At 74.2% G+C, this 461,373-nt stretch carries 391 protein-coding genes, 3 tRNA genes, 3 rRNA genes, 2 pseudogenes and 1 riboswitch (2 of these 400 running past the window's edge); of the genes and pseudogenes, 182 read left to right on the forward strand and 217 right to left on the reverse strand.

The window, feature by feature from the left end; all coding sequences use genetic code 11:
- The 4 genes from ruvX to OOT42_RS09715 all read left to right on the forward strand — a co-directional run.
- A protein-coding gene (gene ruvX / locus OOT42_RS09700) for a Holliday junction resolvase RuvX (protein WP_273654648.1) crosses the window boundary here: on the forward strand, positions 1 to 531 show its 3' portion. Its footprint begins 33 nt before the window's first position; the window shows 531 of its 564 coding nt (coding positions 34-564); the start codon falls outside the window, past its left edge; it ends in the stop codon at positions 529 to 531.
- Between the two features lie 7 nt (positions 532 to 538).
- Positions 539 to 1,744 (forward strand): endolytic transglycosylase MltG, encoded by a 1,206-nt coding sequence (gene mltG / locus OOT42_RS09705; RefSeq protein WP_273654649.1) that lies wholly within the window; start codon positions 539 to 541, stop codon positions 1,742 to 1,744.
- Positions 1,737 to 2,600: a shikimate dehydrogenase gene (locus tag OOT42_RS09710; protein ID WP_273654650.1), complete on the forward strand. Its 864-nt coding sequence runs from the start codon at positions 1,737 to 1,739 to the stop codon at positions 2,598 to 2,600. Before mltG ends, OOT42_RS09710 begins: the two co-directional genes overlap by 8 nt.
- Positions 2,601 to 2,728: 128 nt before the next feature.
- On the forward strand, positions 2,729 to 4,402 hold the full coding sequence (locus OOT42_RS09715; RefSeq protein ID WP_273654651.1) for a GspE/PulE family protein: 1,674 nt from the start codon (positions 2,729 to 2,731) through the stop codon (positions 4,400 to 4,402).
- A gap of 182 nt (positions 4,403 to 4,584) precedes the next feature.
- Here the strand turns inward: OOT42_RS09715 and OOT42_RS09720 are convergent, their stop codons facing one another.
- Positions 4,585 to 4,866, reverse strand: coding sequence for a hypothetical protein (locus OOT42_RS09720; RefSeq protein WP_273654652.1), 282 nt, complete (start codon positions 4,864 to 4,866; stop codon positions 4,585 to 4,587).
- Here OOT42_RS09720 and OOT42_RS09725 point away from each other — a divergent pair.
- The 21 genes from OOT42_RS09725 to nusB all read left to right on the forward strand — a co-directional run bounded on the left by OOT42_RS09725 (position 4,865) and on the right by nusB (position 26,318).
- The gene (locus tag OOT42_RS09725) at positions 4,865 to 6,211 is read left to right on the forward strand and encodes a type IV pilus twitching motility protein PilT (RefSeq protein WP_273654653.1); all 1,347 of its coding nucleotides are present in this window, start codon (positions 4,865 to 4,867) and stop codon (positions 6,209 to 6,211) included. The genes OOT42_RS09720 and OOT42_RS09725 overlap by 2 nt on opposite strands.
- Positions 6,211 to 7,440: a type II secretion system F family protein gene (locus OOT42_RS09730; RefSeq protein ID WP_273654654.1), complete on the forward strand. Its 1,230-nt coding sequence runs from the start codon at positions 6,211 to 6,213 to the stop codon at positions 7,438 to 7,440. Before OOT42_RS09725 ends, OOT42_RS09730 begins: the two co-directional genes overlap by 1 nt.
- 181 nt (positions 7,441 to 7,621) lie before the next feature.
- Positions 7,622 to 8,014 (forward strand): prepilin-type N-terminal cleavage/methylation domain-containing protein, encoded by a 393-nt coding sequence (locus tag OOT42_RS20230; protein WP_337251893.1) that lies wholly within the window; start codon positions 7,622 to 7,624, stop codon positions 8,012 to 8,014.
- Between the two features lie 114 nt (positions 8,015 to 8,128).
- The gene (locus OOT42_RS09740) at positions 8,129 to 10,030 is read left to right on the forward strand and encodes a prepilin-type N-terminal cleavage/methylation domain-containing protein (protein WP_273654655.1); all 1,902 of its coding nucleotides are present in this window, start codon (positions 8,129 to 8,131) and stop codon (positions 10,028 to 10,030) included.
- Complete coding sequence (locus tag OOT42_RS09745) at positions 10,027 to 10,800, forward strand: prepilin-type N-terminal cleavage/methylation domain-containing protein (protein WP_273654656.1); 774 nt, start codon at positions 10,027 to 10,029, stop codon at positions 10,798 to 10,800. The genes OOT42_RS09740 and OOT42_RS09745 overlap by 4 nt, the downstream gene beginning before the upstream one ends.
- Position 10,801: 1 nt before the next feature.
- A complete protein-coding gene (locus OOT42_RS09750; RefSeq protein WP_273654657.1) occupies positions 10,802 to 12,664 on the forward strand; it encodes a hypothetical protein in 1,863 nt (620 codons plus the stop codon).
- Positions 12,665 to 12,875: 211 nt separating this feature from the next.
- Entirely contained in the window at positions 12,876 to 14,654 is a 1,779-nt protein-coding gene (locus OOT42_RS09755; RefSeq protein WP_273654658.1) for a prepilin-type N-terminal cleavage/methylation domain-containing protein, read from the forward strand.
- Positions 14,647 to 15,348: a type II secretion system protein gene (locus OOT42_RS09760; protein WP_273654659.1), complete on the forward strand. Its 702-nt coding sequence runs from the start codon at positions 14,647 to 14,649 to the stop codon at positions 15,346 to 15,348. Before OOT42_RS09755 ends, OOT42_RS09760 begins: the two co-directional genes overlap by 8 nt.
- A 20-nt stretch (positions 15,349 to 15,368) precedes the next feature.
- Positions 15,369 to 16,970, forward strand: coding sequence for a hypothetical protein (locus OOT42_RS09765; RefSeq protein WP_273654660.1), 1,602 nt, complete (start codon positions 15,369 to 15,371; stop codon positions 16,968 to 16,970).
- A complete protein-coding gene (locus tag OOT42_RS09770) occupies positions 16,967 to 17,752 on the forward strand; it encodes a prepilin peptidase (RefSeq protein ID WP_273654661.1) in 786 nt (261 codons plus the stop codon). The genes OOT42_RS09765 and OOT42_RS09770 overlap by 4 nt, the downstream gene beginning before the upstream one ends.
- Before the next feature lie 100 nt (positions 17,753 to 17,852).
- On the forward strand, positions 17,853 to 18,917 hold the full coding sequence (gene pilM, locus OOT42_RS09775; protein ID WP_273654662.1) for a type IV pilus assembly protein PilM: 1,065 nt from the start codon (positions 17,853 to 17,855) through the stop codon (positions 18,915 to 18,917).
- The gene (locus OOT42_RS09780; RefSeq protein ID WP_273654663.1) at positions 18,914 to 19,612 is read left to right on the forward strand and encodes a fimbrial assembly protein; all 699 of its coding nucleotides are present in this window, start codon (positions 18,914 to 18,916) and stop codon (positions 19,610 to 19,612) included. The genes pilM and OOT42_RS09780 overlap by 4 nt, the downstream gene beginning before the upstream one ends.
- Position 19,613: 1 nt before the next feature.
- Positions 19,614 to 20,432 carry a hypothetical protein gene (locus OOT42_RS09785; RefSeq protein WP_273654664.1) on the forward strand — a complete coding sequence of 273 codons (819 nt, stop codon included), beginning with the start codon at positions 19,614 to 19,616 and terminating at the stop codon, positions 20,430 to 20,432.
- 81 nt (positions 20,433 to 20,513) lie between these two features.
- A complete protein-coding gene (gene aroC / locus OOT42_RS09790; RefSeq protein ID WP_273654665.1) occupies positions 20,514 to 21,704 on the forward strand; it encodes a chorismate synthase in 1,191 nt (396 codons plus the stop codon).
- Positions 21,701 to 22,282, forward strand: a complete 582-nt coding sequence (locus tag OOT42_RS09795; RefSeq protein ID WP_273654666.1) for a shikimate kinase — start codon at positions 21,701 to 21,703, stop codon at positions 22,280 to 22,282. The genes aroC and OOT42_RS09795 overlap by 4 nt, the downstream gene beginning before the upstream one ends.
- The gene (gene aroB / locus OOT42_RS09800) at positions 22,279 to 23,397 is read left to right on the forward strand and encodes a 3-dehydroquinate synthase (RefSeq protein ID WP_273654667.1); all 1,119 of its coding nucleotides are present in this window, start codon (positions 22,279 to 22,281) and stop codon (positions 23,395 to 23,397) included. Before OOT42_RS09795 ends, aroB begins: the two co-directional genes overlap by 4 nt.
- A 59-nt stretch (positions 23,398 to 23,456) precedes the next feature.
- Positions 23,457 to 23,897, forward strand: a complete 441-nt coding sequence (locus OOT42_RS09805) for a type II 3-dehydroquinate dehydratase (protein ID WP_273654668.1) — start codon at positions 23,457 to 23,459, stop codon at positions 23,895 to 23,897.
- A 64-nt stretch (positions 23,898 to 23,961) separates the two neighbouring features.
- Positions 23,962 to 24,597, forward strand: a complete 636-nt coding sequence (locus OOT42_RS09810; RefSeq protein ID WP_273654669.1) for a hypothetical protein — start codon at positions 23,962 to 23,964, stop codon at positions 24,595 to 24,597.
- Positions 24,598 to 24,613: 16 nt separating this feature from the next.
- The gene (locus OOT42_RS09815) at positions 24,614 to 25,156 is read left to right on the forward strand and encodes a hypothetical protein (RefSeq protein WP_273654670.1); all 543 of its coding nucleotides are present in this window, start codon (positions 24,614 to 24,616) and stop codon (positions 25,154 to 25,156) included.
- Positions 25,157 to 25,336: 180 nt separating this feature from the next.
- Complete coding sequence (gene efp / locus OOT42_RS09820; protein WP_272726797.1) at positions 25,337 to 25,900, forward strand: elongation factor P; 564 nt, start codon at positions 25,337 to 25,339, stop codon at positions 25,898 to 25,900.
- A 1-nt stretch (position 25,901) separates the two neighbouring features.
- Entirely contained in the window at positions 25,902 to 26,318 is a 417-nt protein-coding gene (nusB, locus tag OOT42_RS09825; RefSeq protein ID WP_273654671.1) for a transcription antitermination factor NusB, read from the forward strand.
- A gap of 37 nt (positions 26,319 to 26,355) precedes the next feature.
- On the opposite strand, the gene OOT42_RS09830 is transcribed toward nusB, so the two are convergent.
- The 3 genes from OOT42_RS09830 to legP all read right to left on the reverse strand — a co-directional run bounded on the left by OOT42_RS09830 (position 26,356) and on the right by legP (position 31,036).
- Positions 26,356 to 28,596: a putative bifunctional diguanylate cyclase/phosphodiesterase gene (locus OOT42_RS09830; RefSeq protein ID WP_273654673.1), complete on the reverse strand. Its 2,241-nt coding sequence runs from the start codon at positions 28,594 to 28,596 to the stop codon at positions 26,356 to 26,358.
- 107 nt (positions 28,597 to 28,703) lie between these two features.
- A complete protein-coding gene (locus OOT42_RS09835) occupies positions 28,704 to 29,705 on the reverse strand; it encodes an MvdC/MvdD family ATP grasp protein (RefSeq protein ID WP_273654674.1) in 1,002 nt (333 codons plus the stop codon).
- The gene (gene legP / locus OOT42_RS09840; protein WP_273654675.1) at positions 29,702 to 31,036 is read right to left on the reverse strand and encodes a Dot/Icm T4SS effector Zinc-dependent metalloprotease LegP; all 1,335 of its coding nucleotides are present in this window, start codon (positions 31,034 to 31,036) and stop codon (positions 29,702 to 29,704) included. The genes OOT42_RS09835 and legP overlap by 4 nt, the downstream gene beginning before the upstream one ends.
- 104 nt (positions 31,037 to 31,140) lie before the next feature.
- Here legP and OOT42_RS09845 point away from each other — a divergent pair, with 104 nt between their 5' ends.
- The 28 genes from OOT42_RS09845 to OOT42_RS09980 all read left to right on the forward strand — a co-directional run bounded on the left by OOT42_RS09845 (position 31,141) and on the right by OOT42_RS09980 (position 59,918).
- Positions 31,141 to 31,530, forward strand: coding sequence for a hypothetical protein (locus OOT42_RS09845; protein ID WP_273654676.1), 390 nt, complete (start codon positions 31,141 to 31,143; stop codon positions 31,528 to 31,530).
- 52 nt (positions 31,531 to 31,582) lie between these two features.
- Positions 31,583 to 32,974 carry an MFS transporter gene (locus OOT42_RS09850; protein WP_273654677.1) on the forward strand — a complete coding sequence of 464 codons (1,392 nt, stop codon included), beginning with the start codon at positions 31,583 to 31,585 and terminating at the stop codon, positions 32,972 to 32,974.
- Positions 32,971 to 34,383 carry a pyridoxal phosphate-dependent decarboxylase family protein gene (locus OOT42_RS09855; RefSeq protein WP_273654678.1) on the forward strand — a complete coding sequence of 471 codons (1,413 nt, stop codon included), beginning with the start codon at positions 32,971 to 32,973 and terminating at the stop codon, positions 34,381 to 34,383. Before OOT42_RS09850 ends, OOT42_RS09855 begins: the two co-directional genes overlap by 4 nt.
- A gap of 119 nt (positions 34,384 to 34,502) precedes the next feature.
- Positions 34,503 to 35,087, forward strand: a complete 585-nt coding sequence (pyrR, locus tag OOT42_RS09860; protein ID WP_273654679.1) for a bifunctional pyr operon transcriptional regulator/uracil phosphoribosyltransferase PyrR — start codon at positions 34,503 to 34,505, stop codon at positions 35,085 to 35,087.
- Entirely contained in the window at positions 35,084 to 36,076 is a 993-nt protein-coding gene (locus OOT42_RS09865) for an aspartate carbamoyltransferase catalytic subunit (RefSeq protein WP_273654680.1), read from the forward strand. The genes pyrR and OOT42_RS09865 overlap by 4 nt, the downstream gene beginning before the upstream one ends.
- Complete coding sequence (locus OOT42_RS09870) at positions 36,073 to 37,389, forward strand: dihydroorotase (protein ID WP_273654681.1); 1,317 nt, start codon at positions 36,073 to 36,075, stop codon at positions 37,387 to 37,389. Before OOT42_RS09865 ends, OOT42_RS09870 begins: the two co-directional genes overlap by 4 nt.
- Positions 37,389 to 37,928 (forward strand): hypothetical protein, encoded by a 540-nt coding sequence (locus OOT42_RS09875; RefSeq protein ID WP_273654682.1) that lies wholly within the window; start codon positions 37,389 to 37,391, stop codon positions 37,926 to 37,928. Before OOT42_RS09870 ends, OOT42_RS09875 begins: the two co-directional genes overlap by 1 nt.
- Positions 37,925 to 39,118: a glutamine-hydrolyzing carbamoyl-phosphate synthase small subunit gene (gene carA / locus OOT42_RS09880; protein WP_273654683.1), complete on the forward strand. Its 1,194-nt coding sequence runs from the start codon at positions 37,925 to 37,927 to the stop codon at positions 39,116 to 39,118. The genes OOT42_RS09875 and carA overlap by 4 nt, the downstream gene beginning before the upstream one ends.
- A complete protein-coding gene (gene carB / locus OOT42_RS09885) occupies positions 39,118 to 42,453 on the forward strand; it encodes a carbamoyl-phosphate synthase large subunit (RefSeq protein WP_273654684.1) in 3,336 nt (1,111 codons plus the stop codon). The genes carA and carB overlap by 1 nt, the downstream gene beginning before the upstream one ends.
- Positions 42,454 to 42,530: 77 nt before the next feature.
- A complete protein-coding gene (gene pyrF, locus OOT42_RS09890; protein ID WP_423776007.1) occupies positions 42,531 to 43,340 on the forward strand; it encodes an orotidine-5'-phosphate decarboxylase in 810 nt (269 codons plus the stop codon).
- A gap of 223 nt (positions 43,341 to 43,563) precedes the next feature.
- A complete protein-coding gene (gene mihF / locus OOT42_RS09895; protein WP_124343482.1) occupies positions 43,564 to 43,875 on the forward strand; it encodes an integration host factor, actinobacterial type in 312 nt (103 codons plus the stop codon).
- Between the two features lie 43 nt (positions 43,876 to 43,918).
- Positions 43,919 to 44,488, forward strand: a complete 570-nt coding sequence (gene gmk / locus OOT42_RS09900) for a guanylate kinase (protein ID WP_273654686.1) — start codon at positions 43,919 to 43,921, stop codon at positions 44,486 to 44,488.
- Between the two features lie 67 nt (positions 44,489 to 44,555).
- Positions 44,556 to 44,819: a DNA-directed RNA polymerase subunit omega gene (rpoZ, locus tag OOT42_RS09905; RefSeq protein ID WP_013771129.1), complete on the forward strand. Its 264-nt coding sequence runs from the start codon at positions 44,556 to 44,558 to the stop codon at positions 44,817 to 44,819.
- A 10-nt stretch (positions 44,820 to 44,829) separates the two neighbouring features.
- Complete coding sequence (gene coaBC, locus OOT42_RS09910) at positions 44,830 to 46,020, forward strand: bifunctional phosphopantothenoylcysteine decarboxylase/phosphopantothenate--cysteine ligase CoaBC (protein WP_273654687.1); 1,191 nt, start codon at positions 44,830 to 44,832, stop codon at positions 46,018 to 46,020.
- Positions 46,021 to 46,064: 44 nt separating this feature from the next.
- On the forward strand, positions 46,065 to 47,267 hold the full coding sequence (gene metK / locus OOT42_RS09915) for a methionine adenosyltransferase (protein WP_273654688.1): 1,203 nt from the start codon (positions 46,065 to 46,067) through the stop codon (positions 47,265 to 47,267).
- Positions 47,268 to 47,319: 52 nt separating this feature from the next.
- Positions 47,320 to 49,419, forward strand: a complete 2,100-nt coding sequence (locus OOT42_RS09920) for a primosomal protein N' (RefSeq protein ID WP_273654814.1) — start codon at positions 47,320 to 47,322, stop codon at positions 49,417 to 49,419.
- On the forward strand, positions 49,416 to 50,054 hold the full coding sequence (locus tag OOT42_RS09925) for an HAD family hydrolase (RefSeq protein ID WP_273654689.1): 639 nt from the start codon (positions 49,416 to 49,418) through the stop codon (positions 50,052 to 50,054). Before OOT42_RS09920 ends, OOT42_RS09925 begins: the two co-directional genes overlap by 4 nt.
- Positions 50,055 to 50,064: 10 nt before the next feature.
- Positions 50,065 to 51,009 carry a methionyl-tRNA formyltransferase gene (gene fmt, locus OOT42_RS09930; RefSeq protein WP_273654690.1) on the forward strand — a complete coding sequence of 315 codons (945 nt, stop codon included), beginning with the start codon at positions 50,065 to 50,067 and terminating at the stop codon, positions 51,007 to 51,009.
- Positions 51,006 to 52,616, forward strand: a complete 1,611-nt coding sequence (locus OOT42_RS09935; protein WP_273654691.1) for an RsmB/NOP family class I SAM-dependent RNA methyltransferase — start codon at positions 51,006 to 51,008, stop codon at positions 52,614 to 52,616. The genes fmt and OOT42_RS09935 overlap by 4 nt, the downstream gene beginning before the upstream one ends.
- Positions 52,617 to 52,675: 59 nt before the next feature.
- On the forward strand, positions 52,676 to 53,332 hold the full coding sequence (rpe, locus tag OOT42_RS09940) for a ribulose-phosphate 3-epimerase (RefSeq protein WP_273654692.1): 657 nt from the start codon (positions 52,676 to 52,678) through the stop codon (positions 53,330 to 53,332).
- 133 nt (positions 53,333 to 53,465) lie between these two features.
- Positions 53,466 to 53,601, forward strand: a riboswitch (FMN riboswitch).
- Positions 53,602 to 53,683: 82 nt separating this feature from the next.
- Positions 53,684 to 54,820: a bifunctional diaminohydroxyphosphoribosylaminopyrimidine deaminase/5-amino-6-(5-phosphoribosylamino)uracil reductase RibD gene (gene ribD, locus OOT42_RS09945; protein WP_273654693.1), complete on the forward strand. Its 1,137-nt coding sequence runs from the start codon at positions 53,684 to 53,686 to the stop codon at positions 54,818 to 54,820.
- A gap of 1 nt (position 54,821) precedes the next feature.
- Positions 54,822 to 55,445, forward strand: coding sequence for a riboflavin synthase (locus OOT42_RS09950; protein WP_273654694.1), 624 nt, complete (start codon positions 54,822 to 54,824; stop codon positions 55,443 to 55,445).
- Positions 55,442 to 56,797 carry a 3,4-dihydroxy-2-butanone-4-phosphate synthase gene (gene ribB / locus OOT42_RS09955; RefSeq protein ID WP_273654695.1) on the forward strand — a complete coding sequence of 452 codons (1,356 nt, stop codon included), beginning with the start codon at positions 55,442 to 55,444 and terminating at the stop codon, positions 56,795 to 56,797. Before OOT42_RS09950 ends, ribB begins: the two co-directional genes overlap by 4 nt.
- Positions 56,794 to 57,258, forward strand: a complete 465-nt coding sequence (ribH, locus tag OOT42_RS09960; RefSeq protein WP_273654696.1) for a 6,7-dimethyl-8-ribityllumazine synthase — start codon at positions 56,794 to 56,796, stop codon at positions 57,256 to 57,258. Before ribB ends, ribH begins: the two co-directional genes overlap by 4 nt.
- Position 57,259: 1 nt before the next feature.
- A complete protein-coding gene (gene pnuC, locus OOT42_RS09965) occupies positions 57,260 to 57,961 on the forward strand; it encodes a nicotinamide riboside transporter PnuC (protein WP_273654697.1) in 702 nt (233 codons plus the stop codon).
- Positions 57,962 to 58,323: 362 nt separating this feature from the next.
- Positions 58,324 to 58,587, forward strand: coding sequence for a phosphoribosyl-ATP diphosphatase (locus OOT42_RS09970; protein WP_273654698.1), 264 nt, complete (start codon positions 58,324 to 58,326; stop codon positions 58,585 to 58,587).
- Positions 58,588 to 58,629: 42 nt separating this feature from the next.
- Positions 58,630 to 59,478, forward strand: coding sequence for an ATP phosphoribosyltransferase (hisG, locus tag OOT42_RS09975; protein ID WP_273654699.1), 849 nt, complete (start codon positions 58,630 to 58,632; stop codon positions 59,476 to 59,478).
- Positions 59,466 to 59,918, forward strand: a complete 453-nt coding sequence (locus OOT42_RS09980) for a PH domain-containing protein (protein ID WP_273654700.1) — start codon at positions 59,466 to 59,468, stop codon at positions 59,916 to 59,918. Before hisG ends, OOT42_RS09980 begins: the two co-directional genes overlap by 13 nt.
- 83 nt (positions 59,919 to 60,001) lie before the next feature.
- Here OOT42_RS09980 and OOT42_RS09985 read toward each other — a convergent pair whose 3' ends face one another.
- A complete protein-coding gene (locus OOT42_RS09985) occupies positions 60,002 to 61,150 on the reverse strand; it encodes a DUF3866 family protein (RefSeq protein WP_273654701.1) in 1,149 nt (382 codons plus the stop codon).
- 36 nt (positions 61,151 to 61,186) lie between these two features.
- On the opposite strand from OOT42_RS09985, the gene OOT42_RS09990 reads away from it, so the two are divergent.
- From OOT42_RS09990 to OOT42_RS10035, 10 genes are all read left to right on the forward strand, one after another.
- A complete protein-coding gene (locus tag OOT42_RS09990) occupies positions 61,187 to 62,224 on the forward strand; it encodes a helix-turn-helix transcriptional regulator (RefSeq protein ID WP_273654702.1) in 1,038 nt (345 codons plus the stop codon).
- Entirely contained in the window at positions 62,217 to 63,191 is a 975-nt protein-coding gene (locus OOT42_RS09995; RefSeq protein ID WP_273654703.1) for a helix-turn-helix transcriptional regulator, read from the forward strand. Before OOT42_RS09990 ends, OOT42_RS09995 begins: the two co-directional genes overlap by 8 nt.
- 4 nt (positions 63,192 to 63,195) lie before the next feature.
- Positions 63,196 to 63,525, forward strand: a complete 330-nt coding sequence (locus OOT42_RS10000; protein WP_273654704.1) for a hypothetical protein — start codon at positions 63,196 to 63,198, stop codon at positions 63,523 to 63,525.
- Between the two features lie 67 nt (positions 63,526 to 63,592).
- A complete protein-coding gene (tatA, locus tag OOT42_RS10005; protein WP_272729036.1) occupies positions 63,593 to 63,793 on the forward strand; it encodes a Sec-independent protein translocase subunit TatA in 201 nt (66 codons plus the stop codon).
- 43 nt (positions 63,794 to 63,836) lie between these two features.
- Positions 63,837 to 64,625, forward strand: a complete 789-nt coding sequence (gene tatC, locus OOT42_RS10010) for a twin-arginine translocase subunit TatC (protein ID WP_273654815.1) — start codon at positions 63,837 to 63,839, stop codon at positions 64,623 to 64,625.
- Positions 64,622 to 65,536, forward strand: coding sequence for a diacylglycerol/lipid kinase family protein (locus tag OOT42_RS10015; RefSeq protein WP_273654705.1), 915 nt, complete (start codon positions 64,622 to 64,624; stop codon positions 65,534 to 65,536). Before tatC ends, OOT42_RS10015 begins: the two co-directional genes overlap by 4 nt.
- 73 nt (positions 65,537 to 65,609) lie before the next feature.
- Entirely contained in the window at positions 65,610 to 68,489 is a 2,880-nt protein-coding gene (locus OOT42_RS10020) for a DEAD/DEAH box helicase (protein ID WP_423775989.1), read from the forward strand.
- A gap of 96 nt (positions 68,490 to 68,585) precedes the next feature.
- Positions 68,586 to 70,223, forward strand: coding sequence for an amidohydrolase (locus OOT42_RS10025; RefSeq protein WP_273654706.1), 1,638 nt, complete (start codon positions 68,586 to 68,588; stop codon positions 70,221 to 70,223).
- A gap of 501 nt (positions 70,224 to 70,724) precedes the next feature.
- Positions 70,725 to 72,290 carry an apolipoprotein N-acyltransferase gene (gene lnt, locus OOT42_RS10030; protein ID WP_273654707.1) on the forward strand — a complete coding sequence of 522 codons (1,566 nt, stop codon included), beginning with the start codon at positions 70,725 to 70,727 and terminating at the stop codon, positions 72,288 to 72,290.
- Complete coding sequence (locus OOT42_RS10035) at positions 72,287 to 73,075, forward strand: polyprenol monophosphomannose synthase (protein ID WP_273654708.1); 789 nt, start codon at positions 72,287 to 72,289, stop codon at positions 73,073 to 73,075. Before lnt ends, OOT42_RS10035 begins: the two co-directional genes overlap by 4 nt.
- 25 nt (positions 73,076 to 73,100) lie before the next feature.
- On the opposite strand, the gene OOT42_RS10040 is transcribed toward OOT42_RS10035, so the two are convergent.
- On the reverse strand, positions 73,101 to 73,445 hold the full coding sequence (locus OOT42_RS10040) for an RNA polymerase-binding protein RbpA (protein WP_013771102.1): 345 nt from the start codon (positions 73,443 to 73,445) through the stop codon (positions 73,101 to 73,103).
- A 216-nt stretch (positions 73,446 to 73,661) separates the two neighbouring features.
- On the opposite strand from OOT42_RS10040, the gene OOT42_RS10045 reads away from it, so the two are divergent.
- On the forward strand, positions 73,662 to 74,609 hold the full coding sequence (locus OOT42_RS10045; protein WP_273654817.1) for an aldo/keto reductase: 948 nt from the start codon (positions 73,662 to 73,664) through the stop codon (positions 74,607 to 74,609).
- A 338-nt stretch (positions 74,610 to 74,947) separates the two neighbouring features.
- Here OOT42_RS10045 and OOT42_RS10050 read toward each other — a convergent pair whose 3' ends face one another.
- The 7 genes from OOT42_RS10050 to OOT42_RS10080 all read right to left on the reverse strand — a co-directional run bounded on the left by OOT42_RS10050 (position 74,948) and on the right by OOT42_RS10080 (position 79,804).
- Positions 74,948 to 75,640: a hypothetical protein gene (locus tag OOT42_RS10050; RefSeq protein WP_273654709.1), complete on the reverse strand. Its 693-nt coding sequence runs from the start codon at positions 75,638 to 75,640 to the stop codon at positions 74,948 to 74,950.
- Positions 75,641 to 75,733: 93 nt separating this feature from the next.
- On the reverse strand, positions 75,734 to 76,207 hold the full coding sequence (locus OOT42_RS10055) for a heme-degrading domain-containing protein (protein WP_273654710.1): 474 nt from the start codon (positions 76,205 to 76,207) through the stop codon (positions 75,734 to 75,736).
- A 57-nt stretch (positions 76,208 to 76,264) separates the two neighbouring features.
- A complete protein-coding gene (locus OOT42_RS10060) occupies positions 76,265 to 77,287 on the reverse strand; it encodes a tyrosine-type recombinase/integrase (protein ID WP_273654711.1) in 1,023 nt (340 codons plus the stop codon).
- A gap of 136 nt (positions 77,288 to 77,423) precedes the next feature.
- Positions 77,424 to 77,576 carry a hypothetical protein gene (locus OOT42_RS10065; RefSeq protein ID WP_273654712.1) on the reverse strand — a complete coding sequence of 51 codons (153 nt, stop codon included), beginning with the start codon at positions 77,574 to 77,576 and terminating at the stop codon, positions 77,424 to 77,426.
- Positions 77,577 to 78,369: 793 nt separating this feature from the next.
- On the reverse strand, positions 78,370 to 78,870 hold the full coding sequence (locus OOT42_RS10070; protein ID WP_273654713.1) for a GNAT family N-acetyltransferase: 501 nt from the start codon (positions 78,868 to 78,870) through the stop codon (positions 78,370 to 78,372).
- A gap of 102 nt (positions 78,871 to 78,972) precedes the next feature.
- On the reverse strand, positions 78,973 to 79,113 hold the full coding sequence (locus OOT42_RS10075; RefSeq protein WP_273654714.1) for a hypothetical protein: 141 nt from the start codon (positions 79,111 to 79,113) through the stop codon (positions 78,973 to 78,975).
- 82 nt (positions 79,114 to 79,195) lie between these two features.
- The gene (locus tag OOT42_RS10080; RefSeq protein WP_423775990.1) at positions 79,196 to 79,804 is read right to left on the reverse strand and encodes an MBL fold metallo-hydrolase; all 609 of its coding nucleotides are present in this window, start codon (positions 79,802 to 79,804) and stop codon (positions 79,196 to 79,198) included.
- A gap of 231 nt (positions 79,805 to 80,035) precedes the next feature.
- Here OOT42_RS10080 and OOT42_RS10085 point away from each other — a divergent pair, with 231 nt between their 5' ends.
- Positions 80,036 to 80,803 (forward strand): ParA family protein, encoded by a 768-nt coding sequence (locus OOT42_RS10085; RefSeq protein ID WP_273654716.1) that lies wholly within the window; start codon positions 80,036 to 80,038, stop codon positions 80,801 to 80,803.
- A 100-nt stretch (positions 80,804 to 80,903) separates the two neighbouring features.
- On the opposite strand, the gene OOT42_RS10090 is transcribed toward OOT42_RS10085, so the two are convergent.
- The 8 genes from OOT42_RS10090 to OOT42_RS10125 form a co-directional block, all read right to left on the reverse strand.
- Complete coding sequence (locus tag OOT42_RS10090) at positions 80,904 to 81,497, reverse strand: MerR family transcriptional regulator (protein ID WP_273654717.1); 594 nt, start codon at positions 81,495 to 81,497, stop codon at positions 80,904 to 80,906.
- 169 nt (positions 81,498 to 81,666) lie between these two features.
- Positions 81,667 to 82,161: a bifunctional nuclease family protein gene (locus tag OOT42_RS10095; protein WP_273654818.1), complete on the reverse strand. Its 495-nt coding sequence runs from the start codon at positions 82,159 to 82,161 to the stop codon at positions 81,667 to 81,669.
- 73 nt (positions 82,162 to 82,234) lie between these two features.
- Entirely contained in the window at positions 82,235 to 83,002 is a 768-nt protein-coding gene (locus OOT42_RS10100; RefSeq protein ID WP_273654718.1) for a MerR family transcriptional regulator, read from the reverse strand.
- A gap of 40 nt (positions 83,003 to 83,042) precedes the next feature.
- The gene (locus OOT42_RS10105) at positions 83,043 to 83,528 is read right to left on the reverse strand and encodes an FHA domain-containing protein (RefSeq protein WP_273654719.1); all 486 of its coding nucleotides are present in this window, start codon (positions 83,526 to 83,528) and stop codon (positions 83,043 to 83,045) included.
- Positions 83,529 to 83,643: 115 nt separating this feature from the next.
- Positions 83,644 to 85,302, reverse strand: coding sequence for a DUF881 domain-containing protein (locus OOT42_RS10110; RefSeq protein ID WP_273654720.1), 1,659 nt, complete (start codon positions 85,300 to 85,302; stop codon positions 83,644 to 83,646).
- The gene (locus OOT42_RS10115; protein WP_124343430.1) at positions 85,299 to 85,631 is read right to left on the reverse strand and encodes a small basic family protein; all 333 of its coding nucleotides are present in this window, start codon (positions 85,629 to 85,631) and stop codon (positions 85,299 to 85,301) included. Before OOT42_RS10115 ends, OOT42_RS10110 begins: the two co-directional genes overlap by 4 nt.
- A complete protein-coding gene (locus OOT42_RS10120; protein ID WP_273654721.1) occupies positions 85,628 to 86,620 on the reverse strand; it encodes a DUF881 domain-containing protein in 993 nt (330 codons plus the stop codon). The genes OOT42_RS10115 and OOT42_RS10120 overlap by 4 nt, the downstream gene beginning before the upstream one ends.
- Entirely contained in the window at positions 86,617 to 87,201 is a 585-nt protein-coding gene (locus tag OOT42_RS10125; RefSeq protein ID WP_273654722.1) for a CDP-alcohol phosphatidyltransferase family protein, read from the reverse strand. Before OOT42_RS10125 ends, OOT42_RS10120 begins: the two co-directional genes overlap by 4 nt.
- A gap of 181 nt (positions 87,202 to 87,382) precedes the next feature.
- Here OOT42_RS10125 and OOT42_RS10130 point away from each other — a divergent pair, with 181 nt between their 5' ends.
- Both OOT42_RS10130 and OOT42_RS10135 read left to right on the forward strand, forming a co-directional pair.
- A complete protein-coding gene (locus OOT42_RS10130; protein WP_273654723.1) occupies positions 87,383 to 87,799 on the forward strand; it encodes a CoA-binding protein in 417 nt (138 codons plus the stop codon).
- Between the two features lie 260 nt (positions 87,800 to 88,059).
- Positions 88,060 to 89,835 (forward strand): DEAD/DEAH box helicase, encoded by a 1,776-nt coding sequence (locus OOT42_RS10135; RefSeq protein ID WP_273654724.1) that lies wholly within the window; start codon positions 88,060 to 88,062, stop codon positions 89,833 to 89,835.
- Positions 89,836 to 89,938: 103 nt separating this feature from the next.
- Here OOT42_RS10135 and OOT42_RS10140 read toward each other — a convergent pair whose 3' ends face one another.
- The gene (locus tag OOT42_RS10140; RefSeq protein WP_273654725.1) at positions 89,939 to 92,638 is read right to left on the reverse strand and encodes a substrate-binding domain-containing protein; all 2,700 of its coding nucleotides are present in this window, start codon (positions 92,636 to 92,638) and stop codon (positions 89,939 to 89,941) included.
- Positions 92,639 to 92,711: 73 nt separating this feature from the next.
- Here OOT42_RS10140 and OOT42_RS10145 point away from each other — a divergent pair, with 73 nt between their 5' ends.
- The 3 genes from OOT42_RS10145 to OOT42_RS10155 all read left to right on the forward strand — a co-directional run bounded on the left by OOT42_RS10145 (position 92,712) and on the right by OOT42_RS10155 (position 98,992).
- Entirely contained in the window at positions 92,712 to 93,812 is a 1,101-nt protein-coding gene (locus OOT42_RS10145; RefSeq protein WP_273654726.1) for a LacI family DNA-binding transcriptional regulator, read from the forward strand.
- 199 nt (positions 93,813 to 94,011) lie between these two features.
- Positions 94,012 to 96,615 (forward strand): glycoside hydrolase family 6 protein, encoded by a 2,604-nt coding sequence (locus OOT42_RS10150; RefSeq protein ID WP_273654727.1) that lies wholly within the window; start codon positions 94,012 to 94,014, stop codon positions 96,613 to 96,615.
- 148 nt (positions 96,616 to 96,763) lie between these two features.
- Positions 96,764 to 98,992: a cellulase family glycosylhydrolase gene (locus OOT42_RS10155; protein WP_273654728.1), complete on the forward strand. Its 2,229-nt coding sequence runs from the start codon at positions 96,764 to 96,766 to the stop codon at positions 98,990 to 98,992.
- A 92-nt stretch (positions 98,993 to 99,084) separates the two neighbouring features.
- On the opposite strand, the gene OOT42_RS10160 is transcribed toward OOT42_RS10155, so the two are convergent.
- On the reverse strand, positions 99,085 to 100,143 hold the full coding sequence (locus OOT42_RS10160) for a threonine aldolase family protein (RefSeq protein WP_273654729.1): 1,059 nt from the start codon (positions 100,141 to 100,143) through the stop codon (positions 99,085 to 99,087).
- Positions 100,144 to 100,301: 158 nt separating this feature from the next.
- Between OOT42_RS10160 and OOT42_RS10165 the strand changes: the two genes are divergently transcribed.
- Complete coding sequence (locus OOT42_RS10165) at positions 100,302 to 100,730, forward strand: DUF6328 family protein (RefSeq protein ID WP_423776008.1); 429 nt, start codon at positions 100,302 to 100,304, stop codon at positions 100,728 to 100,730.
- Positions 100,731 to 100,746: 16 nt separating this feature from the next.
- Here the strand turns inward: OOT42_RS10165 and OOT42_RS10170 are convergent, their stop codons facing one another.
- The 4 genes from OOT42_RS10170 to OOT42_RS10185 all read right to left on the reverse strand — a co-directional run bounded on the left by OOT42_RS10170 (position 100,747) and on the right by OOT42_RS10185 (position 103,848).
- Positions 100,747 to 101,166, reverse strand: coding sequence for a Fur family transcriptional regulator (locus OOT42_RS10170; protein WP_273654731.1), 420 nt, complete (start codon positions 101,164 to 101,166; stop codon positions 100,747 to 100,749).
- Between the two features lie 82 nt (positions 101,167 to 101,248).
- The gene (locus tag OOT42_RS10175; RefSeq protein ID WP_124341208.1) at positions 101,249 to 101,530 is read right to left on the reverse strand and encodes an HU family DNA-binding protein; all 282 of its coding nucleotides are present in this window, start codon (positions 101,528 to 101,530) and stop codon (positions 101,249 to 101,251) included.
- 144 nt (positions 101,531 to 101,674) lie between these two features.
- Complete coding sequence (locus OOT42_RS10180; protein WP_273654732.1) at positions 101,675 to 102,709, reverse strand: PHP domain-containing protein; 1,035 nt, start codon at positions 102,707 to 102,709, stop codon at positions 101,675 to 101,677.
- Positions 102,706 to 103,848, reverse strand: a complete 1,143-nt coding sequence (locus OOT42_RS10185) for a Ku protein (protein ID WP_273654733.1) — start codon at positions 103,846 to 103,848, stop codon at positions 102,706 to 102,708. The genes OOT42_RS10180 and OOT42_RS10185 overlap by 4 nt, the downstream gene beginning before the upstream one ends.
- A gap of 102 nt (positions 103,849 to 103,950) precedes the next feature.
- Between OOT42_RS10185 and OOT42_RS10190 the strand changes: the two genes are divergently transcribed.
- The 4 genes and pseudogenes from OOT42_RS10190 to OOT42_RS10205 all read left to right on the forward strand — a co-directional run bounded on the left by OOT42_RS10190 (position 103,951) and on the right by OOT42_RS10205 (position 107,594).
- Positions 103,951 to 104,877: a DNA ligase gene (locus OOT42_RS10190; protein ID WP_337251897.1), complete on the forward strand. Its 927-nt coding sequence runs from the start codon at positions 103,951 to 103,953 to the stop codon at positions 104,875 to 104,877.
- 14 nt (positions 104,878 to 104,891) lie between these two features.
- Positions 104,892 to 105,755 carry a non-homologous end-joining DNA ligase gene (ligD, locus tag OOT42_RS10195; protein ID WP_337251894.1) on the forward strand — a complete coding sequence of 288 codons (864 nt, stop codon included), beginning with the start codon at positions 104,892 to 104,894 and terminating at the stop codon, positions 105,753 to 105,755.
- 99 nt (positions 105,756 to 105,854) lie between these two features.
- Positions 105,855 to 106,428: pseudogene (locus OOT42_RS10200) on the forward strand (Dps family protein).
- The gene (locus OOT42_RS10205) at positions 106,425 to 107,594 is read left to right on the forward strand and encodes an App1 family protein (RefSeq protein ID WP_273654736.1); all 1,170 of its coding nucleotides are present in this window, start codon (positions 106,425 to 106,427) and stop codon (positions 107,592 to 107,594) included. The pseudogene OOT42_RS10200 and the gene OOT42_RS10205 overlap by 4 nt, the downstream one beginning before the upstream one ends.
- Before the next feature lie 66 nt (positions 107,595 to 107,660).
- Here OOT42_RS10205 and OOT42_RS10210 read toward each other — a convergent pair whose 3' ends face one another.
- Positions 107,661 to 107,867, reverse strand: coding sequence for a hypothetical protein (locus tag OOT42_RS10210; protein WP_273654737.1), 207 nt, complete (start codon positions 107,865 to 107,867; stop codon positions 107,661 to 107,663).
- 269 nt (positions 107,868 to 108,136) lie between these two features.
- Here OOT42_RS10210 and OOT42_RS10215 point away from each other — a divergent pair, with 269 nt between their 5' ends.
- The 3 genes from OOT42_RS10215 (at position 108,137) to OOT42_RS10225 (ending at position 112,847) form a co-directional block, all read left to right on the forward strand.
- The gene (locus OOT42_RS10215) at positions 108,137 to 110,887 is read left to right on the forward strand and encodes a cellulose binding domain-containing protein (RefSeq protein WP_273654738.1); all 2,751 of its coding nucleotides are present in this window, start codon (positions 108,137 to 108,139) and stop codon (positions 110,885 to 110,887) included.
- A 158-nt stretch (positions 110,888 to 111,045) separates the two neighbouring features.
- Positions 111,046 to 112,530 (forward strand): malate dehydrogenase (quinone), encoded by a 1,485-nt coding sequence (gene mqo / locus OOT42_RS10220; RefSeq protein WP_423776009.1) that lies wholly within the window; start codon positions 111,046 to 111,048, stop codon positions 112,528 to 112,530.
- 8 nt (positions 112,531 to 112,538) lie between these two features.
- The gene (locus OOT42_RS10225; protein ID WP_273654739.1) at positions 112,539 to 112,847 is read left to right on the forward strand and encodes a hypothetical protein; all 309 of its coding nucleotides are present in this window, start codon (positions 112,539 to 112,541) and stop codon (positions 112,845 to 112,847) included.
- Positions 112,848 to 112,908: 61 nt separating this feature from the next.
- Here the strand turns inward: OOT42_RS10225 and OOT42_RS10230 are convergent, their stop codons facing one another.
- The 3 genes from OOT42_RS10230 to OOT42_RS10240 are packed head-to-tail and all read right to left on the reverse strand — an operon-like array spanning position 112,909 to position 114,375.
- Complete coding sequence (locus tag OOT42_RS10230; RefSeq protein WP_273654740.1) at positions 112,909 to 113,286, reverse strand: DUF2277 domain-containing protein; 378 nt, start codon at positions 113,284 to 113,286, stop codon at positions 112,909 to 112,911.
- Positions 113,287 to 113,296: 10 nt separating this feature from the next.
- Positions 113,297 to 113,896, reverse strand: coding sequence for a methylated-DNA--[protein]-cysteine S-methyltransferase (locus tag OOT42_RS10235; RefSeq protein WP_273654741.1), 600 nt, complete (start codon positions 113,894 to 113,896; stop codon positions 113,297 to 113,299).
- Positions 113,896 to 114,375, reverse strand: a complete 480-nt coding sequence (locus tag OOT42_RS10240; RefSeq protein ID WP_273654742.1) for an RNA polymerase sigma factor — start codon at positions 114,373 to 114,375, stop codon at positions 113,896 to 113,898. Before OOT42_RS10240 ends, OOT42_RS10235 begins: the two co-directional genes overlap by 1 nt.
- 79 nt (positions 114,376 to 114,454) lie before the next feature.
- Here OOT42_RS10240 and OOT42_RS10245 point away from each other — a divergent pair, with 79 nt between their 5' ends.
- Both OOT42_RS10245 and OOT42_RS10250 read left to right on the forward strand, forming a co-directional pair.
- Positions 114,455 to 115,432, forward strand: coding sequence for a pirin family protein (locus OOT42_RS10245; protein ID WP_273654743.1), 978 nt, complete (start codon positions 114,455 to 114,457; stop codon positions 115,430 to 115,432).
- The gene (locus tag OOT42_RS10250; protein ID WP_273654744.1) at positions 115,429 to 115,926 is read left to right on the forward strand and encodes a YbaK/EbsC family protein; all 498 of its coding nucleotides are present in this window, start codon (positions 115,429 to 115,431) and stop codon (positions 115,924 to 115,926) included. The genes OOT42_RS10245 and OOT42_RS10250 overlap by 4 nt, the downstream gene beginning before the upstream one ends.
- Before the next feature lie 46 nt (positions 115,927 to 115,972).
- On the opposite strand, the gene OOT42_RS10255 is transcribed toward OOT42_RS10250, so the two are convergent.
- Positions 115,973 to 116,692, reverse strand: a complete 720-nt coding sequence (locus OOT42_RS10255; RefSeq protein WP_273654745.1) for an anti-sigma factor family protein — start codon at positions 116,690 to 116,692, stop codon at positions 115,973 to 115,975.
- Positions 116,689 to 117,195 (reverse strand): sigma-70 family RNA polymerase sigma factor, encoded by a 507-nt coding sequence (locus tag OOT42_RS10260; RefSeq protein WP_273654746.1) that lies wholly within the window; start codon positions 117,193 to 117,195, stop codon positions 116,689 to 116,691. The genes OOT42_RS10255 and OOT42_RS10260 overlap by 4 nt, the downstream gene beginning before the upstream one ends.
- Before the next feature lie 156 nt (positions 117,196 to 117,351).
- Between OOT42_RS10260 and OOT42_RS10265 the strand changes: the two genes are divergently transcribed.
- On the forward strand, positions 117,352 to 117,861 hold the full coding sequence (locus OOT42_RS10265; RefSeq protein ID WP_273654747.1) for a COG4315 family predicted lipoprotein: 510 nt from the start codon (positions 117,352 to 117,354) through the stop codon (positions 117,859 to 117,861).
- A 3-nt stretch (positions 117,862 to 117,864) separates the two neighbouring features.
- On the opposite strand, the gene OOT42_RS10270 is transcribed toward OOT42_RS10265, so the two are convergent.
- A complete protein-coding gene (locus tag OOT42_RS10270) occupies positions 117,865 to 118,251 on the reverse strand; it encodes a VOC family protein (protein ID WP_273654748.1) in 387 nt (128 codons plus the stop codon).
- Between the two features lie 184 nt (positions 118,252 to 118,435).
- On the opposite strand from OOT42_RS10270, the gene OOT42_RS10275 reads away from it, so the two are divergent.
- A complete protein-coding gene (locus OOT42_RS10275; RefSeq protein WP_273654749.1) occupies positions 118,436 to 118,765 on the forward strand; it encodes a YciI family protein in 330 nt (109 codons plus the stop codon).
- Positions 118,766 to 118,850: 85 nt separating this feature from the next.
- Positions 118,851 to 118,924: transfer RNA gene (locus OOT42_RS10280), tRNA-Pro, on the forward strand.
- A gap of 79 nt (positions 118,925 to 119,003) precedes the next feature.
- On the opposite strand, the gene OOT42_RS10285 is transcribed toward OOT42_RS10280, so the two are convergent.
- Together OOT42_RS10285 and OOT42_RS10290 are read right to left on the reverse strand one after the other, a co-directional pair.
- Positions 119,004 to 122,225: a hypothetical protein gene (locus OOT42_RS10285; protein ID WP_273651128.1), complete on the reverse strand. Its 3,222-nt coding sequence runs from the start codon at positions 122,223 to 122,225 to the stop codon at positions 119,004 to 119,006.
- Positions 122,226 to 122,505: 280 nt separating this feature from the next.
- Positions 122,506 to 123,348, reverse strand: coding sequence for an SDR family oxidoreductase (locus tag OOT42_RS10290; protein WP_273651129.1), 843 nt, complete (start codon positions 123,346 to 123,348; stop codon positions 122,506 to 122,508).
- Positions 123,349 to 123,468: 120 nt separating this feature from the next.
- Here OOT42_RS10290 and OOT42_RS10295 point away from each other — a divergent pair, with 120 nt between their 5' ends.
- Entirely contained in the window at positions 123,469 to 123,867 is a 399-nt protein-coding gene (locus OOT42_RS10295; RefSeq protein ID WP_273651130.1) for a VOC family protein, read from the forward strand.
- 96 nt (positions 123,868 to 123,963) lie between these two features.
- Here the strand turns inward: OOT42_RS10295 and OOT42_RS10300 are convergent, their stop codons facing one another.
- Genes OOT42_RS10300 through OOT42_RS10335 form a run of 8 tightly spaced genes read right to left on the reverse strand, consistent with a single transcriptional unit; the run spans position 123,964 to position 132,760 of the window.
- Entirely contained in the window at positions 123,964 to 125,745 is a 1,782-nt protein-coding gene (locus OOT42_RS10300; protein WP_273651131.1) for an ABC transporter ATP-binding protein, read from the reverse strand.
- Positions 125,742 to 127,604 carry an ABC transporter ATP-binding protein gene (locus tag OOT42_RS10305; protein ID WP_273651132.1) on the reverse strand — a complete coding sequence of 621 codons (1,863 nt, stop codon included), beginning with the start codon at positions 127,602 to 127,604 and terminating at the stop codon, positions 125,742 to 125,744. Before OOT42_RS10305 ends, OOT42_RS10300 begins: the two co-directional genes overlap by 4 nt.
- 23 nt (positions 127,605 to 127,627) lie before the next feature.
- On the reverse strand, positions 127,628 to 128,827 hold the full coding sequence (moeB, locus tag OOT42_RS10310) for a molybdopterin-synthase adenylyltransferase MoeB (protein ID WP_273651133.1): 1,200 nt from the start codon (positions 128,825 to 128,827) through the stop codon (positions 127,628 to 127,630).
- A complete protein-coding gene (locus OOT42_RS10315; RefSeq protein ID WP_273651134.1) occupies positions 128,824 to 129,096 on the reverse strand; it encodes a MoaD/ThiS family protein in 273 nt (90 codons plus the stop codon). The genes moeB and OOT42_RS10315 overlap by 4 nt, the downstream gene beginning before the upstream one ends.
- On the reverse strand, positions 129,093 to 129,770 hold the full coding sequence (locus OOT42_RS10320) for an HAD family hydrolase (RefSeq protein ID WP_273651135.1): 678 nt from the start codon (positions 129,768 to 129,770) through the stop codon (positions 129,093 to 129,095). Before OOT42_RS10320 ends, OOT42_RS10315 begins: the two co-directional genes overlap by 4 nt.
- Entirely contained in the window at positions 129,767 to 130,522 is a 756-nt protein-coding gene (locus OOT42_RS10325; RefSeq protein ID WP_273651136.1) for a hypothetical protein, read from the reverse strand. Before OOT42_RS10325 ends, OOT42_RS10320 begins: the two co-directional genes overlap by 4 nt.
- Complete coding sequence (locus OOT42_RS10330; RefSeq protein ID WP_273651137.1) at positions 130,515 to 131,477, reverse strand: hypothetical protein; 963 nt, start codon at positions 131,475 to 131,477, stop codon at positions 130,515 to 130,517. Before OOT42_RS10330 ends, OOT42_RS10325 begins: the two co-directional genes overlap by 8 nt.
- Complete coding sequence (locus OOT42_RS10335; RefSeq protein ID WP_273651138.1) at positions 131,474 to 132,760, reverse strand: glycosyltransferase; 1,287 nt, start codon at positions 132,758 to 132,760, stop codon at positions 131,474 to 131,476. The genes OOT42_RS10330 and OOT42_RS10335 overlap by 4 nt, the downstream gene beginning before the upstream one ends.
- Positions 132,761 to 133,135: 375 nt before the next feature.
- Here OOT42_RS10335 and OOT42_RS10340 point away from each other — a divergent pair, with 375 nt between their 5' ends.
- The gene (locus tag OOT42_RS10340; protein WP_273651139.1) at positions 133,136 to 134,476 is read left to right on the forward strand and encodes a nucleotide sugar dehydrogenase; all 1,341 of its coding nucleotides are present in this window, start codon (positions 133,136 to 133,138) and stop codon (positions 134,474 to 134,476) included.
- 1 nt (position 134,477) lies between these two features.
- On the forward strand, positions 134,478 to 135,182 hold the full coding sequence (gene gntA / locus OOT42_RS10345; RefSeq protein WP_273651140.1) for a guanitoxin biosynthesis heme-dependent pre-guanitoxin N-hydroxylase GntA: 705 nt from the start codon (positions 134,478 to 134,480) through the stop codon (positions 135,180 to 135,182).
- Here gntA and OOT42_RS10350 read toward each other — a convergent pair.
- Positions 135,098 to 136,819 carry a hypothetical protein gene (locus OOT42_RS10350; RefSeq protein WP_273651141.1) on the reverse strand — a complete coding sequence of 574 codons (1,722 nt, stop codon included), beginning with the start codon at positions 136,817 to 136,819 and terminating at the stop codon, positions 135,098 to 135,100. The two genes, gntA and OOT42_RS10350, sit on opposite strands and share 85 nt — an antisense overlap.
- Positions 136,820 to 137,008: 189 nt before the next feature.
- On the opposite strand from OOT42_RS10350, the gene OOT42_RS10355 reads away from it, so the two are divergent.
- From OOT42_RS10355 to OOT42_RS10390, 8 genes are read left to right on the forward strand one after another with little or no spacing between them, the layout of a single operon-like run.
- Positions 137,009 to 138,571, forward strand: coding sequence for a hypothetical protein (locus OOT42_RS10355; RefSeq protein WP_273651142.1), 1,563 nt, complete (start codon positions 137,009 to 137,011; stop codon positions 138,569 to 138,571).
- Positions 138,568 to 140,748 (forward strand): DegT/DnrJ/EryC1/StrS family aminotransferase, encoded by a 2,181-nt coding sequence (locus OOT42_RS10360; RefSeq protein ID WP_273651143.1) that lies wholly within the window; start codon positions 138,568 to 138,570, stop codon positions 140,746 to 140,748. Before OOT42_RS10355 ends, OOT42_RS10360 begins: the two co-directional genes overlap by 4 nt.
- Positions 140,745 to 141,668, forward strand: a complete 924-nt coding sequence (locus tag OOT42_RS10365) for a TIM barrel protein (protein ID WP_273651144.1) — start codon at positions 140,745 to 140,747, stop codon at positions 141,666 to 141,668. The genes OOT42_RS10360 and OOT42_RS10365 overlap by 4 nt, the downstream gene beginning before the upstream one ends.
- Positions 141,638 to 142,933 (forward strand): M20 family metallopeptidase, encoded by a 1,296-nt coding sequence (locus OOT42_RS10370; protein ID WP_273651145.1) that lies wholly within the window; start codon positions 141,638 to 141,640, stop codon positions 142,931 to 142,933. Before OOT42_RS10365 ends, OOT42_RS10370 begins: the two co-directional genes overlap by 31 nt.
- 2 nt (positions 142,934 to 142,935) lie before the next feature.
- Entirely contained in the window at positions 142,936 to 144,093 is a 1,158-nt protein-coding gene (locus tag OOT42_RS10375; protein ID WP_273654819.1) for a DegT/DnrJ/EryC1/StrS family aminotransferase, read from the forward strand.
- On the forward strand, positions 144,090 to 145,004 hold the full coding sequence (locus tag OOT42_RS10380; protein ID WP_273651146.1) for a GNAT family N-acetyltransferase: 915 nt from the start codon (positions 144,090 to 144,092) through the stop codon (positions 145,002 to 145,004). The genes OOT42_RS10375 and OOT42_RS10380 overlap by 4 nt, the downstream gene beginning before the upstream one ends.
- Complete coding sequence (locus OOT42_RS10385; RefSeq protein ID WP_273651147.1) at positions 145,001 to 146,011, forward strand: phosphotransferase; 1,011 nt, start codon at positions 145,001 to 145,003, stop codon at positions 146,009 to 146,011. Before OOT42_RS10380 ends, OOT42_RS10385 begins: the two co-directional genes overlap by 4 nt.
- Entirely contained in the window at positions 146,011 to 147,015 is a 1,005-nt protein-coding gene (locus OOT42_RS10390; RefSeq protein ID WP_273651148.1) for an NAD-dependent epimerase/dehydratase family protein, read from the forward strand. Before OOT42_RS10385 ends, OOT42_RS10390 begins: the two co-directional genes overlap by 1 nt.
- Here the strand turns inward: OOT42_RS10390 and OOT42_RS10395 are convergent.
- Genes OOT42_RS10395 through OOT42_RS10405 form a run of 3 tightly spaced genes read right to left on the reverse strand, consistent with a single transcriptional unit; the run spans position 146,965 to position 149,877 of the window.
- Positions 146,965 to 147,969 carry a phosphotransferase family protein gene (locus OOT42_RS10395; protein ID WP_273651149.1) on the reverse strand — a complete coding sequence of 335 codons (1,005 nt, stop codon included), beginning with the start codon at positions 147,967 to 147,969 and terminating at the stop codon, positions 146,965 to 146,967. The genes OOT42_RS10390 and OOT42_RS10395 overlap by 51 nt on opposite strands.
- A gap of 19 nt (positions 147,970 to 147,988) precedes the next feature.
- Positions 147,989 to 149,029, reverse strand: coding sequence for a hypothetical protein (locus OOT42_RS10400; protein WP_273651150.1), 1,041 nt, complete (start codon positions 149,027 to 149,029; stop codon positions 147,989 to 147,991).
- Positions 149,026 to 149,877 (reverse strand): aminotransferase class IV, encoded by an 852-nt coding sequence (locus tag OOT42_RS10405; RefSeq protein WP_273651151.1) that lies wholly within the window; start codon positions 149,875 to 149,877, stop codon positions 149,026 to 149,028. The genes OOT42_RS10400 and OOT42_RS10405 overlap by 4 nt, the downstream gene beginning before the upstream one ends.
- A 238-nt stretch (positions 149,878 to 150,115) precedes the next feature.
- Here OOT42_RS10405 and OOT42_RS10410 point away from each other — a divergent pair, with 238 nt between their 5' ends.
- The 5 genes from OOT42_RS10410 (at position 150,116) to OOT42_RS10430 (ending at position 158,811) form a co-directional block, all read left to right on the forward strand.
- Positions 150,116 to 151,078 (forward strand): phosphotransferase, encoded by a 963-nt coding sequence (locus OOT42_RS10410; protein WP_273651152.1) that lies wholly within the window; start codon positions 150,116 to 150,118, stop codon positions 151,076 to 151,078.
- 228 nt (positions 151,079 to 151,306) lie between these two features.
- Positions 151,307 to 152,218 carry an ABC transporter ATP-binding protein gene (locus tag OOT42_RS10415; RefSeq protein WP_273651153.1) on the forward strand — a complete coding sequence of 304 codons (912 nt, stop codon included), beginning with the start codon at positions 151,307 to 151,309 and terminating at the stop codon, positions 152,216 to 152,218.
- Entirely contained in the window at positions 152,215 to 152,916 is a 702-nt protein-coding gene (locus OOT42_RS10420; protein ID WP_273651154.1) for an ABC transporter ATP-binding protein, read from the forward strand. The genes OOT42_RS10415 and OOT42_RS10420 overlap by 4 nt, the downstream gene beginning before the upstream one ends.
- The gene (locus OOT42_RS10425; protein WP_273651155.1) at positions 152,909 to 156,079 is read left to right on the forward strand and encodes an FtsX-like permease family protein; all 3,171 of its coding nucleotides are present in this window, start codon (positions 152,909 to 152,911) and stop codon (positions 156,077 to 156,079) included. The genes OOT42_RS10420 and OOT42_RS10425 overlap by 8 nt, the downstream gene beginning before the upstream one ends.
- A complete protein-coding gene (locus tag OOT42_RS10430) occupies positions 156,076 to 158,811 on the forward strand; it encodes a hypothetical protein (protein WP_273651156.1) in 2,736 nt (911 codons plus the stop codon). The genes OOT42_RS10425 and OOT42_RS10430 overlap by 4 nt, the downstream gene beginning before the upstream one ends.
- A gap of 64 nt (positions 158,812 to 158,875) precedes the next feature.
- Here the strand turns inward: OOT42_RS10430 and OOT42_RS10435 are convergent, their stop codons facing one another.
- The 4 genes from OOT42_RS10435 to OOT42_RS10450 all read right to left on the reverse strand — a co-directional run bounded on the left by OOT42_RS10435 (position 158,876) and on the right by OOT42_RS10450 (position 164,826).
- Positions 158,876 to 159,439: a hypothetical protein gene (locus OOT42_RS10435; protein ID WP_273651157.1), complete on the reverse strand. Its 564-nt coding sequence runs from the start codon at positions 159,437 to 159,439 to the stop codon at positions 158,876 to 158,878.
- 116 nt (positions 159,440 to 159,555) lie between these two features.
- Positions 159,556 to 161,910 carry a hypothetical protein gene (locus OOT42_RS10440; RefSeq protein ID WP_273651158.1) on the reverse strand — a complete coding sequence of 785 codons (2,355 nt, stop codon included), beginning with the start codon at positions 161,908 to 161,910 and terminating at the stop codon, positions 159,556 to 159,558.
- A gap of 163 nt (positions 161,911 to 162,073) precedes the next feature.
- The gene (locus OOT42_RS10445; RefSeq protein WP_273651159.1) at positions 162,074 to 163,066 is read right to left on the reverse strand and encodes a hypothetical protein; all 993 of its coding nucleotides are present in this window, start codon (positions 163,064 to 163,066) and stop codon (positions 162,074 to 162,076) included.
- Between the two features lie 38 nt (positions 163,067 to 163,104).
- Complete coding sequence (locus OOT42_RS10450; RefSeq protein ID WP_273651160.1) at positions 163,105 to 164,826, reverse strand: DUF885 domain-containing protein; 1,722 nt, start codon at positions 164,824 to 164,826, stop codon at positions 163,105 to 163,107.
- 37 nt (positions 164,827 to 164,863) lie between these two features.
- Between OOT42_RS10450 and OOT42_RS10455 the strand changes: the two genes are divergently transcribed.
- The gene (locus OOT42_RS10455; protein ID WP_273651161.1) at positions 164,864 to 165,715 is read left to right on the forward strand and encodes a PhzF family phenazine biosynthesis protein; all 852 of its coding nucleotides are present in this window, start codon (positions 164,864 to 164,866) and stop codon (positions 165,713 to 165,715) included.
- Here OOT42_RS10455 and sigJ read toward each other — a convergent pair.
- The 6 genes from sigJ to OOT42_RS10485 form a co-directional block, all read right to left on the reverse strand.
- Entirely contained in the window at positions 165,705 to 166,631 is a 927-nt protein-coding gene (gene sigJ, locus OOT42_RS10460; RefSeq protein WP_273651162.1) for an RNA polymerase sigma factor SigJ, read from the reverse strand. The genes OOT42_RS10455 and sigJ overlap by 11 nt on opposite strands.
- Positions 166,632 to 166,663: 32 nt before the next feature.
- Positions 166,664 to 167,422: an SDR family oxidoreductase gene (locus OOT42_RS10465; RefSeq protein WP_273651163.1), complete on the reverse strand. Its 759-nt coding sequence runs from the start codon at positions 167,420 to 167,422 to the stop codon at positions 166,664 to 166,666.
- The gene (locus OOT42_RS10470) at positions 167,419 to 168,882 is read right to left on the reverse strand and encodes an NAD(P)/FAD-dependent oxidoreductase (protein WP_273651164.1); all 1,464 of its coding nucleotides are present in this window, start codon (positions 168,880 to 168,882) and stop codon (positions 167,419 to 167,421) included. The genes OOT42_RS10465 and OOT42_RS10470 overlap by 4 nt, the downstream gene beginning before the upstream one ends.
- Positions 168,883 to 168,977: 95 nt before the next feature.
- Positions 168,978 to 169,409, reverse strand: coding sequence for a nucleotidyl transferase AbiEii/AbiGii toxin family protein (locus OOT42_RS10475; RefSeq protein WP_273651165.1), 432 nt, complete (start codon positions 169,407 to 169,409; stop codon positions 168,978 to 168,980).
- Positions 169,382 to 169,738 carry a nucleotidyl transferase AbiEii/AbiGii toxin family protein gene (locus tag OOT42_RS10480; protein WP_273651166.1) on the reverse strand — a complete coding sequence of 119 codons (357 nt, stop codon included), beginning with the start codon at positions 169,736 to 169,738 and terminating at the stop codon, positions 169,382 to 169,384. Before OOT42_RS10480 ends, OOT42_RS10475 begins: the two co-directional genes overlap by 28 nt.
- A complete protein-coding gene (locus tag OOT42_RS10485) occupies positions 169,735 to 170,376 on the reverse strand; it encodes a type IV toxin-antitoxin system AbiEi family antitoxin (RefSeq protein ID WP_273651167.1) in 642 nt (213 codons plus the stop codon). The genes OOT42_RS10480 and OOT42_RS10485 overlap by 4 nt, the downstream gene beginning before the upstream one ends.
- Positions 170,377 to 170,553: 177 nt before the next feature.
- Here OOT42_RS10485 and OOT42_RS10490 point away from each other — a divergent pair, with 177 nt between their 5' ends.
- Together OOT42_RS10490 and OOT42_RS10495 are read left to right on the forward strand one after the other, a co-directional pair.
- Positions 170,554 to 173,691 (forward strand): beta-phosphoglucomutase family hydrolase, encoded by a 3,138-nt coding sequence (locus tag OOT42_RS10490; protein ID WP_273651168.1) that lies wholly within the window; start codon positions 170,554 to 170,556, stop codon positions 173,689 to 173,691.
- 102 nt (positions 173,692 to 173,793) lie between these two features.
- Positions 173,794 to 175,707 carry a DUF4914 family protein gene (locus tag OOT42_RS10495; protein ID WP_273651169.1) on the forward strand — a complete coding sequence of 638 codons (1,914 nt, stop codon included), beginning with the start codon at positions 173,794 to 173,796 and terminating at the stop codon, positions 175,705 to 175,707.
- 75 nt (positions 175,708 to 175,782) lie between these two features.
- Here the strand turns inward: OOT42_RS10495 and der are convergent, their stop codons facing one another.
- The 10 genes from der to OOT42_RS10545 all read right to left on the reverse strand — a co-directional run bounded on the left by der (position 175,783) and on the right by OOT42_RS10545 (position 185,187).
- Positions 175,783 to 177,288 (reverse strand): ribosome biogenesis GTPase Der, encoded by a 1,506-nt coding sequence (gene der / locus OOT42_RS10500; protein ID WP_273651170.1) that lies wholly within the window; start codon positions 177,286 to 177,288, stop codon positions 175,783 to 175,785.
- Positions 177,289 to 177,345: 57 nt separating this feature from the next.
- Positions 177,346 to 178,029, reverse strand: coding sequence for a lysophospholipid acyltransferase family protein (locus OOT42_RS10505; protein ID WP_273651171.1), 684 nt, complete (start codon positions 178,027 to 178,029; stop codon positions 177,346 to 177,348).
- Positions 178,026 to 178,754: a (d)CMP kinase gene (cmk, locus tag OOT42_RS10510; protein WP_273651172.1), complete on the reverse strand. Its 729-nt coding sequence runs from the start codon at positions 178,752 to 178,754 to the stop codon at positions 178,026 to 178,028. The genes OOT42_RS10505 and cmk overlap by 4 nt, the downstream gene beginning before the upstream one ends.
- On the reverse strand, positions 178,736 to 179,845 hold the full coding sequence (locus OOT42_RS10515) for a prephenate dehydrogenase (RefSeq protein WP_273651173.1): 1,110 nt from the start codon (positions 179,843 to 179,845) through the stop codon (positions 178,736 to 178,738). Before OOT42_RS10515 ends, cmk begins: the two co-directional genes overlap by 19 nt.
- Positions 179,842 to 180,588, reverse strand: coding sequence for a pseudouridine synthase (locus OOT42_RS10520; RefSeq protein ID WP_423775878.1), 747 nt, complete (start codon positions 180,586 to 180,588; stop codon positions 179,842 to 179,844). The genes OOT42_RS10515 and OOT42_RS10520 overlap by 4 nt, the downstream gene beginning before the upstream one ends.
- 200 nt (positions 180,589 to 180,788) lie before the next feature.
- Positions 180,789 to 181,454, reverse strand: coding sequence for an SMC-Scp complex subunit ScpB (scpB, locus tag OOT42_RS10525; RefSeq protein WP_273651175.1), 666 nt, complete (start codon positions 181,452 to 181,454; stop codon positions 180,789 to 180,791).
- Entirely contained in the window at positions 181,451 to 182,422 is a 972-nt protein-coding gene (locus OOT42_RS10530; RefSeq protein WP_273651176.1) for a segregation and condensation protein A, read from the reverse strand. The genes scpB and OOT42_RS10530 overlap by 4 nt, the downstream gene beginning before the upstream one ends.
- Positions 182,406 to 183,272, reverse strand: coding sequence for a ParA family protein (locus tag OOT42_RS10535; RefSeq protein WP_273651177.1), 867 nt, complete (start codon positions 183,270 to 183,272; stop codon positions 182,406 to 182,408). Before OOT42_RS10535 ends, OOT42_RS10530 begins: the two co-directional genes overlap by 17 nt.
- A 73-nt stretch (positions 183,273 to 183,345) precedes the next feature.
- Positions 183,346 to 184,308, reverse strand: coding sequence for a tyrosine recombinase (locus OOT42_RS10540; protein WP_273651178.1), 963 nt, complete (start codon positions 184,306 to 184,308; stop codon positions 183,346 to 183,348).
- Between the two features lie 6 nt (positions 184,309 to 184,314).
- The gene (locus OOT42_RS10545) at positions 184,315 to 185,187 is read right to left on the reverse strand and encodes a heme o synthase (RefSeq protein ID WP_423775879.1); all 873 of its coding nucleotides are present in this window, start codon (positions 185,185 to 185,187) and stop codon (positions 184,315 to 184,317) included.
- Positions 185,188 to 185,645: 458 nt separating this feature from the next.
- Here OOT42_RS10545 and tkt point away from each other — a divergent pair, with 458 nt between their 5' ends.
- From tkt to pgl, 5 genes are all read left to right on the forward strand, one after another.
- Entirely contained in the window at positions 185,646 to 187,814 is a 2,169-nt protein-coding gene (tkt, locus tag OOT42_RS10550) for a transketolase (RefSeq protein ID WP_273651180.1), read from the forward strand.
- Positions 187,815 to 187,883: 69 nt separating this feature from the next.
- Positions 187,884 to 189,026, forward strand: a complete 1,143-nt coding sequence (gene tal / locus OOT42_RS10555; protein WP_273651181.1) for a transaldolase — start codon at positions 187,884 to 187,886, stop codon at positions 189,024 to 189,026.
- Positions 189,023 to 190,564, forward strand: coding sequence for a glucose-6-phosphate dehydrogenase (gene zwf / locus OOT42_RS10560; RefSeq protein ID WP_273651182.1), 1,542 nt, complete (start codon positions 189,023 to 189,025; stop codon positions 190,562 to 190,564). The genes tal and zwf overlap by 4 nt, the downstream gene beginning before the upstream one ends.
- Positions 190,561 to 191,478 (forward strand): glucose-6-phosphate dehydrogenase assembly protein OpcA, encoded by a 918-nt coding sequence (locus tag OOT42_RS10565; protein WP_273654820.1) that lies wholly within the window; start codon positions 190,561 to 190,563, stop codon positions 191,476 to 191,478. The genes zwf and OOT42_RS10565 overlap by 4 nt, the downstream gene beginning before the upstream one ends.
- Positions 191,475 to 192,932 carry a 6-phosphogluconolactonase gene (gene pgl, locus OOT42_RS20235; protein ID WP_337251868.1) on the forward strand — a complete coding sequence of 486 codons (1,458 nt, stop codon included), beginning with the start codon at positions 191,475 to 191,477 and terminating at the stop codon, positions 192,930 to 192,932. Before OOT42_RS10565 ends, pgl begins: the two co-directional genes overlap by 4 nt.
- 68 nt (positions 192,933 to 193,000) lie before the next feature.
- On the opposite strand, the gene OOT42_RS10580 is transcribed toward pgl, so the two are convergent.
- The 9 genes from OOT42_RS10580 to uvrC form a co-directional block, all read right to left on the reverse strand.
- Positions 193,001 to 193,360 (reverse strand): RNA polymerase-binding protein RbpA, encoded by a 360-nt coding sequence (locus tag OOT42_RS10580; protein WP_273651183.1) that lies wholly within the window; start codon positions 193,358 to 193,360, stop codon positions 193,001 to 193,003.
- Between the two features lie 11 nt (positions 193,361 to 193,371).
- Positions 193,372 to 193,617 (reverse strand): preprotein translocase subunit SecG, encoded by a 246-nt coding sequence (gene secG, locus OOT42_RS10585; RefSeq protein WP_168678336.1) that lies wholly within the window; start codon positions 193,615 to 193,617, stop codon positions 193,372 to 193,374.
- A 171-nt stretch (positions 193,618 to 193,788) separates the two neighbouring features.
- The gene (gene tpiA / locus OOT42_RS10590; protein ID WP_273651184.1) at positions 193,789 to 194,583 is read right to left on the reverse strand and encodes a triose-phosphate isomerase; all 795 of its coding nucleotides are present in this window, start codon (positions 194,581 to 194,583) and stop codon (positions 193,789 to 193,791) included.
- A 2-nt stretch (positions 194,584 to 194,585) separates the two neighbouring features.
- Complete coding sequence (locus tag OOT42_RS10595; protein WP_273651185.1) at positions 194,586 to 195,785, reverse strand: phosphoglycerate kinase; 1,200 nt, start codon at positions 195,783 to 195,785, stop codon at positions 194,586 to 194,588.
- Positions 195,786 to 195,919: 134 nt separating this feature from the next.
- Positions 195,920 to 196,924, reverse strand: coding sequence for a type I glyceraldehyde-3-phosphate dehydrogenase (gene gap / locus OOT42_RS10600; protein ID WP_162351948.1), 1,005 nt, complete (start codon positions 196,922 to 196,924; stop codon positions 195,920 to 195,922).
- A gap of 238 nt (positions 196,925 to 197,162) precedes the next feature.
- Positions 197,163 to 198,143 carry a DNA-binding protein WhiA gene (gene whiA / locus OOT42_RS10605; protein WP_273651186.1) on the reverse strand — a complete coding sequence of 327 codons (981 nt, stop codon included), beginning with the start codon at positions 198,141 to 198,143 and terminating at the stop codon, positions 197,163 to 197,165.
- A 48-nt stretch (positions 198,144 to 198,191) separates the two neighbouring features.
- The gene (locus tag OOT42_RS10610; protein ID WP_273651187.1) at positions 198,192 to 199,193 is read right to left on the reverse strand and encodes a gluconeogenesis factor YvcK family protein; all 1,002 of its coding nucleotides are present in this window, start codon (positions 199,191 to 199,193) and stop codon (positions 198,192 to 198,194) included.
- Positions 199,190 to 200,134 carry an RNase adapter RapZ gene (gene rapZ / locus OOT42_RS10615; protein WP_273651188.1) on the reverse strand — a complete coding sequence of 315 codons (945 nt, stop codon included), beginning with the start codon at positions 200,132 to 200,134 and terminating at the stop codon, positions 199,190 to 199,192. The genes OOT42_RS10610 and rapZ overlap by 4 nt, the downstream gene beginning before the upstream one ends.
- Positions 200,131 to 202,188: an excinuclease ABC subunit UvrC gene (uvrC, locus tag OOT42_RS10620; protein WP_273651189.1), complete on the reverse strand. Its 2,058-nt coding sequence runs from the start codon at positions 202,186 to 202,188 to the stop codon at positions 200,131 to 200,133. The genes rapZ and uvrC overlap by 4 nt, the downstream gene beginning before the upstream one ends.
- Before the next feature lie 117 nt (positions 202,189 to 202,305).
- Here uvrC and OOT42_RS10625 point away from each other — a divergent pair, with 117 nt between their 5' ends.
- Both OOT42_RS10625 and OOT42_RS10630 read left to right on the forward strand, forming a co-directional pair.
- Positions 202,306 to 203,346 carry a hypothetical protein gene (locus OOT42_RS10625; protein WP_273651190.1) on the forward strand — a complete coding sequence of 347 codons (1,041 nt, stop codon included), beginning with the start codon at positions 202,306 to 202,308 and terminating at the stop codon, positions 203,344 to 203,346.
- A 135-nt stretch (positions 203,347 to 203,481) separates the two neighbouring features.
- Positions 203,482 to 204,021: an OsmC family protein gene (locus OOT42_RS10630; protein ID WP_273651191.1), complete on the forward strand. Its 540-nt coding sequence runs from the start codon at positions 203,482 to 203,484 to the stop codon at positions 204,019 to 204,021.
- Positions 204,022 to 204,079: 58 nt separating this feature from the next.
- Here OOT42_RS10630 and uvrA read toward each other — a convergent pair whose 3' ends face one another.
- Positions 204,080 to 206,953 carry an excinuclease ABC subunit UvrA gene (gene uvrA, locus OOT42_RS10635; protein WP_273651192.1) on the reverse strand — a complete coding sequence of 958 codons (2,874 nt, stop codon included), beginning with the start codon at positions 206,951 to 206,953 and terminating at the stop codon, positions 204,080 to 204,082.
- Between the two features lie 93 nt (positions 206,954 to 207,046).
- Between uvrA and OOT42_RS10640 the strand changes: the two genes are divergently transcribed.
- The gene (locus OOT42_RS10640) at positions 207,047 to 207,754 is read left to right on the forward strand and encodes an MBL fold metallo-hydrolase (protein ID WP_273651193.1); all 708 of its coding nucleotides are present in this window, start codon (positions 207,047 to 207,049) and stop codon (positions 207,752 to 207,754) included.
- Positions 207,755 to 207,796: 42 nt separating this feature from the next.
- Here OOT42_RS10640 and OOT42_RS10645 read toward each other — a convergent pair whose 3' ends face one another.
- Positions 207,797 to 208,960, reverse strand: a complete 1,164-nt coding sequence (locus OOT42_RS10645; RefSeq protein WP_273651194.1) for an acyl-CoA dehydrogenase family protein — start codon at positions 208,958 to 208,960, stop codon at positions 207,797 to 207,799.
- 67 nt (positions 208,961 to 209,027) lie between these two features.
- Between OOT42_RS10645 and OOT42_RS10650 the strand changes: the two genes are divergently transcribed.
- A complete protein-coding gene (locus OOT42_RS10650) occupies positions 209,028 to 209,315 on the forward strand; it encodes a YciI family protein (RefSeq protein WP_273651195.1) in 288 nt (95 codons plus the stop codon).
- Between the two features lie 69 nt (positions 209,316 to 209,384).
- Here the strand turns inward: OOT42_RS10650 and OOT42_RS10655 are convergent, their stop codons facing one another.
- The 11 genes from OOT42_RS10655 to OOT42_RS10705 form a co-directional block, all read right to left on the reverse strand.
- Positions 209,385 to 210,386 (reverse strand): TerC family protein, encoded by a 1,002-nt coding sequence (locus OOT42_RS10655; protein ID WP_273651196.1) that lies wholly within the window; start codon positions 210,384 to 210,386, stop codon positions 209,385 to 209,387.
- 247 nt (positions 210,387 to 210,633) lie between these two features.
- Positions 210,634 to 212,739, reverse strand: a complete 2,106-nt coding sequence (uvrB, locus tag OOT42_RS10660) for an excinuclease ABC subunit UvrB (protein ID WP_273651197.1) — start codon at positions 212,737 to 212,739, stop codon at positions 210,634 to 210,636.
- An 81-nt stretch (positions 212,740 to 212,820) separates the two neighbouring features.
- Complete coding sequence (gene pcp, locus OOT42_RS10665; RefSeq protein WP_273651198.1) at positions 212,821 to 213,459, reverse strand: pyroglutamyl-peptidase I; 639 nt, start codon at positions 213,457 to 213,459, stop codon at positions 212,821 to 212,823.
- The gene (coaE, locus tag OOT42_RS10670) at positions 213,456 to 214,085 is read right to left on the reverse strand and encodes a dephospho-CoA kinase (protein WP_273651199.1); all 630 of its coding nucleotides are present in this window, start codon (positions 214,083 to 214,085) and stop codon (positions 213,456 to 213,458) included. The genes pcp and coaE overlap by 4 nt, the downstream gene beginning before the upstream one ends.
- Before the next feature lie 102 nt (positions 214,086 to 214,187).
- Positions 214,188 to 215,663: a 30S ribosomal protein S1 gene (rpsA, locus tag OOT42_RS10675; protein ID WP_273651200.1), complete on the reverse strand. Its 1,476-nt coding sequence runs from the start codon at positions 215,661 to 215,663 to the stop codon at positions 214,188 to 214,190.
- Between the two features lie 227 nt (positions 215,664 to 215,890).
- The gene (locus OOT42_RS10680) at positions 215,891 to 216,916 is read right to left on the reverse strand and encodes a 6-phosphofructokinase (RefSeq protein ID WP_273651201.1); all 1,026 of its coding nucleotides are present in this window, start codon (positions 216,914 to 216,916) and stop codon (positions 215,891 to 215,893) included.
- Between the two features lie 132 nt (positions 216,917 to 217,048).
- A complete protein-coding gene (locus OOT42_RS10685) occupies positions 217,049 to 217,600 on the reverse strand; it encodes a DUF6882 domain-containing protein (protein ID WP_273651202.1) in 552 nt (183 codons plus the stop codon).
- A 61-nt stretch (positions 217,601 to 217,661) separates the two neighbouring features.
- Positions 217,662 to 219,407, reverse strand: coding sequence for a dipeptide ABC transporter ATP-binding protein (locus tag OOT42_RS10690; protein ID WP_273651203.1), 1,746 nt, complete (start codon positions 219,405 to 219,407; stop codon positions 217,662 to 217,664).
- 5 nt (positions 219,408 to 219,412) lie between these two features.
- Positions 219,413 to 220,354, reverse strand: a complete 942-nt coding sequence (locus OOT42_RS10695) for an ABC transporter permease (protein WP_273651204.1) — start codon at positions 220,352 to 220,354, stop codon at positions 219,413 to 219,415.
- The gene (locus OOT42_RS10700; protein WP_273651205.1) at positions 220,351 to 221,358 is read right to left on the reverse strand and encodes an ABC transporter permease; all 1,008 of its coding nucleotides are present in this window, start codon (positions 221,356 to 221,358) and stop codon (positions 220,351 to 220,353) included. Before OOT42_RS10700 ends, OOT42_RS10695 begins: the two co-directional genes overlap by 4 nt.
- Before the next feature lie 18 nt (positions 221,359 to 221,376).
- On the reverse strand, positions 221,377 to 223,047 hold the full coding sequence (locus OOT42_RS10705) for an ABC transporter substrate-binding protein (protein ID WP_273651206.1): 1,671 nt from the start codon (positions 223,045 to 223,047) through the stop codon (positions 221,377 to 221,379).
- A gap of 147 nt (positions 223,048 to 223,194) precedes the next feature.
- On the opposite strand from OOT42_RS10705, the gene OOT42_RS10710 reads away from it, so the two are divergent.
- Complete coding sequence (locus OOT42_RS10710) at positions 223,195 to 224,022, forward strand: class I SAM-dependent methyltransferase (RefSeq protein WP_273651207.1); 828 nt, start codon at positions 223,195 to 223,197, stop codon at positions 224,020 to 224,022.
- 121 nt (positions 224,023 to 224,143) lie between these two features.
- Here the strand turns inward: OOT42_RS10710 and OOT42_RS10715 are convergent, their stop codons facing one another.
- The 3 genes from OOT42_RS10715 to polA form a co-directional block, all read right to left on the reverse strand.
- Positions 224,144 to 225,787, reverse strand: a complete 1,644-nt coding sequence (locus tag OOT42_RS10715) for a solute symporter family protein (RefSeq protein ID WP_273651208.1) — start codon at positions 225,785 to 225,787, stop codon at positions 224,144 to 224,146.
- Positions 225,784 to 226,137: a DUF485 domain-containing protein gene (locus tag OOT42_RS10720; protein ID WP_162351929.1), complete on the reverse strand. Its 354-nt coding sequence runs from the start codon at positions 226,135 to 226,137 to the stop codon at positions 225,784 to 225,786. Before OOT42_RS10720 ends, OOT42_RS10715 begins: the two co-directional genes overlap by 4 nt.
- Positions 226,138 to 226,328: 191 nt before the next feature.
- The gene (gene polA / locus OOT42_RS10725) at positions 226,329 to 229,097 is read right to left on the reverse strand and encodes a DNA polymerase I (RefSeq protein ID WP_423775880.1); all 2,769 of its coding nucleotides are present in this window, start codon (positions 229,095 to 229,097) and stop codon (positions 226,329 to 226,331) included.
- On the opposite strand from polA, the gene OOT42_RS10730 reads away from it, so the two are divergent.
- Entirely contained in the window at positions 229,096 to 229,509 is a 414-nt protein-coding gene (locus OOT42_RS10730) for a PaaI family thioesterase (protein WP_273651210.1), read from the forward strand. The two genes, polA and OOT42_RS10730, sit on opposite strands and share 2 nt — an antisense overlap.
- Here OOT42_RS10730 and OOT42_RS10735 read toward each other — a convergent pair.
- Positions 229,425 to 230,153, reverse strand: coding sequence for a GNAT family N-acetyltransferase (locus tag OOT42_RS10735; RefSeq protein ID WP_273651211.1), 729 nt, complete (start codon positions 230,151 to 230,153; stop codon positions 229,425 to 229,427). The genes OOT42_RS10730 and OOT42_RS10735 overlap by 85 nt on opposite strands.
- A gap of 311 nt (positions 230,154 to 230,464) precedes the next feature.
- Between OOT42_RS10735 and OOT42_RS10740 the strand changes: the two genes are divergently transcribed.
- The 4 genes from OOT42_RS10740 to OOT42_RS10755 are packed head-to-tail and all read left to right on the forward strand — an operon-like array spanning position 230,465 to position 234,721.
- Positions 230,465 to 231,898 (forward strand): branched-chain amino acid ABC transporter permease, encoded by a 1,434-nt coding sequence (locus OOT42_RS10740; protein ID WP_273651212.1) that lies wholly within the window; start codon positions 230,465 to 230,467, stop codon positions 231,896 to 231,898.
- Positions 231,899 to 231,910: 12 nt separating this feature from the next.
- Entirely contained in the window at positions 231,911 to 232,897 is a 987-nt protein-coding gene (locus tag OOT42_RS10745) for a branched-chain amino acid ABC transporter permease (RefSeq protein WP_124342080.1), read from the forward strand.
- Positions 232,887 to 233,843 carry an ABC transporter ATP-binding protein gene (locus OOT42_RS10750; protein ID WP_273651213.1) on the forward strand — a complete coding sequence of 319 codons (957 nt, stop codon included), beginning with the start codon at positions 232,887 to 232,889 and terminating at the stop codon, positions 233,841 to 233,843. The genes OOT42_RS10745 and OOT42_RS10750 overlap by 11 nt, the downstream gene beginning before the upstream one ends.
- Positions 233,840 to 234,721 (forward strand): ABC transporter ATP-binding protein, encoded by an 882-nt coding sequence (locus tag OOT42_RS10755; RefSeq protein ID WP_273651214.1) that lies wholly within the window; start codon positions 233,840 to 233,842, stop codon positions 234,719 to 234,721. The genes OOT42_RS10750 and OOT42_RS10755 overlap by 4 nt, the downstream gene beginning before the upstream one ends.
- A 61-nt stretch (positions 234,722 to 234,782) precedes the next feature.
- Here the strand turns inward: OOT42_RS10755 and OOT42_RS10760 are convergent, their stop codons facing one another.
- Both OOT42_RS10760 and OOT42_RS10765 read right to left on the reverse strand, forming a co-directional pair.
- Complete coding sequence (locus OOT42_RS10760; RefSeq protein ID WP_273651215.1) at positions 234,783 to 236,105, reverse strand: cellulose binding domain-containing protein; 1,323 nt, start codon at positions 236,103 to 236,105, stop codon at positions 234,783 to 234,785.
- 138 nt (positions 236,106 to 236,243) lie between these two features.
- A complete protein-coding gene (locus OOT42_RS10765; protein ID WP_273651216.1) occupies positions 236,244 to 236,885 on the reverse strand; it encodes a hypothetical protein in 642 nt (213 codons plus the stop codon).
- Positions 236,886 to 236,942: 57 nt separating this feature from the next.
- Here OOT42_RS10765 and OOT42_RS10770 point away from each other — a divergent pair, with 57 nt between their 5' ends.
- Positions 236,943 to 237,710: an endonuclease/exonuclease/phosphatase family protein gene (locus OOT42_RS10770; protein WP_273651217.1), complete on the forward strand. Its 768-nt coding sequence runs from the start codon at positions 236,943 to 236,945 to the stop codon at positions 237,708 to 237,710.
- Between the two features lie 104 nt (positions 237,711 to 237,814).
- Here OOT42_RS10770 and OOT42_RS10775 read toward each other — a convergent pair whose 3' ends face one another.
- Together OOT42_RS10775 and OOT42_RS10780 are read right to left on the reverse strand one after the other, a co-directional pair.
- Positions 237,815 to 239,080 (reverse strand): ABC transporter substrate-binding protein, encoded by a 1,266-nt coding sequence (locus OOT42_RS10775; protein WP_273651218.1) that lies wholly within the window; start codon positions 239,078 to 239,080, stop codon positions 237,815 to 237,817.
- Between the two features lie 197 nt (positions 239,081 to 239,277).
- Entirely contained in the window at positions 239,278 to 239,970 is a 693-nt protein-coding gene (locus OOT42_RS10780) for an ANTAR domain-containing response regulator (RefSeq protein ID WP_273651219.1), read from the reverse strand.
- Between the two features lie 196 nt (positions 239,971 to 240,166).
- Between OOT42_RS10780 and OOT42_RS10785 the strand changes: the two genes are divergently transcribed.
- A tRNA-Leu gene (locus tag OOT42_RS10785) sits at positions 240,167 to 240,240 on the forward strand.
- 16 nt (positions 240,241 to 240,256) lie between these two features.
- Here OOT42_RS10785 and OOT42_RS10790 read toward each other — a convergent pair.
- Together OOT42_RS10790 and OOT42_RS10795 are read right to left on the reverse strand one after the other, a co-directional pair.
- Positions 240,257 to 241,543, reverse strand: coding sequence for a hypothetical protein (locus OOT42_RS10790; RefSeq protein WP_273651220.1), 1,287 nt, complete (start codon positions 241,541 to 241,543; stop codon positions 240,257 to 240,259).
- 253 nt (positions 241,544 to 241,796) lie between these two features.
- Positions 241,797 to 243,467, reverse strand: coding sequence for a cation:proton antiporter family protein (locus OOT42_RS10795; protein WP_273651221.1), 1,671 nt, complete (start codon positions 243,465 to 243,467; stop codon positions 241,797 to 241,799).
- A gap of 164 nt (positions 243,468 to 243,631) precedes the next feature.
- Here OOT42_RS10795 and OOT42_RS10800 point away from each other — a divergent pair, with 164 nt between their 5' ends.
- On the forward strand, positions 243,632 to 244,525 hold the full coding sequence (locus OOT42_RS10800; protein ID WP_273651222.1) for a phenylalanine 4-monooxygenase: 894 nt from the start codon (positions 243,632 to 243,634) through the stop codon (positions 244,523 to 244,525).
- Positions 244,526 to 244,538: 13 nt separating this feature from the next.
- Here OOT42_RS10800 and OOT42_RS10805 read toward each other — a convergent pair whose 3' ends face one another.
- Positions 244,539 to 246,443 carry an FAD-binding monooxygenase gene (locus tag OOT42_RS10805; RefSeq protein ID WP_273651223.1) on the reverse strand — a complete coding sequence of 635 codons (1,905 nt, stop codon included), beginning with the start codon at positions 246,441 to 246,443 and terminating at the stop codon, positions 244,539 to 244,541.
- A gap of 227 nt (positions 246,444 to 246,670) precedes the next feature.
- On the opposite strand from OOT42_RS10805, the gene OOT42_RS10810 reads away from it, so the two are divergent.
- The 8 genes from OOT42_RS10810 to OOT42_RS10845 all read left to right on the forward strand — a co-directional run bounded on the left by OOT42_RS10810 (position 246,671) and on the right by OOT42_RS10845 (position 255,398).
- The gene (locus tag OOT42_RS10810) at positions 246,671 to 248,326 is read left to right on the forward strand and encodes a thiamine pyrophosphate-binding protein (RefSeq protein ID WP_273651224.1); all 1,656 of its coding nucleotides are present in this window, start codon (positions 246,671 to 246,673) and stop codon (positions 248,324 to 248,326) included.
- Between the two features lie 75 nt (positions 248,327 to 248,401).
- Positions 248,402 to 249,904, forward strand: a complete 1,503-nt coding sequence (locus OOT42_RS10815; RefSeq protein ID WP_273651225.1) for a fumarylacetoacetate hydrolase family protein — start codon at positions 248,402 to 248,404, stop codon at positions 249,902 to 249,904.
- A 95-nt stretch (positions 249,905 to 249,999) separates the two neighbouring features.
- Entirely contained in the window at positions 250,000 to 250,656 is a 657-nt protein-coding gene (locus tag OOT42_RS10820) for a GntR family transcriptional regulator (RefSeq protein ID WP_423776010.1), read from the forward strand.
- A gap of 3 nt (positions 250,657 to 250,659) precedes the next feature.
- Positions 250,660 to 252,228, forward strand: coding sequence for an aldehyde dehydrogenase (locus OOT42_RS10825; RefSeq protein ID WP_273651227.1), 1,569 nt, complete (start codon positions 250,660 to 250,662; stop codon positions 252,226 to 252,228).
- A gap of 21 nt (positions 252,229 to 252,249) precedes the next feature.
- Positions 252,250 to 253,380 carry a 3,4-dihydroxyphenylacetate 2,3-dioxygenase gene (gene hpaD / locus OOT42_RS10830; protein ID WP_273651228.1) on the forward strand — a complete coding sequence of 377 codons (1,131 nt, stop codon included), beginning with the start codon at positions 252,250 to 252,252 and terminating at the stop codon, positions 253,378 to 253,380.
- Between the two features lie 40 nt (positions 253,381 to 253,420).
- A complete protein-coding gene (gene hpaH / locus OOT42_RS10835; protein WP_273651229.1) occupies positions 253,421 to 254,206 on the forward strand; it encodes a 2-oxo-hept-4-ene-1,7-dioate hydratase in 786 nt (261 codons plus the stop codon).
- A complete protein-coding gene (locus OOT42_RS10840) occupies positions 254,191 to 255,006 on the forward strand; it encodes an HpcH/HpaI aldolase family protein (RefSeq protein ID WP_273651230.1) in 816 nt (271 codons plus the stop codon). Before hpaH ends, OOT42_RS10840 begins: the two co-directional genes overlap by 16 nt.
- A gap of 116 nt (positions 255,007 to 255,122) precedes the next feature.
- A complete protein-coding gene (locus tag OOT42_RS10845; protein ID WP_273651231.1) occupies positions 255,123 to 255,398 on the forward strand; it encodes a hypothetical protein in 276 nt (91 codons plus the stop codon).
- A gap of 98 nt (positions 255,399 to 255,496) precedes the next feature.
- On the opposite strand, the gene OOT42_RS10850 is transcribed toward OOT42_RS10845, so the two are convergent.
- Positions 255,497 to 256,525 (reverse strand): hypothetical protein, encoded by a 1,029-nt coding sequence (locus OOT42_RS10850; protein WP_273651232.1) that lies wholly within the window; start codon positions 256,523 to 256,525, stop codon positions 255,497 to 255,499.
- A 356-nt stretch (positions 256,526 to 256,881) separates the two neighbouring features.
- Positions 256,882 to 257,367, reverse strand: a complete 486-nt coding sequence (locus OOT42_RS10855; RefSeq protein WP_273651233.1) for a hypothetical protein — start codon at positions 257,365 to 257,367, stop codon at positions 256,882 to 256,884.
- Positions 257,368 to 257,498: 131 nt separating this feature from the next.
- Here OOT42_RS10855 and OOT42_RS10860 point away from each other — a divergent pair, with 131 nt between their 5' ends.
- The 3 genes from OOT42_RS10860 to OOT42_RS10870 are packed head-to-tail and all read left to right on the forward strand — an operon-like array spanning position 257,499 to position 261,819.
- Entirely contained in the window at positions 257,499 to 258,485 is a 987-nt protein-coding gene (locus OOT42_RS10860; protein ID WP_273651234.1) for an NlpC/P60 family protein, read from the forward strand.
- Complete coding sequence (locus tag OOT42_RS10865) at positions 258,482 to 260,338, forward strand: dynamin family protein (protein ID WP_273651235.1); 1,857 nt, start codon at positions 258,482 to 258,484, stop codon at positions 260,336 to 260,338. Before OOT42_RS10860 ends, OOT42_RS10865 begins: the two co-directional genes overlap by 4 nt.
- A complete protein-coding gene (locus OOT42_RS10870) occupies positions 260,335 to 261,819 on the forward strand; it encodes a dynamin family protein (protein WP_273651236.1) in 1,485 nt (494 codons plus the stop codon). Before OOT42_RS10865 ends, OOT42_RS10870 begins: the two co-directional genes overlap by 4 nt.
- Positions 261,820 to 261,864: 45 nt before the next feature.
- Here the strand turns inward: OOT42_RS10870 and OOT42_RS10875 are convergent, their stop codons facing one another.
- The 4 genes from OOT42_RS10875 to OOT42_RS10890 are packed head-to-tail and all read right to left on the reverse strand — an operon-like array spanning position 261,865 to position 268,687.
- Entirely contained in the window at positions 261,865 to 264,234 is a 2,370-nt protein-coding gene (locus OOT42_RS10875; RefSeq protein ID WP_273651237.1) for a hypothetical protein, read from the reverse strand.
- Positions 264,231 to 266,564 (reverse strand): transglutaminaseTgpA domain-containing protein, encoded by a 2,334-nt coding sequence (locus OOT42_RS10880; RefSeq protein ID WP_273651238.1) that lies wholly within the window; start codon positions 266,562 to 266,564, stop codon positions 264,231 to 264,233. Before OOT42_RS10880 ends, OOT42_RS10875 begins: the two co-directional genes overlap by 4 nt.
- Positions 266,561 to 267,700, reverse strand: coding sequence for a DUF58 domain-containing protein (locus OOT42_RS10885; RefSeq protein WP_273651239.1), 1,140 nt, complete (start codon positions 267,698 to 267,700; stop codon positions 266,561 to 266,563). The genes OOT42_RS10880 and OOT42_RS10885 overlap by 4 nt, the downstream gene beginning before the upstream one ends.
- A 3-nt stretch (positions 267,701 to 267,703) precedes the next feature.
- A complete protein-coding gene (locus OOT42_RS10890; RefSeq protein WP_273651240.1) occupies positions 267,704 to 268,687 on the reverse strand; it encodes an AAA family ATPase in 984 nt (327 codons plus the stop codon).
- Between the two features lie 151 nt (positions 268,688 to 268,838).
- Between OOT42_RS10890 and OOT42_RS10895 the strand changes: the two genes are divergently transcribed.
- From OOT42_RS10895 to OOT42_RS10915, 5 genes are all read left to right on the forward strand, one after another.
- Positions 268,839 to 270,173: a hypothetical protein gene (locus OOT42_RS10895; protein ID WP_273651241.1), complete on the forward strand. Its 1,335-nt coding sequence runs from the start codon at positions 268,839 to 268,841 to the stop codon at positions 270,171 to 270,173.
- The gene (locus OOT42_RS10900) at positions 270,170 to 271,615 is read left to right on the forward strand and encodes an Hsp70 family protein (protein ID WP_273651242.1); all 1,446 of its coding nucleotides are present in this window, start codon (positions 270,170 to 270,172) and stop codon (positions 271,613 to 271,615) included. The genes OOT42_RS10895 and OOT42_RS10900 overlap by 4 nt, the downstream gene beginning before the upstream one ends.
- A 26-nt stretch (positions 271,616 to 271,641) precedes the next feature.
- Positions 271,642 to 273,147 (forward strand): sucrose phosphorylase, encoded by a 1,506-nt coding sequence (gene gtfA / locus OOT42_RS10905; protein WP_273651243.1) that lies wholly within the window; start codon positions 271,642 to 271,644, stop codon positions 273,145 to 273,147.
- A gap of 80 nt (positions 273,148 to 273,227) precedes the next feature.
- The gene (locus tag OOT42_RS10910) at positions 273,228 to 273,491 is read left to right on the forward strand and encodes a hypothetical protein (protein WP_273651244.1); all 264 of its coding nucleotides are present in this window, start codon (positions 273,228 to 273,230) and stop codon (positions 273,489 to 273,491) included.
- 153 nt (positions 273,492 to 273,644) lie between these two features.
- A complete protein-coding gene (locus OOT42_RS10915; protein WP_273651245.1) occupies positions 273,645 to 274,520 on the forward strand; it encodes a universal stress protein in 876 nt (291 codons plus the stop codon).
- Positions 274,521 to 274,720: 200 nt separating this feature from the next.
- On the opposite strand, the gene OOT42_RS10920 is transcribed toward OOT42_RS10915, so the two are convergent.
- The 3 genes from OOT42_RS10920 to OOT42_RS10930 all read right to left on the reverse strand — a co-directional run bounded on the left by OOT42_RS10920 (position 274,721) and on the right by OOT42_RS10930 (position 276,945).
- Positions 274,721 to 274,996, reverse strand: a complete 276-nt coding sequence (locus tag OOT42_RS10920; protein WP_273651246.1) for a dsRBD fold-containing protein — start codon at positions 274,994 to 274,996, stop codon at positions 274,721 to 274,723.
- A 112-nt stretch (positions 274,997 to 275,108) separates the two neighbouring features.
- On the reverse strand, positions 275,109 to 276,356 hold the full coding sequence (locus OOT42_RS10925) for a VWA domain-containing protein (protein ID WP_273651247.1): 1,248 nt from the start codon (positions 276,354 to 276,356) through the stop codon (positions 275,109 to 275,111).
- A 181-nt stretch (positions 276,357 to 276,537) separates the two neighbouring features.
- Positions 276,538 to 276,945 carry a hypothetical protein gene (locus OOT42_RS10930; RefSeq protein WP_273651248.1) on the reverse strand — a complete coding sequence of 136 codons (408 nt, stop codon included), beginning with the start codon at positions 276,943 to 276,945 and terminating at the stop codon, positions 276,538 to 276,540.
- Positions 276,946 to 277,200: 255 nt separating this feature from the next.
- Between OOT42_RS10930 and OOT42_RS10935 the strand changes: the two genes are divergently transcribed.
- On the forward strand, positions 277,201 to 277,926 hold the full coding sequence (locus OOT42_RS10935; RefSeq protein ID WP_273651249.1) for a GNAT family N-acetyltransferase: 726 nt from the start codon (positions 277,201 to 277,203) through the stop codon (positions 277,924 to 277,926).
- Between the two features lie 48 nt (positions 277,927 to 277,974).
- Here OOT42_RS10935 and OOT42_RS10940 read toward each other — a convergent pair whose 3' ends face one another.
- Positions 277,975 to 278,922 carry a DUF808 domain-containing protein gene (locus tag OOT42_RS10940; RefSeq protein WP_273651250.1) on the reverse strand — a complete coding sequence of 316 codons (948 nt, stop codon included), beginning with the start codon at positions 278,920 to 278,922 and terminating at the stop codon, positions 277,975 to 277,977.
- Between the two features lie 158 nt (positions 278,923 to 279,080).
- Here OOT42_RS10940 and OOT42_RS10945 point away from each other — a divergent pair, with 158 nt between their 5' ends.
- Positions 279,081 to 279,956: an alpha/beta fold hydrolase gene (locus OOT42_RS10945; RefSeq protein WP_273651251.1), complete on the forward strand. Its 876-nt coding sequence runs from the start codon at positions 279,081 to 279,083 to the stop codon at positions 279,954 to 279,956.
- A gap of 94 nt (positions 279,957 to 280,050) precedes the next feature.
- Here OOT42_RS10945 and OOT42_RS10950 read toward each other — a convergent pair whose 3' ends face one another.
- Positions 280,051 to 280,953 (reverse strand): caspase family protein, encoded by a 903-nt coding sequence (locus OOT42_RS10950; protein WP_273651252.1) that lies wholly within the window; start codon positions 280,951 to 280,953, stop codon positions 280,051 to 280,053.
- A 231-nt stretch (positions 280,954 to 281,184) separates the two neighbouring features.
- Here OOT42_RS10950 and OOT42_RS10955 point away from each other — a divergent pair, with 231 nt between their 5' ends.
- Positions 281,185 to 282,171, forward strand: coding sequence for a hypothetical protein (locus tag OOT42_RS10955; RefSeq protein ID WP_273651253.1), 987 nt, complete (start codon positions 281,185 to 281,187; stop codon positions 282,169 to 282,171).
- 11 nt (positions 282,172 to 282,182) lie between these two features.
- Here the strand turns inward: OOT42_RS10955 and OOT42_RS10960 are convergent, their stop codons facing one another.
- From OOT42_RS10960 to OOT42_RS11040, 17 genes are all read right to left on the reverse strand, one after another.
- Positions 282,183 to 283,091, reverse strand: a complete 909-nt coding sequence (locus tag OOT42_RS10960) for a ribonuclease Z (RefSeq protein WP_273651254.1) — start codon at positions 283,089 to 283,091, stop codon at positions 282,183 to 282,185.
- 95 nt (positions 283,092 to 283,186) lie between these two features.
- On the reverse strand, positions 283,187 to 284,623 hold the full coding sequence (gene pyk, locus OOT42_RS10965) for a pyruvate kinase (protein WP_273651255.1): 1,437 nt from the start codon (positions 284,621 to 284,623) through the stop codon (positions 283,187 to 283,189).
- Between the two features lie 95 nt (positions 284,624 to 284,718).
- The gene (locus OOT42_RS10970) at positions 284,719 to 286,185 is read right to left on the reverse strand and encodes a glutamate synthase subunit beta (protein WP_273651256.1); all 1,467 of its coding nucleotides are present in this window, start codon (positions 286,183 to 286,185) and stop codon (positions 284,719 to 284,721) included.
- Positions 286,178 to 290,749: a glutamate synthase large subunit gene (gltB, locus tag OOT42_RS10975; RefSeq protein ID WP_273651257.1), complete on the reverse strand. Its 4,572-nt coding sequence runs from the start codon at positions 290,747 to 290,749 to the stop codon at positions 286,178 to 286,180. Before gltB ends, OOT42_RS10970 begins: the two co-directional genes overlap by 8 nt.
- Positions 290,750 to 290,901: 152 nt before the next feature.
- Complete coding sequence (gene lgt / locus OOT42_RS10980) at positions 290,902 to 291,783, reverse strand: prolipoprotein diacylglyceryl transferase (protein WP_273651258.1); 882 nt, start codon at positions 291,781 to 291,783, stop codon at positions 290,902 to 290,904.
- Entirely contained in the window at positions 291,780 to 292,634 is an 855-nt protein-coding gene (trpA, locus tag OOT42_RS10985; RefSeq protein WP_273651259.1) for a tryptophan synthase subunit alpha, read from the reverse strand. The genes lgt and trpA overlap by 4 nt, the downstream gene beginning before the upstream one ends.
- 67 nt (positions 292,635 to 292,701) lie before the next feature.
- Complete coding sequence (gene trpB / locus OOT42_RS10990) at positions 292,702 to 293,979, reverse strand: tryptophan synthase subunit beta (RefSeq protein WP_273654822.1); 1,278 nt, start codon at positions 293,977 to 293,979, stop codon at positions 292,702 to 292,704.
- Positions 293,980 to 294,014: 35 nt separating this feature from the next.
- A complete protein-coding gene (trpC, locus tag OOT42_RS10995; protein WP_273651260.1) occupies positions 294,015 to 294,827 on the reverse strand; it encodes an indole-3-glycerol phosphate synthase TrpC in 813 nt (270 codons plus the stop codon).
- 150 nt (positions 294,828 to 294,977) lie between these two features.
- Positions 294,978 to 295,505, reverse strand: a complete 528-nt coding sequence (locus OOT42_RS11000; RefSeq protein WP_273651261.1) for a DUF4190 domain-containing protein — start codon at positions 295,503 to 295,505, stop codon at positions 294,978 to 294,980.
- Positions 295,506 to 295,557: 52 nt separating this feature from the next.
- A complete protein-coding gene (locus OOT42_RS11005; protein ID WP_273651262.1) occupies positions 295,558 to 295,962 on the reverse strand; it encodes a DUF2752 domain-containing protein in 405 nt (134 codons plus the stop codon).
- A 1-nt stretch (position 295,963) separates the two neighbouring features.
- Positions 295,964 to 296,470, reverse strand: a complete 507-nt coding sequence (locus OOT42_RS11010) for a DUF4190 domain-containing protein (RefSeq protein ID WP_273651263.1) — start codon at positions 296,468 to 296,470, stop codon at positions 295,964 to 295,966.
- Between the two features lie 100 nt (positions 296,471 to 296,570).
- Positions 296,571 to 296,876, reverse strand: a complete 306-nt coding sequence (locus tag OOT42_RS11015; RefSeq protein ID WP_273651264.1) for an HGxxPAAW family protein — start codon at positions 296,874 to 296,876, stop codon at positions 296,571 to 296,573.
- 76 nt (positions 296,877 to 296,952) lie between these two features.
- Positions 296,953 to 297,540, reverse strand: a complete 588-nt coding sequence (locus OOT42_RS11020) for a Trp biosynthesis-associated membrane protein (RefSeq protein WP_273651265.1) — start codon at positions 297,538 to 297,540, stop codon at positions 296,953 to 296,955.
- Entirely contained in the window at positions 297,537 to 299,111 is a 1,575-nt protein-coding gene (locus OOT42_RS11025) for an anthranilate synthase component I (protein WP_273651266.1), read from the reverse strand. The genes OOT42_RS11020 and OOT42_RS11025 overlap by 4 nt, the downstream gene beginning before the upstream one ends.
- A complete protein-coding gene (gene hisI / locus OOT42_RS11030) occupies positions 299,108 to 299,593 on the reverse strand; it encodes a phosphoribosyl-AMP cyclohydrolase (protein WP_423775883.1) in 486 nt (161 codons plus the stop codon). The genes OOT42_RS11025 and hisI overlap by 4 nt, the downstream gene beginning before the upstream one ends.
- Before the next feature lie 74 nt (positions 299,594 to 299,667).
- Positions 299,668 to 301,491 (reverse strand): ABC transporter ATP-binding protein, encoded by a 1,824-nt coding sequence (locus tag OOT42_RS11035; protein WP_273651267.1) that lies wholly within the window; start codon positions 301,489 to 301,491, stop codon positions 299,668 to 299,670.
- Positions 301,488 to 303,350 (reverse strand): ABC transporter ATP-binding protein, encoded by a 1,863-nt coding sequence (locus tag OOT42_RS11040; RefSeq protein ID WP_273651268.1) that lies wholly within the window; start codon positions 303,348 to 303,350, stop codon positions 301,488 to 301,490. The genes OOT42_RS11035 and OOT42_RS11040 overlap by 4 nt, the downstream gene beginning before the upstream one ends.
- Positions 303,351 to 303,546: 196 nt before the next feature.
- On the opposite strand from OOT42_RS11040, the gene OOT42_RS11045 reads away from it, so the two are divergent.
- Entirely contained in the window at positions 303,547 to 304,191 is a 645-nt protein-coding gene (locus OOT42_RS11045) for a TIGR03085 family metal-binding protein (protein ID WP_273651269.1), read from the forward strand.
- 12 nt (positions 304,192 to 304,203) lie between these two features.
- Here OOT42_RS11045 and hisF read toward each other — a convergent pair whose 3' ends face one another.
- The 10 genes from hisF to OOT42_RS11095 all read right to left on the reverse strand — a co-directional run bounded on the left by hisF (position 304,204) and on the right by OOT42_RS11095 (position 315,099).
- On the reverse strand, positions 304,204 to 304,974 hold the full coding sequence (gene hisF, locus OOT42_RS11050; RefSeq protein WP_273651270.1) for an imidazole glycerol phosphate synthase subunit HisF: 771 nt from the start codon (positions 304,972 to 304,974) through the stop codon (positions 304,204 to 304,206).
- Entirely contained in the window at positions 304,974 to 305,849 is an 876-nt protein-coding gene (locus tag OOT42_RS11055; RefSeq protein WP_273651271.1) for an FKBP-type peptidyl-prolyl cis-trans isomerase, read from the reverse strand. Before OOT42_RS11055 ends, hisF begins: the two co-directional genes overlap by 1 nt.
- Positions 305,850 to 306,022: 173 nt before the next feature.
- Entirely contained in the window at positions 306,023 to 307,384 is a 1,362-nt protein-coding gene (pafA, locus tag OOT42_RS11060; protein ID WP_273651272.1) for a Pup--protein ligase, read from the reverse strand.
- A gap of 31 nt (positions 307,385 to 307,415) precedes the next feature.
- Positions 307,416 to 308,156 (reverse strand): proteasome subunit alpha, encoded by a 741-nt coding sequence (gene prcA / locus OOT42_RS11065; protein ID WP_273651273.1) that lies wholly within the window; start codon positions 308,154 to 308,156, stop codon positions 307,416 to 307,418.
- Positions 308,153 to 309,004 carry a proteasome subunit beta gene (gene prcB, locus OOT42_RS11070; RefSeq protein ID WP_273651274.1) on the reverse strand — a complete coding sequence of 284 codons (852 nt, stop codon included), beginning with the start codon at positions 309,002 to 309,004 and terminating at the stop codon, positions 308,153 to 308,155. The genes prcA and prcB overlap by 4 nt, the downstream gene beginning before the upstream one ends.
- A 6-nt stretch (positions 309,005 to 309,010) precedes the next feature.
- Positions 309,011 to 309,208 (reverse strand): ubiquitin-like protein Pup, encoded by a 198-nt coding sequence (locus OOT42_RS11075; RefSeq protein WP_013770948.1) that lies wholly within the window; start codon positions 309,206 to 309,208, stop codon positions 309,011 to 309,013.
- Positions 309,209 to 309,353: 145 nt separating this feature from the next.
- Positions 309,354 to 310,976, reverse strand: a complete 1,623-nt coding sequence (dop, locus tag OOT42_RS11080) for a depupylase/deamidase Dop (protein ID WP_273651275.1) — start codon at positions 310,974 to 310,976, stop codon at positions 309,354 to 309,356.
- Positions 310,977 to 311,064: 88 nt separating this feature from the next.
- Entirely contained in the window at positions 311,065 to 312,702 is a 1,638-nt protein-coding gene (gene arc / locus OOT42_RS11085; protein WP_273651276.1) for a proteasome ATPase, read from the reverse strand.
- Between the two features lie 167 nt (positions 312,703 to 312,869).
- A complete protein-coding gene (locus OOT42_RS11090; protein ID WP_273651277.1) occupies positions 312,870 to 313,913 on the reverse strand; it encodes a tRNA (adenine-N1)-methyltransferase in 1,044 nt (347 codons plus the stop codon).
- A 52-nt stretch (positions 313,914 to 313,965) separates the two neighbouring features.
- On the reverse strand, positions 313,966 to 315,099 hold the full coding sequence (locus OOT42_RS11095) for a site-2 protease family protein (protein ID WP_273651278.1): 1,134 nt from the start codon (positions 315,097 to 315,099) through the stop codon (positions 313,966 to 313,968).
- 234 nt (positions 315,100 to 315,333) lie between these two features.
- Here OOT42_RS11095 and OOT42_RS11100 point away from each other — a divergent pair, with 234 nt between their 5' ends.
- Positions 315,334 to 316,215 (forward strand): RecB family exonuclease, encoded by an 882-nt coding sequence (locus OOT42_RS11100; RefSeq protein WP_273654823.1) that lies wholly within the window; start codon positions 315,334 to 315,336, stop codon positions 316,213 to 316,215.
- A 34-nt stretch (positions 316,216 to 316,249) separates the two neighbouring features.
- On the opposite strand, the gene OOT42_RS11105 is transcribed toward OOT42_RS11100, so the two are convergent.
- Positions 316,250 to 316,954 carry an HAD family hydrolase gene (locus OOT42_RS11105; RefSeq protein ID WP_423775884.1) on the reverse strand — a complete coding sequence of 235 codons (705 nt, stop codon included), beginning with the start codon at positions 316,952 to 316,954 and terminating at the stop codon, positions 316,250 to 316,252.
- 76 nt (positions 316,955 to 317,030) lie between these two features.
- Between OOT42_RS11105 and OOT42_RS11110 the strand changes: the two genes are divergently transcribed.
- The gene (locus tag OOT42_RS11110; protein ID WP_273651280.1) at positions 317,031 to 317,888 is read left to right on the forward strand and encodes a PAC2 family protein; all 858 of its coding nucleotides are present in this window, start codon (positions 317,031 to 317,033) and stop codon (positions 317,886 to 317,888) included.
- Positions 317,889 to 317,944: 56 nt separating this feature from the next.
- Here the strand turns inward: OOT42_RS11110 and mshC are convergent, their stop codons facing one another.
- Positions 317,945 to 319,201, reverse strand: coding sequence for a cysteine--1-D-myo-inosityl 2-amino-2-deoxy-alpha-D-glucopyranoside ligase (gene mshC, locus OOT42_RS11115; RefSeq protein ID WP_273651281.1), 1,257 nt, complete (start codon positions 319,199 to 319,201; stop codon positions 317,945 to 317,947).
- A gap of 57 nt (positions 319,202 to 319,258) precedes the next feature.
- Here mshC and OOT42_RS11120 point away from each other — a divergent pair, with 57 nt between their 5' ends.
- A complete protein-coding gene (locus OOT42_RS11120; RefSeq protein ID WP_273651282.1) occupies positions 319,259 to 320,269 on the forward strand; it encodes a magnesium and cobalt transport protein CorA in 1,011 nt (336 codons plus the stop codon).
- Positions 320,270 to 320,302: 33 nt separating this feature from the next.
- On the opposite strand, the gene OOT42_RS11125 is transcribed toward OOT42_RS11120, so the two are convergent.
- Positions 320,303 to 321,190 (reverse strand): undecaprenyl-diphosphate phosphatase, encoded by an 888-nt coding sequence (locus OOT42_RS11125; protein ID WP_273654824.1) that lies wholly within the window; start codon positions 321,188 to 321,190, stop codon positions 320,303 to 320,305.
- Between the two features lie 77 nt (positions 321,191 to 321,267).
- Here OOT42_RS11125 and OOT42_RS11130 point away from each other — a divergent pair.
- A pseudogene (locus tag OOT42_RS11130) lies at positions 321,268 to 322,232 on the forward strand (aldo/keto reductase).
- 57 nt (positions 322,233 to 322,289) lie between these two features.
- Here OOT42_RS11130 and OOT42_RS11135 read toward each other — a convergent pair.
- A complete protein-coding gene (locus tag OOT42_RS11135; RefSeq protein ID WP_273651283.1) occupies positions 322,290 to 322,598 on the reverse strand; it encodes a primosomal protein in 309 nt (102 codons plus the stop codon).
- A gap of 101 nt (positions 322,599 to 322,699) precedes the next feature.
- On the opposite strand from OOT42_RS11135, the gene OOT42_RS11140 reads away from it, so the two are divergent.
- Complete coding sequence (locus OOT42_RS11140) at positions 322,700 to 322,948, forward strand: DUF5703 family protein (RefSeq protein WP_273651284.1); 249 nt, start codon at positions 322,700 to 322,702, stop codon at positions 322,946 to 322,948.
- Positions 322,949 to 322,990: 42 nt separating this feature from the next.
- Here OOT42_RS11140 and OOT42_RS11145 read toward each other — a convergent pair whose 3' ends face one another.
- The 4 genes from OOT42_RS11145 to ald all read right to left on the reverse strand — a co-directional run bounded on the left by OOT42_RS11145 (position 322,991) and on the right by ald (position 328,699).
- Complete coding sequence (locus OOT42_RS11145) at positions 322,991 to 324,340, reverse strand: M20/M25/M40 family metallo-hydrolase (protein WP_273651285.1); 1,350 nt, start codon at positions 324,338 to 324,340, stop codon at positions 322,991 to 322,993.
- A gap of 73 nt (positions 324,341 to 324,413) precedes the next feature.
- Positions 324,414 to 326,498: a M3 family metallopeptidase gene (locus tag OOT42_RS11150; RefSeq protein WP_273651286.1), complete on the reverse strand. Its 2,085-nt coding sequence runs from the start codon at positions 326,496 to 326,498 to the stop codon at positions 324,414 to 324,416.
- 8 nt (positions 326,499 to 326,506) lie between these two features.
- Positions 326,507 to 327,532: an NAD-dependent epimerase/dehydratase family protein gene (locus OOT42_RS11155; RefSeq protein WP_273651287.1), complete on the reverse strand. Its 1,026-nt coding sequence runs from the start codon at positions 327,530 to 327,532 to the stop codon at positions 326,507 to 326,509.
- Positions 327,533 to 327,577: 45 nt separating this feature from the next.
- The gene (gene ald, locus OOT42_RS11160) at positions 327,578 to 328,699 is read right to left on the reverse strand and encodes an alanine dehydrogenase (RefSeq protein ID WP_273651288.1); all 1,122 of its coding nucleotides are present in this window, start codon (positions 328,697 to 328,699) and stop codon (positions 327,578 to 327,580) included.
- Between the two features lie 158 nt (positions 328,700 to 328,857).
- Between ald and OOT42_RS11165 the strand changes: the two genes are divergently transcribed.
- From OOT42_RS11165 to OOT42_RS11180, 4 genes are all read left to right on the forward strand, one after another.
- Entirely contained in the window at positions 328,858 to 329,643 is a 786-nt protein-coding gene (locus tag OOT42_RS11165; protein ID WP_273651289.1) for a fructosamine kinase family protein, read from the forward strand.
- 139 nt (positions 329,644 to 329,782) lie between these two features.
- On the forward strand, positions 329,783 to 330,742 hold the full coding sequence (locus tag OOT42_RS11170; protein ID WP_273651290.1) for a matrixin family metalloprotease: 960 nt from the start codon (positions 329,783 to 329,785) through the stop codon (positions 330,740 to 330,742).
- Positions 330,720 to 331,478 (forward strand): alpha/beta fold hydrolase, encoded by a 759-nt coding sequence (locus OOT42_RS11175; protein WP_273651291.1) that lies wholly within the window; start codon positions 330,720 to 330,722, stop codon positions 331,476 to 331,478. The genes OOT42_RS11170 and OOT42_RS11175 overlap by 23 nt, the downstream gene beginning before the upstream one ends.
- Positions 331,479 to 331,524: 46 nt before the next feature.
- Positions 331,525 to 333,057, forward strand: coding sequence for an ATP-dependent DNA ligase (locus OOT42_RS11180; protein ID WP_273651292.1), 1,533 nt, complete (start codon positions 331,525 to 331,527; stop codon positions 333,055 to 333,057).
- Positions 333,058 to 333,102: 45 nt separating this feature from the next.
- Here the strand turns inward: OOT42_RS11180 and OOT42_RS11185 are convergent, their stop codons facing one another.
- From OOT42_RS11185 to OOT42_RS11235, 11 genes are all read right to left on the reverse strand, one after another.
- Positions 333,103 to 333,993 carry a universal stress protein gene (locus OOT42_RS11185; RefSeq protein WP_273651293.1) on the reverse strand — a complete coding sequence of 297 codons (891 nt, stop codon included), beginning with the start codon at positions 333,991 to 333,993 and terminating at the stop codon, positions 333,103 to 333,105.
- Entirely contained in the window at positions 333,990 to 335,456 is a 1,467-nt protein-coding gene (locus OOT42_RS11190; RefSeq protein WP_273651294.1) for an amino acid permease, read from the reverse strand. The genes OOT42_RS11185 and OOT42_RS11190 overlap by 4 nt, the downstream gene beginning before the upstream one ends.
- Positions 335,457 to 335,538: 82 nt before the next feature.
- Entirely contained in the window at positions 335,539 to 336,210 is a 672-nt protein-coding gene (locus OOT42_RS11195; RefSeq protein WP_273651295.1) for an ABC transporter ATP-binding protein, read from the reverse strand.
- On the reverse strand, positions 336,207 to 337,154 hold the full coding sequence (locus OOT42_RS11200; protein WP_273651296.1) for an ABC transporter ATP-binding protein: 948 nt from the start codon (positions 337,152 to 337,154) through the stop codon (positions 336,207 to 336,209). The genes OOT42_RS11195 and OOT42_RS11200 overlap by 4 nt, the downstream gene beginning before the upstream one ends.
- Complete coding sequence (locus tag OOT42_RS11205) at positions 337,151 to 339,886, reverse strand: FtsX-like permease family protein (protein WP_273651297.1); 2,736 nt, start codon at positions 339,884 to 339,886, stop codon at positions 337,151 to 337,153. The genes OOT42_RS11200 and OOT42_RS11205 overlap by 4 nt, the downstream gene beginning before the upstream one ends.
- The gene (locus OOT42_RS11210; RefSeq protein WP_273651298.1) at positions 339,883 to 342,924 is read right to left on the reverse strand and encodes an FtsX-like permease family protein; all 3,042 of its coding nucleotides are present in this window, start codon (positions 342,922 to 342,924) and stop codon (positions 339,883 to 339,885) included. The genes OOT42_RS11205 and OOT42_RS11210 overlap by 4 nt, the downstream gene beginning before the upstream one ends.
- Positions 342,925 to 342,990: 66 nt before the next feature.
- Positions 342,991 to 343,386: an MmcQ/YjbR family DNA-binding protein gene (locus OOT42_RS11215; RefSeq protein ID WP_273651299.1), complete on the reverse strand. Its 396-nt coding sequence runs from the start codon at positions 343,384 to 343,386 to the stop codon at positions 342,991 to 342,993.
- Positions 343,387 to 343,399: 13 nt separating this feature from the next.
- Positions 343,400 to 343,786: an iron chaperone gene (locus OOT42_RS11220; protein ID WP_273651300.1), complete on the reverse strand. Its 387-nt coding sequence runs from the start codon at positions 343,784 to 343,786 to the stop codon at positions 343,400 to 343,402.
- Between the two features lie 98 nt (positions 343,787 to 343,884).
- Positions 343,885 to 347,259, reverse strand: coding sequence for an ATP-binding protein (locus OOT42_RS11225; protein WP_273651301.1), 3,375 nt, complete (start codon positions 347,257 to 347,259; stop codon positions 343,885 to 343,887).
- Positions 347,256 to 347,870, reverse strand: coding sequence for a DUF4194 domain-containing protein (locus OOT42_RS11230; protein ID WP_273654825.1), 615 nt, complete (start codon positions 347,868 to 347,870; stop codon positions 347,256 to 347,258). The genes OOT42_RS11225 and OOT42_RS11230 overlap by 4 nt, the downstream gene beginning before the upstream one ends.
- Before the next feature lie 118 nt (positions 347,871 to 347,988).
- Positions 347,989 to 349,488, reverse strand: a complete 1,500-nt coding sequence (locus OOT42_RS11235) for a DUF3375 domain-containing protein (RefSeq protein ID WP_273651302.1) — start codon at positions 349,486 to 349,488, stop codon at positions 347,989 to 347,991.
- A 232-nt stretch (positions 349,489 to 349,720) separates the two neighbouring features.
- Between OOT42_RS11235 and OOT42_RS11240 the strand changes: the two genes are divergently transcribed.
- The gene (locus tag OOT42_RS11240) at positions 349,721 to 351,271 is read left to right on the forward strand and encodes a hypothetical protein (protein WP_273651303.1); all 1,551 of its coding nucleotides are present in this window, start codon (positions 349,721 to 349,723) and stop codon (positions 351,269 to 351,271) included.
- 178 nt (positions 351,272 to 351,449) lie between these two features.
- The gene (locus tag OOT42_RS11245; RefSeq protein WP_273651304.1) at positions 351,450 to 352,922 is read left to right on the forward strand and encodes a cellulose binding domain-containing protein; all 1,473 of its coding nucleotides are present in this window, start codon (positions 351,450 to 351,452) and stop codon (positions 352,920 to 352,922) included.
- Positions 352,923 to 352,977: 55 nt separating this feature from the next.
- Here the strand turns inward: OOT42_RS11245 and OOT42_RS11250 are convergent, their stop codons facing one another.
- The 3 genes from OOT42_RS11250 to OOT42_RS11260 all read right to left on the reverse strand — a co-directional run bounded on the left by OOT42_RS11250 (position 352,978) and on the right by OOT42_RS11260 (position 355,597).
- The gene (locus tag OOT42_RS11250; RefSeq protein ID WP_273651305.1) at positions 352,978 to 353,853 is read right to left on the reverse strand and encodes an alpha/beta fold hydrolase; all 876 of its coding nucleotides are present in this window, start codon (positions 353,851 to 353,853) and stop codon (positions 352,978 to 352,980) included.
- A gap of 166 nt (positions 353,854 to 354,019) precedes the next feature.
- Positions 354,020 to 354,442, reverse strand: a complete 423-nt coding sequence (locus tag OOT42_RS11255; RefSeq protein WP_273651306.1) for a GNAT family N-acetyltransferase — start codon at positions 354,440 to 354,442, stop codon at positions 354,020 to 354,022.
- 30 nt (positions 354,443 to 354,472) lie between these two features.
- On the reverse strand, positions 354,473 to 355,597 hold the full coding sequence (locus tag OOT42_RS11260; RefSeq protein WP_273651307.1) for a flavin-containing monooxygenase: 1,125 nt from the start codon (positions 355,595 to 355,597) through the stop codon (positions 354,473 to 354,475).
- 242 nt (positions 355,598 to 355,839) lie between these two features.
- Here OOT42_RS11260 and OOT42_RS11265 point away from each other — a divergent pair, with 242 nt between their 5' ends.
- Positions 355,840 to 356,037 carry a hypothetical protein gene (locus OOT42_RS11265; RefSeq protein ID WP_273651308.1) on the forward strand — a complete coding sequence of 66 codons (198 nt, stop codon included), beginning with the start codon at positions 355,840 to 355,842 and terminating at the stop codon, positions 356,035 to 356,037.
- A 23-nt stretch (positions 356,038 to 356,060) separates the two neighbouring features.
- Here the strand turns inward: OOT42_RS11265 and OOT42_RS11270 are convergent, their stop codons facing one another.
- The 6 genes from OOT42_RS11270 to OOT42_RS11295 form a co-directional block, all read right to left on the reverse strand.
- On the reverse strand, positions 356,061 to 356,624 hold the full coding sequence (locus OOT42_RS11270; protein ID WP_273651309.1) for a hypothetical protein: 564 nt from the start codon (positions 356,622 to 356,624) through the stop codon (positions 356,061 to 356,063).
- Positions 356,625 to 356,777: 153 nt separating this feature from the next.
- The gene (locus tag OOT42_RS11275) at positions 356,778 to 358,817 is read right to left on the reverse strand and encodes a right-handed parallel beta-helix repeat-containing protein (RefSeq protein WP_273651310.1); all 2,040 of its coding nucleotides are present in this window, start codon (positions 358,815 to 358,817) and stop codon (positions 356,778 to 356,780) included.
- Between the two features lie 43 nt (positions 358,818 to 358,860).
- Positions 358,861 to 359,394, reverse strand: a complete 534-nt coding sequence (locus OOT42_RS11280) for a DUF624 domain-containing protein (protein WP_423775886.1) — start codon at positions 359,392 to 359,394, stop codon at positions 358,861 to 358,863.
- Positions 359,395 to 359,558: 164 nt separating this feature from the next.
- On the reverse strand, positions 359,559 to 360,521 hold the full coding sequence (locus OOT42_RS11285) for a carbohydrate ABC transporter permease (protein WP_273651311.1): 963 nt from the start codon (positions 360,519 to 360,521) through the stop codon (positions 359,559 to 359,561).
- Between the two features lie 9 nt (positions 360,522 to 360,530).
- Positions 360,531 to 361,583, reverse strand: coding sequence for an ABC transporter permease (locus tag OOT42_RS11290; RefSeq protein WP_273651312.1), 1,053 nt, complete (start codon positions 361,581 to 361,583; stop codon positions 360,531 to 360,533).
- An 88-nt stretch (positions 361,584 to 361,671) separates the two neighbouring features.
- Positions 361,672 to 363,336, reverse strand: coding sequence for an extracellular solute-binding protein (locus OOT42_RS11295; RefSeq protein WP_273651313.1), 1,665 nt, complete (start codon positions 363,334 to 363,336; stop codon positions 361,672 to 361,674).
- Positions 363,337 to 363,716: 380 nt separating this feature from the next.
- Between OOT42_RS11295 and OOT42_RS11300 the strand changes: the two genes are divergently transcribed.
- The 4 genes from OOT42_RS11300 to OOT42_RS11315 all read left to right on the forward strand — a co-directional run bounded on the left by OOT42_RS11300 (position 363,717) and on the right by OOT42_RS11315 (position 370,667).
- Entirely contained in the window at positions 363,717 to 364,721 is a 1,005-nt protein-coding gene (locus tag OOT42_RS11300) for a LacI family DNA-binding transcriptional regulator (protein WP_273651314.1), read from the forward strand.
- Positions 364,722 to 364,786: 65 nt separating this feature from the next.
- Complete coding sequence (locus tag OOT42_RS11305; protein WP_273651315.1) at positions 364,787 to 366,331, forward strand: alpha-N-arabinofuranosidase; 1,545 nt, start codon at positions 364,787 to 364,789, stop codon at positions 366,329 to 366,331.
- Positions 366,331 to 367,992: a glycoside hydrolase family 43 protein gene (locus OOT42_RS11310; protein WP_273651316.1), complete on the forward strand. Its 1,662-nt coding sequence runs from the start codon at positions 366,331 to 366,333 to the stop codon at positions 367,990 to 367,992. Before OOT42_RS11305 ends, OOT42_RS11310 begins: the two co-directional genes overlap by 1 nt.
- Positions 367,989 to 370,667: a GH39 family glycosyl hydrolase gene (locus OOT42_RS11315; protein ID WP_273651317.1), complete on the forward strand. Its 2,679-nt coding sequence runs from the start codon at positions 367,989 to 367,991 to the stop codon at positions 370,665 to 370,667. Before OOT42_RS11310 ends, OOT42_RS11315 begins: the two co-directional genes overlap by 4 nt.
- Before the next feature lie 85 nt (positions 370,668 to 370,752).
- Here the strand turns inward: OOT42_RS11315 and OOT42_RS11320 are convergent, their stop codons facing one another.
- The 3 genes from OOT42_RS11320 to OOT42_RS11330 form a co-directional block, all read right to left on the reverse strand.
- Complete coding sequence (locus OOT42_RS11320) at positions 370,753 to 372,003, reverse strand: type II toxin-antitoxin system HipA family toxin (protein WP_273651318.1); 1,251 nt, start codon at positions 372,001 to 372,003, stop codon at positions 370,753 to 370,755.
- Complete coding sequence (locus OOT42_RS11325) at positions 371,981 to 372,313, reverse strand: helix-turn-helix domain-containing protein (RefSeq protein WP_273651319.1); 333 nt, start codon at positions 372,311 to 372,313, stop codon at positions 371,981 to 371,983. The genes OOT42_RS11320 and OOT42_RS11325 overlap by 23 nt, the downstream gene beginning before the upstream one ends.
- Before the next feature lie 488 nt (positions 372,314 to 372,801).
- A tRNA-Leu gene (locus OOT42_RS11330) sits at positions 372,802 to 372,884 on the reverse strand.
- Positions 372,885 to 373,037: 153 nt separating this feature from the next.
- Between OOT42_RS11330 and OOT42_RS11335 the strand changes: the two genes are divergently transcribed.
- The gene (locus OOT42_RS11335; RefSeq protein WP_273651320.1) at positions 373,038 to 374,264 is read left to right on the forward strand and encodes an AI-2E family transporter; all 1,227 of its coding nucleotides are present in this window, start codon (positions 373,038 to 373,040) and stop codon (positions 374,262 to 374,264) included.
- 89 nt (positions 374,265 to 374,353) lie between these two features.
- Here OOT42_RS11335 and OOT42_RS11340 read toward each other — a convergent pair whose 3' ends face one another.
- The 4 genes from OOT42_RS11340 to OOT42_RS11355 all read right to left on the reverse strand — a co-directional run bounded on the left by OOT42_RS11340 (position 374,354) and on the right by OOT42_RS11355 (position 382,293).
- On the reverse strand, positions 374,354 to 375,238 hold the full coding sequence (locus tag OOT42_RS11340; protein ID WP_273651321.1) for a dihydrodipicolinate synthase family protein: 885 nt from the start codon (positions 375,236 to 375,238) through the stop codon (positions 374,354 to 374,356).
- Between the two features lie 202 nt (positions 375,239 to 375,440).
- The gene (locus tag OOT42_RS11345) at positions 375,441 to 379,121 is read right to left on the reverse strand and encodes an error-prone DNA polymerase (RefSeq protein WP_273651322.1); all 3,681 of its coding nucleotides are present in this window, start codon (positions 379,119 to 379,121) and stop codon (positions 375,441 to 375,443) included.
- Complete coding sequence (locus OOT42_RS11350; protein WP_273651323.1) at positions 379,114 to 381,144, reverse strand: DNA polymerase Y family protein; 2,031 nt, start codon at positions 381,142 to 381,144, stop codon at positions 379,114 to 379,116. Before OOT42_RS11350 ends, OOT42_RS11345 begins: the two co-directional genes overlap by 8 nt.
- A gap of 9 nt (positions 381,145 to 381,153) precedes the next feature.
- The gene (locus tag OOT42_RS11355; RefSeq protein WP_273651324.1) at positions 381,154 to 382,293 is read right to left on the reverse strand and encodes a hypothetical protein; all 1,140 of its coding nucleotides are present in this window, start codon (positions 382,291 to 382,293) and stop codon (positions 381,154 to 381,156) included.
- Positions 382,294 to 382,565: 272 nt separating this feature from the next.
- Between OOT42_RS11355 and OOT42_RS11360 the strand changes: the two genes are divergently transcribed.
- The 4 genes from OOT42_RS11360 (at position 382,566) to OOT42_RS11375 (ending at position 387,708) form a co-directional block, all read left to right on the forward strand.
- Positions 382,566 to 383,105 (forward strand): YbhB/YbcL family Raf kinase inhibitor-like protein, encoded by a 540-nt coding sequence (locus OOT42_RS11360; RefSeq protein WP_273651325.1) that lies wholly within the window; start codon positions 382,566 to 382,568, stop codon positions 383,103 to 383,105.
- Positions 383,102 to 383,683, forward strand: a complete 582-nt coding sequence (locus tag OOT42_RS11365) for a YbaK/EbsC family protein (protein ID WP_273651326.1) — start codon at positions 383,102 to 383,104, stop codon at positions 383,681 to 383,683. The genes OOT42_RS11360 and OOT42_RS11365 overlap by 4 nt, the downstream gene beginning before the upstream one ends.
- Before the next feature lie 87 nt (positions 383,684 to 383,770).
- Positions 383,771 to 386,638, forward strand: a complete 2,868-nt coding sequence (locus OOT42_RS11370; RefSeq protein WP_273651327.1) for a BTAD domain-containing putative transcriptional regulator — start codon at positions 383,771 to 383,773, stop codon at positions 386,636 to 386,638.
- Positions 386,639 to 386,730: 92 nt separating this feature from the next.
- Entirely contained in the window at positions 386,731 to 387,708 is a 978-nt protein-coding gene (locus tag OOT42_RS11375) for an IS481 family transposase (protein WP_273651328.1), read from the forward strand.
- Here the strand turns inward: OOT42_RS11375 and OOT42_RS11380 are convergent.
- The 11 genes from OOT42_RS11380 to OOT42_RS11430 all read right to left on the reverse strand — a co-directional run bounded on the left by OOT42_RS11380 (position 387,705) and on the right by OOT42_RS11430 (position 400,913).
- Entirely contained in the window at positions 387,705 to 388,826 is a 1,122-nt protein-coding gene (locus OOT42_RS11380; protein ID WP_273651329.1) for a class I SAM-dependent methyltransferase, read from the reverse strand. The two genes, OOT42_RS11375 and OOT42_RS11380, sit on opposite strands and share 4 nt — an antisense overlap.
- Before the next feature lie 153 nt (positions 388,827 to 388,979).
- On the reverse strand, positions 388,980 to 389,537 hold the full coding sequence (locus OOT42_RS11385; protein WP_273651330.1) for a hypothetical protein: 558 nt from the start codon (positions 389,535 to 389,537) through the stop codon (positions 388,980 to 388,982).
- A 200-nt stretch (positions 389,538 to 389,737) separates the two neighbouring features.
- Positions 389,738 to 390,580 carry a TrmH family RNA methyltransferase gene (locus OOT42_RS11390; RefSeq protein ID WP_273651331.1) on the reverse strand — a complete coding sequence of 281 codons (843 nt, stop codon included), beginning with the start codon at positions 390,578 to 390,580 and terminating at the stop codon, positions 389,738 to 389,740.
- A 46-nt stretch (positions 390,581 to 390,626) separates the two neighbouring features.
- A complete protein-coding gene (locus OOT42_RS11395; protein WP_273651332.1) occupies positions 390,627 to 391,940 on the reverse strand; it encodes an endo-1,4-beta-xylanase in 1,314 nt (437 codons plus the stop codon).
- A gap of 61 nt (positions 391,941 to 392,001) precedes the next feature.
- Positions 392,002 to 393,264: an MFS transporter gene (locus OOT42_RS11400; RefSeq protein ID WP_273651333.1), complete on the reverse strand. Its 1,263-nt coding sequence runs from the start codon at positions 393,262 to 393,264 to the stop codon at positions 392,002 to 392,004.
- A gap of 103 nt (positions 393,265 to 393,367) precedes the next feature.
- Positions 393,368 to 394,261: an SDR family oxidoreductase gene (locus tag OOT42_RS11405; protein WP_273651334.1), complete on the reverse strand. Its 894-nt coding sequence runs from the start codon at positions 394,259 to 394,261 to the stop codon at positions 393,368 to 393,370.
- An 88-nt stretch (positions 394,262 to 394,349) separates the two neighbouring features.
- The gene (locus OOT42_RS11410) at positions 394,350 to 396,368 is read right to left on the reverse strand and encodes an ABC transporter ATP-binding protein (RefSeq protein WP_423775887.1); all 2,019 of its coding nucleotides are present in this window, start codon (positions 396,366 to 396,368) and stop codon (positions 394,350 to 394,352) included.
- Complete coding sequence (locus OOT42_RS11415) at positions 396,365 to 398,110, reverse strand: ABC transporter ATP-binding protein (protein WP_273654828.1); 1,746 nt, start codon at positions 398,108 to 398,110, stop codon at positions 396,365 to 396,367. The genes OOT42_RS11410 and OOT42_RS11415 overlap by 4 nt, the downstream gene beginning before the upstream one ends.
- Before the next feature lie 216 nt (positions 398,111 to 398,326).
- Positions 398,327 to 399,487, reverse strand: a complete 1,161-nt coding sequence (locus OOT42_RS11420) for an SPFH domain-containing protein (protein ID WP_273651335.1) — start codon at positions 399,485 to 399,487, stop codon at positions 398,327 to 398,329.
- Between the two features lie 49 nt (positions 399,488 to 399,536).
- Positions 399,537 to 400,007 carry an NfeD family protein gene (locus OOT42_RS11425; RefSeq protein WP_273651336.1) on the reverse strand — a complete coding sequence of 157 codons (471 nt, stop codon included), beginning with the start codon at positions 400,005 to 400,007 and terminating at the stop codon, positions 399,537 to 399,539.
- A gap of 120 nt (positions 400,008 to 400,127) precedes the next feature.
- Complete coding sequence (locus OOT42_RS11430) at positions 400,128 to 400,913, reverse strand: ABC transporter ATP-binding protein (protein WP_273651337.1); 786 nt, start codon at positions 400,911 to 400,913, stop codon at positions 400,128 to 400,130.
- 112 nt (positions 400,914 to 401,025) lie between these two features.
- Here OOT42_RS11430 and OOT42_RS11435 point away from each other — a divergent pair, with 112 nt between their 5' ends.
- Positions 401,026 to 401,796, forward strand: a complete 771-nt coding sequence (locus OOT42_RS11435) for a hypothetical protein (RefSeq protein ID WP_273651338.1) — start codon at positions 401,026 to 401,028, stop codon at positions 401,794 to 401,796.
- A gap of 6 nt (positions 401,797 to 401,802) precedes the next feature.
- Here the strand turns inward: OOT42_RS11435 and glgA are convergent, their stop codons facing one another.
- Positions 401,803 to 403,029: a glycogen synthase gene (glgA, locus tag OOT42_RS11440; RefSeq protein ID WP_273651339.1), complete on the reverse strand. Its 1,227-nt coding sequence runs from the start codon at positions 403,027 to 403,029 to the stop codon at positions 401,803 to 401,805.
- Positions 403,030 to 403,140: 111 nt separating this feature from the next.
- On the opposite strand from glgA, the gene glgC reads away from it, so the two are divergent.
- The 3 genes from glgC to OOT42_RS11455 all read left to right on the forward strand — a co-directional run bounded on the left by glgC (position 403,141) and on the right by OOT42_RS11455 (position 406,239).
- Complete coding sequence (gene glgC / locus OOT42_RS11445) at positions 403,141 to 404,382, forward strand: glucose-1-phosphate adenylyltransferase (protein WP_273651340.1); 1,242 nt, start codon at positions 403,141 to 403,143, stop codon at positions 404,380 to 404,382.
- A 67-nt stretch (positions 404,383 to 404,449) separates the two neighbouring features.
- Positions 404,450 to 405,157 (forward strand): phosphoserine phosphatase SerB, encoded by a 708-nt coding sequence (serB, locus tag OOT42_RS11450; RefSeq protein WP_423775888.1) that lies wholly within the window; start codon positions 404,450 to 404,452, stop codon positions 405,155 to 405,157.
- Complete coding sequence (locus OOT42_RS11455) at positions 405,154 to 406,239, forward strand: DUF4037 domain-containing protein (protein ID WP_273651341.1); 1,086 nt, start codon at positions 405,154 to 405,156, stop codon at positions 406,237 to 406,239. Before serB ends, OOT42_RS11455 begins: the two co-directional genes overlap by 4 nt.
- A 30-nt stretch (positions 406,240 to 406,269) precedes the next feature.
- Here the strand turns inward: OOT42_RS11455 and OOT42_RS11460 are convergent, their stop codons facing one another.
- Genes OOT42_RS11460 through OOT42_RS11470 form a run of 3 tightly spaced genes read right to left on the reverse strand, consistent with a single transcriptional unit; the run spans position 406,270 to position 408,361 of the window.
- On the reverse strand, positions 406,270 to 406,788 hold the full coding sequence (locus tag OOT42_RS11460) for a SixA phosphatase family protein (protein ID WP_273651342.1): 519 nt from the start codon (positions 406,786 to 406,788) through the stop codon (positions 406,270 to 406,272).
- Between the two features lie 15 nt (positions 406,789 to 406,803).
- Positions 406,804 to 407,574, reverse strand: coding sequence for an enoyl-ACP reductase FabI (fabI, locus tag OOT42_RS11465; RefSeq protein WP_273651343.1), 771 nt, complete (start codon positions 407,572 to 407,574; stop codon positions 406,804 to 406,806).
- 46 nt (positions 407,575 to 407,620) lie between these two features.
- Positions 407,621 to 408,361 carry a beta-ketoacyl-ACP reductase gene (locus OOT42_RS11470; RefSeq protein ID WP_273651344.1) on the reverse strand — a complete coding sequence of 247 codons (741 nt, stop codon included), beginning with the start codon at positions 408,359 to 408,361 and terminating at the stop codon, positions 407,621 to 407,623.
- Between the two features lie 134 nt (positions 408,362 to 408,495).
- On the opposite strand from OOT42_RS11470, the gene OOT42_RS11475 reads away from it, so the two are divergent.
- The 3 genes from OOT42_RS11475 to OOT42_RS11485 are packed head-to-tail and all read left to right on the forward strand — an operon-like array spanning position 408,496 to position 410,077.
- Positions 408,496 to 408,846, forward strand: coding sequence for a DUF3099 domain-containing protein (locus tag OOT42_RS11475; protein WP_273651345.1), 351 nt, complete (start codon positions 408,496 to 408,498; stop codon positions 408,844 to 408,846).
- Complete coding sequence (locus OOT42_RS11480) at positions 408,843 to 409,085, forward strand: hypothetical protein (RefSeq protein ID WP_273651346.1); 243 nt, start codon at positions 408,843 to 408,845, stop codon at positions 409,083 to 409,085. The genes OOT42_RS11475 and OOT42_RS11480 overlap by 4 nt, the downstream gene beginning before the upstream one ends.
- Positions 409,082 to 410,077, forward strand: coding sequence for an SURF1 family protein (locus tag OOT42_RS11485; RefSeq protein ID WP_273651347.1), 996 nt, complete (start codon positions 409,082 to 409,084; stop codon positions 410,075 to 410,077). The genes OOT42_RS11480 and OOT42_RS11485 overlap by 4 nt, the downstream gene beginning before the upstream one ends.
- On the opposite strand, the gene OOT42_RS11490 is transcribed toward OOT42_RS11485, so the two are convergent.
- Entirely contained in the window at positions 410,061 to 411,659 is a 1,599-nt protein-coding gene (locus tag OOT42_RS11490; RefSeq protein ID WP_273651348.1) for an ABC-F family ATP-binding cassette domain-containing protein, read from the reverse strand. The two genes, OOT42_RS11485 and OOT42_RS11490, sit on opposite strands and share 17 nt — an antisense overlap.
- Positions 411,660 to 411,792: 133 nt before the next feature.
- On the opposite strand from OOT42_RS11490, the gene OOT42_RS11495 reads away from it, so the two are divergent.
- From OOT42_RS11495 to OOT42_RS11515, 5 genes are all read left to right on the forward strand, one after another.
- Positions 411,793 to 412,524 (forward strand): biotin transporter BioY, encoded by a 732-nt coding sequence (locus OOT42_RS11495; RefSeq protein WP_273651349.1) that lies wholly within the window; start codon positions 411,793 to 411,795, stop codon positions 412,522 to 412,524.
- Positions 412,525 to 412,535: 11 nt separating this feature from the next.
- Complete coding sequence (locus tag OOT42_RS11500; protein WP_273651350.1) at positions 412,536 to 413,255, forward strand: energy-coupling factor ABC transporter ATP-binding protein; 720 nt, start codon at positions 412,536 to 412,538, stop codon at positions 413,253 to 413,255.
- The gene (locus OOT42_RS11505) at positions 413,252 to 413,896 is read left to right on the forward strand and encodes an energy-coupling factor transporter transmembrane component T family protein (RefSeq protein ID WP_273651351.1); all 645 of its coding nucleotides are present in this window, start codon (positions 413,252 to 413,254) and stop codon (positions 413,894 to 413,896) included. Before OOT42_RS11500 ends, OOT42_RS11505 begins: the two co-directional genes overlap by 4 nt.
- A gap of 88 nt (positions 413,897 to 413,984) precedes the next feature.
- Positions 413,985 to 414,872, forward strand: coding sequence for a KPN_02809 family neutral zinc metallopeptidase (gene ypfJ / locus OOT42_RS11510; RefSeq protein ID WP_273651352.1), 888 nt, complete (start codon positions 413,985 to 413,987; stop codon positions 414,870 to 414,872).
- Positions 414,873 to 414,958: 86 nt separating this feature from the next.
- Complete coding sequence (locus OOT42_RS11515) at positions 414,959 to 415,492, forward strand: GNAT family N-acetyltransferase (RefSeq protein ID WP_273651353.1); 534 nt, start codon at positions 414,959 to 414,961, stop codon at positions 415,490 to 415,492.
- A gap of 71 nt (positions 415,493 to 415,563) precedes the next feature.
- On the opposite strand, the gene OOT42_RS11520 is transcribed toward OOT42_RS11515, so the two are convergent.
- The gene (locus tag OOT42_RS11520) at positions 415,564 to 418,875 is read right to left on the reverse strand and encodes a glycoside hydrolase family 9 protein (protein WP_273651354.1); all 3,312 of its coding nucleotides are present in this window, start codon (positions 418,873 to 418,875) and stop codon (positions 415,564 to 415,566) included.
- Between the two features lie 373 nt (positions 418,876 to 419,248).
- Between OOT42_RS11520 and OOT42_RS11525 the strand changes: the two genes are divergently transcribed.
- Together OOT42_RS11525 and OOT42_RS11530 are read left to right on the forward strand one after the other, a co-directional pair.
- Positions 419,249 to 420,247: a LacI family DNA-binding transcriptional regulator gene (locus tag OOT42_RS11525; RefSeq protein ID WP_273651355.1), complete on the forward strand. Its 999-nt coding sequence runs from the start codon at positions 419,249 to 419,251 to the stop codon at positions 420,245 to 420,247.
- Positions 420,248 to 420,369: 122 nt separating this feature from the next.
- Complete coding sequence (locus tag OOT42_RS11530; protein ID WP_273651356.1) at positions 420,370 to 420,891, forward strand: DinB family protein; 522 nt, start codon at positions 420,370 to 420,372, stop codon at positions 420,889 to 420,891.
- Between the two features lie 75 nt (positions 420,892 to 420,966).
- On the opposite strand, the gene OOT42_RS11535 is transcribed toward OOT42_RS11530, so the two are convergent.
- The 8 genes from OOT42_RS11535 to OOT42_RS11570 all read right to left on the reverse strand — a co-directional run bounded on the left by OOT42_RS11535 (position 420,967) and on the right by OOT42_RS11570 (position 427,786).
- A complete protein-coding gene (locus OOT42_RS11535) occupies positions 420,967 to 421,293 on the reverse strand; it encodes a metal-sulfur cluster assembly factor (protein WP_124343615.1) in 327 nt (108 codons plus the stop codon).
- Complete coding sequence (gene sufU / locus OOT42_RS11540; RefSeq protein WP_273651357.1) at positions 421,290 to 421,772, reverse strand: Fe-S cluster assembly sulfur transfer protein SufU; 483 nt, start codon at positions 421,770 to 421,772, stop codon at positions 421,290 to 421,292. The genes OOT42_RS11535 and sufU overlap by 4 nt, the downstream gene beginning before the upstream one ends.
- The gene (locus OOT42_RS11545) at positions 421,769 to 423,112 is read right to left on the reverse strand and encodes a SufS family cysteine desulfurase (protein WP_423776011.1); all 1,344 of its coding nucleotides are present in this window, start codon (positions 423,110 to 423,112) and stop codon (positions 421,769 to 421,771) included. Before OOT42_RS11545 ends, sufU begins: the two co-directional genes overlap by 4 nt.
- 92 nt (positions 423,113 to 423,204) lie before the next feature.
- Complete coding sequence (gene sufC / locus OOT42_RS11550; protein WP_273651359.1) at positions 423,205 to 423,963, reverse strand: Fe-S cluster assembly ATPase SufC; 759 nt, start codon at positions 423,961 to 423,963, stop codon at positions 423,205 to 423,207.
- 16 nt (positions 423,964 to 423,979) lie between these two features.
- On the reverse strand, positions 423,980 to 424,312 hold the full coding sequence (locus OOT42_RS11555) for a non-heme iron oxygenase ferredoxin subunit (RefSeq protein WP_273651360.1): 333 nt from the start codon (positions 424,310 to 424,312) through the stop codon (positions 423,980 to 423,982).
- The gene (sufD, locus tag OOT42_RS11560) at positions 424,309 to 425,607 is read right to left on the reverse strand and encodes a Fe-S cluster assembly protein SufD (protein ID WP_273651361.1); all 1,299 of its coding nucleotides are present in this window, start codon (positions 425,605 to 425,607) and stop codon (positions 424,309 to 424,311) included. Before sufD ends, OOT42_RS11555 begins: the two co-directional genes overlap by 4 nt.
- Positions 425,607 to 427,052 carry a Fe-S cluster assembly protein SufB gene (gene sufB / locus OOT42_RS11565; RefSeq protein WP_273651362.1) on the reverse strand — a complete coding sequence of 482 codons (1,446 nt, stop codon included), beginning with the start codon at positions 427,050 to 427,052 and terminating at the stop codon, positions 425,607 to 425,609. Before sufB ends, sufD begins: the two co-directional genes overlap by 1 nt.
- Positions 427,049 to 427,786: a helix-turn-helix transcriptional regulator gene (locus OOT42_RS11570; protein WP_273651363.1), complete on the reverse strand. Its 738-nt coding sequence runs from the start codon at positions 427,784 to 427,786 to the stop codon at positions 427,049 to 427,051. Before OOT42_RS11570 ends, sufB begins: the two co-directional genes overlap by 4 nt.
- 268 nt (positions 427,787 to 428,054) lie before the next feature.
- On the opposite strand from OOT42_RS11570, the gene OOT42_RS11575 reads away from it, so the two are divergent.
- From OOT42_RS11575 to OOT42_RS11595, 5 genes are all read left to right on the forward strand, one after another.
- Positions 428,055 to 428,978 carry an ABC transporter ATP-binding protein gene (locus tag OOT42_RS11575; protein WP_273651364.1) on the forward strand — a complete coding sequence of 308 codons (924 nt, stop codon included), beginning with the start codon at positions 428,055 to 428,057 and terminating at the stop codon, positions 428,976 to 428,978.
- On the forward strand, positions 428,975 to 429,751 hold the full coding sequence (locus tag OOT42_RS11580) for an ABC transporter permease (protein ID WP_273651365.1): 777 nt from the start codon (positions 428,975 to 428,977) through the stop codon (positions 429,749 to 429,751). Before OOT42_RS11575 ends, OOT42_RS11580 begins: the two co-directional genes overlap by 4 nt.
- A gap of 82 nt (positions 429,752 to 429,833) precedes the next feature.
- On the forward strand, positions 429,834 to 430,817 hold the full coding sequence (locus tag OOT42_RS11585) for a COX15/CtaA family protein (RefSeq protein ID WP_273651366.1): 984 nt from the start codon (positions 429,834 to 429,836) through the stop codon (positions 430,815 to 430,817).
- Between the two features lie 89 nt (positions 430,818 to 430,906).
- The gene (locus tag OOT42_RS11590; RefSeq protein WP_273651367.1) at positions 430,907 to 431,923 is read left to right on the forward strand and encodes an ATP-binding cassette domain-containing protein; all 1,017 of its coding nucleotides are present in this window, start codon (positions 430,907 to 430,909) and stop codon (positions 431,921 to 431,923) included.
- The gene (locus OOT42_RS11595; protein ID WP_273651368.1) at positions 431,920 to 432,741 is read left to right on the forward strand and encodes an ABC transporter permease; all 822 of its coding nucleotides are present in this window, start codon (positions 431,920 to 431,922) and stop codon (positions 432,739 to 432,741) included. The genes OOT42_RS11590 and OOT42_RS11595 overlap by 4 nt, the downstream gene beginning before the upstream one ends.
- 59 nt (positions 432,742 to 432,800) lie before the next feature.
- Here the strand turns inward: OOT42_RS11595 and OOT42_RS11600 are convergent, their stop codons facing one another.
- Complete coding sequence (locus OOT42_RS11600; RefSeq protein ID WP_273651369.1) at positions 432,801 to 436,175, reverse strand: AfsR/SARP family transcriptional regulator; 3,375 nt, start codon at positions 436,173 to 436,175, stop codon at positions 432,801 to 432,803.
- 203 nt (positions 436,176 to 436,378) lie between these two features.
- On the opposite strand from OOT42_RS11600, the gene OOT42_RS11605 reads away from it, so the two are divergent.
- Together OOT42_RS11605 and OOT42_RS11610 are read left to right on the forward strand one after the other, a co-directional pair.
- Positions 436,379 to 437,401 carry an ATP-binding cassette domain-containing protein gene (locus tag OOT42_RS11605; RefSeq protein ID WP_273651370.1) on the forward strand — a complete coding sequence of 341 codons (1,023 nt, stop codon included), beginning with the start codon at positions 436,379 to 436,381 and terminating at the stop codon, positions 437,399 to 437,401.
- Positions 437,401 to 438,213 carry an ABC transporter permease gene (locus OOT42_RS11610; RefSeq protein ID WP_273651371.1) on the forward strand — a complete coding sequence of 271 codons (813 nt, stop codon included), beginning with the start codon at positions 437,401 to 437,403 and terminating at the stop codon, positions 438,211 to 438,213. Before OOT42_RS11605 ends, OOT42_RS11610 begins: the two co-directional genes overlap by 1 nt.
- A gap of 101 nt (positions 438,214 to 438,314) precedes the next feature.
- Here OOT42_RS11610 and OOT42_RS11615 read toward each other — a convergent pair whose 3' ends face one another.
- The 17 genes from OOT42_RS11615 to OOT42_RS11695 all read right to left on the reverse strand — a co-directional run.
- On the reverse strand, positions 438,315 to 438,929 hold the full coding sequence (locus OOT42_RS11615) for an NUDIX domain-containing protein (RefSeq protein ID WP_273651372.1): 615 nt from the start codon (positions 438,927 to 438,929) through the stop codon (positions 438,315 to 438,317).
- Entirely contained in the window at positions 438,929 to 440,599 is a 1,671-nt protein-coding gene (locus tag OOT42_RS11620) for a CTP synthase (protein WP_273651373.1), read from the reverse strand. Before OOT42_RS11620 ends, OOT42_RS11615 begins: the two co-directional genes overlap by 1 nt.
- 77 nt (positions 440,600 to 440,676) lie before the next feature.
- Positions 440,677 to 442,344: a murein biosynthesis integral membrane protein MurJ gene (gene murJ, locus OOT42_RS11625; RefSeq protein WP_273651374.1), complete on the reverse strand. Its 1,668-nt coding sequence runs from the start codon at positions 442,342 to 442,344 to the stop codon at positions 440,677 to 440,679.
- Positions 442,341 to 443,354 (reverse strand): hypothetical protein, encoded by a 1,014-nt coding sequence (locus OOT42_RS11630; RefSeq protein ID WP_273651375.1) that lies wholly within the window; start codon positions 443,352 to 443,354, stop codon positions 442,341 to 442,343. Before OOT42_RS11630 ends, murJ begins: the two co-directional genes overlap by 4 nt.
- Entirely contained in the window at positions 443,351 to 444,385 is a 1,035-nt protein-coding gene (locus tag OOT42_RS11635; RefSeq protein ID WP_273651376.1) for a copper transporter, read from the reverse strand. Before OOT42_RS11635 ends, OOT42_RS11630 begins: the two co-directional genes overlap by 4 nt.
- A gap of 118 nt (positions 444,386 to 444,503) precedes the next feature.
- Complete coding sequence (gene steA / locus OOT42_RS11640; RefSeq protein WP_273651377.1) at positions 444,504 to 445,691, reverse strand: putative cytokinetic ring protein SteA; 1,188 nt, start codon at positions 445,689 to 445,691, stop codon at positions 444,504 to 444,506.
- A gap of 6 nt (positions 445,692 to 445,697) precedes the next feature.
- Positions 445,698 to 447,434 carry a DNA repair protein RecN gene (recN, locus tag OOT42_RS11645; RefSeq protein ID WP_273651378.1) on the reverse strand — a complete coding sequence of 579 codons (1,737 nt, stop codon included), beginning with the start codon at positions 447,432 to 447,434 and terminating at the stop codon, positions 445,698 to 445,700.
- Between the two features lies 1 nt (position 447,435).
- The gene (locus OOT42_RS11650) at positions 447,436 to 448,314 is read right to left on the reverse strand and encodes an NAD kinase (RefSeq protein WP_273651379.1); all 879 of its coding nucleotides are present in this window, start codon (positions 448,312 to 448,314) and stop codon (positions 447,436 to 447,438) included.
- Positions 448,311 to 449,165, reverse strand: a complete 855-nt coding sequence (locus tag OOT42_RS11655; RefSeq protein ID WP_273651380.1) for a TlyA family RNA methyltransferase — start codon at positions 449,163 to 449,165, stop codon at positions 448,311 to 448,313. Before OOT42_RS11655 ends, OOT42_RS11650 begins: the two co-directional genes overlap by 4 nt.
- Positions 449,166 to 449,171: 6 nt before the next feature.
- Complete coding sequence (locus tag OOT42_RS11660) at positions 449,172 to 449,348, reverse strand: hypothetical protein (protein WP_273651381.1); 177 nt, start codon at positions 449,346 to 449,348, stop codon at positions 449,172 to 449,174.
- 211 nt (positions 449,349 to 449,559) lie between these two features.
- Positions 449,560 to 450,600: an HAD-IIA family hydrolase gene (locus OOT42_RS11665; RefSeq protein ID WP_273651382.1), complete on the reverse strand. Its 1,041-nt coding sequence runs from the start codon at positions 450,598 to 450,600 to the stop codon at positions 449,560 to 449,562.
- Positions 450,597 to 451,604 (reverse strand): hypothetical protein, encoded by a 1,008-nt coding sequence (locus tag OOT42_RS11670; RefSeq protein WP_273651383.1) that lies wholly within the window; start codon positions 451,602 to 451,604, stop codon positions 450,597 to 450,599. The genes OOT42_RS11665 and OOT42_RS11670 overlap by 4 nt, the downstream gene beginning before the upstream one ends.
- A gap of 1,725 nt (positions 451,605 to 453,329) precedes the next feature.
- A 5S ribosomal RNA gene (rrf, locus tag OOT42_RS11675) occupies positions 453,330 to 453,446 on the reverse strand.
- 73 nt (positions 453,447 to 453,519) lie between these two features.
- Positions 453,520 to 456,625 (reverse strand): 23S ribosomal RNA (locus tag OOT42_RS11680).
- Between the two features lie 425 nt (positions 456,626 to 457,050).
- Positions 457,051 to 458,572, reverse strand: a 16S ribosomal RNA gene (locus tag OOT42_RS11685).
- The 16S, 23S and 5S rRNA genes sit together here, the layout of an rRNA operon.
- A 778-nt stretch (positions 458,573 to 459,350) precedes the next feature.
- The gene (gene tyrS, locus OOT42_RS11690) at positions 459,351 to 460,613 is read right to left on the reverse strand and encodes a tyrosine--tRNA ligase (RefSeq protein ID WP_273651384.1); all 1,263 of its coding nucleotides are present in this window, start codon (positions 460,611 to 460,613) and stop codon (positions 459,351 to 459,353) included.
- 100 nt (positions 460,614 to 460,713) lie between these two features.
- On the reverse strand, positions 460,714 to 461,373 hold the 3' portion of the coding sequence (locus OOT42_RS11695; protein ID WP_273651385.1) for a DNA-3-methyladenine glycosylase. 42 nt of this gene lie beyond the right edge of the window; only the last 660 of its 702 coding nucleotides appear in the window; its start codon lies beyond the right edge, outside the window — the gene reads right to left on this strand; its stop codon occupies positions 460,714 to 460,716.

The raw sequence follows: 461,373 nt of genomic DNA on the forward strand, positions 1-461,373 counted from the left end.
CGGCTCGCGGTGGACGTCGGCTCGGTCCGTGTGGGTCTGGCGGCCAGCGACCCGGACGGCCTGATCGCCACGCCGGTCGACACACTGGCCCGTGACGTGCCCGGACGCAAGGAACGGCGGACGCCCGCGGACGTGGCGCGGATCGTGCACGAGGTGCACGAACGTGGTGCAGCCGTCGTGTATGTCGGACATCCCCGGCACCTCTCGGGTGCCGAAGGTGCCGCATCGGCCGCCGCGCGCGCGTACGCTGTGGGGTTGGCGCAGGCCGTCGCACCCGTACCGGTGCGGCTGGTCGATGAGCGGATGAGCACGGTGACCGCCCATCAGGCGCTGCAGGCGTCCGGCCGATCCGGGCGCCGCCAGCGGCAGGTCGTCGACCAGGCGGCCGCGGTGGTGATCCTGCAGTACGCGTTGGACGCGGAGCGTGCGACGGGACGTCGTCCCGGGGAACCGGTCGACGACGACCGATCCCAGCACGGCCGCACGGCGCACGGGGGGCCTGTGGGCGACGGACGAGCGACGGTGGAGTGACGCGTACGTGAGCAACAGCCAGACCGAGTGGTGGGCGCCCGTGGAACGCGGCGACCAGGCGGCCGAGCTGTTCGGTGGTGACCCCGCCGCGCGGCAGCAGTCGTCGGAGTCGCGCCGCAGCCGTCAGCGGGGCAAGGCGAAGGCCGAGCGGGAGCGCAAGCGTCGTCGGCGCCGGTCGTTCTCGGTGCTCGTCGTCGCGCTCGTGCTCGTGGGCGGCGCCGTCTACGTCGTCTCCGAGCTCATGGGCGGCCTGTTCCAGGGCAGCGGCCAGGAGCAGGCGCTCGAGGACTACCCGGGGCCGGGCGTGGGCTCGACCGAGGTGACCATCGCGTCGGGCGACTCGGGCGCGGTGATCGGCCAGAAGCTCGTCGACGCGAAGGTCGTCGCCAGCGTGAAGGCATTCAACAAGGCGTGGGCGCTCGAGCCGAACGCCGGCAGCATCCAGCCGGGGACCTACAAGCTGCGCATGGAGCTGCCCGCGACGCAGGCGATCGCGGCGCTGCTCGACCCCGCGAGCCGGGCGAGCTTCCGCATCACGATCCCCGAGGGGCTCAACGCCGAGCAGATCTACACCAAGATCAACGAGAAGCTCCCGAACGTGAGCGTCGACCAGCTGCGCGCCGCGGCCGCCGACCCCGCCGCGATCGGGCTGCCCGCCGAGGCCGGCGGCAAGGTCGAGGGCTGGCTGTTCCCGACGACCTACGACCTGCCGCCGGACGCGACCGCCGCGAGCGTGCTGCAGATGATGGTCGCGAAGATGGTCGCCGAGCTCGACGAGCGCGCCGTGCCGGTGGAGCAGCGGCAGGAGCTCCTGACCAAGGCGTCGATCGTCGAGCGCGAGGGCAAGCTGCCCGACGACCGCGCGAAGGTCGCCCGCGGCATCGAGAACCGGCTCGACCGGCAGATGCGTCTCCAGGTCGACGCCACGACCTCCTACGGTCTCGGCGTGGTGCGCGCCCCCACCCCGGCGGAGAACAACGACCCGAACAACGCGTACTCGACGTACGTGCGCATCGGCCTCCCGCCCGGTCCGATCGCGTCGCCCGGCGAGGTGTCCATCGACGCCGTGCTGCACCCGGCCGACGGCCCGTGGATCTTCTGGGTGACCGTCAACCCGGAGACCGGCGAGACGCTGTTCACCGACGACTTCGCGGAGCACCAGGCCAACATCGCGCAGCTCAACGCGTGGCTGGAGGAGCACGGGAGTGAGTGACGGGCCGCTGCGGCGTGCGGCGGTCCTGGGGCACCCGGTCGGTCACTCGCTCTCGCCTGCCCTGCACCGGGCCGCCTACGCGGCGCTCGGGCTGGACGGGTGGGCGTACGACGCGTTCGACGTCACGGAGGAGCAGCTGCCCGCGTTCGTCGCGGGGCTCGACGCGACGTGGGCCGGCCTGAGCCTCACGATGCCGCTCAAGCAGACCGTCATCCCGCTGCTCGACCACGTCGAGCCGCTCGCGCAGGTGGTCGGCGCGGTCAACACGGTCCTGCTCCAGGGGTCGGGGACGGCTCGCACGCTGGTGGGCGCGAACACCGACGTCTACGGCCTGGTCACCGCGCTCGGCGAGGGGCTCGGCGCGGGCGAGAAGGTCGCCTCCGCCGCCGTGCTCGGTGCGGGTGCGACGGCCGCGTCGACGCTCGCCGCGCTCGCCCAGCTCGGCTGCACCACGCCGGTCGTGCACGTGCGCTCGCTCGCGCGCGCCGGCGGGCTCATGCGGGCCGCGCACCGGATGGGCGTCGAGCCGGTGTTCCGGTCGCTCGACGACGCCCCCGCGCTGCTGGGACGTGCGGACGCGGTCGTCTCGACGCTGCCGCCCCGCGCGGCCGACCCGCTCGCCGCGGCGCTCGCCGGCGCGTCCGTCACGGGCGTGCTGCTGGACGCCGCGTACGACCCGCGCCCGACCGCGCTGTCGGTCGCGTGGGCGCGGGCCGGGGGCGCCGCGGTGCCGGGGGAGCGGATGCTGCTGCACCAGGCCGTCGAGCAGGTGCGTCTGATGACGGGGCGTCCCGGGCCGGTCGACGCGATGGCGCGCGCGCTCGAGGAGCGGCTGGAGGGGACCCTCCCGGCCTGACCGCGTCCGGTGCACGGCGACCTGCGACGTTCTGTCACAGTCGTCACGACTCCTCAGGACCGCGCCCCGGTGTGCCGATGAACGGTCAGAGGTCCTGCGCGAGGCAGGCCTGACCTGGAGGTGCGCGCGTGAAGCAGCTGGGCGAGATCCTGCTCGACGAGGGCCTGGTCACCGAGGCGCAGCTCCTGGCCGCGCTGGACGAGACGATGACGCGCGGCCAGTCGCTCGGCCGGACGCTCGTCGAGCTCGGCGTCCTCACCGAGGGCCAGCTCGTCAAGGCCCTCGCGTCGCAGGTCGGCATGGAGTACGTGGACCTCGACGAGTACCCCGTGGACCGTGCCGCGGTGTCGCTCGTGCCCGGCACGCTGTGCCGGCGGTACGTGGTGCTGCCCGTCGCGATCCAGAACGGGGCGATCGTGCTCGCCACGGCGGACCCGGGCAACGTCATGGCCGTCGACGACGTGCGGACCGTGGCGGGCATGCCCGTCGTCCCGGTGATCGCGACGTACGACAACCTCTCCCGCGCGATCGACCGGTTCTGCCGCGCCGACGACGAGATGGAGGACCTGTCCTCGGCGTTCGAGGAAGAGGCCGCCCCGACCGAGACCGACCTGTCGAAGATGGGCGACTTCGTCGACGACGACGCGCCCATCGTCCGCTACGTCAACCTGCTGGTGACGCAGGGGATCACGGACCGGGCGTCCGACATCCACATCGAGCCCACCGAGCACGACCTGCGGGTCCGGTACCGGATCGACGGGGTGCTGCACGAGGTGCAGCGCTCGCCCAAGCAGATCCAGGGCGGCGTCATCAGCCGCGTGAAGATCATGAGCGACATCGACATCGCGGAGAAGCGGAAGCCGCAGGACGGCCGCATGTCCGTCGTGCACAACGGCCGCAAGATCGACCTCCGCGTGGCGACGCTGCCGACGGTGTGGGGCGAGAAGATCGTCATGCGTGTCCTCGACAACTCGACGGCGAGCCTCGACCTGCGCGACCTGTCGTTCCTCGAGCACAACTACGCGACGTACCAGGAGTCGTACACCAAGCCGTACGGGATGATCCTCGTCACCGGCCCGACGGGGTCCGGCAAGTCGACGACGCTGTACGCGACGCTCAACGCGGTGTCGAAGCCGGAGATCAACGTCATCACCGTCGAGGACCCGGTCGAGTACCGGCTCTCCGGGATCAACCAGGTGCAGGTCAACCCCAAGGCCGGCCTGACGTTCGCGTCCGCGCTGCGCTCGATCCTGCGGTCCGACCCGGACGTCGTGCTGCTCGGTGAGATCCGCGACCACGAGACCGCGCAGATCGCGATCGAGGCGGCCCTCACCGGTCACCTGGTGCTGTCGACCCTGCACACGAACGACGCGCCGTCGGCGATCACGCGTCTGACGGAGATGGGCATCGAGCCGTTCCTCGTGGGCTCTGCGCTCGACTGCGTGGTCGCGCAGCGCCTCGCGCGCAAGCTCTGCAGCAAGTGCAAGGCGCCCTACATGCCGACGCCGGGCGAGCTCGAGGCGGCGCGGTTCCCGTGGGTGCCGGGCGAGCCGATCCCCGAGCTCATGCGCCCGGTGGGCTGCGTGACGTGCTCGAAGACGGGGTACAAGGGCCGCATCGCGCTGCACGAGGTCATGCGGGTGACCGAGGAGATCGAGCGCCACGCGGTCGCGCACTCGTCGTCGGCGGAGATCAACGCGACCGCGACCAAGCAGGGGATGCTCATGCTCCGCGACGACGGCTGGCAGAAGGTCGCGATGGGCCTGACGTCGATCGAGGAGATCCTGCGCGTCGTCGCGTGACGCGCGCGTCCCGACCGGCGCGGACCGCTCAAGTCGGGCGGTACGTGCGCCGATGAACCGACCAGGCGCCGAGAGTGCGCCCGCGTGACGGTGCCGTGCGCGACGCGGTGACCATGTGGAGGCAATGACGTGAGCGAGTCCTACCGCCCGCCCGCAGGGGAGCCGACGCGGCCGCTGCCGCCCTACCGCGCCGCCGGGCCGCAGGCGGGGCCCCCGGGATCGGTGCCGTCGGGCCAGCCGACGTACTCGCCGATACCGTCGCAGAGCCCGGGACGCAGCGCGCCCACGCCGCAGGCGGCCCACCCGGCGCCGGGCCTCCCGGCCGCGCCGCCGACCGGCCTGCCGGTCCCCGTCCAGCCGCCGGCCCCCGCGACGTACCAGGCGCCGGGCGCGGCGTACCAGCACGGGCCCGTCGAGCCGGAGTTCACGCCCGCGGGCGTCCCGGCGCCCACGCGCCCGCTCATGACGGCGGTCCCCGGCGCTCCCGGCTCCGGCCGCACGTTCGTGCCGCAGCCGAGCCCCGAGCCGGCGCCCGCTCTGCCGGGAGCGCCCGGGCACGTGCCCGGGCCCGCGGTCCCGACGGCGAAGCCCGCGACGGCCGACGTCGTGCCGCGCGGTGCGCGCGACCGGTCGGCGCGCTCCGGCATGGGGCAGGAGCGTCAGGAGGACGACCTCCAGATCGACGACATCCTCGCCGAGATGGTGCGGCTCGGTGCCTCGGACGTGCACCTGACGACGGGCGCACCGCCCACGGTGCGCATCTCCGGCTCGCTGCGCCCGATCGAGGGTCTGCCGGCGCTCATGCCCGAGCCGCTGCGGCGCGTGCTGTACGCGATCCTCACGCAGAAGCAGCGCGAGACGTTCGAGACGAACCTCGAGCTCGACTTCTCGTACGCGGTGCGTGGCCTGGCCCGCTTCCGCGTGAACATCTACCAGCAGCGCGAGTCCGTCGGCGCCGCGTTCCGCGTGATCCCCTACGAGATCAAGCCGCTCGAGGCGCTCGGCGTCCCGGCCGTGGTCGGCACGTTCGCGGGTCTGCCGCGTGGCCTCGTCCTGGTCACCGGGCCGACCGGCTCGGGCAAGTCGACGACGCTCGCGGCGATCATCGACCTCGCGAACCGCACGCGCGAGGACCACATCATGACGGTCGAGGACCCGATCGAGTTCCTCCACCGGCACAAGAAGTCGCTGATCAACCAGCGCGAGGTCGGCGAGGACACGCACTCGTTCGCGAACGCGCTCAAGCACGTGCTGCGGCAGGACCCGGACATCATCCTCGTCGGCGAGATGCGCGACCTCGAGACGATCTCCGTCGCGCTCACCGCCGCCGAGACCGGCCACCTCGTCTTCGCGACGCTGCACACGCAGGACGCCGCCCAGACGATCGACCGCGTCATCGACGTCTTCCCGTCGCACCAGCAGGCGCAGGTCCGCACGCAGCTCGCGGGCGCGATCCAGGGCGTCGTCTGCCAGACGCTGTGCAAGCGGTCGGACGCGCCCGGACGTGCCGTCGCGACCGAGGTCATGGTCGCGACGCCCGCCATCCGCAACCTCATCCGTGAGGGCAAGACCCACCAGATCTACTCGGCCATGCAGGCCGGGGCGAAGCAGGGGATGCACACCATGGACCAGCACCTCGCCGACCTCGTGAAGACGGGCAAGATCTCGTACGAGATGGGCCTCGAGAAGTGCCACCACGTCGAGGACTACAACCGGCTCACGGGCCGGTTCTCGGGCTCCAGCCAGGGCGCCGCGGGGTTGGGTGACGAGGCGACCATGGGCGCCGGCGCGTTCGGGCAGGCCTTCTGATGGCCGCCGCGAAGACGTTCGAGTACGCGGTCCGGGACAAGTCCGGGAAGATCGTCAAGGGTCGCGTCGAGGCGCCGACCCAGGCGGCGGTGGCCAACCGCCTGCGCGAGATGGGCATGGCCGCGGTCTCGATCTCCGAGGTCTCGACCAGCGGCCTCAACTCCGAGATCAACATCCCCGGCTTCGGCAACAACAAGATCTCGCTCAAGGACCTCGCGATCATGGCGCGCCAGCTCGCGACGATGATCAACGCCGGCCTGTCGCTGCTGCGGGCGCTCGCGATCCTCACCGACCAGACGGAGTCGAAGCCGCTCGCGAAGGTGCTCGGTCAGGTCCGCAACGACGTCGAGGTGGGTGTCGCGTTCTCCGTGGCGCTCGGCAAGCACCCCGCGGTGTTCCCGCCGCTCATGATCAACATGGTCAAGGCGGGCGAGGTCGGCGGCTTCCTCGACGAGGTGCTGCTGTCGGTCGCGTCGAACTTCGAGGCGGAGGTCGCGCTGCGCGGCAAGATCAAGTCCGCGATGACGTACCCGGTCATCGTGTTCATCGTCGCGATCCTCGCGACGACCGGCATGCTCCTGTTCATCGTGCCGGTGTTCGCCGGCATGTTCGAGAGCCTCGGCGGCGAGCTCCCGTGGGCGACGAAGATCCTCGTGACGCTGTCCAACATCGTGAAGTGGACGGCGATCCCGACGGTCGTCGCGATCGTCGTGTTCGCGGTGTGGTGGGGCAAGCACAAGAACGACCGGGGGATCCGCGAGCGGATGGACCCGTGGAAGCTGCGCGTCCCCGTGTTCGGGCCGCTGTTCCGCAAGATCGCCGTGGCCCGGTTCACGCGCAACTTCGGCACCATGATCAAGTCCGGCGTGCCGATCCTGCAGGCGCTCGACATCGTCGGCGAGACGAGCGGCAACCTCGTGATCGAGCGCGCCGCCAAGGCCGTCCAGGAGTCCGTGCGCCGCGGTGAGTCGCTCACCGGACCGCTGTCGCAGCACCCCGTCTTCCCGCCGATGGTCGTGCAGATGATGGCCGTCGGCGAGGACACCGGTGCGCTCGACACCATGCTCGGCAAGGTCGCGGACTTCTACGACCAGGAGGTCGAGGCGACCACGGACCAGCTCACGAGCCTCATCGAGCCGCTCATGATCGTCGTGATCGGCACCATCATCGGCTCGATGGTGATCGCCCTGTACATGCCGATCTTCAGCGTGTTCAACCTCATCGAATGACCGCATCTGGTCCGTCCGAGTGATATCCGCCCGACGTACGACATCGCGGCTCAAGTCCGGCGGGACCACCGCCGATGGCTCGGATGTAGCACCTCGGACCGGTCACCGACCGGGATGGCACTGAACAAGAACTCGCTCGAGACCCTCGGGAGCAGAAGTGATCGCTCGTATCCGCAAGTCCATGGAGCAGAAGGACCAGGGCTTCACCCTGATCGAGCTCCTCGTCGTCATCATCATCATCGGCATCCTCGCGGCGATCGCGATCCCGGTGTTCCTCAACCAGCGCAACAAGGCGCAGGACGCGGCGACCAAGGCCGACGTCTCCACGGTCGGCAAGGAGATCGCCACCTGGTACGTCGACAACCCGGCCGCCACCGCGGTGCCGTTCACGCAGACCGCCACCGAGTACCAGATCGACGGCCAGAAGATCAGCAACCGCTCGGAGAACGTGTCGGTCGCCCTGACCGCCGGCGCGACGGCGACCACGTGGGAGGTCGTCGCCACGAACTCCTTCTCGGGCAACACGAAGACGTACTCCTACTCGGCCGCCAACGGCCTGCAGGAAGTCCCGTGATCCACGGTTGACGGCTCGCCGAAGGCGGGGCGAGGGCGACGCTCTCGTCCCGCCTTCGGGCGTTCCCAGCGTTTTCCTGCGTCAACACCGGCGAGACGACAAGGGGGGTGCTCCGTGGCACCGAGGAGGCGGACGACGGACGAGGGCGGCTTCACGCTCATCGAGCTCGTCGTCGCGATGGTGGTCCTGGGGGCGATGGCGGCCGCGGTCGTCGGGATCCTCATGAACACCCAGAAGGCGGGTGTCACGAACCGGGCGCGCATCGCCGCAGCCAACCTCGCGGCGCGCGAGATCGACCTGGTCCGCCAGGAGTTCGGCGCCACCGACGCAGGCCCGGCGACCCTCGCGGACGCGGGCCTGGTCACCAACCCCCACCCGCTCGACGGCGGCACGGCGGGCCAGCCGCTCGTCGTCGACGGCATGCCCTACACCGTCACCCGCAGCGCCCAGTGGAACATCACCGGCACCGGGGCGTCCGCGTGCGAGGGCGGCTCGCTCGTCGCCTACCCGACGCTCGGCGTCACGGTCAGCGTCACCTGGCCCCACATGGGCTCGGTCCAGCCGGTCGTCAGCACCGCCGCGCTCGCGCCGGACAAGGACACCGGCATCCCCACCACGGACTCGTTCATCGCCGCGAAGGTCACCGACCAGGACGCGGCCCCCCTCACCGGCATCCCCGTCCGCGCGACCAGCGGCAGCACCGTCACCGGCTTCACCGACGCGACCGGCTGCGCCGTCATCCGGGTCAGCCCGGCCACGACCGGGACCTCGTACACCGTCTCGGTGGGCGACGCCTCGTACGTCGACATCTCGGGCACCCCGTCGCCCAGCAAGAGCACCGGCGTCCTCAACCGCGGCTCGATCTACACCGGCGCGAGCTTCTCCGTTGCGCAGCCCGGCTCCGTCACGGTGCGCCTGGTGCGCGCCGACGGGCAGCCGCTGAGCAACGCGGACGTCGCCGGCTCGAAGGTGACGCTCGTGGCGTCCGAGTTCTCCGGCGCGAGCGGCGCGACGCAGCGCACCGTCACGGGCGTGACGACGACCTTCACCGGCATGTGGCCCACGACCTACGGCGCCTACTTCGGCGACGCCCCGCCCGTCGGCGGGTACCCGGTCGTCGACCTCGCACCGGGCTCGAACGTGCAGCTCGACGTCGAGTTCACGATGGCGTCCGTCGTCGTCGGCAACCTGCCCGCGGGCGCGACGCGGATCGTGGCGGTCCCCGCCGGCACGGCGACCACGTGCGCCGCGGGGTCCGGGACGAGCGCCACCGTCGCCGGTCCCACGGGGACGCTGTCGCTCGTGCCGGGCACGTACGACCTGTACGTCGTCGGCGCGACCTTCGCGTGCTCGCCCGGACCGGCCGCGCTCGCGCTCGGCTCCGGGGAGAACAGCCCGGTGCTCTGGGGGACGACGCAGCTGCGGCTGCAGGGCGTCCCGAGCGGCGGCACCGTCTGGGCGGTCGACCGCCGGCTCTCGGGCCTCTCGTCGCCCACGACGTGCCCCACGACGGTCGCGGCGATCGCGCGCAACGTCGACGGTGCGCGCAGCGGGGCGATCGACCTGCCGGCGGGCGACTGGTACGTCTGGCAGACCGCGGGTGCGGTCACCGCCGCGTGCCAGAGCTTCCCCGACCTCATCAACCCGCTCGCGGTCGCCTACGGGACGACCACGACGAAGAGCTGGGCCAGCACGCCGACCTACGCGACGCTGCGCGTCACCGGGATCAGCAGCAACCGCTTCCTCGTCGTGAGCACGTCGACCACGACCTGCTCCGCGACGACGGCGACACCCGTCCCGACGCTCCCGGTCCAGGGACCGACGACGTCGAACAACCAGACGCTCCAGGTACAGGCTCCCCGGCCGACCAGCGGCACGACCGTCTACAACGCCTACATCTGGAACAAGAGCTCGGGGTCGGGCAACCGGTGCAGCTCGATCGGCACGTTCGTCGTCGGACCGTCGTCGGGCACGCTGTCCAAGACGCAGTCGTCGTCCGGGCCGGTGGGACCGTGAGGCGCCTCGGGACGGCCGTCCGGGCGGCGCTGCGCACCCGCGGGCTGGAGGGTGACCGCGGGACGACGCTCACCGAGCTCCTGGTCACGCTGCTCATCTTCTCGATGGTCGTCGCCGCGACGATCACGATGGCGGTCGGCTTCGCACGCACCAACGCGGAGAACATCAGCCGCCAGGACCAGATCGACTCCGCACGCGCGTCGGTCCAGTCCATGAGCCGCGCGCTGCGGACCGCGGTCATGCCCAGCCAGCTGACGAGCACCTGCGTGTCCTGCACGCAGGACGCGTTCGTCGTCGGGCGGGACTACGCCGTGCAGTTCTACGCCAACCTCGACAACCCCGGGAACTCGGTCGGGCCGAGCCGGGTGACCTACTCCATCGCGACGAGCGGTGCCGACGCGGGCAATCTCGTCGAGAAGGTCCAGCGACCCGACTCGAACGTCCCGACCGCGAGCGGGTACCAGTACTGCGACGCCGAGGTGACGGGGGCGTCGGCGGCGTGCCGGGCACGGCTGACGACCCGCGTCCTCGCGCGCGGCGTGCAGGCGGGCACACCCGTCTTCAAGTACTACGACCGGTCGGGCAACCGGATGTCGCCCACGACGGCCGGCGGGACCCTCACCGCGGCCGAGCTCGCGCGCGTCCTCGCGGTCGAGCTCGTCGTCTCCGTGCAGGCGCCGAACGCGACGCGTGCCGACCCGACCACGTACATCCAGCGCATCACGCTCCCGAACGCCCAGGCCGTGCTGCGACAGAGCGAGGAGGACTGACATGGCCCGGTGGCTCCGGGACCGCGGTGACGAGGGCGCGGCGCTCGTGTTCGTCGTCGTGTCCATGATGGTGCTGGCGTCGCTCGCGATGACCGCGCTCGCGTACACGTTGTCCAGCCAGCAGTTCGCGCGGTACGACCAGGACGTCACCGCGGCGATGTCGGCCGCGCAGTCCGGGATCGACGACTTCATCTCGCACCTCAACCGCGACGACGGCTACTACCTCGGCATCGACTGCGCGAACGACGCGCTCCGCGGCCCCGCCGTCGCCGGCAACACGTGCGGGTGGTCGGGCGCGACGGCCGTCGGTTGGTCGCCCGTCGTCCCGGGGGCGACCGACCCCAAGGCCGGCTACTTCCACTACTCGTTCGACGCGAGCCGCGCCGGCACCGAGGGCACGATCACGGTGACGTCGACGGGCAAGGTCAACGGCGAGTACCGGACCGTCGAGGCCGCGGTCGGCAAGGGCGGCTCGACGGACTACGTCTACTACACCGACTTCGAGTCGGCCGACCCCTCCAACGTGCAGGCGTACTCCTCGACGCCCCACGCGGCGTGCGGCGGCACCGGCTACGACAACGCGCAGTACTGGTGGGAGGGGCGCAACACCCGCAGCTGCCAGGAGATCACCTTCGTCTCGGGCGACACCCTCGTCGGCTCCGTGTTCTCCAACGACTCGGTGCTCGCCGACGGCCCGACCTTCACCGACGGCTTCACGACCGCCAACCCCGAGTGCCGCGACGTCACGGCGTCGACGCCGAGCTCGGGCTGGCGCAAGTGCCTGCGCCGGGCGAACGACGGCTCGTACAGCACCGCGAACTTCAACGGCGTCCGTCCGCAGTACTCGACGGCGCTCTACCTCGACGACACGTCGGCCGCGTTCGCGTCGCACCCGGGCTGCCACTACTACGGCTCCACGCGCATCAAGTTCAACGCCGACGGCACCATGACCGTCTGGAACAAGACGGCCAACAACGGCGGCCAGGTCCCGACGGCGATCGCGTCCCCGACGGCCGGTGCGCCCACGTGCGGCACGCTCAGTGCGCTCGACTCGTCCAGCGGCGCCGTCGTGCCCGTCCCGGACAACATGGTCGTGTACGCCGCGGGCGACACCACGGGCCTCACGCGGTCCCGGTGCGACGCGGGCCAGCTCGGCGGTCCGTCCGGCCAGACGCTGCCGCTCGGCACGTACACGAAGGCGCTGGCGGCCTCCGCCCCGGCCAACGGGTCGTCGACGTACACGTACGACACGACGATGCGCGAGAGCACCAAGTACTGCCAGGAGGGGAACCTCTACGTCGAGGGCATCGTGCGCGGGCGCGTGACGCTCGCGTCCGAGCAGTCGGTCGTCGTGACCGGTGACCTCGTGCTCGCCGGCGGCCTCAACGGCTCCGACATGCTCGGTCTCGTGGCGACCAACGCGGTCGAGGTCTTCCACCCGTGGATCGCCACCGTGGGCGCCTCGTGCTCCTGGTGGTCGTGCACGTGGAACTCGAACGCCACGACCAGCAACAGCACGAGCGGCACGACGGCCTGGCCGCGCCACTACGCCGACCCGACCGGCGCGACGTCGGTGGGCGGCGTGCAGATCATGGGCTCCATCCAGACGCTGCAGCACTCGTTCTACGTCCAGCAGTACAACGTCGGCGCTGCCCAGGGCCTCCTGCAGGTGAACGGCTCGATCGCCCAGCGGTGGCGCGGCATCGTCGGTACCGGCAACGGCACCACGGGCTACTTCAAGAACTACGTCTACGACACGCGCCTCAAGTACTCGGCGCCGCCGTACTTCCCGCGCTGGGTCAACGCCCAGTGGTCGCAGCGCTACTTCGGGGAGGTCAAGACGCCCGCTGCGCTGCGCGGGTGAACGTCGGACCCGTTTGCTCCCGCTCCCTCCCGATCGTCCGCCGTCCGCGCGTGAGAGTTGCGTGAGAGTCGACTCTCACCCGGCCCCCGCGCTCATGTCGACACCGTGTCGTGTCGATGTCGGGCGTGGGGGAACGCGGGCACGCCACCTCGTGCCCGCCTCCGGCAAGAGCCTACGGGAGGTTGGCATGCCAGACCCCACGAGGTGCGCCGTGCGCGGCGACGCCGTTCGCGGGGACGATGGGTTCACGCTCATCGAGCTCGTGGTCGCGATGGTCGTCATCACGGGGGTGCTGGTCACGCTCATCGCGGTGCAGACCTCGGCGCTCGTCACCACGACGCACGCGCGCCAGCGCACCCAGGCGACCGCGGTGGCCAACCAGACGATGGAGCAGCTGCGGGCCCTGCCGTGGCTGGTCCTGAGCAACGGCCTGCACACCAGCTTCCTGTCCGCGGCCGGCGGGGACCCGAACGTGTCCGGCGGCCGGCTGCGGCCCGTCGCGAGCCCCGGCGTGGACGACGTCCTCGTCACGTCGAGCTCGCAGGCCACCGACAAGGCGCCGCTGTCGGGCCCCGGCGGGACCAACAAGGTCGTGACGACCGACCCGCAGCTGCCGGGCGTCACGTTCACCTCGCGCGCCTACGTCTCGCGCTCCGCGTCGACGGCCGACGGCGTCGTCTCGCTCACGGTCGTCACGTCGTGGGTCGTGAACCAGCGCGACACCACCGGCTCGGTCGTCGTCCGGTCCGAGGCGTACGCGCCCGCGGGCGGGTGCGGCGACGCCGGGAACCAGCCGTTCCTGGGTGCGTGCCAGGCGCTGCTGTCGGCGAGCGCCGGCGCGACCGGCTGGACGACGACGCTCAGCCCGGCGTCCCCGGTCACCGACCCGTCCGCGCCGGTCACGCCCGCGCCCGCCGGCGCGACGCTGCTGCCCGGCTCCCCGTACTCGATCGCGACCGTCTCGGCGGGCCAGGCGGGCGTCGGCGTGTCGTCGCAGCAGGCCAGCACGGTCGACGCGTCGATCCTGCACGCGGGCGTGACGCTCGCGACCCCGGACGTCACCGCGGCCGCCGTGACCTCCGGGCTGTCGAAGATCACCAACGCGGCGTCGAACGACGTCGGCTCGACCGGTGCGGCGCCGCCCAACCCGGCCGACGTGTCGTCGCTCGGGTCGTCGTCGAGCGGCACCCTCAGCTCCGGCGCCACGGTCCTCACGCTCAGCGGACCGTCCGGCACGAGCGGCGTCGCGAAGGCGTCGACCGTCGCGTCGTGCTCCGGCGGCGTCCCCGCGGGCCAGCCGTGCGGCGCGTCGACGACGTCGGGCGGGTCGTCCGGCTCGGTCGGGCTCTCCGTGGCCGGCACCGCCTTCGGTGTCGCGTCGGTCGCCGGCGGCGGCACCGCGACGACGTCCGCGGCCCGGTTCACGTCCGCGGTCGGCACGGCGACCACCGGCTGCACGATCCTCAGCGGTCCCGGCTGCATCGCCGCCGGGACGACCCGGTCCGTCGGCGCGGCGGTGTTCGGCACGGGTCCCTGGGCGGCCGGCGCCGCCCCGAACGGGCTGGTCCGCGTCACCGGGTACAGCGACGCGGCCCGGGTCGAGCGCGGGCTGTCCCAGCGGACCACCGCAGCCACCACGAGCCGGACCGCGGGCCTCGTCTACTGGAACGGCACCGGCTACACGACCCTGACCGTCGACCGGCTGACGTCGCAGACGATCGTCGTGCCCGCGACGTCCTGGTCCGGGCCCGGGGGAGCGGTCACCGCGACCGCGACCGTCACCGTCACGCCCGCCATGTCGATCGCGTCCAACCCCGACCCGACCGCGTGCTCGGGGGAGGGCTGCACCATCGACGCCGACACGGGCTCGATCACCGTGGCGGTCACGTGGACCGTCACCGACGGCGGCGTGGCCTCGGCGTTCACCGCCGCCACCGTGCTCGGCGGCACGCGCGCGAGCGCCGCGTTCAAGGCGGCCCCGAGTGCGTGACGCGACGGCGTGGGTGCGCCGCCGTCTGGACGTGGCGCGGGACGAGCGTGAGCGCGGGTGGACGCTCATCGAGCTCATCGTCGCGATGTCCCTCTTCATCGGGCTGCTCACGATCGCCTTCGCGGTGCTCGTGACGATCAGCTTCCAGACGAAGGACAACCTCGCGCGGACCCGCACCGTCGACGACGCGCGGCTCGGTCTCATGCAGATCGACCGTCAGGTGCGGTCGGGCAACGTGATCTCGGACCCCGCGCTCGAGACGCCGACCGGCTCGGGCGTCCCGACGTACTACTCGCTGCGCGTCTACACCCAGACCGACGGCGTGTACCAGTGCGTGCAGTGGCGCGTCCGGGTCCCGTCCGGGTCGGACCGCGGCGTGCTCGAGTACCGCTCGTGGAAGCCCAGCTGGCAGTCCACCGGCGGCGTCGAGCCGTGGCGCGTCGTCGCGCGGAACATCGTCACGCCGACCGGCGCCGTCGTGCCGGCCGACTCGAGCACGTGGCCGCCGTTCTTCGTCGAGGCCTCCGACGCCGAGGCGTCGAGCCAGGCGCAGACGATCCGCGTCACGCTCCGCGTCAAGGACCCGGAGCAGCGCGAGCAGTCGAAGCCCGTCGCGCTCACGTCCGTGCTGACCGGCCGCAACACCATCTACGGCTACCCCGCGGACAGCTGCGCCGCGATCCCGAACCCGTGAACGCCCCCCGAGGAGCCCGCATGCTCACCCGCCTTCGTCACCGGATCGGCACGCAGGAGCCCGAGGAGGGCAGCGCCCTCGTCGCGGCCGTCGGCGTCGCCCTGGTCGGGGTCGTGCTCGCGGCGGTCGTCGTCGCGAACGCGGTCGCCGTGACCAACGACTCGGGCCAGGACCGCGCGCGCACCAGCGAGGTGCACAGCGCGGAGGGCGGGGTCGACGCGGTGTACGCGGAGCTCGAGGAGGGCACGCCGTGCACCTGGCCCGCGGCGGGCACGCACGCGAGCGGGTCCGCGCCGAGCGCGACCGCGGTGCGCGCGACCGTGCAGTACTTCGACAAGAACGGCGTCGCGCTGACCTGCACCAACGGCGCCGTCGCCGGGGACGCGGCGCAGGCCGTCATCACGTCGACGTCGAGCGCGACGACCGCGGGCCGCACGACCGAGCGCACGGTGCAGTCCAAGGTGAACCTCACGCCGACCTCGGTCCCGGGCCGCGGCGCCGCGATCTTCGCGGCGAACCAGATCATGACGACCAACGGCTTCACCCTCGAGACGTCGCTGCCCGACACCGCCGTCGACATCTGGGTCGACACCGGCAACGTCAACTGCAACTCGAACGTGAAGATCGACGGCAACCTCATCGTCGTCAACGGCACGACCGACATCTCCGGCGGCTGCCGCATCACGCAGAACCTGTGGAGCAAGAAGAAGCTCACGGTCCACACGGTGCAGAGCGCGGGACTCACGACCGTCGGCCAGGACACGTTCGCCGCGGCGGACGCGACCCTCGCGGGCGGCTCGAAGTACGGTCGCGACCTGGTCGTCGCCGGCGCCCTGACCTCGTGGGGCGCGGGCCCGAGCGTCGCCGGCTCGACCCGGACGGGCGTCGGCGCGGGCGGCGTGCCGCAGTACGTGAAGGTCGGCCTGCCCGAGGTCAACTACCGGCCGGCCGACTGGACCGGGTTCGCCAACACCGGCAACCGCGCGCAGGCGTACAAGGACTGGGTCACGCAGAACGCCGTCGCGAACAACGCGCCGACGTGGTCGGAGGCCTACAAGCCCGCCGGCAACAAGTGCACGCTCGCGGGGGAGAGCTACGGCCTCAACGGCCCGCTCCTCGGCCCGACCGTGCCGACCGTGTTCGACACCCGGTTCTGCACCCAGACGATGTTCCAGGGCAACCTCAACATCAAGCTGCGCGCCGACATGGTGATCTTCGCGAACGACTTCTACGCGACGGGCAACTTCCAGATCACGTCGGCGGACGGTGCGCAGCACCAGGCGTGGATCATCGTGCCCGACCCCGACACGACGCCGAACGGCATCGCCGAGTGCGGCAAGACGGTCTCCGGCAACACGTCGAAGAACATCAAGTTCGACTCGGGGAGCCTCGCTGTCGCACCGATCACGTTCTTCGGCTACACGCCGTGCACGCTCGAGACGAACAACACCATGACGTTCTACGGGCAGCTGTACGGTGGCAACGTGGTGCTGCGGAACTCGATGACCATGCGGTACGTGCCCATCGGCATCCCGGGCGTCGAGTTCCCGAGCACCAACCCGACGGCCTCCTCGGGCTTCCGGGTCGACGTCGTCTACAAGCGCGAGGTCGCCTCGCCGTGACGCCGCTCCTCGTCGTCGGCGCGCTGCTCGTCGGGCTGGCCGTCGGCTCGTTCCTCAACGTCGTCATCTGGCGCGTCCCGCGCGGCGAGTCCGTCGTGCACCCGCCCAGCGCGTGCCCGCGCTGCGGCCGGGCGATCCGCCCGTACGACAACGTGCCCGTCGTGTCGTGGCTCGTCCTGCGGGGCCGGTGCCGCGACTGCGGCGAGCCGATCGCGGTCCGGTACCCGCTCGTCGAGGCGGGCACGGGCGTGCTGTTCGCCCTCGCGGCGTGGTGGACCGGGCCGTCGTGGTTCCTGCCGGCGCTGCTGTACCTGCTCGCGATCTCCGTCGCGCTCGCGCTCATCGACATCGACACCCGGCGCCTGCCGGACGCGATCGTGAAGCCCGCCTACCCGGTGTCCCTCGCGCTGCTCGCGCTCGCGTCGGCGAACCCCGGCGGCGAGGCCGACTGGGCCGCGCTGCTGCGCGCCGCCGTCGGCGGCGCCGCGATGTTCGTGGCCTACCTGCTCATGGTCCTGGCGTACCCGCGCGGCATGGGGTGGGGCGACGTCAAGCTCGCCGGTGTCATGGGCCTGTACCTCGGCTGGGTCGGCTGGGGCGCGCTGCTGATCGGCTGGTTCGCGGCGTTCGTGCTCGGCGGCGTCTTCGGCCTGGCGCTGATCGTCGTGCGGCGCGCGGGCCGCAAGTCGAGCATCCCGTTCGGCCCGTGGCTGCTGCTCGGCACGCTCGTCGGCATCGTCGCCGGCGAGGCCGTGTGGGGCGCCTACCTCGGCGCCCTCTGACCACACCGCACCGGCTTCGACGCGTCCGTCCTGTTCGCTCAAGTCCGTGCGCGGATCGCCCGATGAGACGGGTGACTCCTCACCACTGGGAAGGACACTCGTGGCAACCACACGTGTCATCGGGCTGGACATCGGCTCCTCGAGCGTCCGGGCCGCCGAGCTCGAGTTCGGCAGCGGCGGCCCGACGGGCAAGACACCTCCGACGCTCGTGCGCCTCGGCCAGGTCCCGCTGCCCATCGGGGCCGTGCGGGACGGCGAGGTCGTGCAGCCCGAGACGGTCGCGTCCGCGCTCCGCCAGCTCTGGGCGCAGGCGAAGTTCGAGTCCAAGGACGTCGTCATCGGCGTCGGCAACCAGCGCGTCATCGTCCGCGAGCTCGACCTGCCGTGGATGCCCCTCGCGCAGCTGAAGGCGTCGCTGCCCTACCAGGTGGGCGACTCGCTGCCGATGTCGACCGACGACGCGCTCCTCGACTACTACCCGACGGCCGAGTTCGACGGCCCGCAGGGGCGCAGCGTCCAGGGCATGCTCGTCGCCGCGCAGCGGGACACCGTCAACGCCAACGTCATGGCGGTCGAGAGCGCGGGCCTGCGACCCCGCATGGTCGACCTCAACGCGTTCGCGCTCGTCCGGGCGCTCACGCGTGGCGAGCTCGCCGGCGCGACGGCCGCGTTCGTCGACATCGGCGCGTCCATCACCACGGTCGTCATCTCGTCGCACGGGACCCCGCGGCTCGTCCGCTCGCTGCCGTCCGGCGGCCACAACGTCACCGCCGCGGTCGCGAGCGCCCTCGGCGTCCCGCTGCCCGAGGCCGAGGCCATCAAGCGCGAGGTCGGGATCGGCTTCGCGGTCGGCCCCGACCGGACGTCGGCGTCCGAGGCGGTCAGCGCGGTCGTCCGCGCGCTCGTCGAGTCGGTCCGCAACACGTTCGTCTACTACGCCGGCAACAACGCCGGCGCGCCGATCGACGTCGTCGTCCTCACCGGCGGCGGCTCGCACCTGCCGGGCCTGGGCCAGTACCTGTCGAGCGCCAGCCGGCTCCCCGTCACCCTCGGTGACCCGCTCGCCGGGCTGCGGTCCGCGAAGACCGTGCAGCGCGAGGCGCTGAACGGGCACGAGAGCGTCGTCGCCCTCCCCGTCGGTCTCGCGTACGGAGTCGCCGCATGAGCACGCTCCTCGTCAAGCCCCGTGCCACCAAGAGCGGTGGCACCACCCTCGGCGCAACGCTCCCGCAGGTCAACCTGCTGCCGCCCGAGGTCCGCGTCGCCCGCGGGCTGCGCACCACCAAGCGGTGGCTCGGGATCAGCCTGGTGCTCGTCGTCGTGGCGTGCGTCGGCGTCTACGGCATGTCGCTGCTGTCCGCCGCGTCCGCGGCGGGCGAGCTCGTCGAGGCGCAGGACGAGACGCTGCGCCTGCAGAACGAGCAGGCGAAGTACGCCGAGGTCCCGCAGGTGCTCGGGGCGCTCGAGCGCACCGAGCAGGGCATCACGTTCGGCATGAGCACGGACGTCGAGTGGAAGCCCTACGTCGACGCGGTCGCGGCGGTCCTGCCGCCCAACGTCAGCATCGACTCGCTCATGCTCACGTTCGCGACGCCCATGACGGCGGCCGCCCCCGCGAGCGACCCGCTGCAGACGGCGGGCGTGGGGCAGATCCAGTTCACGGTGCGCAGCGCCCAGATGCCCGACACGGCCGCGTGGGTCGACGCGCTGAACTCGGTGCCGGGCTTCGCCGACAGCTGGGTCTCGTCGGCGACGGTCACCGAGGACGAGGGCGGCGCGTACTTCACGGTCGCCGGCACGGTGCAGGTGCTCGACACGGCGCTCTCGCACAAGTTCGACACGTTCGGCGAGGAGGGCTGACATGGGCGGCGCGAAGAAGAGCACCTGGATCGGTGGCACGGTCTTCGTCGGCGTGGTCCTCGCGGCGGCCGCGTGGTTCCTGCTGATCTCCCCGACGTTCGCCGCGGCCGCGGAGGTCCGGGCCGCGGCCGAGGACACGCGCGCGCAGAACGAGATCCTGTCGTTGCAGGTCGTCAAGCTGAAGGCGGACTTCGAGAAGCTCCCGGAGTACCGCGCGGAGCTCGAGCAGCTGCGCGTGCAGGTGCCCACCGACGCCCGCCTGGCCGACTGGATGCGCCAGCTGGACCAGATCGCGACGGCGCACGGCGTGGTCGTCACGGCCCTCACGCCGTCGGCCCCGCAGGCGGTCGTGCCCGCCGAGGCGGTCGCCCCGGCCGCGCCGCCCGCGACGGACGGCACGGCCACCGACGGCACGGCCACGGACGGCGCCGCGACGGACGGCACGGCCACCGCCGACGGCACCGGTGTCCCGGCGCCGGTCGTCAGCACCGTGCCCGACGGCATGGTCGCGATCCCGATCTCGGTCACCGTCCTCGGCCCGTACGACGGGACGGTCGCGTTCCTGCACGACCTGCAGCGCACGATGCCGCAGCTCTTCCTGGTGTCCGGCTTCACGGGCACCGCGCAGGACGAGGCCGCCGCGAGCGGCGGGAAGCCGGCGACGCACGTCGGCGACCAGGAGCTGATCGTCACGGGCTACACGTACGTGCTGCCCGACCTGTTCGCGACGCCCGCGCCGGTCGACCCGGCGGCTCCGGCCCCGACCCTGCCGGGTGCGATCCCCGGCAAGAACCCGGTGGTCCCGATCCCCGGTCGCTGACCCGACCCGCGAAGGGCCAGGTCCTGCCCACTCGGCGGACCTGGCCCTTCGCCGTGCCCCCCGAGTGAGAGGATGCCGCCCATGCTGCGTTGGTTGACGTCCGGTGAGTCCCACGGCCCGGCGCTCGTCGGGATCCTCGAGGGAGTCCCGGCGGACGTCGAGGTGCGCTCGTCCGACATCCAGGAGGCGCTCGCGCGCCGTCGGCTCGGGTACGGGCGCGGCGCCCGGATGAAGTTCGAGCAGGACGAGGTGCGGCTGCTGGGCGGCGTGCGCCACGGGCGCACCCAGGGCGGGCCGGTGGCGATCGAGATCGGCAACACCGAGTGGCCCAAGTGGGTCGACGTGATGTCGTCGGACCCGGTCGACGACCCCGAGGTGCTGAACCGCGCCCGCAACGCGCCGCTCACGCGCCCGCGCCCCGGCCACGCGGACCTCGTCGGGATGCGCAAGTACGGCTTCGACGACGCGCGTCCCGTGCTCGAGCGCGCGAGCGCCCGCGAGACGGCGACGCGCGTCGCGCTGGGGACGGTCGCGGCCCGGCTGCTCGACCAGGCCGCCGGCGTGCGGCTGGTCTCGCACGTCGTGGGCATCGGGCCGGTCGCGACGCCCGAGGACGCGGCGCTCCCCACGCCCGACGACGTCGCGGCGCTCGACGCCGACCCGGTGCGCTGCTTCGACGCCTCGACGTCGGCCGCGATGGTCGCCGAGATCGACCAGTGCCACAAGGACGGCGACACGCTCGGCGGCGTCGTCGAGGTGCTCGTCTACGGCCTGCCGTCGGGGCTCGGCTCCTACGTGCACGCGGACCGGCGTCTCGACGCGCGCCTCGCGGGCGCGCTCATGGGCATCCAGGCCATCAAGGGCGTGGAGGTCGGCGACGGCTTCCGCACGGCCGCCCGCCGGGGGTCCGCGGCGCACGACGAGATCGAGCGCGACGCGTCGGGGCGGATCGTGCGGCGCACGAACCGCGCGGGCGGCGTCGAGGGCGGCATGACGAACGGGGAGATCCTGCGGGTCCGGGCCGCCATGAAGCCGATCTCGACCGTGCCGCGCGCGCTCGCCACGGTCGACACCGCGACGGGCGAGGCCGCGAAGGCGCAGCACCAGCGCTCCGACGTGTGCGCGGTTCCGCCGGCGGCCGTGGTGGCCGAGGCGATGGTCGCGCTCGTCGTCGCGGACGCGCTGCTGGAGAAGACGGGTGGCGACTCCGTGGCGGAGGTGCGGCGCAACCTCGACGCCTACGTCGCCTCGATCCCGTCGCTGCTCTCGTGACGCAGGCGGCGGGCGCGGGCCCGCGCGTCGTCCTCGTCGGTCCGCCCGGCTCGGGCAAGTCCACCGTCGCGCACGCGCTCGGCGAGCGGTGGCAGCTGGCGGTGCGGGACACGGACGCGGACGTCGAGCGGACGGCGGGCAAGCCGATCGCCGAGATCTTCGTCGACGACGGCGAGCCGCACTTCCGCGCGCTGGAGCGGGACGCGGTGGCCGCGGCCCTCGGCGACCACGACGGGGTGCTGGCGCTCGGCGGCGGTGCCGTGCTGCACGCCGACACCCGGGCGGCACTGGCGGCGTACCGGGCGCGGGGCGGTGCGGTCGTGTTCCTCGACGTGACGCTCGCGCACGCGGCGCCGAGGGTCGGGTTCAACCAGTCGCGGCCGCTGCTGCTCGGCAACCCGCGGGCGCGCTGGCAGGCGCTCATGGAGGAGCGGCGGCCGGTGTACGAGGAGGTCGCGACGCTGCGCGTGCTGACCGACGGCCTGCGGCCGGCGGACGTCGCGGTCGCGGTGGAGGACGGCCTGACGGCCCTGCGGGTGGGCGACGGCCCCGCCGCTGTCACGGAGGAGGAGCGATGAGCACGACGGTCCGGGTGGCGGGGGAGCAGCCCTACGACGTGGTGATCGGGCGGCACCTGCTGGGCGAGCTGTCGGGGCTCCTGGGTGAGGGCGTGCGCCGCGTGCTCGTCGTGCACCCGGCGGCGCTCGCGACGTCGGCCGAGGCGGTCCGCGAGGACCTGCTGGCGCACGGGTACGAGGCGTTCGCGGCCGAGGTGCCGGACGCGGAGGCCGCGAAGACGGCACAGGTCGCGGCGTTCCTCTGGGGCGTCCTGGGCCAGGCGGACTTCACGCGCTCGGACGCGGTGGTCGCCCTCGGCGGCGGCGCGACGACGGACCTCGGCGGTTTCGTCGCGGCGACGTGGCTGCGCGGCATCACGGTCGTCCAGGTCCCGACGACGCTGCTCGCGATGGTCGACGCGGCCGTCGGCGGGAAGACGGGCATCAACACCGCCGAGGGCAAGAACCTCGTCGGGGCGTTCCACCCGCCGGCGGGCGTGCTGTGCGACCTCGCGGCGCTCGAGTCGCTCCCGCCGCACGACTTCGTCGCGGGCCTCGCCGAGGTCGTCAAGTGCGGCTTCATCGCGGACCCGCGGATCCTCGAGCTCGTCGAGCAGAACGTCGACCTGCTGCGCGACCCGGTCGCGGCGGCGTCGTCGCCCGTGCTCGCGGAGCTGGTCGAGCGCGCGGTCGCGGTGAAGGCGCGCGTCGTGGGCGAGGACCTCAAGGAGTCGGACCTGCGCGAGATCCTCAACTACGGGCACACGTTCGGGCACGCGGTGGAGCAGGTCGAGCGCTTCCAGTGGCGGCACGGTGCCGCGGTGTCGGTCGGCATGGTGTTCGCGGCGGAGCTCGCCCGGCTCGCGGGCCGGCTCTCGGACGAGGTGGTCGAGCGGCACCGGTCGGTGCTCACGTCGCTGGGGCTGCCGGTCGCGTACCGCGGGGACCGCTGGGAGCGGCTGCTGGCCGCGATGCGCCGGGACAAGAAGACGCGCGGGGATGTGCTGCGGTTCGTCGTCCTGGAGGACGTCGGACGCCCGACGCGGCTGGAGGGACCCGACCCGACGCTGCTCGCCGCCGCGTACGCCGAGGTCAGCGAGGGCGCCGCGGCGCCGTCGCGCGCGGTGTCGCTGTGACGCGTCCGCGGGCTGGTGCACGGCGCGTCGCGCACCGGCGTGTCGCCTAGGCTGGGGCGATGACGCGCGCGCTGGTGCTCAACGGTCCCAACCTCGCTCGGCTGGGCTCGCGGGAGCCGGACGTGTACGGCTCGGCGTCGCTCGACGACCTCGCGGCGTCCGTCGAGAAGTGGTGCGTGGACCTCGGCATCGACGCCGACGTGCGGCAGACCGACGACGAGTCGCAGCTGGTCGGCTGGCTGCACGAGGCCGTGGACACGCGCGCGCACGTCGTCCTCAACCCGGCTGCGTTCACGCACTACTCGTACGCGCTGCGCGACGCGGCGGCGCAGGTGACGTCGGCGGGCCTGGTCCTGGTCGAGGTGCACATCACCAACCCGTACGCGCGTGAGGCGTTCCGGCACACGTCGGTCGTCGGAGCCGTGTCGACGGGGACGGTCGCCGGGTTCGGGTTCGACTCGTACCGGCTGGCGCTGACCGCGGTCGCGCTGCGGGTCTGACCCGCCCGGGTGGCGACAAGTTCCCCGCCTTGTAGTGGCAGCAACAAGCGTGCAGACTTGTCGCATGTTCGTCCTCACGATCGACCAGCGGGGGAGCCGTCGCCACGGCGACCGTGTCGAGCAGCTCCTCGCCGACCTCGCCTCGCACCACGCGCGCGCGGGCAGCACGCCGCTGCGCGGCTTCGAGCGCACCGTCGGCGACGAGGTGCAGGGCGTCTACGAGGACGCGGACGCCGCGGTCGACGTCGCGCTGCACGTGCTCCGGCTCGGCGGCTGGACGGTCGGCATCGGCGCCGGTCCCGTCGACGAGCCCCTGCCGGACTCGCCACGCGCGGGCAGCGGGTCCGCGTTCGTGCTCGCCCGCACCGCGGTCGAGGCCGCGAAGAGCCGCAGCCGCACCGTCCCGCTCGCGGTCCGCGGCCGCGACGACGGGGCTGGCCGCGACGCCGAGGCGGTCCTCGTCCTCGTCGCGGCCGTCGCCGCCCGCCGGTCGGAGGCGGGCTGGGTCGTCGCCGACGCGATGAGCGTCGAGGCGCCCCGGCAGGAGGACCTCGCCGAGCGTCTCGGCGTCTCGCAGCAGGCGGTCAGCCAGCGGCTGCGCGCCGCGCTGTGGGCCGAGGAGCGCGCCGCCCGCCCCGCCGCCGCGCGGCTGCTGGCCTGGGCGCAGGGAGTGGGGGAGGATCGTCCGGCTCGTCCCTGACGTCCTCGGAGGTCCCATGCCCGCACCGCTCGTCGCGGTCGTCGTCGTCGCCGCGCTCGCGCTGTCCGCCGCGGGCGGGTGGCCGGTCGTCTCGCTCGTGCTGCGGCTCGCGTCGCGCTCGCGCGACGCCGGCCGGCCGGGGCACGCGGGCGCGCACGTGCTGTCCGCCGAGACCGCGCCGGCCACGGCGGGCGCCCCCGCCGGTGCGGCGGGCGGCCCCGCCAGCGCCGCGCCGCAGACCGCCGAGGCCCAGGCCGCCTCGACCGGGCCCCACCCGTCGCCGCTCGCGGTGTCCGACGGCCCCCAGGGCGAGGGCGCGCAGGCCGTGCTGCGCGGCGGGACGTGGGTCGGGATCCTCGAACGGCTCGCGGTCACCGGGTGCTTCCTCGTGGGCGAGGCCGGCGGGATCGCCGTCGTCGTCGCGGTCAAGGGCCTGGGTCGCTACCCCGAGCTGCGCGAGAACCCGGGGGCGTCGGAGCGGTTCGTCATCGGCACGCTCGCCTCGCTGCTGTGGTCGGCGGCGGTCGGGTTCGGCGCCGCGTGGCTCCTCACGCTCTGATCGGGCCCGCCGCGCGCACCGGTGCCGCGACGGGCCGGGACGTGCGCGCACGGTAGGATGGTCGGCGGTCTGCGGCCTGCCCGGGGCCACGCGACAGCCCAGGCGCATCTCGCGCCGGCCGGCGTGCGCGTCCCGGCGGCACCGCGAATCCTCCCGAACCCACGACAGGAAGCGACGACTGTGGCGACCACGAACGACCTCAAGAACGGCACCGTGCTGCGGATCGACGGGCAGCTGTGGACCGTCGTCGAGTTCCAGCACGTCAAGCCCGGCAAGGGCGGCGCGTTCGTCCGCACCAAGCTGAAGAACGTCCTCTCGGGCAAGGTCGTCGACAAGACGTTCAACGCCGGCATCAAGGTCGAGACGGCGAACGTCGACAAGCGCGACTACCAGTACCTGTACAAGGACGGCGACGACTTCGTGTTCATGGACACGGACACGTACGACCAGCTGCACGTGCCGGCCGCGACCGTGGGTGACGCCGCGAACTTCATGCTGGAGAACCAGAGCGCGCTCGTCGCGACCAACGAGGGCGTCCCGCTGTACGTCGAGCTCCCGCCGTCCGTCGTCCTCGAGGTCACGTACACCGAGCCGGGCCTGCAGGGCGACCGCTCGTCGGCGGGCACGAAGCCCGCGACGCTCGAGACGGGCTACGAGATCCAGGTGCCGCTGTTCCTCGAGGCGAACACCAAGGTCAAGGTCGACACCCGCGACGGCAGCTACCTGGGCCGCGTGAACGACTGACGTGGGAGCACGCACCAAGGCCCGCAAGCGGGCCCTCGACGTCCTCTTCGAGGCCGACCAGCGCGGGCTCGACCCGGTGACGCTGCTCGCGCAGCGCATCGCCGAGCCGGGCACGGAGGCGGCGCTGCCGCAGTACGCGGTCGAGCTCGTCGAGGGGGTCGTCGCCCACCGCGAGCGGATCGACGAGCTGCTCGCGACGCACGCGCACGGCTGGACGATCGACCGGATGCCCGCGGTCGACCGTGCGCTGCTGCGGCTCGGCACGTGGGAGGTGCTCTACAACGACGACGTGCCCGACGCGGTCGCGGTGGACGAGGCCGTGGAGCTCGCCCGGTCGTTGTCCACGGACGACTCGCCGTCGTTCGTCAACGGCCTGCTCGGCCGCATCGTCGACCTGAAGCCGACGCTGCTCGCCTGAGCCGCCCCTCCCGACAGCCTGTCCCGACGGCCCGCGTCTACCGACCGACGCGGGCCGTCGGCACGCTGCGGAGCGTCCGCGCGGGCGGCACGACGGGGATCGCCTCGGTCACGGGGCGCGGCCCGCGCACGGGCAGCGACGGCGTCGCGCGGCCGAGGAAGTTGCCCTGCACGCGCCGCACCCCGAGGTCGACGAGCGTCGTGAGCTGCGCGGCCGTCTCGACGCCCTCGGCGACGACGTCGAGGCCGTGGTTCTCGGCGAGCGCGAGGATCGCGCGCACGGCGCCGCGTCCGCGCTCGGTGTCGATCTCGCGGATGAACGAGCGGTCGACCTTGAGCACGTCGACGGGCAGCCGTCCGAGGCGGGAGATCGAGCTGTAGCCGGTGCCGAAGTCGTCGACGGCGACGCGCGCCCCGCGTGCGCGCAGCTCGGACAGCACGGGCACGGCCTGGGTGGTCTGCACGAGCGCGCTCTCGGTGATCTCGAGCGTGAGGTGCTCCCAGTAGGAGTCGCCCCACGCGGTCTCGAACTGCTCGAGCGCGTCGGGCTCGGTGAGCTGGCGCGAGGCGACGTTGACCGCCACGGGCATCTGGAAGCGGTCGAGCGCGCGCCGGCTCTCGCGCAGCACCGCGAGCCCGATCGGCACGATCAGCCCGGACTCCTCGGCGAGGTCGAGCCAGTCCGCGGGCAGCACGAGGTGCCCGTGGTGGTTCCACCGTGCCAGCGCCTCGACCTGCAGCACCTCGAGCGTCGCGGTGTCGACGACGGGCTGGAAGTGCGCGGTGAACTGACCGAGCGCGACGGCCTCCTCGAGCGCGACGCGCTGCAGCCGCTCCGCCTCGACGCGGCGGCGCAGGGCCCGGTCGAAGACGCGGAACCCGCTGCGTGACCGCTTCGCCTCGAGCATCGCGGTGTCGGCGTGCCGGACGAGGGCGTCGGGGTCGACGACGTCGCCGGGCACCCAGGTCGCGACGCCGACGGTGAGGCGCGTCGCGCGGCCGCCGTGCGAGCGGTCCTCGAAGCCCTCGCGCAGCGAGCGGGCGAGCGCGACGAGCGCGGCGTCCTCGGGCGCACGGGCGACGACGGCGACGAACTCGTCCCCGCCGAGGCGGCCCACGAGCACGTCCTCCCCGGTCACCACGGTGCGCAGGTGGTCGGCGACCCGGGCCAGCAGCGCGTCGCCGCGCGCGTGGCCGAGCTCGTCGTTGACGCGCTTGAAGCCGTCGACGTCGCAGTAGACGACGGCGACACGTGTCCGTTCGACGTTCGCGCGGTCGAGGACGTCGGTCAGGTGCTGCTCGACCGCGCGCCGGTTGGGCAGCGCGGTGAGCGGGTCGGAGAACGCGGTCGCGTGCAGCCGGTCGTTGAGGTGGTAACGCTCCCCGGCGGCGGCGACGATCTGCGCGAGGTCGACGAGGAAGCTGCGGGCGTGCGGGTCGAGGTCGGTGCCCTCGGCGGGGTAGAGCTCCGCGACGAACCGGCCGCGCGCGATGGGGCGCAGCGAGCCCTCGATGGTGTCGTCGCGGAGCACGGCGCGCGCGGCGTCGCGTGCGGTGAGGAGCAGTCGTTCGGGGTCCTTGGCGAACCACGCGGCGTTGGACAGGCTGGCGACGGCGTCGCGCATGCGGTGCTGCCGGGCGGCGGTGTCCTGCGCGCCGACGAGCCGGCGCAGCGCGAGCACCTCGAGGCCGACGGCGAGCGGCACCGCCCACAGCGCGGCGAGGATCGCGCTCACCGGCTGCTCGGGCAGCAGCACGCTGGCCAGGAGGAGCGCGACCGACTCGACACCGGCGATCACGAGCAGCGTGCCGAGCCGCCCGATCGGTGTCCGGCCGAACGCGACGAGCACGTAGACGACGACCACCAGGATCGTGCCCAGCAGACCGCCCGCGTCGACGAGCGGGGTGTGCGCGCCGGGCACGAACCAGGACACCGTGCGCGCGACGAGCAGGACGGTCGCGACGGCGACCCACCAGCGCACCGGGGTCCCGTGCCCGATGGCGCGTGCTGCGGGCAGCGCGATGAGCAGGAAGCCCGCGACGAGGACGCCGTGGGTGACCTCGACGGCGTCGCGGGGCAGACCCGCCGGCACGAGCGGGTAGAGACCGCCGACGAGGAGCAGGAGGGCGACGTCCGCGGACCACAGCAGCGTCCACGCGGCCCCCGGGTGGTGGGCTTCGCCGCGCCGCCAGAGCCAGTGCAGCACGCAGAAGCCCGCCACGAGACCGGCGACGAGCAGCTGCAGCACGGTGACCCACACCGGTACGGGACCCAGCACGTCCTAGACATCGGCGCCCAGGTCACGGGTCATGAGGGGCATCCGGGTGACGTCGGCCCCGGGTGGCCGCCGCACGTCCGGGTGACACGGTCCGGCGGCCGGGGCCGTCAGCCGCCCGGCGGGGACGTCCGGTTCTGCTCGCACGTGACGCAGCCGTCGGGTGCGCGGTCCAGCCCGGCGAGGACGTCCACGAACGTGCGGGTGAGGGGCAGGCCGGTGCGCTCCTCGACGAACAGCCACTGGCCGGACGGGTTGACCTCGAAGAACACGTGCTCGCCGTCGGGTCGCACGCGCAGGTCGATCGCCCCGTAGACGAGACCGAGCCGGCGCATCAGGCGCAGCAGCGCGTCCTGCACGGGCGTGGGGAGCGTGTACGGCTCCATCGGGACGGTGTCGAGCTCGAGCCGGAAGTCCAGCGCGTACGCCGTGCGGGCCGAGTGGATCGCGGCGGCGTGCACGGTGTCGCCGACGACGGTGACGCGCAGGTCGACGTCGCCGGGCACGTACTCCTGGAAGATCACGGGTGCGTGCCGCACCGCGTCGAGGAGGTCGACCTCGGCCGGCCGCAGCACCCGGGTCTCCCGCCATGCGGACGCCTGCGCGAGGAACGACTTGTAGACGGTGCGCCCGGGGCCGTGCGCGGTGACGAACGCGCGCGCCCGGTCGGGGTCGTTCGTCATGACCGTGCGGGGCGTCGCGAGCCCCGCACGTCGCGCCTCGCGCAGCTGGTACGCCTTGTGGGAGGCGCGCGTGTCGGCGTCGGGGTCGTTGACCCACACGGCGGGCAGGAGTGCGCGCAGGCCGCGCAGACCCTCGTCGCACTCGGTGAGCGCGAAGGCCTGTGCGGCCGGGTCGGTCACGACCGGGTCGAGCGTGTAGGGGAGCGGGCGACGCCACCACGCGGCGCGGCAGCCGGTGAGGTCGTGCTCCTTGCCGTCGACGGTGACCGCGAGCCCGGGCTCGTCGCCGTCGTCGTACGCGACGGTCACGCCGGTGGTGAGCGGGTAGCGCCCGGAGTCGAGCACCACGACGTCGTGACCGCGGCGCTCGAGCTCCGTGCGGACGGGGGCGAGGTGGTCGTCGCCCTCGTGCGACTCGACGAGGATCATGCGCCGGGACCCGGCTGCCCGCCGCCGAGCGCCCGCAGCGCGGCCGCGACCTGCGCGAGCGCCTGCGACGCGACCTCGGCGGCCTGCGCGGCCGCGGCGAGCAGCGCGGCCGTCGGGTCGGCCGGTGCCGCCGGCTCGTACGCGGCGGCCGACGCGGCGTGGTGGGGCGTCGCGAGCGCGAACGGCAGGCCGCCTCCCGGCGGCACGACCGGCGGGATGCCGCCGCCGAGGCCGCCGGGCGGGTCGAACGCGTTCTTGGGCGGGTCCACGAGCTGCTTCGGCGGGTCCGTGAGCTGCTTGGGCGGGTCGACGACCTGCTTGGGCGGGTCGAACACGTGCTTGGGGTCGAGGAGCTGCTTGGGGTCGAGCAGGTGCTTGGGCGGGTCGACGAACGGCTTGTGGTCGTCCCGGAGCTTCTTGAAGCCCGACTGGTCGTCGAGCGGCTTCTTGAACCCGACCGGGTCGTCGGTGAGCTTCTTGACGTTCGGCTGCGGTGCGGGCGGGTACAGGGTGCGGGCGGCGGCGATGTCGCCGTCCGACAGCCGCAGGCGCTGACCGATCGCGACGCCGGCCTGCACGGGCACGATCGTGGGCTGCCCGTTGGTCGAGAACGCCGTGGCGGGGTAGTGCATGATCGAGCCGTAGTCGTAGTCGCCGATGTCGTCGCCGTCGGTGATGTGCTGGTCGAAGTTGTGCACGTAGCCGGGGTCGACGTTCGCGAGCACGACGGTGACGAAGCTGTCGCGGTCCTCGCGGCTCTGCTCGTGCCACAGGCCGATCGCGTGCCCGATCTCGTGGATCGCGTTGCCGGTGGTGCAGCCGCTGCCCAGCGACAGGTCCTGGCGCCCGCCGACCATGCCGACGGCCGACCAGCAGCCGCCGCCGTCGAGGAAGCGGACGTAGTTCGGGTAGGTGCCCGCGTTCGCGGCGGTGCGCTCCACGAACCGGAGAGGTGTGTGCTGCTCCCAGTGCGCGATCGCGTCGGTGACGCGGTGCTGGTCCGGCAGTGCGGGGTCGATCTCGTACGGCACGGTCGCGTTCGGCCAGCGGTAGCGGCTGCCGGTGATGGCGACGCCGAACGACACGTCGTCGCCGCGGGCGCGGGCGGCGTCGAGGTCGGCGTGCCGGCCGAGCACGATGTCCCCCTCGAAGATCGCGAGGTCGCCGACCTTCGCGTAGGTGACCTCCTTCTCGGCGAACCCGACACCGCTGATGACGGTCGTGCCGGTGTCGACCGACGACCGCTCCTCGGGGCGGTCGGGCGTACCCGCGGTGGGCTCGCTGCGACGGCGGCCGCCGCCTCCCGATCCGGAGCTGCTCTTCGTGGCCATGGTCGGTGCCTTCCCCTGGCGCACGGGCCCGGGCGGCCCGCGCCTCTGCGGACCAGGAGCCGGGCGAAGCGCTGTGAGATACGTCACAGCGCTACGGTGGGCCGGTGACGGCGGGCGACGGCGGACCGGCGACCGCGCGCGACGGGGGAGCGCGCGTGCGGGTCCGCGTCACGCTGCCCGGCACCGGCCAGGCGACGTCGATCCCCTCGGTGCTCGTCACGGTCGAGGACGTGACACGCGCCGACGCCCGAGCCGAACGCGTCGGCGAGCGGCTGCTGCGCGACGTGGACGTCCCGCCGGCCGGGACGGCGCTCGACGTCGACGTCCCCACGACGACCGGTCCCGACCCGCGCCGCCGGTTCGTCGTCCGTGCCCGCGCGGGAGCCGACGCCGACGCGCGTGCGTTCGGCCCCGGTGACCTCGTCTCCGTCACGGCCGTCCCCGTGCGCCTCGACGGCACCGACGACGTCGAGCTCGCCCTCCGCCCCGTCTGAGCGTCGCGCGCCGCCGCCCCACCCGCCCCGTGCCCTGGCATCATCGGCGCCCATGACGACGACGTCACCCGCCGCGCACGTGCCGCGGCGCACCGTGGTGGGCTACGCCGCGGGCTCCGTCGGCACCGGCGGGTTCGGCACCCTGCCCGGTCTCGTGCTGGCCTACTACCTGACCGACACGCTCGGCGTCGCGGCCGGGCTCGCGTCCCTCGTCGTCACCGTCCCGAAGCTGTGGGACGTCGTGATCGACCCGTTCGTCGGCGCCCGCTCCGACGCGTCCGCCGCCCGGCACGGCAGCCGGAGGCGCTACCTGTGCGCGGGCGCGCTGACCCTGCCGCCGCTGTTCGCGGCCGTGTTCGCCGCACCCGCGGCGCTCGCGGGCGTCCCGGCGGCGGCGTGGGTCGTGGTGTGGTTCGTCGCAGCGGCGACGGCGTTCAGCCTGTTCCAGGTCCCGTACATCGCGCTGCCGGCCGAGATCGCGTCCACCTCGGCCGAGCGCACGCGCCTCCTCGCCCCCCGGATCGCGGTGCTCGCCGTCGCGATCCTCGCCTTCGGCGCGGGCGGCCCGCTGGTCCGCGACGCCGCGGGCGGCGGGCGCACCGGCTACCTCGTCATGGGCGTCGTGTGCGGCGCCGTGCTCGGGCTCGGCATGCTCGGCGCGTGGTGGGGCGCACCCCGCCGCGCCGCCGTCGCCGCACCCGACGGCGGCCTCCCCGTCGCCCCGCGGCCCCGCGTCCGCGGCGACGCCCTCCGCCTCGGGCTCGGTGCCCTGCGGGAGGTGCCCGCCTTCCGGTGGCTGCTCGCGACGTTCGTGCTCCAGGCGCTCGCCACCGGGGCCATGCTCGCGTGCGCGCCGTACGTCGCGACCTACGTCCTCGGGTCCGAGGGCGCCGTCACCGTCCTGTTCGCCGCGCTCGTCGCCCCGGCGCTGCTCGTCATGCCGTTCGCGACCCGCGTCGCGCGGCGGCTCGGCAAACGCGGCGGGTACGCCGCCGCGTCCGCGCTGTTCGTGCTCGCGACCCTCGCGCTGCTGCCGATGCGGTGGGCACCCGGGCCGTGGGTCTACGCCCTGGTCGCCGTCGCCGGCGTCGCCTACGCCGGCATGCAGCTGTTCCCCCTCGCGATGCTGCCCGACGTCGCCGCGGTCGACGCCCGCGAGCGCGGCACCGACCGCGCGGGCGTCCTCGGCGGCGTCTGGACGGCCGCCGAGACGGCCGGCCTCGCGCTCGGGCCCACGCTCGTGCTGGCCGTGCTCGCGCTCACCGGGTTCGTGTCCCGCGAGGGCGGTGCGCTCGTCGACCAGCCCGCGGCCGCGGTGACCGGCATCGCGCTCGCGTTCAGCCTGCTGCCCGCCGCCCTCACCGCCGCGAGCGTCGTCACCCTCGGCAGGTACCGGCTCACCGAGGCCGACGTCGACGCCCCGACCAGCGGGGCCGTCGCGTGAGCGCGCCCTGGGCCGCCCGCCCGGGCGACGACGTCCTCGCCGACCTCGCCGACCTCCGCCGCGCCGACCCGCCCACGCACGGCGGGCGCGTCCTGTCGTACGTCTACGACTCCGGCCGCGCCGACCTCGACGACGTCGCCGCGCGCGCCGTCACGCTCTTCCTCCCGGTCAACGGCCTCGACCCCACGACCTTCACGTCCGTCGCCGCCCTCGAGAGCCGCCTGGTCGCCCGCGCGCGCGACGTCCTGCACGGCGGCCCGGACACCGTCGGCTCGGTCACCACCGGCGGCACCGAGTCCTGCCTGCTCGCCGTGAAGTCCGCGCGCGACACCTGGCGCGCCGCCGACCCGTCCCGCGCGCACGCCCGCCCCACCCTCGTGCTGCCCACGACCGCCCACCCCGCGTTCCACAAGGCCGCCGCCTACCTCGACCTCGACGTGGTCGCCGTGCCCGTCGACCCCGACCGCGGCACCCCCGACGCCGCCGCCGTCCTCGCCGCCCTCGACGAGCGCACCGCCCTCGTCGTCGTCAGCGCCCCCAGCTACCCCTTCGGCGTCGTCGACCCGGTCGCCGAGGTCGCCGCCGGAGCCGCCGCCCGCGGCGTCGCGTGCCACGTCGACGCCTGCATCGGCGGCTGGGTGCTGCCCTGGTGGGGCCACGACGTCCCCGCGTGGGACCTCGCCGTCGACGGCGTCACCTCGATCTCCGCCGACCTCCACAAGTACGGCTTCGCCCCCAAGGGCGCCTCCGTCGTCCTCTACCGCGACCCCGCACGCCACCGCGCGCAGCACTTCGCGACCACCGCGTGGCCCGGGTACCCCGTCGTCAACCCCACCGTCCTCGGGTCCCGCTCCGCCGGCGGGCTCGCCGCCGCCTGGGCCGTCCTCGAGACCCTCGGCCACGACGGCATCGCCACGCTCGTCGCGCGCACCCGGGACGCCACCGCACACCTGCACGACGCCGCCACCGCCACGCGCGGGCTGCGCGTCGTCGGCCGCCCCACCGGCCCGCTGCTCGCGCTCGCCACCGACGACACCGCGCCCGCCGCCGACCGCGTCGACCCGTTCCACCTCGTCGACGCCCTGCGCCACCGCGGCTGGCTCGCCCAGGCCCAGCCCGCCCTCACCCAGCCCGACGGCACCGTCCTGCCCCGCACCGCGCACCTCACGATCACCCCCGTGACCCAGCACGTCGCCGACGACCTCGCCGCCGCCCTCGACGACGCCGCCACCGCCGTCCGCGGACGCGCCCCCGCCACCCCCGACCCCGCCCTCGCGCAGCGCGTCCTCACCGACGGCCTCCCGCCGGACCTCGCCGGCGTCATGGCCACCCTCGAGGCGCTCCCGCCCGACGTCGTCCGGCCGCTGCTCGTCGAGGTCCTCGCCCGCGCCGTCGCACCCCGCCTATGACGCGCGTCACGCGCCCGCCGCGCGCGTGAGACACCACCCCACCCCGCCCCGACCTCAGGGTTAGGATCGGCCGACAGCGTCCTTTAAGACCCGTCCCGTGAGGCGGGGAAGGAGTCCGCATGAGCACAGGCACGCCCGCGTCCAGCGGCAGCCTCGAGCACGCGAACGTCGTGCTCGGCGCCCCCGAGATCGGCAGGGCGCTCACCCGCATCGCCCACGAGATCCTCGAGCGCAACAAGGGCGGCGACGACGTCGTCCTCCTCGGCATCCCGACCCGCGGCCTCCCGCTCGCGCGCCGCCTCGCCCAGCGCCTCGCCGACGTCGAGCCCGGCCTCGACCCGGCCGCACTCGCGGGCAGCCTCGACGTGACGATGTACCGCGACGACCTGGCCCACCAGCCGACCCGGACGATCGGCGCGACCGACATCCCGGGCGGCGGCCTCGACGGGCGCGTCGTGGTCCTCGTCGACGACGTCCTCTACTCGGGGCGCACGATCCGCGCGGCGCTCGACGCGATCAGCGACCTCGGCCGCCCGCGCGCGGTGCAGCTCGCCGCGCTGGTCGACCGCGGGCACCGCGAGCTGCCGATCCGGGCGGACTACGTCGGCAAGAACCTGCCGACGTCCACGACCGAGCGCGTGCGCGTGCTGCTCGAGGAGACCGACGGCCGCGACGCCGTCGTCATCGACGGGGGGACCCGATGAGGCACCTGCTGTCCGCGTCGGACCTCGACGTCCGCGACGCGGTGCGCATCCTCGACACGGCCGGGCAGATGGCCGCGACGCAGGCGCGCGAGATCAAGAAGCTCCCGACGCTGCGCGGCCGCACGGTCGTCAACCTGTTCTTCGAGGACTCGACGCGCACGCGCATCTCGTTCGAGACGGCCGCGAAGCGGCTGAGCGCCGACGTCATCAACTTCTCCGCCAAGGGGTCGAGCGTCTCCAAGGGCGAGTCGCTCAAGGACACCGCGCTGACGCTGCAGGCGATGGGCGCCGACGCGGTCGTCATCCGGCACCAGGCGTCGGGTGCGCCGCACACGCTCGCGCACGCGGGCTGGACGTCGGGGGCCGTCGTCAACGCGGGCGACGGCACGCACCAGCACCCGACGCAGGCGCTGCTCGACGCGTACACGCTGCGCCGCCACCTGGTCGGCGACGGCGGCCGCTCGGACGCGTCCGGCCAGGACCTCGCGGGCCTGCGCGTCGCGATCGTGGGCGACGTGCTGCACAGCCGCGTCGCGCGGTCGAACGTGCAGCTGCTCCACACGCTCGGCGCGCACGTCACGCTCGTCGCACCGCCCACGCTCGTGCCGGTCGGCGTCGAGGCGTGGCCCGCGCGGGTCTCGTACCACCTGGACGAGGTCATCGCCGACGACAAGCCGGACGCGGTCATGATGCTGCGCGTCCAGCGCGAGCGGATGTCGAGCGCGGGCGGCGGGTTCTTCCCGAGCCCGCTCGAGTACACCCGCGGGTACGGGCTCGACGCACGCCGCATCGCCGCGCTCCCGGAGCACGCGATCGTCATGCACCCCGGACCGATGAACCGCGGGCTGGAGATCTCCGCCGACGCCGCTGACTCGCCGCGTGCGGTGATCGTCGAGCAGGTCGCCAACGGGGTCGCCGTGCGCATGGCCGTGCTGTACCTGCTGCTCGCGGGCGAGTCGCCCGCGCCGACGACGAAGGTGGACGCGTGAACCCCCGGTACCTGCTGACGTCCGTCGCCCCGCTGGGCGCGGACCCCGTCGACGTCCTGCTCGCGGACGGCGTCGTCGCCGCGATCGGTGCGGACGCCCGCGCGCAGGCCGGCGACGACGCGGTCGAGATCGACGGCGCCGGCCTCGTCCTGCTGCCCGGCCTCGTCGACCTGCACACGCACCTGCGCGAGCCCGGCCGCGAGGACGCCGAGACGATCCGCACCGGCACGCGCGCCGCGGCGCTCGGCGGCTTCACGGCCGTGCACGCGATGGCCAACACGTCCCCGACGCAGGACACCGCGGGCGTCGTCGAGCAGGTGTGGCGGCTCGGCCGCGAGGCCGGCTGGGTCGACGTGCACCCCGTCGGCGCCGTGACCGTCGGACTGGCGGGGGAGCAGCTCGCCGAGCTCGGCGCGATGGCCCAGTCCGAGGCCGCCGTGCGCGTGTTCTCCGACGACGGCAAGTGCGTGCACGACCCCGTGCTGATGCGCCGCGCGCTCGAGTACGTCAAGGCGTTCGACGGCGTCGTCGCGCAGCACGCGCAGGAGCCGCGGCTCACCGAGAACGCGCAGATGAACGAGGGCGTCGTGTCGGCCGAGCTCGGCCTGACCGGCTGGCCGTCCGTGGCCGAGGAGGCGATCATCGCCCGCGACGTGCTGCTCGCCGAGCACGTCGGGTCGCGCCTGCACGTCTGCCACCTGTCGACGGCCGGGTCCGTCGAGATCGTGCGCTGGGCCAAGTCGCGCGGCATCGACGTGACGGCCGAGGTCACCCCGCACCACCTCGTGCTCACCGACGACCTGGCCCGCGGCTACGACCCGGTGTTCAAGGTCAACCCGCCGCTGCGGACCGAGGCGGACGTCGAGGCCGTCCGCGCGGGCCTGGCCGACGGGACGATCGACATCGTCGCGACCGACCACGCGCCGCACACGCGCGAGGACAAGGACTGCGAGTGGGCCGCCGCCGCGTTCGGCATGACCGGCCTGGAGACCGCGCTGTCGGTCGTGCAGCAGACGATGGTCGACACCGGTCGCCTGACCTGGGCCGACGTCGCGCGCGTGCTGTCGACCGCGCCCGCCCGGATCGGCCGCGTCACCGACCACGGACGCCCGATCGAGGTCGGCGAGCCCGCCAACCTCGTCCTGTGGGACCCCGCGGCGCGCCGCACGGTCGACCCGGGGGAGCAGGCCACCAAGGCCGTCAACTCGCCGTTCCGCGGGCGCGAGCTGCCCGGCTGCACCGTCGCGACGTTCCTGCGCGGCCGCGCGACCGTGCTCGACGGTGCCCCGTGCGACGAGGACGTGGTCCGCTGATGCGCACCGCGCTCGCCGTCGCCGGGTGCGTCGCGCTCGCGCTGCTCGCGCTGTGGGGCATGCGCTCGGGCTGGCTCGCCCGACGACGACGCACCGAGGAGGTCGTCACGTCGCTGCCGGTCGAGCCCGCCGACCTGGGGGAGACCCGGTTCGGTCCCGTGGAGGCGCTCTACGTGTCCTCGACGCGGGCCGGCGACTGGCTCGACCGCGTCGTCGCGCACGACCTCGGCGTCCGCAGCCCGGCCGTCGTGGAGGTCCACGACGCGGGCGTCCGGATCACCCGGACCGGCGCGACCGACGTCTTCGTGCCGACGGACACCCTGCGCGCGGCCGGCACCGCCCCCGGCATCGCGGGCAAGGTCGTCGGCGGCGACGGGCTCGTCGTCCTCACCTGGCAGCCCGACCCCGACGACCCGCGCGGCCTCGACACCGGCCTGCGCCCCCGGCACGCCGCCGACCGCCCCGCGCTGGTCGCCGCCGTCGCCGCCCTGATCGACCACACGCCCGGTGCCACGACCGGGCAGGAGGAGAAGTCATGACCGACGCAGTGCTCGTCCTCGAGGACGGCAGGACGTTCGCCGGGCAGGCGTACGGCGCCACCGGCCGGACCCTCGGCGAGATCGTCTTCAACACCGGGATGACCGGCTACCAGGAGACCCTGACCGACCCGTCGTACCACCGGCAGATCGTCGTCATGACGGCGCCGCACATCGGCAACACCGGCGTCAACGACGAGGACCCCGAGTCCGGCCGCATCTGGGTCGCCGGGTACGTCGTGCGCGACCCCGCGCGCCGGTCGTCGAGCTGGCGCGCGCGCCGCACGCTCGACGAGGAGCTCGACGCGCAGGGGATCGTCGGCATCAGCGGCGTCGACACCCGCGCCCTCACGCGGCACCTGCGCGAGCGGGGCGTCATGCGTGCGGGCGTGTTCTCGGGCGAGGTCCTGACGGGTCCCGACGGCGAGCGCCGCCCGGTCGACGAGCTGCTCGACGAGGTGCTCGCCGCCCCCGCGATGGCCGGCGCCGATCTCGCGGGCGAGGTGTCGACCGACGCGGCGTACGTCGTCGAGGCGCTCGGCCCCGACGGCGCCCCGCTCGACACGCCCGTCGCGACGGTCGCCGCGGTCGACCTCGGCATCAAGGCCATGACGCCGCAGCGGCTCGCCGAGCGCGGCGTGCGCGTGCACGTGCTGCCCGCGACGGCGACGATCGACGAGGTCCTCGCGACGCAGCCCGACGGCGTGTTCTTCTCCAACGGCCCCGGCGACCCGTCGGCGGCGACGCACGAGGTCGAGCTCCTGCGCGACGTGCTGGACCGCAGGATCCCGTTCTTCGGCATCTGCTACGGCAACCAGCTGCTCGGCCGCGCGCTCGGCTACGGCACCTACAAGCTCGGCTACGGCCACCGCGGCGTGAACCAGCCGGTCGTCGACCGGGCGACCGGCAAGGTCGAGATCACCGCGCACAACCACGGGTTCGCCGTGGACGCCCCGCTCGACGGCGAGTCCACCGCACCGCACGACGGCGGCCGCTACGGCCGGGTCGTGGTCAGCCACGTCGACCTCAACGACGACGTGGTCGAGGGCCTGCGCGCGCTCGACCTGCCGGCGTTCTCCGTCCAGTACCACCCGGAGGCGGCGGCGGGTCCCCACGACGCCGCCTACCTGTTCGACCGCTTCGTCGCGCTCATGACGGGCACCGACGACCCGACCACGAAGGGTGCCGCCTGATGCCCCGCCGCACCGACATCTCCAGCGTCCTGGTCATCGGGTCCGGCCCGATCGTCATCGGCCAGGCGTGCGAGTTCGACTACTCGGGGACGCAGGCGTGCCGCGTGCTCAAGGAGGAGGGCCTGCGGGTCGTCCTGGTCAACTCGAACCCCGCCACGATCATGACGGACCCCGAGTTCGCCGACGCGACCTACGTCGAGCCGATCACGACCGAGGTCCTCACGAGCATCATCGCCAAGGAGCGTCCCGACGCGATCCTGCCGACGCTGGGCGGCCAGACGGCCCTCAACGCGGCGATCGCGCTCGACGAGGCCGGCGTGCTCGAGAAGTACGACGTCGAGCTCATCGGCGCGAACATCCCCGCGATCCAGAAGGGCGAGGACCGCGAGCAGTTCAAGCAGGTCGTCGAGGTCTGCGGCGGGGAGTCCGCGCGGTCCGCGATCGTGCACACGATCGAGGACGCGCTGACCGCGGTCGAGGACCTGGGCTACCCGGTCGTCGTGCGGCCGTCGTTCACGATGGGCGGCCTCGGCTCGGGCATCGCGTACGACGAGGACGACCTGCGCCGCATCGTCGGCCAGGGCCTGCACTACTCGCCGACCACCGAGGTGCTCCTGGAGGAGTCGATCCTCGGCTGGAAGGAGTACGAGCTCGAGCTCATGCGCGACAAGCACGACAACGTCGTGGTCGTCTGCTCGATCGAGAACGTCGACCCGGTCGGCGTGCACACCGGCGACTCGGTGACGGTCGCGCCCGCGCTCACGCTGACCGACCGCGAGTACCAGAAGCTGCGCGACATCGGCATCGCGGTCATCCGCGAGGTCGGCGTCGACACCGGCGGCTGCAACATCCAGTTCGCCGTCGAGCCCACGACGGGCCGCGTCGTCGTCATCGAGATGAACCCGCGTGTGTCGCGGTCGTCGGCGCTCGCGTCGAAGGCCACGGGCTTCCCGATCGCGAAGATCGCCGCGAAGCTCGCGGTCGGCTACACGCTCGACGAGATCCCGAACGACATCACGGGCTCGACGCCCGCGTCGTTCGAGCCGACGCTCGACTACGTCGTCGTCAAGGTGCCGCGGTTCGCGTTCGAGAAGTTCCCGGCCGCCGACCCGACGCTCACGACGACCATGAAGTCCGTCGGCGAGGCCATGGCGCTCGGCCGCAACTTCACCGAGGCGCTCGGCAAGGCGATGCGGTCCATCGACAAGAAGGGCTCGGTCTTCCACTGGGAGGGCCGGCCGTCCGTGGGGGAGGAGCTCGACGCCCTGCTGGGGACGATCGGCCGGCCCACCGAGGGGCGCCTGATCGACGTGCAGCAGGTGCTGCGTGCCGGTGTCGACGTGGACGAGGTGTACGCCCGCACGGGCATCGACCCGTGGTTCCTCGACCAGGTCCAGCTGATCAACGAGGTCGCCGCCGAGACCGCCGCCGCCCCGGCGCTGACCCGCGAGGTCCTCGCGCACGCCAAGCGCCACGGCCTGTCGGACGCGCAGATCGCGCAGCTGCGCGGCACGACCGAGGACGCCGTGCGCGGCGCCCGGCACGCGGTCGGCCTGCGGCCCGTCTACAAGACGGTCGACACGTGCGCCGCGGAGTTCGCGGCCCTCACGCCGTACCACTACTCGGCCTACGACGAGGAGACCGAGGTCCGGCCGCGCGAGCGTCCCGCGATCCTCATCCTCGGCTCGGGCCCGAACCGCATCGGCCAGGGCATCGAGTTCGACTACTCGTGCGTGCACGCGGCGCTCGCCCTCAAGGGCGAGTTCGAGACCGTCATGGTCAACTGCAACCCCGAGACCGTCTCGACGGACTACGACACGTCCGACCGTCTCTACTTCGAGCCGCTCACGTTCGAGGACGTCCTCGAGGTCTACCACGCGGAGCTCGCCGCCGGCCCGGTCGCGGGTCTCATCGTGACGCTCGGCGGCCAGACCCCGCTGTCGCTCGCGCAGCGCCTCGCGGACGCCGGTCTGCCGATCCTCGGCACGCCCCCGGCGGCGATCGACGCCGCGGAGGACCGCGGCGAGTTCGGCAAGGTGCTCGAGGCCGCGGGCCTGCCCGCGCCGGCGTTCGGCACCGCGACGACGCTCGCCGGTGCGCGCGAGACCGCGCGCCGCATCGGGTTCCCGGTGCTCGTGCGCCCGTCGTACGTCCTGGGCGGCCGCGGCATGGAGATCGTCTACGACGAGCACCAGCTCGCCGAGTACGTGCAGCGTGCGCTCGACAACGCCGCCGACGGCGGCCGCGCGGGGACGCTCCCGCCGCTGCTCATCGACCGGTTCCTCGACGACGCGATCGAGATCGACGTCGACGCGCTGTTCGACGGCGAGGAGCTGTTCCTCGGCGGCGTCATGGAGCACATCGAGGAGGCCGGCATCCACTCCGGCGACTCGGCGTGCGCCCTGCCGCCCGTGACGCTGTCGACCTCGGAGCTCGAGCGCATCCGCCTGTCCACCGAGGCGATCGCGCGCGGCGTCGGCGTCCGCGGGCTGCTCAACATCCAGTTCGCGCTCGTCTCCGACGTGCTCTACGTCCTCGAGGCCAACCCGCGGGCGTCGCGCACGGTGCCGTTCGTGTCGAAGGCGACGGGCGTGTCGCTCGCCAAGGCCGCGGCGCTCGTCATGGCGGGCCGCTCGATCGCCGACCTGCGCGCGGCCGGCCTGCTGCCCGCGCAGGACGCGAGCGTGCTCGACCTCGACTCGCCGGTCGCCGTCAAGGAGGCCGTGCTGCCCTTCAAGCGGTTCCGCACCGCCGAGGGCGTGGTCGTCGACACCGTGCTCGGGCCGGAGATGCGCTCGACGGGTGAGGTCATGGGCTTCGACGTCGACTTCCCGACGGCGTTCGCGAAGTCGCAGGACGCGGCGTTCGGCGGGCTGCCCACGGGCGGGACGGCGTTCATCTCGGTCGCGGACCGGGACAAGCGCTCGATCGTCTTCCCCGTGAAGCGGCTCGCGGAGCTCGGCTTCGAGATCCTCGCGACCGAGGGCACCGCGGCGGTCCTGCACCGCAGCGGCATCCGGTCGCGCGTCGTGCGCAAGTACTCGTCGGGCCGGGGCGCCGACGGTGAGCCGACGATCGTCGACCTCATCACGGCGGGCGACGTCGACATCGTCGTCAACACCCCCTCGGGCCAGGGCGCGCGCGCCGACGGCTACGAGATCCGCGCCGCGACGACGGCCGCCGACAAGGCGATCGTCACGACGGTCCAGCAGCTCGGCGCCGCCGTGCAGGCCATCGAGGCGGCCCAGGCCGGGCCGTTCGCGGTGACGAGCCTGCAGGAGCACGACGCGGCGGCCGACCGGCGCCGCGCGCAGGCAGCGGAGGTGACCGCGTGACGGCCCCGGCCGGCACGCACGCCGGCGACGGCGGTGCGGCGGTGCGCGAGCCGTTCGGTGCCCGCCTCGCCGCCGCCATGGCCGCGCACGGCCCGCTGTGCGTCGGCATCGACCCGCACCCCGTGCTGCTCGCGGACTGGGGCCTGACCGACGACGCCGACGGCCTGCGCGCGTTCGCGTCGGCCGTGATGTCCGCGGTCGGCGGGCGGGTCGCGGCGGTCAAGCCGCAGGCGGCGCTCTTCGAGCGGCACGGCTCGGCGGGTGTCGCGGTGCTCGAGGAGGTCGTCGCCGAGGGGCGCCGCACGGGCACGCTCGTCGTGGTCGACGCCAAGCGCGGCGACATCGGCTCCACCATGGAGGGCTACGCCGACGCGTACCTGCGCGACGGTTCTCCGCTGGCCGGCGACGCCCTCACGGTCTCGCCGTACCTGGGCTTCGGGTCGCTCGACCCGGCGGTCGACGCCGCGCTCGCGACGGGGCGAGGCCTGTTCGTGCTGTGCCTGACGTCCAACAAGGAGGGCCACGAGGTCCAGCACGCGCGCACCGCGGACGGTTCGACCGTGGCGGCGACGATCGCGGCGCGTGCGGCGGCGCTCAACGCCGGCGTCGACCCGATGGGCTCGATCGGCCTGGTCGTGGGCGCGACGGTCGGTGACGCGGCCGCCCGGACGGGCACCGACCTGGCCGCGGTCAACGGGCCCCTGCTCGCACCGGGGGTCGGCGTGCAGGGCGCTGGCCCGCGCGAGCTGAGCGCGGTCTTCGGCGTCGCGCGTCGGCAGGTCCTCGCGTCGTCGTCGCGGGGCGTCCTGGCCGCCGGACCGGACGTCGAGAGGTTGCGGTCGGCCGCCCGCCGCGCCGCCGACGAGGCCGCCGCCGCGCTCGCCTGAGCCACGCCGCTCGCGCACCGGTATCCGCACACCCCGGGTGCCGGTGCGCGAGCGCGCGTGCAGAGGCGCCCCGGGCACTCGTGGGATGGTTGCCCGAAGAGGCGTCCTCGCAGGTCGCTCCGGCGCGTCCGCGTTGCCGACCACGGTGGGCCTCGCTAGTTTCGTTGTCACGATCCTGCGCATCCGTCGAGATCGCTGGCCCACTGACGAGAAGGTGACGCGCGTGGCTCTTCCTCCGCTGACTCCCGAACAACGAGCCGCAGCGCTCCAGAAGGCCGCCGCCGCCCGGCAGGCCCGTGCCGAGGTCAAGAACCGCCTCAAGTACTCCCAGGGCACCCTGTCCGAGGTGATCGAGCAGGGCCAGAAGGACGAGACGATCGGCAAGCTCAAGGTGCTCGCGCTCCTCGAGTCCCTGCCCGGTGTGGGCAAGGTCAAGGCTCGTGCGATCATCTCCGAGATCGGCATCTCGGAGACGCGGCGCGTCCGCGGCCTCGGACCCCACCAGGTGAAGGCGCTCGTCGACCGCTTCGGGTGACGGTCGCCCGTCACCGCTGCGCACGAGGAGTACCGCACCACCCATGACGACGACGCCCGCCCGGCTGACCGTTCTCGCCGGACCCACCGCCGTCGGCAAGGGCACGGTGTCCGCCGACGTCCGCACGCGCTACCCCGAGGTCTGGCTGTCGGTGTCCGCGACGACGCGGCCGCCGCGACCCGGCGAGATCGAGGGGGTGCACTACCACTTCGTCAGCGTCGACGAGTTCGACCGCATGGTCGAGAACGGCGACCTGCTGGAGTGGGCGGTCGTCCACGGCCGCAACCGGTACGGCACTCCTCGTGAGCCCGTCGAGCGTCGGCTCGCCGCCGGTGAGCCGGCGCTCCTCGAGATCGACCTGCAGGGCGCCCGCCAGGTGCGGGCGTCCATGCCGGACGCGCACTTCGTGTTCCTCGCCCCGCCCTCCTTCGCCGAGCTCGAGCGGCGGCTCGTGGGGCGGGGGACCGAGGACGCGGAGGAGCGCGAGCGGCGGCTCGCGACCGCGCGCGTCGAGCTCGCGGCCGAGTCCGAGTTCGACACGGTGATCGTCAACGACGACGTGCACCGGGCCACGGACGAGCTGGTCCGGGTGATGGGGATCGCGACCAGGTAGGATCGTCGGCAGGCTCCGCCCCGCGGCCACCGTGCCGCACCCCCCACCGACCTCACGGGAGACCATCGTGTCCGGAACCGTCGCCGCCCCCACGGGCATCACCGACCCGCCGATCGACCAGCTCCTCGAGCGCGCCGACTCCAAGTACGCCCTGGTGCTGTACTCGGCGCAGCGCGCCCGCCAGATCAACGCGTACTACTCGCAGCTCAACGAGGGCCTGCTCGAGTACGTCGGCCCGCTCGTCGACACGCGCCCGCAGGAGAAGCCGCTCTCGATCGCCATGCGCGAGATCGACGCCGGCCTGCTGACCTCCGAGGCCACGGAGGGCTGAGGCAGCGCCCATGCGGATCGTCCTGGGCGTCGCGGGCGGCATCGCCGCGTACAAGGCGGTGCTGCTGCTGCGCCTCCTGCGTGAGGCGGGGCACGACGTGCGCGTCGTGCCGACCGTCGCGGCGCTCGAGTTCGTCGGGCGCACGACGTGGGAGGCCCTGTCCGGGCAGCCCGTGACGACGGACGTCTTCGAGGACGTCGACCAGGTCGCGCACGTCGCCGTCGGCAAGACGGCCGACCTCGTCGTGGTGGCTCCGGCCACCGCGGACCTGCTCGCCCGCGCGGCGACCGGCCGCGCCGACGACCTGCTCACTGCGACCCTGCTCGTCGCGCGCTGCCCGGTGCTCATGGCGCCGGCGATGCACACCGAGATGTGGGAGCACCCCGCGACGGTCGCGAACGTCGAGACGCTCCGCCGGCGCGGCGTGCACGTGCTCGACCCCGCGAGCGGCCGGCTGACCGGCACGGACACCGGGCCGGGCCGGCTGCCCGAGCCCGAGGAGATCGCCGCGGCGGCCCTCGCGCTCGTCGGTCCCCGCGACCTGGCCGGTCGGCGGGTGGTCGTGTCCGCGGGCGGGACGCGCGAGCCGCTCGACCCCGTCCGGTTCCTCGGCAACCGCAGCTCCGGCCGGCAGGGCGTCGCGCTGGCCCGGGCGGCCGCCGCACGGGGTGCGCACGTCACCCTCGTCGCCGCGAACCTGGCCGTGTCCGTGCCGCCCGGCGTGGACGCGGTGCCCGTCGAGACCGCCGCGCAGCTGCGCGACGCGGTGCGCGCCGCCGCGAAGGACGCCGACGCCGTCGTCATGGCCGCCGCGGTCGCGGACTACCGGCCCGCGACGCCGGCCGACGCCAAGATCAAGAAGCGCCGCGACGGGTCGGCCCCCGCGGTGCACCTCGTCGAGAACCCCGACGTGCTCGTCGAGCTCGCCGCCGACCGGCTGCGCGACGGCCAGGTCGTCGTCGGTTTCGCCGCCGAGACGGGCGACGCCGACGGGTCGGTCCTCGAGCACGGCCGCGCCAAGGCGCTGCGCAAGAAGGCCGACCTGCTCGTCGTGAACGCGGTCGGGGACGGCCGCGGGTTCGGGACGGACGTCAACGACGTGGTCGTGCTCGACGCCCGCGGCGAGGTCGTCTCCGCCGCCGCCGGCAGCAAGGACGACGTCGCGCACGCCGTGTGGGACGCGGTGCTCGCCCGCTGGTGAACGGCCGGTGAGAGGGTCGTTTCCGTCCCGTTAGGCTGTGCGCCATGACTGAGGCTTCCGCGCGCCTGTTCACGTCCGAGTCGGTGACGGAAGGCCACCCCGACAAGGTGTGCGACCAGATCTCCGACGCGATCCTCGACGCGATCCTCGACCAGGACCCGGCCGCGCGCGTCGCCGTCGAGACGATGGTGACGACGGGCCTCGTGCACGTCGCCGGCGAGGTGACGACGAGCGCGTACGTCGAGATCCCGCAGGTCGTCCGCGAGGTCGTGCAGGGCATCGGGTACACGTCGTCGCACATCGGCTTCGACGGTGAGTCCTGCGGCGTCTCGGTCTCGATCGGCCAGCAGTCGCCCGACATCGCGCAGGGCGTCGACAAGTCCCTCGAGGTCCGTCAGGACTCCGCCGACATCGACCCGCTCGACCTGCAGGGCGCGGGCGACCAGGGCCTCATGTTCGGCTACGCGTCCGACGACACCCCGACGCTGCTGCCGCTGCCCATCTGGGTCGCGCACCGGCTCGCGGAGCGGCTCGCCGAGGTGCGGCGCCAGGACCTGGTGCCCGGTCTGCGGCCCGACGGCAAGACGCAGGTCACGATCGGCTACGAGGGCGACCGGGCGGTGTCGCTCGACACCGTGGTGCTCTCGACCCAGCACGACCCGGACGTCAATCTCGACACCTACCTGCGCCCCGCGATCGCCGAGCACGTCGTCGCGCCTGTCCTCGCGCAGCTCGAGCTCGACACGAGCGACCACCGCCTGCTCGTGAACCCGACCGGCACGTTCGTCGTCGGCGGGCCCAAGGGTGACGCGGGCCTCACGGGCCGCAAGATCATCGTCGACACCTACGGCGGTTACGCGCGGCACGGCGGCGGCGCGTTCTCCGGCAAGGACCCGTCGAAGGTCGACCGGTCGGCCGCGTACGCGATGCGCTGGGTCGCGAAGAACGTCGTCGCGGCGGGCCTGGCGAAGCGCTGCGAGGTGCAGGTCGCGTACGCGATCGGCAAGTCGCACCCCGTCGGCCTGTACGTCGAGACGTTCGGCACGGGTGTCGTGCCCGTCGAGCGGCTGACCGCGGCGATCCGCGAGGTGTTCGATCTGCGCCCGGCCGCGATCATCCGCGACCTCGACCTGCTGCGCCCGATCTACCGCAAGACCGCCGCGTACGGCCACTTCGGTCGCGAGCTCCCCGAGTTCACCTGGGAGCGCACCGACCGCGCGGCCGACCTGCTGGCCGCCGTCGGCTGAGCCGGCCCGCGTGCCGCGAGCCGGAGCCGCCCCGGGTGACGGGGCCGTGGACGTGACGGCGGGCGAGCAGCTCGTCCTCGACGGGGTGCCCGGACCGCGCCGTCGCGCTCGCCCACGTCTGGGCGCCGCCGACCTCGAGCCCGCCGAGCGGCTGCCCGTCGCGCGGGTGGCCGTCGACCTGTCGCCGCCGCACCTGGACCGCACGTTCGAGTACCTGGTGCCCGCCCGGTTCGACGCGCAGACGGTCCCCGGCGTGCGGGTCAAGGTCCGGTTCGGCGGGCAGGACGTCGACGGGTACGTGCTGGACCGCGCGGAGACGGCCGAGCACACGGGCCGGCTCGTCCCGCTGCGCCGGGTCGTCTCGGCGGAGCCCGTGCTGACGCCCGCCGTGCTGGCGCTCGCGCGCGCGGTCGCGGACCGGTGGGCCGGGACGCTGTCCGACGTGCTGCGCCTCGCCGTGCCGACGCGGCACGCGCGCGTCGAGGCGGAGACGTTCGCCGTGCCCGACGGCACCCCGACGGCCCCGGCCGCGGGCGCCGACGCGTCCGCCTGGTCGGCCTACCGGGGCGGACCGGCGTTCGTGCAGCACGTCCTTGCCGGCGGTGCCCCGCGCGCGGTGTGGACGGCGCTGCCGGGTGCGCCGGGGGAGCGGTGGGAGGACGCGGTCGCGCAGGCCGTCGCCGCGTGCGTGCTCGGCGGCCGCGGCGCCCTGGTCGTGGTGCCCGACGCGCGCGACGTCGTGCGGGTCCTCGCCGCGCTCGAGAGCGCGGGGGTGCCCGCCTGGTCGCCCGAGCGGACCGGCGGTGCGGTGCGGCTCACCGCGGACGACGGGCCCGCGCCGCGGTACCGGTCGTTCCTGGCCGCGCTGCGCGGCGCCGCCGACGTGGTCGTCGGGACACGCGCGTCGGCGTTCGCACCCGTGCGCGACCTCGGCCTCGCGGTCTGCTGGGACGACGGCGACCCGCTGCACGCCGAGCCGCGCGCGCCCTACCCGCACGTGCGCGAGGTGCTCGCGCTGCGCTCCGACCTCGCCGGGTGCGCGCTGCTCGTCGGCGGGCACGGCCGGACCGTCGAGGCGCAGGCGCTCGTCGCGTCCGGGTGGGCGCGCGAGGTCGCGGCCGACCGTGCGACGACGCGCGCCCGCACCCCCCGGGTCCAGGCGCTGACGTCCGTCGAGCTCGCCCGGGAGGGGCCCGCCGCCGCCGCGCGCCTGCCGTCCCCGGCGTGGCGGACCATCCGCGACCGGCTCGCCGCGGGACCGGTGCTCGTCCAGGTGCCGCGCGCGGGCTACGTGCCGGTCCTCGCATGCGGGCGGTGCCGCGCGGACGCGCGCTGCGGCACGTGCCACGGCCCGCTCGGGATCACCGGGCAGGACGGCGTGCCGACGTGCCGGTGGTGCGGGCGGCTCGCGACCGCGTGGCGCTGCGACACGTGCGGGGCGACCGCGCTGCGCTCGGTGCGCGTCGGGTCGGAGCGCACCGCCGAGGAGCTCGGCCGCGCGTTCCCGGGCGTCGCCGTGCGGGTCTCGGGCGCGCGCGCGTCGGGCGGCGTGCTCGACCGTGTGCCCGACGCGCCCGCCGTCGTCGTCGCGACGCCCGGCGCCGAGCCCGTCGCGCCCGCGGGCTACGCGGCCGCGGTCCTGCTCGACGCCGCCGTCGGCACCTCGGGGGCCGGTCTCGGGAGCGCCGTGTCGGCCCTGCGGCGCTGGCTCACCGCCGCCGCGCTCGTGCGGCCGGCGGGCGACGGGGGGACCGTGCTGCTCGTCGGTGACGCGCCGGAGCGGCCCACGCAGGCCCTCGTCCGGTGGGACCCCGCCGGACTCGCCGAGCGGGAGTCCGCCGAGCGCGCCGAGCTCGGGCTGCCGCCCGCGGTCCGCGTCGCCGCCGTCACCGGACCACGCGACGCGGTCGAGGCCCTCGTCGGCCGGATCGAGCTCGACGACGTCGACGTGCTCGGTCCCGTCCCCGTGCCGGCGACCCCCGGCAAGGGGCCGTCGACGGCGCTCGAGCCCGACGTGCGCGCGCTCGTCCGGGTGCCCCGCACGCGCGGCGCGGCGCTCGCCCGCGCGGTCGCGGCGTCCCTCGCGACCCGCAGCGCGCGGCGCGAGGGTGGCACGCTGCGCGTCCAGCTCGACCCGGCGGACCTGCAGTGAGCGTCGTCGTGCTCGACCTCGGCAACGTCCTCGTGCGCTGGGACCCGTACCGCGCGTACGCGGGCCGGATGTCGCGCGCCGACGTCGACCGGTTCTTCGCCGACGTCGACTTCGCGACGCTCAACCACCGGCAGGACGCCGGTCGCCCGTGGGCCGACGCCCGCGCCGAGGTGCTCGCGACGCACCCGCAGCACGTCGACGCCCTCGACCTGTACGTCCGGCACTTCGCCGACACGCTCCCGGGCCCTGTGCCGGGCAGCGCCGAGGTCGTCGACGACCTCGCCGCCGCGGGCGTGCGGCTCCTCGGGCTGACGAACTGGTCCGCGGAGACGTTCCACCACGCCGCGCCCGCCGCACCCGCGATCGGACGGCTCGAGGCCGTGCTCGTGTCGGGTGAGGTCGGGCTCGCGAAGCCCGACCCCGCGATCTTCCGGCTGCTCGCCGCACAGTTCGACGTCGACCCCGCCGACGCCGTCTTCGTCGACGACTCGCCCGCGAACGTCGCCGCCGCGCGCGAGGTCGGGTTCCACGGGATCGTCTTCACCGACGCGGCCGCGCTGCGCCGCGACCTCACCGCCCGCGGGCTCCTCGGCCGCGGCCCCCTCGACGCGGGGACCGCCGCCGACGCCACCTAGGATCGTCGGCATGCGACTGCTCTTCGCCGGAACCCCCGCGGCCGCGGTGCCGTCGCTCGAGGCGCTCCTCGCCTCCCGGCACGAGGTCGTCGCCGTCCTCACCCGCCCCGACGCCCGCTCGGGCCGCGGTCGTACGCTGCACCCCAGCCCCGTCAAGGAGCGCGCGCTCGACGCCGGCGTCGAGGTCCTCACCCCCCAGCGGCCCCGCGACGAGGAGTTCGTCGCCCGCCTGAAGGAGCTCGCCGTCGACGCCGCACCCGTCGTCGCGTACGGCGCGATCCTGCCCGCGAGCGTCCTCGACGTCCCCACCCACGGGTGGGTCAACCTGCACTTCTCCGTCCTGCCCGCGTGGCGCGGTGCCGCACCCGTGCAGCACGCCCTCATCGCCGGCGACGAGGTGACCGGCGCGACCACGTTCCGCATCGAGCAGGGCCTCGACACCGGCCCCGTGTTCGGCACGCTCACCGAGACCGTGCGTCCCCGCGACACCGCGGGCGACCTGCTCGAGCGGCTCTCCCACGCGGGCGCCGGCCTGCTCGTCAGCACCCTCGACGCCATCGAGGACGGCATCCTCAGCCCCGTCCCGCAGCCCGCCGACGGCGTCAGCCACGCCCCGAAGATCGAGGTCGACGACGCCCGCGTCCGCTGGACCCACCCCGTGCACGCCGTCGACCGCCGCATCCGCGGCTGCACCCCCGCACCCGGCGCCTGGACGACGCTGCCCGACGGCGCCCGCCTCGGCCTCGGACCCGTCACCCCCGCACCCGACGTGCACGACCTGCGGCCCGGCGAGCTGCGCGTGACCAAGCGCGACGTGCTCGTCGGCACAGGCGGGGGCGCCGTCCGCCTCGGGCTCGTCACCCCGCCCGGCAAGCGCCCCATGCCGGCCGCCGACTGGGCGCGCGGCGCGCGACCCGCCGACGGCACCGTCCTCGGAGCGGAGGCCGCCGCATGAGCCCGGCCGACCGCCCCGACCGCGACCGGCCCGCCCGAGACGGCGACCGGCCCGCCCGAGACGGCGACCGGCCCGCCCGAGACGGCGACCGCAGCCGCGGCGCACGTCAGCGCCCCGACGCCGCGGAAGGCCGCGACGCCCAGGGCCGCCAGCGCGGCGCCGCCCGCCGCGAGGGCCGCTCGACGCGCACCACGTCCGCGCCGTCCCAGCGCCGCCGCAGCACCGACCCCGCCCGCCGCGTCGCGTACGACGTGCTGCGCACCGTCGCCGAGGGCGACGCCTACGCCAACCTCGTCCTGCCGCCCCTCCTGCGCGAGCGCCGGATCACCGGCCGCGACGCCGCCTTCGCGACCGAGCTCGCATACGGCACCCTGCGGCTGCGCGGCCGCTACGACGCCGTCCTCGAGCTCGCCGCCGCCCGCACCACCGACACGATCGACCCGCCCGTGCTCGACGTCCTGCGGCTCGGCGCGCACCAGCTCCTCGGCATGCGCGTCCCCCCGCACGCCGCCGTCTCCGAGACCGTCGGCCTAGCACGCGACGCCCTCGGCGCCGGCCCCGCGCAGTTCGTCAACGCCGTCCTGCGCCACGTGTCCCGCGAGCCCGCAGACGCGTGGGAGCAGCGCATCGCCGACGCCGCGGGCGAGGACCCCGTCGCCCGCCTCGCCGTCGTCGGCAGCCACCCCCTGTGGGTCGCCCGCGCCCTGCGCGAGGCGCTCGCGGGCGACGGCCGGCCCGTCGACGAGCTCGGCACGCTCCTCGACGCGGACAACACCGCACCCCTCGTGACCCTCGTCGCACGGCCCGGCCTCGCCGACGTCGACGAGCTCGGCGCACCCGCCGACGGTCCCGCACCACTGTCCCCGACGGCCGTCGTCCTGGCGGGCGGCGACCCCGCGTCCGTGCCCGCCGTGCGGGAGGGACGCGCCGGCGTGCAGGACGACGGCAGCCAGCTCGTCGCGCTCGCGCTCGCGGCCGCACCGCTGGAGGGCCGCGACGAGCGGTGGCTCGACCTGTGCGCCGGGCCCGGCGGCAAGGCGGCGCTCCTCGCCGCCGAGGCCGCGCGGCGCGGGGCGCGGCTCGTCGCGAACGAGGTGCAGCCGCACCGCGCACGGCTCGTGCGGCAGTCGCTGCGCGCGGTCCCCCCGGAGGCCGTCGAGGTGGTCCGCACCGGCGACGGCCGCGTCCTCGGCGACGACGACCCCGCCGCGTTCGACCGCGTGATGGTCGACGCGCCGTGCACCGGTCTCGGGGCCCTGCGTCGTCGCCCCGAGGCGCGGTGGCGGCGCACCCCCGCCGACCTCGCGGCGCTCACCGGACTGCAGCGCGACCTCCTGGGGTCGGCGCTGCGCGCCGTGCGTGTGGGCGGCGTCGTCGCCTACGTGACCTGCTCGCCCCACCTCGCGGAGACCCGCCTCGTGGTCAAGGACGCGCTGCGGGCGGCCGCGAAGGCCGGCATCGACGTCGAGCGACTCGACACCGCCGCCGTCGTGCGGGACGTCGCACGGCGCGACGTCGACCTCACCGACCGGTCGCACGTGCAGCTGTGGCCCCACGTGCACGGCACGGACGCGATGCACCTGACGCTCCTGCGACGCACGTCCTGACCCCACGGCACCCGCGGACCGCCCCGGCGGGCGGCGCCCCGGCTGGCTACGCTGACCGCGTGCCCGCCCTCATCAACCCGAGCATCCTGTCCGCCGACTTCGCCAACCTCGAGCGCGACCTCGCGGCCATCGCCACGGCGGACTACGCGCACGTCGACGTCATGGACAACCACTTCGTCCCGAACCTCACGCTCGGGCTCCCCGTGGTGCGGCGCATCGCCGAGGTCTCGCCCGTCCCGCTCGACGTCCACCTCATGATCGAGGACGCCGACCGGTGGGCCCCCCAGTACGCCGAGGCGGGCGCGGCCTCCGTGACGTTCCACGCCGAGGCCGCCCAGGCCCCCGTCCGGCTCGCCCGCGAGCTGCGGTCCGGCGGCGTGCGCGCCGCCGTCGCCCTGCGGCCCGCGAGCCCCGTCGAGCCGTTCCTCGACCTGCTCGCCGAGGTCGACATGGTCCTCGTCATGACCGTCGAGCCCGGCTTCGGCGGCCAGTCCTTCATCGAGGGCACCCTGCCCAAGATCCGCCGCACCCGCGCCGCGATCGACGCCGCCGGGCTCGACACCTGGGTGCAGGTCGACGGGGGAGTGGCACGCGACACGATCGAGCGCATCGCCCAGGCCGGCGCGAACGTCTTCGTCGCCGGCTCGGCCGTCTACGGCGCGGACGACGTCGCGGCCGAGATCGCCGCCCTGCGCTCCCTCGCCGACGGCGCCTGAGCCGCCGCGCAGCACATCGCCGCCCCGACCGGCACCGCGGACGGACGGCCGGTCCGGCACCTGAGACAGGCAGGACGCGCCTCGGTCGGGAATTCCCCGTGTGGCATGATCGTTGGCGCAGTGCAGAACACGAACACGTGCTCCGGGGTCGGTGTAATTCCGAGCCGGCGGTGACAGTCCGCGACCCGCACGGTCCTCAGGGACCGGGCGGTTGACCTGGTGGAACTCCAGGACCGACGGTGAAAGTCCGGATGGGAGGAAGTACGTGGCGGGGCGACGCTCGGCGTCGTCCCGTGGCAGGACTCACCCTCCTGCGCGACCCCGGGGCTCGACGGCGCCCGGAGGTGAACCATGACGAGCACGGCGACCGGTGCGCCCACCCCGCCCGCCGTCCCCGGAGCGGCCCCCACGAGCGCGGCCCCCGAGGACACCGTCACCCCCGCCGAGACCGCCGCCCTGCGGCAGGCGCTCCTCGTCGCCCGCCGCGGCCCCCGGCACGGGCCCAACCCCCGCGTCGGCTGCGTCCTGCTCGGCGCCGGCGGCGCCGTCGTCGGCGAGGGCTGGCACGCCGGCGCCGGCACCCCCCACGCCGAGGTCGCGGCACTCGCCGACGCCGCCCGCCGCGGGCTCGACACCACCGGCGCCACCGCCGTCGTCACCCTCGAGCCCTGCAACCACACCGGTCGCACCGGACCCTGCACCGAGGCGCTCCTCGCCGCCGGCGTCCGGCGCGTCGTCGTCGCCGTCCCCGACCCCAACCCCGTCGCCGCCGGAGGCGCCGACCGCCTCCGTCAGGCCGGTGTCGACGTCGTCACCGGCGTCCTGCAGGACGAGGGCCGCACCCTCCTCGGCACCTGGCTGCGGTCCGTCGAGCGCGGGCGCCCCTTCGTCACCCTCAAGCTCGCCACCACGCTCGACGGGCGCGTCGCCGCCGCCGACGGCACCAGCCGCTGGATCACGTCCGACGTCGCCCGCCACCACGCCCACGACCTGCGCGCCGAGGTCGACGCCATCGCCGTCGGCACCGGCACCGTCCGCACCGACGACCCCGCCCTCACCGCACGCAACGCCGCCGGCGAGCTCCACACCGACCAGCCCCTGCGCGTCGTCGTCGGTCACCGCGACATCCCCGCCGGTGCACGCCTGCACGGCCCCGGCGGCGAGCTCCTCCACGTCCGCACCCACGACCCCGCCGAGGTCCTGCGCGTCCTCGGCGAGCGCGAGGTCCGCCACCTCCTCGTCGAGGGCGGCCCGATCCTCGCCGCCGCGTTCCTCCGCGCCGGGCTCGTCGACGAGGTCCACGCCTACGTCGCCCCCGTCCTGCTCGGCGCCGGACCCGCCGCGATCGCCGACCTCGGCGTCACCACCCTCGGCGACGCCGTCCGCCTCACCACCCGCAGCGTGCTGCCGCTCGGCCCCGACGTCCTCGTCGTCGCCACCCCCGAGCCCCCGCCCACCCCGACCCCCCAGCCCACCCAGGAGGCCTGAGATGTTCACCGGCATCGTCGAGGAGCTCGGCACCGTCGAAGCCGTCGAGCCCGGCACCGACACCGACGGCGTCGTCACCGACGCCCGCCTGCGCGTCCGCGGCCCGCTCGTCACCTCCGACGCGCGCCCCGGCGACTCCATCGCCGTCAGCGGCGTCTGCCTCACCGTCACCGACCTCCCCGGCGACGGGACCTTCACCGCCGACGTCATGCCCGAGACCCTGCGCCGCACCGCCCTCGGCGACCTCACCACCGGCACCACCGTGAACCTCGAGCGCGCGCTCGCGGTCGGTGGCCGCTACGGCGGCCACGTGGTGCAGGGGCACGTCGACGGCGTCGGCACCGTGCTGTCCAGGACGCCGGGTCCGCGCTGGGACGACGTCGAGATCGGGCTCGACCCCGCGCTCGCGCGGTACGTCGCCGAGAAGGGCTCGATCACGGTCTCCGGCGTCTCGCTCACGGTGACGCACGTCGGCGACGACTCGTTCGGCGTCTCGCTCATCCCCACCACGCTCGCGGTCACGACGCTCGGCGCCCTCGCACCCGGTGCACGCGTCAACCTCGAGGTCGACGTGCTCGCGAAGTACACCGAGCGCCTGCTCGCCACCGCGGGGGCCGCCCGGTGAGCGACGTGCGGCTCGGCACCGTCGAGGACGCGCTCGACGCGCTGCGCGCCGGCCGGCCCGTGCTCGTCGCCGACTCCCCGGACCGGGAGAACGAGGCCGACGTCATCCTCGCCGCGCAGTCCGCGACCCCCGAGTGGGTCGCGTGGACCATCCGGCACTCGTCCGGGTACCTGTGCGCGCCCATGCCCGCCGCCCGCGCCGACGCCCTGGACCTGCCGCTCATGGTCCCGCACAGCCAGGACCCGCGCCGCACCGCGTACACGGTCACGGTCGACGCCGCCACCGGCGTGACGACCGGCATCTCGGCCGCCGACCGCGCCCGCACGCTGCGCGTCCTCGCCGACCCCGCGTCGGGGCACGAGGACCTCATCCGCCCCGGCCACGTCCTGCCCCTGCGTGCGGTGCCGGGCGGCGTGCTGCACCGTGCCGGTCACACCGAGGCCGCCGTCGACCTCTGCCGCCTCGCCGGTCTGGAGCCCGTCGGCGCGATCGCCGAGCTCGTGAACGACGACGGCTCGATGACCCGCCTCCCGGACGCGTCCGCGCTCGCCGAGGCCGAGGGGCTCGTCCTGCTGACGATCGGGGACATCGTCGCGTGGCGCACCGCGCACGACGACGTCGAGCCCCCCGTCACGGACGTCCGACCCCTGCGCGACCGGGTGCACGCGACCCACACGGCCTACCTGCCCACCCGGCACGGCGACTTCCGCATCCACGGGTACCGCGACCTGCGCACCGGCGACGAGCACGTCGCGCTGGTGCCGACGAGCGGGCTGGCCGCGACCCCCGTCGTGCGGGTGCACTCCGAGTGCCTCACGGGTGACGCGTTCGGCTCGGCGCGGTGCGACTGCGGTCCGCAGCTCGACGCCGCGCTCGAGCTCGCCGCGGAGCAGGGCGGCGCCGTCGTCTACCTGCGCGGGCACGAGGGCCGGGGGATCGGCCTGCTCGCGAAGGTCGCCGCGTACGCGCTCCAGGACGAGGGCCGGGACACCGTCGAGGCGAACCTCGACCTCGGCTGGCCCGCCGACCGGCGCGAGTACGGCGCCGCGGCTGCGATCCTCGCGGACCTCGGGGTACGCCGGGTGAGTCTGCTGACGAACAACCCCGCGAAGGTCGCCGGCCTGCGCGCGCACGGCATCGAGGTCGCGGAGGTCCGCGGTCTGGAGGTCGGCCGCACACCGCAGAACGAGGCGTACCTGCGCACCAAGGCCACGTCGATGGGGCACCTGCTGCACCTGCCCACCGGCGCCCAGCGCGACCCGATCACCGTCCGGCCCGTGCTCGCGGCCCCCGCGACGCCGGGCGCCGACACCACCGACCACGCGTTCGAGAACCTGGAGGACCTGGCATGAGCGGTGCGGGAGCACCCACCCTGACCGTCGACGGGACCGGCCTGCACGTCACGGTCGTCGCCGCGAGCTGGCACACGACCATCATGGACGGGTTGCTCGCCGGCGCCCGCCGCGCGCTCGAACGGGCCAACGTGACCGACGTCCGCGTGGTGCGCGTGCCGGGCACGTTCGAGCTGCCGGTCGCCGCCGCGGTCGCCGCGCGGACCTCCGACGCGGTCGTCGCGCTCGGCGTCGTGATCCGGGGCGGGACGCCGCACTTCGAGTACGTCTGCCAGGGCGCGACGCTCGGCCTGACCGACGTCGCCGTCCGCACCGGCGTGCCCGTCGGCTTCGGTGTCCTCACGTGCGACGACGAGCAGCAGGCCCTCGACCGCGCCGGCCTGGAGGGCTCGCACGAGGACAAGGGTGCCGAGGCCGCGGAGGCCGCCGTCGCGACGGTCGTCGCGCTGCGGGGCCTGTGACGTGGGACCGCTCGGCTGGCTGTTCGACGCCACGCTGACGATCGCCGGCCACGACATCCTGTGGCGGGAGATCGTGGGCAACCTGTTCGGCCTCGCGTCCGCCGTCGGCGGGCTGCGTCGCCGCGTGTGGGCGTGGCCCGTCGGCATCGTCGGCAACGTCCTGCTGTTCACGGTCTTCCTCGGCGGCGTGTTCCACACGCCTCAGCAGACCGACCTGTACGGGCAGGCCGGCCGACAGGTGTTCTTCGTCGTCGTGTCCGTCTACGGGTGGGTGCGGTGGCGGCAGTCGCAGCGCGTCGCGCTGGAGCACGGCGCACCCGCCGACACGCCCGCGGTCGTCCCGCGCTGGGCCGGACCGCGGGGGTGGGTGCTCATCGGGAGCGTCGCCGTCGTGGGGACCGTCGGGTTCGCCGCCCTGTTCTCCGCGCTCGGCTCGTGGGGTCCGTGGGCGGACGCCTGGATCTTCGTCGGGTCGCTGCTCGCGACGTACGGCATGGCGCGCGGCTGGATCGAGTTCTGGCTCATCTGGATCGCGGTCGACGTGGTCGGGGTGCCGCTGCTGGTCTCGGCCGGCTACTACCCGTCGGCCGTGCTCTACGTCGTGTACGCGGGGGTCGTGGTCTACGGCTTCACGGTGTGGCTGCGCGCCCGGGGCGAGGAGCAGGTGGTCGAGGCGGGGGAGCGGCGCGAGGTCACCGCCTGATTTCGACCCGTGTGCGCGGGCCGCGGCCCTCCGCATGTCGGTCGGCCGGGGGAGCGGTCGCACGTCCCGCGTCCGCCACACTCCCTCGCCGTACCCCCTGCACTCGCCGTGGGCGGGGTAGGGCGGCGTAAGGGGGCAGGGCGGCACAGCGCGGCACAGCTCGGCACAGACGGCCAGCACGGCCTCCGGCGCGTCCGGATTGCGTGATAACAGGCCAATGCGTCCACGACGCCCGAGATGCCCGCACTCCCTCGCGCCTCCGATGTCTCACCACGGTCGTCGCGATGCCCGGACGAGGGGAGGACGCCTGACAGGCGGACGGGGGACGGGTCACCCCGGACGCGCGTCTAGGCTTGTCCGACGTGAAGACCTTCGACGCCCTGTTCGCCGAGCTCGCCGAGAAGGCGGCCACGCGCCCCGCCGGCTCCCGCACGATCACCGAGCTCGACGCCGGCGTCCACGCCATCGGCAAGAAGATCGTCGAGGAGGCCGCCGAGGTCTGGATGGCCGCCGAGCACGAGAGCGACGAGCGCACCGCCGAGGAGATCTCCCAGCTGCTCTACCACCTGCAGGTGCTCATGCTGGCCCGCGGGCTCACGCTCGACGACGTGTACACGCACCTCTGAGCCTCCCGCCCCGCCCGCGCCGACACCCCCGATAGGACCCCCGTGCTGAGGATCGCCGTCCCCAACAAGGGCTCGCTCTCCGAGCCCGCCACCGAGATGCTCCGGGAGGCCGGGTACCGCCAGCGCCGCGACTCCCGCGAGCTGGTGCTGCCCGACCCGGACAACGGCGTCGAGTTCTTCTTCCTGCGTCCCCGCGACATCGCGGTGTACGTCGGGGCGGGGACGGTCGACGTCGGCGTCACCGGCCGCGACCTGCTGCTCGACTCCGAGTCCGCCGCGGTCGAGCACCTCGCGCTGGGCTTCGGCCGGTCGACGTTCCGCTGGGCCGCGCCCGTCGGCGAGATGAGCGACGTGTCGCACGTCGAGGGCCGCCGCGTCGCCACCTCGTACCCCGGACTGGTGGCCGCGTACCTCGCGGAGCGCGGCGTCAGCGCCGCCGGGATCGTGCGCCTGGACGGCGCGGTGGAGACCGCGACCCGCCTCGGGGTCGCCGACGTCATCGCCGACGTCGTCGAGACCGGCACGACCCTCAAGGCCGCCGGGCTCGAGATCTTCGGCGAGCCGATCCTGCGCTCCGAGGCCGTCCTCGTGCGCCGCTCGGGCACCGACGAGCCCGCGGGGCTCGACGTCCTCACGCGTCGCCTGCAGGGCGTGCTCACGGCCCGCGAGTACGTGCTCATCGACTACGACGTGCCGCTCTCGCTCGTCGAGCAGGCCGTCGCCATCACGCCCGGCCTCGAGTCGCCCACCGTCTCGCCGCTGCACAACCGCGAGTGGGCCGCGGTCCGCGCGATGGTGCAGCGGTCGCAGACGAACCGCGTCATGGACGCCCTCTACGACCTCGGTGCGCGCGCGATCCTCGTCACGTCGATCCACGCGTGCCGCCTGTGACGGTCGCGGTGGCTGCCCCGACGGTGTTCCGGCCGCGGCTCGCGCGGCTGGTGACGCTCGCGCTGGCCGTGGCGGTGCTGGTGCTGACGGCCGCGATCATCGTGGCGCTCCCCAACGCCGGGCCGCTCGACCGGGCCGGCTTCGCGGTCGTCGGCATGCTCATCGCGTGGTTCTGCTGGCGGCAGGCGACCGTGAGCGCCCGCGCTGACGACGACGGCCTGACGGTGCGCAACCTCATGCTCACGCGCCGGCTCGAGTGGTCCGAGATCGTCTCCGTGCGGTTCGGCCACGGGCGGCCGTGGGTGCAGCTCGACCTCGCGGACGGTGACACGCTCGCCGTCATGGGCATCCAGCGGGCCGACGGCGAGCTCGCGGAGGCGGAGGCGCGGCGCCTCGCGACGCTCGTCGCGGAGCACACCCGCACGCACCGCGACGACTGAGCCCCGCAGGTGCGCGCGGGAGCACGGCGCGCACGAAGACGCCGCCACGGTCCCGACTCGGCCCGGCGTTCAGCCGGTTCGCGTCAGTCCGTGGGACCGAGCAGGTCCACCGCGTGCACCCCGGCGACGGCCGCCGCGAGGAAGGCTGCCGGGTCGTCGTCCAGCCCCCGGCCCATCGTCGACAGCCGGACGGGCGTGCCCGTGAGCGCGCTCAGGAGGTCGGGCCCGGCGTCGACGTCGACGAGACGGTGGCGCCCGTGCGGCGCGGTGAGCGCGGCGACCTGGTGGCGCACGCGCCGCCCGAGCGCGTCGAGCCCACCCTCGGGATCGGGGTCGAACACGGGCACCGGCACGTCGGCGGGCGCGAGCGCGACGCGCCCGTACGCGGTGAGCGAGTGGTGCGAGACGCCGAGGTGGCGTTCGCGCGGGTCGGCGCCGCTGACGCGCAGCGACGCGACGGGTCGGCCCCGGAGCGTGGCGGCGGCGTTCACGGCCTCGCCCGCCGCGACGCCGGAGAAGCCCCACCGGGTGCCGGTGCCGAGGTTGCCGGGTCCCTGCGCGACGACGACGAGGTCGGCGCCGACGACGTGCCGGGCGGCGAGGAGGCCGGTGTGGACGGTGACGGCCTCGTGGTCGCCGCCGAAGGCCTGCCCCGTCGTGACGCAGGCGTCGATCCAGCCGGCGTCGCGGAGGCCGGCGACGGTGCGGGAGAACCAGGCGGGGAGCGCGCCCCCGTCGGTCATGACGTAGGCGACCGTGGGCGCGACGCGGCCGGCCCGGGCGGCGGCGTACCGGGCGCCGGCGACGATCGCGGGGAGCGCCGAGTGCAGGTCGGCGACGACGACGGGGAGGCCGTCGAGGTCGTCCGCGTCGCGGAGCGTCTCGTGGTGCGGTGACTCCTGGTCGTCGACGCCGAGAACCATCGCCTGGAGTGGGGTGTAGCGGGCCTTGACGAGGTGCCCGGGGCCGGGTGGCGGGTCGGCGGGCAGGTCGCCGCCCGGGGCCGCGACCAGCGCGTACCCGCCCGTGCCGAGCCCGCGGGCCAGCGCGGAGACGTTGAGCAGGACCCGGTCGCCGACGGCGGGGGAGCCGACGAGGTCGGGGTAGGCGAGCGCCCGGACGGTGTCCGGCAGCGTGCCGGTGCCCGGGTCGTCGAGGGCCACCGTGAGCTCGTGCGCGCCCGGCCAGGCCGTCCCGCTCGCGACGACGACACCCGAACGCCACGTGATCACCGCCCCACCGTACCGGTGCGGCTACCGTGGTCCCCGATGCCCCCCGCGATCCCGCCCGCAGAGCGCCTGCTCAACCTCGTCATCGCCCTCGTGAACACGTCCGGCCGCATGACCAAGGAGCAGGTGCGCGCGAGCGTCGCCGGTTACCAGGACGCGCCGTCCGACGACGCGTTCGAGCGGATGTTCGAGCGCGACAAGGACACGTTGCGCGAGCTCGGGATCCCGGTGCTCACGGTCACGGACGCCGGCCACGGCGACGACATCGGGTACCGGATCGACGCCGAGCAGTACGCGCTGGCGCCGCTCGACCTGACCGCGGGGGAGCTGGGCGTGCTGGCGATGGCGGCGCAGCTGTGGCAGGACCAGTCGCTGCGGGCGGACACGTCGCGCGCGCTGACGAAGCTGCGTGCCGTGGGCGCCGCCCCGCAGTCGACGGACCTCGTCGCGGGCCTCGCTCCGCGCGTGCGGTCGGGCGGCGGGGCGATCGGCCCGCTGCTGGACGCCGTGCAGGCGCGTCAGGTGGTGCGGTTCGTCTACCGCGCGGCGAACACGGGAGAGGTCCGCGAGCGCACGGTCGAGCCGTGGAAGCTGCTGGCGCGTCGTGGGGGTTGGCTGCTGGTGGGGCGTGACCGCGAGCGCGACGCGCCCCGGTCGTTCCGGTTGAGCCGCGTGGAGGGTGCCGTGCGTGTCGTCGGTGCGCCGGGCGCGTTCGAGCCGCCGTCGGCGGAGGAGCTGTCCGCGGCGTTGCACCCGTGGGAGGAGCGGCCGGAGCGGGTCGCGACGCTCGCGGTGCTGCCGGAGCGGGCGGGCGCGGCGCGGGCGCGGGCGGTGCCGGCTCCCGAGGGCGCGCCGGACGTGCGGGCGGACCCGCGCACGGCTGCGGTGCTGGCGCACCGGGACGTGGTGCACGTGCCGTTCCGGTCGGACTGGGAGCTCGCGGAGGAGCTCGTGGGGTACGGCGACGCGGTGGTGGTGCTGGACCCGCCGAGCGTGCGGCACGCGGTGCTGCGCCTGCTGCGGACGGCTGCGACGCTCGACGCGTCGACGACCGCGGGGGGTGGGGTGCATGGCTGAGCGCGCGAGCGACCGGCTGCTGCGCATGCTCGGGATGATCACGTACCTGGACCGGCACGCGGGTGTCCCGGTGGAGGAGATCGCGGAGCAGTTCGGGGTGACGGCGGACCAGGTGCTGTCGGACATCGACACGCTGTGGGTCACGGGTACGCCGGGGTACTTCCCGCACGACCTGATCGACTTCGACGCGGCGTCGTACGAGCAGGGTGTGGTGCGGCTGACGGAGTCGCGGGGGATGACGCGCCCGTTGCGGCTGGGTGCGCGGGAGGCGGTGGCGCTGCTGGCGGCGCTGCGGGCGCTGGACTCGTCGTTGCGGCCGGCGCTCGACCCGGAGCAGGCCGCGGTGCTGTCGTCCGCGCTGGACAAGCTGACGACGGCGGCGGGTGACGCGGCGGCGGCGCTCGACGTGCGGCTGGGGCTCGACGCGGCCCCGGAGGTCGCGACGGCGGTCGCGACGGCGCTGCGCGGCGGTCGTCGTCTGCACCTGCGCTACGTGGACGCGTCGGACGTGACGACGGAGCGGGACGTGGACCCGCTGCGGCTGGTCACGGACGACGAGCGGTCGTACCTGCTCGCGTGGTGCCGACTGGTCGACGGGGAGCGGTTGTTCCGGGTGGACCGGATCCTGGCGGCGGCGGTGCTCGACCTGCCGGTGGCGGACCACACGGTGGCGCCGGACGCGGGCGAGTTCCAGCCGGGCCCGGACGGTGAGCTGGTGACGCTGCACCTGCGCAGCCCGGCGCGCTGGGTCGCGGAGAGCACGCCGGTGGAGGCGGTGCGGAACCTCGACGACGGCTCGTTCGAGGTCGACCTGCGGGTCCTGCGGCCCGCGTGGCTGCGTCATCTGGTGCTCCAGGTGGCTGACGACGTGCTCGGCGTGCGCCCGGTGCGGGTCGCGACGGAGGTCGCGGCGGCGGCGCGCGCGGCTCTGGCTGCGTACGGTCCGCTCGCGGACGAGGAAGGCTGACGCCGTGCTGTGGTTCTCGGTGTGGGCGGTGCTGGTGGTGGGCACGCTCGTCGGCGCGTTCTTCCTGGGGCGCCGGTTGTGGCGGTCGGGGCTGGAGCTCGGTCGCGCGCTGGCGGCGGCTGCGGAGACGTGGGGGCAGCTTGCGGACCGGCTGGCCGAGCTGCAGGCGCTGGCGGCGGAGAACCGGGTCGACACGGGGCCGACCGTGCTGGCGCCTCGCGGCCCGTTGCGGGAGCGTCGGGCGGCGCTGCGTGAGGAGCGGGTCGCGCGTCGGGCGGCCCGTGCGGAGCGGCACTGGCGGACCCGGCAGTCGTGGCGTGCGTACTGGGGCTGAGGGAGCATCCGGACAGGTCCGGCGGGGTTAGGATGCGCGGGACTCGCACCGCGACGGAGGTAGCCCCGTGATCCGAAACCTGAGCGCCTGGCACATCATCGTGCTGGTGCTGGTCGTCCTGCTGCTGTTCGGGGCGAACCGCCTCCCGGGGCTCGCCAAGAGCGTCGGCCAGTCGATGAAGATCTTCAAGTCCGAGGTGAAGGACCTGCGGGACGACGACAAGCGTCCTGACGAGCCGACCGAGGGCACCACGCCTCCGAAGGTCTGACCGCGTGAGCAGCTCCCGCCGCGGGCGCGACCCCGGCGGCCGGATGCCGCTGCGGGCCCACCTCCTCGAGCTGAGGAAGCGCCTCGTCCTCGCGTCCATCGGTGTCGTCCTCGGCGCCGTGCTCGCCTGGATCTTCTACGACCCCGTCTTCGAGGCCATCCAGCAGCCGCTGGAGGCCGCCGGCTCGACGCGTGACGGGCTCGTCTCCCTGAACTTCGCGGGTGTCGCCGCGCCCTTCGACATGCGCGTGAAGATCACGGTGTTCCTCGGCGTGATCCTGTCCAGCCCGTGGTGGCTCTACCAGTTGTGGGCGTTCATCACCCCGGGCCTGACGCGCCGTGAGCGCGGGTACGCGTTCGGGTTCCTCGGCGCGGCCGTGCCGCTGTTCCTGGGCGGCGCCCTGCTGGCCTGGTACGTGCTGCCGCACGCGGTGCAGCTGCTCATCGAGTTCACGCCGTCGGGTGCGACGAACCTGGTGGACGCGCAGACGTACCTCGGGTTCGTCATGCGCGTGATGCTCGTGTTCGGGCTGGCGTTCCTGCTGCCCGTGGTCATGGTCGCGCTGAACTTCGCGGGCCTGGGTACGGCGGCGACGTGGCGCAAGGGCTGGCGGTGGGCGGTGATGATCGCGTTCACGTTCAGCGCGATCATGACGCCGACGCCGGACGCGATCACGATGATCGCGGTCGCGATCCCGATCTGCCTGCTGTACGCGGGTGCGCTGGTCATCTGCACGGTGCACGACCGGCGTGTCGACCGTCGGCGTCTCGCGGCCGGGCTGCCGAGGCTCGACGGCACGTTCCCCGACGACGCCGAGGCCGCCGCCACGTGAGGCACGTCGGCGTCGTCGTGAACCCCACGGCCGGCCGGGGTCGCGGCGTCGAGGCCGGCCGACGCGTGCACGAGCTCCTCGTGGCCCGCGGCATGAAGGTCGAGGACCTGTCGGCCCCGACGCTCGCGCAGGCGACGGACCGGGCCCGGGCGGCGGCCGTGCAGGGGCTCGACGCGCTGGTCGTGGTCGGCGGCGACGGCATGGTCCATCTGGGGGCGAACGTCGTGGCGGGCACGGCGCTGCCGCTCGGCATCGTCGCGGCCGGCACGGGCAACGACATCGCCCGCACCCTCGGTCTCCCGCGCGGGGACGTCGAGGCGGCGGTGGGTGTGGTCGAGCGGGCGCTGGACACCGGTCCGCGCCGCGTCGACGCGGTCCGGGTCGGCACCCCCGAGCACTCCGCGCACGAGTGGTACGTGGGCGTGCTGTCGTGCGGCATCGACGCCGCGGTGAACGCGCGCGCCAACACCATGACGTGGCCGCGCGGCTCTGCCCGGTACGTCCGTGCGCTCGCCGCCGAGCTCGCGTCGTTCCGGCCCTACGGGTACCGGGTGACGCTCGACGACCGCACGTGGGAGTCGGCCGGCACGCTCGTCGCGATCGCGAACGTCCCGTGGTTCGGCGGCGGGCTGAAGATCGCCCCCGACGCGCGCGTCGACGACGGCCTGCTCGACGTCGTGGTCGCCGGGCCGTTGTCCCGCGCCGCGGTGACGCGCATCTTCCCCGGCATCTACCAGGGCCGGCACGTCGACCACCCGGCGGTCACCGTGGTGCGCAGCCGGTCGGTCGTCGTCGAGCCGCTGGTCGACGTCGGGGCGACCCCTCCGCCCGCGTTCGCGGACGGCGAGCGCGTCGGGCCGCTGCCGCTGCGCGTGCAGGTCGACCCGGGCGCGCTGTCCGTCCTCGCCTGACCGGGCCGTGGCACGGGCGGCGCGCCCACGGTCCGGGACGTGCGTCGTGACCGCGCGTGCCTAGGGTGTGCGTGTGGTGTCACGCAGGCGTCGTCCGTCCTCCGGTCCCGGCCCGTCGACGGTGTCGGCCGAGCCGTCGCCCGCCGAGCGGTACGCGGCGGCCCGGCGTCGCGCGGAGACGGAGCGCGGTGAGCTCGCGCAGTTCCGCGAGCTGCTGAGCTTCCCCCTCGACGACTTCCAGGCCGAGGCGTGCGCGGCCCTGGAGCGCGGCAGCGGCGTCCTCGTCGCGGCGCCGACGGGCGCGGGCAAGACGGTCGTGGGGGAGTTCGCCGTCCACCTCGCCCTCGCGGCCGGCCGGAAGGCGTTCTACACGACGCCGATCAAGGCGCTGTCGAACCAGAAGTACGGCGACCTCGTGCGGCGGTACGGGCCCGAGCGTGTCGGCCTGCTCACGGGCGACACGACCATCAACGGGGAGGCGCCCGTCGTCGTCATGACGACCGAGGTGCTGCGCAACATGCTGTACGCCGGGTCGCAGACCCTCGCAGGGCTGGGCTTCGTCGTGATGGACGAGGTGCACTACCTCGCCGACCGGTTCCGCGGGCCGGTCTGGGAGGAGGTCATCATCCACCTGCCCGACGACGTGCAGCTCGTCTCGCTGTCGGCGACGGTCTCGAACGCGGAGGAGTTCGGCGACTGGCTCGCGACCGTCCGCGGCGACACGACGGTGGTCGTGAGCGAGCACCGTCCCGTGCCGCTCGGGCAGCACGTCCTCGTGCGCGGCGACCTGCTCGACCTCTACGCGGGCCACGTCGACCCGACGGACCCCGGCGTCGACCCGCCGATCAACCCGGACCTCGTCCAGCTGCTGCGGCGCGGCGAGCGCTCCGAGGGTCCGGGCCGCCGCGGGCCGGGCGACCGCGGCTACCGGGGGCGCGGCGGGCACCGCCCGGGCGGCGGGTCCGTGCTCGGCCGCCCGACGCCCCGGTTCGCGGTCGTCGACGCGCTCGACAAGGACGACCTGCTGCCCGCGATCGTGTTCATCTTCTCGCGCGCCGGGTGCGAGGCGGCGGTGCAGCAGTGCCTCGCCGCGGGGGTGCGCCTCACCGGGCCCGCGGAGCAGGCGACGATCCGGCAGATCGTCGAGGAGCGTTGCGCCGCCGTGCCGCCCGAGGACCTCGACGTCCTCGGGTACTGGGACCTCCTCGACGCGCTCAGCCGCGGTGTCGCCGCACACCACGCGGGCATGCTGCCGCTGTTCAAGGAGACCGTCGAGGACCTGTTCTCGCGCGGGCTGGTGAAGGTCGTGTTCGCGACCGAGACGCTCGCGCTCGGCATCAACATGCCCGCCCGCTCCGTGGTGCTCGAGAAGCTCGTCAAGTGGGACGGGTCCAGCCACGTCGACGTGACCCCCGGCGAGTACACGCAGCTCACGGGCCGCGCGGGACGCCGCGGGATCGACACCGAGGGGCACGCCGTCGTCGTCGCGCACTCCGGCCTCGACCCGGTGCAGCTCGCCGGGCTCGCGTCGAAGCGCCTGTACCCCCTGCGGTCGAGCTTCCGGCCCACGTACAACATGGCCGTCAACCTCGTCGCCCAGGTCGGCCGCGACCGCGCCCGCGAGGTGCTCGAGACGTCGTTCGCGCAGTTCCAGGCGGACCGCGGCGTCGTCGGGCTCGCCCGGCAGGCGCAGTCCCACGCCGAGGCGCTCGACGGATACGCCGAGGCGATGCGCTGCCACCTCGGCGACTTCGCGGAGTACGCGCGCATCCGCCGCGACATCACCCGCCTGGAACGCGACCAGTCGCGTGCCGCCGCCGCCGCGCGCCGCGCCGACGTCGCGCGCTCGCTCGAGGGGCTGCGCGTCGGCGACGTGCTCGAGATCCCCGTGGGGCGGCGCTCCGGCCACGCCGTCGTCATCGACCCGGGCGGCGCCGGCGGGTTCGACGGCCCGCGCCCGACCGTCCTCACGACCGACCGGCAGGTGCGGCGCCTCACCGTCGCCGACGTCGGCACCGGCGCCCGCACCGTCGGCCACCTCCGGGTCCCCAAGGGCTTCAGCGCCCGTGTGCCCGCCGCCCGACGCGAGCTCGCCGCCGCGCTGCGGTCGTCGCTGTCGTCCGGCGCGGTCGGTGACGGCGACCCCCGGGGCGACCACCGCCCCGGTGCGCGACGCGGACGACCGCCCCGGCACACCGCCGCGCAGGACGACGCGCAGATCGCCGAGCTGCGCCGCCGGCTGCGGGCCCACCCCTGCCACGCGTGCCCCGACCGCGACGAGCACGCCCGCTGGGCCGAGCGCTGGGACCGGCTGCGCGGCGAGCACGACGCGCTGGTCCGCCGCATCGAGGGCCGCACCGGCTCGATCGCGGCGGTGTTCGACCGCATCTGCGACGTGCTCGTCCGGCTCGGGTACCTCGACCGCGCCGACGGCACCCTGCACGTCACGGACGACGGCCGCTGGCTGCGCCGCCTCTACGCCGAGAACGACCTGCTGCTCGCCGAGTGCCTGCGGCGCGGCACGTTCGACGAGCTCGACCCGCCCGGCCTCGCCGCCGCCGTCTCCACGCTCGTCTTCCGTTCGCGCCGCGAGGACCAGGGCGAGCCCCGCGTGCCCGGCGGGCCCGCCAGCCGGCTCGGCGTCGCCCTCGACGGCACGCTGCGCGCCTGGTCCGAGCTCGAGGACCTCGAGGCGGAGCACCGCCTGGAGACGACCGTGCCGCTCGACCTCGGCCTCGTCGAGGCCGTGCACCGGTGGGCCGCGGGACGCAGCCTCGACGCCGTGCTGCGCGGCGGCGAGCTGTCCGCAGGCGACTTCGTGCGGTGGTGCAAGCAGGTCATCGACGTGCTCGACCAGGTCGCACAGGCGGCCCCGCACGAGCGCACCCGGACCACCGCGCGCCGCGCCGTCGACGCCGTCCGGCGAGGTGTCGTGGCGTACTCGTCGGTCTGACCGGGGACGTGTGACCCGCCTGACGGTCCCGCCCGTGCCGATCCGTCCCGATTTCGCCCGGGTGCAACCCGCTGACCTGCCCTATCGTGAGCCGATGTGAGCGCGACCCTCTACCGCAACGGCGTCATCCACTCCCCGGCCGACCCGTTCGCGCAGGCGCTGCTCGTCGACGACGGCGTCGTGGCCTGGCTCGGCGACGACGACACGGCCGACGGGCTGGCGGCCCGCGCCGACGAGGTCGTCGACCTGGACGGCGCGCTCGTCGCCCCCGGCTTCGTCGACGCGCACGTGCACGTCCTCGAGACCGGTCTCGCCCTCGAGAGCGTCCCGCTGTCCGCCGACGCCGGCGTCCGGTCCCTCGCCGACGCGCTCGACGCCGTCGCCCGAGCGGCCCGCGAGCGCCCTGCGGGCGACGCCGACACCCCGCTGCTCGGGTTCGGGTGGGACGAGCTCGAGTGGCCCGAGGGGCGACCGCCGACGCGCGCCGAGCTCGACGCCGCCGCCGGGGGAGCACCCGTGTACCTCGCCCGCGTCGACGTGCACTCCGCGGTCGTGTCGACCGCCCTCGCCCGCGCGGCGGGTCTGGAGGGCCTGGCCGGGTGGTCCGACGACGGCCGCGTGGAGCGCGACGCGCACCACGCCGCCCGCGAGGCCGCCCGCCGCCTCTCGCCCGAGCGCCGTTCCGCGGTGTACCGGCGGGCGCTCGCGCACGCGGCCGCGCAGGGTGTCGTGTCGGTGCACGAGCTGAGCGCGCCGTTCATCGACACCCGTGAGGGCCTGGTCGAGCTGCTCACGACGACGGCGGACGCCGCGAGCGCGTTGCCGTTCGTCGTCGGCTACCGCGGTGAGCTGTGCGTGACCGTGGACGACGCGCGCGAGATCCTGGCGGCGGTCCCCGGCCTCACGGGCATCGGCGGCGACCTCAACGTCGACGGGTCGCTCGGCTCGCACACCGCGGCCCTGCGCACGCCCTACGCGGACGCCGAGGGCGCTGGCGCGCTGTACCTGTCCGCGGAGCAGATCGCGAACCACGTCACCGCGGTGACGCGTGCCGGCGTGCAGGGCGGGTTCCACGTGATCGGTGACCGCGCGATGGACGAGGTCGCCCTGGGCCTGCGGGCGGCCGCCGACGTCGAGGGTGTCGAGGCGATCGGCGGGGCGGGGCACCGCCTGGAGCATGCCGAGATGGTCGACGCCCCGACCCTCGCGTCGCTGATCCTGCTCGGTGTGCGGCTGAGCGTGCAGCCCGCGTTCGACGCCGCCTGGGGCGGGGAGAAGGGGATGTACGCCACGCGGCTGGGCGCCGGTCGGGCGGCGGCGCTGAACCCGCTGGCGGACCTCGCCGGGGCGGGCATCCCGCTCGCGTTCGGCTCGGACGCGCCCGTGACGCCCGTCGACCCGTGGGCGGGCGTGCGGGCTGCCGTCCAGCACACGGCGCCCGAGCAGCGCATCTCGGCGCGGGCCGCGTTCCGTGCGTCGACACGCGGCGGGTGGCGTCTCGCGGGGCTGGACCACACCGGTGCGGGCGAGCTGCGCGTCGGCGCCCCCGCGCACCTGGCGGTGTGGCGGGCCGAGCACCTGGTCGTGCAGGCGCCCGACGGACGGCTCGCGTCGTGGAGCACCGACGCCCGGGCGGGCACGCCGCTGCTGCCGTACCTCGGGCCCGACGAGGAGTCGCCGCGGTGCCTGCGGACGGTCCGCGACGGCGTCGTCCTGTTCGACGCGCTCGGCTGACGGCGGCTCGGGCAGTCCGCCCCGCGTCGACGCCGGGAGCCGGGCCGACGGCCGGTGCCCCGGGCGGGTGAATCTTGCCGGGCGCGCGCGGAGGCCCGGACATGGACGCGTGTCCGATTCCTGCGACACGCCAGACGACACGCCGGGACACGCCCACCCGGTCACCCGAGGCGGGCGCTGATGACCTGCGAGAAGGCCCTCCACCTGCGGCGACGGCGCCTTGACACCTCCGCTGATCTCGGTAGGTTCCTGAGGGTATTCGTGACCGGGGGGGACCGGTCGGGCGACACCGTCGAGAGGCCGACGCAGCGGTCGGCGGCAGGCGGACCCCGACGAGGCCCGGTGAACGGATCCCAGGGCTCCGACCGGGCCCGCGTGTTCAACAGACAACGGTCGGCGCCGCGCGCGCCCTCCGGTACGAAGGACACGCGGGCCGGTCGGTAGGGGAGCGGGACCACACCTCCCGACGGCCTTCACACGCCGCTGTCGTACCCTTGCGCGGTGCCTGTCCGTGAACCCTCCCGCTGGTGGGCCGTCGGTCTCGCCCTGATCAGCGGCCTGGTCACGCGCGCGGCGTTCCCCGCACCCGGCTGGTGGCCGGCCGCGTTCCTCGGGATGGCGCTCCTGTACCTCGCGATGCGCCGCGACAGCGCCCGCTGGAACGCGCTCGTCGGGTTCGTGTGGGGCATCGCGTTCTTCGGCCCGCTGATCACGTGGGCGAACGACGCGGTCGGCCTCGTGCCGTGGCTCGCGCTCACCGTCCTCGAGGCGTCGTACGTGGCGCTGTTCGGCGCTGCCTGGGCCTGGGCGCGGCGCGGCGAGGCGGTGTGGCGCAACGGTGGGCTCCAGGTCGTCGTGTTCGCGGTGCTGTGGGTCGCGGCCGAGGACCTCCGGTCGACGTGGCCGTTCGGTGGCTTCCCGTGGGGGCGCCTCGCGTTCTCGCAGGCCGACTCGCCGCTCGTCGCGTTCGCGTCCTGGGCGGGCACGCCGCTCGTCTCCGGGCTCGTCGTCGTCGTGGGCGTGCTCATCGGACGCGCGGTCGTCACCGTCGCCCGCGGGGCCGTGCTGCGCGCGGCCGGCGCCGTCGCCCTGGCCGCGGCCGTCGCCGTCGGCGGGGTCCTCGTCCCGCTCGCGACGGCCGAGCAGGCGGGCGTCCTGCGGGTCGGCGCGGTCCAGGGCAACGTCCCCGGGACCGGGCTCGACGCGTTCGGTCAACGCTCCGCGGTGCTCGGCAACCACGTCACCGGCACGCTCGCGCTCCTCGACCACGTGCAGCCCGGGGAGCTCGACGTCGTGCTGTGGCCCGAGAACGGCACCGACATCGACCCGCAGGTCGACGAGCGCGCCGCGGACCTCATCGACTCCGCCGCGAGCGCGGTGGACGCCCCGATGCTCGTCGGGACCGTCGAGTACCCGCCCGAGGGCGGTCGGTACAACACCGCCGTGCTGTGGGTGCCCGGTGAGGGCGTCGTCTCGACCTACACCAAGCAGCACCCGGCGCCGTTCGCCGAGTACATCCCCATGCGGTCGTTCGTGCGGCACTTCTCGTCGGCCGTCGACACCGTGACCCGCGACATGCTGCCCGGCGACCGCCCGGGGTACGTCCCGCTCGAATCCGACCGTCTCGGCCGAACTGTGGGCATAGGGGACGTCATCTGCTTCGAGGTCGCCTACGATTCGCTGGTCCGGGACGCGGTGCGCGCCGGGGGAGAGGTGCTCGTCGTCCAGACGAACAACGCCTCCTTCGGCCGGAGCGACGAGTCGACCCAGCAGCTCGCGATGTCGCGGCTGCGGGCCGTCGAGCACGGCCGCGCGACGGTGCAGATCTCGACCGTCGGCGTGAGCGCGGTGATCGGTCCCGACGGGACCGTCAGCCAGCAGACCGGCCTGTTCACCGCCGAGCAGATGGTCGCGGACCTGCCCCTGCGCACCACCTGGACACCGGCGACGGCGCTGGGCCCCTGGCCCGGGCTCGTCGTCGACGCCCTCGCGGTGTGCATGGTGGTCGCCGGAGCCTTCGGCGCTCGTCGCGTGCCCCGTCCGGACCGAACAGAGAGCGCGGCATGAACCCCAGCGCGACACGTGTGCTCGTCGTGATCCCGACGTACGACGAGCGTGAGAACATCCCCGTCGCCCTCGAACGGCTGCGGGAGCACGTCCCGACGGCCGACGTGCTCGTCGTCGACGACGGGTCCCCCGACGGCACGGGGGAGCTCGCGGAGAAGATCGCCGCCGACGAGGCCGCCTCCACCGCCGCGACGCGGACCATCGCCGTGCTGCACCGCTCGGGCAAGCTCGGCCTCGGCACCGCCTACGTCGCGGGCTTCGGGTGGGCGCTCGCGCGGGACTACGACCTCGTCGTCGAGATGGACGCCGACGGCTCGCACCGCGCACAGGACCTTCCGCTGCTGCTCGCGGCGACCGCGGACGCCGACCTCGTGCTCGGGAGCCGGTGGGTGCCCGGCGGGAGCGTCGTGAACTGGCCCGCTCACCGCAAGGTGCTGTCGCTGGGTGGCAACACCTACACCCGACTGGTCCTGGGCATCCCGCTGCGCGACGCGACCGGCGGCTTCCGGGCGTACCGCGCCGACCTGCTGCGGTCGCTGCCGCTCACCGAGGTCGCGTCGCAGGGCTACTGCTTCCAGGTCGACATGGCGTGGCGGGCGGTCCGCGCGGGCGCCCGGGTCGTCGAGGTGCCGATCACGTTCGTCGAGCGCGAGGTCGGGCGGTCGAAGATGAGCCGCGCGATCGTCGCCGAGGCCCTGCTCAACGTCACCCGGTGGGGGATACGCGAACGCTCCCGCCGGTTGGCGGGAGCGTTCGGCAGGGCGCGGAGCGCAGGGGTTCGCTGAGGCGGGGGCGTGCCTCGGCGGGGCGTCAGGCGCTGCGGCGCAGCTTCCCGGCGCGCAGGAGACCCAGGCGCTCGTCGAGCAGCTCCTCGAGCTCGCCGATCGTGCGGCGCTCGAGCAGCATGTCCCAGTGGGTGCGGGCGGGCTTGCCCGCCTTCGCCTCGGGCTTGGACGCGTCCCGCAGCAGCGCCTCGGCGCCGCAACGGCACTCCCACACCACCGGCACGTCGGCCTCGACCGAGAACGGCAGGATGATGGTGTGCCCGTTGGGGCAGTCGTAGTGCGCCTGGAGGCGGGGGGCGAAGTCGACGCCCTCGTCCGTCTCCATGCTGTGGGACCCGATGCGCATGCCGCGCAGGGACCGGTTTGCCATCAGGGGACCTCCGTGCCGGGTTCCGGCCGTCGAGTGAGAACTTCCACCGTTGTCAACGGCGGTCGACCTCTCAGTGTTCCAGGTGGGCGTGAAGGTCTGGTGAACGGCCGCCGCCGACCGGGGAGAGGGTCCGCGTGAGCGGCCCGGTTCTCGTGAGTGGCCGCTGCCTGACCGGGACGTAGAGTGCTGCGGGTGACGACGACCCCTGTGCCGCCCATGTCCTTCCGCCGGCTCGGGACCAGCGGGCTGACCGTGTCGGTCGCCGGCCTCGGCTGCAACACCTTCGGAGCGACGCTACCGCCGGACGGGGTGGGGCCGCTCGTCGACGCCGCGCTCGACGCCGGGATCACCTTCTTCGACACCGCCGACGTGTACGGCGGCAGCCCCGGTCAGAGCGAGGAGCTGCTCGGCGCGGCGCTGCGCGGACGGCGGGACGACGTCGTCGTCGCGACGAAGTTCGGCATGGACCTCGGCGGGCTCAACGGCACCGACTGGGGCGCGCGTGGGTCGCGCCGGTACGTGCGGCGTGCCGTGGAGGGGTCGCTGCGGCGGCTCGGCACCGACCGGATCGACCTGTACCAGCTGCACGCGCCCGACCCGGTGACTCCGATCGCCGAGACGCTCGCCGCGCTCGACGAGCTCGTTGCCGAGGGCAAGGTGCTGTTCGTCGGGTCGTCGAACTTCGCCGCATGGCAGGTCCTCGACGCGGACTGGACCGCTCGCACGGCGCACCGCACGCCGTTCGTGTCGGCGCAGAACCGGTACAACCTCCTCGACCGCTCCGCCGAGGCCGAGCTCGTCCCCGCCCTGGAGCGCACCGGCGTGGGGCTGATCCCGTACGTCCCGCTCGCGTCCGGGCTGCTCACCGGCAAGTACCGGCGCGGCGCGCAGGCGCCCGAGGGCAGCCGCCTGACGCGCATGCCGCAGCGGCTCGCGGCCGCCGACTTCGACCGCATCGAAGCCCTCGCCGACCTGGCCACGGAGTGGGGGATCGACCTGCCGACGCTGGCGCTCGGCGGCCTCGCCGCCCAGCCGGCCGTGACGAGCGTGATCGCCGGCGCGCGCACGGCCGAGCAGCTCCGCGCGAACGTCGCGAGCATCCTGTGGGAGCCCACCCTGGAGCAGCTCGCCGCGATCGACGAGGTCGCACCCGGCCCCGTCTGACGCGCCCTCGCGCCGGGTGCTGCGCGCTGCGCAGCGTTCGCGTGGCTGCACTCACGCCAGCACGACTCCCGCGAGCACGACTCGGGTCGGCAGGCCGCGCGGCGGCCGAGACCTCCGGCGTCGGGCCCCGAGGCGTCCAGCCCCGCGACGGGGCCCGCATCGGCAGGGTCCGCATCGGCACGGTCCGCATCGGCACGGTCCGCGTCGGCAGTACGCGTATCGGCAGGGTCGGATCGGCGCGTCCGCGTCGGCACGGTCCGCGTCGGCAAGGTCTGCGTCGGCAGGGTCTGCCTGGGCAGTACGCGTGTCGGCGGGTCGAGGTTCGCGCCGGTGACGCGTCACCACTCGATGATGCGCGCGCGGCTCGCGCCGATCGCGGCGACGGCGCGGACACGGACGCCGTGCTCGTCGGCCGCGTCGCGCAGCACGGGCGCCCACGAGGTCTCGAACGTCCCACGGTCTCCGCCCGCCGCGCGGACGAGCCCGATCAGCACGGCGCCGCCGGGGCCGTCGCGGTCGAGCACCGACGCCAGCACGTGCATCACGTGGGCGGCGACGCCCGGCGACGCGGTGAGGGGGACGTCGGCGAGGGGGAGCACGACGGGCAGGCACCGGTCGGCCGCGTCGAGCAGCACGAACCACAGCGCGGGTGGCCCCGCACGCTCCGGCCCGACGAGCCCCAGCAGGAGGTCGAGGAGGTCATCGTGGGCGCGCAGCGGTCCTGTCGGCACGCGTGGGAGACCCGCGTCGCCCGGGAGGGGCGGGTCGAGCAACCACGGCACGTCCGACCAGTCGTCCAGCGACGGCACGTCCGGCCGGTCGTCGGCACCGCCGCCGTCCACGTCACCGCCGCCCGCTCCGGTACCCGCGCGGTCGCGCTGCCGTCGGCTGTGGCGGCCGCCGCCGTCGTGGCCTTGCAGGTGAGAGGGGCCGCCCGTCGGCGTGCTGGAGGAGGAGCGCGGCGGAGCAGGCGGTGGCGGGCCGGCGTCGCGGTCGTCGTCCCAGATCAGCTCGTGCGGGTCGTCGGTCATGCCCGTCAGCGTCGTGGGCGCGGTCCCTTCACCGACGGTCGGACGGGCGGACCGGGGGAGAGGAGCGTCCGATCCCGGGCTGTGGACGGCTCGTCAGGCGAGGAACGCCCGCAAGGCCTCGACGACGAGGGCGTGGTCGTCGGCCTGCGGCAGCCCCGACACCGTCACGACCCCGACGACGCCGACCCCGTGCACCCGCACGGGGAACGCGCCGCCGTGCGCGGCGTACTGCTGCAGCGGCAGGTCGTGCTGCTCCGCGAACGTCGTGCCACGCTCCTTCGCCCGCAGGCCGACCAGGAACGACGACGCGCCGAACCGCTCGACGACCCGCACCTTCCGCTCGACCCACGAGTCGTTGTCCGGCGTCGTGCCCTCGCGGGCCGCGTGGAAGAGCTGCTGACCGCCGCGGCGGATGTCGATCGTCACCGCGAGGTCCCGCTCCTCGGCCAGCTCGACGATCAGGCAGCCCAGCCGCCACGCCTCGTCGTTCGTGAACGACGGCAGCACGAGCTCACGCTCCTGCTGCTCCACCTCGGCGATCGTGGTCCGGACGTCATCGGTACTCATGCGGCCATCGTCGCGCACGTCGCCGCCGCTCACGCGGCGGCACGCGCACCGCCCGTGTCACCGGACCGGGTCGACCGAGCCCGACCCGACCGACCCGACCTCGCGCAGCACCCGGCGCGACGGCGACACCAGCACCGCGTCCCGGACGTCCGCGGCCGTCGCCTTCACGTAGATGCCGGTCGTCTTGAGGTCCTCGTGGCCGAGCAGCGCCTGCACGGCCGGCGCCGGGACGCCCGAGCGGATGAGGCCCTTGGCGAACGTGTGCCGGAACCCGTGCGCCGCCTCGCCCTCCTGCTTCGCGACGCCCGAGCGGCGGATCCAGCCGTCCACGAGGTGGTTGAGCGCACCGCGCTGCAAGGGGCGCCCCGACGACAGGCGCAGCAGGGGAGCACCGTGCTCGGGCGGGCCGAACTTCTCGTCCCGCTCCGCCACGTACTCCTGCACGACGCGCAGCGCCTCCGGCGGCACCGGCACGTTCCGCTGACGGTTGCCCTTGCCGATGACCGTCAGCACGGCCTCGCCGTCCTCCTCGACGCGCAACGACCGGTCGGTCAGCCCGCACAGCTCCGACGCGCGCACGCCGGTCGTCGACAGGAGCGCGAACGCCGCGCGGTCGCGCGCCGGCCAGCGGCGGCTGTCGCCGGGGGAGACGTCCCACGCGACCTTCGCGAGCCGCAGCAGCTCCGCGTCGTCCCAGCCCGCCGGCAGCCGGACCGGGCGCTCCGGCGCCTCGATGCGCAGCGTCGGGTCGACCGCGAGGTGTCCCTCCATCTGCAGCCACCGGACGAACAGGCGCAACGTGCCGACGCGGCGCTGCACCGTCGACGCGGCCTCGCGCCCACGGATCGCGCGGTACGCGTTCTTGACGTTGAGCTCGGTCAGGTCGTCGGACGTGAGCAGCGCCAGGGGATCCTCGCCCTCGTCGCCCGTGAGCCGGCCGACGTCCTGTGCGATCTGACGTGCCCACGTGGCGACGTCCTGCCGGTAGCCCGCACGTGAGCCGTCGGTCAGCCCGCGACGCGTGAGCGTGGCGCGGTCGGTGAGGAACGGCTCGACGACGGCGGAGAGGGGGACGGCCATGCCCGCACCGTAAGGAGCGCGTCGGCGATCTGTCGGGGGACGCGCCGGAGTTCTGCCAAAGTCCGCGGCCGGAGGTCCACGGCCCGCGTCGCAGCAGGAGGGGTTCCGGGCGTTGTCGGACGTCGAGGCGACGCCGTCACGCCCAAGGGGGCGCGATGACGACCTCGCCGCCGCGGAGCCAGCGCAGCCCGGCGTCGCGCAGGACGGCGTCGCGCAGGACGGAGCAACCCGGGTCGCGCAGCGCGGTGACGTTCGGAGTCGCACCGGAACGGACGGGGATGACGAGCAAGGCGTCGACGACGACGGGGCACTGGCGGTCTTGCGAAGGACGGGGAGACGCGACGGCCGTCCGAGAGGCTGACCAGCACCTCTCCTTAGTTCTGCCAAAGTTCCGGCTATGGTCGAAACCTCGTCGGATGGGGCTCGGTCGTCCCGGACGCGTGCCTCCGAGCATCCGGTCCGCCAGTCCGGCACCTCGTGAGGTTCCCGCTGCGCATTGGAGAGACGTCCCGCGTGCTCGTGATCGCGTGGGAACGCGTCGCCGAGCCCGCTGAGTTCGCCCAGCGTCGTCCTGCGTGCGTCACGCGCTCACGCGCACCGTCGGGCTCGCGCCGCTGACTTCGCTCAGCGCCGTCGTCGCTGAGTTCGCTCAGCGCCGTCCTGCGTGCCTCACGCGCGCCGCGAGCTCGCCGAATGCCGTCCGGCGCGCGCCGTGCGCTCACGGTGCGCGCCGCTCGGTGGCGCATGCGTCTGTGTGCGTCGGCCGGCACGTCGACGACCCATCGTGCTGACGGTGTGCACCACGCGGCGTGCGCGCACGAGCGGTCGTACCGTCGACGCCCGCCAGCGCCCGTTGCCGACTCGGCGCGGCCTTCCCGGCGCCGAGCCCGCAGAGACGCCCTGACCACCATCGAGCCGCCGACGAGGCGTCGAACAGCCGTTCGATCCCCTGGGTCCGGTCAGCCTGCGCGTCGGACACTATGGCAGAAAACGCTCGAGGATGGTGTGCCCACCGAGCCATGCCTCCGAGCCATCCCCGACCCCGCGGGACTCCCGTCGGGTCGGCCGTGAGCGTACGACGGTCAGCGCAGCGGGGCGTCGTCGAGCTCGCGCACCCAGCGCTCCTCGACGCGCGACGGGTCCCGCGGGAGCGGCTGCCGCTCCCCCGTCCGGGCGAACCCGGCGCGGACGTACAGGTCCCCCGCCGCGTTGTTCCCGTCGACGATCCACAGCGACAGCGTGTGAGCGCCGTCCGCGGCAGCCGTCGCCCGCACGGCGTCGAGCAGCGCCCACCCGACCCCCTGCCGGCGGACCTCCGGCGCGACCCACAGCGCGACCACGTGCCGGTCGTCGACCGGCGAGCCGGGCTCCTGGATCATCGACACGAGTCCGCGGCCGACCTTCTCGTCGTCGACCGCGACCCACGTGGGACCGGTCCGGACGCGTATGCGCCAGTGCGACTCGCGGAAGGACTCCTCACGCGCCAGCGACGAGCCGAACACCTCGGGACTCTCCCGCAGCGCCCGCAGACGCACGTCCCGCACGAGGGCCCAGTCGTCTTCGGTGGCGCGGTGGATCAGCACGCGACCAGCATGCCTCACGGCGGCGCGTCTGCACGCCAGGGCCTCCCGTGCGGCGTTCGCGCCGCGGTCCCGTCGGAACAGTCCTCGCCGGTGCGCGGGCGCTCAGGGAGCCGGCAGCGTGCCGCCGTGCCCCTCCGGGTCCGGGACGGACCGCGCGACGTCGGCGATCTCCTCCTCAGGCCGCGGCGGGACGGTCTCGTCGAACTCGAGCTCGGGCACCTCGTGCCCCGTGGGTTGCGTCACGCTGCCTCCTTCGTGGTCCCGGCTCGGCCGGGTCGAGGTGGACGCCCACCGTACGGCGGGCGGTGGTGCGTCGGGAAGGGCGTCAGACGTAGGTCATCTCGCCGTTCGCGAGGTCGAGCGGCTCTCCGGCACCCCCGAGCCGACCGAGCAGCGTGCGCGCCAGTCCGCGACCGACCTCGCTGAGCGGCGCGTCATGGATCACGGCGACGCGCGCGGGCTGCACGGCCCGGACCCAGTCGACGACCTCGGCGAGCTTGAGCCACGGTGCGCCGAGCGGTGCGAGCAGCAGCGACACGGTGCGGCCCTCGGGGTCGACGAACGCGTCCCCGGGGTGCAGGACGCCGTCGACGAGATAGGCGACGTTCGCGATCCTCGGCACGTCGGGGTGGATCACCGCGTGCCACTCCCCCAGCACGTCGACCTCGAACGCGCCGACGGTCACGGTGTCGCCGGCGCGCACCGCGTGCAGCCGTTCGGCGGGCGCCCCGGCGGCGGCCAGCGCGTCGAGCGCCGGCTGCGGGCCCCAGACGTCGACGCCCTCCCGCACGGCCGTCGCCACCCGGTCCGCCGCGAGGTGATCGACGTGCTCGTGGGTCACCAGGACCGCGGGACTGCCGTCGAGTGCCGCGTCGAGGTCGGAGAACGCGCCCGGGTCGATCACGAGTGCCGTGCCGTCGCGCTCCAGTCGCACGCAGGAGTGTCCCCATCGGGTCAGTCGGGTGGTCATGAGCCCAGTCTGCCCATGCACGACCGTCGCCGCAGGTCAGCCCACCGTCGGCCCGACGGTGACCCGAGAGGCACCCGATGTGCCGGCGCCGACGAGCCGTCGCGGACGACCGGCGCGACACGGGACGCCAGATCACCCGGAGCCGAGGCGGCGCCGGTTTCGTCGGAGCCGTTCGGTGCCCGTACCGTGGTCGCCGTGCTGGTGCTCGGGGTGTGCAGTCTCAAGGGTGGCGTGGGCAAGACGTCGGTGACGCTCGGCCTCGCGTCGGCGGCGCTCGAACGCGGCGTGCGCACGCTCGTCATCGACCTCGACCCGCAGGGCGACGCCACGATGGCGCTCGGCGCGCGCGCGGCCGGTACCGGCGACGTCGCCGGTGTGCTGAGCGAGCCCGGCGCGGAGTCGGTCGCGGCGGCGACGGTCCTGAGCACGTGGGCCGACGACGGTCTCGACGTCCTGGCCGGGTCCGAGCGGTCGGCGGTGCACGACCGCCTCGACGAGAGCGACGTCGACCGGCTGCGGTTCGCCCTGTCGTGGGTGTCCGGGTACGACCTCGTCCTGATCGACTGCCCGCCCTCGCTCGGCGCCCTCACGCGGACGGGCCTCACGGCGTGCGACCGAGCGATCGTCGTGACCGAGCCGGGGCTGTTCGCGGTCATGGCGGTGGGCCGGGCGATGCGCACGATCGACGAGCTGCGGCGCGGCCCCGCCGCGCAGCTGCAGCCCCTCGGGATCGCCGTGAACCGTGTCCGCGCCCGCTCGGTCGAGCAGGCGTTCCGCCTGGAGGAGCTCCGGACCCTCTACGGGCCGCTCGTGCTCTCGCCGTTCGTCCCGGAGCGCGCGGCGCTCCAGCAGGCCCAGGGGGCGGCACAGCCTGTGCACGCCTGGCCGGGGGCGGCGGCCGCCGAGCTCGCGACGACGTTCGAGCAGCTGTTGGACCGCGCGATGCGCGCACCGCGCCGCTGAGCTCTGCATCGCCGAGCCCTGCGGCGGCGGGCGCCGGGCGTCGGCCGCGAGGAACGACGACGCCCCCTCCCGTCCGGGAGGGGGCGTACGAGAGCGGTCGTCAGCCCGCGGAGCGGGCCTGGCGGCGCAGCGCGAGCTCGTCCTGGGGCGCCGGCACGTCGGCGTCGGGTGCCTCGTCCTCGGCGCGCTCCGTCGGCAGCTCGGCGAGCGTCCCCTCGACCTCGCGCCAGACACGACCCACGGCGATGCCGAACACACCCTGACCGCCCTGGACCAGGTCGATGACCTCGTCGGCCGACGTGCACTCGTACACCGAGGCGCCGTCCGACATGAGCGTGATCTGCGCGAGGTCGTCGACGCCGCGCTCACGCAGGTGGCCGACCGCGGTCCGGATCTGCTGCAGCGAGACACCGGTGTCGAGCAGACGCTTGACGACCTTGAGCACGAGGATGTCGCGGAAGCTGTAGAGCCGCTGCGTGCCGGAACCGGTCGCGGGGCGGATCGACGGCTCGACCAGACCGGTGCGGGCCCAGTAGTCGAGCTGCCGGTACGTGATGCCGGCCGCGCGGCAGGCCGTGGGCCCGCGGTAGCCGGAGTACGTGTCGAGGTCGGGGAGGTCGTCGTCGAACAGCAGGCCCTGCGCGCGCTGCGGCACCGCGGTGGGGTGCTGCTCGGCGCTCTCGTTGCTGCTCACGGGTCCTCCACTTTCGCCCGCCCGACGGCGCGCTGGTCCTCGACTTCCTGCAACGCTAGGCCCGCCGCCACCCCGATGCAACGACGCCCCGCCCTGGCGTGTCGCGCCCGGCGAGTCTCACCTTCGACCTGAGGTCGAAGGTTCACCCGTTCGCGCACCTCACGGACGTTCAGCGGCCCGCCTCGCCCGGCTCGTCGCCCGTCGAGAAGTCGTCGGGCGTCACCACGTCGAGGAAGCGGCGGAACCGCTCCAGGTCCTGCTCGGTGCTCGTCGTGCGGACCTCGACGCCCGCCACCGCGACCACCTCCGCGGCGCACATCACGGGGCAGCCGAACCGCAGCGCGAGCGCGATCGCGTCCGAGGCGCGGGAGTCCACCCGCGGACCGGTCGCGAGCACGAGCTCGGCGTGGAAGACGCCCTCGTCGAGCCGTGTGATCTCCACGTGCGCGAGGCTCGACCCCGTCGCGACGATCACGTCGCGCAGCAGGTCGTGCGTCATGGGTCGTGGCGGGACGATGCCCGCCTGCGCAGACGCGATCGCGCTGGCCTCCGTCGGGCCGATGAGGATCGGCACCAGGAGCTCGGACTCCGGGTCGAGCAGGAGCACGACGATCTCGTCGTCGGCCAGGTGCTGACGCACGCCGACGACCTCCACCCGCACCATGCCGCCGTCCTCCCCCACGCGTCCAACGTACGACGTCGGCGGCCAATCGGCGCGTCTCCGTGGAGACGTGCTCTCAGGGGGTCAGGTCGGCGACGGCGGCCCGGACGAGCGCCGTGTGCATCTGCGTGCAGAGCTCGCCGACCTCGGCGGCGACCGTGCCGGCGCGTGCCGCGGCAGACGCGCCACGACGGCCGCGCCAGGGCGCCACCACCTGCTCGACGAGGTCGGCCTGCCGGTCCGCCGCGGTGCGGAACTGGCGCAGGTGACGCGCGTCGATCCCGTGCTCCGCGAGGGCCGCGGCCGCCACGACGACGTCCCGTGCCCACGGGTCGAACGACGACCGGCCACGCGGGCGCAGCACGCCGGAGGCGACGAGCTCCTCGACGAACGCGACCTCGACGTGCGCCTCGGCGGCCAGCGCCTCGACCGTCCAGCGGACCTCGCCCGACTGGACGACGCCGTCGCGGGTGGCGAGCCGCGCACGAGGCGCCTGCTCCTCCTCCTCGCCCGCGTCGAGCGCGGCGAGCCGCTCGCCGATGACCTTGAGCGGCATGTACTTGTCCCGCTGCTGGCGCAGGACGAACCGCAGCCGCTCGATGTCCGCGGGCGAGTACTGGCGGTACCCGGCGGGCGTCCGCACGGGCTCCACGAGCCCCTGCTCCTCCAGGAAGCGCAGCTTGGACGTCGTCACGGCCGGGAACTCGATCCGCAGCGCGGCGAGCACGTCGGAGATGCGCATCGAGGCGCGCCGGGAGATGCCCCGCGGCCACGGCTCGACCGCTGACGGCCGACCGACGGCCGCGTCGTCCTGCTCCGCGCGCTGCGCCTGTGCGCCGCTCATGCGCCCCTCCCCCGCGGGCCCGTGATGACCAGGACGGTGCTCACCCGCGAGCGACCTCGCGGTGCGGGCTCGGGTGGAACGTCATGCGGTACTTGCCGATCTGGACCTCGTCGCCCGCACGCAGCACCGCCTGGTCGATGCGCGACCGGTTCACGTAGGTGCCGTTGAGCGAGCCGATGTCCCGCACGACGAACTGCTGCCCGTCGCGCACGAACTCCGCGTGCTTGCGGGACACCGTCACGTCGTCGAGGAAGATGTCCGCCTCCGTCGAGCGACCCGCGACCGTGCGGTCGGCGTCGAGGAGGAACCGCGCACCCGCGCTCGGCCCGCGCTGCATCACCAGGAGGGCCGACGTGGGCGGGAGCGCGTTCACCGCGACGACCTCGTCGGGCGTCAGCCCGACGGGCGCGGCGGCCTCGATCTCGACGGGCTCGAGCGCGCCGAACGACATCGTCGTGTCCGGTCCGTACGCGGGCCGACCCGTCTGCGGTCCAGGGACCCCAGGGGCCTGCTCGTCGCCGCTCATTCCGCCTCCCGCGCGCCCTGCTCGTCCGATCACCCGGCACCGTCCTCGGTGGGGTCACGCACACCCTATGCGGACCCGGCGCGTCGTCGCAGCACGGATCGCCTGGACGCGCGGGTCAGCCGCCCGCAGGCGGTACCGGTGTCGCGTGCACGGGGTCGGGGACGACACGGATCGCGTCGACCTCGACGAGGTCCTGCGGCTCGACCGACGCGTTGCCGCCGTTGTTGCGCACCTCGGCGAACGCGCCGCCGGGCATCTGCAGCGCGGTCGCGATCGTGTCCGGGTCGCCGATCGCCTTCCACACGTACGGCGCGGTCAGCGTCGTGCCGTCGAGCTGGATCGCCCCCGCGACGCCCGTGAACGCGCTGCTGGCCGTGATCCGCAGGTCGTTGAGCTGCATCGCCTCCGCGCCGGCGTTCCGCAGCTCCTCGAGCATGTTGAGCATCGTCACGGGCTTGACCTGTGCGCCGCCGTCGCTGACGGTCACCACGACGCCGCGCCCCTCGGCAGGCAGCCGGCCCGCCAGGATGCCCTGTGTCTCGGCGCTGCGGCGCAGCGCGTCGAGCGCCGCCTGCCGGGTGTCGGAGCCCGAGAGGAGCTCGTCGCGCTCGGCGACCAGGTCCGCGCGCTCGCGCTCCAGAGCGTCGCCGCGTGTGGTCGCCTCGTCGAGGATCCGCACCAGGTCGGCCTGCCGCATGCCCGACAGGCTCAGGTCGCTCGTCTGCCGGATCTGCACGGCCAGGGCGAACCCCAGCAGCGCGCAGAGCACGCCGGCGAGCACCTGCGCGCGGTTGACGCGCGGGCGCAGCGCGCGCCCGAGGACGCTCCAGCCGCTCTCCGACGCGGCAGCGGTCGTCGCGGCAGCAGTCGTCGCGACGGCCGGCGTCGCGACGGCCGGCGTCGCGACGGCCGGCGCAGGCTCGACGGGCGTGTCCGCCGGCGGGGTGGCTGCCACGTCGTCGACGTGCGCGTCCGGCTCGACGTCGTCGGTGTCCTCGCCCGGTGCGGGGGCGCTGCCCCCGGCCGGAGCCCACGTGCTCTCGGGGGCGACGGTGTCGTCGTGGTCCGGGAGGTCGGCGGGGACCGCGTCGCCGGTGCGGGTCGTGGCGTCGGTGCGGGTCGTCGCATCGGGGGGCAGACCGAGCGCCGCGACGTGGTCGGCGTCCTCGCCGAGCACGGTCGAGAGCGGGGCGTCGAGCGGTCGGACGACGGCGTCGTCCTCGGGCCGGCCGTGCGCGGGTTCCGCTGCGGGGTCGTCGTCCGGCGTGTCCGACCACACGGGCGCACGCTCGTCCAGTCCGCTCGTCCACGCGGGCTCGGCGACGGGGTCGTCGGCAGGCGCGAACGCGGCGTCGTCGGCCCCCTCGAACGCGACGTCGTCGCTGTCGTCCGGCGGCGCGGTCGGGGTGATGTGGCCGGCGTCCACCGTCACGGGAAGGGCGGCGTCCACCTGCCCGGAGCCGGCGACGAGGAGGTCGTCCGCACGCTCGTCCGGTTGCTCGACGGCCCCGGGACCGAGGATCTCGGGTGCGTTCTCGACGGGTTCGCGGACGGCGCGGTCGTGCGCCTCGTCGACCGGCTCCTCGAGGTCGGCCGGGTCGACGGGCGTGTCGTCGACCGGGGCGGTCGACCCCGGGTCCGTCGTGGGCTCGGGCTCCACCGGGTCCTCCGACGCGAGGTCGGTCGCCGTGACGGCCTCGTCGCCGCCCGTGCGCGGTGCGTCGTCCGGGGCAGCGAGCGGGTCGGTGGGGCGGTCGGGGCGCTGGTCGCTCATGCCTTGAAGAGGTGCCGGCGGATGGAGGCGGCGTTGGAGAAGATCCGGATGCCGAGGACGACGACGACGGCGGTCGACAGCTGCGAGCCGACACCGAGCTGGTCGCCGAGGAAGACGATGAGCGCCGCGACGACGACGTTCGACAGGAAGGACGTCAGGAACACGCGGTCGTCGAAGATCCCGTCGAGCATCGCCCGGAGCCCGCCGAAGAGCGCGTCGAGGGCCGCGACGACGGCGATCGGGAGGTAGGGCTGCAGCTCCGGCGGGACGGTCGGCTGGAGGACGAGGCCGACGACGACCCCGACGACGAGCCCGATCACTGCGATCACGTACGTTCCCTCCCCGGATGACGTGCCGACCCTGCCACACCGGAAGCCCCGTCCGCACCCTGCGGTTGCGCGCCCTCGTCCAGCGTGCTCGGCGCCTGGTCGGTGGTCGTCGTCGGGCTCGGGGGCGTGAGACGCGCCTCCTCGGGCACGGTCGCGTCGTGCAGCTTGACCTGGCCGGTGCCGGGCAGCTCGAGCGCGGTCTGCGAGGACAGGTCGACGCCGATGTCCCAGGTGCTGCGCAGCGTCGCGAGCAGCTGACCCGCGGAGCTGCGCGCGAGCTCGGGCTGCATCGCGACGGGGTCGCCGACGGCCTCCACCACGTACGGGCTGACCAGCGGGACGAGGTCGACGCGCACGACGGGACCCGAGCTGCGGATCGCGGAGGTCGCGGTGAGCCGTTCGCCGTTGATCGCGATCGCCTCGGCGCCCGACGCCCACAGCCCGTTGACGACCACCTGCAGGTCGAAGTCCTGGACGCGGGACGAGGGGTCGACCTCCTCGCCGGCCTCGGTGTCGACCGTGGCGTCCGTGAGGACGATCCGCAGTCCCGGGCCGGTGACCGGCACGACGCCGGACGCGACCTGGCTCGCCTCGAGCTCGGCGGCCAGCGCCGGGTCGACGTCGTCGAGCGCGGCCTCCTGGAGCCGCCGCACCTCCTCGCTGAGGGACGCGAGCTCGCTCTCGAGCGCCGCCGCCTCGGCGTCGTGCTGCTCGATCTGGTTCTGGAGCAGCGTGCGGGCGGCGACGACGGACGGCGGCGGGGTGCGCAGCGAGACGGCGGCGGTGACGGTGCCGAGCCCGAGCAGGACGCCGAGCACGAGGAGCAGCGCGGCGCCGCGCCGGGTGCGCGGCGGGCGGGTCCCCGTGCGCCGGCCTTCCGCCGCGGCGGCGTAGCCCGGGTCGAGCGGCCGCCGGTACACCTCGTTGAGGAGCGTCATCGACGCGTCGGGCGCGGGGCGCTGCGGGGCGTCGCCGTGGCGCGCGGTCATGCCGTCGCCGTCCCGTCGTGCAGCAGCTCGCGCGCCTGGACGAGGTACAGCGCGCCGGCGAACCAGTACAGGCCGACACCCCACAGCGCGCAGGCCCAGCCGAGCACGGACGCCACCGGGCCGAGGGGCGCGGCCCACTGCCCGAGCAGCAGGAGCGGGAACGCGTAGAGCAGGGCGAACGTGCCGGCCTTGCCCGCCATGTGCACGGGCAGCGGGCCCCACCCGGCCCGCGCGAGCCGGACGAGGACGCCCGCGAGCAGCACGTCGCGCGCCACGAGGACGGCGAGCAGCCACCACGGCACGGCGCCGCGCCAGACGAGCCCGACGAGCGTCACGAGGATGAAGAGGCGGTCCGCGGCGGGATCGAGCAGCTGGCCGAGCCGCGACACCTGGTGCAGGCGCCGTGCGAGCACGCCGTCGAGCCAGTCGGACGCCCCCGACACCGCGAGCACCACGACGGCCCAGCCGTCGTGGCCGGTCGCGATGAGCCAGCCGAACACCGGCACCAGCAGGAGGCGGATCAGGCTCACGAGGTTGGGCACCGTCAGCACGCGGGGTGTGACGAGCTCGTTCTGGCTCACTGCCTCCCCCGTCGCTCTCGGTGCTTGCGGCGACGATCCTACGGCGCTCCTCCCGTGCGACCTGCTCCCCCGTCCGCGCCCGCGCGTCGGTCGCGTCCCCCGCGCGGCGGTTCGTCCGTTCCGCCGCGCCCGCCGAGTCTCTCGCGCGCGCGGCACGGGCCTGTCGTGCGAGGCTGCGAGCGTGACGCACCGCAACGACCCCGACGTGATCCGCCGCCTGCTGACGACGCCCGGCCGGTGGGCCGTCGTGGGGCTGTCGACCAACACGGCGCGCGCGGCGTACGGCGTCGCCGAGTTCGTGCAGGACCGGGGGCACGAGATCGTCCCGGTCCACCCGAGCGCCCCCACGGTGCACGGCGCGACGGGCTACGCGACGCTCGCCGAGGTGCCGGGTGACGTCGACGTCGTCGACGTGTTCGTCAACAGCGCGCTGGCGGGCGCGGTCGTCGACGAGGCGATCGCGGTCGGCGCGCGCGCCGTCTGGCTGCAGCTCGGCGTCGTGGACGAGGACGCGGCCGAGCGTGCGGCGGCCGCGGGCCTGGACGTCGTGATGGACACCTGCCCGATCATCGAGGCGCGCCGGCTCGGCCTGGGCTGACGCCGGCACGACGTCGCCGACCACGTGTGCCCGAACTCACCTGCTGCTGCGGGTCCGTCGGCGGCCGTCCGCCCGTAGACTGGACGGCGACTACCGGAGTTCGTCGCGCGTCCCCCGTCGAGCCTGCACACGTGTGCGGGCTCGTGTCGTGAAGTCTGGGCACCGTCCTGGTGCCGTCGGGTGTGCGGGGCAGCAGCGACCCGCCGTCCGCCGTCCTGGCGCACGGTTCAGGGCTCCCCCGCTTCACCGAACGGTTCCCCATGAGCACCCTCGTGCCCCCTGCCCCCACGACCGACGACGTCGAGACGCCCAGCCCTCGCTTCGACGACCTCGGACTGCCCGTCGCGCTCGAGCGCGCGGTCGCCGACCTCGGCTTCGTCACCCCCTCCGCCATCCAGGCCCAGGCCATCCCCGCGCTGCTCGCAGGCCGTGACATCGTCGGCGTCGCGCAGACCGGCACCGGCAAGACCGCCGCGTTCGGCCTCCCGCTGCTCGCGTCGGTCGACGCCGCGACCGCCGGCGTGCAGGCCGTCGTCCTCACGCCGACCCGCGAGCTCGCGATGCAGGTCGCCGACGCGATCTCGTCGTTCGCGCAGCACGTGCCCGGGCTCGGCGTCGTCGCCGTCTACGGCGGCGCGCCGTTCCTCCCGCAGCAGCGTGCGCTCGCACGCGGTGCGCAGGTCGTCGTCGGCACGCCCGGCCGCGTCCTCGACCACCTCGACCGGCGCACGCTCGTCATGGACCAGGTGCGCTACCTGGTGCTCGACGAGGCCGACGAGATGCTCCGGATGGGCTTCGCCGAGGACGTCGACCGCGTCCTCGCGTCCACGCCCGACCGCCGTCAGGTCGCGCTCTTCTCGGCGACGATGCCCGCGCCGATCCGGCGCGTCGCCGAGCAGCACCTGCACGAGCCCGTCGAGATCACCGTCGCGCGGCAGTCGTCGACCGTCACGACGGTCCGGCAGACCTACGCCGTCGTGCCGCACCGCCACAAGATCGGCGCGCTCGGCCGGGTCCTGTCCGTCACGGACGCCGACGCCACCATCGTGTTCGTCCGGACGCGCGGTGCCGCGGAGGAGGTCGGCAGCGCGCTCGTCGAGCGCGGCATCTCCGCGGCGCACATCTCCGGCGACGTCGCCCAGTCGGACCGCGAGAAGATCGTCGACCGCCTGCGTACCGGCGCGCTCGACGTGCTCGTCGCGACCGACGTCGCCGCGCGCGGCCTCGACGTCGAGCGCATCGGGCTCGTCGTGAACTTCGACGTGCCCCGCGAGGCCGAGACCTACGTGCACCGCATCGGTCGGACCGGCCGCGCCGGTCGGCAGGGCGAGGCGCTCGCGTTCGTCACCCCGTCCGAGCAGTCGCGCCTGCGCACGATCGAGCGCACCACCCGCGTGCCGCTCGAGCAGGTCACGATCCCGTCGCCCGCCGAGGTCAGCGCGCACCGCGTGACGCGGTTGCTCGAGCGCGCTCCTGAGCGTGCCGCGCTCGGGCGCCTCGACGTCTACCGCGACGCGATCGCCGCGCACCTCGCCGCGCGGCCCGACACCGACACGGTCGAGCTCCTGGCGGCCGTCGCCGCGCTCGCCGTGGGCGACGAGGGCCCGACGTCGCGCACGGGCGACGACCTGGACGACGCGCTCGAGCGCGCACACCTCGCGCCCGGGCGGCACGAGCGCACCGCGGGCCACGACGACCGGCCGCCGCGCGAGCGTCGCCGCAGCGACACCCACATCGCCGGTGGTCCCCCGCGCTGGCGCGTGGCGGTCGGCCACCGCGACGGCCTGCAGCCGGGCGCCCTGGTCGGTGCGCTCACGGGCGAGGGCGGCCTGAACGGCAAGGACGTCGGCAAGATCGACATCTTCGGCAGCTTCGCGCTCGTCGACATCCCCGGCGGGCTCACGGCAGACGTGGTGGACCGGCTCGCCCGAGCGCGCGTCGCGGGTCGCCCGCTGCGCATCCGCCTCGACACGGGTCCCCGCCCGGGTCACGGCGCCTCGCGGCCGTCGCACGGCCCGCACCGCGGCCGCTCCTGACCCGCCGTCCGCTCGCCGTCCACCGGCGCGCGGACCCCTCACGACGCCCCGTGGCCCACGCAGCCGCGGGGCGTCGGCGTACCCGGAGCCGGGCCGGGGTGCGTCAGCGCAGGACGGTGCCGGGGCGCGCCTCGTTCCGCCACGTCGTGGTGGAGCCACCGCGCAGGAGCGCGATGTCGACCTCGCGCAGCACCTCCGACACGTCGCGGAACCCGCGGATGCTGCCCAGCGCGCCGACGCGGATGCGGGAGCCGAGCTCGTGCCGCAGCTGGTCGAGCAGCTGGCCGACGCGGCCCGGGACCCCGCCGGGGCCGACGTCGTCGAGCAGCACCGCGAAGTCGTCCTCGGCGATGCGTGCGGGGGTGTCGCCCTCGCGGAGCGGGCGCCGGAGCCGACGCACGAGCTCGCGGTGCAGGTCGAGGTGCACGTCGCCGTCCTCGTGACGTCCCTGCGTGGGGATCGCGTGGTCGTCCGCGACCCGCACGAGCACGACCGCGCAGTCGTACGACGGCGACCGGCGGGTGCGCAGCACCGCCGACGCGAGCCGGTCGAGGAACAGCAGCCGGTTGACCAGGCCCGTCTCGGGGTCGTGCAGCGCGTCGCGCTGGAGGGCGATCTCGGCCTCCTTGCGCTCGGTCACGTCGACGAGCGCGCCGACCAACCGCGCCGGGCAGCCGGCGTCGTCGAGCACGGTGACCGCGCGGCACAGCATCCAGCGGTAGTCGCCCGAGGACGTGCGGACGCGGTGCTCGAGCTCCAGCGGCGTGCCCGCGCCGGCGAGCTGCGAGGCGATGGCCGCCGACAGGTCGTCGCGGTCGGCCGGGTGGACGCGCTCGAGCCACTCGGCGGGCGAGTCGCCGATCACGTCGTCGTCGTACCCGAGGGTCTGCTTCCACCGCGGCGAGTAGTAGACCGTCCCCGCGGAGACGTCCCAGTCCCAGGTGCCGTCGTGCGCCGCCATCGACGCGAGCGCGTAGCGCTCCTCGCTGGCCCGCACGGTGTCGGCGAGGGAGCGTTCCCGCGCGGCGGCCTGCTCGAGCGCGCGACGCTGCTCGCGCAGCGACGTCAGCAGGCGTTCCTGGTCGAGCGCGACCGCGAGCAGGGCGGCCCAGTGGTTGAACCGGTCCCGGGCGCTCGTCGCGCGGGTCTCCGCGGTGCCGTCGATCGCGAGCAGGCCCCAGTCGGAGCCCCCGAAGGTCACGGGCACGACGAACGTGAGCTCGTTGCTGCCGACCGTCCCGGCCCGGGTGAGCGCGGCGGGCGGGAACTGGCTCGCGGTCGTGCGCATGCCGACGAGCCGCGAGAGCGTGCCCGACGTGTCGTGCACGCCGACGATCTCCATCTCCCGGTCGCCCGGGCCCCGGTCGGCGCCGAGCCACAGTCCGAGGCACGCGTGGCCACGGACCCCGCGCGGCAGCCAGCCCAGCGCGCGCGGGCTCGCACCGTCGCCGCGCAGGAGGTCCATGTCGACCTCGTACTGGTCGACGATCGTGCGCTCGAGCTGGCCGCTGCGCGCCAGCATCGCGCGCGTGCAGCCCTTGGTCAGCGCGAGCAGGACCTCGGTGACCACGCGCCGCACCGCCGACGCGTGCTCGGGACGCGCCAACGCCTCGAGCGTCGCGTTCTCGATCCCCCGCAGGCACGTCACGAGCTGCTCGAGCGCCTCGGGGTGCGGCTGCATGGCGGCCGTGAGGTCCGCGAGGCGTGCCAGCGTCGCGGGGGCCGGTACGGCGCCGCGCTCCGCGGCCGCCTCGAGCGGCTCGACGACGGCGTGCCACCACGTGTCGCGGGGCGCGCTTCCGGCGCGCCGGCCGGCGCCTGCACCGACCGGCCCGACGAACGCCGTCTCGGCCAGCGCGCGCAGCACCTGGTGCCCACCCGCGACGCCCGCGGGCTGGTCCGTCGTCGAGGCGGGACCGACCTCCGTGCACCCGCACGACTCGCGCAGCACGAGCGTCGACGGCGTGCGGTACTCGCCGCCGACGATCTCCTCGCCGCGCATCCGGGCGAGCAGGAGCGACACGGCCGTTTCCCCGACGCGGTCGTAGTGCGCGTCGACCGTCGAGAGCCGGGGCGTCACCCGGGCGCCCGAGTCCGCGTGGTCGAAGCCGATGACCGCCTGGTCCCGCGGCAGCACCAGCCCGGCGGCCCGCAGCGCGCGCTGGAAGCCGATCGCGTTCCGGTCGGTCGCCGCGACGACCGCGGTGGTCTGCCGGCCGAGTGCCAGCATCCGCGCAGCCGCGTCCGCACCGCCCTGCTCGTGGTTGTCCGTCGCGTCGTACCACCACGACTCGGCGGGCTCGATGCCGTGGTCGGCGAGCGTCGCGCGGTAGGCGGCGAAGCGCTCCCGCATGTCGCGCTGCGTGAGGCAGCCGACGAACCCGATGCGCGTGTGGCCGTGGCCGACGAGGTGGTCGACGGCCGCGCGGATGCCCGCGGTGTTGTCCGGGACGACGACCGGGTCGTCCGCCGACGTCGGCTCCTCGGAGACGAGGACGAGCGGCACACCCCACTGCTGGACCGCGGCGAGCCGGTCCGCGCGCAGCGCCTTGCCGACGACCACGAGGCCGTCGACGGCGCCGAGCCCGACGGGCGCGTCCAGGATCGACTCGTCGGGGTAGCGCTCCCGGTCGAGGCCCGCCGGGTAGGTCTGGACGGCGACGACGCGGTGACCCGCCGCACGGGCCGCGCGCGCCACGCCGGCGATGAGCGCGCCGAAGTAGAAACCCCCGACGACCGGCGACAACACACCGATGGTGCGCCGCGCCGTCGGCGACACCGGACCGCGCCGGACAGTCCCCATGGTTGCTCCTCGCCTACGTCGTCGGAGTCGAGATGGTGCAATTGTGCCGCATCGGGCGACACACTAGGTGATCGTGGTCACACCTGCATATGACTCGTCCACCGATGGAAGCACTCCGACGCCCTCCGCACCGGGACCGCTTCCACCTTCGTCCCCGCCTCCGAGGCGCCCGACGATCACCGACGTCGCCCGCGCGGCCGGCGTCTCGATCGCGGTCGTCTCGTACGCCCTCAACGGTCGCCCCGGCGTCTCGGCCGCCACCCGGGAACGCGTGCTGCGCGTCGCCGACGAGTTCAACTGGCGGCCGAGCGCGGCTGCGCGCTCGATGCGCACCGGTCCCCGCGCGGTCGGGCTCGTGGTCGACCGCGCCGGTGCGGGTCCCGCCGCCCAGGCGACCGGCGTGCTCGAGTTCGTCACGGCGATCCAGGAGGTCCTCGCGACGCGCAACCTCGCGCTCGTGCTCCAGATCGTCGACGGGCCCGAGGCCGCGGTCGCGCTGTACGGCGAGTGGTGGGCGGAACGCCGGTTCGACGTGATGGTCGTCACCGACGTGCTCGTCGAGGACCCGCGGATCGACGCGCTGCGCCGGCTGCGCGCTCCCGCGGTCGTGGTCGGGGGCTCGCCCGAGGACCACGACCTCGCGAGCGTGCGGGTCGACGAGGCCGACGCGTACGCGCGCGTCGCCCGCTACCTGCTCGAGCTCGGGCACCGGAACGTCGCGGCGGTGACCGCGCCCGCAGGGCTTGCGCGCACGCGGTCGCGGGTGGGCGCGCTGGGTCGGGTGCTCGACCCGGCGGGTGGGCACCTGCAGCACGAGGCGACGTCCGGCACCGCCGAGGAGGCGGCGGTCGCGACGCGGCGGCTGCTGACCGCGGCCCGACCGCCGACCGCGATCGTCTTCGACTCGGACCAGATGGCGATCGCGGCGCTCGACGTGGCACGCCGCACCGGGCTCGCGGTCCCGTGGGACCTGTCGGTCGTCGCGGGCTCCGACTCGGCGCTGTGCCGGCTCGCCACACCGTCGGTCACGACGCTGCCGTCGGCGGAGCGCGACCTGGGGCTCGCGACCGGCGAGGCAGTGCTCGCGGTGCTCGACGGCGACGCCCGTGCGCGCCGGGAGCTGCAGGTCGGCGGTCTCGCGGTGCGGGGCAGCACGGGCCCGCGGAGCCGCTGACCAGCCCGTTTGCCGGCGACAACCGGCGTCCGGCCGGTAACGAATGGGTAACGCGAGTTGCTTAAACGATTTGCCCCATGCCGTCCCGATCACCCTGCGTGCTGAGGTAGCCGCCAGTCGCCGTGGACTCCCCCCGGGCGACTCGCGCCCGAGCGGGACGGACCGCTTCGGGTGTGCCGATCGACACCCGGAGGACCACGTGTCCACACACGGCAAGCGAGCGACGGTGAGGCGGCGGCTACGTGCCGCAGCGACCGTCGCCACGGCGACGGCACTCGCCGCCGTCCCCCTCACGACCCTGGCGACGAGCGCGAGCGCGGCGCCGACCCACGTCGACAACCCCTACTCGGGCGCGGTGCAGTACGTGAACCCCACGTGGTCCGCCTCGGTCACCGCCGCTGCCGGCCGGCAGAGCGCCGACCCGACGCTCGCCGCGAAGATGCGGACGGTCGCTGGACAGCCCACCGCCGTCTGGATGGACCGGATCTCCGCGATCACCGGCAACGCCGACGGCAACGGCCTGAAGTTCCACCTGGACAACGCCGTCGCGCAGCAGCAGGCCGCGGGCAAGCCGCTCGTCTTCAACCTCGTCATCTACGACCTGCCCGGCCGCGACTGCTTCGCGCTCGCGTCCAACGGCGAGCTCCCGGCCACCGACGCCGGCCTCGCGCGGTACAAGACCGAGTACATCGACCCGATCGCGGACCTGCTCGACAACCCGGAGTACGAGAACATCCGGATCGCCGCGACGATCGAGCCCGACTCGCTGCCGAACCTGGTGACGAACATCTCGGAGCCCGCCTGCCAGCAGGCCGCGCCGTACTACCGCCAGGGCGTCAAGTACGCGCTCGACAAGCTGCACGCGATCCCGAACGTCTACAACTACATCGACATCGGCCACTCCGGCTGGCTCGGCTGGGACAGCAACGCGGGCCCGTCCGCGACGCTGTTCGCCGAGGTCGCCAAGACGACGACCGCAGGCTTCGCGTCGATCGACGGCTTCGTCTCCGACGTCGCGAACACGACGCCGCTCGAGGAGCCGCTGCTCACCGACTCGTCGCTCACGATCAACAACAACCCGATCCGGTCGTCGAAGTTCTACGAGTGGAACTTCGACTTCGACGAGATCGACTACACCGCGCACATGCACCGGCTCCTGGTCGCGGCGGGCTTCCCGTCGACGATCGGCATGCTCATCGACACGTCGCGCAACGGCTGGGGCGGCCCGAACCGTCCGACGACCCTCACCGCGGCCACCGACGTCAACGCGTACGTCGACGCCAACCGGGTCGACCGTCGTGCGCACCGCGGCGCGTGGTGCAACCCGCTGGGCGCGGGCATCGGCCGCTTCCCGGAGGCGTCGCCCTCGGGCTACGCCTCGTCGCACCTCGACGCGTTCGTCTGGATCAAGCCCCCGGGTGAGTCCGACGGTGCGTCGACCGAGATCCCGAACGACCAGGGCAAGCGGTTCGACCGCATGTGCGACCCGACGTTCGTCTCGCCGAAGCTGAACAACCAGCTCACCGGCGCCACCCCGAACGCGCCGCTCGCCGGCCAGTGGTTCGAGGAGCAGTTCGTCACGCTCGTCAAGAACGCGTACCCGGTCATCGGCCAGACGGACCCGGGCAACGACACCCAGGCGCCGACGGCCCCGACGGGCCTGACCGCCGGCACGACGACGTCGACCTCGGTCCCGCTGTCGTGGACCGCGTCGACCGACAACGTCGCCGTCACGGGCTACGACGTGTACCGCGGCACGACGCTCGTGGGCACGTCCACCACCACGAGCTACACGGTCACGGGCCTCACGCCCGCCACGGCGTACTCGTTCACGGTCCGCGCCAAGGACGCGGCGGGCAACGTCTCGTCGGCGTCGGCCGCGGTCGCCGCGACCACGCAGTCCGGCACCGTCACCGACACGCAGGCGCCCTCGGTGCCGTCGGGTCTGACCGCCGGCACGACGACCACCACGTCGGTCCCGCTGTCGTGGACCGCCTCGACCGACAACGTCGGCGTCGCGGGCTACGAGATCCTGCGCGGCTCGACCGTCGTCGGCACGTCCACCACGACGAGCTACACGGTCACCGGCCTCACCGCCGGCACCACGTACTCGTTCTCGGTGCGCGCCAAGGACGCCGCGGGCAACACGTCCGCCGCCTCCACCGCGGTCTCCGCGACGACGAAGACGGACACCGTGGTCGACACGCAGGCGCCCACCGCGCCGACGGGTCTGGCCGCGGGCGCCGCTACCAGCACGACGATCCCGCTGACGTGGGCCGCGTCGACCGACAACGTCGGCGTCACGGGCTACGACGTGTACAGCGGCACGACGCTCCTCGGCACGACCGCCACGACGAGCTACACGGCGTCCGGCCTCACCGCCGGCACCACGTACTCGTTCACGGTCAAGGCGAAGGACGCCGCGGGCAACGTCTCGACGTCGTCGGCGGCCCTGTCGGCCTCGACGCTGCCGAGCAACCCGACCGGCGGCTGCACCGTGAAGTACACGGCCAGCTCGTGGAACAACGGCTTCACCGCCTCCGTCCGCGTGACGAACGACAGCTCCAGCGCCCTCAACGGCTGGACGCTCGGGTTCTCGTTCGCGAACGGCCAGAAGGTGACGCAGGGCTGGAGCGCCGACTGGTCCCAGTCGGGCTCGGCCGTGACGGCCAAGAACGCGGCGTGGAACACCACGCTCGCCGCGAAGTCCTCGGTCGACATCGGCTTCAACGGCTCGCACAGCGGCACGAACAACGCGCCGACGGCCTTCACGCTGAACGGCGTGACCTGCACCGTCGCGTGACCTGACGTGCTCGCACTGACCGCATGACGGGCGGGGGTCCTCCGGAAAGTCCCGGAGGACCCCCGCCCCGCGTGCCCACCCGGCTGCACCACCGGGGACGCCCGACCGGGCCCACCGGCCGGGACGGCAACGACCCGAGGAGAACCACGTGCACTCCCCCCTCCGTACCCGCGTGCGCGCGGCGGTCACGGGCCTGCTGGCCGCGACCGCGCTGACCGCGCCGCTCGCCCTGGTGGCCGCACCCGCGCAGGCCGCGGCCGGCGACGACTGGCTCCACGTCCAGGGCAACACGATCGTCGACGCGTCCGGGAAGGAGGTCGTGCTCTCCGGCGTGAACTGGTTCGGCTTCAACGCGAGCGAGCGCGTCTTCCACGGGCTGTGGTCGGGCAACATCACCGAGATCACGAAGCAGATGGCCGACCGCGGCATCAACACGGTCCGCGTGCCGATCTCGACGCAGCTGCTGCTCGAGTGGAAGGCCGGCACGTTCCTCAAGCCGAACGTCAACACCTACGCGAACCCCGAGCTCGAGGGCAAGAACAGCCTGCAGATCTTCGAGTACTTCCTCACGCTGTGCCAGAAGTACGGGATCAAGGTGTTCCTCGACGTGCACTCGGCCGAGGCCGACAACTCCGGGCACGTCTACAACATGTGGTGGAAGGGCTCGATCACGACGGAGGACGTCTACGCCGGGTGGGAGTGGGCGGCGACGCGCTGGAAGAACGACGACACCATCATCGGCGCCGACATCAAGAACGAGCCGCACGGCACCCAGGGCTCGACCGAGCGCGCGAAGTGGGACGGCACGACCGACAAGGACAACTTCAAGCACTTCGCCGAGACGGCGTCGAAGAAGATCCTCGCGATCAACCCGAACTGGCTCGTGTTCGTCGAGGGTGTCGAGATCTACCCCAAGGAGGGCGTCTCGTGGACGTCCACCGGGCTCACCGACTACTACGGCACGTGGTGGGGCGGGAACCTGCGGGGCGTGCGTGACTTCCCGATCGACCTCGGTGCGCACCAGGACCAGCTCGTGTACTCGCCGCACGACTACGGGCCGCTCGTGTTCGACCAGAAGTGGTTCCAGAAGGACTTCGACAAGGCGTCGCTGACGGCCGACGTGTGGGGCCCGAACTGGCTGTTCATCCACGACGAGGACATCGCGCCGCTGCTGATCGGCGAGTGGGGCGGCCGGCTCGGCCAGGACCCGCGGCAGGACAAGTGGATGGCCGCGCTGCGTGACCTCATCGCCGAGCGGAAGCTCAGCCAGACGTTCTGGGTGCTCAACCCGAACTCGGGTGACACGGGTGGCCTGCTGCTCGACGACTGGAAGACGTGGGACGAGGTCAAGTACTCGACCATGCTCAAGCCGACGCTGTTCCAGCACGGCGGCAAGTTCGTGGGCCTGGACCACGAGGTGCCGCTCGGCGGCGTGGGGTCGACCACCGGGATCTCGATCTCGCAGGTGGGCGGCGGCACGTCCGACACGACGGCGCCCAGCGTCCCGAGCGGCGTGCGGGCGGGTACGCCGACGGCGTCGTCGGTCCCGCTGTCGTGGACGGCGTCGACGGACACCGGCGGCTCCGGGCTGGCCGGCTACGAGGTGTACCGCGGCTCGACGCTCGTCGGGACGACGACCTCGACGTCGTACACGGTCACCGGGCTGACCGCCGACACCGCGTACTCGTTCTCGGTGCGCGCCAAGGACGGCGCCGGCAACGTGTCGGCGGCGTCGACCGCGGTCTCGGTGCGCACGGGGGCCGGGACGGGTGACACGACCGCGCCGAGCGTGCCGGTGGGCCTCGCGGCAGGCACGGTCACGACGACGTCGATCCCGCTGACGTGGACCGCGTCGACGGACACCGGCGGCTCGGGCGTCGCGGGCTACGACGTCTACCGCGGGACGACGCTCGTCGGGTCGACGACGACCCCGTCGTACACCGTGTCGGGTCTGACCGCGGGCACGTCCTACTCGTTCACCGTCCGGGCGAAGGACGGCGCCGGCAACGTCTCGGCCGCGTCGTCCGCGCTCACGGCGTCGACCGCTCCGGACGTCGCGACGGGCTCGTGCTCGGTCGCCTACACCCCGAACGGCTGGAGCACGGGCTTCACCGCCGCGGTCAAGGTGACGAACACCGGCACGACCGCGCTCAACGGCTGGACGCTCGCGTTCGACCTGCCCGCGGGGCAGGCCCTCACGCAGGGCTGGAGCGCCACGTGGGCGCAGAGCGGCGCGAAGGTCACGGCGACCAACGCGGCGTGGAACGGCGTCCTCGCGCCCGGCGCGAGCGTCGAGATCGGGTTCAGCGGCACGCACACCGGCTCGTACGCCGCACCGACCGCGTTCACGGTCAACGGGGCGAGCTGCACCCGCTGACCTCTCCGGTGGGTGCGTCGGACGTGGAGGCCGGCGCACCCACCCCCGGCGCCGGTGGGACGGGCAGACCCCGTGCCACCGGCGCCGTCGTGTCAGACCTGCGCGTCGAGCAGCCGGCGCAGCTCGGCGAGGAACGCGTCGACGTCGGCCTCGGTCGTGTCGAACGCGCACATGAGCCGCACCTCACCGCTGTCCGGGTGCCAGTCGTAGAACTTCCACGTGCGCCGCAGCTCCGCGGACACCGCGTGCGGGAGCGTCACGAACACGCCGTTGGCCTGCGTCGGCAGCATCACGTGCACGCGGTCGCCGAGCGCGTCGAGCCCGGCGCGCAGGCGGGCCGCCATCGCGTTCGCGTGCTGCGCGGACCGCAGCCACAGGTCGCCCTCGAACATCGCGACGAGCTGCGCCGACACGAACCGCATCTTCGAGGCGAGCTGCATGTTCATCTTGCGCAGGTACGGCAGCCCGTCCGCGGCGGCCTCGTCGAGGACGACGACGGCCTCCCCGAACAGCAGGCCGTTCTTGGTGCCGCCGAGCGACACCACGTCGACGCCGACGTCGGTCGTGAACGCGCGCAGCGGCAGGCCGAGCGCCGCGGCCGCGTTCGCGATCCGCGCCCCGTCGACGTGCAGCCGCAGGCCGAGCCCGTGCGCCTGGTCGGCCAGCGCGCGGATCTCGTCGGGCGTGTAGAGCGTGCCGAGCTCGGTGCTCTGCGTGATCGACACGACGCCGGGCTGCGCGCGGTGCTCGTCGCCGAAGCCCCACGCCTGCCGCGCCACCAGGTCGGGCGTGAGCTTGCCGTCGGGCGTCGGGACGGTGAGGAGCTTGAGGCCGCCGACGCGCTCCGGCGCGCCGTTCTCGTCCGTCTGGATGTGCGCGGACTCGGCGCACACGACCGCACCCCAGCGCGGGAGGAGCGCCTGCAGCGAGAGCACGTTCGCGCCGGTCCCGTTGAACACCGGGTACGTCGTCGCGCCGTCGCCGAAGTGCGCGGCCACGACCTCCTGGAGCCGTGCCGTGTACGCGTCCGCGCCGTACGCGGTCTGGTGGCCGCCGTTCGCGTCGACGAGCGCGGCGAGGACCTCGGGGTGCGCGCCCGCGTAGTTGTCGGACGCGAAGTCGCGGTGGTCGGCGTCGTGGAGTCGTGTCACTCCCCCAGTCTCCCCTGCGCCGACAGATGCCCTGGACACCTGCCCTGCGCTCCACCCGCGCCTGCGGCATGATCCGTGCGACACGACGAGAAGGAGGCATCGTGCCCCCGCAGGACCAGCTGCACGACGAGGATCGCAACGAGACGTTCACGGAGCGGATGGACCGGAACTGGAACGAGCTCCTGCAGGAGCTGCGCGTGACCCAGACCGGCACGCAGATCCTCACGGGCTTCCTGTTCACGATCCCGTTCCAGCAGCGGTTCGGGGACCTCGACGCCTACCAGAAGGACCTGTACCTCGTCCTCGTCGTGCTCGCGGTGCTCGCGACGGCGCTCATCGTGGCGCCCGTGAGCCTGCACCGGGTGCTGTTCCGCAAGCGGCTCAAGCCCGAGCTCGTCGCGGCCGCGAACATCTTCGCGCGGCTCGGGCTCGTCGTCCTCGGCCTCGTGCTCGCCGGCGCAGCCATGCTGCTGTTCGACGTCGTGCTCGGGCGTCAGGCGGGGTGGGTCGTCGGTGGCGTCTCGCTCGCCGTGCTCGCCGCGGCGTGGTGGCTGGTGCCGCACCTCATCCGGCGCGCCGCGGACTGAGTCCCGCGCGCGACGGTCACGTCGCGGCGGCCGCGCGGCACGTCGCGCACGTGCCGACGAGCTCGATGGTGTGGTCCACGTCCGCGAACCCGTGCGCGGCGGCGACCTGGGCCGCCCACGCCTCGGCCTGCGCGGCGTCGATCTCGACCGTGCGCCCGCACGACCGGCACACGAGGTGGTGGTGGTGCGTGCGCTGCTCGCAGCGCCGGTACACCGACTCGCCGTCCTCGGTGCGCAGCACGTCGACCTCGCCCGTCTCCGTCAGGCTCTGCACCGCGCGGTAGACGGTCGCGAGCCCGACGGACGAGCCGCGCGAGCGCAGCAGCTCGTGCAGCTGCTGGGCGCTGCGGAACTCGTCCAGGCCCTCGAGCAGGTCGAGGATCTCGGCGCGCTGCCGCGTCTGCCGTACCACCGCCATCACGTGCCGCTCCTTCATGAGACTCGTTCGCATGATAGTCGACGCGTACGCGACAGGGCCGGGCCCGACCCGACGGTCGGACCCGGCCCTGAGTCGGGTGTCAGCCCTGGACGGCGCGCTTGAGGGCGCTGCCCGCCGTGAGCTTCACGCGGTAGCCCGCGGGGATCTCGAGCTTCTCGCCCGTCTGCGGGTTGATGCCCGTGCGGGCCGAGCGCTCGGCGCGCGCGACGGCGAGGAAGCCGGGGATCGTCACGGACTCCCCAGCGGCGAGCTGCTCCACGAGGACCTCCTGGAAGGCCTTGAGGACCTTGTCGGCCTCGGCGTTGGCGGTGCCCGCCTTCGCGGCCACGGCCTGGACGAGCTCGGTGCGGTTGACGCTCACGAGATGTGTGCTCCTTGTTGACTCGGTTCGTGCGGACCCTGGACGGGCCTGGACCCGTCGGGCGCGCGGCGACACCGCGTGACCGGGGGCTGCGCAGACCCTAACGCGTCCACCCGACCGTTCCCGCACGACCGAGCGGGCGTGTCAGCGGTGCGACCGCTCACGCAGGCGCTCGACGGGCCACGTCGTGATCACGCGCTCCGGGTCGATCGCGTGCTGCGCCGCCCGCTCGCAACCGGCCGTCAGCCAGTCGAGCTGGCCCGGCGCGTGCGCGTCCGTGTCGATGCTGAACAGGCAGCCGACCTCGACCGCGACCGCCAGCAGGTCGTGCGGCGGGTCGAGCCGGTCCGGCCGGCAGTTGATCTCGACCGCCACGCCGTGCGCCGCGCACTCCTCGAACACCCGGCGCGCGTCGAACTCGCTCTGCGGCCGCTGCCGGCCCGTCAGGCGGCGTCCCGTGCAGTGGCCGAGCACGTCCGTGCGCGGGTCGCGCACCGCCGCGACCATCCGCTCCGTCATGGCCCGCGAGTCCATCCGCAGCTTCGAGTGCACCGACGCGACCACCACGTCGAGCTCGTCGAGCAGGTCCGGGTCCTGGTCCAGCGCGCCGTCGTCGAGGATGTCGCACTCGATGCCCGTCAGCACCGTGAACGGGGCGACCGCACGGTTGAGCGCCGCGACCTGCTGCAGCTGCGCGCGCAGGCGCGGCGCCGACAGGCCGTTCGCGACCGTCAGCCGCGGCGAGTGGTCCGTGATCGCGAGGTACTCGTGCCCCAGGTCGAGCGCCGCCAGCACCATCTCCTGGATCGGCGTCTTCCCGTCGCTCGCCTCGCTGTGCGCGTGCAGGTCGCCGCGCAGCCGCGCCCGCAGCGCCGCGACCGCCGGGTCGGGCGGGTCCGCCGCGGCCGCCTCGGCCTCCAACCGGTCCAGGTACTCGACGGGCTTCCCCCGCACCACGAGCGACACGACCTCCGCCGTGCGCGCCCCGACCGACGGCAGGTCCGTCAGCGCGCCCGCCTTCGCGAGCGCCACCACCCGGTCCGCGGGGGTCCGCTCCACCGACGTCGCCGCCGCCCGGAACGCCTCGCTCCGGTACCCGCTCGCCTGCGCCCGCTCCAGCAGGAACGCGATCCGGCGCAGCGCCGCGACCGCGTCGTCCCGCAGTCCCGCAGCCGTCACGACGCCTTGCGGCGCGTCCGACGCGGCGTCGGCTCGTCGCCCTCGGCGTCCGACGACGCGCGCTTCGCCGCAGGCTTCGCCTTCGTGCCGCTCGACGTCTTCGCACCGCTCGCCTTCGAGCCGCCGGACGCCTTCGCGCTGCCGGACGCCTTCGCGCCGCCGGACGCCTTCGCGCTGCTCGACGCCGACGACTTCGTGCCCGAGGACCGCGACGAGCTCGACCGCGAGCCGCTCGACCGCGTGGCCCCGCCGCCCGACGCGTCGTCGTCACCCTCGTCGACGTCATCCGTCCCCGTGCGCGCCCGCGACCGCGGCTTCTCCTGCGCCGCCGGCTCCTCGGCACCGCCACGCGTGCCGCGCGCCTTCTCCACGCTGCGCTGCAGCGCCGCCAGCAGGTCGACGACCTCGCCGCCGCCGCTCTCCCCCTCCTCGCCCGCCGGGGCGGGGACCGCACGCGTGTCGCCCGTCTGGATCTTCGTCTCGATCAACGTCTCGAGCGCCGCCGAGTACCGGTCCTCGTACTGCGACGGGTCGAAGTCCGCCGCGAGCGAGTCCACCAGCGACGCCGCCATCGCCAGCTCCTGCGGCTTGACCGCCACGTCCGCGTCGAGGATCGGGAAGTCCGCCGCCCGCACCTCGTCGGGCCACAGCAGGATCTGCATGCAGATCACGTTGTCCCGCACCCGCAGCACCGCCATCGACTCGCGCTGCCGGATCGCGACCTTCACGACCGCCATCCGGTCCGCCTGCTCGAGCGCACCGCGCAGCAGCGCGTACGGCTTCGCCGCCGTCTTCTCCGGCTCCAGGTAGTACGTCTTGCCCAGCAGGATCGGGTCCACCTGCTCGGCCGGGACGAACTCCATGACCTCGATCTCGCGCTCCGTCGACAACGGCAACCGCGAGAAGTCCTCGTCCGTCAGCACCACGAGCTCGCCGTCGTCCGTCTCGAACCCCTTGGCGATCTCCCGGTACTCGACCTCCTCGCCGTCGATGCTGCACACCTTGCGGTAGCGGATCCGCCCGCCGTCGGCCTTGTGCACCTGGTGCAGCGTCACCTCGTGCTCACCCGTGGCCGCGTACAGCCGCACGGGCACGTTGACCAGCCCGAAGGCGACCGCACCCTTCCAGATCGCTCGCATCGTCGACCACCTCCGTCGGTTCGGCGGCACCGCCTGCCGGGCACGCCCCGGCGAGCCCGCGACGGACGCGGACCACCTGGGCAGGATGGACCCGTGGAGCCCATGCTCGCCACCCCAGCAGCCCGGACGGGCGCACTGCCGCGCGGACCGCAGTGGGCCTTCGAGGTGAAGTGGGACGGCGTCCGGGCGCTCGCGGACACCAGGACCGGTGACCTGCGGATGTGGAGCCGCGGCGGCCGCGAGGTCACGCCCGCGTACCCCGAGCTCGCGGGTCTGGCCGCGCTGCCCGACACCGTGCTGGACGGCGAGGTGGTCCTGCTGGCCGACGGCCGGCCGTCGTTCGCGGCGCTCGCGGAGCGCATGCACGTGCGCGACGCCCGCCGCGCCGCCGCCCTCGCACGGTCCCGCCCCGTCACGTTCCTCGTGTTCGACGTGCTGCGCCTCGGTGGCACCGACGTCACGGCGCGCACGTACGACGAGCGCCGTGCGCTGCTCGACGGTCTGCCGCTGCCCGACCGGGTCCAGCTGTCGCCGGTCTACCCGGACGGCGACGAGCTGTGGGCCGTCACCGCCGAGCACGGGCTCGAGGGCGTCGTCGCCAAGCGGCGGTCCTCGGTGTACCGCGCAGGCGTCCGCTCGGCCGACTGGGTGAAGTCCGCGCACCAGCACCACCGCACGGCGCTCGTCGCGGGCTGGCGGGAGGAGACGTCGGGCAACGGGCGGCTGGGCGCGGTGCTGCTCGGCGCGCACGACGCGGACGGCCGGCTGCGCTACCTGGGCCGCGCGGGCAGCGGGCTGACGGGCGCGCTCGCGACGGCGCTCCAGCGCTCGGTCGCCGCGCAGCCGCTCGACGCGTGCCCCTTCGACGACGAGGTGCCACCGCTCGACGCGCGCGGCACGCGCTGGTGCGCGCCGGTCGTCGTGGTCGACGCGCGCTACCTCAACCGCACCCCGACCGGGCGGCTGCGTCAGCCCGTCGTCCGGGGCGTGCGGACGGACACCGACCCCGACCCCTGGGAGCAGCAGTGACGCCGGAGCGGCAGATGGTCGAGGTGGACGGGCGGCAGGTCCGTGTCACGCACCTCGAGAAGGTCATGTACCCCGAGACGGGCACGACCAAGGCGGAGGTCATGCACTACCTCCTGCGCGTCGCGCCCGCCCTGCTGCCGCAGCTCCGCGAGCGGCCCGTGACGCGGATCCGCTGGCCCGACGGCGTCGGGGGCGAGAAGTTCTTCGAGAAGAACGTGCCGCGTGGTGCACCCGAGTGGCTCCGCCGGCAGACGCTGCCCGCGGCGCCGAACAACGACGACGACGAGGGCACGATGCTCGAGCTGCCGTTCGTCGACGACCTCGCCGGGCTCGTGTGGTGCGCGAACCAGGGCGCGCTCGAGCTGCACACGCCGCAGTGGACGGTCGGACCGCGCGGGGGCGTCCGCCACCCGGACCGGCTCGTGATCGACCTCGACCCCGGCGCGCCGGCGGGCCTGGACGAGTGTGCGCGCGTGGCGCACCTCGTCGCGGACCGGCTGCGCGAGGACGGGCTCGACGAGACCGTCCCGGTGACGTCGGGCAGCAAGGGCATGCAGCTCTACGCGCGACTGCCCGGACGGCGGACCGCGCCCGTGGTCCGGCAGTACGCGCGGGACCTCGCGTTCGCGGTCGCGAAGCAGCACCCGTCGCTCGTCGTCGCCGTCATGCGCAAGGACGTGCGCGGCGGCAAGGTGCTCATCGACTGGTCGCAGAACCACCCGGCGAAGACGACGATCACGCCCTACTCGCTGCGCGGCCGCGACGTGCCGCGCGTGGCGGCGCCGCGGTGGTGGGACGAGATCGGACCGGGGCTGGCGCAGCTCGGTCCCGACGAGGTCGCGGACCGGCTCGAGCGCGACGGCGACCCGTTCGACTGACCGCCCGCTCCGCTGGCGAGCGACCCTCGTGTGGGGCAGCGTGGACGCACGCCCGGGCAGGTCTCGCCCCGGTTCACGAGCTGAAGGAGGAGCCCCCTCATGGCACGCACGCTGCCGAAGTACACCGTCCCGTCGCTCACGCCGCAGGACGGCGCGAAGGTCGCCGAGATCCTCCAGCAGCGGCTCAACGCGCTCAACGACCTCGCGCTGACGCTCAAGCACATCCACTGGAACGTCGTCGGCCCGCACTTCATCGCGGTGCACGAGATGATCGACCCGCAGGTCGACGCGGTGCGCCTCATGGTCGACGCGATCGCCGAGCGCATCGCGACCCTCGGCGTCGCGCCGGTCGGCACGCCCGGTGCGCTGGTGAAGGCGCGCACGTGGGACGACTACGCCATCGGGCGGGACAGCGCGATCGCGCACCTCGGCGCGCTCGACGAGGTCTACGTCGGCGTCATCACGGACCACCGCCAGGCGGCGAAGGACACCGAGGAGCTCGACGACGTCACGAACGACCTGCTCATCGGCCACCTGCACGAGCTCGAGCCTGTTCCACTGGTTCGTGCGCGCGCACCTCGAGTCGGCCGGCGGTGCCCTGAGCACGTCCTCGGCGGACGGCGAGAAGGCGTCCGCCGACGCCGCCCGGGCGAAGGACAAGGCATCGGCGTGAGCGCAGGCACGGAGCACCGGGCGGTCGGTCGCGCGGTGCTCCGTGCCGCACGACCGGGCAGCCGCACGACGGGGTCCGCGCAGCCCCCGAGCCCGACCCGCCGCATGCACGTCGCCGCGCGCCTCGAGGACTCGTTCGACCGGGCCGTGGCCGGGGTGCTGGCACGCCGGGGCTGGACGGTCCGCATCGAGGCGTTCGCGGGGTACGGGGCGCCCGGGTGGGTGCGCGTCATGGCGCGGACGCTGCTCGCCCCGCCCCAGGTGCGGGCGTCGGACCTGCCGGGCGCGGGCGCCGAGGCGCACGTCGAGGCACGCCCCGCCGCCCCCGTGCGCGGGTGGCGGTCGTTCGCGACCGCCGAGGTCGCGGGTGCGCCGCTGCGCGTGCGCGTCGGGGACCGCGAGCACGAGGTCGTCACGGATCGCGGCGGCTACCTGGACGTCGTGCTCGACGCGGACCTGTCCCCCGGTTGGCACCACGTGACCCTCACGTCGCAGGACGGTGCGACCGCGCAGGCGCCCGTGATGGTCGTCGACCCCGCGGTCCGCGTGGGTCTAGTCAGCGACATCGACGACACCGTGATGGTGACCCGCCTGCCACGTCCGCTGGTCGCGGCCTGGAACGTGCTCGTCCGGCACGAGAACGCCCGCGAGCCCGTGCCGGGCATGAACGCCCTCTACGCGGAGCTGCGGCAGCGCAATCCGGGGATGCCGGTCGTCTACCTGTCGACGGGGGCGTGGAACGCCGCGCCGGCGATCGCGCGGTTCCTGCGGCGGCACGGGTACCCGCCGGGACCCCTGCTGCTCACGGACTGGGGGCCCACGAACACCGGCTGGTTCCGCTCCGGCCGGGCGCACAAGGTCGCGCGGCTGCGGCGCCTGTTCCGCGAGCTGCCCGACGTCCGCTGGGTGCTCGTGGGCGACGACGGCCAGCGGGACCCGGAGATCTACGCCGGCGCGGCCGAGCACCACCCCGACCACGTCGAGGCGATCCTGCTGCGGCAGCTGACGTTCAGCGAGCACGTGCTCGCCCACGGGCTCCCCGCGCCGACGCCGGAGCAGCGCACCGCGGAGCGGGCGGCGGAGAACGAGGGCATCCCGGTCCTGCAGGGCGCGGACGGGTATGCGCTGCGGCAGGCGGTGCACTCCGAGGCGCGGCTGGCGCGCTGACAGGAGCGGGACGCTCGACGGCCCGCGCTCCCGTCCGTCACGGCGGAGGCGCGGGCCGTCGGCGCGTCACAGGCGCTGGGGGTCGTCCCAGTCCTCGCTGCTCGCGATCGCCTCGTCGTCGGCCTCGAGCTCGACCGCGTGCAGCGACCGCGGTGCCCGGCTCGGGTCCCCGCCCGACCGTGCGTCGGCGGCGGCGAGCTCGGCCTCGGGCAGGGTGGGCTCGGCGAGGTGCTCGGCGGCGGGGTCGGACGTCAGGTCGCGGTCGCGGCTCATGGGAGGTTTCTACCGCCACGTCCGCCCGGGTGCACCCGCGGACCAGCCCGTGACCCGGTCAACGCCACCCGTCGGACAGCGGTCCAGGACGCGGCGGTGCGCCGTCAGGGCTAAACGATTCGCCCTCTCACCGGCATTCGAAGCGCTTCGATACCGTGCGGCCACCCGACGCCCCGGGGCCGCCTCGCGAGCCCCCGCGACGGGACGACCGGCCGGGCAACCCTCGCCCGGCGGGCACACACCACCGCCTTCACGAAGGAGTGCAGCGGATGCGCGTCCCTGCTCAGACCTCTCCCGGCAGACCCGGCCGCCGGTCACGACGCCTCGCGGGCGCCGTCCTCGCGGCCGCGCTGGCCGCCGGCGCCGGCACGGCCGTCGCCCTCGGCTCCCCCGCCACCGCGGCAGCGCCCTCGTACACGTGGGGCAACGTCGAGGTCGTCGGGGGCGGCTTCGTCCCCGGGATCATCTACAACCAGTCGGAGAAGGGCCTCGTCTACGCCCGCACCGACATCGGCGGCGCCTACCGCCTCGACCAGCGCACCCAGCGCTGGGTCCCGCTGCTCGACCACGTCGGCTGGGACGAGTGGAGCCACAGCGGCGTGCTCAGTCTCGCGACCGACCCGGTGGACCCCGACAAGGTCTACGCGGCCGTCGGCACGTACACGAACAGCTGGGACCCGCAGAACGGTGCGATCCTGCGCTCGAGCGACCGCGGCGAGACGTGGCAGAAGACCATGCTGCCGTTCAAGGTCGGCGGCAACATGCCCGGCCGAGGCATGGGCGAGCGTCTCCAGGTCGACCCCAACGACAACCGCGTCCTCTACCTGGGGACCGAGAGCGGCAACGGGCTGTGGCGCAGCACCGACTCCGGCGTCACGTGGTCCAAGGTCAGCTCGTTCACCAACCCCGGCAACTACGTGCAGGACCCGACGTCGACCAACGACTACCTGACCAGCAACCAGGGCGTCGTGTGGGTCACGTTCGACCCGTCGAGCGGCACGAAGGGATCGCCGACGAAGACCATCTACGTCGGGGTCGCCGACAAGGAGAACACCGTCTACCGGTCGACCGACGCGGGCGCGACGTGGCAGCGGATCCCCGGTCAGCCCACGGGCTACATCGCGCACAAGGGCGTCTACGACGCGAAGGGCAAGCAGCTCTACATCGCGACCAGCGACACGGGCGGCCCGTACGACGGCGGGCACGGCGACGTGTGGCGCCTCGACGCCACGACCGGCACGTGGACGAGCATCTCCCCCGTGCCGTCGTCGAGCAGCGACCAGTACTTCGGCTACTCGGGCCTCACGATCGACCGGCAGGACCCGGACACGCTCATGGTCGTCACGCAGATCTCCTGGTGGCCGGACATCATCGTGTTCCGCAGCACGGACCGCGGCGCGACGTGGAGCCGCATCTGGGACTGGGCGGGCTACCCGAACCGCGACCTGCGCTACGACCTCGACTACTCGGGCGCGCCGTGGCTCACGTTCGGCAAGACGTCCGCGCCCGTCGGCGAGCCGCTCGTCAAGCTCGGCTGGATGACGGAGTCCTTCGAGATCGACCCGTTCGACTCCGACACGTTCCTCTACGGCACCGGCGCGACGGTGTACGGCGGCAGCAACCTCACCGCGTGGGACACGGGCGGGAAGGTCAAGATCGGCGTCAAGGCACAGGGCATCGAGGAGACCGCCGTGCTCGACCTCGCCGCTCCCCCGGGAGCCGTGCAGCTGGTCTCCGGGCTCGGCGACATCGGCGGCTTCGTGCACACCGACATCACGAAGGTGCCGTCGCAGATGTACACGCAGCCGTACCACGGCTCCGTCACGGGCGTGGACTTCGCGGAGGCGAAGCCCGCGACGATGGTCCGCGTCGGGCAGGCCGTCGACGGCACCGTCGAGTCGCACATCGGCGTCTCGACGTCGTCCGGGTCGTCGTGGTGGGCCGGCCAGCAGCCCGCCGGCGTGACCGGCGGCGGGACCGTCGCGATGTCCGCCGACGGCGGCACGATCGTGTGGAGCCCGGCCGGCACGGGCGTGCACCGGTCGACGACGCTCGGCTCGTCGTGGACCGCGTCGACGGGGGTCCCCGCCGGTGCTCGCGTCGAGGCCGACCGCGTGAACGCGTCGACGTTCTACGCGTTCGGCGACGGTACGTTCTACCGCTCGACGGACGGTGGGGCTTCGTTCACGGCGTCCGCCGCGACCGGCTTCCCGACGACCGGGAACGTCCGGTTCGGTGCGGTGCCCGGCCACGCGGGTCACGTCTGGCTCGCGGGCGAGACCGGCCTGTGGCGCTCGACCGACGCGGGCGCGACGTTCACGAAGCTCGCCGGCTTCGAGGACGGCGGCGCGGTCGGCTTCGGCAAGGCCGCACCCGGTGCGTCCTACCCGGCGATCTACACGACGTCGAAGCTCAACGGGGTCCGCGGGTTCTTCCGCTCGACCGACGCGGGCGCGACGTGGGTGCGGATCAACGACGACGAGCACCAGTACGCGTGGACGGGTTCGGTCATCACGGGCGACCCGGACGTCTTCGGGCGTGTGTACGTCGGCACCAACGGGCGCGGCATCGTGGTCGGGAACACCGCCGGCAACGAGCCCACGACGACGCCCACGCCGACGGTGACCCCGACCGTCACACCTACGCCGACGGTCACGCCGACGGTGGCGCCGACGCCCACGGTCACGCCGACAGTCCAGCCGACGGGCTGCTCGGTGCGCTACACGACGAACGACTGGAACACCGGTTTCACCGCCTCGGTCCGGATCAGCAACAACGGTGCCGCGGCGATGAACGGCTGGACGCTCGCGTTCACGTTCCCGTCGTCGCAGCAGGTGACGAACGGGTGGTCGGGCTCGTTCACGCAGACCGGGCAGTCGGTCGTCGTGACCAACGCACCGTGGAACGGCACGATCGCGGCGAAGGGCAGCGTCGACATCGGGTTCAACGGCTCGCACGCCGGGAGCAACCCGAAGCCGTCGGTGTTCACGCTCAACGGCACGGCCTGCTCGGCCGGCTGAGGCCGGCAGCCGGGTCACCCCGACGGGGTGGCGGACCGCTCCTCGCGGCGGTCCGCCACCCCGTCGGTCATCGGACGACTCCGCGAAGTCATGGGACGAGAGAGACGAACGTCACACGTCCCTCGCTGTAGAGATTCTCGACGTCGACATACGCTCGAATCGTGGCGCATCGCGAAGACACAGTGGACGTCGTCCTCGTCGGCGGCGGGATCATGAGCGCGACGCTGGCCGCGCTCATCACGACGCTCGAGCCGACGTGGACCGTCGAGATCCACGAGCGCCGCGCCGAGGTCGCGCAGGAGTCGTCGAACCCCTGGAACAACGCGGGCACCGGCCACGCCGCCCTCTGCGAGCTCAACTACACGCCGCAGCGCGCCGACGGCACGATCGACATCACCAAGGCCGTCGCGATCAACGAGCAGTTCGAGCTCTCGCGCGAGCTGTGGCACCACCTCGCGACCCACGGCCGCCTCCCCGAGGGCACCGGCTTCCTCTCCTCGACCCCGCACATGACCTTCGTGCGCGGCGAGGCGAACGTCGAGTACCTGCGCCGCCGCTGGGAGACCCTGCGGGCGCACCCCCTGTTCTCCGACCTGGAGTTCAGCGCGGACCCCGCGACGATCGCCGCCTGGGCGCCCCTGCTCGTCGCCGATCGCGACCCGGCCGAGCCCGTCGCTGCGACCCGCGCGTCCTCGGGCACGGACGTCGACTTCGGCGCGCTGACGCGCGCGATGCTCGACGACGCCCGGCGGCGCGGCGTCCGGCTGCACGTCGAGAGCGAGGTCACGCGCCTGCGCCAGGGACGCGACGGCGCCTGGACACTGCGCGTGAAGGACCGGCGCTGGAACGGCAACCGCAACGCCCGTCGCGTGCGTGCGCGCTTCGTGTTCATCGGCGCGGGCGGCGGCGCGCTGCCGCTGCTGCAGAAGTCGGGCATCCCCGAGGCCAAGGGCTTCGCGGGCTTCCCGATCAGCGGCCAGTTCCTGCGCACGACCAACCCCGAGATCGTCGCGCAGCACCAGGCGAAGGTGTACGGCAAGGCCGACATCGGCGCCCCGCCCATGTCGGTCCCGCACCTCGACACGCGCGTCGTCGACGGCGGCACCGCGCTGATGTTCGGCCCCTACGCGGGCTGGAGCATGAAGTTCCTCAAGCACGGCTCGTGGCTCGACCTGCTGAAGTCGATCCGCCCGGACAACCTGGTCCCGATGCTCGCCGTCGGCGTGCGCAACCTCGACCTGCTGAAGTACCTCATCGGCGAGGTCACCGCGACCGACCTGGACCGCCTGCGCACGCTGCGCGCGTTCATGCCGACCGCGCACCCGCGCGACTGGGAGCTCATCACCGCCGGTCAGCGCGTGCAGGTCATCAAGCGCGACCGGAAGAAGGGCGGCGTGCTCGAGTTCGGCACCGAGCTCGTCACCTCGGCCGACGGCTCCATCGCCGGCCTGCTCGGCGCCTCGCCCGGGGCGTCGACGGCCGTCGCGACGATGCTCGACCTGCTCGACCGGTGCTTCCCGGAGCGCGTCGAGGGCTGGCGCCCGCAGCTGCGTGCGATGATGCCGTCGCTCGGCGGCGCCCAGTGGGACGAGTCGTTCGAGCTCGACCAGCTCGTCGACGAGCGGGTCGCCACCGACCACTGAGGAACGCCATGACCGTCCACGACGCGGCGACGCCGGTCGTGCCGGTGAGCGCCGAGATGCGCCGCGCCAAGGTGCGCGCCGCGACCGACCACACCACCGTCGGGCTCGTCGACACCACGCCGGACGGGCGCGTGACCATCGCGTGCGCGTGCGGCATGCAGCTCACCAACGGCCCGACCTGGACGCTCGACGAGCACATCCGCCTGCACCGCGCCGAGGCGCGCTTCCTCGCGCTCTCCGCGGTCGCTCCCCCCGGCATCCCCCGGCTGGTGTCGGCGCACGTCGTCGCCGGCGAGGCGTCCGGACCCGTCGACTGACCGGCCGCGCGGAGCGCGACGACCGCGGGGCCACCGTGTTCCGCCGCCGCGTCGGCGCGGCTCAGCGCGCGGTGGCGACCTCGTCGAGGTCGTCGTCCTCGTGCAGGTCGTCGTGCTCGTGCACGTGCGGCAGGCCGAGCTCGTGCGCCCGCTCGTGCTCCTCGCGCGCCGCGATCCGGGCCGCGATGCGCGCCTGCACCTCGGGCCGGCGCAGCGGCGGCACGGTCGCGGGCGGCTGACGGCGTGCGGGCAGCTCGTCGAGCAGCCGCGCGGTGATCGCCGCGATCTCGGCCACGGCCGCCTCGAACGGGTCGCGCGTCGCGTCGCTGACCGTCTGGACGCCCGTGACCTTCCGCACGTACTGGCGGGCGGCCGCCTCGATCTCCTCGGTGGTCGCGGGCGGCTCGAGCCCGCGCAGCGTCGTGATGTTCCGGCACATGCGCCCGACGCTACGCCGCGCGTCCGACGCGCGCCTCGAGGTCGAGCAGCGCCTGCTTCGCCGCGTCCCCGCCCGCGTACCGGCCGGGGCTCCCGTCGGACCGGACGACCCGGTGGCACGGCACGACGAGCGGGACGGGGTTGAGTGCGCACGCCGTGCCGACCGCCCGGACCGCGCGAGGGCTGCCCGCCGACGCGGCGACCTGCGCGTACGACGCGGTCCGGCCGTACGGGATGTCGGGCAGGTGCTCGACGACGGACCGCCGGAACCCGGCGGTGAGCCGCAGGTCGACCGGGACGTCGAACGTGTGCCGGGCGCCCGTGAAGTACTCGTCGAGCTCGCGCGCGACGTCGTCGAGCGCGCCCGGCGCCTCCAGGACGCGCGGGCTGACCCGTGCGGCGAGGTCCTGCAGCACCGCGTCGTGGTCCTGCACGGCGAACGCCACCCGGACGACGCCCGCGGGCGTGCGTGCCAGCAGCAGCGGGCCGACCGGGCTGTCGACCGTCCGGTAGGCGACGTCGAGCAGGCCGTCCGCGGCCGCCCGGGCCACGAGCACGTCGTGCAGCCGCGACAGGTCCTCCCCCGTCGCCGTCCCCCGTGCGTGCGTCATCACGACTCTCCCTCCTCCGCGAAGCGCGGGTACGTCCGGCGCAGGGTCGCCACCCCGTCGGCGGCCGCGCGTCGTGCCGCGGCGGCCGTCCCGCCGAGGACGGCGGCGACCTCCTCGTAGGGCAGGCCGCCGAGGTGGTGGTAGGTCACCGACCGGCGCTGCTTGTCGGGAAGCGCCGCCAGCGCCGCCCACAGGTCGAGGTCACGGCCGCCGTCGGGCGCCGCGTGCTCGGGCAGGTCCGCGACCGGCACGGCCTGACGGGCGGTGCGCCGCACGACGTCGATCGAGCGCCGCCGCGCGATCGTCACCAGCCAGGCCTCGACGTTCGCGTCCGCCGGCAGGTCCGGGTAGGCGCGCAGCGCCGACAGGAACGTCTCGGACCACGCGTCGTCCGCGTCGACGGTGCCGAGCACCGCCCGGCACACGCGCAGCACCGTCGCGCCGTGCTCGACGACGACCCGCTCGAACGGTTGCTTCACGCCCACAGTGTGCAGACGCACGGGCGGTCGCGGGTGTGAGGTGTCCCCGGCAGGTCAGCGTGTCAGGCACAGTGGGGTCATGACGAACCTCGAGGTGCGCCCGGAGGAGGCGCTGTGCGAGGCGCTCGGCATGCGCGGACCCGTCGCCGAGCTGCACGAGGCCCGGGAGGTCCCGCTCGGCGGCGTGCGGGCCATGCAGGTGCGCCGGACGCTCCCGCAGCGCGCGCTCCCGATGGTCGGCGCGTGGTGCTTCCTCGACGAGATGGGCCCGCAGGACGTCGACATGCGCGTGCTGCCGCACCCGCACACCGCGCTGCAGACCGTGACGTGGCCGCTCGTCGGCGACATCCTGCACCGGGACTCGGTCGGGTCCGAGGCCGTCGTCCGGCCCGGCCAGCTCAACCTCATGACCGCGGGCCACGGCGTCGCGCACTCCGAGTTCACGCTCGGCGACGCGGCACCGCTGCACGGCGTCCAGCTGTGGGTCGCGCTCCCCGACGCCGTCGCCGACGGTGCGCGGTCGTTCGAGCAGGTCACGGACCTGCCCGTGTGGGAGGCGCCCGGCACGCGCGCCACGGTCTTCGTCGGCGGGATCGACGGTGCGCGGTCACGTGCCCGCGTGCACACGCCGCTGCTCGGGGCCGACGTCGTCGTCGATCCCGGCCACGACGTCGTGCTGCCGCTCGAGCGCGGGTTCGAGCACGCCGTCCTGATGCTCGGCGGCCGGGCCGCCGTCGCGGGCGTGGACGTCGCACCGGGTCCCCTGCTCTACCTGGGCGACGGTCGCGACGAGGTCGCCGTGCGGGCCGGAGCCGACGGCGCGCGCCTCATGCTGCTCGGGGGCGAGCCGTTCGCGCACGACCTCGTCATGTGGTGGAACTTCGTCGGCCGCACGCACGCCGACGTCGCCGCGGCACGCGCCGCGTGGGAGTCGCCCGACGCCGCCGACCGGTTCGGCTCGGTCGTCGGGCACGGCCCGGAACGCATCCCCGCCCCCGCCCTGCCGAACGTGCGGCTGCAGCCGCGCCGTCGCCGACCCCGACCGGAGCGCCCGTGACCGAGACCCTGCCCCCGTCCGCCCGACGCGTCGCCGACGCCCTGCACGCCGCCGGCGTCACCGGCCAGGTGACCGTGCTGCCGGACTCGGCACGGACCGCCGCCGAGGCGGCCGCCGCGCTCGGCTGCCCGGTCGGCGCGATCGCGAACAGCCTGGTGTTCCTCGCGGACGGCGCGCCGCTGCTCGTGCTGACCAGCGGCCGGCACCGCGTCGACACCGTCGGACTCGCCCGCCGTCTCGGGCGCGAGCGGATCACGCGTGCGACGCCCGAGCAGGTGCGCGCCGCGACCGGCCAGGCGATCGGGGGCGTCGCGCCCGTCGGCCACCCGGAGCCGGTCGAGACGGTCGTCGACGTCGCGCTCGCCGAGCACGCGCAGGTGTGGGCCGCGGGCGGCACGCCGCACTCCGTCTTCCCGACGACGTTCGACGAGCTCGTCACGATCACCGGCGGCACGCCGCACGTCGTCGCCGACGACGAGGTCGCCGCCGGCTGACCCGCGCACCGACGCCGGGCCGCCGCCCGGTGGCGTCCGGCGCGCGTCAGGTCATCGCGGCGGCCAGCGCGTCGTCGGCGCCCTGCAGGCGGATCTCGACGCGCGCGATGTCGTCCGCCGGGATGCTCGACGACGCCCCGAGCCCGCGTGCCTCGCCGCTGTGCGACGCCCAGGTCGCGACGACCGTCGCCGTCCCGTCGGCCTCGACCAGCACGAGCTCGTACACGAGCGGGTAGTCGACCGGCGGGGCCGGGTACTCGCACGACCAGTCGAGCCGCGTGCCCCAGTTCTTCTGCTGCAGCGTGAGGTCGGCAGTGACGTCGACGCCGCCGACCGGCCGCAGCGCGAGGTGCGCCGCCTGCGCGGTCACCGGAGCCGGCGCGACCGTGCGCGCCACCCACGCGCCCCCGACGGCCGCGACGAGCGCCACGGCGGCCGCGGAGACGAGCGTCGCGAGCCGGCGGCGACGGCGCGTGGCACGCGCTCGCCCCGCGACCGTCGCGAGGTCGACGACCTCCGCCTCCGGAGGCTCGGCCGGCTCGGGCGCGAGGAGCGCGGCCGCCTGGTCCGCGGGCAGCGCGCGCAGCAGCCCGGGCATCCCGGCGAGCTCCGACACCCGGTCCTGGCACGCCTCGCAGCCTGCGAGGTGTTCCTCGAACCTCCGACGGTCCGACGGTCCGAGCGCCCCCAGCACGTACGCCGCGTCCCACTCCCGGAACTCGTCCGCGGGCAGGTCGGGCCGGTCGGCGCTGTCGCGGCCGGTCATGACGTCACCCCTCTCTCCTGCAGCGCGAGCCGCAGCGCGCGCAGCCCGTAGTGCAGCCGCGACTTCACGGTGCCCTCCGGGATCTGGTTCTCGCGGGCGAGCTCCGCGACCGACCGCCCCCCGTAGTACGCCCCCACGACGACGGCCCGGTGCTCGGCCGACAGGCCCGTCAGCGCGTCGGCGACGAGCCACGCGTCCAGGACCGCCTGCGTCCCGTCGGGCGTCGGGACGTCCGGCGCCTGGTCCGTGACGTGCTCGCGGACGTGCCGGGCGCTGCGACGGTCGTCGATCACGAGGTTGCGTGTGACGCGGTACAGCCAGGCACGTGCCGCGTCGTCGTCGCGGGCCATGACCTCGGGGTGCCGCCACGCGCGCACCATCGCCTCCTGCACCACGTCCTGCGCGAGCTCGTGGTCGCCCGTGAGCCGCACGACGTAGTGGTGCAGCGGCCGCGCGTACGTCGCGTGCAGGGCGCGCAGGAGCTCGTCCGCGTCGTCGTCCACGCGCGCCCCACCTCCTGTCCTGTCACCCACACCACGGACCGCACCGGCTCCGGGTTCAGGTGAACCGCCAACCTCACCCGCCCGTGGACCCAGGGGGAGCCCGTGACGCCGCACCGCCCGGCGCGGGCCCGCTCCCCCGGGGGAAAGGGGACCACCGTGCGACGCACCATCCTGCTCACCACGCTCGGCCTCGTCGCGACCGCCACGCTGGTCGGCTGCTCGGGCTCGGGCGACGACGACTCCGGCGCGCAGACCGAGGCCACGACCGACGAGATGACCGAGCCGACGCCCGCCGACGAGGGCTCCGCGGTCGCGGCCGACCTCATGACGGCCGACACGTCGCTCGGCTCCGTCGTCGTCGACAAGGACGGCATGACCGTCTACTACTTCCTCAAGGACACGCCCGGGTCCGGGACGAGCGCGTGCACGGGCGACTGCCTCACCGCGTGGCCACCCGTCTACGCCGAGTCCGAGGACGTCGTCGTCGACGGCGTGACCGGCGAGGTCGGCACGATCGAGACGCCCGACGGCGAGTACCAGGTCACGATCGACGGGCGCCCCGTGTACCTGTTCGCGCAGGACACGGCCGCCGGGGACGTCAACGGGCAGGGCGTCAACGACGTCTGGTACGCCGTCGCGCCCGACGGGTCGCAGGTCGGCCCGTGACGCTCAGCCCTCCGCGCCGGTCTCCACGTTGAGGATGTTGCCGTCCGGGTCGGCGAACCACGCGGCCTTCATCTCGCCGGAGACCAGCACGCCGTCCTGCCACGTGCCCTCGGGCACCTCGAACGTCTGGAAGTCGACGCCGCGGCCGCGCAGGTCCGCGACCTCGGCGTCGAACCGGTCGGCCGACACCTGGAAGGAGATCGCGGTCGCCTGGTTCGTGCCCGCGTACCCCGACGGGTACACGAGGAACGAGCCGCTGCCCGAGCGGTACATCACGCCCTCCGCGGCGTCACCGACGCTGGAGAACCCCAACGTGGTCTCGTAGAACGCGCGCGCCTTGTCGAGGTCCGTGACCGCGAGGACGGGGATGGCGTCGAAGTCGGAGAGCATGACGGCCTCCTGGGCGGGCCAGACGACCCTCGGCTGGCCGGCGGCTCGACGCTAGGACCGGGCCGTGACAGGGTCAATCGCCCTGCACGGACGTGCACGTTGTCGATCCCGGCACGTCTCGCCCGTCACGAGGTCGTCCGCCGGGCCACCGCCGCCCGGTACCTGCGAGCGACGGAGAACCACCATGCGCTACATGCTGCTCATCTGCACCGACCCGACCGGCGAGCCCTACACGCCCGAGGGCGACACGATCGAGACCTGGCTCGCCGAGACCGGGTCCGCCCGCCTGCACGGCGACCGCCTCCGCCCCGTGTCCGACGCCCGCACCGTCCGCGTCCGCGGCTCCGAGACGCTCGTGACCGACGGACCCTTCGCCGAGACCGCCGAGCACATCGCCGGGTACGACGTCGTCGAGAGCGAGTCCCTCGACGATGCGCTGCGGATCGCCGCCGGGCACCCCATGGCCCGCTTCGGGCGCGTCGAGGTGCGGCCGTTCTGGCCGTTCGAGGGCTGAGGCGCACCGACGCGCTGCCCCGAAACGGGTGGACGGGCACCCCGCCCCGGTGAGGTAGAGTTTCCGAGGCCCCTGCGGGGGCCATCGGGCTGTGGCGCAGCTTGGTAGCGCACTTGACTGGGGGTCAAGGGGTCGCAGGTTCAAATCCTGTCAGCCCGACAGATCAGGCCTGGTGAGACGGTGTCTCACCAGGCCTGAGTCGTCTCCGGAGAAGCCCGCCGCTCCGCCACGTCGGCGATCACGGTGGCGTGGAGCCCGGCCCACCCCCGGACGTCCCGCCGGGACCTTTCCCACCGCCGGCACGCGCAGCCGCGGCTGCGTCCGCCTCGATGCGCTTCTCGAGCCGGTGCAGCGCCTCCACGGCCTGCTCGTAACGGCGGAACGCCGTCGCCCGCGCGTCCGCGCGGGTGCCTCGTCCGACGCGGGAGACGTTGAGGGACGCGCGGTCGGCGTCCTGGAAGGCGCGGTAGGCGGTGCGTGTGGCCTCGCGCAGGTGCGGGAGCATGCGGGCGTCGAGGAGCACGGCGGCGGCGACGTCCTGGCCGTGCGTGCGGGCGTCGATCTCCTCGATGAGCATCTCGTAGTCGTCGTGCGCCTTGCTCTGCGCCGCCACGGCCTCCCGGTAGCGGTCCCGTGCGTCGACGAAGCGCTGGTCGTTCTCCGGCAGGCGCAGCTGCTCGATGAGCCGCAGGCGCCGCAGAGCGACGTCGACCTCGTTCACACGCGTGTCGAGCATCGCGTAGACGTCGTCGCGGTGCGCCCGGTTGTGGCCGAACACGCTGTCGTAGAACGCCGACGCCTCCTGGTGGTGCAGCTGCCCCGCCGTGAACGGCTCGGCTGCCCGGCCGCCGGTCTGCGCCTCCCACGCGGCCTTCACGGTCTGCGGGTCGAACCTGCTGAGCACCGGGTCCCCCTGGGCGGACGCGTGCTGCACCTGGGCGTACGTCGCTCCCGGCAGCGTGCGCTCGATGTGCAGCCGGGCCATGCGGAACCACTGGAGCGCGTGCCGCGTCTCATGCGCGATCGTGTCGCACGCGGCCGCGAACTCCAGCGGCGTCGGGCGCTTCTGCGAGACGAGGTTGAGGTTGATCTGCAGCTCCCACACCCTGGCGGGCTGCCGGCCGTGCTGCTCGGGCCTCGGGTTGTGGATGTGGCTCGGGATGAGAGGCGGCGCACCCGCCGCCACGAGCTGCCGGTTCGCGATCTCGAGCAGGACGTCGAACCGCGCATGGGCATCCATCGTGAGGTAGCGGTCGTAGACGGCGACGAACTCCGCGGCGAGCGCTCGCGCCTCCGGGCTGAGCCGCTCGACGATCTGCGCGCTGTCCTTGGCACCCGGCCCGCTCGTCGTGGCCGTGGGCGCCTTGGTCGACGCCGGGTCGGCCACGAGCCGCACGTCGGTCTGCTGCGCCCACCCCGGCGACTTCGCGTCGAGGTACTCGGTCGCGTCCCGCACGTGCTGCGCGGCGTCGTCGCCCGCGAAGTGCACCTCGACCTGGCGACCGGCGCCGGTCTCGACGATCATGACCGTGCCGTCGAACACCGTGCCCGCGTTGCGCGCGAGGCCCTCGCGATGCGCCTCGAACCGTGCGATGAGCGCCTGCCGTTCCGGGAGCGGCAGGGTCGCACCGAGGCCCGTCCCGCCCCGCAGCTCGGCGTGCAGCCGCTGCCACCCGCCGGCCTCGGTCAGGAGTGAGCGCACGGCGACGTCGGAGAGCCTGCCGGCCGGGACCTTCCCGTCCCCCGTGCCGGCCGTGCCGGGGACGTCGACCCGGGGCGTGGCGTGCGCGGCGTCGCCCGCGGCGCCCCGGCCGGTCGGCGCGGGCACCGTGACCGCGGGCCCGCGCGCGCCGCCCCGCCAGGCCTCGTACTCCTTCGCGACGCGGCTGTTCACGCGGGCCAGGCCGAGGTCCATGGCGACGTTCTCGACGACGCCGTCGACGATGAGGTCGGCGAGCTGGCTCGCGTTCTTCGGCAGGGCCTTGCCCTCGACGACGGCCTTCAGTGCAGCCTCGGTCGCCGTCATGTAGACCGACGAGGTGCCGGCCGCCATCGCGCTCGCGGTGAGCTCAGCGAGCTTCGTGCCGGCGAGGTCGGGGATCCGGTCGATGCGTGCCTTGATCGCGACCTGGAACCGGGCCTGCAGCGCTCCACCGAGGTAGGTCATGACGGCGCTGACGCCTGCGGCCTGCACGAGGCTCGCGAGCCCGAGGTCCTTGCGCTGGCCGTAGTGCATCTCCGCGGCCCGGCCCAGCCCCTCCTGCGTGAGGGTGTAACCGCCGGCGACGAGGGCCGACCCCGTCAGACCGAGCCCGCCGGAGGCGATCCCCGCGGCGATCGTCCCGGTCGTCTTGAGCCGGTTGAGCCACTTCACGGCTGTGCCCGCGCCGGTCATGACGCGGTTCTCGTACGCCGAGAACCGCGTGGCCGCGTCGGCGGTCGACTGCTCGGCCATGGCGATGAGCGGCACGACGAGCTCGTACTTGCGCTCACGCAGCAGCGGCCACGCCCGCTCGATGAGCTGACGCGGCTGGTCCCAGATGCGCAGCGACGGGTACGCCTGGCTGCCCTCCCCGAGCGCCTCGGAGATGTGCCGGACGGCCCCGAACCCGATCCTCCGCGCGTTGATGGCGCTGCGCTCGACGTGCATCGGCTGCAGCTCGTGCCACACCTCGGTCGTCTCCTTGAGCGCCTCCCGCAGCTTCGCGAGCTCCTCCCGGTCCGAGACGCGCCTCGCGTACTCCTCCGGGTAGTCGTTGCGCAGGTCGTCCGCCGTCACGAAGCCCTTCGTCTTGTAGACGATCCCCGGCATCGGGTGCTGCCCCAGCGCCTCACCGGGCGTCGGGCGCAGGTTCAGGCTGAGCGGCTGCTTCGTGATCTGCTCGACGGCCCACTGCCGGAACTCGGTCTCCGCCTTGACGTCCCACTCGGGCGGCTGCCGCACGTCGTCGGCGAACAGCAGCCGCACGTCGACCGCGAGGCGCTCGTCGGGCTTCGGCGGCACGGCACGCATCAGCCGGCGCCGCTCCTTCAGGTAGTCCGGGTGCTGCGCACGCACCGTCCCGTAGTAGGCGAAGTCGTCCCACAACCGCCGCAGCCGCGCGTCGACGTGCCACGCGATCGTGTAGTGGTCGACGACCTTCTGCCACTGCTCGAGCTGCTCGCCCGTCAGGGCGCCGAGCAGGGCCGGGTACCTGGCCTGCAGCGCGGGGCGGATGTCCGGTCCGCCCTTCGGGATCGGCTCACGCGCGTGCACGCCGGCGAGCGACTCGGGGTCGGGCTCCCGCTGGAGGTACGTCGCGACGGCGCGGTTGCCTGCGTCCTGCTGGAGGTCGATGACGTCCTCGGGGCGCAGCAACGACAGCGCCTTCGACGGCGCTCGCGGGCGTCGCGGCGCGCGCTTCGCCGTCGCGCCACCTGTGCGCTTCGCGCCCTGGTCACGGCGCTCGTGGACCGGCACTCGTCCTCCTGGGTCCTCGAGCACCATCACGGCGCGCGACAGCCCGGACGTCCACGCCGCACGCGCAGCGGATCGCGCACGGATGCTGCCCGAGCGGGCACGACCGGCGCCCGGGTGACGGCTGCGCGGCGGACATCTCTCGCTGACCGGCGCCGCTGGAGGGGCCATGCCGACCGGTTCCGACCAGCTCGTCTTCGTGCTGCGGCACGCGGCGCGTCGTGGGCGTCGTGAGCGCAGTCTGCAGCAGCGACCGTTGCAGGGCGCGTCGCCGGTCGGGTGCTCAGCGGCGGGCGGCCGTGATGCGGTACACCACCCGGTGCGGCAGCGCGCGGACCATCGCCGCCGCGACGCGGGCGTCGCGTCCGACGACGCGGCGTGGCGCCGGGTTGCGGTCGAGGAGCGCGCGCACGACGGCGTCCGCCACGCGCTCGGGCGGCGCGCCGCGCACCGCGCTCCGACGCGCGTTCGCCAGGGCACGGTCGATCTGGTCGCGGTAGCGCACGAGCGCCTCGGGCGGCATCGCGTCCGCGACGACCTGCCCCGCGGCCGCGCCGCGCGACCAGATCGGCGTCGCGATCGCACCCGGCTCGACCAGCAGCACGCGGATGCCCGACGGTGCGAGCTCCGCCCGCAGCGACCCCGTGAGGCCGACGAGGCCGAACTTCGCCGCGCTGTACGCGCCGAGCACGGGCCCCGCGATCCGGCCGCCGATCGACCCGATCATCACGATCCGCGCGTCCCGGCCGGCGTCCCGGCTCGCGCGCAGGGCGGGCAGCATCGCCTGCGTGACGGCGAGCTGAGCGACCAGGTTCACCTCGAGCTGGCGGCGGAGCACGTCGAGCGGCAGGTGCTCGAGCGGTCCCGGCAGGGCGGCGCCCGCGTTGTTGACCAACGCCGACAACGGTCCTGCCGCGAGCACCTGCTCCCCCGCGGCGCGCACGGCCGCGTCGTCGGTGATGTCCAGGAGGAGCGTGGTGACGGCGTCGCCGTGCTCGGCCTGCAGGCTCGCGGCGTCGTCGGGCCTCCGCACCGTCGCCCAGACGTGGAAGCGGGCGGCGACGAGCGCCGCCGTGGTGGCGCGTCCGATGCCGGTCGACGCGCCGGTCACGACCACGGATCGCATGGCGGGCCCTCCCGGTCGGCGTGCACCTGCGTGGTCACGCTAGCGGCGGCCCCGCAACCCGACCAGGGGCCGGAGCAGGCCCGCCACGACGGGCCTGCTCCGGGGCCCTAGGGTGCCGAGGTGGCCACTCACTGGACCCTCGGCGGCGACGCCGCCGACCCGCACCGTCTCGCCGCGTTCTGGGCGCTCGCGCTCGGCTACGTTCCCGAGCCCGGGTACGACGAGCCGGACGGCGCCTCGATCGTCGACCCCGACGGCGTCGGGCCGGCGATCGGCTGGCTGCGGGTGCCCGAGCCGAAGACCGCGAAGAACCGGCTGCACATCGACATCCGCGTGCTCGGCGAGCCGCCGTGGGACTGGCACGAGCGCGAGACGGCCATCCGGGCCAAGGTCGCGGAGCTCGTCGCCGCCGGTGCGACGTCGGTGCGCGAGGAGCGGTACGCGGACGACACCGGGCGCACCGTGCTGGGGCACGTCGTGATGCTGGACCCCGAGGGCAACGAGTTCTGCGTGGCATGACCGACCGACCCCGGACCAGAGCACGCTCGATGCGTCGGGGGCGACGCCGCACGCCCCGCGCAGCCGGATGCGGACGAGGTCGACACCGGCGCCCGGTCAGCGGTAGGCCGCCGCCTGCAGCTCGAACAGCTCGGCGTACAGGCCGCCTCGCTCCATGAGCTCGGTGTGACTCCCCTGCTCGGCCACCCGGCCGTCGGCAACCACCAGGATGACGTCGGCCATCCGTACGGTCGAGAACCGGTGCGACACCAGGACGGTGATCGCGCCGGACGTCGCCGCCACCCGACGGGCGTTGTGCGCGTACTGCTCGAACAGGTCGTGCTCGGCCTGCGCGTCAAGAGCCGACGTCGGCTCGTCGAGCACGAGCAGGAGCGGCGACTCTCGCATCATCGCCCGCCCGAGAGCGAGCTTCTGCCACTGACCACCCGACAGCTGTGCACCGTCTCCGTGCTGGATCCCGAGCAGCGTGTCGAGCCCGCGCTCCAGGCGATCCAGCACCACGGACGCCCGCGCCCGGTCGAGCGCGGCCAGGACCGCGTCGTCCGACGAGACGTCGGGCAGGTTGCCCACGCCCACGGACTCGCGCGCGACGAGCTCGAACCGGCAGAAGTCCTGGAAGCCGGCTGACACATGCGCACGCCAGCTCGCCACGTCCAGCGTCGTGAGGTCGACGCCGTCGACGAGCACCGTCCCGCTCGTCGGGTCGTAGAACCGGCAGAGGAGCTTCACGAGGCTCGACTTCCCGGCGCCGTTCTCGCCGACCACCGCGACGGTCGTGCCCGCGCGGAGCTCGAGATCGACCCCCTCCAGCACGAACCGGTCGGTGCCGGGGTAGGCGAATCCGACGTCGACGAAGCTGATGCCGGTGCGGAGCCGATCCGGCGCCGGCGTCGTCCCTGCCTCCGGAGCGCGCACGACCGTCCCGATCCACCGGAGATCGGCGAGCGTGCGCCCTGTGCGCTGCAGCTGCTGGTGGATCGTCACCGCAGACGCCACCTGCGCGTTGACCTGCGCAGCCAGGGTGATGACCAGGATGACGTCGCCGACGGTCCTCTCCCCCGAGACCGCGGCCCGCACGACGAGCAGCGTCGCCGCGACGTACGCGACGGCGAAGACGAGCTGCCCTACGACCCGGAGGCCGCTCGCTCGGAGCTCGCCCCGGACCAGCTGCTTCGTCGCCGCGGACCACGCCATCGCGTGGCGTGCGCGCAGCTCGTCCCCGAGCCCGACGACACGCAGCTCCTTGGCAGGTCCTGGGTCGGTCGCGATCGAGAACAGGTGTCGAGCCCGCCGACCGTCCGTCGCCGCGAGGTCGCGCGCCTTGCCCGCACCTTCCTCCGCCAGCCGGCCCAGGATCAACGGCGGCACGGCCGCGACGGGGAGCGCGAGGAGCCACGGACTCAGGCCGGCCAAGAGGAACGCCGTCACCGCGATGGCGAGCGTCAGCCCGAGCGCCGAGAGCAGCGCTTGCATCGACTCCCAACCCGACCGGTGCAGCTGGGTCCGGAGCACCTGGAGCTTGTCGGCGTAGTCCTGCCGCTCGTGGTGCGCGATGCCGGGCGACGCGTTCGCGAGCTCCACGAGCTCACGTTCCAGCGTCATGACGGCGAGGTCGCCGAGCTCGAAGTAGTACACGTGCGCGAAGTGCCCGGCGGTCAGGGACGCGATCAGCATGAGCGCCGCGACCGTAGCCGCCACCGTGGCACCCGCGACGTCCCCCGCGACCGCGGCGTCGGTGAGCGCACCGAGCGCCGGCGCCGCGAGCGGCATCGACACCGACTGCAGGAGCATCAGGGCGAGGGCGACCAGCAGCCGCTTCCGGTCGACGCGGTACGCGAGCCGGAGGAGCTGGTACGCACCTGCGATGGTCTGCCTCACGCCGGGCCTCCTGTGGACGAGGTGGTCGGTCCGCCTGCGGTGGCGTCCACATCGACGAAACGGTCTGCCTGCAGCCGGAACATCCGGGCGTACTCCCCGCCGGCGGCCACGAGCTCGTCGTGCGTCCCGCGCTCGACGACCCGCCCCGCGTCCAGCACGACGATGTGGTCGGCCCGGCGGACGCTCGAGAAGCGGTGCGAGACGAGGATCGACGTGACGCCGCGCGTGAGCTCGACGAACTGGTCGAAGAACGCCACCTCCGCCCGGACGTCGAGCGCGGACGTGGGCTCGTCGAGCACGAGGACCGTCGCCCCCGCCTGGAGGGCGTAGAGCGAGCGAGCGATCGCGACACGCTGCCACTGCCCGCCCGACAGGTCGGCACCACCCGGGTACGCGCGCGAGAGCGGCGAGTCCAGACCCAGCGGCAGCTGCTCCAGGACGTCGAGGATCCCGGCGCGCCGTGCGGCCTCGCGGACCGCGGTGCCGTCGCGCGGCGCGTGCACGGCACCCAGCGCGATGTTGTCGGCCGCGGACAGCTCGAACCGCACGAAGTCCTGGAAGATCACCGAGACCTGCCGCCGCCATGCGGCGACGTCGAACGTGCCGATGTCCGTGCCGTCCGCGGTGATGCGTCCCTCGTCGGGCTCGTGCAGCCGGGTCAGCAGCTTGACGAGAGTCGTCTTGCCCGCGCCGTTCACACCGACGACCGCGGTGCAGAGACCGGCCGGGATGTCGAGGTCGAGACCGTCGAGGACCGGGACCGAACCGGGGTAGGCGAAGTGCACGTCCGCGAACCGGAGCGCGACGGACGGCACGTGGGCAGGCACGGGTGCTCCCGGCCCGGCCTGCTCGGTGGTCGCGCCGACGCGCTCCTCGAACTCCTCGAGCGCCGTCATCGCCTGCATGCCGTACTGCGTCGCTACGTCCGCCTCGGGATAGAAGACGCCGAGCATGAGGGCGGCCACCACGGACTGCACGCCCAGGGCGAGCGACGTGAGGTCGAGGTCGCCGGACGCCGAGGCGCGCCCCAGGTGCACCAGGACCCCGGCCGCGATGACGAGGCCGACCGAGGTGAACACCAGGAACGGCTTGAGGAAGATCAGCCGACGGCGCGCCGTGACCGGCGCGAGCATCCGTCGTGTCGCGTCTTCGTACCGGTCGGCGAACCACTCCGCGAGCCCGAAGACGCGTAGCTCCTTGGCGGCCGCGCTTCCCATCGCCACCTCACGCAGGTACTCCGAGAGACGACGGAAGCCGACGACCTCCGACCACGCAGTCGAGTACTTCCGCAGACCGCCGCGCTGGCCGTAGCGGAACACCAGGGTCGCCGCGACGACCGCGAGGCCCGTCCACCACGAGGACACCACCGTGACGACGACCGCGTAGCCGGTGAGGGCGGTGTACCGGGCGATCAGCGCGAGCAGGCCGGCGCACGCGTCGCCCGGCGTGAGGTCGTCCGAGTCGATCTCACGCGTCGCCTCGCTCAGCGCCTCGAGCGTCGCGTGGTCCTCCATCGGACCGATCCCCGGAGAGCGGAACGCACCCTCCATGATCCGGTCGCGCAGCCGCTCGTCGACCCGCCGCTTCAGGACCACGCCCAGCGCCGCCTGCACGGGAGTCAGCACCTGGAGGCTGCAGAACGCGAGCGCCGCGAGCGCGAAGCCCACCACGAGCTCGTCCCACGCCGCCGAGTCGACGCCGTCCGCCACAGCCGTGGGGACGCGCCCGACCAGCACGCTCGTGGCGACCACGAATGCGACGGGGAGCAGCCCGAGCACGAGGTTGAGCACCGTGAGCCCGGCGAGGAGCGGCAGCCCGGCACCGGGCAGCAGCCGCGCGGCCGCGATGCGCGGCGCCACCGCGGCGGTTCGCCAGCGGCGTATCACCGCACGTCCCCCGGTGCCGCCCCGACGACGTCCCGGGCGCGGTCGAAGGCGTCGAACCCGCCGGTGAGATGGCGGACGTCCGGATGGCCGTCGCGGCGCAGGAGGTCGAGGCACGTGCTCGAGCGTGCGCCGGACTTGCAGTAGAGCACGACGCGCTCGTGCTCGAGCAGCCGTGCCCGGGTCTCGGCCGCCGCGAACCGTCCGCTCGGGACGAGCACGCTGCCGGGAACCGAGCCCAGGGCGTGCTCGAACGGCTCGCGGACGTCGACGACGTGGACGGTGCGGCCCACCTCGCCGCGCGCCACCAGGTCACGGAGCTCCGCGACGCTGATCGCGGCGCCGCCGGGGACGGCCGACGGCAGGGCACACCGCTCCTCGTACGGCCACTCCTGCAAGGTCCGCACGCGCAGCGTGTCCTCCTGGACCGGGATCGCGAAGCTGCGCCACCGCATCGAGAGGGCGTCGAGCGTCAGCAGACGGCCGACGAGCGACTCACCGATGCCGAGCACGAGCTTGACGGCCTCGGTCGCCATCGTGGCGCCGACGACCGCGCAGAGCGCCCCGAGCACTCCGCCCTCGGCACACGACGGGACCAGCCCCGGCGGCGGTGGCTCGCTGTAGAGGTCGCGGTACTGCGGACCGTACCGGGCCCAGAAGATGCTGACCTGACCCTCGAAGCGGAAGACCGAACCCCAGACGTACGGCAGGTCGAGGATGACGCACGCGTCGTTCACGAGGTACCGGGTCGCGAAGTTGTCCGTCCCGTCGATCACCAGGTCGTACCCGCGGAACAGGTCGAGCGCGTTCTCGGGCGACACCCTGGTCCGGTGGGTCAGCACCCGGACGTGCGGGTTGATCCGGCGCAGGCGCTCGGCGGTGACGTCGACCTTGGCGCGGCCGACGTCGTCCGTGCCGAAGAGCACCTGCCGGTGGAGGTTGGAGTGGTCGACCACGTCGTCGTCGACCACCGCGATGGTCCCGACACCGGCGGCGGCGAGGTACGTGAGGACCGGGGCGCCCAGCCCTCCCGCGCCGACCACGAACACCTTCGCGCCTGCCAGCCGCCGTTGACCGTCGAGACCGACCTCGGGCAGGAGAAGGTGCCGGCTGTAGCGCGCCACCTCGTCCGCCGTGAGGTCGTGCCGTGGCTCCACGAGCGGCCCGGGGAGGCTGCCGCCCACGCCTGCCGCGCTCATCCTCCGGCCACCGCGGGGATCACGGTGATCTCGGCGCCGTCGGTCACCGGCGTGTCCAGCCCTCCGGTGACGCGCACGTCGACGGCGTCGACGTAGACGTTGACGAACCGGGACAGCTCCCCGTGCCCCTGGATCACGTCCACGACGGCGGGCTGCGCCTGTGCCGCGTCGGCGAGCACCTCCCGGAGCGTTCCTCCCGTTGCGTGCAGCGTGCGGGCGCCTCCCGCGCGCGCTGCGAGCACCGCGGGCAGGACGATGGTTGCGGTCACGTCGTTCCTCTCGTCGTCGTCTCCCGCCGGGTGGCGGTCGCCGCCACGCCCAGCGCGGCAGCGATGTCATGGAGGTGCGGGTAGGTCTCGTCGGCGCCCGCGTCGCGCAACGCTCGCGCCGCGTCGGGGCCCCCGCGCGCGAGCCCGAGGCACCGCGCGCCGGCCGCGACGGCTGACCGGACACCGTGCGTCGAGTCCTCGACCACGACGCAGCTGTCGGCCGGGACGGCGAGCCGCGCGGCGGCGAGCAGGTAGGGCGCGGGATCGGGCTTTCCTGCCGCCTCGCCCCAGGTGACGGTCGCGGCGACCGAGTCGCGCAGCCCGAGCTCGTCGACGACGCGTGTCAGCCGTCGGCTCGAGGCGCCCGTCACGAGTGCGACGGGGACGCCTGCACCCGCGAGGCCCCGGACGAGATCCGCGCCACCGGGCACGGCGACGACCGGGAGCGACGGCTCCGACTCGGCGACGCGCGCGGCGACGACCCGCGGGTCGACGTCCGGCAGCAGGTGCCGGCTGGTGTGCTCCACGCTGCAGCCGATGACGTGCCGACGTGCCTCGACGCCGGGTCGCGACGACCCGAAGTGCTCGCACACGTCGGCCCACAGCGCGACCACGGCCTCGTCGGTGTCGACGAGGACTCCGTCGACGTCGACGAGTGCGGCCGCGTACCTCATGCGGGCGTGTCCAGCTGTCCCGCGGCGAAGCCGCCGGCGAGGGCGGCGTGCCGGACCGCGCGGGCCATGCGTCCGGGGTCCGGCGCGCGCGCGACCATCGTGTTGACGAGGACCGCGTCCGCGCCGATCTCGAAGGCACGTGAGACGTGTGCGGTGCTGCCGAGCCCGCCCTCGACGACGGTCGGGACGCCGACGGCGTCGATGCAGGAGCGAAGCGCCGCTTCGTCGACGAGACCGCGGTAGCTCGCGACCGGGCTGGCCATGAGGCGGAGCGCGGAGCAGCCCATGCCTTCCAGGACCCGCGCTGTCGCGGGGTCGGGCAGGATGAACGGCAGGAGGCTGAAGCCGTCGTTGAGCAGCTCCTTCGCGGCGACGACCGTGGCGGCCGCGTCCGGCATGTTGGAGTCGTCGCGCACGTCGAGCTTGATGACGTCGAGGCCGAGCGAGTCGCGCAGCCGGCGGGACGTCTCGACCGCGTCGTTCGCGGAGTGCGCGAACGACGTCGTGCCGATCCACGCGAACCGCGCGAGATCGACCTCCCGGTCGAGGTCCGAGAGCAGGAGGCTGCTCCGCGTCCGCTCGAGGTCGTACGTCGTGATGAAGACGTCGGCACCGCTGGCGTCGAGCACGTCACGCACGACCGCGGGGTCGGTGTACTGCTCCACGCCCAGGAGCAGTCGCGAGCGGAACGTCAGCTCTCCGAGCCGCAGCCACGGCTCAGGTCCGAACGGGTCCAGGTCGGCGTCAGGCACGGGCGCTCCTTCTCATCGGGTTCGACAACATGGCGTGCAGGAGCTCCGTCACCTCGGGTCGGTCGGCCACGCCGTCGAGGTGGAAGACGCACACCCCGTCGGACGTCTCGGGCGCCGCGGCGTCGAGCATCCGCCGCAGCTCGTCCACGTCGAGAGCCGCGTCGTCGTCCGCCGAGGCGGCCTGGACCCACGGCACGACCGGGCGCCCCGTGGAGCGCCGGATCTCGTCGTGCAGCTTCCGCACGTGGTGGGCCGGGCGGCCGATCATGGCGCTGTACGACATGGGCATGAGCACGTCGACGCAGGAGGCGAGCGCTTCGAGGTCCTGCCCGCAGGCCCAGCGGCGCGCGCCCGCGTAGTCGTCGGCGAGCCACGGCACGACCTTCACGCCCACGGTCGTGTCCGTGGACGTCGCCCGCACGACGTCCACGGCGTCGCGGACGCGTGCCGTCACCGCCTCGACGGCGTTCCGGCCCAGCTGCTCGCGGTCGACCGGCGTCGGGAGGCCGTCGACGCACCGAGCGCACCAGCAGCCGTGCTCGATGTCGGCGGCGGACGCGTCGGCGGGAACGCGCTCCCACATCACGAAGGTGCGTGCGAAGTCGAGGCACACCAGGTCGGGCTGCAGCACCTCGAGCGCACCGGCCAGCGCGCGTCGGCGTGCGTCCCAGAACTCGTCGGAGCGGGGACATGCCATGTGCAGCCAGCGGTCCACGGCGCGTCGGCCCGCACTGGTCACGGCGTAGGTGTCCGGCATCTGCGCCAGGAGGACGGGATCGAAGAAGAGGGGGAAGTTGAGCGCCACTCCGAGGTCGCCGTCCCGCAGCCACGAGAGCAGCTCCTCGTTCTCCTGTGCGCGGTCGCCGACGACGACCGCGTCCAGGCCGCAGCGGCGCACGACCTCCTCGACGTGATGCGGGGCGACATCCGGGTCGAGGCAGTAGAGCGCTCTCACGAGCCCTCGGGAGTCTCGTCCACGCGCTCGATGAGCCCGGCCAGGTCGTCGTCGCTCGACGTCGCGGGTCCGGCGAGCTGCCCGACGGGACCCTGGGGGCTCCACGAGAGGAGGCGGCGCCCCGCGTAGAACCGACGCCCGTCGACCTGGGTCAGCGGCCGCTCGTGGTAGAGGTGCAGCAAGGGGTCGTCGTACCGGTCGACCGAGCCGACGACGTCGAGCCGGAACACGAAGTCGAGGTCCTCGCCCCCCCAGCCCTCGAATCGCTCGTCGAAGCCGCCGACGCGGTCGAACAGGCCACGGCGGACCCAGACGCAGTGCCCGGGCGGGCGACGCAGCACCGCGCCGCGCAGGACGTCGAGCGGCACCCCCGGGCGGCCGAGGACGACCCGCTCACGTGCCGCGCGGTGCGACGAGGCGGCGTCGAGGCACAACGCGTCCCGGAAGGGCAGGTGCGCCTGCGCGCCGCGCGCACGGAACCGGCCGACGTTGCGCCTGACGAAGCCCCGGTCGACCAGGACGTCGGCGTCGAGGACGCACACGAGCTCGGCACCCGCACCGCGCTGCACGACGCCGACGTTCACGGCCCATGCCTTGTTGAAGTGGCCGCCGGACCGCACGTGCACGTAGTCGTCGGCCGCGTGCTCGAGGACGCCCGCCCAGCGGGGCTCCTCGTCGGCCTCGACCACCACCACGCGGTAGTCGCCGCGGGGCACGTCCTGGTCGTCGAGCGCCCGGAGGCATGCCAGCAGGTTGCGCAGGCGGCCGCGGTCCGCGGTGCGGTCCCGGAAGGGCACCACGATGCAGGCTCGGCCCGCGCCCACAGGTCGGTCGGAGGCCGCGGTGTGCTCGGGCACCAGGTCGTCGACCGTGACGGGCTCGACGTCCGCGTCGTGGCCGTCACCGACGTGCGCGGCCAGTCGGCCCAGGGCGTCGGCAGCGAGCGCGCAGTCGGCCGCGGCGACCCACCGCGGGTCGCCGGAGTCCAGGAGCGACTCCACCGCGTGGCGCAGCGTCCCTGCGGCCCGTGCGTCGTCGGGCCTCCGGCAGAGTGCCTCGAGCGCGTCGCGCGTCTCGGCCGACGCTGCGGCACGCGCTCGGGCGACGACCTCCCGGTGCAGGGCCGACGACATGTCCCAGTAGTCGACCGCCGCTTCCTGCAGGAGAGGGTCTGCGCTGAGGACGACGCTGCTGACGACAGCCGCCGAGCGGTCCGACGTCGGCCAGCAGGCGCGGTCGAGACCGTCGACCTGCCGGCGCTGCAGGGCGTCGAGCTGCTTCACGGGGTCTCCATCGACAAGGTGCCTGGTCAGCGGCGCACCTGGCGAGAGCCCGGGGCGAGCGCGGCTGCGACGGTACACGGGGCGCTCAAACCGGTCAAAGGTGTCGATCGCGGCATGTCGCACCTCCGGAGCAGGGACAGCTCGGTGCATCCCGGCGCTGGTGCCGGTCCCCGTAGCCGGTCTGGCGAACCGGTCCGGATGTCGCTATCGTCCCGTTCCGCCCACGACCCCGGGCTCGCCTGCTGGCACGCCGCCCTCCGTCGTGGGAGCGCGTGCACTCGTGCTCCGGTGTCCGGCTCGGGTCGTCGACGTCGCCCTCCGTCCGGCGCGGCCGTCCGACAGACCCACCCGACGACCCCGGAGAAAGAAGGCGTCATGCTCAGCACGCGAACGACGGGCTCAGAGGTCGTCGACGTCACTCCGTCGCCGCCCGCCGTCGCACGCTCGTCCGGCGAGCACACGGCGGCGTCAGGGCGGGCCGGGGCGCGACGGGTCGCGGTGGTCGGGTTGGGCTACGTCGGCCTGCCGCTCGTGGTCGACCTCCTCGCCGCCGGGTTCGTGGTGCGAGGTGTCGACGTCGACCCCGCTCGCCTGCGGCACGTCGCGCAGGAGCCGGTGCTGGAGTCGGCGGTTCGCGAGCGGCGGCTGACGCTCGCGGGGGACGCCGGGAACGTGGGTGCGCACGCCGACGTCGTCGTCGTGTGCGTGCCGACGCCGTGGGACCACGAGGTCCGGGCGCCCGACCTGCGAGCGGTCCTCTCCGCGGCGTCCGAGATCGCGAGGGGGCTGCAGCCCGGCACGCTCGTGGTCCTCGAGTCGACCACGTACCCGGGGACGACCGAAGGCGTCTTCGCGCGTGCCCTCGAGGAGGGCTCCGGCCTGCGCGCCGGGGTCGACTTCCACCTCGCCTACTCCCCCGAGCGCGTGGACCCGGGCAACGTCGACTTCGGCATCGCGAACACCCCCAAGGTGGTCGGGGGCGTGACGCCCGCGTGCACCCGGCAGGCCGTCGCGTTCTACGAGCGCTTCGTCGGTCGGGTGGTGGCCGCCGCGGGGACGCGCGAGGCGGAGCTCGCGAAGCTCATCGAGAACACCTACCGGCTCGTGAACGTCGCCCTGGTCAACGAGATCGCGGTCGCGTGCCACGAGCTGCAGATCGACGTCTGGGACGCGCTCGAGTGCGCGGCGACGAAGCCGTTCGGCTACGCCCCGTTCAGACCCGGACCGGGTGTGGGCGGCCACTGCATCCCCATCGACCCGCTCTACCTGTCGCACCTCACCGAGACCGAGCTCGGGCGCCCGGTCGCGATGGTGGAGACCGCGACGCGGATCAACCGGTCGATGCCCCTGCATCTCGCCGCCCGCGCCGCGAAGATGCTCGGCGGGGACGTGGCCGGCCGCAGCGTGCTGCTCGTCGGCGTGGCCTACAAGGCGGACGTGCACGACACGCGCGAGACCCCCGCCGAACCGCTCGCGGCCGAGCTGCGTGCCGCCGGAGCCGACGTCGCGTACCTCGACCCCCTGGTGGAGGCGCTCGACGTCGGCGGTCGACGCGTGCCACGCGCGCACGCGGACGAGATCGCGACCGCCGGGTTCGACCTCGTGATCCTGCTCCAGCACCACAGCAGCGTCGACATCGACGCGCTCTGCGGTCTCGGCGTCCCGGTCCTCGATGCGCGAGGGCAGCAGCGGGGCGCCAACGTGGAGCGACTCTGACATGGGCGCACCGTCGGGCTCTGCGCCGGACGCGGCGGGCCCACGGCGCGAGGACGAGCTGCGCGCCTGGATCGCGGGTCCTGCCTTCACCTGCCTCGGCGGCCGTGCTGCCGCGCGACGCGGTGGGCTGCGCACGGTCGCACTGGGCGACATGCACGCGCCGGCCACCGCGTCACGTCTGCACGCGGAGCTGGAGCAGTTCGTGCTCGACACGCGCGACCAGGACTTCGTGACGTTCGTCGCGCTGTTCGACGGCCCCGACCACGCGACCGAGCTCGAGTTCGAGGAGTCGATGTGGCGGCTGCTCCGCGAGCTGCACGCGGTGGACGGCACGTCGTACGGCTGGTCACCCGACGCGAGCCCCGACCCCTCCGCGCCGTCGTTCGCCTACTCCGTCGCGGGCGAGGCGTTCTTCCTCGTCGGCATGCACCCACGAGCATCCCGCACGGCGCGCAGGTTCACCGTGCCGGCGATCGCGTTCAACCCGCACGCGCAGTTCACACGGATGAAGAGGACCGGCGTCTACGCGGGCCTCCAGGAGCGCATCCGTGCCCTCGAGCTGCGCCTGCAGGGTTCGACGAACCCCATGCTCGCGGAGTTCGGCGAGGCGTCCGAGGCCCGTCAGTACTCGGGGCGGGAGGTCACGGATGCGTGGCGGTGCCCCTTCCCGCTCCCGCCTCCGCCCTCCGGTGGGGACACGTCGTAGACCACGCCTCGCTGCCAGTCGGCGACGAGCACCCGTCCCGCGTGGGCGACCATCGACCGCGGCGGGTCACCCATGTCGACGTGCTCGGCCTGCCCCTCCGGCCGGAGCACGTACGCGCCGAGCCTCTGCCATCCCTCGTCGAACGCGACGATGTGTCCTGAGTGCTCGGCCACGAGCCAGCCGCCCGACGTCCGCACCGCGCACCGCGGGCGCCGGACGTCGTCGACGACGACCTCGACCGCGTCGAGGCCGGCCGACGCCACGAGGACCCGGTCGTTGTTCGTGTCCAGGACCACCAGTGACCCGTCGTGCTGCTGCACGACCTGATGCGGGTCGCGCAGCCGGGTCGCGCCGGCCGGCGACGTCGTCCACCTGGCCGTGACGCACCCGTCGGGACCGACGTGCAGGACGTCGTCGAGCTCGCTGTCGACGAGCCAGAACCCGCCCGCACCGTCCGACTCGAGGTGGTGAGGATCGTCCAGGTCGACCGGCTCGCCGTCGGCGGTGGTCACGCGCTGCTCGACGACGTCGGCGTCCTCGAGGCCGTCGTCGCCGAACGTCAGCCGGAGCACGCGGCTCCCGAGGCCGTCCGCCACCAGCAGCCCGCCGGGGCACGTCGCGAGCGCACGCGGCCAGCCGCCGACGCGCACCTCCCCGGTGATGCGGCCCGCGCCGTGCTCGACGGCGACGACCCGTCCGTTCGCGGTGTCCGCGACGGCGAACCCGTCACCCAGGGGCAGCAGCGCACGGGGGAAGGCGAGCGGGCCACGCGTGCTGGCGGTGCGACCTGTCGCGAGCTCGCGCGCACGCCACCCGTCGGTGGTCCGGGTCAGCAGGTGCACGGAGCCGCCGTGCGGGTCGGCGACCACGACGCGGTCCTCCCCGACCGCTGACACCGAGGTCGGCGTGCGGGGCCACCCCGGGCCTGCGCCCGGTCCCCCGTGGACGGCACGGAGAGCTCCGTCGAGACCGAGCACGGTGAGCCGACCCGACATCTCGCTCACCACGAGCACGTCGTCGCCCAGCACGGTGCACGCCGCGGGCGAGGACAGCCGGTCGTCGGCGTCCCCCGGGGACCGGTCGACGCCGAAGCTCCACACCGGCGTGCCGTCCGAGGTCAGCCGCCGGGCCACGTGGAAGTACGCGTCGACGAGGACCCAGCCGCCGGGGACCGCGACGACGCCGTCGACGCACCGCACCACGTCCATGTCGAGGACGGTGACCCCCACGACGTCCGGCCCGCGACCCGACACGAGGCGGCACGGCCCCGAGTCGGTCGCATGGTTGACGGCGACCGTCCACTGCTCGCCGTCGACCGCGACAGCGCCCACGACAGGGCGCTCCTCGCGTCGGGCCAGGATCTCCCGGAGTGCGACGGGCGCAGGTCGACCGAGTGCGACCTCCCACCACGGCACGTCCCGGGCGACCTCGCGCAGCGCCAGCGCGGTCACGTCGGACCCGCCGGGCACGTCGGCCTCGACGACCGCCGAGGCCGCGACGTCGTGCACCCGGACGGTGCCGCCGCGGACCCACACGTGCCACGGCGACCACGCCGGTTCGGTCGTGCCCGCGGGGACGAGTCGCGCCCTGACCAGGGCGGACGAGTGGGCGTGCGGGGACGACGACGGGCGGACCATGGCGTGCATGCTGCCACAGCGGCGGACGTCCGCCGGGCCTCCCGGGACGGCGCGAGACGCCTGGCGGTCTGTGCGGATATGTCGCTAGTGTGCCGCCCGCACGTCGCGGTCCGACGCCGTCGTCGATCCGTACGGCGCCCGGCAAGGCCGCCGCGTACGCACCCGTGACCCGAGAGAGATGAGGCCCCTGTGACCCGGACCGAGCGCGTCCTTCACGCCCTGCTCTGGGCGACCGGCGCTCCGGGTGAGCTCGTGGTCGAGGACGGCGACGAGCCGCTCCTGCTGGAGGCGCTCGCCGAGCACCGACTCGACGCGCGGCTCATCGGGCGCGCGCGGCGCGACGGCATCCGGCTCGCACCCTCGCTCGAGGCGGCGGTCGTCGCGCGCGACGCAGACAACCTGGACCGGGTCCACGAGCAGATCGCACTCTTCCGGGCGGTTCGCGGACGTCTCGACCAGGCCGACCCCCGGGTGAGGCTCCTGCCGATGAAGGGCTTCGGCCTGTACGCCCTCACAGGTGACCGGGAGCACGCCCCGTTCAGCTGGGACGTCGACGTCATCGGCGCGGACCCTCGTGCGGTCGCGGCGGCCGTCGAGGAGACGGACGGCTCGGGATACCACTTCCACGGCGAGGAGCACCCGTACGTCTTCGCGCACATGGACGACCTCGAGGTGCACATGCACTACGTGGTGACGTCCATCGACCGCGGGTTGCGCGCCGAGGACGTGGACGTGGTCGCCACGACGGGCGTGTTCGAGGTGCGGACCCCGTTCTCCGTCTCCCTCATCACGCACGACGAGATGCTCCAGCACACGCGGGCGGGCGTCGGCGCGGCCGCCGGGCTCGAGGTCCTCGCCCCGGAGATGGCCGTCCTCGTGCGCCTCGCGCACCTCTACGTCGGCTACGCGATGAGTCCGCAGCCCCTACCGGTCGCGACCATCCGCCTCGAGGAGCTCGCCCAGCTCCGCGACTACCTCGCGCTGCCGTCGTTCGACGCGGCTCGCTTCCTCGAGCTGTACGAGCGCCACGACGCGTGGCTCGTCACAGGCTTCGCGCGCAGGCTCATGCTCGACCTGCTCGACGTCGACCCCTTCGCGCCGATCGTCGACGCCGAGGTGCCGGCATGGTTCCCGTCCAACCTGTGGTGGGACGGCAGCGGTGCCGGCTTCCCCCTGCAGATCCCGTGGAACGCGCACGACCTGGTGCTCTGCCCGGCGACCCACCCCGACCTCGTCGACGTGCTCGGACCCTCGGTCGTGCGGGTCCCCGCGGACGGCGGCGCGGTGACGGTGAGCATGCTGGAAGCCGACGCGGCGGACGCCGCCCCTCGCTACGTGCACCACGCGTACCACGGCGGTCTCGCGGGCGTACGGGTGACGCTGTGCGAGGACGGCGACGGCGTCGATGCCGTGGCCACGTTCCCACCGGTCGACGACGACCAGATGGTGGCCGTGGGCTGGGCCTCGGGCGACTACCGCTACGAGGTGTTCTTCCGCCCGGCTGGGGGCACGCACGAGCTCGAGGACTACTCGGCCGTGCCCGCGCCCGAGGGACAGCGCCCGACCGTCCGCAGCTGCCGCTCCGGGCCGGAGGGGGTGGAGATCGCCGTCCGCCTGCCGTGGGCGTCGCTCGCTGGTGGGCAGCCGTCAGGCCAGGACGCGACGCGGCTGCTGTTCCGGGGCCGTGTCCAGAGGCGCCCGTGGGGCGAGGTGGCAGGCGGAGTCGTCCTCCCCCTCCACCTGACGCGATGACGGCGGGCGCCGTCGCGCTCGCGGGAGCGACGAGCCCCGTCTGCGACGACCTTCTCGACTGGGAGGCCGCACGGGCGTTCGCGCTGCAAGAGCTCACGACGTACCCCGCCAAGGCGGACTTCTACGCGCGGGAGCCCACGTTCCGGGAGGCGCTGCACGAGGCGGCCGTCCGGACGGCCGCGACGGACTGGTCGACGCTCGGCACCGCCCTGCGCGCTCGCGGTCTCGCGGTCGTGCGGCCGGACGCCGTCTGGGCCGACAAGGGGCAGCAGGTCCTCGACTACCTCGAGCGGCTGCGGCTCCGCCCGGTCTGGGCGACCCGGACGACCGTCGGGAGGCACCACGTCCGCGAGGTGTGGCGGTACCAGCTCAACGCCGCGTCGCTCGCGCGTCTGCGGCTCATGGACCTCCTGTTCAGCCAGGGGGACAGCGTCGTCGTCCTGTTCGACGACCCGGACGGTTTCTGGCCCGTCCCGGGCAGCGCGGTGCTCGCCGACGCCAAGGGCGAGGCCGACCCCGACGCGCGTGCCGGGTGGGAGCTGCGGAGCGCGCTCGGCAGCCCGCATCGCCTGCTGTCGTTCCTGCACACCGCCGACGAGCCCGTGGACGCGGTCCGCGACGGCTCCCTGCTCCTGTCGCCGCGTGCGTTCGCGGAGGCCGTCGTCGCGCCGCCCGCGCGACCGGAGGACGTCCGCGCGGAGGTCTCCCGCGCCGCCCTCCGCCAGGACGCGCGTGCAGCGGCGAGCCTCGACGCCGCGGTCGAGGCGCTCGGCCTGCCCCCGGAGGAGGCCGACGCCTGGCGGATCCTCGAGACCGAGCCGCCCCGCCGTCCGATGACCGCAGGCGCGGACGCCGACAACCTCATCAACCACCCCGGCACCGACGCGTGGTGGGAGCGCGTCGGGGCGCTCGGGCACCGCGAGATGCTGCTCCGTACCGCGGTCGCCGGCGACGTGCCGGACGGGACCGGGGCAGCCCTCGACCTCGTACCCGGGCGCGAGCTCACCCCCGTCCAGCGTCCGACTCCGCACACCGACGTCGTCCCGGTGAGCCGCCCCACGCCCGCGGGCGGTGAGGCGGACGCCGTCCGGCGGGTCCTGGACTCCGGCTGGTGGACGGGTGGTTCCACGGTCGCGGCCCTCGAGCGCGACCTCGCCGACGTGACCGGCGCGCGCCACGCCGTGGCCGTCTCCAGCGGCACCGCGGCGTTGCACGCGATCCTCGTCGCGCTCGGGTGCGACTCCACGACCCTCGTCGTGACCAGCTCGCTGAACTTCGTCGCCGTCGCCGCTGCCGCGCTGCAGCTCGGCGCCGATCTCGCGCTCACGGACGTCGACCCGGAGTCGCTGGCGATGTGCCCCGACTCCCTCGACCAGGTCCTGACGGCGGCATCGGGGACACGGGCGATCGTGGTCCCCGTGCACTATGCCGGGCGGGCGGCCGACATGGCCGCGCTCGGCGCGGTGGCGTCCCGGCACGGGGCGACGGTCGCGGAGGACGCGGCCCACGTCATGGGGTCGCACTACCGCTCGTCCGACGTGGTCGTCGGCGCGTGGCCCGACTCCGCAGCGGCGGCCTTCAGCTTCCACCCCAACAAGCCCGTGGCCGCGGGCGAGGGCGGCGCCGTCGTCACGTCGGACGACGAGCTCGCGGAACGGGTGCGACGGTTCAGGAACCACAACATCGTGCGCGGCGACGACCCCTGCTCGTACGAGGTGCACCAGCCCGGTCTCAACCTGCGACTGTCGGAGCTCGCCGCCGCCGTCGCCCGCGTGCAGCTGGCCGCCGCCCCCGAACGGTCCGACGAGCGTGCACGACGCGCGGACCGGTACGACGAGCTCCTGGCACCTCTGCCGTGGCTGCGCCCGCTACCCCACCCCGCGTCGGAGTCGAGCCACCACCTCTATCCCGTGCTCCTGGACACCGTGGCGTCAGGCCTCACCCGCTCCGCGCTCGTCGACCACTGCGCGCGGCGCGGCGTGACGCTGCAGGTGCACTACCAGCCCCTGCACCGGCAGCCGCTGTGCGCACGGCTGCCCCGCGTCCGTGACGCGCGCTTCCCGGTGCTCGACTCGCTGGCCGAGCGGCTCGTGAGCCTGCCCCTCTACGCGGGCATGGGCCGTGAACGCCAGGACCGCGTGCGCGACGCCCTCGCCTCGGCACCGCTCGCCCGATGATCCTGTCGATCCCGTTTCTCGCCACGGACGTGGCGCAGCTCGACCGGGGCCTGCTGGCCGAGGGCCACGGTGTCGAGGCCACGCTCTTCCGTGGCGAGGACGTCATGGACGACGACCGTTGGGCCCTCGTGCGCCGGAACCTGCGAGCCGTGGCCGCGCTGTCACCGCCGTCCCTGACGTTCCACTTCCCCGTCGAGGACGCCGACTGGGTGGCGGATGCCGCGGTGCGCGACCGCCTGCTGGAGGCGCTCGACGTCGTGGGCGAGCTCGGATTCCACGGGGTCGTGCTGCACAGCAACCGCATCGCCTCCCACGAGGTGTGGCGTGCACGGGACCTCGAGCGGGAACGGGACGCTCTCGGCGGCGCGCTCGCTGCGCTGGCCCGCCGGGTCGAGTCGTCATCGCTGTGGGTCGGCCTCGAGAACATGCCCGTCACGGGTAACGACGCGGTGGACCTCGACCCGCTCCTCGTGTACCCGGAGGACTTCGCGGGTCTCTGCGGGGGGCCCGTGGGCGTCACGTGGGACGTCTGCCACTACGCGTACACCACGTACGTCGGCGAGTCGATCGCCGCGGGCAGCCTCGACCACGCGGACGACTACCCGCACCTGCGCCTCCCGGTCCGTGCCACCGGTGCGACGCAGCTCGTGCCGTCCACGCTGCACGGGCAGCTGCGCCACGCGCACCTGTCCGCCTTCACCGGGATCGCGGATCGTCGCCGGCGCACGACGTGCACCGAGGGTGAGCTGCCGGGGGCCGGTCCCGTCGGCGAACAGCGCTACGCCGACGCGCTCCTCGCGCTGAGGGCGGCCGGCGTCCGCGCGGTCACGCTCGAAGTCCAGGAGGTGGACTACACGCGGCGCAGGCGCGCACCCGAGATGGTCGCGTGGTGTCGCTCGGTCCTGGGGGCGGCTCGGTGACCGGGACCTGGACGGGAGCGGTCGAGCACAGCCGGGCGGTCGACCGCTGCTGGCGACTTCTCGCGGACCTCGTCTCGACGCACCCCGTCGCGGGCGCGCCGGGGCAGCGGGACGCGCTGCGGCACGCCGAGGCGGCTCTCCGCGCCGCGGGCGCCCGGGCCGCGCGCGTGAGCCGCAGCCGTGCCGCGCTCCGCCTCCACCCCGACCACGTCGACGTCGCCGCCTTCGGCGCGCCGTTCGAGGACTACTGGCGTCGTGGCCCGCTCGAGAGCGTCGTGGCCGAAGAGACGTTCGGTGACGGCGGGCCGACCGTCCTGATCAACGCACACCTCGACGTGGATGTGGTCTCCGACCCGGCGGGCTGGGCCCGACCGGGGTCGTGGCGGACACCGTACGAGGTCGACGGGCGGATGTACGGGCGCGGGACCAGCGACGCGCTCGGCGGTGTCGCGTCCGTCGTCGCGGCGCTCGAGATCGCGCTGCCCGCGCTGCGCGACGCCGGCCACGGTCGCCTTCTCGTCCAGCTCGTCCTCGACGAGGAGATCGGCGGGAACGGCACCGTGAGCCTGCTCGACGGCCTCGGCGTCCCGCCGGACGTCGCGGTCGTCGTCGAGCCGAGCGGCGGCGTGGTGGGGACGACGACCCGTGGGTTCGAGCAGCTCACGGTCGTCCTCCACGGCCGACCCCGGCACATGGTCGCGAGCTCGTTCGAGGACAACGCGGTGAACGGGCTGCCCGTGCTGCTCGACGTGCTCGGCGGTCTGGACGCGGAGCTGCGCGGTGGCACGGGGCACGCCGTCGTCCTGCCGGGCCGGGTCGAGGCAGGCGAGGACGCCTCGTTGCCCGCTGCCCGCGCCGTCTGCGAGGTGACGCTGGCGCTGCCCGCCGGTGTGTCGTCCGACGACGTCCAGCGACGGCTCGAGGCGCGGCTCGCCGAGCGGCTCTCGCCATGGCGACCGGCGCTCTCCCGGAGCGGCATCCGGATCCCCGCCGGGGGCGAGGTCCGGGGTGCTGACGCGTGGGCCGAGCGGTTCGTCGCGAGTGCAGCGCGCGTCGGCGTCCGGTCACGGCCTGGCGAGTTCCCGAGCGCGTGCGACGCGCGGCTGCTCAGCCTGCGCGGCATTCCCACCCTGGTGACGGGCCCGGGCGACCTCGGCAGAGCGCACGGAACCGACGAGTTCGTCGAGCGCGCGGAGGTCGACCGCCACGCCCGGGCGCTCGCCGCCTTCCTCGTGGACACCCTCACCCGGCGAGCGCCCCGGTGATCATGACCACGGCCGAGCTCGAGCGCTACAACCCGCTCCCACGCGCGATCAGGGTGCCGTTGCACCCGGCGGCGCCGCGGCTGCGCGCGACGCCCGGGAACACCGCGCGCGACGTGCTCGCACGCGTCCTCGACGTCGACCCGCGCCGTGTCGTCGTCACGAGCAGCGGGACGGCGGCGCTCCGGCTCGCGTTGCGAGGGCTGGGTGAGGACGGCGGCAGCGGTGGCGAGGTCGTCGTCCCGACGTTCGCGTGCGGGCAGGTCGTGCAGGCGGTGCTGGACGAGGGCCTGCGACCGGTGCTCGCGGACGTCGGCGACGACCTGTGCCTCACGGTCTCGTCGGTCGCTCGGGCGACGACGCGGCGCACGCGGGCAGTCGTCGCCGTCCGCGCGTTCGGCGTCGCACCCGACGTGCTCGGGCACTGTCGGGAGGCAGGGCTCGCCGTCGTCGACGACGCCGCGCAGTCGCTCCCCACCGTCCGCACCGGTGCGGCATCCACCGTGCTCAGCTTCGGGCCGCAGAAGCCCGTGCCTGCGGGCGTCGGTGGGGCGCTCGTCCTCGGGGAAGGTGCGACCGTCGCGTCGCACGTCCCCGTCGGGGACTGGCGGTCCACGCGGGTCCGCGACGCCGCCGTGCGTGGCGTCCGCCGGGTGTGGGCCCGTGGGCCCGCCGCCGTGCGTCTCGCGCCGGCACTGCTCGACCGCGTGCCCGACGCGATCGAGCGCGCGGACTACTCGCGCGCCTGCACCCTGCTGCCCCGTGCGGCCGACCCTGTCGTCGCGCGTGCGCTCGCGGCCACGTCGAGCGTCGCCACCGAGGAGCGCGCGCTCGTCCACGCCCGCTTCGCGGACGCGCTCAGCGGGTCCACGACCACTCGTCTGCACGCACGCTCCGCCCAGCACCTGCGGCACGGATACTGCGTGCTGCTCACGGACGACCGCCCCCGCGTGGCGGCCGAGCTCGCGGCCGCGGGCGTGGAGACGAGCTGGCTCTACTACCCCCTGCACCGCACGTCGCGGTACGGCCGCTGGGCGTCGGCCGGCCCGTGGCCGGCGTACGCGGACGACGTGTGGCGCCGTACTCTCCTCGTGCCGTGCCGCCCCGGCCTGACGGCACGCCAGCTCGACCGTGTCGCGACCGCACTCCGGCGGCTCCCGTGACGCGCGGGCCCGCCCGCCGGGCACTCGACTGGGACGCCTTGGAGGCACGCGAGCACGTGCGGCCGACGTCGACGCGGTGGTGGGGGGCGCACACGGTCGCCGCGTTCGGCGGCACCGTGCTCGAGGTCGAGGTCACGGACGGCGCCGGGCCGCTCGCCGCGCTCGTCCTCGCCGGGGGCGCGCTCGCGCCCGGCGGCTTCGTGCTCGGCGGCATCGGGCACGGTGCGCTGCACGCGGTGGACGACCCGCGTCCGCTGAGCCTGCTCCGGCAGGTCGACGCGGTCCCCGTGCTCGAGCGTCATCTCGGGATGCGGTGCCTGCGCCTCGTGACCGGACCGGTCGACCCAGCGCCTCCCGATGCTGCCGTCGGCGCGCTGCGCTCGTGCACCGTGATGGAGCTCGACAACGGGACCGGTGACACGTGGGACACGGTCGCCGGCAACGTGCGCACCGCGGTCCGTGCGAGCCGCCGTCGCGGCCTGGCGGTCGTCGACCTCACGGTGTCGGACCTTCCGGACGCGATCGCGCTCGTGCACGCGACCCAGGAGCGGGTCGGTGCGGCCTACCGCACGCCCCCCGTGCTCCTCGAACGGCTTCTCGAGGACGCTCCGCACGCGTGCGCCGTCGGCATCCGGCACGAGGGCCGGCTCGTGTGCGCCTCGTTCTTCCTCCGGCACGGCCCGCACGCGACGTATCTCGTCAACGGGTACACCGCGGTGCCCGGCAAGCCGTCGCCCACGTACCTCACCGTCTGGGAGGCGGCGACCCGCCTCGCCGCCTCCGGGTGCCGCTGGCTCGACCTCGGTCACTCGCCGTCCGCGTCGCTCGCGCGGCACAAGGCGCAGTGGTCACCACGCCTGGAGCACCACCTGGCCATCACGCCGTCCGCAACCCGATCGGAGCACGAATGAACCGCCTGGAGTCGTGGGCCACTCCCGACACCTCAGCCGTGACCGCGCTCGCTCGTCGCGCCGGTCTCGGAGAGAACGCGACGGTCACCCGCCTGGAGGGCGGACTCGTCACGACGAACTTCCGCGTCTCCGACGGCACGAGAGACGTCGTCGTGCGCGTGTACCCGCCGTCACGTGACCCCGACGAGGTGACCTTCGAGCTGTCGGTCCTCCAGCACCTGCGTGCCGCGGACGTCCCGGTCCCGGGCCCGCTGCCGTCCGACGCACCGGTGCGCGCGACGTGGGACGGACGTCAGGTCGCCGTGCTCGAGTACCTCCCCGGTCGCACGGTCCGTCCCGACGAGCTCTCGACCTCGGTCGCCGCGCAGGCGGGCGCGCTGTACGCGCAGATGCAGGACGCTCTGCGGGACGCGCGTCCGGTCGGCACCAAGGGCGCCACGGACGGCGCGGCGCTCGACGAGCTCGTGGCGCAGACGCACGCCGCGCTGGTGCCGCAGGACGCCGACGCCGCGGAGAGCCTGCGCCACGCCTGGGACCACGCTCGACGAGGTCTCGCGCAGCGCGCACCGTCGGGAACGGCAGTGGTGCACGGCGACTTCTGGTGCGCGAACGTGCTGGCCGAGGACACCCCTTCCGGGCCGGTGCTCACGGGCGTGATCGACTTCGACGACTGCTACGTCGGCGACCTCGGGCTCGACCTCGCGCTCGCCGCGACGGAGTTCGCGTACGACGAGCAGGACCACCTGCACGGTGACCGGCTCGACGCCTTCCTCGCCGGTTACAGCCGGACGTCACGGCGCCCGGTCGCGACCGACACGGACACGTTCCTGCTGTGGATGACCGCGGTGTTCTGCAAGTTCGCCTGCTACACGCTGCCGCTAGCCGAGCCGCCCATCGACGGACCCGTGCAGAACCCCTACCTGACGAGGCTGCGTGCGGTGGGTGCACCGCGGGTGCGGGAAGCCGTCGAGAACGCGGTCACGGGCGCCGAGGCGGTGCACGCGTGATGGCCGGCACGCACCGCGGGCGGCTCCTGCTGACAGGCGGGTGCGGCTTCATCGGCACCGCTCAGGCGCAGACGGCACTCGCGTCGGGCTGGCGCGTGGTCCTCCTCGACGCGCGGACCTCCGGGACGATCGCTGACGACGCCGGCCTTCTCGACCACGAGGGGGTCGAGGTCGTCGAGGGTGACGTCACGGACCCCAGCGTGTACGACCGGGTGGGGTCGGTCGACGCCGTCGTCCACGCCGCGGGTTTCCTCGGGGTCCAGGCGGTCACGGACGACCCGTTGCGCACGCTCGACGTCAACATCCTCGGCAGCCGCGAGGTGGCGCGCTTCGCCTCTCGGCGACCGGGTACCCATCTCGTCCTCCTCAGCACGAGCGAGGTCTACGGGACGCACGCCGTGGCCGTGGACGAGCGGGCGGCTGCCGTCGTGCCCGCCGGGGCCGGCCGTTGGTCCTACGCGGCGAGCAAGATCGCGGCCGAGCAGTACGCGCATGCGTATGCCCGGGCCGCCGCGACGCCCGTGACGGTCGTCCGTCCTTTCAACGTCTACGGCCCGGGCCGGCGCGGCTCGTACGCTGTCGGCGAGTTCGTCCGTCGCGCGCTCGCCGGGGAGGACCTGATCGTCCACGGGTCCGGTGAGCACGTCCGCTCGTGGTGCCACGTGCGCGACTTCTGCGCGGGAGTCGCGGCCGTGCTCGACACCCCCGCGGCCCGGGGCCGCACGTTCAACATCGGGAACCCGGCCGAGCCGCTGTCCGTGCGCGCGCTCGCGGAGCTCGTCGTGCGCAGGTCGGGCTCGCGCTCGCGCATCGTCACCGTGCCCGGCAGCGACGACGTCGTCGAACGCTCGCCGGACATCAGCGCCGCCCGCGAGGTGCTCGGCTTCGAGCCGCAGATCGGGCTCGAGGTCGGTCTCGACGACGTGATCGCCGCCGCCGGCGGCGACGACCGGTCAGCCTCGCGCGGCGTGCAGGAGACGGCGGAGCCACCGCGCCTCGGGTGAGGCGTAGTAGTCGTTCAGAGCCGTGCGCTCACAGGCGCCGAGCGCACGGCTCCACGACAGCGCCTTCGAGACGCACGCGACGCGCAGCGCGAGCACCTGGGCCCGACGCAGCGCATCGGCGTCGACGTCGCGTGCCCACGCTCCGCAGTAGGCATCGACCACACGCTCCACCGCCTCGGGGGACGCGCCGAGCTCGTCGAGCTCGCGCAGCGGGAACAGCAGGCTCCCGAACGGGTGCCCGACGTGGGCGTCGGCCCAGTCGATGACGACGACGCGGCCGTCCGCTCGCCGGCACACGTTCCCGCCCGACAGGTCGTCGTGCTGGAGCGTGTCCGGGATGCCGAACGAGGCGAGCTCCTCGCACCATCGGCTGTACCGCGGGAGCAGCGCCGCCACGTCCCGCAGCTCGGCGCGCGACAGGCCACGGGGGTCGTCGACGAGGAGCCGCGGGTCGCGCAGGAGCTCGTCGAGCCGCTCCGGCAGCGCCCGTGGTGGCAGGTGCGGCACACCCATCGCGACGAGCTCGTCCGTCCGCTGCTCGACAGCGCGCTGCACCGCTGCATACCTCTCCAGCGCGCCACCCCAGGCTGCCGCCTCCTCTCCGCGGGCCGGACGCAACGGGGACCCGGCGTGCTGCATGACCCACCAGCCGCGTTCCGGGCGGCTCGCGACGACGCGGGGCACGGCGGGATCGCCGACGCCGACGCCGCTCAGCCACGAGGTCAGGCGCCCTTCGAAGCCGGCCGGGTCCTCGGCCTTGAACCACAGGAGGTCGGGTCCCGTGCCGACCTTCCACACCGCGCCCCACGGTCGTGCGCGTTCGGGTGCGATCCGGACGTCGCCGCCGTGGGCGCGCACCACGGGCAGGTCGGCGAGCCACGCACGTGCGTGGGCGACCCACGGACCCGAGACCCACGCGTCCGCCGCCCCGTCGAGCGTCTCCGCTGTCGCCATGCGTCCGCCTCGGTGCCGGTCAGGCGTACGTCTCGAGCGTGCCGCGACGGCGCACGTCGAGCGTCACGCAGTGGAAGCCGCCGCCGAAGGTGCGCGAGTGGGTCAGACGCGCCGGCAGCACGTCGATCCCGTGCGACTCCAGCTGCTTGACGAGCGACGTCTGGCGCTCGTCGGCGACGACCAGGTCAGGGCTGACGCTCAGCAGGTTCATCCCGACCCAGACCGAGCCGTTGGGCCGGCGGTCCGGCGGGTGGGTGTCGACGGGCTCCTCGGCCCAGATCAGGTCCCACCCGCGGAAGATCTCGGGAAGGTTGTCCTCCGTGACGCGTGCCGAGTTCAGGAGCACGAGCCCCGGGCGCAGCGGGACGAAGGTCGTGTCGATGTGAGTGGAGGCGTACACGTCGCGCACGGGGTGGACCTTGTACTGGGAGCCCAGCGTCGACTGGAGCCACCGGAGGCCGAGCTCCGTCCCGCTGTCGGAGACGAGGTACAGCAGGTCCGTGCCGATCCGCAGGACGTTGGCGGCGTCGAACGTCGGCTCGTCGTCGAGCACCCGCCGACCGACGGGTGCCGTCGGGTCGAACAGGTCGTCCGCGAGCCGCGGCTTCGGTGCGCTGATCCACCGGCTGCCGCTGCGGAGGTACTCGATGAACAGGTCCTTGTACGCGAGGTACTCGAAGAAGCGGGAGCGCAGGGACATCGGCGTCTCGATCACCGTGTCGCCCACCGTGAGGAAGCCGTCGCGCGGGCACACGTCGGGGAACGAGTCGGTCGACCAGTGCGGCGAGGACGCGACGACGGCGTGGTCGCGCGGCTGGGGTCGCCGCACCGTGATCCCGAGGGCCCGCAGGCTGTCGGCGAGAGCGTCGAGCTCGACCTGGGCTTCCTCGACGGCCCTCCGGTCGTACGGGCCCGACGGGATGTCCTGCGGTCCCTCGACGTCCGGGAACTCGATCGACATCATCGACCTGTCCCCCACGGGCACGCGGGCGCCGACGGTCGTCCCGACGATGACCTCCTCGAGGGGGTCCCACTCGTTGTGGACGCTGACCAGGCTCATCGTGCTCCTTCAGGTTCGGTCGGATGGTGGACGCCGACGTGCAGCGGCTGCCACGGCTCGTGCGCGAGCGCCTCGCGCACACGTGCGAGGAGGGCGAGGTCCACCGCGATCGCGGTGTCGTCGACCTGGCCGACCGGCGCCACGCCCCGGGAGTTGACGACGACCACCGACGAGGCGCCGTCGATCGACGCGAGCGGGAGGCGCTCGCGCAGGGAACCCAGGCCGACGGCGGCGAGACGCCGCTCGAGCAGCTGCATCGTCACGCCCTCGAGCAGCTCCCCGGCCGGCCATACCAGAGCGTCGTCCCGCACGAGCGCGACGTTGGCCGTCGCCGTCTCCAGGACGTCGCCCGCGGGGCTCACGAGGAGCGCCGTGTCGTATCCCGCCTGTCGAGCCTGTCGCTCGTGCCAGCGCTTCACGAACGTGCCCGTGTGCTTGAGGTCCGCGAACGGACGCTGGTACCGCACCGTGCGCAGGCGCCGGGGCACGTCACCGGCGGGCGCCGGAGGCTCCACCACGACCAGGAGCGCAGGCTCGAGAGGCTCGGGCGACGCCATCACGTACACCTTGACGGTCGCGTCCTCGGTGTCGGCGAGCGCCTCGACGACACGGCGCAGGACGAGCGCGGGATCCAGCTCGTGCGACAGGATCCTGCGGGACCCTGAGACCAGCCGTGCGAGGTGCAGATCGAGCCCTTGGACGGAGCTCCCCCGGACCTGCATCGCCGTGGAGTGACCCAGGTTCGTCGACATCAGGTCGACCAGGCGCGCCGCGTCGACGGCCGCGCCGTCGAGCAGGAGCCGCCGCTGCGTCGCGTGCGACAGCAGGCCCCGGGCACCGCCGTCCACGCCATCACCTGCCTGCTCGCCGGGCATGACAGCCGCGCTGCCTGCGATCGTCTCCAAAGGGCTCGCGGATCGTAGCGCAACGCGGACACCTCGGGACGAGCCCGCCCTCACCGGACAGAACGGACCCGGTCCGTTGACGGTCGCGGCCGTGCCTCACTAGCGTCCTCGCGTCCCGGGCGTCGGGGGCGCCGGCCCGGACGCACAGCCGCCGGACGCCGCACGAACGGGAGCCCGCTGCTTGCCGACCACCGATCTCACGGACCTGACCGCCCCGCCGACGGCGGTCGACGCCTGGATCCGGGGCGTCTGCGACGAGCTGTCGTGGCCCGGCCCCGCCCTCGAGCTCGTGCACGACCGACCGTGGGCGCGCGTCTGGCGGGTCCGCACGGCGTCCGGCACCGGGTGGCTCAAGCTCGACCTGACGCGCCGTGGTGTCGAGGCGCCGCTGCTCGACGCGCTCGTGCCGCTCGCCCCCGGTCACGTCCCGCAGCTGCTCGCCGCGGAGAGGACGCTCTCGGCGTTGTTGGTGCGGGACGCCGGTGCCGTCCTCCCGCTCGGCCACCAGGACTGGTGCTCGGTGCTCGAGCAGTACGGGCGGCTGCAGCGCCTCGTCGAGCCGCACGTGGACGCGCTCGTCGCACGCGGCGTCCCCGACCTCCGTCCCGCGGCCCTGGAGCGCGAGTTCCGCGGCGTCGTCGACCGCGCCGAGGCGGACCGGGCGGTGGACGGCGACACGGCGACCCGGCTGCGTGCACGCCAGGGTCAGGTCGCGCGCTGGGCCGCCGTCCTCGCGAGCCACCACGCCGCGCCCTCGGTGCAGCACGACGACCTGCACCCGGGCAACGTCGTCCGCGGCGCGGACGGGCGCCGTCGCATCATCGACTGGGCGGACGCGTCGGTCGCGCACCCCTGGGCCAGCCTGCTCTACCCGCTGGATCTCGCGGACCGGGGCGCCGTCGACCTCCGTTCGGCCGGGGACGCCGACCGCCGGGACCTCATCCGGGCCTATCTCGCGGGCCGCGAGGAGCACCTCGACCAGGAGGCGCTCGACGTCGTGCACCTCGCGTGCCGGACCGCGGCCGTCGGTCGTGCGCTGGTGTGGGAGTCGTGCCGCCGGCTACCCGGGGCCGCGGCGATGAAGGAGTACTACCGCACCGGGGTCGACCGTTGGCTCGACAGGCTGCTGGACGTGCGGACCTGAGCGTCCGGCGCGGCCGCACGGCGTCGGGATCGTCAGGCGCGACGGTGCGCACCGGCGCCCGGCTGGCGGTGGGCACGAGGTGCGCACACCGAGGTCGAGGCCCTCGGGAGGGCGGAACCGCGCCGTCACCCCCGCACGACAGCCGGCACCACGGCACCACCTCCCCGTGGCGACGCCCCGGACGCCTAGTCTGCGCGGTGGACGTTCGCGCGACGGAGGGAGCCGCCCGTGTCCCAGAGCACGCTCGACGCGCTGGGCGGCAACGCCGCACGCCCCGCGCAGTACGGGCACGACGCGCTCGTCGTCTGCGACAACCTCGTGCGGATCTACCAGTCCGGCAGCGTCGAGGTGCAGGCGCTGCAGGGGCTCGACCTGCTGGTGCACGAGGGCGAGATGGTCGCCGTCGTCGGCGCGAGCGGGTCCGGCAAGTCGACGCTGCTCGGCGTCCTGTCCGGGATGGACGCGCCGACCGCCGGCCGCGTCCGCGTGGGCGGCTGGGACCTGATGGCCATGCCGGCCCGGGACCGCGTCACGTACCGCCGACGCATGGTCGGGTTCGTGTGGCAGCAGACGTCCCGCAACCTGCTCCCCTACCTCACCGCGCGGCAGAACGTCGCGCTGCCCGTCACCACGGTCCCCCGCCGGCAGCGACGCCGGCGCGCCGACGAGCTGCTCGACCTCGTCGGCGTCGCGCACGTCGCCGACCGGCAGCCCCACGAGATGTCCGGCGGCGAGCAGCAGCGCGTCGCCATCGCGACCGCGCTCGCCAACGGCCCCCGGTTGCTCCTCGCCGACGAACCCACCGGCGAGCTCGACACCACCACGACGCAGGAGGTCTTCGAGACGCTGCGCACCGTCAACCGCGACGCCGGCACGACCGTCGTCGTCGTCACGCACGACCCGGCCGTCAGCTCCCTCGTCGAGCGCACCGTCGCGATCCGCGACGGACGCACCAGCAGCGAGGTGCTGCGCCGCGAGACCGACGGCGACGTCGTGCACGAGGAGTACGCCGTGATGGACCGCGCGGGCCGGCTCCAGGTCCCCCGCGAGTACCGGGAGGCGCTCGCCCTCACCAGCCGCGTCCGGCTCGTCCTCGAGGCCGACCACCTCGCCGTCTGGCGCGACGGCGGGCCCCGGTGAGCCGCGAGCCCGGCGCCGCGGTCCGCGTCCGCGGCGTGCACCGCACGTTCGGCACCGGCCGGGCCGCCGTGCACGCGCTGCGCGGCGTCGACCTCGACGTCGCCCCCGGCGAGCTCCTCGCGCTCGTCGGTCGGTCCGGCTCCGGCAAGACCACGCTGCTCAACCTCGTCGGCGGCCTCGACCGGCCCGACGAGGGCACCGTGCACGTCGACGGCGTCGACGTCGCCGCGCTCGACGACGACGGCCAGGCGACCCTGCGCCGCGACCGCGTCGCGTTCGTCTTCCAGACGTTCGGCCTCATGCCCGCGCTCACCGCGGCCGAGAACGTCGGCGTCCCCCTGCGCCTCCACGAGGCCCCCGTCGACGTGCGCGAGCGCCGGGTCGAGACGCTCCTCGAGCTCGTCGGCCTCACGCCCCACGCCCAGCAGCGCCCGGACGCGCTGTCGGGCGGTCAGCAGCAGCGCGTCGCCATCGCCCGCGCGCTCGCGTCGTCGCCGCGGCTCCTCGTCGCCGACGAGCCGACGGGACAGCTCGACAGCGAGACAGGGCTCGCCGTCATGGCCCTCATCCGCGGCGTCGTCGAGGCCGAGGGCATGACGGCCGTCGTCTCCACGCACGACCCCGTGATGATCGCGCTCGCGGACCGCGCGCTGCACCTCGTGGACGGCCGGGTGGTCGAGACGGTCGCCCGTGGGTGAGCACGTCTGGCGCCGGGGCCGCGCGCAGGCGGGGGTGCTCGCCGCCGTCCTCGCCGTCATGGTCGTCGGGTCGGCGCTCGTCGGGGTGTGCGTGCTGCTCACGACCGCTGCGCCGCAGCGCGCCCTGCAGCTCGCGCTCGCGGACGCACCCGCCGCCGACGTCGAGGTCCGTGCCGCGCTCGGCTTCCCCGAGAACCCGGACGACCCCGACGTCGACCCGCTCGTCGCCGCGACCGCACAAGACCCGTCCGACGCCGTCGCCGCCGCGACCAGCCTGCTGACCGCGCCGTTCGGCGACCTCCCCACGACGCGGACCATCTGGACGTCGAGCGTCCTGCGGTACCTGCCGAGCGACGGCGGGCCCGTCCGCCTCGGGTACCTCGCCGAGCTCGACGACCCCGACGCCCGCGCGACGCTCGTCACGGGCCGCTGGCCGGCCGCGACCGACGAGGTCGCGCTCCCCACGACCGCCGCCGGGGCGCTGGGGCTCGACGTCGGCAGCACGACCACCCTCTCCGCCGACGTGGGCGGTCCGGGCGTCGGTCTCACCGTCGTCGGGACGTTCGCGCCGCGGGCCGGCGCCGTGTGGCAGGAGGACCCGCTGCGCGGCGCCGGCGTCGCCCCCGACGTCCGCGGCCACATCGCCGGGTACGGCCCGTTCGTCGTACCGCCCGGGGGCGTGGCCGCCGCCGACGTGCCCGTGCGACGGGTCACGCTCGTCGTGCGGCCCGACCTCACGCACGCCTCCCCCGCCGACCTCGCACGCGCCGGCGCCGCCGTCGACGCCCTCCGCGGCGACCTCGACGCCGCGCTCCAGGACCACGCCCAGAACGTCGTCGTCGACCGACCGTTCGCGGCGACGCTCGACGCGGCCCGCGAGCAGACGCGCGTCACGGGCTCCGGGGTGCTCGCCGTCGCACTGCTCGGCGGCGCGCTCGCGGCGACCACGGTCGCCCTGGCCGCCCGGCTCGTCGCCGGCAGGCGTTCCCCCGAGGCCGCGCTGCTCGGCGCGCGCGGGATGGGGCGTGGACGCCTCGTCGGGCAGGCGGCCGTCGAGGCCGGGGCGCTCGCGCTGCTGAGCGTCGTCCCCGCGACCGCGCTCGCCGTCGGGCTGTACCGCGCGCTGGCCGACGCCGTCGGGCTCGGACCGGCCGCCGACGTCCCGGGCGGGCTCGCCCCTGTCGGGGGGGCCGTCGCCGCCGTGACGCTCGTGCTGAGCGTCCTGCTCGTGCTGCCCTGGCTGCGGCCCGCGGCGCCCCGGGGTGCGCGCGACGACCGGCTCGGTGTCGTGGCGCGGTCGGGCGCCGACCTGCTGCTCCTCGTGCTCGCTGCGCTCGCGTACCTGCAGCTGCGCGCGCACCGCGTGTCGACCGGCGACCTCGTCGACCCGGTCCTCGTCTCGGCGCCCGTCGTGTGCCTGCTGGCCGGGGCCGTCCTCGTGCTGCGTCCGCTCACCCTGCTCGCGACACGGCTGGACGCACGTGCCGCGTCGACGCGCACCCTGACGCTGCCCCTCGCCGCCTGGTCCGTGGCCCGACGGCGGCAGGGCGGCGCCGCGGCGTTCCTGCTCGTCCTCGCGACCGCGTCGGCGACGTTCGGGGTCGGCTTCGCCGCGACCTGGACGCAGTCCCAGCGGGACCAGGCGGCCGCGCTCGTCGGCGCGGACCTGTCGGTCCCCGCACCCGCGGACGCACTGGCAGCCGGCGCACACGTGCGGGCCGCGACGGGTGCCCGCGTCAGCCCGGTCACGACGCGCCCCACGGTGCTCGGCTCGCGCGCGAGCAGCGGCGACGCGCCCGTGCAGCTCGTCGCGGTCGACACGCGGGACGCCGACGGCCTGCTGCGCGGCCGGCTGCGGTCGGGCGGCTGGGACGACGCCACCGCCGGGCTCGCACCCGCCGCACCGGTCGACGGCGTCCTGCTGCCGGACGAGCGCACGGACCTCACGGTGACCGGTCGCGTCGAGGACGGCGTGGGCGTCGACGCTGTCGTGAGCCTCGTCGTGCAGGACGGCGACGGCGCCCGGACCGCGCTCCCGGTCGGCACCGTCGCCCTCGACGGCACCACGACGGACCTCACGGTGACGGTGCCGCCGGGCGCCCGGGTCGTCGCGGTCGACGCCCGGCTGTCCGCGACGGGCGCCGACCCCGACCAGCAGGGCTCGCCCGACTTCGCCCTCGACGTGACCCTCGACGGCGCGACCGCGGCGCAGGCCGGTGCGTGGTCCGTCGCGAGCCCGCGACGCGACGACGTCGTCGTCGCCACGCTCGACGACGTCACGGCACGCGACGTGCCCGGCGGCGTGCGCCTCGAGCTCCGGGGGGACGTCGAGCTCCCGGCACTGTTCTGGACGGAGGGCCCGCTCACCGCGCTCGCGTTCGACCCGGTGGAACTGGTCCCCGTCGTGGTGTCGGCACCGCTCGCCGACGAGCTGGGCCTCGACCCCGGCGACAGCGTGCAGCTCTCGCTCGGGCTGACCCGCGTGGAGGCGACGGTGCTGCGCGTCGTCCCCTACGTCCCGTCCCAGCCCCGCGGACCCGCAGTGGTCACGGACGTGGACACCCTGTCCCGCGCGACCCTGACCGCGGGCGACCTCGCACCCCTCACGGACGCGTGGTGGGCGAGCGGGCAGGTCCGTGCCGACGCCGCCCCCACGTTGGAGGCCACCGGCGTCGGGCCCGTCACCACGCGCACCGCCGTCGCACACGAGGCCGTCGACGGGCCGCTGCGCGCCGCGCAGCGCGCGGCCGCCGCGCTGCTCGTGGTCGCGGCCGTCGTGCTCGCCCTCGCCGGGACCGCCCTGCACGCCACCTCCGCTCTGGAGGCGCGCGAGCTCGACGTCGCCCGCCTGCGCGGCCTCGGGGCACCCCGACGGTCGGTGCTCACGACCGTGCTCGCCGAGCAGGGGATCCTCGTCACCGCGCCCGTGCTCCTCGGCGGCCTGCTGGGGGCGCTCGCGTGCTGGGCCGTCGGGCCGCTCCTCGCGGTGTCCCCCCAGGGTCTCCCGCCGGTGCCCGCCGCCGTCCCGCACTGGCCGTGGCCGGCCCAGGCGGCGGCGCTCGCGGTGCTGCTGCTGGGCTGTGCGGTGATCGTCGTCCCGCTCGCGGCCCGCGCGGTCCGCCGGTCCACGATCGCGCGCCTGCGGACGGACGCGCTCACGTGAGCGCCGCCTGGCGCCGGGCCCGCGCCGACCTCTGGCCCCTGCTCGTGACGGCGTTCGTCGTCGCGCTCATGGTCGGCCTCACGGACGCCGTGCCGCGGCTGCTCGCGCGGCAGGCCGACACCGCCGTGCGGACCGCCGTGGCGCAGGCCGACCCGGCCGCCGACCTCGTCGTCACCAGCCGGTACGGCGCGGGCGCGTCGGACGCCTCGGCCGGACCCACGGACACGACGGTCGGCGTCGACGACGTCGCACGCCAGATCGACGACGCGCTCCCGCCCGCGCTCGACGCGGTGCTCGGGCCCCCGGTCGCGACGTCCGGCAGCGCCCAGCTGCGGGTCAGCACCCCGGGTGTGCCGACCGGCGGGCTCCTCGCGATGACCTACGTGTGGGCCGGGGGCGAGCCGGACGTCCGGTGGCTCGACGGCGTCGCGCCCGGGCGACCCGGGCCGGACGGCGCGGTGCAGGTCGCGCTCTCCGACGCCGTCGCGCGCACCCTGGCGATCGGTGCCGGCGACCCGGTCGAGGTGCGCACGGCCGACGGTGGCACCGTCCCCGTGCGCGTCACCGGCGTGTTCGTCGCGACGGACCCCCTGGACCCGGCGTGGACAGGACGGCCGGAGCTCCTGCAGCCGCGCGTCTACGGCCCGAGCCGCGACCGGACGACGGTCGTGGGCGGTCTGCTCTCGGCCGCGTCGCTCCCCGCGGCACGCGCCGCCCTCGAGCCCGACGGCGTGACCCGCACGTTCCGGCTGCCGGTCGACCCGCAGGCCCTCGACCACGCCGGGGTCACGGACGTGCAGCGGCTCGTCGCCGCGCTCGAGGCGTCGCCCGAGGTCCTCGTCGTGCCGGGGTCCGACGTCCGGGTGACCTCCCGGCTCGACCTCCTGCTCACGCAGGTCGGCGAACGCGTCTCGGCGACGTGGGCGCAGGCCGTCGTCGTGCTCACCGGCCTCGCGTGCGGTGCCGCGCTGGTGCTGCTCGTCGGCGCCGACCTGCTCGCCCGTCGGCGCACCACGGCCCTGCGGACGGTCCGCGCGCGCGGCACGTCGCTCGCCGGCGTCGGCGCCACGGCGGCGGCCGAGTCCGCGGTCGTCGTGGCCGTCGGGGCCGCGGAGGGCCTGACGGCCGGCGCCCTCGTCGTGCCCGGCCCCGTGACGTGGCCCTGGGTCGTCGCCGTCGTCGTGGTCGGCGTGCTCGCACCGCCCGTGTCCGCGATCGTCACGGCCCGCGGCGGCGACCCGCGCCGCGTCCCGACCGACCGTCACCGGCGCCGCCTCGCCCAGCGCGTCCGCACCGTGCGGAGGGTGTCGCTCGAGGCGGCGCTGCTCCTCGTCGCGGCCGGCGCGACGGCCGCGCTGCTGCGACGCGGGGTGGCCTCGTCGTCCGGCGCGGCGGACCTGCTGCTCGCCGCCGCGCCCGTGCTGGTCGCGGCCGCGGTCGGGCTGCTGCTGTGGCGCGCGGTCCCGCCGCTCGTCGGCGCGGCCCTGGGCGTCGCACGACGGTCCCGCACGGCGGGCCCGCTGCTCGCGATGGCGCGCGCCCGCACCTCCGACGCCGTCCTGCCGTTCGTCGCGCTCGTCGTCCTCACCTCGCTCGTCGCGCTGTGCGCCGCGCTGGCCGGCACCGCGCGCTCGGGTCAGGACGACGGCGCGTGGGACGCCGTCGGCGCCGACGTCGTGGTGCGCACGACGGCACCGGACGCGTCCCTGGAGGACGTCGCCGGGACGCTCGCCTCCGCCGACGGGGTCGACGCGGTCGCCGTCGGCCGCGCCCAGGACGACAGCCAGGTCTTCGGGGTGCGTGGCGTCGACACGGTGCGCGTGCTCGCGGTCGACCCCGGCCCCTACGGGGACCTGCTCGCGCGCACCCCGTTCGGCGCCGCTCCCTCCCTCGCGCTCCTCGACGACGCGTCCGCCGCGGCGCGGACCCGCACGACCCCCGGCCCGCTGCCGGCGCTCGTCCCGGCCGCGCTGCTCGGCACCGACGCCTCGCTCCGGTGGGGCGACGTCACCCTCGACCTCGACCCGGTCGGCGAGACCCCCGCGCTCCCGGCCCGGGACGCCGGGAGCACCGACCTCACCGTCGTGGTCGACCGTGCGGCGCTCGCCGCGGTCGCCGAGGCCCTCGCGCACGTGCGGTCGGAGCGGACCGGCTCCCGGCAGGTCGACGCCGTCCTCGTGGCCGCCGACCCCGACACCGTGTGGGCCGTCGGACCGGGCGCAGCGACCGCCGCTCGTACGGCCGCGACGACCGCCGGTGCGGACACGCTCACGCGCGCGCAGTGGCTCGCCGACCGGCGGTCGGACCCGCTCACCGGCGGGCTCCTGGCGCTCGTCGTGCTCGTGGCCGTCGTGGGCGCCGGCCTCGCGTCGACGGTCGTCGTCCTCGACGCCGCCGCGACCGCACCCGCCCGGGCCCGGTCGCTCGCCACCGCCCGTGTCCTGGGCCTGCGGGGCCGGTCGGCCGCGCGCGTCGCGGCCGGGGAGCTGCTGCCGTCCACGCTGGTCGGCGCGCTCGGCGGCGCGGTGCTCGGCGTCCTGCTCGTCGGCGCGCTGGTCGGTCCGCTCGCGCTGCGCCTCGTCACCGGGCAGGCGACCGACCCCGACGTCGCACCGGCGTGGTGGGCGGCCGTGCCGGTCGCGCTGCTCGCCGCGACCGTCCTGGCGGTCGTGGCGGTCGAGTCGTCGACCCGGCGTCGTGAACGCCTCGGCCAGGTGCTGCGCGTGCGCTGAGCAGGACGCACCGTCGTCGCGTCGCGGGGCGAGCTCGTGCTGACCGGGCCGGAAGACCAGGACGTCAGTGCGGGGCTCGGCGCACCCCTCGGAACGGGGGGATCGGGAACGGGATCGTGAACGGTGGGCGCAGGAACCCGAAGGAGCCCGTCGGGTGGAACGTCACGATCATGATGGCGCGCGGGGATCCGGCGCCCGCGCCGGGGACGTGGAACAGGAGCTGCTGAGTCTCCTCGTCGAACAGGAAGCTCCTGACCTCGAAGTTCGAGTTCCACGTGAGCAGGTCGACCCGCAGCTTCACCTGGTCGCTGCCGTCGCGGGTGAACGTGAGCGTCGCCCGGTCCCGGTCCCGGGCAGAGAACTGCTGGTAGTCCGGCGGTGACGCGGACCGGTTGGTGATCCGGTCGCTGAACCACTGGAGCACCCCGATCTTGATCCCGATCGGGTCGTTGTTCGAGCTCGTCACGATGGTGCCGTTGATGCCCCAGCCGAAGCCGCTCAGGCCCGGGCTCCAGCGACGGACACCCTCTCGCTGCGAGCTGCGCTGCAGGGTCGCGGTCGTGACGCTCGGCGCGTTGGTCCTTGCGCGGACGACGATGTCGGCGAGAAAGCTGCTTGCCGTGGCCATCTCGGACTCCCCCCCGTGCCGGTGTACGGCCACGGTGGCGAGGCGGTGCCGGGCGCGGCAAGCGTCTCTCGGGCATCCGATCGGGCACGGTCGTCCTCGCCGCAAGTGCGCGCGTCTCACGGCCCGACGTCGATCCACTCCTCGTTGCTCGACAGGACTGATCCGTCGGCCGCGCGAACGGTCGCCCTCAGGGGCGCGTAGACCTCGTACGCCGCCTTGAACTGCAAGGGGACCGAGGTGCTGCCGACGATCCCGTCCCGCTGGCAGGTGATGACGCCCTGCACGTCGTCGCCCTCCCAGCTGCAGCGGTCGAACGGCTGGTCGATCGCCAAGGCGTTGGGCAGGCTGAGCTCCATCGTGTAGGACATCGCCACGTTCATCTGCACGTCGACGGTGACCGTGACTGAGGCCCCCGGCGACACGACGGCCGGGACGACCCGAAGATCGACCCTGCTGAGGGTCGGCGGGGCGACGACGGTGATCGCCGCGGGCTTCGTCGTCGACAGCTCGTTGTCAGGGCCGAGGCGGAGGTCGACCTGCACGGTGGCCTGCCCGGCGGCGACGGCGGTGAAGGGCAGGTCGAGGTCCGCGTGCGGCACCTCGACGTCGCAGACGACCGTCGTGTTCTGGGCGCATCCGGCGGGTAGCGGGAGCAGCGGACGCAGGCCCGGGGGGACGGTGGCCACCACTCGGCCCGGGAGTGCGGAGGCGTCGAAGTCGACGGTGACGAGCAGGTGCGCGACGTCCTGCAGCAGCACGTCGCTCGTGGTGAACTGCGCGGCGAGCGTTGCCGCCCGGGGAGCCGGAGGGGACGCGAAGGTAGCGGCCACCGTGCGGGTGCCGGCGACGACGGCGCACGTCGACCCGTCCGCCCCGGACGACTGCTCGTCGCACCCTTCCCACGCCAGCAGCTCCGGTTCACCGGCGTCCTGCGACGCGACGAGCTGCACGGGCGCCCCGGTGGGCACCGTGACGGGGCAGGTGGCGTCCGGGCCGCAGGTCGTGGCGCCCGGGAGGGCCGGCGAGGCGAGCGTCACGACCCCGGGCCCGCGGACGACGACCGTCACCACGACCGGCACCGGCGGAGGGCTCTCGGTCGGGCTCTGCGGGGCGGTGCGAGGGTTGCCGTCGGTGACGGGTCCGCGCGGGACGCGGTCCGCCCGAGGGCCGGGCTGGTCGTCCTGCTCCTTCTCCGGGGCGCCCGGGGTGGGCGAGGGGGTCGCGGTCGGGGGCGGTGCGCTGAGGGGAGGTGCGACCGCCTCCTGCCCTTCGGGCGTCACCGCCGGCGGGACGTCCCTGCCGGGCTCGAAGAGGCCTTCGTCGGGTGCGTCCGTCGAGTACTTCGCGACGCGCCGGACCTCGCCGTCGAGGTCGATGACACCCGCGTGCTCGCTCGCGGGGTCGTTGTAGAACGCGAACCCGTCGCGTCCGGCCAGCTCGAACTGCGTCTCGGGGTCGAGCACCTCGGGGCGGGCGACGATCGCGCCGGTGCCCAGGTCGACGACCACGACCTCGCCCGTGGAGTAGTTCGGGACGAACGCGCGCCCGAACACCTCGACGGGCGCACCGAGGCGCTGACCGGGTGCACCGACGCCCGGGACCACGTCGACGCAACGCCCGTCCTCCACGTCGGCGATCCGCAGCACGCCGCGGCGCCCCGAGGCCGCGAGGACCACCGCGCTGGTCCCGGACCCGCCGACCTGCACGGTGTCGTCATCCGTGTCCACACCGAGGCAGACCGGTCGGGACGGTCCGCCGCGCCGTAGCACGCGCACGGTGTCGGTGACCCGGTCGACGACCGCGGCCGCACCGTCGACGAGCACGAGCCGGCCCGTCCCGGGGCGTGCGACGCCGTCCCACGAGCGCGGCTCGCCGTCGGTGTACCGGACGAGGTCCCCCGTCGTCTCGTCGAGCAGCCACAGCGCTCCGTCGTCGTCGACGACCGACGCCCCCTCGGTGACCGAGCCGACGAGACCGATGGGCCGCCCGCGAGGTTCGAGCGTCGCGGGGTCCGCCTCGACGACGGTGCCCCCACGCCCGTCGACCGCGAAGACGGCGTCACGTCCGGCCGTGAGCCCGAGGCCTTCGCCCGCGCCCTCGAGCGGCCGCTTCTCGGTCTTCTGCCACGACACGGGGTCCACGCGCACGACGGTGCCGGTGGTCCTGTTGAGCGCGTACCCGGTCTCGCCCGCCTGGACGGCGAGGAGGTCCTGCCTCGCGTCGGCCACCTTGACCCGCACCGCCAGCGCCCCGGACGGCCCGCTGAGCAGCGCGAGCTGGCCCACGGTCGGCGACGCCACCCACACGGTGCCGCCACCGACGTCGACCGCGGCCGTCGGGAAGCCCTCGTCGCGGGCGACAGCCGTCAGCCCGACCAGGACGAGGGCGCCCGCGAGCACAGCCACGACGTGTCGGCGGTTCCAGCCGGCCAGCGCTCGTGCCCGAGCCCCCACCGCGGTACGCCACGCCATGGCGCCATGGTGCGGACGCGACGCCATGCACGATCCCGAAGGTCGGTCTCCCCTGGCTTGCGACGATACGCGCGGACGTACGCCGCCGGAACGGGCGCGCGTCCCTTTCCTCCCTTTCGTGCAACCCGGGATGCGACCCCACCGGCGCTGCGATGCGGGCGCGTCACCGCTCGGCGGCGCGACGCAGCACCTCGAGCTCGGCGCTCACGACGCCGAGCACGAGCAGGTCGACCAGCAGCCCCCAGCTCGCGTCCCACTCGGAGAGCCGGAACAGGAAGAACTGCGTGACGAGCAGACTGACGAGGACGGCCCGCTGGAACCACCGATACCCCTCGATCGCGTCCCGGCGGACGCGCACGAGCCCGACCACGGCGAACGCCGCGCTCACCGCTCCGCTCAGCACGACGCCCGCCGCGACCCACCACAGCCCGCCGAGGTCGCCCCAGGCGAGCAGCCCGCGCGTCACGGTGACGGCCGCGGTGGTCACGAGCACCGCCACGGCGAGCCACGGCACGAACCGTGCCCGCACCAGCACGTGGAGGACCCGCACGGTGCGCCGCGCGAGCACGTCGACGAGGTCGGGCAGCTCGTCGTGGTCGTCCACCACGGTCCGCAGCAGCGCCGCCGTCTCGGCTGCGCCCGCGACGTCACCCGCCTCGGCGAGCCGTGCCTCCGCACGCGCGCGCGCCGGTCGGGAGAAACCGCCGACCACACCCGCGACGGCCTCGTCGACCGCGGCGGCGAGCGCCTCGCGCGGGTCGCGCGGCCGCCGCCCGTGCAGCGCCTCGGCGACGAGGCCGAGCGCCACGACGGTGGCGTAGATGATCGCCGCCGTCGGCTCGTAGAAGTAGTCGTTGTCGGACGTGACGAACTTGCCGACCTCGTCGACGAACAGGCCGAAGCCGATCCCACCGATGATCGCCCCGAACGGGCGCAGGACCGGCCCGAGGAACGACAGCAGCAGCACGAAGGCGAGTGCCATCAGCAGCCCACCCCACAGCACGTGAGCCACGTGCAGCCCGCCGCCGCCGAGCTGCGGGTACCCCGCCGCGGCCAGCAGCGCGCGGGTGACGAGCACCGTCACCGCCGTCACGACGAGGAACGTGCCGAGGTGCCGCGTCGCGAGGGGGTCGCGCGGCAGCCCGAGCCGCAGCATCAGGTGCACCGGCGACCCGCTCGGCCGCGAGGCGGCGCTCACAGTGCCGCGAGCTCCCGCTCGAGGTCGTCCAGCCCGAGCGAGCCCAGCCCGAGCGCCGCGGTGTGCCACGCCCGCAGGTCGAATGTCTGCCCCGCCGCCTCACGACGCTCGCGTGCGCGGGCGCGCCCGGACAGCCAGGCACGCTCGCCGAGCTTGTAGCTGATCGCCTGCCCCGGCCAGCCGAGGTACCGCTCGATCTCGCTGTGCACGAACGCGGCGGGCGACCCGCTGCGCTGCCCGAAGAACTCCTCCGCCAGGTCGGCTGTCCACCGCTCCCCCGGGTGGAACACGTGCGACGACGGGATCGGCAGCCCCAGGTGCATGCCGATGTCCATCACCACCCGGACCGCCCGCATCCGCTGCCCGTCGAGGTAGCCGAGCCGCGCACCTGGCGTGCGCAGGTAGCCGAGCTCGTCCATCAGCCGCTCCGCGTACAGCGCCCACCCCTCGGTCGTCGCCGGCACCGACCCGACCGACGTCTGGAACACCGACAGGTCCCCCGCGCGGTACGCCCACTGCCCGAGCTGCAGGTGGTGCCCCGGGACACCCTCGTGGTACCAGGTGCTGATCAGGTCCCACGTCGGGAACCGGTCACGGCCCAGCGTCGGCAGCCACGTGCGTCCCGGGCGCGAGAAGTCCAGCGACGGACGCGTGTAGTACGGCGCGGCCGCCGCACCGGGCGGCGCGATCATCGCCTCGACCCGGCGCACCGGCTCCGCGACGTCGACGACCGTGCCGTCGAGCTCGGCGATCGCGTCGTCCATCATCCGCTGGAGCCACGCCCGCACCTCCTCGACGCCCTCGACCGCCTCGCCGTGCTCGTCGAGGTGCGCGAGCGCCTCCTGCGCGGACGCCCCCGGCAGCACCCGGCCCGCCTCCTCCGCCATGTCCGCCTCGATCCGCGCGAGCTCCTCCCAGCCCCACGCGTACGCCTCCTGCGGGTCGAGGTCGGCACCCGTGTGCAGGCGCGCGGACAGCAGGTAGCGCTCGCGGCCGACCGCGTCGGGGACGTCGTCGACGGCGGGGCGGTACGCGTCGGCGATCCACCGGCGCAGCCGGTCGACCCCCTCGGCGGCGGCGCGGGCGGCCGCGTCGAGCTCGGCACGCAGCGACGCGGGCACACCGCTCGCGTCGGCCCGCGCGACGAAGCCCGCGTGCCACCCGCGCCCGTCGTCGGCCGCCAGCCACTCGGCGAGCTGCCCGGCCACGGCCTCCGCCTGGCGGGGTGCGCTGCGCACGTCGCGCCGCAGTCCCTCCTCGAGGGTCGCGCGGAACCCGTCGGCGGCGGCCGGCACCTGCGCGAGGCGGGCCGCGACGACCTCCCAGTCGTGCGCGGTCGTGGTGGGCATGAGCAGGAAGATCGACTGGAGCGTGTGCACGGGGGACGCGATCGGGCGCAGCGCGGCGAGGTCCTCGCCGGTGTCGTGCTCGGCGAGGCGTGCCGTGAGGCGTTCGCGCAGCAGCGTGGCGCAGCGCCGGTCGTCGTCGTCGAGGACCTGTGCGACGTCGAGGTCGGCCAGCACGCGGCGGGCCGCGTCCGCACGCTCCTGCGCGCCGTCCGGTGACAGGTCGGGCATGCGGCGGTCGTCGGGCCGGGTCCCGAGCGCGGTGCCGACGGACGGGTCGAGGTCGGCGAGCGTGTCGACCCACCGGTCGGCGACCTGCCGGGCGGTCGGTGCAGGTGGGGCGGGCGACGGGGACGGCTGCGCGGGGACCATCCCTGCACGTTAACCCGGCCGTCGTAGCCTGACGGCCATGGCCGCCCGCTCACTCCGGTTCTCGCAGGTCGACGTGTTCACGACGGAGCCGCTGCGCGGCAACCCGGTCGCGGTGGTCCATGACGCCGACGCCCTGACCGACGACCGGATGGCGGCCTTCGCACGCTGGACCAACCTGTCCGAGACGACGTTCCTGCTGCGGCCGACGACGCGCGGCGCGGACTACCGGGTGCGGATCTTCACGCCGGGCGGCGAGCTGCCGTTCGCGGGGCACCCGACGCTCGGCACGTGTCACGCATGGCTCGCCGCGTCGGGTGCTCCCGCGGGCGGCGACCGCGTCGTGCAGGAGTGCGGCGTCGGGCTGGTCACGATCCGGCGCGCGGCCGGGTCGCTCGCGTTCGCGGCACCGCCGCCGCGCGAGGACCGGCCGCTCGACGACACCGAGCTCGCGGCGTGCGTCGCAGCGGCGGGCGTCCCGCGGGAGGCCGTCGTCGACCACCGGCTGCTCGACAACGGGCCCGCGTGGGCGGTGCTGCTCGTCGACTCGGCGGACCGTGTGCTCGGCGCACGGCCCGACTTCGCGGGCTCGCCCGTCGGGAAGCTCGGCCTGGTCGGCCCGTACCCGGAAGGCGCGGCGGCGGCGTTCGAGGTGCGCGGGTTCGCGCCGGGCATCGGCGTGCCGGAGGACCCGGTGACGGGCAGCCTCAACGCGTCCGTCGGGCAGTGGCTGACGCGCACGGGCCGGGCGCCGGAGCGGTACGTCGCCGCGCAGGGCACGGTGCTGGGCCGGGCGGGCCGCGTGCACGTCGAGCGGGACGCGGACGGTCAGGTGTGGGTCGGCGGCGCGACCGTCACGGTCCTCGACGGCGACGCGGCACTCACGGCGTGACGTCGGCGCGACCGTAGCGGCGGAGCTTGTCGGGGTTGAGCACGAGCATGACCTGCTCGATGCCGCGGTCGGACGTCTCGAGCAGGACGACCGCACCGACCTCGCCGCCGGCGCGGTGCACCAGCACGCCGGCGCCGCCGTTGACGTCGACGACCGAGAACAGCACGTCGCGCCAGTACTTGCGCAGCACGTTGTCGAGCAGCGTGACGACGCGATCGTGCCCGACCAGCTCGACCTTCGCCGCGTGCACGACGCCGCCGCCGTCGGAGCGCGCGTGCACGTCGTCGGCGAGGAGCCGCTCGAGGTCCGCGACGCTCCCGGCACGGGCGGCGGCGAGGAACGCGGCGACGAGCTCGCGCTGGCGCACCGGGTCGGCGGGTGCGCGCCGTCCGGACCCCAGCGCGGTGCGCGCCCGGCGGACCAGCTGCCGCGCGTGCGCCTCGGTCACGTCGAGCACCTCCCCGACGCGCCGGTAGGAGTAGTCGAACGCCTCCCGCAGCACGTACGCGGCGCGCTCGGTGGGGGTGAGCCGCTCGAGCAGCACGAGGACGGCCGCGTCGAGCGCCTCGGCCCGCACCGCACCGAGCAGCGGGTCGGCGCTCGTGTCGACCGGCTCCGGGAGCCACGGGCCGACGTAGGTCTCGCGGCGTGCCCGCGCGGAGGTCGCGGCGTTGATCGCGAGCCGGGTCGTGGTGGTCGTGAGGAACGCGGCCGGGTTCTGCACGCCGCGCCGGTCGGTGTTCTGCCACCGGATCCACGCGTCCTGCACGACGTCCTCGGCCTCCTCGACGGAACCGAGCATCCGGTACGCGATGCCGAACAGCTGTGGCCTGACCTGGAGGAAGTCGGTGACGTCGTCGTCCGCGACGGACGGGGGTCCCGGCTGCGGGCGCGGCGGCGCGGCGTCGTGCGTCACGACCCTCACCCTAGGACCGGGACCCCCGGCGGTCAGCGGGCCACCGCCTGCGCGGTCCTCCACGCGGCGAGCGTCGTGCTGCCGAGCCGCGCGTCGTCGCCGAGCGGCACGATCGTCGTGCCGTCCAGCAGCGTGCCGAAGTAGCGGGCCTCGGGGTCCGACACGACCTCGCGCGGGTCGCCCGCCGCGGCCAGCTCGGCGCGCAGCAGCTCGTCCATCCGGAACCGCTCGGGCCCGGCGACCTCGACGACCCCGCCCACCGGCTCGGCGAGCGTCACGTCGACGACGGCCGCGACGACGTCCTGCGCGGCGATCGGCTGGATCGCCCCTGTCGTCGCGTGCACGACACCGTCCTGCGTCGCGCCGTCCGCGATCGCGGCGAGGAACTCGAAGAACTGCGTGGCGCGCAGGATCGTGAACGGCACGGGCGACGCCGAGACGAGCGCCTCCTGCGCGACCTTCGCCCGCAGGTAGCCGCTGTCGGGCGCGCGGTCCGCGCCGACGATCGACAGGACGACGTGGTGCCGCACGCCCGCGGCCTGCTCCGCCGCGAGCAGCGTGCGGGTCGACGTGGTGAAGAACGCGAGCACGTCGTCGGGTGCGAACGACGGCGAGTTCGACACGTCGACGACGACGTCCGCGCCGGCGACGGCCTCGGCGACGCCCGCGCCCGTGAGGGTGTCGACGCCGGTGCTGGGCGCGGCGGGCACGGTGTCGTGGCCGCGCTCGCGCAGCTGCGCGACGACCTGCGAGCCGATCCGGCCGGTGCCGCCGATGACGACGATCTTCATGCTGACCTCCTGTGGCTGGGTGGTGCGGTGGGTGATGCGGTCTGTGGTGCGGTCGAGCGGGCGGCGACGCGCGACGACGGCCGCCCGCACGTCGCGACGAGCGTCGACCGGGACCGGTCGCCGCCGGGTCGCGGCGGCACGAGCGCGTCCGGGTCGCCGCCGGCGACGAACGCGGCGCGCGGGTGCCCGACGCCGGGCAGCGAGACGACGTCCCGCCCGAACAGCCCGGCGGACGCCCACAGCAGCGCGACGCGGACCTTGCGCTCCCACGTGGGCACCGCGAGCACGTGGTACCCCCGGTGGAACGCCCACGCGAGCCACCCGGTGAGCACGACGCGCCGGTACTGGAAGACGCCGTGGTGCCGGCCGAGCGTCGCGACGACGCCGAGGCTGCGGTGCCGGTACCGCCGGACTCGACGCCCGCGCAGGTCGGCGAGCACGTTGTCCGCGAGCAGCCGCCCCTGCCGCACGGCGTGCTGCGCGTTCGGGACGGTCCGTGCGCCGGGCACGTCCGACGTCAGGTCGGGCACGGCTGCGTTGTCGCCCGCGGCCCACGCGTCGGGCACGGGTGCGTCGTCGGTGCCGACCCGCAGGTCGCCGCGCACGACCACGAGGCCGCGCTCGCCGACCGGCAGGTCGGTGTGGTTCGCGACGACCGGGTGCGAGCCGTTGCCCGCCGTCCACACGAGCAGCCCGGTGTCCCACTCCTCGCCGGTCGACAGCACGACGTGCCCGCCGGTCGCGGACAGCACCTGCGCGTCGAGGTGCACCCGGCCCCCGCGACGGGTCAGCTCACGCACCACTGCGCGGCCCGGGCGGTCGGTGACCTCGGGCAGGACCCGGTCACGGGCCTCGACGAGGTGGAACCGCGGCTCGTCGCCGCGGAGCTCCGGGTAGTGGCGCAGCAGGTCCCGCGACAGGGCCAGGAGCTCGCCGAACAGCTCGACGCCCGTGAACCCCCCACCGACGACCGTCACGGTCAGGTGCCGCTCCCGCTCGGGACCCGGCGGCAGGCTCGCCGCCGCGTCGAACGACGTGAGCACCCGGTCGCGCACGGCGACGGCCTCCTCGACGTGCTTGAGGCCGATCCCCTCGTCGCGCAGCCCCGGTACGGGGAACGTGCGCGTGACCGCACCGGCGGTCACGACGAGCACGTCGTACCGGACGGCGCGCTCGTGGCCGTCACCCGTCCGGACGGTCGCCGTCCGGTGCGCGTGGTCGACCGCCGTCACGTGCCCGGTGACCACCCGGGTCCGCCGCAGGTGCGCGCGCAGCGAGACCGCCACGTGCCGCGCCTCGACCGACCCGGCGGCCACCTCGGGCAGGAACGGCTGGTACGTCATGAAGCCGCGCGGGTCGACGAGCGTGACCTCCGCCTCGCCCCGCCGCAGCCGCTTCTCCAGGCGCCACGCCGCGTAGAAGCCCGCGTAACCGCCTCCGACGATGAGGATCCGTCGCACAGCAACCTCCGATCGCTCTCGGTAGGTCGACCGCGCCGCGTCACCGTTCGTGACGTGACGTGCACCACACCCGACGCGACCTCCCGGCGTGCCCGCTAGGCCGCGGACGCCTCCGCCCACGCCCGCTCGACCGCGTGCGCCGCGTCCCGCGCCGTCACGCCCAACCTCGTCTGGTGCCCGAGCTGGTCCTGCCAGTCGCGCTCGCTCGGCACCGACGCGAAGATCCACGACCCCGGCGGTCGAGCCGACGGCCCGAACCGCGTCCACACCTCGACCGCGTCCGCGTCGACCAGCCCGCGGCGCTGGAGCTCCCACAGGTCGTACAGGTCGCGCGCCGCCCGCCGGTCGGCCCACGCCGCGAGCTTCATCGCAGCCGCCGCCGGGCGGGTCGGCACGTGCAGCCGCGCGGGCCGTGCGTCCCCGTACCGCTGCACCACGTCGACGAGCTGCGTCGGCCACGCCGGCCGGCCCGCCGCACCCACGAGCTGGAACTTGATCGTCACGTCGTCCCCCACCGACAGGAACACCGCCTCGGCGTCGCGCGCCTCACCCGGCGGCCGCGACCACGACAACGACGCCACGTGCGGGCCGACGTCCGCCGCCAGCGCGCCGCGGCCAGCGCGCGCCCGGCCTCCGCCCGCGACCCCCGCACCAGCAGATCCACGTCCTCGCTCAGCCGCGCGTCCGGCGTCCACGTGCGCGACAGCGCCGTGCCGCCGTAGAACACGAACCGGTCGCGCTCGCGGTGCGCGATCGACGCCAGCACGTGCGAGATCACGTGGTCGCGCCGCACCTGGTCGAGGTCGACGCCGAACGCGTCGGCGACGTCGTACAGCTCGCCCGGGTCGAGCCTCATGCGGCCACGGCGTCCGGCACCGCACGACGCAGCCGGGCCAGGGCCGTCGGACCGCCTCGCTGCGTGCGCGCGAGCTCCGCGACGACCGCCCAGTCGACCCGGGGCGCGAGGTTCGTGATGGCCTCGGCGACCGCGCCGGGATCCGCCTTCGTGCGGTTGAGCGCGAGGTCGAGCACCGTCTGCTCGGGCGTCGTGACGAGGACCTCGCCGAGCTCGGTGCGCACCGTCGTCGTCGGCAGCGCCGCCACGTCACGCCGCACGAAGCCCACGACGCCGTGCGGGCGGTCGACGAGGCGCACGTCCGCGTGCCGCGCCGGGACGGCGTAGGTCGTACGCGCGTGCGCCCGCGGCAGCGCGCGCAGCAGCCGCGCCGCCGTCAGCCCCACCGCCACCGGGCGCGCACGGGTCGCGGTGGTGGCGACCGCAGCGCCCGCCGCCTCCAGCGCCGGTCGCCACCGGTGCGGGTCGTAGGCGTCGTCTGGCACCGCGACGTACACGCCGTGCGCGACCTTGTGCACCTCGCCCCGACGGGCCTTCTGCGCGAGGACCGCGCGCGGGTTCACGTAGTGGTCCGTGAGGTCCGCCGGCGTGACGGCGCGCAGGGGCCACGTGGCGAGTCGCGGACGCTCTCGTGTCATGTCGTCATTGTAGCCTGCCAGGCTACAGATCCGACACATGATGTTCGGCTGCGGCACGAGCTCGCAGGTCACCCGCCGTCCGGTTGCCACCGCCCCCGAACCGCCCAAGGATCGGGACAGTCGAGGTCAAGTGCGCGCCGCCGACGACGGCGGACGGCCTCGCACGGGAGGTCCGAGATGCCGTCGCCCGTCGCCCTGCAGGACTTCGACGCGGTCCTCTTCGACCTCGACGGCGTCCTCACCACCACCCGCACCGTCCACGCCGCCGCCTGGAAGCGCGCCTTCGACGACTTCCTCGACGGCTGGGACCGCGCGCACGGGACCCACACCCCCCGCTTCGACGACCGCGTCGACTACGCCGCCCACGTCGACGGCAAGACCCGCGAGGAAGGCGTCCGCGACTTCCTCGCGTCCCGCGGCATCACCCTCCCGCCCGGCGGGCCCGACTCCCCACCCGAGGAGGACTCCTGGTGGGGCCTCGGCAACCGCAAGCAGCTCCTCGTCGAGGAGGAGCTCGAACGCTCCGGAGTCGAGGCGTTCCCCGGCTCGGTCGCCTGGGTCCGCGAGATCCGCGAGGCCGGCCTGCGCACCGCCGTCGTCTCCTCCAGCCGCAACTGCGCCGCCGTCCTCCAGCACGCCGGCATCGCCAAGCTCTTCGACGCCCGCGTCGACGGCGAGACCATCCTCGAGCTCGGCCTGCCCGGCAAACCCGCACCCGACGGGTTCCTCGAGGGCGCACGCCGCGTCGGCGTCGACCCCCGCCGCGCCGTCGTCGTCGAGGACGCGCTCGCCGGCGTCGAGGCGGGACGCGCCGGCGGCTTCGGGCTCGTCGTCGGCGTCGACCGCGACGGACACGCCGAAGCCCTCGCCGCGCACGGCGCCGACGTCGTCGTCCAGGACCTCGCCGAGCTGCTCGCCGACCCCGACGAGGACGTGCACCGCGCCGGCCCCCGGACCCACCGCCTGCGCGACGCCGCCCGCCGCATCGTCGCGACCTCCACCGACGTCCCGCCCGACCCGTGGCGCATGGTCGAGCACGCGTTCACCCCCGAGCGCACCGAGCAGACCGAGACGCTCTTCGCGCTCTCCAACGGCTACCTCGGCATCCGCGGCGCCTTCGAGGAAGGCGCACCCGCCCGGTCCCCCGCAACCCTCCTCAACGGGTTCCACGAGACGTGGCCCATCGTCTACCCCGAGGCCGCCCACGGGTTCGCCACGACCGGGCAGACGATCCTCCCCGTCCCCGACGGCACCGCCGTCCGCCTCCTCGTCGACGAGGAGCCCGTCACATGCGAGAACACCGAGGTCCGCCACTTCGAACGCACCCTCGACATGCGCCACGCGGTCCTCACCCGCACCGTCGTGCTGCAGCTCTCCGACGGCCGCCGCTTCCGCCTCCACAGCGAACGCCTCGTCTCCCTCGCACAACGCCACCTCGCCGTCCTGCGCTACGAGATCACCGCACTCGACGCACCCGGGCGCGTCGTCCTGTCGTCCGAGCTCGTCGCCCCCACCGACCCCGTCGGCCAGGACGTCACCCTCGACCCCCGCCAGTCGCGCCAGGTCACCGGCTCCCTGCGCCCCGGACCTGACCGCACCGACGGCCTGCGCGTCGTGCGCGCCTACTCGACCGCCCGGTCCGGGCTCACCGTCGCCGCCGCCATGGACCACGAGGTCGACGACGGCGTCACCCACGTCGGGACCCGCGTCGAACCCGCCCGGGCCCGCGTCGTCTTCGACGTCGAGACCCAGGTCGGCGTCCCCGTCGGGATCACGAAGTGGCTCGCCTACCACCACGGCGACGACGACGCCGGCGAGCTCCTCAACCGCGCCGGCATGACCATCCACCGCGCCCGCGACGCGGGCTACGAGGCGGTGCGCGCGGCGCACGAGCGCGAGGCCGACGTGTTCTGGGAACGCAGCGAGGTCGCGCTCGCGGGCACGTCCCAGGGGCAGCAGGCCGTCCACTACAACCAGTTCACGCTCCTGCAGGCGACGTGGCGCAGCGAAGGCCACGGGGTGCCGTCCAAGGGACTCACGGGCACCGGGTACGAGGGGCACTACTTCTGGGACACCGAGGCGTACCTGCTCCCGTTCCTCATCCACACCTCGCCGCGGATCGCGCGCAGCCTGCTCATGCACCGTGTGCGCATGCTGCCCGCGGCACGGGCGCGCGCGCGAGAGGTGGGCTGCGACGGCGCGCTGTTCCCGTGGCGCACCATCAACGGCCAGGAGGCGTCCGCCTACTACGCGGCCGGCACCGCGCAGTACCACATCGACGCCGACGTGGCGTACGCGCTCGAGCAGTACGTCACGGTCACGGGCGACACCGACCTCATGGTGCAGCACGGCGCCGAGCTGCTCGTCGAGACGGCACGGATGTGGGCCGGACTGGGGTACTTCTCGGACCGGCACGACGGGCGGTTCGTCATCATGCGGGTCACGGGCCCGGACGAGTACTCGACGGTCGTCGACAACAACCTCTACACGAACCTCATGGCGGCGGAGAACCTGCGCGCCGCGGCCGACACGCTGGACTGGCTCGCGCGCGAGCACCCGAAGGAGCACGCCGTGCTCGTCGACGGCCTGCGCGTGCTCGACAGCGAGGTCGCGACGTGGCGGCGCGCCGCGGAGGCGATGTACGTGCCGTTCGACGAGACGTTCGGCGTGCACCTGCAGGACGACGCGTTCACGCGGCTCGAGCGGTGGGACTTCGCGGGCACCCCGCAGGAGATGTACCCCCTCCTGCTGCACTTCCACCCGCTCGTCATCTACCGCCACCAGGTCATCAAGCAGGCCGACGTCGTGCTCGCGACCGTGATGCTCCCGGAGCGGTTCACGCCCGACGAGCGCCGGCGCATCTTCGAGTACTACGACCCGCTGACGACGGGCGACTCCTCGCTGTCGGAGTGCATGCAGGCGATCGCCGCCGCCGACGTAGGCAAGTTCCGCACGGCCGAGGAGTACCTGGTCGACGCGACGTCGATCGACCTCACCGACCGCGCGGGCAACCTGCGCGACGGCGTGCACGCGGCCTCGGCAGGCGGCATGTGGATGGCGCTCGTGCAAGGGTTCGCGGGCTACCGCTGGCGCGGCACGCAGTTCTCCCCCATGCTCCCGACGCGTGCGCGGCGCATGCGGTTCCCGCTGCAGATCCGCGGCTCGGTGCTCGAGGTCGACGTCCGCGAGGACCTCGTGACGTACACGGTGCGCAGCGGCGAACCGGTGACGGGACGGCACCGCGGCACGCCCTTCACGGTTCGTCAGGGAGAGCCGGTGAGCTTCCCCGGGGAGTACCACACGCGCGACGCGTGACGCCCGACCAGGACCAATGGTCCTACTGCTGTTCGTCGTGCGTTCCTAGTCTCGGCGTCAAGAGTGGGCAATACGGCCCGCGCGCGCCTGACGGGAGCTCCCATGACAGTCGACGTCACCACCCCGGACGCCCTGCGGACCCTCGGCCTCCCGGCCGCCGTGCGCGACGTCCTCGACACGGCCGACGTCATCGTCCCCGCGACGCGCGAGGAGCTCTACGCGCTCGCGCTCGGACCCGACGGCGGGCCCCGCTTCGACGTGGTCTACGACGTGCACGGCGAGCCCGTGAAGGAGGCGGACGTCGTCCGCTGCGCCAACGGCCTCGCGGTCAACTACCCCGAGGACTACATGCGGCGCCGCGACCCCGACTGCATGCGGATCGCCGACGACCTCCCCACGGACAAGCCGCGCTACCGCGACGTCTACGGCGCCGACTTCGCGCCCGTCAAGGCGGAGACCCTCGACTGGCTCGCCGGGCAGCGCCTCGTCGTCCTGCCGTTCCGCGCCGGCGGCCCGGTGCACGGCTACCCGTCGCTCGCGATCGTGCCCGTCAACGCCGCGTTCTTCGCGCTCACCCTCGCCGACCTGCAGGGCTGGGTCACGTTCGACGAGCTCGGACCCTTCACGCCGCGCTCGATCGTGTACGTCGCTCCCCCGTTCCGGCACACGCACTTCGCGGGCCGCCAGGTCGTCGTGCACGACCGGTCCACGTCGCTGCACGAGGTCTTCGCCTACAACCTCTACCCCGGCCCGTCGGCGAAGAAGGGCATCTTCTCGGTGCTCCTCGACATCGGCGAGCAGGAGGGCTGGCTCACTGCGCACGCGTCCTCCGTGCGCGTCACCACCCCGTACGAGAACGAGTTCGTCGTCATGCACGAGGGCGCGTCCGGCGGCGGCAAGTCCGAGATGTGCCAGGAGTTCCGCCGCCTCGACGACGGCCGCATCCTGCTCGGCACCAACGTCGTCACCGGCACCACCGACACCATCACGCTCGCCGAGTCGTCCGCGCTCGCCCCCGTCACCGACGACATGACCCTGTGCCCTCCCGCGATCCAGGGCACCGACGGCCGACTCGTCGTCGCCGACGCCGAGGCCGGCTGGTTCGTCCGCGTCGACAACCTCACCGAGTACGGCCAGGACGCGACCCTCGAACGCGCCGTCATCCACCCCGACCGGCCCCTCGTCTTCTACAACATGCGCGGGCTGCCCGACGCGACCCTGCTGCCGTGGGAGCACACCCTCGACTCCAACGGGAAGCGGTGCCCCAACCCCCGCGTCGTCGTCGCGCGCTCGCAGTTCCGGCACGTCGTCGACGAGGCCGAGCCGGTGGACGTGCGGACCTTCGGGGTCCGCATGCCGGCCTGCACGCGCACCGCACCGACCTACGGCGTGATGGGCCTCATGCATCTCGTGCCGCCGTCGCTCGCGTGGGTGTGGCGGCTCGTCGCACCGCGTGGCGACAAGAACCCGTCGATCGGCGAGTCCGCGGCCGACACCGAGAAGCTCGCGCACGGCGGCCTCGTCGCCGAGGGGGTCGGCTCGTACTGGCCGTTCTCCACGGGCACGAAGGTCGGGGCGGCCAACCTGCTGCTCCGGCAGATCGTCGCCGCGCCCCGCACCCGGTACGTGCTGACGCCCAACCAGCACATCGGGTCGTACCACGTCGGGTTCGCCGCCGAGTGGCTCACGCGCGAGTACCTCGCCCGGCGCGGCACGTCCCGCATCCGGCGCGAGCAGCTCCAGCCCGCACGCTGCCCGCTGTTCGGCTGGACGCCCCGCGAGCTGCGCATCGACGGCCAGACGATCCGCCCGTCCTACCTCGCGCCCGAGCTGCAGTCGCAGGTCGGTGAGGAGGCGTACGACCAGGGCGCCGCCGTGCTCACCGCGTTCTTCCGCTCCGAGCTGCGGCAGTTCCTCACGCCCGACCTCGACCCGCTCGGCCGCCGCATCATCGAGACCGTCCTCGCCGACGGGACCGTCGAGGAGTACGAGGCGCTGACACCCACGACGCCCTGACGACCTTGCCGCCGCGCGGCACGACGCACGAGAGGCCGGCCCCTGCACGGGGGCCGGCCTCTCGTCACGTCACGCTCAGCGCCGGCGCTTCTCGCGCACCCGCACCGAGATCGAGATCGGCGTGCCCTCGAACCCGAACGTCTCGCGCAGGCGACGCTCGATGTACCGGCGGTAGCCAGGGTCCAGGAAGCCCGTCGTGAAGATGACGAACCGCGGCGGACGCGTCGACGCCTGCGTCGCGAACAGGATGCGCGGCTGCTTGCCGCCACGCAGCGGGTGCGGGTGCGCCGCGACGAGCTCGCCCAGGAACGCGTTGAGACGTCCCGTCGAGATGCGCGTGTCCCACGACTCCAGCGACCGCTTGAGCGCGGGCACCAGGCGGTCCGTGTGCCAACCCGTGCGTGCCGAGATGTTCACGCGCGGCGCCCACTGCACCTGCACGAGGTCCTTCTCGATCTCGCGCTCCAGGTACGGGCGACGGTCCTCGTCCATGAGGTCCCACTTGTTGTACGCGATCACGAGCGCCCGGCCCGCGTCGACGACCTGCGAGATCACGCGCGTGTCCTGCTCGGTCATCGTCGAGGACGCGTCGATCAGCACGACCGCGACCTCGGCCTTCTCGATCGCCGCCTGCGTGCGCAGCGACGCGTAGAAGTCCGGCCCGGACGTCTGGTGCACGCGCCGCCGGATGCCCGCGGTGTCGACGAACACCCACGGCTCGCCCTTGAGCAGCACGAGCTCGTCCACCGGGTCACGCGTCGTGCCGGCCGTCGCGTCGACGACCACGCGCTCCGTGCCGAGCACCTTGTTCAGCAGCGACGACTTGCCGACGTTCGGCCGCCCGACGAGCGCCACGCGGCGCGGACCGTCCGGCACCGGCGTCGCGTGCGCCGACACCTCGGGCAGCGCGTCGACCGCCGCCTCCAGCAGGTCACCCGTGCCACGGCCGTGCAGCGCCGACACCGGGTACGGCTCCCCCAGCCCCAGTGCCCACAGCGCCGCCGCGTCCGCCTCGACCGCCGGGCCGTCCACCTTGTTGGCGCAGAGCACGACCGGCTTGCCCGAGCGGCGCAGCAGCCGGACGACCTGCTCGTCCGTGTCCGTGGCGCCCACCGTGGCGTCCACGACGAACAGCACCGCGTCGGCCAGGGCGATCGCGACCTCAGCCTGCTCGGCCACGCGCGCGTCGATGCCCGCGACGTCGACCTCCCAGCCGCCCGTGTCCACGACCGTGAACCGGCGCCCGGCCCACTCCGCCGGGTAGCTCACGCGGTCACGCGTCACGCCCGGCTGGTCCTCCACGACCGCCTCCCGGCGGCCCAGGATGCGGTTCACGAGGGTCGACTTCCCGACGTTCGGCCGCCCGACGACCGCGAGCACCGGCAGCGCGGTCGCCGCCGCACCCCCGATCTCGTCCTCGTCGAGCCCGTCGATCAGCGCGAGGTCGTCGTCCTCGAGCGCGTACTCGGCGAGCCCCGCGCGCAGCGCACGCTCGCGATCCGCGTCGCCGGCCTCGTCGGGCAGCTCCAGGGCGTCGCCGGCCTCGTCGGGCAGCTCCAGGGCGGGGTCGGTGTCCGTCATGCCGACCATTCTCCCCTGTCGCGCAGGCAGCCGTGACCCCGGGGCGCGGGGCGGAGGTCAGGCGGGCTCGCGGTCCGGGCCGTCCGTCGGCAGGACGAGCCCCGACCGGGCGCTCGCCCGGGTCACGAGGTCCGACAGCGCGACGCGCACCGCCTCGTTGGCGGCGACGAGCGCGGCGCGTCCGGACACGCCCGGCGCACGCTCGACGACGACGGGCTCGCCGAACTCGACCACGAGCCGGCGCCGGAACCCGGGGACGTGCCCGACGGACTCCCCCGTGCGCCGGGTCCCCAGGATCGCGACGGGCACGACGGGAGCCTGTCCGTTGAGCGCGAGCCACGCGATCCCGGCGCGGGCGCTCGTCGCGTCGCCGCGACCGCGGTTGCCCTCGGGGAAGATGCCGACGACACCGCCCCGGCGGAGCACGCCGAGCGCGGTCGTCAGCGCGGTCCGGCCGCCCTGCCGGTCGACGGGGATCTGGCCCGCCGCGCGCAGCACCAGCCCGACCGGCCCGTGGAACATCTCCTCCTTGACGAGGATGTGCGTCGGCCGCGGGGAGACACCCGCGAGGATCGGCCCGTCGACGACGCCCGTGTGGTTGGCCGCCAGCAGCACCGGACCGGTGCGCGGCACGTGGTGCGCACCGACGACGTCGGTCGCCCAGACCCCGCGCGCGAGGAACCAGCCGATCCACCGCGACCACGCCGGACCGGCGGGCGACGGTACGCGCTGCTCCGTCACGCCCGGGTCGCGGCCGCCACGACCGCCAGCACCGCCTCGACCGTCTGCTCGAAGTCCAGGTGCGACGAGTCGACCGTCACGACGCCGTCCGCCGCGGTGTGGAACTGCACGACCGTCGAGTCGTCCGCGTCGCGGCGCAGCACCTGGTCGCGCGTCGCCTCGACCGCCTGCGCGTCGGCGGACCCGTGCACGTCGAGCGCGCGGCGCGCGAGCCGCGCCTCCTCGCTCGCGGTCAGCAGCACCCGGACGTCGGCGTCGGGCGCGATGACCGTCGTGATGTCACGCCCCTCCGCGACCACCCCGCGCCCGCCCGAGAACGACCCCGGCTCGCGCTCGGCGTCGATCAGGGTGCGCTGGAGGCGGCCCAGCGCCGCGCGCGCCTCGAGGTTCGTCGCGACCGCGCTCACCGCCGCCGAGATGGACGTCTCCCGGATGTCGGCCGACACGTCGGTGCCGTCGACGACGACCGTCGGCGCGTCCGGGTCGACGCCGAGGTCGAGCGGCAGGGTCCGCACGGCAGCGGCGACCGCGTCGGTGTCGTGCAGCGGGATCGCCTGCTGCAGGCACCACCACGTCGCGGCCCGGTACGTGGCGCCCGTGTCGACGTACGCGAGCCCGAGCGCGCGCGCGACGGCACGAGACACGCTGGACTTCCCCGACCCGGACGGGCCGTCGATCGCGACCACGAATGGCGCCGGGATCGTGCTCAACTCACCAGTCTCCATCCGCGGAGCGTCAGCTCCGCCTCGAGGTGCGGCACGGCGCTGGGCAGCACCGAGATCGCCGCCATGCCGACGGGACGGCCCGCCGCGTGCTCCAGGTGCAGGTCCTCCAGGTTGACGCCGGCCTCGCCGACGTCGGTCAGCAGCCGCGCGAGCTCGCCGGGGGCGTCCGGCACGAGCACCGTCACGACGCTGTAGTCGCGACGCACGCCGCCGTGCTTGCCGGGGACGCGCGCGACGCCCGCGTTGCCGTCGGAGATCGCCTGCGCGATCGTCGACAGCGCGCCCCGCGCGACGTCCTCCGGTCCCGTCGCGGCCGCGGCGCCGCCGAGCGCGTGGATGACGCCGTCGAGGTCCGCGCGCAGGTCCACGAGCACGTCGCGGACCGCCGCCGCGTTCGCCGCGAGGATGGACGTCCAGAGCGCCGGGTCCGACCCCGCGATCCGCGTGACGTCCCGCAGGCCCTGGCCCGCGAGACCGAGCGCCGCCTCGTCGACGTCCCGCAGCCGCGACGCGACGAGGCTCGCCACGACCTGCGGCACGTGCGACACCGCCGCGACCGCCGCGTCGTGCGCGTCGGCGTCCATGGTCACCGGCACCGCGCCCAGGTCCACCGCGAGCGACCGCACCGCGAGCAGCGCGTCCGGTCGCGACGAGCCCGAGTCCGCGATGACCCACGGGCGACCGAGGAACAGGTCGGGCACGGCGGCGACCGGCCCGGACCGCTCGCGGCCGGCCATCGGGTGCGACCCGACGTAGCGCGACAGGTCGGCGCCCGACGCGCGCAGCTCGGCCAGCACGTACCCCTTGACGCTCGCGACGTCCGTCACGACCGCGCCGGGGTGCGCCTCGAGCTCGGCGAGCACCACGTCGGACGTCACGTCGGGTGGTGCGGCCACCACGACGAGTGCCGGCTCGGGGTCGTCGGCCGACGCGGGCCGGCCGGCACCGACGTCGCGGGCGAGGGCGACGGCGGTGCGCGACGGGTCGTGCAGGAGCACCTCGACGCCGCGCGTCGCGAGCCCGAGCCCGACCGACGTCCCGAGCAGACCCGTGCCGACGACCCGGACCGGTCCCGCCGTGGCGACGTTCACAGACCGACCTGGGTCATGAGCGAGCCGACCTCCGTCTTCGACAGCACGCGCGTCCGCCCCGGCTTGAGGTCCCCGAGCCGGATCGGCCCGACCTGCGTGCGGACCAGTCGCGTGACCGGGTGACCCACCTCCTCGAGCAGGCGGCGCACGACGCGGTTGCGGCCCTCGTGCAGGACGATCTCGACGAGGCTCGCCTGCGGCGTCGTCTGGACCACCTGGAACCTGTCGACCTTCACCAGGCCGTCCTCGAGCTCGATCCCCCGCGTGAGCCGCCCGCCGAGCGAGCCGGCGACGCGCCCTTCGACGTGCGCGAGGTAGGTCTTGGCGACTCCGTGCGACGGGTGCGACAGCCGGTTCGCGAGCTCGCCGTCGTTCGTCAGCAGCAGCAGACCCTCGGTCTCCGCGTCGAGCCGCCCGACGTGGAACAGCCGCTCCGTGCGGTCGGCGACGAACTGCGCGATCGACGGGCGCCCCTCCGGGTCGTGCATCGTCGACACGACACCCTTCGGCTTGTTGAGCGCGAGCGTCACCATCGACGAGTCGAGCTGCACCCGGAGCCCGTCGACGTGGATCACCGCGCGCAGCGGGTCCACCCGCACCCCGAGCTCACGCACGGTCGCGCCGTCGACCGTGACCCGGCCCGTCGCGATGAGCTCCTCGCACGCCCGGCGCGACCCGAGCCCCGCCGACGCGAGCACCTTCTGCAGGCGCACGCCGTCGGGGTCGTGCACGTCGATCGTCACCTCGGGCTCGCGTGCCGGGCGCGCACGGGACGGCCGGGACGGGCGCTGCGTCGGCCGTCCGCCGGCCCCGCCGCGTCCTGTGCCGCCCGTCCGGGACGGCTTCCCGGCACCTCCGGCGCGCGACGGCCGGCCGCCACCTGCTCCGCCGCCACGCCCTCCGGACGCCTTGCCGGGCTTGTCGCCGCGCCGATCCTGCGGGCTCATCTGGTCTCTCCGATCGCCTGGTCGACACCTTCGAGCGCGTCGAGGTCCGGCAGGTAGGGGGCGAGCGGGGGCAGCTCGTCCAGGCTGGACACCCCCATGCGCTCCAAGAAGTATCCCGTGGTCCCGTACAGCACCGCGCCGGTCGTCGGCTCGGTGCCGACCTCGGCGACCAGCCCGCGCGCCGTGAGGGTGCGCACGACGCCGTCGACGTTCACCCCGCGCACCGCCGACACCTGCCCGCGCGTCACCGGCTGCCGGTACGCGACGACCGCGAGCGTCTCCAGCGCGGCCTGCGTGAGCCGCGCGGTCTGGCCGTCGAGCACGAACCGCCCGACGACGTCGGCGTACGCCGGCGCGGAGTAGATCCGCCAGCCGTCCGCGACCGCACGCAGGTCGAAGCCGCGCGGCCGCCCGCCACGCTCCCCGCGGTAGTCCGCCGCGAGCTCGACGAGCAGCGCCTCGACCTCCGCGACCGGCAGGGCCAGCACCGACGCGAGCCGGACCGCGGGGATCGGCTCGTCCGCGACCATGAGGACCGCCTCCAGCGTCGCGAGCGCACCGCCCGGGAGGTCCCCGACGTCGAACGCGAGCTCGTCGGCGGCAGCGGCGTCGTCGGTCGCGTCCGCCTCCTGCGGCTCGTCGTCGATCCGGTCGTCGCTCATGCGGAGCTCCCCTCGTCCGTCGGGCTGTCCGCCCCCGTCACCACGTCGTCCCGTGCCGCGTCCGCGCCCGGCGCGCCGTGCGTCACCGCACCGTCCGGCCCGCCGGTGCCCGCGGTCGTGTCGAGCTGGTCGAAGTCGTCGGACACCTGCACGTCGCCCTCGGCGGCGCCGGTCCACCGCACCGTCAGCTCACCCAGCGCCTCGACCTGGTCGAACGCGACCGCGCCCTCCCGGAAGAGCTCCAGCAGCGCGAGGAACCGCGCGACGACGACCACCGTCGCGTCCGCGTCCGCCGTGAGCGCGCGGAACGACGCCGCGCCCGCGTGCCGCAACCGGTCGACGAGCACGGCGGCCTGCTCCCGCACGCTCACCGCGGGCGCGTGCAGGTGGCTGATGTCGACCGCCGGCGGACCGGGCCGGGGTGCGAGCGCCCGCGCCGCGAGCCGCGCGAGCTCCTCCGGGCCGACCTGCCACACGAGCTCCGGCAGCAGCGCGGCGAGGTGCGGCTCGAGCGTCACCAGGCGCGGGTGGCGCCGCCCCTCGGTCGCGAACCGCTCCGCGAGGTAGCCGGCGACCTGCTTGTACGCGCGGTACTGCAGCAGCCGCGCGAACAGCAGGTCGCGCGCCTCCAGCAGCTCGAGGTCCTCCGCGTCCTCGACCTCGGCGCTCGGCAGCAGCCGCGCGGCCTTGAGGTCGAGCAGCGTCGCGGCGACCACGAGGAACTCGCTCGCCTGGCTCAGGTCCCAGTCGCGCTCGCGGGCGCGGATGTACGCGACGAACTCGTCGGTCACGCGCCCGAGCGCGACCTCGGTGATGTCGAGCTTGTGCTTGGCGATGAGGCCCAGCAGGACGTCGAACGGCCCGCTGAAGTTGTCGAGGTGCACCTCGAAGCCGTGCGTCCCCGCCGGCGCCGGGCCGGCGGACGTCTGCTCGGGCGGGACCGCGCGCTCGTCAGGCGGCGTCGCCACGGGCGACGAGCTCACGTGCGAGCTGCCGGTAGGCCGCCGCACCGGCGTGCGTCGGGGCGTAGGTGGTGATCGGCTCGGCGGCGACGGTCGCGTCCGGGAACTTGACGGTGCGGCCGATGACCGTGTGCAGCAGCGTGTCGCCGAACGCCTCGTGCACGCGGGCCACGACCTCACGCGCGTGGAGCGTGCGGGCGTCGTACATCGTCGCGAGGATGCCGTCGACCTCGAGGCGCGGGTTGAGGCGGTCCCGCACCTTCTCGATCGTCTCGATGAGCAGGGCGACACCGCGCAGCGCGAAGAACTCGCACTCGAGCGGGATGATCACGCCGTGCGACGCGGTCAGCGCGTTCACGGTGAGCAGGCCGAGGGACGGCTGGCAGTCCACGAGCACGACGTCGTAGTCGTCGAGGACGGGCCGCAGCACGCGTGCCAGGACGGACTCGCGGGCGACCTCGCCGACGAGCTGGACCTCGGCCGCCGACAGGTCGATGTTCGCGGGCAGCAGGTCAAGCCCGGGGGTCGCGGTCGTGCGCAGGACGTCGTGGACGTGCGCGTCACGCTCCATCAGCAGGTTGTAGACCGTGCGGTCGAGCTCGTGCGGGTTGACGCCGAGGCCCACCGAGGCGGCACCCTGCGGGTCGAAGTCGACGACCAGGACCCGGCGTCCGTACTCGGCGAGCGCGGCCGCGAGGTTGATCGTCGTGGTCGTCTTGCCGACGCCGCCCTTCTGGTTGCACATCGCGATGACGCGGGCGGGGCCGTGCGCCGCGAGCAGTGCGGGGTCGGGGAAGACGGGCAGCGGTCGTCCGACTGCGTCGAGCTGCGGTTCGGTCGTCTCCTGGCTCACCACGCGGGACAACCTACCCGAGCGGGGCGTGCGTTCACCGGAGGACAGACCGTGCCGACACGATTCGGACGGCCCGTCACCGGGCGTGCGGGTGCGCGGCGGCGTACGCCTCGCGGAGCGCGTCGTCCTGCGGGGTCGCGTACAGCTGTGTCGTGGTGACCGAGGCGTGGCCGAGGAGCTCCTGCACGACGCGCACGTCAGCCCCTCGGGCGAGCATGTGCGTGGCGAACGAGTGACGCAGCGTGTGCGGGGAGATGCCGTCGGCGCCGATCAGACCGGCCCGGTGGGCCGCGCTGCGCAGGACCGCCCATGCGCTCTGGCGGCTGAGTCGCGCGCCACGCGTGTTGAGGAAGAGCGCCAGCCGGTCGGTGCCCGGTCCCCCGACGCTCAGCAGAGGCCGGGAGTCCGTCAGGTACTCGTCGAGCGCGCGGACCGCCCGGCGTCCCAGCGGTGCCACGCGCTGCTTCGCGCTGCCCGTCGCGAGCCGCACGGCAGCGCGCCGATCGGCACGGTCGAGGTCACGCAGGTCCAGCCCGACGACCTCGGAGATCCGCGCGCCCGTCGAGTAGAGCAGCTCGAGCAGCGCCCGGTCGCGAGCCGGGAGCGGCCCGCCGCCCTGTCCGGCCGCGTCGAGCAGGCGGTCGACCTCCTCGATCGAGATGGCCTTGGGGAGCCTCCGCGGCTGGGCGGGCGCCCGGACCGACCACGTCGCGTCGTCGACCGCGACGCCGTGCCGCGCGAGGAACCGGTGCCAGCCACGGACCGCGGCCACGAGGCGGGCGGCCGACGACTCGGACAGCGGCCGCCGCCCGTCGGCCCCGCTGCGCGCCGCGTCGACGAACGCCTCGACGTCGTTGCCCGCGATCTCGCCCGGCGCCGTCCGGCTGATCGACGCGAGGAAGCTCACGTACCGCTCCAGGTCGCGGCGGTACGCCTCGAGCGTGTTGTCGGACAGCCCGCGCTCGGCCAGGTGGTCCAGGTAGCGCTCGAGGGAGGCGTCGAGCTCGGTCGCCGGGGCGGGCTGCGCGTCGTCCGTCACCGGAGGTCAGAACGGCAGGAAGACGTCCACCGCGATCGCGACGGACAGCAGCGTCAGGTAGGTGATGGAGCCGTGGAACACGGTCATCGCGCGCAGCTTGCCGCGGGCCGGGTCGTTCGCGCGGCGCAGGAGCGTGACGCAGGACCAGAGGAACCAGGCACCCAGCCCCGCGGCGACGACGGCGTACACCCACGTCATGCCGGCGACCGGCACGAGGACCAGCGTGCACGCGATCATCGCGATCGTGTACGCGATCATCTCGCGCGCGACCTTCGCGTCCTTCGCGACCACCGGGAGCATGGGCACGCCGGCCGCGGCGTAGTCGTTGCGGAACTTCATCGACAGCGGCCAGTAGTGCGGCGGCGTCCAGAAGAAGATGACGCCGAACAGCACGAGGGGCGTCCACGAGACGCCGCCGGTGACGGCGGACCAGCCGATGAGCACGGGCATGCAGCCCGCGGCGCCGCCCCACACGATGTTCTGCGGGGTGCGGCGCTTGAGGATCATCGTGTAGCCGACGACGTAGATGAGGATCGCCGCGGCCGTGAGCCACGCGGACGCCGGGTTCACGACGAACCAGAGCCACGTGAGCGACCCGACCCCGAGCGCGAGCCCGAAGATCAGCGCCGCGCGCGGGCTGATCTCCCCCGTCGCCGTCGGGCGGCGCTTCGTGCGGTTCATCACCTGGTCGATGTCACGGTCCAGGTAGCAGTTGAGGACGTTGGCCGAGCCGGCCGCCGCGGCACCGCCGACGAGCGTCGCGAGCACGAGCCCGAGGCTCGGGAAGCCGCCCTGCGCCAGGATCATCGTCGGCAGCGTGGTGACGAGCAGGAGCTCGATCACGCGCGGCTTGGTGAGCGCGAGGTACGCGGCGAGCACGCGGCGGACGCGAGCGGTGCGGGTCGTGGGCGTCGTCGACGCGGTGGCCGTGGGCGCCGCCGTCAGGTGCGCACGCGGGGTCGGCGAGGCCGACGCTCCGGCGTCGTCGACTGACAGTGGGCTGCTGAGGCGCACGCGCTGCGGTTCCGTTCCTGGTCCAGCTGGGGTTGTCGCGCTGCCATGCTACGGCCTGGACCAAGGTCCCGGGTGGCGGCAGCGCCCGGGACGGGGGTGCGCGTGGTGTGAGATCGGTCGCTGCGGCAACCGGCGGATTGCGCTTTCCCGTGCCGTGGGCACCGTGACGTCCGAGGGCCGCGTGAGATATAGGCTCGACGCGCAGGGACCGACGACCGTCTCCCCCGGGACGGGTCGTGGTCCGGCGGCACCCCGGCAGAGGGTGCGCAACCAGTACGTCGGAGACGACACCCGGCCGCCGGTGCGGGTGGGAATGAGGTGCGGTGAACGCGAAGGCCCCCCTGGCGGAGACTGTCGGCTGGACCGACCTGGACCTGCGAGCCGTCGACACGGTCCGCGTCCTGGCCGCGGACGCCGTCGAGAAGGTCGGCAACGGCCACCCCGGCACCGCGATCAGCCTCGCGCCCGCGGCCTACCTGCTGTACCAGAACGTGCTCCGGCACGACCCGACCGACCCGCACTGGCTCGGCCGCGACCGCTTCGTCCTGTCGGCCGGCCACTCGGCGCTCACGCAGTACATCCAGCTCTACCTCGGCGGGTTCGGTCTCGAGATCGAGGACCTCCAGGCGCTGCGCACCTGGGGCTCCAAGACGCCCGGCCACCCCGAGTACCGGCACACCGCCGGCGTCGAGATCACGACCGGGCCGCTCGGCCAGGGCCTCGCGTCCGCCGTCGGCTTCGCGATGGCGCAGCGGCGCGAGCGCAACCTGCTCGACCCCGACGCCGCGCCCGGGACCAGCCCGTTCGACCACTACACGTACGTCATCGCGTCCGACGGCGACCTGCAGGAGGGCGTGACGAGCGAGGCGTCGTCGATCGCCGGCACGCAGGAGCTCGGCAACCTCGTCGTGCTGTGGGACGACAACCACATCTCGATCGAGGGCGACACCGAGATCGCGTTCACCGAGGACGTGCTCAAGCGCTACGAGGCGTACGGCTGGCACGTCCAGTTCGTCGACTGGACCGCGGGCGGCGAGTACCGCGAGGACGTCGACGCGCTGCACGCCGCGATCGAGGCGGCGAAGGCCGTCACCGACAAGCCGTCGTTCATCGGCATCCGCACGCTCATCGCGTGGCCCACGCCGAACAAGACGAACGACCACTCGTCGCACGGCTCGAAGCTCGGCACCGACTCGGTGCGAGGACTCAAGGAGCTCCTGGACTTCGACCCGGACGTGAGCTTCCCGGTCGAGCCCGAGGTGATCGCCCACACCCGCTCGCTCGCGGACCGTGCCGCAGCCGACCGCGCCGTCTGGCAGAAGTCGTTCGACGCGTGGCGCGAGGCGAACCCCGAGAACGCCGCGCTGCTCGACCGGCTCGTCGAGCGTCGCCTTCCCGAGGGCTGGGAGTCGGCGCTGCCGACGTTCCCCGCGGGCAAGGCCGTCGCGACGCGTGCCGCGTCCGGCGAGGTGCTCTCCGCGATCGGCCCGGAGCTCCCGGAGCTGTGGGGCGGCTCGGCCGACCTCGCGGGCTCGAACAACACCACGATGAAGGGCGCGTCGTCGTTCATCCCCGCCAAGCGCTCGACGCACGAGTTCGCGGGCGACGAGTTCGGCCGCACGCTGCACTTCGGCATCCGTGAGCACGGCATGGGCGCGATCCTGTCCGGCATCACGCTGCACGGCCTCACGCGTCCCTACGGCGGCACGTTCCTGCAGTTCGCCGACTACATGCGCGGGTCGGTCCGCCTCGCCTCGCTCATGGGCGTGCCGTCGATCTACGTGTGGACGCACGACTCGATCGGCCTCGGCGAGGACGGCCCCACGCACCAGCCGGTCGAGCACCTCACCGCGCTGCGCGCGATCCCGGGCCTGTCCGTGGTCCGCCCGGCCGACGCCAACGAGACGGCGCAGGCGTGGAAGGCGATCCTGGAGCGCACCGAGGGGCCCGTCGGCCTCATCCTCACGCGCCAGAACGTCCCGACGTTCCCGCGCGGCGAGGACGGCTTCGCCGGTGCCGAGGGCGTCGCGCGCGGCGCCTACGTGCTCGTCGACGCGAGCAACGGCTCCCCCGAGGTCATCCTCATCGGCACGGGCTCCGAGGTGCAGCTCGCCGTCGCGGCGCGCGAGACCCTCGAGGCCGCGGGCGTCCCGACGCGCGTCGTCTCGGCGCCGTCGCTCGAGTGGTTCGCCGAGCAGGACGAGACCTACCGCGAGTCGGTGCTGCCGTCCTCGGTGCGGGCCCGCGTCTCGGTCGAGGCCGGCATCGCGCTGTCGTGGCACAAGATCGTCGGCGACGCCGGCCGCTCCGTGTCGCTCGAGCACTACGGCGCCTCGGCGGCCTTCGAGAAGCTCTACGAGGAGTTCGGGATCACCGCGGACGCGGTCGTCGCGGCCGCCCACGAGTCGCTCGCCGCGGCCCGTGGCGACGCGGCACCGTCCGCCGCCTCGGCGGCGCCGACGCAGAGCGGGACGGGCGACCTCCCGGCCTGAGCACGCGGGTCCGATCGGACGACCGGTCCCGCGCACCCGGGGCCGTCAGTGGGAAGAAGGGGAAGCACGATGGCACCGAGCAGCACCCCGGTCGCACGACTCACGGAGGCGGGGGTGGCGATCTGGCTGGACGACCTGTCCCGTGAGCGCCTCCGTACCGGAGACCTCGCCGACCTCGTCGAGAACCTCGGCGTGGTGGGCGTGACGACCAACCCGACGATCTTCGCGTCGGCCCTGTCGAAGGGCGACGCCTACGACGAGCAGCTCCGTGAGCTCACCGCCGAGGGCGTCGACGTCGACGAGGCGGTCTTCCGCATCACGACGGACGACGTGCGCGCGGCCGCCGACGTCCTGCGACCGGTCTACGACCGGACCGCGGGCGTCGACGGTCGCGTGTCGATCGAGGTGGACCCGCGGCTCGCGCGGGACACCGACGGCACGATCGCGTCCGCGAAGGCGCTCTGGTCGACCGTGGACCGGCCCAACGTGTTCATCAAGATCCCCGCGACGGTCGAGGGGCTGCCGGCCATCACGGCTGTCCTGGCGGAGGGGATCAGCGTCAACGTGACGCTGATCTTCTCCCTCGACCGCTACCGCGCCGTGCTCGACGCGTTCCTCGCGGGACTCGAGCAGGCACGCGAGAACGGGCACGACCTCGCCCCGATCGCCTCGGTCGCGTCGTTCTTCGTGTCGCGCGTCGACGCGGCGATCGACCCGAAGCTCGACGAGCTGGCGACCCCCGAGGCCGCGGAGCTGCGCGGCAAGGCGGCGATCGCCAACGCGCGCCTCGCGTACGGGGTCTACGAGGAGGTCGTCGGCGGCGACCGGTGGAAGGCCCTCGCGGCCGCCGGTGCGCACCCCCAGCGGCCGCTGTGGGCGTCGACCGGCGTCAAGGACAAGGCGTACCCGGACACGCTCTACGTCGACGAGCTCGTCGTCGCGGGCGTCGTCAACACCATGCCCGAGGCCACGCTGCGCGCGGTCGCGGACCACGGCGGCGACGCGCACGACACCGTCACGGGCACCGGCGCCGCGTCGGCCGAGGTCATCGACCGGCTCGCCGAGCAGGGCGTGGACCTCGACGAGGTCACCGTCCAGCTCGAGGAGGAGGGCGTGTCGAAGTTCGAGGCGAGCTGGGAGCAGCTGCTGTCGACCGTGCGCACCGGCCTGTCCGAGGCGCAGGCGCAGGTCGCGGCCGGTGAGGCCCGGTGAGCGCGAAGGTCGCCGAGGGCCAGAACCCGCTGCGCGACCCGCGCGACCGGCGGCTGCCCCGCATCGCCGGTCCGTGCGGTCTCGTCATCTTCGGCGTGACGGGTGACCTCGCCCGCAAGAAGCTCATGCCGGCCGTGTACGACCTGACGAACCGCGGGCTCCTGCCCCCGGGCTTCGCGCTCACCGGGTTCGCCCGGCGCGACTGGGCGACGCAGGACTTCGCCCAGATCGTGCACGACTCCGTGAAGGAGCACGCGCGCACGCCGTTCCGTGAGGCGACGTGGCGCCAGCTGTCCGAGGGCATCCGCTTCGTGCAGGGCACGTTCGACGACGACGACGCGTTCGACCGGCTGAGCCAGACCGTCGAGGAGCTCGACGTCTCGCGCGGCACGGGCGGCAACCACGCGTTCTACCTGTCGATCCCGCCGAGCTCGTTCCCCGTCGTCTGCAAGCAGCTCGCGCGCTCGGGCCTCTCGCAGCCGAAGGACGGCACGTGGCGACGCGTCGTCATCGAGAAGCCGTTCGGCCACGACCTGGCGAGCGCGCGCGAGCTGCAGGACATCGTGTCGAGCGTGTTCCGGCCGGACGACATCTTCCGGATCGACCACTACCTCGGCAAGGAGACGGTCCAGAACCTGCTGGCGCTGCGGTTCGCGAACCAGCTGTTCGAGCCGATCTGGAACGCCAACTACGTCGACCACGTGCAGATCACCATGGCCGAGGACATCGGCATCGGCGGCCGCGCCGGGTACTACGACGGCATCGGCGCCGCGCGCGACGTCATCCAGAACCACCTGCTGCAGCTCCTCGCGCTCACCGCGATGGAGGAGCCCGTGTCGTTCGACGCCGAGGGCCTCCGCGCCGAGAAGATCAAGGTGCTGTCGGCCGTGCGCAACCCCCGCGACATCGGCAAGCACACGGCGCGCGGCCAGTACACCGCGGGCTACCAGGGCGGCGAGAAGGTCGTCGGCTACGCCGAGGAGGAGGGCTTCAACCCGAATTCCACGACCGAGACGTACGCCGCGATCCGCGTCGACATCGACACGCGCCGCTGGGCCGGCGTGCCGTTCTACCTGCGGACCGGCAAGCGCCTGGGCCGCCGCGTCACCGAGATCGCCGTCGTGTTCAAGCGCGCACCGCACCTGCCGTTCGAGTCGACCGCGACCTCCGAGCTCGGCAACAACGCGCTCGTCATCCGCGTGCAGCCCGACGAGGGCGTGACGCTGCGGTTCGGCGCGAAGGTGCCCGGCACGGCGATGGAGGTCCGCGACGTCACGATGGACTTCGGCTACGGGCACGCCTTCACCGAGTCCTCCCCCGAGGCGTACGAGCGGCTCATCCTCGACGTCCTGCTCGGCGACCCGCCGCTGTTCCCGCAGCACCAGGAGGTCGAGCTGTCCTGGAAGATCCTCGACCCGATCATCGACCACTGGGCCTCGAAGGGCGGCAAGCCCGACGAGTACCGGGCGGGCACATGGGGGCCGGCGTCGGCCGACGAGATGATGGCGCGTGACGGACGCGCGTGGAGGCGACCGTGATCATCAACCTGCCGGACACCACCACACGCGACATCAACAAGCGCCTGCTCAAGGAGCGCGACGAGGGCGGCGCCGTGGCGCTCGGTCGCGTGCTCACGCTGCTGATCGACGCGGGCACGCACGACCCCGAGGACGCGATCGACGCGGCCAACGACGCGAGCCGCGAGCACCCGTGCCGCGTCATCGTGCTGGCCAAGGACTCGCACGACCGCACGTCGAGCCTGGACGCGCAGATCCGCCTCGGCGGCGACGCGGGCGCGAGCGAGGTCATCGTGCTGCGCCCGTCCGGGGCCATCGACCGGCACCTCGACACGCTCGTCATGCCGCTGCTGCTGCCCGACGCGCCGATCGTCACGTGGTGGCCGTACGAGATCCCCGACGTGCCGTCCGAGCACCCCCTCGGCCGCATGGCGCAGCGCCGGATCACGGACTCGACACAGTGCCGCAAGCCCAGCGCCGAGCTCCGCAAGCTGTCGAAGGTCTACGCCGACGGCGACACCGACCTCGCGTGGACCCGGGCCACCCTGTGGCGCGGGCTCATCGCGGCCACGCTCGACCAGCCGCCGTACGAGCCGGTCCGCAAGGCCGTCGTCACGGGCGAGAGCACGCACCCGTCGGTCGACCTCATGGCGGCGTGGCTCGCGGAGTCGCTGCGCTGCCCGGTCGAGATCGAGCGCCTGGCCGACGCACCGGCGATCACGCAGGTGCGTCTCGAGCGCGCGTCGGGCGACATCGTGCTCGACCGTCCCGACGGCAAGACAGCGGCCCTGCGCCAGCCCGACCAGCCCGAGCACCGCATCGCGCTGCCGATCCGTCAGCTGCGCGAGTGCCTCGCGGAGGAACTGCGCCGGCTCGATCCCGACGAGGTCTACGGCGACGTCCTGCAGAAGGGCCTCGCGAGGATCGACACGTGAGCCGCCGCGACGTCGTCGTCCACCCGGACGCCACGGTCCTCGCGGAGGCCGTCGCCGCACGGCTGCTGACCCGGCTGCTCGACCTGCAGTCGCACCGCTCCCCCGTCCACGTCGTCCTCACGGGCGGCACGGTCGGGATCGCGTCACTGGCCGCGGTCGGGCGCAGCCCGCTGCGCGACGCGGTCGACTGGTCGGGCGTGCACGTGTGGTGGGGCGACGAGCGGTTCCTGCCGGCCGGGGACGCCGACCGCAACGAGACGCAGGCCCGCGAGGCGCTGCTCGACGGTCTCGACGCCCTCCCGCCGGAGAACGTCCACCCGATGCCGGCGCTGTCCGACGACGTGCCGACGCCCGAGGCGTCCGCCGCGGCCTATGCCCGCACGCTGGCGGAGCACGCCCCGCCCGGGCTCGTCGCCCCGCGGTTCGACGTCACGCTGTTCGGGATGGGCCCGGACGGTCACGTCGCGTCGCTCTTCCCGGGGCACGACACCGTGTCCGTCACCGGGGTGGCGACGGTCGCGGTGCACGACTCCCCCAAGCCGCCGCCGCTGCGCGTGTCGCTGACGTTCGACGCCATCCGCGCGTCGCGCGAGGTGTGGGTCGTCGCGGCGGGTGCGGAGAAGGCCCCCGCGGTCGCCTCGGCGCTGGCCGGGTCCCCGGTCGCGGAGACGCCCGCCGCGGGTGCCCTCGGCACCGAGCGCACCCTCTGGCTGGTGGATGCCGCCGCGACCCAGGACGCGGCGCCCGGCGCACCCACCGCCGCACCGGCGAGCGACGAGGGCGTCGACCCGCTCGCCCGCTGGACGGCTGTCGACACCTGGTTCGAGCAGCTCGCCCCGCAGGACGTCGCGCTGGTCGACGCCGCGCACAGCGCCCGCGAGGCGGGTCTGCCCGACATCGCCGTGTCGGCGCTTCAGGGGAAGCTGCTGCACCTGCTCGCGCACGGTGTGGGTGCGCGGCGCGTCCTCGAGCTCGGCACGCTCGGCGGGTACAGCACGCTGTGGCTCGCGCGTGCGCTGCCGGAGGACGGGCGCGTCGTCACGCTGGAGATCTCGCCCGAGCACGCACGGGTGGCGTCGGAGACCTTCGCCCGCGCGGGCGTCGACGAGCGTGTCGACGTGCTCGTCGGGCCGGCGACGGAGACGCTCGCCCGCCTCACGGCCGACGGCGTCGAGCCGTTCGACCTGGTGTTCGTCGACGCCGACAAGCAGACGCTCGCCGAGTACGTGGACACCATCGCGGACCTCGTCCGACCGGGCGCGCTCGTCGTCGTGGACAACGTCGTGCGCGGCGGCGCGGTCGTCGACCCGCGGCACCCCGACGAGCGGGTGCAGGGCGTGCAGCGCTTCGTCGCGAGCGTCGCGCAGGACGCCCGCTGGGACGCCACGGTGCTCCAGACCGTCGGGTCGAAGGGGTACGACGGCTTCGCTCTGCTGCGCCGCACGGACCGCTAGCACGCGCCCTGCATGACGAAGGGCCCCCGCCGCTCAGCGGCAGGGGCCCTTCGTCGTGGTGCGTGGTCTCAGCCGGTCGTCCGGCTGCCGCGGCGCGCGCGGAGCGCGGCGAGTGCCTCGTCGAGGATCGCGGCACCGTCCTCGTCGGACCGCCGCTCCTTCACGTACGCGAGGTGCGTCTTGTACGGCTCGTTCTTGCTGGGGGACGGAGGGTTCTCCTGGTCCTGACCGGCCGGGAAGCCGCAGCGCGGGCAGTCCCACGTCGCGGGCGCCTCCTCGGCGGCCTCCTCCGCGAAGCTCGGCCGCGTCTCGTGGCCGTTCGCGCACCAGTAGGAGATCCAGATCCGCGGTGCGGCGTCGCCCCTCTCGGCCTCGCCCATCGGGCCGGCTCCGACTCGCGACCCCCTGATCGCGCTCCCGCTCGCCATCGACAGCCCTTTCAGCTCGCCGTGCGCTCGATGAGGCCGAGCAGCACGATCACGACGGTCCAGAACAGGGCCACACCGATGGTGATCCGGTTGAGGTTGCGCTCCGCGACGCCCGAGCTGCCCGCGCTGCTGGAGATGCCGCCGCCGAACATGTCGGACAGGCCGCCGCCCTTGCCCTTGTGCAGGAGCACCAGCGGGATGAGCAGGAGGCTGGACAGGACCAGCAGCACCTGGAGGGTGATGCGCAGGGCGTTCACGGCGGAGTCGTTCCTCACTGGACGGGCGCGTCGGCCGGCCGGATGGCGGCGACGCTGCGGTGGACCGCGGTACAGGGTAGGCGACTCGTGGCGGGAAAAGCCACCACCGCCCACAGGCGTGGGGCCCCGCGCCGCGACGAGCGCGTGCGCGGGGCCCCGGTGCCTGTCAGGTCAGAGACCGACCTCGTGCGACTGGAAGCGCACGATCTTGGCGAACTCCTCGGGGTCGAGGCTCGCCCCACCGACGAGCGCGCCGTCGACGTCGGGCTTGGCCATGATCGACGCGACGTTGGACGACTTCACCGAGCCGCCGTAGAGGACGCGCACGGCCTGCGCCGTCTCGGCGTCGTACAGCTCCGCGACGCGGCCGCGGATCGCCTCGGACATCTCCTGTGCGTCCTCGGGGGTCGCCGTCTCCCCCGTGCCGATCGCCCACACGGGCTCGTACGCGATGACGAGCGTGCGGACCTGCTCGGCGGTCACGCCCTGCAGGGCCGCGTCGAGCTGCGCGAGCGTGTGCGCGACGTGCTCGCCCGCCTTGCGGGTCTCGAGCAGCTCGCCGATGCACAGGATCGGCACCAGACCGGCCTTCAGCGCGGAGTGCACCTTGGTGTTGATCAGCTCGTCCGACTCGGCGTGGTACTCGCGCCGCTCCGAGTGACCGACCAGCGCGTAGGTCACGCCGAGCTTGGTGAGGAACAGCGGCGAGATCTCACCGGTGTACGCACCGGACTCGTGCGCCGACAGGTCCTGCGCGCCGTAGGCGATCTGCAGCTTGTCGGCGTCGACGAGCGTCTGCACGCTGCGCAGGTCGGTGAACGGCGGGATGACCGCGACCTCGACCGTGGCGTAGTCGTGCTTGGCGTCCTTGAGCGTCCACGCGAGCTTCTGCAGCGTGTGCGTCGCCTGGTGGTGGTCCAGGTTCATCTTCCAGTTGCCCGCCATGAGCGGGGTGCGCTGCGTCATGCTCAGTCCTCCAGGACAGCGATGCCGGGGAGGGTCTTGCCCTCGAGGAACTCCAGGCTGGCGCCGCCGCCCGTGGAGATGTGGCCGAAGCCGGCCTCGTCGAAGCCGAGCGTGCGCACGGCCGCAGCCGAGTCGCCGCCGCCGACGATGGTGAACGCACCGTTGGCGCCCGCGTCGACGAGCGCCTGCGCGACGGCACGCGTGCCACCCGCGAACGCCTCGAACTCGAACACGCCCGCGGGGCCGTTCCAGACCACGGTCTTGGCGTCGACGATCTTCGACGCGAACAGCTGCTCCGACTCGGGGCCGATGTCGAGGCCGATCTTGCCGTCCGGGATCGCGTCCGCGGCGACGACCGACGACGGCGAGTCCGCCTTGAACTCGTCGGCGACGCGGATGTCGACCGGCAGCACGATCTCGACGCCGGACTCCTCCGCCTGCGCGAGGTAGCCCTTGACCGTGTCGATCTGGTCGGCCTCGAGCAGCGAGCTGCCGACCGAGTAGCCCTTGGCCGCGAGGAACGTGAAGAGCATCCCGCCGCCGATGACCAGGCGGTCCGCCTTGGTCAGCAGGTTGGAGATGACGCCGAGCTTGTCGGACACCTTGGAGCCGCCGAGCACGACGACGTACGGCCGCTCGGGGTTCTCGGTCGCCTTCTTGAGCGACTCGACCTCGTTGAGCACGAGCTTGCCGACCGCGTGGGGCAGCTTGAGCGCGACGTCGTAGACCGACGCCTGCTTGCGGTGCACGACGCCGAAGCCGTCGGAGACGTACACGTCCGCGAGGGCCGCCAGGTCGTCGGCGAGCGACGCGCGCTCCTCCTCGACCTTGGACGTCTCGCGCGCGTCGAAGCGGATGTTCTCGAGCAGCGCGATCTGGCCGTCCTCGAGCGCGGCGACGGTCTCGCGGGCGGACTCGCCGACCGTGTCCTTCGCGAGCGCGACGGGCTGGCCGAGCAGCTCGCCGAGGCGCGCGGCGACGGGCGCGAGCGAGTACTTGTCCTCCGGGGCGCCCTTCGGGCGGCCGAGGTGCGCGGTCACGATCACGCGCGCGCCGGCGCCGAGCAGCGCCTGCAGCGTCGGGAGGGCGGCGCGGACACGGCCGTCGTCGGTGATCGTCGTGCCGTCGAGCGGCACGTTGAAGTCGGAGCGGACGAGCACGCGCTTGCCGCGCAGGTCGCCGAGGTCCTCGATGGTCTTCATGGTCTCCTACCTTGCAGAACCGGCCGGCTCACGTCGGTCGGGGGTCCGAGGGGTGCTCACACGACAGCGTCCGCGTGCGCCGAGGCCGGTGGCCGGGGCGCACGCGGACGCATGACGTGTGCTGCGGGGGTGCGTCAGAGACGGTCGCCCACGTACTGCGTGAGGGTGACGAGCGAGTTGGAGTAACCCCACTCGTTGTCGTACCAGGCGATGATCTTGACCTGGTCGCCGATCACCTTCGTGAGCTTCGAGTCGAAGATGCTCTGGTGCGGGTTCGTGACGATGTCGCTCGACACGATCTCGTCCTCGACGTACTCCAGGACACCCTTGAGCGGGCCCTCGGCGGCGGCCTTGACCGCGGCGTTGACCTCGTCGACCGTGACCTCGCGCGAGGCGGTGAAGGTCAGGTCCGTGGCGGAGCCGGTGATCGTCGGCACGCGGAGCGCGAAGCCGTCGAGCTTGCCCTTGAGCTCGGGGAGCACGAGGGCGACGGCCTTGGCCGCACCGGTCGAGGTCGGGACGATGTTCTGCGCCGCGGCGCGGGCGCGACGGAGGTCGCGGTGCGGGCCGTCCTGCAGGTTCTGGTCGCCCGTGTAGGCGTGGATCGTCGTCATGAGGCCGCGCTCGATGCCGATGGCGTCGTTGAGGGCCTTGGCGACCGGGGCGAGGCAGTTCGTGGTGCACGACGCGTTCGAGATGATGTGCTGCGTCGCCGGGTCGTACTGCTCGTGGTTCACGCCGACGACGAACGTGCCGTCCTCGTTCTTGGCGGGCGCCGAGATGATGACCTTCTTGGCGCCGGCGTCGATGTGCGCCTTGGCCTTGGTGGCGTCCGTGAAGAAGCCCGTCGACTCGATGACGATGTCCGCGCCGAGCTCCGCCCAGGGGAGGTTCGCCGGGTCGCGCTCCTCGAGGGCGCGGATCTTCTTGCCGTCGACGATGATGTTCTCGTCGTCGAACTCCACGCTCAGCGGGAAGCGGCCGAGGACCGTGTCGTACTTGAGCAGGTGCGCCAGCGTCTTGTTGTCCGTCAGGTCGTTGACACCGACGATCTCGATGTCCGCGCCCGACGCGACGATGGCCCGGTAGAAGTTGCGACCGATACGACCGAAGCCGTTGATGCCGACCTTGATGGTCACTTGCCCTCCTCGGCAGCGCCGACGAGGTCGGCGCACACAATGGGTGTTGGGGTCAACGCACGCCGATGTGCGTTCCGCTCGCCCTCGACCGACTCATGCGCAGCACGTGACGGTCGTGTGACGATCGGATGACGCAACCCTATACCCGTGACGGAGGCCACGCGGGCCGGAGGTCCCAGGGTGGACACCCGTCCGGGTGCCTACGCGGAGGTCCTCCCAGGTCAGCCCCGGGACGGTGTCAGAGGTCGAGGAGGTCGGGGCTCAGGCTCGCCTCGGTGTCGGGGATCCCGAGCTCCGCGGCCTTCTTGTCGGCCGTCGCGAGGAGCCGGCGGATGCGACCCGCGACGGCGTCCTTCGTGAGCGCGGGCTCCGCGAGCTTGCCGAGCTCCTCGAGCGACGCCTCCTTGTGCGCGAGCCGCAGCTCGCCGGCCTCGCGCAGGTGCTCGGGCAGGTCGTCGCCGAGGATCTCGAAGGCCCGCTCGACGCGTGCGCCCGCCGCCACGGCCGCCCGGGCCGAGCGGCGCAGGTTGGCGTCGTCGAAGTTCGCGAGCCGGTTCGCGGTGCCGCGGACCTCACGGCGCACGCGCCGTTCCTCCCAGACGAGCATCGTCTCGTGCGCGCCGAGGCGGGCGAGCATCGCGGAGATCGCGTCGCCGTCGCGGATCACGACCCTGTCGACGCCGCGCACCTCGCGGGCCTTGGCCGCCACGCTGAGACGACGGGCCGCACCGACGAGCGCGAGCGCGGCCTCCGGACCGGGGCACGTCACCTCGAGCGCCGACGACCGGCCGGGCTCCGTGAGCGAGCCGTGCGCGAGGAACGCACCGCGCCACGCGGCCTCCGCCTCGGCGACGCCGGCCGACACCACCTGCGGGGGCAGGCCGCGCACCGGGCGGCCGCGGTTGTCGAGCAGACCCGTCTGCCGGGCCAGCGACTCGCCGTCCTTGACCACGCGGACCACGTACCGGCTCCCCCGCCGCAGGCCGCCCCCGGAGACGACGATGATGTCGCTCTCGTGCCCGTACACCTCGGAGATCGCCTGCCGCAGCCGGCGTGCGGCGATGCCCGTGTCGAGCTCCGCCTCGATGACGATCCGCCCCGAGATGATGTGCAGCCCGCCCGCGAACCGCAGCGTCGCCGAGACCTCGGCCTTGCGGACGGACGTGCGGTCCACCTTCAGACGCGCGAGCTCGTCCTTGACCTGTGCCGTCAACGCCATGGCGTCATCCTGCCATCTGGGACGAGCGTCCGGGTCCGGTCCGAGGGGTCAGCGCTGGCCGTCGGCCCGGGTGCCCACGTCGCCCAGGAAGCCCTCGACCACGTCGCGGAAGGCGGCTGCCAGGCGCAGCGGGTCGTGCAGGGGCGTCCCGTCGCCCCGGCCGACCTGACGCAGCAGGAGCTGCGCGCCGAGGCGGTCGGTCGTCGCGCTGAGCACGTCCACGTCGTCGACCGCGCCCGGGTCCGCGACGACCGCGTCGACCCGCAGGTCGGGTGCGTGGGCGTGCAGCGCCTCGAGGTGCTCCTCGGCGCGCATGCCCTCCGTCTCCCCCGACTCGGGCGAGAGATTGAGCGTGACGATCGTGCGCGCCCTCGTCCGCTGCAACGCGTCACGCAGTCCCGGCACGAGCAGGTGCGGCATGACGGACGTGTACCAGGAGCCCGGTCCGAGGATCACCCAGTCGGCCTCCTCGATCGCCGCGACCGCCTCCGGGCACGCCGGCGGGTCGGTCGGCTCGAGACGCAGGTGGTCGATGCGGCCCGTCGTCGTCGCGACCGAGACCTGGCCCCGGACGCGCTCCGGTGTCCCGTCCGCGTGCACGACGTCGGCCTCGATCTGCAGCGGCACCGCCGCCATCGGCAGCACCCGCCCGCGCGCGCCGAGCAGGCGCCCGACCCAGTCCAGGCCCTCCACGGTGTCGTCGAGGAGCTCCCACAGCGCCACGATCAGCAGGTTGCCGACCGCGTGCCGGTCCAGCGGCCCGTCGGACGCGAACCGGTGCTGCAGCACGTCGCGCCACGTCCGGCCCCACTCGGAGTCGTCGCACAGCGCGGCGAGCGCCATCCGCAGGTCACCGGGCGGCAGGACGCCGAGCTCGTGCCGGAGCCGGCCCGACGACCCGCCGTCGTCGGCGACGGTCACGACGGCCGTGATGCGGTCCGTCATGAGCCGCAGCGCCGACAGGGTCGCGGACAGACCGTGCCCGCCGCCCAGGGCGACGACGGCCGGTCCGGAGCCGCGGGGAGCACGCTGGGACGGCGGGACGCTCATTCCTTGCCGAGGTCCCGCGCCGACACGGCGACCTGGTGGCCACGCTCGCGCAGCCGCGCCGCGATCGCCTCGCTGATCGCCACGGACCGGTGCTTGCCGCCCGTGCAGCCGACGGCGATGGTCACGTAGCGCTTCTCCTCGTTGAGGTAGCCCGCGAGCACGGGTTCGAGCGCGTCGACGTACCGGTCGACGAACTGCACGGCCCCCGGCAGGCCGAGGACGTAGTCGCGCACGGGCGCGTCCCGTCCCGTGAGGTGCCGCAGCTCGGTCACCCAGTACGGGTTCGCGAGGAACCGCACGTCGACCACGTGGTCGGCGTCCAGCGGGATGCCGTACTTGAAGCCGAACGACAGGACCGAGACCCGCAGGACGTCGGCGGTCGCGCCCGCGACGATCGAGCGGATCTCCCGGGCGAGGTCGTGCACGTTGAGGTCCGACGTGTCGACCACGGTGTCCGCCCGCTCGCGCAGGTCGCTGAGGACGGCCCGCTCGGCCGCGATGCCGTCGAGGATGCGTCCCTCGCCCTGGAGCGGGTGCGGGCGGCGCACCTGCTCGTAGCGGCGGACGAGGACCTCGTCGGACGCGTCGAGGAAGAGGATCCGGTGGTCGACGCCCGCGGCGCGCAGCCCGTCGAGGACCTGCAGCACGTCGGCGAAGAACTCGCGCCCGCGGACGTCGAGGACGGCCGCGAGCCGCTGCGCGCGCTCCCCCGTCGGGCCGCTCGTGAGCATGCCGACGAGGTGGGTGAGCATCTGCGCGGGGAGGTTGTCGACGACGTACCAGTCGAGGTCCTCGAGCACGGCGGCGGCACGGGTCCGACCCGCGCCGGACATGCCGGTGATGATGAGCAGCTGCGGTGCCGCGAGGCGCGGGCCCTCCGCCGCGGCCTCGAGCGCCGGGATGCCGGAAGGGACGGTGATCGGCGACGGCTCGTCGGTCATGACCTCAGCATGCCAAACCCGTCCTCGACCGACGCGGCCGTGGCGTCCGTCGGCGCGTCGCCGTCGGACGTCGCGGGCACGACGGTCTCCGCCGCGGCGGGCGCGTCCCCGGCGAGGGCCGCGACCACGGCCGCGGCCGTGCGCTCTCCCATGCCCGGGACGCTGGCGATCTCCTCGACCGACGCCGCCCGCAGCCGCTTGACGCTGCCGAAGTGCCGGAGCAGCGCCGCGCGCCGGGCGGGACCCAGGCCGGGCACGTCGTCGAGCACGGAGACCGTCATGCCCTTGGAGCGGCGGCGCCGGTGCGCGGTGATCGCGAACCGGTGTGCCTCGTCGCGGAGCCGCTGGAGCAGGTACAGCCCCTCGGACGACCGCTGCAGGATCACCGGGTAGTCCTCGCCGGGCAGCCACACCTCCTCGAGGCGCTTGGCGAGTCCGCACAGTGCGACGTCGTCGATGCCGAGCTCCGCCATCGCCGCGGCCGCGGCCGCGACCTGCGGCTGGCCGCCGTCGACGACGACGAGGTTCGGCGGGTACGCGAATCTCTGCGGGCGCCCGGTCGACTCGTCGACGGGGCCCGAGCGACGCGGCTCGTCGTCGTCCTCCCCGAGCCCGAGCTCGACGTCGCCCGCGTTGGACCGCTCCGCGAGGTACCGGCGGAACCGGCGCGTGATGACCTCGTGCATCGCGGCGGTGTCGTCGCGCGCGCCGTCGCCGTCCGGCCCGCGCAGGTTGAACAGCCGGTACTCGCTCTTGCGTGCGAGCCCGTCCTCGAAGACGACCATCGACGCCGACTGGAACGTCCCCTGGTTGTGGGAGACGTCGAAGCACTCGATCCGCAGCGGCGCCGACGCGAGGTCGAGCGCCTCCTGGATCTCGCGCAGCGCCTGGCTGCGGGTCGTCAGGTCGCCGGCCCGGCGCGTGCGGTGCAGCATCAGCGCGTGCTCCGCGTTGCGGTGCACGGTGGCCGCGAGCTCACGCTTGTCGCCGCGCTGCGGCACCCGGACCTGCACGCGCGACCCGCGCAACCCGGTCAGCCAGTCCTGCACCTGCTCGACGTCGGGCGGCGGGACGGGGACGAGGACCTCGCGCGGCACCGACGCCGTCCCGGAGTCCTCCTCGGTGCCGTACACCTGCTGCAGCAGGTGCTCGACGAGCTCGGCGTCCGTGACGTCCTCGACCTTCTCGACGACCCAGCCGCGCTGACCACGGATGCGCCCGTCGCGGACGTGGAACACCTGCACCGCGGCCTCGAGCTCGTCGCCCGCCAGCGCGAAGATGTCGGCGTCCGTGCCGTCCTTAAGGACGACGGCGTTCCGCTCGGTCGCCTTCTCCAGCGTGGCGATGTCGTCGCGCAGGCGGGCCGCCTGCTCGTAGTCGAGCTCTGCCGCGGCCTCCTTCATGCGGGCGGTCAGGCGTCGCGTGAACTTGGCGGTGTCGCCCGCCATGAAGTCGCAGAAGTCCTGCGCGAGCGCGTGGTGGTCGTCGGGCGAGATCCGGCCGACGCACGGCGCGGAGCACTTGTCGATGTACCCGAGCAGGCACGGTCGCCCCTGCTGGTGCGCGCGCTTGAAGACGCCCGCGGAGCACGTCCGGACGGGGAAGACGCGGAGGAGGAGGTCGACGGTCTCGCGGATCGCCCACGCGTGCGCGTACGGGCCGAAGTAGCGCGTCCCCTTGCGCTTGGCACCGCGCATGACCTGCACGCGCGGGAACTCGTCGGCCATCGTGACCGCGAGGTACGGGTACGACTTGTCGTCCCGGTACTTCACGTTGAACCGCGGGTCGAACTCCTTGATCCACGTGTACTCGAGCGCGAGCGCGGCGACCTCGGTCGGTACGACCGTCCACTCCACCGACGCGGCCGTGGTGACCATCTGCTGCGTCCGCGGGTGCAAGTTGTGCACGTCCTGGAAGTAGCTCGACAGCCGGGAACGCAGGCTCTTGGCCTTCCCGACGTAGATGACGCGGCCGTGCTCGTCGCGGAAGCGGTAGACGCCCGGGGAGTCCGGCAGCTCCCCCGGTGCGGGGCGGTACGTGGCGGGATCAGCCATGCCGTCGAGCCTAGGCGCTCGTTCCGACACCCTCCGCCGGGCGCCCGGTCGGTCAGGGCTTCGCCGACGCGTGTGGTGACGTCTTTCTGCGAGGCGACCGCGCGGGTTGAGGCGGCGTTGAGACGCAATGGCCTGTTATCATGGACCATGCGCGCGTCGGAAGCCCTGGAGCGTCATCTCGCCCGGCTCGCCGACCCCGGAGCGCCGGCCTCGCGCTCCTTGCTCCGCCAGCGCCGGTGGGCGCTGCGCCACGCGCTGACCGCCGCCGCGCTCGCACGGCTGCACGGCCCCGCCCCGCTCCCCCAGGACGTCGCCGCCACGGAGCAGGACGACCTCGACCGTGCCATGCACGGCGTCGCGGCCGGCGACCTCGTGGACCCCGCGTTCCTCGCGTGGTACCTCCCCTGGGCCGCGGACGGCGCGCTCACCGACCCCGCCCGCCCGTCGGCCGGCCGGTCCCCCGCCGCTGCCCGGGCCCGTGTCGCCGCCCTCCGCGCGCTCGCCGCCGACCTCGACCTCCCGGCACCCGGCCACACCCACGGCACACCCGAGCTCCGCACCGTCATCGCGCGGCGACCCGTCGAGGACCTGCTGCGCGCCTTCGCAGGCCACCGCCCGCGGCCGACCGCGACGCGCGCCCGCCTGCTCGCGATGCTCGCCGTCATGGACCTCGACCCCGTCGGCCCGACCGCTCTCGCCGCAATGGACGTGCGTGACCTGTCGCCCGACGTCACGACGCTGCGCGCGCCGAGCGACGGCCGTCCGCTCGCCCTGAGCCCCGCCGGCACCGCGGCGCTGCGCGCGTGGCTGTCGGTCCGTGAGGAGCTGGTCGCCCACCTCGACGGCGGCGCCGTGCACGCCCTGTGGGTGTCGGCGCACGGCCTGCGCGACGCCGACGGCACCGCGCGACCGCCCGGGCTCCCGCTGCGGACGCGCGGGATCGAGCGCGCCTACGCCCGTGGCGTGCGCGCCCTGCGCCGTCACCTCGCGGCGTACCCGGAGCGTGTGCCGCACTCGCTCCTGCCCGAGCACGCGCCGCCCGGCACGGTGCCGCCGCTCGACCTCCCGCCCTCGCTCGAGCTGCTCCGCCGGTCCCTCCTCGCGGCCGGCCACGGGCCTGCGCGAGAGGTGCCGCCCGACGGCCCGGAGCCGGGCTGACGGGCATCCCGTCACCCTCCCGCCGAGGACGTCATGACCGACGACGCCAGGCGCCGCCGCCCGATCCGCCCCGCCGCGCTCCCGCCGGCCGCCAGGGCCACGGCGCGCGCGAGCCGGGACGGCTACCGTGACCGCATGGGCCCCCTGCACACGTACGCGATCGACGTGACCTGGACCGGTGCCGGGACGCGCGGCACCGCGAGCTACACGTCCTACAGCCGCGACCACGAGGTCCAGATCGGCTCGAAGCCGCCGCTCCCCGGGTCGTCCGACCCGGCCTTCCGCGGCGACCCTGCGCGGTACTCGCCGGAGGAGCTCTTCGTCGCGTCGATCGCGCAGTGCCACATGCTCTGGTTCCTCCACCTGGCCGCGGTCGCGGGCGTCGTCGTCGTCGCCTACCGCGACGAGGCGGTCGGCACCATGCGCGTCGAGGCCGCCGGGCACGGCCAGTTCACCGAGGTTGTCCTGCGACCGCGCGTGACGGTCGCCCACGGCCGCCACCTCCCCGACGGCTCACCGGTGACCGACGACGTGCTGGGGCGCCTCCACCACGCGACGCGCGAGCACTGCTTCATCGCGCGCTCGGTGAACTTCCCGGTCCGCCACGAGCCCACGACGGTCCGGTTCGCCCCGGGCAGCCAGGCCCCGGCCCCGGCGCCGACACCCGCGACCTGAGCGCGGCCGCCGGTCACCCGTCGGGACTCCCGGGCACGTCAGGCGTCGGCGCAGTCGGTCACGCGCTGGCGCGCTCGCGCTCCGGGTCCACCTCCGCCTCGAGCACCTCGGCGAGGAAGCGTCCCGTGTGGCTCGCCGCGACACCCGCGACGTGCTCGGGCGTGCCCTCCGCCACGACGGTCCCGCCGCCGCTGCCGCCCTCCGGACCCATGTCGACGATCCAGTCGGCGTTCTTGATGACGTCGAGGTTGTGCTCGATGACGATCACGCTGTTGCCCTTGTCGACGAGCGACTGCAGGACGCCGAGGAGCTTGCGGATGTCCTCGAAGTGCAGACCGGTGGTCGGCTCGTCGAGCACGTAGATCGTCCGGCCCGTCGACCGGCGCTGGAGCTCGGCGGCGAGCTTGACGCGCTGCGCCTCACCACCCGAGAGCGTGGGCGCCGGCTGGCCGAGCCGCACGTACCCGAGACCGACGTCCACGAGCGTTCGCAGATGGCGGGAGATCGCCGGCACGGCGGCGAAGAACTCCGCGGCCTCCTCGATCGGCATGGCGAGCACGTCGGCGACGGTCTTGCCCTTGAAGTGCACCTCGAGCGTCTCGCGGTTGTAGCGGGCGCCGTGGCAGACCTCGCAGGGGACGTAGACGTCCGGCAGGAAGTTCATCTCGATCTTCAGCGTGCCGTCGCCGGAGCACGCCTCGCAGCGCCCGCCCTTGACGTTGAACGAGAAGCGGCCGGGCGTGTAACCGCGCACCTTGGCCTCGGTCGTCTCGGCGAACAGCCGCCGCACGTGGTCCCACACCCCCGTGTACGTCGCAGGGTTGGAGCGCGGCGTGCGACCGATCGGCCCCTGGTCGACGTGCACGACCTTGTCGAGGTGCTCGAGGCCCGTCACCCGCTTGTGGCGACCCGCGACCTGACGCGCGCCGTTGAGCTCGTTCGCGAGCACGGTGTAGAGGATCGAGTTCACGAGCGTCGACTTGCCCGAGCCGGACACGCCCGTGACGGCCGTCAGCGTGCCCAGGGGGAAGGACACGTCGATCCCCTGCAGGTTGTGCTCACGGGCGCCGACCACGGTGAGCTGGCGGTCACGGTCGACCTTGCGCCGCTCGACGGGCATGGGGATCGACCGCCGGCCCGCGAGGTACGCGCCGGTCACGGACTCCTTGGCCTTGAGCAGGCCGGTGAAGTCGCCCGAGTGCACGACGCGACCGCCGTGCTCGCCCGCCCCGGGGCCGATGTCGACGATCCAGTCGGCCGTGCGGATCGTGTCCTCGTCGTGCTCGACGACGATCAGCGTGTTCCCCAGGTCACGCAGGCGCGTGAGCGTGTCGATCAGCCGCCGGTTGTCGCGCTGGTGCAGCCCGATGCTCGGCTCGTCGAGGACGTAGAGCACGCCCACGAGGCCGGAGCCGATCTGCGTCGCGAGCCGGATGCGCTGGGCCTCGCCGCCGGACAGCGTCGCGGCGGGACGGGTCAGCGACAGGTAGTCGAGCCCGACGTCGAGGAGGAAGCCGAGCCGCGCCTGGATCTCCTTGAGGACCTGCGCGGCGATGGCGCGCTCACGCTCGCCCAGCTCCAGGCCGTCGAGGAAGGTCCGCGCCTCCCGGATCGGCAGGGAGCAGACGTCGGCGATCGACTTGCCGCCCACGCGGACAGCCAGCACCTCGGGCTTGAGGCGCGCACCCTTGCAGACCGGGCACGGGACCTCGCGCATGAAGGCCTCGTACTTCTCCTTGCTCCAGTCCGACTCGGTCTCGGAGTGGCGCCGCTCGAGGAACGTCACGACGCCCTCGAAGCCCGTCGAGTACGACCGCTCGCGACCCCAGCGGTTCTTGTAGCGGACCTTCACCTCGTGGTTCTGGCCGTACAGGACCGCGTCCTTGGCGCGCTTCGGCAGCGCGCGCCACGGCACGCTCGTCGAGAAGCCCATGTCCTGCGCGAGCGCGCCCAGCACACGCGCGAAGTACTCGCTCGAGATCTGCGCCCACGGCGCGACCGCGCCCTCGTCGAGCGACAGGTCCTCGTCCGGGACGATGAGCTCCGGGTCGACCTCGAGCCGGGAGCCGATCCCGGTGCACTCGGGGCACGCGCCGTAGGGCGCGTTGAACGAGAAGGTCCGCGGCTCGATCTCGTCGAGCGCGAGCACGTGGTCGTTCGGGCAGGCACGGTTCTCGGAGAACCGCCGCTCGCGGTGCGGGTCGTCCGCGTCGGCGTCGACCAGCTCGACGACCAGGAGGCCGCCGGCCAGGCCGAGCGCGGTCTCGACGGAGTCCGTCAGCCGTCGCTGCACGCCCTCGCGCGAGACGAGACGGTCGACGACGACCTCGATGTCGTGCTTGAGCTTCTTCTCGAGCGTCGGCGGGTCGGTCAGCTGGACGACCTCGCCGTCGACACGCGCACGCGCGAAGCCCTTGCCCTGCAGCTCCTTGAACAGGTCGGCGTACTCGCCCTTGCGACCGCGGACGACCGGCGCGAGCACCTGGTAGCGCGTGCCCTCGGGGAGCTCGAGCAGCCGGTCGACGATCTGCTGGGGCGTCTGCGCGGTCACGCGCTCGCCGCACTCCGGGCAGTACTGCGTGCCCGCGCGCGCGAACAGCAGGCGCAGGTAGTCGTACACCTCGGTGATCGTGCCGACCGTCGACCGCGGGTTGCGGTTGGTCGACTTCTGGTCGATCGACACCGCGGGCGACAGGCCCTCGATGAAGTCGACGTCGGGCTTGTCCATCTGCCCGAGGAACTGCCGCGCGTACGCGGACAGCGACTCGACGTAGCGCCGCTGCCCCTCCGCGAAGATGGTGTCGAAGGCCAGCGAGGACTTCCCCGAGCCCGACAGACCCGTGAACACGATGAGCTTGTCGCGCGGGAGGTCGAGGTCGACGTTACGGAGGTTGTGCTCGCGGGCGCCCTGCACCACCAGACGATCGTTCACGGCGGGCAGTCTACGTCGGACCACCGACACGTCGCACACGTGTTCGACCCCGGCGAACACGCGCAGGCCCCCGGCGGCGGGCACGATGAGCCCATGACGTACACCGGCGACGTGCGCCCCGGCGGCCCGAGCGACGTCCGCGTCCTCGACGAGGTCGAGATCCGCAAGGTCAGCGTCGGCCCCATGGACAACGCCGCCTACCTGGTCACCTGCCGCCGTCAGCACGCCCAGCTGCTGGTCGACGCGGCCGACGAGCCGGACCGCCTGCTCGCCCTCGTCCGGGAGGGATCGGGCGCCGCGCGGCTCGACACGGTCGTGACGACGCACGGGCACCCGGACCACCACCGGGCCCTCGCGTCCGTCGTCGCCGTGACGGGCGCCACGGTCGCCGCGGGCGCCGACGACGCCGCTGCGGTCACCGACGCCACCGGAGTCCCGGTCGACCGCGCGCTGCGGGACGGCGACGTCGTCCTCGTCGGCCACGTCACGCTCGAGGTCGTCGCGCTGCGCGGGCACACCGACGGGTCGGTCGCGCTCGTCTACCGCGAGCCCGAGCACGTCGGCGAGCCGGGCGCGGTGGCCGGCCGCGCGCACGTCTTCACGGGCGACTCGCTGTTCCCCGGCGGCGTCGGCAGCACGGGCGGCGACGCGGTGCGGTTCGACCGGCTGCTGACTGACGTCGTCGAGCGGCTCTTCGACCGGTTCGGCGACGACACGTGGGTCTACCCCGGCCACGGCCGCGACACGACGCTGGGCGCCGAACGGCCGCACGTCGACGAGTGGCGCGCACGCGGCTGGTGACGCGCTACCGCACGGCGACGGCGCGGGCGGGAGTCGACCGGCTCATCCGTCCAGCGGCCCGAGCACCGAGGTCGCGACGGTCGCGTGCGCCGACTCGTCGTCGGAGGGGTGGAAGATCCCGGCGAGCACGTCCCGGTAGAGACGCGCGAGCTCGCTGCCCGTGAAGTAGGAGCCGCCTCCGGACACACGGATCGCGAGGTCGACGACCGCGCGCGCGGTCTCGGTGGCCCGGACCTTGAGCCCGACGAGCTGCGCGAACCACCGCGCGCCGTGGTCGACCTGCTCGTCGACGTCGCGCGCGAGCGCGAACACCTGGAGCTCCGCACCGTCCTGCGCGAGCGCCGCGTCGGCGACCTTCCACCGGATGTCCGGGTCCTGCGAGTACGCGCGACCCTCGAACTTCATCGACGTGCGTCGGCGGGTCGCCGCGACGCCGAGCTCGAGCGCGCGACGGCCGATCCCCGTGTACACGGCGGCGAGCAGGACCTCGAACACCGCGAACAGCGCGAAGATGAACGGGTCGGCGCTGGGTCCCGGCGGCAGCCGCCGGTAGACGCGGTCGGCCGGCGCGTACGCCCCGTCGAGCACCGTGGTCGCCGACTGCGTGGCGCGCATGCCGAGCGTGTCCCAGTCGTCCTTCGCGGTCGCCCCGCCCTCCTCGCGCGCCACGACGCCGTGCACCAGACGCGGGTCGTCGGGGTCGGTGTCGTCGCGCCCGAAGGTCGCCAGCCGCGTCCACACCGGGGACAGCGACGTGAAGATCTTGGTGCCGAAGAACCGGTAGCCGCCGTCCGGATCACGCTCGGCCCGCGTCCGGGAGCCGAACATCACGAGGTCGTTGCCCGCCTCCGAGTTGCCGAACGCGAACACCTCCCCCGCTGCCGCGTCGGTCAGCACGAACTCGAAGGCCGTGTCGCCGCGCTCGACGAGGAGGGCGGCGAGCCCGGTCACGACGAGGTGCATGTTGACCGCGAGGGCTGTCGCGGGGGCCGCGCCCGCGAGACGTGCCTGCTCCCGGGCGACCTCCTCCAGCGTGAGCCCGGCGCCGCCGAGCCGCTCGGGCACGAACGCCCGGAGGTAGCCCGCGGCGCGGAGGTCGTCGAGGTCGTCGTGCGGGAACGTGTTGTCGCGGTCGTGCCCGGGGGCCCGCTCCCGGATCCGGTCGAGCAGGTCGTCGGTGAGGAGCGTGCGCAGCGTGCGAGGCATGCGGCCACTCTGCCACCGTGCCGCCCGTGCACCGGTCGCGCGGCGGCCGGTCGGGCAGGATGAGCGCATGCCGACCTACGCCGTGACCTACACCTACGACGAGCGCACCGACGTGCGCGACCGCGTCCGCCCCGAGCACCGCGACTACCTGCGGTCCCTCGCCGACGACGGCCTCCTCCTCGGCTCGGGGCCGTTCACGGAGGGCGAGCCGGGTGCGCTGCTCGTGTTCCGGGCCGACGACCGGGCCGCGCTCGACGCGCTGCTCGACGCCGACCCGTTCGCCCGCGAGGGGATCGTCGCGGCGACGGCCGTGCGGACGTGGGACGTCGTCATCGGACCGTGGAGCGCGTCGTGACGCACGCGCGTCGCCGCGCGCACGACGCCCCGGTCCCCACCGTGGGGGGCCGGGGCGTCGGCGTGGGACTCAGGCGCCGGTAACGGCGCGGGCGTCCTTGCGCGTCTTGATCAGGCTCGCGACGGTCGCGACGGCGAGGGTGCCGAGGATCACGGTGAGCGACAACCAGATCGGGATCTCCGGCGCCCACTCGACGGGCTCGCCGCCGTTGATGAACGGCAGCTCGTTCACGTGCAGCGCGTGCAGGACGAGCTTCACGCCGATGAAGCCGAGGATCACCGCGAGGCCCTGCGACAGGTAGACGAGCCGCTCGAGCAGGCCGCCGATGAGGAAGTAGAGCTGGCGCAGGCCGAGCAGCGCGAACGCGTTGGCCGTGAAGACGATGTACGGCTCCTGCGTCAGGCCGTAGATCGCGGGGATCGAGTCGAGCGCGAACAGGATGTCGGTCGAGCCGATCGCGACCATGACGACGAGCATCGGCGTGAAGAACCGCTTGCCGTCGATCCGCGTGGTGAGCCGGTCGCCGTGGTACTCGTCCGTCGTCGGGACGACGCGCTTGAACCAACGGACCGCGAGGCCGTCGCCGACCTTCTCGTCCTCCGGGTGGTCCGGGTCGTGGTGCTCGCGGGCCAGCTTCACCGCGGTGTACACGAGGAACGCGCCGAAGATGTAGAAGACCCAGGAGAACTGCTCGATCGCGGCGGCACCGGCCAGGATGAAGAGCGTGCGCAGGACGAGCGCGATCGCGACGCCGACCAGCAGCACCTTCTGCTGGTACTCACGGGGCACCGCGAACTTCGTCATGATGATGAGGAAGACGAAGAGGTTGTCGACCGACAGGCTCTTCTCGGTGATGTAGCCGGCGAAGTACTCGGAGCCGTGGTCCCAGCCCCAGACGATGCCGAGCCCGATCCCGAACAGGATCGCGAGCACGATGTAGAAGACCGACCAGCGCACCGACTCTTGGAAAGAGGGGGCGTGCGGGGTCCGCACGTGCGCGAAGAAGTCGAAGATGATGAGGCCCACCACGGCGACAGCGGTGACAGCCCACACCCAGCCAGCAACGTCCATCAGGACAACCTCCGGTACGGGAACGACGTCGGGTACCGAAGGTCTCCCCCACCCGTTGCTCCGGGCCGAGCGCCCCGGGGACCATCGGGTCCCGTGCTGACGACACGCTCGCTCGTGGGGTACTCCCCTTCAGGCTGTCAGCGTAGGTGACGAAAGTCCTACGGTCATCACGGGAGGCCGGATGTGCCCAGCGTCACATGCGTACGCATGGACCAGGCACGCCCACCGGCCGCCGTGACGCCGGCCGTCAGGCCGTCGCCGCCTGCATCTGCCGCAGCTCCTTCTTCAGGCCCGAGATCTCGTCGCGCAGCCGCGCCGCGAGCTCGAACTGCAGCTCCCCCGCGGCCGCGTGCATCTGCTCGGTCAGCTCCTGGATGAGGCCCGCGAGCTCGCCGGCCGCCGCACCCGTGAGGCGCGTGCGCTCGTCGCGCGGCGCACCCTTCGACCCGAAGCCCGGGACCGGCGCCTTGCCGCGGCTCGCCTGACGGCCCGCACCGCCCAGCAGCTCGGCGGTGTCGGCGTCCTCGCGCGCGAGCAGGTCGGTGATGTCGCCGATCTTCTTGCGCAGCGGCTGCGGGTCGATGCCGCGCTCGGTGTTGTACGCGATCTGCTTCTCGCGTCGACGGTTCGTCTCGTCGATCGCGAGCGTCATCGCAGGCGTCATCTTGTCCGCGTACATGTGCACCTGGCCGGACACGTTGCGGGCCGCGCGGCCGATCGTCTGGATGAGCGACTTCCCGGACCGCAGGAAGCCCTCCTTGTCGGCGTCGAGGATCGCGACGAGCGACACCTCGGGCAGGTCGAGACCCTCGCGCAGCAGGTTGATGCCGACGAGCACGTCGTACTCGCCGAGCCGCAGCTCGCGCAACAGCTCGACACGCCGCAGGGTGTCGACCTCCGAGTGCAGGTAGCGGACCCGCACCCCCTTCTCGAGGAAGTAGTCGGTGAGGTCCTCGGCCATCTTCTTGGTGAGCGTCGTGACGAGGACGCGCTCGTCCTTCTCGACGCGGTCGTGGATCTCGCCCAGCAGGTCGTCGATCTGGCCCTTCGTGGGCTTGATGACGACCTCGGGGTCGACGAGCCCGGTCGGCCGGATGATCTGCTCGACGACGCCGTCGGACATCGACAGCTCGTAGTCGCCGGGCGTCGCGGACAGGTACACCGTCTGACCGATCCGCTCGACGAACTCCTCCCACCGCAGCGGCCGGTTGTCCGTCGCGCTCGGCAGCCGGAAGCCGTGCTCGACGAGCGCGCGCTTGCGGGACATGTCGCCCTCGAACATCGCCCCGATCTGCGGGACGGTGACGTGCGACTCGTCGATGACGAGCAGGAAGTCCTCGGGGAAGAAGTCGAGGAGCGTGTTCGGCGCCGTGCCGGCGGACCGTCCGTCGATGTGCCGCGAGTAGTTCTCGATGCCCGAGCACGAGCCGATCTGGCGCATCATCTCGATGTCGTACGTCGTGCGCATGCGCAGCCGCTGGGCCTCGAGCAGCTTGTTCTGGCTCTCCAGCTCCGCGAGGCGCTGCTCGAGCTCGAGCTCGATCCCGCGGATCGCGCGCTCCATGCGCTCCGGCCCGGCGACGTAGTGGGTGGCCGGGAAGATCATCATCTGGTCCTCGCCGCGGACCACGTCGCCGGTGAGCGGGTGCAGCGTCGCGATCGCCTCGATCTCGTCGCCGAAGAACTCGATGCGGACCGCGAGCTCCTCGTACATGGGGATGATCTCGACGGTGTCGCCACGCACCCGGAACGTGCCGCGCGTGAACGCGAGGTCGTTGCGCGTGTACTGCATCTGGACGAACTGCCGGAGCAGCTGGTCGCGGTCGATCTGCTGCCCGACCTGCAACGTGACCATGCGGTCGACGTACTCCTGCGGCGTGCCCAGGCCGTAGATGCACGACACCGAGGCGACCACCACGACGTCCCGGCGGGTGAGCAGCGAGCTCGTCGCCGAGTGCCGCAGGCGCTCGACCTCGTCGTTGATCGACGAGTCCTTCTCGATGTAGGTGTCCGTCTGCGCGATGTACGCCTCGGGCTGGTAGTAGTCGTAGTACGAGACGAAGTACTCGACGGCGTTGTTCGGCAGCAGCTCGCGGAACTCGGTCGCGAGCTGCGCGGCGAGCGTCTTGTTCGGCGCCATCACGAGCGTGGGCCGCTGCACCTGCTCGATGAGCCAGGCCGTCGTCGCCGACTTGCCGGTGCCGGTCGCGCCGAGCAGCACGACGTCCTTCTCGCCCGCGTTGACACGCTGGGCGAGCTCGGCGATCGCCTGCGGCTGGTCGCCCGACGGCTGGAACTCGGACACCACGCGGAAGGGCGCGACGGTCCGCTGGAGCTCGGTGACGGGACGCATGCCTCCACGGTACGGGCCACCACCGACACTCGCCGCGCCCCTCCTCCACGGGCGAACAGCCGCCCGGGACGTGGCCCGGCGTCAGGCCTCCGCGCCCGCCGTCACCCGCACGTCGTGGGCGACCCGGGCCGCGGTGCTCACCACGGCCGCGACCGCGCGTGCCGACTCCTCGACCGGCAGGCCCGCGCCGTCACCCGTCTCACGGGGGTCGCGCGGCACGTGCACGAAGCCACCGCGCACGCCGTCGCGGCCGGCGAGCAGGTGCGCGAGCGCGTAGAAGGTCGCGTTGCACACGTACGTGCCCGCGGTGTTCGACACCTCCACCGGCACGCCGATCCCGGCGACGGCGGCGGCGCACGCCTTGACGGGCAGCGACGAGAAGAACGCCGCCGGCGCCCCGGCGATCACGGGCACGTCCACCGGCGCGGAGCCGTCGGCGTCGGGGATCCGCGCGTCGATGACGTTGACCGCGACGCGCTCGAGCCCGACCGCACCGCGGCCGCCGGCCTCGCCGACGCACACCACCACGTCCGGCGACAGCTCCGCGACCGCGGCGCGCAGCTCCTGGCGGGCGCGGCGGAACGACACGGGCAGGCGGCGCACCACGAGCTCCACGTCGGCCTCGTCCCACGTGTCCCGCACGAGCGCGACCGCGTCCCACGACGCGTTGACGGGGTGGCCGTCGAACGGCTCGAACCCCGTGAGGAGGACCCGCGTCACGGTGTCTCGGCCGCGATCTCGTCGGCGCGCTCGACGGCGAGCCGGTCCCACAGGTCGTCGACCTGCGTCCGCAGGTCGTCGTCGCTGCCCGTGCCGTCGAGCACGACGTCGGCCACGGCGAGGCGCTCGTCGTCGCTCGCCTGGGCGGCGACGCGCTTCTCGGCGTCGTCGCGCGACATACCCCGCAGCCGGACGAGCCGCTCGACCCGCAGCACGGCCGGGGCGTGCACGACGACGAGGACGTGGAACGCGTCCGCCTGGCCCGTCTCGACGAGCAGCGGGATGTCGTGCACGACGACGGCCCCGTGGTCGACCACGGCGGCGGCGGCCTCCCGCTCGGCGGCGAGCCGCCGCACGACCGGGTGCACGATCCCGTCGAGGCGCCGGCGCGCGTCCGCGTCGGCGAACACGATCGACGCGAGCGCGGGCCGGTCGAGCGAACCGTCGGCGGCCAGGACCCCGTCGCCGAACTCCGCGACCACCGCGTCGAGGCCGACGCTCCCGGGCGCGACGGCCTCGCGTGCCAGCTCGTCGGAGTCGATCACCACCGCGCCGAGCTCGCGCAGCCGTCGTGCGGCCACGGACTTGCCGGCCGCGATGCCTCCGGTCAACCCGATGCGTTGCATGCGCCCCATCCTGCCGGACGGGCCCCGGGTACGCCGACGGGCCGGCCACCCGCAGGTGACCGGCCCGTCGAAGGACTCACCGGGGACGCGCCCCGGCCGAGATCAGTTGCCCGTGAGCTTCTCGCGCAGCGCGGCGAGCGCCTCGTCGGACGCGAGGGTGCCGGTGGCCTCCTCGGTGGACGACGAGTACGTCGACGGGACCGCGCCGCCGCCCGTGCTCTCGCCCGACGTCGCAGCCTCCGCGTCGGCCTTCGCGGCCTCGGCGACCTGCTTGCGGTGCGCCTCCCAGCGCTCGTGCGCGGCCGCGTACTGGGCCTCCCACGTCTCGCGCTGCGACTCGAAGCCCTCGAGCCACTCGTTGGTGGTCGGGTCGAAGCCCTCGGGGTACTTGTAGTTGCCCTGCTCGTCGTACTCGGCCGCCATGCCGTACAGCGCGGGGTCGAAGTCCTCCGAGGCCGGGTCGAAGCCCTCGTTGGCCTGCTTGAGCGACAGCGAGATGCGGCGACGCTCGAGGTCGATGTCGATGACCTTCACGAAGACGTCGTCGCCGACCTGGACGACCTGCTCCGGGATCTCGACGTGGCGCACGGCCAGCTCCGAGATGTGGACCAGGCCCTCGATGCCGTCCTCGACGCGCACGAACGCACCGAACGGGACGAGCTTCGTGACCTTGCCGGGGACGACCTGGCCGATGGCGTGCGTCCGGGCGAACGCCTGCCACGGGTCCTCCTGCGTCGCCTTGAGCGACAGCGAGACCCGCTCGCGGTCGAAGTCGACGTCCAGGACCTCGACCGTGACCTCCTGGCCGACCTCGACGACCTCGGACGGGTGGTCGATGTGCTTCCAGGACAGCTCGGAGACGTGCACGAGCCCGTCGACGCCGCCGAGGTCCACGAACGCACCGAAGTTGACGATCGAGGAGACGACGCCGGGGCGCACCTGGCCCTTCTGCAGCGTCTGCAGGAAGGTGGAGCGGACCTCGGACTGCGTCTGCTCGAGCCAGGCACGGCGCGACAGGACGACGTTGTTGCGGTTCTTGTCGAGCTCGATGATCTTGGCCTCGATCTCCTTGCCGACGTACGGCTGGAGGTCGCGGACACGACGCATCTCGACGAGCGAGGCGGGGAGGAAGCCGCGCAGACCGATGTCGAGGATGAGGCCACCCTTGACGACCTCGATGACGGTGCCGGTGACGACGCCGTCCTCCTCCTTGATCTTCTCGATCGTGCCCCACGCGCGCTCGTACTGCGCCCGCTTCTTGGACAGGATCAGCCGGCCTTCCTTGTCCTCCTTCTGGAGGACCAGGGCCTCGACCTCGTCGCCGACCTTGACGACCTCACCGGGGTCCACGTCGTGCTTGATGGACAGCTCGCGGGAGGGGATGACGCCCTCGGTCTTGTAGCCGATGTCGAGCAGGACCTCGTCGCGGTCGACCTTGACGATGGTGCCCTCGACGATGTCGCCATCGTTGAAGTACTTGATGGTGGCGTCGATGGCGGCGAGGAAGTCCTCGGCCGAACCGATGTCGTTGACCGCGACCTGCGGGGTGGCGGGCTTCGCGGGGGTGGAGATGCTCATGTAGGGATGGGCTCCGTTGCGGACAGGAAGTTGTGCGGACAGGATGTCGGTGCTGGTCACCGGCCCCGCGAGGGGCGATCTCCACCGCCGGGACGGGATCCCGGGGCAGGAGGTCGGACCTGGAGGAAGGCGCGCGGCACCGCCGTCCACCCTATCGGGGTGTCTGCGGGCAGGTCAAAGCGGGTCCGGGCCCACGACCAGGGCGTCGCGGGCCGGCCCCGTGACCGTCAGGCGAGCGCCCGCGCGACCGCCAGCAGCTCGTCGGGCACGCGCTTGACCTTGCCGGCGACCTCGCTCAGCGGCACGAGCTCGACGCACTCCCCGTGCAGCGCGGTCATCACGTCCGTCTTCCCCTGCGAGATCGCGTCGATCGCCGCGACGCCGAAGCGCGACCCGAGGATCCGGTCGGTCGGCGACGGCGTGCCGCCGCGCTGCACGTGCCCCAGGACGGTGACGCGCGTGTCGAACCCGGTGCGCTGCTCGATCTCGACCTTGAGCCGCTCGCCGATCGCGCCGGCGACGATCTCGCCGAACTTGCCCACCTGGGTCTCGTAGCTCATCGACGTGCCTTCCGCGGGCACCGCGCCCTCGGCGACGACGATGATCGAGAAGCTCGCGTGCGCGCGGTGGCGGTGCTTGAGGAAGCGCTCGATCTTGTCGATGTCGAACGGTGCCTCGGGCGCGAGCACGATCTCGGCGCCGCCGGCGATGCCCGCGGTCGTCGCGATCCAGCCCGCGTCGCGGCCCATGACCTCGACGATCATCACGCGGTTGTGCGACTCCGCGGTGGTGTGGATCCGGTCGACCGCCTCGGTCGCGATGTTCACGGCCGTGTCGAAGCCGATCGAGCGGTCGGTCGCCCACACGTCGTTGTCGATCGTCTTGGGGACGCCGACGATCTTCACGCCGGCCTCGGCGATCTTGCTCGCGGCGTGCAGCGTCCCGTCGCCGCCGATGCAGATGAGGGCCTCGATGCGCTCGGCCTCGAGCGTCGCGAGCACCGCGTCCATCCCGCCGCCGTTGCGGTGCGGGTGGAACCGGGCGGTGCCGAGCAGCGTGCCGCCGACGGGCAGGACGTTGCGGATGTGGCTGCGGGTCAGCGGGATCGACAGACCGTCGACCACGCCCTTCCAGCCGTTGCGAAACCCGATGATCGAGTGCCCGTACTGACCCTCGCCGTGCTTGACGACGGCGCGGATCGCCGCGTTGAGCCCGGGGACGTCGCCGCCTCCGGTGAGCAGACCGACTCGCACGCAGAACTCCTAACAGCACGACGGGGGTGGGGGACGACGTCAGCGCTCCGTCGGGTTGACGCGCAGCCAGCCTAGCCGTGACCAGCGCGACGACCTGCGCCTTCGGTCCCACGCCCGCCTCGCGCGCCGACGCTAGGTCCCCACCGAGACCCGGAACGGCTCGACCCGGCCGTCGGCGTGCTCGATCGTCACGTCACCGAAGGTCAGGTACGGGACGGTCCCGCCCGACCCCCGGTAGAAGCCCGTCGCCCGGGTGACGCGCACCGCGAGCGCGACGAGCGTCGCCGCGGTCGTCTCGTCGACCGAGAGGTCGGGCGTGGTGAAGGCGTCGTGCCCGCGTCGCAGACCCCAGTCGCGCAGCTGCTCGGCGGCGCTGCGGAGTGCCGGGGTGATGGACGGGTTGGCCCACGCCCACCGCCAGGACCCGGGTCCGGGTGCGTACGTCGCGAGGATCTGGACGGGTGCGTGCACGCGCGTGTCGGGGAAGGTCCACGTGATCGTGGCGGTGGTCTGGTCGACGGCCCAGGTGGCGCCCGACCCGAGGCCCCAGCGGTCCCGGTGCGCGGTGGCGAGGCGTTCGATCATGTCCTCGCCCTGGAGGAGCAGGTCGCTGAGCGGGAGGGTGTCGACGGGGTCGGGTTCGTCGGTGGGGCCGGTCGTCCGGCGGCGACGGAAGAGGGGCATGGCGCGGAGTGTGGCACGCCGCGTCGGGCGGCGGGCGTGTCGGGGCCTGCCGGGCGGGGGGTCAGACGCCGAGCTCGAGGGTGCGGCCGGGGATCGCGTCGAGGAGGGTGCGGGTGTAGTCGGTCTGCGGGGAGTCGAAGACGTCGTCGGCGGTGCCCTGCTCGACGATGCGCCCCTTCTCCATGACGCACACGACGTCGGCGATCTGCCGGACGACGGCGAGGTCGTGGCTGATGAAGAGGTAGGACAGCCCGAGCCGGTGCTGGAGGTCGGCGAGCAGGTGCAGGATCTGCGCCTGGACGACGACGTCGAGCGCGGAGACGGCCTCGTCGCACACGACGAGCTCGGGTTCGAGCGCGAGGGCGCGTGCGATCGCGACGCGCTGCCGCTGGCCGCCGGAGAGCTCGCCGGGGTAGCGGCGCAGGAGCTCGGCGGGGAGGGCGACGTCCTCCATGAGCGCGTGGACGCGGTCGCGGCGTTCGGCGGGCGTGCCGGTGCGGTGGGCGCGCAGCGGCTCCTCGATGGTCCGGTAGATGGTGAACAGCGGGTCGAGCGACGCGTAGGGGTCCTGGAAGATCGGCTGTACGCGGCGGCGGAACGCGACCTCGGCGGCGCGGTCGCGTCCGGAGCCGACGTCGACGCCGTCGAACCGGATGGTGCCGGACGTCGGCTCGGTGAGGCCGAGCATCATGCGCGCGACGGTCGACTTGCCGGAGCCGGACTCCCCCACGAGCGCGACGGTCCGTCCGCGCGGGACGGTGAAGCTCACGTCGTCGACGGCCGTGAAGTCGGTGGAGCGGCTGAACAGGCCGCGACCGCGGAGCTTGAAGACCTTGGTCACGTGCTCGACCTCGACGATGGCGTCGGGTCGGGGGCCGGCGTCGACCGCGGCGGGCGCGTCGACGGACGTGGTCGTGGCGCCCTCGCCGAGCGACGGTGCGAGCAGGTCGTCGGCCGCGACCTCGGTGTCGCCGGTCTCCTTGGCGATCGCGATGCGGCGTGACGCGAGCGACGGTGCCGCGGCGATGAGGCGACGCGTGTACTCGTGCTGGGGGTGCTGGAGGATCTGCCGGGCGGGGCCCTTCTCGACGACCTCGCCGCGGTACATGACGACGACGGTGTCGGCCCGCTCGGCGGCGAGGCCGAGGTCGTGCGTGATGAGCAGGACGGCGACGCCGAGGCGGGCGGTGAGGGACGTGAGGCCGTCGAGGATCGTGCGCTGCACGGTGACGTCGAGCGCGGAGGTCGGCTCGTCGGCGACGAGCAGGCGCGGCCGCGCGGACAGGCCCATCGCGATGAGCGCGCGCTGGCGCATGCCGCCGGAGAACTCGTGCGGGTACTGCTGCGCGCGCCGGGCGGCGTCGGGCAGGCCGGCCTCCTCGAGCAGCTCGACGGTGCGCGCCTGCGCGTCGGCGCCACGGGCGACGCCGTTGTCCTCGAGCGCCTCGACGATCTGCGAGCCGACGCGACGCACGGGGTTGAGGTTGGACATCGGGTCCTGCGGCACGAGGCCGATCTGCGCGCCGCGCAGCCGGCCCATCTCCGAGGGGCTCAGCCGCACGACGTCCTGACCGTCGAACAGGATCTCGCCGCCGGTCACCGAGCCGTTGGCCGCGAGCAGGCCGAGCACGGCGGCGGCCGTCGTGGACTTCCCGGAGCCGGACTCCCCGACGACGGCGACCGTCTCGCCGGGGTGGACGTCGAGGTTGACGCCGCGCAGTGCGGTGGTCTCCCCCGCGTCGGTGCGGAACCGCACCTCGAGGTCGCGCACCGAGAGCAGCGGCTCGCCGCCGAACAGACCGGTCATGCCGCTCACCGCTTCCTCGACCGGGGGTCCAGCGCCTCGCGCAGCGCCTCGCCGAACAACGTGAACCCGAGCGCGGTGATCGCGATGCACGCGCCCGGCCACAGGGCCAGCCGCGGGGCGATCTCGAGCTCGTTCTGCGCGGAGGTGAGCATGCGCCCCCACTCCGCGGTGGTCGGCGAGCCGCCGCCCAGGCCCAGGTAGGACAGTGCGGCCGCCTCGATCACGGCGGTCGCGAGCAGCAGCGTCGCCTGCACGATGACGGGCGAGACGCTGTTGGGCAGGACGTGGCTCATCGTGACCGTGCGCTTGCTCAGGCCCAGCGAGCGTGCGGCCAGCACGTAGTCCTGCCCGCGTTGGGCGAACATCGAGCCGCGCAGGAGGCGCGCGAAGATCGGGACCTGGACGACGCCGATGGCGATGACGACGGCCGCGGGCGTCTGGCCCGCGATCGCGGCGATCGACACGGCGAGCAGCAGGCTCGGCACCGCGAGCAGCAGGTCGACGAACCGCATGATGACGTTGTCGGTGGCGCCGCCGAGCCCGCCGGACAGTGCGCCGAGCACGAGGCCGCCGAGCAGGCCGAGGAGCGTCGACAGCACGCCGATGAGCAGGGAGGCGCGCGCGCCCCAGACGAGCTGGGAGAACAGGTCGGCGCCGTACCGGTCGAGCCCCAGGAGGTACTGGTCGGACGGGCCGGGGATGTACGTGGGGCGGACCTCGGCGCGCCCGGGGAGCTCGCCGGCGTCGTACGGCGCGATGAGCGGCGCGAAGATCGCGACGAGGACGAACACCACGACGATCGCGGCGCCCACGATCGCACCGGGGTTGCGGCGCAGGCGTCGGGCGGCGAGCCGCCAGTGCGAGGCGCCGGCGAGGCGTGCCTCGTCGGTCGGGCGGCCCTGGCCGAGGGGCGCGTTGGGGACCTCGTAGACCTCGGGCGCGCTCATCGCGTCGCCCGGGTGCGCGGGTCGATGAAGCCGTAGGAGACGTCGACGACGAGGTTCACGAGTGCGTACACCACCGCGATGATGAGGATGAAGCCCTGCAGGACGGCGTAGTCCAGGTTGAAGATCGCGTTCGCGAGGAAGCTCCCGATGCCCGGAAAGGCGAACACGGTCTCGGTGAGGACGGCCCCCGACAGCAGGAGGCCGACCTGCAGGCCGATGGTCGTGGCGACGGGCAGCATCGCGTTGCGCAGGATGACGCGTCGTCGCAGGCGGTCGGGTCCGAGACCCTTGGCGCGGGCGGTGCGGACGTAGTCCGCGTCCTGCACCTCGATGACGGACGACCGGGTGATGCGGGCGATGATCGCGAGCGGGATGGACCCGAGGGCGATCGCGGGGAGCACGAGGTGCATGAGGGCGTCCCAGCTCGCGTCCCACTCGCGCGTCAGGATCCCGTCGAGGACGTAGAACCCGGTGGGGTGGGTCGCGATCATCGTCGGGTCCTGGCGCCCGGTGGAGGGGAACCAGCCGAGGTTGACCGCGAACGCCCACTTGAGCAGGAACGCGAGGAAGAACACGGGGATGGTCACGCCGACGAGCGACGCGACGACCGTGAGGTGGTCGAGCGGGCGTCCCTGCCGGCGGGCCGCGACGTAGCCGAGCGGGATCGCGACGCCGACGGCGACGATCAGCGCGACGACGGTGAGCTCGATCGTGGCGGGGAACCGGTTGGTGAACTCCTCGAGGACCGGCCGGCCGGTCCGGGTGGAGACGCCGAAGTTGCCCTGGAGGAGCTGGCCGAGCCAGGTGACGTACTGCTGGACGAGCGGCTTGTCGAAGCCGTAGAGCTCGTTGAGCCGCGTGACCGCCTCCGGGGTGGCGCGCTCCCCCAGGAGGGCCGTGGCAGGACCTCCCGGGAGAGCGCGCACCCACAGGAACAGCAGGACCGACAACCCGAGCAGGGTGGGGACGAGCAGCGCGAGGCGCCGCAGGATCAGTCGGGTCATCGAGTGGTGCGGTCTCTCTCAGTCGCCGAGCGTGATCACGTTGTAGACCTCGTCCTGGACCGGCGAGGCCGGGTAGCCCTGGACGTCGTCCTTGAACGCGAGGGACGGCACGGGGTGCGCGAGCGGGACGCCGGGCAGGAACTCCAGGAGCTCGGCGTTGGCCGCCTCGTAGGCGGTCTTCTGCTCGTCGATGTCCGCGACGTACCGGGCGTCGTTGATCGCCTGGAAGATCGCGGGGTTGTCGAAGCCCCACTCGTTCGAGGGTCCGCCGAAGAAGACCCCGATGAAGTTGTAGGTGTCGTTGTAGTCGCCGGTCCAGCCGAGCAGGTGCAGGCCGTGGTCCGGGGTGCCCTGGATCTTGTCCAGGTACTCGGGGTTCCACGGGTCCGGCACGGCGTTGACGGTGATGCCGACGGCCTCGAGGTCCGCCTTGATCGCCGTGAAGACCTGCTCGGGCGTCGGCATGTACGGCCGCGAGACGTTGGTCGGGTAGTTGAAGTCGAGCGTCAGGTTCGACTGGCCGGCCTCGGCGAGCAGCGCCTTCGCCTTGTCCGGGTCGTAGTCGTACGTCTCGACGTCGGCGTTCCAGCCGGAGACCGACGGCGGGACGAAGTTCGTCGCGACCTCGGTGCCCTCCGGGAGCGTCTGCGCGACGAGCGCCTCCTTGTTGATCGCGTGCGCGATCGCCTGCCGGACGCGCAGGTCCGCGAGCTCGGGCTTCGCCTGGTTCATCGCGAGGTACAGGATGTTGAACGGCTCGCGGTTGACGATCTGGAAGCCGTCGGACTCGAGCGCCTCGACGTCCGCGGGCCCGACGAGGTCGTACCCGTCGATGTCGCCCGCCTGCAGCGCCTGCCGACGTGCGGTGGCGTCCGAGATGATCGGGAAGACGATCCGCTTGATCTGGCCCTGCTCGCCCCAGTAGTCCTCGTTCGCGACGAGCACGACCTCCTCGCCCGGGCTCCACGAGTCGAACTTGTAGGGGCCCGTGCCCGTCGGGTGCGCGTTCGCGTACTCGGGCAGGACGGGCGCGTCGCCCTCGCCGGTGACGTTGTCCGCGTCGTACTCCTCGAGCGCCGTGGGCGACTGCATGGAGAACGACGGGAGCGACAGCGCCGAGATGAGCTCCGGGAGCGGGCTCTTGAGGTGGACGACGGCGGTGTTCGCGTCGGGGGCCTCGCAGCTCTCGTACTTGCCGGTGCCGTTGAGGCTCTCGACGTCGCTCGTCGCGAAACCGCCGTTGACCTTCTGCCAGTAGTACGACAGCGACTCGGACTGCAGGACACCGGTGAAGTTGTTCCACCGGTCGAAGTTGAAGCAGACCGCCTCGCCGTCGAAGTCCGTGCCGTCCTGGAACTTCACGTCCTTCTTGAGGTCGAACGTGTACTCCAGGCCGTCCTCGCTGACGTCCCAGGACTCGGCGAGCAGCGGCGCCGGGTCGGCCGTGCCGGGTTCGGTGCCGACGAGACCCTCGAAGATCTGCCGGGCGACGCGGAACGACTCGCCGTCGTTCGCGAAGGCGGGGTCGAGCCCCGCCGGGTCGGACGAGGCGGCGAAGATGAACGTGTCGCGTCCACCGCCGCTCGCGTCGTCGGTCGAGCCTCCGTCGGAGTCACGATCGCTCGCGGCGCACGCCGTGAGGGCGAGCGCACCGACCGTGGAGACGGCCACCAGCTTCCAGGACTTCACCACGACCACCCTTCGTCTACGGGGTACCGGCACGCCGGGCGCCGGAACGGCCCAGAGGCTAGGCGTCCCACGTGACCACGTTGTTACGCGGGAGTACCTGCTCGTTACGTGCCAGTACGTTCACTGGTCTCGGGCGACACTAGCGACATGTCCGGAAATGACAAGCCCACCGCGCCCGACCCGCTCGCCGACGCGGGCTACCGTGCCGTGCCGGACGCGGAGGGCGGCGCCGCCGGGCGGGGCTGGTGGGACGCGAACGCCGACGAGTACCTCGAGGAGCACGGCGAGTTCCTCGGTCCCGCGGACTTCGTGTGGTGCCCCGAGGGGGTGCGCGAGGAGGACGCCCGGCTGCTGGGCGACGTCGGCGGTCGCCGCGTGCTGGAGGTCGGCGCGGGTGCCGCGCAGTGCGCGCGCTGGCTGGCCACGCGCGGGGCGCACGTCGTCGCGACGGACGTCTCGCACGGGATGCTCGCGGGCGGCCTGCGGTACGACGCGGCGCAGGGCACGCGGACCGCGCTCGTGCAGGCCGACGCCCGGGCGCTGCCCTTCGCGGCCGACACGTTCGACGTGGCGTTCACCGCGTTCGGCGCGATCCCGTTCGTGCCCGACGCGGACCGCGTGCACGCCGAGGTCGCGCGCGTGCTGCGGCCCGGCGGGCGGTGGGTGTTCGCGGTGACGCACCCGCTGCGGTGGGCGTTCCCCGACGACCCGTCCGAGCACGGGCTCACGGCGACGCGGTCCTACTTCGACCGCCGGCCGTACGTCGAGACCGGCGAGTCGGGCCGGGTGCTGTACGCCGAGTACCACCGGACGCTCGGCGACCACGTCGAGGAGCTCACCGCCGCGGGCTTCGGGCTCGACCGCCTCGTCGAGCCGGAGTGGCCCGCCGGGCACGAGCGCGTCTGGGGCGGCTGGGGACCCGTCCGCGGCGCGCGGCTGCCCGGGACGGCGATCTTCGTCACGACCCTGCGCTGACCCGCCATGCCCGGGCGCGAGCCCGCACGTCGCGGCGCGCCGGAGCGCGGGACGGGCGCGGGGCGGGCGCGCGTCGGCCCGGGGCGGCGGACGTGCTCCGCGGCCCCGGGCCGACGTCGCGTCAGTGCACCGTCGCCTTCTCGGCGCCCGCGCCCGTGAGCGAGCGGACCTCCATCTCGGCGAACTTCTCGGGGTGCGGCTTCTCCTTGCTCAGCAGCGTCCCGAGGATCCCGAGGAGGAACGCGAGCGGGATCGAGATGATCCCCGGGTTCTCCAGCGGGATGAGGTGGAAGTCGATGCTCGTGTCGCGGATCATCGACAGGCTCGCGCCCGTGTTCGGGTCGACCTTGCCCGACACGACCGGCGAGATCGCGATGAGCACGATGCACGAGATCAGGCCGCCGTACATGCTCCACAGCGCGCCCGACGTGTTGAACCTCTTCCAGAACAGCGAGTAGAGGATCGTCGGCAGGTTCGCGCTGGCCGCGACCGCGAACGCGAGCGCGACGAGGAACGCGACGTTCTGGCCGTTGGCGAACACGCCGCCGATGATCGCGAGGACACCGATCGCGACGACGGTGATGCGCGCGACGCGCACCTCCCCGTCCGGCTTGACCTCGCCCCGCTTGAGCCAGTTCGCGTAGATGTCGTGCGCGAACGACGCGGCGGCGGTGATCGTGAGCCCGGCGACGACGGCGAGGATCGTCGCGAACGCGACCGCCGAGATGATGCCGAGCAGGATCGTGCCGCCGAGCTCGTACGCGAGCAGCGGTGCCGCCGAGTTCACGCCGCCCGGTGCCGACGTGATCTCCTCCGGGCCGACCAGCGCCCCCGCGCCGTACCCGAGCACGAGCGTGAACAGGTAGAAGATGCCGATGAGCCAGATCGCCCACACGACCGACCGCCGCGCCTCCTTGGCGGACGGCACCGTGTAGAACCGCATGAGCACGTGCGGAAGACCCGCCGTGCCCAGCACCAGCGCGAGCGCCAGGGACACGAAGTTCAGCTGGCTCATCGCGCTCGCGCCGTACTGCTTGCCCGGCTCGATGAGCGCCTCACCGCCCTCGCCCGCCTGGTCGATCGCGCCCTGCAGCAGGTCGGACAGGTTGAACCCGTACTTCGACAGCACCCACAGCGTCATCACGCCGGCGCCGGCGATGAGCAGCACCGCCTTGATGATCTGCACCCACGTGGTGCCCTTCATGCCGCCGACGAGCACGTACAGGATCATCAGCGCGCCCACGACGGCGATGACGACGCCCTGCGCGGCGCGGTCGTCGATCCCGAGCAGGAGCGCGACGAGCCCGCCCGCACCGGCCATCTGCGCGAGCAGGTAGAAGAACACGACCGCGAGGGTCGACAGCGCCGCCGCCATCCGGACGGGCCGCTGCCGCAGCCGGAACGACAGGACGTCGGCCATCGTGAACCGGCCCGTGTTGCGCAGCAGCTCCGCGACCAGCAGGAGCGCGACGAGCCACGCGACGAGGAACCCGATCGAGTAGAGGAACCCGTCGTAGCCGTTGATCGCGATCGCGCCGCAGATGCCGAGGAACGACGCCGCGGACAGGTAGTCGCCCGCGATCGCCGTGCCGTTCTGCGGACCGGTGAACGACCGTCCGGCCGCGTAGTAGTCGGCGGCGGTGCGGTTGTTGCGCGACGCGCGGAACACGATGATCAGTGTGACCAGCACGAACGCGCCGAAGATCGCGATGTTGACGAGCGGCTCGCCGACCTGCTCGGTCGCGGTACGGACGACGGCGCTCACGCGACCTCACCGCTGTCGAGCGTGCCTTCCTCGATGTGCCGGCGCAGGCGCTCGGCGACGGCGTCCTGACGGTTGTTCGCCCACCGCGCGTAGATCATCGTGATCGCGAACGTCGAGACGAACTGGCCGAGCCCGAAGAGCAGGCCGACGGTGATGTTGCCCCACACGCGCGTGCCCATGAAGTCGTGCGCGTACGTGGACAGCAGGACGTAGAGGAAGTACCAGACGAGGAACAGGGCAGTCATCGGGAACACGAAGTTCCGAAAGCGACGACGCAGCGCCTGGAACTCGGCGCTGCGCTGGACGCGTTGGTAGTCGGTCTCTGGGGTGTCGCTGAACGTGTCGGTCATGCGCGCCTCCCGGGGGACGTCGGACGTGGCGGCGTTGCCACAGGCGCCCACTGTGGCCCAGATCACGCTCGTCCACTAGCGGTGCTTTCGTCTGGATCGTCGAAAGTCTGCCGAAACCCCCGTCCGTGGCACGACGCAGGGCCCGCGACGAGTGCGTCACGGGCCCTGCGTGGTCGGTCGTGCGGGTGGTGTCAGTGGCCCGCGTCGTGCCAGCTGGCGCCCACGCCGACGCTCACGTCGAGCGGGACGTCGAGCGGTCCGTCCTTCGCGGCGTCGCCCGCGGCCGCCATCTGCTCGCGCACGAGCGCCTCGACCTCGTCGCGCTCCCCCGCCGCGACCTCGAGCACGAGCTCGTCGTGCACCTGGAGCAGCATCCGCGACGCGAGCCCGCGCCGCGTCAGCTCGCGGTCGACGCCCAGCATCGACACCTTGATGAGGTCCGCCGCGCTGCCCTGGATCGGCGCGTTGAGCGCCATCCGCTCCGCGGCCTCGCGACGCTGCCGGTTGTCGCTCGTGAGGTCGGGCAGGTACCGGCGCCGGCCCAGGATCGTCTCGGTGTAGCCCGTCGTCCGGGCGACGTCGACGACGCCCGTGAGGTAGTCGCGCACGCCGCCGAACCGCGCGAAGTAGTCCTGCATGAGGCCCGCGGCCTCGGACACCTCGATCGACAGCTGCTGCGACAGCCCGTACGACGACAGCCCGTACGCCAGGCCGTAGCTCATCGCCTTGATCTTCGACCGCATGGCCGGCGTGACCTCGTCGGTCGGCACGCCGAAGACGCGCGACCCGACGTACGAGTGCAGGTCCTCCCCCGACCGGAACGCCTCGATGAGGCCCTCGTCGCCCGAGAGGTGCGCCATGATCCGCATCTCGATCTGCGAGTAGTCCGCCGTCAGCAGCGTCTCGTAGCCCTCGCCGACGACGAACGCCCGGCGGATCTGCCGGCCCGCCTCGGTGCGGATCGGGATGTTCTGCAGGTTCGGGTCCGCCGACGACAGCCGTCCCGTCGCCGCGATGGTCTGCTGGAACGTCGTGTGGATGCGACCGTCCGTCGCGACCGACCGCAGCAGGCCCTCGACCGTCTGGCGCAGACGGATCGCGTCACGGTGCGCGAGCAGGTGCTCGAGGAACGGGTGCTGCGTGCGCGCGAACAGGTCGGTGAGCGACGCGGCGTCGGTCGTGTAGCCCGTCTTGATCCGCTTGGTCTTCGGCATGCCCAGCTGGTCGAACAGCACCTCCTGGAGCTGCTTCGGCGAGCCGAGGTTCACCTCGCGGCCGATGACCGCGTACGCGTCGGCCGCCGCGCCCTGCACCTGGCCGTCGAACGACTTCTCGAGCGACGACAGGTACGTCTGGTCGGTCGCGATGCCCGTGCGCTCCATGCGCGCCAGGACGTCGACGAGCGGGAGCTCGAGCTCGTGCAGCAGCCGCTCCGCGCCGCGGTCTCCGAGGTCGCCCGCGAGCACGTCGGCGAGGTCGCGCACCGCGGACGCGCGCACCGCGGCACGGCGGCCCTCGTCGGTGCCGTCGAGCTCGAGGTCCAGCGCGCCCTGGCCGCCGACCTCGGCCTCCTGCGCGCCGAGCTCGCGCCGCAGGTACCCGATCGCGAGGTCCGCGAGGTCGTACGCGCGCCGGTCCGGCTGGCACAGGTACGCGGCGAGCTCGGTGTCGAACGTGACGCCCGCGAGCGTCAGGCCACGACCCCGCAGCGCGTGCCACGCCTCCTTCGCGGCGTGCACGACCTTGGGCCGGTCGGCGTCCGCGAGCCACGCGGCGAGCGCGGCCTCGTCGGCCGGGTCGATCTCGGCGAGGTCGAACGCGGCGGCCTGGCCCGCGTCGTCCGCGAGCGCGACGCCCCACGCGTCGCCACCGGCGGGTGCGCCGGAGCCGCGGACGTCGAGGCCGAGCATCCGGTCGGCGCGTCCCGCGAGCCACTCGGCGAGGTCGCCGGCGCCGAGGACGGCGAGGTCGAGGGCTGCGGCGGCGACCCCGGCGGGCTTCTCGCTCTCGTCGGGGAGCATCGCGAAGAGCCGGTCGCGCAGGGTGCGGAACTCGAGCTCGTCGAGGATGGTGTGGAGCGCATGGCGGTCCCAGGGGCGGGCGGCGAGGTCCTCGGGGCCGAGCGGGAGCTCGAGGTCGTCGACGAGGCGGTTGAGCTGCCGGTTGAGGCGGACCTGGTCGAGGTTGTCGCGCAGGGCCTCGCCGGCCTTGCCGGTGACCTTGTCGGCGTTGTCGAGGATGCCCTCGAGGCCGTCGAACTGGCCGATCCACTTGGCGGCGGTCTTGGGGCCGACGCCGGGGATGCCGGGGAGGTTGTCGCTGGACTCGCCGACGAGGGCCGCGAGGTCGGGGTAGCGCTCGGGCGGGACGCCGTACTTCGCCTCGACGGCGGCGGGGGTCATGCGTGCGAGCTCGGAGACGCCCTTGACCGGGTACAGCACGGTGACGTCGTCGTTGACGAGCTGGAAGGCGTCGCGGTCGCCGGTGATGACGAGGACCTGCATGCCCTGGGCGCGGGCCTGGCGCGCGAGCGTGGCGAGGACGTCGTCGGCCTCGTAGTCGGGCTTGGTGATGACGGGGATGTGCATCGTGTCGAGCACGCGGCGGATGACGTCGACCTGGCCGCGAAAGGGTTCGGGGGTGGCGTCGCGGTTGCCCTTGTAGGCCTCGTACTGCTGGGTGCGGAAGGTTGTGCGGCCGAGGTCGAACGCGACGGCGACGTGGGTGGGCTCCTCGTCGCGCAGGAGGTTGGCGAGCATCGAGGTGAACCCGAAGACGGCGTTGGTCGGGTCGCCCGTGGAGGTCGCGAACTTGTCGACGGGGAGCGCGAAGAACGCGCGGTAGGCCATCGAGTGCCCGTCGATCAGCAGGAGCCGCGCGGGCCCGGCGGGGGCGGCCGGGGTGGTCGTGGTCAGGGCGGCTGGCTGTGCGTCGCTCACGGGTGCCAACCTATCTGCCATGTCCGACACCACCGACGCGCTCGCCGCGATGCCGCCCGTCACCGGGACCCTGCTGGAGCGGATGGGGATCGAGATCCTCGAGCTGTCCGCGGACCGCACGGTCGGTGCGATGCCCGTGGAGGGGAACACGCAGCCGTACGGGTTGCTGCACGGGGGTGCGTCCGCGGTGCTGGCCGAGACCCTGGCGTCGTACGCGGCGCAGGTGCACGCGGGGGCCGGGCGTGCGGCGGTGGGCATCGAGATCAACGCGACGCACCACCGGTCGGCGCGGTCGGGCCTGGTCACCGGGACGGCGACCGCGCTGCACCTCGGGTCGAGCCTCGCGAGCTACGAGGTCGTGGTCGTCGACGCCGACGGGCGGCGGCTCTGTACGGCGCGGGTGACCTGCATGCTGATCGACGCGCGGCGCTGAGCCGCGGCGTCGACGCGGGGCGTCGGGACGGAGGGCACGGGCTCGACGAACCCGGTCGCGCGGATGCGTCCCTGGCGGCGGCGGGCGATGAGGTCCTCGATCCCGCGCGAGCCCGTGCGGCGCGGCACGCCGGTGTGGGCGGCGGGTGCGAGGTCGTGCGCGAGGCGGCGCTGCAGCGCCGAGGTGGTCACGACGCGGTGCGCGGCGGCGGGCGCGAAGCCGAGGCGGGCGAGGAACCGCTGCATGCCGCGGGCGCCGGGCAGCGGGAGCGCGTAAAGCTCGGTCGCGCCGACCTGCTCGGCGTGCGCGACGGCCTCGGCGAGAAGCGCGTGGCCGAGGCCGCGGCGGCGGGCGTCGGGCAGGACGTAGACGGCCTCGAGGTTCATGCTGACGACGTCCGTGAACGGCCCGGGGCCCACGACGCGCGCGAGGAGCAGCCCGCTCGCGACGCCGTCGACGCTGCCGATGAGGACGAGCCCGCCGGGTGCGCCTCGGAGCGCTCCCAGCTGGTCGCGCAGACGGTCGGCGTCGTCGGTGCACAGCTGGGCGCCCACGGCGGCCTCGCGTCGTGCCGCCAGGCAGACGGCGACGAGGTCTTCGAGGTCGTCCGGGCACGCGGCACGGACGTCGGTTCCTGGGCGCACGGCAGCGAGCCTCCAGACGGGACGAGGGGATCCGGTCGGGCGGTGCCGTCCTGCCCAGGCGGCACCGGAACCGATCATGGCGCAGCGGGTCGCCGCCTGCCTAGTCCCCGGAGGTCCCGGGTCACGCGGACCTGGACGGACGCCCAGGACGACGGCGACACGGATCACTCGATCGGCACCGGCTCTCGCGTTCGCGTAATGAACAAGACACAATCCCTCCCTATCGTCCTGCCACCCGGCTGGACGACGCACGCTCGACAGCGCCGCCGAGCCACTGCTCGCGCACGACCCGAACTGGACGGAGGTCCCAGGTGCGATCACGCGCACTGGACCGCAGCGCCCCCTTGCTGCAAGCCCGGCGAACCGCCGCCCCCCTGCTCCTGCTCCTCGTCGCCGCGGCGATGCTCCTGGTCGCCCCGCCCGCCCGGGCCGGCGCGCCCGTCGCGGCCGCGGCGCAGGCCTGCGTGGCCGACGCGGCGACCGGATGCATCGTCGGCACGCTGCGCACGTCGACGGGCGACCCCGTCACGGGTGCCGTCGTGAAGGCCGTCGGCCCCGCCGGCGAGCTCACCGCGACGTCGGACGCCACGGGACGCTGGTCGATCCCGGTCACGGAGCCCGGCGAGTACGTCGTGACGCTCGACGTCGCCACGATCCCCGCGGGCGAGGTGCTGCGCGACCCCGGCAACAACCCGCGCACCGTGCAGGTGGGCCTCGGCGCCTCCGCGGCGGCCCTGTTCCCGCTCGGTGAGCCCGCCGCGGGCGGGGCCGGCGGCGGTGACGAGCCGAGCGACGGCCCGACGCCGACCCCGGGCACCGACGACGGCGGCACGCAGTCGTCCTCGACGGGAGGCGGCGGCATCACCGCGTCGCGCGTCGCGCAGCTCACCGTCAACGGTCTGGTGTTCGGCACGCTGCTCGCGCTCGCGAGCGTCGGCCTCTCGCTCATCTACGGCACGACGGGCCTGAGCAACTTCGCGCACGGCGAGCAGGTGTCGCTCGGCGGCATCCTCGCGTACGTCGGCACGCAGCTCGTCGGGCTCCCGCTCATCCCCTCGGCGATCATCGCGGTGCTCCTCGGTGCGGCGTCCGGGTGGCTGCAGGACGCGATCCTCTGGCGGCCGCTGCGCCGCCGCGGCGTCGGCATGATCCAGCAGATGATCGTGACGATCGGCCTGTCGATGGCGATCTCGTACGTGTACCAGTTCTTCTTCGGGGCCGGTCCGCTGCGCATCGTCACCGAGACCCCGACGTCCGTGTCGCTCGGGCCGGTGCGCCTGACCGTCACGACGCTCTGGTCGATGCTCATCGCGGTGATCGCGCTGGCCGGGGTCGCGTACTTCCTGCTGCGGACCCGGGCCGGTCGTGCCACGCGCGCCGTCTCCGACAACCCGGCCCTGTCCGCGGCGTCCGGCATCTCCGTCAACCGCACGATCCGCCTCGTGTGGGTCATCGGCGCGGGGCTCGCGGCGCTCGGCGGCGTGCTCGTCGGCCTCTACTTCGGCGCGACGTCGTGGTACTCGGGCGGCGCGATGCTGCTGCTCATGTTCGCGGCCGTCACCCTGGGCGGCCTCGGTGCCGCGTTCGGGGCGCTCGCCGGATCGATCGTCATCGGCCTCGTCGTCGAGCTGTCGAGCCTCTGGATCCCGACCGACATGCGCTACGCGTCGGCGCTCGTGATCCTCATCCTCGTCCTGCTGGTCCGGCCGCAGGGCATCCTCGGCCGCGCGACGCGCGTCGGATAACGGAGACACACCATGGACTGGTCACGCATCCTCCCGATCGTCCTCGGCGAGTTCTTCGCGCCGACGACCGCCGCGTACGCGCTCGCCGCGATCGGCCTCAACATCCACTTCGGCCTCACCGGCCTGCTCAACATGGGCCAGGCGGGCTTCATGCTCCTCGGCGCGTACGGCTTCGCGATCGCCACGATCGCGGGCTGGCCGCTGTGGGCCGCCGTGCTCGTCGCCATCGCCGCCGCGACCGTGTTCGCGCTCATCCTCGGCATCCCCACGCTGAAGCTGCGCGGCGACTACCTCGCGATCGTCACGATCGCGGCCGCCGAGATCGTGCGCCTCGTCGGGCGCTCCACGGCCCTGACGGACCTCACGGGCGCGTCGAGCGGCCTGCGCGGCAACCAGTACAAGCACACGTTCCAGGACGCGTCACCGTTCCCCGACGGGAACTGGGCGATCGGGCCGTTCGAGTACGCGGTCAACGCGTCGAACAGCTGGTGGCTGCGCATCGTCGGCTGGGCCGTCGTCCTGCTCGCCTGCCTGCTGGTGTGGCTGCTCATCCGCTCGCCGTGGGGTCGCGTGCTCAAGGGCATCCGCGAGGACGAGGACGCCGTGCGCTCGCTCGGCAAGAACGTCTACAGCTACAAGATGCAGTCGCTCGTGCTCGGCGGCGTGATCGGTGCGGTCGCGGGCATCCTGTACGTGCTGCCACGCGCCGTCCAACCCGACTCGATGGGCCGTTCCATGACGTTCTTCGTCTGGACGATCCTGCTGCTCGGCGGCGCCGCGACCGTGTTCGGGCCCGTGCTCGGCTCGATCATCTTCTGGGCCGTGCTCGCGTTCATCAAGATCACGATGCGCGAGGTCGTCCCGACGACGGTCCTGCGCAACGAGCAGATCGAGCAGTTCGGATGGATCATCGTCGGCGTCACCCTGATGCTGCTGATCATCTTCCGACCACAAGGCATCCTCGGCGACAAGAAGGAGCTCGCGATCAATGCCCACTGAGCCTCCTGCCGCCGTGCCCTCCACCGCCACGCCGTCGACCGCTGCTCGCGACGCCGCGATCGCGGCGCTGCGCGACGTGCCGCACGAGCCCGGCGCCCGCAAGCCCGACCCGATCCTCGTCGCCGACGACGTCCGCCGGCACTTCGGTGGCGTCAACGCCGTCGACGTCGACCACGTCGAGATCCAGCGCGGCGCCATCACGGCCCTCATCGGCCCGAACGGTGCCGGCAAGACGACCCTGTTCAACCTGCTCACCGGCTTCGACAAGCCGAACAGCGGGCGCTGGACGTTCGACGGGAAGTCGCTCGGCGGCGTCCCCGCCGCACGCGTCGCGCGGGCCGGCATGGTCCGCACGTTCCAGCTGACCAAGGCCCTCAACCGCATGACCGTCATCGAGAACATGCGGCTGGGCGCCACGCAGCAGCCCGGCGAGAACCTGTTCGCCGCGCTCGTCGCGCCGCTGTGGCGCGGACGCGAGCAGGAGATCACGGCGCAGGCCGAGGAGCTCCTCGCCCGGTTCAAGCTCGACACCAAGCGCGACGACTTCGCCGGCTCCCTGTCGGGCGGTCAGCGCAAGCTGCTCGAGATGGCGCGCGCACTCATGGCGAAGCCGCGGATGATCATGCTCGACGAGCCGATGGCCGGCGTGAACCCCGCGCTCACCCAGTCGCTGCTCGGGCACATCCAGGCGCTGCGCGACGACGGCACGACCGTGCTGTTCGTCGAGCACGACATGCACATGGTGCGGCACATCTCCGACTGGGTGATCGTCATGACCGAGGGCCGCATCGTCGCCGAGGGGCCGCCGGAGTCCGTCATGCAGAACCCTGCCGTGATCGACGCCTACCTCGGCGCGCACCACGACACCGACCTCGGGGACGACGCGCTCCTCGACGACGCCGTGCTCGAGCAGCTCCGGGCCGAGGACGAGGAGGGGTCGCGATGAGCGACGCGATGGACGCCGTCACCCGGGACGACCACGACGCCGCCCCGGCCGACACGGCGGTCGCCGTCGGCGACCGCGCCGCGCTGCACCGCGGAGCGCCTCCCGGCGAGCCGCTCCTGGCCGCGACCGACCTGGTCGCCGGCTACCTGCCCGGCGTCGACATCCTCAACGGGTGCAACCTCGTGCTGCACCCCGGCGAGCTCGTCGGCATCATCGGGCCGAACGGGGCGGGCAAGTCGACCCTGCTGAAGTCGCTGTTCGGGCTCGTCCCCGTCCGCTCCGGGTCGGTCACGCTCGGCGGCGAGGCCATCACGAACCTGCGCGCCGACCACCTCGTGCGGCGCGGCGTCGGGTTCGTGCCGCAGACGAACAACGTGTTCCCCTCGCTCACGATCGAGGAGAACCTCCAGATGGGGGCCTACCAGGCGCCCCGGAAGTTCAACGAGAGGTTCGCGTTCGTCGCGGACCTGTTCCCGACGCTCGGCGAGCGCCGCAAGCAGCGGGCAGGGTCCCTGTCGGGCGGCGAGCGGCAGATGGTCGCGATGGCGCGCGCGCTCATGATGGAACCGACCGTCCTGCTGCTCGACGAGCCGTCCGCGGGCCTGTCCCCGGTCAAGCAGGACGAGACGTTCCTGCGGACGCGGCGCATCAACAAGGCGGGCGTGTCGGTGGTCATCGTCGAGCAGAACGCCCGGCGCGCGCTGCAGATCTGCGACCGCGGCTACGTGCTCGACCAGGGCCGGAACGCCTACTCCGGGCCGGGCCGGGACCTCATGCACGACCCGAAGGTGATCCAGCTGTACCTGGGCACGCTCGCGACGGACGTCGAGAGCGCGGCGCGCCGCACCGACGACACGGGAACCGCGACGCCCGCCTGACCCGGTCCCGCCGTGCTGCGGCCCGCGGGGCAGGACCTCCTCCCCCGCGGGCCGCGGCGCGTCACAGCCCGTAGCGCGGCTTCAGGTGCCGCCACCAGTCCCGGAACATCCAGGCGTCGAACTCCGTGATGGCGGCGGCCGACCCCGCGCGCATCACGAACCGCTGCACGCCCGTCGGGGTCCAGTCGTAGAAGTCGTCCAGGCCGAACGTGTGCCCGATCTCGTGCTGCAGGATCGTCACGTCCGGGCTGTCGAGCGCGCCGAGGAAGTACTCGGTGCCCATCCGCTGCCCCCAGTCCCCGCCCGCGCCACCGCCGAACCCGTCGCTCAGCCAGAACGACTGGTCGTAGTGCCGCTCCGCCCCGCCCGGGTACCGGCCGTCCTGGTGGAAGAACCGCCCGAGCGACTCCGGGCACTGCGGCGCGTTCTCGCGGATGTCACCGACGTACACGTCGACCGACGCGTCGGTCCACTGCAGCAGCGACCGGTCCCGCACCGCCCAACCGACGACCCGGATGTCGACCTCCGGGTACGGCCAGCCGTTCCAGCGCGTCCCGTCGGCGTTCAGGAGCGTCGCGAACCACTTCCGGTACTGCGCCTCGTACTGCGCGTGGATGCGGTCGCGCTGCGCCGCCGTGACCGTCTTCGTGGAGTCCCACCGCACGCAGATGTTCAGGTACCCGCCGTTGGCGACCACCTGGTCCCAGCCGTAGTTGCGGAAGCCGTAGAGGTTGCCGTTGTTGTAGGTCTGCTCCTGGTGCCGCCACACCTCGTCGAGCGGCGCGACGAGGGCGGCGGGCGGGTTCCAGGCGGTCGGCGCGGCCGTCGGGGTCGGCGTCGGCGTCGGCGTGGGCGTGGGGGTGGGCGTGACGGTCGGCGTCGGGGTGCGGGTGGCCGTCGGCGTGGGCGTCGGGGTGCGCGTCGGGGTGGGCGACGTGGTCGGGGTCGGCTGGCCGGCCACCGTGCACGCGACCCCGTTCAGCCGGACGTCCGCCGGTGAGGGCGTGCGGCCGTTGTGCGTCGCGTTGAAGCCGACCGTCCACGTCTCGCCCGCCGTGAGGTGCTGCTTCCACGCAGGGGCGCGGGCGGTGACCGCCGTGCCGCTCGTCGTGAGGTCGGCGTTCCACCCCTGCACGAGGTTCTCCCCGGCGGTGAACGTCCAGGTGAGCTGCCAGCCGTCGACGGGCTGGTCGACGGTGACGGCGAGGTTGCCGGTGAAGCCGGTGCTCCACGACGACACGACCGCGTAGCGGGCGGTGCAGCCCGCGGCGGCCGCGGCGGCGGTCCCGGGCACCGCGGCGCCCGCCGCGGCGAGCAGGGCGACGGCCCCGGCGGTGACGGCACGGGCTGTGGCCCGTCGGCGGGTGGGTCTCACGTGCGGCATGGGCGCTCCAGACGTCGGGCGACCGGCGTCTCGCGTGCGGTCGCAGCGGGTGCAGGGGCGGCACGCTAGTGACGTCGAAGCGCTTCCGTCTGCGGCCTGAACCCTTTCAGGCCTCGTTTCGTCGGCGTGCCCCGCGTGTCACCCGGGTCCCGGCGCCCCCGCCGCGTCCGTGCGTCCGGGCTCGACATCGACGTCGCGGTGCGGCAGCCCGGTGATGCCCAGCTCGTCGGCGAGGAACAGAAACGCCTTGCCGTACGGGTGGTCGCGCACGTCGTGCCGCACCCGGTCCCAGTCGATCTGCTCCCGCAGGGCGCGGACGATCGCCAGCAGGCGGCCGAAGTCGCACGCGTGCTCGCCCAGCACCCGCATCTTCGCCGACACGATGTCCGTGGCACCGAGCACCGGCATCCGGACCGCGAGCACCTCGAGCTCGTCGCTGCGCGCCAGGAGCTCGCGCGTCACCGGCTGCCCGACCATCCGGAACAGCACGTCGACCAGCTGCCCGTGGTGGAACGCCTTGAACAGCCAGTTCTCCGCCGGCTGCTCGACGACCAGCCCCGCCGCCGCGATCGCCGCCTTGGCCCGGTCGACGTCCTCCTCGGTCACGGCGAAGTCCGCGTCGTGGCTCGGCTCGGGTGCCCCGCGCGCCCACGACGCGTACCCGCCCACGAGCGCGAACGGGATCTGGGCGTCGGTCAGCGCCACCGCGACGAGTCGCAGGCCGTCCTGCAGCGCCGTCCGGTCGTCCGGCGGGTTCTCGAGGGCTCCCTGCACCGTCATCCGGCCATCCTTCATCCCGCCGAGCAGACCCGCAGGTCGACGACGACAATCGCGAGGGTGCGACTCGCGACCTTCAACATCCTGCACGGACGGTCCACGGTGGACGGCGAGGTGGATCTCGACCGGTTCGCCGCCGCGGTGCGCGGCCTCGACGCCGACGTGCTCGCCCTCCAGGAGGTCGACCGCGACCAGCCCCGCTCGCACGGCGCCGACCTGACCGTCGTCGCCGCCGACGCCATGGACGCCCCGCACCACCGGTTCGTGGCGACGCTGCACGGCGAGCCGGGCCTCTGGACGGCCGCCACGGGCGACCACGAGCCGGCGACCGCCCGGTACGGGATCGCGCTCCTGAGCCGTTACCCGGTCCGTGAGTGGCGCGTGCTGACGCTCCCGACGCTGCGCCGACGGGCGGCGGTGCGCTGGCCCGGCGAGCGCTGGCCGACCCTCGTGCGCGACGAGCCCCGCGCGGCCCTCGCCGCCGTCGTCGACGGGCCGGAGTTCACGGTCACCGTCGTCGCCACGCACCTGACGTTCATCCCCGGCTGGAACGTCCGGCAGCTGCGGCACCTCGTCGGCCAGGTACAGCCGCTCCCCCGCCCCCTGGTGCTGCTCGGCGACCTCAACCTCGAGCCGGACCGACCGCAGCGTGCCACCGGCATGCGCCCGCTCGCGTCCGTCCCGACCTACCCCGTCGGGACCCCGGAGCGCCAGCTCGACCACGTGCTCGGCGACGGCCCGATCCGCGCCGCCACGCCCGCCGTCGCCGTGGACACCGGGCTGTCCGACCACCGCGCGATCGTGCTCGACGTCGAGGTGCCCGCCTGAGCGGCACGACGCCGCCCTCCGGGGGCGGCCGAGGGCCGGTGCGGCTCGTGCCGCACCGGCCCCTCGGTGACGTCAGGCGGGCCGGAGGCCCGTCACTCGTCGGTTCAGCCGACCTCGCCGAACTCCGACTTCGTGAAGACGTACTTGTTGTCCGCGCCGAACGTGTAGACCCCGATGTACGCGGACGACGGGTCGTTGTCCGCGTTGAACGGACCGACACCCGACTGGGCCTCGTAGTCGATGTCCTTGCCGTCGTCGAGCAGGGCGACGCAGTCGGCGAACGTGTCGCACTTCTCGCCACCGTCGGCACCCGAGACCGCGGCCATGTTGGCCTGGATGGTCTCGCCGTCGGTGCCGCCGCCCTTCACCGCGGCGAGCGCGGCGAGGATCGTGGCGTCGTACGCCTCGGCGGCGTACGAGTAGTCGCTGAGCGAGTCGTTGACCTCGGCGAGCCGGGCCTGGAACTCCTCGCTCGGGAACGCGCCGGGCAGGGTGCCCTGGGCGCCCTCGAGCAGGCCGGCCTGGAACTCCTCGCCGAACTGCGTGAGGTTGCCGTCGACGAAGTAGACCTTCGACATGTCGTAGCCCTGGGCGGCGAGCTCCGACACGATGAGCGGCGTCTGCGTGGTGAACGCGATGATCGCGATCGCGTCGGGCTGCGCCGCCAGCGCGTTGCTGACGATCGAGGTGTAGTTCGTCTCGTTCGGGTCGAACTCCTGGCCGGCGGAGCCGTAGGCGAGGGTGGCGCCCGAGTCGGTGACGACCTTCTCGACGACGTCGCGCAGCGAGGTGCCGTAGTCGTCGTTGAACACGAGGATTCCGGGGTTGACCGCGCCGTCACCGAGGATGAGGTTGGCGAGCGCGGAGCCCTGGACGGTGTCCGGCGGGGCGGTGCGGAAGTAGAAGTCGCTCGCGCCCGACAGGTCCGTGGCGGTGTTGGCGGGCGAGATCTGGACGATCTTGGCGCCGGTGATGTCGTCGATGACGTTGCGGGTCACCGAGGAGGACGCGGCACCGACGATGACCGAGACGTCCTGGCTGATGAGGTCCTGGACCGACTGGGTGGCGACCTCGGCGTGCTCGGCGTCGGAGGAGTCGGTGTGGACGGCCTCGACGTCCGAGCCGAGGACCCCGCCTGCTTCGTTGATGTCCTTGACCGCGAGGTCGACGCCGGCGATCTCGGGCGGGCCGAGCTGCGCGAGCGAGCCGGTCTGCGGCAGGAGCGTGCCGACCTTGAGCGGGGCCGCGTCCGCGGTGCCGCCGTCGGTCTCGTCGTCGCCGCTGTCGCCCCCGCCGCTGCACGCGGCGAGGATCAGCGCGGCAGCGCCCGCCAGGGCTGCGGCCCTGACTGCGTGTGTCGAACGAATCATGCGTGGTACCCCTCTTGTCGAGTACTGCGTCCCGCCGATCCCTGGTGAGGATCGGTGCAGTGTGGCGCGAAGGTAACCAGTCTTTGTATCCGGGATGTGAATGTCTCTGTCTCAGTACCTGTTTGTTGCAGAGTTGTGACAAAAGCGAGGCCGGTCGAGCAGCGTGCTCGACCGGCCTCGTGACCGCGGGAGGGGCGTCAGGACGCGCCGCCGCCGACCTGCTCGATGACGGCGTCCGCGACCTCGCGCATGGTGAGGCGGCGGTCCATCGACGTCTTCTGGATCCACCGGAACGACTCGGGCTCGGTGAGGCCCATCTTGGTCATGAGCAGGCCCTTCGCGCGGTCCACGCGCTTGCGGGTCTCGAACCGCTCGGCCAGGTCGGCGACCTCGGACTCGAGCGCGCTGATCTGCGCGTAGCGCGAGATCGCGATCTCGACCGCGGGCAGCAGGTCCGCCGGGCTGAACGGCTTGACGACGTACGCCATGGCGCCGGCGTCGCGCGCGCGCTCGACGAGCTCCGTCTGCGAGAACGCCGTCAGCAGGACGACCGGCGCCAGGTGCGCCTTGCCGATCCGCTCGGCCGCCGAGATGCCGTCGAGGACGGGCATCTTGACGTCCATCACGACGACGTCGGGCTTGAGCTCGGTCGCGAGGGCCACGGCCTGCTCGCCGTCGCCCGCCTCGCCCACGACGTCGAAGCCCGCGTCGCGGAGCGTCTCGACGACGTCCATGCGGATGAGGGCCTCGTCCTCGGCCACCACCGCGCGGCGGGCGGGACGCGCGGAGCCGGTGCTCGCAGGCTCCGGCGCGGGCTCGGCCGCGGGGGCCGCGCTCGGCAGGTCGAGGGGGGTCGCCTCGGTGGGCTCGGGGGTCTCGTCCGTGGTCACGGTGCACAGCGTAGTCGCCGCGGGTGGGCGGGTTGCGGGCAACACGTGCTGTGACGTGCGCCGCTCGGCGAGCGGGAGCGTCGCCGGCACCACCGCCGGGACGCCGCGCCCGCGGGCGGAGCGTGGCGCGGACGGTGTCCGCGTGCTGGTGGCGCGGGGTCGGGCGGGTCCGGTTCGCGTCTATCCTGGCCGCCTGGCCCCGATAGCCCAACCGGCAGAGGCGTTCGGCTCAAACCCGATCCAGTGTGGGTTCGAATCCCACTCGGGGCACCGTCTCGTCCCGTCGTCAGCGACCCGCGCCGAGCCGGTCCAGCAGGCGCGCGGCGACCTTCCGCACGACGGACTCGTCGTCGGCCAGCAGCGGCCGCAGGTCGCGCACCAGCTGGTTCCTGAGCGACGGCTCGGCGTCGGCGAGCCGGGCGATGGCGAGCATCGCCGACAGGCGCACCTTGTACGCCGAGCTCGTCAGCCCCGTGCGCACCGTCCGGAAGGACTGGATCGCCGTCTGGTCCGCGCGCGTCGCGGGCCCGAGGAGCGGGACCGAGAAGGTCACGCGCTTCGACGCGCTCGCCCCCGCGCCCACCTGGAACTTCGGCCCCTCGACCAGGACGTACTCGTCCGTCACGGTCATGTCGACGAACCGCAGGTCGCGCAGGGACAGGTGGAGGTCTCCCCCGGACGTCGCCTGGACGCGGTACTCCGACTCGACGGTCACCGTCGCCCAGACCGACCGTCCGGGCCCGCCGGCCGCCAGCGCGTCGACGGCGGCCGCCTGCTGCGTGAGCGCCCGTTGCAGGGCAGGGGCGATCTTCTGGCTGCTGAGCGTGTCGTAGCCGTCGTTGTGGACGTGCACCCGCGGCGGGAACACCGCCATCAGGAGCGCCTGCAGCAGCAGTCCCGGCGCCGCCCTGGCCAGGAAGCGCCCGGCGGTCCTCAGGCGCGACACCTCGACACCGACGCCCGTCGCCGTCGGCCCGGTACCCGCACCGCCGGACGGCACGGTCTCCGCCTTCGGCGCCGTCCCCGGGGTCGGCGGTGCCACCGGCCCCTCCGGTGCGGGGGGCTTCGCAGCCGGACGCTCCGCGGGCGCGGGCGGTGCCGCCGGTGGTGGGGCGGCGGCGGTCGGCGCAGCGTTCGCCCGGACGTTGGTCACCGACATCGGGTGCTCGAGCGACGGCGGGCTCGCGAGGGCGATGTCGGCAGTCCCGCGGACGACCATGCCGTCGGGCCGGACGATGAGCACGGGCTTGCCCGTGCCGGGCTGGACGGAGCAGAGGACGACGTCCGCACCGACCGTCTCGCTGAACAGGCGCAGGCCGATCTCGCGGGTCGCGGACGCGGCCGCCCGCAGCGCGTCGGGCGCCGAGAGCCGGGCGTTGTTGATCCCGGCGACGATGAAGTCGAAGCGTGACGGCATGCCCTTGGACGCCGCCCCCAGCCGCGCGCCGAGGGCTTCCGGGGTCTCCTGCACCACCGTCGGGGGTGCGCCGCCGCCCGAGCCGCCACCCGGGGTGCGCTGGACGGCCAGCAGGTCGGCGACCGCCGCGTTGCCCGCGGCGCGCTGGAGGTGCACGACCGCGGCCGGTGCGAGACCGGCGGTTGCGGGCGCCGCCCGGTCGGCCCGCGCACGGGGCACGGCGGAGGGCGCGTGACGGGTCCGTGACTCGTCACCGGCGCCCGCTCGCACCCGGGTGCTTGCTCTCACGCGTCCATCTCACGCTCACGACGGTGCTCGGCCTCGACCTCCCCACGAGACCGACCCGCGACGTGGGGAGCACGGACCCGCGGCCAACCCTTCGGGCAGTGCGCGTGCCCGTCCGGCCCGGTCAGGCCGGTTCGGTGCGGCGGTCGAGCGGCTGGAGCACGTCCAGGTCCTCCCCCGGCGCGGCCGGGCGGTGACGCTTGTGGGCCCCGTCGTGCTCGCGCAGCAGCACGTCGGCCGCGTGGTCCGCGAGCGCGAAGCCGGCGGACCCGTAGAGGTGGAAGACGGCGTCGGCGCCGTGGCGCTGGAGCTCGCTGACGTCGTCGTCGTAGCGCGCGACGGCGGCGACGCGGCCGGTGAAGCCGGCGGCCTGGAGGCGGGCGAGGGCGATGAGGTTGGCGTTGTGGAAGGGCATCGCGAGGACGGCGACCTTGACGCGTCCGGCGCGTTGCACGCGGTTCCAGAACTCGAGGTCGGTGGCGTCGGCGCGGACGACGTCGAAGCCTTCGTCCTCGAGGGCGGCGACGCGGGTGCGGTCGTGCTCGACGCCGACGACGTTGAGGCCGTACTCGTCGCGGAGGCGTGCGTAGGTGGCGGCGCCGACGCGGCCGAGCCCGAGGACGAGGGCGTCGGCGGCGCCGATGTCGACGAGGCGGTCGTCGGGGTGCAGGCGGTCGCTGTCGCGTGCGGGCAGGAGGCGGGAGAGGCGGGACGCGAGCTCGACGCCGCGGCGGTTGACGATCGCGGAGAGGCCGAAGCTGAACGCGACGGCGAGCGAGACGACGACGACCCACTGGTCGTCGAGGAGTCCGGTGGACGCGCCGACGGCGACGACGATGATGCCGAACTCGGAGTAGTTCGACAGGACGAGGCCGGCGAGGAAGGACGTGCGCCGGCGCAGGCGCATGAGCCAGAGCATGACGGCGTAGGCGGCGACCTGGAACGGCAGCAGGAGCAGGAGGAGGAGGGCGAGGCCGGCTTCGAGCGCGTGCGGGGTGCCGTGCAGGCCGATCTGCACGAAGAACGCGACGAGCATGAGGTCCTTGAACGTCATGAGGGATCGGGACAGCTCGCCGGCTTGCGGGTGTGACGCGAGGAGGACGCCGACGACGAGCGCGCCGACGTCGCCGTCGATGCCGACCCACTCGAAGAGCCCGTAGCCGAGGACGACGGCGACGACGACGCCGAACAGGGCCTGGAGCTCGCCGTGGCCGACGCGGTCCCAGATCCGGTGCAGGACCCATCGGCCGGGCAGGAGCAGGAGCAGGGCGAAGGCCCAGGGGCTGGGGGCGTCGCCGCTGGACAGGGAGAGGAAGACGACGGCGGCGACGTCCTGCATGACGAGGACGCCGACGGCGATGCGTCCGTAGAGGGACGTGGTGTCGGAGCGGTCGTCGAGGACCTTGACGACGAACACGGTCGAGGAGAACGACAGCGCGAAGCCGACGAGCGCGAGGGCACGGAAGGACTCGCCCGCGACGAGCCCGGTGCCGAGGACGGCGAGCAGGCCGAGGAACCCGACGGCGAGGGCGACGCTGACGACCATGTGCACGGCGGTCGTGAGCCAGATCTCGCGGCGCAGGAGGGTGCGGACGTCGAGCTTGAGGCCGATGGCGAAGAGCAGGAGGACGACGCCGAGCTCGGCGACGGGTTCGAGGTAGGGCAGCTCGGGCGCGCCGGCGGCGCCGAGGGCGAAGCCTGCGGCGAGGAACCCGACGAGGGGTGGGAGGCGCAGCAGCACGGCGACGAGCCCACCGGCGAGGGCGGCTCCGAGGTACAGCGCCGCTGCTGCCATCGACGGCCTTCCTGGTGGTGCGTGCGGGTCTCCATTCTGCCTCGCGGCGACGGCGCTGCCCGGGGGCGCCACGTCGGCGTCCGGGTGGTCGGTGCGGTGGCTTCGGCGGTGGGTGCGCGTCGAGGGGGATGCGCCGTCGGGGCATCGGGCGTAGAACGGGTCGCATGTTCGAAGAGGGCCAGCTGTACGCCCCCGTCACCGCGGACGAGGACGGCAAGGCCAGGGTGCATCTCGCGGACGACCATCCGGGTGCGCAGGACGAGGAGTACCGGCGACGGCGCGACGAGATCGCGGCGCCGGCGCTCGCGTGGCGGCCGGGCGAGCCGGTGCCGCGCGTCGAGTACACGGACACCGAGAACGCGATCTGGGCGACGGTGTGCCGGGAGCTCGCGCCGAAGCACGAGCGGCTCGCGATCCGGGGCTACCTGGAGGGCAAGGAGGCTCTCGCGCTGCCGACGGACCACGTGCCGCAGCTCGACGAGGTGAGCGCGGGGCTGATGCCGTTGAGCGGGTTCCGGCTGCACCCGGCGGCGGGGCTCGTGCCGCTCGACGTGTTCTACGGGTCGCTCGCGGACGGGGTGTTCCACTCGACGCAGTACCTGCGGCACGCGTCGCAGCCGCTCTACACGCCGGAGCCCGACATCCTCCACGAGGTGGTGGGCCACTGCAATCTCCTGGCGAACCCGGCGATCGCGGAGGTCAAGCGGCGGGCGGGCGAGGCGGCGCGGCGGTGTGAGACGCCGGAGGGGCTGCAGTACGTGGCGGACGTCTTCTGGTTCACGATCGAGTTCGGGGTGATGTACGAGGGCGGCGAGCTGCGCGCGTACGGCGCGGGGCTGCTGTCGTCGTACGGGGAGATCGAGGAGTTCCGCGGTGCGGACGTGCGGCCGGTGGACTTCCACCAGATGGCGACGCTCGCGTACGACATCAGCCACTACCAGCCGGTCCTGTTCGCGTGCGACGGCATGGGCGAGCTGACGGACCGGGTGGCGGGGTTCTTCGCGGAGTTCGACGACGAGACGCCGGCGCGGCTCGCGCGCGAGGCCGCCCGGGTGTGACGGGCGGTCCGGGTCAGGCGACGGGTCGGCGTGCCTGGACGAGCAGGTGCTGCCGGAAGAACGCCGCGAGGTCGGCGGTCGCGTGGAGCGGGAGGACGGCGGCGACGTACTGGTCGGGGCGGACGACGACGACGCACCCGTCCCGGTCGACGCCGCGCAGGTCGAACACGTCGTCGTCGGGGTGGACCGCGAACACCTTCTCGTAGTCGACCAGGTCGAACGGCCCGGTGCGGGGCAGGAACAGCGTCGGGACGCGGGTGATGTCGACGTCGACGTGGCGCTGCTGGTAGACGACCTTGACGTCGAGCACGGCGTCGAGCGCGTCGCCGTCGCGCCGGTGCGCCTGGACCGGTGAGTCGGGCGACTCCGTCATCCAGGTGGCCCAGGCCGCGAGCGCGGACTCCTCCCCCGCGGCGGGCCGGTCGGCGAAGGCGTAGACGCGCCAGCGGCCGTCGGCGCGGTGCTGGTGGCCGAGGTGCAGGGGGTTGGCGTCGGCGACGCGGACGACGGGGGCGGACTTGAACCGCTTGCCGAGGGGGAACCCGGTGGCGAGGTGCTGGTGGGTGGGCTCGGTGACGAGCATGGACGGCGGGTACTGGGTCATGAAGCCGAAGAGGAACTCGGTGGTGCGGACGTAGAAGTCGGCGAGCTCGCCGGGGTCGAGCTCCTCGGGGCGGCGGGCCATGAGGGAGGACCATTCGCGGTCGAAGTCGATGAGGTTCTGGGCGATGACCTGGCGTTCGGCGGAGTAGGTCGCGAGGAGGGTGTCGGGGCTGCGGCCGGACAGGACGTGGCCGAGCTTCCAGGCGAGGTTGAAGCCGTCCTGCATGGAGACGTTCATGCCTTGCCCGGCTTTGGCGCTGTGGGTGTGGCAGGCGTCTCCGGCGATGAAGACGCGGGGGGTGCGGGTGCCGCGCTGGTCGAGGGGGACGTCGTCGAAGCGGTCGGTGACGCGGTGACCGACCTCGTAGACGCTGTGCCAGGCGACGGAGCGGACGTCGAGGGTGTAGGGCCGCAGGATGGTGTTGGCGTGCTCGACGATCTGGTCGATCGTGGTGGCGCGGACGGCGTCGCGGGTGTCGGGGTGGACCTCGCCGAGGTCGACGTACATGCGGAAGAGGTGGCCGCCCTCGCGGGGGATGAGCAGGATGCTGCCGCCGGTGCCGGACTGGATGGCGCACTTGAGGCGGATGTCGGGGAAGTCGGTGACAGCGAGGACGTCCATGACGCCCCAGGCGTGGAAGGCGGAGTCGCCGCGGGGGACGCAGCCGATGGCGCGGCGGACCTCGCTGTGGGCGCCGTCGGCGCCGAGGACGTAGCGGGCGCGGACGGTCTTCTCGGTGCCGGTGTCGGGTCCGGCGGTGCGGACGAGGCGGACGGTGACGGGGTGGTCGCCGTGGTCGGCGACGTGCAGGTCGCGGAAGTCGTAGCCGTAGTCGGGGCGCATGCGGGTGGGGGCGTTCGCCATGTACTCGGCGAAGTGGTCGAGGACGCGGGCCTGGTTGACGATGAGGTGCGGGAACTCGCTGATGCCGGAGGGGTCGTCGGGCGGGCGTTCGCCGCGGACGATGCGGGTGGGGTCGGCGGGGTCGGGGTGCCAGAAGCACATCTCGGTGATGCGGTAGGCCTCCTCGGCGATGCGTCCGGCGAACCCGAAGGCCTGGAAGGTCTCGACGCTGCGGGCCTGGATGCCGTCGGCCTGGCCGATGGCGAGGCGTCCGGGGCGGCGGTCGACGATGCGGGTGGTGACGTCGGGGAACTGGGAGAGCTGGGCGGCGGCGATCATCCCGGCGGGGCCGGTGCCGACGACGAGGACGTCGACCTCGTCGGGGAGGTCGTCGGGGCGGTCGAGCCCGACCCCGGCGGCGGGCTGGACGCGGGGGTCTCCCGAGACGTAGCCGTGGTGGTGGAACTGCATGGCGCGACTCCCCCGGACGTCGTTGTCGAGGTGGTGGGTGGTGCGTCGTGTGCCGGTCGGCCACGTCGACCTCCCTCGTGCGGATCGTATACGGCGGCGGATAGAGTGCCGAGCGGACGGTCCGTCGCGGGTGCCGGCCGGGCAGCGTCGCCCGGGTCCCGGTCCGCGGGGTGCGGGTCGCCCGTCGCACCACGCCGCAGGTCCGACGCTCGACGAGGAGGTCAGCGATGCCCTCGGTCTCCGCGCACGCCGCGGTCACCCTGGCCGCGCACGTCGACCACGTGTTCGGCGTGATGGGCAACGGCAACGCGCACTTCCTGGACGCGCTCGCGCGGCAGACGTCCGCGTCGTTCACGCCCGTGCGGCACGAGTCGGGGGCGGTGGTCGCGGCGGACGCGCACCACCGGTCGTCGGGGCGCCTCGCTGCGGCGACGACGACGTACGGCGCGGGGTTCACGAACACGCTGACGGCGCTGGCGGAGGCGGTGCAGGCGCACGTACCGCTCGTGCTGGTGGTGGGCGACGAGCCGACGTCGGGGCCGCGGCCGTGGGACGTGGACCAGATCGCGATGGCGTCGGCGGTGGGGGCGCGCACGTACACGGTCGGCCGGGCGGACGCGGCGGCGACGACGCTCATCGCGGTCGAGCACGCGCTGACGTACCGCGTCCCGACGGTGCTGGCGATCCCCTACGACGTCGCGACGCTCGACGCCGGTCCGGTGCCGGACGCGCCGCCGCCGCGTCTGCCGGGTCCGCTCGCGCCGCGCGGGCCGTTCGCGGAGGCGGGCGTGCGGGAGACGGCGCACGCGCTCGCGACGGCGCGCCGGCCGCTGCTGCTCGCGGGTCGGGGTGCGTGGCTCGCGGGGGCCGGGGAGACGCTCGGGAAGATCGCCGACGTGACGGGGGCGCTCACGGTGACGACCGCGCTCGGCCAGGGCGTGTTCCCCCGGCCCGAGTTCGACCTGGGCGTGGCGGGCGGCTTCGGCGCGCGTGGCGCGATGGAGCTCGTGCGCCGCGCGGACGTGGTGTGGGTCGTGGGGGCGTCGCTCAACCAGTTCACGATGCGGTTCGGTGAGCTGTTCGCGCCCGGCACGCGCGTGCTCCAGGTCGACGTCGCTCCGGCCGCGACGCACCCGCACGTCGGCGGGTACGTGCGCGGGGACGCCGCGACGGTCGCGGGCGCCGTGCTGGACGAGCTGCACGCGCACCCCGACCTGTCGCCGAGCGGGTGGCGCGAGTCGGTCGACGTGGCTGCCGCGCGCCGGCACGAGCCCGGCACGGGCACCGCGCCCGACGGGCGGCTCGACCCGCGCTCCGCGGCCGCGCGCATCGCCGAGCTGTTGCCGGCGGACCGGGTCGTCGTCTCCGACGGGGGCCACTTCATCGCGTGGGCGAACATGTACTGGCCGGTCGCGTCGCCCGACCGGATGATCATGGTCGGCACCGCGTTCCAGTCGATCGGCCTGGGCTTCCCCAGCGTGGTCGGCGCGGCGCTCGCCCGGCCGGGGGCGACGGTCGTGCTGACGACGGGTGACGGCGGCGGGCTCATGGCGCTGGCCGACCTCGAGTCGGCCGTGCGCGTCGCCGGGGGGCGCGGGATGGCCGTCGTCTGGAACGACGCCGCGTACGGCGCCGAGGTGCACGTGTACGGGCGCAAGGGCCTCGTGCGCGAGCCCATGCTCATCCCCGCGGTCGACTTCGCGGGCCTCGCGACCGCGGTGGGTGCGCACGGTGTCACGGTGCGGACGGTCGACGACCTGGACGCGCTCGCCGCGTGGGCGGCGCGGCCCGCCGCCGAGCGCCCGTTCCTGCTGCTCGACCTGATCGTGTCGCCGGGCGTCGTGGCGCCGTACCAGGAGGAGATCGTGCGGGCGAACAGCTGAGCAGCACCGGTCCGCGAGCGCCGACGCCCGTGGACCGCCGACGGTGTGCGGGACGACGAGGACGCGAGGGAGCGGATGGTCGAGCAGGTCGGGGTCGACGCGGCGGACCCGAGGTTCGCGGCGCTGCCGTGCCGTCCGGGGAAGGTCGTCGCGGTGCACCTGAGCTACGCGTCGCGTGCGGATCAGCGGGGTCGCCGGCCGGCGCAGCCGTCGTACTTCCTCAAGCCGTCGAGCTCGGTCGCGGCGTCGGGCGGGACGGTCGAGCGTCCGGCGGGGACGGAGCTGCTGGCGTTCGAGGGCGAGGTCGCGCTCGTGATCGGGACGGACGCGCGGCGGGTGCGTGTCGAGGACGCGTGGCGGCACGTCGGCTGGGTGACGGCGGCGAACGACCTGGGTCTGTACGACCTGCGCGCCGCGGACCGGGGATCGAACCTGCGCTCGAAGGGTGGCGACGGGTTCACGCCGCTGGGGCCGCGGCTGCTCGACGCGCGCGCGCTCGACCCGGCGGCGCTGCGGGTGCGGACGTGGGTCGACGGCGAGCTCCGGCAGGACGACACGACCGCGGGGCTGCTGTTCCCGCTCGCGCGGCTCGTCGCGGACCTGTCCCAGCACCTCACGCTCGAGCGCGGTGACGTGGTCCTCACGGGTACCCCGGCGGGCTCGTCGGTGCTGCGACCGGGCGAGGTGGTGGAGGTCGAGGTCGACGCGCCCGACGCGCCGGGTGCCCCGACGACGGGCCGTTTGGTGACGACGGTCGTGGAGGGCACGCACCCGTTCGACGCGGCGCTCGGGTCGACGCCGGCGGTCGACGACCACCAGCGCGCCGAGGCGTGGGGCTCGCGCGAGGCCGCCGGCCTCGACGACGCCGAGCCCGGGGCGACCGGCCTGACGCCCGAGCTGCGCGAGAAGCTGCTGCGCGTCCCCGTCGCCGCGCTCAGCGGCCAGCTGCGCCGGCGGGGCCTGGACGGGGTGTCGATCGACGGCGTCCGGCCGCTGCACCCCGCGACGAGGCTCGTGGGCACGGCGCGCACGCTGCGGCTCGTGCCCGGCCGCGAGGACCTGTTCGCGCGGCACGGCGGCGGTCAGAACGCGCAGAAGCGCGCGTTCGACGCGCTCGGCCCGGGCGAGGTGCTCGTCATCGAGGCGCGTGGTCGGGCCGATGCGGGGACGTTCGGCGACGTCCTGGCGCTGCGGGCGCACGCGCGCGGTGCCGCGGGGATCGTCACCGACGGCGCCGTGCGGGACCACGACGCGGTCGCCGCGGTCGGGATCCCCGTGTACGCGGCGGGCGCGCACCCCGCGGTGCTCGGGCGTCTGCACGTGCCGTGGGACACCGACGTCGCGGTCGCGTGCGGCGGGACGACGGTCGAGCCGGGCGACGTGCTCGTCGGGGACGCGGACGGCGTCGTCGTGATCCCGCCCGCGCTCGTCGCGGAGGTCGTCGACGCCGCGCTCGCGCAGGAGGAGGAGGACGCCTGGGTCGCCGAGCAGGTGGCCGCCGGGCACCCGGTCGACGGGTTGTTCCCGATGGACGCCGCGTGGAGAGCGAGGTTCGACGCGTGGCGCCGCACCCGGTGAGCCTGTCCCCCGTCGAGCCCGCCGGGTCGGGGGTCCCGTCTGCGCCGGACCCGGCCGGTCAGGCGGTCGCCGCGGGCAAGTCCGAGCAGGCGTACCTGTGGCTGCGGGAGCGCATCGCCGGCGAGGACTTCACGCCCGGCTACCGGCTGGTCCTCGCGACGATCGCGGGCGAGCTGGACATGAGCGTCGTGCCCGTGCGCGAGGCGATCCGCCGGCTCGAGGCGGAGGGCCTCGTCACGTTCGAGCGGCACGTGGGCGCGCGCGTGTCGATGATCGACGACTCGCAGTACCGGCAGAGCATGGAGACGCTCGCCGTGCTGGAGGGCACCGCGACGGCGCTCGCCGCACCGCACCTCACACCCGAGCACCTCGCGCAGGCGCGGCGTGTCAACCGGCGGCTCGTCGAGCAGCTCGACGACTTCGACCCCCGCCGGTTCACCGCGCTCAACCACCGGTTCCACGCCGTCCTGTTCGCCGCGTGCCCCAACGCGCGCCTGCTCGCGCTCGTCGACGCCGAGTGGGCCCGCCTCGGCCACCTGCGGCACTCCACGTTCGCGTTCGTGCCGGACCGTGCGCGCGAGTCGGTCCGGGAGCACGACGCGCTGCTCGACCTGATCGCGTCCGGTGCCCCGCCGGCCGACGTCGAGCGCGCCGCGCGCGGCCACCGGTCCGCGACCCTCGCCGCCTACCTGGACCGCGAGCACCCCGACCCCGCACCGGCCGCGACCGGCGCGACGCCCCCGGAGAGGTGAGCGATGGCCCCCACGGACGACCGCACCGGCCCGCCGGCCGCACCCCACGTCCCCGCGGACCTGCCCGCGCAGGTCCGGCACCACATCGGCGGCGACGACGTCGACTCGGTCGACGGCGCGACGTTCGACGTCCTCGATCCCGTCTCCAACCGCACCTACCTGCGCGCCGCGCGCGGCACCGCCGCCGACGTGGACCGCGCGGTCGCCGCCGCGCGCCACGCCTTCGAGCACGGGCCCTGGCCGCGCATGGTGCCGCGCGAGCGCTCGCGCGTCCTGCACCGCGTCGCGGACGTGGTCGAGTCGCGCGACGCACGTCTCGCCGAGCTGGAGAGCTTCGACTCGGGCCTGCCGATCACGCAGGCGCTCGGGCAGGCACGGCGGGCGGCGGAGAACTTCCGGTTCTTCGCGGACCTCGTGGTCGCGCAGGCCGACGACGCGTTCAAGGTGCCGGGCCGGCAGCTGAACTACGTCAACCGCAAGCCCATCGGGGTGGCGGGCCTCATCACCCCGTGGAACACGCCGTTCATGCTCGAGTCGTGGAAGCTCGGCCCGGCGCTCGCGACGGGCAACACGGTCGTGCTCAAGCCCGCCGAGCTCACGCCGCTGTCCGCGTCGCTGTGGGCCGGGATCTTCACCGAGGCGGGCGTGCCGCCCGGCGTGTTCAACCTCGTGCACGGGATCGGCGAGGAGGCCGGCGACGCGCTCGTGCGGCACCCCGACGTGCCGCTCATCTCGTTCACCGGCGAGAGCCGGACGGGCGAGCTGATCTTCGCGAACGCGGCCCCGCACCTCAAGGGCCTGTCGATGGAGCTCGGCGGGAAGTCGCCCGCGGTGGTCTTCGCGGACACGGACCTGGAGGCGGCCGTCGACGCGACGATCTTCGGGGTGTTCTCCCTCAACGGCGAGCGGTGCACCGCGGGCAGCCGGATCCTCGTCGAGCGGTCCGTGTACGACGAGTTCGTCGAGCGGTTCGCGGCGCAGGCGTCCCGCGTCGTCGTGGGGCCGCCGCACGACCCGGCGACCGAGGTCGGGGCGCTCGTGCACCCCGACCACTTCGCCAAGGTCATGCGGTACGTCGAGATCGGGAAGGGCGAGGGCCGGCTGGTCGCCGGCGGCGGGCGGCCCGAGGGCTTCCCGACGGGCAACTACGTCGCGCCCACCGTGTTCGCGGACGTCCCGCCCGACGCGCGGATCTTCCAGGAGGAGATCTTCGGGCCGGTCGTCGCGATCACCCCGTTCGACACCGACGCCGAGGCGCTCGCGCTGGCGAACGGCGTCCGGTACGGGCTCGCGGCCTACGTGTGGACGAACGACCTGCGGCGCGCGCACACCTTCGCGCAGGCCGTCGACGCGGGCATGGTCTGGCTCAACAGCAACAACGTGCGGGACCTGCGCACCCCGTTCGGCGGCGTCAAGGCGTCCGGGCTCGGCCACGAGGGCGGGTACCGGTCGATCGACTTCTACACGCACCAGCAGGCCGTGCACGTGACGCTCGGCCCGGTGCACAACCCCACGTTCGGCAAGGTCGCGACGCACCGGCCGAGCGACCTCGACGACCCCGACCCGCGCTGACGACGCCGAGAGGTGGAGCACGTGAACGCCAGCCCCCAGCCGCCGGCCGGTCACCCGGCCCGCTTCATCCCGACGCCGACCGTGCCCCCGCCGGACGTGCTGCGCTGCGCCTACCTCGAGCTCGTCGTCACCGACCTCGCGGCGTCGCGGCACTTCTACGTCGACGTCCTCGGGCTCGTCGTGACGGCGGAGGACGCCGGGACCGTGCACCTGCGCGCGTTCGACGAGTTCATCCACCACAACCTCGTCCTGCGGCAGGGCCCCGTCGCGGCGGCCGCCGCGTTCTCCTACCGGGTGCGCGCACCGCAGGACCTCGACCGCGCGGCCGCGTTCTACGCCGAGCTCGGCTGCCGCGTCGAGCGCCGCACCGACGGCTTCACGGCGGGCGTGGGCGACTCCGTGCGCGTGCAGGACCCGCTGGGCTTCCCGTACGAGTTCTTCCACGACGTCGCGCACGTCGACCGGCTGTCGTGGCGGTACGACCTGCAGCCGCCCGGCCCGCTCGTCCGGCTGGACCACTTCAACCAGGTCACGCCCGACGTGCCGCGCGCGGTGCGGTACATGGAGGACCTCGGCTTCCGCGTGACCGAGGACATCCAGGACGCCGAGGGGACGACGTACGCGGCGTGGATGCGCCGCAAGTCGACCGTGCACGACACCGCGATGACCGGCGGTGACGGGCCGCGCCTGCACCACGTCGCGTTCGCGACGCACGAGAAGCACGACGTCCTCGCGATCTGCGACCGGCTCGGCGCGCTGCGCCTGTCCGACCGGATCGAGCGCGGCCCGGGCCGGCACGGGGTGTCGAACGCGTTCTACCTGTACCTGCGCGACCCCGACGGGCACCGCGTCGAGATCTACACGCAGGACTACTACACGGGCGACCCCGACAACCCGGTCGTCACGTGGGACGTGCACGACAACCAGCGCCGCGACTGGTGGGGCAACCCCGTCGTCCCGTCCTGGTACACCGAGGCGTCGCTCGTGCTCGACCTCGACGGCGAGCCGCAGCCCGTCGTCGTGCGCACCGACTCCAGCGAGATGGCGGTGACGATCGGCGCCGACGGGTTCTCCTACACGCGGCCGGGCGACTCCACCGACGACCTGCCCGAGTGGAAGCAGGGCGAGTACAAGCTGGGGCACCAGCTGTGAGCGCGGACCAGCCCCGCGGCCCGGGCGACGGGACGCTGCCGTGCTGACGCGCGAGACGGTCGCCGCGATCGCCGACGAGCTCGCGGACGCCGAGCGCGACCGCACGACCGTCCCCCTGCTGACGGCCCGCCACCCCGGCATGACGGTCGACGACGCGTACGCGGTGCAGGGCGAGTGGCGGCGCCGCGCGCTCGCCGCGGGTCGCCGGCACGTCGGCCGCAAGATCGGCCTGACGTCGAAGGTCATGCAGGCGGCGACCGGCATCGACGAGCCCGACTACGGCGCGATCCTCGCCGACATGGTCCACGAGGACGGTGCCGTCCTCGAGCACGGCCGGTTCTCGAACGTGCGCGTCGAGGTCGAGCTCGCGTTCCTGCTCGCCGAGCCGGTCGACGGCCCCGACGCGACGGTCTTCGACGTGCTGCGCGCGACCGAGTACGTCGTGCCCGCGCTCGAGATCCTGTCGTCGCGCATCGCGCTCGAGGGCCGCACCATCGTCGACACGATCAGCGACAACGCGGCGATGGGCGCGATGGTGCACGGCGGCACGCCCGTGCGGCCCGACGACGTCGACCTGCGCTGGGTCGCGGCGCTGCTGCACCGCAACGGCACGATCGAGGAGTCCGGCGTCGCCGGCGCCGTGCTCGGGCACCCCGCGCGCGGCGTCGCGTGGCTCGCCAACAAGCTCGCGCAGCACGGCGAGCGTCTCGACGCCGGCGAGCTCGTCCTCGCCGGGTCCTTCACGCGCCCGATGTGGGTGCACCGGGGCGACACCGTCCTGGCCGACTTCCACGACCTGGGGACGATCTCGTGCCGCTTCGACTGAGCCCCACGTTCCGTGACGCCCTCGCGACCGAGCGCGCCCGCGGCGAGGCCGCCCGGCCGCTCGTCGGCATGTGGGTGTGCTCCGGCAGCCCGCTCGTCGCCGAGATCTGCGCGGGCGCGGGGCACGACTGGCTGCTCGTCGACATGGAGCACTCCCCCAACGGGCTCGAGTCGGTGCTCGCGCAGCTGCAGGCCGTCGCCGCCTACCCCGTCACGCCCGTCGTGCGTGTGCCCGTCGGCGACGTCGTGACGATCAAGCAGGTCCTCGACCTCGGCGCGCAGAACCTCCTCGTGCCCATGGTGTCCTCCGCGGACGAGGCGCGGGCCGTCGTCGAGGCCGTGCGCTACCCGCCGCGCGGGCGGCGCGGCGTCGGCGGGGGTCTCGCGCGCTCGACCCGGTGGAGCCGCGTCGACGACTACGCGCAGGACGCCGACCGGCACGTGTCCGTCGTCGTGCAGGTCGAGACCGTCGAGGGCGTCGACGCCGCCGGCGAGATCGCGGCCGTCGACGGCGTCGACGGCGTTTTCGTCGGGCCGTCCGACCTCGCCGCGTCGATGGGCCTGCTCGGTCGCCAGGACCACCCCGACGTCGTCGACGCCGTGCACCGCACCTTCGCGGCCGTCCGGGCGGCCGGCGTCCCCGTCGGCGTCAACGCGTTCGACCTCACGCTCGCGCGCGCCTACGCCGACGCCGGGGCGTCGTTCGTCGCGGTCGGCGCCGACGTCCAGCTCCTCGCGCGCGGGTCCGAGCAGCTCGCCGCGGTCCTCGCACCCCCACCCGGGGACGCTCCGGCCCCGTGACCGACCGGCAGGTGGGACCGCACCGCCGCACCCCTCGACTCCCGCCCCCGGGTGCCGCACCATCGACGTAGCGCCGGACCGGCGGCGGCCCACCAAGCCGAGGTGGAGGTCCCTCGATGACGTACCCGACTCCCCAGCTGGTCGCCTCCGGCGTCCCCTACGCCGTCCGCACCGTCAACGACCGGTCCCCGTCGAGCATCGGCGACTTCGACGGGCTCGTCGCCGTCGCCGTCGAAGGAGTCACGGGAGCGCACGTCATCCACGGCGTCAGCACCCACGCGGGCGGGGCCGTGCGCCTCTACGAGAAGGGCGAGGACGGCGTCGGCAAGGACATCCGCACCTGGGACATCCACGCCGGCACGCCCGAGGGCTTCACCGCGACCCCGCGGTAGGCGCACGGACGACGCTGGAAGGGTGTCGCTTCTCGGTGGAGCTCACCTGGCTCGCCGACCGGCGCGCCGGCGCCGCGCATCCCGCCGCGTGCTGCGGGTCAGCGCCGCAGGAACGTGAGCTCGGCGATCGAGACCGTCCCGCCGTCCCCCGTCACGGGCGCCGCGACGTCGACCACCGTCAGGCGGGCCGTCGTGACGCCGTCGACCTCGAGCGGGACCTCGTGCACCGGCTCCGTCCCGTCCAGCGTCAGCCGCTCGCAGTCACCGTTCGACAGCTGCAGGTCGACGACCCGCGGGACGTGCTGCGTGGACCACGCGGACGAGTCCCGGGTCAGACCCGCGTAGACGCGGACGGCGTCGAGCCGCACGGGCCCGTCGAACTCGACCACGAGCGCGGGCGCGGGCGACGCCCCGCACTCGTCGGGCAGCGCTGCCGCCGGGTCGGCCTGCCACGGCGCCGACCACGCGCGAGTCTCCTGCCCGTCGACGGCCCACGGTGCGGTGTCCTGCGCCGGCGGTGCGGGCACCGGGTCGGTCACCGCGGACGTGACCGGGACGGCGACGAGCGGTCCGAGCACGAGCTTGCCGCCCTCGCGCCAGAGCCACGCGCCCGGTGCCTGCGTGAGGGCGCCGAGCACCACCGCCACGAGCGCGACGCCCAGCACGCGCGTCGCGGTCGTGCGGCCGGACACGGGGCGGTCGAAGCGCACCCGACGACGCCCGCCGACGGTGCGCGCGGCCCGCCGGAACGCGGCGCGCGAGGTGGGACGCGGTGGTGCGGCGGGCGGTCGCCCGACGGGTGTCGTGCGCTCGACGGCGCCCAGCCGGGCACCGCAGTCGCAGAACCGACGCCCCGCCACGGGAAGACGCCCGCAGACGACGCACCCGCCCTCGACGGCCGTGACCGCCGCGGTGCGACGGGCGGGCGTCGCGTGCACCGGGGACCGTGCGCGGGCCGGGAGCACGGGCTCGACACGGGCGTCGGTCGCCGGCGACGCGGCATCGCGGCGCGAGGGGGGTCGGGGGGTGAGCCTGGCCGGGCCGAGGTCGCGCACCGACGTCGGGATGCGGTGCACGGGTGCGGCGACGGGCCGCCCGCGCGCAGGCTGGTCCGTCGCCGGGAGCACCGGTCGCACGATCGGGACGCCGGCCGGTGCGGACGCCGCCGCGGCGGGACCCGACGTCCGCGCGCTGCTCCCCGGCGGGACCGGGGCATCCCCGCCCGCCCCCGTCACCGGCGTGCGGTCGACGCGGTCTCCCGGCGTCACGGGCCGCCCCTGGGGATGGTCGGCGAGGTTCGAGGCTCGCCCCGCCGGCGGGTTCGGCCGCAAGGGGACCGCACCACCGGTGCCGGCGCTGCCGGTCGCCCGGTGGACGGGGGTGGGCTCCTCGGTCGCCGACCACTCGAGGTAGTCCCCGCAGGTGCCGCAGAACCGCTCTCCCACCTGGTACTCCGCACCGCACGCGGGGCACCGGGCGGTGCTCACGGGACCCGCCCCTCGGAGAGCGCGAGGGCACGGTCCCCGTCGTCGGGGTCGGTGCCCGGGGCCTGACCGGAGGCGCGGTCGGGAACCGTCGGCGTGACCGCGCGCAGGAGCGCCGAGCGGACGTCGACGGGCAGCCCGCCCTCGTCGACCGCCGCGAGCGTCAGGATGCGCGGCCCCGGGCCGTCCGTGACGCGTCCGACGACATCTCCGGCAGCGACCTGCTCCCCGTCGAGCCCGGGGTCGGGTGCCAGCGCTCGGTACGACCACGTGGTGCCGTCGGCGGCACGCAGCTCGCAGCGGGCGAGCGCCTCGTCGGTGCGCAGGACGCCCGCGACGACGGCGTGCACGCGCGTGCCGGGTCGCGCGGCGAGGTGGGCGTCCGGCGGGCTGGCCGGCCCGTCGACGGGCACGACGTGGTGCATCGGCGCGACGACCGTCCCTGCTGCCTCGGGGCCGCGCCCCGGCGTGCGACTCTCCCCCATGAGCGCCTCCCTCACCAGTGCACCGCGAGCGGCAGGCCCGCGTCAATTGCCCCCTTCGTCCCGACCTCACCGGCGCAGGTAGCATCACGGTGTGGCCTGGCTCACACGGCCGCACGCGGGGGGATCGCAGCATGACGGCGACGCACGGCCCGGCATCGGGTGCCGCACGGGCCTTCCTCGACGCTGCCGTCGCGCAGACCGGCGACACGTACGTGTTCGCGACCAACACCGCGCCGGACGACCCCGACCCGGAGGTCTTCGACTGCTCCGAGCTCGTGCGCTGGGCGGCCCGCCGGGCCGGTGTCACCGTCCCCGACGGGTCGTGGCTGCAGTACCTCTCGCTGTCCGAGCAGGGTGGGGAGATCAGCGTGGAGGAGGCGCTGCAGACGCCCGGCGCGCTGCTCTTCTCGTTCTCGTCCAAGCCGACCCCGACGAGCGGTCGACCCGACCAGGCACACGTCGCCATCAGTCTCGGGAACGGGCAGACGATCGAGGCGCGCGGACCCCGGTGGGGTGTCGGCTCGTGGGACGCGGCCGGCCGGTTCCAGTACGCCGCGGTGATCCCGGGACTCGGGCTCGCGGTGCCCGACGGCGCGTCGCCGGACGCGGGCCTGTCGCCGGAGGCGGGGACGGACCCGCCGTCGGGCGAGCCGGTCGACCCCGAGGGTGACGGTCTCACGACCGAGCTCGAGATGATGCTCCGCACCGACCCCGCCGACGCCGACACGGACGGCGACGGGCTGTCGGACGGGTTCGAGATGACCCGGAGCGGGACCGACCCGTTGTCGGGCGACATGGACGACGACGACGTCCCCGACGCCGTGGAGCTGCTCCTCGGCACGGACCCGCGGGCGCCGGCCGGAGCCGGTGGGGCCGGGTCCCTGAGCGCGGAGCTGGACGCGCTGATGCAGGCACCGGGAGCGACGGGGGACAGTGACGGCGACGGCTTCGTCGACTGGCAGGAGCAGAGCGCCGGTACCGACCCCGTCGACGCCACGAGCTCCCCTCTCGCGCAGGCGCCGGGCCCGGACCTGGACGAGTCGCGGTCCGCGGGGTCGGCGAGCACCGTCGTCGGCACGGACGTGGACGTCGACCTCGACGCCGACCCGGCGACGTGAGCGACGCCGAGGTCACCGCCGCGGCGGCCGCCGAGCTCCTGGGCGAGGCGGCCCGCGAGCTGTCCCGGTGGGGACTGACCGACCTCGCCGACGACCTGCGCCGTGCGGCCCGTCGCCGTGGCGACGACCCCGCCGTGGTGCTCGTGGTCGGGCCGCCGCGCAGCGGGAAGAGCTCGCTGGTCGACGCGCTGCTGGGGGTCCGTCTGCTCGCGGGCGACCCGGTGGTGCCCACGGCCGTGCCGGTCGTCGTCGGCTGGGGGGCACGCCCGTCCGCACGGTTCGTCCCGGCGGACGGCACCTCGCAGGTCGGCCCCCGGCCCGTCCTGCCGCGGGTGCCGCCGGACGCGGTCGCGACCGCGGCCGGGGCGCCGCCGGCCGGCGTGGCGTCCGTCGAGGTCGAGCTCCCGCGAGCGCTGCTCGCCGCGGGCCTCGTCCTCGTCGACACGCCCGGCAGCGGCGGTGGGATCGCCGGGCCGAGAGCCGCGGCGGTGCTGCGTGCCGCGGCCGACGCGGACGCGGTCGTGTACGCCGTCGACCCGGCCCGCGAGCTCGGCGAGCAGGACGTCGGACTGCTGCGGGCCGTCGTCGACCTCTGCCCGGAGGTCGTCGTCGTCCTGACGAAGACCGACGCCTACCGCGAGTGGCGGCGCATCCAGGCGCTCGACTCGTTGCACCTGGGCGAGGCGGGTCTGCCGGTCCAGGTGCTGGCGACGTCCGCACCGCTGCGCGTGCACGGCCTCGCCACGGCGGACGACGACGCGCTCCGTGCGTCCGGCTTCCCGCAGCTCGCCGACCACCTGCGACGACGCGTCCTCGGGACCAGGGCCGCCGCGCGGGACCGGCAGGCCGCACGCCTCGTCCAGCACGCGCTGCGCCACCTGCTCGCCGAGGCGCGCACGCGCCGCGAGGCACTCGCGGGCCCCGGGGACCCCACGCTCGTCGCACGGTGGCGCGCCGCACGCGAGGAGGCGGAACGCCTGCGGACGCGGTCGGCGCGGTGGCAGCAGACCCTCGCCGACCAGGTCGCCGAGCTGGCCGCGCAGGCGGACGCCGACCTCACCGCGAGACTCGTCGACGTCCGGCACGAGTCGGCCCGGCGCCTCGAGTCGGGCGACCCGACGGCGGGGTGGCGCGAGTTCGAGCCGTGGCTGTACGAACGGACGAACGACGAGCTGCTGGGGCATGCGACGCACGTGCGGGCGCTCGCCGACCGGGTGGTCGCCGACGTCGCGGCGCTCTTCGACGCGCAGGTCGTGGAGCTCTCGCGCACCCTCGACCTCGCTGTCAGCGCCCAGCCGGTGTCGTCCGCGCTGCTGCGTGCGCCGGCGGCGCGGCGTGGCGAGCGCGCCGACCTGGGACTGCACGCCGTGCGCGGCGTCTCGCTCGGGGCGTCGCTCGGGGTGGCGCTGGCGCACGGGGCGACGCTCCTCGCGGGCGCGGCGATCTCCGGACCCCTGCTCCCCGTGACCGCCGGCGTCGCGGCGGTCCTCGTCGGCGGGCGCATGCTGCGCTCCGCCCGCGAGGCGCAGCGCAGGGCGCGTCGCACCGAGGCGCAGCGCGCTGTCACGGCCTACCTCGACGAGGTCGAGGTGGCGGCGCGGCGGGCGACGCGCGACACCGTCCGCCGCGTGCAGCAGGAGGTGCGGGACCACTTCACGGACGTCGCGGGCGAGATGGTCCGCTCCGCGGACCGGTCGCTCCGTGCCGTCGAGCGGGCGGTCCGCGGCGCGCGCACCGAACGGGCCGGCGAGCTGCGACGTCTCGACGACGACCTGCGGCGGCTGCGCCCGCTCGTGGCGGCCGCCGACGGGCTGCTCGCCGCGACCGCCGGAGCCACGGTGGCGGGGACGTGACCTCCTCCCCCGTCACGCTGACCGACCGGGTCCGGGCGCTGGTCCTCGACGCGGCGGCGGCGTGCGCCGGGACGAGCACCTCGGCGAGGCTGCTCGCGCAGGCCGCGCGGCTCGACGAGCCGTTGCGGGTGGCGCTGGTCGGCGCGACGAAGGCCGGCAAGTCGACCCTCGTCAACGCCCTCGTCGGCGAGCGTGTCGCGGCCACGGACGCGGCGGAGTGCACCCGGGTCGTCACGACGTACGAGCACGGTCGTGCCGCGCAGGCGTGGGCGCACCCGCTCGTCGGGTCCGCGTTCCAGGTCCCCTTCCGGCACGAGGAGGGCCGGACGACGCTCGACCTGGGCGGCGCCGACGCGACCGGGCTGCGCAGCATCGCGGTGACCGTGCCGAGCGCCGCGCTGCAGGTGGTGACGCTGGTCGACACCCCGGGTGTCGGGTCGCTGTCCGCCGGCACGTCGCAGCGCACGCTCGACTACGTCGCCGGGACGGACACCGACCGTCCCGATGCGGTCGTCGTCCTGCTGCGGCACCTCGACGACGCCGACGTCGGCTTCCTCGACCCGTTCCACGACGCGGCGGCGACGCCCGCGAGCGCCGTGAACGCCGTGGGGGTGCTGTCGCGTGCCGACGAGCTGGCGCCGGGTCGTACGGACTCGTCGTCGGTCGCGGAGGCCGTCGCCGCGCGGCACCGGGACCACCCCGCGCTGCGGGCGCGTGTGTCGGGAGTCCTGCCGGTGTCCGGGCTGCTCGCCGAGACGGGTGCCACCGTCCGTGAGGACGAGTTCGCCGCGGTGGCCCGGCTGGCTGCGCTCGACGTGGACGACGCGGACCGGCTGCTGCGGTCCGTCGACGACCTGCTCGTGCCGCGACCGGTGGGCGACCCGGACGTCGACCCGGTCGCGGTCCGGTCCGCGCTGCTCGACCGGTTCGGCCTCGGAGGGCTGCGGCTGTGCGTGGTGCTCGTCGGTTCCGGCGTGTGCCCGGACGCGGCCGCCCTGGCGGCCGAGCTGGTGCGGCGCAGCGGGATCGACGCGCTGCGGTCCGTCGTCGTGGACCAGTTCGCCGGCCGCGCGGAGGTGCTGCGGGCGGCCACGGCGCTCGACCTCGTCGCGGGAGCGCTCGACGGGCTCGCTCCGGGCGACGTCGAACGGGTGCGGCTGCGCGCCGAGCAGATCACGGTGTCCGCGCACGAGTTCGCCGAGCTGCGCCTCCTGGAGGCGATCCGGACGGGGACGCTCGGTGCCGCCGACGACGGCACGCTCGCCTGTGCCGACACCGTCCTCGGCGGTCGCGGCACGGAGGTCCGCAGCCGGCTCGGGCTCGCGCCTGACGCAGGTGACGAGGAGGTCGACGCCGCGCTCTGGGAGCAGCTGCAGCGATGGCGCCGCGTCGCCGAGCACCCGTTCGTCCGGCCGGACGTGCGTCGGGCTGCGCAGGTCCTGCGGCGGACGTGCGAGGGGCTGGCCGCGGCGCGGCGGTGAGGCCCGCACGCGTCACGGTGCGACGCGCGGGCGGACCGCCCGCCGTCACGCGAAGACGTCGACGGCGACCCCGTTGGAGGGCAGGACCTGGCCGTCGTCCACGTGCACCGTGGCGAGGAGGGTGCCGCGGTAGTACGAGAGGACGTCGACGTCGAACTCCAGGACGGTGTCGCCGGTCCGGACGTCGTACCAGCAGACGAGCGACCACCCCCCGGTCTGGTTGGTGTGGACCGTGCAGTCCCCCGGCGCGACGATCCGGAAGGCGTCCGGGAACGGCACCACGATGCGGTACCCGAGCTGACCGGCCCCCGTGACGGAGACGGTGACGTGTGCCGTGCTGCTCAGCAGCGGCATCGCGGTCTCGGTCGAGCCGTTGATGGTGAGCGTCGACGTGACGACGGCCGGGGTGCCGCGGACCACCGTGATCGGCGCCTCGACCGAGGCCGCCGAGGCCCCCGCGTCCTGGCGGTAGTCGACGCTCACCGTCACGGCGCCGCTGCCGGCGCCCACTGCGACGAAGGTGATCGTCAGGTCGGCCCGGTCCGCCGCGGTGAACGGACAGGCGAACTCACCGCTGCCTCCACCGGGACCGCACGACGGCGGCATCTCGGCGATCCCGAGCGGGACGAGCGCAACCAGGTAGAGCACGAAGTCGCCCGACTCGGCCAGCGTGTCGGCGCTCACCGTCAGCGTCGTGCTCTCCCCCACCGCGACGTTCGGAGGGCTGAACTGTGCCGCCACGGTCGTCACGTCGCTGACCACGGCCCGGAACGTCGCGCGCACGGTGCGGTCGGACGCGACGACCGCGCACGTGGTCGTCCCGTCCGCGGTGGTGAGGCCGTCGCAGCCGTCCCAGCCGAGGAGCTCGACCGTGTCCGTCGAGCGCCAGGCGACCAGCAGGGTGCTGGCGCGCGCGACGGTGTACCGGCAGGGTGCGGCCGCGTCGCACGTCGGCGGACCGGAACGCGGCGCGACGTTCTCGACGTCGCCGACCGTGACGGTCCCCGGGCCCACGACGACGACGGTGACCGTCACGAGACCGCCCTCCACCGGGGGTGCCGACGGCGGCTCCTGCGGCAGAGCCGGAGGGTCCGTCCGCGGTGCTGCGCGCGGGCTCGCCGTCGTCGGGCCGCCCTGAGGAGCCGGGCCGGCGCGTGGTGTCGGCGTGGACTCGGCGGTCGGTGCGGGTGTCGGCGGCGGCGCGTTCGTGGGGGGCTCGACGGGTGGCCCGGGCGCCGGGAGCCGGCCGGGCTCGTCGGTGGCGCCGGGCTCGAAGAGCCCTTCGTCGGGCGCGGCGACGTCGTACTTGGCGATCTCGGTGGCGTCTCCGTCGAGGTCGATCACGCCGGCCCGCTCGCTCGACGGGTCGTTGTAGAACGCGAACCCGTCCCTCGCCGCGAGCTGGAACGGCATGTTCGGGTCGAGCACGTCGGCGCGTCCGACGACGGCCCGCGACGCCACGTCGACCACGACGACCTCACCCGTCGAGTAGTTGGGCACGAACGCACGACCGTGCACCTCGACGGGCGCGCCGAGGTCCTGCCCAGGTTCGGCGACGCCGGGCACGACGCCGTCGCACCCGTCGCTGCGGTCGGCGACGTCCGTGAGGTGCAGCACGCCGCGGGCGCCGGACGCCGTGAGGACGACGGTCCCGGAGGTGGAGCGGCCGACGCGCAGGGTGTCGTCGGCACGGTCCACGGCCAGGCAGGTGACGCGTGACGTGCCGCGGTCGCCGAGGAGCCGGACGCGGTCCCGGCTCGGGTCGGCGACGGCGGCGGTGCCGCCGACGAGGACGAGGGTGCCCGCCCCGGGCTCGGCGACGGCGGGCCACTCGTCGGTGCTGCCGTCGGCGAAGCGCACGAGGTCGCCGGTGGTGCTGTCGAGCAGCCACAGCGTGCCGTCGTCGTCGACGACCGACGCCCCGTCGGCGACGGACCCGACCAGGCTGGCGGGCCGGTCCCGGGGGCGCAGTGTGTCGGGGTCGGCCTCGACGACGACGCCGGAGCGCCCGTCGACCGCGAACACCGCCTGCCGACCCGCGGCGACGGTCAGGCCTTGCGCGGCGCCGTCGAGGGGGCTCGCCGTGAGCGTCTGCCACGAGACGGGGTCGACGCGGGTCACGGTGCCGGTCGTCCGGTTCACCGCGTAGCCGGTCTCGCCGGCCTGGACCGCGGTGAGGTCCTGGTCGGCGTCGGCGACCTTCACCTGCGCCGCGAGCGCGCCCGACGGGCCGCTGAGCAGCGCGAGCTGCCCGACCTTGGCCGACGCGACCCACACCGAGCCCCCGCCGACGTCCACGACGTCGGTCGGATACCCCTCGTCGCGCGCGACGACGCCGAGCGCGCCGAGCGCCAGCACCGCGGCGATGAGCCCGACGACGTGCCGCCGGAACCATCTCGCCGCACGCCGGCTCACGAGGGCCCACCCCGGTCCCGGTGCCAGTCGCGGTCGCCGTACCGCGGGACCCGGTGCGGGAGCAGGGGCCGCGGGTCGAGCCACGCCCGGGCGCGGTGCCACCAGGACCGGTCGGCGTCGAGCAGCTGCCGGAGCTCGGCCTCCAGGTCCCACGCCTGCTCGGCGGCGGCGTCCTCGGGCTCGTCCTGCGCGAACACGGCGGTCGACACGAGCGGTGCGAGGACCGCGACGGCGGTCCCTGCCGGTCCGCCGAAGCGGTCGGCTGCGTCGGCGGCGACCTCCTCGGTCGTGCGGACGGGTGACACGTCCAGGCCGCGTTCGCGGAACCGGTCCGTGGTCTCGTGCCACGCGGCGACGACGCGGTCGGCGGGCGCGCCCGACAGGCGGCGGCGCCGGCGGCGCCACCACTTCGCCACGACGACGCCCGCGAGGACGGCAGGGACGAGGGCGAGAAGCCCGAGCGCCCACGGCAGGACGCGTTCGACGAGACCGCCCAGCAGCCCGCGTGGGCCCTCGTCCCCGGGTTGGGCGTCGACCCGGGGGGCGGTCTCGTCCGCGGTCGTCTCCTCCTGGTCGCCCGTCTCCGGCTCCGGCTCCTCCGGGGCGGTGGCGCGCTCGCCCGTGACGTCGAAGTGGACCCAGCCGGCGTCGTCGGTCGCGACCTCGGGCCACGCGGCGGCCCGCAGGGTCGTGACCGTGTAGACGTCGCCGTCCCGCTCCGACTCGTCGAGCATGTACCCGGTGGCGACCCGGGCGGGGTACCCGAGCGAGCGGGCCATGACGACGAAGGCGGCGGCGGTCTGCTCGTCGGTGACGCGCCCGACGCCCGTGGCGACACGTTGCAGCGCCGCGTAGGAGTGGCCGGGCAGGGCGTTGAGGTCCGCGGGCAGCGTGCGCAGGTACGTGGCGAGCGCCTCCAGCTGGGCCCACGGCTCGGGGACGGCGGCGGTGAGCTCGGTCGCGAGGCCCGCCAGCGTGGGCGCGGGGGTCCCGTCGTCCGCGGGAGGCAGGTCGGGTGGTGCGGGGACGAGCAGGAGGGGGTCGCCCGGAGGGACGCGCGCGGGGCCCGTGGTCGCGAGCGCGGCGAGGGTCGACGGCGCCGGGACGGTCGCGTCGACCGTGTAGGTGTAGCCACGGAACGGCTCCGCGGTGGTCACCAGGAGCCCCGAGCCGGCGTCGACCGCGACGTCGTCCCCGTCGACCGCGAACGGGGCGCCCACATGGGGCAGGTAGGGCGGCTCGAGCCCGGTGATCGTGACGTCGAGATGGACGACGTCACCGACGACGTTCCGGGCGGGCAGGACGGGTCCGGTGCGGACGAAGCGCGCCGAGCTCGTCCACAGCGCCCCGTCGTAGCGGTCGAGCGCGGCGACCCGGAGCCGGTCGACCCCGGTCCCGCGGGGCCGCACCTCGACCGTGAACACGTCGTACGGCGAGTGGCGTCGACCGTCCTGCTGACGCCGGACGTCGGAGAGCGGGCTGATGCGCGCGTCGAGCTCGACCGGGCCGGTGTAGTGGTCCCGGGGGTCGAACCGCGCGGCCCCGTTCGCGACCGGCGCGAGCGCAGCACCGACGACCGCGACGGCACCGACGGCCGCGGTGACGGGCAGACCGAGGACGAGCCTGCCCGCGCGGCTGTGGGTCCAGACCCGTTCGGCGTGCGTGCCGGGTTGCGCGTCGGCGGCGCCCGCCACGGTGGCGCCCGGAGGCAGCGCGGGATCGCTGCGGTCGGCTCGCAGCAGGAGGACGGTGAGCGCCGCCGCCAGGTAGGCGAGCGTCACGGGCCAGCGGGGCGTGAGGACGTCCGCGGTGAGGAGCAGGCCGGTCAGCAGCGTGACGAGGGACGGCAGCAACGGCGCGAGCGCCGCGGGCCTGCGCACGAGCAGGGCCGTCGCGAACCCTCCGGCGTAGGCGAGCAGCACGGGGAGCGCCACGACCCGGCCGTCCGGCTCGACGGGCGGCACGACGGTGAGCATCCGCTTGAGGCCGCCGGCGATCGTGTCCGCGGCGCCGCTGAGGGCCGGCACCCCGGGAAGGCCGACCTGCGTCAGGCCGGGCACGAGCAGGTACACCGCGAGCGGGACGAAGAGGACGGTCGCGGCGAGCGTGGCGACGCCCGCGGACCACCGCAGCAGGCCGGTGCCGACGCCGACGGCCGTGCCGACCACGAGCGCGATCGCGACCGTGAGCACCCAGCCGTCGTCGCTGTAGAACGGGGCGAACGACCACAGCGCGACAGCCGTCGCCGCGACGCACAGCGCGAGGTCCGCGGCCGCCCACGCCCAGGAGGGCGAGCGCGTCCGGGCGGGGTCGGCGGCCGGTCCGCTCATCTGCGGACCTTGGCGTTCCATGCGCTCGCGAACTGCTCGCTGGTCCTCACGTTCAGGCAGAACACGCCGCGCACCGGTGCTGCGGGCCGACCGAGCCGCTCTCCGACCTGCACCATGCTCGCCATCGTGAAACGCGGCCGCACGACGCCGACGACGGCCCGGTGCCCGTCCTCGGGCTGTCCGGTGACGACGCCGAGCGACACGCCCTCGTGGTCGGGCCTCATCCCCGCGAGTGCGCGCAGGCCCGGGTCCTGCGCGGACGGCTGCACGGCCGCCAGCAGGTCGAGCAGGGCGGTCGGCGACCGCCCGTCGGCGACCGCCGTGTCGCCCCCGGTGGTGCGGAGCGTGAACGGGAAGCCGGCCTCGCACCCGGACACCGCGAGCGACGCCGCGACCCGGACGGCGTCCTCGAACGACTCCTCGTCGTACGCGGCGGCGCTGGTGTCCAGCACGACCATCAGCTGCGGCTCGTTCGGCACGACGTTGTCGCGCACCATGAGCTGGCCCACGCGTGCGGTCGAGCGCCAGTGCACCTGCCGCGGGTCGTCACCCGGCTCGTAGGGGCGCAGCGCGTGGAACGCGACGCCGCCTCGTGGCGCGCCCGCGGTCGTCGCGCCGTCCTGGTCGCGCGAGCGCCCCGTGGGGACAGGGGCGACGCGGTGGGTCCGCGGGTGCACCGTGAGGACCGAGCGGGTCGCGAAGTCGCGCGACGTGTGCATGAGCCGGAACGGGTCGGACACCCCCAGCGTCAGGGGGCCGACGCGGTAGACCCCGCGACGGTCGGTGGGCAGGGGGTAGGCCGACCGGTGGGTGGCCCCCGCGGGCAGGCTGGGGAGCGGCACGACCACGGTGCGGTCGCCGACGTGCTCGACGGCGAGCACCGGGAGGCTGCGACGGCTGCCGATGTTCGTGAGGGCGATCACGCTCCGTGCACCCTCGCCCTCGGCGACGCGGGTGGGCTCCAGCGTCCGCACCGCCTCGACGCTCGGGCGGACGAGGATGCACGCCGCGGCGACGGCGAGCGCGGCCGCGCAGGCGAGCCCGAGCGCGACCACCTCGGGGTAGTCGAGCAGTGCGCCGGCGACGAGGAGCAGCACCGCGACTACGCCGAGCACCCGCCCTGACGAGGTCAGCACGTGTCACGCCTCGACGCGCTGCTGCGGTACCGGGATGGACGCGAGGAGCGTGCGGACCAGCTCGTCGGCGGTGTGGCCCTGCAGCTCCGCGTCCGGTTGCAGGACCATGCGGTGCGCGAGCACGGCCGGGGCGGCCGCCTTGACGTCCTGCGCGGTCACGAACGCCCGGCCCTGCGAGGCGGCCTGCGCGCGTGCCACCATCAGCAACCCGACGGCGCCACGTGGGCTCACGCCGAGCACGAGCTCGGACATGGTGCGCGTCGCGGACACGAGGGTGACGACGTAGTCGACGACGGCGGGCGCCGCGTAGACGACCCGCGACGCGATCTCGATCATCTGCACGAGGTCGGCGGCGGACAGCACGGGCTGCAGGTGCTCCGGGGTCTCGCCGCTCGCCCGGCTGATGAGGACGTCGCGCTCCGCCTCGTGCCCCGGGTACCCCATCGTCACGCGCATCTGGAACCGGTCGACCTGCGCCTGCGGCAGTGCGTAGGTGCCGCCGTCCCCGAGGGGGTTGAGCGTGGCGAGGACGATGAACGGGCGGGGCACCGCGTAGGGCACGCCGTCGACCGTCACCTGACGCTCCTCCATGCACTCGAGGAGCGCGGACTGCGTCTTGGGCGAGGCGCGGTTGATCTCGTCGCCGATGACGATGTTCGCGAACACCGCGCCGGGATGGAACGTGAACTCCCCACGCGCCGTGTCGTAGACCTGGACGCCGAGGACGTCCGACGGCAGCAGGTCGGGCGTGAACTGGATGCGGCGCATGCTGCCCTCGAACGAGCTGGACAGCGCCCGCGCGAGCGACGTCTTGCCGACGCCGGGCACGTCCTCGATGAGCAGGTGCCCCTCGGAGCACAGGCACAGGACCGCCTTGCGGACGACGTCGTCCTTGCCTCGGATGAACGAGGTCACGTTGCCGACCAGCGCCTCGAAGCGCTCGGCGAACCACTCGACGCGACCTGCTTCGCTGGTGTCCCCTGCCACCGTTCCCCCACGACCACGTCACGAATGTCGAGTTCGTGACGATACCCGCGGCGTTCGGCGGCGGGAATCACCCGTGCACGACTCGTCCCTTTCGTGCAGCCGCGCCCTATGATCCGAGAGCCAGGACCTTCGGGGGCTCAGGGGGTGGCCCATGGTGCGGCCAGACGTCGTCGTCCGCGACACGCGCGTCGAGGTCGCCCCCGGCGAGGTCGTCGAGGTGGCCGCCTCGGTGCACAACCCCTCCACGACGGTCGAGGACTACGAGCTCTCCGTCGTCGGTGTGCCCGGTGCCTGGTCGAGCGTCGCGCCACCCCTGGTCGCGCTGATGCCCGACGAGCAGCGCGACGTGACGGTGGTCCTGCGGCCCGGGACCGGCTGGTCCGCGCCCGTCGGCGAGCTCGCGTTCGGCCTCCGGTGCCGGTCCACGGTCGACCCTGCCGTGTCCGCCGTCGCGGAGGCCGACGTCGTCGTGACGGCCCAGCACGGCGCGTCCGTGCGTCTCCTGACCGTGTCGGGGACGGGACGCTGGCGGGGCCGCTACCGCGTCGACGTGACCAACACCGGCTCGGTCCCCGCGCAGGTGCAGCTCGAGGTGACGCAGCCCGAGGACGAGCTGGCGTTCGCGCTCCGCGACGCCACGCTCGAGGTCCGGCCCGGCGCGACGGCGAGCGCCTACCTCGTCGTGCGTCCACGCCGCCCGGGCGGCCCGGTACGCCGGCACGCGTTCTCGGTGGCGTGGCGCCTGGACCCGCCGACGGCCGAGGGCGTCGTCGAGGGGGCGTTCACGCAGCGTCCCGTCGTCCCGCGGCGTCCGGTGGTGACGGGTGCGGCGATCGCGGTGGTGGCCGTCGCGGCCCTCGCCGGGTACCGCGCGTGGCAGCCCGCTCCCGACCCCGCACCGGTGGCCGCGCCCGCCCCGGTGCTGATCTCCGCGGACGCGGTGCCGGGCGGGGTGCGGGCCGAGTGGCAGGCCGTGCCCGGCGTCGAGGGCTACCAGCTCCGCCGGACCGTCGGGGACGGTGGGGCCGTCGAGGGCACGCGCGACGTGGACGCGGCACAGACGGCCGACGTGTGGCCGGACCTGCCTGCCGGCGAGCACTGCCTCACCGTCGTGGCCGTGACCGGGGGCGAGGCGAGCGACCCGAGCGACCCGCTGTGCGCGACCGTCGCCGCCGCCGAGCCCGTGTCGGGCGTCGTCGTGGTGCACTACGTGGCGCCCATCGCCGACGTGGGCGCGTACGACCGCACGCGTGAGCAGGCCACGCTGCTCGCCGACGCTGGCGTCACGGTGGAGATCGCCAGGAGCGCCGAGGTCCCGGCCCTCGCGGCGCGGGGTGAGCCGTCGTACGTGCTGTACCACGGCGGCTTCGCAGACCGCGCCCAGGCCGACGCGTACTGCGCGCTGCTCGCGGACGCGGTCGCGATGTGCGAGCCCGTCGAGCCGTTGCCGGCGGACGAGGCGTCGCCGGCCGGCGGCGGCGGATGAGCTACTCGCTGAGCATCGACGCGGGCACGACGTTCACGTCGGCGGCGACCTGGCGGGACGGGCGCGCGACGACGGTCACGCTCGGCGCCCGGTCCGACGCCGTCCCGTCGGTCCTGTTCCTGCGGGACGACGACGTGATGCTCGTCGGGGAGGCGGCCGAGCGCCGCGCGGCCGGCGACCCGACACGGGTCGCGCGCGAGTTCAAGCGGCGGCTCGGCGACGACGTCGGGTACCGCCTCGGCGACCGGTCGTTCTCGGCGGCCGACCTCACCGGCACCCTCGTGCACTGGGTGCTGGACCAGGTCAGCGAGCGCGAGGGCGAGGCACCGGCGCACACCGTGCTCACGTGCCCGGCATCGTGGGGCTCCTTCCGCAGGGACGAGCTGGTCCGGGCCGCAGGGCGCGCGGGGCTGGCTCGGGTGGGTCTGCTCGACGAGCCCACCGCGGCGGCCGCCTACTACGCGACGCTGCGCCGCGTCGACGCCGGTGCGCTCGTCGCGGTGTACGACTTCGGGGGCGGGACGTTCGACGCGGCGGTCCTGCGCAAGACGGGCGACGGGTTCGAGAGGTGCGGCGAGCCCGGCGGCGACGACGAGGTCGGCGGTGTGGACTTCGACGTCGCGCTGCTGCGTCACGTCGCGGCCGTCGCGGGCGTGGACCTCGCGTCGATCGACCTCGAGGACCCGGACGTGCGCGCCGCCGTCGCGGAGCTGCGGGCCGCGTGCGTCGCGGCGAAGGAGGCGTTGTCGTCCGACGTGGTCGCCGACGTGCACGTCGTGCTACCGGGGACGGACCGTCGGGTCCGGGTGACGCGCGCGGAGCTGGAGGACCTCGAGGATGTGCGCGAGCCGGTCCGGCGGACGGTCGAGTGCCTGGCACGGACGCTCGACGGTGCGGGTGTGCGGCCCGCGGAGCTCGACGGTGTGCTGCTCGTGGGCGGGAGCAGCCGGATCCCGCTGGTCGCGCGCACGATCGCCGCGGAGCTGGGCGCCCCGACGCTGGTCGACGTCCATCCCAAGCACGCGGTGTGCCTCGGCGGAGCGGTCGGCGTGGGAGGGCGGACGCGTGCCCCCGCCGCTGCGCGGGCGTCCCGGAGCCCGGACGTCGGCCCGCGGGACGCCCCGCCGGTGCCGGAGCCGGTGGAGCCGGCCGACGCAGCCGTCGCGCGCCGGATGTTCGCGCAGCTCCCCGCGGAGCCGCCGGGCTCGCTGGACGTGGACCTCGCGCGGACCGGGCTCGTCGCGCCGCTGGACGTGGTCACGGACGCGCCACGGCCGCGCGTGGCGACCACCTGGCGCGTGACCGACCGGGACGAGCCGGTGGTGGCACGCCTCGACGCGGCGGCGCCGGCCGTGGCACGGCGTCAGTGGGTACCGGCGGCGGCGCTGCTCGTCGGCATCGGCGTGCTCGTCGCCGTGCTCAGCGTCCTCGGCGGCCGCTGAGCACGACGCGCGTTCAGGAGGACGACATGGCACTGCGCAACCAGGTCCAGCTCATCACCTACGCCGACCGGCTCGCGGGCGACCTGCCCGGGCTCGCGCGCCTGCTGCGCTCCCCCGCGCTCGACGGCGTCTTCGGCGGCGTGCACGTGCTGCCGTTCTTCACGCCGTTCGACGGCGCCGACGCGGGCTTCGACCCCGTGGACCACACGCAGGTCGACCCGCGGCTCGGCACCTGGGACGACGTGCGCGACCTCGCGACGACGCACGACGTCGTCGTCGACCTCATCGTCAACCACGTCTCGGCCGACTCCCCCGCGTTCCGCGACGTCCGCGAGCGCGGTGACGCGTCCCCGTACGCGTCGATGTTCCTCACGATGTCGTCGGTGTTCCCCGCGGGCGCGACGGAGGACGACCTGACGCGGATCTACCGGCCGCGGCCCGGCCTGCCCTTCACCCCGGTGCGGCTGGGCGACCGGCTGCGGTACGTGTGGACGACGTTCACGCCGCAGCAGGTGGACGTCGACGTGCACGCGGAGGCGGGGCGCGCGTACCTGACCTCGATCCTGGACGCGGTGGCCGGGGCCGGCGTGCGGCTGGTGCGGCTGGACGCGGTCGGGTACGCGGTGAAGACGCCGGGGACCACGTGCTTCATGACGCCGGAGACGTTCGCGTTCATCGAGGACTTCACGGCGCAGGCGCGCGAGCGCGGCGTGGACGTGCTGGTCGAGGTGCATGCGTACTACGAGCGGCAGGTGCAGATCGGGCGGTCGGTGGACCTGGTGTACGACTTCGCGCTGCCGCCGCTGGTGCTGCACGCGCTGTACACGGGCGACGGGACCGCGCTCGTGCGGTGGCTGGGGATGCGGCCGGCGAACGCGGTGACGGTGCTGGACACGCACGACGGGATCGGGGTGATCGACGTCGGTCGTGACCAGACCGTCGAGCCGGGCGACCCGGAGCGTCCGGGGCTGCTGACGCCCGCGCAGGTCGACGAGCTCGTCGAGGGGATCCACGCGCGCACGGGGGGCGCGTCGGCGCGGGCGACGGGTGCGGCGGCGTCGAACCTCGACCTGTACCAGGTGAACTCGACCTTCTACGACGCGCTGGGCCGTGACGACCGGCGGTACCTGGCGGCGCGGGCGCTGCAGCTGTTCACGCCGGGGGTCCCGCAGGTCTACTACGTGGGTGCGCTGGCGGGCGGCAACGACGTGGACCTGCTGGCGCGCACGGGGGTCGGCCGGGACGTGAACCGGCACCACTACGCGCCGGACGAGGTCGCCGAGGCGCTGGCGCGCCCGGTGGTGCGGGCGCAGCTCGCGCTGTGCCGGTTCCGCAACACGCACCCCGCGTTCGACGGCGACGTCGAGGCCGGGCTCGACGGGTCGCGGCTCACCCTGGCGCGGCGCTCGGGCGGCGCGGTCGCGACGCTCGACGTGGACCTCGCGTCCGGGGACGCGCGGGTGACGTGGACGGACGCGGAGGGTGCGGTGGGGTGGTGCGACGACCTGCTGCGCCCCCCGACGGGCTGGTGAGCGGTCGGTGGCGGGGACCTTCGCCCCTCGCCGCGCACGCGCCGGTGCGGTGTGCTGGTGGCGGGAGGACGGAGAGGACCATGGCGGCACACGGACGGGACGAGGCGGCGTTCGTCGCGGCGCACGACGCGCTCGTGACCGCGCGTCGCGCGCAGGCACGGCTCTGCGCCGCCCTGCGCGGGCGGCGCGGAGTGTGCGGTGTCGGGCTGACGCGGCGGGGCGACGGCTACGCGCTGCGCGTGAACGTGGTGCACCCGGGGGTGCACGTGCCCGCCGTGGTCGACGGCGTGCCGGTCGAGGTCCGCACGACGGGCCGCTTGACGGCGCACGCCGTGACGGGCTGAGCCCGCCCGCACCGGGTGCGGAACCGCCCGGACCACCACATCCGGGACCCAGGTCCCAACCGGCGCGCTCCCGACCGGCGCACGCTGGGAGGGACGCGGCACCGAGGCCGACGGACAGCCGGCCCCGCCGCCGCCGGAGCGGAGGAGGCAGCGATGCGTGCCGACGGACCGGTGGTCGTCGCCCTGGACGGCTCACCCCACAGTGCACTGACCCTGGACTGGGCGGCCCACGAGGCCGAGCGGCGCCGTGCCGCGCTCCTGCTGGTGCGCGTGCTCGACGACACGTGGCAGACGATGGCGTGGAGCTGGTACCCGGTCGTCGACCTCGGGGACCTCGCGACCGAGGTCAAGGAGTACCTCGACGTGCAGGCGCACCTCGTCGAGGAGCGCCACCCGGACCTCACGGTCGAGACGCGGGCGCTGCACGGGCGGGTCGTCCCGTGCCTGCGTGACGTCAGCGACGACGCCGTGCTGCTCGTCGTCGGGGCGCGCGTGCGCTCGGGCGGCGCGCGCACCGGGTCGACGGGCGTGCACGTCGCCGCGCACGCCCGGTGCCCGGTGGCGGTGGTCCGCTCGGACCCGCAGCGCCCGACCGCACCCGACGCCGCGGTCGTCGTCGGCGTCGACGGGTCGCCGGCGTCGCTCGTCGCGGCGCGGCTCGCGGCCCGCGAGGCGGTGCTGCGGGGGCGGCCGCTGCGGGTCGTGCACGCGCGCCCGACGATCCCCGACCCGTTCGGCCGCGGCAGCGTCCCGCCCGTCGCGACGGACGACGAGGACCACCCGACGCACCGCGCGGCGGCGGCCGTGACCGACACGCTGCGCGCGGAGAACGACGGACTGGCGGTCGACCTGGCGCTCGTCGACGACGACCCGGCCGACGCGCTCGTGAACCTCGGCACCGGCGCCGCGCTGCTCGTCGTCGGGTCGCGAGGGTTGGGCAGCTTCCGCGGGATGCTGCTGGGCTCCGTCAGCAGCGCGGTGCTCCGCGAGGCGACGGTGCCGGTGGTCGTCGTGCACGACGACGGCTGACGAGCGAGTACGGGGCGGCCGGTGCCGGTGGGCTGCAGGTGACCGGCCGCTCCCCGCGGCGACCGACAGGTCCGTGGACGATCGCCACGGCCCGCCGGTCGCCGGCACGCGAGGACCCGGGACCGCGAACGGCCCCGGGTCCTCCCGCGTGCGTGTCCGGCCGGCACGCGTGCGCCCACCCGCCCGAGCGGGGTGGTCCGTCAGCAGGCGGTGAGCAGCTCGTCACGCTCGAGCCCGGACACCTCGCCGGCCTCCAGCACGAGCCGGCGCGCGAGGTCGCGCAGCGCTCCGGCGACCGCGAGCGCGTGCCGCGTGGACGTCGGGTCGTCGTCGGTCTCCGGTGCGCGCGAGCGGCCGTAGCCGTCGACGGTCGTGCCGTCGGCGGCGGCCAGCACGGCGTGGGCCCTCGTGAGGGGACCGCGGGCGTCGTCGGGCGTCTCGACCAGGTAGACGGTTACTTCCCAGGGGTGCGACATGGCCTGCTCCTCTCCGTCGGCGGGGCGCCGCCGGGGTGGAGGCGCCTGGCGATGACTCCATCGTCCCCGGTCGGGGGCCGCCTGCCGTGGTCCGGAGGTCCCGGGTGGTGCGTCAGCGGGTGCCCACGAGCGCCGGGTGCCCGGCCGGGTAGTAGGCCCGGACCCAGTCGGGGAACTCGTGCACCAGGCGGTCGTACAGCTCGCTGTCCGCGACGGCGTCGATGTCGTCGAGCGCGAAGAACCCGGTGTTGTCGACCGCGCGGCCCCGGAGGTCGTCGAGCCGCGCGAGGATCCCGTAGCTCGAGCGGCCGAGGCCGATGAACTGCCAGAACACCGCGGCCGGGACGGCGGCGCGGATCGCGGCCTCGGTACCGCGGTTGTCGGTGACGCCGCCGTCGTGGAAGAACAGCACGAGCGTGGGCACGTCCGACGACTGGGTGGCGACGTAGCGGAGCACCTCGTCGATGGCGGCACGCTCGTTGTTGACGCCGCCCGCCTCGACGGGCCGCTTCGACGTCCAGCGCTCGAGCCACTGCGGCAGGTCCCCGACCTGGAGGTCGTCGACGCGGACGCCGCGTGCGCCCATGAGGAACATCTGCATCTCGGCGTCGTCGTCGAGCGCCGCGGCGACGGGCATGATCCGCTCGACGGCGCGCGTGAAGACGCCGTGCCGGTAGAGGCCGGCGGTCGAGCCGCTGACGTCGAGCACGCCGATGACGCGGGCGCGCAGCCCGGACGCGCCCTTCTTCTCGAGGGAGACCGTCACGAGCTTCTTGCGCAGGTCGAGCGTCTCGCGCATCTGCGGGGGCAGCTTCTCGGCGCCCTTCGTCAGGGACACGGCGGGCTCGGGCGTCGGTGCGGGGGCGGCGGGGGCCGACGGCTCGTCGGCCACGTCGACGCCGAAGTCGCGGGCGAGACCCGCGAGGCCGTCGGCGTAGCCCTGGCCGACGGCGCGGACCTTCCACGCGTCGCCGCGCCGGTAGACCTCGCACAGGACGAGCGCGGTCTCGGTGGACAGGCCGTCGGGCGCGTAGTGCGCGACGAGGGGCCCGGCGGTGAGCGTGAGGCTCACGCCGCCGACCGTGGCGAACGTGTGCCCGTCGGTCGCGGGCGACGCGACGAGGACGACGCGGTCGGCGCCCGGGCGCAGCGACCCGAGCGTGAGGTCGAGGGTGCGGCCCGTCAGCCGGGCCCCCGGTGCCTCGGTCTGGTTGTAGAACACCATGTCGGCGTCGCTGCTGACCGTGCCCGACGCGTCGAGCACGAGCGCGGTGAGGTCGACCGCCCCGGCCACCTCGACGCGGACGGCGGTGCCGGGCAGTGGGACGTTCTGGCCGGCGGACAGCGTGGTGTCGGACATGGGGTCCTCTCGGTCGTCGACGGTCGTGCGCTGCGGCACGGGGGCCGGGCACGCCCCCGAGGGTAGGGCGCGCACGTGCCCGACCAGCGGTGTTCCGTGGCGCGTCACCCGTGCCGCGCGCGTCGGGTGGCACCGCGACGGGCCGGGCGGGAGGAGTCCCGCCCGGCCCGGGGTCGTCGGCTCAGGCCCCGCAGTGCGTCCGGACGTAGATCGGCCAGTGGTGGTCGTAGGTGACCGGGCCGTCGTCCCAGTTGACGTCGAAGGCGATCGAGCCGGTGTACTCGTCGGCGAGCAGTCGCTGCTCGCCGGTGATCGTCCCGCCCGGCGGGAGCCGGTTCGGCAGCCCGACGAGCGGCCTGCCGGCCGGTTCGACGCGGACGTTGCCGATCGTCCCGGCGACGTCGGCGTGGCTGGTGAGCTCCCACGTGACGACCCACCGTTCGGCGACGGGGTCGCACACGGCGAGACCGCGAACGGCGACGAAGCGGCTGCCGTCGGCGGCCGCGGGTGACGCGGCGAGCCCGGCGATCATGAGGAGGGTGACGAGTGCGACCCCGGCGCGGCGGGCGCGGGTCGGTGCGTGACGCATGGACGTGTCTCCCTGGACGGTGGTGTGGAGGTGGGTGTGCCGGCCGCTCGCGATCGGCCGGCACCGTGGTGGGAGCGCGCTCACGGTGCTCTTGGATGCTGGCGCCCGGACGCGCGGGGGTCAAGGTGTCCGGTGCGACCGGTCTCACTGCGCGGGACGCACCGGCCGCGCGCGTCGGGATCGTCGCAGCACGGGCTACGGTCCTGCGGCGGGTTCCCCGGGACCGCTGGACGACGACGAGGAGGACGAGCAGCCGTGACGGTCGAGCCGACGACTCCCCCGCAGGCCGACGAGCACGTGCTCGACAACCCGGCCTGGCACTCGCTGGTCGGCCGGCACGCCGCGCTGTCCGAGGGGAACGCGCTGGCCCGCCGCTTCCTGCCGGACGTGTCGGTCTTCGCGGGAGTCCGGTCCTGGGAGCACCCCGACGTGTGGGACGCCGTGCTCGACCTGGTCGGGCCCGGGGCGCTGTTCCCGTTCTCCGGCGCCGACCCGGTGCTCCCGCCGGGCTGGGAGGTCGCGAGCCGCGGGGAGGGCGTCCAGCTCGTCGAGTCCGACCGCCTGGAGACGCTCCCGGACGACGAGGCTGTCGTCCTCGGCGCGCACGACGTGCCGGAGATGCTCGACCTGGTCGCGCGGACCCAGCCCGGACCGTTCGCGCCACGCACCCACGAGCTCGGCCGGTACGTCGGTGTCCGTCGTGACGGCCGGCTCGTCGCGATGGCGGGCGAGCGGCTTCAGCCGGACGGCTGGACCGAGATCAGCGCCGTGTGCACGGACCCCGCGTTCCGCGGTCAGGGGCTCGCGACGCGCCTCGTGCTCGACGTCGCGCACCACGTCCGGGCGCGGGGCGAGCGGGCGCTGCTGCACGCGGCCGCCACGAACACCGGAGCGATCCGCATCTACGAGCGCCTCGGGTTCGACCTGCGTCGCCGGACCGCGTTCGGCGCCCTGCGCACCCCGGACCGCACGACCCGTTGACGGCACCCGAGCACCGTCGGGCGTCCCGGCCGCGGCGCCGCCGACGGCTCAGTGCGCGGCGGCGGCCTGCTTGCGTCGCGGGACGAGGTGCAGGAGCCCGACAAGCACCGCACCGACGACGAGGCCGACGAGCGCCGACCCGAGCGTGTCGACGAGCCAGGCCAGGAGGCCGCCGACGCCGGGCACGTGGTGCACGGCGTCCTCCAGGTGGTGCAGCAGGTCCATCGGCACGTGCCAGCCGAGCGTGTCGACGCCGGACAGCAGGATGTGCCCGCCGACCCAGAGCATCGCGACGATGCCGACGGTGGACAGCACCGAGAGCACCTTGGGCATCGCGCGCACGAGGACGCGGCCGGTCGCCGCGGCGGCGGCGTTGCTGCGCCCCGCGAGGTGCAGGCCGATGTCGTCCATCTTCACGATGAGCGCGACGACCCCGTAGACGAGCACGGTGATCGCGAGCGCCACGACCGCGAGGATGACCGCGCGGGACACCAGGGGCTCGTCGGCGACCTCGTTGAGGGCGATGACCATGATCTCGGCCGAGAGGATGAAGTCGGTGCGGATCGCGCCGCCGACCATCGTCTTCTCCGTGTCGGCGCCCTGGGCCGCGACCGGCGTGCTCGTGTGCTCCTTCGCGTGCCCGCTGACGAGCTCCCAGATCTTCTCCGCACCCTCGTACGACAGGTACGCGCCGCCCACCATGAGGATCGGGGTGAGCAGCCACGGCAGGAACTGGCTGAGCAGCAGGGCCGCGGGGAGGATGAACAGCAGCTTGTTGCGCAGGGAGCCGACCGCGATGCGGCGGATGATCGGCAGCTCGCGGTCCGGCGTGAAGCCGTGCACGTAGCGCGGGGTGACCGCCGTGTCGTCGATCACGACGCCGGCCGCCTTCGCGCTGGCCCGCCCGGCCGCCGCCCCCACGTCGTCGACCGACGCCGCGGCGAGCTTCGCGAGCGCCGCGATGTCGTCCAGGAGCGCAGCGAGACCGCCTGCCATCAGACCTCCTTCACCGGCCCGGTGGCCGTCCGTCGGGGCGCCGGGTGTGTGGTCGCCTCGCGCAAGGCTAGGCCGCGACGGGCGTGGCGGCGCGTCGCGTCCGCCGGCACGGCCGGGTCGGCGGGTGACGGGGCCTGTCGTGCCGCAGCATGGGGCGCATGCCCGAGTCCACGATCCACGAGCTCGAGCTCGACGTCCCGGTGCCCGGCGGGGTGCTGCACGCCTACGACACGGGTCCGGCGACCGCGCCCGACGGCCGCGCCGCGCTCCCGCTGGTGTGGTGCCACGGCACGCCGAACATCGGCGCCCCACCGCGGCCGCTCCTCGGTCCGGCGGCGCGCCTGGGCCTGCGTCTCGTCTCGTACGACCGGCCCGGCTACGGCGGTTCCACGCCGCGGCCCGATCGCACCGTCGGTTCCGCCGCGGGCGACGTCGCCGCGGTCCTCGACGCGCTCGGGCTCGACCGGTGCGCGGTCGTCGGCCACTCGGGCGGCGGCCCGCACGCGCTGGCCTGCGCGGCGCTGCTGCCGGGACGCGTGGTCGCGGCGGTCAGCGGTGCCGGGCTCGCCCCGGCCGACGCCGACGGGATCGACTGGTTCGACGGCATGGCCGCGTCGGGAGTCGCGTCGCTGCGCGCGGCCGCCGCAGGCCGGGCGGCGAAGGAGCACCACGAGCGCACCGCTCCCCCGTACGACCCGGAGTTCACCGCGTCCGACCTCGAGGCGCTGCACGGCCACTGGGCGTGGTTCGACGAGGTCGTGGGGCCTGCCGCGGCGCAGGGACCCGCGCCGCTCGTCGACGACGACCTCGCGTACGTGACGCCGTGGGGCTTCGACCCGCGTGACGTGCACGTGCCCGTCCTCCTGCTGCACGGGGCCGACGACCGCGTCGTGCCCGTCGCGCACGCCCGCTGGCTCGCCGACCGGCTGCCGGACGCCGAGCTGCGCGTCGTGTCCGGCGCCGGGCACATCGCGGTGCTCACGGCCGCACCGGACGCGCTGCGCTGGGTCGCGGACCACCGTCCCGCCGGCTGACGCGGCACCGTCGCCGCGCTCGGGCGCCTCGCCGGGCGCGGGTCCGCCCCGCCAGGCACGCACGGCCTGCCGGGGCGGCGTCCGCGGACCGGGCTCAGGCCGCGGTCGTGGTGCCCCCGGGCGGGGCGATGGTGAACGGCTGCTGCCCGACGAACGCGTCGTCACGCGCGCCCATCGGGAAGAAGTTCGGCTGCTGCCGGGACGGCATCTGGTCGAGGACCTTGCGGTGCAGGTCGGCGTACGTGCCGGAGAAGCTGCCCTCGTCCCACACGCGCAGCAGCGTCCCGGTGAACTCGCCGTTGACGGGACCGTCGTACGAGTACTGGTCGTCCTGGCAGCCGGAGATGAGCAGCACCGACGCGGCGACGTCCTCGTCGGTGGTCGGGCCCGCGAGCGACTGCACGAACTCGTACGTGGTGCGGCGTGTCTTGTCGTCCTTCTCCGCGACGCCCCGCGGCATGACGCGCGCGACGGCCTCCGGCGGCAGCACGGCGGGCGGGCCCCCGCGGGCGCCCGGCTCCAGGCCGAGGTCGCGCTCACGTTCCTGCTGCAGCAGCGCGTCGCGCTCGACGTCCCGGACCACCGAACCGCTGTGGCAGCTGTCGCTGAGCACGAGCACCCGGACGCCCGGCGCGAACTGCGCGTACATGCGCCGCAGCTCGTCGTCGAGGACCTGGCGGTCGAACAGGACCCACGTCTCGTCCTGCTGGTCCGGCTCGTCGCCGTCGATGTCGGCCACCTGGCCGCCGTGGCCCGAGTACGTGAACAGGACGAGATCGCCGGCGACGGCCTTGCGCGCGTACGCGCCCATCTGCGTGATCACGGCCTGCGACGTCGCGGCCGCGTCGAGCAGCTGCACGGGCTCGAACCCCGTGGCGGTCGCGAGCCGCAGCATCGCGTTCGCGTCGTTCACGCACCCGTTGAGCTTGCCGTCCCAGCCGCCGTAGGCGTCGGGGTCCACCCGGTTGAGCCCGATGTGCAGCGAGTAGCCGGTCATGGTCGTCGTCCCCCTCGTCGAGTTCCTGCACCGGCCAGCGTCCCACCGTCGCCGGGGCGGGTCCAGACGCTTTGTCCCGATTTCGCCCACTTCTCGCCCGCCCTCGGCCACGACCAGGTGAACTTTCGTCGTGACGGTTGTGCAGGCCCCGCTGACCCGCGCAGCATTCGGGGTGCGCCCGGCAACCCGGAGGACACCGGCGGCTCCGTGGCGCCCACGTCAGGGGGAACGATGCCTCAGCCGCAGCGCACCACGCTGCCCGCGCCACCCGCCCGCCGCCGGCGCGCCCGCGGGGCGCTCGCCGCGCTCGCCGCCGCGTCCGCGCTGGCCGTGACGCTTCCGGCACCCGCCGGCGCGTCCTCGCCCGAGGTCCGCCCGCTCGGCGTCGACGAGTGCGCCGTCGACGTCAACGCCCACGGCGTCGTGCTCACCGACACCCACCTCGTCGACCGCGGCCGGGTCCTCCCCCTCCCCGGCGGCCTCACGTCCGGCGTCGCCCTCAACGACCGCGGCCAGGTGGCCGGGCTCGTCGACGGGCACGCCGCGTTCTGGGACGGGCGGCGCCTGCACCGCATCGGCGTGGTCGACCCCGCCGACACGTTCGAGGCCGTCTCCTCGGTCAGCGGTCGCGGCGAGGTGGTCGGCACCTCCGGGACGTTCGGCGGCGAGCGGCACGCGTGGCGGTGGCGCGACGGCGTGCTCACCCCGCTCCCCGGCCTCGGGGGCTCGACCGGCGCGAACGACGTCAACGACGCCGGGCAGGTCGTCGGCGACGCATGGCTCGGGGCCCGGCAGGTGCCGGTCCGCTGGGAGCCCGACGGCACGCTCACCACGCTCCCGACGCTCGGCGACGGCACCGGTGACGCGCTCGCCGCGGCGCTCGACTCCAAGGGCCGCTCCGCGGGGTACTCCTACACCGACGGCGCCATGCACGCCGCGCGCTGGTCCGCGGACACCGCCGTGACGGACGTCTCCGTCCCCGGCCACGGGTTCAGCATCGTCGCCGACCTCAACGACCGCGGGGTCGCGGTCGGCAGCACCGTCCCGCCCGGCCTGCCCCAGCACGGGTTCGTGCAGCAGCCCGGAGCCCCGGTCCGGCTCGTCAGCCCGCCCGACGGCGCCGACGCGCTCGTGCTGTCGGCCGTCAACGAGCTCGGCCTGGCCGTCGGGTGCGTCGTCGACGACGACGGCCTCCACGCCGTGAGCTGGCGCGGCTGACCGCACCCGCGTCAGCGGACCCGGCGGCGAGGCGGGAGCGGCACACGGTCGAGGTCGTCCACCGCCAACACCGCGGTGCCGCCAGGACGGTGCGACGTCGCCGCGGCGGCCCGCGCCTGCTCGACCAGCCGCGTCACGTCCGTGTACCGCGACGAGAAGTGCGTGAGGACCAGCGTCCCCACCCCGGCCGCCCCGCCGAGCGCGCCCGCCTGCCCCGCGGTCAGGTGGAGGTGCTCGCGCGCGAGCGCGACGTCCTCGTCCGCGTACGTCGACTCGGCGACGAGCAGGTCGACACCCTGCGCGAGGGCGAGCGCGCCGTCGCACGGCGCCGTGTCCATGACGAACGCGAACGACTGCCCGCGCCGCGGGACGCTCACGTCCTCGACCCGCACGTCCCCGAGCCGCCCTCGCTCGAGCAGCACGCCGACGTCGGGGCCGCGCACCCCGGCCGCAGCGAGCCTGGCCGGCAGCAGCGTCCGCCCGTCCGGCTCCGTCAGCCGGTACCCGAACGTGTCCACGCGGTGCCGCAGCGGCTCGACCCGCAGACCGGGCGCCACCTCCCCTGCCGCGCGGTGCGGGCGCAGCCGCACGTCCACCCCGGGGCGCGCCAGCGCGACCAGCGCGCGCACCACCGGGTCCGCCGACGCCGGGTAGTGCACCGGCACCGGGTGCCCGACACCGTCCAGCGACATCCGCGACAGGATGCCGGGAAGCCCGAACGTGTGGTCGCCGTGCGCGTGCGTCAGGCAGATGCGGGTGACGGCCGACGACGCCACCCCGGCGAGCAGCAGCTGCCGCTGCGTGCCCTCGCCCGGGTCGAGCAGGAGACCCTGGTCGTCCCAGCGCAGCAGGTAGCCGTTGTGGTTCCGCGTGCGCGTCGGCGCCTGCGACGCCGTCCCCAGCACCACGAGCTCGCGCACCGCGCTCCTCTCGCCAGGACGACGAACGGGCCCCGGATCACCGGGGCCCGTTCGTCCAGCTCCTCGGCACCTCGGGTGCCGTCGGACGTCGTGCGTCAGGCGACGCGACCGCCCGGGTTCTCCTCGTCGCCGATCTTGTGCACGACGATCGAGTTCGTCGACCCGACGACGCCGACCGGCGCACCCGAGACCACGACGACGTAGTCGCCGACCTCGGCCAGGCCGTTCGCGCGGAGCGTCTGGTCCACCTGCGCGACCATGTGGTCCGTGCTCTCGACCGTGGGCACCTGGTAGGTCTGCGTGCCCCAGCTCAGCGACAGGACGTTGCGCACCGACTCGACCGGCGTGAACGCGAGCAGCGGGATCGACGAGCGCAGCCGCGACATGCGGCGGGCCGAGTCACCGGACTGCGTGAACGTCACGAGGTACTTCACGCCGAGCGTCTCGCCGATCTCGGCGGCCGCGCGCGTGATCGCACCGCCGCGCGTGTGCGGGGTCGACCCGAGCGGCGCGATGCGCTCCCGGCCGAGCTCCTCGGTCGCCTCGATGATGCGGGCCATCGTGCGGACCGTCTCGATCGGGTAGTCGCCGACGCTCGTCTCGCCCGAGAGCATGACCGCGTCCGCGCCGTCGAGCACCGCGTTCGCGCAGTCCGAGGTCTCGGCGCGCGTCGGGCGGGGGTTCGTCGTCATCGACTCGAGGACCTGCGTCGCGACGATGACCGGCTTCGCGTTGCGGCGGGCCAGCTCGACCGCGCGCTTCTGCACGAGCGGCACCTGCTCGAGCGGCAGCTCGACGCCCAGGTCGCCGCGGGCGACCATGATGCCGTCGAACGCCGCGACGATCTCGGCGAGGTTGTCGACGGCCTGCGGCTTCTCGATCTTGGCGACGACCGGGACGACCCGGCCCTCCTCCTCCATGATCCGGCGGACGTCGTCGTAGTCCTTGGCGTTGCGCACGAAGGACAGCGCGATGATGTCGGCGCCGATCTGGATCGCCCAGCGCAGGTCGGCCTCGTCCTTGTCGCTCATCGCGGGGACGGACACCGCGACGCCCGGCAGGTTCAGGCCCTTGTTGTTCGAGACCGGACCCGGGACCTCGACGCGCGTGATGACGTCGTTGCCCTCGACCGCCGTGACGCGGACGAGGACCTTGCCGTCGTCGATGAGGATCGGGTCGCCGGGCGAGACGTCGCCCACGAGGCCCTTGAACGTCGTCGAGACGCGGTCCTTGGTGCCCTCGATGTCGTCCGTCGTGATCGTGAACACGTCGCCGACGGCCAGGTCGTGGCGACCCTCGATGAAGCGGCCGAGACGGATCTTCGGGCCCTGCAGGTCGACGAGGACCGCGACCGAGCGACCCGAGGCCTTCGACGCCGCGCGCACGTTGTCGTAGACCTTCTTGTGCGCCTCGGTGTCGCCGTGGCTGCGGTTGATCCGTGCGACGTCCATCCCGGCGTCGACGAGGGCCTGGATCTGCTCGGCGGACTCCGTCGCGGGTCCGATGGTGCAGACGATCTTTGCTCTACGCATGGCTCGAGCCTATGCCTTCCTGGTGGGCGTGGTCGGACCAACGTCCCGGTGGAGGCACTGGCGCCGACCGGTACAACGTGGCGGTCCTGGTGGGGTCAGGGGCGCAGCGCCACGGTGCTGGCCGTGACCGGTGAGGGCAGCTCGGTGCCGCCCGACAGATAGGTGTCCACGGCGGCCGCGGCAGCACGGCCCTCGGCGATCGCCCAGACGACGAGCGACTGCCCGCGACCGGCGTCGCCGGCCACGAACACGCCGGGCACCGTCGTGGAGAAGTCGTCCGACCGGGTGACGAGGCCGCGCGCGGTGAGCTGGACGCCCAGCTGCTCCGTGAGCGGCGCGGTCTCCGGCCCGGTGAAGCCCATCGCGACGAGCACGAGCTCGGCCGGGATCTCCCGCTCGGTGCCGGGCGTCGGGACGCGACGACCGTCGGGCAGGTACTCGGTGGTCGCGAGGCGCAGCCGCGCCACGGCGCCGTCCTCGCCCGGGAGGAACTCGACGGTCGACGCGAGGTACGCGCGCTCGCCGCCCTCCTCGTGCGACGACGACACCTCGAAGAGGATCGGGTCGGTCGGCCACGGCTGGTGCGCGGGGCGCTCCTCGGGCGGGCGCTTGCCGATCGCGAGCGTCGTGACGGACGCCGCGCCCTGGCGCAGCGCGGTGCCGAGGCAGTCCGAGCCGGTGTCGCCGCCGCCGATGATGACGACGTGCTTGCCGGTCGCGGTGATCTGGTCGGGCACCTCGCGGCCGGCCGCGACGGCGTTGGCCTGGTGCAGGAAGTCCATCGCGACGTGCACGCCGCCGAGCTCCTTGCCCGGCACCTGCAGCTCGCGCGGGACGGTCGCGCCGGTCGCGATGACGATCGCGTCGTAGCGGGCCTGCAGCTGCTCCCACGTGATGTCGCGGCCGATCTCGACGCCCGGGCGGAACCGCGTGCCCTCGGCCTCCATCTGCGCCAGGCGGCGGTCGATGTGGACCTTCTCGAGCTTGAAGTCCGGCACGCCGTAGCGGAGCAGACCGCCGATCGCGTCGTCCCGCTCGTACACGGCGACCGTGTGGCCGGCACGCGTGAGCTGCTGCGCGGCCGCGAGCCCGGCGGGGCCCGAGCCGACGACCGCGACCGTGTGCCCCGTGAGGCGCTGCGGCACCTGCGGCGTGACGTACCCGCGCTCGAACGCCTCGTCGATGATCGAGACCTCGACGTTCTTGATCGTCACCGGCGGCTGGTTGATGCCGAGCACGCAGCTCGACTCGCACGGCGCCGGGCAGATCCGCCCGGTGAACTCCGGGAAGTTGTTCGTCGCGTGCAGGCGGTCGATCGCGTCCGACCACTGCCCGCGCCACACCAGGTCGTTCCACTCGGGGATGAGGTTCCCGAGCGGGCAGCCGTTGTGGCAGAACGGGATGCCGCAGTCCATGCAGCGGCCCGCCTGCTCCTTGAGGTACGGCTGGCCGTCCTGCCGGTGGGCGTGGACGTCCTTCCAGTCGCGCAGACGCACCTCGACCGGGCGGTTGGGCGGGAGCTCGCGCTCCCGCACCTTCAGGAAGCCGCGGGGGTCAGCCACGGGCCACCTCCAGGATCTGGTCCCACACGCCGGGCGCGGCGGGGTCGAGGCCGTCGGCCTCGGCCTGCGCGAGCGCACGACGGACGCGGGCGTACTCGGTGGGCAGGAGGCGCGTGAACCGCGCCCGGGTCGCCGTCGGGTCCTCGAGCAGCTGCGCGGCGACCGGCGAGCCGGTCTCCTCCAGGTGGGTGCGCAGCAGGCCCACGACGAGCGCGGCGTCCTCGTCGTCGAGCGGGTCGAGCGACAGCTCGCCGGAGCGGACCGCCTCGAGGTTGACGAGCGGCACGTCGAGGTCGAGCACGTACGCCGTGCCGCCCGACATGCCGGCGCCGAGGTTGCGGCCGGTGCGGCCGAGGATCACCACGGTGCCGCCGGTCATGTACTCGAGGCCGTGGTCGCCCACGCCCTCGACGACGAGCGTCGCGCCCGAGTTGCGGACGCCGAACCGCTCGCCGACGCGGCCGCGCAGGAAGACCTGCCCGGACGTCGCGCCGTAGCCGATGACGTTGCCCGCGACCACGTCGTGCTGCGAGAGCACGGCGCTGCGGTCGGGGCGCACGACGATCCGGCCGCCCGACAGGCCCTTCGCGACGTAGTCGTTCGCGTCGCCGAACAGCCGCAGCGTGATGCCGCGCGGCAGGAACGCACCGAACGACTGGCCGGCCGAGCCGGTGACGGTCACGTCGATCGTGTCGTCGGGCAGGCCCGCGCCGCCGTACCGCTTGGTCACCTCGTGGCCGAGCATCGTGCCGACCGTGCGGTTGACGTTGCGGATCGGCAGCGCGATGCGCACGGGCTCCTGCCGCTCGAGCGCGTCCTGCGCGAGCGAGATGAGCTGGTTGTCGAGCGCGCGGTCGAGGCCGTGGTCCTGCGACGCCGAGTGGTGCAGCGTCGAGCCCGGCACCGGGTCCGGGACCGCGAGCACCGGCGTCAGGTCGAGGCCCTCGGCCTTCCAGTGGTCGATCGCGGCGCGCGTGTCGAGCAGCTCGACGTGGCCCACGGCCTCCTCGAGCGTGCGGAACCCGAGCTGCGCGAGGAGCTCACGGACCTCCTGCGCGATGAACTCGAAGAACGTGACGACGAACTCCGGCTTGCCGGTGAACCGCGACCGCAGCTCGGGGTTCTGCGTCGCGACGCCGACCGGGCAGGTGTCCAGGTGGCAGACGCGCATCATGATGCAGCCCGACACGACGAGCGGCGCGGTCGCGAAACCGAACTCCTCGGCGCCGAGCAGCGCGCCGACCACGACGTCGCGACCGGTCTTGAGCTGGCCGTCGACCTGCACCACGACACGGTCGCGCAGGTTGTTGAGCACGAGCGTCTGCTGCGTCTCGGCGAGCCCGATCTCCCACGGGGTGCCCGCGTGCTTGAGCGACGTCAGCGGGCTCGCGCCCGTGCCGCCGTCGTGGCCCGAGATGAGCACGACGTCGGAGTGCGCCTTGGCCACGCCCGCGGCGATCGTGCCCACGCCGAACTCGGAGACGAGCTTGGTGTGGATCCGCGCCGACGGGTTCGCGTTCTTCGCGTCGTGGATGAGCTGCGCGAGGTCCTCGATCGAGTAGATGTCGTGGTGCGGCGGCGGCGAGATGAGACCGACGCCCGGCGTCGAGTGCCGCGTCTTGGCGACCCACGGGTACACCTTGTGACCGGGCAGCTGACCGCCCTCGCCGGGCTTGGCGCCCTGGGCGAGCTTGATCTGGATGTCGTCGGCGTGCGTGAGGTACTCGCTGGTCACGCCGAACCGGCCCGACGCGATCTGCTTGATCGCCGAGCGCCGCTCGGGGTCGTACAGCCGCTCGGGGTCCTCGCCGCCCTCCCCCGTGTTCGACTTGCCGCCGAGGCGGTTCATCGCGATCGCGAGCGTCTCGTGCGCCTCGGCGGAGATCGACCCGTACGACATGGCGCCGGTGTTGAACCGCTTGACGATCTCGCTGACCGGCTCGACCTCGTCGACCGGGATCGGCTCGCGCACGCCGTCCTTGAACGCGAGCAGGCCGCGCAGCGTCATCAGGCGCGACGACTGCTCGTCGACCCGGTGCGTGTACTCGCGGAACACGTCCATCTGGCGCGTGCGCGTCGAGTGCTGCAGGCGGAACACCGTCTCGGGGTCGAACAGGTGGTCCTCGCCGTCGCGACGCCACTGGTACTCGCCGCCCACCGCGAGCCGCTGGTGCGGCTGCCGGTTGCCCGACGCGGGGTACGCGTCCTCGTGCCGCGCCGCGACCTCGGCCGCGATCACGTCGAGGCCGATGCCGCCCAGCCGGCTCGTGGTGCCCGTGAAGTACCGGTCGACGAGCGGCTGCGACAGGCCGATCGCCTCGAACACCTGGGCACCGCGGTACGACGCGATCGTCGAGATGCCCATCTTCGACATGACCTTGAGGACGCCCTTGCCGAGCGCCTTGATGAGGTTCGCGACCGCCTTCTCGGGCGAGACGCCCGGCAGGTAGCCGTTGCGCGCGAGGTCCTCGACCGACTCCATGGCGAGGTACGGGTTGACGGCGGCCGCGCCGTAGCCGATGAGCAGCGCGACGTGGTGGACCTCGCGGACGTCGCCGGCCTCGACGACGAGCGAGATCTGCGTGCGGGTGTGCCGGCGCAGCGTGTGGTGGTGCACCGCGGACAGCAGCAGCAGCGACGGGATCGGCGCGAGCTCGGCGTCCGAGTTGCGGTCCGACAGCACGAGGAAGCTCACGCCGTCGGCGACCGCGCGGTCGACCTCGGCGAAGATCTCCTCGAGGCGCGCCTCGAGGGCCGCTCCCCCGCCGGCCGCCCGGTACAGGCCCCGGATCGTCGTCGCGCGGAAGCCGAGCGACGGCTCCTTCTGGACGTGCACGATCTTCGCGAGCTGGTCGTTGTCGAGCACGGGGAAGGGCAGGACGAGCTTGCGCGCGTGCCCCGGGCCGTCCTCCAGCAGGTTCGGCTCCGGGCCGATCGCCCCGCCGATCGCGGTCACGAGCTCCTCGCGGATCGCGTCGAGCGGCGGGTTCGTCACCTGCGCGAACATCTGCGTGAAGTAGTCGAACAGCATGCGCGGCCGGTTCGACAGCACCGCGACGGGTGTGTCGGAGCCCATGGCGCCCAGCGGCTCCGCACCCGTCGCCGCCATGGGCGAGAGGAGGACCTTGAGCTCCTCCTCGGTGTAGCCGAACGTGCGCTGACGGCGGCGGACCGACGCGGCCGAGTGCGCGACGTGCTCGCGCTCGGGCAGCTGCTGGAGGTAGACGGAGTGGTCGCGGACCCACTCGGCGTACGGTCGCTGCGCCGCGAGCTGCGCCTTGATCTCGTCGTCCTCGACGATCCGGCCCTTGCCGGTGTCGACGAGGAACATGCGGCCCGGCTCGAGGCGGCCCTTCGCGACGACCGTCGCCGGGTCGAGGTCGAGCACGCCGGCCTCCGACGCGCACACGACCAGGCCGTCCTCCGTGACCCAGTACCGGCCGGGGCGCAGGCCGTTGCGGTCCTGCACCGAGCCGATGAGCGTGCCGTCGGTGAACGTCATCGCCGCGGGGCCGTCCCACGGCTCCATGAGCGTCGAGTGGTACTCGTAGAACGCGCGGCGCGCGGGGTCCATCTGCGCGTGGTTCTCCCACGCCTCCGGGATCATCATCATGACCGCGTGCGGCAGCGACCGGCCGGACAGGTGCAGCAGCTCGAGCACCTCGTCGAAGCTGCCCGAGTCCGACCCGCCGGGGGTGCAGACGGGCAGCAGCGGCGCGAGGTCGCCGAGCGCCTCGCTCGCGAGCGTGCCCTCGCGGGCGGCCATCCAGTTGCGGTTGCCGCGCACCGTGTTGATCTCGCCGTTGTGCGCGATCAGCCGGAACGGCTGCGCGAGCGGCCAGGACGGGAAGGTGTTGGTCGAGAACCGCGAGTGCACGAGCGCGATCTCGGTCGCGTAACGCGGGTCGGACAGGTCGGCGAAGAACGGCTCGAGCTGACCGGTCGTGAGCATGCCCTTGTAGGCGAGCGTGCGCGCCGACAGCGACGCGAAGTACAGGCCGAGCTCGCGCTCGGCGCGCTTGCGCAGGCGGTACGCGCGCCGGTCGAGGTCGATCCCCGCGAGCTCGCGCGACGGGTCGGCCACGACGAGCTGGCGGAACACCGGCATCGACGCGCGCGCCGTGGGGCCGACCAGGTCGGCCGTGACGACGACGTCGCGCCAGGCGAGCACGTCGAGCTTCTCCTCGGCGGCGATGGCCTCGACCGCGGCGACGACCGTGCGCTGCTCGGTCTCCTCGACCGGCAGGAAGGCCATGCCGATCGCGTAGAACCCGGCGGGCGGGAGCTCGGCGTCGACGACGTCGCGCAGGAACGCGTCGGGGATCTGGGTGAGGATGCCTGCACCGTCACCGCTGTCCTCCTCGGCGCCGACGGCACCGCGGTGGTCGAGGTTGAGCAGCGCCGTCAGGCCGGCGTCGACGATGTCGCGACCGGGGGTGCCACGCAGGGTGGCGACGAAGGCGAAGCCGCAGGCGTCGTGCTCGGCGGCCGGGTCGTACAGACCCTGCTGCGCCGCGCCCGACCGCGTGACGAGCGCATCAGGGCTCACGTGCGACGTCGACATCTGCACCGTCCTCACGATCCCCGGGGGCCGGGGTTTGACGAACATGGGGGGAACGCGGGACGTCGTCGGCCCAGACGTGGGGTGACGATACAACCCGGAAACATTGCGAGCCGCATCGCCACTTTGTGAGGTGGGTCACACCCCGCTCGCGGTCAGCGAGCGGCCTCGGACGTGCTCTCCTCGTCGTCCTGCGCGGTCGGGGGTGCCAGCAGGAGGGTCGTGTCGCGCCCTGGATGACGGCGCCCGACCATCACGAACGCTACCAGCGCGCCGAGGCCCACGATGATGGACGTCCAGACGTTGACCCGGAGCCCCAGGATCGTGCTCGCCGGGTCGATCCGCACGAGCTCGATCCACAGGCGCCCGGTCGTGTAGATCACGACGTAGAGCCAGAACACGCGGCCGTGCCCGAGCTTGAACCGGCGGTCGGCCCAGATCAGCACCGCGGCACCCGCGAGGTTCCAGAGCATCTCGTACAGGAACGTGGGGTGGAACAGCGTGCCCGAGTCGAACCCGGCCGGCAGGTGCGCGTCGTCGATCTGCAGTCCCCACGGCAGCGTCGTCGGACCGCCGAACAGCTCCTGGTTGAACCAGTTGCCGAGCCGGCCGATCGCCTGCGCGACGAGCAGCCCGGGCGCGAGCGCGTCGGCGAACGGCGCGAGCCGCACGCCCTGACGGCGGCAGCCGATCCACGCACCGACCGCGCCGAACGCGACCGCGCCCCAGATGCCGAGCCCGCCCTCCCAGATGAACAGCGCGCGGACCGGGTCGCCGCCCTCGCCGAAGTACGCCTGCGGCGACGTGATGACGTGGTAGATGCGCCCGCCGACGATGCCGAACGGCACCGCCCAGAACGAGATCTCCAGCACCGTGTCGGGGTCACCGCCGCGCTCGGCCCAGCGCCGCCGCGTGAGCCACAGCGCCGCGACGATGCCCAGCAGGATCGCGATCGCGTACGCGCGCACCGGGAAGGGCCCGAGGTGCCAGACGCCCTGCGACGGGCTCGGGATCGACGCGAGCACGGCGGCGCTCACCGGTCGCCCCGCACCGCCGAGCGGACGCCGTCGGCGAGGTCCGCCGTGACGCGCGCCAGCGCGTCGATGCCGCCCGCGACGTCGCCCGACTCGTGCGCGTCGAGGAGCGGCCGGACGAAGGCCGACCCGACGATGACGCCGTCGGCGTAGCCGGCGACCTCGGCCGCCTGCTCGCGCCGCGACACCCCGAGACCCACGCACACGCGCTGCGCACCGGCCGCGCGGGTGTCCGCCACGAGCTGCTCGGCACGCGAGCCGACCGTCGCCCGCTCCCCCGTCACGCCCATGGTCGACGCCGCGTACACGAACCCGCGCGACGCGGCGCTCGTCGAGGCGAGGCGCTCCGGCGTGGAGCTCGGCGCGACGAGGAACACGCGGTCCAGGCCGTGCACGTCCGAGGCGAGGATCCAGTCGTCGGCCTCGTCCGGGATGAGGTCCGGCGTGATGAGGCCCGCGCCACCCGCGGCCGCCAGGTCACGCGCGAACGCCTCGACGCCGTAGCGCAGGACGAGGTTCCAGTACGACATGACCAGCACCGGCGCACCGCGACCCGCGACCTGCTCGACCGCCGTGAGCGTGTCGCGCACGCGCGTGCCGCCCGCGAGCGCCACGTCGACCGCGCGCTGGATCACCGGGCCGTCCATGACGGGGTCGGTGTACGGGACGCCGAGCTCGACGACGTCGACGCCCGCGTCGACCATCGCGCGCACGGCGTCGACCGAGCCCGGCAGCGTCGGGAAGCCGACGGGCAGGTAGCCGACCAGGGCCGCGCGTCCCCGCGCCTCGCCGTCACCCGCGCGCAGGGCGTCGAGACGCTCCCCCGTGGCCGACCGGACGTCCACCGTGCTCACTGGCCCTCCTCGTCACTCGACCCGCGGCCGCGCCGCGTCGTCGTCGCCCCGCCGCGCGGCGGCAGGGTCACAGCTGCTCGTTCTCGTCGGCCAGCACGACCGGCTCGTCCTCGAGGAGCCCGAACCACGCGGCCGCGGTCGCGACGTCCTTGTCCCCGCGACCCGACAGGTTGACGAGCAGCACCGGGTCGTGGCCGTCGTCCCCGCGCCACGACGCGGCCTCGCGGCCGAGCTGGATCGCGCCCGCGAGGGCGTGCGCGGACTCGATCGCGGGGATGATCCCCTCGGTCCGGCACAGCAGGCGGAACGCCTCCATCGCCTCGTCGTCGGTCACGGGCCGGTACTGCGCGCGGCCGATGTCGTGGAGCCACGCGTGCTCGGGACCGACGCTCGGGTAGTCCAGGCCCGCCGACACCGAGTGGCTGGGCAGCGTCTGCCCGTCCTCGTCCTGCAGGAGGTACGACTTCGCGCCGTGCAGGACGCCCGGCAGGCCGCCCGAGAACCGCGCCGCGTGCCGACCCGACGAGATGCCCGCACCGCCGGCCTCGAAGCCGAACAGCCGGACGTCGGCGTCGTCGAGGAAGGCGTTGAAGATGCCCATCGCGTTCGACCCGCCGCCGACGCACGCCGCGACCGCGTCGGGCAGGCGGCCGATCTCCTCGAGGAGCTGGGCGCGGGCCTCCTCGCCGATGATCTTGTGGAAGTCGCGGACCATCTCGGGGAACGGGTGCGGTCCCGTCACCGTGCCGAGCAGGTAGTGCGTCGACTCGACGTTGGCGACCCAGTCGCGCAGCGCCTCGTTGATCGCGTCCTTGAGCGTGCGCGACCCGATCGTCACGGGCACGACCGTCGCGCCGAGGAGCTGCATGCGCGCGACGTTGAGCGCCTGGCGCTGCGTGTCCTCCTCGCCCATGTAGACGACGCACTCGAGGTCGAGCAACGCCGCCGCGGTCGCGGTCGCGACGCCGTGCTGGCCCGCGCCCGTCTCGGCGATGACGCGCGTCTTGCCCATGCGCTTCACGAGCAGCGCCTGGCCGAGCACGTTGTTGATCTTGTGCGAGCCCGTGTGGTTGAGGTCCTCGCGCTTGAGGAAGACGCGGACGCCGTCGGCGACGTGCCGCGCGAACCGCGGGACCTCCGTCAGCGGGCTGGGACGCCCCGTGTAGGTGCGGTGCAGGCGCGCAAGCTCGCGGCCGAACGCCGGGTCGGTGAGCGCCTTGTGGTACTCGGTGTCGAGCTCGTCGAGCGCCGCGATCAGCGCCTCGGGCACGTACCGCCCGCCGAAGTCCCCGAAGTACGGCCCGGCGTGCGTCGCGAGCGGTCCGCCCGCGGTGTCGACCTGCAGCGGGGTCTGCGTCGGACCGGCTCCGCGTCGTGCGGTCACTGGCGCACCGCCCGCAGGGACGGGTGCGACCCGGCGGCCACGAGGTCCGCGACGGACTGGCGGGGCGCGTCGTCGGTCACGAGCGCCTCGCCGACCAGCACCGTGTCCGCACCGGCGCGTGCGTAGTCCATGACGTCGTGCGGCCCGCGCACGCCCGACTCGGCGATCTTGACGACGTCGGACGGGATCGACGGGGCGACCCGGGAGAACGTCGTGCGGTCCACGTCGAGGGTCTTGAGGTTGCGCGCGTTGACGCCGATGACGCGGGCACCGGCATCCACCGCGCGGGCCACCTCCTCGGTGTCGTGCACCTCGACCAGGGCCGTCATGCCGAGCGAGTGCACGCGGTCGACGAGCGACTCGAGCACGGTCTGCTCGAGCGCCGCGACGATCAGCAGCACGAGGTCGGCGCCGTGCGCGCGCGCCTCCCAGACCTGGTACGGGCTGACGACGAAGTCCTTGCGCAGCACCGGGATGTCGACGCGCGCGCGCACCGCGTCCAGGTCCGCGAGCGACCCGTTGAACCGCCGCTGCTCGGTGAGCACGGAGATCGCGGTCGCGCCGCCCTTCTCGTACTCCGTCGCGAGCGCCGCGGGGTCGGTGATGGTCGCGAGCGCGCCCTTGCTCGGGCTCGACCGCTTGACCTCGGCGATGACCGTCACGGCGTCCTCGACGCGCAGGCGCCCGAGGCACTCGATCGCCGACGGCCGCTTCGCCGCGAGCTCCTTGACGGCGGCGAGCGGCGTCGCCGCCTCCCGGACAGCAAGGTCCTCCCTGACGCCTGCGACGATGTCGTCGAGCACGGTCATCGAAGCCTCACCCCTTCCCCCGGTCGGCCCAGTCCGCTCGCGCCGTGGTGACGGGCGGGTCTGACCTGGCCATGGTACGGGGACCGTCGGGTGACCCCGACCACAGGCCGCAGGGTGGACCGGGCGGCGCGGTGGCGGGGTCGCACGGGGTCAGGTCGACGGGGTCGTCGCGACCATCGCGACCGCGAAGACGATCCAGACGAGGTAGACGAGCAGGCCCACGGCCGACAGGGCCGTGCCGATCCACCCGAGCACGACGCCCGCGGTGGCCATCCCGGGGTTGTCCGCCTCGCCGACCGCGGCGGCCTTCTTGGCGTTGTTGCCGACGATGATCGCGGGGATGCCCGTGAGGAACCCGCACGAGACGAGCGACAGGATGCCGAGGACGAGGGCCCAGACGGCGTAGCTGTTCTTCGGGTACCCGTACCCGTACCCGTACGCGGGCGCGTACCCGCCCGGGGCCGGGTACTGCGGGGCGCCGTAGGCCGGCGCCGGCGGGTAGGCGGGGCCGGACCCGTACGGGCTCACGGCCCCGGGCGGCACCGACGCCGGGGGCTCCGCCGGACCGTACCCCGGAGCCGCCGGGCCCGGTCCCGCGGCGCCGGGGGCGCCGCCCGTCTCGGGCTTGCGCCAGGGGTCGCCGCCGGACGCGGACGGCTGGGGGTCGGTGCTGCTCATCGTCGGGCTCTCCGGGTGGGGTGGCCGCGCGCACGGGGTGCGGCGGGGGGCGTCAGGGGGCGAGGAACGGCGCGAACGGCGGGAGGTTGCGCAGGACGGCGAAGGTCACGACGAGCGCCAGCACGGCCCACGCCCAGCGACCCGGCAGGGTGCGCAGCGGTGCCCGGCCGGTCGCGGAGCGCCACGTCCACACCGCCCACACGGCGACGGCGACCGGGACGAGCGCGACGACGAGCGGGTTCATCCCCCACGCACCCGCGACGTCGAGGTGCGCCAGGTCGTGCACCGCTCGCAGCCCGCCGCACCCGGGGCACCACAGGCCGGTGAGCACGTGCAGCGGGCACACGCCCCAGCTGTTCTGCACGTGCGGGTCGCGCAGCGCGACGGCGACGGTCGCGAGCGCCGTCGCCGCACCGACGAGCAGCGGCGTCCGGACGGACCCGGACGCCGCTGTCACGTCAGTTCGAGGAGTTGTAGCTGTCCCAGAAGGCATCTTGGAACTCGGGGCTGTTGACCATGGCGGCGAACACGATGATGCCGACGATCGACAGGGCGATCGCGATCCAGCCGATCACGATGCCGGCCGTGGCCAGGCCGCCGTTGTTCGCCTCGCCGCGCTGCACCGCCTTCTTGGCGTTCATCCCGACGATGATCGCCGGGATACCCGTGAACAGGCCGCAGAGGACGAGCCCGACGAGCCCGAGGACCAGCGACCACACCCCCAGGCTGTTCTTCGGGTAGGGCGTGCCGTAGCCCTGCCCGGGGGCTCCGCCGTAGGCGGGCGCGCCGCCGTACTGCGGTGCCGACGGGTACTGCGGTGCCGACGGGTAGCCGGACTGCGGGGGCGGCGGGGCCGCCGGGTAGCCGCCACCGGCGGGCGGCGGAGCCGCGGGGTAGCCGGGTGCGCCGCCCTCGGGCGTGGAGCCCTTCTCGAACGGGTTCTGCGGCTCGTTGGGGGTCGACATCCATCCTCCTGGCGGAGTGGCGACCGGGTCACGGCCGGTCGCAGACGGGGCCCGCGTGCGGCCGCGCGCGGGATCGAGCTGCCCGCGGACGGGCCGGGCGTCAGTGCGCCCCGGGTCGTCCGTCCCGGGACCGCGTGTGCTCGCCGCCCTGGCCGTAGCCCATGCCCTGCAGGACCTTGCCGAGCACGAGAGCGACGACCGCGACACCGAGGCCGACCCAGAACAGCCACACGAGCGCGAAGACCACCGCGACGGACATGACCACACCGCCGACGAGGACGCCGTACGTGGTCGTCCAGCCGGCGACCGTCTTGCCGTGGTTGACCGGCGGGGTCGCGGGCGGGAGGTGGACCGTCTCGGTCCGGGTGACGTTCTGCGCGCGGTGCGCGAGAGACTGGTCAGACATCAGGTGGTGCCCTTCGTGCTCGGTTCGCGGCCCACCCTATCGGACCGCACGGCCCTGCGACCTGCGCAGGACGTCGTCAGGTCGGGTCGTCGCCGCGGCTCAGCGCGTCCCACGCGCCGCGCTCGTCGACGGGGCCGCCGCCCCCGGCCGCGGGTGCCTCGTGGCGGCGCGACGGCCCGTGCCACGTGCGCGACGCGCGCACGAGCCACCCGGCCGCGACGACGACGGCGACGCCGACGCCGACGCTCACCCACGGCCAGGCGGTGACGCCCACCTCGCCGACGAGCCGGCCGACGCCGGTCTCCTGGGTCACGACCGGCTCGGCGGCGGCGCGCGGGTCCGCGAGGACGGCCGCGGTGGCGCCGACGACGACCGCGCCGCTCAGCACGGTGACCGCCGCGACCAGCCAGCGTCCGACGCGCCCGACGAGCGCCACGGCGGCCGCGGTCGCGAGCAGCACGACCGCCGCCCCGAGCACCGCGGGCGCGACCTGGGTGCCCGTCGCCGGGACGTCGACGGTGCCGCGCAGCGCGGTCACGCCGGTCGCCGTGAGCCACGTCGGCACCGCGGCGCCCGCGGACGCCGCGGCGAGCAGCACCAGGACGCCCGCCGCCCGACTGCGTCCCCGCGGGCGTGCGACCGGCGCCGCAGGGTCGGTCGTCACTCGGCGACCCGACGCAGCCGGGACGCGACCTGGACCGCGCGCACCGCGGCCGCGGCCTTGTTGCGCGACTCGGCGTACTCGAGCGCCGGGACCGAGTCGGCGACGATCCCGCCGCCCGCCTGCACGCTCGCGCGGCCGTCCCGGATGAGGGCGGTGCGGATCGCGATCGCCATGTCCATGTCGCCCGCGAAGTCGAAGTAGCCGACCGTGCCGCCGTAGATGCCGCGACGGGCCGGCTCGATCTCGTCGATGAGCGCGATCGCGCGCGGCTTCGGCGCACCGGAGAGGGTGCCCGCCGGGAACGTCGCCGTGAGGGTCTGCAGCGCCGTCGCGCCCGCGCGCAGCCGCCCGACGACCGTCGAGCAGATGTGCATGATGTGCGAGTAGCGCTTGACGGCCATGAACTCGACGACCTCGACGCTCGACGGCTCGCACACCTTGACCAGGTCGTTGCGCGACAGGTCGACGAGCATGATGTGCTCGGCCCGCTCCTTCGGGTCGGCGAGCACCTCGTCCTGCAGCGCGCGGTCCTCCTCCGGGGTCGCGCCCCGCGGGCGCGAGCCGGCGATCGGGAACGTCACGACGTGCCCGTCGGTCACCTTGACGAGTGTCTCCGGGCTCGAGCCGACGACGGCGAAGTCGTGCCCGTCCGCGTCCTGGAGCTGCAGGTAGTACATGTACGGGCTCGGGTTGATGGTCCGCAGCACCCGGTACACGTCGAGCGGGTCGGCCGGGCAGTCGAGGTCGAGACGCTGCGACAGGACGACCTGGAAGACCTCGCCGTCGCGGATGGCCTCCTTGCCGATCCCGACCGCCTGCTCGAACTCCTCGCGCGTCGAGCGGAACTCGAGCTCGGGCTCCGGGACGTCGGCGAGCGCGGCCACGCCCGGGTCGGCGGGCTGCAGCAGCGCGCGCTGCATCGCGTCGAGCCGCGCGACCGCGTCCGCGTGCGCCTCGTCGACGCGCTCGTCGGTGTCGTCGAAGTTGATCGCGTTCGCCACGAGCCAGACGGACCCGTCGTGGTGGTCGACCACCGCGAGGTCCGTCGCCAGCAGCAGCGTGAGCTCGGGGACGCCGAGCTCCTCGGGCGCCTTCGCGGGAAGCGTCGGCTCCCAGTGCCGCACGACGTCCCACCCGAGCGCTCCGACGAGGCCGCCCGTGAGCGGCGGGAGGCCGTGGATCGCGGGCGTGCGGAGGACGTCGAGCGTGCTGCCGAGCACGTCGAGCGCGTCACCCTCCGTCGGGACGCCGACCGGCACGTCGCCCACCCAGACCGGCGCGCCGTCACGGACCGTGAGCGTCGCGCGCGAGCGGACGCCGACGAACGACCAGCGGCTCCACGTGCCGTCGGACTCCGCGGACTCGAGCACGAACGTGCCCGGGCGGCCCGCCGCGAGCGTGCGGTACAGGCCGACGGGCGTGACGTCGTCCGCGAGCAGCCGGCGCACGACGGGGATGACCCGCCGGTCCGCCGCGAGCGCCCGGAACGTGTCGACCGACGGCCACGTGCCGCCCCACGGGACGTCCGCGGTGACGACGTCGGCGGGGACGTGGGCGGCGGGCGCGGTCATGCGTCTCCTTCGGGTGCGGGTGCCGGTGCGGGTGTGGCGGCTGCGGGTGCGGGGGTGGCGGCTGCGGGTGCGGCGGCCGGTGCGGGCGCAGGCGCCGCGGCGGGCCGGTGGCCGACGACGACCGCGAGCGGCCCCCCGGCCTCGAAGCACGTGCGGGTGCCGGTGTGGCAGGCGGCGCCGACCTGGTCGACCTCGACCAGCAGCGCGTCGCCGTCGCAGTCGAGCGAGACGGCCTTGACGTACTGCGCGTGCCCGGACGTGTCGCCCTTGCGCCAGTACTCCTGGCGCGAGCGGCTCCAGAACGTCACGCGTCCGGTCGTCAGGGTGCGGTGCAGCGCCTCGTCGTCCATCCAGCCGACCATGAGCACCTCGCGCGTCTCGTGCTGCTGCACGACGGCGGCGACGAGGCCGTGCTCGTCGCGACGCAGCCGCCGCGCGACCTGCGGGTCGAGGAGGGTGGAGGACGGGTTCTCGCGTGGCACGGACCGATCCTGCCACGGTGCCCGGTCCCGGCCGGGCGGTGTCCGTCGCGGGCGCGACCCGGTGCGCCGGCGCGTCAGCGGGTCTGCGCCACCCAGGCTGCGTGCATCGCCGCGTACGTGCCGCCGGTGGCGACCAGGTCGTCGTGGTGGCCCGTCTCGACGACGCGTCCCGCGTCGACGACCACGACGAGGTCCGCGGCCTCGGCGGTCGACAGCCGGTGCGCGATCGTCAGGGTCGTGCGGCCGCTGCTCAGCTCCTCCAGGGCGCGGACGAGGCGCACCTCGGTCGCCGGGTCGACGGCGCTCGTCGCCTCGTCGAGCAGCAGCACGTCGGGGTCGGCGAGGTAGGCGCGCGCGAGCGCGACGAGCTGGCGCTCACCCGCGGACAGGGACTCGCCACGCTGGCCCACGTCGGTGTCGAGGCCCGCGGCGAGCTCCTCGACCCACGGGCCGAGGCCGAGCGCCTCGACGGCGTCGCGCACGCGTGCGTCGGCGGGGTCGGCCGCGGTCCCGTCCGGCGTCCGCAGACCGTAGGCGACGTTCTCGGCCACGGTCCCCTCGAACAGGAACCCCTCCTGCGGGACGAGCACGACACGCGACCGCAGGTCCGCGGCGGGGATGTCGCGCAGGTCCGTGCCGTCGAGCAGCACGCGGCCCGCCTCCGGGTCGACGAGGCGTGCGACGAGGCGCGCGATCGTCGTCTTGCCCGATCCGGTCGCGCCGACCACCGCCACGGACGCGCCCGCAGGCACCTCCAGGTCGACGTCGTGCAGCACGCGCCGGCCCTCGGGGTAGGCGAACGCGACGTCGCGCAGCTCGACGGTCGCCGGCCCGCGGGGGCTGGGCACGCCGCCGGCGCCGGGGTCCTGCACGGCGACGGGCGTCTCCAGCACGCCGAGCACGCGCCGCCAGCCGGCGACCGCGTTCTGCAGCTCGTTGAGGATCTCGGTGGCCATCTGGACCGGGCCGGTGAACAGCTGGACCAGGAACAGGAACGCCAGCAACCGGCCGACCGAGATGTCGCCCCGCACGCCGAGGAACGTCCCGATCACGACGACGAGCGCGAGGACCACGTTCGACACCAGCACGCCGCTCGAGAACACGACCGAGACCAGGTTCTGCGCGCGCACCATCGCACGCCGTGTCGCGGTGATCGCGGCGTCCAGGCGGCGCTGGGTGCGCGTCGCGGCACCGTACGCGCGGATCGTCTCCGCGCCGACGACGGACTCCGACACGGCGCCGAGCATCGCGCCGTACCGCTCGCGCACCGCGGAGTACCGGGCGTTCACGCGGCGCTGCAGCGGCGGCAGGACCAGCAGGAGGGGGACGAAACCGAGCCACACCACGAGCGTGAGCTGCCACGAGTAGAACGCCATCAGCACCGTGGCGGCGGCGATCTGCAGGACCGAGACGAGCAGCATGATCCCGCCCCACTGGACGAACAGCGAGATCGTGTCGACGTCGGACGTGACGCGGCTGACCATCGACCCGCGCCGCTCGGTGTGCTGCGTGAGGACCGACAGGTCGTGCACGTGCCGGAAGGCGCGCGTGCGCAGCGCGAGCAGACCGTCCTCGCTCGACCGGAACAGCCGCACGTTGACGTACGCGGAGCACGCGGCGGCGGCGAGCAGCCCGACCGCCGCCGCGCCCGTGAGGGTGAGCACGCGGCGGACGTCCGGGCCGTCCGGCGCGAGGATGCCGGTGTCGACGACCTGCTGGACCACGAGCGGCACGAGCACCTTGCCCAGCGCGGCCAGCACCGCGAGCAGCAGCGTGACGCGCCAGCCGCGCAGCATCTGCGGCGACACCTCGAGCCCGCGCCGCAGGGTCGCGAGGATGCCGAGCGTGCTCGCGGACGCCATCCGGTGGTCGGGCGTCCCCGACGTCGCGGCGCTCATCGGGCCTCCTCCCCCGCCGTCACCGGCTCCGGGTCCTCGTCCCGCGCCTGCCCGCCCTCGGCGGCGCGCCGCGCCGACTCCTCCTCGTACGCCGTCGCGAGCGCCCGGTAGCCGTCGTCGCGCGCGAGGAGCTCGGCGTGCGTGCCGCGGTCCACGACCCGGCCGGACTCGACGTGCACGACCTCGTCCGCGAGCAGCACGGACGACATCCGGTACGCGACGAGCAGCACCGTCGGCGAGCCCGTGCGGTCGTCGCGCAGACCGCGCAGGATCGCCTGCTCGACGCGCGGGTCGACCGCCGACGTCGCGTCGTCGAGCACGAGCACGCGCGGCTCGCGGACCAGTGCCCGCGCGAGGGCGAGGCGCTGTCGCTGGCCGCCCGACAGGTTCGCGCCACGCTCACCCAGGGGGGCGTCGAGGCCGCCCGGCAGCCCGCGGACGACGTCGTCGACGCGTGCCGCGCGCAGCGCGTCCCACACCGCGTCGTCCGTGGGCGCGCCCGCGTCGTCGGCGTCGGCGAGCGTGACGTTGCCGCGCACCGTGTCCTCGAAGACGAACGTCGACTGCGACACGAACGCGACGTGCCGCGCGAGGTCGGCGGGGACGACGTCGCGGAGGTCGGTGCCGTCGACGAGCACGGAGCCCGTCGTCGGGTCGCTCAGGCGGGCGACCAGGGAGACGAGCGTCGACTTGCCCGAGCCCGTCGGACCGACGACGGCCACGACGCGGCCGGGGGCGACGGCGAGGTCGACGTCGTGCAGCAGCGCGACGGGGCCGCGCGGTCCCGGCACGGTCAGGCCGACGTCGCGCAGCTCGACGCGCGCCCCGCCGGGCGGCGGGGACCACGGCGTGGTGCCGGCGGGCAGCGCACCGCGGGCGTCGACGACGCGCGCGATGCGGTCGTACCCGACGAGCGCGCGCGGCAGCTCGCCGAGCACCCAGCCGAACGCCCGCACCGGCACCGCCAGCAGCGTGAGCAGGTACGCCGCCGCGACCACGTCGCCCGTGCCGATCCGCCCGGCCGCCACCTGGACGGCACCGACGACGAGCACGAGCAGCGTGCCGAGGCTCGGCAGCACGTCGATCACGGGGTCGAAGAACGCGCGCACGACGCCGACCCGGACGTTCGCGTCCCGCAGCTCGCGCGCACGGGCCGCGAACCGGGCGGCCTCGCGCTCCTCCGTGCCGAGCGCCTTGACCAGCAGCGCGCCCTCGAAGCTCTCGTGCGCGACGTCGGCGACCGCGGCGCGCAGCTCCTGCGCGCGCCCGACCGCCGGCGCCATCCGGCGTTGGAACACCAGGTTGGCGACGAGCGCGAGCGGGACGACGACGAGCGCCGCGACCGCGAGCCACACGTCCGTGCGCAGGAGCCCGACGGCTGCGACGCCGAGCATGACGACGACGCCGAGCGCGAACGGCAGCGGGTTGAAGACGCCCGTCGCCGCCTCGACGTCCGCGCTCGCGTTCGACAGCAGCTGGCCGGTCGGGTGCTGCTTGTGCCACGACATCGGCAGGCGCAGGTACTGCCGGGTGACGCGCGTGCGGTGGTCCGCCTGGATCTGCGCGAACCCCATGCCGGCGAAGATCCGCCGCCCCGCGACCGAGACGGCGAGCGTCACGGCGACCGCGAGCAGCGCGAGCCCGGCGAGCCAGATCCGCTCGCGGGCCTGCTCCGACCCGGCGAGCGCGGGCACCACGACCTCGTCGGTCACCGTGCCGAGCACGCGGCTCACGGCGACGACGGAGACGCCGAAGACCGCCGACGTGCCGATCGCGACCACGTACGTCCACGGGTGTGCCGCGATGCCGCGGACCACGATCGTCGCGGCCCGGCGGGGGGCCGAGCCGGTCAGCGTCATCGGTCGCGACGACGGAGCTCGCGAGCGCACGCGAAGCCTTTCCGAGCGGGGGCGGGAAACCGTCATCCTCTCACGCAGGTCTGACGGACGCGTCCGACGCCGGGTCCGGGAGGGACCGGGCGCCCGGCCCTCGGGTGGCGCGACGGCGCTCGTCGTCGCGGCGCGTGGCAGCGCCCCCACGTGGGACGATGCGGGGATGACGTGGCACGAGGTGGAGCGCGCGCAGCTGGCCGAGGCACTGCGGGCCGTCCCGCCCGACGCGCCCACGCTGTGCGAGGGCTGGCAGGCCCGCCACCTCGCGGCGCACGTCGTGCTCCGCGAGCACTCCCCCGTCGTCGGTGCCGGGATCGCGGTGCCCGCGCTCGCGGCGCGGGCCGAGGCGACGATCGAGCGGCTCGCCGACGACGCGTCGACCGAGGGGGCGTACCGGGACCTCGTGGCACGCGTCGCCACGCAGCCGCCGCGCTGGCACCCGATGTCGTGGGCCGGCGAGCTCGCGAACGTCGTCGAGTTCTTCGTGCACACCGAGGACGTGCGGCGCGGGGCGGGCCCGACGCCGCCGCGCGACCTCGACCCGGAGCTCGTCGAGGTCTTGTGGAAGCACCTGTCGGGCGCGGGCGGTGCACGGCTGCGCCGCGTCCCGGTCGGGGTCGTGCTGGTGCGCGACGACGGGCCGCGCCGCCAGGTGCGGCGCCCGAAGGACGGCTACGGCACGGTCGTCGTGCGCGGGGCGGTCGGCGAGCTCGTGCTGTTCGCGTTCGGGCGCGGTGCCGCCGCGGACGTGACGGTGCAGGGCGACCCGCAGGACGTCGAGGTCCTCACGGACCGGTTGCCCGTCTGACGCGCCGAGGGCTCAGCGGACGACGACGCCCGCGGCCCGCAGGGCGTCCTTGACGTCTCGCACCGTGAGCTGGCCGAAGTGGAAGACGCTCGCGGCGAGCACCGCGTCGGCGCCCGCCTTCGCCGCCTCGACGAAGTGCTGCACGGTCCCCGCGCCGCCGCTCGCGACGAGCGGGATCCGGACCTCGCGACGCACGTCGCCGATCATCTCCAGGTCGAAGCCGGCCTCGGTGCCGTCGGCGTCCATCGAGTTGAGCAGCACCTCGCCGGCGCCGAGCTCGGCGGCGCGCACCGCCCACGCGACGGCGTCGAGGCCCGTGCCGCGCTTGCCGCCGTGCGTCGTCACCTCGTAGCCGGAGTCGGTGCGGACGTCGCCCGTCACGCGCCGGGCGTCGATCGAGATGGTCAGCACCTGGCTGCCGAAGCGGTGCGCGATCTCCGCGATCAGCTCCGGCCGCGCGATGGCGGCCGTGTTGACCCCGACCTTGTCGGCGCCCGCGCGCAGCAGCCGGTCCACGTCGTCGGTCGAGCGCACCCCGCCGCCGACGGTGAGCGGCACGAAGACCTCCTCCGCCGTGCGGCGCACGACCTCGATCGTGGTGTCCCGACCGCCCGACGACGCGGACACGTCGAGGAACGTCACCTCGTCCGCACCCTCCGCGTCGTAGCGGCGCGCGAGCTCGACGGGGTCGCCCGCGTCGCGCAGGTTCTCGAAGTTCACGCCCTTGACGACGCGGCCCGCGTCGACGTCGAGGCAGGGGATGACGCGCAGCGCCACGGTCATCAGGAGCCTCCGTCGGGGGAACCGGTCGCGAGGATGTCGACGACGAACACGACGGTCTGGCCGGCGAGCTCCTGGCTCTCCGTGACGCCGAGCGCGTACGTCGGGGGGACGACGAGCATGACCTGGCTGCCGACGGGCTGGTCGACCAGCCCTTCCGCCCACGCCTGCACGTCCTGCAGGCCGAACGACACGGGCAGGCCGTGCGTCCACGTCGAGTCGAACGCCTCGCCGGTCGTCCACGCGAAGCCCGTGTACTGCACCGTGATGACGTCGCTCGCCGCGACCTGCGCGCCCGAGCCGCGCAGCAGCGACTGGACGACGAGCTGGTCGGGCGGCTCGGTGCCGGTGGGCGTGATCGACGGTGCGCCCGCCGCGTCGAGCGTGACGGCCGGCAGGTCGGGGCGCGGCGGCACGGGCGTGCCGTCCGCGCGCGTCGGGAGCACGTCGAGCACCGTCACCGTCGGGTAGTCGACGGCACCCGAGCCCCGCGGCGGGCTCACCTGGAGCAGCCGAGCGCCGACCTTCTGGCCCCGGAGGGTCTCGTAGAGGTCCGTGCCGAGGTCCTCCTCGGTGAGGAGCCGCGGCGTCGGCGTGGTGGAGAAGCTCTCGTCGACGAGCGACGCGTCGGAGCCGTTCTCGAGCCAGAAGTCGATGAGCACGGGCCCGCCCTCGACGAGCTCCGGGCCGGTGCCGGGCCAGATCTCCTCGCGGTAGGTCGAGCCCACCTCGAGAGGGGTGATGTACGTGAGCGTCGGCGACTCACCGGGTTCGCCCGTGACCGAGATCTCGGGGTCCGCGGCGGTCGGCGCCGTGCAACCGGCGAGCAGGGCCAGCGCCACGAGGGCGGCGGCGGCCGTGTCCCGCAGTCGTCGCACGTCGGTCCTTCCTCGAGGTGGGCGCCCCCGCCGCGGGGGTGCCGGTCGCCCCCGCGAGGCGCCACCGTACCTGGTCGCCGACCGGACGAGCGCCGGCCGACCGGATGCGGGGCGGGTGCAGCGCAGGTCGACGTCCGCGCGGGCACGCACACTGTACGGCGCCCGCCTGGGCGCTACATGGACTCGATCAGCCGGTCCACGCGCTCGTCGACGCTGCGGAACGGGTCCTTGCACAGGACCGTGCGCTGCGCCTGGTCGTTGAGCTTGAGGTGCACCCAGTCGACGGTGTAGTCGCGCCGCGCCTCCTGGGCCGCCCGCACGAAGTCGCCGCGCAGCTTGGCGCGCGTGGTCTGCGGCGGCACCGCGGTCGCCTCGAAGATCTCCAGGTCGCTCGTCACGCGCTCGACCAGACCCTTCGCCGCGAGCAGGTTGTACAGGCCCTCGGTGCGGGAGATGTCGTGGTACGCCAGGTCGAGCCGCTGGACGCGCACGTCCGACAGCTCCAGGTCGTGCTTGGCGCGGTACCGCTCGATGAGCTGGTACTTGATGACCCAGTCGAGCTCGCGCTCGACGAGCGACAGGTCGCCCGTGCGCAGCGCGCGCAGCCCGCGCTCCCACAGGTCGAGCACCTGCTTGGTCTCGGGCGTCGGTCCGCCCTCGGTCGCCACGAAGTCCACGACCCGCGCGAGGTACTCCTCCTGCAGGTCCAGCGCCGTGACGGTCCGGCCGTTCGCGAGGGCCACCGGGTGCTTGCCCGTGACGTCGTGGCTGATCTCGCGGATCGCGCGGATCGGGTTCTCGAGCGTCATGTCGCGCATCGGGATGCCGGCCTCGACCATGCGCAGGATGAGGTCGGTCGCGCCGACCTTGAGCATCGTCGTCGTCTCCGACATCGACGAGTCGCCCACGATGACGTGCAGCCGGCGGAAGTGCTCGGCATCGGCGTGCGGCTCGTCGCGCGTGTTGATGATCGGCCGGGACCGCGTGGTCGCGCTCGACACGGCCTCCCAGATGTGGTCGGCCCGCTGCGACAGGCAGAACAGCGCGCCGCGCGGTGTGCTCAGCACCTTCCCCGCACCGGTCAGCACCTGGCGGGTGATGAGGAACGGGACCAGCACGTCGGACAGCCGCGCGAAGTCGCCCTGCCGCCGCACGAGGTAGTTCTCGTGGCAGCCGTAGGAGTTGCCCGCCGAGTCGGTGTTGTTCTTGAACAGGTGGATGCGGCCCGGCAGCCCCTCGTGCTCGAGCCGCTGCTGCGCGTCCGCGACCAGACCCTCGAGGATGCGCTCGCCCGCGCGGTCGTGCGCGACGAGCTGGCGCACGTCGTCGCACTCGGCCGTCGCGTACTCCGGGTGCGAGCCGACGTCGAGGTAGAGCCGGGAGCCGTTGCGGAGGAAGACGTTCGACGAGCGTCCCCACGCGACGACCTTCCGGAACAGGTAGCGGGCCACCTCGTCCGCCGACAGCCCGCGGCCGTCCTGCGCGGCGCACGTGACGCCGTACTCGGTCTCGAGCCCGAAGATCCGTCGGTCCATCGCTGCTTCCCTCCTCCGGGTCCCGTCGTCCTCAGTCGTCGTGCGGCGCCGCCGCCGGCGCGTCGCCGGCCGGCGCGGGGCTGAGCAGGTCCTCCAGCAGCGGACCCGTGAGCCGGCGGAACGTGCGGCGGGGCCGCGTGCGGTCGAGCACCGCGACCTCGAGCTGCTGCGCCGGGATCGTGCGCGCCTCGCCGCCGTCGTCGCCCGCCGCGCCGAGCACGTCGACCGCGAGCCGCAGCACCTCGCGCAACGTCATGCCGGGCCGCCACCCGGCGGCGAGCAGCCCGCCGAGCCGGTCGGCCTGGCCGCCCATGACGACGTAGCCGTGCTCGTCGGCGACCGAGCCGTCGTACGACAGCCGGTACACCTGGTCGCCCGACGGCTCGCGGCCGACCTCGGCGACCACGAGCTCGACCTCGAGCGGCTTCGACTCGGTCGTGAACACCGTGCCGAGCGTCTGCGCGTACGCGTTCGCGAGCCCGCGAGCCGTGACGTCCTCGCGGTCGTACGAGTAGCCGCGCAGGTCGGCGTAGCGCACGCCCGCGACGCGCAGGTTCTCGAACTCGTTGTACTTGCCGACCGCGGCGAACGCGATCCGGTCGTAGATCTCCGAGATCTTGTGCAGCGCGCGCGACGCGTTCTCGGTCGCGAACGCGATCCCGTCGTCGTACTGGAGCACCACGACGGACCGGCCGCGTGCGATGCCCTTGCGCGCGTAGTCCGCCCGGTCCTTCATCAGCTGCTCGGGCGAGACGTAGAACGGCATGCTCATCGGGCACCTCCGCGGTCCGCGTGCGACGCACGGCGCTCGTCCTCGACGCGGGCCACGAGCTCGCCCAGGTCGGTGTCCGGCACCCGCAGGTAGCCGGCCTCGGTCACGGTCGCGACGACGGGCCAGATCCGCCGCGTCGAGTCGGGACCGCCCGTGGCGGAGTCGTCGTCCGCCGCGTCGACCAGCGCCTCGACCGCGACGCGCACGCCGCCCGCCGGGTCCAGCCCGGGCCGCCACAGCTTCTTGAGAGACCCGCGCGCGAACACCGAGCCCGAGCCGACCGCGTGGTGGTCGTGCTCCTCGTAGCGGCCGCCCGTCACGTCGTACGAGAAGATCCGGCCGACGCGCCGGTCGAGGTCGAAGCCCGCGAACAGCGGGACGACCGCGAGGCCCTGCATCGCGAGCCCGAGGTTGCCGCGGATCATCGTGGACAGCCGGTTCGCCTTGCCGTCGAGCGACAGCAGGCTGCCCTCGATCTTCTCGTAGTGCTCGAGCTCGAGCTGGAACAGCCGGACGAGCTCGGTCGCCAGGCCCGCCGTGCCGGCGATGCCCACGGCCGAGTACTCGTCGGCCGGGAACACCTTCTCGATCTCGCGGCTCGCGATCATCGAGCCCATCGTGGCCCGCCGGTCCCCCGCCATGACCACGCCGCCGTCCACCGCGAGCGCGACGATCGTCGTGCCGTGCGGCGCCTGGACCTCGGACGTGGGCACCGGGCGGTTACCCGGCAGCAGCTCGGGGGCATGCCCGGCGAGGAAGTCGACGAACGACGACGAGCCCGGCGTGGTGAAGGTGTGCGGGAGCCGCCCCGAGGCGGCGCGGTCGGGCTGCGGTGTCAGTGGGGCCATCGACGCTCACTGACCGCCCTTCTGGACGAACCCGCGGACGAACTGCTCCGCGTTGGACTCCAGGACGTCGTCGATCTCGTCGAGCAGCGCGTCCACCTCGGCGTCGCGCGACTGTGCGGACGGCGCGGCCGGCACCGGCGCGTCGGCGCCGTCGACCGGGTCCTCGTCGTCGCGGCGGGGCCGCACCTGTTCCTGACCAGCCATGGGTGACCTCCGTAGGCGTCGCGCTGACCTGCTCGATCCCACCCTAGGCCCATCCTCCGACGCATCCGGGTCGAGCGCCCGCGAGGCGGACACGGCGCGCCCTCCGGCGCCGGGACGCGGCGGGGCCGTGCGGGGGCGCCCGGGGTCAGGCGCCGAGCTCGGCGAGCAGCGCCCCGGCGTCGGCGCAGCGGTCCAGCAGGTCGCCCACGTGCGCGCGCGTGCCGCGCAGCGGGTCGCGCATGGGGACGCGCTGGAGCGTCGCGGCGCCGGGCACGTCGAACACGACCGAGTCCCAGCTGGCCGCGGAGATCTCGCCGCCGTAGCGGGCGACGGCCTCGCCGCGGAAGTAGGCGCGGGTGTCGTGCGGCGGGTGCCACACGGCGTCCTCGACCTGCTCGGGGGTGACGAGCAGGTCGACGGCGCCCGCCGCGACGAGCCGGTGGTAGAGCCCGCGCTCGGGGCGCACGTCGGACCACTGCAGGTCGACGGCGGCGAGCCGGGGGTGGTCCCAGGCCAGGTGGTCGCGGCGCCGCATGCCCTCCAGCAGGCGCAGCTTGGCGAGCCACTCGACGGTGCGCGCACAGCTCGCCGGGTCGGTCGCGAGGCCGTCGAGCACGGACTGCCACCGGTCCAGCACGTCGGTCGTCTGCGCGTCGAGCGGGTCGCCGACGTGCTCGAGCGCGGTGCGCACCGCCGCGAGGTACTCACGCTGCACCTCGATCGCGGTGAGCCGGCGGCCGTCCGCGAGCTCGAGCCGCGTCGTCAGGGTGAGGTCGTGGCTCACGAGGTGCACCGCGTGCACCGGGTCGCGCAGCGCGAGCCGGTCGACGGTCGCGAGCGCGCCGCCCGCGCCGCCCTCCGCGACGGCCCGCTCGATCAGCCAGAGGACGAGCGACGTCGTCCCGAGCCGCAGGTACGTCGCGACCTCGAGCATCGTGGCGTCACCGATGATGACGTGCAGCCGCCGCCAGCGGTCGGGGTCGGCGTGCGGCTCGTCGCGCGTGTTGACGATCGGCCGGCGCAGGGTCGTCTCGAGCCCGATCTCGGCCTCGATGTAGTCGGCGCGCTGCGAGACCTGGAAGCCCGGCGCCTCGCCGCGCTGGCCGATCCCGACCCGGCCCGCGCCGGTGAACACCTGACGCGTGACGAGGAACGGGATGAGACGGCTCGCGAGGTCGGTGAACGGCACCGCGCGGTCGACGAGGTAGTTCTCGTGCGTGCCGTACGTCGCACCCTTGCCGTCGACGTTGTTCTTGTAGAGCGCGACGTCGGGCAGCGCGGGCGTGGACGCGAGCGCGCGGACGGACGCGAGCATGACGAGCTCGCCCGCGCGGTCCCAGCGCACGGCGTCGAGCGGCGACGTGACCTCGGGCGAGGAGTACTCGGGGTGCGCGTGGTCGACGTACAGGCGCGCGCCGTTCGTGAGGATGACGTTCGCGGCGCCCGGGTCCTCGTACTCCTCGGTCGTGCCGCGCGGGAGCTCCTGCGGGCCGTCGCCCGCGGCCGCGGGCCCGGCGGGTGCGGCGTTCTCGGGGTCGTCGGTGAGGAGCGACGGGTGCGCGGACGCGCGCTGCAGGTGGAAGCCGCGGGCGTCGTGCAGCGGGTCCTCGTCGTCGTAGTCCCAGCGGGCGCGCGTGCGGCCGCCCTCGCGCGCCGCGGCGTGCACGGCGACGACGTGGCTCGACAGGAGCATGGGGTTCGCGAGGGGGCGACCCGGCTGGAGGATGCCGTACTCGGTCTCGATCCCCATCACGCGGCGCACGGTCACGGCCCCACCCTAGGCTTCCCGGCGCGCCCGACCGTGCGGACGTCCGCGCGCCGGGCACGCCTCGCGGGTGCCCGGCGCGCGGCGGACGTCAGAGGTACTGGCCGGTGCTCGTGACGGTCTCGATCGTCCGCGACGCCTCGGTGCCCTTCTTGCCCTGGACGATCGTGCGGATGAACACGATGCGCTCCCCCTTCTTGCCGGAGATGCGCGCCCAGTCGTCGGGGTTCGTGGTGTTCGGCAGGTCCTCGTTCTCGCGGAACTCGTCGACGCACGCGGTGAGCAGGTGGTCGACGCGGATGCCGCGCTGGCCCGTCGCGAGCAGGTCCTTGATGGCGGACTTCTTGGCGCGGTCGACGACGTTCTGGATCATCGCGCCCGAGTTGAAGTCCTTGAAGTACAGGACCTCCTTGTCGCCGCTCGCGTACGTCACCTCGAGGAAGCGGTTCTCCTCGCTCTCGGTGTACATGCGCTCGACGACGCGCGTGATCATGGCCTCGACCGCCGCGGTCGAGGAGTCGCCGTGCTCGCGCAGGTCGTCCTCGTGGATCGGCAGGTCGGGCGTGAGGTACTTGCCGAAGATCTCGCGCGCGCCCTCGGCGTCGGGCCGCTCGATCTTGATCTTCACGTCGAGGCGCCCCGGACGCAGGATCGCGGGGTCGATCATGTCCTCGCGGTTCGACGCGCCGATGACGATGACGTTCTCGAGCCGCTCGACGCCGTCGATCTCCGACAGCAGCTGCGGGACGATCGTCGTCTCGACGTCGCTCGACACGCCCGTGCCACGGGTGCGGAACAGCGACTCCATCTCGTCGAAGAAGACCACGACGGGGTGCCCCTGCGACGCCTTCTCGCGGGCGCGGGCGAAGATCAGGCGGATGTGCCGCTCGGTCTCGCCGACGTACTTGTTGAGCAGCTCGGGACCCTTGACGTTGAGGAAGAACGACCGGGTCTCGGCGCCCTGCTCGCCCCGCGCGGCCGCGGCGGTCGCCGCCAGGGAGTGCGCGACGGCCTTGGCGATGAGCGTCTTGCCGCACCCGGGCGGGCCGTACAGCAGCACGCCCTTCGGGGGCTTGAGCCCGTGCTCGCGGAACAGCTCGGGGTGCAGGAACGGCAGCTCGACCGCGTCGCGGATCGCCTCGATCTGCGGGCCCAGGCCACCGATGTCCTCGTACTGGATGTCCGGCACCTCCTCGAGGACCAGCTCCTCGACCTCGGCGCGCGGGATGACCTCGAACACGAAGCCGCTGCGGGAGTCGATCGTCAGCGCGTCGCCGACCCGGACCTTCGCCTGGTCGATGACCTGGCCGGCGAACCGGACGACCCGCTCCTCGTCGCCGCGCCCGACCACGAGCGCCCGGCCCTCGCCGAGCATCTCCTTGACCGTGACGATCTCGCCGACCTTCTCGTAGCCGCCGGCCTCGACGACCGTGAGCGCCTCGTTGAGCATGACCTCCTGGCCGGGGCGCAGGCGGTGCACGTCGATCGACGGGCTCGCGCCGACGTGCATCTTGCGACCCGACGACACGATGTCGACCGTGCCGTCGTCGCGCGCCGCGAGGAACGTCGCGTACGTGCCCGGGGGCTTCGCGAGGTCGTCGACCTGCCGCTTGAGCTCGACGATCTGCTCGCGCGCGGCGACGAGGGCCTCGCTGAGCCGTTCGTTCTTGGCCGCCAGGATCGCGAGCTCACGGGACAGGTCCCTGCCAGGGGCGTTCGGGTCGGTCATCGTCTCGGCCTCCGTTCCGCGTCGTGCATGGTCGTCACGATCACCACCGTGCACGTCGCTGTGCCTGCTGGTCCGACGACCCTAACCATCGCTGTCAACCAGAGACGCTCGCCGCACCGCGGCTGTTCCCGACGTCTCGCGGTGCGGGACGGTGGGCCGCCGGACGGTCAGGGCAGGTCGTCGTCCCCCGGCACGTCGGCGTCGCGCGCCGCGTCGGCGAGCCCCTGCGCGTCCCGGCGGGCGCGGCGCAGCTTCTTGTCCGAGACCGCGCGCTCGCCCATCGCCTCGGGCGACCACAGGGCCGGGTCCTCCAGGGGCGCGCCGTCCTCGGCGACCGGATAGGAGCCCTTCGCGGGGCGGCGCTTGCGCTGCGGCGCCTCGACGCCGTCCGCGAGGCGGCGCGTCGTCAGCAGGAAGCCCGTGTGGCCGATCATGCGGTGCTGCGGGCGCACCGCGAGGCCCTCGAGGTGCCAGCCGCGGACCATCGACTCCCACGCCTGCGGCTCGGTGTAGCGGCCGTCCTCGCGGACGTCCTCGGCCAGGCGGGACAGCTGCGTGGTCGTGGCGACGTACGCGACGAGCACGCCGCCCGGCGCGAGCGCCGCCGCGCACGCGTCGAGGTTCTCCCACGGCGCGAGCATGTCGAGCACCACGCGGTCGACCGAGCCAGGCTCGGCGACGCGCGGCAGGACGTCCGCGAGGTCGCCGATCGACAGGCGCCACGCCGGGTGCGGACCGCCGAAGAACCCCTCGACGTTCGCGCGGGCGATGTCCGCGAAGTCCTCGCGCCGCTCGATCGAGTGCAGCTCGCCGCCGTCGCCCACGGCGCGCAGCAGCGACATCGTCAGCGCGCCGGACCCGACGCCCGCCTCGATCACGCGCGCGCCCGGGTAGATGTCGCCCATCGTGACGATCTGGCCCGCGTCCTTGGGGTACACGACGGCCGCGCCGCGCGGCATCGACAGCACGTGGTCGGCCAGCAGCGGGCGCAGCGCGAGGTACTCGATGCCCGACGTGTTGCGCACGACCGTGCCCTCGGGCGCGCCGATGAGCTCGTCGTGCGTGAAGTACCCCCGGTGCGTGTGGAAGGTCCCGCCGGGCGCGAGCGTGATGGTGTGCAGCCGGCCGCGCGGGTCGGTCAGCTGGACGCGGTCGCCCGCGCGGAACGGGCCGCGGCGCTGCGCGGCCCCGGTGGGCGTCTGGTCGGTCACGGGCGACGAGTCTACGAGGCGGGTCGGACCCGTCGGGACGCCGCCGGGCGGGCTAGGTGCGCAGCGCGGCGACGACGTCGGGGACCCGGACCAGCCCGACGACGCGCCCGTCCTCGACCGCGACGACGACCGGGGTGTGCCGCGCGGCCCGCCCGAGCGCGTCGAGGAGCTCCTGCCCGACGAGGGCGCCGTCGACGACCGCGCCGACGGGCAGCGCCACGGAGACGGTCGTGACGGGCGTCGTCCCGGCCGCGTCGGCGGGCACCGCACGCGCCGCCTCGCGGTCGACGTAGGCCGCCGGGCGTCCGTCGGGCGAGAGCACGACGACCTCGGTCGCCCCGACGGCGGCGGCCGCCGCGGCCGCGCGCGCGACCGAGTCGGCGTGCCCGACGACCGCGGCCGGGCGGCCCACGGAGGCGACCGACAGCTGCTCGACGGCGTGCTGTGTGCGTGCGCCGCGCATCGCACCCGACGCACCCGTCCAGAGGAACGCGCCGATGAGCGCGCCCCACACCGCGTCGGTGAGGTCCGGCTGCCGGCCCTGCACGAACGGGAACAGGAACGCCCAGGCGAACACGCCGACCGCGACGACGCGCCCGCACCAGGCGGCGACGACCGTGCCCGTGTGCCGGTTGCGGGTCGCCGCCCACACGGCGGACTGCAGGATCGCGCCGCCGTCGAGCGGGAGGCCCGGGAGCAGGTTGAACAGCCCGACGAACCCGTTGGAGAACGCCCCGGCGAACAGCAGCAGCCCGAGCAGCTGCCGCGTCCCGACCGCGTTCGCGGCGGCGAGGAACGCGCCCGCCAGCACGAGGTTGGCGACCGGCCCGGCGAGCGCGACGAGCGCGTTGGTGCCCGGCGTGGGCGCCGCGACCCCGAACGTCGTGTGCCCGCCCCACAGCGTGAGGACGAACTCGCGTGGCTGCTGGCCGCGGGCGCGGGCGACGAGCCCGTGCGCGAGCTCGTGCACGAGCACGGACGCGAACAGCAGCACGACGAACACGGCCGCGACGACGTACACGCGCCCGCCCAGCTCGGGCGACCACGAGCGCACGGTCGGCGCGAAGAGGAAGGTGAGGACGACGGCGGCGAGGAGCCAGCTCGGCGCGAGGATGATCGGCGCCCCGGCGACGCGGCCGATCACCCAGCCGGAGGTGCGCGGCGCGGCAGGTCGGGGGTCGCTCACCGGACCAGCCTAAGCGCCGGACCTGGGCGCGCCCCGCTCGCGGCGTCGCCCGCCGGGGGCCGCGGGGTGACCGGTGACCTGCGTCGCGTCGGGCGTCAGGGCGGACCGGGGCGTCCGGGACGCACGCGTCGCCGGCGCGGCGCGGCGGGCGGGAGCGTCGGTGGTGCGGCCTAGGCTCCTCACGTGAGCGCGCAGGACGTGGTGACGGTCGACCGGGACGAGGTCGTCGAGGAGCTGGTCGACCAGTCGGTCGAGCAGGCGGCCCGGGTCCGCCCGCCGTCCCGCCCGGGCCTGTCGCCGTCCCGGGCCAACGACTTCCTGCAGTGCCCGCTGCTGTTCCGGTTCCGCGTGGTCGACCGCCTGCCGGAGCCGCCGAGCGCGGCCGCGGCGCGCGGGACACTCGTGCACGCGGTGCTGGAGCACCTGTTCGACCTGCCCGCCGACGAGCGCACGCTCGACGCCGCCCGCGGGCTCGTGCCCGCCCGGTGGGACCAGCTGCGCGCGGACGCACCCGACGTCGCGACGCTCTTCGCCGACGACGCCGCGCTCGACGCGTGGCTCGCGTCCGTCGACGGCCTGCTCGCCACGTACTTCTCGCTCGAGGACCCGACGCGGCTGCAGCCGCGCGAGCGCGAGCTCATGGTGAGCGTCGAGCTGGAGGACGGCCCGCAGCTGCGCGGCATCGTGGACCGCGTCGACGTCGCGCCGAACGGCTGGGTGCGGGTGGTCGACTACAAGACCGGGAAGTCGCCGAAGCCGGGCTTCGAGGGCGGCGCGCTGTTCCAGATGCGGTTCTACGCGTACGTCATCTGGCGCTCGCGCGGCGTGCTGCCCAAGCTGCTCCAGCTCGAGTACCTCGGCGACGGCACGGTGCTCAAGCACGAGCCGACCGAGCCGGAGATGCGCACGCTCGAGGCGCGCGTGCGGTCGATCTGGGGCGGGATCGAGGACGCCGCGCGCGCGGGCGACTGGCGTCCGCGCACGTCACGGCTGTGCGACTGGTGCTCGTTCAAGGCGCACTGCCCGGCGTTCGGCGGCACCGTGCCGCCCGTGCCGGAGGGCGCCGTCGAGCGTGCGATCGGCGTGACGCCTCCCGCGGCCGTCGCGACGACCTGACGGGCCCGGGCCCGCGCGACCGCCGGAGCGGGCGTCAGCGGGCGGGGCGCAGGTCCAGCACGTCGCCGCCGGCGATCCGCGCGAGGTCGTCGAGCGTGAGGTCCGCGAGCGACGCGACCCGGCTCAGCCCCGGACGGTCGGCGAGCTCCTGCATGACCTCGACGCCGATGACGCGCGCGCCCGACGCGACGGCCGACGCGACGCCGGAGTGCGAGTCCTCGACCGCGACGCAGCGCTCGACGGGCACGCCGAGCAGCCGGGCCGCGAGCAGGTACGGCTCGGGGTCGGGCTTGAACCGCTCCACGTCGTCGGCCGAGACGACCGCGTCGAACAGGCCGACGGTCTGCGCGAACGGCTCCGCGAGCACCCGGAACGACGACGTGACGAGCGCCATCGGCACGCCCGCGTCGTGCAGCGCCCGCAGGATCTCGAGCGCGCCCGGCTGCCACGGGACCTCCGCGGCGACGCCCGCGCGCACGCGTCCGTTGAGGAAGTCGGCGATCTCGTCGGCGGACAGGTCGACGCCCCGCGCCTGGAGCGCGACGACCGCCACGGACATCGGGTTGCCGACCATCGCGGCACCGTCCTCGTGCGTCCACACCCCGCCGTGCGCCTCGACGAGCTCGGTCTCGGCGCCGATCCAGTACGGCTCGGTGTCGATGAGCGTGCCGTCCATGTCCCACAGGACGGCGGCGGGCAGGGGGCGGGAGGGTCCGGAGGCGAGGGGCACGTCCTCCATGCTACGGACCGCGCGCGACGCGCCCTGCCGCGCGTCCGGTCGGGGTGGTGGGGAGCACGCGTCCTAGGCTGGGCAGATGACTGAGCACGGACCCGCGGACCTCCCCGACGACGAGCCCGTCCTGCTCGCCGCGTTCGAGGGCTGGAACGACGCGGGCTCGGCGGCCACCCACGCGCTGCAGCACCTGCACGAGGCGTGGGGCGCGGAACAGGTCGACGAGCTCGACCCCGAGGAGTACCACGACTTCCAGGTGAACCGTCCGACGGTCGGCGTCGGCCCGCACGGGCGGCGCGAGATCACGTGGCCGACCACGTCGGTCGCGGTCGTCGAGACGCCGCGCAGCCGACGGCGCGTGGTCCTGGTGCACGGCATCGAGCCGTCGATGCGCTGGCGGCGCTACTGCGCCGAGCTGCTCGACATCGCCGCCGGGCTCGGCGTGCGGACGGTCGTCACGGTCGGTGCGCTGCTCGCGGACGTGCCGCACACGCGTCCCATCCCCGTGAACGCGACGAGCGAGGACGCGGACCTGCGCGAGGCCGCAGGCCTGGAGCCCAACACGTACGAGGGCCCGACGGGGATCGTCGGGGTGCTCCAGCACGAGGCCGCCGCGCGTGGGCTGCAGTCGCTGTCGCTGTGGGCGGCGGTCCCCCACTACGTCGCGCACCCGCCGTCGCCGAAGGCGACGCTCGCGATCCTGCACCGGATCGAGCAGCTCATCGGCGAGCCCGTGCCGCTGGGCGAGCTGCCCGACGACGCCGCCGCGTGGCAGGACGGCGTCGACGAGCTCGCGGGCGAGGACAACGAGATCGGCGAGTACGTCCGCCAGCTCGAGGAGGCGAAGGACACCGCCGACCTGCCGGAGGCGAGCGGCGAGGCGATCGCGCGCGAGTTCGAGCGCTACCTGCGGCGGCGCGACAAGGGCACCGGCGGCTGACGGTCCGCGCCGCGGCCCGGGTCTCCCGGGTCAGGCCGCGCGGGCACCCGACGACATCAGAGCCGGACGCCCAGCAGTGCGTCGACGGCGCGCGCGACGAGACCGGGCGCGCCCTCGACGGGGTCGTGGTCGCCGTGCAGCGCGGTCTTGACCCACGCGTCGACGACCGCGAGCGCCTGCGGGGTGTCGAGGTCGTCGGCGACCGCAGCTCGCAGACCGGCGATCGTGGACTCCGCGTCGGGCCCGCCGTTGCCGGACAGGGCGCGCCGCCAGCGCGCGAGCCGGTCCTCGGCCTCCGCGAGGCACGCGTCGGTCCAGTCCCAGTCGTCGGAGTACCGGTGCGCGAGGATCGCGAGGCGGACGGCCATGGGGTCGACGCCCGCCGCGCGCAGCGCGGAGACGAGGACGAGGTTGCCGCGCGACTTGCTCATCTTCGCGCCGTCGAGGCCCACCATGCCGGTGTGCACGTGCACGCGGGCGCCGTGGCCGGCGTCGAGCAGGCGCGCGTGCGAGGTGCTCATCTCGTGGTGCGGGAAGCGCAGGTCGGAGCCGCCGCCCTCGACGTCGAAGGGCAGTCCGAGGGAGTCGCGCGCGATGACGGCGCACTCGATGTGCCAGCCCGGGCGGCCGCGGCCGAGCGCTCCCCCGTCCCACGCGGGTTCGCCCGCGCGCTCGCGACGCCAGAGCAGCGGGTCGAGCGGGTCACGCTTGCCGGGGCGCTCGGGGTCGCCGCCGCGCTCGGCGGACAGCGCGAGCATCTCGTCGAGGCCGAGGCCCGCGACCGTGCCGAACGCGCCGTCGACGGACAGGTCCGCGTAGACGTCGCCGGGGCCGCCGTCGACGGCGTCGGGGGTGGGGACGGTGTACGCGGCGCCGCGCTCGACGAGCGTGCGGACCGCGTCGACGACGTCCGGGATCGACTCGACGACGCCGGTCCATGCGTCGGGCGGCACGACGCCGAGGGCGGTCATGTCCTCGGCGTAGAGCGCGATCTGCTCGGCGGCGAGCTCGCGCCAGTCGACGTCCGTGGCGGTCGCGCGCTCGAGCAGCGGGTCGTCGACGTCGGTGACGTTCGACGCGTACCGCACGTCCTGCCCGGCGTCGCGCCAGGCGCGCCCGAGCACGTCGAAGTGCACGTAGGTGGCGGCGTGGCCGAGGTGGGTCGCGTCGTACGGGGTGATGCCGCACACGTAGAGCGTGGCGGTCGGGCCGGGTGCGGCGACGACGCGCTCGCCGGTCGACGAGTCGCGGACGACGACGGGACCGCCCCGTCCGGGGAGCCGAGGGATCTGCGGGGCCGGCCAGGTGAGCACGGGCGGAAGCCTAACCGTCGGGGCGCACCGGGCCGGGCGGAGGACCACAATGCAGCCGTGGACGACCTCGCCGGCGCGACCCCCGGCACGACCCCCGCCGAGCCCCCGCAGGCCGGTCCCCGGTCCGACGTGCACCCGCTGGACCACGGCGCGACCTGGGTGGTGGTGCACCACCCGGCGGACCTGGCCGCGGCCGCCGCGCGGCACGGCCTCGGCGACGACGCGGTCGCGGTGATGCGGCTCAAGGGGCTCGGCAGCCGTCCGCCGTCGCCGGACCGCCCGGTGAGGGCGCGGATCGACCGGACGGCGGACGGGACGCTGCTCGTGACGGCGCCGACGTTGTCGTTCGACGGCGCCACGCGTCAGGTGAGCACGGGGTCGCTCCTGCTGGTCGTCGGGGAGAAGGTCGTCCTGACGGCCGAGACCGGCACGGCCGACGTCGTCGGGCGCACGGCCGCGCGGCTCGGTGCGGGGCCGCACGCGCCCGACGACGGCGTCCGGCAGGTGCTCGCGGGGGCGCTGCTCACGCTCGTCGCGACCGCGGGCGACGTCGAGGTCGAGCTCGGTGACGCGGTGGTCGCGACCGAGTCGGTGGTGTTCGCGGCGACGCTCACGGGCGACCCGGTGCAGCGGATCTACGACCTCAAGCGCGAGATCGCCGAGGCGCGGCGCGCGCTCGGCCCGGTGACGTCGGTGCTCGCGGAGCTGGTCGCGGACGCCGCCGACGAGCCCGCCGAGGCAGGCGGGCGCACGCAGCGGTGGCTGCGTCGGGTGCAGACGACCGCGGACCGCGTGGACGAGCACCTGGACGCGCACGACCGCCTGCTCGGGGACATGCTCTCGGCGCACCTGTCGCGCGTGTCGGTCCGGCAGAACGAGGACATGCGCAAGATCTCGGCGTGGGCGGCCATCGCGGCGGTGCCGACGCTCGTCGCGGGGATCTACGGCATGAACTTCCACCACATGCCGGAGCTCACGTGGACCTACGGGTACCCGGCCGCACTGCTGGGCATGGGGGCGGTGTGCTGGTGGCTGCACCGCCTGTTCCGGCGCTCCGGCTGGCTCTGAGCGGACCCGACGGCGCCCGCCGCCGGCGCGGCGTCAGGGCGTCGCGGCCGGCATGGGGTCGAGCACGCCGGTGAGCAGCAGCAGCACCACGAGCGCGGCGAGCCCGAGCCGGTAGACGACGAACGGCGTGTAGCTGAACGTCGACACGATCTTGAGGAACACGATGATGACGAGGTAGCCGACGACGAACGCGACGAGCGTCGCGAGCAGCGTGGCGCCGAACCCGGCCGTGCCGGGCGACGCGTCCCCCCCGACGGCCTTCGCGAGCTGGAACAGCCCCGAGCCGAACACCGCGGGGATGGCCAGCAGGAACGAGTACCGCGCGGCGGCCTCGCGGGTGTAGCCCATGAGCAGACCACCGGTGATCGTGCCGCCGGACCGCGACACGCCCGGCACGAGCGCGAGTGCCTGCCAGAGGCCGAACTTGAGGGCGTCGCGGGGTGTGAGCTCGTCGAGGGTGCGCCGGTGCGCGCCCCGGCGGTCCGCCCAGCCGAGCACCAGGGCGAACCCGGCGAGCGTGAGCACGATGAGCCACAGGTTGCGGAACGCGTGCTCGATCGTGTCCTGGAACAGCAGGCCGAGCACGACGATCGGGACCGAGCCGAGCGCGATGAACCACGCCATGAGGGCGTCGTGGTCGGCCTTCTCCCCCGCCGGCATGCCCATCCGGGCGCGCAGGTCGGTCCCGCGGTCGCCGCGCACGTGCCGCCACCACGCGGTGCAGATCCGCGCGATGTCGCGGCGGAAGTAGAGCAGCACCGCGGACTCGGTGCCGAGCTGCGTGATGGCCGTGAACGTGGCCCCGGGGTCGCCGCTGCCGAGCAGGTCCCCGACGATCCGCAGGTGCGCGCTCGACGACACCGGCAGGAACTCCGTCAGCCCCTGGACCAGCCCCAGGAAGATCGCCTCACCTGCACCCATCGCGTCAGCCACGAGGCGCAACGATAGCCGCGGAGCCTCCCCCGACGGGCACGCGCCCGACGTTAGGGTGGCGCACCATGGAACAGCTCCACCTCGGCCGCACCGGTCTGCGGGTCTCCCGGCTCGGTCTCGGCACGATGACGTGGAGCCGCGACACGGACGAGCACGAGGCGTCGGAGCAGGCCTGCGCGACTTCGTCGACGCGGGCGGGACGCTGCTCGACACGTCCGCGTCGTACGCCGACGGGGGTGCCGAGGAGCTCATCGGCAGCCTCCTGGGCGACGTGGTCGCGCGCGACGAGGTGGTCCTGTGCACCAAGGCGGGCGTGCGCCGCACGTCGGCGGGCGGCGTGGTCGACGCGTCGCGCGGCGGCCTGCTCGACTCGCTCGACGCGTCCTTGCGGCGGCTGGGCACCGACCACGTCGACCTGTGGCTCGTCCAGACGCCCGACCCGCGCACCCCGCTCGACGAGACCGCGACCGCCCTGCGGCTCGCCGTGAGCAGCGGTCGGGCGCGCTACGTCGGGCTGTCGAACCACGCCGGCTGGCAGGTGGCACGCATGGCGTCGCTCCTGGACCGCGACCCGGGGCTGGCCGCCGTCGAGGTCGAGTACTCGCTGCTGCAGCGCGGGGTCGAGCGCGAGGTCGTGCCGGCCGCGGCCGCGCTGGGGCTCGGGGTGCTGGCGTGGTCGCCGCTCGGCCGGGGCGTGCTCACCGGCAAGTACCGCCGCACGATCCCCGCGGACTCGCGCGCCGCGTCCCCGCACCTCGCCGGGTTCGTCGAGCCGTACCTGTCCCGCGACGCCGCGTCCGTGGTCGAGGCGGTCGCCACGGCGGCGTCGGGGCTGGAGCGGCTGCCGCTGGAGGTCGCGCTCGCGTGGCTCACCGGACGACCGGGTGTCAGCTCGGCGATCGTCGGGGCGCGCACCGCGGCCCAGCTGCGCGCGTCGCTCGGCGCGCTCGACCTGGAGCTCCCGGAGGAGCTGCGCCGCGCGCTCGACGAGGTCAGCGCGCCGGAGATCGGCTACCCCGAGCGGTTCTGACCGCGGCGTCCCGCGGGGGCCACCTCGTCGTCGGCCGTGGCCGCCGCCAGGCGTCGGTCAGCGGGTGCCGAGGCCCGTCGGCTCGTCCGCGAGGTCGTCCGCGTCGTAGTCGTCGTCCTCGTCGCCCGACCACTCGTCGTCCTCGTCGTCCTCGTCCTCGTCCTCCTCCTCGGCGAGGTAGAACGGGGTGGCCTCGCCGTGGACGGTGCCGAGCGCGTCGTCGTAGACCTCGAACGCGTCCGCCAGGACGTCGTACGCGTCGTCGACCGCCGGGTCGTCCTCACCCTTGCGGGAGACGACGGCGTTGTAGTGGGCCTCGAGGGCTGCGATCAGGCGGTCCAGCGCGGCACGCGGGTCGACGGTCATGCGACGACCGTAGCGCCGCGCGGGGCACAATGGCACCGCGTAGGGTCTTTCGGCACGAGGTCGCGGGGCGCGACCCACCAGCAGGCGAGACGGGGTGGCGGATGGCAGTCGGGCGCACCGGGACGAAGCGCGACGCATGGGTCGCCCAGGGCGGCCAGTACGAGTACCGGGTCCTCACCCTTCCGCGCACGACCAGCCGCAACGACGCCCGTCGCCTGCTCACCGAGCAGGCCGAGTACGGCCGCTGGGAGCTCGCCCGTACGGTCCTCTACGCGGGCGGCGAGCGGCGCGTGTGGCTGCGCCGCAAGATCATCCGCGTGCGCAGCACGCTCGCCGGCTTCGAGGACTGAGCCCCGCACCGGGCCACCGCCCGCCGCGGCCGGGTGGCGGCCTCAGCAGGTGCGCAGCAGCCGGTCCAGCACGCGCGTGCCGAACCGCAGCGCGTCGACCGGGACCCGCTCGTCGACGCCGTGGAACATCCCCGCGAAGTCCAGGTCGGCCGGCAGCCGCAGGGGCGCGAACCCGTAGCCCGTGATGCCCAGCCGGGACAGCGACTTGTTGTCGGTGCCGCCCGACAGCGTGTACGGCAGGACGGTCGCGCCCGGGTCCTCGGCGTGCAGCGCGTCGACCATCGCGTCGACGAGGTCGCCGGCGAACGGCACCTCGAGCGCGGTGTCGTGGTGGATCCGCTCGATCCGCACGTGCTCGCCCGCGAGCTCCGTCACGGTCGCGACGAACTCGTCCTCGAACCCGGGCAGGAAGCGGCCGTCGATCGTCGCCTCCGCGCGGCCCGGGATGACGTTGGCCTTGTACCCGGCCTCGAGCTGCGTGGGGTTGGTCGTGTGCCGCAGGGTCGCGCCGACGAACCGCGACGCGGGCCCGAGCGCCGCGACCAGCCGGTCGACGCCCTCGGGGTCCTCCGGGTCGAACGGCAGGCCCGTGAGGTCCGCGACGCCCTGGAGCAGCGCGCGCACGGTCGGCGTCGGCTGCAGCGGCCACGGGTGCCGGCCGATGCGGGCGACGGCCTCCGCGAGGTGCGTCACCGCGTTGTCCCGGTTGACCTGGCTGCCGTGCCCCGCGCGCCCGTCGGCCACGAGCCGCAGCCACGACAGACCCTTCTCCGCGGTCTGCAGCAGGTAGGCCCGGCGGCCGTCGACGTCGACCGAGAAGCCGCCCACCTCGCTGATCGCCTCCGTCGCGCCCGCGAAGAGCTCCGGCCGGTGGTCCACCGCCCAGCTCGCGCCGTACGTCCCGCCGGCCTCCTCGTCGGCGAACATCGCGACGACCACGTCGCGCGCCGGGCGGCGGCCCTCGCGGGCCATCTGCCGGACGACCGCGAGGATCATCGCGTCCATGTCCTTCATGTCGACGGCGCCACGGCCCCAGACCAGCCCGTCGGCCTCCACGGCCTCGAACGGGTCGACGGTCCAGTCCTCCGCACGCGCGGGGACGACGTCGAGGTGGCCGTGCAGGACCAGCGCCGGCCGGGACGCGTCCTCGCCCTCGAGCCGCACGACGACGTTGGCGCGTCCGGGCGCGCTCTCGAACAGCTCGGGCTCCAGGCCGACCTCGGTGAGCAGCCCCATGACGTGCTCCGCCGCCGCGCGCTCCCCCGGGCCCGAGCCGTCGCCGTAGTTCGAGGTGTCGAACCGGATGAGGTCGCGGCAGATCCCGACGACCTCGTCCTGGGCGTCCGGGACGGACGCGGGCGTGCGGGCGGGGTCGGAGGTCGCGTCGGGCATGCGGCCCACCGTACCCGGCCACGCCGCCGCCCCCGGGCCCGCGCCCGGCCCGCTCAGCAGGCGGACCCGCGACTCACACGGCGCCGGCCGCCAGGAGCCCGCGGCGCGCGAGCAGCGGTGCGATGTCCGCGTCGCGGCCGCGCAGGTCGCGGAACGACGCCAGCGGGTCGCGCGACCCGCCGCGCGACAGCAGGCGTGCGCGGAACACGTCACCGTTCTCGCGGCGCAGGCCGCCGTTCTCGCGGAACCACTCGACGGTGTCCGCGTCGAGCACCTCCGACCAGATGTAGGAGTAGTACCCGGCCGAGTACCCGCTCGCGAAGACGTGGTTGAAGTACGTCGTGCGGTAGCGCGGCGGCACGGGCGCGAAGTCGACGCCCGCCGCCGCGAGCGCCGCCGCCTCGAACGGCTCGACGTCGGCGACGTCCGTGGGGACCTCCTCGGGCGCGAGCCGGTACCAGGCCTGGTCGAGCAGCGCGGCCGCGAGGTACTCGGTGGTCGCGAAGCCCTCGCCGTCCTGGCGGGCGTCGAGCAGCGTCTGGACCCACTCCGCGGGCATGGGCTCGCCCGTCTCGTGGTGCACGGCGTACGACGCGAGGACCTGCGGCTCCCACGCCCACATCTCGTTGACCTGCGACGGGTACTCGACGAAGTCGCGCGGGACCTCGGTGCCGGACTGCGACGGGAACCGCACGTCGGACAGCAGGCCGTGCAGCGCGTGGCCGAACTCGTGGAACAGCGTGATGACGTCGTCCCACGCCAGGAGAGTCGGCTCGCCGGGCGGGGGCTTCGGGACGTTGAGGTTGTTGACGACGACGGGCGGGTGGCCGAGCAGGGTCGACTGGTCGACGAGGTTGTTCATCCACGCGCCGCCGCGCTTGGAGCCGCGCGTCCAGAAGTCGCCCAGGAACAGCCCGAGGCCCGAGCCGTCGGCGTCGAACACCTCGAACACGCGCACGTCGGGGTGGTAGCCGGTGAGGTCGTGCCGCTCGGCGAACGTCAGCCCGTAGAGGGCGTTGGCGGCCCGGAACACGCCGTCGGCGAGGACGCGCTCGAGCTCGAGGTACGGGCGCAGGCGGGTGTCGTCGAGCGCGCGGCGTTCCTGGCGCACCTGCTCGGCGTAGTACGCCCAGTCCCACGGCTCGAGCGTCGCACCCGGGTGGTCGCGCTCCAGGGCCTCCTGCAGCGCGACCGCCTCCTCGCGCGCGTTCGCGACGGCGACGGGTGCGAGCCGGGCGAGCAGGTCGGCCACGGCGTCGGCGGACCCGGCGGTCGCGTCCTGCGCGACGTAGTCGGCGTGGTGCTGGTAGCCGAGGAGACGTGCCCGCTCGGCCCGGAGCCGGGCGAGCCCGAGCAGGGCAGGGCGGGTGTCGTGCTCGCCGCCCGCGCCGCGGGTCAGCGACGCGCGCATGACGCGCTCGCGCAGCCCGCGGTCGCGCAGCACCGCGAGCGTCGGCTGCTGGGTCGGCAGGCGCAGCTCGATCAGCCAGGCGCCGTCGTGACCGCCCTCCGTCGCGGCGTGCGCGGCGGCCGCACGCGCGTCGTCGGGCAGGCCGTCGAGCTCGGCCTCGTCGGTGACGAGGACCGCGGCGTCGTTCGTCGCGGCGAGCAGCTCACGCCCGAACGTCGCGTCGAGCGCGCTGATCTCGGCGTTGAGCTCGCGCAGCCGCGCCTGGGCGTCGCCGTCGAGGCGCACGCCGGCGCGGACGAAGGCGGTGTGGGTGCGGTGCAGGAGCCACGCGGCGTCGTCGGGCAGGTCGAGCTCGCCGGCGGCCGCCTGCCCCGCGAGCGTCTCGACGCGCGCGAACAGGCGGCCGTCGAGGTAGATCGCGTCGCGGTGGGCCGCGAGCAGCGGGGCGACCTCCTCCTCGATCGCGTCGAGACCGGGCGTCGAGTCGCTGCTCGCCTGGTTGTAGAACGCGACCGCCGCACGGTGCAGCAGCCGGCCCGCGCGCTCCAGCGCGACGAGCGTGTTCTCGACCGTGGGCTCGGCGGGGTCCGCCGCGATCGCCTCGACCTCGGCGCGGTGCTCCGCCATGCCCACGAGCAGCGCGGGCCGGTAGTGCTCCTCGCGGATCGCGGTGTAGTCGGGCAGGCCGTAGGGCAGCGTCGAGGGCGACGCGAAGGGGTTGCTCGCGTCGAGGGCGTCGGCAGTCATGCGGGTCATCATGGCCGACGGTCGGCCAGGTACGCGTCCTCGGCGGCGTAGTCGAAGAAGTCGCCCATGGCCTCCATGCGGACGAAGCCGGGGAACGCCTCGCGCCAGTCGCGGCGCGCGGCCTCGTCGACGAGCCAGTGGATCGCGTCGGGCGCGGTGTCGGCGTACCCGCCGCGCGCGACGTGCCCCAGCTCGCGCGCGGCCCGTGTCGTGTCGAGGACGAGGTCGTGCGGCACCGACCAGGGCGTGAGGCCGAGGTTGCCCTGCGGCGGGCCCGGGAACGTCACGATCGACGACTCGGCGCCGAGCGTGGCGTCGACGACGCGCGCGATCTCCGCGACGGTCGGGGCGTCGGGGTCGGCCGCGTTGAGGACCCGGTCGGCGGGCTGCGCGGCGGCGAGACGGACGAGGTCGGCGAGGACGGACGTCGCGACCGTCTGGAAGCGGCTCGCGCCGTCGTGGGCGAGGACGCGCACGTCCCGGCCGTCGAGCACGCGCCGCACGAACGTCCACTCGCGCGGCTGGACGCACCCGGGGCCGTGGATCGCGGCCGCGCGCAGCGCCGTCGTCGGGACGTCCGAGCCGAGCCAGGCACGCTCGAGCGCGACCTTGCCCGTCGCGTACGTGTCGCGGCCCGCGTCGACCGTCGGCTGCGACTCGTCGAGCGGGACCGGGAACGTGCCGAACGTGTCCGTCTCGAACCCGTCGCCCGCGGCGTCGACGTACACCGCGGCGCTCGACACGACGACCGCCGACCCGATCCGGTCGCGCGACGCGAGCAACGCGGCCGCGTCCCGGTCGTCGAACCCGACGACGTCGACCACGACGTCCACACCGCCGGCGAGCGCGCGGTCGAGCACGTCGGGGTCGTGCCGGTCGCCGACGACAACCGTCGCACCCCATGCCTCGACAGTCGCGGCGTCCTGCCGGCCGCCGCGGGACAGGACGCGGACCTGCCACCCGTCCCCGACGAGCGCGGGCACGACGGCCCGCCCGATCTGGCCCGTGCCTCCGACGACGAGTGCGGTGCGCATGCGCCGACGCTAGGCCGTGCGCGCCGCGACGGGCCAGGGGTCCGCTCAGGGCAGACGGACGACCGCCGACGGGTCCTGCGCGGGGTAGCCGTGCGCCTGCGCGACCGCGGCGTTGAGCAGGACGCCCGCGTGCGTCGTGAGGCCCGCCGCGAGCGCCGGGTCCGCCGCGACGGCCTCGTGCCAGCCGAGCCCGGCGAGCGCGGTGACGTACGGGAGCGTGACGTTGGTGAGGGCGCGCGTGGACGTGACCGGCACCGCGCCGGGCATGTTGGCGACGCAGTAGAAGAGGGTGTCGTGCACGCGGAACGTCGGGTCGTCGTGCGTCGTGGGCCGGGTGTCCTCGAAGCAGCCCCCCTGGTCGACGGCCACGTCGACGAGCACCGCGCCCGCGTGCATGCGGGACACGAGCTCGTTCGACACCAGGCGGGGTGCGCGTGCGCCCGGGACGAGCACGGCGCCCACGACGAGGTCGGCGTCGACGAGCTCGCGCTCCAGCGTCCACGGCGACGACGCGAGGGTGCGCACCCGACCGCCGAACGCGGCGTCGACCTCGCGCAGCCGCGGCATCGACAGGTCGAGGACGGTGACGTCGGCGCGCATGCCGACCGCGATCTCCGCGGCGTGCGACCCGACGACGCCCCCGCCGAGGACGACGACCTTGGCGGCGTCGACGCCGGGCACGCCGCCGAGCAGCAGCCCGCGGCCGCCCGCGTTCCGCATGAGGTGGTAGGCCCCGACCTGAGTCGCGAGCCGCCCCGCGACCTCGGACATCGGCGCGAGCAGCGGCAGGGTGCCGTCGGGCAGCTGGACGGTCTCGTAGGCGATCGCGGTCGTGCCCGCGGCGAGGAGCGCGTCGGTGCCGGGTCGGTCGGCGGCGAGGTGCAGGTACGTGAAGAGCACGAGCCCGTCGCGCAGGCGGTGGTACTCGTCCTCGACGGGCTCCTTGACCTTGCACACGAGGTCGGCGCCGGCCCAGACGTCGTCGGCGTCGGGCAGCAGCGTCGCGCCCGCGGCCCGGTACTCGTCGTCGGGGATCTGCGAGCCCAGCCCGGCGCCGGCCTCGACGAGGACCGTGTGCCCGTCGCGGACCAGCTGGTGCACGCCCGCCGGCGTCATCGCGACCCGGTACTCGCGGTTCTTCACCTCGCGCGGAACCCCGACCCGCATGACCCGTCCTCCCGCCGACCGCACGACCGGTGCCGCGCGCCTGCTGCCAGTCTCGTCGGGGGCGTGCCCGGCGTCGCGGCGAACCGTGGGCGGCCCGGCGCGCCGGGGTGCCGTGCGCGGGGCGATGCGCCAGGGTGGGTGCGCGGGGAGGTGCGAGCGTGCGTGAGGGCCTGACGGCGACGACGTTCCGCAAGCGGCGCGACGACGCGCCCGCGGGTTTCTTCCGGTGCGAGGCGGCGGGTCTCGCGTGGTTGCGGGCGGCCGGGGGCGCGCCGGTCGTCGAGGTGCTCGACGTGGACGAGCGCGGCCTGACGCTCGCCCGCCTCACGCCCGTCCCGCCGACGCGGGACGCCGCGCGCGCGTTCGGCCGCGGCCTCGCCGCCGTGCACGACGCGGGCGCCGACGCGTTCGGCGTCGGCCCGCCGGGCTGGGACGGCGACGGGTTCTTCGGTCCGCTCGACGCGCCGCTGCCGATGCCGGTCGGGCGCTTCGACCGCTGGGGTGAGTTCCTCGCCGCGTGCCGCGTCGAGCCGGTGACCCGGGCGCTCGTGGACGCGGGCGTGGTCGACGACGCCGTCGCGCGCGACCTCGGCCGCCTGGCGGCACGGCTCGACGCGGGTGACCTGGACGACGACGACCGGCCGGCGCGTCTGCACGGCGACCTGTGGAGCGGCAACGTCGTCTGGACCGCGGCGGGCGCGACGCTCGTCGACCCCGCGGCGCACGGCGGCCACCGAGAGACGGACCTGGCGATGCTGCGGCTGTTCGGGCTGCGGTACCTGGACGACGTGCTCGACGGGTACGCGCAGGTGCACCCGCTGCGCGCGGGCGTCGAGGGCCGCGCGGGGCTGCACCAGGTGTATCCCGTCGCGGTGCACGCGCTGCTGTTCGGGGGCGGCTACGTCGGGCAGCTCGTGGCCCTCGCCCGGCGGTGGCGACGGTGAGCCCGGGCCGTCGACGGCGTTGCGCGGACCGGGTGACGACGGTCGGGCGGTCGCGGTCAGGGCGGGACGCGTGTGCGATCCTCGGCGGACCGGTCGTGCCGCAGCGGGACCGGTCGGCCGGTGACGGGGAGGACGGCACGTGAGCGCACGCGACGCCGCCGCGCCCCTGGTGTGGGTGCCGGCGCCGACCGCACCGATCCCTCCCGCGCCGACGGCCGCGCCGCCTCCCGACCCCGCGACGGCGTGGTCCGGCCCACCGCCCGGTGCCTGGACGGGCGGCGGTCCCCCGCTCGCGCCGACGCTCGACGTCGGCTCGGCCGGTGCGGGCCGTCGCGGACGCTCCTCCGTGCTCGTCGTCGCCGCGGTGGTCGTCGCCACGCTCGTCACGGGCGCCACGTGGTGGGTCAACGACCAGGTCGCGCGGCTCGCACCGCCCGCCGGGCTCGAGGAGTCGGCCGGTCCGCTCGGGACCCCTCCGCTGGCGTCCGCGCTCGACGCCGGGCCGCACACCTTCACCGCCATGCAGCCCGACGGCTCGGGTCCCGTGGCCTACAGCCCGTGCCGCCCGATCCACTACGTCGTGCGCCCCGACGGCGCGCCGCCCGGGGGCGACGTCCTGATCCGCACGGCCGTCCAGCGCGTGTCCGAGGCGACCGGGCTGCGGTTCGTCGACGACGGCGCCACGTCCGAGGGCCCGACCGCGGACCGCCCGGCGTACCAGCCCGACCGCTACGGCCGCCGGTGGGCCCCCGTGCTGTTCACCTGGTCGGACGCGCAGGAGACTCCCGGCCTCGCGGGTGACGTCGCCGGGACCGGAGGCTCCGCGACCGTCACGGTCGACGGCCTCGCGGTGTACGTCACGGGCGAGGTCACGCTCGACACCGACGAGCTCGCCCCGCTCGTCGCGACGCCCGACGGGACGGCCGTCGCGATCGGCGTCGTGACCCACGAGCTCGCGCACGTCGTCGGGCTCGGGCATGTCGACGACCCCGCGCAGCTCATGTACCCGAGCACGAACCTCACCGTGACCTCGTTCGCGGCCGGCGACCGCGCCGGGCTCGCCGCGCTCGGGCGCGGTGCGTGCGCGCCGGACGTGTGACGCTCCCGCGGAACTCCCAGGAACGCCAGGTACTCTCCCGCGGAGCACACGCCCCGAGGAGCCCGTCATCCGCCCCATCGTCTTCGTCCACGGCACCCGCACGTCGTCCGCGATCTGGCACCACCAGCTCGACGCGCTCACGCGCTCGGGTCACCCGACGCTCGCGCTCGACCTGCCCGGGCACGGCGCCCGCGCGCACGAGCGGTTCACGATGGAGGGCGCGATCCGGGCGATCGACGACGCCGTCGCCTCGTTCGCGGTCGCGCCGCTGCTCGTCGGCCTGTCGCTCGGCGGCTACGCGAGCCTCGCGTACGCGCGCCGGCACGAGGACAAGCTCGCGGGCGTCGTGCTCGCGGGCTGCTCGACGGAGATCAAGGGCAAGCCGCTGCTCGCGTACCGCAGCGCCTCGGGTGCGGTCACGCGCGCGCTGCGCATCGGCGGCGGCACGTGGCACGTCGTGCAGGACATGCTGTCGGCGATGTCGGGGTACTCCCCGCTCGCCGACCTGCGCCGCGTGCGGCTCCCCGTGTGGGTCGTCAACGGCCGTCGCGACCCGCTGCGTCTCGACGAGCGCCGCTACCTCATCGCCCGCCCCGGCACGCGTCTGACGATCGTGCCGCGCGCCGGTCACGACGTGAACTCGCACGCGCCCGTCGCGTTCAACCGTCTGCTCCTCGACGCGCTGCACGAGCTCCGCCTGCCCGAGCGCGCGCTCTCGCCCGCCGTCGTCCTCTGACCTCCCCGCGGGTGCCGGTGTCGGCACCCGGCGGCAGGATGCGGACATGCTGTTCGCCGACGTCGCCGCGACGTCCCTCGCCGTGGCCGCCACCCGCTCCCGCCTCGCGAAGCGTGCGCTGCTCGCCGACGTGCTGCGCCGTGCGGAGCCCGCGGACGTGCCGGTCGTCGCCCGCTACCTCGCCGGCGAGCTGCGCCAGCGCCGCACGGGTCTCGGCTGGCGGTCGCTCGCGACGCTGCCTCCACCTGCGGCCTCCCCGACGCTGACCGTCGCCGAGGTCGACGACGCGTTCGAGCGCATGGCCGGGCTCCAGGGCCCCGGGTCCACCACCGAGCGCACCCGGCAGGCGTCGGCGCTGTTCGCCGCCGCGACCGCCGACGAGCAGACGCTGCTGCGCGGCCTGGTCTCCGGCGAGCTCCGGCAGGGCGCGCTCGACGCGCTGCTGCTCGACGCGGTCGCCGAGGCCGCGTCGGTCCCGCCCGCGAGCGTGCGTCGCGCCGCGATGCTGACGGGCTCGACCGAGACCGTCGCGGGGGCGGCGCTCGGTGCCGCCGACCCTGCGGCTGCACGCGCCGCGCTCGACGCCTTCACGCTCACCGTCGGCACACCCGTGCGGCCGATGCTCGCGCAGTCCGCGGCCGACGTCGCCGAGGCCGTGGCGTCCCTCGGCCCCGGCGAGGTCGTCGTCGACACCAAGCTCGACGGCATCCGCATCCAGGTGCACCGCCGCGACGACGACGTGCGCGTCTACACACGCAGCCTCGACGACCTCACGTCGCGCGTGCCGGAGATCGTCGACGCCGTGCGCACGCTGCCCGCCTCCACGCTCGTGCTCGACGGCGAGGCCCTGGTCGTCGACGTCTCCGGCCGGCCCGTGCCGTTCCAGGACACCGCGGCGCGCACCGCGACCCGGGACGCCGACGTCGCCGCCTCCGCCCGTCTCACCCCGTTCTTCTTCGACTGCCTGCACGTGGACGGGCGCGACCTGCTCGACGCACCGCTGGTCGACCGGCTCGCCGCCCTCGACGCGCTCGGCGCCACCGGGGTCCCCCGGCTCGTCACCGCCGACGCCAACGCCGCGCAGGAGTGGTTCACCTCCGCGGTCGCCGCCGGGCAGGAGGGCGTCGTCGTCAAGGCCGCGCAGGCGCCGTACGAGGCCGGGCGCCGGGGGGCCGCCTGGGTCAAGGTCAAGCCCCGGCACACGCTCGACCTCGTCGTCCTCGCCGTCGAGCGCGGGTCCGGACGGCGGCAGGGGCTGCTGTCGAACATCCACCTCGGCGCGCGCGACGGGCACGGCGGGTTCGTCATGCTCGGCAAGACGTTCAAGGGCATGACCGACGAGATGCTCGCGTGGCAGACGCAGCGGTTCCGCGAGCTCGAGGTCGCCGACGACGGCTGGACGGTCACTCTGCGGCCCGAGCAGGTCGTCGAGATCGCGTTCGACGGCCTCCAGCGCTCGACCCGGTACCCCGGCGGGCTCGCGCTGCGGTTCGCGCGCGTCCTGCGCTACCGCGACGACAAGCCCGCCGCGGAGGCGGACACGATCGACACGGTGCGCGCGCTGGCGACCGGGCCCTGACCGAGCACGTCGCGCCGGGCGTCACCGCGGCGTCCGACGTGGCGCTCAGGACGGGGGCGTGGTGCCGCGGGGGACGACCAGGACGGGCACCGGCGAGTGCCGGACGAGCTTCGTCGCGCGGGCACCCAGGAAGACGGCGCGCAGCGCGCCCGCGCTCGACGAGCCGACGATGAGCAGCTCGTTCGGCTGCCAGTCGAGCCGGTCCATCGCGTCGGCCCAGCTCGTCCCGACGGGCGCGACGGTCTCGACCTCCGGGCCGAGCGCGAGCGCGCGCTGCGCGTCGAGCATCTGGTCCTGCCACTGCGCGGACACCTCGGCCTCGACGTCGAAGCCGACCTCGGGCGGGAACATCGTCGGGGTGCGCACACCGAACGACGCGACGCGCAGCCCGACGTCGATCGAGCGCGTGAGGGCGGCCGCCCAGCGCACGGACTCCTCCCCGGCGGCGCTCGGCCCGAACGCCGCGGTGAGCCGCCGCACCGGCACGTCGAGCGGTCCCGCCCCGGGGACGGCGGCGGCGCGGTAGCCGCGCGGCGCGACCGCGACGGGCACGCGCGAGGAGTGCAGCAGGTGGTCCGCGGTGGACCCGACGACCACGTGACCGAGCCCGCCGTCGGACGACGAGCCGAGCACGAGCGCGGTCGCGTCCGACTCGACGGCGACCTGGACGAGCGCGCGGGCGACGGACCGCGCGGGCACGGTGACGAACTCGACCTGCATGCCGGACGCGCGCTCGGCGGCCCAGGCGCGCGCGGCGTCCTGCGCGCGGGCGAGCCGGTCGTCGACCGCGCGACCGTCCTCGCGCGGCGGCACGACGGTCGCGACGACGAGCACGAACACGCCCGAGCGCTCGGGCAGCGTGCGCGCGAGGTTGGCGCCCAGCTCGAGCGCGGCACGGGCGTCCCCGAACGGCTGCGCGCCGACGACGATGGTCATCGCGTCGTCCCCTCGTCGACGGGCAGCCGGGCCTCGACCGCGCGGTTGAGCAGCGAGTGGTGCCGCCCCCACAGCAGGTAGAAGGCGAGCGCGACGGCGAGCCACAGCAGGAACCAGGCGTACGTGAACCACTGGAGGCCCGACAGGATGTAGACGCACGCCGCGATGGCGAGGACCGGCGTCACCGGGTAGCCCGGGACGCGGAACCCGCGCGGCAGGTCGGGTCGCGAGCGGCGCAGCACGATCACGCCGACCGACACGACGATGAACGCGACGAGCGTGCCGATCGAGACGAGGTCCCACAGGTTCGACAGGGGCACGAAGCCGGCGAGCAGCGCGACGACGCACGCGACGATCACGGTGTTGGTGACCGGCGTGTGCGTCCGCGGGTGGACGCGGGCGAACGCGCGCGGGAGCAGGCCGTCACGGCCGATCGCGAACAGGATGCGGGTCTGCCCGTACAGGGTGACGAGCGTGACCGAGAAGATCGAGACGACGGCGCCCGCGGACAGCACGGTGCCCGGCCACGTCGAGCCCGTCACGTCCTGCAGCAGGCGCGCGAGACCCGCCTCGGCCTGCTCGGCGTCGGAGAACGCCTGCCACGGCTGCGCGCCCAGCGCGGACACCGCGACGAGGAGGTAGATCGTCGTGACGATCGCGAGCGCGCCGAGGATCGCGCGCGGCATCGAGCGCTGCGGGTCGCGGACCTCGTCGCCCGCGGTGGAGACCGCGTCGAGACCGATGAACGTGAAGAAGATCGTGCCCGCGGCCATGGTGATCCCCGCGACGCCGTTCGGCGCGAAGTCGGCGAAGTGGTCGGCGTCGAACGCGGTGAACGCGACCGCGACGAACAGGCCGAGCACGGCGAGCTTGACGACGACCATGACCGCGTTGACGCGCGCCGACTCGCTCGCGCCGCGGATCAGCAGGAGTGCGCACAGCGCGACCAGCACGATCGCCGGCAGGTTGACGGCGCCGGGCTCGACGTCGAACGGCCCGGACGACAGCACGGCGGGCACGGTGATGCCGAAGAGGTTGTCGAGCAGCTGGTTGAGGTAGCCGCTCCACCCGACGGACACCGCGGCGGTCGACACGCCGTACTCCAGCAGGAGGCACGCGGCGACGCCCACCGCGACGACCTCGCCGAGCGTCGCGTACGCGTACGAGTAGGTCGACCCGGAGACGGGGACCGCGGACGCCATCTCCGCGTACGACAGCGCCGACAGGCCGGCGGCGATGCCCGCCAGCACGAACGACACCACGACGGCCGGTCCCGCGTCGGGCACGGCCTCGTGCATGACGAAGAAGACGCCGGTGCCGACCGTAGCGCCGACGCCGAACATCATGAGACCGAACGTGCCGATCGAGCGCCGGAGTCCCTCCGACGACTCGCGCGTCGCGCGGGTCACCGGCTTGCGCCGCCAGAGCTGCGCCCGCAGCGTGTGCTGCTGGGTCGTCGTCATGCGCGTCTCCCCCGGTCCGAGGGCTGCCACGCTACGGAGCACCGACCGCCGCGGCAACGCGTGACCGGTGCGACGGTGGCGGTCACGCGGGTGCCCGCAGGGCGCCGGAGTGCAGCTCGACGAGCCGGTCGGCGCGCTCGGCCATGAGCGGGTCGTGCGTCGTGACGACCGCCGCGACGCCGTGCCCGTGCACGAGGTCGACGAGCAGGTCCATGACGACCGCGGCGGTGCCGCTGTCGAGCTGGCCCGTGGGCTCGTCGGCGAGCAGCACCGCGGGCCGGTGCACGAGCGCTCGGGCGATCGCGACGCGCTGCTGCTGGCCCCCGGACAGCTCGGCGGGGCGCTGCGCCGCGTGCCGCTCCAGGCCGACCGCGGCGAGCGCCTCGGCGACCCGGCGGTCCCGCTCGACGGGGTCGGTGCGCAGGATCCGCAGCGGGACCTCGACGTTCTCCGCGGCCGACAGCACGGGGATGAGCCCGAACGCCTGGAACACGTAGGCGATGCGCGTGCGGCGCAGCTCCAGCACCTGCTCCGGGTCGAGCGCCGTCAGGTCCTCGCCGTCCACGACGACCCGGCCCGCCGTCGGCCGCTCGAGTCCGCCGAGGACGTGCAGCAGCGACGTCTTGCCCGACCCCGACCGCCCGCGCACGACGACGAGCTCGCCCGGTGCAGCGTGCACGTCGACGTCGCGCAGCGCGTGGACGGTCGCGTCGCCCGTGCCGTACGTGCGGGTCAGGCCGATGCCGCGGATCATCGCGGTCCCTCCTCGTCGCGCGCGCCGCCGTCGGTGCGGTCGTCCGCCGCGGCCGGGCCGTCGGACGCGCCCGGCACGTGGTCGTGCCGCGAGACCCGCACGTGGTCGGGCTCGAGCCCGAGCCGCACGCGGTCGCGCAGGTCGAGCCGCTCGACGACCTCGCGCGGCAGCTGGAGGCGGCCCACCTTGTCGAGCACCGCGAACTCCTCCGCGTGCAGGCGCTCGACACCGTCCGCGCCGCGCTCGGTGCGGCGCAGCACCTCGGTCGACGTGCGCCCGTCGCGGATCTGCACCGTGCGGTGCACGTGCTCCGAGACTGTCGGGTCGTGCGTGACGATCAGCGTCGTCACGCCGAGCTCCGCGTTCACGTGGCGCATCGCGTCGAGCACGTCGGCGGACGTCGACTCGTCGAGCTCGCCCGTCGGCTCGTCGGCCAGCAGGACGCGCGGCGACGCGGCGACGGCGGTCGCGATCGCGACGCGCTGCTGCTGACCGCCCGACATCTGCGCGGGCAGCCGGTCGCGGCAGTCCGCGACGCCCATGACGTCGAGCAGCTCGGCGGCGCGCTCGGCCCGGCGCCCGGTCCCCGCGACGACGAGCGGCACCGCGACGTTCTCGGCGGCCGTGAGGTACGGCAGGAGGTTGCGGGACGTCTGCTGCCACACGAAACCGACGACGTCGCGCTGGTAGCGGCGGCGCTGCCGGCCGTCCATGCTCACGAGGTTCGTGCCCGCGACGACGGCCGTGCCCGCGGTCGGCCGGTCGAGCCCCGACAGGATCGTCAGGAGCGTCGACTTGCCCGACCCCGACGCACCGACGACGGCGACGAGCTCGCCCGCGTCGACCCGCAGGTTGAGGCCCTGCAACGCCTGCACCTCGACGCCCTCGGTGACGAAGATCCGCACGAGGTCCTCGCACAGGATCTCCGGGGTGGTGGTGGTCATGCTTCCCCTTCCCGCAGGACGGTGACGGCGGACGTGCGACGGGCACCGACGACGGCCGCGAGCACGGCGCCCGCGACGAGCAGCGCGTACGTCGCCGCGAGCGCGAGCAGCCCGGGTGTGCCGGGCGTGGGCGGCGGCGGCTGGGCGCCGCCGGTGAGGACCGAGACGTCGGTCGTGCCGAGCATCACGGGTGCGAGCACGGCACCCGACGCGAGCCCCGCGACGACGGCGACGAGCGCCCACGGCAGGACCTCCCACCGCACGAGCGCGCGCGCGTCGCGGGTCGGCACGCCGAGGGTCGTGAGCAGCGCGAGCAGCCGGCCGCGCGACCGCGAGCCGAGCGTGACACCGAGCCCCAGCGCGAGCGCGCTCAGCGCGAGCGACGCGACCGTGGCGGTCGCGGTCGCGGTGCGGACGCCGCCGACGAGCGCACCGTCGGTCACACGGTCGAGCGCGGCGGCGCGGGTCGTGGTCGTGGGCCGGCCGCCCGTCGCGTCGGCGACGACGGTGGCGACGTCGGCCGCGACGCGCGCGGGGTCCGCGCCCGGTGCGGTGCGGACGAGCAGCCGCTCGACGACCGGTCGCAGGCCGAGGCGCTGCGCGGTCGCGTCGTCGAGGAGGACGGCGGAGGACGTGACGACGCCGGGCAGGGTCGGCCGGGTCGCGAGCACCGTGAGCGGTCCGCTCGCACCGGACGCCCCGGCGTCGAGGACGGGCTCGTCGTCGAGGTCGACCTCGACGTCCCCGACGAGGACAGCGGCGACGGCGCCGTCCGCGGCCCGCTCCGGCGCGTCGGGCAGGAGGTCCACGCCGGGCAGGCCGCGCTGGACGTCCGCGAGGGCCGCGAGGTCGACGACGCGCGCGGGCAGCGCGTCGCCCGCACGGCCCGCGCGCAGGACCACCTCTCCGCCGTCGGCGACCGCGACGACCGCGGCGACGCCGGGCGTGCGACGGACCGCGTCGACGGTGTCGGTCGGGACGCCGTCTGCCTGCACCGCGACGTCGGCGCCGACCGCGACGGCCGCGGCCCGCCGGGCACCGCCGTCCATCGTGCCCAGGACGACCAGCGACGCCGTCGTCACGGCGACGCCGAGCGCGACCGCGGCGACGGGCGCGAGGCCCGCGGCGGGCGACCGTGACGCACCCGCGGCACCGACGAACCCGGCGAGCCCGCGCCGCCGCGCGAGCACGCGTGCGAGGGCCGCGAGCGGTCCGGGCAGCACCCGCAGGACGACCACGCACACGGCGAGCGCGAGCAGCACGGGCAGCGCGAGCAGGACCGGGTCGACCCCGTGCGCGTCACCCGACAGGCCGCGCTGCCGCACCGCGAGGACGGCGAGGACCGCGAGCCCGACGACGACGGCCTCCGCGACCCAGCGGGCCGTGCGCGCCGCGCCCGCGACGGCGGACCGTCCGCCCGCCAGGGCCGCGCGCGACGCCCGGACGCGCGCACCCGCGGCACCGAGCAGGACCGCGGGCGCGAGCCCGACGCCGAGCGGGACGACGAGGTCGGTCGCCGTCGTGGGGCCGGGCGTGACGGTGAGCGCGAGGAGGACGCCGGCCGCCGCACCCGGGACGCCCAGGACCAGTCCCTGTGCGGCGCAGATCCCGGCGACGAGGGCCGTCGACGCGCCGCGGGCGCGCAGGAGGACCAGCGCGGGGCGGCGGCGCTCGACCCCCAGCGTCACCGCGAGCCAGAGCACGCCGAGGGCGACACCGGCGGGTCCGGCCGCGAGCACCCCGAGCACGGTGACGACGAGCCGTTGGCGCGGCTCCAGGGCCTGCAGCGCCGCGTCGAGCTCGGTGTCGGTCGCGGTCGCGGTGCGGAACGCGCGCAGGTCGGCGAGCAGCGCGGCGCGGTCGGTCGTGGCGACGGGTCCGGTGTCGACCGGGAACCACGTCGTGGAGCCGAGCGGGCCCGACACGGCGAGCACGGGCAGCGCGCCCGGGTCGGCGTACGGGAAGACGTCGACGAGCGTGCCCAGGTCCGGGTCCTCGACGACCTGCGGGGCGAACGTGGAGTCGAGGTGCGCCCACGTCGGGTCGTCCGGGTCGGCCGCCTCGAACGTGCCGACGAGCACCGCCGTGACGCCCGTGCCGCCCTGCAGGACGCGCTGCTCGCCGACGCGCCACGCGATGCGCTCCGCCGACGCGACCGACAGCGCGAGCTCCAACGGCGCGTCGGGGCCGGTGCCGGTGCGCGGCGGGCTGCCGGCCGGGACGGGGGCGACGTCGGCCGGTGCGGGCAGTCGCCCGTCGACGACGCGCACGAGGTCGGGCAGCCGCTCGTCGACGCGCACACCTACCGAGAGGCGCGCGATGCCCACGTCGCGCGGGCCGCGGTCGGCGGCCCACCGGTCGGTGGACAGCACCACGCGCGGTGCCCCGAGCAGCGGCCGCAGCGCCGGGCCCGCGGACGCGGCGGTCGTGCGCAGGGTGTCCCGCTGGACGGCGAGGTCGTCGAGCGCCTCCGCGGACCCGGCGCCCGTGTCGACGAGCCACGTGGACGAGCGTGTCGGGTCGACCTGGGTCGCGACGAGCCGTCCGACGCTGTCGGCCTGGTCGGTGCCGACGACGCGGTCGACGGTGCGCGGCCACGCGGCGAGCACGCACGCGGCGACGAACGTCGCGAGCACGACGAGGACCGCCGTCGTGGGGTCCGTGCGGAGCTGGCGCGCGGCGAGGCGCGCGCTCGACAGCCCGCGGCGGGCCGGGCGGGGCGTGGCGGTCATCGGGCGTCCTCCCGGACGGTCGCGGTCGCGGCGTGCCGGCGCACCCGGGCACCGTCGCCGAGCGCGACGAGCGCGCAGCCGAGCGCGGCGACGCCGAGGAGGGTCGCGAGCACGCCGGGCTGCACGGTCGGGACGACGACGAGGGCCGCGGGCCCGGTCGCGACGACCCGGACGAGCGCGGGGCCGAGGACCGCCCCGAGCAGGAGACCGCCGAGCGCACCGACGACGACGGCGAGCCCCAGCACCGTGCCGGTCTCGGCCCCTCGCCCGCGCGCCTGGGCCCGCGGGGGGACGCCGAGCGCGCGCAGGACGCCGACCTCGGCGCGGCGGGCGCGGGCGAGCGCGAGCACGGCCGCGGCGACACCGGGCAGGGCCACGGCCAAGGCGCAGGCGGCGGCGACGACGAGCGCCGCGCCCGCGCCGCGGGTCAACGGGTCGTCGGCGCCGACGGCGGCGGTCGTGACGGTCGCGCGCAGCCCGCCCTCGTCCGCGGCCGCGCGGACGGCGCGTGCCGTCGCGGAGGGGTCGTCCGTCGCGAACCAGACCTCGGTCGGCACGGGCGGCACGGGCGCAGCCGCGAGGAGCGCAGAACCCGCGGCCCGCAGGTCGGCCAGCGCCGCGCGTCCGGGAGCGCCGGGCACGACGGGCTGCACCGCGGCGACCACGGCCTCGATGGGGTGGTCGTCGACGCGGACCGTCACCGGGGAGCCGACCGCGAGGCCGTCGGCGGCCGCCCAGTCGGCGGACACGACCAGCGGCAGGGGCGCCGCGGCGCCCGGCAGGACGCGCACGACCGCGACGGCCGAACCGGTCGCGGGCAGGGTCGGGTCCGGGCCGTCGGCAGTGACGACGAGCGGGTCCCCGCCCGGCACCGCGACCGTCCACGGGCCGGCGCCGAGCAGGTCGACGTCGCCGTCCGGCCCCTCCGCCACGAGCCCGGAGACGACGACCTGCCGGGCCACCCCGCCCGCCACCGCGAGCTCGACGCCCTGCACCGTCCACGAGCCGGGCCCGGGCGGCGGCGCGGCCCACGTCCCGTCCGCACCGGTCGCGGTGGTCGCGCGCAGCACCCCGTCCGGGGCGGCCCACCAGAGGCGCGCGGCGGTCGCGGCGCCGTCGACGTCCGCCGCGACGCGCACGGCCGTCGTGCCGGCCGGCAGCGGCCATCCCGGCGCGGGCGCGAGCGGGTCGAGCGCCGCGCGCAGCCCCGGGACGCCGTCCGCGCGGACGACGTCGGCCGCGGCGTCGGACGGCACTGCGAGCAGCGTGCCGACGCGCGACGCCGAGCCCGCCGTGGCGCGCAGCACCGGGGCCGCCGCACGGCCGAACCGGTCGAGCCCGTCGGTCGGGGGTGGCGCGTCGGCGACGGGAGGCGGCACGTCGCGCAGCACGAGGCGCACGTCCGCCCCGGCCGACGCGGCGGCGGCCGTCCGCCGCTGCTCGGCGGTCGTGCCGACGTGCACGGCGGCCAGCGCACCGGTGGCCGTCGCGAGCGTCACGAGCACGACCGGCACGGAGTAGACGGCGGCGCGCCGGGCGACCTGCCGCGCCGCCAGCGGGACCACCAGGCCGGACCGCCGACCGACGACGCGCGCGACGGCCCGGGTCAGCGCCGGCAGCGCCGCGGCTGCGAGCAGGGCGACGGCGAGGACGCCCAGCGGCACGGCGGCGACGGCGGCGGGTTCGGCGGCGGCGGGCGGACCGGCGGCACCGTCCGCCGCGGGGGCCGCCACGGTCGACGACCGGACCAGGCGCCACGTCGCGAGCGCGGCCGCGAGCAGCACGAGCACGACGCCGCCCGTCGCGACGCTGCGGGACCGCCGACCGGCCGGGTCGCCGCGGTCGCCCGCGCGGGCGGCGGCGGCACGCGCGCCGAGCGTCAGGGTCGTGACGCCCGCGGCGACGACGGCGAGCGTCGCGGCGACCACGACGGCGGGTTCCGCGTCACGCCCGACGACGGCCGCCGCGACGCCCGCGCCGACGAGCGCCGGCGGGACGGACACGGCGAGCGCCTCCAGGCCGGCCGCTGCGGTGAGCTGGCCGACGGTCGTGCCGCGCGAGCGCAGGACGGTCGTCTCGGTGGCGCGCACCGCCCCGAGCAGGCGCGCGACCTGCGCGAGGGCGACGACCGCGACGACCGCGACGAGCGCGAGCGCGGCGCCGGTGACGGCCGACGCCGCGGTGAGCGCCGCGTCGGTGCGGCGCAGCGCGTCGACGAGCCCGCCGGTCGTCGACAGGCCGCCGGACTCGACGGACGCCTGGGCGTCCGCGACGAACCGGTCGAGCCCGTCGGCGACGGGCGCGAGGTCGCCGGGCCCGATCCGGTCGAGGTCCGGCACGACGGTCCAGCGGACCAGGTCGATCCCGGGCACCGCGGCGAGCACGGCCTCGTCGATCACCGCCGGGCCGGCCGCGTCGCCGGTGCCCGTCGCGACGAGCGCCTCCCCCGCCCACCGGGGGTCGTCCGGGTCGTCGGGCAGCCACGTCGCGGCGACGCGCAGCACGCGCTGCACACCCCCGTCGGCGGTGACCACGAGCGTGTCGCCGACGGCCACGCCGAGCGTGTCGGCGGCGCCGGCGTGCAGCGCAACCGGGTCGGGGTCGTCCGTGGTGCCCGCGGTGCCGGCGGCGGGCGGCCAGTCGCCGTCGACGACGTGCGCGACGCGCGCGAGGTCGGGCTCGGCGGCGAGCACGAGCGAGCGCCCGCCCTCGCCGTCGCCCGCGTCGACCGCGAGGGAGAGCGAGCGCAGCGTGCGGGACACCTCGACCGGTCGGCCGCCGAGCGCGTCGGCGAGCGCGTCGTCGGCAGCGGCCCGCTGGCCCTCCGGGTCGTCGGTGTCGAGCCGCGTCGAGACCTGCAGCGCGCCGTCCGGTCCGGCCGCGGCGAGCGCGTCGCGCGCCCCGTCGCGCGCGCCGCCGAGCGTCGCGGCGAGCGTGCCCGCCACCGTGGCGGCGACCACCGCGACGAGGAGCGCGACGAGCGCGAGCAGCCCGACCTGCGCGCGCGCACGGCGCAGCAGCAGGCGGCTGGTTCTCACGCGGGGTCCTCCGGAGGTCGGCTGCGCGATCCTCTCACGTGCTGGACGACCGCCCAGCAGCCGGCGTCAGCCGGGTCGGACCTCCGGGTGCGCGTCGAGCCAGGCGCGGGCGGTGCGCTTCGGCACGAGCGCGAGCCACGCGTCGGCGACGACCTCGGCGGCCTCGTCGGCCGGGAGCCGTTCGAGGCGCGCCAGGACGGCGGGGTAGCCGTGGAAGTGCGGGGTGGTGAAGTAGACGTCGGGCGCCGACGCGAGCAGCGCGTCCTTCGCGTCGAGGTCCGGCGTGCGGAAGCACACGATCTCCCCCGGCCACGCGTCGGGCCCGAGCGCCTCGTGGTCCGAGCGCCGCAGCGGTCGCTCCCAGACGAGCCCGCGCTCGTGCGCGGTCCAGCGGCGCGGGGTCGGCTCGGCGGTGTCGGGGAGCGCGACGACGGCGGCCTCCACGTCGTCCCAGGTTGCCATCGCGTCCGTCCTCTCAGCGGCCGCGCGCCGCGAGCCGGGCGTCGACCTCGGCGACCCGTCCCCGGACCACGCGTTCGAGCGTCGCGCGCGACGGCAGCGCGTCGGGCGTGAAGTGCAGGGTCGCACCGGACCAGCGCTCGTCGGGCAGCTCGGCAGCGAGCGCACGCGCGAGCGGAGGGCTCTGCAGGTGCAGGCTCAGGTGGTGGCGGGACTGCGACAGGCTGACGAGCGACCTCCCGCGGTAGGTGAGGCACGGCACCTGGTAGGAGATCACCTCTCCCGCGTCCGGCACGAGCGCGACGAGCACGTCGCGCACCGCCCGGAGCGCCCGGGCGTCGTCGGGCGGGAGCGCGTCGAGGTACTCCTCGACGCTCGTCGCGGGCGCGTCCCCACGGGCCATGCCCTCACGGTAGGGGCGCGACGCCCCGTCCGGCCAGCGTCGCGGGGACCCGCACACGCCGGCGTCGGGCGGTCGGCGACCTCCACGACGTCGGGGTGTCAGGGGGCCGGCGCGCCCTCGGGGACGCCCACGACGGGCTTGGTCCGCGACCGCCCGGACGCGTCCTTGAGCACGACGTACGCGAGGTCGACGTGCGGCTCGAGCGCGCTGAACTTGTCGTTGGGCGCGCCGATCACGAGCTGGAACCCCAGCCCGCGCCACGCGCCGATCGCCCGACCGGTGAAGCGCGCGTCGGCCTTGATGAGGGCCTCGTCGAGGAACACGGGCGCGTACCGGGGCCGCTCGGCGCCCGCGTCGCCGAGCTGGTAGCGCAGCGCGGCGCCGACGATGAACGCGACGAGCTCCTGCGACTCGCCGCCGGACTTCTCGCCGATGTGGTCGTACAGCGCGACGTGCCGTCCGTCGAGGTCGACCTTCTCGGCGGACAGCCGCACGTGCCGCCGCACGTCGACGAGGTCGGCGAAGTCGGGTGCGGTGCGGCGGATCCGGTCGACGACCTTCGCCATCCGCACGTACCGGCGCTCGCGCTCGGCGTCGGTCGCGTCGGTCGCGAGCACCTCGCGCAGGTCGCGCAGCTCCTTGCGGAACCGGGCGACGACGGTCGACTGGGTGTCGCGCGCGTCGATCCGCAGGCGGTGGTCGTCGTCGGCGAACGGCAGGTCCGCGAGGATGTCGTTGACCGGCCGGATGCGCTCCTTGATCTCCCGGACCGAGCGCGCGAGCGCGCTGTGGAGGTCCGCGAGGTCGTTGCCGGACAGCCGCAGCAGGCTGCGCCGCCACTCGGCCTCGAGGTCGTGCAGCCCATTCGTCTCGAGCTCGACGAGGACACGCGCGAAGTCGCCGTACGACGCGTCGGGGTCGGTGCCGAGGTTGGGGTCGGGCCAACGCTCGACGAACGTCTCGAACGTGCGGCGCAGCGCGTCGCGCGCGGAGCCGATGCGCTGCTGCGCGGCCTGGCGGTCGGCCAGGAGCAGCGCGTTCGCCCGGGCGAGCACCTCGTCGAGGGCCCGCAGCGAGCCGACCGCGTCGTGCGCGGGCGCCGAGGCCTCGGGACCGCCGTCGAGCAACCCCTCGACGTACGCGCGCTGCGCCGGCCCGACCGTCGTGCCCGCCGCGGTGGCCTCGTCGAGCGCGCGCTGGGCGGCGTCGACCTCGTCGGTCGTCGCCGACCACTGCTCGCCGAGCGCCTGCGCGTCGGCCTTGGTGCGGCCCAGCAGCTCGGTGAGCGCGGTGATCGTCGTGTCGAGCTCGTCGGCTCGACGCTGCAGGTCGGCGATCTGCGGGTTCCCCGCGGTGACCTCCTCGACGACCTGCGCCCAGCGGGCACGCGTCGCCTCGACGGACGCGACGTCGACCTGCTCCCACGTGACGGCGACGACCTGCTCGAAGGCTCGGCGCTGCGCGTCGCCCTCGTCGAGCCGCGACTCCGCCTCGGTGACGCGCGCGGCCGCGAGGTCGAGGCGCTGCTGCGCGCGCGCGATCTGCTGGTCGAGGAACGCGAGCCGGCGCGTGTTGGTGAATCCGAGCACGTTGGCGTGCCCCTGCCCGCCGTGCGCGCCGCGCGTGCCCTGCGACACCTGCCCGGTCCGGGTCAGCGCCTTCGCGTGCTGCGCGAGCTCGCCGGGCGTGTCCACGCACACGTAGTCGAACCGCTGCGCGAGCTCGCTGCGCAGCCACGCCGTGAAGGGGCCGGCACGGAAGTCGAGCCGGCCGGGCAGCGTGCGCGAGTCGAGCGCGACGTCGTCGGGGCCGCCGGTCGGCACGCCCTGGAACTGCACGCGCCGCCCGGTCGGCACGGTGTCGATCGCGGCCCGGAACGCGCGCAGGTGCGCCGCGTCGAGGAGCAGGACGGTCGCGAAGCCGCCGAGCGCCAGGTTGAAGGCGTCGCGCCACGGCTCGTGCTCGGTGCGGACCTCGACGAGCTCGGCCACGAACGGCAGGTCCTCGGGCGTGAGCCCGGCCGCCTGCGCGAGGGCCGCACGGGCCGCGTGCAGGTCGCGCGGCACGTTGTCGCGGCGGCGCTCGACGTCGCGACGCTCCGCCTGGAGGTCCGCGAGGTCGGCCGCGGCCTCCTTGCGCTCCGAGCGCGCGTCGGCGAGCTCGTCGAACGACCGGCGACGCGCGCCGCCGTCCGCGAGCGCGGCGTGCGCGCGCGCCACGAGGTCGGCGAGCTGCGCCTCGGTCGTCACGGTCTCGCCCGGCAGCGCACGCAGCAGGTCGTCGAGCCGCGTCCGCGCGCGGGCGACCTCCTGTGCGCGGGCCTCGGTCGCGGCGAGCTCGCGCTGCGCGTGCGCGAGGCGGTCACCGCCCGACGACCAGAGGGTCTCCTTGACGCCGTCGAGCTCGGAGCGTGCGGCGGCGATGCGGGCCTGCGTCTCGGCGACGTGGTCGCGCGCGCGGTGCTGGCGGCGCTGCAGGTCGGCCTCGGCGTCGCGCAGCAGGTCGAGACGGCGCTCGTGCTTCCACAGCGCGGCGGGCGACGCGGGCTCGTCGAACGTGCCGATCTCGTCGATGACGCGCAGCCGATCGGCGGCCTCGTCGATCTCGGCGCGCAGCCCGCGGATCGGTTCGAGCGCCTTGACCTGCTGACGTGCGGTGACCATCTGGTCGCGCGTGCCCGAGAGCTTGTCGAACTGCTCGACGACCGCGTCGGCGGTCGCGTAGGTGTCGGGCTCCTCGAGCACCATCGCCTTGTAGAGCGCGTCGACGGTCGTGATCTGCTGCCCCGCCTGGATGCGGCCCAGCAGGGCCACGGCCTTCGCGCCGTCGCCGGACGCGCCGATGCCGAGCGTCGCGTGCAGGCGCGCGGTGAGGTCGCGGTCGGTGTCGAAGACGGTCAGGCCGGCCTCGGTGAGTGCCGGGCGGGCGAACCGGTGCGCGGCGGCGTCCTCGAGCGTGCGCAGGTCGAACGACCCGTCGCGGGTCGCGCGGACGGCGACGACCTCCTCGAGCGTGCGCGCGGCCGACGGCACGTACCAGGCGCGCACGGCCGTGAGCTCGGTGCCGCCCTGGTCGGTCCACGTCATCGCGATCGCCGACCACGTGTCGCGCCCGTCGCCGCGCAGCACGCGCTGCCGGGTGCTGCCCTCGTCGGTGCGCGACTCGTCGAGCTTGCCGCGCGCGTAGGACAGGATGTTGCGCTGGTCCTTGCCGCGCGGCCGGCCCACGACGCCGCCGTTCGACGCGCCGTTGAACGGCGTGGTGTGCGGCATGAGCAGCGCGATGTACGCGTCCATGAGCGTCGACTTGCCCGACCCCGAGCCGCCCGACAGCAACGTCGCGGTCGACGCGAGCCGCACGCGGTGGTGGCCGTCGTAGCCGCCCCAGTTGACGAGCTGCAGGTCGCGCGCGACCCACTGCTGACCCGTCGACGCCTCGGGGATCAGCCCGAACAGCGTGTCGACCATCGTCATCGGACGTCCTCCCCCGCCGCGACGCGGACCTGCTCGGCGAGCCACGCGCGCAGCTCGCTGAGCCGCTCGTTGCTCAGCACGACCTCGACGAGCGGCGTCACGCGGAACCGGCCCTCCGACTCCTCCTCGATCAGCCCCTCCTTCGCGAGCCGCGCGACGGCCGCACGGATCTCGCGCTGGTGGCTCGCGACGTTCGTGTCGTCGGGGTCGAAGTACGTGAGCGCGGTCTGCTCGATCTCCTCGACGTCGACGCGCACCGACGTCTCCCCCGCGCCGCGCTCGCGCTGGAACACCGTCCGCAGGTGCACGAGGACGAGCGTCTCGGCGCGCGAGTACGCGTCGTCGCGCAGCAGCACCGGCACGTCGAGCTCGGCCGAGCGCACCTGCCGCTTGTACGCGATGCCGCGGTCGTGGTCGACGACGAGGTGCACGAAGAGGTCGTGCAGCCGCGACTCGATGACCTGCTGGTTCTCCAGCAGCGTGCGCCACTGCGCGCGGTTGCGATCGGCGACGAGGAACCGGCGCTGCAGCAGCCGCACGAGCACGCGGCGCACGTCGGCGTCGAGCGTCCCCGAGTCGCCCGCGAACAGCTCCGCGGGGTCCTCCTCCATCGGTACGGGCGCGATGAAGCCGCCGCGGCCGTCGGGCTCCGGGAGGTCGACGTCGGGCAGGTCGGCGTCGGGCAGGTCGACCGTGCCGTCCTGCGCGTAGGCGTCGACGGTCGTGGCGTCAGTCATCGGTCTGGTCCTTCGTGCGGATCGTGACGCCGCCGAACGCGAGGCGTCGGCGGGCGCCGTCGGGCCGGACCGCGTCGACGACGTCGACACGGTCGGTCTCGGTCATGCCGTGGGCGTACGCGAGCTCGAGCAGCCCGAGCAGGTCCACCGGCCGGCGGAGAGGGTCCGGCGCGGCGTCGAACGCCGCGGCGACGTCCACGCCGCCCGGGGCGTCCTCGGCGCGCGACGACGCGGTGCCCGCCGCGAAGGCCGCCAGGTGCGCGTCGAGCTCCGCGTAGTGCGGCCCGCCCCACGCGAGGGCGTCGCCGCTCCCGACGTCGGCGTCGTCGTCCCAGTCCGTCAGCGGCGCGGGCGGCTCGGGCGGCTGCAGCGCGCCCGTGGTCTGGCGGAGGTGCTCGACCTCCGCGACGGGCAGGCGGCGCAGCGGCTCGACGGGCTGGAAGCGGCGCGCGTCCGGCATCCACGCCTGCAGCCCTGTCATGACGTCGCGCAGCAGCGCGTCGACCTGCCGGTCGCGCAACGGGTCGTGGTGGCGGACCTGCGACGTGATGACCGACGACGCCTCGCGCTGCGCGGCGAACACCTGGTCGAGCCCCTGCTCGATGCGCCGGACGACCTCCCGCAGCTCGGTGCGCTGCTGGGGCCCGAGCCGCCGGGAGAACCGGTGCCGCAGCACGACGTCGAGCTGCGCGGCGAGCTCGTCGAGCCGCTGCGGGTCGCCGATCAGCCGCAGCGCGCCCGCGAACGCCCGGCCCTCGGCCGTCGACTCCATGACCTGCTCGCCGCGCGCGAGGTACTCGCGCAGCACGTCGCCCGTCGGGCGCTCGTCCTGTCGCAGCGCGGTCACGACGTCCCGCTGCATGGCCTTGATCGACTCCGCGACGCGCGCGAAGTCCGCGGGCAGCTCGCGCACGAGGTGCAGGACGTTCTCCGCCTCCTCCAGCAGCTCCTCGTCGTCGACCGTCTCGACCGTGCCCGTGCGCTGCACGCGGTCGAGCTCGGCCCGCAGGCGGCCGATCTCGGCGTCCAGCCGGGCCATCCGGACGAGCACGTCGGGGTCGGCGTCCTGCGCGAGCCGCTCGACCGCGTCGAGCAGCGTCCGCACCCGGGACTGCGACACTCGCGCCCGCGCACCGCCCGCCCGGCCCGCGACCTCGAGCGCGCCGACCGCGTGCGCGGACAGGCGGTAGACCTCGACGTCGTCGTCGAGCACCTGACGGACCAGCCAGCCGGCCTCGGCCCACTGCCGGCACAGCTCGCGCGCACCGCCCGTCGGCAGGGTGTCGCCGTGGCCCGCGGCGCGGAGCTGGTCGAGCGCGTCGCCGATCTCGGTGTGCGCGTCGGCGACCGCGACGGTCGGGCGCTCGGCGGTGAACGTCACGGAGAGCAGCGCGACGACCAGCGGGGCGTGCCGCTTGTGCAGCAGGTCCAGCATCGGGTTCTGGAACGCCCGGACCGCACCCAGGTACGCACCTTCGACACGAGAGATCATCGCCGCACAGCGTAGGTGGCCGGGGCGCCGCACCCGACCACCGTCCCCCGCGTGCCGTCGCCGTCACGCCGTCGTGCCGTCGCCGTCACGTCGTCGTCGTCGCGACGGGGCGCACCGGTGACCCTCCCGGTCACGGTTCGCGCGCGAGCGTCACGGTTCGGTCTCGACCGTCCCCGCGGGTGAAGCCCGTGCGCCACCGTGTCGATGTCGAGGACGACGACCTGGAGGACACGTGCCCGACGCGGACGACCGCCCGCTCCACGACGACGCCCTGCGCTGGCTGTGCCACCCGACGACGTGCGTCGCCGTCGCCGTGCTCCTGCTCAACGACCACGTCCTCAAGGCCGCCTTCGGCACGTGGTGGACGGGCAAGCTCTCCGACGCCGCCGGCCTCCTCGTCGCTCCCCCGCTGGTCGCCCTCGTCCTGGCGCTCGCGTGGCGGGGCCCGCGCCCACGGTCCGACCGCGTCGTACGGGCGCTCGCCGTCGCGACCGTCGGTGCGCTCTTCGCCCTCGTGAAGGTCGCGCCGCTGGGTGCGGCGGTCGCGTCGGCGGCCTGGTCGCTCGTCGACGGCCCGGGACTGGTCCGGAGCGACGCGACCGACCTCGCCGTCCTGCCCGTGCTCGCCCTGGCGTGGCGCGCGGGCGCCGGTACGCGTCCCGGACCGGGCGGCACCCGCCGCCCGACCGCTCCCGCCCGGTGGCTCGTGGTCCTGCCCGTCGCGGTCCTCGCCACGGTCGCCACGTCCGCGCCCGCCGAAGGTGACGCGGTGCAGGCGGTGGCCGTCGTCGACGGCGTCCTCGTCGTCCGGCTGCAGGACGGCGAGCGCCTCCTGTCGACCGACGGGGAGACGTGGACCGCCGCGACCGGGTCGCCGACGCAGGACGCCGTCACCAGCGCGCTCGCGGCGGCGGCCGACCAGCCCGTCGCCTGCCGGCCCGATCGCCCCGACGAGTGCTACCGACCGCTCGGCGCCGACGACGCGGACGTCGAGCACGGCCCGCTCGGCGTCGAGCGCAGCACCGACGGCGGGCGGACCTGGCGGGTCGACTGGGTCGTGCCCGCCGAGCTGCTCGACACGCTCGCGCGCCGGTACGACCCGCCCGCCGGTGCGATCCGGACACGCCAGGTCGCCGTGCTGCCGACCTCCGCAGGTGACCGCGTCTACGCCGCGAACGGGGGCGACGGACTCGCGGTCCGCCACGACGACGGCACGTGGGAGCGCCTCGGCCACCCGTCGCCCGAGGGCTTCGACGACGTCGTCCCGATCCCCGGGCGACCCGACACCCCGCTCCTGCCGGTGCCACCCGCGCTTCCCGTGGGCGTCGCCGTCGCGCTCGTCGTCGTCGCCGCCTCCGGGCGACGGCCCGACGTGTCCGTCGCCCCCGGGCGACGGGCGACGGGCGTGGCGCTGCTCGCGAGCTCCGGTGTCGTGCTCGCGGCGACCGCGGTGGTCGACCACGCGTGGAGGACGCTGCCCGGCGGTGACGACCTCGTCGCCGCCGTTCGCGTCCTGGTCCTGGTCGCCCTGCTCGCGGCCGGGCTCGCGCTCGTGGGTGCCGCCGCCGCGGTCCTGCACCGCGGTGCCGCGTTCGGGCTCGCGGTGCTCGTCGGGGCCGTGGTGGTGGTCACCCTCCTGGTGGTCGGCAGCGTGTGGGCGGCGGTCGCGATCGCCGCCGTCGCCGCCACCGGGGGTGTCGTCCTCGCCCGTCGGTCGACGGCGCGGCACGCGCCCTGGCCCGACGAGCCGCTGCCGTGGGGTCGGCTGCCGGGGTCGGGCTGACCGGACGCCCGCACCGCGCGAGGGCGGGCCGCGCCTCCCGGGGTGCGACGTGGCAGGTCGGGAACCTCCTGCGACCGCCGTCGTCGAATCGCTTCACCGGCTGTCCCCCGACCCCTCGGGTCGGTAGGCAGAGGGCGCCGCCGATCCCGGCCGGCACACCCCGACGAAGGGACCCGGCGTGCGAGCGCTGCGCACCACCCTCACGCTCACGGCGATCGCGACAGTCGTCGCGCTCGTCCCCGGAGCCGCCGTCGCGGCACCGGCCGACCCGGGCCTCGACGCGACCGTGCACACCGCGGGACGCGTCGTGGCGTCCGGCGGCACCTGGCAGCACGCGTGGCCCGGCGTCTACTTCGAGGGCAGGTTCCGGGGCACGGGCGTCGGGGTCGTGCTCGACGACGCGTACGGCGACTACGACGTCGCCGTCGACGGCCGGACCGTCGCGACGCTCGTCACCCCCGGCGCGACCACGTACCGCGTCACGGGACTGACGGCCGGCGAGCACACGATCCGCGTCGTCAAGCGCAGCGAGGTGCCGTGGGCGACGAGCACGTTCGGCGGCTTCGTCCCCGTCGACGGGTCGCAGATCCTGTCCGCGCCACCCGCGCGCGACCTCCGGCTCGAGCTCGTCGGCGACTCCTACACCGCCGGCTACGGCAACACGTCCGCGTCGCGCGAGTGCACGGGCGACGAGGTCACGCGCACGACGAACGCCGACCTGTCGTTCGGCGCGCTCACCGCCCGCGCGCTCGGCGCGGACTACCAGGTCAACGCCTTCTCGGGGCGCGGCATGGTGCGCAACTACGCGGGCGGTGAGCCCGGCACGAGCTACCGCACCTACGAGGACCGTGCCCTGCCGTTCGTCGACGCCGCCTGGGACCGCCCGGCGTCGTGGCAGCCCGACGCGGTCGTGATCGGCCTCGGCATCAACGACTTCTCGACCGCGCTGAACGCGAACGAGCCGTGGCCGACGACGGCCGCGCTGCGTGCGGCCTGGGTCGACGCGTACCACGGCTACCTCGACACGCTCCGGGAGCGGTACGGGCCCGACACGTACCTCGTGGTGAGCGCCACGTACGTCCACACGGGCACCGACCTCCCGGACCTGGCGAAGCGCGTCGTCGACGAGCGCACCGCCGACGGCGACGACCGGGTCCGCTACTGGTACTACGGCAACGAGGGCCTCGACTACGGCGGCTGCCACTGGCACCCGTCCGTGCGCGACCACGAGGTGATCGCGGCGCAGCTCACGACGTTCCTGCGCGGGCTCGGGCTGGGCGGCGGCCCGACGCCCACGCCCACCCCCACGACGACGCCCACCCCCACGCCGACGCCCACCGTCACGCACACGATGCCGCCCGCCGGCTGCCGGGCGACCCTCACGGTCGGCGGCCGCTGGCCGGGCGGGTACCAGGCGTCGGTCGAGGTCAGCGCGCTCACCCCGCTCACCGGCTGGAGGACGACCTTCGCCCTCCCGGCAGGCGGCACCGTCACCCAGCTCTGGTCGGGCGAGGTCACGACGTCCGGCACCGCCGTCACCGTCCGCAACGCCGCGTGGAACGGTTCCCTCCCCGCGGGTCGCTCGACGGTCTACGGCTTCCTCGGCACCGGCACACCGCCGCCGGACGGCGCCGTGGGCTGCACGCCCTGACCCGCCGCCGACGCGGGCCACGTCCCTCCCGGGCGACGCGGCCCGCGTCGGCGCGTCAGGCGGTGCCCGCCGCGCGGTGCGAGGGGTCCGTCGCGGTGTGCCGCAGCAGACCCTCGACGAGCACCGGCCAGGCGCGCCGCGGCGGCACCCCGTGCCCCGCGCCCGGGACGACGAGCAGCTCGGCGCCCGGGATCTCGTCCGCGAGCGCGCGACCGTGCGCGAGCGGGAACATCGGGTCGTCGGCGCCGTGCACGACGAGCGTCGGGACACGGATCTCCCCCAGCCGAGCGCGCCACGACGGCCCGCCGTCCATGACGCCGTGGTTGGTCCGGGACCGGATGTCGGTCGCGCGCGCGACGGTCCGCTCGGCGATCACCCGCTCGACGTCCGCGTCGAAGCCGCCGCGCTGGAACGGCCGCTCCTCCTCGACGAGGTAGGCGACGACGGCCGCGTCGTCGGACCAGTCGGGCTCGGGCGGCGACGCCGCGAACAGGTCGGGGTCGGACGACGGCAGGTCGTCCGCCTCGCGACCGGGCACGCCGGGCGTCGCGCTGACCAGGGTGAGCGTGCGCACGCGGTCGGGGTGGTCGAGCGCGACCAGCTGCGCGGCCGCACCGCCCATCGACAGCCCGACGAGGTGCGCCGACGCCACCCCCTCGGCGTCGAGCACGCCGACGAGGTCGCCGGCGAGGTCGGGCAGCCCGTACCCGGGCTCGCCCGGGGGCCAGGTCGTCGAGCGTCCCGTGTCCCGCCAGTCGAACCGGATCACCCGCCTGTCCCGGGCGAGCCACGAGACGAGGTCGTCGGGCCACGCGTCGAGCGAGCACGCGCCGCCGTGCGCGAGCAGCAGCACGGGCGCGTCGGGCGGCCCCGCGGCGTCCACGCACAGCGTCACGCCGCCGACGTCCACGAGGTGCTCGTCGCGACCCATCGCCCCATCGTCGGGCCGTCAGGTCGCCACGGCGAACGCGGACGCGACCTCCCCGAGCTCGGCCCCGCCGGTCGACACCGTGACGTGCTCGACGGCGGCTCCGCGCTCGCGAGCCGGGCCACCGCGCCCCGCCCCTCGATCAGCCCGTGCTCCCGGGCGCGCCTCGTCACCGCAGCCGCACGAGCCCGGCGCGCGTCGGCGTGAACCCGCACGCGTCGACGTAGAAGGTGTCCAAGCCGTCCTCGAAGTCGACGTGGAGCCACTCGCACCCGGCGGCCGCCGCGTGCTCGCGCACGACGTCGAGCAGACGCCGCCCGACGCCCTGCCGTCGCGCGCGGCGTGCGACCGACGTGTCGACCACGAACGCGTGGGTCCGCCCGTCCCACGGGACGTTGACGAAGCCGACGAGCCCTCGGTCGTCACGCGCCGTGACCCATCCGAGGCTCAGGCGCGCGACCTGGTCCGTCCAGTCGTCGTCGGCGGGGGCGTGCCCGAACGCCTCCGCGTGCAGTGCGTTCACCTCGTCGTCCGTGAAGGTGCCGCGCCACGCGTACGTGACGTGCACCGGTGCACCGTCGGTGGTCGTCATGCCGCCCTCCTCGTCGGCCCCCGCACCGGCTCAGCCCCGGGCGCGCGCCACCGCACGGGCGATCCGGACCGCGTCGATGCGCAGCTCCCGGAACATGCCGCTGATGGGGTTGGTGTAGCCGGTGAAGTAGAGGCCCGGGAGCGCGGGGCGCGGACCGTGCGCGCGCGGCAGGCCGCGCTCGTCGAGCACGCCGAGGTGGCCGACGAGCGGTTCCAGCCCGCGCCGGTACCCGGTGGCCGCGATCACCACGTCGGGCGCGACGCGCGTGCCGTCGGCGAGCACGACCTTCCCGCCCTCGAACGACTCGACGGCGGCGACCGGCTCGATCGCGCCCGACTGCACCCCGGCGATCAGCCCGACGTCCTGCAGCGGCACGGAGCCCTCGAGCACGCGCGAGTACAGGCCCGTCGTCGGGCGAGGCAGCCCGTGCGACGCGAGGTCGGGCACCTCGACGCGCGCGATCAGCCGCGCGGTCGCGTCGACGACCGGCACCGGCAGGTGCCGCACGACGATCCCCGTGCCCTGTGCGGGCCAGCCGAGGTTCGAGCGGCGGACGATGTGCGGCGGTGTCCGGACCGCGAGCCGCACCCGCCCGGCACCGCCCTCGACCAGGTCCACCGCGATCTCGGCGCCCGTGTTCCCGACGCCGACGACGAGGACGTCGCGCCCGCGATACGGCTGCGCGTTGCGGTAGGTCGACGCGTGCACGACCTCGCCGGGGAACCCCTCGACGCCCGGCCACGCGGGCGGCACCGGCGTGTGGTTGTAGCCGGTCGCGACGACCACGGCCCGCCCGTCGACCGGCTCACCGCCGGCGGTCCGCAGCCGCCAGCCGTCGCCGGTCCGCTCGACGCGCTCGACCTCGACGCCGGTCCGCACGTCGAGCCGGTGGTGCGTCGCATAGCGCTCGAGGTACCGGACCACGTCGTCGCGCGCGACCCAACGCCCGTACTCCCGCGGGATCGGCAGGCCCGGCAGCGACGACCAGCGGCGCGTGGTGTGCAGGTGCAGGCGGTCGTAGTGCCCCCGCCACGACGACCCGACCGACGACGACCGCTCGACGACGACCGCGTCCACGCCCCGCGCCCGCAGCGCGGCGGCGGCGGCGAGCCCACCGGGTCCCGCACCGACCACCAGCACCGGTCCAGCCGTCATCCACCGACCTCCTCGTCGCGTCACGGGCGGCTCAGCGTTCCACGACGCGGGTCGGCCGCGCCAGCCCTTCCTGGACGGTTGTCCAGGCAAGGCGGCCGCACGCCACGACCGACCGGCCGGCCGACGTCCCGACCACCACGCGTCTCCGGGTGCCGGGCGGCTCGTCGTGCCGCATGCTGTGCACGCCGACACCGACGTCGGCGGGGCCGGCACCGACGCCGGACGGAGCAGGACGGTCGACGATGACGAACCCGCGCACGATCGCCCTCGGGGCGGTCGTCCTCACGGCTGCGGCCCTGCTCGTGACGCTCGTCGCGTCGAGCGAACCCCTCTGGACGTCCTGGCCGGGTGCCGTCGTCCGCTTCGGCGGCTTCGTCGGCGCCGCCGGGGGCCTCTACGCCCTGGCCGCCCGCTGGGACCGCCGCACGGCCCACGACTGAGGCCCGGCGACCGGTGCGACCGGTCAGCCGGGGGTCGGCGCCCAGGTGATCGGCCCGGCCGAGCCCGCCGCGCTGCGCGGCTGGACGTCGAGGACGACCTGGTCACCCAGGTCGACCGTGACCGGGGCGTTCTCGTCGACGTCGTCCGGCACGCCCACGACCGACGTCGTCGGGACGAAGTCCATCGTGCACGGACCTTCCGAGGTGGCGCCGACCGTGACGGTGAGGGTGCCGCCCGCGAGCGTCGCCTCCGGCTCGGCGACGATCGGGCACGTGCTGGAACCGAACGTGACGACGTAGAGCAGCCCCTCGTCGGGCGCCCAGCCGGCACCCGGCGACCCCGAGTCGTCGGGCGGGGTGACCCCCTCCGGGAGACCCGACCCGGTGACGCCCGCCTCCAGGACGGCGTCCTGGATCGCCTGCGGCGACGCGTCGGCGGTGGGGCTGGCGGACGCGGAGGGCGAGCTGTTCGTCGGCTCCCCCTCGGGCTCGTCACCCCCCGAGGTGGCGCAGGAGCTCACCGTCGCCATCACGACGACGGCGACGCTGCTCGCGGCTGCTGCACGACGGACCGCCCCCAGTCCCATGCAGCCGACCCTACCGCCGCACGCCGCCCTGTCCAGGGGAGCACCGCGGACGGCGCCCGACGGCCGACCCGGGCGCTGAGCCCACAGCCCAGCACCGCGGCACGACCCGGGAGCGCGGCGACGGCCACGCCGACGCGCGGTCACGCGCTCCGTCTAGCGCCGACCAGCCGGGCCCGGTGCGGCGACGACCCGCGTGACGGGTGTCGACCCGGCGAACGGCCCGGGCACGACGTGATCCCGTGGGCTGCCGAAGAAGTCGCCGGTCAGGTCCAGGTCGGAACCGTCGGGATCGGTCCACGGCATCTCGGCCTGGTAGCTCGTCCCGAGCCGTGCGGTCGTCACCGGGGCGACCGCGTCGACGTCGCCCAGGTCGTCGGTTGCGACGCGGACGGTGCCCGCCTCCGCGTCGACCACCTCGACGCGCACCGGTGACGTGCCGACCACGAGGGGCGTCGGCTCCGCGCGGAAGGGCTCGGCGCCCTCCGCGTAGAGGTTGCCCTCGCTCCACACCGGGAGCCGCGGCCCGGCCAGATCGCTCCCGGGCTCGGCCGGGTACTCCTGTGGCGTCGGGCAGGCGTCGTACTGCGACGTGCCCACGGGGGTCGGCACGAACGTCGCCCGGCCGGGCACGCCGTCCATGTCGACCGCGCCGGACCAGAAGCTCGCGAGCGCCGGACCCGCCTGCGCGTCCGACCCGGTCGGTCCGCTGGTGGCACCGTCACCGACGAAGACGTTGTTGTAGAACCGGTCGTCGCCGCCGAGGATGTTCGAGACGCCGTAGACCGCCGTCGAGTGCGGCAGGTGGTACGGGGTGTACCGCTGGTGCTCGGTGCAGCTCGCGAAGCGTCCCGCGACGTAGTTGTGCACGTACGCGCCGCCGGTGGACATGTCCTTGACCGCCCACGGGGACAGGAACAGGTTCGAGTCCACGAGGTACGGGCCGTGGCAGACCTCGACCATGAAGTCCTCGGCGGTCGAGGCGTAGAAGACGTTCCGCCGCACCTGGGTGCCCTGCGCCTGCCAGTCGAGCCACAGCGCGCGGTGCGTGTGGTGGATCGTGTTGCCGCTGATCACCGTGTCGATGGCGGCGTGCAGCTTGATCCCCGCCACCTCCGCGCCGTGCCACTGGCGCTTCACGTGGATGCGCGAGATGTGGTTGTCGGCGATGGTCGAGAACGCCGCCCCCAGGTGCCCGACGACGCCCGCCTGCTCGCAGTCCCGGATCGTGTTGCGGCGCACGGTGTGGGAGCCGACGTGGTCCCGGTGCCACGGCTGCGGCTCGCCCGCTGCCGGTCCGCCGAGGACGAGTGCCCGCTGGATGACCTCGCGCTCGCGCTGCGTGCCGCCCTTGGCGCCGTCCGGTCCCGCAGCCGCCTCGTTCTGACCGGTGCTCGCCTCCTTGCCGAGCGACACGCCGACGTTCTTCGAGTCGGTGATCGTGTTGTCCTCGATCACCCAGCCCTTCGACCAGTGCGGGCCGATCAGGCCTTCCTGCAGCGCGGTCGGCGGGGCCCACTGCGTGGCCGCCTTGGTCAGGGTGAACCCGCGCACCGTGATGTGGTCGATGCCGGTCCGGGCAGGCCAGAAGACGAACGTGCGCACGTTGATCTCGACCTCGTGCGCGGCCGGGTCGGCGCCCCCGAAGCTCGCCCAGATCGTCGTGACGTCGTCGCCCACCTCGCAGTACCAGGTCAGCAGCGAGCCGTCCGGGTCGGACGAGTCCGGTGTGACCTCGGGGTGCTCGACGCCGGCGAGCGTCAGCGACTCGTACATCGACTTCCCGTCGAGGTACACCTCGCCCGTGTGCCAGGTGTTGACCCGGTCGAAGAACCAGTCCCCGCCGATGCGCTCCGCGTACGGGTTGCGCTCCCCGAACAGGACGTTCGGCACCTCCGCGACCCAGACGCGCCCCTCGGCGCCGGGGTGCGGACGCCAGTCGGTGACCACCTCGGCACCGGAGATCGTGACGGGCTCGAACCGCCCGTCCGGGCCGACCGCGGCCTGGTAGGTGATCGGCGCGTCGGCCGTGCCGCCGCGCGGCGGGTTCACCCACTCCCGGTACACGCCCTCGTGCACGGCGACGGTGTCGCCCGGCATGGCGGCCTGAGCGGCCCGGCCGATGGTCCGGAAGGGGGACTCGGCGGACCCGTCGGCACGGTCGGAGCCGGTGGTGGCGACGTGCAGGATGGTCACGACAGCGCCTCTCGTCGTTCGCAGGAGTCGTGCGGGCAGCGCATCAGACCTCCGCCTCCTCCGCCTCGGGCCGCACGTACCCCCGGGCGACGAAGAACCGCTCGAGCAGGTGGCACCACCACACGAGGATCAGGCCGGGCACCACGAGCACCGCGATCGGCATGTTCCAGAGGGCGACGCCCCCGAGGACCGCGGCGATCGCGAGCAGGAACGTGAGGCTGGGCGTCGTGAGCCCCAAGGTGAACCCGTTGCGCACCTGACGCCAGGTGGGGTTGGTGAAGCGGGCGACCAGCGGGAGGCACCAGAAGATCAGGAGCAGGAGGAAGAGTCCGACCACGAGGAGCGGCACGAGCACCTCGGCCAGCCCGGACGTGGGCAGGTAGGACAGCGTGACGATGCCGACGGCCGCGACCGGGACGGCCAGGAGGCCCACGACGGTCGCCTGCCGCCAGCTCTGCCGCCAGGCCTTCGTGGCCACGGCCCAGAGGCCCGCGTCCTTGCCCAGGACGTACCGGCGGCAGACCTCGTAGGCGACGACCGTGCCCGCGCCCGCCGTCACGACGAGGCCGACGCTCACGAGCCAGAACAGGCTGACCAGGATGACGGAGCCGAGCGAGTCGAGCGCGCGCCACAGCCAGGACGCGGGGTTGTAACGGAAGATGGTCGAGGCCTCTCGGTGTGCGCGGTGCGGGTCGGTGCGGACGGGTCCGGCCTCCCGCCGCAGGCGGGAGGCCGACGCCGTCAGCCCTTCACGGAGCCGATCATGAGACCGGACACGAAGTGCTTCTGCAGGAACGGGTAGACGAGCAGGATCGGGACCGCCGCCACCATGGTGATCGCCGACCGCAGCGCGATCGGTGTCGTGAGCTGCCCGCCGCTCCCCACGGACGCCGCGTTGCCCGCGACGTTCGCGGAGTTCGCGCCGGCGTTCATCGAGCTCGCGAGCAGCTTCTGCAGCTCGTACTGCAGCGTGGACAGCGCCTGGTCGCCCGAGTTGTACAGCAGGGTGTCGAGCCACGCGTTCCAGCTGCCGACCGCCACGAACAGGCCCACCACGGCCAGCGCGGGCTTGCACAGCGGCATGATGATCTGCCACCACGTGCGGAACTCCCCCGCACCGTCGACCCGGGCCGACTCGGTGATCTCGTCGGGGATCGACTTCATGTACGTGCGCAGGATGATGAGGTTGAACGCGCTGATGATGACCGGCACCCAGTAGGCCTGGAAGCTGTTCAGCATGCCCAGGTCCTTGATGAGCAGGTAGTTGGGGATCAGCCCGGCGTCGAAGTACAGCGTCAGCACGAAGACCAGGGTGATCGGGCGGCGGAAGATGAACTCCTTGCGGCTGAGCGCGTAGGCGAGCATCGAGGTGAAGAAGAGGTTGGTCACCACCACGACGACCGTCTTCAGGACGCTCATGAAGAACGCCTGGTAGATCGTGTTCATGTTGAGCACGACCTCGTAGTTCTGCAGCGAGAAGACCCGGGGCCAGATGCCGATCCCGCCCCGGACGGCGTCCATGCCGTCGTTGAGGGAGATCGCGAGCGTGTTCAGCAGCGGGTAGATCATCAGCGCGGCGAGCGCCACGAGGAAGGTCGTGTTGAGCGTCGTGAAGATGACCCGCTCGGCCGTCCACCGTCGACGCGGTGACCTGGTCCGGGGTGCTCGCCGCGCCAGGGCCTTCGGGGCAAGGGTGCTTGTCATGAAGTTCTCCTAGACCAGCGTCTCTTGGTTGAGGCGTTTCGCCGCCCAGTTCGCCGAGCCCACCAGGATGATGGCGACGAGGGTCTTGAAGATGCCCGCGACGACGGCGAGGTCGTAGTTGCCCAGCTGGTAGCCGTAGCGGAGCACGAAGACGTCGATGGTCTCGGCCCGCTCGGAGATCAGGCCGTTGCCGAGGAAGTACGGCAGCTCGAAGTTCGTGGACAGGATCCAGCCGGCGTTGATGATCAGCAGCACGACGATCGTGGGCCGGATCCCCGGCAGCGTGATGTTCCACATCTTGCGGTAGCGGCCTGCCCCGTCGACCTCGGCGGCCTCGTACAGGCTCGGGTCGATCGCGGTGATCGCCGCCAGGTAGAGGATCGTGTTCCAGCCGAGCTCCTTCCACAGGCTCGTCCCGGCGACGATCCCCCAGAAGTGGTTCGGCTCGGTCAGGAACAGGACCGGTTCCTGGACCAGTCCCACAGCCATGAGCGCCTGGTTGATGAACCCGCCCGAGGAGGGCAGCGAGAGCGCCACCGACGCCAGGCTCGCGACGATCACCCAGCTGAGGAAGTGGGGCATGTACGTGATGTTCTGCATGATCCGCTTGAACGGGGCGTTCTTGACCTCGTTCAGCAGCAGCGCCAGGACGATGGCCCCCAGGGTCCCGACGACGAGCGTCAGGACCGACTGACCCACCGTGTTGATCACGACCCGGCGGAACCGTTCACCGTTGACGCCGGTGAAGAGGTCGACGAAGTTCTCGAAGCCGACCCACTCCTGGTTCCAGATGCTGCCGCGACCCGGCTTGTAGTCCTGGAAGGCGATCGCCCAGCCGTAGACCGGGACGTACTTGAACAGGATCTGGTACATCAGCAGCGGGACGGCCATCGCGAGCAGGACCCGCTGGGCCCAGATCCTGTCCCAGGTGATCTTGCGCCGGGGCTCCTTCGGTGCTCGTGCCCGGGCCTTGCGGCGCGGAGCACGCGAGCCGCTCGCGGGCTCCTGGGCCGGTTCGAGCCCGGTGGCGGCCACAAGCGTGGTGACCGTGGTGTCCGTCATCTGTCCAACCTCGTCGTCGCCGAGCAGTGGGGCGTCGTCGAGGACGCGTGGTGAGGCCGCACGCCCCACCACGCGTCCTCGCGCACTGTTACCAGTTCTCCAGGCGGTCCTGGATGCCGGCGTTGATGGCGTCCTCGTACACCTCGACGTCGATCTTTCCGATGGCGTCGACGTAGGCCTTCCAGCTCGCCTCGAAGTCGGCCGGGTCACCGGCGATGATCTTCGGCAGGTTCTGCACGTTGGCGTCGGTCAGCTGCTGGTTGACCTCGTTGGCCTCGTCGGAGAGCGTGATGTTCCACGCCGGGTAGTACTTGGGGTTCTCCGGCTGCGGGTTCATGAACTCGAGCCAGGTCTTCTTGCCGTACTGCTCCATGACGCCTCGGTCGTACTCGGTCAGCGTCGCGAAGAACTCCGCGGGCTGGTCGTCGGGGCTGTACGCGTTGCCGTCGGAGAACTGGCCGTTGTGCTTGGGCAGCACGTCGAGCAGCGCCTCGAGGCGGTTGGAGGCACGCCAGGTCAGGTCACGGGCGTTGGCCCGCTGCTCCTCGGTGCGGGTGAACATCCCGTCCTCGCCGACCTGGTAGTCCTCGCCCTCGACGCCCCACGAGAGCACCTTCTGCCAGGGCTCGCTGAGCATCAGGTCGAGGAACTTCATCGCCTTCTCCGGCTGCTTGCTCGAGACGGAGATGCCGAAGCCCTGGTTGGTGTTCATCACGGGACGGTCGGCGTACCACGGCTCCGCGCCGTCGTAGACGGGCATGAGCGGCACGTAGGTGTACTCGTCCTTGCCGGCGCTCCGCAGCGAGTCGGTGGCGGTCTGGAAGTTCCAGCCCTGGTCGTGCATGCCGAGGACGGCGCCGGTGGCCAGCTTCGCGGTGTACTGGTCGAACGTCAGGGTGAACGACTCGCGGTCGACGATGCCGGCCTTGTACTGCTCGTTGAGGACCTTGTAGAAGTCCTTGGCGATGTCCTTGTCGGCGTAGATCTCCGCGTGGTCGTCGTCGTCGACGATGACGCCGCCGTTGTTCGGGGAGCCGGCCAGCAGCGCCGGCGGGTTGGTCATGCCCCACTCACGGCCGGTCGACGCCAGGACCTCGAAGCCGACGGTCGGGGCGCCGTCGGTCTGGGGGTTCTTCGCCTTGAAGTTCGCGATGAGCTCGAAGTAGCGCTCGAGCGTCATGTTGCTGAGGTCCGGCCAGCCGGCGTCCTCGAGCACACGCTTCTGGATCCAGAACGCGGGACCGTAGTAGGTGCCGCCCGTGACCTCGCCGTAGAAGCGGTTGTAGTTCGGGAAGATGTACAGGCCCGGGTCCACCTCCTCGCCCGAGTAGCTCATCTTCTTGATGTCGTCCTCGACGTGCGTGGCGAGGTTGGGATAGTCCCCGCTCTCCAGCATGTCGTCCAGGCGCAGGAGGGCGCCGCCCTCCAGGAGACGCATCTTCAGGTCGGTGGTCCCGATCAGGTCGGGGTACTCACCGCCCGCGAGCATGACGCCGATCTTCTGGTCGACGGCGTCCGGCGTGACGATCTCGTACTTCAGGGTGACGCCGAGGTTCTCCTCGAGCAGCTTGGTGATCTTGTTGTCGGGGGCCGGGGCCTGCGAGGCCGTGGTGATCCAGGTCGTGAGCGTGGTCGGGTTGCTGGGGGTCAGGGTCCCCGACTTGTCCGCGAGGTCGCCCTCGGGGATGACGACGTCCTTCGGGTCCTTCTCGGCGGCGTCGCCCGAGGTACACCCGACCAGTCCCACTGACACAGCTGCCACGAGGACGAGAGCTGACAACTTCGTTCTTGCGGTACGCACCGAGGTCTCTCCCTTGAGAACAGTTCCGGTCGTCCTTGACGGGAACCCGTGCAGATCGGACGCGAGCGGGGGCTCGGCGTCCTCATCCCGGCGGGATTTTAGCGTTAAAGTAGAGACGTGCTCACGAGCCGTCAAGCCCTTGCACGTCTCGGAATGATCACGGCCCGTCCCCACGCGGCGCCCTGCCGGACGCTCGGTCGAGGCCATGCGGAGGGGGCCTTGCCGTCCGCGGTTTTATCGATATATTGAGCGCCCTCGGCAGCGTGGCCGGGCCCTTCGGCCCCGGCGAGCGCACGCTTGACTGGCAAGATGCCGCGGCAAGGAGGATGCGCATGGTGCGGATGGCGGACGTGGCGCGCGCGGCCGGCGTCTCGGTCATGACCGTGTCCAACGTCCTCAACGAGCGTCTCCCCGTCGGCGAGCCCACGCGCGCCCGCGTCATGGCGGCCGTCGAGGCCCTCGGGTACGAGGTCAACCTGACGGCGCGGCACCTGCGGGCCGGACGGACCGACACCGTCGCGTTCGTCGTCCCGAGCTTCCACGACTACTTCGGCGAGCTCGCCGACCACCTGGCCCCGCTGGTCGAGGCGGAGGGGCGTCACCTCGTCCTCGAACGGACGAGCGCCAACGCCGAGCAGGAGATGGAGGCGCTGAGCGTCGCACGGCTCCAGATCTACGACGGCGTCGTGCTGTCCGTCGCGGGTCTGGACCTGGAGCAGCTGGCGCGCGTGCGCACGTCCAAGCCGATCGTGCTGCTGGGCGAGCGCGACGTCCCCGACCACCTCAACCACGTGCGCCTCGCGAACGAGTCGGGCGCCCGCCTCGCCACGGCGCACATGATCGAGCGCGGATCCCGCCGCATCGTCGCGCTCGGGTGCTCGTTCGACGGCGCGCACATGATGACCACGGACCGCCGCGCCGGGTGGGAGCACGCGTACGACGAGGCCGGCCTCGCGGCCGACCCGGCCTACGTCGTGCCCGTCAGCGACTACACGTCCACCGGGGCGCGCGACGCGATGCTCGAGTTCGTCGCCACCGGCCTCCCCTTCGACGGGGTCTTCGCCGTCACCGACATCGTCGCCCTCGGGGCGCTGTCCGCCCTGGTGGACAGCGGGCTGCGGGTCCCCGACGACGTCCAGCTCGCCGGGTTCGACAACCTCGACATGTCCCGCTTCGTCCCGCCGGGCATCACGTCGGTCGACGCGAACCACGAGGGCGTGGCCGAGGCCGCGATCGGGCTGCTGCACCGCCAGATGTCGGGCTGGACCGGTCCCGCCGAGCACGTCGTCGCCCCCGTCCGCCTCGTGGTCCGCGGATCCACCCGCGGCGGCGCCTAGCCACACCCACGCGAGCACCTGTCCGCGCCACTTACGTCGCCACCCGGTCGAAGGAGACCCATCCCGTGAGCACCCCTGCGCCTGCGCCTGCCCGCACGACAGCGATCATCGACCTCGACCTGCCCGGTGCGACGATCAGCCGGCACGTGTACGGGCACTTCGCGGAGCACCTCGGCCGGTGCATCTACGGCGGGTTCTGGGTGGGAGAGGACTCCCCCGTCCCGAACGTGCGCGGGATCCGGTCCGACGTCGTGGCGGCGCTGCGCGCCCTGCAGATCCCGAACCTGCGCTGGCCGGGCGGCTGCTTCGCCGACGACTACCACTGGCGCGACGGGATCGGCCCGCGCGACCAGCGGCCCCGGATGGTCAACTCGCACTGGGGCGACGTCGTGGAGGACAACGCGTTCGGCACCCACGAGTTCATGGACCTGTGCGAGCTGCTCGGGGCGGACCCGTACGTGTCGGGGAACGTCGGGTCCGGCAGCGTCGCGGAGATGTCGGACTGGGTCGAGTACCTGACGCGGGCCGACGACTCGCCGATGGCGGCGCTGCGCCGGGCGAACGGGCGCGACGAGCCGTGGCGAGTGCCGTTCTGGGGGTTGGGGAACGAGGCGTGGGGGTGCGGCGGGAACCTGCGCGCGGAGCAGTTCGCGTCGCTGGCCCGGCAGTACGCCACGTACTCGCGCGACCACGGCGGCAACGCGCTGTACCGGATCGCGGCGGGCGCGAACGAGTCGGACCTGCACTGGACCGAGACGCTCATGCGGTCGTTCGACGACCTGGCCGCCGACCCGGCCGAGCCGGCCCGGCCCTTCCAGGCCGTGTCGCTGCACTACTACACGATGTCGGGCACGTGGGGCGACAAGGGCGACGCCACCGGCTTCAGCACGGACGAGTGGTACACGACGATGGCCCGGGCCCGCCGCATGGAGGAGCTGCTCACCCGCCACTCGACCGTGATGGACCGGTACGACCCGCACCGCAAGGTGGGCCTGGTCGTCGACGAGTGGGGCACCTGGTGGAACGTGGAGAAGGGCACCAACCCGGGGTTCCTGTACCAGCAGAACACCCTGCGCGACGCGCTGGTCGCCTCCGTGCACCTCGACGCGTTCCACCGGCACGCCGAGCGGGTCGTGATGGCGAACATCGCGCAGACCGTCAACGTGCTGCAGGCGATGGTCCTGACGGATCCGGACACGGGCGCGCTGGTGCTCACCCCGACGTACCACGTGTTCGCGATGAACGCCGCGCACCACGACGCGGCCGCGCTCGCCGTGCACCTGCGCGACGTGGAGACCCGGACCGTCGACGGGACCGAGCTGCCGCTGGTCTCGGCGTCCGCGTCGGTCAAGGGCGACGCCGCGCTCGTCTCGTTGTCGAACCTCGACGCCGGCACCGACCGCACGGTCGTGCTCGACCTGCGCGGCCGCGACGTCGTCGGGCACGAGGCACGGGTGCTGACCGCGCCCGCCCTGGACGCGCACAACACCCCGGAGCAGCTCGACGCCGTCGCGCCGGCCGCGCACGAGGGCGTGCGGCCCCACGCGCGCGGGCTCGAGGTCGACCTCCCCGCCCACTCCTACGTCACCGTCAGCCTCGGGCTCCGTTGATGGGACCGGGCGACCGGGCGCTCGCCGTCGCACGCCCGGTCATCTTCGCGGACGTCCCCGACCCGGACGTCGTCCACGACGGCCGGCACTACTACATGGTCAGCACGACCATGTACTTCGCGCCGAGCGTGCCGATCATGCGCTCGAGCGACCTGGTGCACTGGACGGTCGCCGGCTACACCGGCCCGATCCTCGACGACACCGACGCGCTCGCCCTCCGACACGGGGAGAACGCCTACGGGCAGGGCACCTGGGCCGCGAGCATCCGCTACCACGAGGGCACGTACTACGTCTCGGTCGGCAGCCTGACCACGCAGCAGACGTACGTCTACGCGACGCCGAGCATCGAGGACGGGCCGTGGACGAGGTCGGTCCTCGACGGCTACGCCCACGACCAGTCGCTCCTGTTCGACGACGGCGACGCCTACCTCGTCTACGGGGCCGGGGTGATCGACCTGCGCCGCCTCGCCCGGGACGACGCCCAGGCCTTCGTCTGGGACGGCCCGGCGACGCGGCTCGTCGACCACGCGAGCGTCGACCAGACGGGCGGGCTGGCCGCCGAGGGCGCGCACGCCTACCGGATCGGCGACCACTACTACGTCTTCATGATCCAGTGGCCGACCGGCGGGATCCGCCAGGAGGTCGTGTGGCGGTCGACGTCGCTGACGCCGCAGTCCGAGGGCGGGACCTGGGAGGGCAGGGTCGTGCTCCGCCAGGCGGTCCCGGTCGCGGGGCGCCCGGGGGGCGGCGTCGCCCAGGGCGGCGTCGTCCAGGCGGCCGACGGGCAGTGGTACGCGATGCTCTTCCAGGACGAGGGGCCGCTCGGTCGCTCACCGCAGCTGGCGCGCGTGACCTGGGACGAGGACGGGTGGCCGGTCTACGCTCTCGACGCCACGGTCTCCGCGGGCGCGCGCGCAGGCGGCCTACGAGGCGAAGGAGGAGCGTCGTCGGCGGGAGCGACGGACCTCCTCGTCTCGGACGACTTCGACAACCTGCCCACGGCCGCCGGCTACTGGAACACCGCCGATGCCGGCGGCCTGACGACGTCGGACGAGAACGCCTGGAACGGGTCGAACCTCGGGCTGACGTGGCAGTGGAACCACAACCCCGACAACCGCTTCTGGTCGCTCACCGACCGCCCCGGCCGCCTGCGGCTGACCACGGGCAGCATCGCGACGGGCATCCTCGACGCCCGCAACACGCTCACCCAGCGCACGTGCGGGCCTGCGAGCGCCGCGGCGATCTCGCTGGACGTCGCCGCGATGAAGGACGGCGACGTCGCCGGCCTGTCCGCGTACCAGCAGAAGTACGGGTACGTGGCGGTCGAGGTGGCCGGCGGCGCCCGCCGGCTCGTGATGCGCCGTGCCGATCGGCGGGGTGACGTCACCTTCACCAGCGCTCCTGTGCCGTTGACGGCCACGACGGTCCTGCTCCGGGTGGACGTGGACTTCTGCGACGCCGTCGACCGCGCCTCGTTCGCGTACTCGCTCGACGGTGCCGCGTGGACGCCGATCGGTGACGACCTGGCGATGGAGTACAGCCTCGACCACTTCACCGGGTACCGGTTCGCGATCTTCTGCTACGCCACGGCCGAGACCGGCGGGCACGTGGACGTCGACTGGTTCCGGGTCGGCGACGACATCGAGGGGACGACGTCATGACGGGACGACTGGTGCCGGAGCTCGAGGCGCGTCGGCACCTCATCGAGGGCTACGCGGAGCTGCCGCAGGTCCCCGAGGCGGTCGTCGCGCGCTGGAAGGCACCGTTCGGGCCGCCCGAGGACTGGGACCTGACCGTGGTCGACCAGGTGCTTCCCGGCCCGCACGGCCCGGTGCCCGTGCGCGTCTACACGCCGATGGGCACGCCGCCCGAGGGCGTCCGACCGTGCCTCGTCTGGATGCACGGCGGCGCGTTCTCGTGGGGCGACCTCGACATGGCGGAGGCGCACGAGGTCGCCCGCGGGATCGCCGGCCGCGCGGACGCCGTCGTCGTGTCGGTCGACTACCGCCTGTGCCCGGTGATGCCCGAGCTCGGTGGCAGCGTCGGCGACCGCGTCGACGAGCGCGGTGCGCCGGTCCGGTTCCCCGTCCCGCAGGACGACTGCCTCGCCGTGCTCGATGCCGTGCGCGCGGACCCGGCACGCTTCGGCGTCGACGCGGCCCGGATCGCCGTCGGCGGGGCGAGCGCGGGGGCCTTCCTCGCGGCGGCCGCGACCCTGCGCACCGTCGCGGAGGGCCGTGCGCCCTGGCAGACGCTGCTGGTGTACCCGATGCTGCACCCCCGGGTACCGGCCCTCGGGCCCGAGCTCGCCGCGGCGGTCCAGGCCGCACCGCGCGCGCTCCAGTTCCCGGCGTGGATGGTCGAGGCCACGAACCGCACGGCGCTCGGCCGCGAGCCCGAGCCGTCCGACGACGACGTCTTCCCCGGACTCGCGGCCCGTCTCGAGGGCTTCCCGCCCACCTATGTGGAGAACGGGGAGCTCGACGCGTTCCGGGCGAGCGGCGAGCTCTTCAGCACACGCCTGCGCGCAGCGGGCGTCGACGTCGTCGAGGTGACGCGGGCGGGCGTGCCGCACGGCCACCTCGACTGGGTGGGGTTCGGGCCCGCACGGGACACCCTGGACGCTCTCGCTGAGCGGATGCGTGCACCACGTCGACCAGAGGAGATCTCCATGCCGCACGACGCGCGTGCGCTCGACGCGCTACGAGTGGACGGCGTGCCCGCGTCGGACGCGCCGCTGCACCACGTGTGGAACCGGTGCGTGGGCGCGGGCCGGGCCAACGAGGCGCTGCGCGCCGACTGGCAGGCCCACTTCCGCGAGGCCGTGGACGTGCTGGGGGTCCGCTCCGTGCGGTTCCACGGGCTGTTCCACGACGACATGTTCGTGTACCGCGCCACCTACGGCGGCGGCTTCGCCCCGCCGGAGGTGCTGCCCGAGCCGCAGATCACCTTTAGCTACGTCGACATGGTGTTCGACGCGATCCTCGACGCGGGCGCGCGCCCGTTCGTCGAGCTCGGGTTCATGCCCCGGGAGCTCGCCACGCAGACCGAGACGCTGTTCTGGTGGAAGGCGCACTGCAGCCCGCCCACCGACATGGCGGAGTGGGTCCGCCTCGTGAGCGAGACCGTGCGGCACTGGATCGAGCGGTACGGCCTCGACGAGGTCCGCGAGTGGCGGTTCGAGGTGTGGAACGAGCCCAACCTCGTCCCCCACTTCTGGACCGGCACCCGCACCGAGTACTTCGAGCTGTACGAGGCCACCGCGCGCGCCCTGAAGGCGATCGACCCGCAGCTCCGGGTCGGAGGCCCGTCGACGTCCGTGTTCGTGCCCGACACCCGCTACGCCGGCGAGACCTACGACCGCGCGGCCGAGTTCGCCACCGGCCAGGCACCGGACCCCGACGCGCTCGACTGGCAACCGGTCTGGGTCCGCGAGCTCGTCGACTGGTGCGCGGAGCGGGACCTCCCGCTCGACTTCCTCTCGACCCACCTCTACCCGACGGACTACGCCGCCGACGGGACCGGCAGCGGCTTCACGGCCATCCACCGCCACGTGGACGCCACCGAGCAGGACCTGCGCCTCATGCGGGAGCTCATCGCCGCGAGCCCGTACCCCGACGCCGAGCTGCACATCACCGAGTGGTCCAGCTCGCCGTCGAGCCGGGACCGCACGCACGACACCCTCTTCGCCGCCACGTACATCACGCGCGCGTTCCTCAAGGGGGCCGCGCTCGCGGACTCGATCTCCTACTGGACGTTCACCGACATCTTCGAGGAGGGCGGCGCCGGCCTCGGCCCCTTCCACGGCGGCTTCGGGTTCGTCACCGAGCAGGGCATCCACAAGCCCACGTTCCACGCCGTCGCGATGCTGAACCGCCTCGGCGACCGCGTCGTGCACCAGGACGAGCAGGGCGTCATCACGCGCTCCTCCGCCGACGGCCGCGTGTCTGCCGTGTTCCTCAACTACCCCGCCGCGATGGGCACCCGCGGCGTCGAGCAGCACGACTCCTACGCCGCGACGCGCGCGTACCGGGAGATCGGGACGTCCCGACGGGTCCGGCACACCGTCACGGGCATCGCGCCGGGGACCGTCTTCCAGGTCGAGGTGATCGACTGGGAGCACGGCAACGCCGCCGAGGCGTGGCACCAGATGGGCGAGCCGCTCAACCTCACGCGCGCCCAGACCGCCGAGCTCAAGGCCGTCGCGGACGACCTGCACCGGTGGACGATCACCGTCCCGGAGTCGGGCGTCCTCGAGCTCGACCTCGACCTGCCGGCCTGGGCCGTCGCCTCCGTCACCCCGGTCATCGCCTCGGCGGCGGCCGGAGCACCCTGACCTCGCGAGCCATCCCGTCATCCCGTCGTGCGAGCCAGTTCTCCCCGACCGGTGGGGTCCGGTCGCCCGCTTCGACGCCCGAACCTCAGGGGCCCTTGAAGCCGTACAGTGCGCCCGGGTTGAGGAACTGCCGCCGCCACAGGAAGTCGCGCTCTGCGGCGGTCAGCTCGGCAAGGTCGGCGGCGTCGTGCCAGTCCTCCTCGATGGTCGTCACGAGGTGGCCGACGATGTCCTCGGCTCGCGGCCGGTCGAGGTGGTACTGGTGCGCCACAGACACCAGGCGCGCGACGTTCGCCTCGCGATCCCCGGCGGCGGAGTACGCGAGCGCGACGTGCGCCGTCTCGCCGGAACGCGACGAGGGGCTCAGGTCATAGGCGGGCGTCAGGCTCAGGTGCTCGCCGTCCCAGAACGCGGCGTGGTTGCGCGCGTGGTCGTCGGTGTTCGAGATCAGCATGTTGAACGCGATGCGTTCGAACAGCATGGGGCCGATGGCGTCGCCGGTGCCGCCGCGAGCCAGAGCCTCGCGGATGTCGCCGTACGTGACGTAGCGCGCCTCGGCCTCGCGCAGCCCCGTGAAGGTCAGCGCGGTGACGACCATCCGGCGCGCGCCGGTGCCGGTGCGGTCGAACCGATCGGCGGCCAGCGCGTAGCGCCCAGAGACGCGGATGACGCGGGCGGCGGGCACGTCGATGCCTGCGCGTCGGGCGAGCTCGACAGCGGCACCCTCCGCCTTGACGACGGGGAACGGGTCGTCGGAGACGGCGAGCTTGACGATCGACTCGCGACCCTCGTAGCGCAGGTACGCCTTCGGGCGCGCGCCGCCGATGCCGGTGCCGGAGTCGAGCGCGGCACGCAGGTCCGGGCTCAGATCCCGGCCCGCTTCGAGCGCGGTCGCGGCGTCGTAGACCTTCGCGAGGTCGGCGTGCGAGTCGCCACGCGGCACGTACTGCTCGGCGGATCGCTGGAAGTCCAGCGCGCCCACACGGTTCGAGGCGGACTCCAGCAGGTAGGTCATCTCGTCGAGGTCGTCGGTGTCGACGTTGCGGCCGCGACGGTGCATGAGCCGGTCCATGAGCACGCGACGTCCCCACGCGTCTGGCGCCGCGTCACGGATGCTCGGCGCGACGACCCACCCGTCGGGCGGCGCGGTGTATCCGTCGGTGAACGGCAGCCCGTACAGGGCGACGGCGCCCGGCGAGGCGAGGTAGCGGCGGCCGTAGGCGAACGACAGGCGCCCGTCGGGGCCGCGCCGTAGCAAGCCGACCGCGACGGGCTCGGTCTGCCCTGGCAGCCACGCCCAGACGTAGGCGAGGTCAGAAGTCGAGCTCACGGTCATTCTCCGGGGCGACGGGGCGTACGGGGTCGACGCGACGCGGCAGCAGTGAGCGGATCGCCGCGGCGTGCGCGGCGGTGCGGCGGGCCTCCTCGGTGTCGTTGATGCCGAACATCGGGATGTCGAGGATCGAGGCTGCGTGGAGCACGATGCCGACCGAGACAGCGGGTGAGCCCTTCTCGATGGCGGCGACCGTGTTGACCGACGTTCCGATGCGCGACGCGAGGTCTACCTGGCGCCAGGAACGCTCGATCCGGGCCTCGCGGACCAGGTCGCCGAGCACGTCCAGCCACGCCTCGGTGCGCCGATCCACGCCCACTCGTTTGCGACCCATCGTCCATCCCCAATAGTCGGCGGTCACCGCACACTACACCCATAGTATTGGGGGCGACACCGGCCTGGTTCTCCGCAGGGGCACTGCGCTCTTCGGCGCACAGCTCGCTGCGAACGGACCGCGCCACTCCGACGCCGCGACGCGCGCGAGCCGCTCAACCTCACGCGCGCCCAGACCGCCGAGCTCAAGACCGTCGCGGACGACCTGCGCCGGTGGACGGTCACGGTGCCGGAGTCGGGCGTCCTCGAGATCGACCTCGACCTGCCGGCCTGGGCCGTCGCCTCTGTCGCGCCGGTCACCCCCGCGACGGTCGCCCGCGCTGCTGCGGGACGGTGACGGCCAGACGGCGGCGCTCGTCGAGACGCTCGTCGGCGCCGGGCGGAGCGCGAGCGGCCCGTGCTGCTCGCACACACACGAAGGGCCCCGATCCGTGGATCGAGGCCCTTCGTGTTCGCTGTCTCAACGAGTGTCCGGAGGGGGACTTGAACCCCCACGCCCTTTCGGGCACTAGCACCTCAAGCTAGCGCGTCTGCCATTCCGCCACCCGGACAGGTGGACCGTCCGGGGGCCCGTGGGCTCCCTCAGGTGCGGCAGAAAAGATAGCACGGTGCGGCGGCCGGGCATGCATCGGCCCCGGGGTGCAGACTGACGCCACGGGCGCGGGCAGCAGCGCCGCGACCGGATCCGACGTGGCGGGGGGTTCATGGCCGAGGCGACCGGCACCGGGAGCAAGGGGCTGACCGGCCCGACCAACCCGGCGGCCCGCAAGGTGGCAGGCGCGCGACGCAACCCCAGCGTGTACGGCGCGGAGCACACGGCCCCGCACTGGCTGCGCGTGATGGCGGGCGTGTCGTGGCGGCTGCTCGTCGTACTCGCGGCGGTGGCGCTCGTGTTCTACGCCACGTCCCGGGTGCAGCTGCTGTTCATCGCCGTGTTCCTCGCGTTCGTCTTCTCCGCCGTGCTGCGCCCGATCGTCGACTTCCTGTCGCGGTTCATGTGGCGCGGGCTCGCGACGGCGCTCGCGATCCTCGGCGGCATCCTGTTCTTCGTCGGGCTGCTCACGTACATCGGGTACTCGATCGCGAACCAGTGGACCGACCTCACGAAGCAGTTCAGCGACGGCATCTCGCAGATCACCGACTTCCTGCAGAGCGGGTCGCTGCCGTTCACGATCACGAACGAGCAGATCGCCGAGTGGATCAGCAACGCGCAGCAGTGGGTGCAGGACCACGCGGGCGACCTTGCGTCGCAGGCCGCCGCGGGCGCGGGCTCGGTCGTCGAGATCTTCACCGCGCTCGCGCTCGCGATCTTCTGCACGGTGTTCTTCCTGGCGCGCGGCCAGGAGATGTGGACGTGGTTCCTCAACCAGCTGCCCACGCGGTTCCGGGAGACCTGGAAGGTCGCGGGCGGCGCCGGCTGGTACACGTTCTCCGGCTACACGCGCGGCACCGTGATCATCGCCGTCACCGACGGCCTGCTCGCGTTCATCCTGCTGACGATCCTGCAGGTGCCGCTCTCGGCGCCGCTCGCGGTGCTCGTCATGATCGGTGCGTTCATCCCGCTGGTCGGCGCCCCGGCCGCGATGATCGTCGCGATGATCGTCGCGCTGGCCGCGAACGGGCTGTGGTCCGCCGCGATCGTCGGCGTCGGCATCGCGCTCATCGGGCAGTTCGAGGGCCACATCCTGCAGCCGCTCGTCATGGGCAAGCAGGTGTCGCTGCACCCCGTGGTGGTCGCGCTCGCCGTGACGGCGGGCACGCTCACGGCCGGGATCCTCGGCGCGGTCATCGCGGTACCGCTGGTGTCCGTCGTCTGGGCGATCTTCTCCCGGCTGCGCACGCTCGACCCGCCCATGGAGGAGGACGAGGCCGACGACGAGGTGCGGCCCGCCACCGACGAGGACACCGCGACCACGCCCGCGCACGGCTGACCGTCACGGCGGCCTGACCGCCGCACACGGACCGGCCGGACGGGCACGGATCCGGGTCCGACGCCCCCGGACGCCCCTGTCGCCGCGCGTCAGGCGAGCGCGGCCTCGACGGCTGCGTCGACCGCGGCGCGCACGTCGGCGGGCGGCTCGAGCAGCGGCGCGGGCAGCGGTCCGAGGTCGAGGCCGACGTGGTGCGCCACGGCCCCCGCGAGGCGCATCGCACCCCAGCGCGCGCCGAGCGCGGTCAGCGGGGCGAGCCGCTCGGTCCAGGCGTCGACGGCCGCGGCATCCCCACCGACCGCGGCGGCGGCCGTTGCGACCCATGGGCCGGGCAGCACGCCCGCGAGGCCGCTGTGCCACGTCCGCGCCCCCGCGAGGAGCGCCTGCGACCCCAGCGCGTCGCCGCTGAACCCGACCTCGACGTGCGCGGGGACGCCCGCGAGCAGCGCGGCGCAGCGCGCGCGGACGTCGTCGGCGTCGACGCCGCGGTCCTTGAGCCCGCCGATGCCCGGGAGCGACGCGATCGCGAGCAGCTCGTCGACCGTGAGCTCCAGTCCCGTCGTCCGGGGGTTGTGGTAGATCCAGACGGGCACCTCGGCGACCGCGGCGACGTCCCGGTACAGCGCGAGCGCCTCGTCGGCGGTGAGCGGCAGGTACGACGTCGTCGGGAGCAGCACCGCGTCGACCCCCGCCGCACGGGCGGCCGCGGCGTGCCCCAGCACGTCGGCGGTCGTGAGGGCACCGATGCCGCACACGACGGGCGCGCGGCCGTCGACTGCCTCCACCGCGGCGCGCGCGACCCGCGCCCGGTCACCGCCGCCGAGGTACGCGAACCCGCCGGTCGAGCCGAGCACGGCGACGGCGTCCACGCCCGCGGTCACCGCGCGGTCCGCGAGCGTGGCGAGCACGGCGGGGGCGACGGCGCCGTCGGCGGTGCGCGGGGTGGGCAGGTACGCGGCGAGGGGTCCGAGCATGCGCGGGAGGCTAGCGAACGCCCGGTCGCGCGGACGGAACGGTCTCGCGGTCAGCTCGCGGGCGGACCGGTCGCGGTCCGTCCACGGGACGAAGCCGCTGCGGTTCGCCGCGGGGCGGGCCGGTCGCGGTCCGCTCGCAGGACGGGCCGGTCTCGGTCACCGGCGCGCTGCACGTCGCTGCACGGCGCTGACCACTCCCTGGTCAGCGGAAGTCGCGGGACGTCGAGCGGACCTTGAGCGACAGGACGCCCAGGTGCTCCGCGACGAGGTTCGTCGCGCCGTCGGAGCGTTCGAGCCGGCCGCGCACGACGAGCGCCCGGGAGGTCCGCGCGACCCGGCGGAACCGTTGCCACAGGCCCGCGGAGCACACGATGTTGAGCAGCCCCGTCTCGTCCTCCAACGACAGGAACGTCACGCCGCCCGCCGTGCCGGGTCGCTGCCGGTGCGTGACCACCCCGGCGACGGCGACGCGTCGCCCGACCTCGTGGCTGTACGCGTCGACGACCCGCAGCACCCCCGCCGCGTCCAGGCCCTCGCGGACGAACTGCGTCGGGTAGGAGTCCACGGACACGCCGGTCGCCCACACGTCGGCCGTCGCGACCTCGACGTCGCTGAGGCCCGGCAGCGTCGGCGCCGCGACCCCGACGCTGACCCCGGGCAGCGTGTCGGGCCCCTCCTGCGCGAGCGCGCCCGCCGCCCACAGCGCCTCCCGGCGGGTCGAGCCGAGGCTGTCAAGCGCACCGGCGGTCGCGAGCGCCTCGACCTGCACGGTGGTCAGCCGGACGCGCCGCACGAGGTCCCGCAGGTCGGCGAACGGGCCGTGCGCGGCGCGCTCGTCGACGACCTTCTGCGCGACGTCCTCCCCCACCGACCGGACCGACGCGAGCCCGAGCCGCACGGCCAGCGAGCGCGGCACGTCCGCGTCGGCCCCCGTCCGCACGCCCGCGGCGACCGCGGGACCGGTGCCGCTCGGCGCGGGGACCAGCAACGGTTCCCCGTCCGGTGGGGTCGGGCCCGTGCGCTCGACGCACGCCTGCACGTCGGACGCCTGCACGTCGGGCCGCAGCACCTCGATCCCGTGCCGGCGCGCGTCGGCGGCGAGGCTCTGCGGCGAGTAGAAGCCCATCGGCTGCGCCGCGAGCAGTCCCGCGTAGAACGCGGCCGGGTGGTACACCTTGAGCCACGCGCTCGCGTAGACGAGGAACGCGAACGAGTACGCGTGCGACTCGGGGAAGCCGAAGTCGGCGAACGCGCGCAGCTTCTCGTAGATCTGCTCCCCCACGTCCGGCCCGATGCCGTGCGACGCCATGCCCGACATGAGCCGCCCCTTGAGCGCCTCCATGCGTTCCGTCGAGCGCTTCGAGCCCATCGCGCGGCGCAGCTGGTCGGCCTCGGCGGGCGTGAAGTCGGCGACGTCGATCGCCATCTGCATGAGCTGCTCCTGGAACAGCGGCACGCCCTTGGTCTTGGCGAGCGACTTCTCCAGCAGCGGGTGCAGGTAGGTGACGGCCTGGCGGCCGTGCGCGCGCTCGATGTACGGGTGCACCGAGTTGCCCTGGATCGGGCCGGGACGGATCAGCGCGACCTCGATGACGATGTCGTAGAACGTGCGCGGTCGCAGGCGCGGCAGCGTCCCCATCTGCGCGCGGGACTCCACCTGGAACACGCCCACGGTGTCGGCGGCGCTCAGCAGGTCGTAGACCCGCGGGTCCTCGGCGGGCAGCGCGTGCAGGTCGAGCCTCTCCCCCTCGTGCTTCTCGACGTCCGTGAACGCGAGCCGCAGCGCCGTGAGCATCCCGAGCCCGAGCAGGTCGAACTTCACGAGCCCCGCGTCGGCGCAGTCCTCCTTGTCCCACTGGAGGACCGTGCGCCCCGGCATGCGCGCCCACTCCACGGGGCACACCTCGATGACCGGCCGGTCGCACATCACCATGCCGCCCGAGTGGATGCCGAGGTGCCGCGGCAGCCGCAGGAACCGGTCCGCGAGGTCGACGACGTGCTCCGGGATCTCGTCGAGGTCGCTCGCCGCGGGCGGCAGCAACGCCGGGACGACGTCATGCCCGTCGGCCGTCGCGAACCCCGGCACCTCGGTCCCGCGCGGCGAGCGCGTGAGCACGGGCGGTGGCTCGTAGGTGTTGCCCCACATCGACGCCTTCGCCCGACGCCGCTGGTCGCGCGCGGTGCTGACCGCCGTGGCCCGGTCGTGCGGCTCACCTCCCCCGCCACGACCCGGCGGGCGCGGCGGCGACAGGGTCGACGCGGGAGGTGCGGGCGGCGCCTGCGGCGGGCGCAGACTCCCCCAGCGCTCGATGGACTTCGCCCACGCGTCCTGCTGGCCCGCGTCGTACCCGAGCGCGCGTGCGGCGTCGCGGATCGCGGAGCGCGGCCGGTAGGAGATGACGTTGGCGACCTGCGCGGCGTGCGAGCGGCCGTGCTTCTCGAAGACGTACTGGATGACCTCCTCGCGGCGCGCGGACTCGATGTCGACGTCGATGTCCGGCGGCCCGTCCCGCTCGGGTGCGAGGAACCGCTCGAACAGCAGCCCGTGCCGGACCGCGTCGACCGCCGTGACGCGCAGCGCGTAGCAGACCGCCGAGTTCGCGGCCGAGCCGCGGCCCTGCGCGAGGATCCCGTGGTCGCGGCAGAACTTCACCAGGTCGTAGACGACGAGGAAGTACCCGGGGAACCCGAGGTCCTCGATGACGCGGAGCTCGTGCGCGAGCTGCGCGTACGCACCGGGGACGCGCTCGTCGTCGGGCGGCCCGTACAGCTCGAGCGCCCCCTGCCGCACGAGCTCGCGCAGCCACGTCGCCTCGGTGTGCCCGTCGGGGACCGGGTACGGCGGGAGCTGCGGCGCGACGAGCGACAGGTCGAACGCGCACTCGGCCGCGAGCACCGCGGCCGTCCCGACCGCCGACGGGTGCCGCCGGTGCAGCGCGAGCATCTCCTCCGCGGACCGCAGGTGCGCCACGGGTGCGGCCGGCAGCCACCCGTCGAGGTCCTCGACCGACGAGCGCGCACGCACGGCCGCGAGCGCCGCCGCGAGGTCCGCGTCGCGGGGCGTCGCGTAGTGCACGTTGCCCGTCGCGACGAGCGGGAGGCCGGCGTCGGCGGCGAGGGTCGCGAGCGCGTCGGCGCGCTCGGAGTCGTACGGGTCGGCCGACGCGGTGACCTCGACGGCGACGTTGTCCCGGCCGAACAGCGCGACCAGCCGGTCGAGCTCGGTGCGGGCCGCGTCCAGTCCGCCCGGCGCGACCCCGCCGACGCCCGACGGGTCCCCACCGGTGAGCGCCCGACGCACGGCGCCCTTGCGGCACCCCGTGAGGACGAGCCACTGCCCGGCGGCGTTCGCGGCGAGCTCCTCCAGCCGGTAGTCCGCGGCGCCCTTCTCGCCGGTCCGCAGGTGCGCCTCGGCGATCGACCGGGACAGCGCCCGGTAGCCCTCGGGCCCGCGCGCGAGGACCAGCAGGTGCGACGCACGCGGGTCGGGCACGCCCGTCGGCGGGTCGAGCACCGGCAGCCCCGGCGTGGCGCGCGTGCGCTCGCGCGCGTGCCGGCGCCCGTCGGGTGCGGGCAGGTGCAGCTCGGCGCCGAACGCCGTGGGCAGCCCGACGGCCTTCGCGGCCTGCGAGAACCGGACGACGCCGTACAGCCCGTCGTGGTCGGTCAGCGCGAGCGCGTCGAGGCCCAGCCGCGCGGCCTCGGCGGCGAGCTCCTCGGGCTGGCTCGCCCCGTCGAGGAAGCTGAACGCGGAGTGCGCGTGCAGCTCGGCGTACCGCGGCGGGAAGGGCGCGCGCTCCCTCGCGGGTCCGGCGGCGTCGGGTCCGGTCCGGCGTGGCCGGGAGGGCGCGGCGCTCGGGCGGGTGGTCGGGTCGTCAGTCATACGTCGCCTCGCACCTCCAGCCGTCGGCGTCGCCCGCGAGCAGCACCGCGTCGCCGTCGTCGAACGCGACCTGCAGGTGTCCGCGCACGCCGACCCGGCCGCCGGTCCCCCACCAGCGCTCGCTCGACAGCCACGGCCCGGCCCACCCGGCGACCGTCCGCTCGCGCACCCGACCCGGCCTGTCGCTCTCGCCCGGCACCGGACCGCCGACCGGCCACGGCCCGTCGGACGGCCACCCGTCGGCCGCGAGGAACCCGTCGGCCTGCGGGCGCCCGGCCGACGGGGTGGACCGGTCGGCAGCCGTGGCGCGCACCGACGGGAGGCGGCCGGACGACGGGCCACCCACGGACGGCGTCCGCGGCGTCGGCGACGCCCACGACGTCCCGACGGTGCGTCCGTCGACGGTCCGCCCGCGCGGGCCGGCGCCGCGCGCCGCCCCGCGGGCCGACGACGACGCGTCGTGGTCCGCCGCGAGCGGCCAGCGGACCGTCGCAGGCTCGCCCCGCAGCCCGACGCGCACGTCGAGGACCACGGGCCGCCCGGCGGCGTCGCGCACGTCGACCGGGACGGGACGCGCGAGGACGGTCGCGGGTGCCGGGTCGGGCAGCCGACCGGGCCACGGCAGGTCGACGTCGCGCGCGGGCGAGGTCTGCTCGCCCCACGGCTGCAGGTGGACCTGGTCGCGCACGCCACGGCCGCCCTGCAGCGTCGCGGTGAGCACGCCCTGCCCGCCGACGATCCCCTGCACGCGGTCGAGCGCACGGTGCGCGCGCAGGTCGCCGCCGGACGGCCCGCCCCACAGCCGGCCCTGCTCGGCACCGGCGGGCGCGACGTCGAGCGCGGTGACGGCGAGCCGCACGAGCGTCACGGGCTGGGTGTCGTCGTCGACCCACGGCTCGTCGGCGAGGTCGTCGAACGCCCACGGGGCCTGCGTCCCGTCCCGCGCCGCCCGTGCACGCGCGGCGCGCAGACGGGCGGCGCGGACGCGCTCCGGGGCGTCCTGCGCGCGGCTGCGGGCGGTCGCGACGGCCGTCGACGACAGCCAGCTCTCGAGCTGCCAGCGGATGCGGTCGGTGATGCGCTGCGGCGTGAGACCGCCGAACCCGCCGAGGTCGGTGCGCCAGGTGCGGACCAGGTCGGTGCCGTCCTCGGTGCGCGCGGCGATCTGCATCCGCCCGCACGTCACGGACCGGTGCACGAGCTGCGCGTGCAGGTCCTCGGCGAGGCGGCGGCCGGCGAACGTCGCGGTGTCGACGCGGTCGACGGGCGGGTCGAGCTCGGCGACGACCTCGAGGTCGGCCTCGGGACGACGCCGCGCAGGCGGACGCTCGTCGTCGCCGCGCGCGAGGGTCTGCGCCCACACGCCGAGCCGCCCGAAGCGCGCGTGCACGTCACCCGTCGGCAGGGCGGCGAGCTGCCCGAGCGTGCGCAGGCCGAGGCGGTGCAGCAGGTCGACGAGGTCGACGACCTGCTGGGCGGTGTCCTCGGTGACGGCGGCGTGGACGAGCTCGGTGACCCCACGGTCGGCGAGGAACGCGGGCGACGAGCCGGTCGGCACGACGGCGCCCGTGCGCGCGGCGACGACCGCGGCGAGCAGCCCGTCCGCGGTGCCGACCGCGCACTCGTGCCCCGCGCGCGCGGCGACGGCGTCGACCAGCCGTTCCGCGAGGACGTCCTCCGAGCCGTGGTACCGGGTCGCGCCGCCCGCGGGCAGCAGGAGCAGACCGGCGCGGACGACCTCGATCCCGGCGACGACGGTCTCGGCCGCGCTCGCGACGGGCTCGAACAGGCGCACGTCGCGCGCGTCGTCGGCGGGCAGCAGCACGAGCTCGGGGCAGCAGCCCTGCGCCTGCCGCCGTCGCATGCCGCGGCGCACGCCCTCGATGCGGGCCAGCGCGGAGACGGCCGTGACGCGCCGACCGTCGTGCACGGCGGCCGGCAGGTGCGCGGGGACCTCGTCGGCCGTGGTCGCGGCGACGACGGGCCAGTCGGGGACCCAGAGGACGGTGGTACGGGTGCTCACGGCGCGCCCTCAGCCCACGAGCCGCAGACCGGCGGCGGGCTGCTCCTCGACGACCTCGACCGGCACCGCAGGCACCGCGACGGGGGCGACGGCGGCACCCGGCGGGGCGTCGGCCGACAGCGGCAGCGTGACGTCGACCGACAGCGGCACGGCCGACCCGCCACGCCCCGACCGCGTGACGCGCAGCTCGTGCGTGCGCAGCCGCCCGTCCCCCGCGCCGACACCCCACCAGCGGCCCGCCTCGACGGTCAGCACCGTCGACGCGCCCGGCCACGCGACGCTCGACAGCAGGACCGCGCCACGGTCCCGGGCGCGGGCCGACAGGCGGCGGCGGTCGGTGTCGGTGAGCACGGTGTCCGGCCCGACGAGCACCACGTCGATGCCGTCGACGAGCGCGGCGACGACGGTCGCGGCGTCCTGTCCCGGCCGCGGCACGAGCGCGAGCCGCTCGAGCGCGATCCCCGCCTGCGCCGCGGCGAGCAGCCCCACGGTCGGCTGCCCGACGACGGCGGCCCACGCCCCGCCCGCGCAGGCGTGCGCGACCATCGCGAGCAGGAGCGAGGTCGACCCGACGACGGCCGTCGTCGCGCCACGGCGCAGCCCGTCGGGCAGGAGCGGTGCGAGCCGGTCGGGGACGGGCAGCGGGGGCCGCTCCGCGGCGAGCACGCCGGTGGGCCGCGACGCGGTCGCCCCCGGGTGCGACCGCGTCCGCGTCTCGTCCGGTGCGCGCGAGGGCCCGGTGCGCTCGGTGGACGCGACGCCGGGTGCGGCCGACAACGGCGTGGTCGACGCGCCGCCGGGTGCGGCCGACAGCGGCGCGGTCGACGCACCACCGTGCCCGGTCGACGCACCCCCGTGCCCGGTCGCCCCGGCCTCCGCACCGCGCACGGAGGCAGGTGGACGCGCCGACGTGGTGGGGTCCGACGGCCGCGCCGCGCCCCGCACGGGGTCCGCCGCGAACGGCACCGGCGTGCCGGTCGTCGACCGGGTCTCCGACCCGTGCGGCGCGCCGTCGACGAGCGTCGCGGAGGACTCCGCCGGACGTGGCCCGACCCGGACGCTGCGCGCCCCGGTCCGCAGCTCGGCGTGCGCCAGCACGGCCCGGGCCAGCTCGACCCGCGCCTGCTCGGACAGCGCGCTCGCCGCCATCCGCACCCACCTCCACCACGGAGCGCACCGCTGTGACCTGCGGTAACACCCGATATCGCTGATCTGATCGAACATCTGTTCGAAGTATCTCAGTAGACGCTGACACCCGGAGGCGTGTCAATCGGAGCCACCCTCACGGGTGCACCGCCCACGCGAGCCGCACCACCGGAGGCGATGCCCCCGGCCGGACGACGGATGAGGCGACCTGCGAGGACACCGCCCACGCCCCGGATCCACGCGCACCGCGACGCGTGCCGGGCGATGATGGCGCGATGACCTCGCTGACCCGCCCCGTCGCCCCCGACCCGTACTCGCTGCTGCCCGCGGTGCCGTCGTTCGACCTGCGCAGCGACGACCTCGCGCACGGGGACCGCCTCCCCGACGCGCACACCAACACCCCGGCGGGCGGCAACGTGTCGCCGCACCTCGCGTGGTCGGGCTTCCCGCCGCAGACGCGCTCGTTCGCGGTGAGCTGCTTCGACCCGGACGCGCCCGGACCGGCCGGCTGGTGGCACTGGACCCTGCTGGACGTGCCCGCGACGACGACCGAGCTCGCGACCGGGGCGGGGACCGCCGGGAGCACGACGCTGCCGCGCGGGGCCTTCGCGCTGCGCGGCGACGACGGCGAGGCCGCCTACGTCGGCGCCGCTCCCCCGCCGGGCGACCAGGTGCACCGGTACTTCTTCGTCGTGCACGCGCTCGACACGGACTCGCTCGGCGTCGGCCCGGACGCGATGCCCGGCGCGGCGAACACCGCGCTGGTGTTCCACACGCTCGCGCGTGCGGTGCTCGTCGGGACGTACCAGCGGTGACGGCGGACCCGACGACGCTCGGCACGCTGACCTGGGTGCGCGCGCTCGACCGCCCCGACCTGCTGGCCGACCCGGTGCGCGCGGCGGTCGAGGCGTGGGCCGCCGACGACGACCGCGTCGCGGACGCCGTGGTGGTCACCGAGATCGACCCGGACCTGGCCGACACCGCGGCGCTCACGGCCGCATACGACCTGCCGCCCGCCGCGTCGGCCAACTGCGTGCTCGTGGCGGGCCGCCGCGAGGGCGAGGAACGCGTCGCCGCCGCCGTGGTGCGCGCGACGACCCGCGCCGACGTGAACAACGCCGTCAAGCGGCTGCTCGACGTGCGCAAGGCGTCGTTCCTGCCGACGGACCGCGCGGTCGCGGACTCGGGCATGGAGTACGGCGGCATCACGCCGCTGGGCCTCCCGGCGGGCTACCGCGTGCTGGTCGACGCGCGCGTCGCCGTCGACGACCCGGACGCCGGCGCGGTCGTGGTCATCGGCAGCGGCCTGCGCCGGTCGAAGATCGCGCTCCCCGGTGCCCTGCTGGCCACGGCACCGAGGGTCGAGGTGGTCGACGGGCTCGCGCTCGCCTGACCGTCCGCACGCGGGCCCGGGCGGTCCCGCCGTGCCGTCGCCCGCGCGGCGCCCCACGACGCCGGCACGGCCCCTAGCATCGGCGCTGTGACGGACCGTCCCCGGTACCGCCTCCTCGGCCCGCTCGAGGTGCGCCGCGGCGGGTCGGTCGTGCCGGTGGCCGGTCCGCAGCAGCGGGCGCTGCTCGCCGTCCTGCTCGCGCACCGCGGGCACCCCGTGCCCGACGACACCCTGGCCGACGCGTTGTGGCCCGACGGTCCGCCGCCGTCGGCCCGGCACAGCCTGCGCAGCCACGTGTCCCGGCTGCGCGGGCTCGTCGGCGACGACGTCCGCAGCGTCGACGGCGGCTACCTGCTCGACGTGCCCGCGGACGCGACGGACGCGGGCACGTTCGAGACGGCGCTGCGCGCGTCGCTCGACGAGGAGCCACCCGACGCCGCCGCGACGCTGGAGGCGGCGCTCACACTGTGGCACGGCCCCGCCTTCGGTCGCGCCGCCGACCTGCCGTCGGTGCAGCCCGAGGCGCGCCGTCTGGACACGCTCCGCCTCGACGCCCACCAGCGGCTCGCCGAGACCCTCGTGGCGGCACGTCGCGCGCAGGACGCGGTCGCCGTCGCGGACGCGCTGACCGCGGCCGACCCGTACCGCGAGCCGGCCTGGACCGTCGCCGTCGCGGCCCGCACCGCGGCCGGCCGGCCCGCCGAGGCCCTCGCGACGTACACCTGCGCCGCGGCGACGCTCGACGAGCTCGGTCTGCTCCCCGGAGCGACGCTCCGGGACGCGCAGGCGCGCGCGCTCGCCGCCGACGCGACGCCCGACCCGGCGCACCCGGCACCGTCCACCCCCGAGCCCGCGCCACCGTCGGCCGGGCGGCGACCGCCCGTCCCACGCACGTCCTACCTGCCGCCCGCCGGCGCCCTCGACGCGGTGCGGGAGCTGCTCGCCGGCGGGCGGCTCGTGACCCTGGTCGGGCCGGGCGGCGTCGGCAAGACCCGTCTGGCGCTGGAGGTCGCGCGGACGCTGCCGCCGGACCGCACCCGCTTCGTCGAGCTCGGTGCCGTGCGTGAGCCCGACGCGGTCCCGGGCGCGGTCGTCGCGGCCGCCGGACTGAGCCCCGCGGCCGGCCCTCCGGCGCAGGCGCTCGCCGCCCTCGCCGCCCGGGACCTCGTGCTCGTGCTCGACAACTGCGAGCACGTCGTCGACGCGGTCGCCGAGGTCGTCGAGACCCTGCTGGAGCGTCCCGGTCCCCTGCGGCTGCTCGCCACGAGCCGCGAGCCGCTGCGGACCCCCGGCGAGCACGTCCACCGGGTGCCACCGCTGGGTCGCGCCGACGCGGGCGCGCTGTTCGTCGAGCGGGCGCGCGCCGCCGGGGCGGGTGCGGCCGTCGGCGACCCGGCCGTCGGGCGCGTCGTGGACCTGCTCGACGGCCTGCCGCTGGCGCTCGAGATGGCGGGGGCGCGAGCGGCCGCGCTGTCGACCTCCGACCTCGCGGACGAGCTCGCGCACCGGCTCGGCGACCTCGCGCACGCGGGCCGGGGCGTCGACGCGCGGCACGCCTCGCTCACGGCCCTCGTGGACTGGTCCCGTGACCTGCTCGACCCCGCGCAGCGCCGCGCGCTCGACGGCTGGCCCGTGTTCGCGTCCGCCGTGCCGCCCGGCGACGCGGCCACGGTCCTCGCGGTCCCGCGGGACGCGGTCGAGTCGCTCGCCGCCCGCTCGCTGCTCGTCCGCGACGACGCGGCCGGCCGGACCCGGCTGCGGATGCTGCGCACCGTCCGCGCCGTCGTGGGCGAGCCGGCGGACGACGACCCCGTGCGTGCCCGGCACGCGTCGACCGTCGCGGAGCTGCTCACGACCTCCGACGCACGGCTGCGCGGCCCCGGGGAGGCCGCCGCACGGTCCCGCCTGGACGGGCTCCTCGCCGAGGCGCGCGCCGCGCACGCGTGGGCCAGGCGGAGCGACCTGCCGTCCGCGGTCCGCATCACGCGCGCCCTGCACGACCACGCGGTCGACGGGCTCCACGACGAGGTGCTCGGCTGGGCGGCGCAGCTCGTCGCCGACGCCCACGGGTCCGCCCACCCGGCCGCGCACGCGTCGCTCGCGTCGCGCCTCGTCCTCGGCGGACGGCACGTCGAGGGCGCGGGCCACGCGCGGCGCGCCCTCGCGACGGCCGACGACCCGGTCGACCGGATGCACGCGCTCGAGGCGCTCGCGGACGCGGCGCTGTTCGAGGGCGAGCTCGACGACGCCGCGGCGATCGGCGACACGCTCGCCGCGCTCGCGACGCAGACGGGTGCCCCGCACCTCGTGGGCGTCGGGCACAGCTACCAGGTGCTGCGGCTCGCGTACACCGGCCGCACCGCGGCGGCCCGTGAGGCGCTGGGACGTTGCCGCGACGCGGTCGAGGCCGCCGCGTCGGCGACCTCCCCGCCGGGACCGACGACGGCCGGCTGGCTCGCGTTCCTCGCGGGCGAGGTCGAGGCGGACGCGGACCCGGACGTGGCGCTCGCGGCGCTCCGTTCCGCGCGGGACCTGGCCGCGGCAGGAGGCAACCGGTACCTCGGGGGCGTCGCCCGGTCGGCGGCGACCGCGCTGCTCGCGCGGCACGGGGATCCCGCGGCGGTGCGCGACGACGTCGCGGAGGTCCTGACGTGGTGGCGCGAGGCCGGCGACCGCACGCACCTCGTCACGACGCTGCGCAACCTGCTGGTGCTGCTCGCCCGGGCCGGCGACGACGCCACGGCGGCCACGCTGTGGGGCACGGTCGTCGCGGCGGACGGCGTGCCGGTGGCCTACGGGACGGAGCGCGACCGGCTCGAGGACGTGCGCACCACGCTCGCCGACCGGCTCGGGACGGAGCGGTTCGCGGCTCTCGTCGTCCGGGGTGCGTCGCGGACGCCCGAGCAGGCCGCCGACGACGTCGCCGGCGGCCCGTCGGGCCCGAAGGGCGCCTAGATGTACTGACCAAGACCGTTGTTGACGTAGCGAGAGACCTCCGGGTCGAGTTGGAGCTGTCTAGGAACCGACTCGGACCACGGAGGTCTCTCGTGTCTCACGCTAATGCCCGGCTGACACCTGCCGGCAGGTTCGTGATGGTCCAGCGCATCGCGGCTGGCCGCCCGGTCGCCCACGTCGCCGCCGAGATGGGCGTCTCGCGCACGACCGCGTGGCGGTGGTGGCGCCGATTTCGGATCGAGGGCCGCGCAGGCCTGGTGGACCGGCCGAGCTGCGCACGCACCCATCCGCGTCGCACGCCCGCATGCGTGGAGACCCGGGTGCGGATCGCTCGGATGCTCTCGCGGCGAGGGCCGGTCTGGATCGGCTATCACCTGGGTCTTCCCGCCTCCACGGTCGGGCGCGTCCTGGCCCGTCACGGCGCACCCCTGCTGCGCGAGTGCGACCCCCTGACCGGCCTGCCGATTCGTGCCTCGCGGCGCTCACCGCACCGCTACGAGCACGCCTATCCCGGCTCGCTGGTCCACATCGACGTCAAGAAGCTCGGGCGCATCCCGGACGGCGGCGGGCATCGGGCACTGGGCCGAGCCGACGGTCGACGAGACCGCCGCCGCGGGGTCGGCTACGACTACATCCACACCGCGATCGACGACCACTCCCGGCTGGCCTACGCCGAGATCCACAACGACGAGAAAGGCACGACCTGCGCAGGGTTCCTGACCCGTGCAGCGGCGTTCTACGCCTCTCACGGCATCACGGTCGAGCGCGTGATCAGCGACAACGCCAGGAACTACCGAATCTCCCGGGACTTCCTCGAGACGGCCGAGCAACTCGGCATCCGCCTGAAGCTGATCCGGCCCTACTGCCCGTGGACCAACGGCAAGGTCGAGCGACTCAACCGCACCCTCGCCGCCGAGTGGGCATACTCACGCGTCTTCACCACCAATGCCGAACGCGCCGCCGTCTTGCCCGACTGGCTCGACCGCTACAACCTGGACCGACCCCACCTCGGCATCGGCGGCCTACGACCCATCGACCGCGTCAACAACGCTGCGGGTCAGTACACCTAGAGGACGAGCCGGTAGAACCGGAAGAACTCGTTCTCGACGTCCAGCACCTCGACGCCCGCGAACCCCGCGGCCCGCGCGTAGCCGTCCAGGACGTCCGGCCGCATCACCGTGCCGGTGCCGACGCTGCCCGGCTGCGACATGCCGTCGGGCAGGCACACACCGAGCGAGTAGCCGTAGAACAGCCGCTCGACCGGCCCCGCCGGCGCGGTGAAGCGCTCCTGCGTGCGCTCGTCCATGACGAGCACGAAGCCGTCGTCGCGGACCATGCGCCGCGCCGCCGCGAGCACGCCGACCGGGTCCGGCATGTCGTGCACGCACTCGAACGCGGTCACGACGTCGAACGCACCGGCGTCCGCCGCGTCGGCCGCGTCGCCGGCCCGGAACGTGACGCGGTGCTCCAGCCCGTGCGCGGCGGCGTGCCGTCGGCCCGCGGCGACGGACGGCTCGTCGACGTCGAGCCCGACGACCGCGACGTCCGGGAACGCGCGCGCCATCGCGATGCTCGACCAGCCCTCGCCGCAGCCGACGTCCGCGACCCGTGCGCCGGACCCGAGCAGGGCGTGCAGCCGCGGGACGGCGGGCACGACGTCGTCGACGAACGGCCCGAGGAAGAACGGCCGGTTGACGGCCGCCTGCGACTCGCGCGCGTCGGCGCCGAGCCGTGACCACGGGACGCCGCCGCCTGTGCGGTACGCGTCGAGCAGCTCGTCGACGGCGCGGCCGCTGGCGACCTGCAGGCGCGCGAGCGGGCCGAGGTACGACGCCGAGTCGTGGTCGGTGAGGACCTCGACGGCCCCGGGCGTGAGCGCGTACCGCCGCTCCCCGGCGTCGGCGGCGTCGTCGTCCGTCGTCACGAACCCGGCGACCGCCTGGTGCTCGAGCCACTCGCGGGCGTACCGCTCGTGCGTGCCGGTCGCCCGCGCGAGCCCGGCGGACGTGACCGGCCCGTCGTGCGCGAGCGCGCGGTACCACCCGAGGCGGTCACCGGCGTAGACGGCGAGCAGCTCCTGCGCACCGAGCAGCGCGGCGAGCAGCCGAGTCGCGACGTCGTCGGTGGCGGTGCCCACGGGCTGGAAGAGGTCGGACGACGAGACGCGCTCGTCGAGGAGGTCGGTCATGGTGCGCTCCTGGTGCTGCCCGGCGGACCGGGACGGGCGGGGACAGGAGCACGTCACCACGGGACGGTCGCAGCCGGGTCGCAGGACGGTCGCACGGGGTCGCAACCGGGTCGCAACCGGGTCGCAACCGGGTCGCGACCGGTGCCTGCGGCCTCAGCGCCGGTGCGGGAGGGTGCGTCCCCAGACGGCCTGCCCCGGCACGCGCAGCGGCGCGGGCGACGGCGCGTACGTCCGACCCAGCAGCGACTCGAGCTGACGGGTGGCGGCGAGCAGGTGCACGGTCGCGTCGGGCTCGTCGGCCCAGGCCTCGGGCGACGCGAGGACCCGGGCGGCGGCGCGCGCGTCGGGCTGCAGGTCGAGCGCGTGCTGCTCGGTGAGCAGGACGGTGTGCCCGGCGTGCGCCCCGAGGCCGAGCCGGTCGCGTCCGCCGCGGCGCCGTCGCGGCGCAGGCTTGCGGTGTGCGCCCGTGAGCACGGCGGCGACCAGGCCGGCGGTGGCGTACGTGGACTGCGGGAAGGCGTAGCAGGCGAACCGGAAGCCGTCGGCGGCGGAGCGCAGCTCGTGGCGGAGTCGCTCGGCGACCGCGTCGACGTCGACCGAGCCCGGCACGACGTCGAGCGTCGCGTCGATCTCGGCGTGCTGGAAGGTGAGGCGTTCGAGGAAGTCGAGCGCGGGGTGGGCGTCGAACGCCCCGGGGCCCCATGCGGCCACGTCCCACCTCCGTCCTCGTCGCACCCGTGCTCCTGCGGCGCACGCGAGCACGGCGAGGACCGCAGACGCCGGCGTCAGCCTCCGAGCCTGCCGCACACCACCGACATCGCGCACCCGCATTCGCCCGAGCGGGCGCGTGTGCGTCTCGTCACACGTCTCGTCACACGGGACCGCCGGCCGGTCCGCCCCGCGCGGACCGCTCAGGCGCGCGTCGCCCAGAACGCGACGGCCGCGGCGGCCGCGACGTTGAGCGAGTCGACGCCGCCGGCCATGGGGATGCGCACGACGAGGTCGGACGCGGCGACCGTCGCGGGCTTGAGGCCGTGCCCCTCGGCACCGAGCACGAGCGCGAGCCGCTCGGGCGGGTCGGCGACCAGCTCGTCGAGCGTGAGGGCGTCGTCGGCGAGCGCGAGCGACGCGGTGACGAACCCCTGCGCACGCAGGTCCTCGATGCCCGCGGGCCACGGGTCGATGCGCGTCCACGGCACCTGGAACACCGTGCCCATCGAGACGCGCACGGAGCGCCGGTAGAGCGGGTCGGCGCAGCGCGGCGTGACGAGCACGGCGTCGACGCCGAGCGCGGCGGCGGACCGGAACGCGGCGCCGACGTTGGTGTGGTCGACGACGTCCTCGAGCACCGCGACCCGGCGCGCACCGGCCCCGCCGCGGGCGGCGGCGAGCACGTCGGCGACGGGTGCCAGCGGCGGCCGGTGCATCGCGGCGAGCGCCCCGCGGTGCACGTGGAAGCCCGTGATGGCCTCGAGCACGGGCTCGTCCGCGACGTGGACCGGCACGGTCGTGCCGTCGTCGGGCAGCTCGGCGAGCATGCGCTCGAGGTCGGGCACCCAGCGCGGTGCGAGCAGCACGGAGCGCGGACGGTGCCCCGCGCGCAGCGCGCGCCCGAGCACGGTCGACGACTCCGCGATGTAGAGGCCCTTCTCGGGCTCGTGCCGGGAGCGCAGCGCGACGTCCGTCAGGGAGACGTAGTCCGCGAGCCGCGGGTCGGACGGGTCGGTCACGGGCTGCAGGTCCGGGCGTGGCACACGCCCATCCTCCCAGCCGCGGGCCGCACCCCCGGCACGACGCGGGTCAGGCCGGCAGCAGGACCTCGACCGTGCGGGCACCGGACGCGTCGAGCGCGAACGGGACGGCGGTGCCACCGACCGTGACGGTGTACTCGCCGAGGAAGCCGCGCACGGGCACGGTCCCGTCGTCGCCGGTCCGCAGCGTGGTCGGCGCGACCCACCACTCCTCGCGCACGAGCCGCCGCAGCGCGTCGTAGGCGGGCTTGGGCGTCCCGTCGCGGCGCACGAGGCCCGCGGGCGCGCCGAGCCAGGCACCCTCGTCGGCGATCCCCCAGTAGGTCGTGGACGCGACCGCGGGGTGCGACAGGAGCGTGCGGTAGTGCCGCTCGAGCTCGTCGGCCTGGCGCGCCTCGCCCTCGGGCGTCGACGGCCACGAGTCGACCTGGTGGTCGTTGAGGTCGTCGATGTGCGCGGGCATGAGGTCGCCCGACACGAGCGTCGTCTCGGTGAGGTGCAGCGGCAGCCCGAACCGCGCGAAGCGGTCGAGGATGCGCAGCGTCTTCTCCTCGCCCCAGTAGCCCTGGTGCATGTGGCTCTGCAGGCCGAGCGCGTCGACCTGGATCCCCGCCTCGAGCACGCCCTCGATCAGGCACTCGTAGGCGGTCGACATGTCGAAGTCGTTGAGCAGCAGCGTCGCGCCCGGGTCCGCGGCGCGCGCGGTCTCGAACGCGAGGCGGATCGTCGGGATCCGGCCGCGGTCCCACGCGAGCCGCGTGAGTCCGTTCGGATCCTTGTCGAACACCGGCATGATCACGACCTCGTTGATCGCGTCCCACGTGTCGACGACGCCGGCGAACGCGGTGACGTCGCGCGTGATGCGGTCCCGCACGGCGCTCTCGACCTCGTCGACGGGGAGGTCGCGCAGCCAGGCCGGCGCGACGGTGTGCCAGGCGAGCGGGTGCCCCTTGACGCGCACGCCGCGCTCGGCGAACCAGCGTGCGGCCCGCAGCAGCCGCTCGGTGTCGGGGCGGCCGCGCTCGCGCTCGAACTGGCCCCAGTAGAACGGCAGCGTCACGGTGTTGAAGACGTCGAACCAGAGGTCGGCGAGCGCGGGCGCGGAGCCGTTGCTCGCGCCGCCGAACGCCGAGGGCGCGTCCGCGGTCTCGCGGTTCGCGAGACCGATGAGGTCGAAGCCGATGCAGCCGAAGCCGAAGGCGTGCCGGGTCTGCTCGACGACCACGTCGGCGCCGCGCAGCGGTGAGCCGTCGGGCCCGCGCAGCAGGAGGCGGACGTCGGCGGTGCGGTGGGCGAGCGTCGGGTCGGCTCCCCCGCCCGCGGTCGTGGTCGTGGTGGCGGGGGCGTACGAGAGGTCGGTCATGGGGTTGCGCGTGTCCTCGTGGTCGTCGTCGACCGGGGCGGGCCCGCCCGGTTCGATAACGTTATCGAACCGGAGCGGTCGCGGTGTCCACCTCGACGGGTCGGGATGCCTCGCGCCGCAGCGCGGACCCGCCGACCCAGCTCGCGACCGCCCCCACGACGGCGATCACCGGCACGACGACGAACGCCGTGTGCGCGCCGACGACGTCCGCGAGCGCACCGAGCGCGAACGGCGCGACGCCGATCGCGATGCCGCCCGCGAGGGTCGCCCGGGCCTGCGCCCGGTCCCCCTGACCGGGCGCCGCGGCGAGCAGCAGGGCGATCGACAGGGGGTACTGCGCGCCGTACCCGAACCCGGCGACCACCAGACCCGCGAGCGCGACGCCGGGCACGGTCGCGGTCCACAGGATCGCCCACCCGACGATCGCCACGCCGAAGGCGACGACGAGCAGCAGTGCGGGGCGCACGCGCAGCGACAGCGGCGCGACGACGAACCGCACGGCCGTCATGCCGGCGACGAGCCCGGCGGTGGTCGCGGCGGCGATGCCCGCGCCGGCTCCCGTCTGCTCGCGCACGAGGTCGGTCGCCCAGTACGTCGTCGCGTTCTCCAGCGCGATCGCCGCGACGATCGCCGCGAGGAACCACCACGTCGGCGCGCCCGGGCGCCGGCTCGGTGCGACGGCCACCTCGACCGCCGGCACGTCGGGCACGGGCGTCGCGTCGGCGAGCGCGGCACGCTCCGCGGGCGTCATCGCTCCCCCGACGGGCTGCCGCGCGACGAGCAGCGCGGTGACGACCGCGAGCAGCGCGGTGACGGCGACGGCGGGCCGCCAGCCGAACCCGGCGGCGACGCACGCCCCCACCGCGAGCGGCCCGACGAGCCCCACGCCCGACCCGACGCCGTTCGCCTCGGTGACCGCCGCCGACGCCGCGGGTCCGTGGTGCTGCGCGAGCCCGGGCTGCGCGGAGCTGATCGCGAGGTTGCCGCCGATCGCGAGCACGAACATGCCGAGCAGGCTCACCGCGAGCGTCCCCGCCGTGAGCAGGACGGTCGTGCCGGCGACCACGACGACGCACGACGCGAGCAGCGTCCAGCGGCGCCCGCGTGCGCGCACCGAGCGCGGGGTGAGGAACGCGGTGAGGATCGCGCCCGCCGCCATCGCGGTGCCGTGCAGACCCGCCTGCGCACCCGTGAGGTCGAGGTCGTCGGCGAGCAGCGGCACGCTCGGGTTGAACGAGTAGAGCAGCCACCCCCACACGACGAAGCAGCCGTACAGCGCGACGGTGAAGCGGTCGCGCCGGAGCCGCGGGTGGGAGGGGGTCATGCGGGCACACTACGTGCCCGCGACAACAGCGCCGGCGGGCCGGAGGTCCCGCTGCGACCGGTGCACCCGATCGGCCGCAGCGGGGCCTGTGCCCGGGTGCCGGTCAGAGCGGCTTGCCGCCGGTCACCGCGATGTAGTCGCCGCTCACGTAGCTCGACTCCTGCGACGCGAGGAACACGTACGCGGGCGCGAGCTCCGCGGGCTGCCCCGCGCGGCCGAGCGGCGTGTCGGAGCCGAACGAGTCGACCTTCTCGGGGTCCATCGTCGCGGGGATGAGCGGCGTCCAGATCGGCCCCGGGCACACGGCGTTGACGCGGATGCCCTTCTCCCCGAGCTGCTGCGCGAGGCCGCGCGTGAAGTTGAGGATGCCGGCCTTCGTGGTCGCGTAGTCGAGGAGCTGCGGGCTCGGCTGCTCGGCCTGGATCGAGCTCGTGTTGATGATCGACGAGCCGGGCTCCATGTGCGGCACGGCGGCCTTGGTGATCCAGAACAGCGCGTACAGGTTGGTCTTGAAGACGCGGTCGAGCTGCTCGGTCGTGATGCCGAGCAGGCCGTCCTCCTGCGCCATCTGGTACGCCGCGTTGTTCACGAGGACGTCGATGCCGCCGAGCTCGCGCACCGCGGTCTCGACGAGCTCGGTGCACGTCGCCTCGTCGCGGATGTCGCCGGGTGCGTGCACGGCACGTCGCCCGGCCTCCTCGACGAGCCGCGCGGTCTCCTTCGCGTCCGCCTCCTCCTCGGGGAGGTAGGACAGCACGACGTCGGCGCCCTCCCGGGCGAACGCGAGCGCGACGGCCCGCCCGATCCCGGAGTCGGCGCCCGTGATGAGCGCGCGCTTGCCCGCGAGCCGGTCGGCGCCCTGGTACGACTCCTCGCCGTGGTCGGGCTTGTGGTCCATCTGGCGCGTGAGGCCGGGGTGCGGGATCTGCTCCGGCGACTGCGCGTCCTCACCGGGCTGCTGCGAGCGGGGGTCCTGGGGGGTCGTCTGGTCCGTCATCGGTCCATCGTCGGCACGCGGTTCCCCGGAGCGCCACCGGAACGCGCGTCCAGGTGCGGCTCCCCGACCCCGGGGCGCTGCATCTGCGTCACTCGTCGGCGGTCACCGCGGCGGCGAACTGGCTCGCGTACAGCCGCGCGTACGCGCCGTCGGCGGCGAGCAGCTCGTCGTGCGAGCCCTGCTCGACGATCGACCCGTGCTCCATCACGAGGATGGTGTCGGCGTCGCGGATGGTCGAGAGACGGTGCGCGATGACGAACGACGTCCGTCCGGCGCGCAGCGCGTTCATCGCCTGCTGCACGAGCACCTCGGTGCGGGTGTCCACGGACGACGTCGCCTCGTCGAGGATGAGGATCGCCGGGTCGGCGAGGAACGCGCGCGCGATGGTGAGCAGCTGCTTCTCCCCCGCCGACACGTTGGCGCCCTCGTCGTCGACCTTCGTGTCGTACCCGTCGGGCAGCGTCCGCACGAACCGGTCGACGTGCGTGGCCTGCGCGGCGGCGACGATCTCCTCGTGCGTCGCGGAGTCGACGCCGTAGGCGATGTTCTCGGCCAGCGTCCCGCCGAACAGCCACGTGTCCTGCAGGACCATGCCCATCTGCGAACGCAGCTCGTCGCGCGTCAGGTCGCGCGTGTCGACGCCGTCGAGCGTGATGCGCCCTGCGTCGACCTCGTAGAACCGCATGAGCAGGTTGACGAGCGTCGTCTTGCCCGCGCCGGTCGGGCCGACGATCGCGATGGTCGCGCCGGGCTCGGCGACGATCGACAGGTCGTCGATGAGCGGCTTCCCGGGCTCGTACCGGAACGCGACGTGCTCGAACGTGACGCGCCCGCGCACGGGTCGGTCGAGTGCGGTCGCGGGCGACGGGTCGGGCGTCTGCTCGGGCGCGTCGAGCAGCTGGAAGACCCGCTCGGCCGACGCGACCCCGGACTGCAGGAGGTTCGCCATCGACGCGATCTGCGTGATCGGCTGCGTGAACTGACGGCTGTACTGGATGAACGCCTGCACGTCGCCGATGCTCATGGCGCCCGACGCGACCCGCAGCCCGCCGACGACGGCGACCACGAGGTAGTTGAGGTTCGCGAGGAAGCCGAGCGCGGGCTGGATGATCCCCGAGATGTACTGCGCCTTGAACGACGCCTGGTACAGCGCCTCGTTGCGCTCGTCGAACGTCTGCGCGGCCTCGTGCTGCCGGCCGAACACGGTGACGAGCGCGTGCCCGGTGAACATCTCCTCGATGTGCGCGTTGAGCTTGCCGGTCCACGCCCACTGGTCGATGAACTGCGGCCGCGAGCGCTTCGCGATCGCACCGGCGACCATCACGGACAGCGGCACGGTGACGAGCGCGACGACCGCGAGCAGCGGCGAGATCCAGAACATCATGACGAGCACGCCGACGACGGTCAGGACCGACGTGATGAGCTGCGACAACGTCTGCTGCAGCGACTGCGCGACGTTGTCGATGTCGTTGGTGACGCGGCTGAGCAGCTCGCCGCGCGGCTGCCCGTCGACGTAGGAGAGCGGCAGCCTGGAGAGCTTCTGCTCGACACGCTCGCGCAACCGGTAGACGGTGCGCTGCACGACGCCCGCGGTGATGCGCCCCTGGAGCCAGCCGAACAGGAACGAGCCGACGTAGACGGCCACGACGACCAGCAGGAGGTTGCGCAGCTGCGTGAAGTCGACGCCCTGACCGGGGACCACGGCGGTGCCCTGGAGCATGTCGGCGAACTGGTCCTGCCCCTGCGCGCGCAGCCCGTCGATCGCCTGCTGCTTGGTGAGGCCCGCGGGCAGCTGCCCGCCGATCCAGCCGTCGAAGATGAGGTTCGTCGCGTTGCCGAGCAGCTTGGGGCCGATGACGGCGAGCACGACGGACGCGACGCCGAGCACGAGCACGGCGACGAGCGGGACGCGCTCGGGCCGGAGCTCGGTGAGGAACCGCTTGCCGGAGCCACGGAAGTCCATGGACTTCTCGCCGGGCATGCCCATGCCGCCCATGGGGCCCGGGCCGCCGCGCGGGGGCCGGCGCGGCACGGCCACGGCCTGCCCGGGACGCGCCGTGGGGACCGCCGGGTCGGCGGCCGGGGCAGGGCGTTCCTGGCCGCTCACGCCGCCTCCTCCGCGCTCACCTGCGAGTAGACGATCTCGCGGTAGGTCTCCGACGTCTCCAGCAGCTCGTGGTGGGTGCCGACGCCGACGACGGCGCCCTCCTCGAGCACGACGATGCGGTCCGCGTGCCGGATGGTCGCGACCCGCTGCGCGACGACGAGGACGGTCGCGTCGCGGGTCTCCGGGACGAGCGCGGCCCGCAGCGCGGCGTCGGTCGCGTAGTCGAGCGCCGAGAACGAGTCGTCGAACAGGTACACGTGCGGGCGTCTGACGAGGGCGCGCGCGATGGCGAGCCGCTGCCGCTGCCCGCCGGACACGTTCGTGCCGCCCTGCGCGATCGGCGCGTCGAGGCCCTCGGGCAGCTCCTCGACGAACCCGCGCGCCTGCGCGACCTCCAGCGCGTGCCAGAGCTCGTCGTCGGTCGCGCCGGGACGCCCGAACTCGAGGTTGCTGCGCACCGTGCCCGAGAACAGGTACGGCTTCTGCGGGACGAGCCCGACCTGCGTCCACAGCACGTCGGGGTCGAGGTCGCGGACGTCGACGCCGTCGAGCAGGACGGCGCCGCCGGTCGCGTCGAAGAGGCGCGGGACGAGGTTCAGCAGCGTCGTCTTGCCGGAGCCGGTCGAGCCGATGATCGCGGTGGTCCGGCCCGGCTCGGCGACCAGGTCGACGCCGTGCAGCACGGCCTCCTCGGCCCCGGGGTACCGGAACTCGACCCCGCGCAGCTCGACGAGCCCCGGTCGCGAGGTCGGACCCTGCGGGAGGGCGACGGGCGAGGTCGGCGGCTTCACGCTGGTCGTCGTCGAGAGCACCTCGCCGATGCGCTCCGCGGAGACGACCGCCCGCGGGAACATCACGAACATCATCGTCGACATCATGACCGCCATGAGGATGTAGGCGATGTACGACAGGAACGCGGTGAGCGCCCCGATCTGCATCTCCCCCGCGTCGACGCGCTGGCCGCCGAACCACAGCACCCCGACGCTCGTCACGTTCAGCACGAGCATGACCGCGGGGAACATCAGCGCCATGAGGCGCCCGACGCGCAGCGAGGTGTCGAAGAGGTCGGTGTTCGCGGCCGCGAACCGTCGTGACTCGCGCTCCTCGCGGACGAACGCCCGCACGACGCGAATGCCGCTGATCTGCTCGCGCAGCACGCGGTTGATCGCGTCGATCCGCTTCTGCATCGACCGGAAGTAGGGCACCATCCGCACGACGATCGCCGCGATCACGGCCGCGAGCACGGGCACGGCGAACAGCAGGATCCCCGACAGCCCGACGTCCTCCTGGAGCGCCATGACGACGCCGCCGACGAGCATGATCGGCGCGACGATCATCAGGGTGAACGTGAACAGCACGACCATCTGGACCTGCTGCACGTCGTTGGTCGTGCGCGTGATGAGCGTCGGCGCGCCGAAGTGGCCGATCTCCTGCGCGGAGAACGTCTGGACGTGGTCGAACAGCCGGCCGCGCACGTCGCGGCCGAACGCCATCGCGGCCTTCGCGCCGAAGTAGACGGCGGCGACCGCACACACCACCTGGACGAGGCTCACGGCGAGCATGACGCCGCCGAGCCGCAGGATCTCCCCCGTGTCGCCGGTGGCGACGCCGTCGTCGATGATGCGCGCGTTGAGGCTGGGCAGGTAGAGCGTGGCGAGCGTCTGGACCAGCTGCAGGACGACGACCGCGACGACGGCGGAGCGGTACGGCCTCAGGTGGTGGCGCAGGAGCGTGACGAGCACGAGCACCTTCTCCCTGGTAGGGCGGAGGTCGGGCTCTCGTGCACCGTCGTCCGCTCTGGCGACGCTAGGACTCCCGGCTTGCCCCGGACAACGGGAAAGGGGTCGTGTCGTGCGCGGTTTCGCCGCAGGCGAAGAGCCCCGCGGCGGAGGCCACGGGGCTCTTCGGTGGGTCCGGTGCCGGCCGTCCCGCGCCGGGGTACGGGCGGCGGCCGTGCGTCAGGCCGTCGGCTCCTCGGGGGTCGGCGGCGTCGCGGGCTTCTGCAGCGGCGGCGGGACCGCGCCGCCGCCCGGCCGCTGGCCGAGCTCGACCGACGGGTCGAACGGGCGCCCGCTGAGCGTGCCCGCGCTCGTGGCGTCCGCCGTCGCGGCCGCGGACTCGCGCCGCGCCTCGGCCAGGGCCTCGGCCGGGTCGGTCAGCGCGACGGGCGGCAGGTCCTCGCCGAGCGGCGACTCACCCGCGGGCCGCGACGGGCCGCCGGTGTCGCCGACACCGCTGAACCCGCGCGCCAGCTGGCCGAGGGCACCGGTCAGCTCCGACGGCAGGAACCACATCTTGCTCGACGGGCTCTGCGCGATCTTCGGCAGGATCTGCAGGTACTGGTACGCCAGGAGCTTCGGGTCGGCGTCGCCGCGGTGCACCGCGTCGAACACCTGGAGGATCGCGCGCGCCTCGCCCTCGGCGGTGAGGATCGCGGCCTGCGCGGCACCCTCGGCCCGCAGGATCGCGGCCTGCTTCTCGCCCTCGGCCGTGAGGATCTGCGACTGCTTGACGCCCTCGGCGGTGAGGATCGCGGCACGACGGTCACGCTCGGCGCGCATCTGCTGCTCCATCGAGCCCTGCACCGAGGCGGGCGGGTCGATGGCCTTGAGCTCGACGCGGTTGACGCGGATCCCCCAGCGGCCGGTCGCCTCGTCGAGCACGCCGCGCAGCTGGCCGTTGATCTGGTCACGGCTGGTGAGCGTCTGCTCGAGGTCCATCGACCCGATGACGTTGCGGAGCGTCGTGACGGTGAGCTGCTCGATGCCGGTGATGTAGTTCGCGATCTCGTAGACCGCCGACTTCGGGTCGGTGACCTGGAAGTAGATGACCGTGTCGATGCTCACCACGAGGTTGTCCGACGTGATCACGGGCTGCGGCGGGAACGACACGACCTGCTCGCGCAGGTCGACGCCCGCACGCACGCGGTCGACGAACGGGATCAGCAGGTGCAGGCCGGCGTCGAGCGTCCGCGAGTACCGGCCGAGGCGCTCGACGATGATCGCGACGGTCTGCGGCACGATCCGCACCGAGCGCACCAGCGCGACGACGACGAACAGCAGGACGAGGCCGAGCACCAGGTAGAGGGCGATCGTGCCCACGTTCGTCGTGTCGTCCAAGAGGACCTCCTCGGGTGGTGCCCGGCACCGCCGGGCGGTCGGGCGGTGGTCAGTGCGCGGGTGCCGCGCCGGGGACGGGGGGCTGGCCGGAGCCGGCCGGGGCGACGACGGCGGTCGCGCCGTCGATGCGCGCGACGCGGACGGGCGTGCCGGGTGCGATCGCGGTGCCCGCGTCGGCGCGGGCGCTCCACACCTCGCCGGCGAGCTTCACGCGGCCGCCCTCGACCGTGACGGTCGACATGACGACGGCCTCACGACCGACGAGGGCCGCCGCGTTGGTCTCGACGAGCGGCTTGCGGCCGCGCAGGTGGCGCAGCAGCCAGGGCCGGAGCGCGAGCAGCAGCAGGGCGGACGTCGCGCACGCGACCACGAACTGCACCGGGACCGACGCGCCGAGACTCGCCGAGAGCGCACCGGCGAGGGCGCCGCCCGCGAGCATGATGAAGACGAGGTCGAGCGTGAGCATCTCGAGGATGCCGAGCGCGAGCGCCGCGCTGAGCCACCACAGCCAGTCCGGCATGGCCGAACCTCCCGGTCCCGGCGCGGTCGTCCGATGACCGCGCTGTACACCGATCCTAGACGATCGCTTTGCCCGCGCGTGGGACGGTCGGGTCGGGCGTCACCCGGACGAGCGGCGAGGTCAGCGTGCCGCGCGCGCCGCCCAGCGTCCCCCGACGTGGTCCACGGCGAGCTCGAGGCCGAACGCGCCGGACAGGTTCTCCGCGGTGAGCACCTCGTCGAGCGGGCCGGCGGCGTGCACGCGGCCGTCGCGCAGCAGCAGCAGGTGCGTGAACCCCGGCGGGATCTCCTCGACGTGGTGCGTCACCAGCACCAGGACGGGCGAGCGCGGGTCCGCCGCGAGCTCCGACAGCGCCGCCACGAGCTCCTCGCGACCGCCGAGGTCCAGGCCGGCCGCGGGCTCGTCGAGCAGCAGCAGCTCGGGGTCGGTCATGAGCGAGCGCGCGATCTGGACGCGCTTGCGCTCGCCCTCGCTCAGCGTGCCGAAGAACCGGTCCGCGAGCCGCTCGACGCCGAACGCGCGCAGCAGGTCCGCGGCGCGCTGCTCGTCGAGCTCCTCGTACGACTCGCGCCAGCGGCCCGTCACGCCGTACGCGGCGGTCAGCACGACGTCGCGCACGGTCTCGCCCGACGGGATCCGGTCCGCGAGCGCCGCGCTCGACAGCCCGACGCGGGGCCGCAGCTCGAACACGTCGACCCGGCCCAGCCGCGAGCCGAGGACGTCGGCGGTGCCCTCCGAGGGGTGCATGCGACCCGACGCGACCTGCAGCATCGTCGTCTTCCCGGCGCCGTTGCGGCCGAGCACCACCCAGCGCTCGCCCTCGCGGACCGTCCAGGACACCTCGTCGAGGATCGTCGTCGTCCCCCGGCGGATCGTCACGGCCTGCAGGTCGAGCACGTCGGTCATGGTGACGACCCTAACCAACGGGACGAACGTCCTCCGCACGCTCCGGCGGGTCGCCCGGCGTGGCCTCGGTCACGTGCGCGGGACGGACGGGACCGGGCTCTACGGTGGAGCGGTGACGACGCTCGACCTGCCCCGCTCCGTGGTCCTCGCGCTGTGGCTCGCGCAGGACGGGGTGGACCGCGCCGCGATGGCCCGCGCCGTGCAGGTCGACGACGAACCGCACACGGTGCGCGCGACCGTCGACGACGCCGAGCAGGTCGACGGGCCGCTGTCGCTGCTGCTCGACGTGTGCGGCCCGGGCCCGCGGGACGTCGCGGCGCTCGTGCCCGCTCCCGGTGACGCCTCCGGCGCCCCGCCCGCGGTGAGCGCGGCCGCGACCACCGCCGGCGAGGCGCTCCTCGTCCGCAGCGACCTCGCGTGCGTCGCTGCCGTGCCCGGCGTGCAGCGGTTCGGGTCCGACCTGGAGCCCGGCCACCTCGTCACGTGGGACGTGCACGGCGTCGCGGACTGGCGCACGGCGGTGCTCGGCTCCGCGGGGTCGCTCGCCGACGCGGAGCGTGCGCTGCGACAGGGGCTGATCGACGCGACCGAGGCCCTCGTGCGCCTCGACGTCGCGCGCTGGCGGCCGGACGCGGCCGAGCAGATCGCGGGCCTGCGCGACCTCGAGCTGCCGGCGTGGCGGCTCCCGCCCGGCATCGACGGCCGGCGCGTGCGCGTGCTCGCGTCGGCGGCCCGCCTGCGCGGGATCGTCGCGCTCGCGACGCAGGACGACGGCGGCGCCGTCAACCTCTGGCAGGCCGACCAGCGCTCGACGGCCCTGCGCGAGGTCGACCGCGTCGCCCGCCGCGCGCTGGCCGCCGCCGCGACGTCGATCGGGCCCTGACGCGCCTCAGCCGAGGACGTCGCGGTAGACGGTGAGCGTGCGCTCGCCGATCGCCTCCCAGGAGAAGTGGTCCTCGACGCGCCGGCGTGCCGCGCGCCCCCACGCGGCGGCGCGGTCGGGGTCCGCGACGAGCGCGTTCAGGGCGTCGGCGAGGTCGCCCACGAACCGGTCGGGGTCGACGGGCGTGCCGGTGCCGTCCTGCACCTGGTCGATCGGCACGAGCGTGCCGGTCACGCCGTCGACGATGACCTCCGGGATGCCGCCCGTGGCCGTGCCGACCACGGGCAGCCCGACGGCCATGGCCTCGAGGTTGACGATGCCGAGCGGCTCGTAGACGGACGGGCAGACGAACACCGTGCCGTGCGCGAGGATCGCGACGACGTCCGCCCGCGGCAGCATCCGGTCGATCCACACGACGCCGGACCGCTTCTCGCGCAGCTGCGCGACGAGCCCCTCGACCTCGGCGGCGATCTGCGGCGTGTCGGGCGCACCCGCGCACAGCACGAGCTGCACGTCGGCGGGCAGGCGCTCCGCGGCCCGGAGGAAGTACGGCAGGCCCTTCTGGCGCGTGATGCGACCGACGAACACGACGGCCGGACGCGTCGGGTCGATGCCGAGGGCGCGCACGGTCGCCTCGGCCTGCGCGACGTCCTCGTCGCCCGTCGGGCGTCGCCAGCCGTCGAGGTCGATGCCGTTGTGCACGACGTGGACGCGCGACGGGTCGACGGCCGGGTACGCGCGCAGGATGTCCGCGCGCATGCCGCCCGACACCGCGATGACCGCCGCGGCCGCCTCGTACGCGGTCCGCTCGGCCCACGACGAGATCGCGTAGCCGCCGCCGAGCTGCTCGGCCTTCCACGGCCGCAACGGCTCCAGGCTGTGCGCGGTGACCACGTGCGGCAGGCCGTGCAGGAGCGACGCGAGGTGGCCGGCGAGGTTCGCGTACCAGGTGTGCGAGTGCACGATCGAGCTCGCGACGCCGTCGTCACCGACCCGGCCGACCGCGTCGACCATCTCGAGGTCGACGCCGAGCGTCTGCAGGGCGGCGTTCGCCTGCTCCAGACCGCCGGGGACGGTGTACCCCTGGACCCCCGGCTCGTCGCGCGGCCCGTCGAAGGCGTGGACCCGGACGTCGACCTTCTGGCGCAGCACGCGGGTCAGCCCCGCGACGTGGACCCCGGCACCGCCGTAGACGTGCGGCGGGTACTCGCGGGTCAGCAGGTCGACACGCACCGGGACCTCCACTGTCGGGTCCGGTCGGCGACCGGCTCTCTTCGCGACACGCTAGCGCGTGGCGGGCCGCTCGCCTCGCCGGAGACCTCCCCGTGGGCCTAGGGTCGTCGCATGGCAGCGCCGCGCGTCCTCGCAATCGTCCTCGCAGGTGGAGAGGGCAAACGACTCATGCCGCTGACGGCGCACCGCGCGAAGCCCGCCGTCCCGTTCGGTGGCATCTACCGGCTCGTCGACTTCGCCCTGTCGAACGTCATCAACTCCCGGTACCTGCACGTCATCGTGCTCACCCAGTACAAGTCGCACAGCCTCGACCGGCACGTGTCGAAGACGTGGCGCATGTCGCCGCTCCTGGGCAACTACGTGGCCGCGGTGCCCGCGCAGCAGCGCGTCGGCAAGCACTGGTACCTGGGGTCCGCGGACGCCATCTACCAGTGCCTCAACATCATCGAGGACGAGCGTCCCGACATCGTCGTCGTGGTCGGCGCGGACCACGTGTACCGGATGGACTTCTCGCAGATGGTCGAGGCGCACCGGGAGTCCGGCGCCGAGCTCACCGTCGCGGCGATCCGCCAGCCGATCGCCGAGGCCGACCAGTTCGGCGTCATCGAGACGCACCCGAACGACCCGACCAAGATCGCGGCGTTCCGCGAGAAGCCGAGCGACCCGGTCGGTCTCGTGGACTCGCCGAACGAGATCCTCGCGTCGATGGGCAACTACGTCGCGAACACCGACGCGCTCGTGCGGGCCGTCACCGAGGACGCCGAGAACCCGACGTCGCGGCACGACATGGGCGGCGACATCGTCCCGGCCTTCGTCGAGCGCGGCACGGCCGCGGTCTACGACTTCATCCGCAACGACGTGCCCGGCTCGACGCCGCGCGACCGCGACTACTGGCGGGACGTCGGGACGATCGAGGCGTTCTACGAGGCGAACACCGACCTCATCTCGATCGAGCCGGTGTTCAACCTCTACAACGACGAGTGGCCGCTCTACACCGGCTACACGGGCCTGCCGCCGGCCAAGTTCGTGCACGCCGGCGCCGGTCGTCTCGGCCACGCGGCCGACTCGATCGTCTCCCCCGGCGTCCTCGTCTCCGGCGCGACCGTGTCCGGCTCGGTCATCTCCCCCGGGGTGCGCCTGCACTCGTGGGCGCAGGTCACCGACTCCGTGCTCATGGACGACGTGCACGTGCACCGCTACGCGCAGGTGCACCGCGCGATCATCGACAAGAACGTCGTCGTGCCGGAGCGCGCGCGCATCGGCCTCGACCGCGATCACGACCTCGCGCGCGGCTTCACGATCACCGAGTCGGGCATCACGGTCGTCCCGAAGGGCGCGGTCGTCAGCGACTGACGCGCGCGGCGCACACCAGGCGGGCACGCCCGGCGCCGCAGTGGGCGGTCGCACTAGCCTGCGTCGCGTGAGCACCCCCGCGCCCCGCACCGCCGTGCCCGCCGCGACCGCCCCGTCGGCCGGGTCCGACGACGACACGCGCCGTCTCGTCGTCATGGACGTCGACTCGACGTTCATCACGAGCGAGGTCGTCGAGATGCTCGCGGCGCACGCGGGCTCCGAGGCGCTCGTCACCGAGATCACCGAGCGGGCGATGCGCGGCGAGATCGACTTCGCCGAGTCGCTCCACGAGCGCGTCGCGACGCTCGCAGGGCTGCCCGCGTCGGTGTGCGACGACGTGCTCGGCCAGGTCGAGCTCTCCCCCGGCGCGGTCGAGCTCGTCGCGGAGATGGACGCGCGCGGCTGGCCCGTCGGTCTGGTGTCGGGCGGGTTCCTCGAGATCGTGGAGCCGCTGGCCGCCCGTCTCGGCATCCGGCTCGTGCACGCCAACCGGCTGGAGGTCGCCGACGGCCGGCTCACGGGCCGCGTCGCCGGGCCCGTGGTCGACCGCGCGGTCAAGGCGCAGACGCTGCGGGCGTACGCGGCGCGGGTCGGGGTGCCGATGGAGCGCACGGTCGCGATCGGGGACGGTGCGAACGACCTCGACATGCTCGCGGCGGCGGGGTTCGGCATCGCGTTCAACGCCAAGCCGCTCGTGGCCGCGTCGGCCGACGCCGTCGTCACGGACCGGCTCGACGCGGTGCTCGGCCTGCCGCCGTTCGTCGTCGGCGCGTGACGACCGCGTTCGTCCCCGGCGCGGAGCTCGCGCGCCTGCTCCACGGTCACGTCGCGCCCGTGCTCGCGGCGCGCGGCCTGCCGTACACCGCGGCGCTGGTCGGGCCGGGGTCGGACGTGCTGGGCTTCGACGACGTGACGTCGACGGACCACGACTGGGGTCCGCGGCTGCAGGTGCTGCTCACCCCCGAGGACCACGCGACGCACGCCGCCGCGCTGCACGAGGAGCTCCGGCACCGGCTGCCCGAGGAGGTCGGCGGCTGGACCACACGGGCCGCGGCACCGGCCTCCGACGGCACCCGCGGACCGGGCAGCGGCGGACCCGGCACCCCGGTCGAGCACCGGGTCGACGTGCTGACCCTCGACACGCTCCTCACGCGCGTGCTCGGCGACGTCCGCCCACCCCTGTCGACCGCCGACTGGCTCGTCGTCCCGCAGCAGCGCCTGCTGTCCCTCACCGCGGGCGTCGTGCTGCACGACGACCTCGGCCTGGAGCGCGTGCGCGCCGAGCTGGCCGCCTACCCGCAGGACGTGTGGCTCTACCAGCAGGCGTCGGCGTGGTCGGCGATCGGCGAGGACGCGCACCTCGCGCCGCGGGCGGGCATGGCCGGCGACGACCTCGGCTCACGGCTCGTCACGGCGCGTGTGTGCCGCACCGCGGTGCTCCTGGCGTTCCTCCAGGCACGCCGGTACGCGCCCTACGACAAGTGGCTCGGCACGGCGTTCCGACGGCTGCCGGCGGCGGCCGACCTCGCCGGGCCGCTCGACGCGACCCTCGCGGCCGCGGACTGGCGGACGCGCCAGCGGGCGCTCGGGGAGGTGCTCGTCGCACTCCTGCGCGCGCACAACGCGCTCGACGTCACGCCACCGGTGCCCGAGCGGACGGTGCCGTTCCACACCCGCCCGTTCGCGGTGGTCGAGGCCGAGAGCGTCGCCGACCTGCTGCTCGCCGCCGTGACCGAGCCGTCGGTCCGCTCGCTGGGTCGCCGACGGCTGATCGGCGGCGTCGACCTCGTCACGCAGAGCACGGCGCTGTCGACGGACGTCACGCGCGGCGCAGCCCTGCGTAGCCTCTACGCCTGACGCGGCGCCGCCCCGGCCGGCGCGGGTGCGTCAGCCCGGCAGGCCGAGGCGCTCGAGCGTCGCGCTCGCCGGCGCGAGCCCCGACCACGGGCCGGTGAACCCGAGCACCGACCAGCTCGCCGTCGGCACGCCGACCTGGACGCGCGACAGCGCCGCGACGTCCGAGTCCGGCCCGGCGAGCGCGGCGGCGGCCCGGCTCATCGTGGGCTCGTGCCCGACGACGAGCACGGTCGCCACGTCGTCGCGCACGGCACGCACCACGTCGAGCAGCGACGAGAGGCCCGCGTCGTAGACCTCGTCACGCAGCTCGAGGGCCGGGTCGGCGCCGAGCGTGCCGCGCACGAGGTCCCACGTCTGCCGGGTGCGCAGGCTCGTGGAGCACAGCACGAGGTCCGGGACCAGACCCGCCGCAGCGAGCTGCGCGCCGACCTGGCCGGACTGCTTGCGACCGACCAGCGACAACGGCCGCTGGTGGTCGGGAAGGCCCTCGGGGTGCTCGGCCTTGGCGTGCCGGAGCAGGAGCAGTCGGTGGGCGGAGTCGGACGTCACCGGCTCAGCGTCCCATCACAGGCCCATCGCGTGCACGCCGCCGTCGACGTGCACGATCTCGCCGGTCGTCGCCGGGAACCAGTCGGACAGCAGCGCGGCGACGGCGCGCGCCGTGGGCTCGGGGTCGGACACGTCCCAGCCGAGCGGCGCACGGTCGGGCCAGCCGCCCTCCATCGCCTCGAAGCCGGGGATCGACTTCGCGGCGGTCGTGCGGATCGGGCCCGCGGACACGAGGTTGACCCGCACGCCGTGCGGGCCGAGGTCGCGCGCGAGGTAGCGGGCGGTCGACTCGAACGCCGCCTTGGCGACACCCATCCAGTCGTAGACGGGCCACGCGTAGCGCGCGTCGAACGTGAGGCCGACGACGGCCGAGCCGCGGGCCAGCAGCGGCTGCGCGGCGACCGCGAGCGACTTCAGCGAGTACGCGCTGACGTGCAGCGCGGTCGCGACGTCGTCCCACTCGCCCGCGAGGAAGTTGCCGCCCATGACGGACTGCGGCGCGAAGCCGATCGAGTGCACGACGCCGTCGAGGCTGTCGAAGCCCGCCTCGCGCACGCGGTCCGCGAGCGCGTCGAGGTCCTCCTGCGACGTCGCGTCGAGCTGCAGGACCTGCGCCTCGACGGGCAGGCGCCGGGCGATCGCCTGGGTGAGCCGGAACTGCCGGCCGAAGGAGGTGAGCACGACCTGCGCGCCCTGCTCCTGCGCGAGGCGCGCGACGTGGAACGCGATCGAGCCGTCGGTGAGGACGCCGGTGACGAGGAGCTTCTTGCCGTCGAGCAGACCCATGGGAGTTCCGTCCTGTTGCGGTGCGTGGGGGAAGGTCGAGGGAGGGTCAGTGACCCATGCCGAGGCCGCCGTCGACGGGGATCACGGCCCCGGAGATGTAGCCGGCGGCGTCCGAGGCGACGAACTCGACGGCCGCGGCGACCTCCTCGGGCTGCGCGAACCGGCCGGCGGGGATCGACGCGAGGTAGGCCTTCTGGCGGTCCTCGGGCAGCGCGCGCGTCATGTCGGTGTCGATGAAGCCGGGCGCGACGACGTTGGCGGTGATCCCGCGGCCGCCCAGCTCGCGCGTGATGGACCGCGCCATGCCGACGAGCGCGGACTTCGACGCGGAGTAGTTCACCTGGCCGGGGCCGCCGTACAGGCCGACGACGGACGAGATGAGCACGATGCGCCCCCGGCGCAGCCGGATCATGCCCTTCGACGCGCGCCGCACGACCCGGAAGGCACCCGTGAGGTTGACGTCGAGGACGTCGGTGAACTCCTCGTCGGTCATGCGCAGGAGCAGCTGGTCGCGCGTGACGCCGGCGTTCGCGACGACGACCTCGACGGGACCGTGCGCGGCCTCGATCTCCGTGAACGCCGCGTCGACGGCGGCGGTGTCGCGCACGTCGGCCACGGCGCCCAGGACGCCGTCGGGCAGGTCGCCCGAGCGGTAGATCGTCGCGACCTGGTCACCGGCGGCGACGAAGCGCTCCGCGATGGACCGGCCGATGCCGCGGTTCGCGCCGGTCACGAGGACGCTGCGCGGGCGGTGAGCGGGCGTGGCGTTGTCGGAAGTCTCAGGCACGGAACCCGACGCTATCCGACGTCCCCGGCACGTCGGGGTCCCGGCCCGGCACAGGAACACCCCGGCATGTTGTGGGAACCGGACAACGGCCGCCCCCGACGGTCGGTGCCCGCCGACCGGACTACGATCAGGTGGTGAGCAGCCGCAGGACTCCCAGAGCGCACGAGGCGCCGGGCGACGACGTCCAGCGCATCACGTCCGCGCCCGAGTCGCTCGCGGACGACATGGCCCGCCGGCAGCGCCGCTACCTCGCCCAGATGGGCGTCCGCATGGTGTGCTTCGCGGCCGCCTTCTTCGCGTGGGGCCACCTGCCCGTCGTCGTGCCGATCCTCCTGCTGATCGCCGCCGTGGTGCTGCCGTACGTCGCGGTCCTGTTCGCCAACGCGGGCCGCGAGCGTCGCGACACCGACGACGCGTCGTTCATGCAGTACCGCGAGATCGGGCCCGGCTCGGGTCCGCACCACCAGGTCGGGGGCGGCTCGTGAACCTCCTGGGAGGCGTGCCGGACGCCGTCGACGAGCTCGTCTGCTCCGCCCGCGGCTGCCGCACGGAGGCCGCGTGGGGCGTGCTGTGGAACAACCCGAAGCTGCACACCCCCGAGCGTCGCAAGGTGTGGCTCGCGTGCGACGAGCACCGGGAGCACCTGTCGCAGTACCTCGACGTGCGCGGCTTCCTGCGTGACGTCGTCCCCGCCGGCGACCTGGACCGGGTGGCGCCGTCGTGAGTGCGGCCGCTCGCCGGGCCGTCGGGATCGTCTGCGTCGGGGTCGTGCTCGCGACGGCGTGCGTGTTCCTGGGCCGCTGGCAGTGGAACCGGCACGTCTGGCGCGACGCGGCGATCGCGGTCGTCGAGACGAACTACGCGGCCGACCCGGTGCCCCTCGACGACGTGCTCACGTCCACGGACGAGGTGCTCGGCAAGGCCGACGAGTGGCGCACGGTCGAGGTGGTCGGGCGCTACGACGCCGACGCGACGGTCCTGCTGCGCAACCGCCCGGTCGACGGGCACCCCGCGTACCACGTGCTCGTGCCGTTCGTCGTGACGGACGCCTCCGCGGGCACCGCAGAGGCCCCCACGGGAGCGGGCGACGTGCTCGTCGTCGACCGCGGCTGGGTGCCGACGGGCGAGGACGCGAGCGCCGCGGTCGACGTACCCGCTCCCCCGACCGGGACCGTGACGCTCACCGCGCGCCTGCGGCTCGACGAGCGCGAGACGACCCGGACGGCGCCGCCGGGGCAGGTCCAGGCCGTCGCGTCGTCGCAGGTCCTCGCGGCGGGCGGGCTCGACGTGGTGCCGTACGCCGCCTACGCGCAGCGCCTGGCCGAGGACCCCGCGCCCGCCGACGTGCCCGGGACGCTGCCCCCGCCCAGCACCGACCCCGGCTCGCACCTGTCGTACGCGTTCCAGTGGTGGGCGTTCGCGCTGCTGATCCTCGGCGGGTCGGTGTTCGTCGCCCGGCGCGAGGCGGCGCTGCTGACCGAGGCCGCGGAGACCGGCACACCGCGCGCGGACGAGGACGAGCGGCCCGCGACGTCGCCGTCGACCGGGTCGCACCCGGGTCGGCCGACGCCCGGCACCCCGCCCGCGAACCGCCGCGGCGCACCGTCCGCCCCGCGCCGGCGCGGCGGGCGCGCCGAGGACGAGGAGGACGCCCTGATCGACGCGCAGCTCGCGGCGCGCGACGAGCAGGACGGGCCCGTCAGGCCAGCGCGATGAGGTCCAGGTAGTCGGGACCCCACAGGTCCTCGGCGCCGTCGGGCAGCAGCAGCACGCGCTCGGGGTCGAGCGCCGCGACGGCACCCTCGTCGTGCGAGACCAGCACGACCGCACCCTTGTAGGTACGCAGCGCCGCGAGGATCTCCTCGCGCGACGCCGGGTCGAGGTTGTTCGTCGGCTCGTCGAGCAGCAGCACGTTGGCCGAGGAGACGACGAGCGTCGCGAGCGCGAGTCGCGTCTTCTCGCCGCCCGACAGCACGCGCGCGGGCTTGTCGGCGTCGTCGCCCGAGAACAGGAACGAGCCGAGCACCGAGCGCACCTGCGTATCGGTGAGGTCGGGCGCCGCGGTCCGGAGGTTCTCGACGACCGTGCGGTCGAGGTCGAGCGTCTCGTGCTCCTGCGCGTAGTACCCGAGCTTGAGCCCGTGGCCGGGCTTCACCTCGCCCGTGTCGGACTCCTCGATGCCGCCGAGGATCCGCAGCAGCGTCGTCTTGCCCGCACCGTTGAGCCCGAGCACCACGACCTTCGAGCCGCGGTCGATCGCGAGGTCCACGTCGGTGAACACCTCGAGCGACCCGTACGACTTCGACAGCCCCTCGGCCGTGATGGGCGTGCGGCCGCACGGCGCCGGGTCGGGGAACCGCAGGCGCGCGACCTTGTCCTGGGCGCGCACCTCCTCGAGCCCCGACAGCATCCGCTCGGCACGGCGCGCCATGTTCTGCGCGGCGACGGCCTTCGTGGCCTTCGCACGCATCTTGTCCGCCTGCGCGAGCAGCACCGACGCCTTCTTCTCGGCGTTCGCGCGCTCGCGACGGCGGCGCTTCTCGTCCGTCTCGCGCTGCTGCAGGTACGCGTCCCAGCCGAGGTTGTACTGGTCGAGCTGCGACCGGGTGGCGTCCAGGTGGAACACCTTGTTGACCGTCGCGCGCAGCAGCTCGACGTCGTGCGAGATCACGACGAAGCCGCCCGAGTACTGCTTGAGGTAGTCGCGCAGCCACGTGATCGAGTCGGCGTCGAGGTGGTTCGTCGGCTCGTCGAGCAGCAGCGTGTCGACGCCCGAGAACAGGATCCGCGCGAGCTCGACGCGTCGCCGCTGACCGCCGGACAGCGTGCCCATCGGCTGCGCGAGCACGCGGTCGTCGAGACCCAGGTTCGACGTGATGCGGTGCGCCTCGCTCTCGGCGGCATAGCCACCCGCGGCGGTGAACCGGGCCTCGAGGCGCGCGTACCGGGCCATCGCCGTCTCGCGCACGTCGTCGTCCGCGGCGGCCATCGCACCCTCGGTGACGCGCATCGCGCTGACGATCTCGTCGAGACCGCGCGCCGACAGCACGCGGTCCATCGCGAGCTGCGCGAGGTCGCCGTGGCTCGGGTCCTGCGGGAGGTAGCCGATGTCGCCCGAGCGGGAGATCGTGCCGCCCGTCGGCTGGGTCTCCCCCGACAGCGTGCGGGTGAGGGTCGTCTTGCCGGCGCCGTTGCGTCCGACGAGACCGATGCGGTCGCCCGAGGCGATCCGGAACGTCGTCGGTTCGAGCAGCACACGGGCGCCGACGCGCAGCTCGACGGCCTGAGCGGTGATCACGTGGTGGTTTCCTCCGAGAAAAGCGTCCCGGCGTTGGCCACGGACGCGAAGGACCACGATTCTACCTAGCCGCTAGCGTGACGATCCGCGCTGATTTCCGACGCCACGCCGCCACGAGGCCCCTGGGGGACCCATGACCGACGCGCCCGAGAAGCACCTGTCGACCGACTCCGCCGCCGCGGCGGCCGTCCATCCCGCACCCGTCGTCCGCTCGAGCGTCGCGACCGATGTCGCGCTCGTCTCGACGTTCGCGGCGTTCGTCGCCGTCTGCGCGATCCTGCCCCCGATCCCGACGCCGTCCGGCGTGCCGATCACCCTGCAGACCTTCGCGGTCGCGCTGGCCGGCCTCGTCCTCGGCTGGCGACGCGGCTTCCTCGCCGTCGCGCTGTACGTGGCGGTCGGGCTCGCCGGCGTGCCGGTCTTCTCGGGCGGCACCGGTGGTGTGGCGGTCCTCGCCGGCCCCACGGTCGGGTACCTCGTCGCGTTCCCCTTCGCGGCGGCTGTCGCCGGCTTCCTCGGCGGCTACGCGGTCCGGGTCGGCCCCGCGCGGCTGGAGCGGCTCGGGTCGTTCGCCGCAGCGCGTGAGCCGGGTGGGCTTCGACGCGCCGCCGAGTGGCTCCGGGCTGCGCTCCGGCACGCGCCGCGCTACGGCGCTCTCGTCGGCGCCGGTCTCGCGGCGAGCTTCCTGACGATCCACCCGGCCGGCATCGCGGGCCTCATGGTCCGCCTCGACCTCGACCTCGCCACGGCGATCACGACCGACATCGTGTTCTGGCCCGGCGACGTCGTGAAGAACCTGCTCGCGGCCGCCGTCGCGCTCGCCGTGTTCCGCGCGTTCCCCGACCTGCTGCGCACGCGCCGCTGACGGGGGGTCACGTGATCGAGCTCGACGACGTCGTCGTCACCGCCTGGAGCCCCGACCCGGACGGCGGCGCCGACCGGGTCGTGCGGCTGCTCGGGCCGGTGACGCTGCGGCTCGCCGAGCGGCGGATCGCGGTCGTCGGGGCCAACGGGTCGGGCAAGTCGACGCTCGCGCGGCTCCTCAACGGGCTCGTCCTGCCGTCGAGCGGGACCGTGCGCGTCGACGGCCTCGACACCGCGTCGGACGGCGCCGCGGTCCGGCAGCGCGTCGGGTTCGTGTTCACGGACCCGAGCGCGCAGATCGTGCTGCCGACGCCGCTGGAGGACGTCGCGCTCTCGCTGCGCCGGCGCTTCCCCGACAAGGCCGAGCGGACCGCGGCCGCACGGGCGGCGCTGCGCCGGTTCGGGCTCGACGGGCGCGCCGACGTGTCCGTGCACGCGTTGTCGGGTGGTCAGCGCCAGCTCCTCGCGATCGCGGCCGTGCTGGCGGTCGAGCCCGCGGTGCTCGTGTGCGACGAGCCGACGACGCTGCTGGACCTGCGCTGGCGGCGCGTCGTCGACGACCTGCTCGCGGACCTCGACCAGCAGGTCGTCGTCGTCACGCACGACCTCGACGCCGCCCGCCGCGCGGACCGCGTGCTCGTGGTCGACGACGGGCTCGTCGTGCACGACGGCGACCCGCACGACGCGGTCGCGCACTACGAGGCGCTCATGGGCCAGGCGGGCGTCCCGTGACGCGTCGCGACCGCGGCCCGATGCGTCCGCCGTGGGCCGGTCCGCTCGGCCTGTACCACCCCGGCACGACGGTCGTGCACCGGCTGCCGGCGGGGGCCAAGCTCGCCACGCTCCTGGTCGCCGGGATCGCGGTTCTGCTGCTCGACGGCCCGTCGGCGGCCCTCGCCGCCCTCGGGGTCGCGATCGGCGTCCTGCTCGTGGCGCGCGTGCCGCTGCACCGCACGACGCGCGGACTGCTCCCGGTCGTCGTCCTCGCGCTCGTCGTCGGCGGGTACCAGACGTGGACGCGCGGGTGGGAGGTGGGCGTGGAGGTCGCGGCCGAGCTGCTCGCCCTCGTCGTCCTCGGGACCGTCGTCACCGCGACCACCCGGTCCGACGCGCTGCTCGACGTGCTCGCCCGCGTGGCCCGACCGCTCCGGCACGTCGGCCTGCACCCCGAGACCGTGGCGCTGGCCGTCGGGCTGTTCCTCCGGACGATCCCGGTGCTCGCGCACTCGTCGCTCGAGGTGCGCGCCGCCGCGCGTGCCCGCGGCCTCGACCGCGACCCACGCGCGCTCGTCCTGCCCGCGGCCGTCCGCATGGTCGCCCACGCCCGTGCGACGGGCGACGCGCTGGCCGCCCGCGGCCTCGCCGACGACTGACGGACGCCGCCCACGCGTCACGTGCACGAACGGGTGGATCCGCCGTCCCGACGGGCGGACACCCGGGCGCGGGGTTACGGTCCCCTCCGTGACGTTCGGTGAGGGTGGTCAGTTCGAGGGCGGCCGCGTCCGCACGAGCCGCGGCGGCAAGGTCGCCGTGGGCGGCGGGATCGGCGCGCTCGTCGTCGCGGTGCTCGCGATCTTCCTCAACCAGTCCGGCAACGGCGACCTCGCCAACGTGCTGCAGGGCGTCGCCGGCGGCGGCGGCCAGCAGGCCGAGCAGGGCGTCGTGGGCGACTGCACCGCCGAGCAGGCCAACGAGCAGCGCGACTGCCGCCTCTCGGCGACGCTGCAGGCCCTCGACGCGTACTGGGGCGCCGAGCTCCCCGCGCAGGGGGCGCAGTTCGCGGTGCCCGCCGCCGAGGCGTTCGAGGGCCAGACGACCACGGGGTGCGGCGCCGCGTCCGCGTCGACCGGGCCGTTCTACTGCCCGCCGGACCAGACGATCTACCTGGACCTCGGCTTCTACGACGTCCTGCAGAGCCAGTTCGGCGCGCAGGACGGCCCGCTCGCCGAGATGTACGTCACGGCGCACGAGTACGGCCACCACGTGCAGAACCTCACCGGCGTCATGGACCAGGCGCAGCGGCAGGGCACCGGCGCCGAGTCCGACTCGGTGCGCGTCGAGCTCCAGGCCGACTGCTACGCCGGCATGTGGGTCGGCAATGCCGCCACGCAGGTCGACCCCGACACGGGCGTGACGTTCCTGGAGCCCATCACCACCGAGCAGCTCCAGCAGGCGCTGTCCGCCGCGGAGGCCGTCGGCGACGACCACATCCAGCAGCAGTCCAGCGGCGGCGTGAACCCCGACACCTGGACCCACGGCTCGTCCGAGCAGCGCCAGCGCTGGTTCACGACCGGCTACGAGCAGGGCACCCTCGCCGCCTGCGACACGTTCGCGACCGACGACCTCTGACGTCGCTCGCGCGACGCCGGACGTGCGCGATCGGGAGCGTCGATATCGACCTGCGACGCGGCGGGCCGCTCGCTAGCCTCGCGCGCGTGCTGATCCGCCCCGAGACCCCCGCCGACGTCGACGCCGTGCGGGAGGTCGTCGCCCGCGCGTTCGGCGACCACGCCGACCACGTCCTCACGATGCTCGACGCCCTGCGCCGCGACCCCGCCTGGGTCGACGGCCTCTCGCTCGTCGCCGTCGACGACGCCGTCGTCGGCCACGTCCTCCTGACCCGTGTCACCGTCGCCTCGGCGCGCGGCCCGGTGCCCGCCCTCACGTTGTCGCCGCTCGCGGTCGACCCCGTCGCGCAGGGGCGCGGGATCGGCACCGCGCTCGTCGCGGCCGCGCTCGACGCCGCGTCGGCGGCAGGCTGGCCGCTGGTCGTCCTGGAGGGCGACCCCCGGTACTACGGCCGCCGTGGCTTCGTCGCCGCCGAGCCGCTCGGCCTCCCCTCGCCGTCTCCCCTGATCCCGGCCGGCGCGTGGCAGGTGGCGCTCCTGCCCGCGCACGAGCCGTGGATGACCGGACCCGTGCGGCTGTCGGCTCCCCTGCTGGCCGTCAACGACCTCGCCCGAGGCTGACCGGACGGCGGACGCCGTACCCGTGACCACGAGGCGGTCACGGGTACGGCGTCCTGCCGCAGACCCTGGCGTCAGCCGCGCGCTTGTGCCCGCCGGGTCACCGTCACGGCCCCGACGCCGAAGGCGACGAGCACGAGCCCGAGACCGACGAGCGCCCAGGGGTCCGCGCCGGTCGTCGCGAGGAAGCGCGCACCGGCGGACGTCGCGGTGGTCCCGCCGCCTGCCCCTCCGCCCGCACCGGCCGTCGGCGCGTCCCGCGTCACCGTGAGCGTGGCTGGCGCCGAGTACGCCCCGCCGAACGTGTTCGCGGCGTACGCCCGGAACTGGGCCCCGGAGTCCGCGGTGCGCGCGGTGAACGCGAGGACCGCGTCGGTCGCACCCGGCACGTCGGTCCACGTCCCGTCCACGAGGCGCTGCCACTGCACCGTCGGCGCGGGCGACCCCGTCGCGGCGACACTGAGGCGCACCGGTGCCCCGTCGGCGGCCGTGACGTCGGACGGGTCGTCACGGACCCACGCGACCGTGCCCGCGGCCGACGCGTCACCGCCGCGCTGGTCCGCGACGAACGACGCCACCCACGACAGCGCCGAGTTCCAGTTCACGGTGATCTCGTTGGTCGACCACGACTGGATGTCGTCGACGTAGCAGAGCTGCGGGGCGCACATGTGGTCGGGACCGTAGAGCCCGCTGATGACCGGGTCCCAGGTGCCGACGTCGGAGTTGGGGCCACCGGACACCGACCCGACGGGCGGGTTGGGCAGCGCGTCGGTGAGCGAGTGGGCGAACCAGCGGCTGTGCTGGTCGTCGGAGAACACGTCGCCGTAGCCCGTGATGTACGAGTTGTTCAGCGCGTTGCGGCCCAGCAGGTAGTCCATCGACTCGAGGACCGCGTCCGCGAACCGCTGGTCGCCCGTGAGGTCGAACGCGGTGCCGAGGACCACCTGGTTGTTGAGGACGGCCGAGTTCGACCCCCACTCGTAGACGCCGTCGTCGTCGCCGACGTACGCGGTCCCGAAGGGCTGCGCCGCCTGCCGCGCGAGGTACGTCTCCGCGCCGTCGACGACGGACTGGCGGATCGCGGTGCGTCCGGGGATGTCCGACTCCACCACGGCGAGGTCCATGCGCCCGAGGGCCGCGGTCTCGCCCCAGTACATGCCGCCCGACGTGAAGATGTCCGCGGTGTGGTGCTCGTTCGCGAGCACCGCGTCCCGGAACTCCGGCTCGCCGGTCGTGAGGAAGAGCTCCGCCGCCGCCCAGTAGAACTCGTCGCTGACGTCGTCGTCGTCGTACGGTCCGCCGCCCGGGCTCGGGTCGGCGTTCGGCGCCGGGGCGTACAGGTCCGGCGTCGCGACCGCAGCCGCGTACGCGGTGCGTGCGGCGGCGAGGAGCTCGGCCGCGAAGTCGGCGTCGTACGGCTCCCAGAGGCGGGCGCCCTGCGCCGCGACGGCTGCGAGGTTGAGGGTCGCCGCGGTCGACGGGCGGTGCAGCCGGCGCTGCTGCGGGTCGTCCGACGGCAGGAGAGGCAGACCGGTCCAGTCGACGTCGTGGACCTTGTGGTGGACCATGCCGGCGAGCGGCCGGCCGGCCGGGACCTGCATGCGCAGCATCCACTCGAGCTCCCAGCGCGCCTCGTCGAGCGCGTCGGGCACGCCGTTCGTCTGCTCGTCGAGCGGGATGTCGAGCGTCCCGTCCCCGAGCGCGTCGACGTCGCCCGTGGGCGCGGAGAGCGCGCGCTCGTAGGTGCTCATCACCTGCGCGACCGCGATGCCGCCGTTGACGACGTACTTGCCGTGGTCCCCGGCGTCGTACCAGCCGCCGGTGACGTCGAGCGTGTAGTCGCACGTCCAGTCGCCGTAGAGGTTCTGCGCCTCGGCCGGCGTGATGCACGGGACCGCGACGTCACCCTGGTTCGCGCCCGCGTCGCCCGGCTGACCGACGTGACCCGCGGCCCGCGTGTACCGCGCGTCCCCGATGATCGACCCGTCGATCGCGATGCCGCTGCGGACCGGGTAGAAGTAGTCGAGCGCGTCGTAGCGCAGCTGCTCGTAGAGGTCGTCGCCGATGACGAACGCGTGGCTCGTCTCACCGTCCGCCCGCAGGGTGTAGGTGCCCGGTGCCGTCACGTCGCCGAAGTCGATGACCTGCACGTTGACGCCTGCCGTCGGGTCGACGCCCTGCGGTTCCGTGCTGCCGGATGCCACGACCGTGCCGCCGGACACGAGCTCCCAGTCGACCGGGTCGGTCTCCTCGGTCACGAGGGTCGCGCGCTTCGGTCCCTCGGTCAGGTAGCCGACCTGGTTGACGCGCACGCGCGGCCCGGTCTCGGGCTCGTACGGCGCCGGGGGCTCGCTCGTCTCGGCGAACGACAGCTCGGTGATGCAGAAGGTGTACGGCGACGTGCGGCGTCCGAGCTCGAGCTGGATCCGCCCGAAGGCCGTGGCCGGGTCGGCGCTGAACGTGGCGTCGGCCGTGAAGGCGTAGGTGAACGTCTGCGGGTCGGTCGTGAGCGCGGCGTCGTCGTCGAGCACCCGGTGCCACGGCTCGCCGAACTGACCGACGATCACGTTGACCGGTGCCGGGTCGCTCGCGTAGGCGGTGAACTCGAGGACGTAGTTGCGGCCCTCGACGACGTCGACGTACTTGAGCTCGAGGCCCGCCTCGTACGGGTTGGCGTAGCCCCCGCGCAGGTCGATGCACGCGCTGAGACCGTCGGCCCCGGCACGGGCGGTGCCGCCACCCGTCGCGTCGTACAGCGAGAACTCACCGAGGTTGCCGCCCGTGAACGCGTGGTCGATACCCCCGCCGGACGTCAGGGAGAAGTTGTCGACGCAGAACGTGTAGGGCTCCGACTGCCCACCGAGCTGGAAGGAGACCTGCCCGGTCCCGGTGGTCCAGTCGTCGGCGACCGGCGAGTCGGGCGTGCCCGGGCGCGTCGGCCAGTCCGCCGCGGTGAAGGTGACCTCCACGTGCTGCGGCGTCGCCGAGCCGTCGAGCACCACCTGGTGGCCGAAGGCCGCGGGGTAGCCGAGCCCGCCCTGGACGGGGACGGTCACCGGGGCGGTCGCGTGCGCGTCGAACGCGACCACGTAGGTGGCGTCGCGGTCGAAGGCCACGCCGTCGTGCTGCAGAGCGATGTCCCACGGGTTCACGCCGCCGTCGACGACGGCGCAGAGCTCACCGCTCGTGACGGAGGACGAGACGGAGCCCGCGTTCGCGTACGAGAACCACCCGTCGGCGTCGCCGGCGGCGAAGTCGTGCTCGTCCGTCAGGGGGGCGGCTGTCGCCGTCGACGCGACGGCCGCGACGACGAGCAGCGCTGCCGACACCGCGCCGGCCAGCCACCGGCTGGGGCGAGGGCGGCGCTGGACAGGTGAGGGGACCACGGTGTCTCCGTTGGTGAGGGCGCTCCGAGCGCGATGGGCGGGTCAGTGCATCTGGAAGCGCTTCCATAGGTGGTCGGCAGCGAGCCTGCCCTGACCGGCCCGGCCCCTGTCCCCGGCTCGGCCCGCACCCTCGCAGGCCGCCCCATCAACAGACTGGACGCGCTTCCAGTTGTGCGCCGATAGTGTGGCCTCACGATCCGGGTGTCAAGGTGAACGTGCTGGTCATCCCTCGACGGAGTGACCACGTACGGAGCGCGTTGGGCCGGAAGCGCTTCATCGGATCACGCTCGCCGTGCTAGCCTCGGCACGTTTCGACACGCGGGCGAGGGAGTCCATGGCAGGCCGGACCGGGCGTCCCCCCACTCTCGACGAGGTGGCACGCCGAGCGGGCGTCTCGCGCGCGGCGGCGTCCCGCGCCATCAACAACACGGTCCACGTCAGCCCCGCGACCCGCAGCGCCGTGGAGCGCGCCGTCCGCGAGCTGGGGTACGTCCCGAACGTCACGGCCCAGGCGCTCGCACGGCAGAAGGTCGGCGCCGTCGTCCTCGCCGCCTCGCACGACAACCCGGACCTGCTCGGGGACCCGTTCATCGGCCAGGTGATCGTGGGCGTCACCACCGCCCTCGAGAGCACCGAGCTCGACCTCAAGCTCCTCCTCTGCCACCCCGAGAAGGGTCACGACCGGGTGCAGCGCATGCTCCGACGGCCACGCGCCGACGGGGTCATGGTCATCGCGCTGCGAGGCGACGACCCCCTGCAGCGCATGGTCGAGGAGTCCGGACTTCCGGCGGTCTACGGCGGTCGCCCGCTCCGCGGCGACCCGGACTGGTTCGTCGACGTCGACAACCGGGGCGGTGGGCGGACGGCGGCCGAGCACCTGGTCCGCCTCGGGCGACGCCGGATCGCCACGATCGCCGGGCCCGTGGACTCCCACGCCGCGGCCGCACGGCTCGAGGGCGTGACCGACGCGCTGTCCGTCGCGGGTCTCGACCCCACGCTCGTCGAGCACGCCGACTTCACACGTCAGGGCGGGTCGTCCGCGATGGCGCGTCTGCTCGAGCGCCACCCGGACCTCGACGCGGTCACCGTCGCGTCCGACAACATGGCCGTCGGAGCGCTGCACACCCTCGCGCAGCACGGGCGCCGTGTTCCCGAGGACGTCGCCGTCGTCGGCTTCGACGACCTGCCCATCGCCGAGCTCGCCCAGCCGTCGCTCACGACCGTCCAGCAGCCCATCCGGTCGCTGGGGTACGAGATGGCCCGGATCCTCCTGGCCGTCGTCGACGGCGAGACGCCGAGCTCGCTGCTCCTGCCGACCCGGCTGGTGGTCCGCGGGTCGGCGCCACTGAGCGCGCCACCGTCGCCCGCCTGACGACTCCCGGGCATCCCGCCGCCCGTCATCCCCGCGGGTTGACGACCACGGCACCGGGATCGACGACGCCCGGCGACCCGCGCGCCGTCTGCTCGCCGCCGCCGCGCCGCTAGTGTGCCCCGATGACCGAGCGCCTCGACCCGCCCCTGTCCGCCGACGAGCTCACCACTCTTCGCGCCTTCCTCGACTTCCACCGCCAGACGCTCCTGCTCAAGACCGAAGGGCTGGACGCCGCGCAGCTCGCCCGCACCCTCGCGCCGTCCGCCATGACCCTCGGCGGCCTGCTCAAGCACCTCGCGCTGGTCGAGGACAGCTGGTTCGGGGAGGTCCTGGCGGGTCGTACGGCGTCGGAGCCGTGGGCGTCCGTGGACTGGGACGCCGACCGCGACTGGGAGTGGAGCAGCGCGGCCGCCGACACGCCCGGCGAGCTGCGCACCCTGCTCCAGGAGGCGATCGCGCGGTCGGACGCGATCGTCGACGAGCTCGGCCCCGACCCCGACCGCCACGCGGTGCGCGCGCACCGACGCACGGGCGAGCCGATCAGCCTGCGCTGGATCCTCGTGCACATGATCGAGGAGTACGCCCGCCACAACGGGCACGCCGACCTGCTGCGCGAGTCCATCGACGGCGTCACCGGCGAGTGACACCGCGCCACCCGGGAACGACGACGCCCGGTCCCCCGCGTCGGGGTCCGGGCGTCGTCGTGCCGGCCGGGGCCGTCAGATGTTGAAGCCGAGGGCGCGCATCTGGGCGCGGCCGTCGTCGGTGATCTTCTCCGGGCCCCACGGCGGCATCCAGACCCAGTTGATGCGGAAGCCGTCGACGATGCCGTCGAGCGCCTGCGCGGACTGGTCCTCGATGACGTCGGTCAGCGGGCACGCCGCGGACGTGAGCGTCATGTCGATGACGGCGGTGTTCGTCTGGTCGATGACGACGCCGTAGACGAGGCCGAGGTCGACGACGTTGATGCCGAGCTCGGGGTCGATGACGTCCCGCATGGCCTCCTCGACGTCGGCGACCGTGGTCGGGTTGGTCTCGGTGCTCATGCGTCCTCCTTGGTGCGCGTCGCGCCGGTCTTGATGAGTGCGTCGTTCAGGGCGACCCAGCCGAGCAGGGCGCACTTCACGCGGGCCGAGTAGCGGCCGACGCCCGTGAAAGCGGCGGCGTCGCCGAGCTTGTCCTCCACCTCGTCTCCGAGGCCGGCGCCCTTGGACTGCATGAGGGCGCGGAAGGTGCCGGCGAGGTCGTCGACGGCTGCGAGGTCCTGGTCGACGACCAGGTCGTGCAGGACGGACACCGAGGCCTGGGAGATCGAGCACCCCTGCCCCTCCCAGCGCACGTCGCGCACGACGCCGGCGGCGTCGACGTCGACCTGCAGGGTGACCTCGTCGCCGCAGGTCGGGTTGACCTGGTGCGACTCCGCCGACAGGGCCCCGGCCTCGGCCGCACCGAGGCCCCGCCCGTGCGGGTGCTTGGCGTGGTCGAGGATGACCTGCTGGTACAGCTGTTCCATCGAGGTGCTCATGCGTGACTCCCGTCCTCCAGACCGAAGAACGTCCGCACCCCGGCGAGTGCTTCCCGGAACACCTCGATCTCCTCGTCGGTCGTGTAGACGGCGGCCGACGCGCGCGCGGTCGCGGCGACGCCGAACCGGCGGTGCAGCGGCTGCGCGCAGTGGTGTCCGACCCGCACGGCGACGCCGGCGTCGTCGAGCACCTGGCCCACGTCGTGCGCGTGCACGCCGTCGACGACGAACGACACGTTCGCGAGCCGGTCGCGGGCGTCGGTCGGGCCGATCACGCGGACGCCCGGCACGGACGCCACGGCGTCGAGCAGGAGCTGCGTGAGGTGCGCCTCGTGCGCGGCGACGGCGTCCATGCCGAGCTCGGCCAGGTAGGACGCGGCGGCGCCCATGCCGACGGCCTGGGACACCATCTGCGTGCCGGCCTCGAACCGCTGCGGCGGCGGCGCGTAGGTCGTGCGCTCCATGGTGACGACCTCGACCATCGAGCCGCCGGTCGTGACGGGCGGCATGGCCTCGAGCAGCTCGCGCCGCCCGTAGAGCGCGCCGACACCGGTCGGGCCGAGCATCTTGTGACCCGAGAACGCGGCGAAGTCGACGCCGAGCGCGTCGAGGTCGACCGGCAGGTGCGGGACCGACTGGCACGCGTCGAGGACGGTGAGCGCGCCGACCTCACGGGCCCGTGCGACGAACGCGTCGACGGGCGTGATCGCGCCCGTGACGTTCGACGCGTGCGAGAACGCGAGCACGCGCGTGCGCTCCCCCACGACCGTCGCGAGGTCGTCGAGGCGCAGCCGACCGTCGTCGTCGACGCCGATCCAGCGCAGCGTCGCCCCCGTGCGCGCCGCGAGCTCCTGCCACGGCACGAGGTTCGCGTGGTGCTCCGCCTCGGTGACGACGATCTCGTCGCCGGGACGCAGCGCGAACCGCGCCGACGCCTCTCCGCCGCGGCCCAGCGACGCGTTCGACATCGCGTACGCGACGAGGTTGATCGCGGCCGTCGCGTTCGACGTCCAGACGAGCTCGCCGGGCGAGACGCCGACGAACGACGCGACCCGACCGCGCGCGTCCTCGAACGCCTCGGTGGCCTCCTCGGCGAGCTGGTGCGCGCCGCGGTGCACGGCGGCGTTGCGCTGCACGTAGAAGTCCTGCTCGGCGTCGAGGACGACCTCGGGCTTCTGCGACGTCGCGCCGGAGTCGAGGTAGACGAGCGGGCGGCCGCCGCGCAGCGTGCGCGCGAGCAGCGGGAAGTCCGCGCGGACCGCGGCGAGCTCGGCGGGGCCGAGCGTGCCGCCGGTCGCCGGCGCGGTGGCGCCGTCGGCGGGGGCCGCGGTGTCGAGCATGCTGGTCACGTCGTCCGCCCTTCGTCGTGCGTCGGGGTGTCGGTCCGTCCCCGGGGCGACACGAGCCCCGGGGACGGCATGGTCGTCGGTGCTCAGACCGCCGACGTGAGGAACCGGTCGTAGCCCTCGTTCTCGAGGCGCTCGGCGAGCTCGGGCCCGCCCTCCTCGGCGACCTTGCCGTCGACGAAGACGTGCACGAAGTCGGGCTGGATGTAGCGCAGGATGCGCGTGTAGTGCGTGATGAGCAGCACGCCGACGTCCGGGTTCTGGCGGACGCGGTTGACGCCCTCCGACACGACGCGCAGCGCGTCGACGTCGAGGCCCGAGTCGGTCTCGTCGAGGATCGCGAACTTCGGCTTGAGGAGCTCCATCTGGAGGATCTCGTGGCGCTTCTTCTCGCCGCCGGAGAAGCCCTCGTTCACGGAGCGGTCCGCGAACGCCGGGTCCATGCGGAGGTTGTCCATCGCGGTGCGGACGTCCTTGACCCACGTGCGCAGCGGCGGGGCCTCGCCGTCGATCGCGGTCTTGGCGGTGCGCAGGAAGTTCGACACCGAGACGCCCGGCACCTCGACCGGGTACTGCATCGCGAGGAACAGACCGGCGCGGGCCCGCTCGTCGACGGACAGCGCGAGGACGTCCTCGCCGTCGAGCGTCACCGTGCCGCCGGTGATCTGGTACTTCGGGTGCCCGGCGAGCGAGTACGCGAGCGTCGACTTGCCGGACCCGTTCGGGCCCATGATCGCGTGCGTCTCGCCGCTGTTCACGGTCAGGTCGACACCGCGCAGGATGGGCTTGGCGCCCTCCTTGGTCTCGACGCTGACGTGCAGGTCGCGGATCTCCAGGGTGGCCATGCGGGGAACTCCTAGGTCAGAGGGGGGCGTCGACGTCGACCAGCACACGCTGGCCGTCGACGGTCACGGGGTAGACGGGGACGGGTCGCACGGCGGGCGGACCCAGCGGCTTGCCGGTGCGCAGGTCGAACCGCGACCCGTGCAGCCAGCACTCGATCGAGCAGTCCTCGACCTCGCCGTCGGACAGCGAGACGGCACCGTGCGAGCAAATGTCGCTGATGGCGTGCAGCTCGCCGTCCTCGTCGCGCACGATGGCGACCTCGACGGGTCCGGACTCGCCCTCGAGCTCGACGCGGAACGTGCCGGCGACCGGCACGTCCTCGTCGTAGCAGGCGAGCTGGGCGGTCATGCGCGCTCCGTGTGCGCCGCCGTCTCGGCGCCCTCGACGTGCGGTGCGGCGAGCGCGTCGAGCGCCGACATCGACGCCTCGAGCTCCTTCTCGATCGCGCCGATGAGGCGCTCCTCGACCGCGGGCACGCCGATCTCCTGGACGAGCTCGGCGAAGAAGCCGCGGACGACGAGGCGACGCGCGTCGGCCTCGGGGATGCCGCGGGCGCGCAGGTAGAACAGCTGCTCGTCGTCGAAGCGGCCGGTCGCGGACGCGTGGCCCGCGCCCTCGATGACGCCCGTCTCGATCTCGAGGTTCGGCACGGAGTCGGCGCGCGCGCCGTCGGTGAGGACGAGGTTGCGGTTGAGCTCGTACGTGTCGGTGCCCTCGGCCGCCGCACGGATCAGCACGTCGCCGACCCACACGGTGTGCGCACCCGCGCCCTGCAGCGCGCCCTTGTAGGTCACGCGGCTCACGCAGTTCGGGACCGCGTGGTCGACGAACAGGCGCTGCTCCTGGTGCTGGCCCGCGTCGGCGAAGTAGAGGCCGAGCAGGTTGACCGACGCGCCCTCGCCGACGAACGCGGCGTCGGGCGTGATGCGCACGACGTCGCCGCCGAGCGTCACCGCGATGTGCTTGACGGTCGCGTCGCGACCGATCCGCAGCCGGTGCGACGACGCGTGGACCGAGCCCTCGGCCCAGTCGTGCACCGTGACGACGGTGAGGTGCGCACCCTCGTCCGCGACGATCTCGACGGTCTCGGTGAGCGACGCGTGCCCGACGTGGTCGATGACGACGACGCCCTCGGACAGCGCCTCGGCGTGCACCAGCAGGTGCGTCGCCGACGGCTCGAGCGGCGCGTCGTGCGTGCCCGCACCCTCGACGCCCTCGATCTTGATCGACGTCACGGTGGACGCGACCTTCTCGCGCGGGATCGTCACGACCGTCGCGCGCGGGAACGACGCCCACGCGACGGCGGCGGTGCGGTCGCCCGGCTCGCCCGCGCGGCCCAGGCGCTCGTCGTCGCGGTCGACGATCTCGACCCTGACCTCGGGCGCCTCGACGACGGTCGTCAGCACGCCGTGACCCGTGAGCACGCCCTCGCTCGTCGCGGCGAACAGCGGCGCGAGGCGGTCGACGGGCGAGAACCGCCACTCCTCCTCGCGGCCCGTGGGGACCGCGAAGTCGGCGACGTCGAAGGACGTCGGGCGCGCGGCGCGGGACGCCTCGGGGGTGCCCCCGGTGCCGTGCGTGTGGGCCCCGTCGGCGACCGCCCGGGAGTGGTCGGTCGACAGGTTCTCCGTGGTGGTCGTCATCAGCCGACGGCCCCTTCCATCTGCAGCTCGATGAGGCGGTTGAGCTCGAGGGCGTACTCCATGGGGAGCTCGCGCGCGATGGGCTCGACGAACCCGCGCACGATCATCGCCATGGCCTCGGTCTCGGGCATGCCCCGGGACATCAGGTAGAACAGCTGGTCCTCGCTCACGCGCGACACCGTGGCCTCGTGGCCCATCGACACGTCGTCCTCGCGGACGTCGACGTACGGGTAGGTGTCGGAGCGCGAGATCTGGTCGACGAGCAGCGCGTCGCAGAGCACGTTCGACGCGGAGTGGCTCGCACCCTCCAGCACCTGCACGAGCCCGCGGTAGGACGTGCGGCCACCGCCGCGCGCGACCGACTTCGAGACGATCGACGACGACGTGTGCGGCGCGGCGTGCACCATCTTGGCGCCCGCGTCCTGGTGCTGGCCCTCGCCCGCGAACGCGATCGACAGCGTCTCGCCGCGCGCGTGCTCGCCCATGAGGTAGATCGCCGGGTACTTCATCGTGACCTTGGAGCCGATGTTGCCGTCGACCCACTCCATCGTCGCGCCCTCGGCGGCGGTCGCCCGCTTGGTGACGAGGTTGTACACGTTGTTCGACCAGTTCTGGATCGTCGTGTACCGCACGCGGGCGTTCTTCTTGACGATGATCTCGACGACCGCGGAGTGCAGCGAGTCCGACGAGTAGACGGGCGCGGTGCAGCCCTCGACGTAGTGCACGTACGAGCCCTCGTCGGCGATGATCAGCGTCCGCTCGAACTGGCCCATGTTCTCCGTGTTGATGCGGAAGTAGGCCTGCAGCGGGATCTCGACGTGCACGCCCGGCGGCACGTAGACGAACGACCCGCCCGACCACACGGCGGTGTTGAGCGACGCGAACTTGTTGTCGCCCGGGGGGATCACGGAGCCGAAGTACTGCTCGAAGATCTCGGGGTGCTCGCGCAGGCCCGTGTCGGTGTCGAGGAAGATGACGCCCTGCTCCTCGAGCGACTCCTGGATCTGGTGGTAGACGACCTCGGACTCGTACTGCGCGGCGACGCCCGCGACGAGGCGCTGCTTCTCCGCCTCCGGGATGCCGAGGCGGTCGTACGTGTTCTTGATGTCCTCGGGCAGGTCCTCCCAGCTGGCGGCCTGCTTCTCCGTCGAGCGCACGAAGTACTTGATGTTGTCGAAGTCGATGCCCGACAGGTCGGAGCCCCACCACGGCATGGGCTTCTTCTCGAAGAGGCGCAGCGACTTCAGGCGCGTCTTGAGCATCCACTCGGGCTCGTTCTTCAGCGCCGAGATCTCCCGCACGACGGCCTCGGACAGGCCACGCTTGGCCGTGGCTCCGGCCACGTCGGTGTCGTGCCAGCCGTAGTTGTAGTTGCCGATCGAGGCGATGGCCTCGTCCTGCGTGAGCGGCGCGGCGACTGCCGCGTTCTCGGTGGGTGCACTCATGCTGTCGGTCCTTCCGGGGCGAGCACGGGGGCTGCGGGGGTCGGTGCGGTCGTCGGGATGTTCGTGGTGCACACGTGCCCGCCACCGGCGAGGGTGGCGAGCCGTTGCACGTGGACGCCGAGGATGCGCGAGAAGGCGCGGGCCTCGGCCTCGCAGAGCTGCGGGAACTCGTGCGCGACGTCCTGGACGGGGCAGTGCCCCTGGCAGAGCTGGACGGCCCGCGCGCCGGGGACGGGTCGTGCGGACGCGGCGTACCCGTCGGCCGTCAGGCCGTCGGCGAGCGAGCGGGCGCGGGCCGTGACGTCCTGGCCCGCCGCGTCGACGACGGCGACGAGCCGCTGCTCGAGGTCGCGGACGCGCTGCTCGGCGAAGCTCTCGACGGCCGCGGGACCGCCGGTCTCCGCGAGGAAGCGCAGCGCCTGCGTGGCGAGCTCGGAGTAGCGGTGCGAGAGCGCGGCCTGGCCGCGGCTGGTCGCGACGTAGCGACGGGCGGGACGACCGCGGCGGGCGGGACCGACCCCGACGCCGACGTGCACGGCGATCTGGTCGCTCGACTCGAGGACGGCGAGGTGCCGGCGGATGCCGGTGGTCGTGAGGTCGAGCTGCGCGGCGAGCTCGGCGGCGGACACCGGACCCTGCGCGGCGACGAGCCGCAGGACGCGCTCGCGCGTGCCGGCGTCGGACTCGGGGGTCGCCGGGGCGCTCACGGCGTCGACGGGCAGCGTCGCGCTCATGGTCACCTCCCGGTCTCGTGGGCCTCCCCCACGTGCGACCCGCGTCCGGCCGCGGGCACGACCGGGGGACGGTCGCGATATTGGCAACATCCTTGTTGCCGAAATCCATCCCTGCAAGCAAGGGTGACCTTGCCTGCAGGTCACGCGGGCGGCCCGCCCACCGCGACGACCGGCGACGACGGCAGCACCCGGCGACGCCTGTGGCAGACGTCACGGCGACCTGCGGACACGCCGGCACGGCCCCGCCGCACGCCTAGACTCGCCTCTCGTGCCCGACTCCCCCGCGCTGGAGGTCCGTGGGCTCGTCAAGCGGTACGGCGGTCGCGCCGTCGTCGACGGGCTCGACCTCGTCGCGCTCCCCGGCCAGGTGACGGCCGTGCTCGGGCCGAACGGCGCGGGCAAGACCACGACGATCGAGTGCTGCGAGGGGCTGCGCACGCCCGACGAGGGCAGCGTCCGCGTCCTGGGGCTCGACCCCCGCACCCGTGCCCGTGACCTGCGCCCACGCGTCGGCGTGATGCTGCAGGACGGCGGGCTGCCGACCGCGATCCGCGCCGCGGACATGCTCGCGCACGTCGCCCGCATGTACGCCGACCCCCGCGACCTCGGCGAGCTCACCGAACGGCTCGGGCTCGGGTCGTTCGCGCGCACCACGGTGCGCCGCCTCTCGGGTGGTCAGCGGCAGCGGCTCGCGCTCGCCGCGGCCGTCGTCGGGCGGCCCGACGTCGTGTTCCTCGACGAGCCGAGCGCCGGGATGGACCCGCAGGCGCGGCTCGCGGTGTGGGAGCTCGTGCGCGAGCTGCGCGCCGAGGGCGTCGCGGTCCTGCTGACGACCCACCTCATGGACGAGGCCGAGGACCTCGCCGACCACGTGGTCGTCGTCGACCAGGGCCGCGTCGTCGCCGAGGGTTCCGTCGCCGACCTGCTGACCTCCGCCGACGACCGGTCGCTGCACCTCGAGGCGCCCGCGGGTCTCGACCTCGACGGCCTGCGCGCCGCGCTCGGCGACGGGTTCGCGGTCGCCGAGGCCGCGCCGGGCACGTACGTCGTCTCCGGCGCCGTCGAGCCCGCGACCGTCGCGGCCGTCACCACCTGGCTCGCCGCGCACGACGTGCTGGCGACGCGCCTGTCGGTCGGCCGCTCGACGCTCGAGGACGTCTTCCTCGACCTCACCGGACGGGACCTGCGATGACGACGACCGCGACCCGCCACGAGCACGCCGGCGCCGCGCCCACGTGGCGGCGCGTCCTCGCGCAGACGTCGTTCGAGGCCCGCGCGATCCTGCGCAACGGCGAGCAGCTCCTCGTCACGGTCGTCGTGCCCGTGCTCGTGCTCGTCGGCCTGACGCGCGGCACGTTCGTCGAGCTCGACACCGGCGGCGCGAGCCGCATCGACTTCCTCGCGCCGGGCGTGCTCGCCCTCGCGGTCATGACGACGTCGTTCACCTCGCAGGCCATCGCGTCGTCGTTCGACCGCCGCAACGGCGTGCTGCGGCTGCTGTCGACCACACCGCTCGGGCGCGGCGGGCTGCTCGCGGGCAAGGTGCTCGGGGTGCTCGTCGTCGAGCTCGTGCAGATCCTCGTGATCGGCACCGCGGCGGTCGTGCTCGGCTGGCGGCCCGACCCCGCGGGCATCCCGCTCGCCGCGGTCGCCGTCGTCCTCGGCACCGCCGCGTTCACGGCTCTCGCGATGCTCGTCGCGGGGACGATGCGCGCCGAGGCCGTCCTCGCCGTCGCCAACCTCGCGCTGCTCGTGCTCGCGGTCGCGGGCGGCGTGATCGTGCCGCCGAGCAGCCTGCCCGGGCCGCTCCCGCACGTCGCGCTGCTGCTGCCGTCGGGCGCGCTCGGCGAGGCGATGCGGGAGACGCTGCTGCACGGCGTGCTTCCGCCGTGGTCGGTCGTCGTGCTGCTCGGCTGGACCGCCGCGCTCGGCCTGGGGGCCGGACGCCTGTTCCGCTGGCACTGACCGGCGGCGCAGGCGGCCGTGTGACGCGGCTCGCGCCCCGCACGGTCGGGGCCGACCACCGCACCGAACTACCCTGGGACGCGTGACGACGCCGCCCGCCACCGCCCCCGTCCGGCCGCCCCTGCTCGACCGGCTCCGGCCGCGCTGGACCCGGCCCGCGGTGATCGCGAACCTCGTCGGGCAGATCGTCATCGTCGGCACCGGCGGCGCCGTGCGGCTCACCGGCTCGGGCCTCGGCTGCTCGACGTGGCCGCAGTGCGAGCCGGGCGAGTTCACGCCCCGCTTCCACGAGGCGACGTCGATCCACCCGTTCATCGAGTTCGGCAACCGCACCATCACCGGCGTGCTCGGGATCCTCGCGATCGCGGTCGCGCTGCTCGTCTTCTCCGACCGCAGCCGCTCGGCCGGGTACCGCTGGCTCGGCCTCGCGCCTCTCGCGGGCGTCGCCGTGCAGGCGGTCGTCGGCGGCATCACCGTCCTCGTCGACCTGCACCCCGCGATCGTCGGCGGCCACCTGCTCATCTCGATGGCGCTCGTCGCCGCGTCGACGTGGCTGCTCGTGCGCTCCGCGGAGGGCGACGCGCCGCCCGAGCCGCTCGTCGACCGCACGACGTACGCGCTGCGCTGGCTGCTCGTCGCGCTCGCCGTCGTCGTGCTCGTGCTCGGCGTGGTCGTCACGGGCGCGGGCCCGCACTCGGGCGACGAGGAGGTCGGTTACCGGTTCGCCGTCGACCCGTACGCCATGGCGCGCGTGCACGCCGCGTCGGTCTGGCTCTTCGTCGCCGTGCTCGCGGTCATGCTGTGGCGGGTCCTGCGGTCGCAGGTCGGCGGTCGCCCCCGCTCGGTCGGGCTTCTGCTGCTCGGCGTGACGCTGGGACAGGGCCTGATCGGCTACGTCCAGCTCTTCACCGGCCTGCCGATCGCGCTGGTCAACCTGCACATGGTCGGGGCCGCGCTGCTCGCCGCCGGCGTCGCCTCGTTCTGCGGCGCGCTGCGCACCCGCGGTCCGGCCCCCGTGGTACCGGGCGCCGGGACGCCCGCCGCGGCGCCGCTGACGGCGGTCTGACAGCGGACCGACAGCGGCCCGCCGCACCGACAGCGGGCTGACAGCGGCGTCCGCGCACCCTGGTCACGACATCGACCAGGGAGGACACCATGACCCACCACACCTGGGCCATCGAGGCCGAGGGCCTCGTCAAGACCTTCGGCGCGCAGCGTGCCGTCGACGGCGTCGACCTCACCGTCCGGACCGGCACCGTCTACGGCGTGCTCGGCCCGAACGGCGCGGGCAAGACGACGACGATCCGCATGCTCGCGACGCTCCTGCGCCCCGACGCCGGCACCGCCCGCGTGTTCGGGCACGACGTCGCGCACGAGCCGCACGTCGTGCGCCAGCTCATCGGCGTGACCGGCCAGTACGCGTCGGTCGACGAGACGCTGAGCGCGACGGAGAACCTCGTGCTCTTCTCGCGCCTGCACGGCTTGTCCCGGCCCGCCGCCCGCGCGAAGTCCGCGGACCTGCTGGAGCGGTTCGGTCTGACGGAGGCAGCGAACAAGCCGCTGCGCAACTTCTCCGGCGGCATGCGCCGCCGGCTCGACCTCGCGGCCAGCCTCATCGCGCAGCCGCCGCTGATCTTCCTCGACGAGCCGACCACGGGCCTCGACCCGCGGACCCGCGCGCAGATGTGGGACACGATCCGCGAGCTCGTCGCGACCGGCTCGACCGTCCTGCTCACGACGCAGTACCTCGACGAGGCCGACCAGCTCGCCGACCGCATCGCCGTCATCGACCGCGGCCGTGTCGTGGCGGAGGGCACCGCCGACGAGCTCAAGTCGGCCGTGGGCACCCAGTCGCTGCAGCTGCGCCTCGCCGACCCCGGCCAGGTGCTCGCCGCCGCCGCGACGATCCGCGACCGGTTCCGCGTCGAGCCGACCGTCTCCCCCGAGGCCGCGCGCCTCACCCTCCCGCTGGACGACCCCGCCGCGGTCACGGACCTGCTCGTGCTGCTGCGCGAGCGCGGCCTCGCCGTCGACGAGCTGTCCCTGCAGAAGCCCTCGCTCGACGAGGTCTTCCTCACGCTCACCGGCCACCCGGCCGAGGCGTCCGACGACGCGGACCCGTCCGCGCCCGAGCACGCGGCCCACGCCGCAGGAACGGCGGTGAACGCATGAGCGCCACGACCCTGACCCCCACGACCCACGTCCCGGCCGACCTCGCGCGGGCCGTCTCGGGGCCCGTCGCCGTGCGGCAGTCGCTCACCATGGCGTGGCGCGGGCTGCTCAAGGTCCGCCGCACGCCCGAGCAGCTCTTCGACGTGACGCTGCAGCCGATCATCTTCACGCTGATGTTCACGTACATCTTCGGGGGCGCGATCTCCGGCAGCGTCCGCGACTACCTGCCCGTCATCATCCCGGGCATCCTCGTCCAGACCGTCCTGACCACGTCGGTCGTCACGGGCGTCCAGCTCCGGGAGGACATGGACAAGGGCGTGTTCGACCGGTTCAAGTCGCTGCCCATCGCGCGCGTCGCACCCCTCGCGGGGGCCCTGGTCGCCGACACCGTGCGCTACCTCATCGCGACGACCCTGACGTTCACGATGGGCTACGTCATGGGCTACCGGCCCGGCGGCGGGATCGGCGGCGTCGTGCTCGCCGGCCTGCTGGTCGTGCTGTGCTCGTGGTCGCTCAGCTGGATCTTCGCGTTCTTCGGCGTCGTCGGGCGCACCGCGTCGTCGGTCCAGGGCATCTCGTTCCTCGTGCTGTTCCCGCTGACGTTCCTGTCGAACGCGTTCGTCGACCCGTCGACGATGCCGCGACCGCTGCAGGTCTTCGCCGAGGCGAACCCGGTGTCGCACCTCGTCACGGCCGTGCGGGAGCTCGCCAACACGGCGACCGTGACGCACCAGGTCGGCCTCGCGCTGCTGGGGTCCGCGATCGTCGTCGCGGTCTTCGCACCGCTCGCCGTGCGGGCGTACATGCGCAAGGCCTGAGCGCCGCACGACGGCGCCCCGGGAACCTCCCCGGGGCGCCGTCGTGCGTGCGTCCCGCGTCAGCGCCAGAGGGTGTCGACGAGCGTCAGCGCCCGCGCAGCGGCGTGCCGCCGCCCGACGGCCCGCGCGCGCACGCGTGCGGCGTCCGCCCGGTCCCCGCCCAGCAGCTCGCGGGCACGCACCTCGAGCGGCCCGCGGTGCAGCATGGGCAGGTCCTGCCGGGAGCCGAGCAGCTCGGCGAGGAAGAAGAGCTCGAGCCCGTCGTCGACCCGCGTGCCGTCGTCCGTGCCCGCCCACGCGGCGGTGCCGAGACCGACGGCCGCCGTGCCGAGGACGGGGTGGTCGACCGCACCGGCCGCACGGACGAGCTGCCACTCGTGCACGTGCCTCGCGAGCGCGGGCGCCGGCGCGCTCGGCTCGGGCCGGCCCTCGCGGACCGCCTCCGGTGCGAGCACGAGGCGGGCGATCCAGCCGACCGTGATCATGATGAACCACGGCGACGTCCGCTCCCCGCCGCCGTCGGGCCCGAAGGCGTCGTACGCGGCCTGGAGGTGGTCGAGCGCGGCGGCGACGTCGCCCTCGGCGGCCGCGATCTCCCCCCGTCCCGCCTGCTCGAGCGCCACGAGCTCGGACGACTGCCAGGTGGTCCGGCCCGTGCGGCCCGACGCGGCGACCTCGGCGAGCGCGTCGCACCGGTCGCGCGCGGTCGCCAGGTCGCCGACGCCCACCGAGGCCGCGAGCTCGAGCCACGCGACCTGGTGCAGCTCCTCCTCGGCGACCAGGCGGCCCATCCCGGTGCGCGCCACCGACACCCATCGCAGCGCCTCCTGCGCGAGCCCTTCCTCGGCCGCGAGCTGCGCGAGGAACGACGCGTTGTTCGCCTCCGCCCAGACGTCGCCCCGGGCGACGCCCAGCGCGTACGCCTCCTCGACCCATCGCCGCGCCACCTCGAGCCGGCCCGAGTTCTCCGCGAGCTGCGCCGAGAGCATGTGGCCCAGCATCGCCAGGTAGGTGTCGCTCGACCGTCGGAGGTCCGCGAGCTCGCGCGCCATCCCGGCGACCGACCCCGCGAGCGCGAGCCCCGCGAACGCGCGCGTCCGGGGGCCGAGGTGCGACCCGAGCTCCCGCACGACCAGCCGCAGGCGCGCGAGCGCACGCGCGGTGCTCCCCGCGTCCCCGAAGATGCCCATCGCGGCGAGCTCCGTGAGCGCGAGCGCCGCCGCGTCCGCGTGCCGGGGCGCGACCCGCCACCCGTGCGTGCCCGCCAGCAGGTCGATGCCGAGGCCGAAGACCTGCTCGTGCGCCCCGCGCAGGCTCCAGTACCCGGTGAGCGCGACGTACAGCGCGGACGCCTCGCCCGTCAGGCCGCGGTCCAGCGCCGTGCGGAACGCGAGCAGCAGGTTGTCCTGCTCGCGGCGCAGCGCGCGCATCGCCGCGGGCTGGTCGCCGTCGACGAGCGCGGGTGCCCAGCGGTCGGCGAACGCGAGCGCCCACGCGAGCATCGCGTCGAGGGCGGCGTCGTGCTCGCCCGCCTCGGTCAGGCGCAGGTGGCCGAACTCGCGGACCGTCTCCAGCATGCGGTACCGGACGACCGGCTCGTCGTCGCCCTCGCCGCGGTCCTCCACGACGCTGCACAGGGACTGCAGCACGAGACCGTCGAGGGCGTCGAGCACGTCCCAGGCGTCGTCGGTGCCGGCTCCGTCCGTGGCGACGGCCCCGTCCCCGGTGACGGCGGGCGCGGTCGTCAGCCGGCCGAGCGCCGCGGCCGCGTCGAGGTCGAACCCGTCGGGCAGCACGGACAGACGGCGCAGCACGCGCTGCTCGTCGTCGCCCAGCAGGTGCCAGCTCCAGTCGATGACGGCCTCCAGCGTGCGGTGGCGGTCGGGCGCCAGCCGGTCCCCGGACCGCAGCAGCGCGAACCGGGCGTCGAGGCGGCGCTCGACCTCCTCGACCGTCATGGTGCGCACGCGCGCGGCGGCGAGCTCGATCGCGAGCGGCAGCCCGTCGAGCCGTGTCGCGATGCGCGCGACCACCTCGAGCGGCAGGGCGACCCCCGGCCGGGCGGCACGCGCCCGCTCGCAGAACAGCTCGACGGCGGCGCCGTGACCGCCGTCGACCGGCAGCGGCGCGAGCGGGTGCACGCGCTCCCCCGCGACGAGCAACGGTGTGCGGCTCGTCGTGAGGACCCGCAGGCCGGGCACGGCCGCGAGCAGCGCGTCCGCGCACTGCGCCGCCCCGGCCACGACGTGCTCGCAGTTGTCGAGCACGAGCAGGGTCGGGACCTCTCCGAGCCGCTCGGCGATCCGGCCTGTGGCGTCGGGCGTCGCGGGGAGCCGGTCGCCGAGCCGGGCGCTGCGCGTCCCGTGCGCGAGGCCGAGCGCCGACGCGATCGCCGTCTCGACGTCGGCGTGCGAGCGCACGCCCGCGAGCTCGACGACGACGACCCACGCGTCGTCCTGTGCGCGCCGGCCGACCTCCTGCACGAGCGTCGTCTTGCCGAGCCCGCCCGTGCCGAGCACGGTGACGAGGCGGGCGTCCGCCCACGCGGCGTCGACGGCGGCCAGGTCGTCGGCGCGTCCCAGCAGCGCGTGCCGCGGGGCGCGCAAGCCGACCGGGTGCCTCGCGGGTCCGCGTCGCGGCGCGGCCGTCGCGGTCGCGTGCTCCGACCGCGGCACCGCCGCGGACGGGCCGTGCGCCGCACCGGCCGTCCCCGCGAGCAGGCGCTCGTTGAGTGCCACCAGTTCGGGTCGTGGGTCGGCGCCGAGCTCGTCGGCGAGCACGTCGCGGACGCGCGCGAACGTGCGCAGGGCGTCGGTGGTCCGCCCCACCGCGGCCTGGGCGCGCATGAGCCGCAGCTGCGCGTCCTCGTCGGCGGGCGCGGTCCCGGCTGCCGTGGTCGCGAGGTCGAGCGCCTCCTCCGGTCGGCCGAGAGCGAGCAGCGCCTCCACCTCCACGGCCGCGAGCGCGTGCCGCGCGGAACGGGCCGCGTCGGCCAGCGCATCCGCGAGGCCCGGTGCGGCGTCCGCGACGTCCGGTCCCGCCGTGCCGCGCCACAGCGCCGTCGCGTCGCGCGCGGCCGCGAGTGCCGCGTGCGGGTCGCGCGCGAGGAGAGCGCGGGCGTCGGCGGACGCCCGGCGGACGACCGACAGGTCCGACGGCCCGCCGAGCCGGTACCCGCCGTCCTGCGACTCGACGACCTGCGCGCTCGCCGCGGCGCGCGTGCGCGACACGACGGTCTGGAGCGCACCCCGGGGGTCGGCGGGCGGGTCGTCGGGCCAGAGCTCGTCCGCGAGCGCGCGCCACGGCACGGTCGCACCGTCGGCGAGCGCGAGGGCGACCACGAGGGCACGGGCGCGCGGCCCGCCCGGCGAGACCGTCCGGTCGCCGGCGGCCACGAGCACGGGGCCCAGCACGGAGGCGACGACTGCGGGCACCGGACCACTCTAGGTCCGGACGCGTGCGCGGCCGCCGCGCCGCGGCGACGTGACCAGCCTCGACGCTCGCGCGGCACCCGGGTCGCGCGCCCGCGCCGCGTCGTCCCCCCGGACCGCGCGCCCCGGCCGGAGGTCCGGCCGCGACCGGTACGAACAGGAGGGAACGGGACGAATGTGGGCGGCGGTCCCTACGCTGCTGTGGCATGACCGACGCGATCACCGCCACCGGACTGGTGAAGCGGTACAAGGACGTCACGGCGCTGGACGGCGTCGACCTCACCGTGCCCACCGGCTCGGTGCTCGGTCTGCTCGGCCCCAACGGGGCGGGCAAGACCACCATCGTCCGCATCCTCGCGACGCTGCTGCAGCCTGACGCGGGCTCCGCGACCGTCGCGGGCGTGGACGTGCGCACCCACCCGCGCGAGGTGCGCCGCCGCATCGGCCTGTCCGGCCAGTACGCGGCGGTCGACGAGTACCTCACGGGGTTCGAGAACCTCGACATGATCGGCCGGCTCTACCACCTGGGCGCGAAGAGGTCGCAGGCGCGCGCCCGCGAGCTGCTGGCGGCGTTCCGGCTCGAGGACGCGGCCGACCGCCCCTCGAAGACGTACTCGGGCGGCATGCGGCGACGGCTCGACCTGGCCGGGGCGTTGGTGGCCGACCCGCCCGTGATCTTCCTCGACGAGCCGACGACGGGCCTGGACCCGCGCGGGCGCGCGGACATGTGGGAGGTCATCCAGGACCTCGTCGCGGGTGGCACGACGCTGCTGCTCACGACGCAGTACCTGGAGGAGGCGGACCTGCTCGCGGACGAGATCGTGGTCATCGACCACGGCCGGATCATCGCGCAGGGCACGTCGGACGAGCTCAAGCTGCAGGTCGGCGGCGAGCGCCTCGAGCTCACGGTGCGCGACCCCGCCCGGCTCGACGACGCGCGACGCCTGCTCGAGCCGCTGGGCGTGGGCGCGGCGACGCTGGACCACGGTCGTCGCTCGCTGCTCATGCCCGTCGACGGCGGCCCCAGCACGCTCACGGAGTCGCTGCGGGTGCTCGGCGACGCGGGCATCACGCTCGACGACGTGGGCCTGCGGCGCCCGACCCTCGACGACGTGTTCCTCTCGCTCACCGGCCGGCCCGCGGAGGAGGACGGCGACGGCCGCCCGTCCGACGAGGAGCCGCCCGCCGGTGTCACGACCGGTCTGCGACCGACCTCCGGAGGCGAGTGATGGCCACCCCGATCGTGCTGTCCGACGCCTACGTCGTCGCGAAGCGGAACATCATCAAGATCAAGCGCGTCCCTGACCTGCTGGTCTTCACCACGCTGTCGCCCATCATGTTCGTGCTGCTGTTCGCGTACGTGTTCGGCGGCGCGATCGAGGTCCCCGGCGGTGCCGACCCGGGCGCGTACCGCGAGTTCCTCATGGCGGGGATCTTCGCCCAGACGGTGATCTTCGGCGCCACGATCACGGGTGCGGGCCTCGCCGAGGACATCAAGAAGGGCATCATCGACCGCTTCCGCTCGCTGCCCATGGCGCCGTCGGCCGTCCTCACCGGGCGGACGCTGTCGGACGTCGTGAACAACGTGCTCGTGCTCGTCGTCATGAGCCTCACCGGGCTGCTCGTCGGCTGGGGCATCCACAGCTCGGTCGCGGAGGCGGCCCTCGGGTTCCTGCTGCTGCTGGTGTTCGCCTACGCGATCTCGTGGGTGATGGCGTGGCTCGGCATGCTCGTCCCGAGCGTCGAGGTGTTCAACAACGCGACGTTCATCGTCATCTTCCCGCTGACCTTCGTCGCGAACACGTTCGTGCCCCTGGACACGCTGCCTGCCCCGCTGCAGACGTTCGCCGAGTGGAACCCGGTCTCGGCGGTGACGCAGGCGTCGCGCGAGCTGTTCGGCAACATCCCCCCGCAGGTCCCGCCGCCCGCCGCGTGGCCCCTGCAGCACGCCGAGCTCTACACGCTCATCTGGGCGGGGATCTTCCTGCTCGTGTTCATCCCGCTCGCGAACCTGCAGTACCGCCGGTCGACGAGCCGCTGAGACGCGCGACGCGGCGCACCTCAGCCCGTGAGGGCCGGAGGGCGCCGCGTCGGGGCGTGCGGTCGGGGCGTGCGGTCGGGGCGTGCGGTCGAGGCGATGCGTCAGACCGGGTGGACGGGGACGAGCGTCGACCACTCCCGTGCCCGTGCGGCGGCCGCCGCGAGGACACCGGAGACCGTCGTCGGGCTGTGCAGCCGGCCCGCGAGCACCGCGTCCACGGCCTCGTCGAGCGGCACCCACGCGGGCACCATCGCCGCCTCCTCGTCGACCCGCTGGTAGCGGTCGGCGTCCGGCACCGGCGACAGGTCCCGCGCGAGGAACACGACGATCCGCTCGTCCGAGCCGCCTGGCGACGAGAAGAACTCCGTGAGCCGCCACCACGAGCCCGCGACGAGATCGGCCTCCTCGGCGAGCTCGCGCGCGGCCGCGACGACGAGGTCCTCGCCCTCGACGTCGAGCAGCCCCGCGGGCGGCTCCCACAGCTCGTGCCGCACGGGGTGCCGGTACTGCGACAGCAGCAGTACCCGGTCCTCGTCGTCGAGCGCGATCACCGCGACCGCACCGGGGTGGTCGACGTACTCGCGCAGCACCTGACTGTCGCCCAGGTCGACGACGTCGCCCGCGAGGTCCCACACCTTGCCGTGGTGGATGACTTCGTGCGAGACGACGGGACGCGGCGCGTGCCGGTCCTCGACCGGACCCGTGGAGCCCGTCATCAGGCCTCGTCGGTGCGCTGCGCGAGCGCCGCGCCGATGAGGCCGGCGAACAGCGGGTGCGCACGCGTCGGACGCGACTTGAACTCGGGGTGCGCCTGCGTCGCGACGAAGTACGGGTGCGTCTCGCGCGGGAGCTCGACGAACTCGACGAGCGACGTGTCGGGCGAGACGCCCGAGATGACGAACCCGGCGTCCTCGAGCTTGTCGCGGTACGCGTTGTTGACCTCGTAGCGGTGCCGGTGCCGCTCCGAGACCGTCTCGCTGCCGTACGCCTCGGCGACGACCGAACCCGGCTTGAGCCGCGCCTCGTACGCCCCCAGCCGCATCGTGCCGCCCAGGTCCCCGGCGCCGCCGACGATCGCGAGCTGCTCGGCCATCGTCGCGATGACCGGGTGCGCGGGGTTCTCGTCGAACTCGGACGACGACGCGCCGTCGAGCCCGAGGACGTTCCGCGAGTACTCGATGACCATGCACTGCAGGCCGAGGCAGATCCCGAGCGTCGGCACGAGGTTCTCGCGCGCCCAGCGCAGCGCGCCGAGCTTGCCCTCGATGCCGCGCACGCCGAACCCGCCGGGCACGAGCACCGCGTCCACGCCCTCGAGCGCGAGCCGGGCACCCTCGGGCGTCTGGCAGTCGTCGGACCGGACCCACCGGATGACGACGCGCGCGTCGTGGTGGAAACCGCCCGCACGCAGCGCCTCGGTGACCGAGAGGTAGGCGTCCGGCAGGTCGATGTACTTGCCGACGAGCGCGACCTCGACCTGGTGCGCGGGCTGGTGCACGCGGTGCAGCAGCTCGTCCCACCCGGACCAGTCGACGTCGCGGAACGGCAGGCCGAGGCGCTGCACGACGTACGCGTCGAGACCCTCCGAGTGCAGCACGCGCGGGATGTCGTAGATGCTCGGCGCGTCCTTGGCGGTGACGACGCCCTCGACGTCGACGTCGCAGAACAGCGCGATCTTGCGCTTGGTGCCCTCGGGCACGTCACGGTCGGCGCGCAGGACGATCGCGTCGGGCTGGATGCCGATGCTGCGCAGCGCGGCCACCGAGTGCTGCGTGGGCTTCGTCTTGAGCTCGCCCGACGGGCCGATGTACGGCAGCAGCGAGACGTGCAGGAAGAACACGTTGGACCGACCGAGGTCGTGACGGACCTGACGGGCGGCCTCGAGGAACGGGAGCGACTCGATGTCGCCGACGGTCCCGCCGATCTCGGTGATGATGACGTCGACGTCGTCGCTCGCCTGCGACCGCATGCGGGTCTTGATCTCGTCGGTGATGTGCGGGATGACCTGCACGGTGTCGCCGAGGTACTCGCCCCGCCGCTCCTTGGCGATCACCTGCGAGTAGACCTGGCCCGTCGTGACGTTGGCCGAGCCGACCAGGTCGACGTCGAGGAACCGCTCGTAGTGGCCGACGTCGAGGTCCGTCTCGGCGCCGTCCTCGGTGACGAAGACCTCGCCGTGCTGGAACGGGTTCATCGTCCCGGGGTCGACGTTGAGGTAGGGGTCGAGCTTCTGCATCGTGACCCGGAGGCCACGGGAGCGGAGGAGGCGGCCGAGGCTGGAAGCCGTCAGACCCTTGCCGAGGGAGGAGGCGACGCCCCCGGTGACGAAGATGTGCCGGGTCGTGGAGTCCGACCGCCCGGAGAGTCGATGCGCGCGCTCTGTCACGGGCTTCCAATCTACCGGACGTGGGACGGGCGACGCGCAGGCGCGCGGGGTGAGTCCCGCCACGCCGCCGGCGTGTCTCAGTCGGTCGGGTCGGGGACCGTCGGCGCGGCAGCGCCGGCGGGCACGGGCGTGCGCTCCACGCGCACGACGTCGGTGAGCGTCCGCCGGTCGAGGACCGCGAGGGCGCCGCCCAGGACGACCAGCGCGACGACGCCGCCCCCGGCGGCCGCGCCGACCGCCGCCGCGACGCCGTGCCCGACGAGCGAGACGACGGCGTCGACGACCCAGCGGCCCGCGAGCGCGGCCGCGACCCCGGCCGTGACGACGACCAGGGCGGTCCTGGCCAGCCCGGCGACCGCCGGCCGACCCGCGGCCCGAGCCAGCGCCACGACGGCCGCGACGCCGCCGACGAGCATCCCCACGGTCCCCGCGACGGCCACCGCGGCGAGCGTGCGCGCCAGGTCCTGGCCGTCCGGGACGAGCACCACGGCGAGCACCACGGACCCGACGGCGGCGGTCGCCCAGCCGACGACGTTGGCGGTGACGGCCGCGCGACCGCGCTCGAGCGCGTAGAGCGCGCGCGACACGTGGAACATCACGGCGAAGCCGACGAGCCCGGGCATCATCAGCGTGATCGTGGGCGCCATCGCCGCGATGCCCGCGCGGTCCTGCCCGATGGCACCGAACACGTCCGCGACGGCGGGAGCCGCCGCGGTGACCGCAGCCGCCCCGACCCCGGCCGCGGCGACGACCGCCCGCGTCGTGGCCGACGCCATCGACGCGTACTCCCCGGACCGCCCCTCGGCGGCACGGGCCGCGAGCCTCGGGAACGTGGACGTCGCGAGCGGCACGACCAGCACGGCGTACGGCAGGAGGTACACCTGCTGCGACCACACGAACAGCGAGAAGGTGCCGTCGCCGCCGCGCCACGACGACACGAGCATGACGACGAGCGTCGTGACCTGCTGCGCCACGAGCGACCCGACGCCCGCGAACGCCAGCGCCGCGAACGGGCGTGCGACCCCGGGCGGGAAGCGCAGCGTCGGGCGCAGCCGCACGCCGAGGCGGTGCACCGGCCAGAACATGGGCAGCGCCATGACCGCCACGCCGGCGGTCGTGCCCCACGCGAGCACCGTGAGCGCCGTGTCGCCGGCCGCCGCCGGGTCGTTGCGCTCGCCGCCCGCGAGGTGCCCGTAGGTCGCGTACACGGCGATGACGACGACGGACGACATGACGGGCGCGAACGCGGGCCAGAAGAACTTCTTGTGCGCCTGCAGCACGGCGTAGAGCAGCACCGCGACGCCGTAGAGCGGCACCTGCACCGCGAACACCGTGACGAAGTACCGCAGCAGGTCGCGCTGCGCGTCCGGCAGGTCGGGCCAGACGGCGGCGATCGGTCCCGCCAGCGCCGCGAGGAGCACGCCGAGCGGCACGAGCACCGCGAGCGTCCACCCGAGCGCGGCCGACGCGACCGCGTCGACGTCCTCCCGCAGGTGCTTCGCGACGGGCAGTGCCAGCAGCGGCACGAGCGCGCCCGCGAGCGCACCACCCGCCGCGGCCTCGAAGAGGACGTTCGGCAGCAGGTTCGCCGAGTTGTACGTGCTGCCGATCGCCCCCACGCCGAACGCGCTGGCCTGGACGAGGTAGCGGCCGAACCCGAGCACGCGGCTCAGGACGGTGATCGCGGCGATCATGGCCGCGGCACCGCCGAGCCCGCCGAGGACCCGGCGAGCGGCGGGGCTCACGCGGGCCCGGTCGTCGACGGGAGCGTGCCCTCGCCCGTCCCGTCCCGGCCGACGTCGGACGACATCGCCGTGGGCGCGACGCGGGGGTCCGCGACGGGCTCGGCGTCCGGCACCTCGTCGGGCGCGACCGCGCCCGGGGCGTGCACGGCCGGACGGCGACCCCAGCCGTCGATCTCGCGCAGCACGGGCGTGCGCTCGATGACCTGCGTGAAGCTGACCTTCTCGCTCGCCAGCGTCAGCGCGGTGACGACGCCGAGCGCCGCCCACCGCACGGGTCGGGGGGCGGCGAGGACGAGCGCGGTGCCGAGCGTGGCCCCGAGCGCGTTCGCACCGCCGTCGCCGAGCATGTCGTGCTCGGCGAGGTCCTGCTCCCCCGCGGCACCCGCGGAGCCGAGCACGCCGGCGGCGGCGCCCGCACCGGCGCCGCCGGCCAGCGCGAGCGGTGCGGCGACGACGGACGCGGCCTTGAGCGCGCGGCCGGGGCGCAGGTCCAGGAGGTTGACGAGGTTGGCGCTGGCCGCGACGAGTGCGCCGGACACGGCGACGTCGGCGGCCCATCCGGCAACCGAGCGACGGGTCCCCGAGGCGTCCCGCACGGGGGTCGCGACCGCGGCCGCGACGAGCGACGCCGCGCCGATCCCCAGCACCTTGAGGCCGCCCGTGGTGAGCTCGCCGCGGGACAGCGCGCCGAGGTGCCCGCGCAGGCCCTTGCGCCGGACCTCGGTGTCCTCGGTGAGATCGTCGACGACCCCGAACGCGGCTCCCGCACCGGTCGCCACGGTCAGCGCCAGCGCCGCGCGTGCGGTCGGCGCCCCGACGAGCCCGCCGGCGAGCAGCCCCGCGGCGACCGCCGGCCCCTCGAGCATGCTCACGGGCTCGCCGCGGTGGTTGGTGCGCGTCCAGCGCGCCGCACCACCGGGCGGGCTCATGTCGAGCACGCCGCGCACGACCGCGGTCACGCCGCCCGCGACGACGGCGGCTGCGGCTCGCCGCAGGACGCTCACGCTCACCCCTGGGTCCCTTCGGTGCCCGCCCCCGCACCGGCGTCCGCGGTCGCCGGCGTGCGGTCGACGGGTGCGAGGGTGACGGCGTCGGGCAGCGGCGTCTCGCCCTCGCCGAAGCCGTAGTGGCCGTTCTCCCCGGAGATACACACCGCGAGCGCGAGCGGGGTCGACACCTGCCCGGCGACGAGCTGCGTGTCCGTGACGGTGGTCAGCGCACTGGCCAGCTCGTCGTCCGCGAGGATCGCGTCGGTCAGCGAGCCGTCGCCGCGCGGCCCGTCGGCCAGGACCGCGCCCTCGGAGCGCTCCTGGGCGGCCGTGAGGACCGCGAGCCAGGCGGCCTGGGTCTGCTCGGTCTGCTCCGGGTCGGCGGACGCGCCGTCCTGGGCGTCGCGCTCGGACGGTGCGAGCACGACGACCGCGTCGGCGGGCACCTCCACGGGGTCCTGCAGCGTGACCAGCGGGTAGTCGCCGCCGGAGAGCAGCTCCAGGAGGAACGCCGAGTCGGACGCGAGGGTGTCGGGCGCCGCGGGGTCGGCGGCGACGAGGCCCTGCACGAGCGCGGCCGCGAGCTCCTCCTGCACGCCCGCACCGTCGGCGGGCGCGGGCGAGAGGTACTGCACGAGCTGGCCGCCGAGCGCCTGCCGGAACGAGTCGAGGCCCGCGTCGGTCCACGCGTCGTTGAGCGTGACGTGCGCGGTCACCGTGGCACCCGCCTGCGTGAACCGCTCGTCGACCGCGGTCCGGACCGACTCGTCGACCTCGCCGAGCGCGACGACCGCGACGCGACGGTCGGTGAGCGCGCCGTCGAGCAGGCGCGGTGCGGCCGCGTCGATGTACGTCACGGCGTGCCCGAGGTCGTCGGACGCGCTGTCGAGCTGCGCGCGCAGCTCGTCCTTCTCGGAGCGCAGCTGCTCGACCTGGCCCGTCAGCGTGTCGCCGATGGTCTCCTTGAGCGGCCCGGCGCCGAGCGCGATGCCGACCGCGAGCGCCAGGAACACGGAGATCAGCGAGACGATGTGGTAGCGGAAGTCGATCACGGTGCGGCATCTCCGTCGGGGGCGGCGGCAGGCGTCGCCGCGGCCGCGAGGCGGCGGGCGAGCGGGGCGGGGTGGGGCGCGGTTCGCGCGGCGGGACGTGCGGCGGGACGCCGGAGGGTCACGACGACCCTCCGAACAGCGACCCGATCCAGGACGTGAGGTCGTCGATGCGCGCGCCGAGCAGGCCGAGCAGGGTCTGTCCCGCCGCGGTCGACGCGAGCGCGACACCGAGCGCGAACAGGCCCGCGACGATGAGCAGCGCGACCTGCAGGTTCGAGATCCGGTGCTTGTACAGCCGGGACACGCCCTTGGCGTCGACGAGCTTGCCGCCGACGCGCAGGCGCGTGAGGAACGTGCTCGCCATGCCGGACCGGCCCTTGTCGAGGAACTCGACGAGCGTCGCGTGCGTGCCGACGGCGACGATGAGCTCCGCGCCCTTGTCGTCGGCGAGCAGCATCGCGACGTCCTCGCTGGTCCCGGTCGCGGGGAACACGACGTGACGCACACCGAGCTGCTCGACGCGCGCGAGCCCGGGCGCGCGGCCGTCGCGGTAGGCGTGCACGACGACCTCCGCGCCGCACGTGAGGGCGCGGTCGGACACCGAGTCCATGTCGCCGACGATCATGTCGGGCTTCCAGCCCGCGTCGAGGATCGCGTCCGCACCGCCGTCGACCCCGATGAGCACCGGGCGGTACTCGCGGATGTACGGGCGGAGGGTGACCAGGTCCTCCTTGTAGTGGTACCCGCGCACGACGATGAGGACCTGGCGCCCGTCGATGGCCGTGTCGATGTCGGGCACGCCCACGCCGTCGAGCAGGAGCTCCCGCTCCCGGCGCAGGTAGTCCATGGTGTTCGCCGCGAACGACTCGAGCTGGACGGACAGCCCGGCGCGGGCCTCCTCCATCGTCGCCGCGACGGTCTGCGGCGTCTGCTCGACGCCCTCCGCGACGAGCGTCTCGCCGTCGTAGACGCAGCCGTCGACGACGCGCAGCTGGTGCCCCTCGGGCAGCGCCATGACGTCCGCGCCGAGGTCGTCCACGAGCGGCACGCCCGCCGACACGAGGATCTCCGGCCCGAGGTTCGGGTACCGGCCGGACGTGGACCGTGCGGCGTTGAGCACGGCCGCCGGCTGGCAGGCGACGAGCGCCTCGGCCGAGACCCGGTCGAGGTCGAGGTGGTCGATGACGGCGACGTCACCCGGCCGCAGGCGCTTGGTGAGGGCCTTGGTCCGGGGGTCGACCCGGGCCGGACCGGCGATGACGCCGGCCTCGGGCGCGGGGGTCCGTCTGCGCAGGGAAGCTCTCATCGTGCCTCATCGTCCCACGGACGAGAGCTCCAGGAGCTCGGCCGCGTGCGTGCGTGCCGCCTGCGAGTCGTCCTGGCCGGACAGCATGCGGGCGAGCTCGCGCACGCGCGCCTCGTCTGTGACCAGACGCACATCCGACTCGGTCACGACGTCCACCCCGTCGGCCGTCGACTTGGTGACGACGAGGTGCCGGTCCGCGAACGCCGCGACCTGCGCGAGGTGCGTGACGACCAGCACCTGGGCGGTCCGGGCGACGTCCGCGAGACGGCGACCGACCTCGATCGCCGCACGCCCGCCGACGCCCGCGTCGACCTCGTCGAACACGAACGTGCCGGGACGCGTGGCACCCGAGTCGGGTGCGGTCGCGAGCGTGACCTCGAGGGCGAGCATGACGCGCGACAGCTCGCCGCCGGACGCGCCCTTCCCGAGCGGGCGCGCGGGCGCGCCCGCGTGCGGCACGAGCAGCATCTCGACGCGGTCCGCGCCGTACGGCCCGGGCTCGGCGGGCTCGACGGCCACCTGGAGCTCGGCGCCGGCCATCGCGAGCCCGGCGAGCTCCTCGGACACCGCCGCCGCCAGCCGTGACGCGGCCTCCGTCCGGCCCTTCGTCAGGTCGGCGGCGAGGCCCGCGATCTCCTCGTCGAGCGCGCGCACGCGTTCCCGCAGGTCGTCGAGGCGCTGGTCGCCGCCGTCGAGGTCGAGCAGGCGACGCCCCGCGTCCTCGGCCCAGTCGAGCACCTGGGCGACGTCCGAGCCGTAGCTGCGGGTCAGCTGCGCGAGCTCCGCCCGGCGCTGCTGCACGGCCTCGAGCCGCAGCGGGTCGGCCTGCAGGTCCTCGAGGTACGACGACAGCTCGGCGGCGACGTCGGCGAGCAGGTAGCCCGCCTCGGCCACCCGGGTCGCGAGCGCCGCGAGCGCCTGGTCGTGGCCGCCCGCCTGCTCGAGCAGGCGCTTCGCGCGGTCGACGACCTCCGTCGCCGCGGGCGTGTCACCCGCCGCGTCGGCGTCGCCCGCGAGCACCTCGTGCGCGCCCGACGCGGCGGCGCGCAGGTCCTCCGCGTGCGACAGCCGGTCCGACTCCTCGGCGAGCGCGACATCCTCGCCCGGCTGGGGGTCGACCCGTTCGACCTCGGCGAGCCCGAGCCGGAGCAGCTCCGCCTCGCGGGCGCGTTCCTGCGTCCGGGCGACGAGGTCGTCGAGCTCGTCGGCGACCCGGGTGCGCTCCGTCCAGGCCGCGCGGTACCGCGTGAGCGTGTCCCGGTGCGCCTCGCCCACGAACGCGTCGAGCGCGTCGCGCTGGTGCGCGGGCGAGCGCAGGCGCGCCTGGTCCGCCTGGCCGTGCACCGTGACCAGGGCCTCGGCGAGGTCGGCGAGCACCGCCTGCGGCACCGAGCGGCCGCCGACGTAGGCGCGCGAGCGGCCCGCGACGCCGTCGCTGCCGGCCCCCACGGTGCGCACCAGCAGCAGGCTGCCGTCGTCGTCGAGCTCGGCTCCCGCCTCAGCCGCGCGCTCGACCGCCGGCGCGTCGGCGGGCAGCAGCACCCGGCCCTCGACGGCCGCGGACGACGCGCCGCGACGCACCGTCGCCGGGTCGGCCTTGCCGCCGAGCAGCAGCGACAGCGCGGTGAGCACCATCGTCTTGCCCGCGCCGGTCTCGCCGGTCAGGACCGTGAGCCCGGGCCCGAGCTCGACGTGGGCGCGGGTGATGACGCCCAGGTTGTCGATCCGGATCTCCTCGATCACGTCACTCCCCCGTCCTCGCGGGGCCGCCGCCCGACGGCCGGCCGCGCCAGCCGCTCACGGGCAGCCCGAACTTGTGCACCAGCCGCGTCGTGAACGGCGCGAGCGTGAGGCGTGCGAGCCGCACCGGGACGTCGCTGCGGGTGATCTCGACGCGCGCGCCACGCGGGACGTCGAGCTGGCGCCGCCCGTCGCACGTCACCAGGCCGCGCGCGGACGACCGGTCCAGCACCTCGACCGCGAGGCGGCTGCGCGGACCCACCACGAGCGGTCGCGCGAACAGCGCGTGCGCCGAGATGGGCACGAGGATCATGCCGTCGACGTCGGGCCAGACGACGGGCCCGCCCGCGGAGAACGCGTGCGCGGTCGACCCGGTCGCCGTGGACGCCACCACGCCGTCGCAGCCGAACGACGACAGCGGGTGCCCGTCGACCTCGAGCATCACCTCGAGCATCCGCGACCGGTCCGCCTTCTCGATCGCGCACTCGTTGAGCGCCCACCCCTCGGTCACCGTGCCGTCCGGGTGCAGTACGCGCACGTCGAGCGTGCCGCGCTCCTCGACCTCGAAGTCGCCGGCCGTCAGACGCCGCACCGCCTCGCCCACGTCGTCGCGCTCGGCCTCCGCGAGGAAACCCACGTGCCCGAGGTTCACGCCGAGCACCGGCACCCCGGTCCCGCGGGTGAGCTCGGCTGCGCGCAGGATCGTCCCGTCACCGCCGAGCACGATCGCGAGGTCGAACGGCGGCAGGTCGTCCGGACCCGCCTCGTCCGGCGCCAGCACGGGCTCGACGCCGGCTGCCTCCAGCTCGCGGACGGCCTCCTGCGTCGCCGCGACGGCCTCCTCCCGACCGCCGTGCGTCACGACGAGCGCTCGTCTGGTCACGCCTCACCTCCGAGCGCCGCGCGCACGCGACGCACCTCGATCCCGTGCCGGACGACGTCGCGCACGGCCTCGTCCAGCGGCACCCCGTCCGCGTCGGGCGGCGCAGCGCCGACGACGAGCCAGAGGAAGTACTCGACGTTGCCGCTCGGCCCCGGCAGGACGCTGCGCGCGACGGCCCGCACGCCCAGGCCGGCCGCCTGTGCGGCCGTCGCGACGTCGCGCACCGCCTGCGCCCGCAGCGCGGGGTCCCGCACGACGCCCCCCGACCCCAGCCGCTCGCGCCCGACCTCGAACTGCGGCTTCACGAGGACCACGAGGTCGGCGCCCGGTGCGGCGACCGCCGCCAGCGCCGGCAGCACGAGCCCGAGCGAGATGAACGACAGGTCGGCGACCACGACGCCCGGGGCCGGCACGACGTCGCCCGCCGCGAGCGACCGCACGTTGACGCCCTCGCGCACCTCGACCCGCGTGTCCTCCCGCAGCGCCGGGACGAGCTGGTCGTGCCCCACGTCGACCGCGACGACACGCCGCGCGCCGCGGCGGAGCAGGACGTCGGTGAACCCGCCGGTGCTGGCCCCCGCGTCGAGGCACAGCGCGCCGTCGACGCGCGGGCCGTCCGGACCGAGGGCGTCGAGCACGCCTGCGAGCTTGTGGGCCGCGCGTGACGCGTACCCGGGGTCCGCGGGGTCCACCGCGACGTCGACGTCGTCCTCGTCCGTGACCTGCACCGACGCGCGTGCGACGGCGCGCCCGGCGACGGACACCCGGCCCGCGGCGATGAGCTCGCCCGCGTGGCCGCGCGACCGGGCGAGCCCGCGCCGGACGAGCTCGCTGTCGAGGCGTGTCGTCACGGCCCCTCAGCCCTCCGCGTCCGCCAGCCGGTCCTGGAGCGCGCCGTGCACCGCCTCGAACACGGCGACGTGGTCACGCACCGGGGCGTCGTCGAGCTCGGCGAGGCGCGTCAGCGCCTCGTCGACCTGGGCGTCCCCCGTCGTCGGACCGTCGTGCGGCCCGAGCGCGGACGTCTCGCTCACCGGTGTACCTCCTCGTGCGCTCCGACTCGTGCGCCCCGACCGTCGCTCGAGACGGCCCCCACGTCACGACCTGCTCCATGACGACCGCGCCCACGGTACCCGGCGAGGCCCACACCTCGGTCCGACGCACCCACAGGCCGGGCCGCGTCGTCTCCGGCCGCCGCTCCGTCCCCTCGCCGCAGCTCGGAGATGGACCCGACCGTCCGCCGGCTCAGCGCCGCGGTGCGTCGACGCGCAGGTCGGGCACCGTCGCCGCGTCGAGCGGACGCCCGGCGTCGACGGCGTCCCACGCCGCGGCACAGGCCGCCCGCACGAGGTCGAGCTGGTCCGCGGGCGACGCGGGCGACGTGCGCCCGAGGTCCAGCGCACCGTCGACGACCCGCGCCGCCACGTCCCCGCACGCCCACCACCCGTCGGCGTCCTGGTGCGGGACCGGGTGCGGGTCGAGCAGCGTCAGCAGGTCGGCCCCGATCAGGTGCGGCCGCTCGGCCGGCACCGCGAGGACGTCGTCGCGCGCCGTGCTCACACCTGTGAGGACGTGCAGCCCGACGTACCCGCCCGCGCGCGCGCCGCCCAGGTCCGTGTCGAGCCGGTCGCCGATGACGAGCGTCTCGCGCGCCCCGGCCCGCTCGACGGCCATCCGGTACATCGTCGGCGACGGCTTGCCCGCGCTGTCCGGGACGACACCGGTCGCGTTGCGCACCGCACCGACCAGCGACCCGTTGCCGGGCGCGAAGCCCCGCGCCGTCGGCAGGCTGAGGTCCAGGTTCGACGCGACGTGCCACGCGCCCCGCTCGACGGCGTACGCCGCCTCCGCGAGCTGCGCCCAGCCGACGTCCGGCGCGAACCCCTGGGCGACCGCGGCCGGCTCGTCGTCGGCCGACTCCACGACCACGAAGCCCGCGGCCCGGACCGCCGTCAGCAGCCCCTGCCCGCCGACGACCAGCACCTTGGCGCCGGGCTGGAGGCGCGTGCGCAGGAGCTGCGCGGCCGCCTGCGCGGCGGTCATCACCTCGCCGGACCGCGTCGGGATGCCGAGCTCGGTCAGCTGGTCCGCGACCGACTCCGGCTCGCGCGACGCGTTGTTCGTCACGAACACCAGGCGCATCCCCCGCGCGCGCGCCGACGTCAGCCCCTCGGCGGCGCCGTCGATCGGCTCGTGCCCGCGGTACGCGACGCCGTCGAGGTCGACGAGCGCGAGGTCGAACCTGTCCGCGAGCGGGACGTCCGACCCGACGAGCCCGCCGCTCACGCGTCCTCCCCCTCGTCGTCCCGCGCCGCCGCCGCGCCCACGCCACCGTCAGCGCCCGCGCCGTCGTCACCCGCGCCGTCGTCAGCGCCCGCGCCGTCGTCACTCACGCCGTCGTCAGCGCCCACGCCGTCATCAGCACCGCCGGTCGCGGATGCGCCCTCGATCCCCGGGTCAGCCGCGGCGCTCGGCCCGTCGTCCTCGCCCTCCGCGCCCGTCGCGGACGCGCCGGTCCCGCCGTCGTCCGCACCGTGGTCGAGAGACTGCGCCTCGCCGTCGTCCGCGATCTCACCGGCGCCGGCATCGGCTGCCGCGTCGTCGAGATCGGCGGAGTCCTCGTCCTCGAGGTCGAAGACGACGACCTCCTCGTCCACCTCCCCTGCGGCCTCGGCGAGCTCGGCGGCGGAGAACTGCGCGAGCAGCGACGCCGCCTCCTCGGACCGACCCGCGGCCTCGAGCGCCGTGGCGCGTGCCTGCGCCACCCGCACGCCGAGCACCCCGGACTGCTGCTGGACGGCGGGGCTCGACAGCACCGCGACGGCGGCCTCGGTCTGCCCGAGGTCCCGCCGCGCGCCCGACACGACGATCGCGAGCTCGACCCGCGCGGTGGCGTCGAGCGTCTCCGCCTCCGGCTCGTTGGCCAGCGCGATGGCCCTCTCCGGGCGTCCCAGCCCACGTTCGCAGTCGGCCATGATCGGCAGGTGCTCCGAGGAGCCGTTGAGCCGACGCACGGTGCGCAGCTCACGCAGCGCCTCGGCGAAGCGACCCGTCCGGTACGCGGCGAGCCCCGCGGCCTCACGCACGACGTCGATCCGACCGGCGCGTCGCACCGCCGCCTGGGCGTGCTCGTACGCGAGCTCCGGGTCGGTGTCGAGGAGCAGCCCCACGACGACGAGGTGCCGGCCGACGCGCTCGGCGTTGTCCTTGGTCAGCGACCGCAGCCGCGCCCGCACCGACCGGTCGAGGTCGCTGAACACCACGTCGTCCGGGAGCGGCGGGGCCGGCACACGCTCGTCCTGCGCCGGCCGCGTCGCCCGCTGCTCACCGTCCCGGACGTCGTCGCGTCCTCGCGCCGGCCCGCCGGGCCGACGGCTGTCGCTCCCAGGACCCGCCGCGCCACGCCGGGGTGCACCGCTCTGCGACCAGCCCCCACCGGCGCGGCCACCCGACCGCTCACCGTGGCGGCCTCCAGCACGATCCCCCGAGTACCCACCGTCCCGCTCACCAGAACGCCCCTGCGAGTACCCCGCAGCCCGCTCACCAGAACGACCGGCGAACCCGCCGGCCCGCTCGTCCGAGCGACGCGGCGCGTCGTCACGGGTGCGGTCACCGGAGCGGCGCGGCGCCTCGTCACGGGTGTGCGGCGTCTCGTCACGGGTGTGGTCACCGGAGCGACGGCTCGCACCGCCGGGACGTTCGCCGGACCGGCCCGCCCAGCTCCCGCCGGCACGCTCGCCGGAACGACCTGAGTACCCCCCAGCCCGCTCTCCCGGACGCTCACCGGCGACCCGGGGCCGCCCCGGTGCACCGGACCGAGGACCGCCGCCGGCCCGATCACCCGCGCCGCGGCCACCGCCGAATTCGGCCGCGTCATCGCGGGAGTACGGACGGCGCTCGCGTCCCTCCGGACCGCCACCGCTCCACGCGCTGCGCTCACGACCGCTGTCGGGCCGACCGCCACGCCGGTCGCGCGCACCACGATCCGTGTCGCCACCGCGGACTCCACCAGCGCGATCCGGACGACGGTCGTCACGCCGGTCGCCGGCCGGACCCCGCCGATCGTCACCGCGCCGCTCGGAGCCCCCGCCGTATCCCGCACGAGAGCCGCCGCCGAGGTACGCGCCACCCGATCCCTCGCCGGAAGACCCACCACGTGCGCCACCACCGGAGTAGGCGCCACGCGAACCCGAGCCGGAGGACCCACCACGTGCGCCACCACCGGCGTAGCCTGCGCGCGAGCTCCCGCCCGAGTACCCGCCGCGCGAGCCACCGCCGGAGTACCCGCCACGCGACCCCTGGCCCGAGTACCCACCACCCGAGCCGCCACCGGAGTAGTCGCCACGCGATCGGTCACCCGAGTGCCCACCACGCGAACCGTCGCGCGAGTCGCCACGGCCGGGGCCCGCAGCCCGCCGCGAGTCGTCGCCAGGCCGCCCCTGACGTGTGCTCGAGCTGCGCGATCCGCTGCCGGCGAACCCGCCGGACCGGTCCGGGCGGTCGTCGAACGACCGCGGGGCCGACCGCTGGCCGCCACGCGAACGCCCTGCGCCGTCACCGGACCAGGAGCCACCCGACGCGCGACCTGGACGCTCACCGCGTCCGCGCTCGTCGCCTGACGCACGTCCCGACCCGGTCTGTCCGCGGTAGCCACTGGTGCGGCGGTCACCCGAACCGCCGGACGCCGAGCTCGACCGCCCGCTCCCCGAGGTCTGCTGACCTTCGCGTGACGGTCCTCGACGCTCAGGCTGAGCGGACCGGTGATCGCTGTTCATGTATGGCTCTCTCCTCGTCGCACACGACCGCACCATGGTCTCATCCCGCACCCCGTCGTCTCTTCCTGGACCGGCGGAGCACCACGACGCCTCGATCACATCGGTGCGCACGCGGCCACGGTGCGGCAGCCAGCCCACACGACGTCGACACAACACGTCGACGAGAGATCCGACACGAGCCAAAACTCCCGAGAAACAGAAAGAGCCACCCCGGTGATGGGGTGGCTCTTTCTGAATGGTGTCCGGCGGCGTCCTACTCTCCCACACCCTGGCGAGTGCAGTACCATCGGCGCTGAAGGGCTTAGCTTCCGGGTTCGGAATGGGACCGGGCGTTTCCCCTTCGCTATGACCGCCGTAACGTTGTCGAGTTGTCAAACGGGTTCCCGTTCGTCTCTCGGGAACCGCACAGTGGACGCGTAGCAATGAATGAGTGGTGAAGTTGTCGGCTTATTAGTACCGGTCAGCTGCGAGGGTCGTTGGTCCCCTCTTCCACATCCGGCCTATCAACCCCGTGGTCTAGCGGGGTGCCTCTCGGGACGAGTCCCGTGGAAACCTCATCTTGAAGCAGGCTTCCCGCTTAGATGCTTTCAGCGGTTATCCCTTCCGAACGTAGCCAACCAGCCGTGCTCCTGGCGGAACAACTGGCACACCAGAGGTTCGTCCGTCCCGGTCCTCTCGTACTAGGGACAGCCCTTCTCAAGTTTCCTGCGCGCGCAGCGGATAGGGACCGAACTGTCTCACGACGTTCTAAACCCAGCTCGCGTACCGCTTTAATGGGCGAACAGCCCAACCCTTGGGACCTACTCCAGCCCCAGGATGCGACGAGCCGACATCGAGGTGCCAAACCATGCCGTCGATATGGACTCTTGGGCAAGATCAGCCTGTTATCCCCGGGGTACCTTTTATCCGTTGAGCGACGGCGCTTCCACAAGCCACCGCCGGATCACTAGTTCCGACTTTCGTCCCTGCTCGACCTGTCAGTCTCACAGTCAAGCTCCCTTGTGCACTTGCACTCGCCACCTGATTGCCAACCAGGCTGAGGGAACCTTTGAGCGCCTCCGTTACATTTTAGGAGGCAACCGCCCCAGTTAAACTACCCACCAGGCACTGTCCCTAGTCCGGATCACGGACCGAGGTTAGATGTCCAGAGCGACCAGAGTGGTATTTCAACGTTGACTCCACCGACACTGGCGTGCCGGCTTCACAGTCTCCCACCTATCCTACACAAGCCGCACCGAACACCAATACCAAGCTATAGTAAAGGTCCCGGGGTCTTTCCGTCCTGCTGCGCGTAACGAGCATCTTTACTCGTAGTGCAATTTCGCCGAGTTCGCGGTTGAGACAGCGGAGAAGTCGTTACGCCATTCGTGCAGGTCGGAACTTACCCGACAAGGAATTTCGCTACCTTAGGATGGTTATAGTTACCACCGCCGTTTACTGGGGCTTAAATTCTGCCTTCGCCTTGCGGCTGACCCGTCCTCTTAACCTTCCAGCACCGGGCAGGCGTCAGTCCGTATACATCGTCTTGCGACTTCGCACGGACCTGTGTTTTTAGTAAACAGTCGCTTCTCCCTGGTCTCTGCGGCCCTTCACGCTCCCCGAGCAAGTCGGTTCACGCTTCAGGCCCCCCTTCTCCCGAAGTTACGGGGGCATTTTGCCGAGTTCCTTAACCACGATTCTCTCGATCGCCTTGGTATTCTCTACCTGACCACCTGAGTCGGTTTGGGGTACGGGCGGCTAGAACCTCGCGTCGAGGCTTTTCTTGGCAGCATAGGATCACCAGATTCCCGCATTCGCGGTCACCGTCGCCTCTCAGGCTCGTGAGGTGCGGATTTGCCTACACCTCGCCCTACGACCTTGGACGTGGACAACCATCGCCACGCTTGGCTACCTTCCTGCGTCACCCCTGTTAATACGCTTACCTACTACCGGTTCGGGTCCCGTGCTCCCCGGCCCGGTGCACCCGAAGGTGCGGTGGGCCGGCTCGGACGGTGAGCATCACCGGGCTCGGTATGGGCGGTTCTTCGCCGGTACGGGAATATCAACCCGTTGTCCATCGACTACGCCTGTCGGCCTCGCCTTAGGTCCCGACTTACCCAGGGCGGATTAGCCTGGCCCTGGAACCCTTGGTCATTCGGCGGACGGGTTTCTCACCCGTCTTTCGCTACTCATGCCTGCATTCTCACTCGTGTGGCGTCCACCGCTGGGTTACCCCGCGACTTCGCCCGCCACACGACGCTCCCCTACCCATCCACACGACTGAACCACGAAGGCTTGTCGAACGTGTGAATGCCACAAGCCTTCGGCGGTATGCTTGAGCCCCGCTACATTGTCGGCGCGGAATCACTTGACCAGTGAGCTATTACGCACTCTTTCAAGGGTGGCTGCTTCTAAGCCAACCTCCTGGTTGTCTGTGCAACTCCACATCCTTTCCCACTTAGCATACGCTTAGGGGCCTTAGCTGGTGGTCTGGGCTGTTTCCCTCTCGACTACGGAGCTTATCCCCCGCAGTCTCACTGCCACGCTCTGGCTTACCGGCATTCGGAGTTTGGCTAACGTCAGTAACCTGGTGGGGCCCATCGGCTATCCAGTAGCTCTACCTCCGGCAAGAAACGCGTGACGCTGCACCTAAATGCATTTCGGGGAGAACCAGCTATCACGGAGTTTGATTGGCCTTTCACCCCTAACCACAGGTCATCCCCCAGGTTTTCAACCCTGGTGGGTTCGGGCCTCCACGCGGTCTTACCCGCGCTTCACCCTGCCCATGGCTAGATCACTCCGCTTCGGGTCTAGAGCACGCGACTGAATCGCCCTGTTCGGACTCGCTTTCGCTACGGCTTCCCCACACGGGTTAACCTCGCCACGTACCACTAACTCGCAGGCTCATTCTTCAAAAGGCACGCCGTCACCCCTGCTAGGGAGGCTCCGACGGTTTGTAGGCACACGGTTTCAGGTACTATTTCACTCCCCTCCCGGGGTACTTTTCACCTTTCCCTCACGGTACTTGTCCGCTATCGGTCACTAGGTAGTATTTAGGCTTACACAGTGGTCTGTGCAGATTCACTCCAGGTTTCTCGGGCCCGGAGCTACTTGGGATCCCTCTCGGGAGGCCACGCCATTTCGTCTACGGGGGTACCACCCTCTGTGCCGGGCCTTTCAATGCCCTTCGACTATGACGCGACTTTCTGACTCCCTGCTGGTTCGGCAGAACCAGCTGAAAGGTCCCACAACCCCGCATGCGCAACGCCTGCCGGCTTGAACACGCATACGGTTTGGCCTGATCCGCTTTCGCTCGCCACTACTCACGGAATATCTCTTCCTGCCGGTACTGAGATGTTTCACTTCCCGGCGTTCCCTCCACACACCCTATATATTCAGGTGCGGGTCACACGACATGACTCGTGCGGGGTTTCCCCATTCGGACATCCTCGGATCACGGTTCGTTTGCCAACTCCCCGAGGCTTATCGCAGGCTACCACGTCCTTCTTCGGCTCCTAGTGCCAAGGCATCCACCCTGTGCCCTTATAAACTTGACCACAAAGATCATTCAAAGATGCTCGCGTCCACTGTGCAGTTCTCAAGCTACGACCGGGTGACTCACCTGTGACGTCCGCGCGCCTACCCACCAGGGGCGGTTCGCTGGACCAGGCGGCCCGCAGGCCGACGCGCACCCCACCCGCCCGCAAGCGGATCAAGTGCGCGACTCGACCCCGAGGTCAACAACCATGACGGCTGTTCCCTCAGGACCCAACAGCGTGCCAGGCCGACCCGATCACCCGGTGTGGATCTCCGTTCCCTCCCCGCAGACGAGCTGCAGGCGTACTAGAAGCCACCGGAACCAAGCCGGCCGTAGTCGATGTTCCACCCTCGAGCACCACCCCCAGCTCGTTCGGCCGGGGCGTGGGCCTGGACACCACACACCCACCCATGACAGGCGAGCGCGGTGCCAGATGCTCCTTAGAAAGGAGGTGATCCAGCCGCACCTTCCGGTACGGCTACCTTGTTACGACTTAGTCCCAATCGCCAGTCCCACCTTCGACGGCTCCCCCCACAAGGGTTGGGCCACCGGCTTCGGGTGTTACCGACTTTCGTGACTTGACGGGCGGTGTGTACAAGGCCCGGGAACGTATTCACCGCAGCGTTGCTGATCTGCGATTACTAGCGACTCCGACTTCATGGGGTCGAGTTGCAGACCCCAATCCGAACTGAGACCGGCTTTTTGGGATTCGCTCCACCTCGCGGTATCGCAGCCCTTTGTACCGGCCATTGTAGCATGCGTGAAGCCCAAGACATAAGGGGCATGATGATTTGACGTCATCCCCACCTTCCTCCGAGTTGACCCCGGCAGTCTCCCATGAGTCCCCGGCATAACCCGCTGGCAACATGGGACGAGGGTTGCGCTCGTTGCGGGACTTAACCCAACATCTCACGACACGAGCTGACGACAACCATGCACCACCTGTACACCGACCTTACGGGGAGCACATCTCTGCACTTTTCCGGTGTATGTCAAGCCTTGGTAAGGTTCTTCGCGTTGCATCGAATTAATCCGCATGCTCCGCCGCTTGTGCGGGCCCCCGTCAATTTCTTTGAGTTTTAGCCTTGCGGCCGTACTCCCCAGGCGGGCGGCACTTAATGCGTTTGCTGCGGCACAGAGCTCGTGGAATGAGCCCCACACCTAGTGCCCAACGTTTACGGCATGGACTACCAGGGTATCTAATCCTGTTCGCTCCCCATGCTTTCGCTCCTCAGCGTCAGTTGCGGCCCAGTGACCTGCCTTCGCCATCGGTGTTCCTCCTGATATCTGCGCATTCCACCGCTACACCAGGAATTCCAGTCACCCCTACCGCACTCTAGTCTGCCCGTACCCACTGCAAGCCCCAGGTTGAGCCTGAGGTTTTCACAGCAGACGCGACAAACCGCCTACGAGCTCTTTACGCCCAATAATTCCGGACAACGCTTGCGCCCTACGTATTACCGCGGCTGCTGGCACGTAGTTAGCCGGCGCTTCTTCTGCAGGTACCGTCACTTGCGCTTCTTCCCTGCTGAAAGAGGTTTACAACCCGAAGGCCGTCATCCCTCACGCGGCGTCGCTGCATCAGGCTTGCGCCCATTGTGCAATATTCCCCACTGCTGCCTCCCGTAGGAGTCTGGGCCGTGTCTCAGTCCCAGTGTGGCCGGTCGCCCTCTCAGGCCGGCTACCCGTCGTCGCCTTGGTAGGCCGTTACCCCACCAACAAGCTGATAGGCCGCGAGCCCATCCCTGACCGAAAAACTTTCCAGACGCAACAGATGCCTGTACGTCTCATATCCGGTATTAGCGACCGTTTCCGGTCGTTATCCCAGAGTCAGGGGCAGGTTGCTCACGTGTTACTCACCCGTTCGCCACTGATCAGACCAGCAAGCTGGTCGTCACCGTTCGACTTGCATGTGTTAAGCACGCCGCCAGCGTTCGTCCTGAGCCAGAATCAAACTCTCCGTAAATGTCTACATGGCACCCACCCACCAAAGCAGGCAGGCAACCGACACACGAAACAGCCCCGAAGGGCCAATCAGATTCGGCTGTCAAAAGAAGACCCGATCCACGGGGGTGGACGAGCCTCCTCAATCTCAACCAAGACCCACCACACGAAACCGCGCGATGGACCATCTTGGCATCGACTACTTGGCACACTGTTGAGTTCTCAAGGAACAGACGCGCATCTGCTCGAGCCTTTCGGCTCTTCGTCAGAGGCTTTGTCGTTCTCCATCTTACCGGACCTTCTCGCCGTCCCCGTCCACCCTCGCGGGCATCCGGTGGCGGGCGCAGGCCCATCCCGAACTGCGCTGCAGGCGCACTGAGCTCCTGCGGTTCTGTTCGGGGGCGGCCACCCGCGGGACCAGCCACCGGGATCGTTCCTCGGTGTCCGTTCCTCCCTGCCGGGCGACATCGAGAACATTACGCGGGCCCTGGCGCAGGAGGCAAATCCGGGTCCGGTGACCCCCGTCACGACGGGGTCCGGGCGGCGCGCCACGGCGTCGTGCACCGTCCTGACCTGCAGGGACGTCGTGCGAGCCGGGGTCCCTGCGGGTTGCACGGATCGGCTCCCTGGCCTCGCGGCACCGGTCCCTCGCCCGGCATGTCCGGTACGTCGTGCACCCGACCCGCAGTTCGGACCGGGAGTGCCCGTCGGCGCGCGCGCAGTCCGCTCGCCGAGGCCGGCCCGGACGACGGATGCCCGGCCCCCTGGTGAGGGGACCGGGCATCCGTCGGGTGGTGGCGTCAGGCGTGGGTGTCCACGACCGCGAGCGTGCGCCTGCCCCGTCGCAGGACCGCCCACCGGCCGTGGAGCAGGTCCTCGGGGCGCAGGACCGCGTCCTCGGCCTCGACGCGGACGTTGTTGACCGAGGCGCCGCCCTCGCCGATCGCACGACGAGCCGCCGCCTTCGACGCGACGATCCCGGAGGCGGCGAGCACGTCGACCACGGGGTCGCCCGCGCGGCCGGCCGCCGTCGGGAGCTCGGCGACGGCCGCCGCGAGAGTCGCCTCGTCGAGGTCCGCGAGCGAGCCACGCCCGAACAGCGCCTGGCTCGCCTCGACGACCTTGTCGGCGGCCGCCGACCCGTGCACGAGCGACGTCACGTCGTGGGCCAGCGCGCGCTGCGCCTCGCGGGCCGCCGGGCGCTGGGCCACCGCGTCCGCGAGCTCCTCGATCTGCTCGCGCGAGCGGAACGTGAAGATCTTCAGGTAGCTCACGACGTCCGCGTCGTCGGCGTTGAGCCAGAACTGGTAGAAGGCGTACGGGGTCGTGAGCTCGGGGTCGAGCCACACCGTCCCGGCCTCCGTCTTGCCGAACTTGGTGCCGTCGGCCTTGGTCACCAGCGGTGTGGTGAGCGCGTGGACCGCGGTCCCCTCGACCTTGCGGATGAGCTCGACGCCCGACAGCAGGTTGCCCCACTGGTCGCTGCCGCCCGTCTGGAGCGTGACGCCGTGCCGCCGGTGCAGCTCGAGGAAGTCCATGCCCTGCAGGATCTGGTAGCTGAACTCGGTGAAGCTGATGCCCTGGTCGCTGTTCAGCCGGCGGGCGACGGTGTCCTTGGCGAGCATGGTGCCGAGCCGGAAGTGCTTGCCGACGTCCCGCAGGAAGTCGATCGCGGACAGCGGCTCCGTCCAGTCGAGGTTGTTCACCATCGTCGCCGCGGCGGGGCCGTCGAAGCGGAGCAGCGGCTCGATCTGGCGGCGGATCCGCTCGACCCAGCCGGCGACGACGTCGCGCGAGTTCAGGGTGCGCTCCCCCGTCATCTTCGGGTCGCCGATGAGGCCCGTCGCACCGCCGACGAGCGCGAGCGGGCGGTGCCCGGCGTCCTGGAGGCGCCGCACGGTGAGGATCTGGACCAGGTTGCCGATGTGCAGGCTCGGCGCCGTCGGGTCGAAGCCGCAGTACAGCGTCACCTGGCCGTCGGAGAGGGCGGTGCGGAGCGCGTCGGCGTCGGTCGTCTGGGCGACGAGCCCGCGCCACGCGAGCTCGTCGAGGATGTCGGTCACGAGGGTTCTCCTGCGAAGGTCGGGGCAGCCGCGGTCGCGGCGCCCACGAAGGACGGGGTGCCCACGAAGGGCGGGGGGCACGGGGCCGACGTCGTCGTCCTCACGGGACGTCTACCGACGCCGGCCGCCGATACGCGGGCCGGTACGCCGACACGGTGCGCTCCCCCGTCAGCCAGTAGCGCCACGAGAACTGCACGTCGCCGCCCGCTCCGGAGACACCGACGCGCGGGCCGGACGCGTGGGCCGACAGCAGCGGGCCGGCGTGCCGGTGCAGCACCGTCGCACCGCCGGCCTCGGTGAGGTCCGCACCGTTCGCGCGCAGGTCGAGGCCGAGACACACGGCGAGCCGCGCCGGACCGCGGGCGAGCTGCCGCCGGGAGTCGACGACGCCGACCTGCTCGCGCCGCCGCCAGGCGAGGTCCTCGCCCTCGACGACCTCGCCCGCACGCAGCAGGACGGCTGACGGGCTGCCGGTCGGCTGCGCGACGACGTTGAGGCAGTGGTGCAGGCCGAGGTGGCGGTAGACGTACAGACGGCCGGGCTCGGCGAACATCACCGCGTTGCGCGAGGTGCGGCCGCGGTAGGCGTGCGAGCCCGGGTCGTCGGCGCCGCCGTAGGCCTCGACCTCGGTGATCCGGACCGTCACGTCGCCCTCGTCCGACCGGGACGTCAGGTAGGAGCCGAGGAGGTCGCGCGCCACGACGTGCACGTCGCGGCTGTACCAGACACGCGCGGGCACGGCGACGACCGCGCGCGGGTC

It is taken from the genome of Cellulomonas fimi (genome assembly GCF_028583725.1).
Lineage (GTDB): Bacteria > Actinomycetota > Actinomycetes > Actinomycetales > Cellulomonadaceae > Cellulomonas > Cellulomonas fimi_B.

What these genes read in the sequence shown, in the direction of transcription:
- OOT42_RS09725 (WP_273654653.1), top strand. Translation starts at nt 4,865, where the DNA reads ATGACGGCGGTCCCCGGCGCTCCCGGCTCCGGCCGCACGTTCGTGCCG.
- OOT42_RS09720 (WP_273654652.1), bottom strand. Translation starts at nt 4,866, where the DNA reads ATGAGCGGGCGCGTGGGCGCCGGGACGCCCGCGGGCGTGAACTCCGGC.
- OOT42_RS09730 (WP_273654654.1), top strand. Translation starts at nt 6,211, where the DNA reads ATGGCCGCCGCGAAGACGTTCGAGTACGCGGTCCGGGACAAGTCCGGG.
- OOT42_RS20230 (WP_337251893.1), top strand. Translation starts at nt 7,622, where the DNA reads ATGGAGCAGAAGGACCAGGGCTTCACCCTGATCGAGCTCCTCGTCGTC.
- OOT42_RS09750 (WP_273654657.1), top strand. Translation starts at nt 10,802, where the DNA reads ATGGCCCGGTGGCTCCGGGACCGCGGTGACGAGGGCGCGGCGCTCGTG.
- OOT42_RS09765 (WP_273654660.1), top strand. Translation starts at nt 15,369, where the DNA reads ATGCTCACCCGCCTTCGTCACCGGATCGGCACGCAGGAGCCCGAGGAG.
- OOT42_RS09780 (WP_273654663.1), top strand. Translation starts at nt 18,914, where the DNA reads ATGAGCACGCTCCTCGTCAAGCCCCGTGCCACCAAGAGCGGTGGCACC.
- OOT42_RS09785 (WP_273654664.1), top strand. Translation starts at nt 19,614, where the DNA reads ATGGGCGGCGCGAAGAAGAGCACCTGGATCGGTGGCACGGTCTTCGTC.
- aroC (WP_273654665.1), top strand. Translation starts at nt 20,514, where the DNA reads ATGCTGCGTTGGTTGACGTCCGGTGAGTCCCACGGCCCGGCGCTCGTC.
- aroB (WP_273654667.1), top strand. Translation starts at nt 22,279, where the DNA reads ATGAGCACGACGGTCCGGGTGGCGGGGGAGCAGCCCTACGACGTGGTG.
- OOT42_RS09805 (WP_273654668.1), top strand. Translation starts at nt 23,457, where the DNA reads ATGACGCGCGCGCTGGTGCTCAACGGTCCCAACCTCGCTCGGCTGGGC.
- OOT42_RS09810 (WP_273654669.1), top strand. Translation starts at nt 23,962, where the DNA reads ATGTTCGTCCTCACGATCGACCAGCGGGGGAGCCGTCGCCACGGCGAC.
- OOT42_RS09815 (WP_273654670.1), top strand. Translation starts at nt 24,614, where the DNA reads ATGCCCGCACCGCTCGTCGCGGTCGTCGTCGTCGCCGCGCTCGCGCTG.
- OOT42_RS09835 (WP_273654674.1), bottom strand. Translation starts at nt 29,705, where the DNA reads ATGATCCTCGTCGAGTCGCACGAGGGCGACGACCACCTCGCCCCCGTC.
- legP (WP_273654675.1), bottom strand. Translation starts at nt 31,036, where the DNA reads ATGGCCACGAAGAGCAGCTCCGGATCGGGAGGCGGCGGCCGCCGTCGC.
- OOT42_RS09850 (WP_273654677.1), top strand. Translation starts at nt 31,583, where the DNA reads ATGACGACGACGTCACCCGCCGCGCACGTGCCGCGGCGCACCGTGGTG.
- pyrR (WP_273654679.1), top strand. Translation starts at nt 34,503, where the DNA reads ATGAGCACAGGCACGCCCGCGTCCAGCGGCAGCCTCGAGCACGCGAAC.
- OOT42_RS09865 (WP_273654680.1), top strand. Translation starts at nt 35,084, where the DNA reads ATGAGGCACCTGCTGTCCGCGTCGGACCTCGACGTCCGCGACGCGGTG.
- OOT42_RS09875 (WP_273654682.1), top strand. Translation starts at nt 37,389, where the DNA reads ATGCGCACCGCGCTCGCCGTCGCCGGGTGCGTCGCGCTCGCGCTGCTC.
- carA (WP_273654683.1), top strand. Translation starts at nt 37,925, where the DNA reads ATGACCGACGCAGTGCTCGTCCTCGAGGACGGCAGGACGTTCGCCGGG.
- carB (WP_273654684.1), top strand. Translation starts at nt 39,118, where the DNA reads ATGCCCCGCCGCACCGACATCTCCAGCGTCCTGGTCATCGGGTCCGGC.
- pyrF (WP_423776007.1), top strand. Translation starts at nt 42,531, where the DNA reads ATGGCCGCGCACGGCCCGCTGTGCGTCGGCATCGACCCGCACCCCGTG.
- gmk (WP_273654686.1), top strand. Translation starts at nt 43,919, where the DNA reads ATGACGACGACGCCCGCCCGGCTGACCGTTCTCGCCGGACCCACCGCC.
- coaBC (WP_273654687.1), top strand. Translation starts at nt 44,830, where the DNA reads ATGCGGATCGTCCTGGGCGTCGCGGGCGGCATCGCCGCGTACAAGGCG.
- metK (WP_273654688.1), top strand. Translation starts at nt 46,065, where the DNA reads ATGACTGAGGCTTCCGCGCGCCTGTTCACGTCCGAGTCGGTGACGGAA.
- fmt (WP_273654690.1), top strand. Translation starts at nt 50,065, where the DNA reads ATGCGACTGCTCTTCGCCGGAACCCCCGCGGCCGCGGTGCCGTCGCTC.
- OOT42_RS09935 (WP_273654691.1), top strand. Translation starts at nt 51,006, where the DNA reads ATGAGCCCGGCCGACCGCCCCGACCGCGACCGGCCCGCCCGAGACGGC.
- ribD (WP_273654693.1), top strand. Translation starts at nt 53,684, where the DNA reads ATGACGAGCACGGCGACCGGTGCGCCCACCCCGCCCGCCGTCCCCGGA.
- OOT42_RS09950 (WP_273654694.1), top strand. Translation starts at nt 54,822, where the DNA reads ATGTTCACCGGCATCGTCGAGGAGCTCGGCACCGTCGAAGCCGTCGAG.
- ribH (WP_273654696.1), top strand. Translation starts at nt 56,794, where the DNA reads ATGAGCGGTGCGGGAGCACCCACCCTGACCGTCGACGGGACCGGCCTG.
- OOT42_RS09990 (WP_273654702.1), top strand. Translation starts at nt 61,187, where the DNA reads ATGCCCCCCGCGATCCCGCCCGCAGAGCGCCTGCTCAACCTCGTCATC.
- OOT42_RS09995 (WP_273654703.1), top strand. Translation starts at nt 62,217, where the DNA reads ATGGCTGAGCGCGCGAGCGACCGGCTGCTGCGCATGCTCGGGATGATC.
- tatC (WP_273654815.1), top strand. Translation starts at nt 63,837, where the DNA reads ATGCCGCTGCGGGCCCACCTCCTCGAGCTGAGGAAGCGCCTCGTCCTC.
- OOT42_RS10035 (WP_273654708.1), top strand. Translation starts at nt 72,287, where the DNA reads ATGAACCCCAGCGCGACACGTGTGCTCGTCGTGATCCCGACGTACGAC.
- OOT42_RS10040 (WP_013771102.1), bottom strand. Translation starts at nt 73,445, where the DNA reads ATGGCAAACCGGTCCCTGCGCGGCATGCGCATCGGGTCCCACAGCATG.
- OOT42_RS10045 (WP_273654817.1), top strand. Translation starts at nt 73,662, where the DNA reads ATGTCCTTCCGCCGGCTCGGGACCAGCGGGCTGACCGTGTCGGTCGCC.
- OOT42_RS10050 (WP_273654709.1), bottom strand. Translation starts at nt 75,640, where the DNA reads ATGACCGACGACCCGCACGAGCTGATCTGGGACGACGACCGCGACGCC.
- OOT42_RS10055 (WP_273654710.1), bottom strand. Translation starts at nt 76,207, where the DNA reads ATGAGTACCGATGACGTCCGGACCACGATCGCCGAGGTGGAGCAGCAG.
- OOT42_RS10060 (WP_273654711.1), bottom strand. Translation starts at nt 77,287, where the DNA reads ATGGCCGTCCCCCTCTCCGCCGTCGTCGAGCCGTTCCTCACCGACCGC.
- OOT42_RS10095 (WP_273654818.1), bottom strand. Translation starts at nt 82,161, where the DNA reads ATGGTGCGGGTGGAGGTCGTCGGCGTGCGTCAGCACCTGGCCGACGAC.
- OOT42_RS10100 (WP_273654718.1), bottom strand. Translation starts at nt 83,002, where the DNA reads ATGAGCGGCGCACAGGCGCAGCGCGCGGAGCAGGACGACGCGGCCGTC.
- OOT42_RS10105 (WP_273654719.1), bottom strand. Translation starts at nt 83,528, where the DNA reads ATGAGCGGCGACGAGCAGGCCCCTGGGGTCCCTGGACCGCAGACGGGT.
- OOT42_RS10110 (WP_273654720.1), bottom strand. Translation starts at nt 85,302, where the DNA reads ATGAGCGACCAGCGCCCCGACCGCCCCACCGACCCGCTCGCTGCCCCG.
- OOT42_RS10120 (WP_273654721.1), bottom strand. Translation starts at nt 86,620, where the DNA reads ATGACCGCGCGCCACGGCGACGCCCCGCAGCGCCCCGCGCCCGACGCG.
- OOT42_RS10135 (WP_273654724.1), top strand. Translation starts at nt 88,060, where the DNA reads ATGAGCACCCTCGTGCCCCCTGCCCCCACGACCGACGACGTCGAGACG.
- OOT42_RS10140 (WP_273654725.1), bottom strand. Translation starts at nt 92,638, where the DNA reads ATGGGGACTGTCCGGCGCGGTCCGGTGTCGCCGACGGCGCGGCGCACC.
- OOT42_RS10165 (WP_423776008.1), top strand. Translation starts at nt 100,302, where the DNA reads ATGGACCGGAACTGGAACGAGCTCCTGCAGGAGCTGCGCGTGACCCAG.
- OOT42_RS10170 (WP_273654731.1), bottom strand. Translation starts at nt 101,166, where the DNA reads ATGAAGGAGCGGCACGTGATGGCGGTGGTACGGCAGACGCGGCAGCGC.
- OOT42_RS10185 (WP_273654733.1), bottom strand. Translation starts at nt 103,848, where the DNA reads ATGCGAGCGATCTGGAAGGGTGCGGTCGCCTTCGGGCTGGTCAACGTG.
- OOT42_RS10190 (WP_337251897.1), top strand. Translation starts at nt 103,951, where the DNA reads ATGCTCGCCACCCCAGCAGCCCGGACGGGCGCACTGCCGCGCGGACCG.
- ligD (WP_337251894.1), top strand. Translation starts at nt 104,892, where the DNA reads ATGGTCGAGGTGGACGGGCGGCAGGTCCGTGTCACGCACCTCGAGAAG.
- OOT42_RS10210 (WP_273654737.1), bottom strand. Translation starts at nt 107,867, where the DNA reads ATGAGCCGCGACCGCGACCTGACGTCCGACCCCGCCGCCGAGCACCTC.
- OOT42_RS10215 (WP_273654738.1), top strand. Translation starts at nt 108,137, where the DNA reads ATGCGCGTCCCTGCTCAGACCTCTCCCGGCAGACCCGGCCGCCGGTCA.
- OOT42_RS10225 (WP_273654739.1), top strand. Translation starts at nt 112,539, where the DNA reads ATGACCGTCCACGACGCGGCGACGCCGGTCGTGCCGGTGAGCGCCGAG.
- OOT42_RS10230 (WP_273654740.1), bottom strand. Translation starts at nt 113,286, where the DNA reads ATGTGCCGGAACATCACGACGCTGCGCGGGCTCGAGCCGCCCGCGACC.
- OOT42_RS10235 (WP_273654741.1), bottom strand. Translation starts at nt 113,896, where the DNA reads ATGACGCACGCACGGGGGACGGCGACGGGGGAGGACCTGTCGCGGCTG.
- OOT42_RS10245 (WP_273654743.1), top strand. Translation starts at nt 114,455, where the DNA reads ATGACGAACCTCGAGGTGCGCCCGGAGGAGGCGCTGTGCGAGGCGCTC.
- OOT42_RS10255 (WP_273654745.1), bottom strand. Translation starts at nt 116,692, where the DNA reads ATGACCGGCCGCGACAGCGCCGACCGGCCCGACCTGCCCGCGGACGAG.
- OOT42_RS10270 (WP_273654748.1), bottom strand. Translation starts at nt 118,251, where the DNA reads ATGCTCTCCGACTTCGACGCCATCCCCGTCCTCGCGGTCACGGACCTC.
- OOT42_RS10275 (WP_273654749.1), top strand. Translation starts at nt 118,436, where the DNA reads ATGCGCTACATGCTGCTCATCTGCACCGACCCGACCGGCGAGCCCTAC.
- OOT42_RS10290 (WP_273651129.1), bottom strand. Translation starts at nt 123,348, where the DNA reads ATGCGATCCGTGGTCGTGACCGGCGCGTCGACCGGCATCGGACGCGCC.
- moeB (WP_273651133.1), bottom strand. Translation starts at nt 128,827, where the DNA reads ATGAGCGCGGCAGGCGTGGGCGGCAGCCTCCCCGGGCCGCTCGTGGAG.
- OOT42_RS10320 (WP_273651135.1), bottom strand. Translation starts at nt 129,770, where the DNA reads ATGAGGTACGCGGCCGCACTCGTCGACGTCGACGGAGTCCTCGTCGAC.
- OOT42_RS10340 (WP_273651139.1), top strand. Translation starts at nt 133,136, where the DNA reads ATGCTCAGCACGCGAACGACGGGCTCAGAGGTCGTCGACGTCACTCCG.
- gntA (WP_273651140.1), top strand. Translation starts at nt 134,478, where the DNA reads ATGGGCGCACCGTCGGGCTCTGCGCCGGACGCGGCGGGCCCACGGCGC.
- OOT42_RS10350 (WP_273651141.1), bottom strand. Translation starts at nt 136,819, where the DNA reads ATGGTCCGCCCGTCGTCGTCCCCGCACGCCCACTCGTCCGCCCTGGTC.
- OOT42_RS10360 (WP_273651143.1), top strand. Translation starts at nt 138,568, where the DNA reads ATGACGGCGGGCGCCGTCGCGCTCGCGGGAGCGACGAGCCCCGTCTGC.
- OOT42_RS10365 (WP_273651144.1), top strand. Translation starts at nt 140,745, where the DNA reads ATGATCCTGTCGATCCCGTTTCTCGCCACGGACGTGGCGCAGCTCGAC.
- OOT42_RS10375 (WP_273654819.1), top strand. Translation starts at nt 142,936, where the DNA reads ATGACCACGGCCGAGCTCGAGCGCTACAACCCGCTCCCACGCGCGATC.
- OOT42_RS10385 (WP_273651147.1), top strand. Translation starts at nt 145,001, where the DNA reads ATGAACCGCCTGGAGTCGTGGGCCACTCCCGACACCTCAGCCGTGACC.
- OOT42_RS10390 (WP_273651148.1), top strand. Translation starts at nt 146,011, where the DNA reads ATGGCCGGCACGCACCGCGGGCGGCTCCTGCTGACAGGCGGGTGCGGC.
- OOT42_RS10395 (WP_273651149.1), bottom strand. Translation starts at nt 147,969, where the DNA reads ATGGCGACAGCGGAGACGCTCGACGGGGCGGCGGACGCGTGGGTCTCG.
- OOT42_RS10400 (WP_273651150.1), bottom strand. Translation starts at nt 149,029, where the DNA reads ATGAGCCTGGTCAGCGTCCACAACGAGTGGGACCCCCTCGAGGAGGTC.
- OOT42_RS10435 (WP_273651157.1), bottom strand. Translation starts at nt 159,439, where the DNA reads ATGGCCACGGCAAGCAGCTTTCTCGCCGACATCGTCGTCCGCGCAAGG.
- OOT42_RS10440 (WP_273651158.1), bottom strand. Translation starts at nt 161,910, where the DNA reads ATGGCGTGGCGTACCGCGGTGGGGGCTCGGGCACGAGCGCTGGCCGGC.
- OOT42_RS10445 (WP_273651159.1), bottom strand. Translation starts at nt 163,066, where the DNA reads ATGCTGCGGCTCGGGCTGCCGCGCGACCCCCTCGCGACGCGGCACCTC.
- OOT42_RS10450 (WP_273651160.1), bottom strand. Translation starts at nt 164,826, where the DNA reads ATGGTCCCCGCGCAGCCGTCCCCGTCGCCCGCCCCACCTGCACCGACC.
- OOT42_RS10455 (WP_273651161.1), top strand. Translation starts at nt 164,864, where the DNA reads ATGGCCGCCCGCTCACTCCGGTTCTCGCAGGTCGACGTGTTCACGACG.
- OOT42_RS10465 (WP_273651163.1), bottom strand. Translation starts at nt 167,422, where the DNA reads ATGAAGATCGTCGTCATCGGCGGCACCGGCCGGATCGGCTCGCAGGTC.
- OOT42_RS10480 (WP_273651166.1), bottom strand. Translation starts at nt 169,738, where the DNA reads ATGAGGCTCGACCCGGGCGAGCTGTACGACGTCGCCGACGCGTTCGGC.
- OOT42_RS10485 (WP_273651167.1), bottom strand. Translation starts at nt 170,376, where the DNA reads ATGACACGAGAGCGTCCGCGACTCGCCACGTGGCCCCTGCGCGCCGTC.
- OOT42_RS10490 (WP_273651168.1), top strand. Translation starts at nt 170,554, where the DNA reads ATGCCGTCGCCCGTCGCCCTGCAGGACTTCGACGCGGTCCTCTTCGAC.
- OOT42_RS10495 (WP_273651169.1), top strand. Translation starts at nt 173,794, where the DNA reads ATGACAGTCGACGTCACCACCCCGGACGCCCTGCGGACCCTCGGCCTC.
- der (WP_273651170.1), bottom strand. Translation starts at nt 177,288, where the DNA reads ATGACGGACACCGACCCCGCCCTGGAGCTGCCCGACGAGGCCGGCGAC.
- cmk (WP_273651172.1), bottom strand. Translation starts at nt 178,754, where the DNA reads ATGGAGACTGGTGAGTTGAGCACGATCCCGGCGCCATTCGTGGTCGCG.
- scpB (WP_273651175.1), bottom strand. Translation starts at nt 181,454, where the DNA reads ATGAGCGACGACCGGATCGACGACGAGCCGCAGGAGGCGGACGCGACC.
- tal (WP_273651181.1), top strand. Translation starts at nt 187,884, where the DNA reads ATGGCACCGAGCAGCACCCCGGTCGCACGACTCACGGAGGCGGGGGTG.
- OOT42_RS10580 (WP_273651183.1), bottom strand. Translation starts at nt 193,360, where the DNA reads ATGGCGAGCGGGAGCGCGATCAGGGGGTCGCGAGTCGGAGCCGGCCCG.
- tpiA (WP_273651184.1), bottom strand. Translation starts at nt 194,583, where the DNA reads ATGACGCAGCGCACCCCGCTCATGGCGGGCAACTGGAAGATGAACCTG.
- OOT42_RS10595 (WP_273651185.1), bottom strand. Translation starts at nt 195,785, where the DNA reads ATGAAGACCATCGAGGACCTCGGCGACCTGCGCGGCAAGCGCGTGCTC.
- whiA (WP_273651186.1), bottom strand. Translation starts at nt 198,143, where the DNA reads ATGGCGTTGACGGCACAGGTCAAGGACGAGCTCGCGCGTCTGAAGGTG.
- OOT42_RS10610 (WP_273651187.1), bottom strand. Translation starts at nt 199,193, where the DNA reads ATGAGCGTCCCGCCGTCCCAGCGTGCTCCCCGCGGCTCCGGACCGGCC.
- rapZ (WP_273651188.1), bottom strand. Translation starts at nt 200,134, where the DNA reads ATGACCGACGAGCCGTCGCCGATCACCGTCCCTTCCGGCATCCCGGCG.
- uvrC (WP_273651189.1), bottom strand. Translation starts at nt 202,188, where the DNA reads ATGGCTGATCCCGCCACGTACCGCCCCGCACCGGGGGAGCTGCCGGAC.
- OOT42_RS10630 (WP_273651191.1), top strand. Translation starts at nt 203,482, where the DNA reads ATGGGCCCCCTGCACACGTACGCGATCGACGTGACCTGGACCGGTGCC.
- OOT42_RS10640 (WP_273651193.1), top strand. Translation starts at nt 207,047, where the DNA reads ATGACGTACACCGGCGACGTGCGCCCCGGCGGCCCGAGCGACGTCCGC.
- OOT42_RS10645 (WP_273651194.1), bottom strand. Translation starts at nt 208,960, where the DNA reads ATGCCTCGCACGCTGCGCACGCTCCTCACCGACGACCTGCTCGACCGG.
- OOT42_RS10650 (WP_273651195.1), top strand. Translation starts at nt 209,028, where the DNA reads ATGCCGACCTACGCCGTGACCTACACCTACGACGAGCGCACCGACGTG.
- OOT42_RS10655 (WP_273651196.1), bottom strand. Translation starts at nt 210,386, where the DNA reads ATGGACGTTGCTGGCTGGGTGTGGGCTGTCACCGCTGTCGCCGTGGTG.
- uvrB (WP_273651197.1), bottom strand. Translation starts at nt 212,739, where the DNA reads ATGCGTCCCGTCACCGAGCTCCAGCGGACCGTCGCGCCCTTCCGCGTG.
- coaE (WP_273651199.1), bottom strand. Translation starts at nt 214,085, where the DNA reads ATGCAACGCATCGGGTTGACCGGAGGCATCGCGGCCGGCAAGTCCGTG.
- rpsA (WP_273651200.1), bottom strand. Translation starts at nt 215,663, where the DNA reads ATGAGCATCTCCACCCCCGCGAAGCCCGCCACCCCGCAGGTCGCGGTC.
- OOT42_RS10685 (WP_273651202.1), bottom strand. Translation starts at nt 217,600, where the DNA reads ATGCCCCTCTTCCGTCGCCGCCGGACGACCGGCCCCACCGACGAACCC.
- OOT42_RS10690 (WP_273651203.1), bottom strand. Translation starts at nt 219,407, where the DNA reads ATGACCGGTCTGTTCGGCGGCGAGCCGCTGCTCTCGGTGCGCGACCTC.
- OOT42_RS10695 (WP_273651204.1), bottom strand. Translation starts at nt 220,354, where the DNA reads ATGAGCGCGCCCGAGGTCTACGAGGTCCCCAACGCGCCCCTCGGCCAG.
- OOT42_RS10700 (WP_273651205.1), bottom strand. Translation starts at nt 221,358, where the DNA reads ATGACCCGACTGATCCTGCGGCGCCTCGCGCTGCTCGTCCCCACCCTG.
- OOT42_RS10710 (WP_273651207.1), top strand. Translation starts at nt 223,195, where the DNA reads ATGTCCGGAAATGACAAGCCCACCGCGCCCGACCCGCTCGCCGACGCG.
- OOT42_RS10720 (WP_162351929.1), bottom strand. Translation starts at nt 226,137, where the DNA reads ATGACCGACACGTTCAGCGACACCCCAGAGACCGACTACCAACGCGTC.
- OOT42_RS10730 (WP_273651210.1), top strand. Translation starts at nt 229,096, where the DNA reads ATGTCCGACACCACCGACGCGCTCGCCGCGATGCCGCCCGTCACCGGG.
- polA (WP_423775880.1), bottom strand. Translation starts at nt 229,097, where the DNA reads ATGGCAGATAGGTTGGCACCCGTGAGCGACGCACAGCCAGCCGCCCTG.
- OOT42_RS10745 (WP_124342080.1), top strand. Translation starts at nt 231,911, where the DNA reads ATGGACTGGTCACGCATCCTCCCGATCGTCCTCGGCGAGTTCTTCGCG.
- OOT42_RS10750 (WP_273651213.1), top strand. Translation starts at nt 232,887, where the DNA reads ATGCCCACTGAGCCTCCTGCCGCCGTGCCCTCCACCGCCACGCCGTCG.
- OOT42_RS10755 (WP_273651214.1), top strand. Translation starts at nt 233,840, where the DNA reads ATGAGCGACGCGATGGACGCCGTCACCCGGGACGACCACGACGCCGCC.
- OOT42_RS10760 (WP_273651215.1), bottom strand. Translation starts at nt 236,105, where the DNA reads ATGCCGCACGTGAGACCCACCCGCCGACGGGCCACAGCCCGTGCCGTC.
- OOT42_RS10765 (WP_273651216.1), bottom strand. Translation starts at nt 236,885, where the DNA reads ATGACGGTGCAGGGAGCCCTCGAGAACCCGCCGGACGACCGGACGGCG.
- OOT42_RS10775 (WP_273651218.1), bottom strand. Translation starts at nt 239,080, where the DNA reads ATGATTCGTTCGACACACGCAGTCAGGGCCGCAGCCCTGGCGGGCGCT.
- OOT42_RS10795 (WP_273651221.1), bottom strand. Translation starts at nt 243,467, where the DNA reads ATGGCAGCAGCGGCGCTGTACCTCGGAGCCGCCCTCGCCGGTGGGCTC.
- OOT42_RS10800 (WP_273651222.1), top strand. Translation starts at nt 243,632, where the DNA reads ATGTTCGAAGAGGGCCAGCTGTACGCCCCCGTCACCGCGGACGAGGAC.
- OOT42_RS10805 (WP_273651223.1), bottom strand. Translation starts at nt 246,443, where the DNA reads ATGCAGTTCCACCACCACGGCTACGTCTCGGGAGACCCCCGCGTCCAG.
- OOT42_RS10810 (WP_273651224.1), top strand. Translation starts at nt 246,671, where the DNA reads ATGCCCTCGGTCTCCGCGCACGCCGCGGTCACCCTGGCCGCGCACGTC.
- OOT42_RS10815 (WP_273651225.1), top strand. Translation starts at nt 248,402, where the DNA reads ATGGTCGAGCAGGTCGGGGTCGACGCGGCGGACCCGAGGTTCGCGGCG.
- OOT42_RS10825 (WP_273651227.1), top strand. Translation starts at nt 250,660, where the DNA reads ATGGCCCCCACGGACGACCGCACCGGCCCGCCGGCCGCACCCCACGTC.
- OOT42_RS10845 (WP_273651231.1), top strand. Translation starts at nt 255,123, where the DNA reads ATGACGTACCCGACTCCCCAGCTGGTCGCCTCCGGCGTCCCCTACGCC.
- OOT42_RS10855 (WP_273651233.1), bottom strand. Translation starts at nt 257,367, where the DNA reads ATGGGGGAGAGTCGCACGCCGGGGCGCGGCCCCGAGGCAGCAGGGACG.
- OOT42_RS10860 (WP_273651234.1), top strand. Translation starts at nt 257,499, where the DNA reads ATGACGGCGACGCACGGCCCGGCATCGGGTGCCGCACGGGCCTTCCTC.
- OOT42_RS10880 (WP_273651238.1), bottom strand. Translation starts at nt 266,564, where the DNA reads ATGAGCGGACCGGCCGCCGACCCCGCCCGGACGCGCTCGCCCTCCTGG.
- OOT42_RS10895 (WP_273651241.1), top strand. Translation starts at nt 268,839, where the DNA reads ATGGTGCGGCCAGACGTCGTCGTCCGCGACACGCGCGTCGAGGTCGCC.
- OOT42_RS10900 (WP_273651242.1), top strand. Translation starts at nt 270,170, where the DNA reads ATGAGCTACTCGCTGAGCATCGACGCGGGCACGACGTTCACGTCGGCG.
- gtfA (WP_273651243.1), top strand. Translation starts at nt 271,642, where the DNA reads ATGGCACTGCGCAACCAGGTCCAGCTCATCACCTACGCCGACCGGCTC.
- OOT42_RS10910 (WP_273651244.1), top strand. Translation starts at nt 273,228, where the DNA reads ATGGCGGCACACGGACGGGACGAGGCGGCGTTCGTCGCGGCGCACGAC.
- OOT42_RS10915 (WP_273651245.1), top strand. Translation starts at nt 273,645, where the DNA reads ATGCGTGCCGACGGACCGGTGGTCGTCGCCCTGGACGGCTCACCCCAC.
- OOT42_RS10920 (WP_273651246.1), bottom strand. Translation starts at nt 274,996, where the DNA reads ATGTCGCACCCCTGGGAAGTAACCGTCTACCTGGTCGAGACGCCCGAC.
- OOT42_RS10925 (WP_273651247.1), bottom strand. Translation starts at nt 276,356, where the DNA reads ATGTCCGACACCACGCTGTCCGCCGGCCAGAACGTCCCACTGCCCGGC.
- OOT42_RS10930 (WP_273651248.1), bottom strand. Translation starts at nt 276,945, where the DNA reads ATGCGTCACGCACCGACCCGCGCCCGCCGCGCCGGGGTCGCACTCGTC.
- OOT42_RS10940 (WP_273651250.1), bottom strand. Translation starts at nt 278,922, where the DNA reads ATGGCAGGCGGTCTCGCTGCGCTCCTGGACGACATCGCGGCGCTCGCG.
- OOT42_RS10945 (WP_273651251.1), top strand. Translation starts at nt 279,081, where the DNA reads ATGCCCGAGTCCACGATCCACGAGCTCGAGCTCGACGTCCCGGTGCCC.
- OOT42_RS10950 (WP_273651252.1), bottom strand. Translation starts at nt 280,953, where the DNA reads ATGACCGGCTACTCGCTGCACATCGGGCTCAACCGGGTGGACCCCGAC.
- OOT42_RS10955 (WP_273651253.1), top strand. Translation starts at nt 281,185, where the DNA reads ATGCCTCAGCCGCAGCGCACCACGCTGCCCGCGCCACCCGCCCGCCGC.
- pyk (WP_273651255.1), bottom strand. Translation starts at nt 284,623, where the DNA reads ATGCGTAGAGCAAAGATCGTCTGCACCATCGGACCCGCGACGGAGTCC.
- gltB (WP_273651257.1), bottom strand. Translation starts at nt 290,749, where the DNA reads ATGTCGACGTCGCACGTGAGCCCTGATGCGCTCGTCACGCGGTCGGGC.
- trpC (WP_273651260.1), bottom strand. Translation starts at nt 294,827, where the DNA reads ATGACCGTGCTCGACGACATCGTCGCAGGCGTCAGGGAGGACCTTGCT.
- OOT42_RS11000 (WP_273651261.1), bottom strand. Translation starts at nt 295,505, where the DNA reads ATGAGCAGCACCGACCCCCAGCCGTCCGCGTCCGGCGGCGACCCCTGG.
- OOT42_RS11010 (WP_273651263.1), bottom strand. Translation starts at nt 296,470, where the DNA reads ATGTCGACCCCCAACGAGCCGCAGAACCCGTTCGAGAAGGGCTCCACG.
- OOT42_RS11015 (WP_273651264.1), bottom strand. Translation starts at nt 296,876, where the DNA reads ATGTCTGACCAGTCTCTCGCGCACCGCGCGCAGAACGTCACCCGGACC.
- OOT42_RS11025 (WP_273651266.1), bottom strand. Translation starts at nt 299,111, where the DNA reads ATGACCGCGCCCGCCGCCCACGTCCCCGCCGACGTCGTCACCGCGGAC.
- OOT42_RS11035 (WP_273651267.1), bottom strand. Translation starts at nt 301,491, where the DNA reads ATGAGCGCCGCGACGTCGGGGACGCCCGACCACCGGATGGCGTCCGCG.
- OOT42_RS11040 (WP_273651268.1), bottom strand. Translation starts at nt 303,350, where the DNA reads ATGACGCTGACCGGCTCGGCCCCCCGCCGGGCCGCGACGATCGTGGTC.
- OOT42_RS11045 (WP_273651269.1), top strand. Translation starts at nt 303,547, where the DNA reads ATGACGTGGCACGAGGTGGAGCGCGCGCAGCTGGCCGAGGCACTGCGG.
- hisF (WP_273651270.1), bottom strand. Translation starts at nt 304,974, where the DNA reads ATGACCGTGGCGCTGCGCGTCATCCCCTGCCTCGACGTCGACGCGGGC.
- pafA (WP_273651272.1), bottom strand. Translation starts at nt 307,384, where the DNA reads ATGGACCGACGGATCTTCGGGCTCGAGACCGAGTACGGCGTCACGTGC.
- prcA (WP_273651273.1), bottom strand. Translation starts at nt 308,156, where the DNA reads ATGAGCATGCCGTTCTACGTCTCGCCCGAGCAGCTGATGAAGGACCGG.
- prcB (WP_273651274.1), bottom strand. Translation starts at nt 309,004, where the DNA reads ATGGCCCCACTGACACCGCAGCCCGACCGCGCCGCCTCGGGGCGGCTC.
- OOT42_RS11075 (WP_013770948.1), bottom strand. Translation starts at nt 309,208, where the DNA reads ATGGCTGGTCAGGAACAGGTGCGGCCCCGCCGCGACGACGAGGACCCG.
- arc (WP_273651276.1), bottom strand. Translation starts at nt 312,702, where the DNA reads ATGACCGACCCGAACGCCCCTGGCAGGGACCTGTCCCGTGAGCTCGCG.
- OOT42_RS11105 (WP_423775884.1), bottom strand. Translation starts at nt 316,954, where the DNA reads ATGGAGGACGTGCCCCTCGCCTCCGGACCCTCCCGCCCCCTGCCCGCC.
- OOT42_RS11110 (WP_273651280.1), top strand. Translation starts at nt 317,031, where the DNA reads ATGACTGAGCACGGACCCGCGGACCTCCCCGACGACGAGCCCGTCCTG.
- OOT42_RS11125 (WP_273654824.1), bottom strand. Translation starts at nt 321,190, where the DNA reads ATGGGTGCAGGTGAGGCGATCTTCCTGGGGCTGGTCCAGGGGCTGACG.
- OOT42_RS11135 (WP_273651283.1), bottom strand. Translation starts at nt 322,598, where the DNA reads ATGACCGTCGACCCGCGTGCCGCGCTGGACCGCCTGATCGCAGCCCTC.
- OOT42_RS11140 (WP_273651284.1), top strand. Translation starts at nt 322,700, where the DNA reads ATGGCAGTCGGGCGCACCGGGACGAAGCGCGACGCATGGGTCGCCCAG.
- OOT42_RS11145 (WP_273651285.1), bottom strand. Translation starts at nt 324,340, where the DNA reads ATGCCCGACGCGACCTCCGACCCCGCCCGCACGCCCGCGTCCGTCCCG.
- OOT42_RS11150 (WP_273651286.1), bottom strand. Translation starts at nt 326,498, where the DNA reads ATGACTGCCGACGCCCTCGACGCGAGCAACCCCTTCGCGTCGCCCTCG.
- OOT42_RS11155 (WP_273651287.1), bottom strand. Translation starts at nt 327,532, where the DNA reads ATGCGCACCGCACTCGTCGTCGGAGGCACGGGCCAGATCGGGCGGGCC.
- ald (WP_273651288.1), bottom strand. Translation starts at nt 328,699, where the DNA reads ATGCGGGTCGGGGTTCCGCGCGAGGTGAAGAACCGCGAGTACCGGGTC.
- OOT42_RS11180 (WP_273651292.1), top strand. Translation starts at nt 331,525, where the DNA reads ATGCTGTTCGCCGACGTCGCCGCGACGTCCCTCGCCGTGGCCGCCACC.
- OOT42_RS11185 (WP_273651293.1), bottom strand. Translation starts at nt 333,993, where the DNA reads ATGACCATCGTCGTCGGCGCGCAGCCGTTCGGGGACGCCCGTGCCGCG.
- OOT42_RS11190 (WP_273651294.1), bottom strand. Translation starts at nt 335,456, where the DNA reads ATGACGACGACCCAGCAGCACACGCTGCGGGCGCAGCTCTGGCGGCGC.
- OOT42_RS11195 (WP_273651295.1), bottom strand. Translation starts at nt 336,210, where the DNA reads ATGATCCGCGGCATCGGCCTGACCCGCACGTACGGCACGGGCGACGCG.
- OOT42_RS11200 (WP_273651296.1), bottom strand. Translation starts at nt 337,154, where the DNA reads ATGACCACCACCACCCCGGAGATCCTGTGCGAGGACCTCGTGCGGATC.
- OOT42_RS11205 (WP_273651297.1), bottom strand. Translation starts at nt 339,886, where the DNA reads ATGACCGCCACGCCCCGCCCGGCCCGCCGCGGGCTGTCGAGCGCGCGC.
- OOT42_RS11215 (WP_273651299.1), bottom strand. Translation starts at nt 343,386, where the DNA reads ATGGCAACCTGGGACGACGTGGAGGCCGCCGTCGTCGCGCTCCCCGAC.
- OOT42_RS11220 (WP_273651300.1), bottom strand. Translation starts at nt 343,786, where the DNA reads ATGGCCCGTGGGGACGCGCCCGCGACGAGCGTCGAGGAGTACCTCGAC.
- OOT42_RS11225 (WP_273651301.1), bottom strand. Translation starts at nt 347,259, where the DNA reads ATGACGATGGTCGACACGCTGTTCGGGCTGATCCCCGAGGCGTCGACG.
- OOT42_RS11230 (WP_273654825.1), bottom strand. Translation starts at nt 347,870, where the DNA reads ATGGAGGAGGACCCCGCGGAGCTGTTCGCGGGCGACTCGGGGACGCTC.
- OOT42_RS11235 (WP_273651302.1), bottom strand. Translation starts at nt 349,488, where the DNA reads ATGATCTCTCGTGTCGAAGGTGCGTACCTGGGTGCGGTCCGGGCGTTC.
- OOT42_RS11250 (WP_273651305.1), bottom strand. Translation starts at nt 353,853, where the DNA reads ATGGGTCGCGACGAGCACCTCGTGGACGTCGGCGGCGTGACGCTGTGC.
- OOT42_RS11255 (WP_273651306.1), bottom strand. Translation starts at nt 354,442, where the DNA reads ATGACGACCACCGACGGTGCACCGGTGCACGTCACGTACGCGTGGCGC.
- OOT42_RS11260 (WP_273651307.1), bottom strand. Translation starts at nt 355,597, where the DNA reads ATGACGGCTGGACCGGTGCTGGTGGTCGGTGCGGGACCCGGTGGGCTC.
- OOT42_RS11265 (WP_273651308.1), top strand. Translation starts at nt 355,840, where the DNA reads ATGACGAACCCGCGCACGATCGCCCTCGGGGCGGTCGTCCTCACGGCT.
- OOT42_RS11270 (WP_273651309.1), bottom strand. Translation starts at nt 356,624, where the DNA reads ATGGGACTGGGGGCGGTCCGTCGTGCAGCAGCCGCGAGCAGCGTCGCC.
- OOT42_RS11285 (WP_273651311.1), bottom strand. Translation starts at nt 360,521, where the DNA reads ATGACAAGCACCCTTGCCCCGAAGGCCCTGGCGCGGCGAGCACCCCGG.
- OOT42_RS11290 (WP_273651312.1), bottom strand. Translation starts at nt 361,583, where the DNA reads ATGACGGACACCACGGTCACCACGCTTGTGGCCGCCACCGGGCTCGAA.
- OOT42_RS11300 (WP_273651314.1), top strand. Translation starts at nt 363,717, where the DNA reads ATGGTGCGGATGGCGGACGTGGCGCGCGCGGCCGGCGTCTCGGTCATG.
- OOT42_RS11310 (WP_273651316.1), top strand. Translation starts at nt 366,331, where the DNA reads ATGGGACCGGGCGACCGGGCGCTCGCCGTCGCACGCCCGGTCATCTTC.
- OOT42_RS11315 (WP_273651317.1), top strand. Translation starts at nt 367,989, where the DNA reads ATGACGGGACGACTGGTGCCGGAGCTCGAGGCGCGTCGGCACCTCATC.
- OOT42_RS11320 (WP_273651318.1), bottom strand. Translation starts at nt 372,003, where the DNA reads ATGACCGTGAGCTCGACTTCTGACCTCGCCTACGTCTGGGCGTGGCTG.
- OOT42_RS11335 (WP_273651320.1), top strand. Translation starts at nt 373,038, where the DNA reads ATGGCCGAGGCGACCGGCACCGGGAGCAAGGGGCTGACCGGCCCGACC.
- OOT42_RS11340 (WP_273651321.1), bottom strand. Translation starts at nt 375,238, where the DNA reads ATGCTCGGACCCCTCGCCGCGTACCTGCCCACCCCGCGCACCGCCGAC.
- OOT42_RS11345 (WP_273651322.1), bottom strand. Translation starts at nt 379,121, where the DNA reads ATGACTGACGACCCGACCACCCGCCCGAGCGCCGCGCCCTCCCGGCCA.
- OOT42_RS11355 (WP_273651324.1), bottom strand. Translation starts at nt 382,293, where the DNA reads ATGGCGGCGAGCGCGCTGTCCGAGCAGGCGCGGGTCGAGCTGGCCCGG.
- OOT42_RS11360 (WP_273651325.1), top strand. Translation starts at nt 382,566, where the DNA reads ATGACCTCGCTGACCCGCCCCGTCGCCCCCGACCCGTACTCGCTGCTG.
- OOT42_RS11380 (WP_273651329.1), bottom strand. Translation starts at nt 388,826, where the DNA reads ATGACCGACCTCCTCGACGAGCGCGTCTCGTCGTCCGACCTCTTCCAG.
- OOT42_RS11395 (WP_273651332.1), bottom strand. Translation starts at nt 391,940, where the DNA reads ATGACCGACCTCTCGTACGCCCCCGCCACCACGACCACGACCGCGGGC.
- OOT42_RS11400 (WP_273651333.1), bottom strand. Translation starts at nt 393,264, where the DNA reads ATGACCCCCTCCCACCCGCGGCTCCGGCGCGACCGCTTCACCGTCGCG.
- OOT42_RS11405 (WP_273651334.1), bottom strand. Translation starts at nt 394,261, where the DNA reads ATGACGGACCAGACGACCCCCCAGGACCCCCGCTCGCAGCAGCCCGGT.
- OOT42_RS11425 (WP_273651336.1), bottom strand. Translation starts at nt 400,007, where the DNA reads ATGCCGGACTGGCTGTGGTGGCTCAGCGCGGCGCTCGCGCTCGGCATC.
- OOT42_RS11430 (WP_273651337.1), bottom strand. Translation starts at nt 400,913, where the DNA reads ATGACCGACGTGCTCGACCTGCAGGCCGTGACGATCCGCCGGGGGACG.
- glgC (WP_273651340.1), top strand. Translation starts at nt 403,141, where the DNA reads ATGGCAGCGCCGCGCGTCCTCGCAATCGTCCTCGCAGGTGGAGAGGGC.
- fabI (WP_273651343.1), bottom strand. Translation starts at nt 407,574, where the DNA reads ATGGGTCTGCTCGACGGCAAGAAGCTCCTCGTCACCGGCGTCCTCACC.
- OOT42_RS11495 (WP_273651349.1), top strand. Translation starts at nt 411,793, where the DNA reads ATGACCGACGCGCCCGAGAAGCACCTGTCGACCGACTCCGCCGCCGCG.
- OOT42_RS11530 (WP_273651356.1), top strand. Translation starts at nt 420,370, where the DNA reads ATGACCGAGCGCCTCGACCCGCCCCTGTCCGCCGACGAGCTCACCACT.
- OOT42_RS11535 (WP_124343615.1), bottom strand. Translation starts at nt 421,293, where the DNA reads ATGAGCACCGAGACCAACCCGACCACGGTCGCCGACGTCGAGGAGGCC.
- sufU (WP_273651357.1), bottom strand. Translation starts at nt 421,772, where the DNA reads ATGAGCACCTCGATGGAACAGCTGTACCAGCAGGTCATCCTCGACCAC.
- OOT42_RS11545 (WP_423776011.1), bottom strand. Translation starts at nt 423,112, where the DNA reads ATGCTCGACACCGCGGCCCCCGCCGACGGCGCCACCGCGCCGGCGACC.
- sufC (WP_273651359.1), bottom strand. Translation starts at nt 423,963, where the DNA reads ATGGCCACCCTGGAGATCCGCGACCTGCACGTCAGCGTCGAGACCAAG.
- OOT42_RS11555 (WP_273651360.1), bottom strand. Translation starts at nt 424,312, where the DNA reads ATGACCGCCCAGCTCGCCTGCTACGACGAGGACGTGCCGGTCGCCGGC.
- sufD (WP_273651361.1), bottom strand. Translation starts at nt 425,607, where the DNA reads ATGACGACCACCACGGAGAACCTGTCGACCGACCACTCCCGGGCGGTC.
- sufB (WP_273651362.1), bottom strand. Translation starts at nt 427,052, where the DNA reads ATGAGTGCACCCACCGAGAACGCGGCAGTCGCCGCGCCGCTCACGCAG.
- OOT42_RS11570 (WP_273651363.1), bottom strand. Translation starts at nt 427,786, where the DNA reads ATGAGCGCGACGCTGCCCGTCGACGCCGTGAGCGCCCCGGCGACCCCC.
- OOT42_RS11580 (WP_273651365.1), top strand. Translation starts at nt 428,975, where the DNA reads ATGACGACGACCGCGACCCGCCACGAGCACGCCGGCGCCGCGCCCACG.
- OOT42_RS11590 (WP_273651367.1), top strand. Translation starts at nt 430,907, where the DNA reads ATGACCCACCACACCTGGGCCATCGAGGCCGAGGGCCTCGTCAAGACC.
- OOT42_RS11595 (WP_273651368.1), top strand. Translation starts at nt 431,920, where the DNA reads ATGAGCGCCACGACCCTGACCCCCACGACCCACGTCCCGGCCGACCTC.
- OOT42_RS11605 (WP_273651370.1), top strand. Translation starts at nt 436,379, where the DNA reads ATGACCGACGCGATCACCGCCACCGGACTGGTGAAGCGGTACAAGGAC.
- OOT42_RS11610 (WP_273651371.1), top strand. Translation starts at nt 437,401, where the DNA reads ATGGCCACCCCGATCGTGCTGTCCGACGCCTACGTCGTCGCGAAGCGG.
- OOT42_RS11615 (WP_273651372.1), bottom strand. Translation starts at nt 438,929, where the DNA reads ATGACGGGCTCCACGGGTCCGGTCGAGGACCGGCACGCGCCGCGTCCC.
- steA (WP_273651377.1), bottom strand. Translation starts at nt 445,691, where the DNA reads ATGAGAGCTTCCCTGCGCAGACGGACCCCCGCGCCCGAGGCCGGCGTC.